The organism is Frigoribacterium sp. CG_9.8 (assembly GCF_015751965.1).
GTDB lineage: Bacteria > Actinomycetota > Actinomycetes > Actinomycetales > Microbacteriaceae > Lacisediminihabitans.
On sequence record NZ_JADOVH010000001.1, the window covers coordinates 564,247 to 998,696 of the forward strand.

A 434,450-nucleotide genomic window follows, 5' to 3' on the forward strand; every position below is an offset into this window, starting at 1 on the left:
GTGGTTGTGGCCCCGAGATCATTCACTCCGATGAAGGTCTTGAGCAGATGGATGGAGGAGATGCCGATGATCGCCATCGCGAGCTTCACCTTGAGCACATTCGCATTGACGTGCGAGAGCCACTCGGGCTGGTCGGGATGACCCTCGATCCGGATGCGGGACACGAAGGTTTCGTAGCCACCGATAATCACCATGATGAGCAGGTTCGCGATCATCACCACGTCGATCAAGCCAAGCACACCGAGCATGATCTCGGCCTCTCGGATTTCGAGTGGGTGCGCCACCACCTTCTCCCCGAGGTGATAAAGCTCCACCATGAAGACGATGACGTAGATGAGCTGGGCCACGATGAGCCCGAGATAGAGCGGGGCCTGCAGCCAGCGGCTGAAGAAGATGACATAGCCGACGCCAGTGACGCCGGCGGGCTGGGGGCGATATTGGCGGGGCTGGGTGGGCGTCGTCATGAAAACCGTTCTTCACAGAGAGAGGTCGGGCGAGGGCAGGGAGGGATGCTCAGGGAGCGGGGATCTTCGCGTCGCCCCGTGTCTTGCGCAGGCTGAGTACCGTGGCCACGGCGATCGTGAGGCCGATGAAGGTCAGCGAGAACCAGATCGGAATGTCGGGAGCCCACTTCACCGACTCTCCACCATTGATGAATGGCAGCTCGTTTACCTTGAGCGCGTGCAGCACGAGCTTCACACCGATGAAGGCGAGGATGACTGCCAAACCCTGGGCGAGATAGACGAGGCGCTCAAGCAGCCCGCCGATGAGGAAGTAGAGCTGGCGAAGTCCCATCAGCGCGAAGGCGTTGGCGGTGAACACGATGTAGGCCTCGTTTGTGAGGCCGTAAATAGCGGGAATCGAGTCGACCGCAAAAATCAAGTCGACGAATCCGATGGCCACGATCGTGAGCAGCATCGGGGTGAAGAATCGCTTGCCGTCGATCTTCACCGAGAGGCGGTCGCCATGGTAGTCGTCTGTCAGCGGCAGAATCCGGCGAGCAAATTTTACCAAGCGCCCATTGGCCGGATCGCTCTCGTGCGAGCTGAACGCCTGGCGGTAGGCCAGAACGAGCAGGAGTGCACCGAAGATATAGAAGACCCAGGAGTAGTTCTCGATCAGCGCCGCTCCCACGGCGATGAACCCGCCGCGCATGATCAGGGCGATGACAATGCCGATCATCAGCACCTTCTGCTGGTACTTCTTGGGCACCGCGAAACCAGTCATCACGAGGAGGAAGACAAAAAGATTGTCAATCGACAGTGCTTTCTCCGTGAGGTATCCGGCGAAGTATTCCCCGCCGAAACCCCAGCCGGACACGAGACCGATACCCACTCCGAAGAGCAGGGCGAGGCCGATATAGAACGCTGACCAGCGTGCGGACTCACCGATTGTCGGTTCGTGTGGTGTGCGCACGTGCGCAAAGAATTCGAACACGAAGAATGCGATCGTGATCGCGATGGTGATGATCCAAATCAGGGGTGTGATGCCCACAGGGCTCTCCTTGGTCGGTTACTGCACGGACCAAGGTCTCTTCCACCCAAAATATGGGCAAGCCGTCCGGAGCCCTGATGAGTGCTCGTAATGACGAATCGGCTTTGCGGGAATACTCCCCTTGTAAATGCGAGCCTAGCCCATGAATCACCGGAGAGTGCTCGAAGCCGGGCCCACTCGCTGTGGCGTCTAAGATTGACTCCGCGAAGGGGAGTATTCCCAGGGACTAAAGAAGCCCGGCACCGCATCCGTCAAGACGGTCGCCACTGTTGCTGGCCCGGGTGCGGCGGTGCCATATCGATCGGCACGGAAGAGACTTTCGGGCTTTTGGCAACCCTCGCCGCCCTCCTCTGAAAGGCCTCATGGACCTGCAACTCCCGCTCTGGTTCGAGATCACGAGCATCACCGTGCTGCTCCTCATCGTCACTGCCGACCTTGTGCTCGCCTATAAACGACCGCACATTCCCTCAACCCGGGAATCGAGCCTCTGGGTCGGCTTCTACGTATCACTCGCCCTCATCTTCGCCGTGGTGATGTTTTTCATCGGGGGAGGTGAGAACGCCGGACAGTTCATCGCCGGCTGGCTTACCGAGTACAGCCTGTCGATTGACAACCTCTTCGTCTTCGTGATCATCATGGCGAGGTTCTCGGTGCCGCGAAAGTACCAGCAGGAGGTTCTGATGGTCGGCATCATCATCGCGCTCGTGCTGCGTGCGATCTTTATTCTTCTCGGTGCGCAGTTGATCGAGAACTTCAGCTGGATTTTCTATATCTTCGGGGCCTTTCTCCTGTACACCGCGTTCGTGCAGGCCTTCCAGAACAGCGAGGAGCTGGATGAGAAGGAGAGCGTCATTATTCGCCTTCTGCGCAAACGCATTCGTATTTCCAACGATTTCGACGGGGCCAAGCTGCGAACGGTCATCGGTGGCAAGAAGGTCTTCACGCCAATCATCGTGGTGTTCATCGCCATCGGCACGACAGACCTGGTCTTCGCGCTTGACTCGATCCCGGCAATCTTCGGCATCACGACAAGCGCGTTTATCGTCTTCACCGCCAATGTGTTCGCCCTGATGGGTCTTCGCCAGCTGTACTTCCTGCTCGGTGACCTGATCGACAAGCTGGTCTATCTCAAGTACGGAATCGCTTTCATCCTCGCCTTTATCGGGTTCAAGCTCGTGGCACACGCACTGCACACCAACGAAGTGCGGTTCATCAACGGGGGAAGGGGAGTGGAGTGGGCGCCGGAGATCGGTACTGTCTTCTCACTCGGCGTGATCGTGGCCTCGATGGCGGTGGCGGTAATCGCAAGCCTGATCAAGATTCGTCACGATCGACGGCGAGTGTCGGTCGACTCCAACCATTAGCTGGTGGATCGTGCGTCGCCGGGGAGGCGTTCGTAATCGGTGTTAGCCTGAGCCGGTGCTATTCGGTCTGCTTCTCCTTCGCAGCCGCGACGGGTCCTAGTTTCCCAGCCTCCCTCGTCGCGGAGTCTGGTGCGGGTCCACGCGCCGCTGGCTGACCCCCCTTTGGTATCGGAGAGCTCACCACACATGATCGATGTAATTCACGCAGTACCCCGCACACTCGCCGCGAAAGTATGGGATGACCACCTGGTTGTGGCGGGGGAGGACGGCACCCCCGACCTGATCTACATCGACCTCCACCTGGTTCACGAGGTGACGAGTCCGCAAGCATTCGATGGGCTGCGTCTTGCCGGACGCCCGGTACGCCGCCTCGATCTGACCATCGCAACCGAGGACCACAACACCCCGACCGTCGACATCGATAAGCCGATTGCGGATCTCACCAGCCGCACCCAGATCCAGACCCTGCGCAACAACTGCGCGGAGTTTGGTGTGCGCCTGCACTCGCTCGGCGACATCGACCAGGGGATCGTGCACGTGGTCGGCCCGCAGCTCGGCCTCACCATGCCCGGCATCACCGTCGTCTGTGGCGACTCTCACACCTCCACCCACGGGGCATTCGGCGCAATGGCATTCGGTATCGGCACCAGTGAGGTCGAGCACGTGCTCGCTACCCAGACTCTGCCGCTCATCGCGTTCAAGACGATGGCGATCACCGTCGAGGGTTCCTTGCGACCCGGCGTGACGGCCAAGGACATCATCCTCGCCGTCATCGCCCAGATCGGCACCGGCGGCGGTCAGGGCTACGTTCTCGAGTTCCGCGGCAGCGCCATCCGCTCCCTCTCGATGGAGGGTCGGATGACGGTCTGCAACATGTCGATCGAGGCCGGCGCGCGAGCCGGGATGATCGCCCCGGACCAGGTGACCTACGACTACCTGTTCGGTCGTCCGCACGCACCAACAGGCGCGGACTGGGATGCCGCGGTTGCCTACTGGGACACCCTCGCAACCGATGCCGATGCCGTGTTCGATGCCGAAGTGTTCCTCGATGCAAATGTGCTCGAGCCCTTCGTCACCTGGGGAACCAATCCCGGCCAGGGTGTATCTCTCAGCGACAGCGTGCCCGATCCAGCCCTGATCATTGACCCGAACGAGCGTGCCTCGGCCGAGCGGGCGCTGCACTACATGGATCTCACAGCGGGCACCCCGCTCAAGGAGATTCACGTTGATGCGGTGTTCATGGGATCGTGCACTAACAGCCGAATCGAAGACCTGCGACTGTTCGCTTCGATCATCAAGGGGCAGAAGAAGGCGGATGGCGTTCGCGTCATGGTCGTGCCCGGTTCGGCCCGCGTGCGCATCGAGGCCGAAGCCGAGGGTATCGACCAGATCGTGAAAGACTTCGGCGCGGAGTGGCGGTTTGCCGGCTGCTCGATGTGCCTCGGCATGAACCCTGACCAGCTCGCACCTGGCGAACGGTGCGCATCCACCTCCAACCGCAACTTCGAGGGCCGGCAGGGTAAGGGCGGACGCACGCACCTGGTTTCGCCGCTGGTCGCAGCGGCTACGGCGATTCGAGGCACGCTTTCTTCCCCGTGGGACCTCGGTCTTCAGACGGCGGGTCTCGGTACGGACTCCAACACCGCGGGAGGGAACGCCTGATGGACAAAATCTCTGTCGTTACCGGAGTCGCGGTGCCGCTCAAACGCGCCAATGTCGACACCGACCAGATCATTCCCGCGGTCTTCCTCAAGCGGGTCACCAAAACCGGATTCGACGACGCGCTGTTTTCTGCGTGGCGTCAGGATCCCGACTTCGTGCTCAACAATCCCGCTTTCGCCGGCGGGCGAGTTCTGATCGCCGGGCCAGATTTCGGCACCGGATCCAGCCGCGAGCACGCCGTCTGGGCGCTGCGCGATTATGGCTTCCATGCGGTACTCAGCCCTCGCTTCGGTGACATCTTCCGAGGCAACTCCGGCAAGCAGGGGTTGGTCGCTGGCGAGATCAGCGAATCCGACCTCGTGGCGCTGTGGGCTGCGATTGACGCACAGCCCGGCATCGAGGCATCCGTCGACCTCGTAGCCAAGACGGTGACCATCGGCGATTTCGCTGTGCCATTCCTGATCGACGATTACACTCGGTGGCGGTTGCTTGAGGGCCTGGATGACATCGGACTGACCCTGCGAAACGAAGCACGGATCACCGCGTTCGAGGAGCATCGGGAAGCCTGGCGTCCGCGTACTATTCCAATACAACCGGTTCAACCGATTCAACCGATCATGATCAACGATGGCGCAGGTGAATAAATGAGTCGTCTGCTCACAGATGCCCAGAAGGCGGGACAGCGGGTGGGATTGAAGTCTGATGAGATCACGATCACCGGCGGCAATCCCCTGACCGGTCGCATCGCTGTGCGCGGCGCCAAGAACCTCGCCACCAAGGCAATGGTGGCCGCCCTTCTTGGTGAGACCCCGAGCATCCTGCGCGACGTTCCCGACATCAGTGATGTCGAGGTTGTGCGCGGACTCCTCGAGGTCTACGGCGTGATCGTCACCACCCCGCACCCCGGAGAACTGCATTTCGACACGTCGAACGTGGAGAAGGCGCACTTCGCCGAGATCGATGCACACGCCGGATCCTCTCGTATTCCGATTCTCTTTTGTGGACCGCTGCTTCACCGCCTCGGCGAGGCTCGGATTCCCGACCTCGGTGGCTGTCGTATTGGTGATCGCCCGATCGACTTCCATCTTGATGCTCTGCGTGCCTTCGGCGCTGTCGTCGACAAATCATTCGAGGGCATCTACATCACCGCCCCCGACGGGCTGCACGGTGCCAACATCCATTTGCCGTATCCCAGCGTCGGAGCCACCGAGCAGGTGCTGCTCACCGCTGTGCGTGCGAAGGGCACTACGGAGCTGAGAAACGCGGCGATCGAGCCCGAGATCATGGATCTCATCGCCATCCTGCAAAAAATGGGCGCGATCATCTCGGTCGAGCCGAGTCGGGTCATCCTGATCGAGGGTGTCGACCGTCTCGATGGCTACAAGCACCGCGCGCTCTTCGACCGCAACGAGGTGGCCAGCTGGGCCGCCGCGGCACTCGCCACCAAGGGTGACATCTTCGTGGAGGGCGCACGCCAGAGCGAGATGATGACGTTCCTCAATGTCTTTCGCAAGGTCGGCGGCGCCTTCGATGTAGAGGATGACGGCATTCGGTTCTACCACCCGGGAGGCGAACTGGGGCCGGTGACCATTGAGACGGATGTTCACCCCGGCTTCATGACGGATTGGCAGCAGCCCCTGATTGTGGCGCTCACGCAGGCCACCGGGGTTTCGTATGTGCACGAGACCGTATACGAAGACCGATTCGGTTTTACGTCGGCGCTCAACGAGATGGGCGCAAATATTGTCGTTCACAAGGATGGCCTTGCGGACCATCCGCGCCGCGTTGCCCGCCGGGACTTCGAGCAGGCTGCGGTCGTCACCGGCCCGACGCCACTGCACGGGGCCAATGTGCGTGTTCCCGACCTGCGTGGCGGGTTCAGTTATCTCATCGCAGCCCTGACCGCCGAGGGTGTCTCGACCGTGAGTAACGTGGGCATCATCAGCCGGGGCTACGAACACTTCATCGACAAGCTCGCGATTCTCGGGGCCGACTTCGTCTTCGAGGGCTGAACATCGACGTGTCGGCAACTCCCGCAGAGACGCGAATCAGGTCGGAAAAGATCGCCATCTTCCGGCTCTTGGCCCTCGTGCTTGTGCCACCGATGGAATTTCTCGCGCGCTTCGTGATCATCGACGGTCACAAACTACCGAAGACCGGCGCCTTCGTTCTCTCGCCTAACCACTACAGCGAGATCGATCCGGTAGTGATCGGGCGAGTCATGTACAAGCTCGGGCGAATGCCGCGGTACCTCACCAAAGCATCCCTCTTCTCAGTGCCCGTCATGGGCTGGTTTTTGCGCACGTCCGGCCAGATTCCGGTCGAGCGCACCGGGGTTGTGCGCGGGCACGATCCAATTGCCGCAGCCAATACCCTCGCGCACGCCGGGCACGCAGTGGTGATCTACCCCGAGGGTTCGCTCACGCGCGATCCCGACCTGTGGCCGATGCGCGGCAAGACGGGGGCGGTGCGCATGGCGCTGCTCGCCGATATTCCGTTGATCCCGGTCGCGCACTGGGGCACCCAGCACGTGATGTCGCGCTATGGCAGAAAGATCAGCCTGTTTCCGCGCAAAACAATCACCATAAAGATCGGTGACCCGGTCGACCTCTCCGCTTTTCGCGGCAAGGGGCTGGATCCACAGACGCTCACGGCGGCGACCACAGTGCTCATGACCGAGATCACCAAGCTGCTCGCCGACTTGCGCGGCGAGCCGATCCCCGCTGAAATCTGGGATCCGTCCAAGCACAGCCAGACCGAGATTGGCCGTTTTGAACAACCCTAATCCGATGACTCTGCCCATCCGCCTCTCGCGTCCCGGGGTGCGTCGCGTTGCGGTGCTCGGTGCCGGAAGCTGGGGTACCACCTTCGCAAAAGTGCTCGCCGACGGTGGATCCGATGTCGCACTCTGGGCGCGGCGGCCAGAGGTGGCCCGGGAAATATCCCAGTCCAAGCGCAACAGCGACTATCTGCCGGGGATCAACCTGCCGCGTAACCTCTGGGCATCCTCCTTCATCCCCGACGTCCTCGACGGTGCCGAGATCGTGTTCGTCTCCGTTCCGAGCCAGTCGCTGCGAGAGAACCTGCGAATCGTGCGCGACCTTATTCCACCCGAGTCAATCGTTGTGTCTCTGATGAAGGGGGTGGAGAAGGGCACCGGCGATCGCATGAGCGAGGTCATTCTCCAGGAGCTCGAGATCGATTCGAATCTCGTCGCCGTGACCTCTGGACCCAATCTCGCGCTCGAGATAGCCAAGGAGCAGCCGACCGCCGCCGTGGTTTCCTCTGCGTCGCTCGACACCGCGACCCTCGTGGCTGCTGCGGCGACGAACCCCTACTTTCGCTCATTCGTGAACACGGACGTCATCGGCACCGAGTTCGGCGGTGTGCTCAAGAACCTCATCGCGGTGGCCATCGGAATTGTCGACGGCGTTGGATATGGCGAGAACACGAAAGCATCCATCATCACTCGCGGCCTTGCGGAGATGACCGATTTTGCCGTTGCCTACGGCGGCCTCGCGCAGACACTCTCGGGACTCGCGGGGCTCGGCGACCTCATTGCCACCTGCGAGTCATCGCTTTCGCGCAATAACACTGCTGGGAGGCTGCTCGGACAGGGCTACAGCTTCACGGATGTGGTGAAGCAGATGAACCAGACCGCTGAAGGTCTCTCCTCTGTCGCGCCGATCCTCGCGCTCGCTGCTGCTCGCGGGGTGGATATGCCGATCGTCGCTCAAGTGGCGCAGGTGCTCGCAGGAACAATGAATCCGCGGGACATCGCCCCGCACTTGACGACCGACGAAAGTACTCCCGCGATCCTCGTCGAGTAGCACCACATCGTGCATCAGCGCCGGTGTATCAGCACCGGTAGCGAATACGAGCCAACCCGAATGCAGCCCATAACTAGCCAGTCGGCACCGGAGTCGGCGTGCTCTCTGGCACGAAGCCGGGGTCTCGACTCGTGCACGCCTTGGTCTGCGCGATCGATCCGACGGCGTTTGACAGGGCGTCCAAGATGATGGCCCCCTGACCCTGGGTGAGCTCGGTATCGACCACAACCTGTGTCGCAGGTGACCGCCCCCAGGTTGTGTAGACGTAGCGGGGTGAGCCCGAGATATCCACGACCCAGTCGATACCGTTGACGGTCGAGCAGCTCGCCGAGGGAGCTGGCTGAGCTACCCCGCAGCGCAGCAGGACCGAGGCGGGGTCGCCCCAGGCGCCGGTGGCCTGAGCATTCGTGTTACGCAGGGGCTGATCCACGACGGACTTTGGCAACCGCACGATGATCTCGGCACACTTCGGGTCCGTCGCATTCGCTGCTGGCGTGAGAGGGACGGTCGGGACGCAGGCCGTGATCAGCACGAGCAGCAGCGGGATGAACAGTCCGACCGCGAGAACCGCGCGTTTCGGCAGTTGAGAAATCACAGGCATTACATTCAGGTTACCGTTTGAAGCATGACGATCACGCCAGAACCTGTCGTTGCCGACACACTCGGGAGCATTGGAGAGTCGGCCGTGCTGGCGCGGATTTTCCCTCGGCTGCCCGCCGCGGCATCCGCCCTGCTCGGTCCGGGGGATGATTGCGCCGTCGTTGCTGCTCCGGACGGGCGATTTGTGGTGACCACCGACATGATGATCCACGGTCCGGATTTTCGCTTGGCCTGGTCGACCCCTCATGACCTCGGCTGGAAGGCTGCTGCCTCCAATCTGGCGGATGTCGCTGCTATGGGCGCCGTGCCGAGCGCGCTCGTCGTAGCAATCGCCGCCCCCGCCGACTCTCCCGTTTCGCTGCTCGAGGGCATCGCCGATGGGCTGAGGGATGCCTGCGAGACACTCGCGCCGGGATGCGGTGTCGTCGGCGGGGACCTCTCTGTCTCGGCAACCATCACCATCGCCGTCACCGCCTTCGGTGACCTCGAAGGGCGGACCCCCGTGCTGCGCTCAGGCGCATCGCCCGGCGACACAGTTGCTGTGGCCGGCCCGCTCGGCGAGGCCGCATTGGCCCTGCGACTGCTCTTCAGCAACGCAGTCGACCCCTCCGGACGACCGGATGCAGCGCTCGCCACCGCGCTGCGGTCCCGCACCGCACCGCAGCTCGCTCCGACCCCGCCGATTGCTGCCGGCCGGGTCGCCGCTCTCGCTGGAGCAACGGCGATGCTCGACCTCAGCGACGGTCTCGCGATCGATTGCGCTCGCCTTGCCCGGGCGAGCGGCGTCGGCGTCGACTTCGCCTCGGCCACACTCGGTCCGGACACCGCACTCGCACTTGCCGGTGGGGAAGACCACTCATTGCTCGCGACCTTCCCGCCGGGAGCAACGCTGCCCGCGGAGTTTCGTCGCATCGGAGTGTGCATCGAAGGCCAGGGCCTCACGGTCGATGGTTCGCCCCATGACTCCACCGGCTGGGACCCGTATCGTGACTGGGCAGGATCTGCGGGCTGAGCCGACTCCGGCGGATGATCGTGGGCTGGCCCATCCACCGCAGCCCATCCACCGCAGCCCATTCACCGCAGCCCATCCACCGCAGCTAATCGGCGAGTGAAGGTACTGCGCCAGCCCACCACAGTGTTGTATCGCCGTAGTCCTTGCGCCGAGTGCGCGTGATCCCGGGCGGCCAGTCGGGTTCGGGAGATCGGCTGCTTCGCTCGAGACAGAGCACGGCGTCCGGTGCGAGATGCGCCGCGAGCGATGCGAGATTCTCTGCGAGTTCTGTCTCGGCGAGGTCGTAAGGCGGATCCATGAAGACGAGGTCCCAGGTCTCGGGGTTGCTCGTGAGGAATGACTGCACGAGGCGTCCGCTCACTTCGATCCTCAGAGTGGAGCCCCGTGGCGCCCTGGCCAGTACGGTTGCCGCGTTCGCCCGACACACTGCGGTGCCGACGCCGCCGCGTTCGACCAGTCGCACGAGGGCGGCACCTCGGCTGGCTGCTTCGAGGCCGAGCGCTCCGGATCCGGCATAGAGATCGAGTACTCGAGCACCGTCGATCGCGTCTCGCGCTTCGAGTGCGGAGAAGATCGCCTCGCGCACGCGGTCGCTGGTGGGGCGTGTGCCATCCCCGGGAGTCTTGAGTGCAATGGATCCGGCGAATCCGGAGATTATTCGAGTCATCGAGTCCGACCTTATCGGGCTCTACAGCGTGTTCCGGGTTCTACAGCGTGTTCGCTCGTCAGGACTGCTGCCCACCCACGATTTTGCCGCCCTGCCTGGCCGACCGTTACAGTCGGGCCCCGGCGGTAGCCTGTCGAGGTGGACTCTCCGCTCGATGCCAAGCTCAGCACCGCCCTCGGTGGGCGCACTGCGGCGGCACTCGAGAAGGGTCTCGGGCTGGCAACGGTCGGCGATCTGCTCACCCACTATCCCCGGCGGTATGCCCTGCGCGGGGAACTGACCGCGCTCGCTCAGCTCTCGGTGGATGAAAACGTCACGATTGTCGCGGAGGTGCTCGTGGTGCAGGAGCGCACGATGCGAGCACGCAAGGGGTCGATCTTCGAGGTGACGATCAGCGATGGCAGCGACATCCTCTCCCTCACCTTCTTCAACCAAGCCTGGCGCAAGGCCGAGCTCAAGCCCGGAGTACGCGGTATCTTCGCCGGCAAAGTCGGCGACTATCGCGGAACGATCCAGTTGGCACACCCCGACTACGAACTTTTCGAGACGGATGACACGGGCGAAGACTCTGAGGCCGGTGCGGAGCGGGCGCGCAAGTGGGCCGAGCAGCCGGTGCCGATCTATGCGGCCACGGCAGCGGTCGCCTCCTGGCAACTCGCAAAGGCCGTCGGGGTGCTGCTCGATACGCTTCCGCTGCTGGATGACCCCGTACCGGGCGCGGTGCGCGGGGATCGCGGGCTGATGAGTTATTCGCGCGCTCTCGCGCTCATCCATCGGCCGGAGAAAGACATCGAGTGGCGGGCAGCGCAGAAGTCTCTTCGTTTCCAGGAGGCCTTCGTGCTGCAGGCGGCACTGCTCGAGCAGCGGGCACTGTTGAAACTCCAGTCATCGACCCCTCGCGTACCGAAGCCGGGTGGCCTGCTCGAGCGGTTCGATGCGCAACTCCCGTTCGTGCTCACCGGGGACCAGACAACCGTCGGTGCGGAGATTGCCGGCGACATCGCGGCATCCGCTCCCATGAATCGACTCGTGCAGGGGGAGGTCGGATCGGGCAAGACCCTTGTTGCGTTGCGGGCGATGCTCGCCGTCGCCGACACCGGCGGGCAGTCCGCGCTACTGGCACCGACAGAGGTGCTCGGGGGGCAGCACCTGCGCTCGATCGTCAAGACTCTCGGCCCAGACCTCGCGGCCGAACTGCGCCCCACCCTGATCACCGGCCAGCTGCCGGTGGCGGATCGGCGCAAAGCCACACTCGCGGCAGTGAGCGGGCAGGCGCAGATCGTGGTCGGAACGCATGCCCTGCTGAGTGAGAGTGTGGCGTTTTACGACCTCGGACTCGTGGTCGTCGACGAACAGCATCGGTTCGGCGTTGAACAGCGCGAGGCGCTGCGTCGTAAGGGCACAGTGCCGCCGCACGTTCTCGTGCTGACGGCGACGCCGATTCCGCGCACGGTGGCGATGACCGTGTTTGGAGACCTGGATGTTTCGACGATCGCCGAGTTGCCCTCCGGTCGCGTGCCGATCCAGAGTTTCGTGGTGCCTCTCGCCGACAAGCCCGGGTGGGTGAACCGGGTCTGGGAGCGTCTCGCCGAGGAGTTGGCTCAGGGGCGACAGGGATTCGTGGTGTGCCCCGCGATCGACAGCACACTCATCGAGAGTCCGCTCGTCGAGGGTGCCGTTCGCGCGCCGAAATCCGGGCCAGTTCGCACACAACGGGCTGGCGTGCCGGCCCGGGATGACCGTAATGGCCCGGATACGGAATCGGCGGCGGCAGGATCGGCGGCAGCAGGATCGGCGGCAGCGGAACTGGCCAACGTTACTGACACCCTCGCGGCCGTCCGGGCTAATCCGTTATTTGCAGGCAGACGTATCGAGCCACTGCATGGCCGTCTCGCGAGCGAGGACAAGGATGCCCTGATGCGCGCCTTTGCCGCCGGGGAGATTGATGTGCTCGTGGCGACGACGGTGATCGAGGTGGGTGTGGATGTGCCCAACGCCTCGACGATGGTGATTCTTGATGCCGATCGTTTCGGTGTCTCCCAGCTACACCAGTTGCGCGGGCGGGTGGGCCGTGGCGGAGTGCCCGGGCTCTGTCTGATGGTGACTCACGCCGAGGTGGAGACTCTTGCCCGCGAGCGGGTTGAGATCGTGGCATCCACCCTCGACGGTTTCGAACTGGCGCAGAAGGACCTCGAGCTAAGGCAGGAGGGCGATGTGCTCGGCAGCACCCAGTCGGGCGGCAGGTCATCCCTTCGACTGTTGCGTGTCGCCAAAGACGGGGTGCTCATCACCGAGGCGCGCGCAATCGCACAGGGGGTACTGGCTGATGATCCATCGCTCGGTTCGCATCCTGCACTGCGAATGGCCCTCGAGCGTCGACTCGACGAGGCGAGCCGGGACTTCCTGGCGAAGAACTGAGTGGCTGTGCCGCACGGTTGCGCGGAAGATCACAAACTTGTAACACCCGTGCCGTAGGCTCGCAGCATGAGCAGGATCGCCGTCGTTCCCGGTTCCTTCGACCCGGTGACCCTCGGTCACCTCGATGTGATTGAACGGGCAGCCAGGATCTTCGACCGGATCCACGTGCTGGTCGTTCACAACCCGACGAAGACCGCGCTGCTTCCGGTCGCGCAGCGGGTTGCCCTGATCGAGAGGGCGATTGTGGATGCCGGGTTCGAGGGCGACATCATCGTGACCTCCTGGAGTGTTGGACTGCTCGTTGACTACTGCACAGAGGTCGGGGCGAGCGTGATCGTGAAGGGTGTCCGCTCCCAACTGGATGTGGCCTACGAGACGCCGATGGCGATCGTGAACCGCAATCTGGCTGACGTCGAAACGATCTTCATGCTTCCGGATCCCGCCCACGCGCACGTCTCGAGTTCTCTGGTGCGCCAGGTCGCGGGTCTCGGCGGAGATGTCGCTCCCTACGTGCCGAAGGCGGTTGCAGACTTTCTTCAGACCGGCTGAGGCATTCGCGGTCTCACCTTCGTCGTATCCCGGCGCTCGCATTAATGCGAAGGCGACATGCGACGCAGGAGCAGAGGGGGATACCCGCCCGGGGTCTCGTGTTCTGGCTCGGCTATCTCTAAGCTCGGCTCATGTACCTTCTGATTTCCGGGCTTGGTCTCATGTTCATGATCTTCGCCCTCGTCGACATCATCCGGGCTGACCAGTCGATGATCCGGTACCTCGATAAGCCCATCTGGATCATCATCGTGATCCTGCTTCCGCTGATCGGCTCGGTGCTCTGGTTCGTCATCGGCCGGGACTCTGGGCAGACCGCCGAGCTCGGCAGTTTTGGTGACCCGCGCCGGCGGGAGGCGCCGCGCGGCAGTGCTCAGTCGCCGCACTCCCAGAGCACTACCGAGCGTGAACTTGCGGCCCTCGAGCGCGAGATCGAACACCAGAATCAGGAGGATCGCATTCGCCGTCTTGAGGCACACCTGCGCGCGCACCCCAACGACACCATTCCGAAGAAATCCGAGTCATAACTCGTGCACTCACGGGACGGCTCTTCAAAAAGGGCGATGCGGGTGCTTCGCTTGTAAACGAGACTGCGCGACGTGAAGAGCGCTGACGGCACTGCCCTGAACTGGGGCCGGATACGCCGGATGCCCAGTAACAAGACGCGCACGAAGGTGCGCACGCCGGCGAGGTCAACTTGGTCGGACCTTGTTCCCACCACTATCCCCGTCTCACTCTGCGTGAATTGAGTCTCATGGCTTCGAGCGATCGGCTGCTACTGAGCGTGGTGGCGGGTGGGCCCTGAGCGGGCTGCCGAAGAAAGAGTCGCCTACCTCATCCAGCGGGTGCTTGCAGGCGAGGCCCCGAACGACGACCTTGGCGAACGAGAGCAAGCAGTCGTGCGAGCGGACTGGGCCGAGCAGGCCGATGATCTCGTCGAGCATCTGAATCTCGAAGCTGAGTTCACCCAAGTTGGTAGGTTGTGGACCGACGCGGACGCAAACGGGCATGCTGTCTCACGCGGTGCCGACACACCCGGTGCTGTTTCACCCGGCGCTGTTTCATCCAGTGCTGCGACCTCCAGGGAGGTAGTGGCGCTATACCGAGAGGACAGTAACCATCTTGCTGACCAGCTCGAAATCCTTCGGGTTGCGCGTCATAATCGCGGCGCCAAGGGAATAGGCGTGCCCGGCGAGCATGATGTCTTTGCTGCGGGCGTGATTGGGGCGCGTCTGGCTCACGATTGTAGCCAGTGTCCCGTAGCCCACCGCCGCTTTCTCATCGAAGGGCGTCCACTCGAACAGTGACTCCAGCAGCGTCAGCCTGGCTTGCTGCGCAGTGTGCATGGACGAGCCGACCGTAAGTTGAAGACCGAACTGTAGCTCGGAGAGAGAGATCGTGCTGCAAGCGAAGATCTCATCTTCTGCCCAGACGTCCGGAAATTCTATGAGCACACTCGTGTCGAGCAGGATCACGCTTCAGCTCGATCGGCCGCTCGGTTTGCAGTTTCGGCCCAGGGATCGAGAATTGGATCGTCACTTAGTTCGCGCCCGGCGCGGAGGTCGTCTGCCCAGCCAGTGCTGTCGCCGCTCGCGAGAGGGACCAGGGCCGCCAACGCAGCGGAACCGACCCATCGGCTGCGTGTGTTGGTCTCGCGCTGGATGACAACCCCGACAGGTTTCCCATTGCTGAGAACCTCGAAACGCACCCCGCTTGCCGCCTTCGCGATGATTTCGCTCGGGCTCTGCTTCAACTCTCTGATGCCCACCGTTTGTCGCACCTGCTGCGGGTCAGGCTGTGGACTCGGCTGCGCTGTAGTCATGGAGTCAACATACCACGGGTGTAGCACGCGTACTACAGCATCTGCCCATCGATATTACTTGGCGCTAAAGCTGCAACCGCGGCACTCGTCACGCCACTTGGGCGTGGACCCCTGGTTACTTCGGCCAGTTATTGGACCCATCTTTGGGAGCCCCTGACAGGGTGTTTTTATTCACGAAGAGCAGGGCGCCACCCACTGGCAAGAACCGGAGCGCGGGTATCCAGTGGAAAATGACTAGCACCGCAAAGCTCGCGAAGAGTACAACGAAAGCGACGATTCGTACAGTTCTGTCCAGCAATGAAGTTCTGTCCATCGGTGGCCTCCTTCTCGCGGAATTCGTGAGAAAAGCCGACATCGACCCCTTTGCCCAGCGATAGAGCGGGGTCCCATTGACCGGCGGAGGTCGGGTGGACGTATTCGAAGGAGCCTAGCGGTCAGTGGCCTCCTCGGCGCCGAATCCGGTGAGGGAACGAACCTCCATCTCCGCGGCGATCGCCGGGTTTTCCAGTGTGTGGCTTGTGATCGTTCCGAGCCAGCCGAGGAGGAAGCCGAGCGGGATGGAGACGATGCCGGGGTTGCTGAGCGGGAACCAGTGAAGGTCCACACCCTGGATCATCGACGTCGGCAATCCCGACACTACCGGGGAGGAGGCAATCAGTAGGATCGCCGATCCGAGCCCGCCATACATGCTCCAGAGCGCTCCGCGCGTGGTGAATCGCTTCCAGTAGAGCGAGTAGAGAATCGTGGGCAGATTCGCTGAGGCCGCTACCGCAAAGGCGAGTGCCACGAGAAAGGCGACGTTCTGCCCCTGCACGCCGATTCCGCCGACGATCGCAAAAACGCCGATGACGACCACGGTAATACGAGCGACCCTGACTTCGGTCCCCGGCGCAGCCCTGCCCTTCTTGATCACACTGGCGTAGACATCATGGGCGAAGGATGTCGCAGCGGTGATGGTGAGACCGGCGACGACCGCGAGGATCGTCGCGAAGGCCACAGCGGAAATGAGCCCGAGGAGGATCGGCCCGCCGAGTTCGAAGGCGAGGAGCGGCGCCGCAGAATTGACACCCCCGGGGGCGGTGAGGATCCTGTCCCGACCAATGAGTGCTGCCGCTCCATATCCCAGCACGAGGGTGAAGAGGTAGAACACGCCGATCAGCCAGATCGCCCAGACCACCGAGCGGCGAGCCTCGCGGGCTGTCGGCACCGTATAGAACCGCATCAGTACATGGGGGAGCCCCGCGGTTCCGAAGACGAGTGCGAGAGCGAGGGAGATGAAGTCCAGTCTGCTGATACCGGTGAAGCCATACTGCAGCCCGGGCGTCAATATGGCCTCGCCACCTCGATCCGCGGCGGCCCCGAGGAGTGTGGAGAGGTTGAAACCGTTTATCGCCAGCACCCAGATCGTCATGATGAAGGCGCCGGCGATGAGGAGACCGGCCTTGATGATCTGCACCCAGGTGGTGCCCTTCATGCCCCCGATCAGCACGTAGATGATCATGAGTACTCCGACGACAGAAATGACAAGTGACTGGCCAACCCGGTCGTTGATGCCGAGGAGCAGGGAGACGAGACCGCCCGCTCCGGCCATCTGGGCGAGCAGGTAGAAAAAGCAGACCGCGAGAGTCGTCGTGGCCGCAGCGAGGCGCACCGGCCGCTGCTTGAGTCGGAACGACAGCACGTCGGCCATCGTGAACTTTCCGGTGTTGCGCATGAGTTCGGCCACGAAGAGCAGTGCGACGAGCCAGGCGACAAGGAACCCGATCGAATAGAGGAATCCGTCGTAACCATTGATCGCAATTGCTCCGCAGATGCCGAGGAAGGATGCCGCGGAGAGGTAGTCGCCGGCAATTGCGGTGCCGTTCTGAGGCCCGGTGAACGATCGCCCGGCTGCGTAGTAATCGGCTGCAGTTTTGTTGTTTCGACTCGCCCTGAGCACCACGATGAGCGTGACTGCCACGAAGCCGCCGAAGATGCTGATATTGAGAACGGGGTTGCCTACGGTTGTGGACTCGGCCGCGGCAAGAATCGCCAGCGTGCTCATGACTGTGCTCCGCTGCCACTGCCACTGCCACTGCCACTGCCACTGCCACTCGCCGGATCCGCATCGGTGTGGCCACCCGATGCCAGATTATGGCGAAACTCATCCGCAAGGGGATCGACCCTGCGGTTCGCGTGGGAGACGTACCAGGTGGTGATGGCGAAGGTCGTGACGAACTGTGCCAGCCCGAGGAACAAGCCGAGGTTGATGTTTCCGATTACCGGAGTCGACATGAACTCATGGGCGTAATCAGCGAGCAGCACATAGGCGAAATACCAGAGCAGGAAGGCGATTCCGAGAGGAAACACGAAGCTCCGGTGAGTGGCCCTCAGACGCTGGAACGGTTCTGACGCCTGGGCTTTTTCGAAGTTGGTCGCCGGTTCGCTGTGCGTTGTGGCTGCATTGTCGTTGGCCATGGATTCCCTTGCTTCCGTCGCGCCCGTAAACGCCCGGCACTGCGGTGTGCCGTACTTCAACCTATGGTGGCCCTCGAACGAGTGTCAAGAGCACCGCAGGCATGCGGAGCTCTCGTGGCCCCGCGGGAGTTGAGACAATGGACTGTGCCGTCTCCCCATCCATCCGCTGGTACCGCTGCCCTCGGTACCGCTGCCCGGGCCGCCGCCCACCACGGCGCTGTGGCCATCGGGTATGCCGCGATGCTGGAGCGATTCCCGCCAACCGAGGCGCTCGCGCTCGCAGCCTATGCCGAACAGCACGGCTTTTCGGGAGTGATGGCGGCCGATCGTTTTCAACCGTGGGTGCCGCACCAGGGTGAAGCGAGTTTCGTCTGGAATGTGCTCGGAGCGCTCGGGCAGACGACGAGTGGCGACCTCGGTACCGGGATGACTGTGCCAACATTCCGCTGGCATCCGGCAATGGTGGCACAGGCCAGCGCGACGCTCGCGGCGATGTATCCGGGCCGGCACTGGCTCGGGGTCGGGTCGGGCGAGGCGATCGACGAGCATGTGACCGGTGCGTATTGGCCCGAAACCGCCGAGCGGATCAACCGCATGTTCGAGGCGATCGAGATCATCAAGAAGCTGTTTACGGCGTCACTTGCCGGCCGAGACACCAAACACAACGGGGCGCATTTCACGCTGGAATCTACCCGGTTGTGGACGATGCCTGAGGTGGCGCCCGAGATCCTGGTGGCAACCTCTGGGCCGGTAACGGCCAAACGCGCTGGCCGCACCGTGGACGGAATCATCATCGATGGGGCGCCGATGGACAAGATCGCCGGCCTGTTCGCCCGCTTCGACGAGGGGGCGCGGGAATCCGGCCGGACGGGCGGCATCAAGGTATTGCGGCTTCACCTCAGTTGGGCCCCGACCGCTGAAGTTGCGATGGCAAACGCCATGACCGAATGGCCGAATGGCGGCATGCGATTCCCGCGCTCCGACATCCGCTCGCCCTTCGAATTCGAGCAACTCGCTCGGCTGGTGCGGCCAGAGGACTTCGAGGGACGGATGCTCGTATCGGAGGATCCGGACGCACATCGCGCCTTGATCCAGTCTTACCTCGATCTCGGCTTCGACCGCATCTACCTGCATAACGTCGGACGCAACCAGCGCGAATGGATCGACCTATTCGCGCGCGACGTTCTTCCGAAACTGGTGCGCTAGTGCTGAGTGTGTGGGCGATCGAGGGCATTCCTGAGATCGTGGCGGGGGATGACCTCGCGAGAATTATCGGCGATCTTGTTGGCTCACTCGAAGAGGGGGACATCCTTGCCGTCACCTCCAAGATCGTGTCGAAAGCGGAGGGCCGGTTTGTTTTGGCTGCAGATCGAGAGCAGGCCATCACCGACGAGACCGTGCGAGTGGTCGCAACGAAGGTGCATCACGGCGGAGTCACGCGCATCGTGGAGAATCACCTCGGCATAGTGGCGGCCGCAGCCGGTGTCGACGCGTCGAACACACCGGAGGGCACGGTGCTGCTGCTACCACGGGACCCGGATGCCTCGGCGCTTCGCCTGCGCACGGCCCTCGAGTACCGCTTCGGTGTGCGGCTCGGGGTGATCATCACCGACACCCTCGGCCGGGCCTGGCGGGAAGGTCAGACCGACGCGGCGATCGGGGCGAGCGGTGTGCGCGTGCTCGACGACCTGCGCGGCTCTCTCGATACGCAGGGACGCCGTCTCGATGTCACGATTCCGGCCACCGGCGATGAGATCGCCTCCGCCGCAGATCTGGTGAAGCGCAAGAGCGGCGGGCTGCCAGTGGCGGTGGTGCGGGGACTCGCGCACCTTCTCGATGAGGATGCTGAGGGCGCCCGGTCCCTGGTGCGCCCAGCCGCGAACGACATGTTCCGGCTCGGAACGGACGAAGCCTGGAACCAGGGTTTCGCAGCGGGACAGCGCGACGCACGTGAGTGATCCGTCGGGATCCGCCGACGAGCGATCCTCAACCGGCTCAGGCATCCGCACGTCCGGGCCGCGCGCCGAGGAGGTGCCACCGACAACAAACTGGGTCATTGTCGTGCCGGTGAAGGGGACGAGCCGGGCGAAGTCCCGATTCGGCCCCGGCGATAATTCCGCCCTCGCCCTTGCGATGGCAGCAGATACTGTGGCGGCGGCAATGGAGGCGCGGGGAGTGGCCAGGGTGCTCGTCGTCACGACTGCGGAAGCATCCGCCGTCTTCGTCGACCTCGGTGCTTCCGTGGTGGTGCAGGAGACCGCTGGCCTCGCTGCCGCCATCTCGCTCGGGGTGGCAACCGCCGTCGAACTGAGTGAATCGGGCGGCGGGATCGCTGTGCTCCTCGGCGATCTGCCTGCCCTCACGTCGACCGAGTTCGGTGCCGCGCTCACCGCGGCCCGGTCGCATCCGCTCGCGATGGTTGCGGATGCGTGCGGCCAGGGAACCGCGCTCATCACGGCGGTACACGGCGCGATCCACGCTCCGGCGTTCGGTGTCGGATCGAGTGACGTCCACCGGTCAGCGGGATATATTCCGCTCGACGTATCTTCCAATTCCGGGCTGCGTAATGACGTCGATTTGCCGGAAGACCTCGCCGTGCTTGCGGGTCGGCTCGGCATCCGGACCGTGCGAGCGCTCGCCAGCGGACAGCATGCACATCTCGATTAGATCCTTCTTCGTTAATCGTAATTTCATGCTGCTCTGGTGCGCGCAGCACTGTTTCTGCCACTGATCGGAATAGTCATTTTGGCTGCTGAGACTGCTGCCGTGTTTCCGCCAGACAGGCGCGTTGACGCGTCGAGTACAGCGATGTTCGGCGGGCTGGTCGGCTCGCTCCTCGGGACGAAGGTGTTGAGGCGCGTGGGAAGCGTGCCTCCAAATAACGACCCACAGCGGGGGACCGATCGGCACACCCCTTTTGGGAGGCACCGCTCAGCGACGGGCGAGCGAGAGGGCATCGGCTGCCAGGCGTGCGCTTGTCTCAAGGTCGCGCATCCAGAGCGGCGCCGCGAATGAGGTGATCCCGGCCGGGGCAAGCGCTGCCACAGCGTCGGCATCCGACTCGTCCACGAGCCAGGCGTCGAGGAGCCCGCCCGACCTGCGGCCGCCGTAGTGCAGAGCGACAGCTTCAGCCGAGGTCTGCACGCCGATCGCGCTGAGGCAGGCATCCGCCATTCCGCGCACGACGGCACCCGAGATTATCGGCGATACCCCGACGATGGGAGCGGATGCGCCGACCAGCGTCGCCCGCACGCCCGGGATTCCGAGGATCGTTCCGATCGACACGACCGGGTTCGACGGAGCGAAGAGAATCGCGTCAGCGCCACTGATCGCCTCGAGAACGCCGGGTGCAGGGCGTGCGGTGTGCACGTTCCGCTGCTCGAAACGACGCGCGGTGACCGAAGCTCGGCGCCGGGTCCACCACTCCTGGAAGTGCATCGTGCCGTCGTCGGTCACGACCTGGGTCTCTACCTCATCGTCCGTGACCGGAAGCAGAGTGACACCGAGGTTCCACCGGGCGGTAATACGGGCCGTTGCCTCGCTGAGAGCAAGGCCGGAGCGCAGAAAATGGCTGCGGGCGATATGTGTGCCCAGATCCAGATCCCCGAGGGTGAACCACGGCCACCCGACACCGTAGGCGTTGAGCTCAGCGCTGACCCGTTCGGTCTCGCCGATGCGCCCCCAGCCGCGCACCTCATCGTTTGCCCCGGCGAGTGTGTACATGATCGAGTCGAGGTCGGGTGTGATTCGCAGGCTGCTGAGCCACATGTCGTCACCCGTGTTCACCACCGCCGTAATCTCGGCGGTGGTACCCCCGTCCCCGTCGGGAAGCGTTTCGCGCAGGTGGTGACGCAGGCCGCGGAGAAATCGGGCGCCGCCGACGCCTCCAGAAAGAACGGTGATTTTCACGGTGTCCACGCTAGCTCGAGCCACGCCTCTGAGATACCTGTGTGTGGTGTCGATGCTGGCTGGGTATTCCCTAGACAAATGAACGACAGTGAGCCCCGGTCTGGGATATTGGACGAAGACTTGGCGAACAATGGGCGGGACCAGCGCGACACATGACGAGCAACGACCTGAGCAAAGACAGCACTGAGAGTGCGATGCGATTCGACGAATTCTCCCGCAACTCCGACCAGATCATCCGCAGGATCGAGACGGTGATCGATGGCAAGAGGGAGGCAGTGCAGACGGCGCTCACCGTTCTTCTCGCCGAAGGACACCTGCTCATCGAAGACGTTCCCGGGGTCGGCAAGACGATGCTCGCGAGGGCGCTGGCGAAGTCGGTGGACTGCACCGTCAATCGCATCCAGTTCACTCCGGACCTGCTCCCCTCCGACATCACCGGGGTGTCGATCTATAACCAGGTCGAGCGCGAGTTCGAATTCAAGCCGGGTCCGATCTTCGCCAACATCGTGATCGGTGATGAGATAAACCGCGCGAGCCCGAAGACCCAGAGCGCGCTGCTGGAGAGTATGGAGGAGGGCCAGGTGACGGTCGACGGATCCACAAGCATCCTCGCCTCGCCTTTCACCGTGATTGCAACGCAGAACCCGATCGAGATGGAGGGAACCTACCCACTTCCCGAGGCACAGCGCGACCGGTTCATGGCGCGTATCTCGATGGGATATCCGGATGAGGCGGCCGAGATCGCAATGCTGCGCACTCGCGAATCCGCCAGCCCCCTCACTGATCTGCAGCCGGTGGTCTCGACAGTGCAGCTGATTGCCATGATCGCCACCGTCCGCACCGTCTTCGTCTCCTCGGCAGTGGAAGAGTATGCGGTGAGTATCTCGCAGGCCACCCGGCGCGATCGCGACCTGCGACTGGGTGCGAGCCCCCGTGCCACACTGCAACTAGTGCGAGCGGCAAAAGCCCGAGCGGCCCTTGACGGGCGGGAGTTCGTGCTCCCTGACGACATCGACGCTCTCGCCGTTGCGGTGTTGGGGCATCGCGTGATCCCGACCAGTCGTGCGTCGGGCAACGGTAACCTCCTCGCCTCGAGAGCGGCCGCCGAAATCATTGCGCGCATCGTGGCGGCCACCCCGGTGCCCCTTGGTGCCGTGAACCCGGCCCGATCAGTCTGATGCGCCCGCGCGACGCCTGCCAGCCTGATGCCTGAGCGCGCGAGTACCGAACACGGGGGTGCCGAACAGAGGGGTACTGGGCGCGGAAGCGCTGGGCCGGGGAGTTCCGGAGCAGGTACAGGCCGGCGAGGCACTGGTGCGCTTCGCTCGGTGCGGTCGCCGGCTGCCATGACGGCTATGGCGCGCGCGCTCACGAAAATGGTCACCGGCTCCGCTGGTCGGGTGCCCGCTCGGCGTGCCGTGCGCCTCACCCGACGCGGCTGGGTGCTCCTCGTATCCGGAGGCCTCGCCATCCCCTCCTCCTACTGGCTGGGTCGCGGTGAACTGCTCTATCTCGGCTGCTTTCTTGTGCTGCTTCCCCTGCTGGCGCTTGCCTTCGTGCGATTTCGGCGCATACGGCTGTCGGTGCAACGCTCCTTCTCACCGGCCGTGGTGAGTGCAGGACATCCGACAGTGGCGGATATCAGGGTGAGCAATCTCTCCTCCTCCGGCACAGCGGGTGCCAATTGGCGCGACCCCTGGCCGTGGCCGCCGTACGCAACCGAGCCCGCTGCCCTGCCGGCGCTCATGCCGCGAGGACCACGCTTTGCCCGGCGTGGGTCGAGTGTGCTTTTTCGCTACGAGGTCACCCCGCCACACCGGGGAATATTTGCGATCGGGCCGATGCTCGTGGACTTTACCGACCCCTTCGGTCTCGCTGACGGAGCTCTCGTTGCCGGAACCAGCGCCACCCTCACAGTGACGCCCGCACTCGTGCCACTGGCTGACGGCGGTGTCTCGATGTCGACTGACGAGGGCCAGACGCGCGTGCTCAAGAGACGGACGCTCGGCGGCGAAGATGACCTGATGACCCGTGAATACCGCAGCGGTGACGCGCTGCGCCGAGTTCACTGGCGCGCCTCGGCGCATGCCGACAAGCTAATGGTGCGGCAGGAGGAACAGCACAGCCACGCCGAGGCGCGCATTCTGCTCGACACCAGGCTCGCCAACTACCGGGACATCACCCCTAATCTCGACGGCGAAGGACCGCAGAGTGAGGCCTTCGAATGGGCGGTGGCGTTCACTGCGTCGCTCGGGGTGCACCTTGCCCGCAGCGGATTCCTGGTGCAGGTGATCGAAACAGCTCCGGCTCAACTCGCCTCGCTTGAGCATCCGGACGAATTCCTCGAGAGCCTTGCTTCCGTGACACTGAGCGAGGCACCGCTCGAGGAGCTCTCGCTGCTTCGCGGAGTGCAACGGCCGGATCAATCGCAGGGGTTGGTCTTCGCCATCGTCTCTGACGCCGACGCGGCAACCGTTGAGCGACTCGGCGCGCAACGCCAGTCCTTTGACCTCGCCGTGGCTTTCCTGGTCGCACCACGACAGCTTTCCCTCGCGCGCGCACTCACTGATGCCGGGTGGTCGTGTGTCACCGTGCAGGTCGACGATCCGATCGATAGAGCCTGGCTCGCCCTTGGGACAGTCCAGGATGAGTCCGCGCCCGCCGGTCGGGACACTGCGGCGGAATTCGAGCCGGAGGGGCGCCGGTGAGCGGCCCTGATCTTGCGACCCGTCCTGCGCCTGCCGCTGCACGGCGACCCGCGGTGCCACCGAGCACGCGAGCCGCCCGGTCGGCCGAACTGCGCATGAGTGGCGCTCTTCTCCTCGCTCTTCTGGTGACGCTCGCGGGACTCCACGTGCTCCTCGATGGAGTGCTGTGGTGGCTCCAACTCGCCATGCTCAGCGTCGTGCTCCTCGGCACTGCGGCGAGTGTGCGGCGTTTCGTGCCGGTCACGCTCGCTGCCGCACGGGCAAGTGGCTATCGTCGGCTGCTTCCACCCCTCGCCGCGGCGGTCGTGCTTGTGCTGGTTGTCACCGTGGTTTTCGTTCCCGCCACGGCGTTTCTCGGCATCATCCCCACCGCTGATTCGTGGATGGGTTTCCAGCAGCTCGTCGAGGCCGGTAACCTCTCCATCTCCCGGCAGTCTCTCCCGGCGTCGGCAAACGTGCCCATCATGTTCCTGCTGTGCCTCGGATTCGGGGCCCTCGTCATCCTCGCCGACCTGCTGACCACCACCCTGCGAACGCCCGCGCTTGCCGGTGCACCCCTGCTCGTACTGCTGGCTGTTCCGAGTGCCGTGAGCGTCGACATCACCGATCCCATTGTTTTCGCACTTGCCGCACTCGCCTATCTGGTGTTGCTGCGATCCGGTGCCGCGCGGCGGCAGACCGGTCTCACCATTGCTCTTGCGTCGACTGTGGTTGTTGGTGCGCTCGTGGTGCCGCTGCTCCTGCCCGCAGTGGGTCCGGCGCAGATCACGAACGGCACCGGCGTCAGCTCTGGCGTGAACCCGGTTCTATCGCTAGGGCAGAATCTTCGGCAGGGTGTGGAGCGCACGGTGCTCGGCTACACGACCGCGTCGGGTACCGCGCAGTACCTGCGGCTGGTGAGTCTGGAAAACTTCAGCGGGGCGAACTGGGGCCCGAATACGTTTCGCCAGAGTTCGGCGAACACGGTGGATGCGATCGGTGCCCCGCCCGGATTGGCGCCTGACGTGGCCACCACGCAAGACCAGGTCACAGTCTCCGTCGACGATCTGACCAGCCCGTGGCTTCCGTTGCCGTACCCCACGGCAAGCGTCGGCGGACTCGATGGAGACTGGTATTGGGACTCCGACGGGCTCACGGTGAAGAGTCCCAACCGTGATGCTCGCAACGAGACCTATCGAGCGACCAGTCTTGTCATCGCTCCGACACCCGCTCAACTCGCGAGCGCTGGCACAACGGTACCGGCCGGCTTTGACCGCTTCCTGTCGCTGCCGGCGAACCTGCCGAAAATCATCTCCGACACCGCGAACCGTGTGGCGGGCGGCGCTGCGAACAATTACGAGAAAGCCCTATTGCTGCAGGGATACTTTCGCAACGGCGAATTTCAGTACTCCGAGACTGCACCAGTCGACAAAGGGTACGACGGCACGGGCATGACGGTGATTGCGTCATTCTTGAAGGCGAGGGAGGGATACTGCATCCACTTCGCCTCGGCGATGGCCGTGATGGCACGCAGCCTCGGTATCCCGTCCCGCATCGCTGTCGGTTTTCTTCCCGGCACCCAACTCCCGGAAATGCGCAACGGTCGAACGGCGTTCACCGTCACCTCACGCGACCTGCATGCCTGGCCCGAGCTCTACTTCGAGGGCATTGGCTGGACCCGGTTCGAGCCGACGGTCAGCCGTGGTGAGGTGCCCGCGTACGCGGACGTGGCATCCCCGGATGTGCCGACGCCAGTGAATACCGCCACCCCGGCGCCGGTGAACAGCGCTGGTGCCCAGCCCTCCACTTCCGCGGCGCCCCTCGCACCCGAGCCGACAAAGCAAGCGACGGCCAGCGGGGCTCGGGTCACACCGATCGACACCTGGAGCTGGCTCCTTCTTGCGCTTGGCACGGTGGCAGTTCTCCTGCTGGCACCTGCCGTGGCTCGAATGCTGCTGCGAAGACGACGGCTTATTTCACTGGCCGCGGGCAGTTCGTCGGCCCGCACGGCATGGCAGGAGGTTCTCGATACCGCCGCCGATCTCGGCATCGATATTGCCGACACTGCGACCCCCCGCGAGGTGGCTGACCTTCTTGCGCAGTCGATCGGGGCTGCCGATCGTGGCCCGCTCGATCGGGTGCGGTCCGCGGTGGAGCGCGAGAGCTATGGGCAGGATCCGGGGGCAGGCGGGGGAGTCGTGCTGACGAGCTCGCTCCCACTGGCCGTCGATGTGCGCCGCACCATCAGCGACCTGCTTGCGGCCGTCGATGGCAGAAGGCGCCTGCGCGCCATCCTGGTTCCGGCTTCTCTGTGGGCGCGGATTCGGCGCGCTGTGCGAGTTGCCGACTGAGCTTTACGCGACGCGGCTGAATCGTGAACCAGATGCAGGCCTAAATAGCGCTAGATTGTGCCTCAGCCTGTGAGAAGGTCACGATCAATGCCGATCGTGATGGTTCACGTACCAGTCCGGAAAGTAACAATGCCCGCTGATTCTTCCCCAACGTCTCCCCGAACCGACAGCGAGCATCTCGCCGTCCTCGGCTACGAAGACACGTTCAACCGCTCGATGACTCTCTGGGCCAACTTCGCCCTCGGTTTCACCTATCTCTCCCCGCTCGTCGGCGTCTATTCACTCTTCGCGTTGGCTGTTTCCACCGGGGGCCCGCCCTCGATCTTCTGGCTCCTGATCGTGGGGGGAGGGCAAATGCTCGTTGCCCTGGTTTTCGGTGAGGTCGTGTCGCAGTATCCGATCCACGGCGGAATCTACCCCTGGACCCGTCGCCTCTGGGGGCGTCGATATGCATGGATGTCGGCCTGGGTCTACATCTGGGCGATGATCGTCACGATCACGGCAGTTGCGCAATACGGAAGCGGTTTCCTCGCTAGCCTCGTCGGCTTGCCGGTTACCAAAACCGTGACGCTCGGGCTCACGGTGCTGTTCCTCGTCGTCGCGCTCGGACTCAATTTCACCGGCACCAAGACTCTTGGTCGGGTTGCCAAGATCGGCCTCGCCGCTGAGCTCATCGGCGTGATCGCGGTCGGGCTGTACCTGTTGATCTTCCAACGCCAGCAGGAATTCAGCGTGTTCTTCACGTCGATGGGCGTCGAGGGCAACGGCTCATACGGTGCTGCGTTCCTTGGGGCGGCCCTCGCCGGGCTGTTCCTGTTCTATGGCTTCGAGGCCTGTGGGGATGTCGCAGAAGAAACAGCAGACCCGGCCCGCAGCATCCCACGAGCGATGATTCTCACCATCGTGGTCGGTGGGGTGTCCTCGCTTCTCGCGTTTGGCGGTTATGTCATGGCCGCACCCAACCTGCAGGCCATCGTTGACGGAAAAGACGCCGATCCGATACCAGCGATCCTGCAAGCGTCGCTCGGGGATATTGGCGCGAAGATCTTTCTTCTTGTGGCGCTCACGGCCTTCCTGTCCTGCGTCCTGAGCCTCCAGGCAGCCGCGAGTCGGTTGCTGTTCTCCTTCGCGAGAGACGGCATGATCCCCGGCCACCGATGGCTCGCTCGGGTCTCACCACGCAGCAAGGTGCCAACCAATGCGCTGATTGTCGCCTGCAGCATCCCGGTCGTGATCTGCGTGATCATCTTTGTCGGCCCGGATGGCCTGCTCACGCAGATCACCTCGTTCGCTGTGCTCGGCATCTATGTGGCATTCCAATCCGTAGTGCTTGCGTCATTGCGGCAGCGGATCAAGGGGTGGCGACCGGCGGGACCATTCAGCCTCGGGAAGTTCGGGTTCGCAATCAATGTCGCGGCGCTTGTCTACGGGATTTTTGCGATGGTATTGATCGCGCTGCCGGGACGGTCCGGGGTATTCCTGAACGATTGGATTGTGCTCATCGGCCTCGCGATCGTCATAGGTATCGGTCTGTTGTACCTGTTCATCGCTCGTCCGGATCGCCAATCAAATGCTCCAGAGGGCGACGCAATCCGCGTCGCGGAGTTGCTGCGGTCGCACGGCAAGTAGCCGTCGAGTTGCAGCGCTCGCTCTGGGCGCTTCCGTTGTAGACCATGCTGCCGTTCGTCAGCCGTGCGGCTTAACGTTCGGCAGCATGGCTGACGAACGGCGGCATGGCTGACGAACGGCGGCAGCCACCTCGCAGCGGGCGGCCGGACAGCGCGATGTCAGGCGCGGGCAGCTGTCGCGAGCAGTTCGGCGATCGAGTCGAAGTCGCTGCGCACCAGTCCAGCGGTCACTCGCACGAAGTTTTGTCCGGCGCTCACGGTGAAGGGGGTACCAGCCGCCACCCGGATGCCTGCGGCGGCCAGCTGCACGACAGCGGCCCGTTCATCCGCCACCTCGAGCCACGTGTTGATGCCATCGGAGGGTGGCAGCGTCACCCCGTGGGAAGCAAGCGCCTCCGAGAGTCGCCTCTGCCGGGACCGATAGATGAGCCGGGCGTCATTCACCTCCGAGATCGAGGTTGAGTCGGTGAGCAGGTCATGAAGGATCGTCTGCAACATGCGCGAGGTCCAGCCAGGGCCGAGAATGCGCCGGGCCACGAGAGCTTCGATGATCTCGGTCGGGCCGCCGATGGCCGCGATGCGCAGGTCGGGACCGTGCGACTTCGAGAAGCTGCGAATATGCAGCACCTGCCGCGGCAGCCAGGTGCCGAGACTCACATCGCGGGAGACCGCGATCTCGCCGGAGTGATCGTCCTCGATCACAATGGCGTCGCTCGCGTGCCGACTGAGGCGGATGACGCGGGCAAGCTCTTCAGCGCGAGCCCTCGTCAGCGACCGGCCGGTGGGGTTGTGCGCCCGGGGCTGCAGCAGGATCGCGGAGGGCCGCAGAGTGAGCGCTTCCTGCAGAAGGTCGGGGCGCATTCCGTCTTCGTCGAGGCCGACGGGCACGCGAACGGCCCCAAAGTGCTCGAGCAGATCGAACATCGGTGGGAATCCGGGGTCTTCCACCACCACCCGGTCGCCAAACCGGATCACGGTCTCCAGGGCGCGGGACAGTCCATCCAGCGCACCGTCGACCACCGTGATCGCCTCCACCTCGTAGGGCCAGCTCGATCGCAACACCGTCTCGAGTTCCGAGATGACCGGTTGGTCCAGGTAGCTCGACGTGCCGGCACGCTCCGCTACCCGTGACAGTGCGGTGCCGAGCGCGGGCAGAAGCTGGGGGTCAGGGGTGCCGCTCGAGAGATCAAGTCGAGTCGCCTCGAGTTGCCCGGCAAGACCCTGGAAGCGTGGGGGAAGCCACTTGCGCGGGGCGGCCATCACGAAACTCCCGCTGCGTCCGCGCGAGACGATCAGCCCGACCCCGGAGAGTGCCTGCCAGGCATGGCTAACGGTGGCCGGGCTTACTCCGAGATCGATCGCGAGCTGACGCACGGTCGGAAGACGGTCGCCGGGGGCGAGGTCACCGGAGGTGATGAGGCGAGCGACAGCCGCCGCAATTCCGTGCGGCGTCGGCACGTCCACGGCACAAGCGATCTGCTTCACGCCGGACCCCCGTTGTCAATGATTGATCTTGATCTAAATCAGCCCTATGTTTACGCCAACGTCATAGACAGAAACATAAGTGAAATGTTTACGGCGCACAATAACACAACCTTGAGACACACGGCTCGGCGAAAGAGGCCCAATTGACTGTCATACGCGCAGCGATCACCCAAACCACATGGACCGGCGACAAGGAGTCGATGATCGCCAAGCACGAGCAATTCGCTCGTGATGCGGCGGCGGATGGCGCCCAGGTGATCTGCTTCCAGGAGCTCTTCTACGGGCCGTACTTCGGCATCACCGAAGACGCCAAGTACTACGCCTATGCCGAACCCGCGGACGGGCCGATCGTTATGCGTTTCGCCGCTCTTGCCAAGGAACTGAACCTCGTGATGGTGCTGCCCATCTACGAAGAAGACATGCCGGGCGTCTACTACAACACCGCTGTGGTGGTGGATGCCGATGGCACGATCCTCGGCAAGTACCGCAAGCACCACATCCCTCACCTCGATAAATTCTGGGAGAAGTTCTACTTCCGACCCGGCAATCTCGGCTACCCCGTCTTTCAGACGGCTGTCGGGCCGATCGGCGTCTACATCTGTTACGACCGCCACTTCCCGGAGGGATGGCGCGAGCTCGGCTTGAACGGCGCGCAGATCGTCTTCAACCCCAACGCAACCAAGCCGGGTCTGTCCAACCGGCTCTGGGAGATCGAGCAGCCCGCGGCTGCCGGGGCGAATGGCTACTTCGTCGCAGCTCCCAACCGGGTGGGACGCGAAGACAACGAATACGGGGATCTGGCGGTCACCTTCTATGGCAACAGTCAGTTCGTCGACCCACAGGGCAACATCATCGGCGGCTACGGCAGTGGTGAGCACGAGGAGATCGTGATCCGAGATCTCGATCTGGACATGATCCGAAAGGTGCGCGACAACTGGCAGTTCTACCGCGACCGTCGTCCGGAGTCGTACACGAGCATCCCGAAGCCGTAGGGGCGATCACGTGAAGACACTCATCACCAACGGACTCGTCGTCAATTCCACCGGCACTGCCCTCGCCGACGTGCTCATCGACGGCGAGACGATCGCGGCGGTGCTGGCACCCGGATCCCAGCTGCTCGGATTCGATGTCGCCGCCAATGTCGACGCGGTGATCGACGCACGCGGCAAGTATGTGATCCCCGGCGGCATCGATGCGCACACCCACATGGAGATGCCGTTCGGCGGCACAAGTGCGAGCGACACCTTCGAGACCGGAACACGGGCTGCGGCCTGGGGTGGCACGACATCCATCGTGGATTTCGTGGTGCAGTACGCCGGCGAGAACGTGATCGACCAGTACACCCTCTGGCAGGCCAAGGCGGCCGGGCAGTGCGCAATCGACTATGGATTCCACCAGATCCTCAGCGATGTGCAGGATTCATCGCTGGTCGCGATGGATGAACTGCTGAAGGAGGGCGTCTCGAGCTTCAAGCTCTTCATGGCCTACAAAGGTGTGTTCCTCTCCGATGACGGGCAGATCACCAAGGCCATGCAGAAGGCCGCGTCCAACGGCTCGATGATCATGATGCACGCCGAGAACGGCAGTGTCATCGACCTGCTCGTGCAGCAGGCCATCGCCGCAGGCAACACCTCGCCCTACTTCCACGGCACAACCCGGCCCTGGCAGGCCGAGGAGGAGGCAACGCACCGTGCGATCATGCTTGCCAATCTCACGGGCGCACCGCTCTACGTCGTGCATGTGAGCGCGAAACAGGCCGTTGCGCAGATTGCCACCGCCCGCGATGCCGGGCAGAACGTCTTCGGCGAGACCTGCCCGCAATACCTGTATCTCTCGCTTGAGGAGCAACTCGCCGCCTCGAGCACGGAGTGGGGAACTTTCGAGGGCGCCAAGTGGGTGTGTTCGACCCCCTTGCGATCGCGCGAGGAAGGCCACCAGCACCACATGTGGCAGAGCCTGCGCACCAACGATATTCAGATGGTGTCCACCGACCACTGCCCGTTCTGCATGAAGGGCCAGAAGGATATGGGCCTCAACGACTTCTCCAAGATTCCGAACGGTATCGGGTCGGTGGAACACCGCATGGACCTGCTCTTTCAGGGTGTAGTCGACAAACAGATCTCGCTCGAGCGCTGGGTCGAGGTGACCTCCACCACGCCAGCCCGCATGTTCGGCATGTACGGCAAGAAGGGCGTGATCCAGCCTGGGGCGGACGGAGATGTCGTGATCTACGATCCGAACGGCCACACCTCGATTGGGTTTGGCGAGGGCCGATCGCACCACATGAACATGGACTACAGCGCCTGGGAGGGCTTCGAGATCGACGGCCATGTGGATACGGTGATCTCCCGCGGCAAGGTGATCGTCGACGACGACCGGTACCTCGGCACGAAGGGCGACGGCCAGTACGTGCCGCGCGGCCTCTCCCAGTATCTGATCTGATGAGCGCACCCCATATTCAGTCGCACCACGAGAGGTAGCCGATGCAATTCGGAGCAGTTCTGCAAACCAACCCACCAGCCTCGCGCACGGTGTACCTCGCCAAGCTCGCCGAGCAGCACGGCTTCGACTACGCCTGGACCTTCGACTCACACCTGCTCTGGCAGGAGCCCTATGTGATCTACAGCCAGATCCTGAGTGAGACGAACCGAATCAAGGTCGGTCCGATGGTCACCAACCCGGCCACGCGCGACTGGACTGTCACGGCATCCATCTACGCGACGCTCAACGAGATGTACGGCAATCGCACCATCTGCGGCATCGGGCGTGGGGATTCTGCCGTTCGGGTGACGAACGGTGCTCCGACGACACTCAAGACGCTGCGCGAATCAATCCATGTGATCCGCGAGCTCGCAAACTCCCGCTCGGTGGAGTACAACGGGGCCCAGCTGCAGTTTCCGTGGAGCGTCGGCAGCGAACTCGAGGTCTGGGTTGCGGCATACGGTCCGCTCGCCCTCAAGCTCACCGGTGAGGTCGGCGATGGCTTCATCCTGCAGATGGCGGACCTGGATGTCGCGGAGTGGATGATCGCGACCGTGCGTTCCGCCGCCGAGAAAGTGGGCCGCGACCCCCTGTCGATCAAATTCTGCGTGGCCGCGCCAATGTACATCGGAGATGACTGGGAACACATGCGCAACCAGTGCCGCTGGTTTGGCGGCATGGTCGGTAACCATGTGGCCGATATCGTCGCCAAGTACGGGGCGGATAGCGCGGTTCCGAAAGCACTCACGGACTACATCGCCGGCCGCGAGGGCTACGACTACAACGATCACGGTCGCGCGGGCAACTCCCACACGGATTTTGTGCCCGACGAGATCGTCGACCGGTTCTGCCTGCTCGGCAGCGCCGAGGCGCACATCGAGAAGTTGAAGGCGCTCAAGGAGCTCGGTGTCGACCAGTTTGCCGGGTACCTGCAGCACGACAATAAAGAAGAGACCCTCCGGGTGTACGGCGAGACCGTGATCCCGACCATGCGTGACCACATCACGGCCAAAGCATGACTCGATTTCGCGGCATCCTGCTCGGCACTCTCGGTATCGTGCTGCTCGGCGTGCTGTGGGAGGGGTACAAGGCGATCGGCCCGTCGAATGGCGTGGTGCTGAACGGGCTCACCGTGCTGCCGCGGACGAACGACCTCGCCATGCCGCACCTGGCGACCATGTTCACTCGCCTGTTCGAGCCGGTCACCTCGGCCGCTGGGTCTCCCGCGCTCTGGAGCGCGGTAACACAGGCGGCCGGATTCAGCCTCAGCGTCGCCGCGGTGGGCTGGCTGATCGGCGTGGTGGTCGGGATGCTGCTCGCGGTTCTTATGCAGCGCTTCCGTACCGCCGAATCCGCACTGCTGCCCTGGGTGGTGCTGAGCCAGACCGTGCCTCTCATCGCACTCGCACCGCTCGTTGCGGGCATCGGTTCCCAGGTGCGCTTCGGAGAGGCCCGCTGGCAGGACTGGATGTCTGTGGCCCTGATCGCGTCATATCTTGCCTTTTTCCCGGTGTCGGTCGGTGCCCTTCGCGGACTGGAGTCCCCCGACCGAGAGCACGTGGAACTCATGCGCACCTATGCGGTCGGCTGGTGGAAGACACTGCTCACCCTGAGGCTGCCGGCGAGCATCCCGTATCTGCTTCCGGCCCTGCGGCTGGCCGCAGCCAACGCGGTGATCGGCACGGTGGTCGCCGAGGTGTCGATCGGGCTCCGCGGCGGTGTCGGTCGAATGATGATCGAGTACGCCTCCGCTGCCAGTGGTGATCCAGGCAAACCCTGGGCGCCGATCTTCGGTGCCGTGGTGATCGGCTTGCTCGCCGCCGCACTCGTCGCCGCCATCGGGCTGGCCTTGAGAAAGTACCGTCGGGGAGAGGTACCAGCATGAGTAACGCGGTCACCGTCAGTGCGGCATCCAAGATCTTCCCGCTCGCTCGCGGTAAACGGGTGGTCGCCCTCGAGGCGATCGACCTCACGGTGGCACCCGGGGAGTTCGTCTCCCTCATCGGTCCGAGCGGATGTGGCAAGTCGACACTGCTGCGTCTCATCGCCGATCTCGACCAGCCGACCGCCGGACGCATCGAGGTCTTCGGCAAGTCGGCGAAGCAAGCCCGTATCGACCAGGACTATGGCATCGCCTTCCAGCAGGCCGGGCTGCTGCCGTGGCGCACGGTCACGGGCAACATCGAGCTTCCGCTCGAGTTGCATGGGATTGGTAAGAGGGCCCGGCGCGCCAGGGCAGCTGAATTGCTCGCACTGGTCGGGCTCTCCGATTTCGCCGACCGTTATCCAGACCAGCTCTCCGGCGGAATGCAGCAGCGCGTTGCCATCGCTCGCTCACTTGCCGAGTCTCCGGAACTCCTCCTCATGGACGAGCCCTTCGGCGCGCTCGACGAGATGACGCGGGAACGGATGCAGAACGAGCTGGTGCGCCTCTGTGCTGAAACCGGAGCGGCGGTCGTATTCGTGACCCACTCGATTCCGGAGGCGGTGTTCCTCTCCGATCGCGTGGTGGTGATGTCCCCTCGCCCGGGACGCATCCTCGAAATCGTGCCGGTCGGGCTCGGAAGCGCGGGCAACCGTGATGACGGGCTGCGCGAGGCATCCGGATTCTTCGCGGCGGTGAAGGCAGTGCGCGAGGCGCTGCACGGTGTGCCTGCTGAGGAAGTTCGAGCCGACTCCGCCGCCGGGGTGCCAAGTGGCGCGCCTGGAGCGGAAGTGCTGTACGCCTCTGAAGCCCCCGCGCCTCGCGGGCTGGAGACACGATGAGGGCCGCGGGAGCAGGGCGGGTGCGGATGATCCTGGCCCCGGTCATCCTCGGCGTCGTCGTGCTCGTGCTGTGGCAACTCGCTGTCGTCGGCTTCGCGATCAAGCCATACGTGCTGCCGAGCCCCACAGCGATCGGTGACCAGTTCACGCGGGCGTTCGGCTCGATCTGGTCGGGAACGAGGGTCACCGGCTTCAACGCTCTCATCGGGCTGCTGCTCGGCGCCGTGTTCGGCATCCTGTTCGCCATCGTGTCTGCCCTCGTGCGGGTGTTCGACGAGGCCACGCTTCCGGTGGTCACCGCACTCGCGGTCGTGCCGATCGTGGCTCTCGCGCCGGTGCTGTACACGATGTTCGGAGCCGGGGCAGAGACCGGTCGCCAGCTGATTGCGGCCCTCGCGGTGTTCATCCCCGTCTATGTCAACACCCTGCGGGGGCTTCGCCAGGTGCGACCGGTGCATCGGGACCTGATGAGGGCGTATGCCGTGAGTTCCTGGCAGGCGACCCGCACCGTAACTCTGCCTGGCGCGCTACCGTTCCTCTTCACCGGGCTGCGGATCGCGTCATCCCTCGCGGTGATCTCTGCGCTCATCGCGGAGTATTTCGGTGGCCCGGTTGCCGGCCTCGGCAAGTCGATCACCTCCGCCGCCGCCTACAGCAACTACGCCCTCGCCTACGCCTTTGTGCTCGGCTCAATCGTGCTTGGACTCGTCTTTTACCTGCTCACCCTCGCCCTGGAGAAGATTGCGACGCGGCACTCTCCCGCCTGACGTCCGGCGGTCCCTGCGGACCGACGGCGAACCACCGCCCCATCGAACCACTGAACCACTGAGTCACATTTCATCGAGTCATATCCCATCGAGTCATATCTCATCGAGTCACATCTCACGGAGGAAACAATGAAACACAGCAGAAGAATTGTTCTCGGTATCGTCTCAATCGCTGCGGCGAGCGCGCTCGCTCTCAGCGGTTGTAGCAGCACCCCGAAGGCGGCAACCAGCGCCGGAGCCCTCACCCCGGTAACCCTGCAGTTGCAGTGGCTGGCGCAGGCGCAGTTCGCCGGCTACTACGCTGCCGTCGCCCAGGGGTACTACAAAGCCGAGGGCCTCGATGTGACGATCAAAGAGGCTGGGGCCGACACGGTGCCGATTAAGTCGGTCGCTGCTGGGGAGGCCGACTACGCGATCTCCTGGGTACCGAAGGTGCTCGGATCCATTGAGCAGGGCGTCAACGTCACCGATGTCGCGCAGATCTTCGAGCGAAGCGGCACCACGCAAATCTCATTCAAAAACAAGGGGATCGTCAAGCCTGCCGATCTCAAGGGCAAGAAGGTGGGCAGCTGGGGCTATGGCAACGAGTGGGAACTCTTTGCTGGAATGCAGGGTGCCGGAATCAACACCACCTCCGGTATCAGTCTCGTGCAGCAGGCCTTCGACATGAAGGGCTTCCTCGCCGGTGACATCGACGCTGCGCAGGCCATGACCTATAACGAGTATGCCCAGGTGCTCGAGACGGTAAATCCGGCCACCGGCACGCTCTACACGGCCGGTGACCTGAACGTGATCAACTGGAACGACGACGGAACTGCCATGCTGCAGGACGCGATCTGGGCGGATGCGGGAAAGCTCGCGAGCGACTCGGGGTACCAGTCACAGACCGTCAAGTTCATCAAGGCATCGATCAAAGGCTGGATCTACGTGCGTGATAACGCCGCGAAGTCGGCGGACATCGTGACGGCGGCGGGATCAACTCTCGGCACCAGCCACCAGCTCTGGATGACCAACGAGGTGAACAAGTTGATCTGGCCGTCGACCAGCGGTGGTATCGGAATGATCAACACCTCCACCTGGGCCAATACGGTGAAGATCGCAATGAGCACCAAAAATGACACCGGTTCCACGATCATCACCGCGACACCCCCGAAGACTGCCTACTCCAACACCTATGTGAAGAAGGCGCTTGCCGAACTCGCAACCGAGGGTGTCGACATCACCGGAAGCAGCTTCACCCCGCTTACCGTCACTCTCAAGGAGGGTGGCAAGTAGAATTTATCCACCCGGTGCGGGGGCGTTGTGCGTCCCCCGCACCACTGAGCGAAGGCATCCCATGACCACTCTCGACCCCACCATCTCTGACACAGCCGCGTTCGAGCACGCAGACGGCGCCGCCGCCTATGACCTCGACCGCTCGCATGTCTTCCACTCCTGGTCGGCACAGGGGGCGCTGAAGCCCTTTGTGATGGCCGGTGGACTCGCCTCCACCATCTGGGACTACGACGGTAAGCACTATCTCGACTTCTCGAGCCAGCTCGTCAACATGAACATCGGCCACCAGCATCCGAAAGTGATCGATGCCATCAAGGCGCAGGCCGATCGCCTCACTATGGTCGCGCCGGCGCACGCGAACCTTGCACGGGGGCAGGCCGCCAAGCGCATCGTCGCGAAGGCTGGTCGCCCGTTCAGCAAGGTCTTCTTCACCAACGGCGGTGCGGATGCCAACGAGAACGCCATGCGGATGGCGCGCTTGGTCACCGGTCGCGACAAGATCCTTTCCCAGTACCGCTCGTATCACGGCAACACCGGCGCGGCCGTTGTCGCCACCGGCGACTGGCGTCGGGTGCCCAATGAGTTCTCCCGCGGTCACGTGCACTTCTTCGGTCCGTTCCTCTATCGCTCGGAGTTCTGGGCCTCCTCGCCTGAGGAGGAGTGTACGCGTGCGCTGCACCACCTCGAGCGACTGATCATCTCGGAGGGCCAGGCCTCGATCGCGGCGATCATCCTCGAGGGTGTTCCCGGCACTGCAGGAGTGCTCGTGCCGCCGCCGGGATACCTCGCGGGCGTGCGGGACCTCGCCGACAAGTACGGCATTCTGCTCATCATGGATGAGGTCATGTCCGGCTTCGGCCGCACCGGCAAATGGTTCGCCTGGCAGGGGTTCTCGGCCGCAGAGGGCGACTGGACACCCGATCTCATCACCTTCGCCAAGGGAGTCAACTCCGGCTATGTCCCCGCCGGCGGGGTGATCATCTCGGAGTCGATCGCCAATGCTTTCGAGACGCAGGTGTTCCCCGGTGGGCTCACCTACTCCGGGCATCCGCTTGCCATGGCGTCCATCGTTGCGTCGATCGACACGATGGATGAGGAGGGCATCATCGACAATGCCCGCATGATCGGCGCCGATTACCTCGGTCCCGGACTCGTCGAACTCGCGGCGAAGCATCCGATGATCGGGGAGGTGCGCGGTCTCGGCGTGTTCTGGGCGCTCGACCTCGTCGACGACCCGGAGACGAGAGATCCGGTCTCGGGAGCGGTCGTCGCACAGGTGAAGACCGAGCTGATGGCTCGTGGATTGTTTCCGTTCTCGGCCGATAATCGCATCCATGTCGTGCCGCCGTGCGTGGTGACTCCCGACGAGGTCGCCCGTGCATTGGCGATCTATGACGAAGCGTTCACTGCGGTGGAGTCGGCCTGAGCCGGTGCCCACCGAGATCGAGTCAATACCGAGATCGAGTGAATACCGAGATGAAGTGAATAGGTGGTAGTAAGAGCCCTTTCGGATGGCTTAGTTTCTTAACTGTGACGGGTTTCTCTGCGGCGACTGACGCCGACCTCGTGATCCTTGGGGCCGGGTGCGCTGGTCTGTCCCTCGCGGCCCGACTCGCCAGGTCGAAGACCCGCCTGCGGGTGGAAATCGTGGAGCCGCGCACGCACTACCAAGACGACCGCAGCTGGTGCTTCTGGCGGCCGGAGCGCCATGATCTGGCTGACCTGGTCTCGCACAGCTGGGACAGCTGGCGCTTCTCCGACGCCAGCGGCCAGGCCTTCAGCCATCGGGTGGCCGGCCTGCGCTACCAGTACGTGCGCGGGATCGACTTCTACGAGCGAGCCCTGCAACGCATCGAGAGTGCGAGCAACATCCACACCCGGATCGGAGTGCACGCGACCGAGCTCGAGCCGCTGGGAGACGGGCCGGATGCGCTGGTTCGCGTGGAGACCGACCGCGGAAGCATCCGCACCCGGTATGTGATCGATACCCGTCCTCGACCAATGCCCGCGGTGCTCTACCAGAGCTTCAGCGGCGTGGAGATCGAGAGCGAGCATCCGCTGCCGTTCGACGCGAACGAAGTCGGCTTGATGGATTCGATGGCGACGGATGCGGGCGGCATGCACTTTCGTTACACGCTTCCGCTCAGTCGGACGCGCGCAGTCATCGAATGGACCAGGTTCAGCACCACGCCCGTTCCTGGAGCCACGCTGGCTGCCGAGCTGGATGCCGAACTCGCGATGCTCGGGCTGGCCAGTGCCCGCGTGATTCGGCGCGAGGGGGGCATCCTGCCAATGGGCATGCTTGGCGCCCTGCCAGAAGCTCCGCACGGTGTGGTGTTTGCCGGCAACTCGGGTGGTGCGCTTCGGGCGGCCTCCGGCTACGGATTTCTGCGCATCCAGAACTGGGCGCGTGCCTGCGCCGCCGCCGTTGAGCGGGGAGGGCCACCCATCGGGCACCCGGGTGAACCGTGGCTGCGCCGATCGATGGACGGTATTTTCCTGAAGGCGGTGCGGGCCGATCCTGAGCGCGTACCGGAGTATTTTCTCGCGCTTGCGCGGGGGGTGCCACCCGCTGGGCTTGTGCGCTTCCTCAGCGATTCTGCGCGCCTCACCGACTACGGTCACCTTATTGCCAGCCTGCCCAAGGTGCCATTTCTCAAGCAGTTGGTCACGAGACGGTTGACAGCGGCGCGCGACATGGTGCGCGCGTGAGCGGGGTAGTCGGCACTGGGTTTGCCCGGGTGCGGCCCTCGTTTGAGACCATTCTCTTTTCGGTGGTGGCCGTTGTTGCCGTACTTGCCATTGCCCTGCGGATACCCACTCCACCGCTGCCCGTGCAGATCGGGGTGCTCGGCGTGCTCGTTGCCACGCTCGGGTTGCCGCACGGTGCGCTCGATCCGCTCATCGCGCGACGGGCCGGCCTGTGGAAAACACCGTTCGGGCTCGCCGGTTTCAACCTGGGTTATGTCGCGATGGTCGCGCTGGTCGTCGGCGTCTGGCTGGTCGCACCGACCGCGAGCCTGATCGGCTTTTTGCTGGTGTCGGGCATTCATTTCGGCGCCGACTGGAACCTCGGACGCAGTGTGGTGGTGCGATCCTTCACCGGGGTCGGCCTGCTCACGTTGCCAGCCTTCGCTCATCACGATGAGGTCGCGGGTATTTATCGCACTCTCGCGGGCCCCGGCGGAGTGATCGTGGCCGATGTGCAGACCTGGCTTGGGCCGGTTGCGATTGCCGCGATGCTGCTCGGTGCCGCATTCGCGCTGCGTCGCCGCCCCACCGATGCGCTCGAGATTCTGCTTGCCGCAACCCTCGCAATCGTCGCACCGCCGCTGGTGTTTTTCGTGCTGTATTTCTGTGCGCTGCACAGCGCACGGCACCTGCGCCACGGTTTTGCGGAGGAGCGTGGCGGCGGCCGGACGGCGGCGCTGATATTGGTCGTCTACACCGTGGTGCCGATTGTGGCGGTCGGCGTACTCACGGCGATATTCGCGGGTGACTTTGCGCCGGGTGGCGCGCTGGCCGGTGACTGGATCATCCGCCTTGTGTTCATCGGGCTTGCCGCCCTCACCGTGCCGCACATGGTGGTGATCGCCATCGGCGAATTGCGGCAGCGGCGACAATCTCAAACCGGGCGTGCGGTCAGCGTGGAGTAACGTCTACTCCCAGCATCCCGGTGCCGCCGGACTGCCGGTGCCGCCGGACTGTGGGCCTGTGGCCACGAACTGCGCCAAACTGTCGGTATTACCGGCTGGAAGCGGCAATTCGGCACAGTTCGCGGTGCTGGCAATGGACGGAGTTGCCGTGGGGGAGGTTCGCCCAGAGCACAGAGGGCGATCGCGGCCGGGCTCGGTCTCTCGCGTAAGATTGCGAAGTGCCTCACGTGATCAAGACCCCCTACACCGTCGATGTCTACGACCTCATGCACCGCCCGGGTGAAATGCGAGAGCGGACGCTGGATATCGTCGTACCCGAGGAGTTCGGCAATGCGATGATCGCCGCGAAAGTAGGCAGTGATCTTCAGATCGGGCTGCGGATGGAGTCGCTTCACGACGGCATCCTTGTGAGTGCGGATATCGACGGAACCGCCGCGGGGGAGTGCGGCCGGTGCCTGATTGACATCGAACAGGCCATCCAGGTCGAGATTCAGGAGCTTTTCGCGTATTCTTCAGACGAAGCTTTTGAATATGAGGTTCACGAGGACACCATCGATCTCGAACCTCTAGTCAGGGATGCGGTGGTGCTGTCACTTCCGTTCCAGCCGGTCTGTCAAGAAGATTGCCTCGGCCTGTGCCCGCAGTGTGGGGTGCGGCTCCTCGACAACCCGGGCCATGAGCACGAGAACGCGATCGATCCACGGTGGGCGGCTCTCGGAAGTCTGGCCGGTTTCGACGGCAACACAGATTCCACCACCACCACGAATGTGACCGACGCTGCCAGCAGCGCGGAGTAGAGAAAAGAGAAACCCATGGCCGTACCGAAACGCAAGATGTCCCGCGCGAGCACTCGTGCGCGTCGCGCCCAGTGGAAGGCGACCCCGCCGACCCTGGTGAAGACCGTCGAGGGCGGCAAGGTCACCTACAGCCTGCCGCATCGTGCGAAGGTCGTCGAGGACTCCACCGGAGCTCCCCTCTACATGGAGTACAAAGGCCGTAAGGTCGCGGACGTATAGTCCGGCTGTCATCACCGACGATTGTCGTCACTGACGATGCTCGGGACTGAGGCGACTCGGGGTGAACTCGAGGTTTTTCTTGCGGTTGATGTGAGTGCAGAACTGCTCGAGCTGGCGTTGACCCATCGGTCCTATGCATACGAGCATGGTGGCCTCGCCCACAACGAACGTCTCGAGTTTCTCGGCGACTCGATTTTGGGCCAGGCCGTGACCGTCATGCTGTATCGCGACTTGCCAACGCTCGATGAGGGCGAGCTTGCCAAGCGACGCGCGTCTTTGGTGAGCACCGTTGCACTTGCCGAGGTGGCCCGGATGATCGGGCTCGGCCGCCACATCCGGTTGGGCCGTGGCGAAGAGCTCACCGGCGGTCGTGACAAGTCCTCCATCTTGGCCGATACCGTCGAAGCCGTCATCGGTGCGACCTACCTCGACGCCGGCGGCGAGGCGGCCACTGCGCTCGTCCTGCGGCTCATCGCGCCGCTGATGCTCGATCCCGATCGTTTCGGTGCCGCGATGGATCCCAAAACCAGCCTGCAGGAATTTGCCGCGCGGGCGGGTCGAGGCCTCCCGCACTATGCGGTAACCGACAGCGGCCCCGACCACTCCAAGCGATTCCACGCCACCGTGTCTCTCGGGGGAACGGACATCGCCGAGGGGGACGGCACGAGTAAGAAGCAGGCCGAGATGGCAGCAGCGCTTGAGGCGTGGACCATTCTGTCAACTGCCAGCCCGACCCAGCGCTGAGGGTGCCAGAACTTCCCGAGGTCGAGGTGGTGCGCGCCGGCCTCGAGCCGGCGGTCACCGCTGCGAGGATCGACGCCGTCACCGTGTTCGAAGAGCGGTCGTTGCGACGTCACGATGGTCCGAGCGAGGACTTTATCGAGCGGCTGGAGGGCCGAAGCATCCTCGCGGCGGTGCGCCGTGGCAAGTTCCTCTGGCTGCCGCTGTCTGCGTCTGTGTCGGGTGCGCCTGCGTTTCCGGTGCCTCCTGCGTTTTCCCCATCGACCGAAGCGCTCGTCGTACACCTCGGTATGAGCGGCCAGGTGCTGTTGCGCGAGTTCGGGCGGGCGGATGACGCGCTCCTGCGCATCCGGATGCACATCACGTCGCCAGCTCACGGTCCGATGCGCGTGGACTTCGTGGATCAGCGTATTTTCGGATCGATGGCGATCGACCGGATGCTTACAACCCCGGATGGCCATGCTGCCGGCTTCGGCTCCGATGCCGCGCTGATTCCGAGCCAGGTGGCGCACATCGCGCGGGATCCACTCGATCCGGCATTTAGCGATCGGCGATTCTTCGAGGCGCTGGCCAAACGTCGCACGGGGATCAAGCGCGCGCTGCTCGACCAGAACCTGATCAGCGGCATCGGTAACATCTACGCGGATGAGGCGCTCTGGGCGGCCCGCGTGCACTACAACCAGCCGACGGCAGCGCTCAGCCGGGCGCGGGCTCGCACACTTCTTGCCGAGGTGCGTCTCGTGCTCGGCAGGGCACTCGCCGAGGGCGGCACGAGCTTCGACGCGCAGTATGTCAACGTGAACGGTGCGTCCGGCTATTTCTCGCATTCGCTCAGTGCCTACGGCCGGCAGGGAAAGAGCTGTTCGCGCTGCGGTCGGCTGATCATCCGTGAGTCATTCATGAACCGTGGCTCGCACTTCTGCCCGTTCTGCCAGCGGATCCGGCTCGCCTAACCGACCACTTCGGCAATCCGCTCACCGTCGACCAGGAAAAGCGCCAGTGCATGACTCCTGCACTCTGCTGGGGCAGACTACGAGGGTCGCAAGAGCCCGCTCAGGCCGCGGGCAGCGATACCGTGAACACCGCGCCACCGCCGGGAGCATTGCCCGCCGCGATGCTGCCGCCAAGGCGTGCGACCAACCGGGCGGCAATCGACAGGCCGAGACCGGTGCCAACCGGGCGGATGTCCCGGTACCGCGCCCGCAGAGCGCCGCGATCGAAGGCCACCGCAAGGTCGCCGGGGGAGAGGCCCGGACCTCCATCCCGCACCTCGATGACCACGGCAGTGCCGAGGGTGCGAGCGGCGATGGACACCGTCGATCCGGCCGGCGTCACGCGCAAGGCATTTTCTACGAGACCGTCGATTAGCTGGCGCACACGCTGGGCGTCGCTCTCCAGGGCAAGTGCGGCGAGCCCGGCGGTGCCCGGCAGCGCGGTCACCGTCACCTCGAGGGTTGCGGCCCGGCCGCGCCATGCGTCGGCGGTTTGCTCGAGGATCAACGCCACATCCACCGGCTGGCGGATGACCGCAAAATCGTCGGCTTCGAGTCGCGCGAGTTCGAGCAGATCTGCGACGAAGCGATCCAGCCGCCCGGTCTCGGTGACAAGGGTGGCGCCGACGCGTGCAATGTCTTCCTCATGGATGAGTCCGTCGACCATCGCCTCTCCGTAGCCGCGCACGGCGGTGAGCGGTGTGCGCAACTCGTGGGAGATGGAGAGCAGAAACTCCCGCTGGCGGCCCTCGCTGGTGCTGAGAGCACGGTCGAGGGTCGCGAGTGCCTCGGCGACGGCGGCGACCTCGGTGGGCTGATGGGCCTCCATCGCCAGACCGCGTTCGCCGGCAGCCATCCGCCTGGCCGTCTCTACCGTCGCGATGAGCGGCCGGGTGAGCCAGCGCGCCAGGAGGGTGCCGGCGACGATCGCCATAACGACTCCGATCGCCAGGGCCACAAACATCCGCTGGACGGTTCCGGCTGTGGTGGTCTCGAGGTTACCGAGAGAACGAACCAGCACGATCGCGGTACCCGAATCGGTGGGGCGGCCCTCGACGACCATGGTCTTTCCGCGGCGACTCTCTGTCTGCGAGACCGGTTGTCCCGATAGCAGCGTCGACACGTCGGCGGGCGTGACGAAGGCCGCGCCCGGACCGGACACTCGTCCGTCTGCGGCAACGACTGCGACCCGTGAGTCACCGAGAGCGAGTCTCACCCGCTCCCGCAGTGACGTGAGATCGGTGGCCGCGGGCAGCTTACTCAGCAGTTGGGCCTGTGCCGCGAGCTGCGCCCGCCCCTGGCTGATCGTGGACTGCCGCACCAACTGAACGGAGACGGCACCGGTGATCAGCACCGCGAGCACAGCGACGCTCACCGTGACGAGCGTGATGCGGCCACGAAGCGATCGGAACCACGCGGTCATTCCACCACCGAGTAGCCGACTCCGCGGGAGGTGCGGATCGGACTGTCGGCTCCGAGTTTCGCGCGAAGCTGGGCCACGTGCACGTCCACCGTGCGCCCGAGCCCGTAGTCGGCCTGCCCCCAGACGCTCGACAGCAACTGCTCGCGGGTGAAGACCTGTCCCGGCGAGCTCATCAGCTTGGCGAGAAGGTCGAATTCAGTGCTGGTGAGGTCGATAGGACGACCGGATGCTTCCACCCGTCGCCGCGCGGCATCCAGCGTCACCGTGCCGGCGGCCACCGGCGCGGGGAGAGGTATTCCGGCGTGACGGCGCAGGATCGTCTTGATTCGCGCGACGAGTTCCCGTGGCGAGAACGGTTTGGTGAGGTAGTCATCGGCGCCGAGCTCGAGCCCGAGGATACGGTCGATCTCGTCGTCGCGGGCGGTGACGAAGATCACGGGCGTCCAATCATCCACAGCCCGCATCCGACGGCAGATCTCGATGCCGTCGAGGCCTGGCAGCCCCACGTCGAGCACCACAGCGACGGGATGCAGTCGACGGATGCTCGCGAGCCCAGAAAGTCCGTCCCGCTCCACATGCACGCCGAATCCCGCTTCGCTGAGGTACAGGCGCTGCAGGTCGGCGATGGCGCGCTCGTCTTCGACGATCACGATCAGACCCTTTGACTCGCCCATGCCATCATTCTGGCGGTAGAAAAGATCGACGGGCCGTGCAGCTGCAGCGGCCTTACGTTGCTCGAACATTTGCCGCCAGTGCGCGCGACATCCGGTCACAGCACGTACGACTGCTCGGCCGCTTGCCGTGTGAGCAGCTATGCCTGTGGCGCGAGCTGCTTTTTCCAGGCACCCTCGAATCCCATCGAGACGAACCCGATGGCCTCGTTCACGTCGAGCATGTGCCGATTCTCCTCGGCGTTGAAGGTAAGGATCGAAGGATGGCCCGGGGCAATGGACTGCAGATTGCGAATGTTTGCAACCTTCAGCAGCATGCCAAGCCGGCGTCCGCGGTGCTCCGTGAGCACGATCGTGTCGTTCTGGAATACCGGGCGAGCGAGTTCGGCAGGAACCCCGAGTTCGGTCATCCCGGCGAGGCGTGCGGATGGCAGGTGCTCCACTACGGAGACCAGGTATTTTTTCGGGCCAGCTTCGACACGATCCTCGTAGTCGATGAGTCGTTGGCGGGTCCAGATATCTTCGGGTTCTTTCAGGCCTGCACTCGGGGCATCCGTGCTCATGCGCGTGAATAGCAGCGCCATGTCGTCAAGCCAGCGATCGGGCGTTCGGCCGGTCCACTGGTGTACCCGGAAGTCCGCACCGGCGCGACCGGCGGATTCGTCGAAGCGATGGTCGATCATCGCTGTGGAGACGGGGAGCACGAGGCGGCTGAGGCGTTCCACCTGTTCGAGCCGGTAGCCGCGACCGAGCAAAAAGCGCACCTCGGCATTGGCTGCGGGAACCGACCCGAAACCGGTGGGAGACTCGAGCCGTTGCCCCGCGGCCGCTCGAGACGCTGCGTAGACCACGATGGCGCCGCGCCTGCGCTCGGTGGCCAGGTGCTCGAGGTGGTCAGCCAGAGCCGTGCCGATGCCGCGATTCCGGTATTGCGGATGCACCTGCACGTCAACCCATGCCATGTCATCGGCGGCCGCTGCGCGTGTTTGGAAGGTCGCCCGTGCCACGATTCGGCCGTCAACCCGGGCCGCAAACAACTGTTTTGGCTCGTACTCCTGGTCGAGCCACACCGGCAGCAATTCGGCGGGGGTCAACGAGAGTTCGTCGGTGCCGTAGCCGTCTGCCGCGACAGCGTTACGCACCTCGACGGTTTCGGTGAACGCGGTTTGGATTGCCGCGGTTTTCATGGGTTCGGTGACGCCCCGGTCATTGTCAGCGCTCGGATGATCGAGGTGCGAGGGTATTGCAACTCGCTCGAGAGTGACGTCAGTCACAGCGGTGACCTCCTGTTCCGCCGCCCGGATGTAGACAGCCGACCAGAGTACAACCGAGGCTCAGGGATGAGAGCCGATCGATACCGAAGCGTTAGGACAGCAGCCACCCGTTGTCGGCGGCGATCCGCACGGCTTCGCCACCGTTGCGCGGCCTCGTCTTGCCGATCGCCGCGGAGAGATGGTTGCGCACGATGCCCTATGTTCTAGGCACTCCGCTGCGCAACTCATGCAGAACCTGCGCCAGCATCTCAGGGCTCCCGGCTTTTCGTGGAAGGACCTCGAGTCGCCCGCAGTCCGCAGGATTCACAATCGACTCGGTAGCAGTTGCGGGTAAATTGCGTGCGAAGTCGCAACTGCTCCCGAGTCGATTCGAAATACCGGTCGGGAACCGGGGTGTGGCGCGGGAAGTCGGGCCCGCGTAGTCAGAAGCGGAGGTGCGGACTGCCCGGGATGGCCTCCCCTCTCCGGTACCGTTGAGCCAGACATTCGTGGGCCAGCAGGCGGGCGAGAAAGAGGGGCGGGCCGGTGTACCTGAAGAGCCTGACCCTGAAAGGGTTCAAGTCGTTCGCTCAAGCCACGACCTTCGCCTTCGAGCAGGGAGTTACCTGCGTCGTCGGGCCGAATGGCTCCGGTAAGTCCAATGTCGTGGATGCGCTTGCCTGGGTGATGGGCGAACAGGGAGCGAAGACCCTGCGCGGCGGCAAGATGGAAGACGTGATCTTCGCCGGAACGGCGACGAAGGGTCCGCTCGGGCGCGCCGAGGTAATCCTCACCATCGATAATTCAGATGGCGCATTGCCCATCGACTACGCCGAGGTCACCATCAGTCGCACGCTGTTCCGCAACGGGGGCTCGGAATACGCCATCAACGGTGACACCTGCCGACTCCTCGACGTGCAGGAGTTGCTGAGCGATTCTGGTCTCGGGAGGGAGATGCACGTCATCGTCGGCCAGGGCCAGCTCGATGCCGTTCTGCACGCCAGCCCGGAAGAGCGCCGGGGGTTCATCGAAGAAGCCGCGGGCATCCTCAAACATCGCCGTCGCAAAGAAAAGACGATCCGCAAGCTTGACGCGATGCAGGCCAACCTCACCCGACTGTCCGACTTGGCGGGGGAGATCCGTCGCCAGCTCAAGCCGCTTGGCCACCAGGCCGAGATTGCCAAGGAGGCCCAGTCGATCGCATCGATCGTGCGGGATGCGCGGGCTCGGCTGCTCGCCGACGAGGTGGTCACCTTGCGTACCGCCATCACGACGTCGAGTCGCAGCGAAAGCGAGCGCAAGACCCAGCGCATCGTGCTCCAGGAGCAGCTCGACCAGGCGAAGCTGCGTGAGCACCGCATCGAACAGTCGCAGGAGGGGGATGCGGTGGATGCGGCGCGCCGCACTTCCTTCGGCCTCGAGTCTGTGCAGGAGCGCCTGCGCAACCTGTATTCCCTCGCCAACCAACGTCTGCTCCTGCTCGGTCAGCAGGCCGAGGGACCGGATGCCGTGCAGGGCGTCACCCGCCAGATGGTGTCCGATGCCGAAGACGAGGTCGAGCGCATTGCCGCGACGATCGTGGATGCCGAGGCGGCCTGGCATGACGCTCAGGCGGCGACCGCGGTAGCGCGCGCCAACCTTGACGGGCTCGACGAGCAGATTGCGTACCAGTCCACCCTGGTGTCCCGCCACGACCTGGAGATCGCGGGGCTCACCGGCCTAAAAGACAGTGCCGCATCCCGGCTCGCTGCGGTGCGGGGGGAAGTGCTGCGCCAGCAGAATGCGCTGGATGCTGCACGCGAGCGTCGCGAACTCGCCCAGGTGGCGTTCGTCGAGCTCGAAGCCGAAGCGATGGTGTCGGATACCGGCGAAACGGATCTCGATGCCGCGTACGAGACGGCCCAGGCCGAGGTCGTCGATGCCGAGGCGGAAATCGATCGCCTGCGCGACGCCCTGCACGGCAACGAGCGTGAGCGGGATGCTCTCGCCGCTCGTGTCAGTGCCCTGTCATCGGCGATGGATCAGAAGGATGGCTCGAGTGCACTCGTTGCCGCGCGGCTCGATGGCATTCAGGGTCTCGTCGCCGAGCATGTGCAGGTCAGCCCCGGCTACGAAGCGGCGATTGCCGCAGCTCTCGGCTCACTCACCGACGCGGTCCTGTCCGACAGCCGTGACGCAGCGCTCGCTGCGCTCGAATACTCGGCGAACAACGATTTGGGCCGGGTGGAAGTGGTGCTCGGTGAGACGGCTGTCGACGTTCTTGCGGCGCGCCCTCTCGAAGTGTCTCTCGAAGATGCCATCGTTTCGGCGGCACACGTGGTCACCGCTCCCGGCGGGGTGCGGCTGCTGCTTTCCGGCATCCTGATCGCGGACGACCTGGTGACGGCTCGAGACGCCTGGTCACGGCTCGAGGCTCGCTCGGGCACCACCATCATCACGAAGGCGGGGGACGTGCTCTCCGAGTACGTCTTGCGCGGGGGGTCGGGTGCCAAGCGCTCGCGCCTCGAGCTGGTGGCCGATCGGGATGCTGCGAAACACCGTCTCGAGGAGGTCACCTCGCTCATCGACCGGGCGCGGTTCGCCCTCGCCGAGCAGCGCGGTCGCCTCGAGGTCGCGAAGGAGCAGTCCACCCGGGCGCTCGCAGCACTTCGCCAATTCGACTCCCAGCTCGCTTCACAGACCGAGAAGCTCAACCGCGCGCGCGTGCAGGCGGAGGCCGCTGCGGCCGAAGCCGAGCGCCTCGAACGCGGGCTCGCCCTCGCGACGGACGCCGTGACGGATGCCGCAACCGCAGCCGAACGCGCTGCCCAAGAACTCGACATCTTCGTCTCCCGCCCGCGCCCCATCCTTGATGTGGCCGCTCGTGATGGGGTTCTCGCCGACCTCGACGAGGTTCGTGAGAACGAAGTCGAGGCGAGGCTGCAGGTCGAGACCGCGCGCGAACGCGCCAGGGCCGAGCAGCTGCGCGCGGCACAGTTGAAGCGTCGGCTGGAGGCTGAGCGTGAGGCGGCTGACGAGGCGGCTAGGCGAGCGGTGATCCGGCGCCGGCAGGTGGCATCCGCTCAGACAGTGATCGACGCCCTCCCGGCCGTGCTGGATGCGGTGGACCGTTCGGTGTCCGAGGCCCGGGTGCAACTGGCCGCGCGCGAGTCCGAGCGCTCCGCCCAGAATCTGGAGTTGGCCGATTTGCGCCGCGGAGAGAACGCGCTGCGTGAGCGGCTCGCGTCGATCAGCGAAGACGTGCACGGGCTCGAGATGCTTCTCTACGAGAAGAAGTTGCACCTGTCGTCGCTGCTCGAACGGGCTGGCAAGGAACTCGGGCTCGTGGAAGACGTACTCGTGGCCGAATACGGTCCAGAGCAGCCGATACCCGACCCGGGCGACGCAGCCGGCTCCCTGCCCGAGGAGCCTGCTGACACCTTGGTCGCGGGTTCCCTTGGTGCTGGGGTCGCGCAATCGCCGGCCCGAGTGCCTCAGCCCCACCGCGCCTTTGTGCGCGCGGAGCAAGAGGTGCGCCTCGCCAAAGCCGAGCGCACGCTCGCCCAACTCGGCCGGATCAACCCGCTCGCTCTCGAGGAGTTCGCTGCGCTCGAGCAACGGCATCGGTTTCTCACCGAGCAGCTCACCGATCTCACCGCCACCCGCACCGACCTACTCACGATCATTGGTGAGATTGACGGAAAAATGGAGGACATCTTCTCGAGTGCCTTCGAAGACACCCGTGAGGCGTTCAACACGGTTTTCCCGATCCTGTTCCCCGGCGGCACGGGCAGCATCTTCCTCACCGAGCCCGACAGCATGCTGACAACGGGCATCGAAGTCACGGTGCGGCCAGCCGGCAAGAAGATCGAACGACTGTCGCTGCTGAGCGGCGGTGAGCGGTCGCTGGCTGCTGTCGCACTGCTCATCGCCATCTTCAAGGCTCGCCCGAGCCCGTTCTACATCATGGATGAGGTGGAGGCGGCACTCGATGACGCCAACCTCGGTCGCCTGCTGCAGATTTTCGAAGATCTGCGCGAGACATCGCAGCTCATCATCATCACGCACCAGAAGCGCACGATGGAGATTGCGGATGCCCTGTATGGCGTAAGCATGCGCGCTGACGGCATCAGCGCGGTCGTCGGACAGCGCGTGAGGGCGGAGACTTCCGCCTGATCGGCGAAGTTGTTGGACCGCGTCCATTAAGTGCCTAAGCTAGTGCCATGGTTGACATCATCATCGCCGGACTCGCACCGGACCTCGTGCCCTATCCTGAGGCGCTCGCTCTGCAGCGCAGCATCCATTCCGAAGTGGTGGAGGGTACCCGGGCCGACACGGTTCTGCTGCTCGAGCATCCGTCGGTCTACACCGCCGGCTCACGCACCGAGGCAAGTGAGCGACCGGATGACGGCTCGCCGGTCATCGATGTCGACCGCGGCGGCAAGCTCACCTGGCACGGCCCGGGGCAGCTGGTGGGGTACCCGATCCTGCGACTGCTCAACCCCGTCGATGTCGTGGCCTATGTGCGCCGACTCGAGGAGCTGCTCATCGACGTGATCGCTCACTTCGGGGTGACCGGGGTACGGGTGGCAGGCCGGTCAGGAGTCTGGATCGTGGATGGGGTGCGCGATGAGAAGATCGCGGCCATCGGCATCCGGGTCGCCGGTGGTGTCACGATGCACGGCTTCGCACTCAATTGCAGCAACTCCCTCGACCCCTACGAGCACATCGTGGCCTGCGGCATCCGGGATGCGGGCGTCACCACGATCAGCCGTGAAGCCGGCAGAGATGTCACCCCGGCCGACGCGGCCGCTATTGTTTCCGAGCGCTTCGACGCGTTCGTTGCCGAGCACGCTTTCGAGACTTCGGCGGTCTCAGCATGACCGCCGCACCAGACGGACGGCGGATGCTTCGCCTCGAGATCCGCAATACCGAGACGCCGATCGAGCGCAAGCCCCCGTGGATCAAGACTGTGGCACGGCAGGGACCGGAATACCTCGAACTGCAGAAACTCGTGAAGGACGAAGGTCTTCACACGGTGTGCCAGGAGGCCGGATGCCCCAACATCTACGAGTGCTGGGAAGACCGCGAGGCGACCTTCCTCATTGGCGGATCCCAGTGCACCCGCCGGTGCGACTTCTGCCAGATCGACACCGGTAAGCCGGCCGACTACGACATGGATGAGCCGCGCCGCGTTGCCGACTCGGTGCTCAGCATGCGGCTGCGGTACGCCACCGTCACCGGTGTCGCCCGCGACGACCTCCCCGACGAGGGCGCCTGGCTGCACGCCGAAACTGTGCGACGCATCCATGCGGTCAACCCCGGAACGGGCGTCGAGATCCTCGCCACCGACTTCTCGGGCAACCCCGACCTGCTCGCCGAAGTCTTCTCCTCGCGTCCGGAGGTGTTCGCCCACAACGTCGAGACGGTGCCGCGGCTGTTCAAGCGCATCCGTCCGGCCTTTCGCTACGAACGCTCGCTTGGCGTCATCACCAGCGCGCGCGAGGCAGGACTCATTACCAAGTCCAACCTGATCCTCGGTATGGGCGAGGAGCGCGTGGAGATCAGTCAAGCGCTGCAAGACCTGCACGATGCCGGAACCGACATCATCACCGTCACCCAGTACCTGCGCCCGACCGCGAGGCACCTGCCCGTGGCACGGTATTTGCCGCCGCAGGAGTTCATCGAGATCAAAGAAGAGGCTGAGGCCATCGGATTCCTCGGGGTACTCGCCGGTCCGCTGGTTCGGTCGTCCTACCGGGCCGGACGTCTGTGGGCGCAGTCGATGAAGCGCAAGGGCATCGAACTGCCAGAACAGCTCGCACACCTCGCCGACACTGATCTGGGGTTCGCGCAGGCGGTTTAGCGGGGTGACAGCCGGGCGGTGCGGGCGGGGGTCAGCCGACGACGAGGGCTTCGTCGTTGACGGTGTGCACGCGCCATCCCTCACCCAGGCGGTCGAAGGTGGCAGTCGACCCGTTTTCAATCGCGGGAAGTTTCTGTCCGGCGAGGGCACCGAGCGTGCAGCGGATGATCGTGCCGTGGCAGACGATCACCACGTTCCTGTCGCCGTAGTCGTCGGCGATGCGGTCCAGTGCGGCGATGCCACGGGCGACCACCGAGTCGAGGCTCTCGAGTCCGGGGTAGGCGTGGTCAGGCCAGTTCGCCGCGATGTCTTCGGCCGTCGCACCCTCGGCATCGCCGTAATGGCGTTCCGCGAGGAGGTCGTAGCTGGGTCCGAGTGTGATTCCGAGGCCATCGGCGATGATCTGTGCCGTCTCCCGGGCACGGCTGAGCGGCGAACTCACCACGGCATCCCAGCGCGTTCCGGTGAGCGCATCGACGGCATGTCTTGCCTGCTCCCGCCCGGTGTCATTGAGTGGAATGTCGGAGGAGCCCTGGAGCCGAAGCTGCCGGTTCCACTCGGTCTGGCCATGGCGGATGAAGGCGAAAGTCACCTCCCTAGTCTGCCGTGCTCAGCGGCGGCTGGTTCTCGCGACGACCTGCCGACACGCTCAGCTCGATCGGGGCATCCGGCGCGTCGTGGACCTCTCACGGATCAGTAGCATTGGCCTATGGCTTCTCCCTGGTCCCTGTCGGGCGCTCTCAAGGGCATGTTCGCTCGCAAGACCATCGACGATGAGACCTGGAACGACCTCGAAGATGCCCTGATTACGGCTGATTTCGGCCCCGCCCTCACCGAAGCGATTATTGACGAGCTCCGCGCAAGCGTGAAGCGTTTCAACACCACCGATCCGGTCGACCTGAAGCGGATGTTGCGCGAGACACTCGAGGAGCGGCTCTCCCGCCTCAACCCCACCCTCACGCTCAGTGCACGCCCCGCGGTGGTGCTCGTGGTCGGGGTCAACGGAGTTGGCAAGACCACCACCATCGGCAAGTTTGCAAAGTTTCTCGGCGGGTATGGCCGCAGCGTGATCGTCGGCGCGGCCGACACGTTTCGGGCGGCGGCCGTCGAACAGCTGGCCACCTGGGCGGAGCGCGGCGGTGCCGCCATCCAGCGTCCGCAGCAGCAGGGCCAGGATCCGGCATCCGTCGCCTACCAGACTGTGGAGCGCGCACAGCGCGAGGGAATCGACATCGTGCTGATTGACACCGCAGGCCGCCTCCAGACCAAGAGCGGCCTCATGGACGAGCTTGCGAAGATCCGCCGGGTGATCGAGAAGCAGACCGAGATCGCGGAGGTGCTGCTCGTGCTCGATGCGACGACCGGCCAGAATGGCCTCGCCCAGGCGGAGGCGTTCATCGAGCACGCGGGCGTCACCGGGCTTGTGCTGACCAAGCTCGATGGCTCGGCCAAGGGCGGCTTCGTGCTGTCGGTGCAGGAGAAGACGGGTATCCCGATCAAGCTCGTCGGGCAGGGTGAGGGCATCGGCGACCTCACCGGGTTCACGCCACATGTATTCGTGCAAAACCTGATCGGATCATGACCGTTTCCCCTCCCGCCCCTGCGGGTTGACGGATGCCGGGCGCGCTGCACATCGCCCGGCTCGGCTCGAAAAAACAGCTACCGGTTCATCGATCGCGGAAGTGCTCCCAGCTGGGCCGAGAGTTCCGCCGCGACCCGGGCAGTGAGCATTCCAGCCTCGCCAAATCGCCCCCCGAGTCGGGTCTTGGGCGCGCTCACGTTGATCGCGGCGATGATCGTGCCCCGAAAGTCGAAGACGGGAGCGGAGACACCCACGACGCCCTTTTCGAACTCTTCGTCGACGATCGCATAGCCGCGTCGACGAATAAGAGAAATCTCGGCCCATAGGCTATCGAAATCGGTAACGAGCGGCATCACATCCGTGCGGGCTGCGGCGCTGGCCCCCGCGGTCTGCGCCACCGAAGTGAACGGGCTCGTGACTGGTTCATCATGCCCGTGCAGCGCGTACCATCCACGCAGATCGTGCTCTGCCCAGTCGCTCACCAGCACTCGACCCGACGAGGTCTGCCATGCCGCAGTGCTCACCCCCTCCCAGCCGAGACCGCGGAAGGCCAACTCGCTCAGCTCGCTGGCCAGGGTGAGCACACTGCCGCCACGCAGCACGCAGAGGTGGGTTGTTTCATGTATTGCGGTGACGACCCGGCGCAGGAAGGGAGCGGATGCCCGCACCAGTCGTGACTCGAGCGTGCGGGCAGCGAGGGCGTAGAGCTGGTAACCCAGGCGATAGCTCTGGGTAATCGGGTCGCGCGAGACGAGGCCGGACTCGGCCAGGGTCGCGAGCGTACGGGAGACCCCGCCCTTATCGCGACCAGCGAGTTCTGCGACCCGCACGACACCGAGACCGCCCGCTGATTCTGATTCGGGTGAACCGAGAATTTCGAGCAGTTCAAGATCACGGCGGAGGCCGGAAGAGTTGCGCCGCGGGGCTACAGCCGCTGTCGCTTCGACAGAATTCATGGCATCACCGTAGTCCTGCGTTGCCATTTGCACAACTGGAGTTGTGCAAATAGAAACTCCCATCTAGTGTTCTGACAAGCCGACGCTCGATCCGAGTCGCGGCAACTCAACGAAGAGTGAGGTGGAGGCATCCGTGACCCAGTTTGACTTCGGTCGCCTGCTGCATTTCTGGGAGACCCGTGGTCCCGACATCGTCGGCCTCGTGGTCGAGCACATCTCGGTGGTGGCCGTCTCGCTGCTGATCGCGATGATCATCGGGGTCGGTGTCGGCATGCTGGTCTGGGATCGCCCGCTGCCGCGATCCACCGTGATCGCTGCCGCCGGAGTGGCACTCACCATCCCGTCCCTTGCGATGCTCGCCCTGCTCATTCCGACCTTCGGCCTCGGGTGGACTCCCACGATCATCGCCCTGGTGATGTATTCTCTGCTGCCGATCGTGCGCAACACGGTGGTCGGCCTGCGCGAGGTCGCCCCCGCCGTCATGGAGTCAGCGACGGGCATGGGAATGAACAAGTTCACTGTGCTCTTTCGGGTGCAGTTGCCGATCGCTTGGCCCATCATCCTCACCGGAGTGCGCGTGGCCGCGCAACTCACCATCGGAGTCGCAGCGATCGCGGCATATGTCGCTGGCCCGGGGCTTGGCACCTTCATCTTCCGGGGTCTCTCGTCGCTCGGCTCGGTCAACGCTCTCAACTTCGCTCTCACCGGAACTCTGGGAGTGGTACTCCTCGCGCTCATCGTCGACGCACTCTTCGTTGCCATCACCCGCTACTCCACGTCAAAGGGACTCCGTGCCTAAAACACCAGCCACCGCCATTCTGCAGATCGCCCGCAACACCAGCGGTGCCCGGATCGTGCTCGATCAGGTGACCAAGAGCTACGCCAACCAGCCGGTCGCGGCGGTGGAGAACTTCTCCATCGCGGCCGAGCCGGGCGAGCTCATCATGTTCGTCGGCCCGAGCGGCTGCGGCAAGACCACCACCATGAAGATGATCAACCGCATCATCGAGCCGACGAGCGGATCCATCTCGATCGACGGGCGCGACGTGCTCTCCCTCGATCCGCACGAGCTTCGTCGCCACATCGGTTACGTCATTCAGCAAATCGGACTCTTCCCGCACATGACCATCGCGGAGAACATCGCGGTCGTGCCGAAGCTGCTCGGCTGGACCAAGGAGAAGACGGCCGACCGGATCGACGAGCTTCTCACCACAGTCGAGCTCGATCCACGGGAATTCGCACACCGCTATCCCAAGCAACTCTCGGGTGGTCAGCAGCAGCGCGTGGGGGTGGCGCGGGCGCTCGCCGCCGACCCACCGGTGATGCTCATGGATGAGCCATTCGGCGCGACCGACCCGATCACTCGCGAGAAGCTGCAGGCCGAGTTTCTGCGGCTGCAGGAGACTCTGGGTAAGACGATCATCTTCGTCACCCATGACTTCGACGAGGCAGTGCGACTCGGCGATCGCATCGCAGTGCTGAGCGGGCGCAGCCAGATCGAGCAGTTCGACACGCCTGCCAACATCCTTGCGGCACCTGCCAACGACTATGTGGCCTCGTTCATCGGGCATGGGGCGGCGATCAAGCGGCTCACCCTCATCCCGGTGACCGAGGCGCGACTCGGCCCGGCAAGTGAATCCTCCGGCGGACCGGTCACCGTGCGGGCCACCGACAGCCTGCGCGACGCCCTCGACTCCCTCGTGCTCACCGGGCTTGGCGCCCTCACCGTTCTCGACTTCGACGGCGTTGCGATCGGCTCGATCAGCATGGAGCGGATCTCGGCTGTGCTCGGCGCGCAAGTCCCGTCGGCCCCGACCGGACTCCCGCCGGCAGCGGCAGACCGACCATGACCGCCGTCACTTCCCCGAACGCATCGACCGGGTACGCCGACGGGGTGCGCGAGCGGTTCTTCACGCCACGTCGCTTCGTCACCCCGCTGGTCGTCGTTATCGTGCTCGGAGTGCTCCTGTTCTGGCTGTCGAGCATTCAACTCGACTCCATCGAGAAGCGCACGCTCAACATCGACTACATCGTCAACCGCACACGTGAGCATCTCGGGCTCACGATCGTGGCATCCGCTCTCGTCGCCATTCTTGCCATTCCCACCGGAATCGCGCTCAGCCGCACGAAATCGCGGGTGGTGCGTGCACTCGTTCTCGGCATCGCCAACATCGGGCAGGCGACTCCGGCCATCGGAGTGATCATCCTGCTCGCCATCATCTGGCAGACCGGCTACAGCACCGCGCTCGTCGCTCTGGTGGTCTACTCATTTCTGCCCGTGCTGCGCAACACTCTCATCGGAATCCAGCAAGTGGATGAAAACGTGCGCGAATCCGCGCGCGGCATGGGGATGACGCCCAACCAGGTGCTGCGCCGTGTGGAGTTGCCACTGGCAGTACCGGTGATCCTGGCCGGGCTGCGCACCTCGCTGGTATTCTGCGTCGGCGTCGCCACAGTGGCCACCTTCATCAACGCCGGCGGTCTCGGCGACATGATCGTCAACGGACTCAAACTGCAGCGCTACCCCGTGTTGATCACCGGGGCCGTGCTGGTGGCCTGCATCGCCCTGCTCATCGACTGGGTCGCAAGCCTGGCCGAAGACCGACTGCGCCCGCGCGGTACCTGACTACACCCGACTTGTCATCCGACACAGCACCCAACACAGAAAGCACAAGGAGAAGTACATGAATAAACGCACCATCAGCCTGATTGCGGTCGCCGCCGTGGGCATCCTCGCCCTCAGCGCGTGCTCCGCAAGCACCGGGGGAGAGACGAAGACGTCCTCGTCCAAGAGCGACGAAGTCAAGGGACTCACCGGCACCATCGGGGCCAAAGACTTCTCGGAGCAGTACATCCTCGCCTACCTCACGAGCGAACTGCTCAACGCCCACGGCGCGAAGACCGAGGCCAACATCAAGGTCGTCGGCTCTGCCAACGTGCGCGCCGCGCTCGAGAGTGACAACTTCATGGGGTACTGGGAATACACGGGCACCTCGTGGATCAACTACAACAAGAACACCGCACCGGTGAAGGGTGAGGCCGCCCAGTTCGCCGCGACCAAAGCAGCGGATGCCAAGAACGGCATCGCCTGGCTAGACCCGGCTCCGCTCAACAACACCTACGCGTTCGCGATCCGTTCGGACAAGGCGAAGAAGCTTGGCATCACCTCGCTCAGTGACATTGCGAAGCTGCCCGCGAGCGAGCAGACCTTCTGCATTGAGAGCGAATTCTCAACCCGTGATGACGGCTGGCCGGGACTCAAGAAGGCCTACGGACTCACCGTGCCCGACTCGAGCGTGTCGATGCTCGACACCGGTGTCATCTATACAGCCACCCAGAAGGGCACCGACTGCAACTTCGGAGAGGTCTTCCAGACCGATGGCCGCATCAAGGCACTCGATCTCACCGTCATGAAGGACGACAAGGAGTACTTCCCCGTCTACCAGGGCGCCTTCACCGTGAAGCAGACGACGCTCGACAAGTACCCGGGCATCGCGAAGGTGATTGCGCTGATGGCAGGCAAGCTCACGACAGCCGAAATGCAGACACTCAACGCGCAGGCCGATGTCGATGGGGACGACCCGAAGACCATTGCCCAGAATTGGCTCAAGAAGCAGGGATTGATCTAAATGACCCAGGCCCTTCAAATCGGCGAGAGCTTTGTCGGCGACGGCGTCAATGCCGCTCACGTCAACACCGTTTTCGGCCACCGCGAGGGGCCAGCTGGGGTGGCGTGGGCTTCGGCCCTCGCCACCCCCAGCCAGGGGCACGTGCCCTTTGTCACCGTGCTGCGGCCATCGCTGCCGGTGAAACCACTCACCCTGTTCGTGACCAAGTCCGCCCCGGCTGGTGACGAACACGGGCTCCTTATCTGGGGTCCGGCACAGGCCGGTATCGCCGCTGGCGTCGCGGATGCTCTCGCCGACGCGGTGATCTCCCGCGAACAGGCCGACTCTCATGTGATCATCGCCGCCGTCTGGGTGAATCCGAAGGCGGATGACGCGGAGGCCGTCTTCGCCAACAACCGCCTCTCGGTTCGCACCGCACTCGAGAACGGAGCGCTCTCGCTCCCCGACACGGACGACGTGATAGCGGCCAGGAATTCCCCGGCCAACCCGTTTTTCACCCCGCAACCCCGCTCTGACTCACCGTCCCAAACCGTCGATTCCGGAAGCTCTGAATGAAGATCACGGCCATCCGCCTCACGCGAATGACCTTGCCGCTTGAACCCGCGTTCAACGCCGCCTGGGATCCGAATCCCCGGCGCCAGTTTCCTGCCACTCTCGTCACGGTGGAGACCGATGCGGGTATCGTCGGCATTGGTTCCGGCGACACGATGGACGGTTTCGAGGCCTATGAGCATTTGTTTCTCGGCACTGACCCGCTGCAGATCCTGAACCAAGTGCGGCGCATCGAGACCATCAACTTTCACGGCGGGCGGTACTGGCCCCTCGAAGTGGCACTCTGGGACATCATCGGCCAGGTTGCCGGACTGCCGGTGAGCGTGCTGTTCGGTGGCGCACGTGACCGGCTGCCGGCCTACGCATCCTGTGGCGAGCTGAAGGCGCCGGAGGCTCGTGCGCAGTCGGCTCTCGCCGCGAAGGCCAGAGGATTCCGTGCCATGAAGATTCGGATCTCCCGCGACGACGTTGCCGGCGGTATCGCTGCCGTTCGAGCGACCCGTGAGGCGGTCGGTGACGACTTCGACCTGATGGTGGACCTCAATCAGATGTGGCGGATGAGCGGCGATATCGCACCTGCTCTGCCCCTCGCCCGCGTGCAGAGGATTGCAGAAGAACTGCAGGAGCTTGCCGTTCTGTGGCTCGAGGAGCCGCTGCCGCAAGTTGATGTGGTCGGTGCGCAGAGGGTGCGCGCCCAGACCGGTATGCAGATTGCCGGCGGCGAAATGGTGCGCAGCATTGCCGAACTCGCCGCGCTGGTCGAAGCGGATGCCTACGACATCTACCAGCCGGATGTCGTACTGGCGGTTGGCATGTACCGGGCGCGACAGGTAGCCGAATCAGCGAACCTGCGCCACCGGCTCTTCACCCCGCACACCTGGACCAACGGGCTCGGACTGCTCGCCAACCTGCACGTGGCAGCCGGGGTGGATGCCGGCCCCTACCTCGAGTTTCCCTATGACCCGCCCGGGTGGACTCCCGACCGGCGCGACTTCTTCCTCGAGCCGATCGACATCGATGACACCGGATGCCTCGTGGTGCCGACGGCTCCCGGGCTCGGTGCCACAATCGACTGGGATGTTGTGAAAAGGTTCACCGTATGACCAACTGGGCGGCCCGCGCGGCCGCGCTCACACCCGAGACCCGCCTGTTCATCGACGGGCAATTTCGATCCGCCCTCGACGGCGCGACATTCGACACGATCGCCCCACGCGACGGCAGAGTGATCGCCGCCGTCAGCGCGGCCGGAGCAGCGGATGTCGACCTCGCCGTTCGGGCCGCTAATCGTGCTTTCGAATCGGGGGTCTGGTCTCGCGCCGACCGCCGCAAGCGGGCTCGCGTGCTGCTTCGGCTCAGCGAACTCATGCTCGAGGACCTCGACACACTTGCCCTTCTCGAATCCCTCGACTCCGGGCATCCGATCGGCGACGCTCGAAATGTGGATGTGCCGAACGCGGCCCGCACGATGCGGTGGTACGCCGAAGCAATCGACAAGATCTATGACGAGATCGCTCCAGCGCCGGAGAGCGCGCTTGCGCTGATCACCCGGGAGCCGCTCGGCGTGATCGGTGCGGTGGTGCCCTGGAACTATCCGCTCATCATCACCGCCTGGAAGATCGCCCCGGCACTCGCCGCGGGAAACTGCGTGGTGTTGAAGCCCGCAGAGCTCACGAGCCTCTCCGCGCTGCGTCTGGCCGAACTCGCCGCCCGTGCCGGACTTCCGGCCGGGGTGCTGAACGTCGTACCGGGACTCGGAGCGGTCGCGGGCGAAGCGCTGGGGCGGCATCCGCTTGTCGACAAGGTCACCTTCACCGGGTCGCCGGCGGTAGGCCGCCGGTTCCTCAGCTATTCGGGTGAGTCGAACGGCAAGCAGGTCGCGCTCGAACTCGGCGGCAAGTCGCCGCAGGTCGTGCTTGCGGATGTCGAGGACATCGCCGCCTGTGCCTCCGCGGTGGCCTGGGGCATCTTTTACAACGCCGGGCAGACCTGCCACGGAGGGAGCCGCCTCATCGTGGATGAGCGCGTGCACGATGATCTCGTCGCTGCGGTGATCGCGGTCGGGGAATCCCTCGTGCTCGGTGACCCGCTCGACGAATCAACGCAGATCGGCTCGATCGCCAGCGCGGTGCAGCTCCAGCGCGTGCTCGATTACACCGGCATCGCCCGTGCTGAGGGAGTCACCGTGCACGGCGGGCGCCGGGTACGCCCCGATGGACTTGCCGATGGCTTCTATGTGGAGCCGACGGTCTTCACCGGAGTGGACAATGCCGGACGCATCGGCCAGGAGGAGATCTTCGGACCGGCCCTCTCGGTGTCGAGCGTTCCTGGCGCGGCGGAAGCGGTTCGCGTCGCCAACGACAGCGCCTACGGACTTGCGGCCAGCGTCTGGACGCGGGATGTCACCACCGCACATCGGGTGGCACGCGAGCTGCGCGCCGGCACAGTGTGGATCAACACCTTTGACGTCGCCGATGTCATCACGCCGTTCGGCGGGTTCAAGAGTTCGGGCAGCGGACGCGATCGATCGCTGCACGCCTTCGACGCCTACACGGCCCTGAAAACCACCTGGATCAACCTGGGCAATTCGCCCCTGACCAACGATTGAGAATGCACGAACACATGAGCAGCACTTCACCGACACGCATCGGCTTCATCGGACTTGGCAACATGGGCTCAGGGATGACCCGCAACCTGCAGAAGGCGGGGTTCGACCTTGTCGTCAATGACATCCGCCGGGAATCCGCCGACCAACTGGTGGCAAATGGCGCAGAGTGGGCGACCACTCCGGCCGAGGTCGCTGCGGCGAGCGACGTTGTGATCACCATGCTGCCGACGCCCCGGCACGTGGAAACGGTTGTCAACGGACCCGCGGGCATCCTCGCGGGTATCGCCGACGGCGGCACGTGGGTCGACATGTCCACCTCGGTGCCGGAGGTGGCGCAGCGGGTGAGGGCCGAAAACCCGCATCGTGACCTTCACATTCTCGATGCCCCGGTTAGCGGTATGGCTGTCGGCGCTGCCTCCGGAATGCTGCAGATCTTCGTCGGAGGAGAGGAGGCGGATGTCGCGCGCCTCCGCCCGGTGTTCGAGGCGATGGGAGACCCGGAGCGCATCCTGCACGTGGGAGCGGCCGGCGCCGGCTACACCGTCAAACTCATGATCAACCAGCTCTGGTTCTCCCATCTCGTGGCGACCGCTGAGGTGCTCGCCATTGGGGTGAAGGCCGGTGTCGACCTTGCCGTTCTGCGTAATTCGCTCATCGCGAGCCCGGCGAACAGCAACTTCGTGCAAAACGATATGCTCTCGATCCTCGATCATGGTGACTACGACGAGGGCTTTGCAATCGCCCTCGCCTGCAAAGATCTCGGTCTCTCGATCGACCTCGCCCGGTCGGTCGGAGCACCCTCCGAGCTCAGCGCGCTCGTGGAACAGATCTATCGCCGTGCCCGTGCCCAGTACGGTGACCTCGCCGGGGAAATGACGCCGGTGAAGCTCTATGAAGACCTGATCGGCGTCAACCTCCGGCTCGAGAGAGTGCTTGTATGAGCGAACGTGCCTCTACGGGGTGCGCGCCACTACCGCGCACGCTCGATGACATCCAGCTCACCCTGGATCCCAAGCCCATCGCGCACTTCGGGCGCGGAACCGTTGTGCGGGTTGGGGCGATCACGGCGGCAACCGGCGCCACAACGGTGTTGGTGGTCACCGATCCGTTTCTTGCCGCCTCCCCGGTCGTCGCCCTCGTTCGTGCCTCCCTCGAGGGAGCCGGTTTAGCCGTGACCGTTTTCGGGGGAGTGACCCCGAACCCGACAACCACCTGTGTCGACGAGGGAAGCGACCTCGCCATGTCGATCGGTGCCGGTGCAATCGTCGCCGTCGGTGGCGGATCGTCGATGGATGCCGCAAAAGGCATATCTCTGGGAGCGGTGAACCCCCAGCGCGGAATCGAGCTGGACTACACGAGCACCTTCGCCCACCCTGCGCTGCCGGTCATCGCCATCCCCACGACCGCTGGCACCGGCGCAGAGGTGAATGCCTTCGGAGTGATCACCGACGTGCAGAGTCACCGCAAGTTCTACGTCGGTCACGACAGCGCACTCGCCAGGGCAGCGATCCTCGATCCGGACCTCACCGTCGGACTGCCCGCGAGTGCGACGGCCGCAACCGGAATGGATGCCCTCACGCACGCACTCGAGTCGTATCTCTCGGTGCGGGCGAATCCCTACAGTGACGGCATCGCCCTTCAGGTGATCTCGACCGTTGCCACCTTCCTGCCGCGCGCGGTGGCGGATGGTGCAGACATCGAAGCCAGGGCCGAGCTGCTGCTCGCCAGCCACATCGCCGGTGTGGGGTTCTCGCACACAGGACTCGGGCTTGTGCACGGGATCGCGCATCCGCTCGGCGGTCAGTTCAATATTCCGCACGGCCTCGCGCTGTGCATCGTGATCGAGGGGGTGTTGCGGTTCAATCTCTCGGCGCGACGGGAGCGTATCGCCCGTGTGGCTTTCGCCCTGGGTGTGGGCGACACCGCGGCATCCGTTGCCGAGAACGCTGAGGCGGCCATCACGGAGATTGCGGCGCTTGCGGCCCGGGTGGGAATGAACGGCCCACTCTCGAAATTTGGAGTCACTCTCGAGGCGTTGCCGTCACTTGCGGAGGACACTCTCGCTGACGCCGTCACCATCAATAACCCGATCAAGCCAACCGTCGATGACGTCATCGGCATTCTCACGGAGTCTCTATGACCATCACCCCAGCTATCGAAGCCGCCCTGCTCAGTCGAATCCCCACCGGTCTGTTCATCGGGGGTGAATTCCGCGCCGCGAGTGATGGCGGCACCTTCGACGTGCACGATCCGTCTACTGGAGGTGTGCTGCTGAGCATTGCGGATGCCACCCCGGCCGACGGCGCGGCGGCACTCGCTGCGGCCGATGCGGCCCAGCGGGACTGGTCACGCACCGCCCCGCGCACACGAGCCGAGATCCTGCGCACCGCCTTCGAGTTGCTCACTGCCCGGGCAGACGACTTCGCACTGCTGATGACGCTGGAGATGGGCAAGCCACTGGCCGAAGCCCGCGGTGAGGTGGCGTACGGTGCCGAGTTTCTGCGCTGGTTCTCGGAGGAGACGGCCCGCATCTCGGGGCGCTTCGCGACGGCACCGGATGGCAACAGCCGGCTGATGGTGACCCGCCGCGCGGTCGGCCCGTGCCTGTTCATCACCCCGTGGAACTTTCCGCTCGCGATGGCCACGCGCAAAATCGCTCCGGCGATCGCGGCCGGCTGCACGATGGTGCTGAAGCCCGCTGCCCTCACTCCGCTCACCGCTCTGTTCTTTGCGCAGCTTCTTCAGGAGGCCGGTCTCCCGGCCGGCGTGCTCAACCTGGTGCAGACCTCACGGGCCGGCGCGGTCACCGCCCCGCTCATCGCGGACTCCCGCCTGCGCAAGCTGTCGTTCACCGGGTCGACCGAGGTCGGACGCCGCCTGATCGCTGATGCCGCGCCGCAGGTGTTGCGCGTCTCGATGGAGCTCGGCGGCAACGCGCCGTTCCTCGTGTTCGCGGACGCCGATATCGACCGAGCCGTCGATGGGGCGATGATCGCCAAAATGCGAAACGGAGGTGAGGCCTGCACCGCGGCCAACCGGTTCCTGGTGCACGAATCCGTCGCCGCAGAGTTCACCGGCAAACTCATCGAGCGGATGCGCGCCCACACCGTCGCCCGCGGCACCGAGCCGCACTCGAAGATCGGTCCACTGGTGGATGAGGCCACCAGGCAGAAAGTGCATGAGCTCGTGACATCCGCCATCGAAGACGGCGCGACTCTCGCTCTTGGCGGATCTGCCGTCGACGGGCCGGGCTACTTCTATCTGCCCACTGTTCTCACCGATGTGCCGCCGCACGCTCGAATCCTGCATGAGGAGGTGTTCGGCCCGGTCGCACCTATTTCCACCTTTACGACCGAGGTCGAGGCCATCCGGCTCGCCAATGACACGGAGTTCGGGCTCGTGGCGTATGCCTACACGCGAGATCTCAATCGCACCCTGCGTCTGGCGGAGGAACTCGAGGTCGGCATGCTGGGCATCAACACCGGCATCGTGTCCAACCCGGCCGCGCCGTTCGGCGGTGTGAAACAGTCCGGACTCGGGCGTGAGGGGGGCTTCGAGGGTATCGACGAGTACCTGGAAACCCGATACGTGGGAATCGCGGATCCGTTCGTCGACGCCTGAGCGGTCGAATGCTGTGCCACTGTGCCGCTGTGCCACTGGTCCACTGTGCCGCTGGTCCACTGCGGTGCAGCGGTCGGGTGCTGGCATCGTCCCTGGTGATCTGAGTTGTCGGTTCACGGACCCTTCGGGTCCGGCATGTGTCGGTGACCCACCTCTGCCAGGCGGGACTTCGCGCGATCTACTTCGTCTAAGCCGTGAACCCGGCCGCGAACAACGGTCGCCACGCGCCTCATGATTGAGGCCGCAGTGCGACGCAGATGAAGCTTCCACCTGCGGGCCCTTTTGTGAGGTCGTGCGGGCCGCCTGTCGTTTAGTGATGGATCAGACAAAGCACATCCTTGTGTACTCCGACTCGCTCACGTGGGGGATTGTGCCCGGGACTCGGCGGCGACTCCATTCGACTCCCGGTGGTCAGGCGTCTTGCACAACGCGCTAAACGTCGGCGATCTGCGGATCCGCGTCACCGAAGACTGCCTCAACGGTCGTCGAACGGCGTTCGACGACCCGTACAAGCCGGGACGCAACGCGCTCGTGGGCATTAGTCAGGTCATCGAAGCGCAATCGCCCCTCGACGTCGTGATTCTCTTGCTCGGCACGAACGACTTCCAGTCAATGCATCCGCACAGTGCTTGGCATTCGGCGGCGGGTCTGGCCTCGGTAATCAACGCCGTGCGCACTGCCCCGACCGAGCCGGGGATGCCCGTACCACCGATCCTTCTAACCGCACCCCCGCAACTCGACGACCCTCGCGGCCCCATCGGCCCGAAGTTCGCCGGCGGGGATGTTGCCTCGCGCGGCCTCTCGGACGCGATACGGCAGGTTAGCGAGGACACCGGGTGTGCGTTTTTCGACGCCAACTCCGTCACCACGAGCAGCACCGTGGACGGGGTGCATCTGGATGCCGACCAGCATGAGATTCTCGGCCGCGTGCTCACCCCCGTAGTCGCGGACCTGCTGTAGCGGGTGTGAGCCTCGCCAGACAATTGCCGGTCTGTCGTGTCGTCGCGTGTGGGATTCCGTAGCCGATGGTTGAATTCCGCGAAGCGTGTATCGAAACGAAGGCAACGAGATCGTCTATTCGGGCCTTGTTTCGAAACGTCAACGTGGTCGGCTACTCAACGAGCGACCCTCTGTCAGGCGGCAAGGCAGTCGAAGGGTTCGGCGCCAGCCCATACGCAAAGCTGGTTTCGAACCCATCACTCCGCGACGTCTCAACCAGCGAGTTGCGCGACCCGCCCACCGACGAGGTGCAGTTCGTCGGCGTCCCACCGGCACCGCAACCAGCGGTCGTGGCTGGCGATGACGACAGCACCCGGGTATGTACCAAGGGCGTGCTCCAGTTCCCCGGCCAGCGCGAGGGACAAGTGGTTGGTCGGCTCGTCGAGCAGGAAGACGTGCGGAGGCTTCGCGATAATCAACGCGAGGGCCAGCCTCCGCTGTTGACCCACCGAAAGGAGTCCGACAGGACGGTCAATTTCCCACGGCGCGACCAGGCCGAGGCAAGCGAGTGGGGTTCGCGCACTACGCTCCTCACCGAGCACCTCCCGATACACCTCGCGGCCAGTCCGGCGCGGATCGGCGAATCGCACGTCCTGCTCCAACAAACCAATGCTGAGGCCACGTCGGGTGCCACGTACGCCTCCATCCAAAGCAAGCCGGCCGGACAGGGCTCCGAGCAGCGTCGACTTGCCCGAACCATTGGGACCGGTGACGAGCAGGCGCTGTCCCGCCCGTATCGCCAGCGACTCGATCGCCAAGCGGTCGCCGACCGTCACCGCACTCAGCTGGACGAGTGGCCCTGAGTCGTCCGCCGCCGAGAACCCATGCGGGATGCCGCCGAAATCGAGCGGCGCCCGTGGTTTTCGCACCTGGATTGCGTCCAACTCGTCGAACCGCCTCCGGGTGTTCTGTACCCGCCGACTCACTTGCTTGTGGATGCGGCCAGTCTTTAAGTTATAGCCCATCTTCTCGTGGTCGCTCGGCGGTTTGAAATTGGTCACCCGACGCGACGTGACCGCAACTCCGTACCTCAGATCTCTCAGCTGCTGTTGTTCGGTCTCGTATTGCTCTGCCCGGCGGTCGCGTTCCGCGGCCTTCTCAGTCAAGTACGACGAATAGACAGGGCCGGCAACGCCCGTACCCACGCCGATCCTTCGGGGCAGGGTGGTGCGGCCGGGGTCGAGGTCGACGAGGTCGGTCGCCGTGGCGTCAAGGAACGCGCGATCGTGGCTGGCGAAGATCACCGGCCCACTCCAATCGCGGAGGGTCTGCTCAAGGAACACGGCGGCCTCGTCATCGAGGTGGTTGGTCGGCTCGTCAAGCACCAACGCCTCCGGCTTCGCCAGCAGGAGGCCGGCGAGCGCTACGCGGGCACGCTCTCCTCCGGAGATCCCGTCGAGACGGCGCGACTCCTCGACGTCCGCTAGGCCGAGGCCTGCGATCACCGACGCCCGACGCGCATCGACTGACCAGACCTGGGCCGCCTCCGCGGCGGCAAGTGCGCGACTGTAATGTTCACAGGCAGTGGTGTCGTCAGACGCCGCACCATGGTTGCGGGCAAGGCTGGACGCGGCATCTGCGAGTTGCTGCTCGATGGCGCGCACGTCGGCGAGGGCATGCTCGATAAGGTCATCGACTGTGTTGGTGGGCTCGAACGGCACCTCCTGCCAGAGCAGACCGGTGCGCGCCGGGCGCTGCACGGTACCGCTGTCTGCCTCTTCGACTCCGGCGAGAAGTCGAAGCAGGGTCGACTTCCCGACGCCGTTCTCGCCGATCAAACCAATGCGTGCGCGCGGATTGACCGTGATGCTGAGGCCATCGATGATGATGCGGGTGCCGTAGGCCCTGGTCAGGTCGACAGCGCGGATATAGATCTCTGCCATGGGAATCCCTTGTCGCGGATGCGATGACCATCGGGCAAAGCCTCAGACGTGGTCCTGAAAAGGAATTAAAACTTCATAGTGAGGCCAGCTCAGCAAACGCATACCCTAAACTTCCGCTGCGATCGCAGCCAACACTATGAACCGCCCATTGACATGGGCTCCACTCCATCAGGCGTTACCTCGCCAAAGGGGATCACGTGCCGATGCCGCGCTTGCCGCATCATGACGACCCATTGCAAGATCGCCCACCTTGGTCTCCCTTGGTCCCGTTGTGTTCGCGGACCGTTTGTTCATCTGTGATCCAGTCGACTCGGGCGTACTCAACAGGGTTGGCGTCCCCGACAGTGATGCACGACTGATTTTTGACGGCGTGGACAGTGTTATCTCAGCGCACTTCGCGTCGGACCACGCGCACGGCGCCCAAGATCAGAGGCAGAAGCACCCACACCCCAATCGAGACTGTGATGCGTACCAGGTCATCGTTGGTGACGCGGCCATCGAGTAGTGGTGTCGTGGTGGTGCCGATGTCGAACCACGCGGCGATGGCGGCTCCGGTCTTGCTGGAGACGGCAATGAGGCTCCAAGCCATGGCACTCGTGGCGACGAAAATGATCGCCGCGGGGGCGTTGAGGATTAATGTGCCGAGTGCGACCCCACTGAGCACGAGTATCACGTTGACCGAAAACCAGCCTGCTGTGGCCGCCGGATCGAAAGTCCAGTCGGCGGTGACACCCCGCGCCGCGGAGACTGCCCCGGTGATGACGAAGGCAACCCCGACCAGTACGGCGCAGGTCAGCGCAGTCGCGATTACCGGGGGAAACAGTTTCGACGCGACGATGCGCACACGCCGAGGTTCGAGAGCGAATGTTGTCGAGGCGGTACCGTGGCTCCATTCGCTGGTTACCGCAAGTATTCCCATAGCCGGAAGGAGAATCGACAGAACCGCCCCGGAGATCATGATCACACCTTGCACTGTTGGCTCCATGAACCAGGCATATCCGATCATGATGCCGACTGTGAGCACGATCGTCACGTCCGTGAGTACCTGCCCGACGAGGGTGTCGAAGAACTTGCGGGTCTCGACGTTGATGAGGCGGTGGAACGGGATGGACGAGCTATCGAGCCGAATGGCCGGCGCTGAGGAGACGGTTTGGGAGATCATGCTGCGCTCCGATCGGTTGGGGTGGTGAGCTGGAAATAGAGGTGCTCGAGGTCGCGCCCGGCGGCGAGTTCGCGCGTGGAGCCGGCGGCGAGCACCCGACCGCTGCCGATCATCACGATCCGGTCGGCCACCTGCTCGACCTCGTGCAAAAGGTGTGAGCTGAGCAATACGGCGCAGCCGTCATCGGCGAGGGACCGGACGAGGGTGCGCAGCCAAGCGATGCCCTGCGGGTCGAGTCCGTTGGCTGGTTCGTCCAGGACGAGCACGCGGGGCTCGCCAAGCAGTGCCTGGGCAATGCCGAGACGCTGCCGCATACCGAGCGAGTACCCGCGCACGCGAGTCGTACTCTCTCGCCTGGTGAGTCCGACTCGGTCGAGCACCTCGTCGACATGGGGAATGGGCACCCCCATCATCCTTGCTGCCAGTCGGAGCGTTTCCCGGCCGGTCCGTCCCGGGTGAACGGCTCCCGCATCGAGCAGACTGCCGACGTGGCGACCCGGATTGTGAAGCTTGGCGTATCGGGAACCAAGGACTGTCGCGGTACCAGAGGTCGCTCGGGCGTGGCCGAGGAGAATTCGCATCGCCGTTGTTTTGCCAGCCCCGTTAGGGCCGAGGAATCCCGTGACCGAGCCCGGTGGCACCGTGAAAGTGACATCGTCTAGGGCAGTGCGGCCTCGGTAACGCTTGGTGATTCTGCTGAATTCGATCATGAAGTCAGTTCATCCCACCACCGGCCACCGCACATCGGGCAGAGGTCGAAACGTGATAGCCGTCCGGTGCGATGTTTGGGGTACATCGTCGACATCTGTCGATGCTGAAGTAGACAAAGGTTACAGAACCGAGACGCGAGAGACCCATAAGCTCGAAACATGGACCGGCCGAAGTGGATGCGCGCCACTCCGTACGTCTGCGCACTTCTAGTTACGGGATTCTTCACCACCATCCTCGTCTGGATCGCCGTGACCGAGCCCGAACGCCGATGGTGGGTGGCCGGCGATCTCGTTGTCGGCATCGGGGGACTGGTTCTCCTCCGAGTCCGACACCGCGCACCATTCGCTGTCGCGCTCATCACCGCCGCAGCGACACTCATGTCAACCACCGTCATCGGGCCAGCCTTCGTCGCCTACGTTTCTCTCACGACGCACCGCCGCTGGGGCCGCATCGTGCTGGCCGCGCTCCTGCTCTGGACCGCCACCGCTGTCTATTCCAGCGGTGATGGCATCACCCAGCAACTCATTCTCGCTGTCTCGACGACGACATTGTCGATCATCGCGCTGACCGTTGCAGGCCTCTACCTGCGGAGCCGCCGAGATCTCGAGACTGAGCGCGCAGAACGGCATGCGGAGGAACAACGCCGCCAACTCGAACAGCTGGAGCAGGCCCGGCTGAACGAACGAGCCCGCATCGCCCGCGAGATGCACGACGTGCTGGCCCATCGCATCTCGCTGCTCTCCCTGCACGCGGGAGCGCTCGCGCATCGGACCGACCTCACCGCCGAGGACGTGCGTGCGGCCGCGACGGTGATCCACGAAAGCGCGCACCAAGCCCTTACCGAGTTGCGCGCAACCCTCGGCAGCCTTCGTGACACTTCGTCGACCGCGCCACCGCAACCATCATGGACAGAACTTCCCGCGCTCCTCGACGAAGTTCGCGAGGCCGGCCAGAGCGTCGAAGTCAGCGACGAGGTGACCGGCGTTGCGCAGTTACCTGCCCAGATCGGGCGCCACGCCTACCGCATCGTACAAGAGGCCCTCACGAACGCACGCAAACATGCACCAGGGGCGCGTGTCGAGGTGCTGATGCGCGGGCGACCGGGGCGTGAACTTCACCTGCGCATCAGCAACACGCTAACCCTGGGCCGAGTCGATCCTTCGTCCGGTGGCCTCGGACTGATCGGCCTGACCGAACGAGTAAATATGGTGAGCGGTACCCTGACGAACCGTGTCGCGAATGGACGGTTCATCCTCGATGCGACACTTCCCTGGGAGATGCCCTCGTGATCCGTTTGGCGATCGTGGACGACGACGCGCTGGTGCGCACCGGGTTACGGCTCATCCTCGGTGGTGAAGCCGATATCCAGATCGTTGCCGAGGCGGCCAACGGCGTTGAGGCAGAAAAATTCGCGGATGGCGTCGACGTGATGTTGATGGACATCCGCATGCCGGTACAAGACGGTCTCGCCACGACAGAGAAGCTCATGGCGCACCCCACAGCGCCGGCCGTCATCGTCCTGACCACGTTCGAAGCGGACGACCTCGTCCTTCGCGCTCTGGGTGCCGGGGCCGCCGGTTTTCTCCTGAAAGACACGTCTCCTGCACGGCTAATCGAAGCAATCCACGCCGTCGCAGCCGGCGAACCGATGCTGTCACCGGCGATCACACGCCGGTTGATTGCCGCGGCCATCAGTCCCGCCGCGGCCACTCCGATGGACTCCGCAGCGTCAGCATCACTCGCCACGCTCACCGACCGCGAACGCGAAGTCGCTATTGAGGTCGCACGCGGACTGCCGAACGCGGAAATAGCCACCCGCCTATTCATGAGCGTCGCGACGGTGAAGGCGACGGTCACACGCATTTTTCAGAAGATCGATACCGCCAACCGCGTGCAACTGGCCATAAAAGTGCGTGACGCAGGACTGCTCTGATCCCCATCAGATTCATCCTGTGCGTGAGAGGTGGTTCCCAGTTACTCAGCGAGGGACGCAGTCCCCTGTCCCGCAACGGGCTCGGCCTACAGGCGCTGCGAGCGTGCTGTGGAGTCCGTCGCTGATGGCGCTCGAAGCTGAGATGCGAGGCTGGGTAAATGAATGCGCACAGTGGTTCAAAGTCGCAGAAACTGTGGTTCGAAGTTACCGGTGATGGTGTGCCTTTGGTACTGATGCATCCAGGGGCGCTGATTTTCGAACTTTCGGCCCCGTCGTGGAGCCGCTGATCGGGACCTATCGGCTCATCACCCCGGATCAGCGAGGCCGCGGTCGAACTCGAGACATGCCGGGCCCAATCTCGCACGAGATCATGGCCGAGGACTACATCTCCTTGCTTGATGAGCAGCTTGGTGAGCCCGTTCACTTGCTCGGCTACAGCGACGGCGCCGTTGTCGCGCTATTCGTGGCGCTGAAGCGGCCAGACCTCGTCACAGACCCCGTTGTCGTCTCCGGGGTGTATCACCGCGACGGATGGGCCCCGGGCGTTCTTGACACCGAGGTCCCGGAGTTCATGATTGATTCCTATGCAGAGGTGTCACCGGACGGGCGAGCACACTTCACCGTTGTCGCGGTAAAGCTCACTCAGATGCGTTCCACGCAACCTGCAATCACCGAGAGGGAGCTTGCGGATGTCTCGTGCCCGACCCTTGTGCTCATCGGTGACGACGACGAGGTGCTGCTCGAGCACGCTGTCTCCTTCTACCGGGCTCTACCCCAGGGCGAGCTCGCTGTCGTTCCGCACGCCTCGCATGGTGTGCTCGTTGAGAAGCCCGAACTTTGCAGCTCGATGATCACCGCGTTTCACGGCTCCGACAAGCCCGCGACATACGCGCCGATACAACGGGCAAACTGAAACGCGGACACCGGCTAGCTCGTTGACGTCCCATCGAGGGTTGGTCTGCGGGCGGGGCTGTGCGGAATGTCAGCGCCAAGCGCCGGGTCATGCTATATTTGTATAGCATCCTGAGGAGGGTCCCATGCCGCAAATCAACCTCCGCGTAGACGAGGAAACTGAGCAGCGTCTGCAGTACTTGTCTGCACGTACTGGGCGGTCGAAAACGTTCTATGCGACCGAAGCACTGACACAGTATTTGGACGAGAATGAGGACTACTTCCTGGCGAAAGATGCGCTGGAGGAATTCACTCAGTCCAACGACGATGCGATTGATCTTGCTGACGTGGTCTGGCCTGTGTGAGCTACGCGATCAGGCTCACGCCGAACGCAGCAAAACAGATCAGGAAACTTGATCCGACGGCAGCGAAGCGAATCCGTAGTTTTCTTGAACAAAAACTCGCTCAGCTAGACAATCCGCGCTTGCTCGGCAAGAAGCTTGTGAACGAGGAATTCTGGCGTTATCGTGTGGGCGACTATCGGATCCTCACAAACATTGACGATGACCAGATTCTGATTCTCATTGTTGAAGTTGCGCACCGCCGCGAGGTCTACAACACTCTCTAAATCCGGAAGCAGCACACGAGGCCGCTGGCGACGAGACACTCAGTCCAGTCTCGTTCTCAGGCCGCCGTTCCCGCTGGCGAGGATTCCGCCGGGGTCATTGCACGCAGTGTGCAAAGGGCCCGACTGACACAGGCCATCACAGCAGTAGACGCCGACGCGACGCACCCCAAGCTACAGAGCGGCGTGCTTGCGGCTCAGCTCGACGTAATGTGCCGCGTTTGCGGTGACATGCGCCACTTCGGCATCCGTTAATTCGCGACGCACCTTGGCTGGCACTCCAGCGACGAGCGACCTGGGTGGGATGGCTGTGCCCTCGAGCACGACGGCTCCCGCAGCCACGAGAGAGCCGGCACCGATCACCGCGCCGTTGAGCACCGTTGCGCTCATGCCGATCAGGCAGTCGTCCTCGATGATGCAGCCGTGCAGCACTGCGGAATGACCGACACTCACCCGCTCACCGACGATGGTCGGCATACCGTGGTCGCAGTGCACCGCGACGTTGTCTTGCAGATTGCTCCCCGCTCCGATCGAGATCGAGTCCGTGTCGGCGCGAAGCACCGCGCCGTAGAACACGCTCGAATTGGCGGCGAGGGCCACCTGTCCGATGAGCGTGGCATTCGGGGCGACCCAGGCGGCGGCGTCGATTGCGGGCGTGTGGCCATCGAATGGCAAGACCAGTGACATCCCCTCAGGCTAGCGCCGCAGCCCGGCAGAACAATAGAGTCCGGCAGGGTGTGCCGTCAGGTGAACAGCGCCTCCACCTGCTCTGCGAGAGCATCGTCGAAGTCCATCGACGCAGCATCCGTCACAGCGTCCCAGTGCTCGGTACGTCGCGGCGACACGATTGTGGCGGTGACCTGTGGATGCCGGCGCAGCCAGCCCAGCGCCAGGGCCGCGATGTCCACCTCACGTTCCCGCGCGAGTGGCAGGAGCCCGGCTACCCGGGCCAGATTCGGCAGCGTGAACGACGCGGCGTACATCGCGGGGGCGAGTGCGAGCCGGCTGCCGGGCGCAGGATCGGGCAGCTCTTCGGGATCGTCAGTGAGATACCGCGCGGAGAGGATGCCCCCGGCCAGCGCCGAGTGCGCCACGAACCCGACACCCTCCTCGACGAGCAGCGGCAGCAGGTCTCGCTCCACCGAGCGGGCGACGAGGCTCAGCTCGGACTGCACCCAGCCCGGTCGGGGGAGCCCTGCGCGGTCGGCAGCGAGCAGCCACGCTTCGACCTCGCGAACCGAGCCGGTCGAGCATCCCCAGGCCCGGATCTGTTCGGTATCGATGGCGGCAGCGAACGCGGTGATCGTCTCCTCGAGCGGTGTGCGCTCGTCGAATCCGTGGGCGAGGTACAGGTCGAGCGAGCCGAGGCGTGACCGGCTGAGGGCGAGCTGCCGTTCGATGTGATCGGCGGCGAGCGAGATGGTCTCCTGGCCACGCTCCACCACATTGCCGACCTTCGTCGAGACGAGCACATCGGATCGTTCGCGCTCTTCCCGCCAGCGCCCGATCACTCGTTCGCTTTCGCCGCCCGCGAATGAATTGGCGGTATCGAGCACCCGGATGCCGACCTCGTGGGCCTCATCGAGTCGCTCGAGTGCCTCATCCGTCTTCATCCCGAGCCCAATGCGCGAGGGCGCCGAACCGATTCCGCCGATGGCCGCACCGCCGAAGAAGAACTCGCTGACCTCGATGCCGGTCGAGCCGAGCGGAACCGAGCGAAGTGCGGAGACAGGCATCCCTGCAGCCTAGATGGCGGACATGGCGAGTCGGCGCCTCCTCAGCGCAGCTCGGGTAACAGCGCCGCCACCTCCTCGAGCACGGACTCGTCGCCGGCATAGATGCCGCCCTCCCGTGGCCAGTGGGCGATGACATCCGTGAATCCGAGAGCTGCCGCTCGCGCAACAACGTCTTCGAAGGCGCCGACGCTGGAAAGCGAGTACAAGCCACCCGAGTCGATGGACAAATAGCGATCGATGGATGCCGCTTCCCGTCCCGCGCGCTCGGCCGCGTCATCCAGCCGCCCGGCGAGTGCGGCGACCGACTGCCACCACTGATCCCCGGCGAGTCCGTCTCCTCCCGTGCTCACCCAGCCCTGGCCGAATCGTGCTGCCAGATCGAGCCCCTTCGGGCCGTTCGCCGCGACCACGAATGGCATTCGCGGCAGTTGTGCCGGCATCCCGACCATGCGCGCCTCGTGGGCCGTGAACCATTCGCCGGAATGCGAGATCGGGCCGTCATGCTCGAATCGCAATAGCCCATCGAGCTGCTCAACAAACTCGGTGAACCGGGCATGCCGCTCGCGGGCAGTGAGCTCGGGTTGGCCGAGCACAGACGCGTCAAAGCCGGTGCCGCCCGACCCGACCCCCAGAATGAAACGACCACCGGCGATGTCATCGAGAGTCGCGACATCCTTTGCGAAGGTCACCGGATGCCGAAAGTTCGGCGACGACACGAAGGTGCCGAGACGGATGCGCGAGGTCACGGTCGCCGCGGCGGTCAGGGTGGGGATGGTGGCGCCCCATGGCTCATCGGCGAGGGTGCGCCAGGAGAGGTGGTCGTAGGTCCAGGCGTGGTCGAAGCCAAGCTCCTCCGCCCTGGCCCAGGTTCGACGTGCCGTTGCCCAGGGCTGCTGGGGCAGGATCGTGATTCCAAAGCGCATGTGCGCCAGCATAGGTCGGGCCTGTGACCGGGTTAAACTGATCGCACAATGGCCACATTCTCGAATCTCACTGACCGCCTCGCGGACACCTTCAAAAACCTGCGCGGCAAGGGCAAGCTCAGTGCAGCGGATGTCGACGGCACCGTTCGCGAGATCCGTCGTGCCCTGCTTGACGCCGACGTCGCGCTCGAGGTCGTCAAAGACTTCACCAGCCGCGTTCGCGATCGCGCCCTCGGTGATGAGGTCTCGAAGGCACTCAACCCCGCCCAGCAGGTGGTGCAGATCGTCAACGACGAGCTCGTGACTATCCTCGGCGGCGAGGCACGCCGCATCCAGTTCGCCAAGACGGCACCGACCGTGATCATGCTCGCCGGCCTGCAGGGTGCGGGCAAGACGACGCTCGCCGGCAAACTCGCCAAGTGGCTCGCGGGCCAGAACCACACCCCGTTGCTCGTTGCGGCTGACCTTCAGCGACCGAACGCGGTCACCCAGCTGAAGGTTGTCGCCGAGCAGGCCGGCGTTGTGGTCTACGCGCCGGAACCCGGCAATGTGGGAGCCGAGGATGCTACGCCGAAGTCGTTCTTCTCCGGCGCCGCGAACCCGGTGAAGGTCGCAAAAGACGGCGTGAAGTTCGCCAGGGACAAACAATATGACGTCGTCATCGTCGACACAGCTGGTCGCCTCGGCGTCGACGCGGACCTCATGAAGCAGGCCTCTGATATCCGCCGGGCGATCGATCCCGACGAGGTCTTCTTCGTGATCGACGCGATGATCGGACAGGATGCCGTCGCCACCGCGAAGGCCTTCCAGGAGGGGGTCGACTTCACGGCCGTCGTGCTCACCAAACTGGATGGCGACGCGCGCGGCGGGGCCGCGCTCTCTGTGGCATCCGTCACCGGGCGCCCGATCATCTTCGCCTCGACCGGCGAGTCGCTCGACGACTTCGAGCCCTTCTATCCCGACCGCATGGCCAGCCGGATTCTTGATCTCGGAGACATCCTCACCCTGATCGAGACGGCGCAGAAGACCTTCGACGAGGAGGAGTCGCGCAAGGTCGCCGAGAAGTTCATGACCGACAGCTTCACGCTGGAGGACTTCCTCAGCCAGATGCAGCAGCTCAAGAACATGGGCTCGATCAAGAACATGCTCGGCATGCTTCCCGGCGCGAAGGGCATGCGCCAGCAGCTCGACAACTTCGACGAGTCGGAGATCACGCGCACGGAGGCGATCATCCAGTCGATGACGATCGGCGAACGCCGCCAGCCCAAGGTGCTCAATGGATCGCGTCGCGTGCGCATTGCCCGCGGATCCGGAACGACCGTCACCGAGGTCAACGCCCTCGTCAACCGGTTCGAACAGGCCGCCAAGATGATGAAGACCGTTGCCAAGGGCGGAATGCCGCAGGTTCCCGGCATGGGACCGATTCCCGGAGCCAAATTCGGTGGGCCGAAGAAGCTGCAGGCGAAGAAGGGATCGAAGTCGGGAAACCCGGCCAAGCGGGCCGCGGAGAACGCGGCTCTCGCGTCGGGTGCCAAGCCATCCACGGGGGCTACCGGATCAGGGTTCGGACTCGGCGGAAGTGCCGGCAAGCCTGGCCCATCCGAGGAGGAGCTTGCGAGTCTTCAGAAAATGCTCGGCCGCGGCTGACCGAGTGCGGCTGACCGAGTGCGGCTGACCGCGTGCGGCTGACCGCGTGCGGCTGGCCGACTGATGGCTGGCCGACGAACGGCGGAGGAATCCCCACACCGGGCCAGTACGGTCTTCCGGGGTCGGCGTGCCAGCCCGGAAAGACCGGATACGCCCGGAAAGGCGTGCACAACGGAAAGTGCCTGACAACGCCATCACAGGCACAACCGGCACACTCGGCAGCCGAGGAGACCCCCTCACATCGACATAGGCTTGGCCAATGACTGACGACATGATCCGTTCTGTCCGACTCGGTGTGCAGATCGCGCCACAGCACGCACCGTACGAAAAGATTCGGGATACGGCAGCCGAGTTGGAGGCACTCGGCGCTGACATCCTCTTCAACTGGGATCATTTTTATCCGCTTTCCGGCGAACCGGATGGCCTGCATTTCGAGTCGTGGACCATGCTCGCCGCGCTTGCCGAACAGACCTCTCGTGTGGAGCTCGGTGCGCTGGTCAACTGCAACAGCTACCGCAATGCGAACCTGCAGGCCGACATGGCCCGCACCATCGATCACATCAGCGCACACGGCACCGGGACCGGTCGTTTTATCTTTGGAACCGGTTCCGGATGGTTCGAGCGCGACTACGACGAGTACGGGTATGAATTCGGCACGATCGGACAGCGCCTGGATACCCTCGCTACCAACCTCCCGATTATTCAGGAGCGCTGGGGCGTACTCAATCCACCGCCCACCCGTCACATACCGGTGCTCATCGGCGGTGGTGGGGAAAAGAAAACGCTCCGAATCGTGGCCGAACATGCGGATATCTGGCACTCGTTTAGCGACCCTGAGACGCTGCAGCGCAAGCTCGGAATCCTCGCCGAACACGGGGAGGCGGTCGGCCGTGATGTCTCCCAAATCGAGATCTCGACCGAACTGCGCGGGCGCACGCCCCACGAGGCTGACGAACTTCACGCCCTCGGTACGACTCTGTTCACGCTCGGCCTCAGCGGCCCGCACTACGACCTCGCCCCAGTGCACGACTGGCTGGCCTGGCGCGACTCGAAGAACGCTTGACGTCGACGTCGCTCTAGCAGGGCTCTGGCAGGCGTGTGGCAGAGGTGCAGCAGGCGTGTCGCAGGGGTGCGGCATACCATAGGCTGAGCCAATGACCCTCCTCACCGCTGTGGAGTCAGCTGCCGCAGTGCGCGCCGGCACGATCACCGCCGTCGATGCAACCCGTGCTGCGCTCGCCCGAATCGAGGGCGGATCCCGCCTCGGCGCATTTCAGCTGGTTCGCGCAGAGAAGGCACTCGCCGAGGCGGCGGAAGTCGATGCCCGTGCCGACCGTTCGACGCTTCTGCTCGCGGGCGTTCCGATCGCCATCAAGGACAACATCCCGGTGGCGGGCGAGCCGATGCGTGACGGATCGGCAGCAACCAGTTCCGCCCCACAGGGCGCGGACCATGAGATTGTCTTGCGCCTGCGGGCGGCCGGCGCGATCGTCGTCGGCATCACCCGGGTGCCGGAACTCTGCGTGTTCGGCACCACGGATTCCGTTTATGGCACCACGCGGAACCCCTGGAACGAGGCGCGCACCCCCGGCGGCTCGTCCGGTGGTTCTGCTGCCGCCGTTGCCTCCGGTCAGGTGCCCGTCGCCCACGGCAACGACGGGATGGGGTCGGTACGTATTCCCGCCGCTAATTGCGGCCTGTTCGGAATCAAGCCGGGGAGCGGACTCGTGCCGCAGGACATCGGCGTCGATGCCTGGCTCGGTATGAGCGAGAACGGACCGCTTGCGACGACGGTTGCGGATGCCGCCCTGCTGCTCTCAGTGATGGCGGGACGCCCGGAGCTGGCCACTCCTGCCGAGCCGTCCCAGCCGCTGCGCATCGCAATCGCGGCGGGGGAGCCCTCCCCGCTCGTGTCCCTCGACGCCGAGTGGCGGCGCGGACTCACGGAGACGGCTGACGCACTCCGGGCCGCAGGACACAACGTCAGCGAGGTGACCTTTCCCTACGATCCCAACCCGGCCCCGTTGCTTGCCCGCTGGTTCGCGGGCACGGCGACCGATGCCGAGACGCTTGACACCGCGACGCTGGAGCGGCGAGTGCGGGTGCACGCGCGGCTTGGACGGCTCGCCCGCCGGGCGGGGCTGGTGACGGATGCCCCGGTCGATCGGCTCCGCGCCCGGGTGCATGCCTTCTTCGCCGACTACGACCTGCTGCTCACGCCCACCCTCGCGCAGCCGGGTCCGCTGGCTGAGAACTGGCACGAACGCGGCTGGTGGGCAAATATCGTGTCGAACATCCGCTACGCACCCTATCCGTCGACCTGGAATCTGCTCGGCTGGCCGGCAGCGAGCATCCCGGCCGGGTGGCATGCGACGGCGCAGGTGCCTCTTGCGGTGCAGATCGTCGCGGAGCCGCGGCCCGACGGCGCCGGCGAAGCGCTCATCTTGTCTCTCGCTACCCATCTCGAGCGGCTGCGCCCGTGGCCACGGGTGGCCCCCGGATTCGCTGATTAGCGAGGCCGGACCGCCATCCCTCGGCCCACCGTGCGCGGATCGCGGGCAGGGCATGGTCCGCGGTCTCGGAGCGCCGCCCGCTATGGATAGCCTGAGCATATGACGCGAACCCCCATTGTCGGAGAGCAGTCGCGGGGTGCTGACCCGGTTGTGCCGCGACTCAGTACGTCGGTGCTGATAGCGATTGTCGTCACCTTGCTTGCCTGGTCGAGCGCGTTCATCGTGATTCGTGGAGTCGCGCCACACTTTGCCGGGGGTTCCCTCGCGCTTGCCCGCTTGCTTGTGGGCACGGTCGTACTGTCGCTGCTTCTGATCGGGCGTCGCTGGGTACGCCCGACTGGGCGGGAGTGGCTGCTGATCGTGGTGTTCGGGCTCTCCTGGTTCGCCGCGTACAACGTGGGTCTTAACATCGCCGAGCAGTCTCTGGACGCGGGAACGACGGCGATGATTGTGGGAATCGGACCAGTGCTCATCGCCCTGGGAGCCGGCGTATTTCTCGGTGATGGAATCCCCAGATGGCTGGCCATTGGGGCAAGCGTCGCCTTCCTCGGCGTGGTGCTGATCGGCATTTCGAGCGGTATTACCCGAATCGGCGATGGCGCAGGTGTCACCTGGGCGATCATCGCCGCGATCACCTATGCGATCGGGGTGATCGCCCAAAAGCCGGTCTTGCGCAGATTGCCGAACCGCCAGGTCACCTTTCTGGGCTGTGCGGTCGGAGCTATCGCCTGCCTGCCATTCGCGGGCACTCTCATCCACGATCTCGCACAGGCGCCCGTGGCCAGCATCCTCGGGGCTGTCTACCTCGGTGTCGTGCCGACGGCAATCGCCTTCAGCACCTGGGCATTCGCCCTCTCGCGGATGTCTGCAGGTCCCCTTGCAGTGACGACCTACATCGTGCCGACGCTTGTCGTTATCGAGGCATACCTCTTCTTCCGGGAGGTGCCGGCCCCCGTCGCGGTGGTCGGCGGAGTCGTCTGCCTCGTGGGCGTCGCACTGTCGCGCAAGCGCTCCCAGGCACGCCGCACAGCGGTTGGTTCCTCAAACCCAAGAAACCTGCAAGAATGATTAGTCGAGACTCATGCTGTTCGACCCTCTATTCCAACGGCATCGTCTCCCATTAGAGCTTTTCTGCCGAGTGTGCACCCCACGCTCACGGCAAGCAGTTCGACCTCAAAAATCATCTCTGGAGAATTGTGGCTGTAAAAATCCGTTTGAAGCGCATGGGCAAGATCCGCGCTCCTTACTACCGAATCGTTGTCGCCGACTCACACACCAAGCGTGATGGTCGTGTCATCGAAGAGATCGGCAAGTATCATCCCACCGAGGAGCCCTCGTTCATCGAGGTCGACTCGGCCCGCGCGCAGTACTGGCTCGGAGTCGGTGCGCAGCCGACCGAGCAGGTCGCCGCCATCCTCAAGCTCACCGGTGACTGGGGGATCTTCAAGGGTGACAAAAACGCGGTCAGCACCGTGAAGACCAAGGAATCCAAGGTCGATTTCGTGGCCGACGAGAAGAAGAAGCCGGTACTCAAGCCGAAGGCCGTCGCGCCCGCACCCAAGGTCGAAGCAGCTGTGGTCGAGGCACCGGCCGAAGCATCCGCCGACGCAGTCGTTGACGCACCTGTTGACGCAGCCGCAGCCGATGTGGCAACCGAGGCTGACGCCGAGGCCGCCACCGCCGACAAGGCCTAGTCAATGCTCGCAGCCGCCCTCGAACATCTCGTCAAGGGGATCGTCGATCACCCCGACGAGGTTCAGGTCGTCGTCAAGAACTCACCGCGCGGCGAAGTCCTCGAGGTGCGAGTGCACCCCGAGGATCTCGGCCGGGTTATCGGTCGCGCTGGTCGCACCGCGAAGGCGCTTCGCACCCTCGTTTCGGCCATCGCCGATGGTCGTAAGGTGCGCGTCGACGTGGTGGACACCGATTTCTAATAACCCGGAACCCAGCGCACAGCCCGCACCGGCCCCATCCGGGTCCGACCAGTTGCGGGTTGGTCGACTCACCAAGGCTCACGGCCTCAAGGGAGCGATCAAGGTCGAGCTCTACACGGATGCCCCGGAACGTCGTTTCGTTCCGGGCGCCGTGTTCACACTGCAGGTGCCGACCTCGTCACCCTGGCACGGGAAGACCCTCGAGCTCGTTGAGCTCCGGTGGTACAACCTCCAGCCGGTCGCATTTTTTGCTGGCGTCGCGGATCGGTCTGCTGCGGAGGGCCTGATCAAGGCGATCCTCTGGGTCGATCACGATCTCGCTGCCGCTTCGGACGAGGAAGATGCCTGGTACGACCACCAACTGGTCGGCCTCAAGGTCGTGCGTGACGGCATCCGCATCGGCGTAGTTAGCCAAGTGGATCACCTGCCGGCCCAGGATCTTATTCATGTGAAGACGGACGCTGGCGAAGTGCTTGTGCCGTTCGTGAAGGCCATCGTGCCGACCGTCGACATCCAATCGGGCACGCTGACGGTCACGCCGCCAGCTGGGCTGTTCGAAGAGCTGCCTGAAGATGACGACGAAGAGACGGCGCCGAACGCGGCGTCCCCCGGCGTTGACCCCATAGTAAAGGCTGACGTTGAGCCCGGCGTCGAGATCGGTACTGAGACCACCGTCGAGCCCGGCGCGAAGTCGATCGACTGAGGAGCTCAGCGATGCGCATCGACATCGTCACGATCTTCCCGGAGTTCTTCTCCGTGCTCGACGTCTCCCTGCTCGGCAGGGCGCGCCAGACCGGGCTGATCGAGCTCGGCGTCCACGATCTGCGGGACTTCACTTCTGACCGGCACCGTACCGTTGACGACACTCCCTACGGTGGCGGTGCCGGAATGGTGATGAAGCCGGAGCCCTGGGGTGAGGCGCTCGACGGCATCCTCGACCTCAGCGGGACACTGGGAGCGGATGCCCCGGTCGTGATTTTCCCCTCACCCGCCGGGGAACTCTTCACCCAGAAGCTCGCACAGGAGTTGGCTGCCGAGCCCCAACTGGTCTTCGGCTGTGGACGATACGAGGGCATCGACCAGCGGGTCGTCGACTACGCCTCGACTCGCGCCCGGGTGCGTCTCGTGAGTCTCGGCGACTATGTGCTCAATGGTGGGGAGGTCGCAACCATGGCCATGATCGAAGCGATCGGGCGGCTCATCCCAGGTGTCGTCGGCAATCCGCAAAGTCTCGTCGAGGAGTCGCACTCCGACGGCCTGCTCGAATACCCCAGTTACACGAAGCCGGGTGAGTGGCGCGGGTTCGAAGTGCCTCCCGTGCTGTTGAGTGGCAATCACGCGGCGATCGCGAAATGGCGACACGACCAGCAGCTCGAGCGCACCAGGGCCGTGCGGCCCGACCTGCTGCCGCCGGATCTAGCAGTGGCCGAGGATGCGGCTCCGCGCGCGTGACTGACGGGCCTGTGACCGACGGGCCTGTGACTGACGAGCCTGTGAGCGAAGGCCTCGAAGTCATCGCATGGCCGGTCCGCACCGAGCGCCTCGAGATCCGCCCGGCGACAGCGGCAGACGGTCCGGCAACCTGGCACTATCGCCGACAAGAGTCCGTCGCCCTCTGGATCACCAGTGCTCAACCCGACTGCGAGCAGTATCTCGCCGACTTTACCGAGCCCGCGCGACTGGCTGCGACGCTGGTGATCGAGTGCGACGGACGCGTGATCGGCGATCTGATGCTGGCCATCGAGGATGCCTGGGCCCAGGCTGAAGTGAGGGATCGGGCGCGTGCGGTGCAGGCCGAGCTCGGCTGGAGTCTCGATCCGGTGCAGACCGGCAAGGGATACGCCACCGAGGCAGTCGCTGAGTTGATCCGGATCTGCTTCGAAGAACTCCACCTGCGCCGGGTGACTGCCCAGTGCTTCGCCGACAACGAGTCCTCCTGGCGCCTGATGGAGCGCGTGGGCATGCGTCGCGAGTCCCACGACGTGCGCGGGTCGCTGCACCGTTCCGGCGAATGGCTCGACGGGTTCACGTACGCCCTACTCGCCGACGAGTGGCGCAGCGCACGGCTGGGCACACCGTAGCGCGGTCGCCCGCCGCATCGCTCAGGGGCGCAGAGTGCACGATTCGTGTCGGCGCGCCCCAGAGCGGCGTGACGCGGTAGCGAATCTCTGCGGCGGTCAGCGGGCGGTCAACACCACCGGCCCGGCATCCGTGATCGCGATCGTATGCTCGCTGTGGGCGGCCCGTGAGCCGTCGAGGCTGCGCAGGGTCCAGCCATCTGGATCGGTGAAGATGCGGTCCGTGCCCTCCATGAGCCATGGCTCGATCGCGAAGACCAGTCCGGCGCGCAGTGGCAGACCCCGGCCCGGGCGACCATCGTTCGGGATGTGCGGGTCCCCGTGCATCGTGCGCCCGACGCCGTGCCCGCCGAAGTCCACATTGACCGAGTAGCCCGCCGCGCGGCTCAGGTCTCCAATTGCGGCCGAGATATCGCCGATGCGTGCCCCGACCTGTGCGGCCGCGATTCCCGCCGCAAGGGCGCGTTCCGTCGTGTCGATGAGAGCGACATCCGCCGGTCTCGGGGTGCCGACGATCACGGTAACGGCAGAATCGGCGACCCAGCCATCGACGGACACCGCGAAATCGAGGCTGAGCACGTCGCCGTCCATCAGCGCGTAGTCGTAGGGGAGGCCGTGCAGCGCAGCATCGTTCACCGACGTGCAGAGAGACTTGCCGAAGGGCATCGCTCCGAACGACGGGTGGTAGTCCACGTAACAGCTGGTGGCGCCAGCACTGCGGATGAGCTGCGCGGCGAGCGCGTCGAGCGCAAGCAGGTTGACGCCCACCTTCGAGGCAGCAACCAGCTGCGTGAGGGTCGCAGCAACAAACCGGCCTGCGGCGCGCATCTCGTCGATCTCTGCGGGCGTCTTGAGTTCGATCATCCGATTCTCCCCTGCTCTTATCCGGCGATGACCGGGCTTTCTCTGGCGACGATACGGCCACGGCCTGGCGACGGCCCGGGGACGGCCCAGCGACAATTGGGCTGCAACCGGGCTGCGACGTCGCGCGGGCGATCGGTCTTCGCACTCGAGCGTAAGCTTCTGCCCATGTGGTATCGCCGGGTTTTATTCAACACCCAGTTCGCCGCCACCATCGTTTTGCCGGTATGGCTGCTGTTCGGACGGGTCTTCTTCGGAGTAATCCTCGGCTGGCATTACGCGATCGGTCTCTTCCTCGCTCCGCTGCTCTTCATCTTCCTCGCTGTCGTGACGACCCTCACGCGGGCCCGCTCGAGCATCCGCCGGGATAGGGCCGTCTCGAGGGCGGATGCCGCGCTCCTGACTGCCTGGTACCTCTCGGTGCTGTGCTACGGCTTCTTCGTCGTGGACTCCGTCTACAGCACGGATCCAGGCACATCGATCGCTACGCGCGCATTCGGGCAGGGGTTTCGGGATGCCTCATTCACCATCGCGGACATCGCGGGCGGAGTCGTCATCATCATCGCGTTCGCCACGATCTGGGTGGTGCTGATCGAGTATCTTCTCGAGACGCGCCAGCAGGCGGTTTTCCGACTCACAGGATTGGACTACGAGGAGTTGCGTCGCGGTCCTGCAGTAGGCGGTCCAGAAGCACAAGGTCGTGACGCAAGTGGCGGGCCCGCAGTCCGGCCGGGTGGCTTAGTTCCGGGCGATGTGGAATAGTAGTGACTTGTGCCTAACGCACGACTCTGCCACAGGGGAGTCGGTATCGATCTGGGCACCACTTCCTTCTGATTTATTACCCTAATTCGCGGTCGACCTGTGGCGGTTGCAGAGAGCGAACCACAATGCATATCCTCGACGCCGTAGACGCGGCATCCCTCCGATCGGACATTCCGGACTTTCGCGCTGGCGACAACGTGAAGGTTCACGTGAACATCGTGGAAGGTACCCGATCTCGTATCCAGGTCTTCCAGGGTGTCGTAATCGGCCGCTCCGGCGAAGGTGTGCGCGAGACGTTCTGTGTTCGCAAGGTCAGCTTTCAGGTGGGTGTCGAGCGCACCTTCCCGGTTCATTCTCCGGTGATCGACCATATCGAGGTCGTCACCCGCGGTGACGTGCGCCGCGCCAAGCTGTACTACCTGCGCAACCTCCGTGGCAAGAAAGCGAAGATCAAAGAGAAGCGCGACGCCCACTAGGGACGCCGCTCCGACGAAGTTTTTCCCCGAGCTCCCCACCACCTAAAATGATGGGGAGCTCAGGGGTTTAATGACAGACATCGGTCCAGCCACATCCACCGAGGATGCGGCCGAGAATCGGCACAGCAGATCGCGCGGAGTGAAACTCTTCCTCCGGGACATCGTGCTGATCGTTGTCGCAGCCGTCATCATCTCGGTGGGCATCAAGGCGTTCCTGATCCGATCGTTCTATATTCCCTCCGGCTCGATGGAGAACACTCTCCAGATCGATGACCGCATCATCGTGAACGAACTGGTGCCGCGGATGTTTCCGGTGCAGCACGGCGACGTAGTGGTCTTCACGGATCCGGGCGGGTGGCTGCCTCCGCAGACCACGGTGCAGCGGAACGGCTTCGTCGCAGGGGTGGACTGGGTGCTCTCCGTGGTGGGATTGAGCGCGCCAGACAGCAACGACCACCTCGTAAAGCGCGTAATCGGGCTACCGGGTGACACAGTCACCTGCTGCAACGCTTTTGGGCAGATGACCGTGAACGGCATCCCCCTTGTCGAGACCTACCTCAAGCTCCCAAACGGTGTGACGAAGGTCGCCGCGAAGGACTTCTCGGTCACTGTGCCGAAAAACTCGCTCTGGGTAATGGGCGACAACCGCTACAACTCGGAGGATTCCCGCGCGCACGCCGCGACTCCGAGCAAGGGTTTCGTGCCGATGGATCAAGTGGTCGGCCGTGCCTTCCTGATCAGCTGGCCCACGAGCCACTGGACCTGGCTCGACGACTATCCGGATGTCTTCGGAGGCGTCACCGCGGCAAACCCTGGCACCGTCAAGTAAGTGGGTGTCGCAGCCCCCACCCTCCAATACGAAGCGCAGCTTCATGAGGCGGGTGCACGATTTGTGATCGGGTGCGATGAGGTTGGTCGTGGTGCCATTGCCGGCCCGGTGGCCGTGGGACTCTGCGTTGTGGATGTCACGGTCGGCTCGATGCCGGTTGGCCTGCGGGACTCCAAGCTGCTGAGCGAGAAACGCCGCGAGCAGCTCGCGCCGCTCGCGGCATCCTGGGCACTGTTCAGTTCGGTGGGACTCGCCACGGCCGGCGAGGTCGATGAGTTCGGCATCATCGTGGCACTCGGACTCGCGGGGAGGCGGGCACTCGTTTCGCTTCACGAGGCGGGAGCGTTGATTCGCGAATCGGTGATCCTGCTCGACGGGAGTCACGACTGGCTCACCCCCGCACTGCAGAGTCCGTTGCGGTTGACGACCCGCGTGAAGGCAGACCGGGACTGTGCCTCCGTGGCGGCGGCATCCGTCGTCGCGAAAGTTCACCGGGACCGGCTCATGATCGACGCCAATTCAAAGAGCCCCGGCTACGGCTGGGCGTCGAATAAGGGGTACGGCAGCGCCGGCCATTTTGCAGCGATCGCTGAGTTAGGAGCCACCGATTTCCACCGTCGCACTTGGCTTCATGCGGGCGAATCCGCCCTGCATGACTGAACTAGAATTGCGTCAGCATGGACGACGATGAGTTCGAAGATTATGACCGTGAGGTCGAGCTGGCGCTATACCGCGAGTACCGGGATGTCGTGTCCCAGTTTCGCTACGTCGTCGAGACCGAGCGTCGCTTCTACCTCGCCAACGAGGTCGAACTCGTGCGGCAGGACACGGAACACGATTTCTACTTCGAGCTCACCATGAACGACGTCTGGGTCTGGGATGTCTACCGCTCGGACCGTTTCGTGAAATCCGTGCGCGTGCTCACGTTCAAGGACGTGAATGTGGAGGAGCTCTCGGCAAAGGAGCTCGAGCTGCCCAAGGAACTCGCCCTCGACGAGTAGCGCCCCTTCGCGCGCGTTCCATCGCTGGTGAAGTAGCCGCCACGGGCGCGGATCGCGACCCGGTGCCCGCTTAGGCTTAATGCATGACTGACGAGAACCTCTGGCTCGAAGACATCCACGGGGAGGCGCCCCTCGCATGGGCCGCGGCGCAGTCGGCGGCAACCCTGGATCGATTTGCCTCTTCCGATTTTGATCAGCGTGCACGCCAACTGCTCGAGGTATTCGACTCTGAGGATCGCATCCCGGTCGTCAAACGCCGCGGCGCGCACTACTACAACTTCTGGCGCGACCGCGAGCATCCACGTGGCCTGTGGCGGCGTACCACCCTTGACAGCTACCGCTCGGCGGATACCGACTGGGAGCTGCTTCTCGATGTCGACGAGCTCGGCCACGACGAGGGCACGCAATGGGTGTTTTCCGGAGCATCACTGCTTCCCCACGACTACACCCGGGCTCTCGTGGCACTTTCCCCGGATGGCGGGGATGCCGTGACGGTGCGTGAATTTGATCTGCCGAGCCGCACCTTTCTGGCCGACGGTTTCATCGTGCCCACCGCAAAGAGCGACTACTCCTGGATCGACCGCGACACCATCTATCTCGGCACCGACTTCGGGCCCGGCAGCATGACCGCGTCGAGCTACCCGCGCACCGTTCGTCGTCTGCGCCGCGGCCAGCCCCTCTCCGAGGCTTCGCTGGTGCATGAGGTCTCGGCGAGCGACCTCAGCGTCTCGGGCATCCACCACCACACTGTCGGATTCGAGCGCGATCTCATCGTGGAACACCTCGATTTCTATCGCAGCCGCACCTTCCTCATCGTTGACGGGCAGCCCGTGCAGCTGCAGGTTCCGGATGACGCGGACATCTCTGTGCGTCAGGAATGGCTGCTCGTGCATCCGCGATCCGACTGGGCAGTCGGCGGAGTGGTGTACCCCACCGGAGCCCTGCTCGCGATCAGCCTCGATGCTTTTCTTGGCGGCGAGCGCGGGTTCCACGAGCTGTTCCGGCCCGATGCGCACACTGCGCTTGAGGACTGGAATTTCACTGCTACCCGCCTGATTCTCACGCTGCTGGTCGATGTGGCATCCACTCTGGTCGTGCTCGATCCCGCCACGGGATGGACGCGGTCTGCGCTCACCGGGGTGCCGGAACTGAGCACGGTGCAGGTGATCGATACCGATCCGGATTTATCCGATGAGTTCTGGCTGCATTCGACCGGATTCACGACGCCGTCGACGGTGCTGCGTGGCGTTCTCGGCGCAGTCGACCCGGAGGTGATCCGGCGCTCCCCGGCGTTCTTTGACGCTTCCCGGTTCGATGTGCAGCAGCACTGGGCCATTTCGAATGACGGAACTCGCGTGCCGTATTTCAAGGTCGCGGCACGCGGGCTGATGCTCGACGGCTCGCACCCGACCCTGCTGTCGGGTTACGGAGGCTTCCAGGTATCCCGGCTGCCCGAATACAGCGGCATTGTCGGCCGGGCGTGGCTCGAGCGTGGCGGGGTTTTCGTGCTCGCGAACATCCGCGGCGGGGGCGAATTCGGCCCCGGCTGGCACACTGCAGCGCTCAAACGGAATCGACCCCGCGCCTACGAGGACTTCGCTGCGATCGCCCGTGATCTCGTGACGCGCGGTGTCACGAGCCCAGCACGGCTCGGGTGCGAGGGCCGAAGCAACGGCGGGTTGCTCGTTGGCAACATGCTGACACGCTATCCCGAGCTGTTCGGCGCTGTCGTCTGCGGTGTGCCGCTGCTCGATATGAAGCGATACACGCACCTCTCTGCCGGTGCCTCCTGGATCGCCGAGTACGGGGACCCGGATGTCGCGGAGGAGTGGGAGTACATTCGCACTTTTTCGCCGTACCAGCTGGTACGCGAAGAGGGGGCCTACCCTCCGGTGCTGTTATACGCCGCGACGAGCGATGATCGGGTGGGGCCGGTGCAGGCGCGCAAGATGGCGGCGCGGATGCAGGCGATGGGTATCGATGACGTGCTGTACTACGAGAACTCGGACGGCGGCCACGGCGGTGCGGTCGATAATTCGCACACGGCACGCCTCCAGGCGCTTGTCTACGAATTCCTCTGGCGGAACCTGGCAGCTCACGTCGAATAGGTGCCGCTGGTGTTGCCTGTTGGTCGAGTGTCGCCTGCCGCACGAGTGGGGCGATCGTGCGCTCGCATTGAGACCCGCCTCCTCCTGCACATCCCGCTTCGAATGGTGCTGATCCACAAATAGTCTCCCGGCAACTCGCGTCCTATCCCGCCCGCGGCATCCTCGACTCAGGAGGTAGCCATGGCTGCGAAAGATGTGTTGGGCCGACGAGGAGAAGACCTCGCCGCTGCCTTTCTTACCGGAGCTGGCTACCTGGTGGTCGATCGCAACTGGCGCTGCAGCCAGGGTGAGATCGATATTGTCGCAGTGGATGGGGTCGAGACGGTTTTCGTCGAGGTCAAAACCCGGTCGAGCGTGGCGTTCGGGCATCCGTTCGACGCGATCACGGCACAGAAACTGGCCCGACTCAGACGACTGGCCGCCGCATGGTGCGCCGCGAACCCCGGCGATCACCGCCGCATCCGCGTCGATGCAATTTCTGTTATCGCCCCCGGGGATGGCCCACCGCAGATCGATCATCTGGCACGGGTGTTTTGATGGCGATCGCACACACCAGAGCCGTTGCGCTGTTCGGGCTCACCGGCACACTGGTCGATGTCGAAGCCGACATCTCGAGCAACCTGCCTTCCTTTGTTCTGATCGGGTTGCCGGATGCTGCCCTTAACGAGGCTCGGGATCGCGTGCGTGCCGCTGCGACAAACTCCGGATGTCCGTTGCCGAACCGTAAGCTCACCGTCAACCTTTCCCCGGCCGCGCTGCCCAAACACGGGTCTGGATTCGACCTTGCTATCGCGATGGCGGTGCTCGCGGCGGCAGGCGTCATCTCCCTCGACTCGGTGGCCGGGGTTGTGCACCTCGGCGAGCTGGGCCTTGACGGACGGCTGCGACCGATCGCTGGCATCCTCCCTGCTGTGCTCGCCGCCTCGCGGGCGGGTGCCTCAACCGTGATGGTTCCCTTCGGTAACGCGGGGGAGGCGGGGCTCGTGCCGGGAATCCGGGTCGTGCCGGTGAGTTCGTTGCGGGATGCTGCGATCTGGCACGGCGGCGAACTTGAGCCGATCGTGGTTGACGCGATCGAGTCGGCTCGCGTTGACGAGCCAGCGGACGACGTTCTCGATCTCTCCGACATCGTGGGCAATGAGGATGCCATCGAGGCGCTCACTGTCGCCGCGGCGGGTGGACACCACCTCTTTTTACTCGGACCTCCCGGCGCAGGCAAGACGATGCTTGCCGCGCGGCTCCCGGGACTGCTACCCGATCTCGGAGCCGAAGATGCGCTGGAGGTGAGCTCGATCCGTTCACTGGCTGGTCTGCCTGTCGGGGCGAGTCTCGCGGTGCGTCCGCCCCTCGAGTCACCCCATCACACCGCGACAGCGGCGTCCCTCGTCGGTGGTGGCAGTGGCGTGATTCGCCCCGGCGCGGTGGCCCGCGCATCCCACGGGGTCCTGTTCCTCGATGAAGCTCCAGAATTCAAACCGGCCGCCCTCGACGCTTTGCGCCAGCCGCTCGAGGCCGGGGTGGTCAGTATTCATCGGGCTAATGCCGTGGCACACTTCCCCGCGCACTTTCAGCTTGTCATGGCTGCCAATCCCTGCCCCTGCGGGCAGTATGGCGCCACAGACTCGGACTGCGTGTGTACGCCCCATGTGCGCCGGAGGTATCTTGCGCGATTATCGGGACCGCTGATGGACCGCATCGATATTCAACTGAGGGTCAACCGGGTGACGGCGGTGCGTCTCAGACTCGGTGACGAAAGCCCATCCATCACCTCAGTGGCAGCCCGCCAGCGAGTGACGGATGCCCGCGCGGCCGCCGCTGTACGCCTCGAACACACGCCGTGGCGCCTCAACTCGCAGGTGCCGGGACCGTGGCTGCGCAGCAGGGAGCGCCGACTCAGCCCGGCGACGACGACCTCGATCGATCGTGCTCTCGAACGGGGCGGTCTTACGATGCGCGGCTATGACAGGGTGCTGCGCCTCGGGTGGTCGATCGCTGACCTGGCAGGAGCGGTGATCCCCACGCCCGACCACATCGGGCGTGCGCTTTACCTGCGCAGAGCCCTCTGATCCTCACGCAAGATAAAGGAACCATCATGAGCATGTTCGGATTGGACAGCACGGAAATCACCGGGCTGATCAAAGACCTTGCGCCCGGCCCTGACCCTGACCCCGGAAGCGTAGCGGAGCTGTTCGCGCGGGCCAGTTGGACCGGCATCGCCGAACCGGGCGACCGTGCGGCAGGTGAACTCGTCGCGAGTCTCGGGCCGGACGGTGCACTGACCGCACTGGTCGAGGCTTGGCCGGTCGCGCGAATCATGGATGCCGCATCCGTCGCCGGATCGGACCTCACCGCAGCAGACCTCGCCTCCGCCCTCGCCCGGTGGGCCCCGCGGCTCAAGTCGGGTGTCGCTCTCGTCGCACTGCGGCAGGCAGTGCGCTTCCGTGTTCGCCTCCTCGTGCCTGGCGATCCGGCGTGGCCCATCGGCGTCGATGACCTCGGGCCCCACGCCCCGATCGCGCTCTGGCTGCGCGGAAACAAGGCGGCACTCGCTGCCGCACGGTATTCAATCGCTCTCGTCGGGGCCCGAGCCGCGACCGGCTACGGAGAGCACGTGACGATGGAGGCATCCGCGGGGCTGGTCGATCGTGGGTTCGCGATCATCTCGGGTGCCGCCTACGGGATTGACGGGATGGCTCACCGCGCAGCTCTAGCGAGCTCCGGACAGACGGTGGCAATCCTTGCCGGCGGGGTCGATCGGTTCTATCCGAGCGGCCATGATGCGTTGCTAGCGCGCATCGTTGAATCCGGCGCTGTGGTCTCTGAGCTTCCCTGCGGCTCCCCACCGACTAAATGGCGCTTCCTTCAACGCAACAGGCTTATCGCCGCGGCAAGTCAAGCCACCATCGTGCTCGAAGCAGGATGGCGTTCTGGCTCACTGAACACGGCCGGTCACGCGGCATCGCTGGGCAGGCCGATTGGGGCGATGCCTGGACCGGTTACCTCGGCGGCATCCGCGGGCTGCCACCGCCTCATCCGGGAGTTCGCGGCCACCCTGGTGACCACAGCGTCTGAGATGGCCGAACTCGTGCTTGGTACTGACATGCAGGAAGGCGAAGCACAGGGAAGTGAAGAGCAGGGAGGTGAAGCGCAGCAAAGTGAAGTGCGCACCAGTTCCGATGCGCCAGGGGGCCAGTCGCACCCGACTTCTGCGCGGGTGCGCCTCACGGACGCTCTCAGCCTGAGAGCCCCACGCACAGTCGATGATCTGGCGGCGCGATCGGGGATGTCGATTGCGGACGTGCAGGCGGAGCTCGGCGCCCTCGAGATCGATGGCGGTGCAATGGAGCGGGAGCGCGGGTGGGTATCTCGCCGATCATAGCGATCTTCCCACTCCTGCGTCGATCGAGGCCGCCGCTCTAGGCTGGAGCTGTGACCCAGTTTGGACAGTACCCGGCGCCGACTCACGTGATCGCCCACCTCAGCGATACCCACTTCCTCGGTGCCGACGAGCACGCCACTGGGCGTGAAGACGAGTGTTCCGACGGAGCATTGCTCTACGGCGTGATCGACACCCATCGCAACCTCCGTCGTGCGCTGCAGCAACTGGAGCGTTCCGGCGCGAACCCGGCAGCTCTTGTGTTCACGGGTGATCTCACCGACCTCGGCGAGCAGGATGCCTATGTCAGCCTGCGGCAGATTGTCGAACCGGTCGCCGCCCGCATGGGATCTGCGGTGATCTGGGTGATGGGCAACCACGATGAGCGACAGCGGTTCGCGATCGATCTCTACGACGATGACCCTGCGACCGGACTTGCGATGCGCCCGCAGGACCGCGTGCACGATATCGACGGGCTCCGCATCATCGCTCTCGACAGCACCGTGCCTGGCTATCATCACGGGGATATCACCCCGCAGCAGCTCGAGTGGCTTGGCCGGCAACTCGCTACCCCGGCTCGACACGGCACCCTGCTCGCCCTGCACCATCCGCCCATCCCGACCGCGATAGACCTGATGGCGTTGCTCGAGCTGCGCGGCCAGTCGCAGTTAGCGGAGGTGATTCGGGGTACGGATGTGCGCGGCATCCTCGCCGGCCACCTGCACTACGCCACGCACAGTACTTTTGCGGGCATCCCCGTGTCCGTCGCGGCCGCCACCTGTTACACGATGGATCTCAGCGCACCTCTGCACTCGCTGTCGGGCGTTGATGGCGGGCAGTCGTTCGATCTGGTACACATCTACGACGACCAGGTGGTGCACTCGGTAATCCCGATCGGGGATCACGCGGCGGTGAGCGGCTTCAGCGCGGGTTTCGTGCAGAGAATGGCCGCGCTCAGCCCCGAGGATCGGCTCGACATCTTCTCGAACAAAACCTCGACGGTGACGGTCGCGGATGTTGAGGCCGGGCGAGCCTGAAAGTCGTGGGCCGACGCCGGATTCACACCCGCGAGCGAGGCATCCAGCCATTGACGTCGTCGTGCGGCACCATGGAATCGTGCACTGGGAACATGTGGTCGACGACTTCGCGGTCTATCTCTCCGCCGAACGCGGCTTCAGCGCTCACACCGTGCGTTCTTACCGCTCAGATCTCGCTCAGCTGAGCTCCTTCGCACACTCACGGGGGATCGACGAGGCCGAGAACATCTCCCTCGAGCTGCTGCGTGATTGGCTCTGGCAGGCTTCTCAAGCCGGGCTGGCCCGATCCACTCTCGCGCGCCGATCCGCTGCCGTGCGCAGCCTCACGTCGTGGCTTGCGAAGACGGACCGCGTGCACCAAGATGCAGCATCCCGGCTGAAGTCGCCGCGCGTCGACCACCATCTTCCGCGCGTGCTCACCAGGCCTCAGATAACTACGCTGATCGAAGGTCTTGTCGCGCGCGCGCACGCGGATGCCCCAGAGGCCGTGCGCGACCTCGCCGTGATCGAGCTCCTCTACGCGTCAGCGCTGCGGGTGAGCGAGGCAACCGGGCTCGACGTCGCCAGCGTCGACCTGGAACGCCTCACGGTGAGAGTCACGGGTAAGGGCTCCAAAGAGCGCGTCGTCCCGTTCGGAGTTCCCGCCAAGCGGGCGATCGAGCGCTACCTCACTGTCGCGCGCCCGATCCTGCTCGAGCGCCACCTCACCGTCGCGCGCCCGCTTCTGCTCGCAGACCCACTTCTCCGCGCAGACCCGCTTCTCCGCGCCGACCGACCAGATGCCCTGTTCCTCTCAGGCCGCGGCGCACGGCTCGGTACTCGGGCGGTCTACACCCTCGTCTCGACCCTGCTCGCCACCGTCCCCGGTAGCGGACCCTCCGGACCCCATGCCCTTCGCCACACCGCCGCGACACATCTGCTCGACGGTGGTGCAGATCTTCGCGCGGTGCAGGAACTGCTCGGCCACGCCAGCCTCGGCACGACTCAGATCTACACGCACGTGTCGGCGGAGAGACTCAAGGAGAGCTACCGCACCGCGCATCCGCGAGCCTGACAAAAGCACCAATCAGCTATCCACTACCCCGATGAAGAACCCGCCGATCTCATCGAATTCCTGCCGGGCGAGTCCCGCTGCTGGCTCGGGTAGATCCCAGATGTTGTGATCCGAACAGCTGAGAAAGGTGAACTCTGGCCACCATTTCTTCGGCCGCGCCGATTCGGTGTGGCCGCAGATGTCACAGGTTAACTGCACCCAGACCGGTCGCCCTCCCGAGCGATTCGCGCGGGACTGCGCGAGCCAGGCCGGAGGATCTTGTGCGAGTGCCGCGATGTCTTCCTCCGAGATCCAGCCCGGGATGCCATGTCGCTGGGCCATCTCGAGTGGGATGTCGAGGCGCTGGGCGGCATCGCGTCGGCTGATCATTGTTCCAACGATAGTCACCGCGAGGGTGCGTTACGGAGGCAGAGGCAAGCGCTGCGGTCGTTTCGGTAACAGGACCGACCACGGGATTCCCCCGAGGTAGTTGAGCGGGGACACGTACTGCCCGTAGAGACGAACACCGAAATGCACGCAGGCCGCGGTGCAATGGCCGGGGATCAGATGACCGACGGTGTCACCCCGCCGCACAGTGGTTCCAACCAACAGGACTGACTCGACCGGCTCATAGCTCGAGACCAACCCATCCGCATGCCGGATCGACAGCACCGGCCGGTCGACCACGATGCCAGCGAAATAGACGATTCCATCCGCGGGGGCGGTGACAGGAATTCCTTCGCTCGCGGAGATATCGATTCCCCGGTGTCCAGCGGCGTACGCGGTGGCCGGCGCGATGAACCCTCTAACGATCGGATGGGGGACTGGCACTGGCCAGTCCCAGCTGGCGGTTGCCCTCGCCGCGGCTTGCGCGCTCGCCGGCACCATCGATGGAACGAGGGAGACGGATGCCGACAGCAGCGCACACAGGATCACCAGGCGACTAAGCCGGGTCGGCCGGGCGGCCGCGAACGAGGACAACATCTGCTCAGCCTCCCGTAGCGGCGCACGGGTGAGCCGCGGCATCCGCGATTCGGGGAAGTTAATTGCGATCGGGCTGGCAGGGGAGGAGAGGAGCGGCTCAGGAGCGCCCGGTGTTACACTTCTCGAAGCACCCCGCCTCGGTGGGGTGACTACGCGTGCTCACTGCATCTTCTGATGCGGCACTCCTCCACCAGTCTCCACCCGTTTCACCGGGTCGGGCGGATGCGTGTCGGGCACCAGGATTGGCCGCCGTCCGGCGTTCATAAGAAACTGAAATAGCGTCATGACGTGCTCGAAAGAGATGCTCTCGGAAGAGGCTGCTCGACAGAGACGCGGCGCAGATAAGGAGACGGCTCATGGCCGTTGTAACCATCCGCCAGCTGCTTGACAGCGGCGTGCACTTCGGACACCAGACTCGCCGCTGGAACCCGAAGATGAAGCGCTTCATCCTGACCGAGCGTTCGGGTAGCCACATCATCGACCTGCAGCAGTCGCTGCAGTACATCGACAAGACCTATGACTACGTCAAGGAGACCGTCGCCCACGGTGGCACCATCCTCTTCGTTGGTACGAAAAAGCAGGCCCAGGGTTCGATCCAGGAGCAGGCGCAGCGCGTCGGCCAGCCCTTCGTCAACCAGCGGTGGCTCGGTGGCCTCCTCACCAACTTCCAGACGGTTTCCAAGCGTCTGGCCCGCATGAAGGAACTCGAAGAGATCGACTTCGACGACACCACGCGCGGGTACACCAAGAAAGAGCTGCTCATCCAGCGTCGCGAGCTTGTCAAGCTGCAGCGCTCGCTCGGTGGTATCCGCAACCTCACCAAGACTCCGTCCGCGATCTGGATCGTCGACACCAAGAAGGAGCACCTCGCGATCGATGAGGCGCACAAGCTCGGCATCCCGGTCATCGCGATCCTCGACACCAACTGCGACCCCGACGAGGTGCAGTACCCGATCCCCGGTAACGATGACGCGATCCGTTCTGTCGGACTGTTGACCCGCATCATTGCGGATGCCGCAGCCGAGGGCCTCATCCAGCGTCACCAGAAGGCTGAAGAGGGCACGGGCAACGTCTCCGCCGTCGAACCACTCGCCGAGTGGGAAGCCGAGCTCCTCGGAGCGTCGCAAGCCCCGTCCACCGAGGCCGAAAAGATTGAAACCGTCGATGGTCTCGTCAGCTCCACCGAGTCGAACAGCGCGGCCGTAGCCGAGGTCATCGCCGCCGAGGTGCCGGTCGAAGAAAATAATGCGGATGCTGCCGTTGCCGAGCACGAGGCTGCTGCGGATGCGAGCATTGCGCCAGCGCATCATGTCGAGTCGGATGCTGTTGCCGAGGCGAAGATCGAGGCCGAAGCGACTGACGCGGAAAAGGCGCACCCCGCCGACAAAGCGAAGCCAGCCGCATCGAAGCCCGCTGCAGCAAAGCCTGCTGCCGCAAAGAAGTAAGGGAAGCCAACATGGCAGATTTCAGCCTAGAAGACCTGAAGACCCTGCGCGAGCGCCTCGGCACCGGCATGGTCGAAACCAAGAACGCCCTAGTTGAGGCGGGCGGTGACCTCGATAAGGCCACCGAGCTGCTGCGACTGAAAGGTGCGAAGGGCAACGCCAAGCGCGCTGACCGCTCCACCAGCGAGGGTCTCGTCGCAGCGAAGGAGAACGGCTCGACCACGACTCTCATCGAGCTGTCCTGTGAGACGGACTTCGTCGCCAAGGGTGCGAAGTTCGTGTCTCTTGGCGAGACCGTGCTTGACGCGATCGTCGCTGCCGGAGCATCCACGCCCGAAGAGGGCCTTGAGGCCCCGCTTGGCTCGGCAACGGTCGCCGACCTGATCAGTAACGAAGCGGCAGTCCTCGGCGAGAAGATCGTTCTGCGCCGTGTTGCCGTCATCTCGGGCGAAAAGTTCGCCGTGTATCTTCACAAGACCAACAAGGACCTGCCACCGCAGGTCGGCGTAGTTGTCGGATACTCGGGTGACGACGCAGAGACCGCGCGCAGCATCGCGCAGCACATCTCGTTTGCTGACCCGCTGTACTTGAGCCGCGACGAGGTGCCGGTCGATCAGGTCGAATCCGAGCGTCGGATCGTCGAGGAGATCAGTCGTGGCGAGGGTAAGCCCGAGGCAGCCCTTCCGAAGATCATCGAGGGTCGCGTCAACGGCTTCTTCAAGCAGGTTGTGCTCCCCGAGCAGGACTATGCGCGCGATAACAAGCAGTCCGTCGCCACAGTGCTGAAGGATGCGGGCCTCACCGTGAATGGGTTTGCTCGATTCAAGGTCGGCGCCTAGCCCCCAGGGTACATATCGTCACTTAGCGTCACAGCACGCGACACCACCCGTCGCTCGAAGAAGCCCGGACCGCACCACGCGATCCGGGCTTCTTCGCGTATTGGAGCCTGTGCTGCCGCTATACCTCGGTTGATTCGCCGCAGCCGGGTGCAATCCACAATCGACTCGGTAGACGTTGGGACTTTGCCGGTCTTGAGGTCGCAACGTCTACCAAGTCGATTTCCCACGACCCCACACCGCCACCGTGGGCTCGCGGGCTCCGCAATGGCGCACAGCCGAGCATCCGGAATGGCGCGCAGCCGAGCATCCGGTAGCCTTAACCGGGCCACGAGTGAAGGAGCAAACATGACGGACGCGCGCAAGAGACGGGTTCTGCTAAAACTCTCCGGTGAGTCCTTCGGCGGCGGCTCGCTCGGCGTCAATCCCGACGTGGTGAGCTCACTTGCGAAGGAGATCGCGGCAGCGGCGACGGATGTCGAAGTCGCCATCGTCGTCGGTGGAGGCAACTTCTTCCGTGGCGCCGAACTCAGCCAGCGTGGTATGGATCGCGGCCGGGCGGATTACATGGGCATGCTCGGCACCGTCATGAACGCCCTTGCGCTGCAGGACTTCCTTGAGCAGGCTGGCGCGGCCACCCGCGTGCAATCCGCCATCTCGATGACGCAGGTCGCCGAGCCATACATTCCGCGGCGCGCGGAGCGTCACCTCGAGAAGGGCCGCATCGTTATCTTCGGCGCCGGAGCCGGGCTACCCTACTTCTCCACCGATACCGTCGCAGCTCAGCGCGCCCTCGAAATCAGCGCGGATGTCGTGCTGCTGGCCAAGAACGGCGTGGACGGCGTGTATGACTCTGACCCCCGCACCAACAGCGGCGCAAAGAAGCTGCAGCATGTCACCTACCAGGAGGCTCTCGTGAAGGGCCTCAAGGTCGTGGACTCGACGGCATTCAGCCTGTGCATGGACAACAGAATGCCAATGGTCGTGTTCGGCATGGAACCGCACGGCAATGTGACGGCGGCCATCCGCGGCGACCGTCTCGGCACGCTCGTATCCAACTAGCTGGTCTTCGAACAAGCCGCGCCCAACTAAACTCGATTCAGTCCCATCCCCCTCGAAGGAGGCCTTTCGTGATTTCCGATGTCCTGGCAGAAGCTAAAGACAAGATGCACAAGTCCGTCGAAGCTGCGAAAGACGATTTCAGCAACGTGCGCACCGGCCGCGCCAACCCGGCGCTGTTCCAGAAGATCCTCGTGGACTACTACGGCACGCCGACGCCGCTCGGCCAACTCGCAGGCATGAACAACCCAGAGGCACGAACCCTGATGATCACGCCCTACGACAAGGGGTCGCTCAAAGACATCGAACGGGCGATTGCTACTGCGCCGAACCTCGGGGCCAACGTCGGAAACGACGGCACGGTCATCCGCGCCACCCTGCCCGAGCTCACCGAAGAGCGTCGCCGCGAATTTGTGAAGATCGTGCGCGCCAAAGGGGAGGACTCCAAGGTGTCGATCCGCAATATTCGTCGCAAGGCGAAGGATGATCTCGACGCCCTGAAGACCGAGGTCGGAGACGACGAGGTAGCCCGCGGTGAGAAAGAACTCGAACTGGTGACGAAGGCGCACATCGACGCGATCGAGGATGCCCTGAAGAAGAAGGAAGCCGAGCTCCTCGAGGTTTAGATGACTGAGCCAGCGGAGAAAGCTCCGGCCAAGAAGAGCCGCAGCCGAGCCAAGCGTGAAGAGCTCGAAGCGCGGGCGCATCTACTCGAAGAGGAGTTCAGGGCGCAGATCGCAGCGACCCGTGCCCAGATCGACGCCACCAATGTGAAGATCGAGGCGCGCACCGGTCGCAATCTCCCGCTCGCGATTCTCATCGGCATCGGGCTCGGAGTCCTGCTCATCGGCAGCCTGATCTTCGTCAAATCACTGTTCATGATTTTCACCGGTGCACTCATCGGGTTTACGACATTCGAACTCGCGAGCGCTTTGCGCTTCGCCGGTCGCGATGTGCCGCGCTGGCCGAGTGTCGTCGCGGGGCTCGCGATGATCCCCGCCGCCTTCTATCTCGGCGGCGAGGGCCGGTGGCTCGTCGTGCTCGGCGCGATACTCTTCGTGGCCGTCTGGAGGCTTGCTCAAAGCTTGGGAAAGAATCACCAGGCCAACGCCCAGGACCTGTGGAAGGATGTCGCGGCCGGCACCTTCGTTCAGGTCTACGTGCCGTTTCTCGCAAGCTTCGCCGTGCTCCTTGCTGCCGAGGACGGAGGGGAGTGGTGGGCTCTCGGCTTCCTGCTCATCGTTATCTCTGTGGATATCGGTGCCTACGCTTCGGGGCTGTCCTTCGGCAAACACCCGATGGCGCCGCGAATCAGTCCCAAGAAAACCTGGGAGGGTTTTGCTGGCTCTGTGCTCGCCGCGCTCATTGCGGGAGTGCTCGTCTCGCTCTTCATGCTGAACGAGCCCTGGTGGTTCGGGCTCATCTTCGGCGCGGTCATGGTGTTCACCGGCACGATCGGCGACCTCACCGAGTCGCTCATCAAGCGCGATCTTGGAATCAAGGACATCAGCACCTGGTTGCCGGGACACGGGGGGTTCCTCGACCGCCTCGACTCGATTCTGCCGAGCTCGGCGGCGGCCTATGTGCTATTCGTCATCTTCAGCTGATCACGTCGGACTGACCGGTAGGGCACAATGGTGGCGTGAGTACAACCTTTCCCCGCATCCGCAAGTCCCGTCGCGGCTATAGCGTTGACCAGGTCGAGGACTTCCTTGAGGAGGCGCGTCGTGCCTACTCCGCCGAGCCAAACGAACCAGCGGTGGTCAATGCCACCAACATCCGTCAGATGGCTTTCTCGCTGCAGAAGGGCGGCTATTCGCCCTCGCACGTGGATGCCGCGCTTGAGCGCCTTGAGGATGCCTTTGCCAGCCGCGAGCGAGAGCGTGCGATTGCCGAGCGCGGGGACGAAGCCTGGTACACCGAGGCGCGCAGCATCGCCCGTGAGATCCTTGACCGGCTTGCCCGACCCGCAGCCCACCGTTTCGATCGGGTCGGCCTGCTGAGCAAGGGCTATCACCGTGTGGATGTGGATGCTTTCGCGTCGCGCCTGACGAATTACTTCCAGGATGGTCGACCGATGAGCATCGATGAGGTGCGCACAGTGTCCTTCCGCCCGCAGAAGGGGGGATACCGCGAGGCCCAGGTCGACCTGGTTCTTGACTCCGTGATCACCGTGATGCTGGCGGTTCGCTGAGGCAGGAATGGGCTTTTTGTCGATCCGTGGGCTACAGTTGGGCACCTATGGGTAGGCGATCGAAGCATCTTTCTCCCCGGGCCGCGTCACGCGGGGTCGGGGTGGCTGCTCAGGGACACCGGATTCGCACCGGGCGTCTGCTTCCGATCTTCTCCTTCCTGGCCGCATCCGGCCTCATTCTGGCGCTGACGATCGCACCCGACCAGGCACAAAATTCATTTGCCCTCACCCAGGTTGCACAGCACGATCTGCAAAAGCTGGAAATAGCGGATGTGACGGCCGCAGTAGTCACCCGGGACAGCTACCAAGTCACGAAGAAAAAAGTCCAACCGGTCATTGCGGTCGGTGCTGGTGCTCCGGCGGTCGGAATACCCGATCCGGGATCCGCACAGGCCATCGGCCACGATATGGTTCTCGCCCGCGGCTGGGGAGAAGACCAGTTTGCCTGCCTTGTCGCTCTGTTCAATCGTGAATCAGGCTGGAACGTCTACGCTGCTAATCCCAGCGGTGCCTACGGTATCCCGCAGGCGCTTCCGGGGTCGAAGATGGCCACAGCGGGTGCTGACTGGGCCACTAACCCGGCAACCCAGATCTCCTGGGGGCTCGGGTACATTGAAGCGCGCTACGGCACCCCGTGCGGCGCATGGGGACACAGCCAGTCTGCAGGCTGGTACTAAGAAGCCAGAGCGGGTCGCGGTGCGATTGCATCCGTCGACACTCATTTAGGGTGGGAGCATGCCCCGTTCCAACCGCCGCCGTGGATCGCGTTCCGCAGACGGTGCGAACGAGGGCTACGACGTCACCCGCGCTCTGTTTGGCAGTCGCCTCAGCGTGTCCCGACGTGACGGACAGTGGAACGTGCAATCGGTCTCGGCCGCATCGGCGAGCAAGACCTATATCTGTCCGGGTTGCAGCCTCGAGATTGCACCGGGGACGTCACATCTTGTTGCGTGGCGGGCGGATGGGCTGATGGGCGAGGCGGAAGATCTCGCGGCCCGTCGGCACTGGCATCCACACTGCTGGAAGATCACATGACGGGCCTCCTGATCCGCGGTGCAGTTGAACTGCCCGCCCGACGCGAAGACATAGAGCTGCACACCCGGGACGGACTGACTCTGGTGGGCGAGCTGTCAGTTCCGCTCGACCGGGATCCGGTGGCGACAATCGTCACGCTTCATCCGCTGCCGACAGCCGGCGGCTTCATGGACTCGCACATTATTCGCAAGATGGCTGGGCGGTTACCAGCCCTCGCCGATCTCGCAGTGTTGCGCTTCAACTTCCGCGGCGTGTCTTCGCCGCGGGGTACCTCCGGTGGTTCGTTTGGTGGCGGAGTCGACGAACGGCATGATCTCGCGGCGGCGATGGAGCTGGTACAGGCGCGCGGTCTGCCGCATCCGTGGCTACTCGGTTGGTCCTTCGGCACCGAGGTCGTGCTCACGTATGGACTGGAGCACCGGATAGACGGGGCGATCCTCCTCTCGCCGCCTCTGCATCGCGCGACGGATGACGAGATCGCCGCGTGGGCGGGCAGCGGTAGGCGCCTGGTCGCGATCATTCCCGAGTTGGACGACTATCTGCGCCCCGCAGAAGCACGTGAGCGATTTGCCCTCGTGCCCGAGATCGACCTGGTTGCCGTCGAGGGTGGTAAACACCTCTGGGTGGGGGAGTCCCAGACGCGTCGGGTGCTCACTGAAGTGGTGCAGCGGCTCAACCCGACAGCGATCCCTCTGCCCGAGATCTGGCCGCCCACCCCGCCACGCTGACGCGGATCAGAGTTCGTTCTGCCGCGGGACAACCACCTGGTCGATGATGAGCAACACTGAGGCCGCGACCGGAATGGCGATGAGCGCTCCGAGGATACCGAGCAGCGCCCCGCCAGCAAGCGCGGCGATGACGACGATGGCCCCCGGTACCTTCACCGCGCGGGTCATCACGCGTGGGTTGATCACGTATGCCTCGATCTGCATGTAGATCACGTAGTAGATCCCAACCCAAAGCGCGGGGCCGGGGCCGGCAAGTAGCAGTGTGCTCAGGGTGATCAGCACACTGCCCGACAGCGTGCCAACGAGCGGCACGAGAGCGAACAGGAAGGCGATGAAGGCAAACAGAGCCGGGTATTTTGCACCGAACAGCTGACCGATCGACAGGAAGATGAAGCTCGCGACACCGTTTGCAAGGGCGATGGTTCCCTGGCCGATTACGTAACGCCCGACCGAGGCAGTGATCTGTTCGGCGATATCGGAGAAGCTCGCCCGCTTTGAGGCCGGGACGAGACGGTACAGCCCCCGCTTCATGCTCGAGAGCGACGCGACGAAGTACAGGGTGAGGATCAGAATAATCACAAACCCCGTCACACCGCTTGCGATGCCGACGCCGACCGACAGGAGGCCGCCGCCGATGGTGGAGACGTTATTACGCAACCAGCTCTCGGACTGGGTTATCAGGTCGTTCAGGTTGATCCAGACCGGCAGGTTCTTCTGGGTGTCTTTGATCCAGTTTGCCTGCGAGACCGTTGCAATGAAGTCGGGGAGGCTGGCGATGAGATTATTCACCTGGTCGACGATGACCGGTACGACGGCGAAGATCAGTCCGACGAAGACGCCGAGGACGCCGATGAGCACGGCGAGAATCGCCAGCGGCCGGGGAAACCGGTGTCGCTCGAGCCACGAGACAGCCGGATCGATCCCGAGGGCGAGGAACAAGGCCGCCCCGATGTAGGTCAGAATCGTCGACAGGGACGCCACTGCACTGCCGATGCCGACCGCGACCAGCACCCCGAGGCCACCCAGCAGCCCCAGTCGAAAGGCGTTCTGGATCTTCACTGCTGTTCCATCCTCACGGCAACTCCCGTAGCACTCGGAGGTTACTGATCGGTGGCAACCTTCTCTGCCTGAGACAGTACCGTCCGGAGACTCTCGAAGTAACCAGCCACGGCCTCGCGCTCGATCCGAATCTGGGAGAGTCGCTCTTCGGCATCCGCGACGAGGTCTGCGCTGCGCTTCTCGGCATCCTTCTGCATTGCCCTGGCGCGAGCCTCGGCATTGGAGAGGATCTCCGCAGCTTCGGTGCCAGACCGGTCCCGAAGCTCCCGGGCATCCGCTTTCGAGTCCACGTCGATCGCGTCGGCTTCGACCCGCTTCTCAGCGGTGATGCGAACCGCCTCCGCAAGCTGGGCCTGAGCCTCCTCGAGATACTTCTGGGTCTGGGCGACGGCCTCCTGATGCTTGGTCAGGAACTCCTTCTCCGCTTCGTCCCGACGTGCTGTCAACTCGACGTCCAGATCGGTGCGTGCCTGCTCCGAGTCGAGGGTGAGGCGGGTGCGTGCCTCGGCGGTGTCATGGGTGAGCGACGCACGAGTCTGCTCAACTTCGCGCGTGATGTCTGCGCGCAACTGCTCCACTTCGCGAGAAATGTTGGTGCGCTGTTCCTCGACGTCGTGCTCGAGTATCGATCGAGCTCCGGTGAGTTCGACGTTGAGCTGTGAGCGCGCTTCGGTCGTCTCCTGCAACAGTTCAGCACGAGCGCGGGTCGATTCGAGGGCCAGCGTTGCCGTGGCAGCCTTCGCCTCCTGAGTGATGGTCGCGGCTGCGGCTGCGCGATCCTGCTGCACTGTGGCGAGGGATGCGGTGGTCTCCTGCTGTAGTGCGGCGCGCGCGGCGGCGGTTTCCTGCTCGAGTGTCTCGCGGGTCGTGGCGGTATCGAGGGCGAGGGCATTGCGGGCTGCAGTGGTCTCCTGCTCGAGAGCGGCACGGGCGGCTTCGGTCTCTTCCTCTAGCGCGACCCGGCTCACCTCGGTTTCCTGCTCGAGAGCTGTGCGGGCAGCGGCAGTTTCCTGCTCGAGCGCGATGCGGGTGGCTGTGGTCTGCTGCTCGAGTGATGCACGGGTCTCGGCGGTGCGGCGCGCGAGGGCGTTGTGAGCATCCGCCGTCTCACTCTCGAGAACATTGAGCTTTTCGGCGCTGTCGAGTTCGAACGCGGTGCGCGCCTCGTCGATCTCACGTGCGAGTTCCGCGCGCTGCGCCTCTGCAGAGAGCGCGAGCTCGCTGCGGACGGCATCGGTGTCTCGTTCCAGATCGGTGCGCTGCTGCTCCGTGTCGCGAGCCAGGTCCCCCCACTGCTTCTCGGCTTCACTGCTGAACTCGGTTCGACCGAGCTCGGTCTCCCTGGCAAGTGCCGCGGCGGCATCCCGCGCCTCACTCATTTCACGGTTGGCAACCGCCTTCAGCTCGGCGGCCTCACGCTCTGCTTCAGAGCGCACCGCAGCAGATTCACGCTTCGCGGTCGTGCGGGCTTCCGCAGCCTCCGTCGCGACGGCACCGCGGATTGCAGCGGCGTCGCGAAGGGCGTCCTGCGACATTGTTTCGGCCGCTGAGCGCGTGCGTTCGAGGAGTTCGGCTGCTTCGGAATTGGCCGAGTCGAGGATGCGGCCAACCGTAGCGTGCGCGTCGGCAACGCTCTTCTCAGCGCTTTCCATCGCGTCGGCGCGGAGCCGTGTCACCTCAGCCTGAACACCGCTGCGCAGTTTCTCGGCATCGATATCTGCCTGGCTGATGAGTCTCGTCGACTGCTCTTCGGCGACGCGGAGGGTATTTTCGAGCTTGGTCCCGAGACCGCTGTAGGTCGGGCTTCCGGCTTCTTCGATCTCCGCCTGGAGGTCATCGACCGTTGCGTGGAGGCGCTTGAGTTCCTTTGAGGCCTCTGCCTTGTCGCTGTTGGCTTTGATCAGTTCGCGTCGCAGGTCCTGGATCGCACTGTCCACCTCGTCGCGGTTGTAGCCCCGCATCGCCGTGGTGAAAGTCTCGTCATCGGTGGCCACGCTGTCTCCTCGGGAGTGATTTTGGCCCATGCGCGCAGGAAGGCGCCGGCAGGAACCATCTGAGTTTACCCTGAGAGCCACGCGGCACGCCGGTCCGATTCAGCTGCTGGAACGCCATGTTCACCGGCTATCGGCGGTGACAGTGAGGCAGCTCTCAGCGTCCTTAGGCTACTGTTGAGCGTCTTTGCCTGTTGCCATCGGGACTTTCTATTCGGTCCCCGGGCCTCCTGGCGTCACCCGATGTCGCCCTCCGCCGCTCCTGCGCTGGAGGCGGCTGAGTTACGGGAGTGATGTCGCGGGAGATGCCGACCGCCGGTCGCCCACGGCAACACGAGAGGAGTAACCAACGTGCGTTTCATCGCTGCGATCATCAGTTTTGTGATCGCTTTCGGGCTCATCGCCTACGGTATCGCCCAACGCACTGTGCTCGCCGAAGCCGACAGCATCACCGCCTCGGAGACCTTCACGACCACCGCACCGGTCACCATCATCAACTCCTCGACGCTCAAAGCCCTCCCCGGTCGCCAGGAGATCCAGATCGGTGGGGCGAAAAAGATTTTTGCGGCCTATGGCCGCACCGAAGACGTGCTGGCGTGGGTGGGCGACGCACAGTACAACCGCGTGGGTTTTGATCGCGAGAAGTCGACACTCACCTCGCGCCTCATCGCAGGAGTGGCCTCTTCCGTACCCACTCCTCAGGGTTCCGATCTGTGGCTCGACGAGTACAGCACGACCAACTCCCTCAATTTCACGGTCAATGTCCCCGACGGAATCTCGGTGATCATCGTGTCTGACGGCACCAGCGCCGCCCCGAGCAACCTGTCGATCCGCTGGCCGCTCGACAATCGCACGCCCTGGTCGGGTCCTCTCGTTGTTGGCGGCATCGTGCTTCTCATCATCGGGCTCGCCCTGTATTTGTGGGGTCTTGCTCACCTACGCAGGTCGCGCGGACCGCGCCGGAAGACGCCGAAGATGCCGAAGGTGCCACGCCAGCGCAGCTACCGACCGCGCAAGCCGAAGGCTCTCGCACCGAGCGGTAGCCGTCGGTCGAATCGGCGTCGCATGGTGGCGATCATGCCGGTTCTGCTTATTGGCGGTCTCACACTGAGCGGATGTTCACCCTCGTCCTGGCCCGACTTTGGGTCAGGGGCGGCCTCCGCGACTCCAACACCATCGGCCACGGCCCCGATAGTCAATGACACCCCTCCCGCGGTCACCAGTCCTCAACTGCGGGTGATTCTCTCGCGAATCTCAGCGGTCGCGGAGAAGGCGGATGCGGATATGGATCTCGAGTTGGCGAAGACTCGCTTCGACGGGCCTGCGCTCGACCTCCGTGCGGCGAACTATGCCATTCGTAAAGTGGATGGCACCCAGGCCGCGCTCGCGGCCATCCCGGCCGGCAACGCGACCGTGATCCTTCCGCAGCAGCAGAAGGCCGATCAATGGCCGCGCGTCGTCTTTGTCGTGGTGCAGAACCCCACCGACAAGAAGATTCCTCCGGTGGGACTGATGCTCGAGCAGAAGACGCCCCGCTCCGATTACAAGGTGCAGTACGCGACGGCCCTCGAAGCGGGAGTGGTCTTGCCCAAGCTGGCAGCCAAGGAGGTCGGCGCACCCCGTCTCGACCCCGAGAGCAAGCTGCTCGAACTCAAACCGTCCGCGGTCGCTCTCGCCTACGGAGATATTCTGGAGAAGGGGCCAACGAGCGCGTCGTCGAAGTATTTCGACACCGCCGATGACAAGCTCATTGGCCTGATCGGTGTCGAGTACCGCAAGTCGTTGCAGGCGGCCCTCCCGGCAAACGCAAAGATGGAATTCGCTAACTCGGTTGGTCCGTTCGACAGCATCGCAATCGGCAGCAACGACTCCGGTGCCATCGTTGCGGTCTATCTCAATGAAACCGTGACGGTAACCCCCGTCGAAGCCGGCGCTGCAGTGAATCCCGAGGGCCAGGTGAAGTCGCTCTCCGGCGTCACCGGGTCCACCAAAGGCACGGTTGCAATCTACGGCGACCAGTTGCTGTTCTACGTACCGAGCACGACGAGCAATCAGAAGATAATGCTGCTCGGGTTCGCGACCGGTCTCATCTCAGCTAAGGAGCTTCCGTGACCTCGATTCCCCCCGCCAGCCGCGCCAACCTGCGCGGTGCTGTCGATCTGTCTTCGCTGCTGCGTCCGGCAACCGGGGCGCCTGCGCCCGCACCTGGCCCCGCTGAATCGGTGCCATCACTGGTGGTCGAATCGTCTGACGCATCCTTCACCGCGATCCTCGATCTCTCGCAGACGGTGCCGGTGGTTGTGGAACTCTACGTCGGTGAGCCCTCGGCCACGCTCATCCACGCGGTCACTGCGTACCGCGGGCGTCTTGTCCTCGTAACAGTGGATGCGTCAGCGAACCCCCAGCTCACCCAGGCGTTTCATGCGGCCGCGGCTCCCACCGTCGCCGCAGTGATTGGTGGACGCCCAATCGCGCTGTATGAGGGCGAGCTGCCAGAAGCGGATGTGACGCAGGTGCTCGACCAGCTGCTCACCCTCGCTGCCCAGCAGAATGTCACCGGCACGGTGGAGCCGTCGCAGCCCGGAGCCGAGCCTGCTGAACCGGCCGAAATACCACTTCCCCCGCACCACCAGGAGGCGTACGACGCGATTGCCGCCGGCGACTTGGAGACCGCAATCCGCGAATACACCACCGCGATCGCGCAAGATCCTCGCGACCAGCTCGCCGTGGCAGGCCTCGCCCAGGTCTCACTGCTCGCTCGCCTCGGCACAGCAACAGCCGCCGAGATCCGGGATGCTGGCGCCGCCACTCCCACCGACATTGACGCGCAGTTGGCTGTAGCCGACCTCGACGTCTCCGGCGGTCACCTTGACGACGCGTTCGACCGCCTCCTGACACTGTTCCCCACCCTCGACCAGGCGGGCAAAGATCGGGTTCGCACCCGCCTGCTCGACTTCTTCGAGATCGCGGGGGTCGATGATCCGCGGGTCGTCGCAGCGCGCCGCCGACTCACCGGGCTGCTCTACTAGCTTCGCCCCGCCAAGCCGCCTCGAGTGTCAACTTCGCATGGGCTCAACGCCCTGGAGGATGTGAAGTTGACCCTTTGCGACAGCTGCACCCGCAGCCGCAGCCGCGAGCACCAGGGTGGGCTCAGCGCCGCAGCTTGAGCCAGAGGCCGGCGAGCGGAGGCAGGGTGACTTCGGCGGAGGCCGGGCGGCCAGCCCACGGCGTGTCGGTGGCTTCGACCGCGCCGAAGTTGCCGATTCCCGAGCCGCCATACTCCGAGGCATCCGTGTTCAGGATCTCATCCCAGGTGCCCGCGAAGGGAAGGCCGACCCGGTATGGTCCCACTGGATTGCCGCCGAAGTTCATCAACACAGCGATCGGGTTGCCGTGATTGTCCCAGCGCAGGAACGACACGGCGTTGTGCTCGGCATCGCCGGCATCGATCCACTCGAATCCGCCCGGATCGTTGTCGCGCGACCACAGTGACGGCTGCTCTCGATAGACCCGATTCAGCTGGCTGACGAGGGTGAGGAGCCCCCGGTGGATCGGCTGGTCGAGAATCCACCAGTCGAGCCCGCGCTCTTCGCTCCACTCCGACGGTTGCCCGAACTCGGACCCCATGAAGAGCAACTGTTTACCCGGATGCGACCACATGAACGCGAGATACGCCCGCAGATTGGCGAGCTTCTGCCACTGGTCGCCCGGCATCTTGTGCAGCAGTGACCCCTTGCCGTGAACGACCTCATCGTGACTGATCGGCAGAAGAAAGCTCTCGGTGAAGGCGTAGACCATGCTGAAGGTGATCTCGTTGTGATGGTACGAGCGGTACAGGGGATTCTCTTCCATGTACGAGAGGCTGTCGTGCATCCAGCCCATGTTCCACTTCAGGCCGAAGCCGAGGCCGGAACCGCCCGTCGGCTTGGTTACTCCCGGCCATGCGGTCGACTCCTCGGCGATAATCACGATGCCTGGATTGCGCTTGTACGCGGTGGCGTTCACCTCCTGCAGGAAGCTGATGGCCTCAAGGTTCTCCCGCCCGCCGTTGACGTTCGGCAGCCAGTCATCGGCTTCCCTCGAGTAGTCCAGGTAGAGCATCGAGGCGACGGCGTCGACCCGGAGGCCGTCGATGTGGAAGTCCTCGAGCCAGTAGCTCGCATTAGCGACGAGAAAATTGCGCACCTGCGAGTCGCCGAAGTTGAACACCAGGGTTCCCCAGTCGCGCTGCTCACCGCGCCTGGGGTCGGAGTGCTCGTAGAGCGGCTGCCCGTCAAAGTTTGCCAGCGCCCACTCGTCTTTTGGAAAGTGCGCCGGAACCCAGTCCATGATCACGCCGATATCGGCCTGGTGCAGTCGGTCGATGAGGTAGCGAAGGTCATCCGGATGCCCGTAGCGGCTGGTTGGCGCGTAGTAGCCGGTCACCTGGTAGCCCCACGACCCGCCGAACGGATGCTCCGCGAGCGGCATGAACTCCACGTGAGTGAATGCGGTTTCCTGCAGGTAGGCGATCAGCTCATCCGCCAGCGAGCGGTAGTCAAGTCCCGGACGCCACGAACCGACATGCATCTCATACACACTCATCGGGGAATTGTGCGGATCCCGCTCAGCTCGGCGACTCATCCAGTCTGAGTCCCCCCACTCATACCGGGTCTGGCCAACCACCGAGGCGGTCGCCGGAGGTATCTCTGTGTAGCGAGCCATCGGGTCGGCGCGCTGCACCCAGCGCCCGTCGGCGGTGAGCAGCTCGAATTTGTAGGAGCTGCCCGGGGTGAGGCCGGGCACGAAAAGCTCCCAGACTCCGTTGTCGTCGAGTCGGCGCATGGCGTGCCCGAGGCCGTACCATCCGTTGAAGTCTCCGAGCACCCGCGCAGCTTTCGCGTGCGGAGCCCAGACGGAGAAACTCGTTCCGACCACGTCCTCGTGCGGTCGGAAGTGCGCCCCGAACACCTGCCAGAGCTGTTCGTGCCGGCCCTGACCCCAGAGATACAAGTCGACATCTCCCACCGAGGAGACGAACCGGTACGGATCATCCGCCACCCAGTCCGGTCCGTTCGAGTAGGTCGTTTCGATCCGGTAGGCCTGACCAGCCCCGGCGATGAATCCCTGCCAGAGGCCATCAGCCAGGTGGATGAGGGGAGCGCGGCCGCCATCGGCGCGAATCACCGTCACCGAATCGGCGAGGGTACGGATGACCCGGATGACAAATCCATCCTGCAGGGGATGCTGCCCAAGAGTCTGGTGCGGCTGGGGGTGGCGACCCTCCACGAGAGCCGCGATGTGATCGGGGTGCAGAGACGGGAGCGCAGGGACCGTGCTCGAGGGCTTCTTGGCGGCTGGCTTCTTGGCGGCTGGCTTCTCGTCGGCTGGCTTTCCGCCTGTTGACTTGCCCGCGCCCGGTACGTTCGCCATTTATTTGCCTCTCGGGGATTCGACACGCAGGATGTGCACGGGCTCGACGAAGGCGTCGAGTCGCACGAAGTTCCTCTGGCCCCAGATGAATTTCTGCTTCGTGATCAGGTCGGTCACCTCGAACGGCTCGTCAGCGTCAACTCCGAACCGGGTGGGGTCGAGAAAGACCGTTGACTCGCGGGCGGAGTACGGATCGAGGTTTGCCACGACGATGATCGCGTCACCACGCCCGGAGCGGGTGAATGAGCCGTCGAGGTACTTGCTGTAGACGAGTGTCGACTCGTCATCACTCCAGTGGATGTCGAGATTGCGCAGCTGGCGCAGGGCCGGATGTTCCGCCCGGATCTTATTCAGCAGGGTGATGTACGGCGCAAGCGAACGCCCGGCTGCCTCGGCCGCGCCGAAATCCCGGGCCTTGTACTGGTATTTCTCGTTATCGATGTTTTCTTCAGAACCGGCGCGTGCAACATTCTCATACAGCTCATAACCGGCGTAGACGCCCCAGTTCGGTGAGGCGGTGGCCGCGAGCGCCGCGCGGATCTTGTAGGCCGGCGGCCCTCCGAACTGCAGGAACTCGGTGAGGATATCCGGGGTATTGACGAAGAGATTCGGGCGGAAATAGGCCGAGTGTTCGTGGGAGATCTCGGTGAAGAACTCTTCGAGTTCGGTCTTGGTGTTGCGCCAGGTGAAGTAGCTGTAGGACTGCTGGAATCCGGACTGTCCGAGGGCGTACATCATCGCTGGCCGGGTGAATGCCTCGGCGAGAAAGACCACGTCGGGAGTTTCTGAGCCCACCTGGTGCAGCATCCACTCCCAGAACTGCAGGGGTTTTGTATGCGGGTTGTCGACCCGGAAGATGGTCACCCCGAGCCCGATCCAGTAGCGGATGATGCGCAGCACCTCGGTGCGGATTCCGATGGGATCGTTGTCGAAGTTGATCGGGTAGATGTCCTGGTACTTCTTCGGGGGATTCTCCGCGAAGGCGATCGACCCATCGGGAAGGGTGGTGAACCACTCCGGATGTTCGGTGACCCACGGATGGTCGGGCGAACACTGCAGCGCGAGATCGAGGGCCACCTCGAGGCCGTTCTTCTTCGCTGTATCGACGAAGGCCTCAAAATCCTCGACGGTGCCGAGATCGGGATGGATGGCGTCATGTCCGCCGTCCTTCGACCCGATAGCCCAAGGGGAACCCGGGTCGTTCGGCCCCGGATTGAGGGTGTTGTTCGGGCCCTTGCGAAAGCTCACACCGATCGGGTGGATCGGCGGAAGGTAGATCACATCGAAGCCCATGCCGGCGACGTTGGGGAGGCGACGGGCGGCGGTGCGGAATGTGCCGCTTTTCCAGCTGCCGTCGGAAGCCTGCTTTGCTCCTTCTGATCGCGGGAAGAACTCGTACCAGCTGCCCGAGCCAGCTCTGGTGCGCTCGACGCGAACCTCGAGTGGGAGGCTCAGGGTGGTGAGACTCGCGAGCGGGGTCTTCTCGATCTCCGCGGTCACCCGAGGGTCGAGCGCCGCGTCGAACCGAGCTCCGGGTGCGAGGCTTTTGGTGCCCATGAGCTTCGCAGCATCCGTCAGAATCTTGTTTGTCGGGGCGCTTTTCACCGCACGGGCAAGAAGGTCCATGCCCATCAACAGCATGAGTTTCACGTCGATCCCGGCCGCAATCTTGATCTCGGCGTTGTGCAGCCACGTGGCCCAGTCATCCCTCCACGCCTGCACGCTGTAGACCCAGGTGCCCTGCAGGTCGAGTAAGACCTCGACTTCCCATCGATCGAGCCCGAGCCCGACCTCGCGCATCCGATACTTCGACTGCACGCCGTGCGGAGTGGACAGCAGCAGATCGACCCCGAGGATGTCGTGCCCCTCGGCGAATACAGTCGCCTGGAATGGCACCACCTCGCCCGCGAAGGCTTTGGCCGGCCAATTGTTGTCGGGCTGCTGGGGGGCGAGGGCGCGAATCGGGATGCGGCCCATTTTGGGTTCGTAGACATTCGTCACCCCTCGACCGTAGCGGCTCAGCCCAGTAATCTCTTCCTAATTTCTCCCCGAGACTGCTGGCCTGAACCCGCGGTACGCGTCGAACCGCTGCGGCCATGGATTCGAACGCCCAGTTTCTGCACCTAGGGTATTACGGTGAAGGCCATCCGTCGTTTTACCGTCCGTACCGTGCTCCCCGATGTGCTTGCACCGTTGGAGCAGCTCGCCACCAATCTGCGCTGGTCCTGGCACCTTCCGACCCGACGCCTGTTCGAAGACCTTTCTCCGCAGCTGTGGGAGTCGAGCAAACACGATCCGATCGGCTTGCTCGGTGAGATCGAGCCGGCTCGCCTGCACGAGCTCGCTGCCGACCAGGACTTCGTCGCGCGCGTCGCGGAGCTGGGGCGCGACCTGCACACCTACTTGACCGAGCCGCGCTGGTACCAGCAGACGGTGACCGAGGCTGCACCGAGTGCGATCGGCTACTTCTCGCCAGAGTTCGGCATCGCTGCGGCACTGCCGCAGTATTCTGGCGGTCTCGGTATTCTCGCCGGCGATCACCTCAAGAGCGCTTCCGACCTCGGCGTGCCGATCATCGGTGTCGGGCTCTTTTACCGTTCTGGCTACTTCGCCCAATCCATCTCACCGGACGGTTGGCAGCAGGAGTCCTATCCCGTGCTCGATCCGGATGGGCTCCCGCTGTCGGTGCTGCGTCATCCGGATGGCTCGGCGGCCCAGGTCGCCCTCGCACTCCCCGGCGACCGAGCGCTCTACGCGCGCATCTGGCAGGTCGCGGTCGGACGCATCCGCCTGTTGCTGCTCGACACCGACATCCCGGAGAACGAGGATGCCCTGCGCTCGGTGACCGATCGCCTCTATGGCGGCGGCGGAGAGCATCGCCTGCTGCAGGAGCTCCTGCTCGGTATCGGTGGTGTGCGGGCGATCAAGCTGCTCACCGAGCTGACGGATGCGGATGCGCCCGAGCTGTATCACACCAATGAGGGCCACGCTGGATTCCTGGGGCTCGAGCGCATCAGCGATCTGATCGGCGACGGGCTGTCCTTCGATGAGGCGCTGCAGGTGGTTCGCGCTGGCACCGTGTTCACGACGCACACGCCGGTTCCGGCTGGCATCGATCGCTTCGACTCCTCGCTTGTGCGGCAGTACTTCTCCACCGACCTGCTTCCCGGGGTTTCAGTCGACGACGTGCTGCAACTCGGCGCCGAGAACTTCGAGGGCGGAACGGACGACACCTTCAACATGGCCGTGATGGGCCTTCGTCTCGGACAGCGCGCCAACGGCGTGTCCCAGTTGCACGGCGAGGTGAGTCGCGGCATGTTCGGTGCGCTCTGGCCCGGATTCGATGCCGATGATGTGCCGATCACGTCGGTGACGAATGGCGTACACGCCCCAACCTGGACCGACCCCGCACTCGTGGCGCTGGCCCGCGACCGCCTCGGCACCTCAGACACGACGACCGCCGACTGGGCATCCGAAGCGGTCAGCGACGCCGACCTGTGGTCTGTACGCAACAGCATGCGGCAGCAGCTCGTGACAGATGCCCGCGCGCGCGTCTCGGCGGCCTGGGGGGAACAGAATCCCGGCATCCGCGACCCGGCCTGGTTCTCCCAGCTGCTCGATCCGAACGTGCTCACGATCGGGTTCGCCCGCCGCGTGCCCACCTACAAGCGCCTCACGCTGATGCTGCACGACCCCGAGCGCCTCCGCTCGCTCCTGCTCTCTCCTGAACACCCGGTGCAGATAGTGATCGCCGGCAAGTCACATCCCGCCGATGACGAGGGCAAGCGCCTCATCCAGAAGCTGGTGGAATTCTCGCAGGAGCCGGAGATCCGCAAGCGAATGGTCTTTCTGCCCAACTACGACATCGCCATGGCCCAACTGCTGTACCCGGGAACGGATGTCTGGCTGAACAACCCCCTTCGTCCACTCGAGGCCTGCGGCACCTCCGGCATGAAGGCGGCGCTGAACGGCTCGCTCAACCTCTCCATTCTGGATGGATGGTGGGCCGAGTTCTATGACGAGGAAAACGGTTGGGCCATCCCAAGTGCCGACTCCGCCGGGGACTCCGCCGAGCGCGACAAGCTCGAGGCGAACTCCATGTACGACCTCATCGAGCACCAGATCGCCCCGCGGTTTTACGATCGGGGCGACGACGGGGTGCCGACGCGCTGGGTGGAGTCCATCCGCCACACCCTGTCGACGCTCTCGTTTGAGCTCTCCGCCGACCGCATGGTGCGCGAGTACGTGCAGCGGCTGTACGTGCCATCCGCTGCCGCCCACCGCACCATCTCGGCCGAGCGGTTCGCGCCTGCGCGCGCCCTGGCCGCGTGGAAGTCGCGGGTGACCGCGGCCTGGCCACAGGTGTCGGTCACGCACGTCGAGTCCGGGGGAGTGGATGCCGTTCCGCAGGTCGGCGACGAACTGCACGTGCGGGCTCACGTCAACCTCGCCGGGCTGACCCCAGCGGATGTCTCGGTGGAGGTCGTCTACGGCCGCGCGCGCGAAAACGATCGGCTGGAGAACCCGCACAGCGTGGAACTCGTTCCCTCACCGAGCGTCGGCGACCACTTGGCCCAGTTCGCCGGCACCGTGACGCTGTCACGTGCGGGCAGTTTCGGATACAACGTGCGGGTTGTGCCGCGACATCCGCTGTTGGCAAGCTCGGCGGAACTGGGGCTGATCGCGGTCGCCTCGTAGCTTTCAGTGCGCCGTGGCCACGCACTCAGTTTCGTGCGATCGATGCCACCACAGCCGTGGTCGCCCGAATCAGGTCGTGCGGGGCGAGTTCGAGGTCGAACCCGCGACGCCCCCCGGAGACGAACACCGTGTCGAATAACTCTGCGGTCTCGTCGAGCACGGTGCGCAGCAGGGTCTTCTGACCGATCGGACTGATGCCGCCGACCAGGTATCCCGTGCGCCTCTCTGCCATGGCTGGGTCAGCCAGTACTGCTTTTTTTGCGCCGAGCACGCTGGCAAAGGTCTTGAGATCGAGCATGCCCGATACCGGGACTATGGCGACGGCGAGAGTGCCATCGACATCCGCCACAAGCGTCTTGAACACCCGTGCTGGCTCGAGGCCGAGCACGGTCGCTGCCTCCAAACCAAAGCTCGTGTTCGCCGTGTCATGCGCGTAGCCATGTTCGATAAAGGCAATGCCCAGAGCTGCGAGGGCGACAGTGGCGGGGGTGGCGGTCACGATGAGTGTGCGAGAAACAACTGCATCGAGGCTGGCGCGAGAATCTGCTGCGAACCGGGCGCGTGCATCTCGACGGTGGCAGTGTCGTGAGCGCCGTGGGCGGCAGTGTCGTCAGCGCTGTTCCAGAGCAGTTCGTAGGATGTCACTCCGTCGTGATGCGGAAGGATCACGGTCTCGGGCGCTTCCAGTCCGTGCACGATGAGCAGGATGCGATTGAACTCCTCGAACTCGGGCGTGGATGCCGCGAGGTACTGGAGCGTGCGCTCTTTCGGTGAGTCCCAATCCTCGATCGACATCGAGAGGCCCTCTTTGTTGAACCAGTCCATCTGGGTTGCCGACGGCACAGTCTCGCCGAAGATTCCAAAGCGGCTCGGGCGCAGTGCCGGGTTTTCCCGCCGCAGTCTCAGCAGCTTCTGTGAGACCAGCAGCAGCTCGTCCTGCCAATCTTCACGCTCCCACGGTAGCCATGTCAGCTCACTGTCATGACAATAGGCGTTGTTGTTCCCTCGCTGGCTGCGACCGAATTCGTCGCCGGCTGTGATCATCGGTAAGCCAGCAGAGAGCAGCAGGGTGCCGAGCAGGTTGCGGATGGCTTTCTCGCGCGCGGAGAGAATTATCGGGTCGTGGGTCGGACCTTCCACCCCATAGTTGAACGAGTGGTTGCTGTCGGTACCGTCACGGTTGTTTTCGCCGTTTCCGAGATTGTGCTTGTGGTTGTAGGCAGTGAGATCTGCGAGGGTGAAGCCGTCGTGCGCCGTGACGAAGTTCACAGAGGCGAGCGGCCCGCGCTCCTGAGAAAAGACGCCCCTAGAGCCGGAGAGCTTCGAAGCGAACGGACCGATGCCGATCGGTGCTACCCCGTTCGCGCGAGCCGCAGCAATATCAGTGAGCCAGAAATCGCGGGTGCGGTCACGATAGTCGTCGTTCCACTCCGACCACGGCTCAGGAAAGTTGCCGACCTGCCAGCCGCCCATCCCCACGTCCCAGGGTTCGGCGATCATCTTCACGCCCTGCAGCTGAGGATCGGAAACGATCGCCTCGATCAGCGGATGATGCGGGTCGAAATCACCCCGTTCGTCACGCCCGAGAGTCGCAGCGAGATCGAACCGAAAACCATCGATCTGCACCTCGTTTGCCCAGTACCGCAAAGAATCGAGCACGAGCTGCTGCGCGGCCGGCAGTGCGAAGTTCACGGTGTTGCCGCATCCGGTCACATCGATGTAGCTGCCCGCGGAATCCTGCCGATAATACGACGCGTTGTCGAGACCGCGCAGGGAGGTAGTCACACCGGTCGCACCCTCTTCGGCGGTGTGGTTATAGACCACGTCGAGAACGACCTCGAGCCCAGCCTCGTGGAGCAGCTTGACCATGCCCTTGAATTCCCGCAGCACAGCGCCGGTGCCACCAAACTGGGCGTCCCGGCTGGCGTACGCAGCGTGAGGGGTGAAGAAATTTAGAGTGTTGTAGCCCCAGTAATTGCTGAGGCCCTGGGTGATGAGACGCTGTTCGCTCACGAACTGATGCACGGGCAACAGTTGGATCGTCGTGACACCGAGATCCTTGAGGTAATTGATCGCCGAGTCGTGGGCGAGTCCGGCATAGGTGCCGCGGAGCTCCTCCGGCACGGCCGGGTTCAGCTTCGAAATACCCCGAGCATGGGCCTCGTAGAGCACGGTATGGTCGAGCGGCACGGCGGGTTTAGTGGCTCCGGCCCAGTCGAACTCGTCATCTTGCACATAACTTCGCCACTCACCCGACGCCGTGCGGGCCAGCCCACGGGCATAGGGATCGATCAGGTGAATACCGGAATCAAACCGATGGGTCGCACCGCTGGGTCCGCTCGCGCGCAGTGAATACCGGGTGCCAGCCACCAGGCCTGGCGAGATGCCCGACCAGACGCCGTCAGCATCCTTCTGTAACTGGATGCTTTCGGCGACCCAGGTCGGATCTTTGCTTCCGAAGATGCAGAGCTCGATAGCGGTGGCACTTGCCGACCAGACCCGCAGCGCGCCGCCGGTGGGCGTCGCCCGCACGCCGAGGTGGCGAAGCGGATTTGGCCGACTCTGCGCATCACCGGTCGGCGAAACCGCGGTGCTCAGCAGATCGGCGGTCGGATCGGTCACAGGCATGCGTTCTAGAGTAGAGGCCCGGATGCCGCGCAACCTGCGGCGTCAACCCAGCTGGAGTCAACGCCATCGGGGGTCAACGAAACTGGGGGTGTCGCCCGTGTCCGTGTATCTCGACCATGCCGCCACCACCCCCATGCTGCCGGCGGCGATCGCGGCCTACACGACGGCCCTCTCACTCGTCGGCAATCCGTCATCCATTCACTCCCAGGGCCAAAACGCCAAGCGGATGCTGGAGGAGGCGCGCGAGCGTGTCGCCGAGTCGCTGGGGTGCGATCCGATCGAGATCGTCTTCACGTCCGGCGGAACCGAGGCGGTGAATCTGGCGGTGAAAGGGCTGTACTGGGCGCGAAACGCGGGCGGCACTCACCCGCGGATCCTCGTGCCTCGCGGCGAACACCATGCAACGATCGACACAGTCGAATGGCTCGAACGCCACGCTGGCGCTGTGATCGAGTGGGTGCCGATCGACGAACTCGGCCGGGTGAGATTGAATGCGCTCGCTCGTTTGCTCGAGGAACACGACGACGTCGCCCTCGTGACACTGCTGTGGGCCAATAACGAGGTCGGTACGGTGCAGCCGGTCGCCGAGGTGGCTGCACTTGCGGCCCGCCACGGGGTTCCGGTGCACTCCGACGCGATCTCGGCGTATCGTCACGTGTCAATCGACTTTGCTGCCACCAACCTCGCGGCGCTCTCCGTTTCGGCGCACAAGATCGGCGGACCACAGGGCATAGGCGCCCTCGTTCTCAACCGGTCGGCCGTGGTCGTGCCTCTGATCCACGGCGGGGGCCAGCAGCGTGATGTGCGATCAGGCACCCAGGATGTACCCGCCGCGATCTCCTTCGGTGTCGCGGCGCAGCATCCGGTGTCGTCGTTCGCGCCTCTCCGCGACCGCCTGATCGCCGGCGTACGCACAGCCGTGCCGTCGGCGGTTCTGCGTGGTGACCCCGATTCTGTCGCACGGCTGGACAACAATGTGCATTTCACTTTTCCCGGCTGCGAGGGAGACTCGCTGCTGTTCCTCCTTGACAGCGCCGGCGTCTCGGTGAGTACCGGCTCGGCCTGCCGGGCCGGAATTCCGGAGGCATCCCACGTGCTGCTCGGCATGGGACTCAGCGAAGTGGATGCCCGCGGCGCCCTGCGGGTCACCGTTGGACACTCCACCACGGACGCCGACATCGACACGTTCCTCGAGGCGCTGCCGCAGGCTGTCGCCCGAGCGAGTCGGGCAGGTCTGAGCGACCGGGACGTCACGCTGCGACCAGTCGGCGTTGGTGTGTCCGGTATTGATGCGTAAGCGCGCTCGTTCGGCGATTGCTGGCGCATCCCTCGTGCTGTTGCTCGCCGTGGCCGGATGTTCCTCCTCCGACGTGCCAAAGCCGATGCCGACGCCGACGCAGAGCGTACCGGCGGATCCAGCGCTCACCTCGGTGTTTCCCGATGACTTCACCGGTGCTGTCGCCAAGACCGAGACCGTGCGGCTCGCAGACGCGATTGTGTCTCTGCTCCCGGCGTCGATCGTTGTGAACGTCGCCAATACCGAACAGCTGGTGCCAGCGACGGCCTCTTCCCGGTCCTATTACGGGGTATTGCGGATCATTTCGCTCGACCCCACCAACGATCCGGTCGCCATTTCGAAGGCGATGGTGCAGAAAATCGAAGCCTCGGGGTGGACCCAGCGTGAGTCCTCCGATGACGCAACCGGCGTGCACCTGGTCACGCTCCTGAGCAACAGCAAGCCCAATATCTCCTGGCTCCTGCAGCTGAGCGGGGACCCGAGGGTCGCCGGGCAGTCAGTGATCCAGCTACAGCTCGTCAGCCCGGACCTGCCAAGCTAGTCGCTGCTCCGATCCTGCCCGGTTGGTCGCGGCTCCGTTCTGTGGAGTGGCTCCGCACCCCGCACCTACACTGGAGGCCATGAAGATTTTGGCGGCGATGAGTGGAGGGGTCGACTCCGCTGTCGCCGCAGCGCGCGCGGTCGAAGCCGGTCACGAGGTCGTTGGCGTGCATCTTGCGCTCAGCCGGATGCCCGGAACCCTCCGCACCGGAGCTCGCGGATGCTGCACCATCGAAGATTCGATGGACGCGCAGCGAGCAGCCAACATCATCGGAATTCCCTACTACGTGTGGGACTTTTCCGAGCGATTTAAACTCGATGTGGTCGACGACTTCATCGCCGAGTATTCCGCGGGTCGCACCCCGAACCCATGCATGCGCTGCAACGAGCGCATCAAATTTGCGGCGCTGCTCGAGAAGGCGCTCGACCTCGGGTTCGACGCCGTGGCCACCGGTCATTACGCCAGTATCCGCACCGACGACGATGGCAACCGCGAACTTCACCGGGCTGCGGACTGGGCCAAAGACCAGTCCTATGTGCTTGGGGTGCTAACGGCGGAACAGCTCGCGCACAGCATGTTCCCGCTCGGGGCGACGCCGAGCAAGGCGGAAGTTCGTGCGGAGGCTGCCGAGCGCGGATTCAGCGTGGCGACGAAGCCGGACAGCCACGACATCTGCTTCATCCCGGACGGCGACACCCGCGGCTGGCTCGCCGATCGAGTTGGTGCAGAAGCTGGGGTCATCCTCGAGCGCGATGGATCCGTGGTTGGAAGCCACGACGGAGCCGCAGCGTTCACCGTCGGCCAGCGCAAAGGTCTGCATCTTGGCGTGCCATCACCGGATGGCCGTCCCCGCTTCGTCCTTGAGGTTCGTCCGTCGAGCAACACTGTCGTTGTCGGTCCGAAAGAGGCGCTGGATCTTGCCGTGGTCGCCGGATCCAAGTACAGTTGGGCCGGCCGCGCGCCCGCAGACCCCCACACTGAGTTCGCCTGCCACGTGCAGATCCGTGCCCATGCCGACCCGGTCCCTGCGGTTGCGGTGCTTCGGGATGGTGAGCTCGTCATCCGCCCGGACATGCCGCTCAACGGCGTCGCGCCCGGCCAGACCGCAGTGCTGTATCTCGGCACCCGGGTGCTCGGGCAATGCACGATTGACCGCACCGTCTCCGCAGTTGCCCTGCCAGTGAGCTGAGCCACTCCGGGTGCGGTCGCTCAGCCGTCGAACCTAAGCTGGAGGGGTGACCAACCCCGATCTCACCAGCGCGCAGAACCTGACTCTTGAGCAGGCCGGCGAGGAGGCCGGCCAGCTCACGACACGCGTGCTCGAACTGCGCGATGCCTACTACGCGCGCGACGAAGTGCTCGTAGCCGACGAGGAATACGACCGGATGCTGCACCGGCTCGAGGAGCTGGAGCGACTGTTCCCGGAGTTGCAGAGCCAGGATTCGCCGACCCAGATGGTGGGTGGCCGTGCCGAGACGACACTCTTCGCCCCGGTGCGCCACGCTGAGCGGATGCTGAGCCTCGACAACGTCTTCTCACTCGAGGAATTCGCCGAATGGGCGGTGAAAGTCGAACGCAACGCTGGCCGCCACATCGACTACCTGTGCGAGCTCAAAATCGATGGACTGGCGATCAACCTGCGCTATGAGAACGGCCTGCTCACCTCTGCTGCAACCCGGGGCGACGGGGTGGTCGGCGAAGACGTCACGGAAAACATCGCGTTTGTGAAGGTGATTCCGACAAAGCTGGCAGGCTCGGGGCATCCGCAGATTGTCGAGGTGCGCGGTGAGGTCTTCTTCGAGTCCGCGATTTTCGCGCAGCTCAACGCCGACCAGGTGGCCGCGGGGGAGCGGGTGTTCGCAAACGCTCGCAATGCAGCATCCGGCAGCCTGCGCCAGGTGGCAGAGAAAAAGTCCGCTGTGCAGCTGGCGCGGATGCACAAACGGCTCGGTCGGCTGAACATGCTGGTGCACGGCATCGGTGCGTGGGCGCAGCCTCGCATGGGAAATGAAGCGCCCGTAAGCTCCCAGTCGGCAACCTACGGGCTTCTGAAGCAGTGGGGACTGCCGACCAGCACCCACTACCGCGTCGTTGAGACCGCAGCGGAAGCGGCTGATTTCATCGCGTACTACGGCGCGCATCGCGGCAGTGTCGAACATGAGATCGATGGCATCGTGATCAAGGTCGACGAGCTCGAGCTTCATGACGAACTGGGAGCAACGAGTCGTGCTCCCCGGTGGGCGATCGCGTACAAGTACCCGCCAGAGCAGGTCAATACGACGCTGCTGGACATCGTAGTGAGTGTCGGCCGCACCGGCCGGGTCACCCCGTTTGCGGTGATGGAACCGGTGCGGGTCGCCGGGTCGGTAGTGCGCCAGGCAACTCTGCATAACCAGGATGTCGTCAAGGCTAAGGGCGTGCTGATCGGCGACACCGTGGTGCTGCGCAAGGCCGGCGATGTTATTCCGGAGGTGCTCGGTCCGGTCGTGGAAATGCGTGACGGCACCGAGCGTGAATTCGTGATGCCCTCGATTTGCCCCGAGTGCGGCACTCTGCTCGCGCCGGCGAAAGAGGGCGATGTGGATCTGCGTTGCCCGAATGCTCGCAGCTGTCCCGCCCAGGTACGCGGCCGGGTCGAGCATGTGGGCAGTCGCGGTGCGTTGGATATCGAGGGGCTCGGCGAGGTGGGGGCATCCGCACTCACCCAGCCCGATGTACCGCTGCACCCGCCCCTGGTGACCGAGGCTGGGCTCTTCTCCTTGACGCTGCGTGACATCTTCCCGATCACCGTGCGGGTGAGGGACTACGAGACCGGGCTGATCAAGCTGAATCCGGATGGATCCGAGCGCACCGAAACGCCCTACCGCAAGAAGCGCAAAAAAGTGGGAAAGGGTGCTGATCCGGCTTTCGATGCAAACGCGTCCGAGTTCGCGGGTGATGACGCATCGGTGCCGTCCTCTGCGGCGACCAAGCTGCTGTCCGAACTCGAACTGGCGAAGACCAAAGACCTGTGGCGCATCCTGGTGGCGCTGAGCATCCGGCACGTGGGGCCGGTCGCTGCCCGTGCAGTCGCCGCCTACTTCGGTTCGGTCGGGGCGGTCAGGGCCGCGACTCGCGAGGAGCTGGCGGCCGTGGATGGCGTCGGCATAATCATTGCCGATTCCCTGATCGACTGGTTTGCTGTCGATTGGCACGTCGAGATCATCGATCGGTGGGCGGATGCCGGGATGCAGCTGAGCATTCCCGGTCACGCGGGTCCCGGCGCGGCCGTCGCTGCAGGAGGGCCGCTGTCCGGTGTGACCGTCGTCGCGACCGGGAGCCTCGAGGGGTTCACGCGGGAGGGCGCACTTGAAGCGATCATCGCGGCAGGGGGCAGGGCGGCATCGACCGTGTCGAAGAAGACCGACTTTGTTGCAGCCGGACCGGGTGCCGGTTCGAAACTGACCAAAGCGGAGGAATTAGGCCTGCGTATCATCGACGCGGCGCAGTTTGCCGTGCTACTCAAATTCGGCCCCGAGGCACTCAGCGATCCCGTTACGGGCTAGTGTCGCGCGTAAACATCGCGTGACGATCCGCTCGTCTTCGTTGCACACCCCTGCCAAAGGGGTTTTCGGCCGTACTATTCAAGGGACATCGACTTTCCCTTCGCTCTTGGTTTTTTCATCTAATTCCAAATCTAACGATTGGATCCATTCACCGTGTTGTTCGATGTCGCTGCAGTCTCCTCCTCCGGCGTGTTCGGTGGGGTCGCCGCGGCCTTTGGCATTCACGAAATCAGCAACCAGATCGCCGCGATGGTCGTGGGAATAGTCCCTGTGACACGTGGTGAATCTGTTGTCGGCGGGCTGTCCTCTCCGTACGGTTCGGGCGCGGGTATCCTCGCGTACGGCGGCCCACAGCCCTCAGATGTAGCTTTGGCGTCGATTTACTCCGCGCCCTCGGATCCGGCGCTTCTGTTCCGGCTCAGCGGCAGTAAGACCCTTGATCGCCTCACCGTGCTGTCTGTTTCCGAGGTGGCAGCATTCGTCGCAGGCAACCCTGCAGCCGTGAGTCGACTGCTGGTGAGCCCGCCCCGAGCAAGCTCCGTCGCAGCCTGGTGGGCAGCCATTCCGAGCTCCGCGCAGAAGAAACTTGCCACGGCTGCGCCCGTGGTGGTCGGCAACCTCGACGGCGTACCGGTCGCTGTGCGAGACCGAGCAAATCGACTCACCCTCACCCAGGCCGTGACACAGCTTCAGGCGTCCATTGACTCAGGTGCCGGTCGAGCGAAGCTAATCGAGAAGCGCCACCACCTCAACATCCTCACGCAGGTCGCAAAGACCCTCAAACACTCCTCAGGGGAGCCGGATCGGCAGTTGCTCACGCTTGATCCCTCCGGGGAGGTGCGGGCAGCGATCGTAGTCGGCAATCTTGCCACCGCCGACTATGTGAGCTATCTGGTGCCTGGGATGTTCTTCACCGTGCAGGGCCAGATGTACGACTGGACCGTCATCGCGCAGGACCTGCAGGTGCAACATTCCGAGTGGCTCGCGACCTTGGCCGGTACGGACTCTACGCTCGCGGGCAAAACTGCCGCAACGGTTGCCTGGATCGGCTATCAGACCCCCGGTGCGCTCGATATCGCATCGCTCGATCGCGCGGAAAGTGGGGCAAACCTCCTCGGGCATGCCATCCAGGGCATCCGTGCCACCCGGGCAGAATCTCCACCCTTCGTCAGCCTGATAACGCATTCCTACGGCTCTACCGCCGCCATGATGGAACTCGCCAACGGCGGCATGACAGTGGATGCCCTTGCCATCGTCGGTTCCCCGGGGTCTGCAGTGCAGTCGGCCTCTGACCTCGCAGTGAAAGATGGAAACGTCTTCGTCGGTGAAGCGGCCTGGGACCCGGTCGTGAACACTGCCTTCTATGGCAGTGACCCCGGCGTGAGCGCGTTTGGTGCTCACCGGATGGATGTCGCTGCCGCGACCGACCCGATAACCCGCCAGTCGCTGGCCGCAGCTGTTGGCCACCTCGGATACTTTGACATTGGCACGACTGCGATGCGTAACTTCGCGCTGATCGGCCTCAATCAGAGTGCCCTCGTCTCCTCGCGATGACTTTGCGCTGACTTCGCGCTGACCTCGCGCTGACCTCGCGACGGGTCGAATAGACTCGATTGTCCCCCCAAGCGATCCAACGCACGGAGTTCCATGTCTGAAAATCCTGGCGACCCTGACGGCCGCATCACCACCGACCAGGTCGCGCATCTCGCGTACCTCGCGCGTATTGCGCTCACCCCGGACGAGATCGAGAAGCTCACCGGTGAACTCGGTGTGATCATCGACTCGATCGCCAAGGTCTCCCAGGTTGCGACGGCGGATGTTCCGGCCACGAGTCATCCGATCCCGCTGACCAACGTGTTCCGACCTGACGTGATCGGCGCGACTCTCTCGCAGGAGCAGGCTCTGAGCGGTGCTCCCGAACACGACGGAAGCCGGTTCAAGGTCTCCGCGATCCTGGGGGAGGAGCAGTAATGGCTCACACAAACGCCGCTGGCGGCGATGGCACCGCCGACCTCACCCGGCTGAGCGCGGCATCCCTCAGCGAACTGCTCATCAGCCGCGAAGTCTCGAGCGTCGAAGTCACCAGGGCCCATTTGGACCGTATCGCGGCGGTTGATGGCGATGTGCATGCCTTCCTCCATGTCTCGAAGGACGCGCTCGACACCGCAGAGGGCGTGGATGTGCTCCGCCGCATTGGCAACCAGCTGCCACCGCTCGCCGGAGTCCCGATCGCCATCAAGGACGTGCTGTGCACGCTGGATATGCCGTCCACAGCGGGCAGCAAGATCCTCGAGGGCTGGATTCCCCCGTACGATGCAACCGTGGTTCGCAAGCTCCGTGAGGCCTTCCTCGTGCCGCTCGGCAAGACCAACATGGACGAATTCGCCATGGGATCCTCCACCGAGCACTCGGCCTACGGTGTCACCCATAACCCGTGGGATCTCGACCGCATCCCCGGAGGGTCTGGCGGAGGAAGCGCCGCGGCAGTAGCCGCATTCGAAGCACCACTCGCGCTCGGCTCAGACACCGGCGGCTCGATTCGGCAGCCGGCCGCTGTCACCGGATCCGTCGGGGTCAAGCCCACCTATGGCGGTGTCAGTCGGTATGGCGCGATCGCGCTCGCCAGCTCGCTCGATCAGGTGGGGCCCGTTGCCCGCACGGTTCTCGATGCCGCCATGTTGCACGACGTGATCGGTGGTCACGATCCACGAGATTCCACTTCCCTTCGAGACGAATGGCCCAGTTTTACCGCCGCTGCGAGGGCCGGACAGCTCAAGCGCAACCTCAACGGGGTGAAGATCGGGGTCGTGAAAGAGCTCGACGCTCCTGGCTTCCAGGCCGGGGTCAGCCAGCGATTCCACGAGACTCTCGATCTGCTCGCCTCCAACGGAGCAGAGATTGTCGAAGTCAGCGCACCGAACTTCGAATACGCGGTTGCCGCCTACTACCTAATCCTTCCGGCTGAGGCATCCAGCAACCTCGCAAAGTTCGATTCTGTGCGATTCGGGCTCCGCGTGAACCCTGTGGGGGGAGGGACGGTCGAGGATGTCATGGCCGCCACCCGCGAGGCCGGATTCGGTCCGGAGGTCAAGCGCCGCGTCATCCTCGGAACCTATGCCCTGAGCGCCGGCTACTACGACGCGTACTACGGCAGTGCACAAAAGGTGCGCACGCTCATCCAGCGCGACTTCGCCGCAGCATTTGAGAAGGCGGACATCCTGATCAGCTCCGCGGCGCCCACGACGGCGTTCCGAATCGGTGAGAAGATCAACGATCCGCTCGCCATGTACCTGAACGACGTGACGACGATTCCGGCGAACCTCGCGGGGATTCCAGGCATGGGACTTCCGATGGGGCTCGCCCCGGAGGATGGACTGCCGACCGGACTGCAGCTCATGGCACCGGCGCGAGCGGATGCCCGGCTCTACGAAAACGGGGCGGCGATCGAGGCACTGCTCGAGGACAGCTGGGGGCACACCCTGATCAGCCAGGCCCCGGAGCTCGCAACGCGCTGACAGCTCGGTTCGGTCGATCCCCGCTTGGCGAAGTACGGAGCCTCACGAGGTGATCTCCAGCAGCCCGGTCGCGGAACGCAACCATATTCATCCGGTTGCCACATCGGATGCTGCAGAACCGTTTCGTCCCGTTGCGCGACAGGTCGACGAGAAGTCCGCTGCAGTCGTCCGCCTCGCAGAGCCTCAGCCGGTGGGTCTCGCCAGAGCGGATCACGTCCACCAGCGCCAGCGCGACTTCCACCTCGATCCGCTGGGCGAGCGGTGCGTCCGGCTCGGTCGCATGAAGATGCCAGGGCAATCCATCGTGGCGAGCGAGGTGCGGGAGTGCGCGCGACTCGAGCAACATGCCATTGATCGCCTCGACAGCGTCATCAATCCCCAGCCTCCAGAGGCTCTGGATGGCGGCGCGCGTCTGCCGCACCTCATCGAGCTCCGTGGCGTTGTTATCGATGCGTCCCGAGTAGGACCAGCCGATGAGAAACGCACCGAGTTGCTCGACTGTAGCGATCTCGTCTAGGCCGCTGCGGGATGCTGCGGGGGAGCTGTTTACGAGCGAAACCGCAAACCCGAGAGTGTCCTGTGTGTCAGGGGCTAAACGCAATTTGACTCCTTATCTGGCACCACAATATCGTGAGCACATGACACGGAAAAGCGGGGTGATCACCCCGAAATCGTCCACCTCGCTCGGCCTCCTTTTCGCGCTCATCGCCGCCGCGACTTTCGGCATGTCCGGTGCGTTTATCAAGCCGATACTCGAGGCGGGCTGGAGCCCCGCGGCCGCGGTAACGGTGCGCGCACTCATCGGCGGCATCGTGCTCGCTCCGGTGGCTGCTGTTGCACTCCAGGGGCGATGGTCCGCGCTCTGGCGAGCTCGCTGGCGCGTGCTCACGATGGGATTCGTCGGCGTCGCCGCAACCCAGTTGGTCTATTTCGCCGCCATCGAGCGCCTTTCGGTGAGCACCGCGATCCTGCTGGAATACATGGCACCACTGCTACTCGTTGGATTCGTCTGGGCGACCAGTCGCCGGATCCCGAAGGCGGTCGTGCTGGTTGGCTCGGTTGTTGCGGTTGCCGGTCTCGTGCTCGTGGTGTCCCCGGGAGCAACGGGAAGCTTTGACCTGCTCGGCCTGGGTTTCGCCGGGCTCGGAACCATCGGGTGCGCCATTTACTACGTCGTCGCCGCGCGCCCCAGTGATGGCCTGCCGCCCGTCGCGCTCGCGGCATCCGGGCTCCTGATCGGTGGAGTCATGCTCGGACTCGTTGGCCTGATCGGGCTGGTGCCGTTTTCCGCCACCTTCGGCGAGGTGCGCATGCTTGGCACCTCGGTCGAATGGTGGGTGCCGCTTCTCGTTGTCGGGGTGTTTGCCACAGCGATCGCTTACGCGGCGAGCATCACCGCGAGCGAGATGCTGGGCTCGAGGCTCGCCTCTTTCGCCGGGTTGCTCGAGGTCATTGCCGCGGCCCTCTACGCCTGGCTGCTGCTGGGGGAGAGGCTCTCGATTGCGCAGCTAATAGGCGGCGCGCTGATCCTGATCGGGATCGGATTTGTGCGGTCAGAGAAGACCTCGGCATCGGTCGAGCCCGGATCTTCCGTCGAGTCCGGCCCGACTTTCGAATCGGATGTTTTCGTCGAATCGGACATATTCCTGGAAGCGGATGTCTTCTTCGAACCGGAGCCGCCCGCGACGGGGTCAGTGGAACTTGCTCCGAGGGAGGCCTCGCCCATATTCCCGACCGGGCCCTCTCTCTCGACCGGGCCGCTGGAACTGCCCCGGTAGAATTGAGGCATGGCGTATTCAGCGGAACTCATGGACTACGACGAAGCTCTCGAACTATTCGAGCCGGTCCTCGGCTTCGAGGTGCACATCGAGTTGAACACGAAGACCAAGATGTTCAGCGATGCGCCGAACTTCTTCGGCGGGGAGCCGAACACGAATGTGACTCCGGTCGACCTGGGTCTTCCCGGCAGCCTCCCGGTCGTGAACGAGCAGGCCATCAAGTATTCGATCTCGCTCGGTCTCGCTCTCGGGTGCAGCATCCGCCCGTCCAGCCGCTTTGCGCGCAAGAACTACTTTTATCCGGACCTCGCCAAGAACTACCAGATCAGCCAGTTCGACGAGCCGATCGCGTTTGATGGAACTGTCGAGGTCGAACTCGAGAATGGCCGCGTCTTCCAGATTCCGATCGAGCGAGCGCATATGGAAGAGGATGCCGGCAAGCTCACCCACATCGGCGGCGCAACCGGTCGCATTCAAGGAGCGGAATATTCGCTTGTCGACTACAACCGTGCCGGTGTGCCCCTCGTCGAGATCGTCACGAACATCATCTACGGTGCCGAGAAGGATGCCCCGGAGCTCGCAAAAGCGTATGTCTCGACCATTCGCGACATCGTGCGCTCCCTCGGAATCAGTGACGCAAAAATGGAGCGCGGCAACCTGCGTTGCGATGCCAACATCTCGTTGAGCCCGCGCGGGTCTGGCACGCTCGGAACACGCACCGAGACCAAGAATGTCAACTCGCTGCGGAGCGTCGAGCGCGCCATCCGCTATGAGATCCAACGCCAGGCGGCAATTCTTGCCGGTGGCGGCACGATCACGCAGGAAACCCGTCACTGGCACGAGGACACCGGTGTGACCTCCGCCGGCCGCCCGAAGAGCGATGCGGACGACTACCGCTACTTTCCCGAGCCGGACCTTCTGCCGGTCGAGCCGTCCCTCGAACTGATCGAAGAGCTTCGGGCTGCGCTTCCGGAAGCGCCAGCCGTGCGGCGGCGGCGACTCAAGGACGCATGGGGCTTCACCGACCTAGAGTTTCAGGATGTCGCAAACTCCGGACTCCTGGTTGAGATCGAGGAGACCACGGCCGCCGGTGCATCCGCGGCCCAGGCCCGCAAGTGGTGGACCGGGGAGATCGCACGACTGGCCAATGTGGCCGACGTTGATGCATCATCCCTCGTCTCTCCGCTGCAGGTCAGCGAGCTGATTGCCCTGATCGAGAACGGCGAGCTCACGGACCGTCTGGCCCGCCAGGTACTCGAGGGAGTGATCGCCGGTGAGGGCTCGCCCGCGGCGGTCGTCGAGTCCCGTGGCCTGAAGGTGGTGTCGGATGACGGCCCGCTCATCGCCGCGATCGACGAGGCTCTCGCGGCCCAGCCCGATGTGCTCGAGAAGATCCGCGATGGCAAGGTGCAGGCCGCTGGCGCAGTCATCGGTGCGGTCATGAAAGCGATGAAGGGCACTGCGGATGCCGCGCGCGTTCGTGAGCTGGTGCTGGAGCGGGCGCAGGGTTAGCGCTACCTCAAACGGCCCATGCCGTAATCGGTGGAGCTGTCACCCTTCACCCGCGAAATTCAGTGGCGGGGCACTGACACCGCGTGAGTGTGCGGCGGCAGATCGCTGAAGGCCACGTTTTGGGCGACATCGAAGGTGACGGTGTCATCCGCGAAGGTCAGCGTGGCGGTTCGGGAGTACGGGGTTGTTACGGAGTGCGCCCGCACGGCCAGGGTGTCGGGGGAGACCCAGGCGCCGCTCGCCCAGATCCGTGAATCCGCAGACGCAACCCAGTCGCCGTAGCCAAACTGGATCACAGTGACCGTACCGTTTTCGTCAACGGTGAGCTGCCCCGGTTGCACCGTCACTGCTGTGACGTCCGGATGCTCGAAGGCGAAGCGGATGCCACCCACCCGGTCTGCCGTAGCGGTGGTGGCTTCCCCGGCAACGGGTGGCAGGGTGAGTGCCGCGAGCGAAGCGGTTAACGGGCTCTCGGAGGCAAGCAGCGGCGAGTCGCCGAATGCTGGGAGGAGGTGCTCCCACACCAGATCGAGTGCGGCTTGCGAAACCGGGAGAGCCGACGTGAGCACGACAACAGCATCCTGTTTCGGCAGCACGATACAGAATTGGCCGAACGCACCGTCGAGGCGGTATCCCGCGGGACCGTTACGCCAGAACTGGTAGCCGTAGCCCTGCCGACCATCGAGGTCGTGATCGGTATCGGAGGTGGCCACCTGCAGCGAGGTGGCCTCGTCGATCCACTCCGCCGGTACAAGTTGACTTCCACGCCAGCGCCCCCGCTTCAGCAGGAGCTGTCCGAAAATCGCCAGTTGTTCGGTGGTGATGCTCAGTCCCCAGCCCCCGGCATCGATCCCGTGGGGGGAACGCTCCCAGGTGGCATCCGTGATTCCGAGCGGTTCGAAGATGCGCGGGGTCAGGTAGTCGAGTAGCCGCTGCCCTGTGGCACACTGCACAATGGCCGACAGAAGATGCGTCGCGCCACTGTTGTATACGTAATGGGTACCGGGCACAAACTCGAGGGGCTGAGCCAGAATGGTGTGAGCCCAGTTGTCACCGTGAGAGTCATCGGTGAGTGAGACGGTGTCTGCCGCATGTCCGGTAGTCATCGTGAGCAGATGGCGCACCGTCAGGGCCGACAGGTGGTCATCGACCTCCACCGGCAGGTCATGCGGAAGCAGATCGACCACCCGGTCATCGAGCGTGATGAGGCCCTCGCTGATGGCGAGCCCGACAGCGACGGAGGTGAAGCTCTTGCTCACCGAAAACATCATGTGCGGGTGCATGGCAGCGTAGGGACTCCACCAGCCCTCGGCAACGACCGTGCCGTGCCGCAGCACCATCACACTGTGCAGGCTGTCCAGGCTGGCATCGGCTGCCTGGATGAAGTCGAGAATTGCGGACGAGGCGATACCTTCAGCCTCTGGCGTGCTGCGGGGAAGCATCATTTCCCTATTCTGCTGCCGCAACTGCCGTATTTCGGTTATCCCGTCGGCGAGGCTGCAGGCCTCAGTCGGATTCTGCGGGAATTGCTGGCCCCGCCGTCATCCATTTCTACCTGTCCGCTGCGCGACTTAACGAAGTCGGTGAAGGTCTTGTAGCCCAAGGCTGACTCGCTGAACGCCGGGTCCATGCGCCGCATCTGTTTCTTGACCTCCGAGCTCGGCATCCACTCACTGTCGCTCTTCGCAACACCCAGTTGGAGCGCTCGCATCATCAGATTCGTCGCCGCGCGGGGAGAGAGCTTGATCGGCTCGTCGTCTTCGACCACCGGGGTCTTGGACTTTTTCACAGTAGCTTGCTTGCGCGTGGCCGTGGGGGGAGGATCGGATGCCGCAACGGCTGGTTCCACCGGTCCCTCGATCGTGGCCGCGTCGTCATCGCCGGGGTTGAGGCCCGGTAGGTCGTCGTAATCCTGAAATTCATCGCACGCGGCGACGAGGGATCGACTGGTGGCACCGGCCACCCCGATACCCACGACGTACCGCCCGAGGCGCTTACACCTCTGGGCGAGTGCGATGTAGTCGGAATCGCCAGCAACGATGACAACGTGAGTGAGATCGTCCAGGCGAAACAGATCTTCGACCACATCGACGGCGAGCCGGATATCGGCGCCGTTTTTCATCGCCTGCGTGGTGGGAAAGAGCTGGGTGAGGTCGACCGCGCGATCGATGAGCTGCTTCTGGTAGCTCGCGTTCGCTTTGGCCGACCAGTCTGCGTAAGCGCGGCTGATAACGATGGGTCCGAATGAGGATGCATAGTCGAGCACCGCACCGAAGTCGACGGTTGCCACCCGCAGCCGCGTGCCGATAACTCCCGGGGTTCCGTCGGCTCCGGCCGTATCGGGCCCGAAGTTACGGGCGCCATCGGTGCTGAACCTGCGCACGCCATGAAGCTGGTTATACCTCGACACCACGATGTTATCGAAGTCGATGTAGACGGCTATGCGGGTGTCGATGGGTTCAGGCATTCGGCGCCTCTCGGTTCGGTGGGCACCAGTCTCGTAGCCCACATGCTATGCGCGGATCCGCTCGGGGGCCACACCGCGCGCGCATTTCCTGCTGATCCGCATCAGTACCGGGGATGCTTTCGTGGAATCATCGAGACACCGACCAGCGGATGTCGACCTTGTGCGGCGCCACCAGCAGACCAATGCCCGCACGACAGCTCAGAGAAACATCCGTCATCACCAGGAAAGAGGCACCGAATGTCTGGACGCAGCGCAACCGCCAGCACTGAACTTCTCGCCACGGCCACCCTCGAACACGCCTGGAGGATCGCCACAATGCACACTCCGGTGGGCCTCTACCCGAAGGCCGGACTGCTACCAGCAGTAGTGGAGGTGCGTGACCAGACCGGCGACTGGGACAGCGCTGGTCAGACTCGCCAGCTGATGCTCTCGGATGGCGGAAGCGTGATCGAACGCACGACCAACGTGGATCGACTCGAGTTCTTCGCCTACAACCTCACCGACTTCCAGAGAATATTCGGCGTGATGGTGCAGAGCGCCCGCGCGGAATGGACCTTCTCGAAAGCACCGAACGGCACCCTCATCCGCTGGCGATATACCTTTTATTCCACGCCGGGCTATGGGCTGCCGCTCGCGGCGATCATCAAGTTTCTTTGGGCTCCGTACATGGATCGTGTTCTCCCGGGCATCGTCACCGAGATCGAGCGCTCGCGCTGAAACCGGCATCGGCGGTCATGGCCGCGCATTCCGGAGGCTAGCCTGACCGGGTGAGAGTCCATCCGCTCGACCGCGAGATCCTGAGCTTGGCGCTACCGACGCTCGCGGCCCTCGTCGCGGAGCCGCTGTTCCTGCTTGTCGATACGGCGATGGTCGGGCATCTTGGCAGCGTGCCGCTTGCCGGGCTCGGCATTGCGAGCGTCGTGCTGCAGACCGCGGTCGGCCTGCTCATCTTCCTGGCCTACGCGACCACCCCAGCCGTTGCACGCTTACTCGGAAGCGGAGACCGGCGCGCCGCTGTGCGAGCGGGAGTGGATGGCGCGTGGCTCGCGCTCGCGGTAGGGTCAGCACTTCTCGTAGTGGGGGTGGTCTTCGCGCCCGCTGCCGTCGCGGCCTTCGGTGTCGCCCCGGATGTGTCGGCAGCCGCAGTGCGGTACCTGTCGATCTCCGCGTGGGGACTCCCCGCGATGCTCTTCGTGCTCGCCGCGACCGGACTGCTTCGCGGCCTGCAGGACACCCACACACCGCTGGTGATCGTGACCGTGGGATTTACTGCAAACGCCATTTTCAACGCGGTATTTATCTTTGGTTTCGGATGGGGGATATCCGGGTCGGCAGTGGGCACGGTCATCGCCCAGTGGGGGATGGCGGTGCTCTTTGCCGTGCGGGTGCGGAGGGATGCCCGCGCGGCCGGTGCGCGGCTACGACCCGGATTCGCGGGTGTGACCCTCGCTGCGGCATCCGGTGGCTGGCTGCTGCTGCGCACCGCATCTCTCCGATCGGCGATGCTCGCCACAGTATTCGCCGCGAGTCAGCTTGGAGTCACCGGGCTCGCCGCTCTCCAGGTGGCGCTCGTCGTGTTTTCGCTGCTCGCCTTCGTGCTCGATTCGCTCGCGATCGCGGGGCAGGTGATGATCGGGCACAGTCTCGGAGCATCGCAGCCCGACCGCGTGAGACTCGTGATGGGCCGCCTGGTGCGCTGTGGTGTGCTCGCTGGGCTGCTCATCGGTGTGCTCATCGCCGTTGTTTCTCCGCTACTCGGGCGGGTCTTCACGGGCGACGAGGCGGTGCTTCGCTCGCTGCTGCCCGTGCTGCTCGTGATGGCGGTGGGCGTGCCACTTGCGGGATTTGTTTTTGTGCTCGACGGGGTGCTGATCGGGGCCGGTGACGGGCGGTATCTCGCGCTCAGCGGCATCCTCACTCTTGCGGCGTATCTGCCTCTGCTCTGGTGGTCCGTGCTGATGGATGGAGTGCTGGCGCTGTGGATCACCTTTGCGCTGGGCTACATCGGGCTCAGGGCGCTTGCGCTCGGCATTCGAGTGCGCGGCCGTCGGTGGCTCGGAGTGCCCGGGAAGGGTATTCGCTAGAGCATCGAGCCGAGGTCTGCGCCGATGGAGGGGTAGGTCGCGGTCATCGATTTCAGCTGCCGGGAGGTTAGGCCGAGCTTGATGGCGAGGCCGAAGATGTTGATCAGTTCGGCGTAGCCGGGTCCGAGCAGATGCGCGCCGAGGATCCGATCGCTGGCTCGGTCGATGATGATCTTTGCGCTGGCGGTCGTTTCGCCCACGCGGTAGTTGGAATACCAGCCGCTGGTGTCGGTGAGGCGCACGTCAATGTCGAGTCCGCTGTCGCGGGCCTCGCTTTCGAGGATGCCGACCCGGTTGAGCTCTGGGATTGTGAAAACGGTGGTGGGCACGGCCGTGTAGTCGGGGGTTGTGCTGGTACCGACGGGCGTGGTGGACGCAGCAAGCATGTTGGAAGCTGCAACCTTGCCCTCGAAAACTGCGACGGGCGTCAGGGGCCTGCCGGGGGTGTCTGCGGAGTCGCCTGCCGCATAAACGGCAGGATTTGTGGTGCTTTGCAATTGCTCGGTGACGGTGACACCTCGCGGACCAGCGGCGATATGTGCGGCGTCGAGGTGCAGCCCATCCAGTTTGGCGATACGGCCGGCACCGTGCACCACCAGATCCGCGCCGATGGTCGAAGTCTTCCCACCCTGATCTACGGTCACGTCCAGTCCTGTGGCGGTGCGGGTCACGCCCACCACCGAAGTGCCGAGTTGCACTCGGATTCCGGTTTGCTCGGTCCGAGTCACGAGTGACGCAACCAGGTCGGGGTCAAACTCGCGCAGCGGCCGGTCGCCGTGGTCGATGATCACACAGTCCACTCCGGCGCGCGCCGCGATGTGCGCGAATTCGAAGGAGATGAACCCGCCACCGACGAACACGATCCGGTGCGGTAGCGCGTCGAGGTCGAGGAAGTCGGTGCTGTCGATCAGGTACTCATGGCCCGGGAAACTCAGCGGGCGAGGACTCGCACCCGTAGCGATCAGAAAACGCTTCGCACGGTGCTCTGTCCCGTCGATTTCGAGTTGGTTCGGTCCGGTAAACCGGGCGCTGCCGTGGAAGGTTGTCACCCCGTTGCCGATGAGTTCGTCCTCCATCCCCTGTGGCACAGCATCCGTGAAGCCTCGCTTGTGGCGCATCAACGCCGACCAATCAATCGAAAGTCCGTTCTCGGTGATGCCCTTACCTCGCATCAAGTGAGCGGCGTCGATTACTTCCGCGCCGCGGCGGAGAATCTTTTTCGGATCACATCCGCGCAGTGCGCAGGTGCCCCCGTAGGGAAGTGCGTCGACGATACCTACTCGCCACCCCTTGGATGCACATTTATTCGCGGCCGTTGTGCCGGCCATTCCGGCACCGATGACAAAAAGGTCGAATTCCCCATTCATACGCCAAGCTCCCGCCCAGATTGCAGACGGATCAGGTCGGGGCGAACCTGGGTGATGGTGCCCGGCTGCTCCGCGGTGATGGTCTGAGCGGTGATGGACTGAGCGGTGGTGGACTGAGCGGTGATGGACTGAGCGGTGATGGACTGAGCGGTGATGGACTGAGCGGTGATGGTTCGGTTAGGGCATTTATCGAGGTACTGCAACATGATCTGCATAGCCCTCACGATAAACCGTGATCGGACGTTCGCGGTCGAGTGGGCGCTGGTGTCGGCACTGGACAGCAGCAGCATCATCATCATCCGCGTCGTCGTCGTGATGACACCTTTTGCCGCGGGAAGCCGGGAAGGATCGGCGGCGCGTAGCGTTGGTTCCATTATGAAAGCAATCGTCTATAGCGAAACTGGCTCCCCATCTGTGCTGCGCCTCGTCGATCGGAGCGTGCCTGAACCCCAAGCTGGAGAGGTGCGAATACGAGTTGTCGTTTCCGGCGTCAATCCCACCGACTGGAAATCGCGCCGTGGATCGAAGCCGGGTGAGTCGCTGGACTTCGAGGCGGTCGTACCCAACCAGGACGGTGCCGGTGTCATTGACGCGATTGGCGCGGGCGTGCACCGATTTGTGGTGGGGGACCGGGTCTGGACGGCGATTGCCGCCTTCGACAGTGCAAGCGGCGGCACCGCGCAGGAGTTTGCCGTGCTGCCAGAGGATCGCGTCTACCTGCTTCCGGATGCCGCCAGTTTCGACCTCGGCGCCACGCTCGGGGTGCCGGCGATGACTGCGCACCGCGCGCTCACCGTGGCCGAGGACGGCCCGTCTCGGCTTACTCCCGGTGCGCTCGCCGGAAAGTTCGTGCTGGTGGCAGGGGGTGCCGGTGCTGTCGGCCACGCCGCCATCCAACTCGCCCGCTGGGCCGGAGCAACCGTGGTCACGACCATCAGCTCTCCGGCGAAAGCGGCACTCGCCAGCGCTGCCGGAGCTCATCATGTCGTGAATTATCGTGACTCGGATGCTGCCGCTGAGATCCGCGCCATCGCACCGGACGGTGTCGACCTGATCGTGGAGGTCGCCCCCGATAAGAACGCCGAGCTCGACGGCAAAGTGATCCGCAATCGCGGTTCGATCGCCGTCTACGCGACCACCGGCGATCCGCTGGTGCTCGACATCCGCACGCTGATGACGCTCAACGTGCGTTACCAGTTCCAGTTGCTGTATACGCAGGGGCAGGATGTGCGGGATTCTGCGGCCGAAGACATCATCGCCGCGATCGCCGACAATGCACTACCTGTTGGTGCCGACGCCGGGCTTCCACTCCACCGGTATTCGCTGGCAGAAACCGCACAAGCGCACGCTGCGGTTGAAGGCGACATCGTTGGCAAAGTGCTCATCGATGTCGGGCCGTCGGACAATTACTGACGCAGCTACCGGCGCACATACCGGCGCACACACCGGCGCAGGAGGACCGACCCCCACACCGAGGGCCAAAATACGCTATTTCTGGGCATACGCGAGGCACTCGCGCTGTTGCCTTCTACGGACATGAAATGAACTACAGGAAGAAGCACGCTATGACTGAAGTACCCACCATCACCCTCAATAACGGGGTCGTCATTCCTCAGCTCGGATTCGGTACCTACCAGATCACCCCGCAGGATGCGAAGCAGGCGACTCTCGAGGCGCTCGAGGTCGGCTATCGCCACATCGACACTGCCGAGATGTACCGCAATGAAAAAGAGGTCGGTGACGCGGTCGCGGCATCGGGAATCGATCGCTCCGAAATCTTTGTCACCAGCAAGCTCAACAATGGATTCCACGAACGGGACGCCGCGCTCCGGGCGTTCGATGCAACACTCGACGCTCTTGGCTCCGACTACATCGACATGTTCCTCATCCATTGGCCGCTTCCCACCATCGGTGATTTCGTGGAGACCTGGAAGGCCATGCAGGAGATCTCCGAATCCGGACGGGTGAAAGCAATCGGTATCTCCAACTTCCAGGTGGCTCACCTGCAGCGGTTGTTCGATGAGACGAGCATCGTGCCAGCAGTGAACCAGATCGAAGTGCACCCGTATCTCGCCCAGGACGCCCTGCGTACCTTCGGCACCGACCATGGGATAGCGACCGAGGCATGGTCACCGATCGCCCAGGGCAAGGTGCTCGACGACGCGGTGATCGTCGCGATCGCTGAGAAGGTAGGCAAGACCCCGGCCCAAGTGACGCTGCGCTGGCACATCCAGCGCGGAGACATCATCTTTCCCAAGTCGGTCACCCGCTCGAGGGTCGAAGAGAACTTTGCGATCTTTGACTTCGAGCTGTCGGATGACGACATCCGGGCGATCACGCAGCTGGATCGACACGAGCGCACCGGACCAGATCCCGACGTATTCGACTACGTGCCCGCCAACTGACAGTGCTCACCAACGCTCTGGTTCTTGCGGGCGGCGGCATCGCGGGAATCGCGTGGGAGGTCGGCGTGCTCCGGGCGATCGCTGCGCGATCATCAGCGGACGACTGACGCGTGCCTGGCCGCCTTGGGAAGCAACCCCCTGGATCCGGACACGGCGGTCATCTCGGCGCGTGCAGGCTATGAGCAGGGCAGACGGATTGCTTCCGACATCGCGGCTTTCGTAGGGCAGTAGCGGCCAGGCGCGGGAAGTCCTTATTTCGCCTCACGCGGAAAAGCTGGAGATCCCGAGCACGGCAGGGGAAACTAGTCAGACACCGTGAGAAAAGGAAATGACCGTGGGATTCCTGGACCGACTGCTGGGCCGCGAAGAAGAGCCGAGAGTGCGCAGAGCCGCCCCGGCCGCAGAGCGCAGTGAAGACGAGATCGCTGTCGAACGCTACGAGTACCTGCTGCGTACGGCACCGCCCGAGACCATCGAGAAGGTGCACACCGAGGCCTTCTCGAAGCTCACACCCGAGCAGCGCGACATCCTGTTCGACAAGCTGACCGAGAATACCACCAGCACCGAGAGACCAGCGGATGCCGAGCCGGCAACGCTGGCAAAGGCGGCAACGCGCGCGGAACTTCAGCAGCCGGGCACCCTCACCCGCACGCTGGGTGGTTCAGCCCTCGGTGGTTCAGCCCTCGGTGGTGCCGGCGGCCCCTCCCTCGGCGGCATGTTCGCGAGTTCACTTCTCGGAAGCGTCGCTGGCTTCGTGATCGGATCCGCTCTGGTCAGCGCCTTCATGCCAATGGACTTCGGTAACGACGGTTCAAGTGCGGACGCGAGTGGAGCGGACGCCGGCGCCACGGATGCCAGCGGGGCCGATGGAGGGGGTTACGACGGCGGCGGCTTCGCTGGCGGGGACTTTGGCGGCGGGGATTTCGGCGGGTTCTAAGTTTCCTGAATCCGGATCAGTTGACAGCGGTAATGAAGCCGTTTTTCAGCATGAATTCGTAGGCGACATCGGCGGGCTCTTCGCCGCCGTCGTCCACCCGCAGATTGAGCTGGCGCAGGGTGGTGTCGGTGATCTTGGGAGAAATCTTGTCGAAGATATCCGTCAGCCCCGGATATTCTGCGAGCACCTGTGAGTTGATTACCGGCGCAACGTTGTAGGCGGGGAAAAACCCCCTGTCATCCTCGAGCACGGTCAGACCAAGCTTGTCGATTCTGCCGTCAGTCGTGTAGACCTCGCCAAAGTTGCAAGCGCTCCCGCGGTCGGTCGCGGTGTAGACAGCTCCCGTATCAAAGAGCTTTACTGCCGAGGCTGGCACACTGCTGTCGTCGCCGCGCGTCATGCCGTAGGCCTTGAGCATGGGGGTGAGACCGTCGCCGCGGGAGTTGAATTCCGGCTCGACGCAGAAGGTGCGCTCTGCGACCGGCAGCGTTGAGATTTGCGACAACTTTGTGATCCCAAGCTTCTTGCCCTCTTCTGAGCGGATTGCAAGCGCATAGGTGTTGTTCAGTGGGGCGGGCTCGAGCCAGCTCAGGCCGTTCGCAGTGTCCGCTTTCTTCACCGCTGAGTACTGTTCCTGCTTATCCGGGATCCCCTTCGTGTTGCCAAGATAGGTAAGCCACGCGGTGCCCGTGTACTCCCACACCATGTCGGCATCGCCGGAAGTCATGAGCTTGCGAGCGGGAACGCTGCCCGGAACGTTGGTGAGGTCCGTCACCTCGAACCCAGCGGCCGTGGCGGCGATTACGGCGATTTTACCGAGAATGAGTTGCTCGGTGAAGTTCTTCGACGTGATGGTGAGCGAGGCACCCTGTGGAAGATCTAGCGGGGTGATCGAGCCGGGGGATACTTTCGGAACATAGGCCGTTGCCGCCTGCAACCCGCAGCCGGTGAGCGCGAGCATGCTTCCGGCGATCACTGCGACGGTGCGGATGAGGCGGTCCGGGGTCGCGTGCTTAATCGGCGGGTTTTTCATCACAGTCCTTTCGGGCGGGCGACCTGTTCGACAATACGTCCAAGCCAGTCGATAGCGAGCGCGAGCAGCGCGATGAGGAGCGCTCCGGAAACGAGCACGCTGGTGAGGTAGAGGTTGACGCCGGTGACGATGAGAATGCCGAGCCCGCCGCCGTTTACGAACGCCGCGAGGGCTGCGGTGCCAACGAGCAGCACGAGCGCTGTTCGGATGCCCGCGAGCATTACCGGCACCGCAAGCGGCAGTTCGATGCGAAAGAGCACTGCGGCTGCACTCATCCCCATGCCCCGGCCGGCCTCGACCAGTTGCTCATCGACCCCGCGCACCCCGATCATCGTGTTGCGCAAAACCGGAAGGGCCGCATACAGAACCAGGGCGAGGATCGACGCCCAGTAGCCCGAGGTGACCAGAATCGCCAGAAGGACGACCAGGCCGATCGCGGGGGCGGCCTGTCCGATGTTCGCGATCGCGAGGATAGGAGCTGCGAGGCGACGCAGTCGGCGTCGGGTGAGGAGTACGCCGAGAGGGATCGCGATAACCAGCACGATGAGGGCTGCCACGAAGGTCAGGGAGAGGTGCTGGAGCGTTGCGGCCCACAGTGCGTCTGGCGCGAGGGTCGTACGTTCGGTGGGGGTGAGCGGTGCAAGCGACAGCCAGAGGATAAATCCGGCGAGTACAGCAAGGATGGCGAGCGGCTGCACGACGAGACCGCGCCACGACGAGTGTGCGCTGTCGAGCACTCGCCGGTCACTGATTCCGGATTCTGCGGGATCCGCTATCACGGCTGTCATACGGCGCTCGACTCGGTGAGATCAGACTCCGCAATGATGGAAACTTCACCGGAATTTGTGCCGGTCGGGGTGTCTGCGGACGCGGCGGCAGACGCGCGCGCTGAAGTGATGGCCTCCATCACCGTCTCAACGTCGATGACACCGAGGAAACGGTCGCGTTTGCCGGTGACAAGGGCGGCCCCGGCACTCGACACGAGCATGGTGTCGAGCGCGTCATTGAGTGTTGCACGGTGACCGACCACCGGCAGGTGGGCTTCACGGACAGCGGTGATTTTCTCGAGCCGGGTGAGCTGCCGACGCGTCAGCCACTGGATGGGACGCTCCCGCTCATCGACGACAACCACATGGTTGTGCTTCGCGGCAACTGCACGGGCGAGCACTTCGGACGCGACTTCTCCCGGGCGGGCGGTCACGGCATCCGCCAGCTCCACTTCGCCAACGCGGCGTAGCGTGAGCTGCTTGAGCCCAGCACCGGACCCGATGAAGTTTTCGACGAACTCGTTGGCCGGCTCGGCGAGAATCCGTTCCGGGGTGTCGTACTGCACGATGTGGGCGCCGTCACTGAACACGACGATCCAGTCGCCGAGTTTCACGGCCTCGTCGAAGTCGTGGGTGACAATCACGATGGTTTTTTGCAGCTCCTCCTGGATCCGGAGCAGTTCGTCCTGCAGTCGCTGTCGGGTGATCGGATCGACCGCGCCGAATGGTTCGTCCATCAGGAGCACCGGGGGATCTGCGGCGAGTGCCCGTGCGACTCCCACGCGTTGCTGCTGGCCTCCGGAGAGTTCCTTGGGATACCGGTCACGATAATCTGCCGGATCGAGGGAGACCAGCTCGAGGAGCTCGTCGACCCGGTCGGCGATTCGCTTCTTGTCCCAGCCGAGCATCTTCGGCACGATCGAAATGTTCGCCGCCACGGTGAGGTGGGGAAACAGCCCGCCGGCCTGGATCACATAGCCGATGCGTCGGCGCAGTTCATCGCCGTCGATATCGGTCACGTCTTCGTCGCCGAGAACTATTCGGCCCTCGGTCGGCTCGATCAGCCGGTTGATCATCTTGAGTGTCGTGGTCTTGCCGCACCCGGAGGGGCCGACGAGCATGACGATCTTGCCGGCCGGAATCTCGAGGGTGATGCCATCGACGGCCGGTGATTTTTGACCGGGATAGCGCTTGGTGACGCCCTCGATCAGGATTGATTTACCGCTGATGTTCGGGGCGTCAGATGTGGTGGTTTCAGACACGGATACCTCTTGATGTAGTGAGTCGGCCGAGGCCGATGAGGACGAGATCGAGAATGAGGGCGAGGATGACCACGCCGATCAGGCCGGTGAGGACCGACTCGAGCGAATTGGCGCCTCCAAGCCGAGAGAGACCGGAGAAGATTAATCCGCCGAGTCCCGGTCCGAGCACGTAGGCCGCGACGGCAGCGATCCCCATCACCATCTGTCCAGAGACACGGATGCCGCCGAGGATTACCGGCCATGCGAGAGGAAGCTCCACCTGCAGGAGCGTGCGTAGGCGACTCATTCCGATGCCGCGGGCCGATTCGACGATGCCCGGGTCGACGCCGGTGAGCCCGACGACGGTGTTGCGCAAGATCGGGAGGATCGCGAAGAATGTGACGACCGCGACTGCTGGCGGGACTCCGAATCCGAGCGGGGTTATCGCAAGCCCGACCAGCGCGAACGCCGGGATTGTGAGTCCGATTGTCGTGATTGTGTTGGCCGCCGAGCTGGCCGAGCGGCTGCGGTAGACCAGCGCTCCGATGCCAACGGCAAGAAGTGTTGCAAGCGCAAGGCATTGAACGACCAGGCTCGCATGCTGCCACGACGAGAAGACGATCTGGTCAAAATGACTCTGCACAAAATCCCACATGGATAGACCCTCCTCACGCTTTTCCCACGAAAAACACCCCCACAACTAGGGGTGCACGTTATCCAACTCTAATCAGCGATCGAGGAATATCAAGTTTGACATTCGGTGCCAAATGAGTGGTGGCATCCCGGAATCAGCGCCATCGTCAGGCACTTTGCGCCGTGCTCCGCGGGGTGCAACAGCAATCTGCACCCCCGGAAAGAGAGTCAGTGGTCGGCTGCCTCGAGACCGGGTAGAAGAGTCAGGGTAACGGGCTCAGCCCGCGAGAGACAGTGAGGGATCGCCAGCCTGGATGCGCCGCAGTCGCTCCTTGGCTGTGCGCTCTACGAGCACTGGCACGTAGTCGCGGATAGGGTTTCCGTCGAGTTGGCTGTGGGTCGCTGCGACCGCCTGCTCGACCTGCGCACGTTCGAGTTCGGGAAAGCGTTCACACAAGCGGTCGATGACCTTGGCGATGCCCTGGTCCTCTTGCAGCTGATCCATGCGCCGAGTCTGCGGCCTCGGGAGCCGGTAGTCAATCCGAAATGATCAGTTGTACGCCATTCGGAGTTTTCATTGGCTTTGCCCAACCGCCACCGTGTACCAGGTGCGGTCGCCGGTCAGACAAAGTCGTAGAGACCCTCGACGGCCCGATCAAGTGTGGCGAAGCTGCCGATCCGGCAGCCCGTGTCGTCGCTCAGAGCATAGCCAACCGGGGTGCGCGTGACAGTACCGGCAAGTTCCTCAGTGACCTGGTGCCGAATGATCCAGCGACACAGCCCACTGGCATCAACGAGAAACCACTCGGCATGACTTGCCGTCGCAGTACTCATCGGATCGATTCGCGATGCAGCGACCGGGTGCGGATGCTGCTGCCGGTGCCGGCAAGGATGTGCGTGAGCGTCGTGCGCGCGCTGGTTGGAAGCGTGATCACCTCGAGCGGCTCCTGAGTGCCGGCGAGAACGAGTTCGACGGGCAGGCCGCAGTCGAAGATCTGCAGTCCGGCGATGGCCCTGATCCGGACGAGAGCTGTTTCGGTCTCGCGCCGGTGGGGCAGAAAGACGACAGGCGCGTCCGCCGCTTCGGCCTGTACCCAGTGCAGGTAGCGGTCCATGGACATGCGGCCGTCCGTCGGCAGCGCGCTGCCGAGTAGCACCCGATTACCCGGCACGCGGATCGGTCGTGCGGTGCGCCGCAGCCAGTCGAAGCGGTGCGAGGTCACCGGGATGCTCTGATCGCTCAGCAGCGAGGTGCGCACGGTGCCGAACTCGAAGGCGGTGGAGATCTCGAGACGGTCCCGGGCGGCGAGCGCGAGCATCCGCTCCCGGGCCAGGATTCCCAGGGCGCCGAGCGCGACAGACTCGCGCTGGTGCGGACATGCATAGCTGGTGCGTCCGACCAGTGCATCCACGAGAGCCATGGCCCCCGATCCGTCATCGATAAGGGTGAGCGATCGCGGTGGGAGAACAGCGGAAGCGAGACGGAACTGGCCGGAAAAAGCATCGCCGACGGCCCAGTTGCGGTGGCAGCGGAGCAGCCGCCACGGAATGCCAAAAAAGGCACGCATTCTGCGAAGCGTGCGCCGCGGGAGAGCAGTTCTGCGGTGGTGGTGGACATATGTGTACTGGTGACGCGCAGGGCAACGACAATTTTGTGCGGCTGAGCATCGGCCCACTCCGCAGCGGCAATCAACTGCAGCGGGGATTCGACCCAGGCGATGGCGGGGGTGTGCCCGCGATCAGCCGATTGCATTTTCGGCGTTCGTGATGTGTTCAGACTGTTTCATGAGCGTGCGAGCGATCATTGCCCTAGCTTTGCCGCCGCACGTGGCGAAGAAGTTAACGGTGAACGACGATCAGCTAAAGCTCGGTCACGCGTGAAGGGTGCTGCTGCGTGATGGGTGCTGATGCGTGGCTGGTTGCCAGAGCGCAGCTCCGCCCGCAGCGGGTTGCGACCAGGCCACAGGATGCTCGCCCGCAGTCGTTCCACGTTCTCTAATACCCGTCCTTCGATACACGTGCGGGCCGAGCGTAGGCTTGACGACCGTTCCCTATTCGCCCCTCGGAAGCTCGTGATGACAGAAACCTCCAGCCCACGCACCAATCTCAAAGTCATTGCCCTCGCGCTGGCTGGCGCAGTGGGAGGCTTCCTCTTCGGCTTCGATTCCTCCGTGGTCAACGGTGCGGTCGATGCGGTGCAGAAGAAGTTCTCGCTCACTGCCTCCTTGACCGGTCTTGCGGTGGCCAGTGCACTGATCGGGTGCGCGGTAGGCGCCTACCTTGCCGGCCGCCTTGCCGACCGGTACGGGCGAATCCCGGCGATGATCGTTGCGGCGATTCTTTTCTTTGTCAGCGCGATCGGATGCGGCCTGTCGATCGGCGTCTGGGATCTGGTGATCTGGCGTCTCGTCGGCGGTCTCGGTATCGGTGTTGCCTCGGTGATCGCGCCGGCCTACATCGCAGAAATCTCGCCGCGACAGTTGCGAGGACGACTCGGCTCGCTGCAGCAGCTCGCCATCACCATCGGAATTTTCGCAGCGCTGCTCTCCGACACGCTGTTCGCCAATGCAGCGGGGGCGGCGGACGCGAAGTTCTGGTTCGGTCTGGAGGCATGGCGCTGGATGTTTCTCGCCGGCATCGTTCCGGCTGTCGTCTACGGCGTGATCGCCTTCTTCCTGCCGGAGTCTCCCCGCTACCTTGTGCTCAAGAAGCGCGACGACGACGTGCGCGCCGTCTTCGCCCGGATCTGGCCCAACGATGACGTGGAGCGGGCCATCCGCGACATGCGGGAGGCGATCACGACCGATGAAGAGGGATCGAAGAAGGGCGCGCTGCGGGGCAATCGCCTGGGGCTCAAACCGATTGTCTGGATCGGCATCATCCTGTCGGTATTCCAGCAGTTCGTCGGGATCAACGTGATCTTCTACTATTCGACGACGCTGTGGAAGTCTGTCGGATTCCAGGAGCGGGATTCGCTCACAATCTCGGTGATCACCGCGGTGACGAACATCGCTGTGACCTTCGTGGCGATTGCTCTCGTCGATCGGATCGGACGTCGGCCCATTCTGCTCTTCGGATCGGCCGGCATGACGTTGTCGCTCGCCATGATGGCTGTTGCGTTCAGCCAGGCAAATGTGGTCAACGGTGCACCAGCCCTTCCGGGGGCGTGGGGTCCGATCGCGCTTATCGCCGCCAACGTGTTCGTGGTCAGCTTCGGTGCCTCCTGGGGGCCGGTGGTGTGGGTGCTGCTCGGCGAGATCTTCCCGACCCGCATTCGGGCTCGTGCTCTCGGTGTTGCCGCGGCTGCGCAGTGGATCGCCAACTTCCTCGTGACCGTGTCGTTCCCACCGCTCGCCCAGGTCTCACTTGTGCTCACCTACGGGCTGTATGCAGCGTTCGCACTGCTGTCGTTCCTGTTCGTCTCCAGATTCATCCCCGAGACCAACGGAATGTCCCTTGAGCAGGCGAACACGCTGTTCCCGCAGAAAGGCAGCGCAAAGGCTGTTAGTCGTGAAAGGTGAGTGCGGTGAGGTTTTCCGACATTGTCCAGAGCCGCGCCGCATCCGCTCCTGACAGCGCTCGTCTCGGTATGGCGGCGAGCCTTGGGGCACCGGTGAGTTCGGCGAAGCCACTCGGCCCGTAGTACGACCCGCCCGCGGCATCGATGCTCGTCGCGGCATAGAGTGCGGGCAGGATTCCCTGGGGCGCGTGCTGCCAGAGCCACGGGATGCCCGCGGTCAGTTTCAGATAGCGGGCTACCGCCCCGCCACTTCCACCACCGGATTGCGGACCCGTCAGCTGCAGGTTGGTGAGCGTCGATCCGGGATGGGCGGCCATGCTGCGGATGCCCCACCCGGCTGCGTCGCTGCGCCGCTGGAGCTCACGAGCGAACACGAGCATCGACAGCTTTGATAGTCCGTAGGAGCGGTGTGGGCTGTAACGCAGTTCGGACTGCAGATCAGTCCAGTCGAAACGACCGGCGCGAGCAAGGATACTGCTGAGAGATACGACACGAGGAGCCTTGGCAACACGCAACCGGTCAAGCAGGTGCGCAGCCAGCGCGAAGTGCCCGAGGTAGTTACTGCCGAACTGCAGTTCAAAGCCGTCTTCGGTCGTTCCTCGCTTCGGCGGCATCATCACTCCGGCGTTGTTGATCAACAGGTCGAGTGGGCGGCCCTCCGCGGTGAACATGGCCGCAAAAGTCGCAATGTTCGCCAGCGAGGAGAGATCGAGGGGAAGCATCCGCAGTCGCGCGGTCGGGATATCCGAACGGATGCGGGCGATGGCCTCCTCGCCCCTGGTCCAGTTGCGAACGGCGAGTATCACTTCTGCCCCGGCGGCGGCGAGTCGCGCGGTGAGCGCAAAACCGAGACCGCTATTCGCGCCGGTGACGATCGCGAGCTGTCCGGAGAGGTCGGGCACGGTGATATCGGGCGCAGTTCCAGTCATGATCGAAGGCTACGCCCGACCTGATTCGGCCTCGGACCAGCCAGTTGGCAATTTAATCCGACCTCCGCACGTTATCCTTATCACGGTTTCAGACGTGGAACCGCTCGATGTCCCTCCAGGCAGTTACCCGCTTCAATCGCGCTTCAGCCGCGAGCGAGATGCCCCCTGCGATACAGAATCAACGATTGAAGGCATGAGCACATGATTTTCCAAGTCGGAGAGACCGTCGTCTATCCCCATCACGGCGCTGCAACGATCACCGCGGTGAAGACCCGCACGATCAAGGGTGAGCCGAAGGAGTACATCACCCTCAACGTGCACGCGACCGACCTGACGATCGAATTGCCGATCGAGAACGTCGAGCTCATTGGGGTTCGCGATGTGATTGACAGTGCCGGAGTTGAGGCAGTCTTCGATGTGCTGCGCAGCGACATGGTCGAGGAGCCGGGTAACTGGTCTCGTCGATTCAAGGCGAATACCGAGAAGATGGGCAGCGGAAGTGTTTATCGCGTCAGCGAGGTCGTGCGCGATCTCTGGCGCCGCGACCAGGATCACGGTGTCTCAGCCGGCGAGAAGCGGATGCTGCTCAAGGCCCGACAGATTCTGATCTCCGAGCTCGCGCTCGCGCAAAAGTCCACGGACGAAGAGGCCTCCGCGGTTCTCGACGAGGTGCTGGCGACAGTTTCGGCCTAACCATTCCTCGGCGCAGTCATCTGGTCCTGATAAGGGCCATCGGGGCTGGCCGAGAATCGAGACCACGCCGAAGCCGGAAATATGACCGTGAACTTTTGGGTCTCATGTTGAGTGGTTCGAGGCTGGCGGAAACCGTCGATAAATCACAGGCGGCCGTTTCGCAACACCTCGCGAAGCTCCGCCTCGCCCGCATCGTGACCACTCGCCGCGAAGGCACCCGGGTGTTCTATCGCCTGGCGAACGAACATTCTCAGCAGCTGTTCTCGGAAGCCATTTTTCAGGCCAAGCACGCTGTCGTCGCCACCCCGGCCCACCACCGCCAGCCCGGCAAGACTGTCGTCACTGAGCCGGGGGGTGCGGCTCATGCTTGAGGTGCTGCGCAACTCGGCGTATCGGAAACTGTTCAGCGCACAGGTCGTCGCCCTGGTCGGAACGGGCTTGCTCACTGTCGCGTTGGGGTTGCTGGCTTTTGACCTGGCCGGCGGTGACGCGGGCATCGTGTTGGGCATCGCGTTGACGATCAAGATGCTCGCATACGTTGGGGTTGCTCCAGTGATGTCGGCTCTCACCAGCCATGTTCCTCGCAAAGTTCTGCTGGTGTCGGCGGATGTTCTCCGCGCTGGTGTGGCGGTCTCGCTGCCGTTCGTCACTGAGGCGTGGCAAATCTACCTGCTCATTTTCGTATTGCAGGCCGCGTCCGCGACTTTCACCCCCGCGTTCCAGGCGCTGATCCCGGAGGTTCTGCCCGAGGAGAGCCAATACACGCGGGCGCTGTCACTGTCTCGGCTCGCGTACGACCTGGAGTCGTTGCTGAGCCCGATTCTCGCCGCGGCGCTGCTGACCGTCATTAGCTATCACTCACTATTCGTGGGAACTGTCTTTGGATTCCTGGGGTCGGCGGCGCTGGTCTTGTCCACAAGCCTGCCGGCAATGCGCGCCACCGCCGTCACGTCCTTCCTTGACCGCCTCACCCGCGGTGTGCGGGTGTTCTGGCGGACCCCGCCGCTGCGTTCGCTGCTCGCAATGAACATGGTCGTTGCCGCGTCGACCGCTATGGTCATCGTGAACACCGTCGTCCTGGTTCAGAGCACGTTCGGGCGCACCCAGATGGACTTTGCCATCGCGCTGGCCAGTTACGGGTTCGGCTCAATGCTCGTTGCCCTGGTCTTGCCGCGGGTATTGGACCGGTATTCCGATCGACGCGTGATGTTGCTAGGGTGCGGCATCCTGCCCGTCGGGCTCGTTGCTGTCGCGCTGCTAGTTCTCATTCGGGATTCCCCGCTGGCCTGGCCGGGCATGCTGATCAACTGGGTCGTGCTCGGAGCTGCGACCGCGCTGGTCCTCACGCCGTCAGCACGGCTTCTGCGACGACACTCCGACGACACGAACCGGCCCGCGGTCTTCGCGGCCCAATTTTCCCTCTCCCATGCCTGCTTCATCGTTACCTATCCGCTCGCGGGCATCCTCGGAGCGACTCTGGGGCTCGCCCCTACGGCCTTCGTCCTGGCGGCAATTGCTGTCGCTGCTGGCATCATCGCGACACGCTCATGGAAGGCAGAAGATTCGCCTGTCACCCCACGACCCCTCGACTGGCCGCCGTCGTCGTCGCGCTGATACGTCTGCAGAGTGCCAGCCTTATTCGGATAAAAATACCGCGAGTCGTTTGGTCATCGGTGTTTGCTTGGAAAACCTTATTCGCTCAAGATTCGTTGAAAGAGCAAGTGGTCCTGCCAAGTACCGGCGATCTTGAGGTATTTTTTTGCGATTCCGATGGGTTCGAATCCCGCTTTGCGCAGCACTTTTTGGGAGCCGAGGTTATGCAGCAGTGTGCCGGCCTGGAGGCGGTGGAGGCCGAGATCCCTGATGGAGTAGCTGATGATATTTTCCAAGGCTGCGGAGGCGAGGCCTTGTCCGACGTGTTCTTTGTCGACCCAGTACCCGACGTTGGCACTTTGGAATGGCCCGCGAACGATTCCGGTGAGATTGATTCGACCGATGATCGTTTCGCTCTTGACGATGACGAATGGAATACCGGATCCTGCTTTCAGCTGTTCAATCTGGTCCGTGAGGATCCCGGACTGTTCGGCTGAAGTGAAGAAGGACTCCAAACGGGCGGGATCCCAAGGCGCTAGATGCTCGCGGTTTCGTAGATAGGCAGCGAGAACCACAGCAACGTCTCGCTCAGTGAGCAATCGAAGAGTTGCACGGTCTGAAATCTCAACGGAGTAGGACATCAATCGAGGCTAACCGCCACCGCGTCTCTATGTCCTCGGTGCTGCGGGAGCTCCCGTGCGCGTCACTTTTGGTACTCCTTGGATCGTCTGAAACTGATCGTGTGGTCGTCGAGATGCTCCCACTTAACGGGCAACAGAGCGTGTTCAGTAATCGCCTAATCAGTGTCCCATGCAGGATCCCATGTCGAACTGTTGTGGGCAAGATCGGCTATCGGGTTGAGTGGACCGAAATCTGTAGCTTTGGCTGTCCCGTTGCACGGTTTCTTGGTCCGGCAACTGGCGCCGGCGAGTGTGTGCTTCAGCGGTGGACTGCATCCCTGCCCGGTGCGCTTCCATCAGGTGACGTTGCTGGGTTGTCGACAGTTTTGGTTGATTGCCGCGGAGGTGGCCTTTCGCTTTGGCCGCTTGCATTCCCTCTCGCGTTCTCGCGCGGATGAGTGAGAACCAGCGAACCTTCTATGAGCGTATTGACCAGGTTGTTCTGCTCACCGTCACCGAATTAGCGGACTTTCTCGAACAGGTGATGTCTACCGCGCGCTAACCAGCAGTTCGATGAAGTTTGGCTTTAGGGGGTTCCTGACCCACTAAGCGCGGTCACGGTCTGCTTGGCCTCGGCCGCAGTGCTGAACGCAAGTGTGAGCGGGCTGCTGGTGATCTGAGCGTTGACGAGGGGTGCTGACAGTACCCGTCCGTCGAGCAGAATCGCCAGGTTCTTGTTCATGGCGGTTCCGGATGCTGTGCTGAGCCTGCTCGTATCGGCCGCGTTGAACTCAAGAACTATGGAGTGTGTCGATCCCTGATCAGCGGAGAGTGTGACGGAGGTAGGCGTGATTGTTCCCAGGGACTTTCCCAATTCATACTTGGTGGTCCCCGCCGTGTTGCACGCGCTGGCCGGACCATCTGACTTCAGGGTCGGTGCAGTGCAGGTTCCGCCCACCATGGAACCGACGACACGGAGCTGCAGCGGGTTTCCCGCCACACTCTTGTCGCCATCAGCCGAACCGCTGCATCCGGCGAGAAGCACAGCGACGGTGGCCAAGGCGGCGGAGTGGACGTAAAACCGAGAATTCATCTCTTCACCCTAGCGACCGGCAAGACGTTGGGAAAGGGCGAATTCCCTCTGTGAGCTAGCGATAGTGCAACCATCGCTGCCACCGCGGACATGGCGCGAGGGCCGCCTCAAATGATCCCCACTGGCCTGTCTGTGACAGCCTGAAGTAGCCCCGCGATGACGGTTACATTTGGCCCGACCTGCGACTTGCCGGGGCGGTTGTGACGGTTTGATTTGGCCCCACCTGATGGTGGTCTCGTCTGGATGTTTCGACGGCGCGAGGCCCGGGACCGAGCCACGAACTTGCCCTCAGTAGGCGTAGCGAAATCGTCCCAATCGCGGGCTTCGATGCCGTCGAGCTTGTCGAGTCAGACCATGCAGTGGCCACCTGCCAATTTCCCAGCAGCCTGCTGAGAAAGTGGCTTCTTGGTAGTCCAGGCACCCGCGAACTTGCGCGTGTCCTGAAGGTTGCCGATGGGAACCTAGTCGTGGGCGGGAATTGGATTCTCAGATCCCATACGCCCGTGCAGGCGGAGTCCCGGCGTCCGGTCAGGACCTGAGCAACGTCACGTCAAGCGCGGGCGTAGCGCGACACGAGTTGGCGCAGGGTAGCTTCGATGCCGGCGGCGTTCTTCCGAGGAACTCCGAGCAATTCGAAGACCCTGCCCTGCACGGCTGGGACAGTGCTGTAGTCGAACGTCTCAGTGACGCGCGTGGACGTGGGCGTGAGTGGCGTGAGTTCCCAGCGCCACCGGTGGCCCGCTGGGTGACGCCATTCCAGAAGCCGACCTTCTTCGATGCGCGTGACCGTGCTGGTAAAGCGATAGGGGATGCCGAACTGCTTCATCGCCACCAAGAATTGTGCGCCCTGGCTGAGCCGCTGCGGCCCCGACACCGTGTCGCGCACGGTGCCTGAGCCGTCCAGCTCACCGTGACGGTGCGGATCAGCCACCAACGCGAAAACATCATCGGCCAAAGCCGGCACCTCGACAGTGCGCGCGACTCGGCGCGGTCCTTGCTCAACCTGTTCAACCGCCATGCCACTTAGCCTAGGCCGCGGCTGCGTTGGACCGCGCTGCGGCTATGACCTCTCGGAATCATCCCTCCGAGGGCGCTTCAGCCGGCGGAGCATCCCTCAGGTCTGGGTTCATACCCATAAGCCACGCCCTGGCAACGTCAGTCGAATGAACTGAATAGCTACCGCCACCGAGCGAAACCTACCAGCCCATCGTGCCTGGTTCGCCCTTGAACGGGCCGACCACCCGCGAGGTGATCCAGCCGCCGTAAAAGTCGCCGGCCTGGGAAATGACGGTCTCCCCGGCGACTTCGCAGGACTCCATCGTGGATGGGTAGACGGCCACCCGGTCGGCCAAAAGTTCGTATCCCGGGGTCGGGTTGGGGTAGTACCAACCCGCGGATTCTGCTCGCGCTGAGCCAGCGCGCAGGGTGACATACTTCGCCGCGCCCTTGAACTCGCAGAAGCTCGCGCCAGGGGCCCTCTCAAGAACACCATCGGCAAACGCTGATCGAGGCAGGTAATAGACCGGAGGGTGACTGGTCTCCAGCACCCTCACGGCATCGGTCGTGTCGACGATGGTTTCCCCGCCGAACCGGATGCGGATGCGCTCGGTTGTCGCTTCGACCCGGGGCGGTCGTGGGTAATCCCACACCGATTCCTGTCCAGGGCCGGGGGTGACGGGGGTGACATCATTACGCATAGGGATAGCTTGCTCCCGTTAGCTTGGAAGAACCTCGGCTACTGTCCCCGGCCAGCGGCTACGAACGATTCACACACCGAGCTGACCTCTCGACGAACACCCGCATCCAGAACCAAGGCAAACATGACATCTCTCTCCGGCCGTCCGTGGCGCAACTCCTACGCACCCCGAGTGCCGCGCGACATCGCCCCGCCCACCGACACGCTAACCCAGATGCTGTCCCGCTCGGTGCGAAAATATCGTCGACAGATCGCGCTGCAGTTTTTCGGTGCGACCACCACGTATGGCGAGCTCGGAGATCAGGTGTCCCGTGTTGCGAACGCTCTCCACGCCCGTGGAGTGGAGCGGGGTGACCGTGTTGCGCTCGTTCTGCCGAACTGTCCGCAACATGTGGTCGCGTTTTACGCGGTACTCCGACTCGGTGCGATTGTGGTCGAGCACAATCCGCTCTACACCGAACGCGAGCTGCGTCATCAGTTCGAGGACCATGGTGCCAAAGTGGCGATCGCCTGGGACAAAACGGTGCCGACACTCCTGAACATGCCGGGCGATCTGGCACTCACGACTGTGGTGTCGGTCGATCTGACGCGGGCGATGCCGTTGCGCACGCGCCTCGCCTTGCGCATCCCACTTTCGAGAGCCCGGGCCGCCCGGGCTGCCCTGACCTCGGGGCGACGCACGCGTGGGTCGATCGAGTGGCACATTCTGGAGTCGTCCCGTCCATTGCCCCGGCGATTCGCCGGTCCCAGGCTGGAAGACACTGCAGTGCTGCAGTACACCAGCGGCACGACCGGCAGCCCGAAGGGCGCCATCCTCTCGCACCGCAACCTGCGGGCGAATGCGATGCAGGGCGAGGCTTGGATCCCCGGGCTGCGCGCCGGCCGGGAGGTTGTCTACGGGGTTCTTCCCCTGTTCCACGCATACGGATTGACGCTCTGCCTCAGCTTCGCCCTGAGTATCGGGGCACGCCTGGTGTTGTTTCCCAAATTCGATGAAACCCTCGTGCTGGACACGTTCCGCAAAACTCCCGCTACCTTCCTGCCCGCAGTTCCCCCGATCTACGAACGCCTCGTTGCCGCGGCCGCGGTGCGTGGGGTGAAACTGCGGGGTATCCGTTTTGCGATCTCCGGTGCGATGAACCTGCCGACTCGCATCGTGGAGCTGTGGGAGCAGGCCACGGGCGGGCTCCTCGTCGAGGGCTACGGCATGACCGAGTCATCCCCGATCGTTATCGGCAATCCGATGGGGCCCTCGCGCCGGCCAGGAACCGTTGGTGTGCCATTTCCGAGCACCGAGATCCGGGTGGTTGACCCGGATAACCCGTCGCTCGATCGAGGGGTTGACGAGGAGGGTGAACTTCTCGTGCGCGGACCGCAGGTCTTCAGCGGGTACTGGAACCGCCCGACCGAGACTGCTGAAACACTGCTGGCCGGGGGATGGCTGCGCACCGGCGACATCGTCACGGTTTCGGCTGATGGATTCGTCACAGTGGTCGACCGCATCAAGGAACTCATCATCACCGGTGGATTCAATGTGGCCCCGACTGAGGTGGAGGAGGCGCTGGTCTCCCACCCGGATATCTCCGACGCCGCTGTCGTCGGCATCCTCACGGAGCATGGGGGAGAGGATGTCGTTGCCGCAGTTGTACTGCGACCGGGAGCGGTACTCGACGTGCCCGCGATTCGTGAACATCTCAAGGCGAGAATGGCGGCCTACAAAGTGCCGCGACGTTTCGAGGTCGTCGACGAGTTGCCGCGAAACATCATGGGCAAGGTGTTGAGGCGAGTGGTGCGTGAGCGGATGACGACCCACTGACCCGGCAGGGCCCCCGCATGGTGTCCGGCCTATGACAGCGCTGTGGGTGGGAATCCCGGTGGATAGGTCAGTTTTTTTACTATGCTTCTTTTGACTCATTCAAGAAAACATGGGATGCTTAGGGGGTGCTTTCGACCCTGGACCTCCAAGAACTGCTTCGGGGGGCTAGTCTGCGCGTGACGCGCCCGCGCATGGCCGTTGTCAGCGCAGTGCTTGCTAATCCGCACGCGGACACCGAATCGATAATCGCGGCTGCGCGCGCTGAGCTGCCCGAGCTGTCTCACCAGGCCGTATACGACTCCCTCCGCACTCTGACCGCCGCCGGTCTGCTCCGCTGCTTCCAGCCAGCCGGATCGCTCGCGCGCTACGAATTTCACGTTGAAAACAACCATCACCATGTCGTGTGCCGCCTTTGCGGTTTTATTGCCGATGTCGACTGTGCTGTCGGCAAGGCGTCCTGTCTGACCCCGTCGAGCGATCACGGTTTCGTGATCGAAACGGCGGATGTCATTTACTGGGGTCTCTGCCCCAGTTGCTCGAGCTAGCACAGCTCCTGGTCACACCGATCAGCAACCTTGGAGGGAATTCCATGTCTGAAAACCACGGGATCGTCACTACTGACGGCGATACGACCCAGCCAATTGAAGATTCCTGCCCCGTTCCCCACGGGCAGGCCTCGCCGCGTCAGACCCGAGGCCCAGCAAACACCGGATGGTGGCCGGACCGTCTCAACCTCAAGGTGCTCGCGAAAAACCCGGTCGTGGCCAATCCGTTCGGTGCGGACTTCGACTACGCCGAAGCGTTCGAGTCCCTTGATCTTCCTGCGGTGAAGGCGGATATCGCCACACTGCTCAAAACATCTCAAGACTGGTGGCCAGCCGACTTCGGCAATTACGGGCCGTTCATCATCCGGATGGCCTGGCATGCTGCGGGCACCTATCGCACCTACGACGGTCGCGGTGGCGCCGGTACCGGCCAGCAGCGCTTTGCGCCGTTGAACAGCTGGCCTGACAACACGAACCTCGACAAGGCACGCCGCCTGCTGTGGCCGGTCAAGCAGAAGTACGGCCGCAACCTTTCCTGGGGTGACCTGATTGTTCTCACCGGCAACGTTGCCCTCGAAACAATGGGCCTGCCCACCGCCGGCTTTGGTGGCGGCCGTCTCGACGCTTGGGAACCGGATGACGATGTGTTCTGGGGGCCGGAAACCACCTGGCTCGGCAATGAGCGTTACCACGGGGACCGCGAGCTGGAGCAGCCCCTGGCTGCCGTGCAAATGGGTCTCATCTATGTGAACCCGGAGGGCCCGGACGGTAACCCCGACCCGCTCGCTTCGGCTCGCGACATCCGCGAGACCTTCAAGCGCATGGCGATGAACGATGAAGAGACAGTGGCATTGATCGCCGGAGGCCACACGTTCGGCAAAACCCACGGTGCCGCCCCCGAAAGCCACCTCGGCGCAAGCCCGGAGGATTCAGACCTTGCAGAGCAGGGTTTGGGGTGGGCGAATGGTTTCGGCACAGGCAAGGGCGACGACACGATCACCTCTGGCCTCGAAGTGACGTGGACGTATAACCCGACCCGTTGGGACAACGAATACTTCCAGATTCTGTTCGATTACGAGTGGGAGCTGATGAAATCACCCGGCGGGGCACACCAGTGGCGGCCAAAAGACGGTGCAGGTGCCGACACAGTGCCGTTGGCCCACGACGCCTCGAAGCGGCGTGAGCCGCGGATGCTCACCACCGACATTGCGCTGCGCGTCGACCCAAGCTACGAGGCGATCTCGCGCCACTTCAGGGATGACCAGGATGCATTCGCAGATGCGTTCGCCCGAGCCTGGTTCAAGCTGACTCACCGCGACATGGGCCCGAAAACGCGTTACCTCGGACCCGAAGTGCCGGACGGGTCACTGATCTGGCAGGACCCGCTGCCCGAGGCGGTCGGCGAGCCCATCGGTGCCGAAGCGATCGCGGTGCTCACGGAGCACATCCTCGCCTCGGATCTGACCGTCTCACAGTTGGTGTCGACCGCATGGGCGTCTGCGTCAACCTTCCGTGGCAGCGACAAGCGCGGTGGAGCGAACGGAGCCCGCATCCGTTTCGAGCCGCAGCGCAGCTGGGAAGTCAACAATCCCGCCCAACTGGCGACAGTGTTGGACGGACTCGAACGCATTCGCGCCACCTATAACGCCTCAGCTCTCACTCCGGTTTCTCTCGCTGACCTCATCGTGCTTGCGGGTTCAGTGGCCGTTGAGAAGGCAGCGAAGCATGCCGGAGTTGCGATCGTGGTGCCGTTCACGCCCGGTCGAGTGGATGCTCGTGAGGAGGACTCCGACGCCGATTCCTTCGAATGGCTCGAACCGGCGGCGGACGGATTCCGCAACTACTATGGACCGCTCGCATCGTTCCCGGCCGAGCACCACCTCATTGACAAGGCGAACCTCCTCACCCTGAGCGCGCCTGAAATGACGGTGCTCGTCGGTGGTCTTCGTGCGCTCGATACCAACTATGACGGCGCGCAGTATGGCGTGTTCACCGAGCATCCTGGCGTGCTGAGTAACGACTTCTTCGTGAAGTTGCTCGATATCGGCACGCGCTGGGCGGCACTCGATCCCGGCAAGCATGCCTTCCAGGGCAGCGACTACTCCACGGGTTTGCCGACCATCACGGGTACTCGCGTCGACCTGCTCTTCGGTTCGAACTCCGAACTGCGGGCCATCGCCGAGGTGTATGCAAGCGATGACGCAAAGACGAAGTTCGTGACGGATTTCGTTGTCGCGTGGGTCAAGGTCATGGAGCTCGACCGCTTCGACCTGAAGCAGACACAGACGGTCTGATCTCCGCAGAATTCCCGTCTCAACGCAGAAGCCGGACCACAGACATGTGGTCCGGCTTGTGTTGTTGTCGCTCCGACGATACGCCTTCGCCGCACGAATGATGTGCCGCTGCAAGTGGAGCCAGCTCGACACTGTACTGTGAGGATCAAACAACTGGGGGGATGCGCCTATCGGGGCGCCTTGTCTGGTTCGATTTCCTGAATCCTCCACCATCGTGACTCACGCATCCGCTGATGGATAACCGCCAAGCCCGCTGGTGACAAGGGCTACTGAAGTCGGCGCTTAGAGTCGATCGGCACGGGTGCGGGCAGGATTCGTTGTGCCTCGGCTGGCGAGGTACCAGAGGCGGTAGCGGCCAACCGGCGCAGCGCGGTGTCTGACTCTGAACCGACGCGCGCGTGCAGGATGACGAGGTAGCTGCTGTCGGAGCTGCCGCCGAAGTCACCGGTGGAGTTGATGGCCAGGCGCTCGGTCTCAAGTTCGAGGGTGCCGACCAGTGGATGAGTCAACCGGGTGATCGTGTCGGTATCAGCTACGAGCTCCGGCGCTCCCCAGAGCGCACGGAACTCACCGCTTCGCACCGAGAGTTCCCCGACGAGCTGAGCCAGGGCGGAGTCATCGATGTCGGGGCCGATGAGCGTGCGCAACCGGGCAACGGAGGCTACGAGCATCCGGTCCCAGCGGCTGTAGAGATCGCGGGAGGCCGGGTCGAGGAACATGGCGCGCACGAGGTTGGTGCCGGTCGTAAACCGGGGAGAGAGCGCGAGGGCGAGAGGGTTGGCCGAGAGCACATCGGTGAGCCGTCCTTCGATCCACGCGACCTGGTTCGGCCAGGTCGAAATGAGATCGGCAAGACCCCCGGGTACATCAGCCGGGCCAGCAAGGCTGCGAGAGTGATGCTGTTGGAGCGGCACGTCACGAGCGAGATCGCGCAGGCTGGCGGCGGCACTGTCATCGAGTTTGAGTGCACGCGTGAGGGCGTCAAGAACCTCCTCGGTCGGATTCTGTTCGACTCCCTGTTCGAGACGAAGATAATCCTCTGGCGAAAGCCCAGACAGTAACGCCGCCTCCTCACGGCGCAGGCCCTGGATGCGTCGTTGACCGGTCGCCGGCAGCCCCGCGTCTTCGGGGGTGAGGTGTTCGCGTCGGGCACGCAGAAATTCGCCGAACTGGTTGCCTGGTTGCATGTGACCACCCTACGCAGAACCGCAGAACCGCAGAACCGCAGAACCGCAGAACCGCGAACAAGCATCGCCGTTGGCTGAGCGGACTCGAATGGTGCGACAGAGGGTGCCGAGATCGCCCACGGGACATCGTAGGGTCGAGGGGTGACACAAAAAACTGCACCATCCGCCCTGCTCGCGGCTTTCGTCGATATCGTGTGTGTCACGGCCTTTGTGCTGATCGGGCGGGCAAGCCACAGTAAGGGCCCGCTCGGCACGTTGGTGACTCTCTGGCCATTCCTCGCGGCCCTCGCCATCGGTTGGATCGGGGCCCGGGGGTGGCGCTCGCCGTTCACGTTGCGGTGGACAGGGCTCACGATCTGGGCTGCAACCGTGATCGTGGGGCTGCTGCTGCGTGTGGTCACTGGCCAGGGTGTGCAGGTCGGATTCGTGATCGTTACGGCCGTGGTGCTCGCAATCTTTCTCCTCGGCTGGCGCGCAATCGCACAGTTCGTGCTTCGCCGGCGAACCCACCGCGCCTGACAGGTGCGGCGACGCTGAAGACGGCGTATTCTCAAGGCACACAGGGTGCCATCCGGGCACCCGATCCGAGGGAGCTCACCATGGCCGACAAGTCACCGAAAAAGTCAACCTCGAAGACGGCGGCGTCGAAGTCTCTCAAAGAGAAGCGCGCTGACAAGAAGACCAAGGCAGCGAGCAAGCCCAACGGCTGAGCTCGGCCGGACGCTCGGGATGTCGCTCTATCATGAGCGGGTCCCGGGCCTTTGCCGTGTGCGCGGTATCGTCAGCGCGGGTGCCGGGGACCAAACGAGTGCTGTCAGACCGTCTTCATGATGTCGGCGGTGAAGTTTTGCAGGCGGGTGAGCAGTCCTTCAGCGCGCTGAACCACGACCTTCGCCGGATCCGGTTGCATGGGCGAAGCGGGCGGCATTATGCGGATGATGAGAGAACAGGCCAGATCGGCGCAGATGTAGGTGCCCACGGTATTGCCGTCACGACCGGACTGCCCGGCGCGCGCCGCGGAGAACAGCGCAACCTGGTCGGAGGGCTGAGGGGTGCGGCACAGGGAGCACATGGCCGAGATTCCAGGTCGCATGCTCGTACCGGCGGCTCGAAGAACGATGCCGACCGGCCGGTTCTCCACCCAGTGCACGAGATAGCCGCGCAGGGGGGCACCGTGGTCGCGCCACCCGAGGTATTCCCGGTCCGCCCACAGCACTTCATGCAGGCCGGGGAGGGGCATCCGCTCGATCTCGCCCTTGGAGGCGTTGACGATGCTGCGTCGGATATCGACTTCGTTGAGCGCTTTCATGGCCTTCTCTTAGCTCACTCGTGATAGCCGGACTTCGCCATCGCGATTATCGCAACGAGGAAACCGACGCCGCCCAGCACAGTGATCACAGCGAGAATCGCATAGAGGATCGTGGTCGTCTGGGTCATGGTGCCTCCTTGGTCGGGCGCGGCGCAAGTGCACTTATCCCACCGTATCGTCTGTTCGTGACGGCGATGAACGCCCTGAGTTGCAACACGCACCCGCCGCACCCGACGCACCCGCCGCACAACCGATAAACCCGCCGCACACGCAGTTGACGCGTCCCGAATGCAGTTGACTGGCGGGGTGACCTCCGAATTGATAGCCCGTCTGCGCCTCGATCTCCTCTCCGCCCGGTTCAGTGTCGACACCCTTATCGGGTTGTGGGGGGATCAGGCGGATGCCGCACTCCACCGTGGCCAGCGGGTGCCGGTATCCCGCGCCCTCGACGGACCGGCCGGAATGACGCGCGCGGGTGTGCTTGCCCGCGTCTTCGTGCTGGGGTTCCCCGTGTCAGCAGCTCAGGTCGCGGGCGCGCTGCCAACGCTCGGCATCGATGGTGCGGTTGAACTCGGGCTCGTCTCGCGTGACGCAACCGGCGCAAACTCTGGTGACTCCGGCAGCTCCGACGAACGTGTCCCGACCGACCTCCGAGCCACGCTCGACCTGCGCCCCTACAACTTTGTCGACGCGTATGGCGTGGGAAGCTGGTGGATCGTGAGTGACCTCGGCGAGCTCACCATCGGCGGTGCGCTTCGGGAGGACCATGTGCTCGGTGTCGGCGGAGCATCCTTGACGCTCAGCGGCCTCATGGTCGGCTCGCCGGTAGACGCGGCCCTCGACATCGGCACTGGCTGCGGTATCCAGGCGATGCACGCCGCCCGCCATGCCAGGCGGGTGGTCGCCACCGACATCTCTGCCCGCGCCCTCGAGATCGCGGCCCTCAATGCGGAGCTGAACGACATCCACAACATCGAGTTCCGGCTCGGCAGCCTGTTCGAGCCGGTATCCGGGGAACGCTTCGACCAGATCATCTCCAACCCGCCATTCGTGATCACACCGCGGACTGCTGACGTTCCCTCCTACGAGTATCGCGACGGCGGCATGGTGGGCGACGCGCTTGTTGCATCGGTGATCGACGGCGTGGCTGCGCATCTCCAAGACGGAGGGATCGCCCAGTTGCTCGGCAATTGGGAGTACGGTACTGCTGGACCAGCCGGCACTGCCGGTGCAGCCAGCACTGATGGTCTCCAGCGGGTCAGTGGATGGGTTGCCTCCACCGGCCTTGACGCCTGGGTGGTCGAGCGGGAGATGCAGGATGTCGCGCTCTACTCCGAGACGTGGATCCGCGATGGCGGCATCCGTCCCGGCCCTGATTTCGACCGGCTGTACAACGCCTGGCTCGATGACTTCGAGCGTCGCGGAGTAACGGCCGTGGGATTCGGCTACCTCACACTGCGCCAGACGCAGACGCAGACGCAGACGCAGACGCAGACGCAGATGCAGATGCAGACGCAGACGCAGATCCCGACGGCACCGGGATCGCGGGTGTTGCGTCGGATGGAGCGCCTCGATGGTGCGCTCGGAGGCAGCCTTGGAGTGCATATCGCTGAAACTCTCGCAGCGTGGGATTGGCAGTCTGCCCGCACCGATGAGGAGCTCGGTCTTGAACGGCTCGAGCTGGCTACGGATATCACGGAGGAGCGTCACTACTGGCCGGGTGCCGCTGACCCGACGGTCATGACCCTGCATCAGGGCGGCGGCTTCGGGCGCTCAGTGCCTCTCGACACCGGACTCGCGGCTCTGGTCGGCGCGTGCGATGGGGAACTCAGCGTGCGAGCGATCGTTGCCGCTATCGCGCAGCTACTCGAGGTGGATGCGGCTGCGCTGTCTGCAGACCTGTTACCGAGCATCCGCGAACTTGTGACAACGGGGTTCCTGCGCCCGCCTGCACGATCCTGAACCAGAGTGGGGGTGACACGACGGGCCTGTCGCGACGGGCCCGTAGACTGGGAAGACCGCTGTTGATCCACCAGGAGGACCCACCGTGAAAATCATCGCTTTCGTCATCACGCTCGGCCTCTTCGTGTTCGGCATAATCCTGATGGGCTACGCCTTCGAGCCCAATATGCCCCACGGAATCCTCTTCTTCAGTGGAATCGCGGTAATCACGATCTCGCTCACTATCCCGTTCCACGTGCTCAAGCGCATCGAGGGGTAAGACGGCGAAGGAAGCGGAGTCGGCCAGTTCGATGTCCAGCGACTACGGCATTGGTGCGCAGGTGTTCGTTGCTGCTGATGGCACGGGTGATCCCACACCGTGGCCAGCAGAACCGAGTGGTGTGATCGTTCGTGCCGGTGGGTCTGCACTCGCGGGTGTCTGGGGTCGCGGTGGCGGCGGACGGATGTGGTGGGTCGAGTTCGACGAGCCGCAATTCAACTCCACTGGTGACGGCCCGTTCCTCTCAGCACAGGTGCATGAGAGGTTTCTTGAGCTCGCGCCACCGCTGAGCGACACAGAATGAGCTTCGGCGAGTACGGCGAAGACCCCTTGGCAGGTGACTGGCGTGGAGTAAAACGCAAGGCTATCCGGGAGGTTGCTGCCGAGCGGGATCTCGTGATCGAGTGGGCGGAGACCGGGTTCTGCGGTGCCGTGTTGCGCGTCGAAAACAAGCTGGTTCACCTCGAGGACTATCGCGGAGGAGTCCGACTCTTCCCCCTGGGAGGTGGGTTTCTGCTTGAGGGCGAACCGGTCATGCTTACCGCACCGGTTGCCGCGGCTAAGAGCACCGCACGCACGGCATCCGGCTCCCTCGCTGTAGCCGACCAACGTGCGCGAGTGGCGCTACCCAGTCGTATTTTCGTGGAGGGGCGGCACGACGCAGAACTGGTGGAGAAGGTCTGGGGTGCCGACTTGCGGATCGAGGGCGTGGTCGTGGAATACCTCGAGGGCATCGACGACCTCGACGCTATCGTGCGGGAGTTTGCGCCGGGTCCCGGGCGCCGCATCGGGGTGCTCGTCGATCACCTCGTCGACCGTTCCAAGGAGAGCCGAATCGCGGATGCCGTGGCGCGCGGTCCCTTTGGTGCCCACGTGCTCGTGGTGGGGCATCCGTTCGTCGATATCTGGCAGGCGGTAAAGCCGGCTCGTCTCGGTCTGAACGCGTGGCCGGATATTCCCCGCTCGATCGAGTGGAAAAAGGGAATTTGCGAATCGTTGGGCTGGCCGCATGAGGATCAGGCGGATATCGCTGCGGCGTGGCAGCGCATCCTTGGCCGGGTGCGTACCTACGCGGATCTGGAGCCGGTGGTGCTCGGCCGCGTGGAACAGCTGATCGACTTCGTTACCGGCTGAGTTGACTGGCCGACTGAGTTGACTGGCCGTTTGGGCCCGGTAGCCCACTGGTCGACAGCACGGCAGACTAGGGCTGTGCACTCACCTGACATGAGCTTCGATGCTCTCACCCCCACCGACGTCCCACGGCTGGTTGAGTTGAATGATGCCGCCTCGCCGGCGGTGCCGATCACCTCCGAAACGGAGATGGCGGCACTGCTGGACATTGCCGGATTCACCCTCGCGGCGAGGGACGGTGGCGCGCTGATCGGGTTCGTGATCGGAATGCGCGCTGGCTCGAGTTACGCCAGCGAGAATTACCGCTTTTTCGACGCGCGCAGCTTCGATTTCCTCTATGTCGACCGCATTGTGATCGATGATTCGCAGCGCGGGACCGGCATCGGGCGGGCCCTCTATGGTGAGGTCTTCGAGCTTGCGCGGAGTGAGTCGCTGCGCGAGGTGACCTGCGAGGTCAACCTAGATCCGCCTAATCCGGAATCCCTCGCATTCCATGCGCGGCTGGGTTTCGACCGAATCGGCGAGCAGGCCACGAAGGGCGGTTCGGTGACTGTCGCCCTGCTCGCGGCTGTCGTCTAAGCCGCAAGCAGGGTGCGAGCCGCACCAATGGTCGGTGCCGCGCCGGTGGTACTAATCACACCACCAAGTGACTCAGAGTCCGGTCGTTGCGTCGTGATTCTGCGGTGTGAGATTCTCCGCGCCAATCATCCAGGAGAACTTTTCGAGAGTCTCGATGACCTTGTGCAGGATGTCCGCAGTGGTCGGGTCTTCATCGTCGACTTCGTCATGCACCCGGCGGCAGGTAGCGGCAGCGGCGTCGAGGCGTGCGGTGATGAGAGTGACGACCTCCGTCGTGCCGACTTGGTCTGCTGAGAATCGCGGCAGGGTGGTCGTGGCGCTCACGGTCTCGGAGCGACCGTCTGGCAGGGTGTGAAGTGCGCGCATCCGCTCGGCTATTTCGTCAGACAATTCGCGAGCGGAATCGACCATCTCGTCAAGGATCAGGTGGGTATCGCGAAAGTTGGTGCCGACGACGTTCCAATGAGCCTGCTTGCCCTGGAGATGGAGCTCGATGAGGTCAACGAGCACAGCCTGCAGATTGTCGGAGAGTTGCTTAGTTGCTTTCATGCTGTCGACGCTACACGCGGTGCCCGTGGGTTCGCCGTAGTCGTCAAGCGCACCATCCGCGGATCTTCGCTACGCCCCTGTAGTTCGCAATACCCGCTGTTGATCGCAATACGCTGGGGGGATGCATCCGCCAGTCCAGTTTTCTCCCGCGTGAGCACCGGCTCTGTGCGTAAGCCCCGACTCTCGCGCGACGTGCTGGTGCTCGGTGTGATCGCCTTTTTCGTGATGGTCGGTTTCGGCGTTGTCGTGCCGGTGCTGCCGGTCTACGTTCGTAGCTTCGGTGTGGGAAATGCGCAGGTCGGGGCGGTGGTCTCCGCGTTCGCGCTGATGCGCTTCGTCTCGAGTCCTTTTTGCGGGCGGCTGATCGACTGGGCAGGTGAGCGCGCCATCCTCTCAATCGGAATCGGCATCGTCGCACTGTCCAGCGGGCTGGTCGGCATCGTGCAGAACTATCCGCAACTGTTGATCCTGCGGGGCATTGGCGGTGTCGGCTCGGCGATGTTCACGGTGTCGGCGATGACGCTGCTGATCGGGTCGACCTCCACCGCGATGCGTGCCAGATCCATCGGCTTCTACCAGGGCGGATTTCTCATCGGAGGGATGACGGGCCCCGCTCTTGGAGGACTTCTTGCGACCATTTCGCTGACCGCGCCATTCTTCTTCTATGCGGGAACCCTCGCTGTCGCTGGCGTCATCGGTATTGTTCTGCTCCGGCCTCGCACGGTCGCTGTGGCGAGTGATACGGGAGGTATTGCGGTGATCATCCCGTTCCGCGAGGTTCTGAGGAATCGCGGATTCCGTGCCGCCTGTCTGGCTAACTTCGCCCAGGGCTGGACCTCGTTCGGCGTGCGTAATTCGCTGGTTCCCGTGCTGATCGTCGAGGTGTTGCGCGGGCCGAGCGCCTGGACCGGCATCGCATTCGCCTTCTCTGCGGTCGCCCAGACCATCGCGTTGGCCCCGGCAGCGCGATTCATCGACACCGTCGGACGCAAGCCCGCCATCGTCGGCGCATTCGCGGTCGCGGGCGTGACTATCGCCGTCGTTCCGTTCGTGACCAGCTTCTTGGCGCTTACCGCGCTGCTCTGCCTCTACGGGGTGGCGGCGGCGTTCATGGGAACGGCACCGGCTGCAGCGGTCGGGGATGTTGTCGGCGCGCAGGGTGGGCGACCGGTAGCGCTGTTCTCGATGTTTTCGGACTTCGGCGCAATCATCGGCCCTCTCGTCGCTGGCTTCCTCGCCGACACGGTGTCCTATCCGGTGGCCTTCGCCGTTGGCGCGGTCTTCTTCCTCGGGGCATCCGCCTATGCGCTGCGGATGCCCGGGCGATCGCGCGAACCGGTTGCGACCTGAGTTACCGCGAATTGGCTTCGCGCGGCGTTTGCGTCGTGGTTTCGCGCGGCGCTTTCAGCGAATACTGTCGTGTCGCGCGACGCGTCACGACAGCGGCAGACTTGAGTCATGGAATACACCCAACTCGGACACAGCGGACTCGAGATCTCGGCGGTAACCCTTGGCTGCATGAGCTACGGCGAGCCCGGCCTCGGTAACCACGCGTGGAGTTTGCCGGAGGAGCAGAGTCGTCCGTTCATCCGTCGCGCTCTCGAGCTCGGGATCACCACATTCGACACGGCCAATGTCTACTCGAACGGTTCGAGCGAGGAGATCGTGGGGCGTGCGCTGAACGACTACGCGACCCGCGAAGAGGTCGTGATTGCCACCAAGGTGCACGGCACGATGCGACCGGGGCCGAACGGCGGCGGGCTGTCCCGCGGTCACATCATGGAGCAGATCGACGCCAGTCTCCGGCGTCTCGGCACGGACTATGTCGACCTGTACCAGATTCACCGCTGGGATCCGCGGGTGCCAATCGAGGAGACGATGGAGGCACTGCACGACGTCGTCAAGTCCGGAAAGGCGCGCTATCTCGGGGCATCCTCGATGTTCGCCTGGCAGTTTTCGCAGGCGCAGCACTCGGCGGACCTGAACGGCTGGACCCGGTTCGTGTCAATGCAGGACCACTACAACCTCATCAATCGGGAAGAGGAACGAGAGATGCATCCGTTCTGTCTCGATCAGGGCGTCGGAGTGCTTCCCTGGAGCCCGCTCGCGCGCGGCAAACTGACCCGGGACTGGGATGCCGCGTCGTCGCGATCGGCCACCGATGAGTTCGGCAAGACCCTCTATGTGCAGTCCGAGCAGTCGGATCGTCGGGTTGCGGATGCTGTCGCATCAGTCGCAGAGGCCCGCGGAATACCGCGAGCGCAGGTCGCCCTTGCGTGGGTGGCCCAGCAGCCGGCGGTGAGTTCTCCCATCGTCGGGGCGACGAAACTCATCCACCTGGATGATGCGGTGGCTGCGGTCGAACTCGATCTCTCTGCTGCCGAGCTTGCCTTGCTCACCGAGCATTACATCCCGCACGCAATCGCGGGTTTCTAGGCCCACGGCAACCCTTCAGCGCCCGTCGCGTCCGGTGAGGGCGAGCAGTCGCAGTTGCAGGGACGCATCTTCGGGCAGGGGAATCGGTGCTGCGAACAAGCCGCTTGCCGAGAGGGTGTCGCGCTGGGGTTCGAAGACCGTCCACACACCAGCGACGAGGCCGTCATCGAGAGTCTCATCGGCACGCACCGCGCGTGCCAGATCCCAGGAGTGGATGGCGACGTCACTCACCTGCTCGCGCAGGTAGTCGCGCACCGAAACCGTGTCGTATGACAGGCTGACCTGCGCATCGGGCGACGCGGCATCCCACGCCGAGGTCGCGGCGAGAGAGTACAGCCGCCACTCCGCACGAAGATCGTCACCGAGCGGCTGGAGCCGCCGTCGCGCGTCGGCGACGGAACTCCCGGCCAGCAGGTGCGGTACCCACTGCTGCTCCTCCACGACATGGCTCACAAGCTCGCGCACGTTCCATTCGGTGTCGGGAGTGGGAGCATCCCAGTTCGTCACCAGTCCGAGCCGCACTGCAAATTCGCGATGGGCCTGCTTCTGCAGGGCGAGCCAGTGAAATGTCGGGGTTGTCGGTTCGCTCGTATCCATGACTACCTCAACGCGAAACTACCCGATGCATTCCCGCCCCGGGGTGCGGTCGTAGGCTGAAAGTCAGGAAGGGACTATCCGATGAGCCGCGAATCAGAACACGCCCCGGTCGATCGATCCCGAACGGTGACCTGGGAAAATCCGCTGGTCGGGGCCGCGCTCGCCAAGACGATGTCCGGGCTCGAGTACATGCAGGGGCTTCTCGACGGAAGCATCCCGGCGCCTCCGATCGTCAATCTCATGAATATGAGGCCGGTCGCGGTCGAGGTGGGCAAGGTCACGTTCACCTGCGATCCGAACGAATCGCACTACAACCCCATCGGCTCGGTTCACGGTGGACTGGTCTGCACTCTGCTTGACTCGGTGCTTGGCTGCGCAGTGCACACGACGCTGCCGAAGGGGCAGGGGTACACCTCGCTCGAGATCAAGATCAGCTACCTGCGACCGGTGATGGCGGATACCGGCCAGCTCACCGCAGTCGGGATCGCCACCAAGCCGGGATCCCGGGCCGCCTTCGCCGATGGCACGGTGCATGACTCAAACGGCAAACTCATCGCAACGGCGAGCAGTACTCTGTTGATTTTCCCGGTCTGACGCTGCCCGACAGCCCCGCGCATTCAGAGTTTGTTTCTACACTGGAGACGTGAGCGACACGCACGGGCATAGCCATTCGCACGGACTGGATCCCCTGACCGGCCGGACCAATCGCGCGCGCCTGCTCATCACCATCGGGATCGTCTCCGTCGTATTCGTGGTGGAGGTGATCGGTGCCATTTTCTCGGGATCACTCGCGCTGCTCGCCGACGCCGGTCACATGCTCTCCGACCTCACGGGGCTCCTGGTCGCGCTGGTCGCCCTCACGGTGGCGGCGCGGCCGGCAACGGATGCTCGAACCTTCGGTCACCGTCGGGCCGAGGTCTTCGGAGCTCTCGCCAATGGGCTCATCCTGCTCGTGGTGGTTGGTTTCATCATGGTGGAGGCGGTCACGCGGTTGTTCGAGCCGGTGGTTGCGACAGTGCAGGCACCTCTGATGCTGCTTGTGGCGATCCTCGGGGCGCTTGCAAATACTGCGGGGTTGCTCGTTTTGCGCGGAGGGGCGAAGGACTCGATCAATATGCGCGGCGCGTATCTCGAGGTGCTCGGAGATCTCGTTGGATCAGTGGCCGTGATTGTGGCGGCCGTGGTCATCCTGCTCACCGGCTTCGAGCGGGCCGATGCGATCGCCTCACTGGCGATCGCGGCGCTTATCGTGCCGCGAGCCCTCGGTCTGTTGCGAGATGTGCTGCGGGTACTCAGCCAGGGCACGCCGCGAGGAACAGATGTCGCATTGATTCGCGAACACGTGCTGTCGAAGCCGGGGGTGGTCTCGGTTCATGACGTTCATGTCTGGTCGATCACGCCCGGTGCCAACGTATTTTCGGCGCATGTCGTGGTGGATCAGGCGGTCTTCAGCGAGAACCGCACAGACCAGCTTCTCGACGGGCTCAGCGAATGTCTCGCCGAGCACTTCGACGTGGCGCACTCCACTTTTCAGCTCGAACTCGAAGAGCATGCGGACCACGAGGTCGAGCAGCACCGCTAGCCGTGCGCCCGGGGCAGTTGCCCTACAGACGGGCCCCGCGACGCGGGGACCCGTCTTCACGAGCCAGTCCGCCGCGAACCAGCGCGCGGCGGACTACAGGTCTATGCCGCCTGGAGTATGAACTGCAACTCGAAGTTGATCGTGACATCGTCGCCGAGAGTGAATCCGCCGGCCTCGAGGGCGGCGTTCCAGCTCACACCGAAGTCGTGGCGGTTGATTTTGGTTGACGCGCTGAAGCCCGCCTTCGACTGCCCGTAGCCATCAACGACAATCCCACCGAACTCACCGGTGAGAGTGACGGATTTGGTCACACCGCGCAGGCTCAGCTCCCCGACAACGGTGATGTCATCGCTGTCGCGGTTCACGCTCGTCGAGACGAAGGTGATGGTCGGAAACTCGTCGGCCTTGAAGAAGTCGTTGGTGCGCAGGTGGTTGTCGCGGTCCTTCTGGTTCGTGTTGACCGAGGCGACCTCAATACTTGCCTCGACGGTCGATTTTGTCGGGTCTTCGGCGGTAACAATGGTGGCGGTGAATCGCTCGAACGAGCCACGTACCTTGCTGATCGCGAGGTGCTTCACCGAGAAGGTGACCTCGGAGTGAGTGGGGTCAAGCTTCCAGGTGCCAGCGACGTAGGTGGGATGGGTGTCAGTAATGGATGTCATAACTCTATGCAAGCGCATAGACCTGGCGGCTATTCCCAGTTTTGGTTACCGGTCGGAAAACTTTTTTGACCTGTTTTTTGACCAGCGGAGCAACCGCAGCACGCGGGACGGCCAGCCCCAGACGCCGGCGCCGAGGCTCTCGTGGAGATGTTTTTATACGCATGCCACCGCGTGAATCTGGAATACGGGACGGAAGTTGTGCCATCCATATTCGGCCAGTTCCGCCGTGTGCGGCTGCACAGTCGGCCCCTCCTTCACAGGGGACGTGGAGCTTGGTGTCTAAGGCTGGTGAGCGGTTTCGACACCGAGAGCCCCTCTGACCGTGCAACTATCTGTCTGTCATGGAGCAAGTCGAGAGCCCGCTTCCCACCCGTATCGGGAAGCCACCCATGTCGGAGAGGGCCCCCTGTGCGGGACGCAGCCGATGTGGGCAGACAGCCGCCGAGCGTCGCTTATGCGTCGCCGCCCGCCTCAGCGTTTTCACCCTAGCGAACGCGCTGACGTGGATAACCGGAGATCCTCATTTGTTAGAAAAGTACCGTGGTAATCCCGCGCGCGCCCGAAACACTGCGTTCAAGCCCGTGCCAGCTGTGCACAGCCCCGAACTGCCAGCCCTCAACGGTCGGTCTGTGCGAAACCTGCGCCAGGTGCGCACTGTAAAGGTGGTTCGCCGTGGCGTCGCCGCGGTGGCGGCATCCTTTGTGGCGGTCGTCGCGCTCGGCGTCGGAGCGCCGGCCTTCGCGGCGGCAATAGCGACGCCTCCGGTGCGAATACTCGCGCTGCAGAGCCTCACTGTGAGCGCAGTGCCTCCTGTCGCAGCCGTGGTGCGGGATACCTACGGTGTGACTGTGCCACCTTCGCTGCAGTGGCCGGTGGATCCATCGAGCCCCATTGTCGATGGCTTTGGCCCGCGAGTCTCGCCGTGCGCCACCTGTTCGTCGCTGCACGAAGGGGTGGACTACGACGCGGGCAACGGAACACCTGTGCGCGCTATTGCGGCGGGAATTGTTGTGGAGACCAATAACCCCGGGTCATCTGCCCTCGGCATCCACGTAACCATCCAACATGTAATCGACGGCCAGACTGTGACCAGCGTCTATGCGCACATGCAGGTGGGATCGATGCCGCTGAGCGTCGGTGATACCACCTTCGCAGGAGAGCGCATCGGTCGTGTCGGCAGTACCGGTGCGAGTACCGGAGCCCATCTGCACTTTGAGATTCGACCCGGCGGCACCACTCCGGTCGACCCGGTGGCCTGGATGCGCGCGCGGCTCGGCTAACGGTGCCGCGAGCAACCGGGCGACTGACCTGGCCAGGCCGAACCACGTGGCGCGTTCACCGTCATTCCCAGACAGGTTAGATAGCGTGTAGGAGTGTCTAGCCTCACCGCCCCGTTTCGATCCCGACTCCTTTCGGCTTTCACCGGCAATTCGAGCGGCCGCCCAGACTGGGTCAGCCAGATCGAAGAAGGTGAGAACGCGGGATTTTTCGGCGTTGGATCTGCCGCCTGGGCCGTCCACGGGGGCATGCCAACGCTCGTCGCAGGCATCCGTGCCTTGCTTATGCAGACACTTCACCCCGGCGCAATGGCTGGGGTGCATGACTGGTCGAGGTACAAGGAAGATCCGCTCGGACGCCTGTCCGGAACTATTCAGTGGCTCATCAGCGTCACCTTCTCCGACACCACCATGGCCGTACGCGAGTCGAGCCGAGTCGGCCGCTTTCACGACCGGGTCGTCGGAACCTATCTCGATGCCCAGGGAGTAGAGCGGCCCTACGCTGCGGGAGATCCGGAACTGCTGTCGTGGGTGCATGTCGTGTTCACTGACGCGTTTCTGGGAAGTCACCTCGTCTGGGGTGCACCGATTCCGGGCGGTCCGGACCAGTATGTGCGCGAATGGACCAAGGCAGGCGAACTCGTCGGGGTCGCCGATCCTCCAGCCTCGCAAGCCGAACTGCGTTCCCAACTGGATGCATTTCGCACTGCAGGCATCCTCAAAAGCGACGAACGGGTGGCCGAGGCAGTTCGCTTCATCCGCAAGCCGGGTCTGCCCCAGGGCATGTTGCCCGCCTACAACATTCTCTTTGCAGGAGCCGTCGCATCCATCCCGGTCGAATACCGGCGGATGCTTGGCCTGCGCCGCGCGTGGTGGCCGGCGATCACGGTCACGCGTCTGATCCTCGTGCTCGTCGGTGCACTGCTCGGACGAAGTTCCACAAGCGAAGATGCCGCGCGCTCGCGACTGCGTCGTCTCGGTCTGCTCTAACCCGTGGCGCTAACTCGCACCGCTGACTCGAGACGCTGACTCGAGACGCTGACTCGTGGCGCTCGTTCATTCGCGCTGCGGGGGTCGGCTCGGTGCAGTTCCAACGGCCCGCTGTCGTCTGCCGAGGGTAGATTCAACCCACAGGAGGCGCAACCGAGTGAGCAAGCAGGACGGCACGGACCGCCAGGTCAGCGCGACCTCTGTGGACAGCAGCACTGCCACGATCCTGCACGTCGATCTGGATGCATTCTTCGCGTCGGTTGAACTTCTCGATCGACCCGAACTCACCCACCTTCCAGTGGTCGTCGCAGGCAAGTCAATGCGTTCGGTCGTGACAGCGGCAAACTATCCGGCACGCAAGTACGGGGTGCGTTCGGCTATCCCGCTATCACAGGCGCTTCGACTCTGCCCCAGAGCCATCGTGCTCGAGCCGCATTTTGACAAATACCGGCACTATTCGACACTCGTCATGGAGATCTTCGATGGCGTCACCCCCGTCGTCGAGCGGCTCGGCATCGACGAGGCATTTCTTGACGTGTCAGGAGCGGGACTCATCGGAAACCCGGCGGAGGTCGCGGCTGTGATTCGGCGGCGAGTGCAGGAACAGACCCGGCTCACCTGCTCCGTGGGGGCGGCATCTACGAAATTCGTGGCGAAGCTCGCGTCCGGGCGCGCCAAGCCCGACGGAGTGCTCGTCGTACCCGCCGACCAGACACTCGCTTTCCTCCATCCGCTGCCCGTCGGTGCGCTCTGGGGTGTCGGTGCGGTTACCGAGGAGGCACTTACGCGGCGCGGACTTCGCACGATCGGCGACATCGCCAGGTCTCCGCTTTCGGCCATTCAACGCGCGGTGGGCGATGCCTCCGGGCTCATGCTGCACGACCTCGCCAACGGTCGCGATCCCCGGTCGGTGACCACGACATCCGTGGAGAAGAGCGTGGGGCACGAAGTGACTTTCGAGGTGGATACCGTGGATGCGGATGTCCTTCGGCGGGAGCTGCTTCGTCAGGCCAACGCGGTCGCAGTGCGGATGCGCTCCGCCGGCTCGGTCGGACGCACCGTAGTGCTCAAGCTGCGTTACGACGACTTCACCACGATCACGCGCTCACGCACTCTCGCCGAGTCGACGGATGTCGGGCGCCGCATCTATGAGGAAGTGCGGTCAATCTACGAGGCTCTCGGGCGTCACAATCCGGTGCGACTTATTGGCGTGCGGATGGAGCACCTGAGCCAGGGTGGTGACCAGCAGCTCGGTCTCTGGGATGAAGACGACAACTGGCGCGAGGCCGAAGACACGATCGACGCGGTGACTGCACGTTTCGGTCGCGGCATGTTGCGGCCCGCGTCGCTTCTCAAGGCCCAAGCCCCGCACGGTGATGCGCAAAATGCGCACCGGATCGACTATGAGCCCCCGCGCTGAACGGAGGTGGTCGGCTCGGCATCCGGCACCGAAACTGTCTCACCGGCACCGGCACCGGCACCGGCACCGGTCGGGAATATTGACCTGATCGGGAATATCGCCCTGATCGGGAATATCAGGGATTTCTATACGTTCGTATAGATATCGCGCGGGAGAATCCCCGGCGATATGGGAAGGATCATCATGAGCGCAGCATCAGCAGTACCAGCACAGACTTCTGGACTCCACCACGTCACCGCCATCGGTGGCGCTCCGCAGCACAATGTCGACTTCTACATCCGGGGCCTCGGTCTGCGGCTGGTGAAGAAGACGGTGAATTTTGATGACCCGGGTACCTATCACCTCTACTACGGCGACGAGGCTGGTGCACCCGGTTCGCTGATGACCTTCTTCCCGTGGACCGGCATCCGCTCGGGTCGCGTCGGTGCTGGGCAGTCGACGACCACTGCGTTCTCCGTTCCGGCCGGCAGCCTCGGCTGGTGGAGCGACCACTTCGCAGACCTCGGCACGGCGTCGGTGATCACGACGCGCTCGTCGGATGAGGAGCGGCTTTCCCTGCGTGATCCCGACGGGCTCCAGCTCGACCTTGTTGCGTCATCTACCCAGGATCCCCGCGATCCATGGGATTCAGCGTTCGTTCCTGCCCAGTATGCGGTGCGCGGCCAGCACTCGTCCGTACTCACCGTGAGGGAGCCGGAAGGAACCGTTCGCCTGCTCACCGAGGATCTCGGGATGCACGTGGTTTCCGAGATCGGTAATCGTATCCGTGTCGCCGCCGGGGACGGTCGCCCCGGAAACATCGTCGATATCATCGCCGACCCGACCGGCGCAGATGGCCTCACTGCCGGCGGAACCGTACATCACATCGCCTTTCGGGTACCGGACGGCGAGACGCAGCGACTGTGGCGCGAGCAGCTTGTCGACCGCGGCTACGACGTGACAGCCGTGCTCGACCGGCAGTACTTCACCTCGATTTACTTTCGCGAGCCGGGAGGTGTGCTCTTCGAGATCGCGACCGACACCCCCGGATTCGAAATCGACGAGCCGCTGCTCGAACTCGGTCGTAGCCTGAAGCTCCCGCCGTGGCTCGAGCCGTCGCGCGAGCAGATTGAGCACGCTGTGGCGCCGCTCGCGTTGCCCGAGGAAAACAATCGGGAGGCTCCGGATGTCTCGAGCTCCGAGTCGAGCTCCGAGTCTGGCTCCGGGACTGTGGATGCTGCGCACCCGGTCGCCCCTCCTGCGGGCGTAACTCCACCCGATGCGCACTGATACCGAGCTCGCCGCCTGGCCGCACCTCTATCGGCCGGGCACCGGGCCGGTGCTGCTCATGCTGCATGGAACCGGAGGCTCGGAGATCGACATGCTCGGTCTCAGCGATGAGATCGATCCGGCTGCCGCCGTCATCGCCCCGCGCGGGCAGGTGTTGGAGGGCGGGGCACTGCGCTGGTTCCGTCGCCTGTCTGAGGGAGTCTTCGACGTCGATGACGTGGTCTTCCGTGCGGGCAGTCTCGCCGAGTTCGTCGGCTGGGCTGCCTCTGCCTACGATCTGAGTGCTCGCAAGATTGTGGCTGCCGGTTTCTCGAACGGGGCGAACATTGCCCTGGCGACGGGCATCCTCTCCCCGGGGTTGTTCGACACGACGATCGCGTTTTCCGGAATGTATCCGTTCGGCGCGCGAGCGATGTCGACGCATCCGGCCGGTGCACCAGTGGGGACGGCTTCGACTGGCTTGGATGTTTCGCAGGATGTGGCCGGTTCGCAGGATGTGGCCGTTTCGACCGAACTGGCAGCGCAGCGATTCGTTCTGCTGAACGGTGACTCAGACCCGATGGCTCCAGTCGTAAGCGTCGACCGGCTTGTGGCTGAGCTCACTCGCACCGGAGCGGATGTTGCCCGCCACACCCGCACCGGAGGCCACGGCATCACGTCAGACGATCTGCGAATCGCGCGGGCTGCGTACCGCGCTGCGGCAGCTCGAGGCGGTGGCAGCTAACCGCCGACGACGGGAAGGCGAATATCCGCCGGGGGTGACCCGACAACTGCGCCGAACGTTTGTCCCACGATCGTCATTTCTGGCATAGCTGGCAGCCCTGTCGCGGGTACGCCTGCGGAATGTCACGAATCGCGCTGTTAGGCCGGAAATATCGACTATGTCACCGTCTACGAACGCCGCCAGGAATGTTGCCGGAACCCGACCTGGTGAGAGTCAGGCGATCTGATGCACCTGCGGCTGACATGCCTAAACCTTAATTCACCGGGGGCCCGCCCGAGCATCGCACCCAGCCGTTCGAACGGTGATAGCAGGCGGTGATCGAGTGCAGCCGCTCGGCCTGGGCTGTGGAGTACTGGGGCAACGAGGTCGTTATTCAGCGAGCGAATATCGTCGGGGTGGGTGACCAGCCCGGAGAGACGATTGCGAATTGCCATCCGCCCGCCCCTCCCGCGCTTCGTACGGTGAGGATCACGCCTCCGGCGGGAATGGTCACTGGGAGTTTGAGGGTGGCTCCGCAGGCGATATCTGCGGATGCGAGCGTGCCGCCCGGTGAACGATCGTTCCCAGACTGACCAAGGCCGCTGACGGTAAGCCGCATCACCTCGACGCCCGTGCAGACCGCCAACACGTCGTGCGACCCGGCGGTCACACTCGCCAGAGTGACCGAAGCGTTTCTGCTCTCGGCAATGAAGTCACCGCTCGCACCTCCCTGCCCCTGGGGATCGCTGAGCAAACCGCCCATGCGGTCGTGCCAGGCGCTATTGGGCGGCAGGGGGTCTGACGGTGTGCAGCCGACCATGAGCGCAGCACTCGCACCCAGAACAAGCCAGGTGAGCATCATCCGCTGATTGGGCATTCCCACATGGTGCCAGTTGCGTGGCCCTCATGCCAGAGCATCTGCGGAACGTCGCTCGACTCTGGTCACCTGTACCGGTCCCAAAACAGAGAGAACCTCGTCGGAGAAATAGACCGACCGGGATTAATTCGTCACTAAAGCGAGTTCCAGTCGGCCCCTGTGGCGGATTCAGGCAACTGTCACCTTCCGTTTAGGATCAGGCAACCTCGGCGGATCACGCTTGTCTACATGATTGCTCTTCGACTATCGATCGCTTCCGTCGATTCGCCTCTGTGGGTGAACGTCGTGAGAAACAGGTTCGACCGGTGCACGAACGTGCGATTCTCCGACATCGAGTCGATAGTGCTAATTCCGCTCGTCGGGGCGGTGCTCCTCACAGACACCGGCGGTGCATTGACGGTGCACGCGGTGGCTCCCGATGAAAGCACCCTTGTCTTCATCCGGGAGGCCATCACCAACGAGGTCACCGCTGCCGTGCCCGAGACAGCGAGCGGCCATCGCCTTCAACTCGAGTGGGACTACCCAGAACACATTCCTCTGCCGTTTCGCTAGCGCGCGAGGATCGCCGCCGAGCGCGCTCCGAGCAGGATCTCCGCCGAGGATGCTGCGACCGTGTTCGTCGTGGCAAGCAACACGGAACCGCCGTAGGGCAGTGCCACCGGGAAGTCGGCGAAGTTGACGACGATGCTGGTGCCCCGACCATCCGCCCCACTGCGATGCAGGGCAAACCACTGCGCCTCATCGTCGAACTCGGTCGTCAGCCGCGACATTCGTGGGTCGGTGAGATCGGGGCGGCCACGGCGCAGAGCCGCAAGCGAGCGGTAGAGCTGCAGCAGGCGGGCGTGGTCGCCCTCTGCAGGCTCATCCCAGTCGAGCTTGGATCGCGTGAAGGTCTCCGGGTCCTGCGGGTCGGGCACGATGGCCGGATCCCAGCCCACCTTCGCGAACTCTGCGATGCGTCCCACGGCTGTGGCGATGCCGAGCTCGGGTTCCGGATGAGCGGTGAAGAACTGCCACGGGGTGGAAGCGCCCCACTCCTCACCCATGAACAGCATCGGAGTGAACGGACCGGCGAGCGTGAGCACCGCTGCGATCGCCAGTTGGTCCGCATCGAGCTGGGCCGAGAGCCGGTCACCCACAGCACGGTTGCCGATCTGGTCGTGATTCTGGTTGGCGACCACGAGCCGCCACGACGGCATGTGTTCGATATCGATCGGATGCCCGTGGTCACGTTCGCGAAACGATGAGTAGGTGCCGTCGTGGAAGAAGCCGTGTGTCATCACTCGGGCGAGGGCATCCAACCGGGCGAAATCGGCGTAGTAGCCGGTCGTCTCGCCGGTGAGAGCGACGTGAACGGCATGGTGGAAGTCATCGCTCCACTGCGCCTGCAGGCCGTACCCACCGCTGCCACCCTCGCGGGGGGTGATCAGTTTCGGGTCGTTGAGATCGGATTCAGCGATGAGGCTGAGCGGCCGGCCGAGGAACGCGGAGAGGGCATCCGTTTGCTCGGAGAGCTCCTGGAGGAGGTGTTTCGGCGACTCGTCGACAAGGGCGTGAACCGCATCGAGGCGAAGGCCATCAACATGAAAGTCACGAAACCAGCCCAGTGCATTTTCGATGATGTACGCCCGAACCGCCGGCTCATCCAGATTGATCGAATCACCCCACGTGTTCGACGAACCGGAACGAAGGTACGGACCGAACCGCGGCAGGTAGTTGCCGCTCGGTCCAAGGTGGTTGTAGACGACGTCCTGGATCACGCCGAGACCGCGCGCATGTGCGGCATCCACGAACCGTTCGTATGCCGCCGGGCCTCCGTAGGTCTCGTCGACGGTATACCAGAGCACTCCGTCGTAGCCCCAGTTGTGAGCGCCGTTGAATCCGTTGACCGGCAGTAGCTCAACGAAGGCCACCCCGATGGAGACGAGGTGGTCGAGCTTGGTGATTGCCGAATCGAGGGTGCCCTCGGGGGTGAAGGTGCCGAGGTGCAGCTCGTAGATCACACCACCGGCCAGTTGGCGACCCGTCCACCCGCTGTCGGTCCATTCGAAGTCGCTGCTGAAGATGCGGGAGAGCCCATGGACCGACTCGGGTTGGCGACGGCTGCGCGGATCCGGCAGCGGTGTCGGATCGGTGTCGATGAGGTAGCCGTAATCAGTACCCGACAGCCCCTCGGGCGCCGTCCACCAGCCACCCGCGATCGCCGTCATCTCGTGGCGCTCGCCGTCGAGTAGCAGTGTGAGAGTGGAAGCCGTGGGTGCCCAAATATCAAAGGTCATCACTTCAGCGGTCGTCACTTCAGCGGTCATTGTGGGCCTCATCACTCGGCACCAGCAATGCCACCGGATACCGCGCAAGCAGTTCGGACAGTAGCAGTGTGTTGCTATCAAAGATGCGACCGGTGAAGACGTCGGTGACGCGCCGCCCGGGGACGATCAGCGAGGTGTCACCCCACCCGCCGTTGCGCGCGAGTCCGATCGGAAGGCGGGTTGCGACGGTCAGCGCGCCGCCGCGGTCAAAAGCGATGACATGTGTGGCGGCGGATCCATAGGCCGCGATCGCGGCATATCGGGTGAAGAGTCCTGGATGGTCACGACGCAAGCGCAATGAGCGGGCGGTCACGAGCAGCTTTACGGCACCCGAGTCGTCGATCGGTGGCTGCGCTCCGGCGTCGATAGCGGCGAGGTAGAGCTGCCGTGCGTCGAAGTCGACTGGGCGACGGTTATCGGGGTCGACGAGGGAGGTCTCCCACAGCTCGCTGCCCTGATAGACATCCGGAACGCCGGGGGCAGTGAGCTGGATCACCTTGGCCGACAGCGAATTCGACCAGCCCGGCTGTCGCACGGTGTCGAGCAGGTGCTCGAGGATGCCGGCGACGTGCTCATCGTCGAAGGCGGAGTCGATGAGCGCGTGCATGCGCGTTTCGAATTGATCGCTCGGGGCCGTCCAGGCGGTGGAGTTGCCTGCCTCGCGGGCCGCCTTCTCGGCATAGGCGTGCAACCGCTCTCGGCTGGCCGGCCAGGCTCCGATGATCGCCTCCCAGAGCAGCGATTCGAGCGGACCGTCCCCGAGTGGCGCCGCCTCGTGCAGCTGGTGGAGAGCAGCTGACCACTCTTCGGGGATTTCGGCGAGCACGCTGATGCGTGCCCGCACGTCCTCCCCGCGCTTGGTGTCATGGGTGGAGAGCGTGGTGAGGGAAGAAGGAAAGCTCGCCTGTCTCAGTTGCTGGCGGCGGTGGAATTCGTCGATTCCGATCGAGAACTCGGACGGATCTGCACCCACCTCGGTGAGCGATCCCAGTCGCGTGTAGCGATAAAAAGCGGTGTCTTCCACCCCTTTGGCCATCACCATTCCCGACGTCTGCTGGAAGCGGATGGCGGCCGGATGACTCGGATCACTGAGCGTCGGAAGCAGGGCGTCGATGCGCGCAGAGACATCCGGGCGGTGCTCCTTGGCCGACTTCACGGCCTCGTGCAGGTGCTCGATGCCGAGCGGAAGGTAGGAGCGGTAAACCGGGAAGCATGCGAGCAACTCGGCAATGGCATCCGCTGTGCTGTCGCCGGGCTGCGGCAGAGACGCTCCGAGATCACGCTCGATGCGCAGCACCTCCGAGCGCAGGATGCCGTCGGCGACCGCTCGCTTCGTGCTGTGGATGAGGTGGGTCCAGGAAACCGCTTCGGTTGAGTCCCGCAGGGCGGAGTCGAGGGTGTCGAGCGCCGTTTGCCCGGCCGGATCCACGAGCACCCGGTCGACATCCGCGAGAGCGTCGTAGCCGGTCGTTCCCGACGCGGCCCAGGCGGTGGGCAGTTGTTCGTCTGACTCGAGGATCTTCTCCACGAGCACGTAGGCACCCTTGGTGGCTGCCGCGAGCGCATCGAGGTACCGGGCAGGGTCGGCGAGGCCGTCGGGATGATCCACCCGCAGGCCGTCGGCCAGGCCATCGGTGATCCAGCGGATGATCTCCGCGTGCGACTCCTCGAACACCCACGGTGTCTCGACACGAATGCCGGCGAGGCTGTTCACGGCGAAGAATCTGCGGTAGTTGAGCTCGGTGTCGGCCCGGCGCCAGTTGATCAACTCGTAGTTCTGGCGGGAGTGGACCTCTTCCGGCGAGGCTCCGTCGTCGGCGGTGCCGGGAGCCAGCGGGAAGCGGTTGTCGAAGTACGCTAATTCGCCGTCGATGATTTCGAACACCGGATCCGGCTCGTCGCCGAGCACGGGGATGCGCACCTTCCCGCGGCCGAATGCCCAGTCCACATCGAAGGCTTCCGCGTAGCGCGAGTCACGCCCGTGGGTTAGCAGATCCCACCACCAGAGGTTCTGCTTCGGTGTCGCAACTCCCATGTGATTGGGAACGATGTCGATGAGCACCCCGAGACCGAGCGCGCGGGCGGCCGCGGATGCGGCATCCAGTCCTTCTCGACCGCCGCGAGCCGGATCGATGCGCGAATGATCGACGACGTCGTACCCGTGGTCAGAGCCCCGCTCCGCCGTGAGGATGGGGGAGAGGTAGAGCCAGTCCACGCCAAGAGCGTGCACATAACCGGCGATGTTTGCTGCGGCGTGCAGATCGAAGGACTCGCGGATCTGCAGCCGATAGGTGGAGACCGGCACGCGCATCAGTGCGTCTCCGGGATCCGCAGCGCCGCGGTCTGAGATCCGGCTTGCGCGGTCTGAGTGCCGGCCTGTGCGCTCAGCGAGGCCGCAACAGAGTGGTCGATCTCCACCTCGGGTGCGAGCCAGGCCCGCAGCACGACGAGGGATTTCGCCACGACCGGCAGCACATCCGTTGCCTTGCGCGGCTCGGTGTCGGCCAGCTCGCCGGAGGTATCGATCACGATCTCCCACGATCCGGAGAACTCTTCGGAGGGCAGCGTGAAGTCGATCGACTCGTCACCCGCGTTGAAGAAAATGGCGAAGTTGAGGTCGGTGATGCGCTGGCCGCGCAGGTCGCGCCCCCGGATGCCGTTGCCATTGAGGAACACCCCGATGGCGCGCCCGAACCCGGAGTCCCAGTTCTCGGGTTCCATTTCCTCGCCGCCGGGGGTGAGCCAGACGATGTCAGCGAGCGGTTCGCCCGCGCCGCGCCGCACCGGCCGGCCGTCGAAGAACCTCCTTCGGCGAAACGTGGGGTGGTCCTTGCGGAGCCGCGTCACTGCCGCAACGAACTCGGTGAGCGGAGTATCCGCCGCATCCCAGTGCACCCAGGAGATTTCGGAATCCTGGGCGTAGCTGTTGTTATTGCCCCGCTGCGTGCGGCCGAGTTCGTCTCCGTGCAGGATCATCGGCACACCCTGCGACAGCAGCAGCGTTGCCAAAAAGTTTCGCTGCTGTCGGGCGCGCAGGCCGAGTACCGCCGGGTCATCCGTCGCACCCTCCACACCGGAGTTCCAGGAGCGATTCTCCGACTCTCCGTCGTTATTGTCTTCACCGTTGGCGTCGTTGTGCTTCTCGTTGTACGAGACGAGGTCGGCAAGAGTAAACCCATCGTGCGCCGTCACGAAGTTGATGGATGCCACTGGCCGACGACCATCACCCTCGTAGAGGTCCGACGAGCCGGTGAGACGCGACGCAAATTCGCCGAGGGTCGAGGGCTCACCGCGCCAGAAGTCGCGCATGGTGTCGCGATACTTGCCGTTCCACTCCGTCCACTGGGGAGGGAAGTTGCCCACCTGGTAGCCGCCGGGACCGACATCCCAGGGCTCAGCGATGAGCTTGACCTGGGAGACGATCGGATCCTGTTGCACGAGCTCGAAGAAAGTGGAGAGTTTGTCGACGTCGTAGAACTCACGGGCAAGCGTGGAGGCGAGGTCGAAGCGGAATCCGTCAACATGCATCTCGATCACCCAGTAGCGCAGGCTGTCCATGATGAGCTGCAGGGAGTGCGGATGCCGCACGTTGAACGAATTACCGGTGCCGGTGTAATCCATGTAGAACCGTTCGTCGCCTTCGACCAGGCGGTAATAGGCGTGGTTGTCGATCCCTTTGAACGAGATAGTGGGGCCGAGGTGGTTGCCCTCGGCGGTGTGGTTGTAGACCACGTCGAGCACGACCTCGATGCCGGCGTCGTGCATTGATCGCACCATGCCCTTGAACTCCTGCACCTGCTGGCCGCGATCTCCCACCGAGGAATAGCTGTTCTGCGGAGCGAAGAAGCTGATGGTGTTGTAGCCCCAATAGTTGCGCAGGCCCTTCTCGAGCAGCGTTGAATCTTGCACGAACTGGTGCACCGGCATGAGTTCGAGGGTGGTGATGCCAAGCTTTTGCAGGTGCTCGATGACGGCGGGATGCGCGAGCCCGGAGTAGGTGCCGCGCTGCTCTTCAGGAATGTCAGGGTGCAGTGCGGTGAGTCCCTTGACGTGGGCCTCGTAGATCACCGTGTCGTTGTAGGGGACTCGCGGATGGCGGTCACCGGCCCAGTCAAAGAAGGGGTTGATGACGATGCCCATCATCGTGTGGCTGGCCGAGTCCTCGTCGTTGCGAGACAGCGGATCGCCGAAGTTGTAGGCGAAGAGCGACGGGTCCCAGTCGAAGTCGCCGCAGGTGGCCTTGGCATAGGGGTCGAGGAGCAGCTTGTTGGGATTGCAGCGGGTGCCCGATTTCGGGTCGTAGTCGCCGTAGACGCGATAGCCGTATCGCTGGCCCGGCTGCACCTGCGGGAGATAGCAATGCCAGACGTAGGCATCGATCTCAAACAGTTCGACGCGGGTCTCGACGCCGTCGTCGTCGAACAGACAGAGCTCGATCCTGTTGGCGACCTCGCTGAACAGTGCGAAATTGGTGCCGCTGCCGTCGAAGGTTGCGCCGAGGGGGTAGGCGGTTCCGGGCCAGGTTTCCATGCGGTTTTCTCAATTCGTTCAGCTGGTTCAGCGGCTGGTTTCACCGTATCCTGCGGGTGCAGCGAAGGACGAACCGGTGGCGCCGTGGCGAATGGCACAAAAGGTGCCCCGACCGCCGTACTCGACCGCCTCACCCCATCGTGTTTCCCGAGTGATCCCGGCAGTTAGGGGTAGATTCAGGATGCAGTATGACCAGCCCATGGAAGTCCGAACCCGTGCCTAACGCACCAGCGCTGCTCGCACTCATCCGTCTTGCGCGCAGGCCCGTGGTGCTCATCGACGGTGGCTCCGGTTCGGGCAAGACCACCCTCGCTGCGGCCCTCGCTCCTGCTCTCGCGGCCCAGCTCGTGCGGCTCGAAGACTTTTACCCGGGCTGGGATGGGCTGGAATCCGCTAGCGCGGCCGTAGCTCACGACGTACTCAGGCCGAAGAATCCGGGCTGGCAGCGCTGGGACTGGATGACCGAGAGCGCTGCGGAATGGCATCCGCTCGACCCGGCACTGCCGCTGGTGATTGAGGGCTGTGGATGCCTCAGCCGCGCCAATCGCGCACTGGCAACCTGTGCACTCTGGGTCGAGCTCGACGCTCCCACTCGCAAGCGGCGTGCCATTGCACGGGACGGTGACACCTATGCACCGCACTGGGACCGGTGGGCCGCACAGGAACTCAGTTTCGGGCTTCGCGAGCAACCCCGGCTATTGGCGGATGTCATTCTCGACGACGATGACGTTTCGCGACTGGTCGACGGGCTAGCGTGGTGACTATGTCAGCACCATTCATCTCCGTGTCCGAGCTCGCAGCCCTGCTGGATTCTGCGAATTCTGCAGATCCCGTAGCGTCGATGGCTCCAGTCGTGCTCGACGCAAGCTGCGTGCTGCACCCCGCGAAGTTCGACGGTGACTACCGCCGCGATTCGGGCCGAGGGCTGTGGCTCGAGGCTCACATTCCAACATCGCAGCATGTTGACATACCGAGCCAGTTCTCCGACACCTCTGCCACCCTGCACTACACCCACCCCACTGCCCAGGCCATCGCAGACGAGCTCGCCCGTATCGGCGCAGGCAAGACGGATGCCGTGGTGATCTACGACACGACCGGCGGGCTTTTCGCGGCCAGGCTCTGGTATCTGCTGCGCTGGATCGGCGTCGATGTGCGGGTGCTCGATGGCGGACTGGCGGCCTGGAGCGCGGCAGGCCAGCCGACGGTGTCCGGCGAGAATCCAGTACCGATCTCCTCCGCCCCCTGGACTGTGTCGACATCCCTCGATGCCTGGATCACCAAGGACGAACTGGTCGACCGCTCCGAATCGGATGCCCGTCCACTGGTCTGTGGACTGCCCGCGGGCAGCTTTGCCGGTTCCGACCCCTCCCGCTATGCCCGGCGTGGCCGTATCCCCGGCAGCGTCAACGTGTCATCCCGCGACCTGTTCGACGCCGATGGCACCGTGAAAAACGACGGGGCATTGCGCGAGGCCTATGCTGCGGAGGGCGTCACCGGCGCCGAGGAAGTGCTGTTGTACTGCGGCGGAGGCATCTCGGCATCCGCCAGTGCGCTCACGCTTGTCGAGCTCGGCATCACTGCCGTGCGAATCTATGACGGCTCACTCGAAGAGTGGTCCGCAGACGAAACACTGCCGCTCGCACTCGGCTGATCCGTTCGAGCGCGGGAATCATGACCGGGAGACGTCTGGCTGACCGCCCGTTCAGGGAGCTGACTGGCTCGGCACCGATTGCGCCGCCACCGATTGCGCCGGTGCCGACTGCGATAGTGCCGATTGCACCAGTGCCGACTGCGATAGTGCCGATTGCGATAGTGCCGACTGCGATAGTGCTGATTGTGCCAGAGCCGCCTCGAGCAGTTCGAGGTCGATCTTGGCGTGTTCGCGACCGATTGCGCTCGCCTCTAGTGCGTTGCCGCAACTGATTGCCTGCACGAGATTGATGTGATCCACGAGCGCGCGGGCCTCCATCGTTCGCATTCCTTCCGGTGAGCCCCACAGGTGTGCTGGAGCGGCAATGCTGATTCGTGACTCGAGTTCGATGATCACCTCGCGCAGTGTCGCGCTGCCTGCGGCATCGATGATGGCGAGGTGGAGTAGCTCGTCGGCCTTTTGTGAGGGGAGGCCGGAAGCCGCATGCCGGAATTTCTCTAGGCGGTCATGCATCACCTCGACATCCCCATCGCTGCGGTTTTCTGCTGCGGCACCGGAGATCACCCCGTAGAGCCGGCTGAGTGCTTCACTCGTATCGCGAATTGAGTCCCAGCGTGCTGAGAGGGTGCGATGCACTGACGCGCTCGATGATGTAGGCCATTGTTCGCGTACGAATGATCCGCCCTCACGTCCGCGCTGCGTCTCGAGAAGTCCCCGCTCGACGAGACGGGAAAGCGCGGCCCGCACGGTCATCCGCCCCACACCCAGGGATTCAGCAAGGGCACGCTCCGATGGCAGTCGTGCCCCGGGCAGGTATTCTCCGATGGCGATTGCCGTGATCAGCCGGTCAGTGATCTCGTCGACACGTGAGGACGTCGCGATCGGTCGCCTGAGTGCACCCGCCCGATCGTCTCTCACATTCCCACCGTATCGCTGATGGACGCGACTGTCTGCGGTCTGCACCCGCGGCGTGTGCGAATTTGCCTGTGCAGGAGGGCAGGCAGCGCACCCAAATAAGCCGCCAGTGTTACGGCCGTGTAAATTGTCGGCCATTGGTCTTCTCACGAGACCATTAGGCATGCACACTAAACAACAGCAATTCGATAGTTAGTGATTTCAAGGAGTTTTCTGGATGTCGACAGTGTCCCCAATGCTCATTCCGTTCCGTGAGTGGCAGACCTGGGTTCGGGTGACGACTCCTGACGTGCCGCTTGTCGGGGCGATTCCGCTCGTAGTCCTGCACGGGGGGCCCGGGATGGCCCACAACTATGTGCGCAATCTCGAATCGCTTGCCGACGAGACCGGGCGCACGGTCATCCACTACGACCAACTGGGCTGCGGCAACAGCACGCATCTGCCCGACGCACCTCGGGAGTTTTGGACCCCACAACTCTTCGTCGATGAATTCGAAAACCTTGTGCGCCACCTCGGCCTCGAAAAAGTGCATGTCCTCGGCCAGTCCTGGGGCGGCATGCTCGGGGCAGAGATCGGGGTGCGGCAGGTTCCCCAGGTGCAGAGCCTCGCGATCTGTAATTCACCCGCGTCGATGCAGCTCTGGGTTGAGGGCGCCGCCGAGCTGCGGGCACTGCTTCCGCAGGAGATCCAGGATGCGCTCGACCGTCATGAGGCGGATGACACGGTAACCGATCCGGAATACCTGCATGCCACAGAGGTGTTTTATTCGCGGCATGTCTGCCGCCTGGATCCGACGCCCCAGGATCTCGTCGACAGCGAAGCTCAAATGCAGGCGGATCCCACGGTTTATCACACGATGAACGGCCCGAACGAGTTTCACGTGATCGGCACGTTGCGTGAGTGGAGCGTGATCGATCGCCTGCCAGACGTGACGGTACCGACTCTCGTGGTGGCCGGCGAATTCGATGAAGCGACACCCGCCACCTGGCAGCCATTCCTCGACCTGATCCCCGGATCCGTCGGCCATGTCTTTGCCGGGGCAAGCCACTGCACTCACGTCGAACAACCGGTGGAGTTCAGAGCGGTCATCGCTCGTTTTCTCGCGCAGCACGACCAGCAGCAGCACGACCAGTAGCAGCACCACAGCAGCAGTTCCCTCTCCCACCCGTATCAGAAAGAGACTTACCCATGTCGATCCACAGCGATTCCTCGGGCACCACCGAGCTCAGCTCGCAACAGAAGCTCGAGTCCTATGGCTACAAGCAGGAGCTGAAGCGGTCTGTCTCTACGACAGACCTACTCATTTACGGTCTGATCTTCATGGTGCCGATCGCGCCCTGGGCTATCTTCGGCACGGTTTATAACGCCTCAGCCGGTATGGTCCCACTCGTGTACATCATCGGTCTGGTGGCCATGATCTTCACCGCACTCGCCTATGCACAGATGGCCAAGTCCATCCCGTTGGCCGGATCGGTTTTCTCCTACGTTGGACGGGGGATCAACCCGACCTTCGGCTTCTTTGCGGGCTGGGCTATTCTGCTCGACTACCTGCTTGTTCCGACCCTGCTCTACGTCTTCGCGGCAGAGTCGATGATCGGTATCTTCCCCGGTTCAGCACGCTGGATCTGGGCGCTCATCTTCGTAGCGATCAACACCATCGTGAACCTTCTCGGCATCACATCGCTGAAGCTGCTCAACCGCATCTTCCTGGCCATCGAGGTCGTATTCGTGGTCATCTTCGTGATCATCGCGGTTATCGCTCTCAATAACGGCACCATCCCCGGCGCCGAATTCACCACCGCATCGGTCTGGGATTCGGGCAAGGTCACCGGTCCGCTGATCGCCTCCGCACTGTCGATCGCAGTGCTGAGCTTTCTCGGATTCGACGGCATCTCCACCCTTGCCGAGGAATCCACCGGTGGCCGCAACTCCGCGGGTAAGGCCATGATCATCGCCCTGTTCATCGTCGCGTTCTTCTTCGTGCTCCAGACCTGGTTGGCTAGCGCCCTCGCGGGCGGCCGTGCCTCGTTCTCTGATAGTGAGGCCGGTAACGCCTTCTTCACCCTTGTGCAAGCGGCCTCCAACAGCGGATGGGCTACGGCGTTCTTAGTCGTGAATGTGCTTGCCATCGGCATTGCGAACGCAATGGCCGCGCAGGCCGCGACCTCACGCCTGCTGTTCTCGATGAGCCGGGATCGTCAGCTGCCGAAGTTTCTCAGCACGATCAACAGTCGCCAGGTTCCGCAGGCGGCGATTCTCACCGTCTCAGGGCTTTCTGCCATCCTCGTGCTGTTCTTTGTCGGGCAGATCAATCTCATCGCATCGCTTGTCAATTTCGGTGCGCTGTTCGGATTCATGCTCCTACACGTATCGGTGATCGTGCACTACATCGGGCGCAAGAAATCGAAGAACTACCTGCTGCACCTCGTCGTGCCGGTCGTGGGCTTTCTCATCATCGGCTACGTGCTGTTGAACGCGGATGCTGCGGCCAAGATCGGCGGCCTCGTCTGGCTCGTCATCGGCCTGGGTGTGTACCTCTACTACCGCTGGTCGGGACGCAAGACTCCCACCCTCGGGGAGGAGACCGCGGATGTCGTGCCGGCCACCGGAGAGCGCGGCGGGCTGTAGGCCATGGAACACTTTCTCGATAAGAGCCACGGCCAGCCCGGCTTCTCGGCGTCCACTCCACCTGCCCTGCGTATTGCACCGGGCACCGGTGAGCGGATTGGCTTCGAGACGAGTGACGCCGTCTATGCCCAGCTCCACGAGCACCACGACATGTCACGACTCACGGCGCAGATCAATCCGGTGACGGGGCCGGTCTGGGTCGAGGGGGCACTGCCCGGCGACGCGCTCAAGGTCACCATCCACGAGATCCGGCTGAAGGACTACGGATGGTCGGTGAGTATCCCGGGATCAGGCGCGCTTCAGCACGTGATGGGGGCGGAGATGTTCACCCGCCAGATACCGATCGATGCCGACGGTGTGCACGTGACCGATCGGCATGTATTCGCTCCACTTCCCATGATCGGGTGCATCGGCACGGCGCCCGCCGAGGGCTCGAACTCCACACTCTTGCCCTCCTATCCACAGGGCGGCAACATGGATGTCACGGAGGTGCGCCCCGGTTCGATCGTCTATCTGCCGGTGATGACCGAGGGCGCACTGCTGTCGATTGGTGACATCCACGCCATCATGGCCGAGGGCGAGTCATCGTTCGTCGCGATCGAGGCAGAGGGTATCGCGGTCGTCAGTATCGAACTCGTGCCGGGCATGACCCTGCGCGCCCCCCGCATCGAAACCGCAGACGAGTGGATCTTCGTCGGCCTGGGGGAGCCGGTGCAGGAAAGCATCCGTCGTGGCTATGAAGACCTCTTCGGCTTTCTGGTCGACGATCTGCTCTGGGACCGAGGCGATGCCTATGCCGTGCTGAGCGCGGTGGGCCATTCACGGCTCGGCGGCCCCACCGGTGCGGTGGCACCAGACCCACTCCATCCATTCACCGCCGTCGGGGCGGTGACGCTGCACCGACTCCCGAAGAGTGTGCTCTAAGCCTCAGCCCCACCCGAGGTCGTGCAGTTCGTCGTCGTCGATGCCAAAGTAGTGCGCGATCTCGTGCACGAGAGTAACGTGGATCTGATCCTTCAGGTCCTCGAGGTCTTTCGCGATGGAGAGCAGCGGTTCCCGGTAGAGGATGATGCGGTCCGGTAATTCCCCGAACCCGTAGTTGTCGCGGCGGGTGAGGTCGACGCCGTCGTAGAGACCGAGGAGGTCGAGCGATCCGTCTTCTGGACGATCCTCGGTCACGAATACTACGTTCTCGAGCCCGTCGACCATCTCATCGGGCAGCAGGTCGAGTTCGGCGACCACCAGCTTCTCGAACTCCTCCGAGTTGAGTGTCTGCATCAGCGATCCAAGCATTCGACGAGCGAACCCTGCACAAAGCCGAGCCAGTCGTACAGATCGCGCACGACAGCATCCCCTGATTCCACATCGTCGTCGGTCTCGATACCGAGTCTGGCCGCGATTGTCAGCCGGATGTCCGTGAGCGACCGCACCCAGGCCTGGGCTGCCTGCGCATCCACCTTCACCACCGTGGCTGATGTCACTCCGATGGCAGGCGCCAGATCTGCCACGATCCGGCGGGCGTTGGCGCTCTTGCGCACGGCGAGGTCGTCCGCGGTGAACCGGCGGAATTCTGCGGATGCCTCGGCGTCATCCGGGTAGGCGTCAGGAAGCAAGCGCAGCAGCGCGGGATCGCTGTCATACGAGGACCGGTTCTCGAGCAGGTCGGAAAGCTGGGAGGCGAGCAGCGACAGTGTTCCGGCCTCATCCGCACTGAATACTGCGACGAACTGGTGACGAGAGCGGCGGAAGGCTTTCATGTCGTGGCCCTCACGCGTGTGCCTGTTCCCGGGGCCGTCACGCGTCTGCCTTGGCGAGGGTGGCCCACAGCCCGAAGTCGTGCATAGCCTCCACGTGCCGCTCCATCTCCTCGCGGCCGCCGATGGCAACGACCGCGCGTCCGTCGTGGTGCACCTGCAGCATTCTCACGTCTGCTTCAGCCCGAGAGAACCCGAAGTAGCTGCGGAACACCCACGACACGTAGTTCATGAGGTTGACCGGATCGTTCCACACGATGGTGACCCAGGGCGAGTCGAGCATGGTCGACTCGACCAACTCGGTCTGCTCGAGAACATCGCTCATAGATCAACCCTCACACATGCAGAATGGCCTCGCGTAAACACGAGGCCATTCTGTGCTGCACGCCCTGCAACTCCCTGGGTGACCGACGGGGCTCGAACCCGCGACATCCGGCTCCACAAGCCAGCGCTCTACCAACTGAGCTACGACCACCATGCGTGCCGCCCACGATGATTCGCGACCGACACAACCCGTAAAGCATATTACAACCCGGGAAGTTTTATCGCAGCAGGGCCGGGTCGCCGCGAGCGTGGCCCGCGCTCACCCCCGGGTGTCACCTTCGCAGGTTCTTCGTTCCGTTGACCCTGCGAAGTTGACACTTCGGACCGGTCATTCGGGTTCAGCGAAGGGCTAGGAGAGGTGCGGCAGAAACTTCTCGACGACGGATCCGGAGATCGCTTGTAGGTCGTCGGTGGTGGGGCCGGGTTCGCCGACAAACACGGCCTTGCGGTAGTAATCGAGCTCGCGGATCGACTCGAGAATGTCGGCGAGTGCCCGATGCCCGCCATTCTTAGCCGGAGCATTGAAGTACACGCGGGGGAACCAGCGTCGGGAGAGTTCCTTGATCGACGAGACATCGACATTGCGGTAGTGCAAATGATTCTCTACGCGCGGCATGTATTTGGCCAGGAAGGTGCGATCGGTGCCGATGGTGTTACCGGCGAGTGGGGCGTGCTGCTCGGCAGGGATGAATTTGAGGATGTACTCGATCACCGCGAATTCGGCGTCGGCCAGGCTCACGCCATTGGGGATGGCGTCGATAAGCCCAGACTTAGTGTGCATGTCGCGCACGAACTCACCCATGTTGTCCCATGCGGCCTGATCGGGTTTGATCACGATCTCGAAGCCGGGGTCGATCAGGTTGAGGTCGAAGTCGGTGACGACGACGGCGACTTCGACAAGCTCGTCGATGCTCACGTCGAGGCCGGTCATTTCGCAGTCGATCCAGACGAGGCGGTCGGTGTTTGCTGACATCCGTGAATTCTACCGTTGGGCACTGATACCGGCGGCTCGGGGCCGCACCGGGAGCCGTGGGCTATCAGGCGAGTTCGCCAACGCCGATTGACTGGGCCTCCTCGAGCAGTGACTCCGGCCCATTGTTCACGCGGCCCATTGTTCACGCGGCCAAGAGCGCGAACCCCTGAGTCCACGATGATCGCGGCGATGAGCACGCATCCTCCGGCGACGTAGTACGGCATCGAGAGGGTGCGCCAGAAGACGAGAGCCCGCGCCGCGCCGCGCCGCATCCGCAGCTCCTGATCCGCTCTCGACTGCGCAACCTCAACCCCGCCCGGCCATTCGCGCAACCGTAGGCTGAGGACTGTGACTCCCACCCTCGCGATCCTGCTTCTCGTCAACGCCGCATTCGCCGTTGTTGTCTGGCCAACTTTTTATCGTCGGGTCGCTCGCGATGCCCGGGCGCGGGATGCCGCAGGCAAGGCGACGCGGTTTCTTAGCGTCCATCGGGTGATTGTGGGCATCGCGTACCTCATCGCGGCGGCCTCCACTGGTGCGGCGATTGTCTCGTTCTACTGAGTTGTCACCCGGCCGTGATACTAATTGAGCATGACTGACGCGCAACCGACCCTTTCTCACGGCGACGAATACATCGTCATCTACCGGGGCGGTCCCAATGACGGGCAGATGGATACCCGAATTTCCACGGATGGCAATTTCGATACCGAGATCACGGTGCTTACCGCGATAGGCGGCAAAGAAACTCTCACCGATTACAACCTCGTCGACTTCATCGAGGTGGGTGGCAAGTATCACGCGAACTACGCCTACGACGCGAAGGACAGCGAACCCTTCGACGACCCGGAAGATCGCGGCGACCGGCAGTAGCGCAACGCGCAGTCGCCGATCCATGCAGGTTCTGTACTTTTCCTCGTCATTTTGCGACCCGTGTATCCAGACCCGCATGGTGCTGGACCAGGCATCGAAGCTTCTCCCCGCGCTGAAAATAGCGGAGCTGGACGTCGCGGCTTACGCGGACGAGGCTGAGCGGGCTGGCATCCGCTCGACCCCGACTGTGATTGTGCTCGATGCGGAGGGCACAGAGGTGTTTCGCGCCGAGGGAGCCCCGAGCCTCGATCAGGTGCTGGTGGCCTTGGCTAAAACGGTCTAGGTATTCACTTGGTTCGGCACGGGAATGGCTCCACGGAGCACGCCGATCACCTCGGAAAGAAACTGGGTCACCACCGCACGATCTGACTCACTGAGTTCTGCGGTGAGTTGTGCCACCCCCGAGAACATCGGGGCGAGCGTTGCGAAAGCCGCCTGGACCGACGCCGGTGTCGGCACAACGACGACCTTGCGGCGATCGTGGGCATGTGGTTCTCGATGAACGTGGCCAACCGCGGTGAGTCGGTCGACCATCACGGTGGCCGCCGCGGTCGAGATACCGAGGTGGCGGGCGAGGTCGGTGGGGGTGAGCGGTTCATTCGTCATGAGGTGCTCCATCGCCAAAAGGTCGGTGTCGTTGACCGAGAGTGACTTTCCGACGTGCTTCTGAAACTTGGCCGACAGCGATGCGATCTCACGAAGCTGCTCGGCGATGTAGCCGGAGGAGGCTGACCCGGCGCCGCTAGCGCCAGCTGTGGCGGAGGCCAGAACTCCCGGCGTGCTGGACTTGCGCGATTCATCCATAACCGACATGCTAGACGATGTTGTAGCTAAAGAAACTAGTTACCAAACAACTTGGAGGAATTGTGACGGCGATCTGGCGTTTCATCAGCGGCCGACGGACGGCCTGGATCGTGCTGGTCGGAACGATTGTGGCGGTCGGGTTGCTCTTCTCCCTCCTGCCGAAAAATGCCGGTGAAGAATTCCCGAGCACCGGGCTCCCCACGTCCAGCCAAGCAGCGCAGGTGGACGCTGCGCTCGCGAAGTTTCCTTCCGCCGAGCAGACGGCGGCGATCCTGGTCTGGAGCCGTGGCGATTCCCCGCTCACCGCTGCCGATCGCACCGCCATCACCGACCGCACCACGGCCCTCGGCGAGTTGTCGACCGCGCCACGCGCGACCACCCCACAGTTCAGTAAGGATGGCACGGCTGCCATTTCGGTCGTGCCGCTCAGCACGAAGTCCGTGGATACGGATGTCTCCGGCACCGCTCAGTCGCTGCGCACTGCCGCGGCGGCGAACCTGCCAACCGGACTCGACAGTTATCTCACCGGCGGCGTCGGATTCCAGGCTGACATCACCAACGCGTTCGCCGGCGCCGATTTCAAGCTGCTCCTGGTCACGGTGCTCGTGGTTGCCGTTCTGCTGATCGTCACCTATCGCAGCCCCGTGTTGTGGATCGTGCCGCTGGCGGTCGTTGGTGCTGCTGATGGTCTCGCCGGTGCCGTGGTCTCTGCCCTCGCCAAGCCGTTTGGAATCGCTCTGGATGCTTCGGTCAGTGGCATCCTCTCGGTGCTGGTCTTCGGGGCCGGCACGAACTATGCCCTGCTGCTCGTCGCGCGGTACCGTGAGGAGCTTCTGAAGATCGAGGACCGATCACTTGCGATGCTCACCGCTGTGAAGAGTGCAGGTCCGGCGATTGCGGCAAGTGGTGGCACGGTCGCACTCAGCCTCATCACCCTGCTCTTCGCGGAGTTGGCTGGAAACCGTGCACTCGGATTCGCCTGCGCGATCGGTGTGGTCGTGGCCATCCTCTTCGCGCTTGTCGTGTTGCCTGCATCGCTCGTGGTGTGTGGACGAGGACTCTTCTGGCCCTTCGTGCCACGGGTGCGTGACACATCCGCTGTAACGAAGGCTGGTTTTTGGACCCGACTAGGGCGCGGGGTCGCACGCCGTCCCGTCGTCATCACCGCAGTCTCCGTTGCCGTCATCGGGGTATTGAGCCTTGGGCTGTCCGGCTTCTCGGTCGGGCTGTCGCAGACCGAGCAACTGCTCGGTAATCCCGAGTCCGTTGTGGCCCAGAAGATTGTCGATAAGTCCTTCTCTGCCGGGCTCACCAGCCAGACGACCGTGCTCACTCCGGATGATGTTGCGGCCGACGCCACGACAATCGCCAAAAATACCCGTGGGGTCGACTCCGTTACCGCGGGAGAGAGCGCCAACGGACTCACCCAACTCACCGTCTCGCTCACCAGCGCCCCGGGCAGCGATGCGGCATTTGGGACGATCAGTCAGTTGCGTGCCGCCTACGCCGATGAATCGGGAGCCGTTGGCTCGACCATTGTCGGAGGCCGGGATGCCACGGCGCTCGACAACCTCACGACGTCACAGCGAGATCAAGATCTGATCATCCCGATCATCCTCGCGATCGTGTTTGTGATCCTCGCCATCTTGCTTCGCTCGCTAATCGCGCCAGTGCTGCTGATTGCGAGTGTGCTTGCCACCTTCTTTGCGAGCCTTGGTGCTGCGAATTTGCTATTCACGCAGGTTCTCGGTTTTCCCGCCTTCAACACCAACGTCATCCTGTTCGCGTTCCTTTTCCTGGTGGCACTCGGTGTGGATTACAACATCTTTCTCACCACCCGGGCACGTGAGGAACGCGTGCTGCACGGCACCTCGGAAGGGATGATCCGCGCGCTGTCATCGACGGGGGCGGTGATCACCAGCGCTGGCATCCTGCTCGCGGCAGTGTTTGCGGTGCTCGGAGTGCTTCCCGTGGTTGCCCTTACCCAGATCGGCGTAATCGTCTGTATCGGAGTGCTCTTTGACACGCTGGTGGTGCGTACCGTTCTCGTGCCCGCGATGGTGTTCATCACGAAGGACTTCTTCTGGTGGCCCTCGCACCGCCGGGTGCACACGCACGCGGCGCCGCGGGAACCTGCGACCCCGGCAGATGCTCCCGTGGCGATCGGGCAACCCTGACCGAACCGATCATCCTTGCGCCAGCGGTGTGTCTCGGCCAGCTTGGAATTCGCCTGTGTCCCTAGCGCTATCTGTGCAGCTGGTGCAGACTCAGCATCATGAAGGCTGCAGTGCTGCGGACACTGCCTCAGACCCGTCGGGCAAGGGTCAGGCGAGAACTGGTGCGCGGTGCTGCAGCAGCGGGGCGGATCCCGACTGCGTAGTAATCTGGGGATCGTCCTCCCCCCGTAGCTCAGCGGAAGAGCGTGTGGTTTCTACCCACTTGGTCGGGGGTTCGAATCCCTCCGGGGGGACCCCGCATCGGCCCGAACCTGCTCAGCCCTCAGCAGTCATCCGCTTAGCGCTTACCCGCCCGCCGCGGCTAGGCCTTTGTGGCGCCAGTCTCGGCGGGGGATGGTGCAGCAGCCACGCTGTCATCAGCCGCGCTGTCGGGCGACAAGGCCTCGGCAGCCGGGGGAGCGATCAGGCGGTCCACCGTGAGACCTGACGCTGCACTCACGGCTGCGGTGGACTCCACCGGCGGAGCCAGCATCGGAGCGGGGGACGGCGGGCGGGTGAATGGGACAGTTGCGACAGTGGCGGGCGCTCCTGTGTTGACTCGCCCTGTGCCGACTGGCTCTGTGCCGACTGGCTCTGTGCCGACTTCCTGAGTTCCGGTTACTTGCTGAGCGGCCCATTTTTGCTGCTGGTGTACAAGTTCCTGTTCATTGTCTGAGGTGTCAAAGGCCCAGGAGTCAACGTCGTTCTTGAACAACTTCTTGGCGCGGCTCGGGCGCGCCTGCCACTCGATCAGCCGATCTCGAAAGACGAGAAGGGACTGCTCGGCCTGGAAGCTGAAGGAGATGGCGTTGCGCTTCATCCCTGCGAGCTCATGGCGCGACCAATCAGCCGCGAGCGCTGCTCCCGCAATCGGTAGTAGGCGTAGCCGGATCTCGGCATCGCCAATCAGATGATCGATGTGCTGCTGTTCCGGCGGCGACAGTGTGTTCCACACAGCCGCCTTGCGGGCGGCGCTGATGAGTGCTGTCACGGCGGATGCCCGCACCTGCCGCTCGCTCAGTTCGACCACCTTGCGTGCTGAAGCACGCCCGATTAGGGCCGCGATGATGCCCGCGACGATGATTGCGACGAACGGGACGATCGCCGTCGTGACGATGCGCCCACCGCTGTCAGAGTTGAGCCAGTCGAGGAAATCGGTCCACCATTGCATGCCTCGAACTTTAACCCGACCGCAGGCGACATTCGCCAACTCGCTGTGGCGAGTCCGCAACTGGTGCCTGGCGACAATTTGGGCCAACTCGCGGCAATGTTCAACCGGCTGGCCGGGCGTGCGCACGACGACCGTGCGGAACACCCGCCGCGGGCACCCCGGTCAGAAGCCGAAACAGTCCACTGCGTCATCCATCCTCCAGAATTCGCCCACCTCGACGAATCGACGCTGGCGGGCGATGAATCGCTTGGCGCGGAATCGAACTCCGGCGTGCACCGCAAACCGTTCGATATAGCCGAGAACTTCTCCGCACGGCCGGGTCACCCTCCACAACTCGTTGTGCAATTGCACGAGATTCAGTCCGGGGCGGATGATGGCCTGCGTGCCAGGGGAGCCGGTGCCGACGGAGCCTGTGCCGACGGTGCCTGTGCCGATGAAAGCGAGAGTAGTCATGCGTGATCCTTGAATCAGCCGGCCCGGTTGTCTTTGGAGGAGTTGTTTAACTGTTTCAACGCTAGGTCGGGCCACCGACATCCGCTCGATTATCTGTCGCTTGTACCGTGCACCGCGAAAGGTTCGATTGCTGCAATTTCATCGGCGGTGAGCGGCTCACTGTCGAGGGCGGCAATGTTATTTTCCAGCTGCACGACACTCGATGCCCCAATAAGTGCAGAGGTGACCTGCGGATGACGCAGTACCCAGGTCAGCGCGAGCTGCGCCAGAGACTGGTTGCGACCTTGCGCGATCTCATTGAGGGCGTTGGCACGCGTGAGGTAGACCTCGCTGATGTTGTCCGAGTTGATCCAGCGGCCCTCGGCCGCCCGGGAATCCACCGGTATCCCCGTGAGGTAACGGTCGGTGAGCATGCCCTGCGCGAGTGGAGAGAAGACGATGCTTCCCACGCCTAATTCATCCAGGACCGGCAGAAGACCCTCGGTCTCGATATGGCGATCAAACATGTTGAAACGCGGCTGGTGGATCAGCAGAGGGATCTTGTGCTCGGCGAGAGCGTGGTGGGCGGCGATGGTCTGCTCGGTGTTGTAGTTCGAAATGCCGGCGTAGAGCGCACGACCCGAGGTGACGGCGGTTGCAAGTGCGCCCATCGTTTCCTCGATCGGAGTCTCCGGGTCGGGACGGTGGGAGTAAAAAATATCCACGTAATCCAGACCCATCCGGCTCAGGCTCGCGTCGAGCGATGACAGCAGATATTTGCGCGATCCCCATTCACCGTAGGGGCCGTCCCACATGTCGTAGCCGGCTTTGGTGGAGACGATGAGCTCGTCACGGTGCGGGCGGAAATCATCTGCGAAGATGCGGCCGAAGTTTGTTTCGGCGCTCCCCGCCGGAGGACCGTAGTTGTTTGCGAGGTCGAAATGGGTGACGCCGAGGTCGAAGGCGCGGCGCAGGATTGCTCGCTGCGTGTCGATCGGGCGATCGAACCCGAAGTTGTTCCACAGCCCGAGGGAGATGGCGGGGAGCTTGAGCCCGCTGCGACCGACGCGATGGTAATCGACGGAACGGTAGCGATCTGCATTGGCGACATAGGTCATCTGGCAAGCCTAGAGGCGGCTGTGAGTAGGGAATTGCACTGGGCGGCAGCGCGTTGCAATGAAAGGCGATGACGCGCCATCCCCCAAGTGGAAAGTAGGCTTCTCGCATGCAAACATTCGTTCTCGCCGGTGGCTGTTTCTGGTGTCTCGACGCGGTGTACCGCACCCTCAGCGGTGTGAGTGATGTCGTCTCGGGTTACACCGGCGGAGCGACAAAGAACCCGGACTACGACTCGGTATGCAGCGGCATGACCGGCCATGCCGAGGCTGTTGAGGTCACCTTCGACCCCGAAATCATTCCTGCCGATGTGATCCTCGATGTCTTCTTCTCCCTGCACGACCCGCGCCAGCTCAACCGGCAAGGCAACGATGTCGGCACCCAGTACCGCTCCGAGATGTTTTACACGGATGACGCGCAAAAAGCTCAGTTCGAGACCGCTCGCGAGCGGGCATTCGAATACTGGGATGGGGGACTCGTTACCCAGATCTCGCAACTCGGCATCTGGTACGAAGCCGAGGGATATCACCAAGACTTCTTCGCGAAGAATCCGAGCCAGGGTTACTGCATGGCAGTGGCGCTGCCCAAGGTGAACAAGATCCGAAAGTCCTTCGCGGAATACGTTCTCGCGACCTGAGCGCCAGCCGGAACCGGCTCGTTCTAGCGCCGTCTCACGCTGCTCGCGCCGTTTTAAGCTGCTCGCGCCGTTTCACAATGCTTATGGCCGGGGACTGCACTGGCCCACGCCCTCCTGAGCCGGAACTCTGCTAACTCAGGATGGCGCGGAGGGCTTCGAGTTGCTCGATACGCCCTGATCGGGACGGCGCGAGCGGTTTCACCGAGATGGTGGTGACTCCGGAGGCGAGCAGTGCACCCACGCGCTGGCGCACTTCACTCTCGGTGCCGATGAGCGCTGTGCCATGAACGAGTTGCTCCGGCAGGGCTGCAGCGGCTTCGCTCTTGCGTCCCGTGAGGTAGAGCTCCTGCACGGCTGCTGCCTCATCGGCAAAGCCGTAGCCAGCAGCAAGATCGTTGTAGAAATTCGCACCGGGGGCACCCATGCCGCCGACGTAGAGGGCGACGTTGCGCCGGTATGCCTCCAGAGCGTGGTCCGCATGATCCCCGAGGTAGAACGGCACCTGCGCGATCACGTCGAGTTTCCCGAGATCGGGGGAGCGCCGAGACCTGCCGAGCGCAAGGGACGTGCCCCACGCGGCATCCGCTTTCTCCGGCAGATAGAACAGTGGAAGCCACCCGTTCGCAATCTCGGAGGCCTGTGCAACCGCCTTCGATGTGAGCGCGGCGATCGATATGGGGATCGCGTCGCGCACCGGCTGATTGATGATTTTGAGGGGCTTGCCGAGACCGCGGCCCTGATCCGCTGGCAGCGGGATCGTGTAGTGCGAGCCGTGGAAGTCCAGGCGCTCGCGTCGCCAGATTGCCCGGCAAATCTCCACATTCTCTCGAATGCGGCCGAGCGGCGCGCTGAATGGCACGCCGTGGAATCCTTCGATCACCTGCGCTCCGGATGACCCGATCCCGAGCTCGAATCGGCCACGGGATACTGAGTCCAGCCCCGCAGCCGTCATCGCGAGCAGCGCGGGGGTCCGGGAAAAGATCGGGAGGATGCCGGAGGCGAGGGTCATGGTCTTCGTGATGGCGGCGAGGTACCCGAGCTGGCTCACCGCATCAAAGGAGTAGGCCTCCGCCACGGTGACCAGATCCACGCCTACCCGCTCGAATTCGGTGATCTCGGATGCATTCGTGGCGAAGTCGTCGACGTAGTCGAAAACCACTCCGAGTCGGGTGGCAGAGGGCACCAGTTTTCTCCCCAGATTCATCATTTTGACGGCGCATCGTGGTGACGTTCACCGCGCACACACCTAGGCTATTACTGCCTTCATGGTTCGGTGAGTACGAAAAAAAAAGGAGCTCAATGATGAGCAACACAAGTCAATCAGCGTCCGATATCCACGTTTTGACAGGCAACCGCTGGGTGGCAATGGGCCCGGCTGGCGCGCTGGGGTCCGTGCACAGCGTGCAGGGCGGTTTCACTTTCAAATTGATGACTGACGAAGGCTTCCGGGGCATCTATCCCACGCTGGACGTCGCCAAGAGTGCGCTGCATGCGAGCCTGCTGCCGGGCTCGGAGTGGCCGGAGTTTCGCGAGCACTGACTCTTCGACTTTCCGGGGGCTGTCGCTTGGCGTGTCGCGCCAGCGTGGATTACTGTCGACTATCGAACAAAGTTTCGAATGTCGGAGGTAGAGAACATGACGCTCGTTGGCGCGACGGTGACCGTATGGACCGGTGCCGAGGGAATTCCCGAACATTTCGTCTGGGCGGGTTGCCGCTATACCGTGACTGACACCCCGACACCTCTTGATGTCGACTACGCAGCAATCACCCATCCGGGCGCGATGCCGCTCGGTTGGCGTTTCCAGGGAACCTCGGATATTGGTGATTCGCGCATGTTCGATGTGCTCTATGACGCGCCGCGGGGCGAGTGGCAACTCCTCCACACCTACCTCTGAGGCTCTGTTCTCCCCGCATCAGCGGTCAGCGAAACGGGTGAGACAACCCCGATCACTCGAGCGTTGTTTCCTTGACCGCGGTCTGAGCTTGGTTAGTTCTTTACAACTAGCTCGGCGCGAACAACTTCATTTCGAATTATTCTTTCGAGGTCGGCAGGCTCAGGGTTGTATCCGCTCGTCCGCCGAATCTCTTTTCTCACCGCTTCGAGGACCGGTGGGGTGACGAGTACTTCCGCAAGAGATGCCGCCGAAGTTGCCGCCTTCCTCCTCCACAGATCATCGATCAGACCGCGCTTCAGGGCAGCGCGGTGAAGGTAAAAGAGCCCTTCGATTTTGTGTGCGATCGGCTCTTCCCCGAGTAGGTCAACCTCGAGCGCGAGGTGGGTCGCTACTTGCTGACCGGTCTTGGCATACACATGGTAGGCCTGCCAGACCTGACCGTTGGTGAGCATGATCCACTCGAGCCCCTCTTTGACCGCATAGGTCTCGACTTGGCGCAGGTGCCGTACGTTCAGCTTCTGAGCCGCGCGCTTCACCTCGATGAATGCAACAAGTTGTTTTTCTATCCGCACCCCGTAGTCAGCAAATTCTCCACGAACAGCAAATTCTGTGGTCAAGTCGTCGAATTTGTCGTAGCCGAGCCCCTCGCAAAGAAAATCAGTGACGATGAGCCTGGTGTCGCCCTCATTTGCGTCTCTTGCAACGATGTCTTGCAAAGGCCGAGTAAAACGGCGGATTGAGGCACGAATGGAGTCTCGTGCGTCTTGTTCCCATTTGGGGAAGGGCGACTTCTTGACTGGCTCGGTGTCGGTCACTGGGTTCCTCCCACGGCGATCGCTTAATCACGGTATTTGGTGATCTTATCTCTGGTTGGAGAATCATCAACTCACGAGGGAATAAGCGCCCTTCGCGAGTATGAGGCGCAGCATGTGCACGGCAGGTCCTCCACATCTCGGAATGACGGTCGATTATCCCCGGTTCTTGCCGGTCCCGGTCATCGATCCACGAGGTGAGAACACACTTGCCGCATGACCGACACCATTACGCTCACCGGCTTCGTAGCCACCGTCCCGAATCACCTCGTTACCGGCGAGGGGCTTCCCATCACCAGCTTTCGGCTGGCCTCAACTCAGCGGCGTTTCGACCGCTCCCGCAACCAGTGGGTCGACAACGGAACCAACTGGTACACCGTCACCACCTTTCGCCAACTTGCCCTGAATACGACCTGCTCGATCAAGAAGGGCGAGCGGGTGCTTGTCACCGGCCGCCTGCGCATCCGCGATTGGGCTGCTGGCGACAAGGTCGGTACATCCATCGAGATCGATGCGGATTCGATCGGCCACGACCTCACCTGGGGTACAACGTCATTTACCCGCAGCATGTCGACCGCGGCAATCGATACGGCGACGCGGGTGGAGACGGATGCTGTTGTCCCCGATCCATCTGATGCGAACCAGAGGAGCGATGCGGTGAGTGCGTCATCCATCGACAACGGCTGGCCGACCGCAACGCCCGGGTTGCCGGAAAAAGCGGATTCCGATCTTGACGGCGATCTCGTCGGTGCGGCTGTGCAGGGCGAAGAGGCGCCGTTTTAGATCTGCTCAGTCAACATCGAGCGGCACCACGGTCGCGAGCACTTGATCGCGGGTGACCTGTGTTCCCACAGTCACCTGCAACTCCACCCGCCCCGCAGTCGTTGCTCGAAGTAGGTGTTCCATTTTCATGGCTTCCACCACGATGATGGCCGCACCCTCGTCGACTTCGTCGCCATCCTGCACATGGATTGCGACGACCGCGCCGGGCATCGGGGAGCGCAGTTCGGGCATCGACACGCTGTTCGCCAGCAGACGTGGAGCTTTGGTACTAGTACGGATGGCCCAGGAAAGCCCATCTTCGACCAGGTGCAGGATGTCGTTCGAGAGGCACCAGTGCGATTGCACCGATCGGTTGCTGATCGTTGTTCGGGCGACAGAGCCGCCCCCTGTCTCAGCGTGCTCGACAGTAGCGTTGAGAGTGCTCCGTCCGGCCACGCTGACCGTCGCCCGTTGGGGTGTTCCCCACACCGCCACAGGTACCTCAGAATCCGTACCATCCACCATCAGACGGAACATGCTCGGAGCGGGGGCTCCGATCCTCCATCCGTTATGGGTCTGCCAGGGTTTCTCCGCGTCACTGTTCCAGTTCGCGGAGAACAGGATGAGGGCGGCGCGGGCAAACAACTCGTCGTCCGGTGTGGCGAACGCGAGGGTGTCGAGCCGGCGCGCGATGAGTTCGGTGTCGAGTCGACCTGCTGCGACATCCGCATCCGCGAGAAGGAGCCCGAGGAATTCGACGTTCGTTGTGATGCCGACAACTCTTGTCTGCCTGAGCGCACCTCGAAGGCGAGCAAGGGAGCCGGCGCGGTCGGGTGCCCAGGCGATCACCTTCGCGAGCATCGGGTCGTAATCCGCCGAGACCTCAAGGCCCCGGGTCAGAGAGCTGTCTACGCGAATGCCCTCACCCTGTGCCTCATGCAGGCCGAGCACTCGGCCGCCGGTGGGTAGGAAACCGCATCGCGGATCCTCGGCATAGATCCGTGCTTCGATCGCGTGCCCGGTGAGACGCACCTCTGCCTGACCGAAGTCGAGCGCTTCGCCAGCAGCAATGCGCAGCTGCCACTCCACGAGGTCGATACCAGTGACGAGTTCCGTCACGGGGTGCTCCACCTGCAACCGGGTGTTCATCTCCATGAAGAAGAACTCGTCGGGCGCATCGGCGGAGACGATGAATTCCACGGTGCCTGCGCCGCGATAGCCCACGCTGCGGGCCGTCTCGCAGGCGGCTTCGCCAATGCGCGCACGGGTAGCCGCGTCCAGCAGAGGAGAGGGAGCCTCCTCGATCACCTTCTGGTGGCGTCGCTGCAGTGAGCATTCGCGCTCGCCGAGGTGCACAGTGGTGCCAAAGTTATCGGCCAGCACCTGCACCTCGATATGTCGGGGACGTGCGATGAATCGTTCGATGAAGATCGTGTCGTCGCCGAACGAGGAGAGGGCTTCCCGACGCGCCGACACGATGGCCTCATCGAGTTGCTCCCCGGTCTCGACGAGGTGCATGCCTTTGCCGCCGCCGCCGGCAGACGGCTTCACCAGAAGGGGAAACCCGAGTGCGAGGGCCGCGGCGGCAAGTTCGGAGTCGCTGAGACTCGGATCTGCCACGCCGGGAACCACGGGAACCCCCCGATTGCTCACCTGCCGCTTCGCACGAATCTTGTCACCCATCACCGCGAGGGCCTCAATACCCGGGCCGATGAAGACGAGGTCGGCCGTTGCGCAGGCACGCGCAAACTCCGCGTTCTCGGCGAGGAATCCATAGCCGGGGTGCACGGCACCGGCACCCGTGTCGAGCGCGGCCTGGATGATGCGCGCGATGTTCAGGTAGCTGTCGGCAGCACTGGCGATGCCGATCCGCACCGCAACATCCGCGAGCGACACGTGCCGGGCACCGGCATCCGCATCGCTGTAAACGGCAACCGAGCGGATGCCGAGGGAGCGAAGGGTGCGGATGATTCGGCACGCGATTTCGCCGCGATTGGCAACGAGTACGGTGTCAAACTGCACGGTGTCGAACTGCACGGTGTCGGACGTTTTGGGAGAACGGGGGACGAAAGTCATCGCGGTCACATCCGAAAGACGCCGTAGGAGACGTCCTCGAGGGGGGCGTGAGAACACACGTCGAGGGCGAGCCCGACCACCGTTCGGGTATCGGCCGGATCAATGATGCCGTCGTCCCAGAGGCGCGCGGTGGAATAGTAGGGGTTCCCCTGGCGCTCATACTGCTCGGTGATCGGGGAGCGGAAAGCGGCGTCCTCCTCTTCAGTCCAGATGTTGCCGGCAGACTCTACCTGCTCGCGGCGAATGGTGGCAAGCACGGATGCCGCTTGCGGTCCACCCATGACGGAGATACGGCTTGCCGGCCACATCCAGAGGAAGCGGGGCGAGTAGGCGCGACCGGCCATGGAGTAGTTTCCTGCGCCGAAGGAGCCGCCGACCACCACGGTGAGCTTTGGCACGCGCGCGCACGCGACTGCGGTCACCATCTTGGCCCCGTGCTTGGCTATGCCGCCCGCTTCGTACTCGCGCCCGACCATGAAGCCGGTGATATTTTGCAGGAACAGCAGGGGGATCTTGCGCTGATCGCACAACTCAATGAAGTGCGCGCCCTTTTGGGCAGACTCGCTGAACAGCACACCGTTGTTGGCGATGATTCCCACCGGATGCCCGTGGATGCGGGCGAATCCGGTCACTAGCGTCTCACCGTAATTCTTCTTGAACTCGTGGAAATCGCTGTCATCGATGATCCTGGCGATGATCTCCCGCGCGTCGTACGGGATCTGCAGCTCCGTTGGCACGACCCCATAGAGCTCGAGCGGGTCGATTCGGGGTGGCAGCACAGGGTGTAACTCATACGGGCGGGATTCAGCGAGCGGAAGCATCCCGATGATGTCCCGCACGATCTCGAGGGCGTGTTGGTCGTTATCGGCGAGGTGGTCGACCACTCCGGAAAGGCGGGCGTGGGTGTCGCCACCGCCGAGATCCTCTGCAGTGACGACCTCTCCGGTTGCGGCTTTCACCAGCGGCGGGCCGCCGAGGAAGATCGTGCCCTGGTTTCTCACGATCACGGTCTCGTCGCTCATCGCGGGCACATAGGCACCGCCGGCAGTGCTTGATCCGAGCACGGCCGCGATCTGGGGGATGCCCCGGGATGACATCCGAGCCTGGTTGTAGAAGATACGGCCGAAGTCCTCACGGTCGGGGAAGACCTCGTCCTGATGAGGGAGAAAAGCACCGCCGGAGTCGACGAGGTAGATGCAGGGGAGCAGGTTCTCCGCGGCGATCTCCTGCGCCCGGAGGTGCTTCTTCACGGTGAGCGGATAGTAGGTCCCACCCTTCACTGTGGCGTCGTTGCAGACGATCATGCAGTGTCGACCTCGCACCAGGCCAATGCCGGCGATCACCCCCGCTGCCGGAGCATCGTTGTCGTACATACCCCACGCCGCAAGGGGAGCGACCTCGAGGAATGGACTTCCCGGGTCAAGAAGACAGTCGATGCGATCCCGGGGGAGCAGCTTGCCCCGGGCGGTGTGCCGGTCGCGTGACCGCTCCGGTCCGCCACGAGATATCTCGGCCAGCCGCTCACGCAACTCGATGACCAGCGCGCGTTGTGCCGCCTCGTTCGCCTGAAACTCGGCGCTCGCGGGGCGGGCTGTGCTTGGCAGAGTCGGCATCGACCAATCCATTTCAGTGAGCGATCGCTAATTGAAATAGGTTAGCGGCCACTAACTGAAAAGTCGAGGACGGCGCGGTCACATGAATTAGAATTCACCCGGGCATTCGCCCTGTAGGCGAGCCACTGGAGGTCGATCGGATGCCAGCCACTCGCCGTTTCACGGTCAGTGCAGGCTTTCTTGCACTCGGAGTTGTGCTCGTGGGCTGCACGTCACCATCACCGACACCAACATCTTCGACATCTGCTGGTCCCCGTTCGACGGCGACGGCGACCCCGGTCCCGGTAGCGGGTTTTCTTCCCGGCGGCACTGCCCAGGCCAACAAGCCGTGGTTCGACGCGGTGAACACAAAGCTCTTCGCGGCCGGCGCATCAGCCAATGGCCGCGCGATCATCGACTCGCTCGTCACCGCCGGTTTCGATAAAGCAGCGATGCAGGTAACCCCGGATAAGACCTCTATCAAGGGCGAAGTGGACTCGATCCTGTTCTCGGTGAAGATCGGTGACTCGTGCCTGCTCGGGCAACACGGCGGAGGCGGCTACAGCAGCGCGGTCGAAGCGGCGCTGAAGAGTGGACTCTGCCTGATTGGGAAGACCCGCTCGATCGACTGGTAGCGGTTGTGCAGACAGTGGTTACGCAGTCAGTGGTTACGCAGACAGTGGTGGCCCAGAGCGGAGATTCTCGCGACACGCCGAGTCACCGCGTGCCGATCCCGGCGTGTCCTCAGAGACGCCGCCCCGACCAGCGCGTCACCGGGCGAAGCTGGCTCCGGCACACCAGCCTAAACTTGTCCCATGGCCGAATTTATATACTCGATGGTCCGCGCCCGCAAAGCGGTCGGCGACAAGCTCATCCTCGACGACGTCACGATGTCGTTCTTTCCCGGTGCCAAGATCGGCGTCGTTGGGCCGAACGGCGCGGGTAAGTCGACGATCCTCAAGATCATGGCTGGCCTCGACACGCCGAGCAACGGTGAAGCGCGCCTGAGTCCCGGTTACACCGTCGGCATCCTGATGCAGGAGCCAGAGCTTGACGAGACGAAGACCGTGCTCGAGAACGTGCAGGAGGGGGTCGGCCCGATCAAGGCCAAGGTCGATCGGTTCAACGAGGTCTCCGCCGCGATGGCGGACCCCGATGCCGACTTCGATTCGCTGCTTGCCGAGATGGGCACACTGCAGGAGGCGATCGACGCCGCCGATGCATGGGACCTCGATTCCCAGCTCGAACAGGCGATGGATGCCCTGCGCACGCCGCCCGGGGATGCCTCGGTCGCGAACCTCTCCGGTGGAGAGAAGCGCCGCGTTGCGCTCACCAAGCTGCTGCTGCAGAAGCCGGATCTGCTGCTTCTCGACGAACCAACCAACCACCTCGACGCCGAGAGTGTGCTCTGGCTCGAACAGCATCTTGCCCAGTACCACGGCGCCGTGCTCGCCGTCACTCATGACCGGTACTTTCTCGACCATGTGGCCGAATGGATCGCCGAGGTCGACCGTGGGCACCTCTACCCCTATGAGGGCAACTACTCGACTTACCTCGAGAAGAAGGGTGCGCGCCTCGAAGTTCAGGGCAAAAAGGACGCGAAACTTGCCAAGCGATTGACGTCTGAACTCGAGTGGGTGCGGTCAAATGCGAAGGGTCGTCAGGTCAAGTCGAAGGCGCGTCTTGCCCGCTACGAGGAAATGGCAACGGAGGCCGAGAAGACCAGGAAGCTCGATTTCGAGGAGCTGGTCATCCCGATCGGTCCGCGTCTCGGCGCCCAGGTGATCGATGCCAAGAAGCTCGAAAAGGGCTTCGACGGACGCATGCTTATCAACGGCCTGAGTTTCACTCTTCCGCGCAACGGTATCGTCGGTGTGATCGGGCCGAACGGAGTCGGAAAGACCACTCTGTTCAAGACCATTACCGGCCTCGAACCGCTCGATGGTGGTGACCTGAGGATCGGCGAGACCGTCGACATCTCCTACGTCGACCAGGACCGCGGTGGCATCGACCCGACGAAGACTCTGTGGGAGGTCGTGTCCGATGGGCAGGACTACATCCAGGTCGGCAAGACCGAGATCCCGTCCCGCGGCTATGTGTCGCAGTTCGGGTTCAAGGGACCCGACCAGCAAAAGAAGGCTGGCGTACTCTCCGGTGGTGAGCGCAACCGGCTCAACCTCGCTCTCACTCTCAAGCAGGGCGGCAATCTGCTCCTGCTCGACGAACCGACCAATGACCTGGACGTCGAAACGCTGGGCAGCCTCGAAAACGCGCTGCTCGAGTTTCCCGGGTGTGCGGTGGTCATCACTCACGATCGGTGGTTCCTCGACCGCATCGCCACGCACATCCTTGCCTATGAAGGCACCGAAGCGAACCCCGGTAACTGGCACTGGTTTGAGGGCAATTTCGAGTCGTACGAGGAAAACAAGATCCAACGCCTCGGACCGGATGCCGCCAAACCGCACCGCTCGGCGTACCGCAAGCTCACCCGGGACTGACGCCCGTGGCACGGCTGCACATTCCGACGGTGCTGCGCTGGGGTGATCTTGACGCCTACGGGCACGTGAACAACGTCGAAATTCTGCGCCTGCTCGAAGAAGCGCGGGTGAAGGCGCTGTGGGTTCCCGACGACGAATCGGAGCGCCCAGACAGCCCGCCGAGCGCGGTGCTGGATGCCCGGCTCGGGTCACCGACTCTGAGCATCATTGCGCGCACCGAGATCGAGTACCTCGCGACGATCGAATACCGCCGCAGCCCACTCGACATCCAACTGTGGATCGGCCGACTCGGTGGTGCCGACATCGATGTGTGCTTCGAGATCTGGTCGCCAGTCGGTGTGGAGCCGGCGGAGTTGTACTCCCGTGCGACCACCAGGGTCGTGCTCTGTGACTCACAGACCATGAGCCCGCGGCGACTGAGCCCCACGGAACGCACGGCGTGGAAGTCGTTGGTCGAAGCGCCGCTACTGTTCACGCGCCGGTGAGGTTTTTTCGAGAGTGTGGCCGACTGGGGCTTTCACCGAAGCATCCGTTCCAGACCCCGCAGTACGCTCGCTGAACGGGAAAGGGCCTACCCGCCGATCCCGACTCCGATTAGACCGTTACAACAGCGTCCCCGGATACCTTGACCTTGATCGGAGTCAGGCCCGTTACGGCTGGCCCGTTGATCACAGCCCCGGTCTCCGCGTTAAACCTGGATCCGTGGCAGGGGCAGGCGTATTGCTTTCCCGCAGCGCCCACGGCACACCCCTGGTGCGGGCACACCGCATTGAAGCAAACGACGTTGCCCGCGGTGGGTTGGGCAAGAACCACCGGGACATCCCCGATTTTGGATACCTTGGAGCCTCCCACGGGAATGTCGGACAGCTTGATGACCTCGGTTCCGGTCGCAGCGGTGGGCGCGCTCGGTGCCGAACCCGACCCGTCTCCCGATCCCCCCGTTGCGGGCGAGCTGCATGCGGCAAGTGCGAGTACTCCCGCCCCGGCGATAGTGGCGCTCCCGGCGCTGATGAGAGCGCGGCGGGTGAGGGGCGTTGGTACGGTCATGGATGATTCCTTCGCAGGTTGGCAGTGACGATCCAAATCCTGACACCCTTACCCTCGCGCCCGGCACCGATTCGGGCCAAACCGACTGGGAATGAACCGTGAGGGCTCGGTGTGCGGTGTCGCTCACGATGTGGAACCACGATGGATCGAATGCGTGAGCTCGGAGGCATCCGTAACACCCGCCGCATGCATCGCCATCGATTGCTTCCTAGAATTGACAGGCGGGTAATGAGCCCGCGACGAGGGCAGGAGCGGATGATCGATCCGGACACACTCACCACAACTGTTCGTACTCTGCTCGCGCGCACCATCGACCGGCTCGAAACGATGGACGCCCCGGACGAAGCAATCGCGACCCTCCGGCCGGCCCGTCGCGTCGGTTTCATTCCACGTCCCGCAGCCCTTGATCCTGTCGGGCGGGCGTGGCGGCTCGGGGTGTTGCTTCTCGATCGGGACAGTCGGCTGTTCGCCATCGGGGGTATCACCCGAGCCATCGAGCTGACCCACGAGACCGTGTATATGAACGCGGAGGCGCTCTATCGCCGGTCGCTGCGGGTTGCCGCCACACGCGGTGGTTTCGCGCTCGGCGACGCGGTGAATTTCGATGTCATTCAGATTGCCCTGGATGTCAGCAGTCTGTCTTCAGGGTCCGGACCGCTGTCGCTGAGTGGTGGCACAGTGATGGTGCGCTGGGCCGCCGGGGTGGGAGATCAGGGCCTTGCAAACCTCGAGACGTACTTCAAGGAACGCATGGATATTCTCGCCGGTGATTAATCGCGGCGTGGCACCCGCACCATTCCCTCCTGGGCAACGCTGGCGAGCAACACGCCCTCACGGCTGAAGATGCGCCCGTGGGATAGTCCACGACCGCCGGTGGCATTGGGTGATTCCTGTACATAGAGCATCCACTCGTCAACCCGGCCGAAGCGGTGAAACCACATGGCGTGGTCGAGGCTCGCGGCCTTGAGTCCCGGCGTTGACCAAGCCACCCCGTGGCGGCGGAAAATCGGCTCCAGAATCGAGTAATCACTCGCGTAGGCAAGCGCGGCGCGGTGCAGGTTGGGGTCATCCGGTAGTCGGCCGGTGGCGGTAAACCACACGGCCTGGTGGGCGACATGAGGTCCATCGACGGCGAGGAATACGGGGGAGGGCACATGCCGCATGTCGAACGGACGACCCATCGCCCACTGCTTCGCGATTGGATGTTCGATACCGGCGAGCACCTCGGCAGCGGTGGGCAGATCCTCCGGCTGCGGCAGGTCCGTGGGCATTTCGACCTGGTGCTCGAGGCCGTCATCAAAATCCTGGAATGACGCGATCATCGACAGGATCGGGAGACCGGACTGGTAGGCCTGCGTGCGCCGGGTGGAGAACGAGCGGCCGTCGTGGATGCGATCAACCGAGAAGGTGATGGGCAATTCGATGTTGCCCGGGCGCAGGAAATAGCCGTGCAACGAGTGAATGATGCGTTCCTCGGGGAGAGTGCGCTGCGCAGCGACAACTGATTGGGCGAGCACCTGCCCGCCGAACACCCGTCCGAGGGCTGACCATTGGCTCTGGCCGAGGAATACGTCTTCGCTGGTGCGGGCATGAGTATCGGTGAGGTCGAGCACCGAGAGGAGGTCGATCAATGGGTCAGTCATGGTCTTCTCCCGTGCTCCGGTGATCACGCGGCAACGAGAACCCTGACGCTCCTATAGTTTAGAGAGCAGATGAGCCAGACATTTTCCCTTGTTGACTCCCTCTCCCTTGGCGACCTGCAGGTATTCCTCAGTCGCGCCCAGCGCGTAGAGGACGGTTCCGTGCGCCTGATTGCCGGTTCGGGGGTGCTCGCGGTCTACGTCGCCGTGCTGGTGCCGGCGGGGCTGCTCGACCAGAGCCCGACAGTGCTGGGGTTGCGTACTTTCGCGCTGGCAGCAGCGGATGTCACGGTGCCGGACTCCTTCGACGCCGTTGTGCCGGTGCGCTCCCTACTCGAACGCCTCAACCGGCTGCAGAGCGGGATCATCGACCCCACCGCAGCGGTCACCGTGAGCTTGCCGATGCAGGTCAACACGGTCACCTGGGCCGCGATCTCGCCACCGCGGGGCGGATGGAAAGCGCTCGAGTCGGTGGAGGCATCCGTGCTCGAAGCGGTCGCAAGATCGGGCATCGATGAGGTTGCCGCCGCGGTACCGACCGGCATCGGAGAGCAGCTCGTGCACCGAGTGCGCTCCGAGGTATGGGGCCAGCCAATCACCGGGTTCGAATATGTGCCAGCCGGGGCGGCCTTCGCCGGACTGTCACTGGGGTTTCTCGGTGGCGAAGAACCCATCCGCATCTACGAGACCGGACCATGGACTCGCCTTACCTCGCCGCGCGGGCACATTCTGGTGAAGCGTCGAGCCTGGAGCCTGCAGCGCTGATCGATCACTCGTGCCTGCTCAACCTGGTTGAGGCGGAACAGGCTGTCGAGGCGGAACAGGCTGTAGAGGCGGAACAGACACCCCGTCGGCAGGTGGTTTCAGGCGCGAAGGCCCGCCCATGCCATCGCTTCGAGAATCTGGCCGGTGCCCGCGGAATGACCGCTGTGGGGTGTCGAGTTGATGAGCCCGAAGGCCGCGTGCGCCTTCACTCGCAGCGCCGCGGCTGAGGTCTCGGGATTCAGACGCGCAAGTACGCCGACCCACAGCTCGACGTAGTTGCGCTGCAGCGCGCGCACCTGGCGTTGTTCGGGATCGGCGAGGCTTTCGAGGTCGCGATCCTGCACGCGAATGACGTTGGCATTTGCCATCGCGAAGGCCACGTGGAAGGTTACGAGGGCGCGCAGGGAGACCGCGGCATCCGTTTCTTCATCAATTACGGTCGAGCCGCCGTCGAAGAGGCCCTGGCTCACATCGGTGAGCAGCGCGGCGAGCACGGACTGCTTGCCAGGGAAATGCCGGTAGACGGCCGGGCCGCTTACTCCGGCGGCGGATCCGAGATCCTCCATTGACACCCGGTCGAAGCCGCGCTCGGCGAACAGTCGGGCGGCTGCAGCGAGAAGAGCGCGGCGGCGGTCTGCCTTGGCTCGCGCCCGCGGGGTTTCCGGAATGTCGGTTGCCACAGCCATCCGCACCCTTTCGGTCATTGGATTCACACCCTACTGTAGACAATCCAGTTAATCATCACTAACCTAATTGAGTTAGCAGCGCCTCACCCAGCGACAAAATTAGACCAAGCACCTGAACCCTATTACCGATCCGCATCACTGAACTGTCAACGGAGACACCATGAACTTTGACCTCACCGATGACCAGCAGCGAGTGAGCGATCTCGTGCGCGAGTTCGCCGACCGGGTGGTGGCGCCAGTGGCGGCGAAGCACGACGCCGAGCACAGCTTCCCCTATGAGGTCGTGTCCCAGATGGCCGACCTCGGCCTTTTCGGCCTGCCGTTTCCCACCGAACTCGGCGGACAGGGTAAGGACTACTTCACGCTCTGCCTCGCCGTCGAACAGCTCGGCCGGGTCGACCAGAGCGTCGGCGTCACACTCGAGGCGGGAGTCGGACTCGGCGCCATGCCGGTCTTCCGCCGGGGTACCGATGCACAGCGGGAGGAGTGGATGCCCCAGCTCGCGAGCGGGCGGGCACTCGCCGGATTCGGACTCACCGAGGCCGATGCCGGGTCGGATGCCGCCGGTACCAAGACCACCGCAGAGCTCATCGACGGCGAATGGGTGATCAACGGCACCAAGCAGTTCATCACCAACTCCGGCACTGACATCACGCGGCTCGTGACGATCACGGCCGTCACCGGGGAGTCCACCCGCGCAGACGGCTCGATCAAGAAGGAGCTCTCCGCGATCCTCGTACCGACACCGATTGCTGGTTTCACCGTCGAGCCGAGCTACGACAAAGTGGGATGGCACGCGAGTGACACGCATCCGCTCACCCTTCGGGATGTGCGGGTTCCCGAAGCCAATCTGCTCGGCGAGCGTGGCCGCGGCTTTGCCAACTTCGTGCAAACCCTCGACGAGGGACGCATCGCCGTCGCAGCCCTCGCCACCGGCGCCGCCCAGGGTTGCCTTGACGAGTCTGTACGGTACGCCAAATCGCGCAACGTGTTCGGGCGCAGCATCGGGTCAAACCAATTCATCTCTTTCAAGATCGCGCGGATGCAGGCCCGGGTGCACACCGCCCGCCTCGCCTACTACGACGCCGCACGCCGCATGCACGCCGGGGTACCGTTCAAGGCGCAGGCCTCGATTGCGAAGATGGTGGCGGGGGAGGCCGCGATGGACAACGCCAGGGACGCCACCCAGATTTTCGGTGGATATGGCTTCCTCAACGAGAATCCGGTCGCAAGGCAGTACCGTGACTCGAAGATCCTCGAAATCGGCGAAGGGACCACCGAAGTGCAACTCATGGTGATCGCGCGAGACCTCGGATTCGCGTAACCGATGGACGAGCCGCATCGGGATATCCTGCAACGCGGGCTCTGGTTTGAGGAGTTCGAGGTGGGTGCGCGCTATCTGCATCGGCCGGGCCGCACCGTGACCGAAGCCGATAACGTGCTTTTCACGACTCTCACGATGAACACCCAGGCCCTGCATCTCGATGCCGCGTTCGCCGCAACGCAACCCTTCGGCCAGCGCCTCATCAACTCCATGTTCACACTGTCGACGCTGGTGGGGAGCTCTGTGGCGCAACTTACTCAGGGCACTCTGGTCGCAAATCTCGGCTTCGGTGAGGTGACCTTCCCCGCGCCGCTCTTTGTCGGCGACACTCTGTATTCCTCTACGGTCGTCGAGGAGAAGAGACTGTCGAAGTCGCGCCCGGGCCAGGGCCTCGTGGTGTTGCGTCATGTTGGGCGCAACCAGGATGATTCGATCGTGGCGAGCGCCGTGCGCACAACATTGGTCTGGTGCGAGAAGATCGAGGAATGACATTTGACCTCGGCCCGGCCCTGCTGTTCTGCCCGGCGGACCGCCCTGACCGATACGCGAAAGCCGCAGAACGGGCGGATGCGGTGATTCTCGACCTCGAGGACGCCGTTGCGCCGGAAGACAAGGCCGCGGCGCGCGAGGCGCTGGTCGCCCACCGCCTGGATCCGGCATCCACCATCGTGAGAGTGAACGCGGTGGACTCCGGCCACCTTGCCGCGGATCTTGCGGCTGTCGCGCGCACCGAGTATCGACTTCTCATGCTCGCCAAGAGCGAATCTGCCGAGCAGGTCGCGTTGCTGGCGGGGTTCGAGGTGATTGCACTGTGCGAGACAGCGGTCGGCATCGTGAATGTTGCATCGATCGCGGCCGCTGCCGGGGTGGTTGCGGTGATGTGGGGTGGAGAAGACCTGATTGCATCCCTGGGAGGCACGTCAAGCCGCCACGACGACGGTCGCTATCGGGCAGTCGCGTCGCACGCCCGTTCGAGCATGCTTCTCGCCGCAGGTGCCGCGGGCCGGGCGGCAATCGACTCGGTTTATGTCGATATTCCCGATCTCTCGGGGCTTGCACTCGAGGTGCTGGATGCCCGGGGCAGCGGATTCACGGCGACGGCGTGTATCCACCCGAGCCAGGTCGACGTGATCCGGGATGCCTACCGCCCGACGCCAGAGGAGGTCTCCCTCGCGACGGCCATGCTCGACGCCGCGGAGGGGGAACGCGGAGTGTTCCGCTTCGACGGGAAAATGGTGGATGAGCCGGTGCTTCGGCATGCCCGAGCAACGCTCATCCGGGCTGGGCTCGCTGTTCGAACACCGCTGGTCGAGTAGCGCCCCCGGGGCGTGTGTCGAGACTGTCGCGTGTCAAGACCCCGAGCTACTCGCCGAAGGTGTTGACCATCGCGTGCGCGGCGCGGTCGAGGTAGTCCCAGAGTGTTGCGTCGTCAAGCGGGGAAAGGTGGAGGGTGTCCACGGCAGCGCGCATGTGGCGCAGCCAGCGGTCGCGGGCATCCGGATTCACTCGGAACGGTATGTGGCGAGCGCGAAGCCGAGGATGGCCGCGCACTTCGGAGTAGGTGCCTGGCCCACCCCAGTACTGCTCGAGAAACCCAGTGAGACGCTGTATCGCCCCCTCGAGATCGGGCTGCTCCGGATACATCGGCATCAACACTTCGTCGGTACGAATTCCGTCGTAGAACGCGCGAACCAGTTGTTCGAAGGTGGCATGACCACCGATTTTTTCGTAGAAGCTGCCGATTACAGCCTCGCTCGAGCGCAGTTCAATGGGATTGACCTGGCCGGCCGGGTCGTCTGTTGTCATGGGTGTGGCTTCCCCGTTTGTTTGAGCCCAACGCCGTTCGGTCCGGCGGTCGATGCCACCGGGTCCGGTGCCGTGCGCGGGCCAGCGGTCTCCCCGCCCCCCTTGTAGGCGACGACAACGCTATTGAGGGAGGGCAGTCGGATACCCGTGCTGTCGATATCGACCTTGATCCGAGCTCGCAGTTCGCGCGCCACGTCGTACTGCGCGCCCGGCCGGGTCTTCATTACCAGACGGATCACGATGGCTTCCGCCGAGAGGGATTCGATTCCCCAGATCTCCGGGTGCTCGAGGATGCGGCCCCGCCACTCGGGATCAGCTGCCATCTCGGTGGCGCTGTTGAGCATGACCTCCCGCATGGCCGTTACATCGGTGTCGTAAGGTACAGGGAGGTCGATGATCACGCGCGACCAGCCCTGCGACATGTTGCCGACCCGGATAATCTCGCCGTTGCGAACGAACCAGACTGTGCCGCTCACGTCGCGGATCTGGGTGATGCGGATACCGACAGTCTCGACGACGCCGGTCGCTGGACCAAGGTCCACGATATCGCCGACGCCCAGTTGGTCCTCGGCCACCATGAACAGGCCGTTCAGCACGTCTTTCACGATGTTCTGCGCGCCGAAGCCGAGCCCGGCGCCGAGTGCTGCTGTGATGAGCGCGAACGAGCCGAGAATCGTCGAGTCGATCCTCGTGATGACCAAGAGCCCGGCCACTATGACGAGCACGACCGCCACGATGTTGTTGAGAACGCTGCCAAGGGTGCGGGTGCGCTGCACGACGCGCACGGCGCTCAGCGGCGAGATGATCAGCGCCTGCGTATCCTCGACGTTCTGGCGCTTCTTCACACCGCTGACGATGCGCTTCACCACACGGTCGATCGCGAATCGCAGCACGATCCGCGCCACGACGGCGACCACAATGATGAGGATCACCTGCACGAATGTGATCTTGTAGACGTCTTGAACGATCGCCCAGAAGGCATCCCATCCATTGATCGTTACCGCAGTCATCATGGTCCCCAAGTTTACCGGAGGCGGTCGTGCGGCCCCTATCCCGGGCGATCGCGGTCATTCCGGGCCGGCATGCCGACCCGGAGTGACCGAACTCGCCCGTTTTGCGTCAGGATGGCGCCGACGGAGGGCTGTTGCTGGGTCAGGCATCCCGCCGCTTGAGCAAGAGGCTGGCGATGATGCCGAAGAACAGCACCCAAGCAATCATCACGAGGAGGCCCTGCGCGGGATCGACCACGACCACGTCGGGGATGTTCGGCGCGGGGGTGGCCACGTAGCCATACATCCGCGTCCCCGCGCTGCTCGGGAGAAATTCGAGAACATTCTGAGCCCAGGATGCCCGGGTGACCGCGGCAAAGATCTGCACGACGATCGGGGCGACGATGATCAGTCCGAGTGCAGCCGAGATGCCGCCGGCACTGTTGCGAACTATCGTGCCGAGAAATAGCGCGATTAGTCCCGCCAGCGTCAGAAAGACAGCACCACCAGTGAGCGCGCTCCATGCTCTTCCGTCGGCCAGATCGATATTCAGGCCCCTGCTGTTGAGGATTAGCTGTGCGAGAAATGCCGCGGTGATGATGCTGGCGAGAGAGACCGCAAAAGTCACGACGCCAAACACCATGGCTTTGGAAAAGAGCGCGGAAAGTCGCTTCGGAACCGCGGTGAGCGTGGAGCGGATCATCCCAGTGCCGTATTCGCCCGTGATCACCAAGGCCCCGAGAACAGAGACGACCAACTGGCTGAAGGCGATGGCGATGGTGGCTGACTGCACCCAGTAGCCCTGGTCGAGCAGCGCTGTCGCGTCTGGCCGTTGCTGGAACGAGATGGCCAACAGCACTCCAAGGCCAATATTCAGGGTCGACATGATGACGTAGCACCACACCGTCGAGCGCAGCGAGGTGAGCTTGATCCACTCGGAGACCAGCAGGCCTCGAAAGCTGAGTCCCGAGCCATGCGCCGTGTATCTGGTCGTCGTGGTTGTCGTTGTCATCGTGCTACCTCTCCCGCGTGATATTCGACTTCGTCTTTTGTGAGGGCGAGGTAGGCGTCTTCGAGCGAACCGGACTGCGGTGAGAGCTCATGCAGAACAACACAGTTGCTCGCTGCGAGCTCTCCGATCATCGCCGCGGAGAGGCCGGTCACCTGTAGGAGGTGCGGTTCGCGATGCGCGATGGTGATGTCGGGCGCCGCGAGCAACGCACCGAAACGCTCGGCATCCGGAGTGCGCACCAGCACCGCGGTGCCGGTCGCGAGCGCCAGGATCTCGTTCACCGGAGCATCCGCGATGATGCGACCTCGCCCGAGCACGATGATGTGGTCTGCGGTCTGCGCCATCTCGCTCATCAGGTGCGACGAGAGAAATACGGTTCTGCCCTCGGAGGCGAGGAATCGAGCGAGGTTGCGCACCCAGATCACCCCTTCGGGGTCGAGGCCGTTCACCGGTTCATCGAGGATGAGTGTGGCCGGGTCACCGAGCAGAGCGGCAGCGATCCCGAGCCGCTGTCCCATTCCCAGTGAGAAGCCGCCCACGCGTTTGCGGGCGACCGATTCCAGTCCGGCGAGCGCAATCACCTCGTCGACGCGTGCGCGTCCGATGCTGTGTGTGGCAGCGAGGGCACGGAGATGATTGATCGCCGAGCGTCCGGTGTGCACCGCCTTAGCGTCGAGCAACACACCCACCTCGCGAAGCGGCGCCTTCAGGTCGGCATACCGCCTGCCATTGATCGTGATGGTGCCGCCTGACGGCCGGTCGAGTCCGACAGCGAGCCTCATGGTGGTGGATTTACCCGCGCCATTCGGCCCAAGAAATCCGGTGACCTGCCCCGGCTTCACCGAGAAGGTCACGTTGTCGACGGCGGTCTTCGAGCCATATCGTTTGGTCAGGCCGGTCGCTTCAATCACGAAATCATCCTCATGATTCGAGCCTAGTGACGGCGTCCCCCGACGAATCATCCGCCCGGGGGATATTGCTCACCGATCACAACACGGGCGGGTTCGGACATTCCGGGCCGGCGTGCCGACCCGGAATGTCCGTATTCGCCCGTAGTTCGCCCCTAGTTCGCGCGTAGAACCCGCGGCAGCACCACCGCCGGCCCAGTGCGCGGGCTACACGTCCTTGGACTGCACGGCCAGTGCGCGCTCGACTCCCGCGAGATTCTCGGTGACCAGCCGCCGCAGCGCCGGGATCGCCGGGTTGGCCGCGAGCCAGGCCTTCGTCGCATCCACCAGCACTACGGATGCCAGCGGCGCAGGGTACAGACCGACGATCATGTATTCCGCGATTGCATAGGACCGATTCGACCAGATGTCGTTGAGCGCAGCGAAATACGGCTCGACGAGCGGTTCGAGAACCGAGGGGTCGTTGACGTGCTGGAACCCGACGGTGACGTTGCGCACGATTGAGTTCGGCAGGGTATTGCTGCCGACGAGTGAGTCGAACGCGGCACGCTTGCCCTCCACCGTCGGGATCGTGGCGGATACCCGAGCCGCGGCCTGCTGACCGTTTGACGTGTTGTCGGCCGCGAGAGCCGCGTCGATCTCCGTCTGACCGGCGGCGCTGATAAGAACGAGACCGGCGAGGATCTCCCATCCGAGATCCGTGTCGATCTCCAGCCCTTGAAGCGGGGCCGAACCGTCGCGGAGCCCATTGAGAGTCGCCGCGTGCTCGGGGGTCGACGCATAGGCTGCGAAAAACTTCACGAACTGGAACTGGGCATCGGTACCGGCGGCGGCCTCCGTCGCCAGTGTCCACAGGGTGTCACCGACGCGGGTCAGCGTCTCGGTGCGGCGCGCCGGAGCCACGTACTGCTTGGTGACGAGGCCCAGCTGGCCGAGTGTGGTGCGGATGGTGGTTGACTCGCTCTCGCTCGCGATGTTGGCGAGGGCGAGGCGCACATAGTCACCCGCGGAGCTTTCGCCGTCGCGAGTGGCGTCCCACGCCGCTCCCCAGACGATCGCGCGTGCGAGCGGATTCTCGATCTGCGCGAGGTGATCGATCGCGACGGCGAGCGAGTCGGCATCGAGGCGGATCTTCGCGTAGGCGAGGTCGTCGTCGTTGAGTAACACCAGCGCCGGCTTCGTCGTGCCGACGAGTTCCGGCACCTCTGTGCGCACGCCGTCCACGTCGAGTTCCACCCGGTGCGTGCGCACGAGCGACCCGTCGAAGAGATCGTAGTAGCCGACGGCCAGACGGTGCGGGCGGATGGTCGGGTAATCGGCCACGGCCGACTGCACGATGGCGAACGAGGTGATGACGCCCGTCGCATCCGTCACGATCTCGGGTGTCAGCGTGTTGACACCAGCGGTCTCGAGCCAGAGCGCGGACCAGCCGCTGAGGTCACGGCCGCTGGTGATCTCGAGCTCGGCGAGCAAGTCACTCAGCTCCGTGTTGCCGTACTCATGCTTGGCGAAGTAGGCGGCGACCCCGGCGAAGAAGGCATCGATGCCAACCCAGGCCACGAGCTGCTTGAGTACCGATCCGCCCTTGGCGTAGGTGATGCCATCGAAGTTCACCTTGACGGCCTCGAGGTCCTCGATGGTCGCGACCACGGGATGCGTCGATGGCAGTTGGTCCTGGCGGTAGGCCCAGCTCTTCTCCATGGCTTGGAACGTGGTCCAGGCTTCGGTCCACTCGGTGGCCTCGGCCGTCGCGATGGTGGAGGCCCACTCTGCGAAGGATTCGTTAAGCCAGAGGTCATTCCACCACTTCATGGTGACGAGGTCGCCGAACCACATGTGCGCGAGTTCGTGCAGGATCGTGACGACCCGGCGCTCCTTGATCGCGTCGGTTACCTTCGAGCGGAACACATAGCTCTCGGTGAACGTGACCGCACCCGCGTTCTCCATCGCTCCGGCGTTGAACTCGGGCACGAACAGCTGGTCGTACTTCGCGAACGGGTAGGGGTATTGGAATTTCTCTTCGTAATACGCGAATCCCTGGCGGGTCTTTTTGAAGATGTAGTCCGCGTCGAGGTACTGGCTGAGCGACTTGCGAGAGAACAGACCGAGTGGGATGACGCGGCCGTCGCTGCTGGTCAGCTCAGATCGCACTACCTCATACGGGCCAGCGACGAGCGCCGTGACATAGGAAGAGAGGATCGGGGTGGTCTCGAACGCCCATGTGGCGGAATCCCCGCTGACGGCGGGCTCTGGCGTGGGTGAGTTGCTCACCATCTGCCACGCCGCAGGAGCCGTCACCGTAAAGCCGAAGGTGGCCTTGAGATCGGGCTGCTCGAACACCGCGAAGACGCGGCGGGAGTCCGGAACCTCGAACTGGGTGTAGAGGTAGACCTCATTGTCGACCGGGTCGACGAACCGGTGCAGGCCTTCGCCGGTATTGGTGTATTCGGCGTCGGCGACGACGGTGAGCTCATTGTGCGCAGCAAGATTTTGCAGTTGGATGCGGATGCCGTCGCTGACGGCCGCCGCGTCCAATTCGACACCGTTGAGGGTGACGGAGTGCACCGTGCGGGTGATTGCATCGATGAACGTTGATGATTCCACCGTCGCATCAAACTTGACGACGGTAGTGCTGCGAAAGGTCTCCGGCCCGGTCGTGAGGTCGAGTGTAACGTCATAGTGATCGACCGAGACGAGCGACTTACGCTCCTGGGCTTCGACGCGGGTAAGGTTCTCTCCAGGCAATTGCGGCTCCTTCGCTCAATGGATCATGTCCAAGAACGGAGTCTAGTTGCGGTCGTCAGGGCGCCGGCTGGAGTTCCCTGGCTGTCTGGTCGGCAGTGCGATCGCTGTTGATGCCGAAGTCTGCGATGGCTTGGGCAAGTAACTCGCGCAGGCGGTCATCCGGATCCTGTATGCAGGCATCCGCAATTCCCACTACCGCCGTGCGGATGATCGCGTCGCTCATCAGGGGTATCGACCGGGGGTTCAGCACGCCAGCCGCCGCGAGGAACTCGGCGGCCCAGACACCCGCTCCGGGGGTGTCATCGAGGGCGCGGCGGATCATCGATCGGCTGGTGCTCGATTCACTCTCGCCGAATCCGGCCAGGATGTCATCGCAGCGCAGCAATCCCGCTGCGAGGGCGCGCTGGCGGCCCTCGCTCGCGACCGGCAGCGCAGCGCTCGCAGCGCGCGCAGCAACACGGATGCCCGTGATCGTGCCTTCGCCGGTGAGGCCGATCACCGCGGGGATGAGGATGACCAGCCGGCCGCGCGCTGCGTCCGACGTGCAGTCGTTGATCATTCTGGCGAGAGAGCCGAGCGCCGGATCGGTGCAGGAGGGGCGATCGCTCCAGGGCTCGCCAGCAAGGTAAGAGGCGTATTCCATGAAGCAGGCACCTCGACGGGCGGTGCGGTGTTTGCCTCGGGACAGGACCGGAAGCAGTGCAGGTGTTGTTCGCATGAGGGCCTTCCACGACGCTCGAAATATTCTCTTCTGAGTGTGCGCCTCGATCGAGCGCGAATCCAGACCCAGTTCGCGTTTTCAGGGGACTCGGATATCTTTCGAAGCATGACTGTTTCCCCCACGCCCCCGACCGCCGTCGACTTCTGGTTTGACCCATCGTGCCCGTGGGCCTGGATGACCAGCCGCTGGCTCGACGAGGTCGTCACCCTGCGCAACCTCGATGTGAGCTGGCACGTGATGAGCCTTGCCGTACTCAACGAAAACGCAACCGATCTGCCCGAACGGTTCACTGAGTTCCTGCCCCGGGCACTGCGCTACACACGCCTGGTCGCGGCGGTCACCGAACTGCACGGCCAGTCTGCAGTGAAGCCCCTGTACGACGCGCTCGGTGCGCGCATCCATCCCGGCGACCGCACCGACACCGACGCGATCATCGCCGAGTCGCTTGCCGAGACCGGACTGCCCGCCTCGCTCGCCCAGTTCGCCGACTCCGAGCAATACGATCCGCAGATGCGGGCATCCCACTCGGATGGAATAGAGCGGGTGGGACAGGATGTCGGTACCCCCGTTATCGCGGTTGGTGGCTACGCCTTCTTCGGCCCGGTGATCGCGCCAGCGCCGAGGGGCGAACAGGCAGCCACGCTGTGGGATGGCGTGGTCGCGTTAGCCAGCTACGACGGGTTCTTCGAGATCAAGCGGTCCCGCACTCGGGGTCCGATCTTCGACTGAACACACGGATCGCTAGTGTTGCTCCATGTCCAGCACCGTTTTCGAACGATCGATACCTGACGCGCGCATCATCACCGAATCGCTTGCGGATGCTCGGCTCGCGCCGTTCTGGCTTGATGATCTCGGCGCGCGTGCGGTCTACCCTCGACATTCTGGCACCGTGCGCTACGACCTTGCGGTAGTCGGTGCTGGCTACACCGGACTGTGGACCGCGCTGCAGGCGGTCGAGCGAGATCCGAGCGCGCGGGTGATCGTGCTCGAGGCGAAGACGATCGGCTGGGCGGCATCCGGACGCAACGGTGGGTTCTGTGAGGCGTCGCTCACCCATGGCGAGGCCAATGGGCTCGCCCGTTTTCCCCGCGAGCTCGAACAGCTCGACCGGCTCGGCACGGAGAACCTCGACGAGATCGCCGCGACCGTGGCGCGTCTAGGACTCGACTGTGACTTCGAACGCACCGGGTCGCTGGCAGTCGCGACCGAGCCATATCAAGTAGCGGAGCTCGCCGCAGCGCACGACGGCGATGGCGAGCTGTACTACGACGCCGAGGGCATCCGCTCCCTGGTCAATTCGCCGACCTACCAGGGCGGGTTGTGGAGCACGCGCGCGACCGCCCTTGTGCATCCCGGGAAACTGGCCGCGGAGCTCGCCAGGGCGTGCGTAGAGGCTGGAGTCGACATCCGCGAGAACTCACCGGTGCGAGGCATTGACAGTGAGCTGCCAACCGGTGTTGTGACCCTCACCACCGATGGTGGTTTCGTGAACGCTGAGCGGATCGCGCTCGCCACCAACGCCTTCCCGTCCCTGCTCAAGAGGTATCGCCTGCACACCGTGCCGGTATACGACTACGTGCTCATGACCGAACCGCTCACGGATGCGCAGCTCGACTCCATCGGCTGGCAGGGGCGACAGGGAATTGCCGACCTGGCCAACCAGTTTCACTACTACCGGTTGAGCGCCGACAACCGCATTCTGTGGGGAGGCTACGACGCGGTCTACCACTTCGGCGGACGCATCCGCCCCTCCTACGATGACCGGCCGCAGTCATTCCAGAGGCTTGCGAGCCACTTCTTTACGACTTTCCCCCAGCTCGAAGGCGTGAAGTTCAGCCATCGCTGGGGTGGCGTCATCGATACCAGCACGCGGTTTTGTGCCTTCTTCGGACTCGCTCGCCGCGGTCGGGTTGCCTATGCCGCCGGTTTCACCGGACTGGGCGTCGGCGCGAGCCGGTTCGCCGCGAACGTGATGCTCGACCGCCTATCCGGCGAATCGACTGAACGAACCGAACTCGAAATGGTGCGCTCGATACCCCTCCCATTTCCCCCGGAGCCAGTGGCCTTCGCCGGTGTGCAGGCCACGAAGTGGGCACTGGACCGGGCCGACCACAATGGCGGGCGTCGCAACCTGCTTCTGAAGACACTGGATGCCGTTGGGCTCGGGTTCGACTCGTAAGTCATCGACTCCTAAAGTGTCGACCGCGGAGGTCTGGCCCGCGGAGGTCTGGACCGCGGAGGTCTGGCCCGCGGATGTCTCGACTGTCGGCTGCTCGCAGTAGCGTGTTGCCATGAACGAACAGGATCTCTTTCTCATGTCTGATGCGGCTCTGCGGGAGGTGATCGACATGATCGATTCCGACCAGTTGGCTCTCGCCGTTCCGGCGGACTGGTCGCGCAAGCCCGACGCCACTCTTCGCGACATCCTCGCCCATCATGCCTTCGACGAGGCCTGGGTCCCGGACGTACTCGCCGGCCACACGGCGTCGGAGGTCGGTACCGGGCATGACGGCGACCTGCTCGGCGATGACCCGATCGGTAATTACGGGGATATCAATGACGCGGCGACCGAGGCCGTCACTGACAACATCGACCTGTCCCGCATCGTTCACCTGAGCTACGGTGACTATTCAGTCGGTAACTACCTGATTCATGCCAGCACGTACCGTGCATTTCAGGCCTGGTCGATCGCGAAGTTCATCGGTCTCGACTACTCGCTACCCGATCCGCTCGTCGATGGACTGTGGGAGATCGTGGGGCCGCAGGTCGATGACTTCCGGGCGATGGGGGTCTTTCCGCCCCAGGTCACTGTGCGGGAGGATGCCGATGCGCAGATCCGCCTTCTTGCTCGGGTCGGGTACTGGGTTCCGTGACCTCACCGCACTTCGCTCGGCTCCCGATCACCTAAATTGGGAGGCATGCGCATCCACATCGCCACGGACCACGCCGGGCTCGAATTCAGCGACGATCTCCAGCACCATCTGCGGCAGGCTGGTCACGAAGTAGTGAATCACGGTCCGAAGATTTACGACGCGGTGGACGACTACCCGAGTTTTTGCATCAGCGCGGCTCACGGCACCGTTGTCGACCAGGACGCGGGCATAGAGGCCCTCGGAATCGTCTTCGGCGGCTCCGGAAACGGCGAGCAGATCGCGGCGAACAAGGTGGTCGGTGTCCGGGCCGCTCTGGTCTGGAATGTATCGACCGCTCTGCTCGCTCGCCAGCACAACGATGCAAACGTGATTGCGATCGGCGCACGGCAGCACAGCGTCGAGGAGGCAAAACTCTTTATCGATACGTTCATCGGGGAGCCGTTTTCGGGTGAGGAACGCCACGCTCGTCGCATCGCGCAACTCGCGGAGTACGAGGCCACCGGCGTGATCACTGGCCAGAAGGTGAACTGACCGTGCCAGAAGGCCATTCCGTCCACCGCATCGCTCGCCAATTCGCCCGACATTTTGTGGGGAAAGAGGCCGCAGTGTCATCCCCCCAGGGTCGCTTCGCCGACGGAGCCGTCCTGCTCGACGGACACACGATGATTGCCGCGCGCGCCGTTGGCAAGCAGATGTTCCTCGAGTTCGACAACCACCTGACGCTTCGGATCCACCTCGGGCTTTACGGAGCGTGGGATTTTGCGGGTGACTTCACCGCGGATGCCACCGTCGCAGCCGCTGACGGGCGAATGGGGCAGACCAATCAGCGCGGCACGCTCCTTGATTTAGATGCTGACGGCTCTCGGCCGAGTATCGGCGCCCCGCGGCGACGGCGGCTGCGTATGTCGGAACAGGATGTGCTCAGCGATGAGCCGACCGTCTTCCCGCACGAGCCGGTCGGGGCTGTTCGCGTTCGTCTGCTCACCCGAGACACCGTCGCCGACCTGCGCGGCCCGACTGCGTGCGAGGTGCAGACGCCTGAACAGGTGGATGTTTCGCTCGCCAAGCTCGGTCCCGATCCGCTCGTCGACGACCAAGCCGTCAGCGAAGAGCGTTTTGTCAGCGTCATCCGTAAGAAGCCGACCCCCATCGCCCTGCTGCTCATGGACCAGAAGGTTGTCAGCGGCATCGGCAATGTCTATCGAGCCGAACTGCTGTTTCGAGCCAGACTCAACCCGCACACCCCTGGCAAGCTCGTGCCGGAGGAGACAGTGCGCGCCCTCTGGCAGGACTGGTGTTACCTGCTTCCGATCGGCGTGAAGACCGGCCAAATGCTGACACGAGACGGGCTCACCCCTGCCGGCAAGCGCAAGGCACTGACGCGTCGGATCGACCGGCACTGGGTCTACCACCGCGAGGGATTGCCCTGTCGGCTCTGCGGCGCGAACATAGTGCTGGAGGAGCTCGGAGGCCGGAAGTTGTATTGGTGCCCGAACGACCAGGCCTGACTAAGAGACACCGCTCGCTGAGCCGTTCGCCCGCCCCGCCTGAAGCACAATAGACGAATGCGTTACACGCCTCACTATCTTCTTAATGATCCGGACGAAGTCAAGCGGCTGATCCGCGAAAATCCGTGGGCGACGATCGTCTCCTCTACCTCGAACGGAATCGTCGCCTCGCACTACCCCGAGCTGCTCCCCGAGGAGGAGAACTTCGACATACTCGGCCACCTCGTCGATCACTTCGAACAGCGAATGCCGCAGCCGATGTCGCTGCAGATCGACGAGTCCGCTGCCCGTCACATCGCCACCGGCACAGTCGGCCTCCGGCTTCGGGTCAGCCGATTCGACGTTCGGCTCAAGCTGAGCCAGAACCGGGATCCCGCGGTCGTCGAGCGAATTGTCGGACATCTCGAGGCTGATGGCCCCTACTCCAGCGCGCCTCTCGCCGCGGAGATGCGACGTGCGCATGCGGTTGCGCCGTGACCGGGTTGGTGTTGCGCAACGGTCGTATCGACGGGGGAGACCCGGTCGATCTCCTCATCGATGATGGCGTTGTCGTGCAGATTGGCATCGGGCTCACGTGCGATCGGTCGATCGATCTCGAGGGCCGTCATGTCGTGCCCGGGCTCTGGGACGACCATGTGCATCTCAGCCAGCACGCTCTCGCGCAGCATCGAGTGGATGTCTCGGCGGCCGGTTCCGCCTCCGAAGCCGCAGCGATCATGGCAGCAGCGGCAATGGTGCGGCCACCCGAGCCGGGGCTGCCGCTGGTGGGTGTGGGTTTCCGTGACGGTCTGTGGCCCGATTCCCCGACCGCGACTGTGCTCAATGCAGTGACCGGCGTCTTGCCGACCGTGCTGATCAGTGCTGATCTGCACTGCTGCTGGCTCAACACTGCGGCGCTCGACCGATTCGGTGTCGGTGCGCATCCGACCGGGATCTTGCGGGAGGACGATGCCTTTCGCATCACAGAATCTCTGCGCGACGTGCCGGAGAGCGTTCTCGACGGCTGGGTTGCTGACGCTGCCAGAACCGCCGCATCCCGCGGAGTGGTCGGGGTCGTGGACTTCGAGATGGCCGACAACCTCGCGGTCTGGTCACGGCGCATTGCGGCCGGATCGAACTCTCTGCGGATTGCGGCGGGGATCTACACCGAACACGTCGACGCCGCGATTGCGGCCGGACATCGCACCGGGCAAATCATCCCAGGAACTCAGGGCCTGCTCGCGGTCGGTCCATTCAAAATTCTCATCGATGGATCGCTCAACACCCGCACTGCCTTCTGTGTTGACGAATATCCCGGACTCGAAGGGCAGCACCACTCCCACGGCATGCTCACCGTGTCACCGGATGCGCTCGTGCCGGTGCTGCGGCGAGTGTCGGACGCGGGTCTGCTGCCTGCCGTTCACGCTATCGGCGACGACGCCAACCGGATAGCCCTCGATGCTTTTGAGACGGTCGGATGTCGCGGACGTATCGAGCACGCGCAGTTGCTGCGCGACGCGGATCTTCCCAGGTTCGCCGCACTCGGGGTTGTGGCGAGTGTGCAGCCGGAGCAGGCGATGGATGATCGCGATGTCGCCGACCGCTACTGGGCGGGTCGTACCTCCCGCGCTTTTGCGCTGCGGAGCCTGCTCGACGCCGGCGCGACCGTCGTACTCGGGTCGGATGCCCCGGTCGCACCACCCGACCCGTGGATCACGATCGCGGCGGCTGTTGTACGCACGCGAGACGGCCTCGAGGCGTGGCATCCGGAGCAGTCGATCACCGCAGTGGAAGCGATCGCGGCATCCGCTCACGGACGGTACCGGGTGGCTGCCGGCGATTTTGCAGATTTGTGTGTCGTTGAGAGGGATCCACTGACAGCTACTGGCAGTGAATTGCGGGCGATGCCGGTGGCTGCGACCCTCATCGCCGGCCGGTTCACCCACAACTCACTGACCGCATAGCCGGGGGGATTACTCCCGTTTCGAGAGGTGCTCGTGCACCCCGAGCAACGCCCCGTTGATCAAGGCGAGCACGATGGTCTCGCTTTCGCGGCTGCTCTCTGCGACCCCCGCCACCTCGGACTCCGTGTCGACATCGTGGCTAAACACGGCGATGGCACCGAAAAGCTGCACCCGGCGATTGGATGATCTGCATGCCCGCACCTGGAACCCCTCGGTCTCCCATTCCGCCCAGAGCGTCTCGTACGCCGCCCGGGACTCGAGCCGGTGATCGACGTTGTGGAAGAGGAACGTTGCCTCCGGGGCGAAGCCGGCAAAGTAGGCATCGCGGCGGTGATGTCCGAAGCTGTCGATGATGCGGTCCGCTGCGGCGAGGACCTCTGCCTCGGAAGGCAGACCGTCAGCGGTCACGATGCGGTCCCGGCTCGTCGGGCGGCGAGGCGGGCGGCGGATGAGCTGTGGTCGGTCTCGATCGGCTGTGCGTCGCCCGACCGGCTCGGGACACCTCGCGGGCCTTCGATACCGAAAACGTAGCGTGGCTCGGGGAATAGCCAGAGCGCTCCGAGGTACAGCACCGCGCCGGCCAGCACAGCCACGCCAAGGCTCAGGTCGATGCCGCCGCCAGCATTGATGAACGGACCGATGATGATCGGCGGGTAGTTGGCGAAGAGCAGACCGAGGGCTGCAGCCCCGATCCAGGCGACCATCCCGCGCCAGTTGATGCCGTTGCTGAACCAGTAGGTGCCGCCGACCTCGCCGCGGTTGAATACCTGGAGGTCGCGTGGACGGAAACTGCCGCGACGAACGATGTATCCGATCGCCATGATGACCATCCACGGCGTCGTGGTCACGATGATTGCGCCGACGAAGGCGTTGACAGCGCCGAGGAGGTCGAAGAAGATCCGCCCGGTGAGGATGAACAGGAACGCCACCACCCCGATGCCGATGGTGGCCTGTACGCGGCTGAACCGGGGGAATACCGATGAGAAATCGAGGCCGGTCCCGTACAGCGAAGTGGTGCCGGTTGACAGGCCGCCGATGAAGGCGACGACCATGAGCAGCACCGCGTACCAGATTGGGGAGGCCTGGATCAACGCCACGACATAGTCGCTTTTTCCGGCGACGATCGTTGCGGTTGCAACTCCGAACAGGAACGGGATCAGCGTGAGCAGTTGCCCGAACAGTGTCGCTGCGAGCAGCTTGCGCGGCGGCGTATTGCGGGGAATATACCTGGCCCAGTCTCCGAGGAACGCTCCGAACGAAATGGGATTGGATGCCACGATGAGGGCGGCGGCCACAAAGGTCGCCCAGAAGCCTCCGAGGGCGAAGCCCTTGGGTCCGGGGTCGTAGGAGCTGTCGAACGTGCCGCTGAAGGCAACAATTGCGAGCAGGATGAGGATCGTATTGGCGACTACGGCGGTCTTGTTCACCAGCAGCATGAACTGGAAGCCGAAGACGACCACGACGATCACGATCACGCCGATGACCCCGTAGACGAGCGTGCGCAGGCCGAGAGAGTCGGGGATACCGCCGAGTCGGGTCAGCGCACCGACGAGCGCGTCACCGCTCACCCAGACCGAGATGGAATAGAACGCGACCGCAGTGAGCAGAGAGAGGAAGGATCCGACGATCCGTCCGCGCACGCCGAAGAAAGCGGCGGATGAGACGGCGTTGTTGGTGCCGGTCTTCGGGCCAAACAGTCCCATCGGCATCAGGAAGACCGTGCCGACGACCACCCCGGTGATAGTGGCGAGTACTGCCTGCCAAAAGGAGAGGCCGAGCACGATCGGGAAGGTGCCGAGAAGCACGGTCGCGAATGTGTTTGCGCCGCCGAACTGGATCCGCAGCAGGTCAAGCCAGTTTGAGGTGCGGTCGGCGTCTGGAATCGTGTCGACCCCGTGCACTTCAACCTCGGTGATCTTGGGACGGGCGTTCAGGACTGCGGCGACAGGGTCGGGGCGAACGTCATTGGGTGTGCTCATGTGAGTGCTTTCGAGGAGACTAATGGCCAAGTGGGGCTCTGAGGATTGGCCTGACACTAGCGCGCTGTTGCCGTATGTGCAATAGTTTTTGTTTATGAAGATAACCAAAGTGGTTGATCTCTCGCTTGTAGTCAATGCAGCGACCCAGGTGTATCCGGGTGATCCGGTGCCGAAATTCGCACAGCATGCCACGATCGAGCGTGACGGATTCAACCTCCTCAGCGTCTCGATGGGGTCCCAGACCGGCACACACGTCGACGCACCGTTCCACTTCGACGCCGCCACCCCCCGGATCGACGAACTGCCCCTCGATCGGTTCATCGGCACCGGTGTGGTCGTGGACGCCCGGGCGGCGGGCGCTCGCGGCCGCATCACCTGGGACTACTTCGCAGGGTGCGAAGACCAACTGGTCGATGGGGTGATCGTTCTGCTGCACACCGGGTGGAGCGCTCGGTACGGTACCGCCGAGTACTTCGAGAATCCCTTCCTCGACGCGGACGCCTGCGCCCGACTCATCGAACTCGGCATACGCACCTTTGGTATCGACGCGATCAACATCGACGAGACCCCGGATGCCGACCATCCGGGAGAGGGATTTCCCGTGCACCATCTCATTGCCGATGTGGCCGGAGTGATCAGCGAAAACCTGACGAACCTCGCGTCGATCGATTTTGAGGAGCCGCTCATCTCACTTCTGCCGATTGCCTTCGAGGCGGCAGACGGTGCCCCGGTGCGCGCGGTCGCCCTGAATATCGCCCGCTGACGTATCCGCTTCGAAACTCCCCGATGAAACATCCATCAGAAAGCTCATCATGACAACATCCCCCATCGGACCATCAGATGCGAGCATCTCGCCGCGCTACGCCGGTATCGCCACCTTCGCTCGGCTTCCTCGGATCGAAGACGTACCCCGGGCCGATATTGCGGTTGTCGGGGTGCCGTTCGACAGCGGCGTGAGCTATCGGCCGGGCGCTCGCTTCGGCCCGGCACACGTGCGCGAGGCGTCGCGTCTGCTGCGACCCTATAACCCGGTGCAGGATGTCGAGCCGTTCTCGACGCAGCAGGTCGTCGACGCGGGAGACATTGCCGCAAACCCGTTCAATATCGACGAGGCCATCGCCCAGATCGAGGAGGCGGCAACGAGACTGGGTGCTGACGGCACGCGGTTGCTCACCATCGGCGGCGACCACACCATCGCACTGCCGCTGTTGCGGGCGGTCACCAAGCGCACTGGCCCGGTCGCGGTGCTGCACTTCGATGCACACCTCGATACCTGGGACACCTACTTCGGCGCTCCCGTGACGCACGGGACCCCCTTTCGCCGGGCATCCGAAGAGGGTTTGATCGATCTCGAGGCGAGCCTGCACATCGGTATCCGTGGCCCGCTGTACAGCCGGCAGGATCTGAAGGACGATGCTCGCCTCGGCTTCGCGGTCATCGCCGCCCACGAGTTCGAGACCGATGGGCTGGCGCGGGTAATCGAACGGATGCTGGTGCGGCTCGGCGACCGCCCGGTCTATATCTCGGTCGACATCGATGTGCTCGACCCGTCGCACGCCCCCGGCACGGGCACCCCCGAGGCGGGTGGGTTGACCAGCCGTGAGCTCCTCGCGATCATCCGCGCGCTGAGCCACTTGACCATCGTTGGCGCCGACGTGGTGGAGGTCGCACCGGCCTACGATCATGCACAGCTCACCGCCGTCGCCGCCTCACACGTCGCGTATGAGATCCTGTCAGCAATGACCCCCCGCTGATTACGACCGGAGAACTGCACATGCGACCAGTCCACCCGACGCCGTCAGGATCCCCGCTCGCGATCGGCGCCAAGCTGCGGGCCACGAGACTGGCGCAGTCCCTCACCATGGCGGATGTCGCCGCGGCAAGTGGGCTGAGCACCGGATTCATCAGCCGGGTGGAGCGGGACGAGACCTCGCCGAGCGTGTCGACGCTCGTCACGCTGTGCCAGGTGCTCTCGTTGAATCTCGGATCGCTGTTTGAACCTCCCGAGAACGAGGTCGTCGCTCTGGTTGATGCACCGCTCATCAATATGGGTGGTGTCAAAGCGGTGGAGCACCTGCTCACACCGCGGAGCGAGGCGCGGGTGCAACTGCTGCGATCTGTGCTTGAACCGGGGGCTTCCGGCGGTCAGGAGCTCTACACGATCAATTGCGACGTTGAGGTGCTTCATGTGCTGCGTGGCAGCCTGAGGGTTCGGCTTGTCAGTGGTGCGATAGACCTTGCGGAGGGTGACACGATGACTCTCGCAGGGCGCGAGCCGCACTCTTGGGATAACGAATCAGACGGGGTGACGGAGCTCATCTGGACGATCGTTCCGGCGGCCTGGAGCGGTTCGTCCTAGCGCGATCAGATGGCGTGCGTCACCGACCCGGGGAGAGTCACCCACCCCCGCATCGGTCAAGCAGCTGAATGACGCGCTGTTTAGCTCGCCTCGACCAGGCTCGACTCCTCGACCCCGGGCGTCGCCATCTGGATCTCGGGGCGCTGCTCTTCGGTGTGGTTGGTCCAGCTGAGGCCGTTCCACCAGCGCAGCTGGGCGAGGGCGAGCGGGTCGCGGTACCAGCCGGCGGGCGCGGATGATCTGTTCTTTGAGGGCATCGGGGAGCTCCTGTGGGAAATTGCCCTACCGCGGAGGGCTGTTCGGGTGCGGTGGATTAAACACAGACCTCCTTAAGGGGGACAGAATAGGCCCCTTTTTGGGGGTGTGGGAAATCCTCGCTCCATGGCCTGTCCATGTGGTCAGCCGAACTTTTCGAAGCGGACATCACATCGATGCACCTGCACGGAGGCAAGATCGACTACCTCGATCTCACTCGCGCCCGACTGGCAGATGTGGACCTGAGATCTTCGACTCTCTCCACCGTGAACTGATTCGGCAGTCCGGGCATGATTCGCCCGTTCAGACCGCGACGAGCGCACGAAAGGGCCCCTGCGGCAGTTCGACCCGCAGGTCGTCGTTCGCGCGCACGATCCCGCCCGTGAGTACGATGCCCATGATGCCGGCTCGTGATTCACGCGTCCCCGATCCGTTCACGCCGAACACCGCCTTCATCAGTCCGGGTGCCAGGCCATTGATCTGGCTGCACGGGCTGCGCTTACCGGTGATCTCGATACTCGCCTCGGCTCCCAGATGCAGGATGCTGCCACTCGGCAGCGACATCAGGTCAAGTCCGCGCGTTGTCACGTTCTCGCCCAGCTCGCCGGGTTCGATCGACCACCGGGCTCGCACGAGGTCGGCATACAGCTCCACGCCGATGAGGTGAACCTGGCAGAGATTGGGCCGCCCGGGATCCTTCTTCACGAGGTACCGGTGCTGCGTCGTCGCACCGCAGTGTGCGTCGCCTTCAATGCCCAGCCCAGCGAGCAGGATGATCTGCTCCACCACGGGTTTGCTGAACTGATGGCTGTCATCTCGGCCGACCGAGACCACGGTTGCATTGGTCATGACGGCATTCTCGCAAACGGCAGCGGTCTTATCCTCGCAAGCGCCACGGGGCTTTGATCGCCGGTCCCAAAAAATACTCGGAAGTCCTAGTAGAAATACTCGGAAGTCCTAGTAAATTGGGATGAATGTACGGAGTAACCGAAGACCAGGCGGCGATTGTGCAGATGGTGCGCCAATTCGCCGCGGAATCGCTCGCGCCACACGCTGCCGAGTGGGATGAGACGCACTATTTTCCGGTCGAGGTGTTGCGTCAGGCCGGCGAGCTCGGCATGGGGGGCATCTACTCGCGTGAGCAATTCGGCGGATCGGGCCTCAGCCGCGCCGATTCGGTGCTCATCTTTGAAGAGCTGGCAAAGGGCGACACGACGATCGCGGCCTATATCTCGATCCACAACATGGTCACCTGGATGATCGACAGCTTCGGCACGGACGAGCAGTGCGAAAAGTGGATTCCGCAGCTCGCCACGATGGAAGCGCTCGGAAGCTACTGCCTTACCGAACCCGGAGCGGGATCAGATGCCGCCGCTCTCACCACCCGGGCGGTGCGCGACGGCGACGACTACCTGATCGACGGCGTGAAACAGTTCATTTCCGGAGCGGGATCCTCGGCGCTCTACATCGTGATGGCGCGCACGGCCGACACTGGCAGCCACGGGATCAGCGCCATCGTCGTGCCTGACGGCACCCCGGGGTTGAGTTTCGGACCGCTCGAGAAGAAGATGGGGTGGCATGCGCAACCGACCCGCCAAGTCTTCTTCGATGGGGTGCGTGTGCCCGTCGACAACCGTCTCGGCAAGGAGGGTGACGGGTTCACAATCGCGATGAGCGGACTGAACGGTGGCCGAATCAACATGGGTGCCTGCTCCCTCGGCGGGGGGCAGGCGGCGCTGGATATGTCGGTCAAATACCTCAAAAGTCGCACCGCATTCGGTGGACCCCTGATCAATCAGCAGGCACTGCTGTTTCAACTCGCGGATATGGACACGGAACTCGAGACGGCCCGCACCCTCCTGGCGCGAGCAGCGGATGCGCTCGACCGCGGCGATGCCGATCTGGTGCGCCTCTGTGCGATGGCGAAGCGGGTCGCCACCGACGCGGGCTTCAACGTCGCCAACTCGGCCATCCAGTTGCATGGCGGTTACGGCTATCTGGCGGAGTACGGCCTGGAACGCATCGTGCGCGACCTGCGAGTGCACCAGATCCTCGAGGGGACCAACGAGATCATGCGTCTCATCATCGGCCGAAGCCTGGCGGACGCCTGATGGCCGCAATGGATGACGTTACCCACCCCGTCGTGAACTCGGGCGAGGTGCTGGTGGACCGCCGGGGCCAACTCGGCCACATCGTGCTCAACCGGCCGAAGGCGATCAATGCCCTCACCCACGCGATGGTGCGCACCATCGCGGCAACTCTCGACGAGTGGGAGAAGGACGACTCGGTAGCGACGGTTCTCATCACGGGCGCCGGGGAACGCGGGCTGTGCGCCGGCGGGGACATAGTGGCGATTTACACGGATGCGAAAGCCGGTGGTGACAACTCCGCTGGGTTCTGGGCAGATGAGTACGCGCTGAACGCGCACATCGCCCGATATTCCAAGCCCTACGTCGCCTTCATGGATGGCGTCGTGCTCGGCGGTGGAGTCGGAATCTCTGCACACGGGTCGGTGCGCATCGTCACCGAGCGCACCAGGGTCGGCATGCCGGAGACCGGCATCGGATTCGTCCCGGATGTCGGGGGCACCTTTCTGCTGTCGCGCGCGCCCGGTGAACTCGGCACACACCTCGCACTCACCGCTGGCGCGGTGACCGGGTCCGACGCGATCGCCATCGGGCTTGCCGACCATTTCGTGCCGAGCGATGCTCTCGCGTCCCTCGCAGTCGCGCTGGAAACCCAGCCCGCTGCGGATGCGGTCGCCGCCTTCGCGTCGGCTCCGCCCGCATCCGCTCTGCTCGATCAGCGGCACTGGATCGATGCCTGTTATGCCCCAGCTGACGCAAGCCAGATCGTGGCCCGGCTTGCGGCCTGTCCGGACGAGGCCGCCAGAGACGCCGCAGCCACCATCCTCACCAAGTCACCGACGGCGGTCAGCGTCACTCTCGAGTCGCTGCGCCGTGCGCGGGTGTTGGCAAGCCTCGAAGAGGTGCTCGACCAGGAGTACCGAGTCTCTCTGCATCTGGTCGCGGGAACTGAGCTCGTGGAGGGCGTGCGCGCCCAGGTGATCGACAAAGACCGCACTCCGCACTGGATGCCAGCAACCCTCGGTGAAGTGACCGGGCCCGACATCGAGGCGTACTTCGAGGGCCTCGGACCGCGTGAACTCGGCCTGTCACCGACGACGGGTGCCACAGACAGGAGAACGTCATGACCAGAATCGCTTTTCTCGGACTCGGCAACATGGGTGGACCGATGGCTGCGAATCTCGTGACGGGCGGCCACTCGGTGGTGGGCTTCGACCCGGTGTCCGCAGCCCTCGAGCATGCGCGGGCAGCTGGCGTGACCGTCGTGTCGGATGCGAATGCAGCGGTGCACGATGCCGACATCGTCATCACGATGTTCCCGAGTGGAAAACACGTGATCGACGCGTACGCCGGTGGGCTCCTCGCCGCGGCAGCTCCCGGCACCCTCTTCATCGACTCGTCCACAATCGATGTCGAGGATGCCCGCACCGCGCATGCGCTCGCCGTGGCAGCAGGGCACCACAGCATGGATGCCCCGGTCTCGGGTGGAGTCGGAGGGGCAACCGCCGGCACGCTCACTTTCATGGTGGGTGCCGACGAGGAAGATTTCGTCGCGGCCGGGCCGATTCTCTCCGTGATGGGCGGCCGGATCGTGCACTGCGGTGACTCGGGAGCCGGTCAGGCCGCGAAGATCTGCAACAACCTGATTCTCGGCATCTCGATGATTGCCGTGAGCGAGGCATTCGTACTCGGCGAGAAGCTCGGCCTCTCGAACCAGGCGCTCTTCGATGTCGCATCAACGGCATCCGGCCAATGCTGGGCACTCACCACAAATTGTCCGGTGCCGGGCCCGGTGCCGGCCAGCCCGGCCAATCGCGACTATCAGCCTGGCTTTGCGGGTGCCCTGATGGCAAAAGACCTGGGGCTTGCGCTCGGTGCGCTGGAGTCGACCGGCACTGCCGCCGAGCTCGGGCCGCTCGCGGCATCCATCTATCGGCGATTCGCGGATGAGGGCGGGGCCGGCCTCGACTTCTCCGCCATCATTAACACCATCCGTGACAATTCGAAGGGCACAGCAGCATGACCGACTACGAGAACATCCTGCTTGAACGCCGCGGACGCGTCGGACTCATCACGCTCAACCGGCCTGCGGCCCTCAATGCGCTGAATCTCGCCCTGATGAATGATGTGGTGGCGGCCGCGACCGAGCTCGATGCCGATCCCGGAATCGGCGCCATCGTGCTCACCGGGTCGCCGCGTGCCTTCGCGGCCGGGGCGGATATCAAGGAGATGTCGACTCCGAGCTACATGGATGTATACCTCGCCGACTGGTTTTCCGGCTGGGACCGTCTCGCCGCGGTGCGCACTCCGCTCATCGCCGCAGTTTCCGGCTATGCACTCGGTGGCGGGTGTGAACTCGCCATGATGTGTGACTTCATCATCGCCTCCGACACCGCCAAGTTCGGGCAGCCGGAGATCACGCTCGGGGTGATTCCGGGCATCGGCGGCTCTCAGCGGCTGACTCGGGCTGTCGGCAAGGCCAAGGCGATGGAACTGATCCTCACCGGGCGCATGATGGATGCAATCGAAGCCGAACGAGCCGGGCTTGTGGCACGGATAGTGCCAGCCGACGGACTGCTTGACGATGCGCTCAGCACCGCAACGACGATCGCCGCGATGTCCCTCCCCATCGCGATGCTTGCCAAAGAGGTGGTGAACGCGGCCTTTGAGACCACACTGGATGCGGGAATGCGTTTCGAACGTCGTGTCTTCCACTCCGTTTTCGCTACCGACGATCAGAAGGAGGGGATGTGCGCCTTCATCGAGAAGCGCTCCCCGACTTTCACGAACCGCTAACGCTCTCACCGCTGACGACAAGAAGGAACCGACGCATGACCAACACCAGTATTCTCGACGGCGCCATCGATACCTTCGCAACGACGCAGGGGCCTGACCAGCCGATGTGGATCGCCGGGGAGAAGGTGGAGTCGTCGACGGGGGAGTGGCGCGATGTCTCAAATCCGGCGCACCGCGGAAGAGTCATCTGCCGGGTTCCGGCGGCGGGGGTCGAGGATGTTGACCGTGCAGTCGCGGCAGCCCGTGCGGCATTCCCGGCCTGGCGTGCCCGCCACTTCACCGAGCGAGCTCGTGCACTCGCGCTTATCGCCGACGAGATCGAGGCGCGGGCGGAGGACTTTGCCCGGCTCACGGCACTGGACACGGGAAATGCGGTCCGCACCCAGGCGCGACCCGAAGTGACAACTCTCGTCGCACTGTTTCGTTACTTTTCGGGCATCGCAGGTGAAGTGAAGGGCACAACACTTCCGGCCGGCGACAACCAGTTGCAATACACCCGCCTCGAACCGCTCGGCGTCGTCGCGTGTATCCTGCCCTGGAACTCGCCGCTGATGATCGCGGGGTTCAAGGTGCCGGCGGCGCTCGCCGCGGGCAACACGGTGATCCTCAAGGCTGCGGATGACGCCCCACTGACAATCCTGCTGCTCGCGGAGGTCTGCAACCGCCATCTGCCCGCTGGCGTCGTCAACGCCCTGACGGGGCGCGGCAGCCTCATCGGTTCGGCTCTGACGACGCATCCCGGAGTCGACAAGGTCTCCTTCACCGGCTCCACCGAGGTCGGTCGCGGTGTCGGCCGCGATGCCAGTGAACGCCTCGCCCATGTGTCGCTCGAGTTGGGGGGCAAGAACCCCTCGATCGTGTTCCCCGACGCCGCCGGGTCTGCCGAAGATACCGACGAACTCATCAATGGACTCCTTCTCGCCTCACGCTTCACCCGCCAGGGGCAGAGCTGCACGGCCGGATCCCGCCTCTTCCTGCACGAGGACATCTACGACGAGGTTCTGGATCGTCTGGTCGGACGGCTCGGCGCGCTCACGGTGGGGGACCCTCTCGACGAGGCATCCGATATGGGCGCGATCATCAACGGCAAGCAGCACGCATCGATCGATGACTACCTCGCTGACGGTCGCTCGAACACCGCGATGACCGTAGCGCTCGGTGGCTCCGCGCCAACGGAGGGTGCGCTCACCGAGGGTTTCTACCACCTGCCCACGGTGTTTGCCGGTGCCCGTAACGACTTTCGCCTTGCCCAGGAGGAGATCTTCGGGCCCGTTCTCGTTGCAATCCCGTGGCGCGAGGTCGATGACGTGGTCGCGATGGCGAACGACTCGAGTTACGGGCTCGCGGCTTTCCTCTGGGGGCGCAACCTCGATACGGTGCTCACCACCGCTCATCGCATAGATGCGGGCTGGGTGCAGGTGAACCAGGGCGGTGGACAGGTGGTCGGACAGTCCTACGGCGGCTACAAGCAGAGCGGGATCGGGCGTGAAGTCTCGCTCGAAGGCATGCTCGCCGGATTCACCCAGACCAAGCAGATCAACGTGCGGCTCAAGGGATGAGCACCTCCCTGCCGCTCGACGGCATCACAGTGCTCGACCTCACCCGCGCACTGGCGGGCCCGTATGCGACCGCACTGCTGTCGGATATGGGAGCAACAATCACTAAGGTCGAGAGCATAAAGGGCGGGGATTCCACGCGTGGTTGGCCCCCATTCGAAAACGAGCACAGCCTCTACTTCGACTCGGTAAACCGCGGCAAATCCTCTGTCGCTCTCGACTTTTACACCCCGGAGGGGAAAGCGCTCCTTCGTCGGATGGCACTCGCTTCCGACGTGGTCATCGAGAACTTTCGTCCCGGTGTGATGGCCGAGATGGGGTTGGATGCCGCGGGCCTCCGTGCCGAGAAACCCGAGCTGATCATCGCCTCGGTCAGCGGCTTCGGCAGCACCGGTCCGCTCAGCCAGACGGCAGGCCTCGACCAGGTGGCGCAGGCGATGTCGGGTCTCATGTCGGTGACCGGCAAGAATGCCAGCGAGCTCTACCGGGTGGGCATCCCGATCATCGACATCTACGCCGGTGTCTTCACGGCCTTCGGAATTGTCGCAGCGCTCGTCGGTCGGCAACGCACCGGCAGCGGCCTCGAGGTGTCGACATCCCTCCTCGAGGCGGCGATCGCGATCTCCGCCTTCCAGGGCCAGCGCTATCTCAGCACCGGAGTCGTGCCCGAACCGCAGGGCAACAATCACCCCGTGCTTGCTCCCTATGGCATGTTCGCGACGGCAGACATTCCGATCATCATCGCCGTCGGCAGTGACAAGCAGTGGCGCGACCTGTGCGCGCTGGTCGGTGACCCGCAACTCGCCTCTGAGGCGCCCTACGCCACGGGATCGCTGCGACTTACCAACCGCGATGCGCTCACCGCCAGGCTCGAGCGCGCCCTCGCCGGGCGCCCAGGGCTCGAGTGGGTCGAGGCGCTCCGCAACGCGCGCATCCCCACCGGCCCGATCTACAACTACCGGCAGGTCTTCGAAGACCCGCAGGTGCAGCACCTCGACATGGTGCAGCATCTCACTCGGGCTGACGGCACGGACCTCCCGCTGCTGCGCGGGCCGATCTCGATTGACGGCACGGCTTTGCGCATCCGTAAGGCCCCGCCAGCGCTCGGGGAAGACACCGTGGCGGTGCTTGCAGCGCTGGGCCTGACCGACGACCAGGTAGCGGGACTCCTCGCGGCCGGTATCGTCAAGACAGCCTCCTGACATGCACAAAATTACCCAGGAACTCCCGGAGGAATCCTGACATGCCCGGACTGACAATCGAGCGGCGCGGGGCCGTCGCCATTTTGGTGATCGAGAACGGGGGCAGGCGCAACTGCCTCACGGCCGAGATGTGGCAGCAGCTCGGGCCGATCCTCGACTCCCTCGAAGCGGACGAGACGGTCATGGTGCTGGTCGTGACTGGAGCAGGAGATGATTTCTCGGCTGGCGCGGATATTCGTGACCTCGACCGGATTCTGAACGCGCCAACCGGAGCGGAGGGTGGCTGGATCACCGCAGCGGAGAATGCGCTCGCTTGTTTCAGCAAACCCACGATTGCGGCGATCGACGGCTATTGCGTCGGCGGAGGCTGGGAACTTGCGGGGGCCTGTGACATCCGAATCGCCGCGTCTCGTGCCGTATTCGGAGTGACGCCGAGCCGGATCGGCATCGTCTATCCGCTTTCCGGCATCACCAGGCTTGTAGCGATCGCAGGACCAGCAGTGGCCAAGCTCCTTTTATTCAGCGGTGACCTGGTGAGCGCGTCCGAAGCCCAGGGGTTCGGGATGGTGTCGTCAGTGGTCGAGGCGGATGCCGTTTTGCCGGAGGCGCTTGCCCTCGCGGTTCACCTCGCGAGCCGATCGCAGCTGTCGATTCGCGCCATGAAGGAAATCGTGGATGCCATCGTGAGCGGTGATGATGCCGAGGCGATCGCCGCACGGTGGCAGACAGAGGTGGCTGTGAGCGATGAGCCGGCAATCGGGGCTGCCGCTTTCGTTGACAAGAAGCGGCCGGAGTTCACCTGGAGAGTTCCCTTCCCTCGCGACTGAATCGTGCTCGACGCGGTGTGTTGAATCGAGAGTGGACTGTGACCGTGCCATACGGGATGCCACCTCTCATTTCGGCAAACTGTCAGTCCTGGGGAATAGCTTTGGGGTTAGCTTCGCCGTAGCTGTGCCACTAATCACGTCTCTAAGAAAAAGGTTATCGACTGTGCCTCGCAACATCGTCAAGTGGCTTCCGGCCATCATCGTCCCTGCGATTGTGGTTGCGGGGGTCGTCGTGCTCCCGCTGCAGGCGGGAGCGGCTGCTCCACTACCGGAACGCTCGGCGAAGCAGATCGTCCTGATGGTGGCGAATAGCGCTGGCACCGACTTCTCCGGCACCGTGCAGTCGGACTCGGACCTGGGATTGCCAGCGTTGAGTCTGAGCACCGGGATGTCGCAGTCGATGATCGATTCGATGTCGGCATCTGTGCCGAAGGGTATGGAGGACTTCGTGCCGAAGGGGGCCTCGAGCAGTGCCCTGACCAGTGCGCTCGGCCTGCTCAGCGGATCGCACACCGCGCGGGTGTTTGTCGACAGCTCTAAAACACCCGGCGATGCGCAGAAGGTGCGCATCCAGATCGAAGACAAGCTCGCCGAGCGCAACGTGGTGAGCGACGGAACGGATGCCTGGTCCTACGACTCGCAGACCAACACCGCCACCCACGTGGCGATTCCCAGCGATGCGTTACCGGCCATGTCGAAGAAGCTCGCCGGTCTCGACGCGGCACTCGGAGTGAACCTCTCCGACCCGTCCGAGCTGGCGAAGGAGGTGCTCGATCGCGCCGGGCGCACCACCACGGTCAGTGTCGGTGCAGACAGCACGGTCGCTGGGCGCAGCGCGTACGAGCTAATACTTACTCCGAAGTCGACAACGACTCTCGTGACGTCCGTGTCGATCAAGGTCGACTCGGAAACCGGGCTCCCGCTGCGGGTCACCGTGTTGGCGTCAGGCCAGAAGAATCCCGCCATCCAGGTCGGCTTCAGCGCGGTGGATTTCGCCACCCCTGATGCCGGTCTGTTCCGTTTCACCCCGCCGGTCGGCGCAACGGTCGTCGAGCAAAAGCTGCCGCAGGATTCGGCTTCCGGCTCGAATACGACCCTCAGCTCCCTGAGCGCGAGCATCCCGACCATCACCGGAACGGGCTGGGATTCGATAGCCGAAATCGCCTCGATATCCGTGCCGAAGGAACTCGCTGACAATGCTCTGGTCGCCCAGATCGCCACGAAGGTTGACGGCGGTCGCGCACTGTCGACATCGCTCGTGAATGTTTTCCTCGCAACCGATGGCCGTGTCTTCATCGGATCGGTGCCGCTGGCACAGCTCCAAACCGCCGCAAAGTGACGAATGACGCTTCCGGTCTCGCGATCGAGAGCGACGCGCTAACCAAGCAGTTCGGGCGGCAGACCGCCGTCAACGCCATCGATCTTGCTGTGCCGCAGGGGTCTGTCTTTGGATTCCTCGGCCCCAATGGATCGGGCAAGACCACGAGCATTCGCATGCTTCTCGGTCTGGTGCAGCCCACCAGCGGAACTGTGCGCGTGCTCGGTGAGCGGATGCCCGACCGCCTTCACACGGTACTGCCGCGTGTCGGCGCGCTGGTCGAGGGGCCAGCCTTTTACCCCTACCTGTCCGGAGTGGACAATCTGCGGCGTTACGACTCCGCCGACCGCTTTGCCTCGTCCCGCAGCCGTGCCGCGCGCATCGACTCCGCGCTCGAACGGGTGGGGTTGAGCAATGCCGCTCATAAACGCGTGCACGCGTACTCGCTCGGCATGAAGCAGCGCCTTGGCCTGGCGAACGCGCTCTTGCGTCCGCGGGAGCTCCTGGTGCTCGATGAGCCGACCAACGGGCTCGATCCGCAGGGAACCCGTGAAGTGCGCAATCTGGTTGGCGGGCTTGCTGCGGAGGGCATCACGGTGTTCGTGTCGAGCCATCTCCTCAGCGAGGTGGCCCAGATGTGCACTCACGCGGCCGTCATGAGCGCTGGCAACATTGTCGCGCAGGGCACTCTGGCGGAGCTTCGCGGCGTCGATACCGATCGCGTGCGGGTGTTGACGGAAGATGTCGAGGTTGCTGTCCAGACCCTGGCACGACTTGGACTCTCGCCGCAGAAATCTGACGCCGGGCCAACGGCAGCGTGGGTCACGGCCGCGGTACTCGACAAGACGGTGGCACCGGAGGCTCTGTCCGGTGCGCTCATGGAAGCCGGAGTGCGGATCCGTGCGTTCTCGGTGGATGAACCCAGCCTCGAAGAACGCTTCGTCGCCCTGACGGGAGAGGGTTTCGATGTCGTCCAGTAGTGAGATGACGAATGCCCGGCCCGTGCCGGATCGTCGCAGCGTGGGCTGGGACCTTCTGGGGTCCGAGCTGTCTGTGCTGTTTCGGCGTCGGCGCACCTGGGCGATGCTTGGGGCCGTAGCGCTGATCCCGATCCTGCTCGCGATCGCAGTTCGGCTGTCGACCACCACCCTCGCTGCGGGGGAGGGCCCCCCGTTTCTTTCCCGGGTGACTCAGAACGGGCTGTTCGTCGGATTCACCAGCATGGTGGTGGCGATACCGCTGTTTCTCCCGCTCACGATCGGAGTCGTTGCCGGAGACACCATCGCGGGCGAAGCGGGGCAGGGAACGCTGCGCTACCTGCTTGTTGCGCCCGCCGGTCGCGTGCGACTGCTTCTGGTGAAGTACGCCGGTGTTGCCGCGTTTTGCTTCGCTGCCACAATTATCCTCACCATCGCCGGGCTCCTCATCGGCGCTGTGCTATTTCCAATTGGTCCGGTGACGCTGCTGTCGGGCGATGTGATCAGCATTCCGGATGCGCTCCTGCGCTCGCTGTTGGTCGCGGCCTACGTCTCGCTGTCGCTGCTGGGGCTCGCGGCAATCGGGCTGTTCATTTCGACGCTCACCGATGTGCCTGTCGGAGCGATGGCGGCAACCGTCGTGGTGTCCGTGACCGCCCAGATTCTCGACATCCTTCCGCAGCTCGCGTGGCTGCATCCCTGGTTGTTCTCTCACTACTGGCTCGGGTTCGCGGATCTGCTGCGGCAGCCGCTCGACTGGACAGCCTTCGGCACGAATGCCGTCGTTCAGCTCTGCTACATCCTGATCTTTGGCGCGCTCGCGTACAGCCGGTTCGCGACCAAGAACATCCAGTCCTGAAAATGCCGGCGTCTGCCACATGATCACCACCTCATGACGAGGCTCGGCCTCCGCGGTGTCTCCGGTCTCTCCGGGGCACTGCTTGTGGCACAGGCCGTCGTGATCGCTGTCATCGTCGCTGGGTCGCGGACGCAGGTGCTCCTGCCTGTTTCCCTTCACTCGAATGGCGATGTCGGCATGACTCTGCTCGGGCGACTCGACCTTGGTGTGGCGGTCATCGTGCTGTGCGCTTTCGTGGGGCTGGCGCGGCTGGTAGTGATAGTGCCGCCTCTCTTTTCTCACTACTCTTCCGGCGCGCAGGGCAACCGGCACACGGCACGTTGGATCGAGTTCGCCTTCAGCTCATCGATCGTCATCTTTCTCATCGCGCGGTTGAACGGTGTCAGCGATATTGGAACGCTCGTGCTCAGTTATGCGATCACCAGCGGGATGACTCTTTTCACGGTGCTCCAGGAGCGTTCTCCCCGAGGAAAAGGAGAGCGGATGCTGCCGCTCTGGTTTGGTGCGGCGATTGGCATCGTGCCCTGGGGGGTAATCGCGTTCCACCAGGTAGCCGCGCTGCTGTCGAGTAATCCGCCATCGGTGCTGCTGCGTGTCATTACCCTGACGACGCTCGCGTTCTCCTTCGCCTTCTTCCTGAGCCACTGGCGGGAGCAACGTCAGGCCAGCACTGCACAGGACAGCACTGCACAGACCAGCACTGCACAGACCGGGCCGGGCGGAGAACGGAGTCACATAGTGCTGAGCCTGGCGAGCACATCCGTGTTCGCGTGGCTCGTGGTGATCGGCGTTATCGGAGTAGGGAATATCACGTTCTGAGTACCGCGCGTCACGCACCCAGAGCGGCGCCGGCAGCGGCACCTGACTATCCCTCGATACCCCTCTGGGGGGTGCGAGACTTTATAGTGAACTCGTGATCAGCGTGACGGACATGCCCGGATTCGCCGCCATCCGACGCCGTTTTCTTGGCTGGGGACGGCGGATTCGGCAGGCGGCGAAGACCGAAGTGTACGCATTCTGGCGACGTCGCGCGGTGCGTCCCACCGTGGTTATGTACGAGTCCTTCGCCGGTAACGGTGTGCTGTGTAATCCAGAGGCGATCTTCAGGGCGCTGCTCGCTGATCCCGAGTTTGCCGGATTCACCCATGTCTGGGTGCTGGCGAGCGCACGCGAGAATCCCACCGTCGTGCGCGAATTCGCACGATCGCGGTCGGTGCGGTTCGTGCGGCCCGCATCCTTCGCCTACTTTCGCGCGCTTGCAACATCGGGCTTTCTGGTGAACAACGGCACATTTCCGACCGAGTTCGGCAAAAGAGCTGCGCAGGTGTACCTGAATACCTGGCACGGCACCCCACTCAAGCGGATGGGCTTCGACATCGGTGATCCGGCCACCCGGGTGGCCAACGTGATCCGCAACCTGCTCTCCGCCGACTTCCTGCTCTCCGCAAGCCCATTCATGACCGAGCATCTCTACGAGAAGGCTCACCGGATGGGTCAGATCTATCGCGGGAAGATCATCGAGGAGGGCTATCCGCGTATCGATCGTCAATTTATGGATGCATCACGCGTCGCTGCGGTCCGCGCCCGAATCGAAGCGGGCGGGGTGGCTCTCGATGGACGCAAGATCATTCTTTATGCGCCCACCTGGAAGGGGACCTCGTTCTTAAACCCGGGGGACGACATCAGCGCCCTGGTGTCCAGGGTCGAGCAGCTCGAATCCCTGATCGATACGAGTAAGTATGTGGTGCTCCTGAAGACGCACCAGGTGGTGCACCGCTTCGCCTCACGCATATCGGGACTTCGTGGGCGCTTGATCGCCGACGAGATTCCTTCCAACCTGATCCTCGGCGTCACCGATGTGCTGATCACCGACTATTCGAGCATTTTCTTCGACTTCCTTGCCACCGATCGTCCGATCTTCTTTCTCACCCCGGACCTTGCGGACTACAGCGGATACCGTGGCCTGTACATCGAGCCGAATGACTGGCCGGGGCCCGTTGTCGATACTGTCGGCGCGCTCGCGGAGGCGGTGAATGATTTCGACCGGTTCGGTGTCGACAGCCGGGTGGCCGCGAAATACCGGGCGATGCAGTCCCGGTTCGTTGCGCGGGAAGACGGCAATGCCACGCGGAGAATCGTGGATATCGTGTTTCGGGCACGACCGGACGGGTATGCCATCGCGCCTGCGCTGGACGACGGGCGCACGACCATCCTCATCGCTGCTGGCAGCATGAGGCCCGGAGAAACCACCTCGGCACTCGTGGCCCTTCTCGACGCGATCGACCACACCCGATTCGACGTGTCGGTGATTTTTCCCTCGACGCGCACCCGACCGGTGCTCGACCAGCAACAACTGCTGAACCCGCAGGTGCGCCAGTTTGCCCGCGTCGGTGGCATGAATGGCTCCAAATTCAGCCTGGCCCGATTGCGTTCGACCCGATCCGCTTGGATCGGTTCGGCGTCCGGTTCGGCGTCTCTCTCGGCTCGCAATTCGGCGCTCTGGCGGGACGAGTGGGATCGGTGTTTCGGCTCCGCCGTATTTGACTTTGCACTGGATTTTGGGGGTATGAGCGCGTTCTGGGAGAACCTGATACTGCAGTCGCCCGGATCAGAACGCTCGATCTGGCTGCGCGACACTCAGGTGACGGCGCAGGCGACCACGCAGTCGGCGCCGGTCGCCGGACAGTCCCCGCGGGCGGACAAGCTCGCGAAGATAGTTGCCCGCTACCACGGCTATGATCACCTGGTCTCAGCCTCAGCCTCAGTGTCAGCTTCAGCCTCAGTGTCAGCTTCAGCCTCAGCCTCGCCGACTCTAGATTTGAACACTTCGACCTCACTGGCGGCTGAGGCGGCACCGCAGAAGTTTGCGGTGGCGGAATCGCTTATCGGGGGCCGGAGTATTTTGGCGCGCGCCGCGCTGCCGCTCGAACTCGGTGATGCCGACTTCGCGGTCCCCGATTGGCTGACTCCGGGCGGTAGCGCGGAGGAGACCAGGATTTTCGCGTCCTTCGGCAGGCTGTCGGTCGAGAATGATCCATCCCGACTGATTCGCGCGTTCGCCCTGGTGTGCGCTGCCGAGCCCGGTACGCGACTGATGATGATTGGGCACGGCCCACTTGCCACCTCGCTTGCGGCACAGACCGTTGCCCTCGGTCTCGTCGACGCCGTCTGGCTTGCGGGCTATCAGGCCAACCCGTTCGCACTGATGCTGCGATCAGACTGCTGTGTCTTCGTCGGCCTTGGCGCGCGCGATTCCAGAGCGCTGTTGGAGGCCCGCGTGATGGGACTGCCCAGCGTCATCGTTGGTGATGAAGGTCGAGCGACGGAGCACCTACACGCAGTGATCGAGGTGGCGGCGGATGACCGGACCATCGCCGACGGCATGCTCGAATTTCTTGAAGGCCCACCGGCGGTGTCATCGCTCGATTGGGCAGCGCATGACGACGCGGCGATCACCACGTTTTACCGAGCGATCGGCGCGCTCAGGGGCGAGTAAGTTGCAGCACGATGTTGGAGTGCCCGGGGTACTCGGCGACCACCACGAATCCCTTGGATGCCAACATCGATCGGTTGTAGGTGTCTGCGACTGTGCCAGGCCAGCGCAACTCGACCAACCAGACCGATTTGATCGAGCCGAGTCTCGAGGCGACCGCGGACGGGGGATACACCGAGTCGTGCCAGTTGGCGGTGTCGTACCACGGTGTTTTGAGCGCGATGTCAGTCAGCCCATCGAAGGATGCCGGGTAGGTTCGCATCGCCAGTCGGGGTGCGCGGGATGGCCGGGTTCCCTCATCGAAGAGGATGCCCTGCCCGGGTTGCGAGTGGGCGCCGATCGTGTCGGCGACCTGTGCCCAGTCGCTCTCGTTCTTGGCGAACGGTGTGCGCTGACTGAAATAACTGGTTGACGAGGCGGCGACCACGGCCACCAGCATCGCGATGGCCACAATGCGGGGGCGAATCCGTGCTAGTAGCCATCCGATCAGAAGCGCAGCGGCTGGCACAGCAAATGACAGATAGCGCGAGGAATAGACCGCGTGCACCGAATTGACGGCGAGCAGTATTGCTGGGGGGCCGAGGAGCCAGGTGGCGGCAAACGGCACCAATCCTGGGGTGCGGATATCGCCGTTATCCGCCGAAATGAGCCCGGTGGTCACGCGACGTGCCCGATACCACGCGATCGCCCAGACCGCGATTGCGGTGATGATGAGCGCCCAGGCGATCAGAGCAAGCAGATCGTTTCCGAACCACTGGGTCACGACGAGGGTTCGGATGTTGGTCGCATCGCGGTTTGCGAGGAACGCGATCTGACCGCTCTCGCTGATCCCGAACCCGATGACCGGACCGGCGAGGACCACACCAGCGAGTGTCGCCTTCATCCAGGATCGCCGCGCGGCACGACGCCGATCGCGCAGAACCACTACAGCATGTGGCACGACGATCAGGAGGCTGAAAAGGAAGAGATATCCGCAGGCGGCGAGACCGATCGCGTACAGCACCCACAGGCGCCTCTTCGGCCGGTCGAGGCCGACAATATGAACGAGCAGGATCGTCAGCCAGACAACACCGGCTGCACTCATCGCGTAGCCGCGGGCCTCCTCGCCCATAAAAGTCATGCGAGGCAGGACTACGGCGACAATTCCGGCGAGAATGCCGACCCGAATACCCGCGAGACACGTGCCGAGCAGAACAATCCCCGCCACCGCTATGCCAATGGCGATCGCGCTCGGAAACCGCACAGAAAACGGGGATGCACCGAAGATCTCTACCCAGAAGTGCAGGAACAGGTAGTAGGTGCCGTGTACGGCATCCACGTTGGCGAGCATTCGAAGGAGCGAGGGGAGGGAGCGTTGTGCGGACAACACGCTGGCCGCCTCATCTCCCCACAGCGACGGAATCCAGGACCCGGCAGCAGAGACCGCGGTGGCGAGCACCCCGAGCAGCAGTGCCCAGCGGGCCACAACGGTCGGCCGCCAGGGCGCGGACCGCGAGATGACCGCCGAGTTGCGACCGTGGAGCTCAGTACCGAGCGGCACGCGGGTATCTCCGTTTCGTCGTGGGTTTCGTCGTGGGTTTCGTTGTGGGTTGTGTTGTGGCGGCATTTTGCTCAAGGCAAAAGCGCCTCAAGGATACTCTTCGGAATCTGGAGGGTGCCTGCGTCAGATCGTCAAGAGGTTTCTTTTAGCCCAATGAATTATTATTGGCTCGCCTGCCGTGCGGCTGGTTCGAGTGAGGAAGCGCAATGAAACGAATATTCCGTCGGGTGCGGAAGCTGCTCAGGCAGGTGGCCAGGGCGGGCCGTGCCGAGCTTCGAGCGTTCGCACAACGGGGCCGTGTGCGCCGCGGTGTGGTGCTCTACGAGTCCTTCGCGGGCAACGGAGTGCTGTGCAACCCCGAGGCGATTTTTCGCGAAGTGCTCCGCTCACCAGACCTTGCCGAGATTCGCCACATCTGGGTACTCAACACTCTTCACGAGCATCCAGAGATCCAGGCGGAGTTCGCGACCGACCGTCGCGTTGGTTTTGTGCAGCGTCATTCGCTCGCTTATTTTCGCGCTCTTGCCACGAGCCATTATTTGATCAACAACGCCACGTTTCCTGCCCAATTCAGCAAACGGTCCGGGCAGGTTTACCTGAATACCTGGCACGGCACCCCTCTGAAACGCATGGGTTACGACATGCCAAACGGTGCCATGGACTCGGCGAACACCCTGCGCAACTTCACCGCCGCAGACTTTCTCCTCTCCCAGAACTCCTTCATGACCACGCAGATGTACGAGACGGCCTACAAATTGCGCGGCGCTTTTCGTGGGCTGGTTATCGAAGAGGGGTATCCCCGGGTCGACCGGCAGTTTCTCAGCCCGGCCGAATCGGCAGAGGTTCGATCACGACTGATGGGTGACGGCATTGATGTGGGGGATCGCTCGGTGATCCTGTTCGCCCCGACCTGGAAGGGCACGAGTTTCAGTTCCCCGGCCGACGATGCCAGTGAGCTCTTCGGGCTGGTGCAAGAGATTCAGGAGCAGGTGGGGCCGCAATTTTTGGTGCTGCTCAAGACCCACCAGGTCGTTCACCGATTCGCAGCGGACCGACCCGAGTTTCGCAAGATCCTCGTTTCGAACGACCTGCCAACCAACCTGATGCTCGGAATCACTGACGTGCTGGTCACCGATTACTCGTCAATATTCTTCGACTTTTTACCCCTCAACCGTGCACTCATCTTCTTCACGCCCGACGATCTGGACTATTCCGCGTCCCGCGGCCTCTACTTCCCGCTCGAAGACCTTCCCGGGCCGGTGGCGCGCACGGTCTCCGAGCTGGGGGATGCCATCCGCTCGCTCACATCGGCGGAGGGTGGATCGAGATTCAGCGTGCGTGCCGCCGATTGGCGGGACCGCTTTGCGCCAGCCGACGACGGTGGAGCCGCCCGTCGCGTCGTTGACGTTGTATTTCGAGGGCTCATCGATGGTGCTCGAACACAGTCCATCGCAGAGGACCCCCGCACGTCGATTCTGCTCAGCCTCGGGGGGATGCGTTCTAACGGCATTACCAACTCGGCACTGAATCTGCTTGGCGCGATCGACCACACCGCCTACGACGTTTCCGTGGCGTTCAACCGTCCCCGTAGCGCCCAGCAACGCTCGAACCAGCAGCGGATCCCGCCCGAGGTGCGACAGTTCCACCGGGTCGGTGGCATGAATGGCAGCAAGTTCACGCATGTCTTCCGTCGATTGCAAGAGCGCCATCCCGCGCTTCGAAGGCGGCCGCAGACTGCGACTGAGCAACGGATGTGGCGCGCAGAGTGGGCGCGATGCTTCGGCGATGCCCGGTTTGTTTCGGTCGTCGACTTCAGCGGGTACACCGCCTTTTGGGCCTCTCTTCTCTTCCACTCTCCGGACTCTTTTCGTTCGATCTGGCTGCATAACGACCTCTCTCGTGAGACGAGTCGGTTTGTCGGGAGTAGGCGAGCGATGAAGCGCTCGCTTCCGGCGGTATTCAGCCTGTATCAGGACTTCGATTCGCTCGTGTCGGTGTCGGAGAGCCTCAACCGGATCAACTGCGCCGCTCTCGGGCCTCGCTACGGATTGCCCGAAAAATCATTCGTCTTCGCCCGCAACCTCGTGGACGAAACACATGTTCGCGAGGGCCTGCGCGAATCACTGGGGTCGATCGAAGAGTTCGGTGCGAACGGGGCAGGCCCGGGTGACGGTGGCCCCGATGACGGTGGCCTGGATGACGGTGGCCCCGATGAGGCAGGTCCAGACGGAGCTGACACGGTTGTAGACGACACGGTTGTAGACGACACGGTTGTAGACGACGCGAGTTGGATCGCCTCGATGCAGCGCGATGATGAGACGGTGTGGTTCGCCACCGTCGGCAGGTTCTCGCCGGAAAAGAACCAGGCACGACTCATCCGCTCATTCGCTGCGGTGTATCGAGAAAATCCGCGGGTGCGACTGGTCATCGTCGGCCACGGACCGTTGCGAAGCGAACTGCAGCAGCTCATTGACGGCAGCGGACTATCGAACGTCGCCTTCGTTGTCGGGCCATTTCCCAATCCCTTCCCTGTGCTCGCGGCCGCAGACTGTTTCGTGCTGTCCAGTAACTACGAGGGGCAACCGATGGTTCTCATGGAAGCGGCGCTGGCAGGGCTTCCGATCGTGACGGTGGAATTCGATTCGGCGCTCGATGCTCTGCCCGATTCCGGGATCCGAATCGTTCCGCAGACTGACGATGGGCTGGCGGACGGTATGCGCGAATTCCTGCGCGGCGAAGTGCCTGCGGCCTTTCTCGATGGGGTTTCCTATAACCGGGATGCGCTGGCCGAGTTCTATCAAGTGGCGAGCCCGCACGAGACGGTAGGTCGAATCGCGCAGTAGCGTCATCACCGTGCCGTTTCGGTGCCTTCACCGGCCCGGTAACGTGACCGCTCGCGACCGCGGGGCCGGAACGGATCGCGGGGCGCACCAAATGGCTCATCCATCGAATCGAACGTGTCATCGAGGCGGTGGAGCTCATCCATTACCCGAGGCTAATTGCGCGAGTTCTCTTCTACTTCGCGGACGCGCCGGGGTTTGGCTAGTCGCGATGGGACTTGCGCGGAGGGCGATCGGCACGGATCTCGATCAGCTTGCCGCTGATGCGCGTGCCCTTCAGCCTGTCGAGCACGTCACCGGGCAGGTTCGCCGGCAGGTCGACGAGCGAGAAATCGGGCAGGATCTTGATGTGCCCGAAGTCTTCACGACTCAGGCCCCCCTCGTTGGCGATGGCCCCGACGATCTGGCGCGGCTCCACTTTGTGTCGCTTTCCGACCTCGATGCGATAGGTGGACATTGGTCCGGCATTGGGACGACCGCGCCGTTGGGTGCGATCGGCCCGTTCCGGTCGGTCGGTGCGCCCGGGGCGGTCACCCCAGTCGGGACGTTCGGCCCGCTCGACCCTTTCGGGACGCTCGGCCCGCTGTGTGCGCTCGGGGGAGAGCAAAAGCGGGGTCTCACCCTGAGCCACGACCGCGAGGGCGGCGGCGACATCCACTTCGGGCACATCGTGGTGCGCCATGTAGTGGGTGATGATGTCTCGGAAGCCCGCGATCCGATCGCCCTGGCCGAGTGCCTCGGTGATGGCATCGTCAAAGCGTGTCAGCCTGGTGACGTTGACGTCTTCCACACTCGGCAGCTGCATCTGGGTCAGCGGCTGGCGCGTCGCGCGCTCGATTGCGTCGAGGAGCCGACGCTCCCGCGGGGTGACGAAGCTGATGGCGGCGCCGCTGCGTCCGGCGCGTCCGGTGCGTCCGATGCGGTGCACGTACGACTCGGTGTCGATGGGGATGTCGAAGTTGATCACGTGGCTGATGCGCTCCACGTCGAGGCCGCGGGCCGCGACATCCGTGGCCACCAGGATGTCGAGCTTGCCCGACTTCAGCTGGTTGACGGTGCGCTCGCGCTGGGCTTGGGCCACGTCACCGCTGATTGCTGCGGCCGAATATCCGCGGGCCCGCAGCTTCTCGGCGAGCGTCTCGGTTTCGTTCTTGGTGCGGACGAACACGATCATCCCCTCGAAATTCTCGACCTCGAGAATGCGGGTGAGCGCGTCGACTTTTTGCGGATACGACACCATCAGGTAGCGCTGCGTCGTGTTGGCAGAAGTCGTGGTCTTGTTCTCGACCGTGATCTCTTGCGGGTCATGCAGATACTTCTTCGAGATGCGGCGGATCTGCGGGGGCATCGTGGCGGAGAACAGTGCCACCTGCTTGTCGTCGGGAGTGTCGGCGAGGATCGTCTCGACATCCTCGGCAAAGCCCATCTTGAGCATCTCATCGGCCTCGTCGAGCACCAGATACTTCAGTTCGGACAGGTCGAGGGTGCCCTTGGCGAGGTGATCCATGATGCGACCGGGAGTGCCGACGACGATGTGCACACCACGCCGGAGCGCAGAGAGCTGTACGCCGTAGGCCTGGCCGCCGTAGACCGGCAGCACGTGCACGCCGCGCATGCCGGAGGCGTACTGCTCGAAGGCCTCGCACACCTGAAGGGCGAGCTCGCGGGTGGGGGCGAGCACGAGGGCCTGCGGGTTCTTCTGGGCCAGATCCAGGCGGGAGAGGATCGGCAGCGCGAACGCAGCGGTCTTACCCGTTCCCGTCTGAGCGAGCCCAACGACATCCCGACCGGCAAGGAGGGGAGGGATGGTCGCGGCCTGGATGGCCGATGGGGTCTCGTACCCGACATCCTTGAGCGCCTTGAGTACGGCGTCGGTGAGTCCAAGTTGGGCGAAGGTGAGCGTGGCGGGGGCAGTGTCCGCCTCGCTGGGCAGAGTGGTGTCAGCAGACGTCATGCTCTAACGGTAGCGCCTTGACATCAGCGGATCCCGCGAGGTGTTGCCCGCGGATGCTGCGTGCGGTGCGTCTTCCTCGAATCGTCGGAACCTCAGGTGGTGCGGGCAACCCTGCGCTGCACAATGAACCGTGCGCAGAGGGCGAAGGCGAGCGGGCCCACCGTGACAGACCAGAGCACCGAGCCGATGACATCCGTCGGGTAGTGCACGCCATCGACAATCAGTGCCAACCCGACAACAATGGCCACGATTGTTCCGGCAACCAGGGTGAGTGCACGTGCAACGCCCGGCCGGGCGAGCAGCACAAACGCCACCACGACAGCGACAGTGAACACCATGTGCCCGCTGGGGAAGGATGTGTCGACCGGCTGGCGGGCGAAGGGATGCGTCAGCGTGGTCACATCCGGTCGCGCCCGGTGGATGAGAAACTTCATGCCAGCGCTCGGGAGCCAGGTGACGGCGACGACCAAGGCAAACGTGATTGCGACGCGGAATCGGCGTGTGGCGGCGAGGATGATGGCCGCTATTACCGCCGTGATGACCACCGCAGGAACGGGACTCAGCACCGAGTAGATACCGCTGGCAAGGCTGCCGAGCACGCCGGTATGCAGCTCGTTCAGCCCGCTCGAGAGGCTCCGGTCGAAGTCGGAGAGCAGGCCCAACTTGGTGACGCCAAAACCGAGCGCTGCGACCGCAACCACTCCGAGGACGGCGATGACTGCGAGAGTCAGGATGCGTCGGTGAGAAATTGCCGGGGTCTCGTGGGCAGAGGCTCGAGCTTGGTGCCTCGGTGGGTTAGTCACTCGTAGAGTCTCTCACTCGACACATCACTTTTCCGCAAGGCCAATTCGAGGCATCAGCCAGTCGAGTCCGCGCGCGAGCCCCTCGGATCCGGTCGTCCAGTCGTGGCTGCTTGCCTGCACTGAGAGGGTCTGGATCTTCATTCCCGCCTCCCGTGCGGCGGCCGCGATCTGCGTGGCCGCGGGGCCGTAGCGGTGGTCGCTCGCTCCGACCCCAATAAATCCGGAGGTATCGGAATAGGGGGCCATGCGCTGCATGATCGCGATCGGCTGAGCATCGTCGAACGCTGTCGCGTTGCCGTCGAACGCGCGGTTGATGGTCTCGTCCACCGAGTGAAGGCGCGGTCCCAGTTGGCCGGAGATGTCGATGAACGATCGGAACAGGGTCGGATAGCTGGCTGCCAACTGAATCGAGCAGGTGCCACCCTGGGAAAACCCGCCCACTACCCACGCCTGACTTGCGGACTGCACCGGAAGGTGGGAGCGGATCCACGCGGGCACATCTGCTGTGAGGTACGTGTCGCTCCTGCCGAACCGCCCATCGAGACACATCGGATTCTTTGTCGAGAAGCCGAGTTGATCGGGGATCACCACGATCGGCGCAAGGCCATGATTGTGCGCCGCCAGGTTATCGAGGGTCTCAATGATTCGACCGGCCTGAACGACATTTGAGGGAGCGGCTCCGGCTCCCTGCCCGGACATCAGGATGACGACAGGAAGCGCCGGGCCACCCGGCACCAGTGCGGCGGGGGGCAGGTAGACGATCGCCGGTCGAACGGAGAAACCCGATATCGTTCCGGGGATTTCAATCGATCCGAAGCGCCCGCGAACCGGCATGCCCACCGGGGGCTGCCAGGATTCGTAGAGTGCCGGATCCCACGAGACCGGTGTCTTGGCCGGCTGAATGCCCTGCAGTGAGAGGGCCTGCACCTGGGACATGCCGAGCAGCTCCCGAACGGTGTTGAACACACCGGCATCGCGGTTGATCGCGAGGCCTGCGGTCAGGATGAATACGGCGGCGGCGATAACCGCGAGCACCCGACGTCCCCAACCCCCACGAATGAGTGCCACGGCCACGAACCCGAGGCCGGTACTTGCCCCGATGACCCACAGTCGATCGACCACTGACGGTGTGACATCCGCGGCATTCTCGACGCTGCCAAGCCACCACGAAAGCAGCGCGCCGATGATGACCCCGCTGAGCCCGCCGATCGCAAACCCGCGCCGCCAGATCGCAGCGCGCAATGCGGGCCAGAGCACCGCAGTCAGCAGGCCGAAAGCAAGAAGGTAGGCGGGCACCAGCGTCCACACGGACACCAGGGAGAGATCCATCGCCATCACCAATCCGCGTCCAACGCAACCCGCCCAGATTAGCCGCTGAAATCGAGCGTTCCTGGCGGGCTCGCCGGTCTCGGTTCGAGGGGCAAGCGACCCGCGATCCTGCGACTGGATGAGTCGACTGCGCCTAGGCTTATCCGGTCGCCCGACCACGGCGTACCCCCACCGGCTAAGAACAATCAGTGTCGACAGCTCAACCGAAGCGCTTCACCTATGCCGAGAAAATAGAGGCATCAGTGTCGCACCACACCGCGCCGGGCAGTGCGTCCGGTCGCTTCTCGGCCATTCCTTCGGCCATTCCTTCGGTAATTTACGGGGCTGTGGACGCAATCGGCGGGGTGAACCGGTGAGCGCGGCATCCGGCTCAGCATCCGGCTCAGCGGCAGTCGACGCCGAGCGAGGTGGCGCCCAGGGCTCAGTCAACGTCGGCGTACTCATGGTCGCCCTGCTCGCTGCCTGTGTCGCTTTCCAGCTGAACGCAAGCATGTTGAGCCCGGCACTTGTCACGATCCAGAACCAGCTCAACACCAGCGCCGCCGCTGTCGCTCAGACCCAGACCGTCTTCTTCACTGCTGCCGGTGTGTTTTCCCTTTTTCTGCCCCGACTCGGCGACATCATCGGACGAAAGCGCGTTCTCGGCGGGATGCTCATGCTGATGACAATCGGGTGCATCGTCTCCGCCCTCGCGACCACCATCGACATCCTGCTGGTCGGTCGAATAATCCAGGGTGTCTCCGGGCCGGTGGTTCCACTCTGCCTGATCATGTTGCGCGCCGAGGTGCGCGAACCGGGGCGCTACGGAACGCTCATGGGGGTACTCACCGCCTTCAACGGCGGCGTTGCCGGCGTCGATGCCCTCGCCGGTGGCTACCTGGCTCAGAACTTCGGCTTCTCCTCGGTCTTCTGGGCGATGGCCATCGTCGCGGCCGCAGCATCGGCGTGCGTCATCTTCCTCGCGCCGGAGTCACGCGCGCTGAAGAAGGAACGGATGGACTGGATCGGCGTTATTCCGCTCGTTATCTCGGTGGGCGCTCTGCTGGTCGCGCTCAACGAGGCCGGCAAGCTGGCCACAGCGAACTGGATACTCGTCGGGGGACTAATGGTGCTGGCGATCATCGCTTTCGCCGTGTTCTGGCGCATCGAGAACCGGGTCGCACAGCCACTGGTCGCAACAGAACTGCTTCGCCAACGGTCGACCTGGGCGCTTCTGCTCACCACCCTACTCACGATCACGGGCGTGTTCGCGATCATGAACGGCATCATTCCGGCACTGGCCCAGGCGCCCGGACTTGGGTACCGGATGGGCGCAGAGCAGTCGGCTCTCTGGACGCTCACCCCCTATGCCCTCGCCGGACTGGTGATGGGTCCGATCGCCGGCCGCGTCGCCGCCAGTTTCGGCTACCGGAGGGTGCTGCGCGTCGGTATCGTCGGATCGATCGTGGTCGTGCTCGCGATGATGTTCGTCGTGGGGAGCGACTCTCGACTGCTTTTGCTGCTCGTCTCCGTGCTGCTCGGATTCAGCTACGCCGGCATCAGTAACATCATGTTGAACGGGCTCGGAATCGTGCTCTCCCCAAAAGAAAATCCGGGCTTTCTCCCGGGCCTCAACGCTGGCGCTTTCAATATCGGTGCCGGTCTGAGCTTCGCCGTGATCTACGCCGTGCAGGGGGCGTTCATGAGCTCGGGTGCAAACGCAGGCGCTGGCTTCGATGCCGCGCTTGTGGCCGGGGTAATCATCCTCGTTTTTGCGTTTTTGTCATCGCTGTTGATTCCGCGGCCGCTCGACGCCGAGGTGTCGCGCCAGGCGTGATCCCGCTGAATATTCGAGCAAATCGTCTACCTGCTCTTCATCAAACGACTCGATGGCCTGCTTACGGCTGCGGAGCGAACACGTCGCAACGACGGAATGCTGGCCGGGGAATCCCCATGCCAGCATTTCGTCCGAGGCGAGACCGCTCGTCACACCGAATCTGAGAACTCGACCTCTGGCGCCTTCTTCCGGAAGCCCTTCGTCACGAAGAGGAGATAGACGAATCCGGCACCAAGCCAGACCAGCCCGATGGTGAACGCACTCGCGGTGAGACTGGTCCAGATCCAGATAGTCAGCAGGAAACCCACCCCGGGAAGCACGCCGTAGACCACCACATCCCGGCCACTTCGACGCTTCTCATCCCAGAGATAGCGCTTGATGACCGACAGGTTGACCACCGAGAATGCGGCAAGAGCGCCAAAGCTCACCACGGAGAACAGCAGGTCGACATTGGCATTCACGCCGATAACCGAGATCACCGAGATCACCAGAATTGAGATCACCGGCGTCTTGAATCGAGCCGAGAGCGTGCCGAAGATGCGCCGGGGCAAAATGCCGTCTCGCCCCATGCTGTAGAGGATCCGCGAGACGGACGCCTGGGAGGCGATTGCCGATCCAGTCGCACCGGCGACATAGGCCGCAATGAAGAAGATGTTGAGGAAATCACCGCCAGCCTTGGCCATGACCTCACTCGCGGCGGATACCGGGTCCTTGAATGCCGTACCGGGAAACACGAGTTGGCTGATGAAGGCAAGCACCAAAAACAGCAGGCCGGCCCCGACCGTTGCGATGATAATCGCCCGGGGGATGTCTCGCTTCGGGTTCTTGGCCTCTTCGGCCAGGGTGGAAATGGCATCGAATCCGAGAAAGGAGAGGCAGAGCACCGCGGCGCCGGTCATCAGCGCGGGGAATGTGACATTTTCGCCTCCGTCGCCGACGAACGGTGCGGCCAGGTCGACGCTGCGGCTGCCGGTGGAGATGAAGGCAATAGCGATCGCCACGAACACGGCGATGAAGATGAATTGAATCAGCACGATGATGTTGCTCGCTCGTGCCACCGAAGCGATGCCGACGATGTTCAGCACCGTCACCAGCAGAATGCAGGCCACCACGAAGACCCAGGCGGGCACGCCAGGGAACAGGATGTTCAGGTAGATCCCGATGACGAGATAGTTCACCAGGGGCAACAGAACGTAGTCGAGCAGGAGAGCCCACCCGGCGAGGAACCCAATGCTCGGGCCGAAGCTCTTGCTCGCGTACGCGTAGGCGGAACCGGCAACGGGATACACCTTCACCATCGCGGCATAGGAGAGGGCAGTGAAGATCATCGCGGCGAGGGTGACGATGTAGGCCAGCGATGTTCGGCCACCCGTATTGGCCGAAACCAGGCCGTAGGTGGTGAAAACGGTCAGTGGGACCATGTACACGAGCCCGAAAAAGACGAGGGACGGAAGCCCGAGCACCCGTCGGAGGGTGGTTCCCTGCGCGCTGTGAACATGGTCACTCGAGCGCGCAGGCGGCACATTGGCGGTTCCGGATAACGGACTGGACATCATTGTCTCCTTGCTGGGTAGGGGTATCTAGGACAGGCAAAAGTCAGGGTGTTGCGAACGTCTCGCGGCCGGCCAGCCAGGTGCGTACCACCGCGATTTCGGTGAGCGCTCCAGCGGATGCCACCGCTCGCGGGTCTCGATCGAGAAACGCGAGATCGGCACTGTGCCCCACACGCAGAGTTCCCCAGGGCCGTTCGGTGAGGTCGGCAAATGCCTGGGCAGAGACGCCGGCGGTGTAGGCCGAGAGCGCCTGGGTCAGGGTGAGTTTCTCCGTGGGGGTCCATCCGCCAACCGGAAGATCCTCGATGGTCTGGCGCGTCGTCGCAACGCGGATGCCCTCAAAGGGTCGCGGCGAAGAACACGGCCAGTCCGAGCCGAACGACAGCGTCGCTCCGGTGTTGCGGAGGCTAGCGAGCGGGTACTGGCGGGCTGAGCGCTCATCGCCAAGCCGGGGGACCGTCAATACCGTCATCAGGTCGTCGAGTTGGGCCCAGAGCGGTTGCGCGTTGACAATGACTCCGAGCTCGGCAAACCGAGGGATGTCTACCGGGTCAACGAGTTGCACATGAGTGAGCACCGGTCTGCGGTCTCGCTCGCCATTGCGTGCTCGTGCGTTCTCGATCGCGTTGAGTGCCGATCTCACGGCTGCGTCTCCGATCGTGTGGATGTGCACCTGAAAGCCGGCGGCATCCACCGCCTGCACCGCGGCGGAGAGCGCAGCGGGCTGCCAGACCGCCATCCCGTGATGGAGAGGATCGCTGTGGTACGGCTCGAGCAGGTCCGCTGTGGCATTTTCGACCACGCCGTCAGCGAAGAACTTGATGGTGTCTGCGGTGAGCAGCGGATGTTTCAGCCGTGCGATGCGCTCGCGTGCGGCGAGCAGCTCGGGGAGTTGCTCTGGCCAGCGCAACGGGTCCGCCCGAAGCGCCAGGTTGCAGCGGGTTGAGAGCAGACCCTGCGCCGCCGCAGTGACGTAGACATCGATGTCATCCGGTTCGACCCAGGCATCCTGAATCCAGGTGAACCCGAGACTGGCGTAGTACGAGGTCGCACGATGCAACGCGGCAACGCGGGCATCGAGCGGAAGTTGCGGCACTACCGCGGCAATGAGATCGACGGCTCCCCACTCCCGCATGGTGCCGAGAGGCTCACCGTCCGCACGGCGCGGAATCTCACCAAGGTCGGGTTCGGGAGATGACGCGGTGACGCCGGCGAGCTCCATTGCACGTGAATTGCACCAGACGGTGTGGTAATCCCACGACCGCAGCATTACCGGACGATCGGCGACAGCCTCGTCGAGCCACCGGGCATCGAAAAGGCCGTCGGGGGCGAGGCTGCTGTCGTACGAGGCCCCGATGATCCATTCGGCGTTGGGATGTTCCGCGGCCCAGCGCCGCACTTCGGCCACAATTTCGGCGACGGTGGTGCAGGGCCGAACCTGTGGCCCGTCCGATTCCAACGCACCAAATAGCGGATGCGCGTGGCCCTCGCCGAAGGCGGGCATCAGAAAACCGCCGGCGAGATCGACGACCTCGGGGCTGGCGGTGGTCGCCCATTCGAGAGCCTCGTGATCGAAGGCTGTGATGACCCCGCCAACAATCGCGACTGCGCTGTGGTCACTGGCCCCGTCGATACCACTCCAGATGGTTCCCCCTCGGATGAGTATCGGGTGGAGGGGTGAAGAATCGTGCACGTCGTTGTGTCCTTAAATTTCTTAAAGCTTTGCGGGTGCCCAGAGCCTAATGGGTCCAGCGAGGATTATTTGCGCAACACGACCACCGGGTCGTGTCCTCGTTTTCGGTAATTTTTACTCACAGTCCGGCAGGTCGGCGCTCGCTGAAATTCATCCGTTCTGCTCGCAGTCATTACGGATGAGCGGGTGCGACCGAGCGGGTGCGACCGAGCGGGTGCGACCTCGACGTGGAGGGGATGACGGGAATCGAACCCGCGCCATCAGTTTGGAAAACCTGGGTGTGAACGTCCTGACTGAGCCGCTTAAATCCGAAGTAGCACGGGGAAGTCCCTATCCGCCGGAGGATCCGGGAATGTTGGGGCCAAGTGTGAGGCCAAGCCGGTTCGCGGTGGTGCTCGTCGATTGTCCTTGGCCGAGTGTGGTCGATGAGGTTTCCACTCATTGCCGGGACGACAGCGACAGAGTTCAAAAGCGGGATAAAAGCACCTACTATCGCGATTATGCCTAGAACCCGAGAGGCGACTCCGAACCCATTTCTCGCCGCGGGAGGCTGGACTGAAGCTGCGGCTGGACTCGGTGATTGCTGTGTACCAGTCATGAGTCAAAATTTCGCAGGTAGTTCGGTTTCACACGTGCCCCAGTTCGCGGGCCTGCATTCACAGGAGTGATCGGTCAACAGCTTGACGCCATGGAACCGGGGGTGTCTGGCTCGGTGGACACATCCTCGGTGGACACGTCCTCGGTCGGCTGGAAGGGTGGGCGGACTACTCTCGACCGTCTTGGTGCTTGTATCGCTTCGCCATAAAAAGCGTCCTATAAATTTTCTTCTGCACTGTTCTCTCGGTGCCGTCTAAATGGGCTGGGAATGTCGGTGGTGTGGTGTGAAATGCAGTTATGGAAACCACCGCGACGACCGCCTCCGGGCTCGATCGCGCTTCGGGTTCATTGGTGTCCTCAGCGTCAGTGGTGTCCTCGGCGTCAGTGGTGTCCCCAGCATCAGCGGTGCTCACAGCGTCAGTGGTGTTCACAGCTTCTTTAGCGGCCAGCTTTCTCGAGACCATGGGCGAGTTGATCGACGATGTGGTCGAGGCCGATCGGGTGATCGCGCGGGCCGCAGCCAAGCGGGCCGCACTCATCGACCAGGCGCGCAGTTGGAGTGAAGCCACCGCCTCCCTGATGCCGATCGATGCCTCCCAGGTTCGCCGCTGGAGTTGCGCCCGTGTTGCCCGGCGTTCGCTGGTGAGCGAACTCGCCGCTGCCCTGCGGCTGCCGGAGCGCAGCACTGAGAATCTCATTGAAGAGAGTCGGTCTCTGCTGCGGGAGCTGCCCGCGACCATGACGGCCCTCACCGAGGGACAGATCAGTTATCGACACGCGCAGGTGATGATCGACCACGCCAACTCCCTACCCGCTGAGGCCCGTCGGGCCTTCGAGGAGTCCGCGCTCCCGTTTGCTATGAAGCTCACCGTGAGCCGGTTCGAACACCGGGCTCGCATTCTACGGGAGCGGGTGCATCCGGAGTCCATCGAAGTGCGGCACGGCAGTTCCCGGGACAAGCGTGAGCTGACGTTGGATCCCGCCCGGGATGGCATGGCCTGGCTCACGGCCTACCTTCCCGCGGTCAGCGCCCACGCGATCCTCACCCGCATGAGCGATATCGCGGCCGACCTTCAAAGCCCCGACGATCCGCGCACCCTCACCCAGTTGCGGGCCGATGTCTTCTGCGACCTGCTGATCGACGGCCAAACCGATACTGCGCCCGATGCCGCGCCGGATGCTAACTCCGGTACAGCGCCGGATGCCGCGCATCCGCCTCTGCGGCGTCTCGGGCGGGGCATCCGTGCTCGTGTGCTGATCACCGTGCCGGTGCTCACCCTCCTTGGTCGCGGCACGGAGCCGGCGGTGCTTGAGGGCTACGGTCCGATCGATCTCGATAGCGCCCGGGATCTTGCCGCCGATGCACCCGGTTTCGTGAGAATTCTCACCCACCCGGAGACCGGCGCGGTGCTCTCTCTCGGGCGTGATCGCTAAACGATCCCACCGGACCTGCGGGCATGGCTCCGAATGCGGGATGAAACCTGCCGGGCGCGGATGTGGTGCCCCGGCGCGGCGCTGCGATCTGGACCACACGAAGGACTGGCAGTATCACGGACTGTCAGACCACGACAATCTCGCCCACCTCTGCCCGAAACATCACGACCAAAAACACCACACCCGGTGGAAAGTCGAACATCTCGGTGACGGCGACCTCAGCTGGACCTCCCCCACCGGACACCGGTACCTCACCGAACCAGCAATCCGCTTGGATGCGGCCCTCTGATTCAATCGTGCGGTTCGAGCTACCCCGCAGTGTGAGCTACCCCGCAGTGTGAGATGCCCCGCAGGTCGACTTCTGGCGTGGAGACTTCTGGCGTGGAGGGGATGACGGGAATCGAACCCGCGCCATCAGTTTGGAAAACTGAGGCTCTACCATTGAGCTACATCCCCATTTGGCTGCCGGCGAAAGCCGATTGCGCGGTTTCCACCTTATGGCATGAGCGCGTGAGCAAGAACCAGCGCGCAGGATCGGTGCGATAGGCTTGCCGAGGCCTATTTTCGGGCGCCCAGAGGCGTTCCGTCGCCGGGTCGCCGGGTCCGTCGGGCCCATCGGGATGTAGCTCAGCTTGGTAGAGTGCTCGGTTTGGGGCCGAGATGTCGCAGGTTCGACTCCTGTCATCCCGACAGAAGATGCACAATCCACACATGGCACGCCCTAGAGAGCAAGCAGGAGAATCACGTGAAGACTACGGTCGAGAAGCTGAGCCCGACACGAGTGAAACTGAGCATCTCAGTCACTCCTGACGAGCTGAAGCCCAGCATTGATCACGCGTACAACCACATTGCCCAGTCGGTTAATATCCCGGGCTTCCGTAAGGGCAAGGTTCCGCCGCCCATCATCGACCAGCGTGTCGGCCGCGGTGAGGTACTCAACCACGCCGTGAGCGACGGCCTCGACAAGTTTTACCGCCAAGCGATCGAGGAGCAGAAGATCCGTCCGCTCGGTCGTCCCGAAGCCGATGTCACCGGCTTGCCGAGCACGAAAGACTTCTCCGGCGACCTTGAGATGACCGTCGAGGTTGATGTGCGCCCGGAGTTCACCGTTCCTAACCTCGACGGAATCACCCTCACCGTCGAGGCGATCGAGGTGACGGATGACGAGGTCGAGACCGAGCTGCAGAACCTGCTCTCGCGTTTCGGCACCCTCATCACCGTCGACCGCCCCGCGACCACCGGCGACTTCGCCCAGATCGACCTGGTCGCCACCATCGGCGGCAATGAGGTCGACACCGCCAATGCGATCTCCTACGAGGTCGGCTCCGGCGACTTGATCGACGGCATCGATGAGGCCCTCGACGGACTCAGCGCCGGCGAGACCACCGTCTTCGAGTCCAAGCTGCTTGGCGGCGACAACGAGGGCGAGTCCGCAGAGATCACGGTCAAGCTCCTCGCAGTGAAGGAGCGCGAACTTCCCGCTGCCGACGACGACTTCGCCCAGATCGCCAGCCAGTTCGACACCATCGGTGAGCTCACCGATGACATCAAGGCTCAGGTCAGCCGTTCGAAGGTCTTCGGCCAAGGCACCCAGGCGCGCGACCAGGTCGTCGACAAGTTGCTGGAAAGCGTCGAGATCCCCGTCCCCCCGCAGCTCGTGCTCGATGAGGTGCACCGTCACCTTGAGAACGAAAATCGTCTCGAGGACGACGAGCACCGCGCCGAGGTCACCTCCTCGAGCGAGAAGACCTTCCGCAGCCAGATCCTGCTTGACACGATCGCCGAGGCGGAAGAGGTGAAGGTGAGCCAGGACGAGCTGACCCAGTACCTCATCCAGGGTGCCGCGCAATACAACATGGAGCCGGGCGAGTTCATCAAGGTGCTCGACTCCAACGGCCAGATCCCCGGGATGATCGGTGAGGTAGCCCGCGGCAAGGCGTTGGCTATCGTGCTGGCAAAGGTCAAGGTTGTCGACTCCAATGGAGACGTCGTCGACATGAGCGAATTCACTGCCCCGGTCACCGGGTCCTCCGACGGCGAAGAGTTCGTCGAGGCGAGCGCCGGAACCGACGATCACGAGGGTCATGATCACCAAGGTCACGACCACGAGGGTCACGACCACAAGTAGCCCCGAACGGCGCTAACCATGCACCGCGCGGATCTTTCCATCTACTGCAGGCGTTCGACGGCGAGCTCATCGCCGTCGAACCGGAGATAACACAATGCTCGATCTCGGACTGCTGTTCGACGTGGATGGTCCTCTGGCCAGCCCGGTGAGCCGCAGCATCCGCATCCCGAGCATCCTTGACGATCTTGTTGCGCTCACTGCCGCTGGCGTTCCGATCGCCTTCATTACCGGTCGCTCGGACTCCTTCATCCGTGACCAAGTGATCGCGCCACTGCTCGATGTCGGGCTCGGAGCCGCCCTCACCACCCCCGGAGCGCGAATGTTCGGCGTGTTCGAAAAGGGCGGTTCCTGGGCACCCATCACGAGCAACGGAATGGGCGAAGTCACCGTCGATCACAGTGTCGCGCTGCCGACACCGATCGTTGATGCGGTTCGCTCGCTTGTGGACGACGGATTCTCCGACACAATGTTCTTCGACGAGACCAAGCGGGCGATGATCTCGGTGGAGCAAAACATTGATGTCTCGACCGACACCTACCAGCACGCCCAGGCATGGTTCAATGATGCGAGCTTCGCGCTCCTGGCGGCGGCGGGCCTTGGGGTGATGCTCGGTTCTCGATCGGCGCCGGATTCGTCGGGTGCGGTGCCGTTCCGGCTCGATCCCACGATCATCTCGACCGATATCGAATCGGTTCTGCTCGACAAAGACCGCGGTGCCGCACGCGCCCTCGAATATTTTGCCAGCCTCGGGTCGCTTCCCACGCTGTGGCGGTCGATCGGTGATTCCCGTAGCGACTACCTCATGGCCGATCACCTCTACGGGGCGGGCTATGACGTGGCGCACGTCGATGTGCGCCCGGCTGACGGCATCCTCGAGCGTCCATACCGCGTGATCGTCGAGGGCGATGCGATTCATGATGAGGCGGGTGCAGCATTCCTCGGGTATTGGGTGCAGAGGCTCGCCGAGAGCTCCGACCGGGGCGAGCGCATCGATGTCGTGGCGCTGTAGCGCGACCGCTCACTGAGTCGTTTCTCGCCTCGCGCTCTGCCCACGGCGAACACGGCGGTTTCGATCCTGCGCCTCCGATAGATTCGACATCAGCGACAAACTGAAATGGAGCGCAACAATGGCCCAACCGGCATTGGTCTCGAGTATCTTCGACCAACTCCTCAAGGACCGCATCATCTGGCTTGGCTCAGAGGTGCGTGACGATAACGCCAACGAGATCTGTGCAAAGATCCTCCTGCTGGCAGCAGAAGATCCCAAGCGTGACATCTTTCTGTACATCAACTCTCCCGGTGGATCCATCACTGCGGGCATGGCGATCTACGACACGATGAAGTTCGTTCCGAACGACATCGTGACCGTCGGCATCGGCATGGCGGCATCGATGGGACAGTTCCTGCTCTCCTCTGGCACCAAGGGCAAGCGGTACATCACCCCGAACGCGCGAGTGCTGTTGCACCAGCCGTCTGGTGGTTTTGGCGGAACCTCCGCGGATATCCAGACGCAGGCCAACCTCATCCTGGATATGAAGAAGCGGATGGCCGAGCTCACCGCCGAGCAGACCGGTAAGACCGCCGAGCAAGTGATCATCGACGGCGACCGGGACAACTGGTTCACCGCACAGCAGGCGCTCGAGTACGGCTTCGTCGACCACCTGCGCGAGTTCGCCTCCGAGGTCGTTGGCGGCGGCGGCACCGACGAGTCAGTAACCGAGAAGTAGAGACAGGCAGAGACAAATGGAATTCACCAACAACATGCCGAGCGGGCTCGCCGGCCCGATGGCCGAGGCCCGCTACATCCTGCCAACCTTCGAGGAGCGCACGGCCTACGGCTACAAGCGCCAGGACCCATACGCGAAGCTCTTCGAGGACCGCATCATCTTCCTCGGCGTGCAGATCGATGACGCGTCGGCGGATGACGTGATGGCTCAGCTTCTCGTGCTCGAGAGCCAGGACCCCGACCGCGATATCGTGATGTACATCAACTCACCGGGTGGTTCCTTCACCGCGATGACGGCGATTTACGACACGATGCAGTACGTGCGTCCGCAGATCCAGACCGTCGTGCTCGGCCAGGCCGCATCCGCTGCCGCGGTCATCCTTGCGGCCGGTACGCCGGGCAAGCGTCTCGCGCTGCCGAACGCGCGGATCCTGATCCACCAGCCATCCACCGGAGATTCCGGCCGCGGGCAGGCTTCGGACATCGAGATCCAGGCACGTGAGATCCTGCGCATGCGGGGCTGGCTGGAGGAGACGCTGTCGCGCCACTCGAACCGCACGATGGAGCAGGTCAACAAGGACATCGACCGCGACAACATCCTGAGCGGTGAGGAAGCGCTGGCGTACGGCCTCGTCGACCAGGTGCTTACCTCTCGCAAGAACATCCCGGCGATCACGAAATAGAACTACCCCTTTCGCCACAGGAAAAGCCCGGAGAAATCCGGGCTTTTCCTGTTTTCGGCTTACGCGCTCGGCTTTTTTCTGCGGCCAGCGATCACAAGAGTGAGGGCCAGCGCAGCGGCGACCGCGAGGATTGCTCCGCCGATCCATAAGACTGTGCCCAGTGTGCCGGTGTCGACCGTTTGCACGCCGGTGGTGCCTGAATCTGGTGCGGGTGTGGTGTTGACCGAGGCGGTGCCGTTGCAATCCGGAACTGTCGAGCTGCCGGCTGAGGGGCTGAAGTCGGTCGGCGGTTGCCAGCTGAAGCCGAAGCTGTCGGACACCGTGTGGCCGTCTGTCGAAACAGCCTGCCAGGTCATGGTGTAGGCGCCGGCTGCTCCCAGAACGGCGGGGGTCGACATGACCGTATTCTCGACCGCAACGCACCCGTCACCGTAGTATTTACCGGCACTGTCGGTCACCTGCAGGGCAAAGCCTGCACCCTTTCCGTCGATATTCAGCAGGATGCCGTTGGTGGTGATCGTGAAGTCTTTGGGCAGGGCGGTGAGGGCTTCGCCAGCTTTCGGAGTGGATGCCACCAGATAGTCGTGCGCCTGTGCCGGAGCGGCCGATCCGACGACAGGCACGGCCGATCCCAGAGCGGCCGCAAGGGCGACGAGTACTACCAGGGGGAGCCGGGCGCGACGCATCATCAGTTAGACCGCCACACTTCGCCGACGCGTGACGACGGAGAGCCCGACGCCCACTGCCCCCACCACGAGCCCGATGATGCCGAGCACCCGGGCAAGCGTGTTGCCGGTGCACTTGACGACCGAGCTGTCGCTGTAGGTCTGCAGCGCGTTGAGAACGATCTTCCCGATGTCGGGCACCGGGCCAATGGAGAGCGTGAACTGACGGATCTCGTTGGCCCGTATCTCCGACGCCGGTTGAGCGGTCCAAATAACCCTGGTTATCGCCTCCGTGATCTGGGTTTTGTCGACCTCGGCGCTCGCTGCGTGCGGCAACGCCAATGCCAGTGCTGGTGCGGCCCCGAGTGCAATCGAGCCAGTGATCAAAGTTCGTACGTTCATGTCATTCCTTGCGTGACTGATGCCCGCAGCTGTCATCGTGCGCGTGCGCACAATTCGCCTGCATAGAATTCTCCCTCGCAGGGTTCGGGCGGGCATCGAAAATGGTGGTCGGTCAGGCTGTGCCTTCCGCGGATTTATCGGGCGATCGCACACCGCGGAGGGCCGCGCAGTCGATGGATTGAGAAGATGAGAGCGCAAGCAGTGGCCACTTCGGCGCGGTGATCTTGGCCTGATCCCACCACGATCGGTGTTTCGACGGGATGCACCGTGTCGAGGATGCGAGAGATATAGAGGTGGCTGAGGCGCACAAGCGCCCACAGGGTGCGCTCCCCGAAGCTCAGGGCCGCGATGGTGACGATCGCTCCCGAGGCGTGGCCAGTCCACATCCACAGCTCGGCATTCACATTCATGACGGGGAATGCGGATGATGCAGTGCCGAGTTGCAGCACCATCGTGTCACCGTGGTGGATTCCGGCTCCCGTCGGCACGGTAGTGCTGGGTGGGGCATCCGCCAGCAGCCTGAACAGGCCGTGGAAGAGCAGTTGGCTCAGGGCGACAGCGACCGAGAGGCGAGCGAGCGAAAGCGTCTTGCCAGCCAGAAATACGCACGCGACGCCGGAGAATGCGAGGCAGAGCGCGAGGCCTGCCGTGGCTGGCAACGCTCCCCCGGCAAGGGCATGCGAGCACGCAGCGACGAAGAGCGACACGATCGCGGCGATCCACCCACGGGCGAATCGCGCCCATCTCGTGGCCATTCCAGCTCCCGGTCCGTGCGTCATGACTGTACGAAACCAAGTCTAGATCCGTCGCAAATCAGCGAAGGTCACGGCGGCTCGCCGGGCCGAACCACGTCATGGTACGAACAGTGTCGTCTACTCGCGTTAGGCTCAGTATCTGACCCGAGGTCGTGTCAGACAACCCGCTGATTGCAGGGCTGCGGTTCCCACACAGCGGGAACAGCACGGGCCCAAACCAGGAGGAGGCCGAGCATGGCACGTATAGGTGAGAGCGCCGATCTGCTCAAGTGTTCCTTTTGTGGCAAAAGCCAGAAGCAAGTGCAGCAGCTGATTGCTGGCCCTGGCGTCTACATCTGCGACGAGTGTGTCGAGCTGTGTAACGAGATCATCGAGGAGCGACTGGCCGAGGCCGGCGAGGAATCCTCCAGCGAGTTCGAGCTTCCTAAGCCCCGCGAGATCTTTGACTTCCTCGAGGAATACGTGATCGGGCAGGAGGCGGCGAAGAAGGCCCTCTCGGTCGCGGTCTACAACCACTACAAGCGCATCCGCGCTCGCAACACCATCACTTCGGCGGATGCCCTGATCGATGACGTGGAGATCGCAAAGTCCAACATTCTGCTGATTGGTCCCACCGGGTGTGGCAAGACCTACCTCGCCCAAACCCTCGCCAAACGCCTCAACGTGCCCTTTGCTGTGGCGGATGCCACGGCCCTGACCGAGGCAGGCTACGTCGGCGAAGACGTAGAGAACATCCTCCTCAAACTGATTCAGGCCGCTGACTACGACGTCAAGCGCGCCGAGACCGGCATCATCTACATCGACGAGATCGACAAGATCGCCCGCAAGGCCGAGAATCCGTCCATCACTCGGGATGTCTCGGGCGAGGGCGTGCAGCAGGCACTCTTGAAAATTCTCGAGGGCACAATTGCTTCGGTTCCGCCGCAGGGTGGTCGCAAGCATCCGCATCAGGAGTTCATCCAGGTCGACACCACCAACGTGCTCTTCATTGTTGCGGGCGCCTTCGCTGGTCTCGAGGAGATCATCTCTCAGCGCGCAGGCAAGAAGGGCATCGGTTTCGGCGCTCCGCTGCACAGCAAGGGCGATGACGTCAACCTGTTCGGCGAGGTGCTGCCGGAAGACCTGCACAAGTTCGGGCTCATCCCCGAGTTCATCGGTCGCCTCCCGGTCGTTGCGACGGTCACGCCACTCGATCAGGTGGCACTGATGCAGATTCTCACGAAGCCGAAGAACGCCCTCGTGCGCCAGTATCAGCGCATGTTCGACCTCGACGGTGTGGTCCTCGACTTCGAGCAGGACGCTCTCGAGGCCATCGCCGACCTCGCCGTGCTGCGCCAGACCGGTGCACGCGGCCTCCGGTCGATTATGGAAGAGGTGCTTGGGCCGATCATGTTCGACGTTCCGTCGAACGACGCGATTGCCCGGGTAATCGTTACCAAGGCCGCCGTGCTCGAAAACGCCCTTCCGACGATCGTCAACCACAAAGCAGCGCGCCAGGAGAAGTCGGCCTGATCCGCGGATGCGGGCGACGATCCGGGCGAGTTCGGACACTCCGGGCTGGCACGCTGGCCCAGATCGTCCGAAACCGCCCGGGTTAGAGCGGCGGATGTGCGGATCGACCAGGGCCACGCATACGCGATTGGCCCGGGACGCGCGGGTGCCCACGCCCCTAGGCTGAGGGAACTTTCCCCGTGCCGCGTGGGACTTCACCGAGAAAGCACCGATATCCCATAGTCCAGCCGATCATCGCGGGAATCGTCGCCGCCATCACCGGGTTCTCGAGCTCATTTGCGATCGTGCTCGCGGGTCTCGCAGCGGTCGGAGCGACAAACTCGCAAGCGGCGTCCGGATTATTGGTGATCTGCGTTGTTCAGGGGATGCTGTCCATAATCTTGAGCGCCATTTATCGGGTTCCGGTGAAGTTCGCCTGGAGCACCCCGGGGGCGGCACTTCTCGTCGCGACATCGGGGGTGACCGGGCGGTTCGCGGAGGCGGTCGCGGCATTCATCGTCGCCGCGGCACTCATTGTGCTCGTCGGGCTCTGGCCGGCGCTCGAGCGTCTGATCACTCGCATTCCGCGACCGATTTCGAGTGCAATGCTTGCCGGCATCCTGCTTCCGCTGTGTCTCGCGCCCGTGAAGGCGGCGGTCGCCATCCCGTTGCTGGCGATCCCGGTGATCCTGGTCTGGCTCGTGCTCTATCGGCTTGCACCGCGCTGGGCTGTGCCCGCCGCCATCGTGCTTACCGGAGTGCTGCTTGCCACCACTGCCGGCTCCGGATGGCTCACCGGTGCACACCTCGCACCGCAGGTCGTATTCGTGGCACCGGTCTTCGATTTCCGCGTGGTCGTGAGCCTCGCGATTCCTCTGTTCATCGTCACGATGGCCGGGCAGAACATCCCGGGTGCCGCCATTCTTAACAACTTCGGATACCAGGCGCCCGTGCGTTCGGCGCTCGTGTCATCGGGCATACTCTCCGGTGTCGGTGCCATGTTCGGCGGCATCACCGTCAACTTCGCAGCGCTCACCCAAGCGCTGACGGCTGGGCCCGAGGCATCCCCCGACCGCTCCCGACGGTGGATCGCCCCGGTTTCAGCGGGGGGAACCTACATCGCACTCGGGCTCCTTGCCGGAGTCGCGACGGCGTTCGTCGCGGCCTCACCGCCTCTTCTCATCGAGGCGGTGGCGGGGCTCGCATTGCTCAGCGCCCTGATCGGAGCCGTGGTCGCAGCGGTAGAGGATGCCTCACAGCGGCTTGCCGCAGTGCTCACCTTTCTCGTGACGGCATCCGGAATCGTCGTCGGGGGAGTTGGCTCCGCCTTCTGGGGATTGCTGGTCGGGGCCCTCGTCATGCTCTGGCTCGGCTGGCGTCGCCGCGCAGCCTGAGCCCGGACGGCTGCTACCGACCGGACCCAGGCGCGGGCAACCTCAGGCGCCGAGCAAACCCCGGCGCTTCAGCAGCGGCTCGATCACGGCATCCCGGCCGCGGAAGTCACGGTAGGCCTCGAGCGGATCCTTCGATCCGCCCACGCCCAGTAGCCGGGCCCGAAAGTGGTCGCCATTGGCCCGCGTAAGTCCGCCGTTCTCGGTGAACCAGTCGACGGTGTCGGCATCCAGCACCTCGCTCCAGATGTAGGAGTAGTAGCCCGCGTCGTAGCCGCCGGAGAAGGTGTGCGCAAAGTAGGCGCTCGAATACCGGGTCGGCGCCGCCGGATTGTCCAGACCGACGGCGGCGAGTGCTTCGGCCTCGAACTTGGCAACATCGTGCACAATGTCGTCGGCCGAAAGCCGGTGCCAGGCCTGGTCGAGCATCGCCGCAGCAAGATACTCGCTGGTCTTGAAGCCCTCATTGAAGGCGGATGACGCCTGGATCTTCTCCACGAACGCCGCAGGCATCGGCTCGCCGGTCTGGTAGTGCACGGCGTAATTTGCGAGGATCTCTGGCCAGAGCATCCACATTTCGTTCACTTGGCTCGGAAACTCGACGAAGTCCCGAAAAACGTTCGTTCCGGCGAACTTGGGGTAGGTGACGCGGGCGAACAGTCCGTGCAGCGCATGCCCGAACTCGTGGAAGAAGGTGTTCACCTCGTCGTAGGTGAGCAGAGTCGGCTCACCGGCGGCGGGCTTGGGCACATTCAGGTTGTTCACGACGGTCACGGAATGATCCAGAAGCGAGTTCTGCGAGATGAGGGGGTTCATCCACGCTCCGCCGCGCTTGGAGTCTCGCGTATAGAGGTCGAGAACGTACAGTCCCACCGGCGAGCCATCATCGTTGCGCACCTCGAAGACGCGGGCATCCGGATGGTACGCCGTGAGGTCAGTCCGCTCGGTGAAGGTGACCCCGTAGACCTGGTTCGCGGCGAAGAACACGCCGTCCTGCAGTACTCGCTCCGCCTCGAAGTACGGACGCATCTGCGCCGTATCGACGTCGTACTTCGCGATGCGCACCTTTTCGGTGTAAAAGGCCCAGTCGGCCGCGGTGATTGCCGCGCCATCCGCGACCTGAAGTTGCAGGTCGGCTTGCTCACTGCGCGCGTTGCGGGCCGCAACCGGAGCGAGTCGACCGAGCATCGCCGCCACCGCTTCGGGGGTCTTTGCCGTCTCGTCGGCGGTCACATAGGCGGCATGGTTGTCGAAGCCGAGCAGGCGCGCTCGCTGCGCCCTCAGGTGCGTGATCTCCAGCACCAGTTCACGATTGTCGTTCGCCCCGCCACGACTGCCGCGCGCTCGCGAGGCATCCATGATTCGGGCGCGCACGGTGGGATCGGTGAGGGCGTCCAGATACGGATGACCGGTCGGCAGCACCAGGGTCACGAGGTACTTGCCCTCGAGACCGCGTTCCTTTGCCGCTTCCGCAGCCGCGGAAATCTCGCCGGCTTCGAGTCCGGAGAGTTCGGCGACATCGTCGATCACGACCGCGAGCTCATTGGTGTCGGTAAGGAGATTCTTCTCGAACCGTGTGGTGAGGGTGGAAAGTTTCTGGTTGAACTCCCGCAGTTTCGCTTTCTGCCCCTCATCGAGCCCGGCACCGGCAAGGGTGAACTCCGCGTAGTACCGCTCAACCAGGTAGCGAGACTCTGCATCGATGTTGAGCTCGAGGTCGTTGAGCTGGTCGTGAATGGTTCTGATGCGCGAATAGAGCTGGGCATCGAGCTTGATCGCGTCGGAGTGAGCGGCAAGCAGGGGAGCGATCTCCTCCTCGAGGGCATTGGTGAAGTCGGTGCTGTCAGCCGAGCTTTTGTTGTAGAACACCGTTGCGACGCGGTCGAGGGTCTGTCCGGAGATCTCGAGGGGGATCATTGTGTTCGCGAAAGTGGGTGCGTCGCCGTTTTGGGTGATGCTCGCGATCTCGGCAAGCTGTTCCGCAAAACCGCGGTCAAATGCCGGGCGGTAGTGGTCATCCATGATGTCTGCGAAGGGCGGCAGACCGTAAGCAAGAGTGCTGGGCGCGAAGAAGGGATTCTCAATTGGCATCTCACCAGACTACGGCCAGCATCGGCGCTCCGGCCTCGAACGCCGTAGCCGAAGGTGCGTCGACAGTGCCGCCCTGGTCGACAGTGCCGCCCTAGTCGACGGGGGTGTCGTTCCCCGGCGCCACAATGAACGCCTCGCCACCGGAATAGCGGATGACCGTGCCGTCGTCGAGTTCCACGACCGGGTTACCCTCGAGCCAGGTGAGCGTCCACCGCAGCAGGCTCGTATCGATCCCCTCGAGCTCGGCTTCGACTGACTTCACGGCGTCGATGACAAGTTGTGGCAGGCGCGCGGGTGCCTCGGCGCCCACAGCCCAGCGTGTGCCCATTTGCATGATTAGTTCTCTTCTGGTGTCGGGGCGAGCACAACATTGCTCACTGTGATCTCGGCAGCCTCCACGAAATCGAGGCTGGCAATGCGACCGACATCGCGCAGCTCGTCACTGGCGAGCCGCAGCAGAGCCGGCCCGCTGATGGTTGCGGATGTGACATCCGCCTTCTGCGACGCCTTCGCGTCCGTCTTCGCACGGCGGATGCCGATGAGCGCCTCCCCGACTAGGGCAAGGAGACCAGTGGGCAGGGCGTCGGTCGGCGCGGTCGGCCACTGCGTGACGTGCACTGAACCGTCGTGGGTCCACGACCATACCTCCTCGGTCGCGAACGGGATGAACGGCGCGAACAGGCGCAGCATCACCTCCAGTGCTGTGCGCAGTGCCGTGACCGCGGAGGCTTGGCTCTGCGGTGAGTCGGTGGAGTAGACCCGTTCCTTCACCAGTTCGAGGTAGTCGTCGCAGAAGGTCCAGAAGAACTTCTCGGTGACCTCGAGGGCCTTGGCGTGTTCGAAGGAATCGAAGGCTGCGGTGGCGGTGGCCACTACCGTCGAGAGTTCGGCGAGCATGTCGATGTCGAGCGCTTTGGTGACGGAGTCTGCGAATTCTTCTGTGGGCAGGGGAAAGCCGTAGACGAACTTGGCGGCATTCAGCACCTTGATCGCGAGGCGTCGCCCGATCTTGATCTGCTTCGGATTCTGCGGGTCGAAAGCCGCGTCGGTGCCCAGCCGGCTCGAGGCCGCCCAGTAGCGCACCGCATCCGATCCGTGCTCGTCCAGCATTGCCGCGGGGGTGACCACGTTGCCCTTGGACTTCGACATCTTCTTGCGGTCAGGGTCCACGATGAAGCCAGAGATTCCGGCGTTCTTCCACGGCACGGTGTGATTCTCGAGCTCGGCACGCAGCATCGTGGAGAACAGCCAGGTGCGGATGATGTCCTGCCCCTGGCTGCGCAGCGAGTAGGGGAACACGAGGTTGAAGAGCTCCGGATCCCGCTCCCAGCCGCCCGCGATCTGCGGGGTGAGCGAGGAGGTGGCCCACGTGTCCATGATGTCGACTTCGCCGATGAAACCGCCGGGCACACCCCGCTGGCTCTCGTCGAATCCGGGCGCGGGAGCGGATGCCGGGTCCACCGGAAGCGCGTCTTCGCCTGGCACGATCACGGTGCCCTTCTCGCCATCGGCGTCCAGCGCATACCAGACCGGGATCGGCACGCCGAAGAACCGCTGGCGGGAGATGAGCCAGTCGCCGGTGAGGCCGTTGACCCAGTTGTCGTAGCGCACGCGCATGAAGTCGGGGGCGAAGTTGACCTCGCGTCCGCGCTCGAGCAGGGTGTCGCGCAGCGTCTCGTCCCTCGCTCCGTTGCGGATGTACCACTGCCGGGTCGACACGATCTCGAGCGGCTTGTCGCCCTTTTCGAAGAACTTGACCGCGTGCATCATCGGCTTCGGTTCGCCGATCATCTCTCCGCTGGCCTTCAGCAGCTCCACGGTCTTCGCCTTGGCGCTGAAGACCGTCTTGCCCGCGAGCTCGGCGTAGGCCGCGAGCGCAGCCTCACCGGTGATCGCCTGGGGCGCATCCGTCACGATGCGTCCGTCGCGGCCGATGATCGTGCGATTCGGAAGGTCGAGCTCACGCCACCAGACCACGTCGGTCACGTCGCCGAACGTACAGACCATCGCGATGCCGGATCCCTTGTCTTTCTGAGCGAGGTGATGCGCGCGCACCGGTACCTCGACACCGAACAGGGGAGTTGTCACAGTGCTGCCGAACAGGTGTTGGTACCGCTCGTCATCCGGATGGGCGACGAGCGCCACGCAGGCCGCGAGCAGTTCCGGGCGGGTGGTTTCGATGAATACGTCGGCGCTGGGGTTTTCCGCGGTCGGCGCGGCATGGAACGCGAGGCGGTGATACGCCGCTGGCTGTTCCTTGTCTTCGAGCTCGGCCTGGGCCACGGCGGTGCGGAACGTGACGTCCCACAGGGTCGGGGCATCCGCCTGATACGCCTCACCGCGAGCAAGATTGCGCAGAAATGCGCGTTGGGCAGCAGTCTGGGCGTCGTCGCCGATGGTGCGGTAGCTCTGCGTCCAGTCGACGCTGAGGCCCAGCTTGCGCCAGACATCTTCGAACTGCTTCTCGTCTTCGACGGTGAGCCGCTCGCACAATTCGATGAAGTTGCGCCGAGAGACTGGGAGCTGGTCTGCGGCTTTTGATGACGCGTTGTCTCCTCCCTCTAGCGGCGGGGTGAAGCCGGGATCGTAAGGCAGCGTCGGGTCGCAGCGCACCCCGTAATAGTTCTGCACGCGCCGCTCGGTGGGCAGGCCATTATCGTCCCAGCCCATCGGGTAGAAAATATCTTTGCCCCGCATGCGCTGGTAACGCGCGATGAGGTCCATGTGGGTGTAGCTGAAGACGTGCCCGATATGCAGGCTTCCGGATGCCGTTGGCGGCGGAGTATCGATGGAGAAGACGTTGTCTTTGGTCGCGTTCGCCCGATTGAACCGATGTGTGCCGGCGGTCTCCCAGGCTGCATCCCACTTTGCTTCGAGCCCTTCGAGGGCGGGCTTTTCGGGAATCTCGCTGCGCGGCATGTCGGACGCCATGGCGTTCTCCGGTTCTATATTGGCGGCACCGAGTCGATGAAGAGGTGCCTGAATGTGAAGGTGGCCTAATTCTACCGGAGAGGGGTGGGCGTGGCCGCGGCAACGAATCAGACCACCAGCCGGCTCGGCAGCAACTCCGTGAGGGCGAGACTCCTACTCGGCATCGGTCGAAGAATTTGCCAGCCGTAGTTGTGCACGAGCATGTGAGGGAACGGGCACAGCAGGATCCCGTCCGGCTGGGCGGCGGCGTCCGCGCCCACCGGCAGCCCAGCTGCCACGAAACGCTCTCCCGCCTCGCGGGGACAGCAGTTTGTGACGGGCGAGCGGCGGCATCCGCGCGCGCCTCCTCCACTCCGCCGAAACTGCGCTTCGCTTCAGTTCTCCAGCACGAGCGCGAGGCTCGTTCCGGGGCATTCCAGCACCAACTCGCCCCCTGGTAGCGGTGAGTGAGGGGCTTCGCTGTTCGTCGAGGCGCTCCAGCTGTGCAGCTGTTCGCTCAGACCGGCGATCCGCAGGATCGACCCCGGCGCGCGGTGCGGGTCGCTTGAGGCGACCACCCGTCCGGTTGCGTTGACGACCGTTGCCGCGCATCCGATGCCGTACAGGTGCGGCAGCAGCAGCGACTCGATGTTCTTGACGTAGCTGTCCACACCCACCATGCCGATCAGCGCGGCCGAGGAGTAGACCGGCATCGTCACAGTGAGGGTGTAATCGTCTGTGCAGAGGTAGTCGACGTATGGTCCGGTGATGTGCGGGGAGCCAGTGCGCTCGGGAACGCGCCACCACTCGAGGTTCGTGTAGTCGCGGAACTGGTCGGACGTCGGGTCGGTGACGGTCGCGAGACGCCGGGTGGGTGCCGTGGCGCCGGGTTCGAGCCTGAGGGTGTTCTGTTCTCCCAACCACCAGGCCAGGTGCCAGTACGAGTCTGGCAGATAGCCGGGGGTCGCCACGAAACCTGCCCCGATGATGGCGGTCGGCCGCTCGGAGAGGGCGGGCAGTACGAGCGACTCGACCAGCGCATCGAGCGTGATGCGGGTCGGTGGGTGTGCCTCAACCGCCACGAGGAGCTCATCACGCCAGGCGGAGACTCGACCGAGGATCGCGGTGAACACCTCGGAGACGGCCGTGATGCAGGCGGCGGCGGGGGCATCCCGTGCGAGACGCGTGAGTTCAGTCATGGGAAGCTACCGGCCTCTTTCCAACTCGCACTTCGCTTCGATCAGCCAGTCGACCGTCGCGGTGATGTGCTCTGTAGTCAATCGTCGTGCGGCCTCGCCGTCGACATTCCCGATGGCCTGCACGATCTGCAGGTGGGCACTCCTGCTCGCCGAGCGGCAGGCATCATCCTGCGTGCTCAGCCACAGGATCGGCCCGATCTCAGCCTGAAACCGCATCTCTTCGCGAACCAAGCGCGCGGAGAGGCTGAGCGCGGCCAATTCCAGATGGAAGTTCATCTCACTGCGCCGCGTCGAACCCTCCTCGGTAAAGTCAGTGATGCCCACGATGCGCCGCAGGTTCTCCACGTCGTCGATGGACGCATGCTCGGCAGCCTGCTCGGCGGCACCCGCACCGATCACGCTGTAGTACGCACCGATGTCGCGCAGATCGACACTGGATGTCTCGAGGATGCGCGCATCCGCGAGTGGTGCCCTGCCCGCCTGATGTCCGATGACGAAGCTGCCGCCGCCCCTGCCCCGCACGGTTTTGATCAGACCCTTGTCACGCAGGGATTCGAGAGCTTCACGGGCAGTCACGGTGGCGACGCCGAGACTCTGCGCGAGGTCGGCCTCGCGCGGAAGACGCTCGCCGTGCGCGAGAACGCCGAGCACGATGGCATCGGTCAGCCTCTTCTCGACCAGTCCGGCACGGCCGGAACCCCCGAGGGGGGCGAAGACGGCACCTCTCGTGAGGGCCGACGGGCGAATCAACCGTGGCATTGCACCTACCGCTCTCGCGAAGACTTGTTATCCGACTGTAATAGCGGCAAGGATAGCGGCAGTTTGCCTAAGACGTCTGTTTCCATATGATTTAGCTAGCGATCGATCAGAGGAGACCCTTCGTGCAGCAAGAACCGATCGCGGTGCCCGCAATCCGGCTCACCGGTCTGACCAAATCCTTCGGTTCGGTCAACGCCGTCGACGGTGTGGATCTCGATATTGCCGAGGGGGAGTTCTTCTCCATGCTCGGTCCATCCGGCTCGGGCAAGACCACGGTGCTGCGGCTCATTGCCGGGTTCGAGCAGCCCACTGCCGGCACCGTGCAGCTTCGAGGTCGCGATGTCACGGGCACTGCGCCATTCGATCGCGACGTCAATACCGTCTTTCAGGACTACGCCCTGTTTCCCCACATGACCGTGCTCGAGAACGTGGCCTACGGCTTACGCGTGCGTGGGGTCAAGAAAGCCGAGCGCATCGCACGCGCCCAGGAGTCGCTGGATGCTGTGCGCCTGTCGAGCTACGGAGCCCGCAAACCCAGCGAGCTTTCCGGCGGTCAACGCCAGCGGGTCGCGCTGGCCAGGGCGACCGTCGTCAAACCGAAGGTGCTTCTGCTTGACGAGCCGCTCGGGGCGCTTGACCTGAAACTGCGCGAGCAGATGCAGGTGGAGCTGAAGGAGCTGCAGCGCTCGCTCGGCATCACCTTCATCTTCGTCACCCACGACCAGGAGGAAGCGCTCACGCTGAGTGACCGAATCGCCGTGTTCAACAACGGCAAGGTCGTGCAGCTCGGCACGCCGACCGAAATCTACGAACGGCCGACGACATCCTTTGTCGCATCATTCGTCGGAACCTCCAACATCTTCGACGAGACCCTGTCGAAGAGCCTGCTCGGACGCGGCGGCACCAACTCGGTGCGACCGGAACGGATCGCGCTTCGTGGGACTCCCACCGCCGCAACGAGTTCGGCACCGGGAACGATCGCCGAACTGATTTACGTCGGAACGAGCACCCGCATCGTCGTCGACCTCGATGCCGGAAAAAGAATCATCGTGCTGGAGCAGAACTCCGCGAGCGATGACGCCACAGCACCGAGTGATCGCAGGGGCGAACGGGTGCACGCGGAATGGGCGAGCGCCGCCATCACCCCCCTTGATCTGCCGTAACACCCACCGCACACCAAACGATCGGAGACAGACGTTATGAAACCCCACATGGCACACCGGCGATCGGGGGTTACGGTCGCTCTCACGATTGCGGCCGTCGCCGCCCTCGCCCTCACCGCCTGCGGCACGACAGCGGGCACCACCTCCTCGAGCGACCTCAAGCAGGCGACGAAGCTCGGTGCCAGCGAGAAGACCGTGTCGATTCTGGCCTGGCCCGGCTATGTCGAAGACGGCAGCAACGACCCGGCGGTCAACTGGGTCAAGTCCTTCGAGGATCAGACCGGATGCGCGGTCTCGAGCAAGGTCTACGGCACCTCTGACGAGGCCTTCAGCCTCATGAAGAGTGGCAACTACGACGTAGTGGCGGCCTCCGGTGACCTGACCCTGCGCCTGATCGCCTCCCGTCAGGTCGCGCCGGTCAATACCGACCTGATCCCGAGCTACAAGGACATCTACAGCTTCCTGAAGCTCAAGGCCTGGAACAGCGTCGATGGCCAGTCGTACGGAATCCCGCACGGCTACGGCGCAAATCTGCTCGCATACAACACGAAGACCTTCCCCACAGCCCCCACCTCGTGGGATGTCGTCTTCGACAAGTCCTCGCCGTACAAGGGCAAGGTCACGGCCTACGATTCGCCCATCTACATTGCGGATGCCGCCATGTACCTGATGACGCACGACAAGGCCCTCGGCATCAAGAACCCGTATTCGCTCGATGCCAAGCAGCTCGCGGCATCCGTCTCCCTGCTCAGGGAGCAGCGCGCGAACGTCGGCGAGTACTGGTCGGACTACCTCAAGTCGACCCAGTCCTTCGAGACGGGCGACTCGGTCGTCGGCACCACCTGGCAGGTCATCAAGAACTCGATGGCGGCAGACACCGCCGTGGATGTCATGGTGCCGAGCGAAGGGGTGACCGGATGGTCGGACACCTGGATGGTCGGGGCGAAGGCGAAGAGCCCGAACTGTGCCTACAAGTGGCTCGACTACATCGCCAGCCCGAAGGTCAACGCGCAGGCTACGGAATACTTCGGTGAAGCGCCGTCGAGCTCCCAGGCGTGTGACTTCACCGCGGACAAGAACACCTGCGCGACCTACCACGCCGGTGACGAGGACTATGCGTCGAAGATCTGGTATTGGACCACGCCGATCGCGAAGTGTCTCGACGGTCGCACCGACGTCACATGCACGGACTACTCGCAGTGGACCACCGCCTGGCAGGAAATCAAGGGCTAACAGTCCCGCGGGTCGGCCGCCGGCAGGTGCGGCGGCCGACCTTCCACTAGCTACGAATCGTCTGGAGAGACATGACCACGCAGAGCGAAACTCGAGTGCGGGATGGCGCGGGTCACCGGGCCTCGGTCTTTCTGTATTCCCACGTTCGGGTGCGTCTTGCGTTGCTGATCTCCGCGCCGTTGTTCTGGCTCGGCCTGGTCTATATCGCCGCCCTGGTCGCTCTTCTCGTCACAGCGTTCTGGACGGTCGACAGCTTCACCGGTGAGGTACGCACGGACTGGACCTTCGACAACATCATCACCGTACTCACCGGATCGCTCTACCAGTCCGTCACGCTGCGCACGCTGGGCATGGCGGTGCTGGTCACCATCGCGGACATCGTCATCGCGCTGCCCATCGCCTTCTTCATGGCGAAGGTGGCGTCGGCCAAGTGGCAACGCATCCTCGTGATCGCGATCCTCATGCCCCTCTGGGCAAGCTACCTGGTCAAGGCATATGCCTGGCGGTCCGTGTTGTCGAACGACGGCATCTTCCAGTGGATCGTGCAGCCTTTCGGCGGCACGACTCCCGGCTACGGCATCCCCGGGGCGGTCATCACCCTCGCCTACCTCTGGCTGCCCTACGTGATCCTGCCGATCTATGCGGGGCTCGAGAGGGTTCCCGATTCGTTGCTCGAGGCATCCAGCGATCTTGGTGCCGGTACCTGGCGAACGCTCCGCTCGATCGTGCTGCCGCTTCTCTGGCCGGCCATCGTCGCCGGATCGATCTTCAGCTTCTCGCTGACCCTCGGCGACTACATCACCATCAACATCGTGGGCGGAGCGAACCAGATGCTCGGCAACCTCGTCTACACCAACGTCGGCGCGGCCAACAACCTCCCGCTCGCCTCGGCGATTGCGCTCATCCCCATCGCGATCATCTTCGTCTACCTCGCCGCGGTGCGTCGCACCGGAGCCCTGAACAGCCTGTGAGGGGTGCGCCATGAGAGTGAGCAGGACCAGCCGCACCGTGCTCGGCACGATCACCGGGATCATCCTCGCCACGATCTATCTGCCGCTGATCGTGGTGCTGATCAACTCGTTCAGCACGAGCAAGAGTCTCACCTGGCCACCGCCCGGCTTCACCTTCGCCTGGTGGGGCAAGGCGTTCCAGAGCGCGGGTGCGCTCGGCGCGATCCTCACCAGCGTGCAGGTGGCCGTTGTCGCCACGATCGTCTCGCTCGTGCTCGGCACCCTCATCTCGCTGGCACTTCAGCGCTACACGTTCTTCGGCAGGGATACCGTGAGCCTGCTGGTCATCCTGCCGATAGCCCTACCGGGCATCATCACGGGCATCGCGCTCAACAACGCCTTCCGCACCATCCTGGGCATTCAGCTCTCGATCCTCACCGTAATCATCGCCCATGTCACCTTCTGCATCGTCACGGTCTTCAACAACGTGATCGCGCGCCTTCGGAGGATGGGCACGAGTCTCGAGGAGGCATCGGCAGACCTCGGTGGCGGACTCTGGACCACCTTCCGGCTGGTCACCTTTCCGCAGCTGCGATCGGCTCTGCTCGCCGGTGGACTGCTCGCCTTCGCGCTGAGCTTCGATGAGATCATCGTGACGACCTTCACCGCTGGCACGGGAGTCACGACCCTGCCGATCTGGATTCTCAACAACCTGTTCCGCCCGAACCAAGCGCCGATCGTGAACGTCATCGCCGTAGTACTCGTGCTGGTCTCGATCATCCCCATCTACGTCGCCCAGCGCATCGCCGGGTCGGACGTTGTGCAGAAGTAATTCTGCGTGCATCGACCACACATCCGAGCGTGCATGTCACCCCTGCCGAGCCACGCGCACTTCCCGCGGCCGCAGCGCGCCCGCAACTTCCGCTACCTCGCCGTAGTCGCCGCTGACCAGGTCGCCCGCGACAGACGGCGGTTGTTCGAGGGTGCCAGCAGAGAAGTTGCCCACGACGACTAGCTGTACTGCCTAGGCGGGTTAGTTAACCGGCTGATGGGTGGGTGGCCTCCGATTGCGGTGTGGGGCCTGTGGTGATTGTGTTCGTGGAGCCATGCTGGAAGTGCGTTGCGGCGTGCTGATTCGCTGTTGTATTGCCGTTTGAAGGCCCAGCCTTCGCCGAGGGTGCGGTGGAAGCGTTCGATCTTCCCGTTGGTCTGCGGCCGGTAGGGGCGGGTTCTCTTCGCCCGGATGTTCAGCTCGGCGCAGGCGTCCCGCCAGGCGTGGGACTTTCAGGCGGAGCCGTTGTCGGAGAGCACCCGTTCGATAGTGATGCCGCGCGCGGCGAACCAGGACACCGCCCGGAGCAGCACCCCGATCGCGGTGGATCTCGGCATAGGCGACGCAGGAGTGGTCGTCGATGACGGTGTGCACGAATGCTTTCCCGATCAGCGGTTTCCGGTGTTTACTCCGAGGCACTCCCGGAGTCGCCGCTCGGTTCCGGTTGCCCTGCTGCCGGCCGACGAAACGGTGTCCGCCGCCGTCGGGTATGTTGCCGAACTTCGTCACATCGACATGGATCATCGCACCGGGTTTGTCGTGCTCGTAACGCCGGGAGACCTCGCCGGTGCGTTTGTCAACATGGTGGAGACGGTTCAGCCGCAGCCGTACCAAGACCGCGTGGACGGTCGAGGCCGGCATGTCGAGCTTCCAGCCGATGCCGACCGGTCCCAGGCGCTGTTTCCAGCGCAGATGCCCGATCCTGCGCACCAGCTCCGGCGCGGTCCGGTTCGGACTGCGATGCGGGCGCGAGGACCGGTCCTCCATCCCCACCGCGCCCATCGCCGCATAACGGTCGGCCCACCGCTTCGCGGTCGGCCACGACACGTTGAACTGGTGGGCGGCATCGGCGACCGCCCATCCATCGTCAATGATCAAACGCGCGATCCGAAGACGGTGACGTGGAGTCAAAGCAGCATTAGCGTCGGACATGAGGGTCTCCTGGTCGAAGCGGTTGTCTAAGCAACTTCCACCTTCAACCGGAGGCCCTCACCCCGTCAGCAACGACTACAGCGAGTCGTCACATCGATTCAACCAACGTCCCTGGGCAGTACAGCTAGCGTCTCGCCACCGAGCGAACGCGTGAAGGCGTAGAGGGTCGGATGCTCCGGCTCGAGCATTACAAAGTCGCCGAGCGACACGACCGATGATCCGTGCCGCAGGACGATGAGTCGGCGGTAGAACTCGAAGATCGAGCGGGAGCCCGAGGCCCGATCCGTCGCGACGTTGATGGCGGCGTGGTTCGGCGTGATGGCGAGCCAGGGTGTTCCGGTCGTGAAGCCGGCCCCGGGGGTCGCATCCCACGGCACCGGCGTGCGCGCGTTGTCGCGGCTGCGGAATGCGAGGGACTCCAATAGTGTAGCGGGGGATGCTCCGGCCGCGACCTCCTCGTCGAAGTAGTTCAGCGACTCGATGTCCCGGTACTGCTCAATAGTCGTGAAGCCGGCATCCGTCATGCCGATCTCGTCGCCCTGGTAGATGTGGGGCGTGCCGCGGTGCAGGTGCAGGATCGCGGCGAGCAGCGTCGCGGACTCGTACCGGAACTGCCTGTCGTCACCGAAACGGGAGACCGAACGCGGCTGGTCGTGGTTGCTGAAGTAGAGGCTGTTCCAGCCGGCCGCGGCAAGCCCGGTTTGCCAGCGACCGAGCGAACGCTTGAGGTCCGCGAGCTGGAGCGGCCCGTTGTCGAACTTGGTGCGCGGGCCGTGGTCGAGGCCGACATGCTCGAACTGGAATATCATGTCGAGCTCGAGCCGGTCGGAGCTCGTGAACCGGATGGCGTCATCCACCGTGGCTCCGGGTGTCTCACCCACCGTGATGAGGTCTGCTTCCCGCCCGGCGAAGACCTCGCGGTTCATCTCCTGCAGGTAGTCGTGCAGATGGTCTCCCATCACGAAGCTGGGGCTGTCGCCGACGAGGTCGGACTGCACCTTCGCGATGAGGTTGATCACGTCCATGCGGAAGCCATCGACGCCGCGGTCGAGCCACCAGTTCGTCATCGACTACACAGCGGCTCGCACCTCCGGGTTCTCCCAGTTGAGATCGGGCTGCTTCACCGCGAAGAGATGCAGGTAGTACTGTCCGGTTGCCGCGTCGAGTTGCCAGGCCGGCCCGCCGAACAGGCTGCGCCAGAGATTGGGCTCGCGACCATCCACGCCGTCCCGCCAGACATACCAGTCGCGCTTCGGGCTCGCGAGTGAGCTGCGCGATTCAGAGAACCAGGCATGCTCATCGCTCGTGTGATTCACGACGAGGTCCATCACGATCTTGATGCCGCGGGCGTGCGCCTCGGCGAGCAGCTGGTCGAACTCCTCGAGCGATCCGAGGAGTGGGTCGATGTCCTGGTGGTCGCTTAGTCATAGCCGTTGTCGGCCTGCGGTGAGCGACAGATGGGGGAGAGCCACACGACATCCACCGCGAGCTCGTGCAGGTAGTCCAGCTTGCCGCGGATGCCACCGAGGTCGCCGATGCCGTCACCGGTGGAGTCGGCGAAGCTGCGCGGGTAGATCTGGTACACGACGGCGGAGGTCCACCAGGCGGGAGTTTCGATACTCATCCGATGAAGTCTTTCACGGCAGCCGCGGCGTCGCCGCGATCAGCCCCTTCGTGTAGTCGTGCTGCGGCGCTCCGAAGACTGCTCCCGTCGGGCCCGATTCGACCACACGGCCGTCGCGCATCACGAGCACATCGTCGCTCATGTGGCGCACGACACCGAGGTCGTGGGAGATGAACAGATAGCTGAGTCCGAGGGAGCGCTGCAGGTCGTCGAGGAGGTCGAGCACCTGCGCTTGCACGGAGACATCGAGGCTCGACACCGGTTCGTCGCAGACCAAAATGTCGGGGCGCGGCGCGATGGCACGCGCGATCGCGACACGCTGCTGCTGGCCGCCGGAGAGATACCGCGGGCGGCGAGCAGCCAGCTCGGGGGTGAGGCCGACCGATTCCAGGAGCGCCGGCACTGCGGCCGAGCCGCCGAGGGCATCCGCAAGAATCCGCCGGACGCTCCAGCGCGGATCGAAGGAACTGAGGGCATCCTGGTAGATCGCCCCGATGCGCGGGCGGCGTGCTCGTCGGGCGGACTCTGGCACGCCGGTCCACGGCTCGCCGAGGAGGGTCACGTCTCCCGAATCCGGTCGCTCGAGAGCAAGCACGAGCCGGGCGAGTGTGGTCTTGCCCGAGCCGGATTCGCCCACGATTCCGAGGGTGCGACCGCGGTGCAGGGAGAAGCTCACGTCGTCGACGGCCAGGAGGGAGCCGTATCGCTTGCAGAGTCCATCGGCGGAGAGCACCTCGTACTGATCGAACGAAGCGGGATCGAACGAAGCGGGCTCAGTCGAAGCGGGCTCGACCGAATGGGGCTTCATCACAACGGACTCGACGGGCACCGCCGCCGCTGGGCGATTCGTCAGCCGCTCAAAGCGAGCTCGTCCGATCGGCACTGCCGCAATCAGGCTGGCGGTGTACGGATGCTGCGGATCCGTCAGCACCTCCTCGGTAGGGCCGCTCTCCACCACGCGACCCCCGCTCATCACGAGCAGGTGCGAAGCCAGCCGGCTGACCACCGCCAGATCGTGGCTGATCAGCAGGATCGCTGCGCCCTCAGCCCTCAGCCGTTCGAGCAGATCCAGGATGCCGGCCTGCACCGTCGTGTCGAGGGCGGTGGTCGGCTCGTCGGCGATCAGCAACCGGGGCTGCATCGCGATTGCCGATGCGATGACAGCACGTTGACGAAGCCCGCCGGAGAGTTCATCCGGGCGCTGGGATGCCCGCAGTGCGGGGTTCGGGACTCCCACCTGAGTGAGCAGCTCGAGCACGCGCGCCTGTCTCTCTGCGGCGGTGAGCGAGCCGTGCAGTCGAAGCGGGTCGGCGATCTCCCGTGCGACCGGCCGCAGCGGATCGAGGGCGACGAGGGCCCCCTGGGAGATGAAGCCGATGTCGCGGCCGCGCAGGCGTTGCAGCTGGCGCGGGGAGGCATCCGCGATGTTGATGGTGTCGAATCGCAGTTGAGAGGCTGTAACGGTGCCGCCGGTGAGACCGAGCAACGCACGTGCGGTGACACTCTTGCCCGACCCGGATTCCCCGACGATCGCGACGCACTGCCCAGGCTCGATATCGAACGAGACGTCGGAGACGACGGGTGCCGCGCCGAAGTCGACGGCGAGGTCACGCACGCTCACGAGGGCAGTCACGAGTCGCGATTCCGTTCCTGCAGTCCCCGTCCAACCAGTGTGGATGCCACCGCGCTGATCATGATGAACAGGCCGGGGAAGAAAGTCATCCACCAGAAGGAGGCGAGATAGGTGCGCCCGGCCGAGAGCATCGCGCCCCACTCGGCGGCGGGCGGTACCGCTCCCAACCCGAGGTAACTGAGGGAGGAGGCCCAGACGATCGACTGGCCGATGCCGAGGGTCACCAGCACGAAGAGCGACCCGGCCACGTTCGGCAGCAGATGTCGCCAGAGGCGAAACCACCAGCCCCGCCCGAGCACTGCTGCCGCCTCGAGATACGGCGCACGCCGCACCACGAGAACCCGGCTGCGGATGATGCGGGCATATCCGGGAGCGGTAGCGAGCCCGACGGCGATAGTCGACGTGATGACCCCTGGCCCGTAGACGACGATGAACAGCAGCGCGAGAAGCAGCCCGGGGAAGGCGAACAGCACCTCGAGAAACCGAGTCGTGCCGAAGTCGAGCCAGCGCGGCCCGAGTCCGGCGAGCAGGCCGAAGACCAGCGCGAGACCGATGCCGATCGCAGTGGCGGAGACGCCGATGAGCAGGGATGCTCCGGTGCCGTGGATGACGCGGGTGTAGATGTCGCGGCCGGATTCATCGGTACCGAATAAGTGGTCAAACGACGGTGCACGAAAACTCTGGGTGGGGTTGATGGCCAGCGGATCGGCGGGTGCGAGCAGCCCTGGAGCGAGGGCCGCAATCAGCAGAAAAATAAGTGCCGTAACTCCGATCCAGGCCAGCAGGCGCTTCATGAAGCACGCAGCCGGGGGTCCACGAGACGATCGGCGAGATCAGTCAGGGTGGTGACAAGCATGTAGCCGAGTGCAACAACGAGCACGACGCCAAGCACGAGCGGAACATCCCGCTGCTGCACGGCGGTCAGCAGGCTGCGGCCGAGGCCCGGCCGGGCGAAAATCGTCTCGACCACGACGGCCCCACTGATGAGCGAGCCGAAAGCCCAGCCGGCCAGTCCGATGGCGGGAATCGCCGCATGGCGCAGAGCATGACGCCAGAACACACCGCCGGATCCTTCACCCCTGGTCCGGGCGGCGAGCACGAAGGGTGATGCTATCGCGTCGAGGATCGATTCGCGCATCACCTGCGCGAGGAATCCGGAGAGTGGGAGCGCGAGAGTGAGTATCGGGAGCACGAGTCCGATCGGGCCTGGCACGCTCACCGGAGGGAGCCAGCCCAGGGTCGTGGAGAACAGCAGGATGAGGCTGATCGCCAGCCAGAAGTGCGGCACAGCCGCCGCGATAACTTCGAGTAGCCAGCTGACTCCGGATGCTACTCGCCCGCCCTGCGCGCTCCAGGCCGCCAGCGCGAGCGCGATCGCCGCCGCGACGATCAACGACACCACCGCAAGTAGGAGAGTGCCGCCGAGATTCTCGCCGACGACGGCAAGCACGGGCTGTTTGAGCGCGTAGGAGGTGCCGAGATCGCCGCGCAGCATCCGCCCCAGATAGTGCAGATATTGCACGAACAGCGGCTGGTCGAGACCGTAGTCGGCACGTGCTTGGGCAAGGGCCGCCGCGCTTGCCTGAGAACCGGGGCCACCCAGGATCGCCTCGGCGGGATCCCCGGGAATGAGTCTGATCGCGAAGAAGGTGACCGTCGCTACCGCCCAGAGCACGAAGGCCACACCCCCGAGACGAAGCAGCGCCCAGGGTGCCCAGCTACGCCGTACCGGGTGTCGCACTCTGCCGGATGGGGGTGCCGCGCTTACCGGGAGAGCCACGAGTCGTACATCGTGGGGGTCGACACCGTCGGCATCGCCCGCAGGCCCTTCACGACGGAGCGGTGAAGGTAGTGGTTCTGCTGGTCGTAGAGCGGCAGAATGTAGAAGCCTTCCAGCACGATCTTCTGGGCCTTCTTGTAGAGGGACAAACGCTCCGCAGCATCCGACAAGGTTGCGGCTTTCTCAAGAAGTGCGTCGAGTGCCGGATCCTTCACCTGGGAATGGTTAGCGAAGTAACCGCTCGGCGCGGGCTTCGTGCCGGCGGAGTCGAACAGGGTGCGCAGCACGTCTGGCCCGACCTTCGTGTACGGAGCGCTTACCAGGTTGTACAGGTTCTTGCCGAGGGCGCCGTACCAGCTCGACAGGTCGAGTGGCTTGAGGTCGACCTTGAAACCGGCCTGCTTCGAGGTGGCCTGCAACTGCTCGAACAGCGACTGCTCGGCCGGGATCGACTGGTTGGTGCTCACCGGGAAGGAGAGCTCGAGCACGGCGCCGTTCTTGGTGCGGTATCCATCGGCATTCTTCGTCGACCAGCCCGCCTCATCGAGAAGCTTCGCTGCGGCCTTCTGGTCGTAGGTGAACAGTGAGGGTTCGGAGATTCCCGACTTCTCCACGCTCGACAGTGCCGAGTAGGAGCGCTTCGCAGTACCGAAGAACAGGGTGGTGACTGCGTCGTTCACGTTCGCCGAGCGGATGAACGCCTCGCGCACCCGCACATCGTCGAAGGGTGCGATACTCGAGTTCAATTCGATGCGATTGGATGCCCCGGGCCGCGGTGCGTCGAGAGTGACGAGATCCGCGCTTCCCTTCGCCGCGACGAGCGTGTCGGGCTGCACGTTATCGATGACATCGACAGTGCCGGCCTGCAGCGCCGCGTACCGCGAGGCGGAGTCGGGCAGGAAGCGCCAGTCGATCGCCTTCAGGTAGGCGGGCCCCGAGTGGGTGGCATCCGCCGGGGGAGAGCTGTAGCTGTCATTACGCACCAGACTCACTGACTGCTGGCGCGTCCACTTGGTCACGATGAATGGTCCGGTGCCCACTGGTGACTCACAATTCACGGCTTGGCTGCGCTTCAGTGCGGTGGCGGATTCGATCGCGAGCCAGGGCTGGGAGAGCGAGTCGAGCAGAGCACTGTCTGGTGTCGAGAGGGTAAAGCGCGCGACATCCGCTGACGGCGCGGTCACCCCGGTGACCTTCTGCAGGGCGAGATAGCCGGTCGAGGATGTGGTGGCCGGATCCTGCACGTGCGCAACATTCGCCGCGATCGTCTCGGGGGTGAGGGCTGTGCCGTCGGTGAACTTCACATCCTTCTTGAGTGTGAAGTCCCAACTCAGGCCGTCGGGCGCCTCAGACCACTTAGTCGCGAGCCAGGGGATGATTTCGCCTGCAGTGTTTTTGGAGACGAGGGATTCGAGGTACTGGCTAGCGATCAGCGCCTGCGGGTAATTACCTCCGACGTGCGGATCGAGACAGGTGGGCTCGGCATCGCCGGTGGCGTAGACGAGGGTGCCGCCCGACACCGGTTTCGTGCCCGTCGGCGCGGTCGCGGCGGTGCATCCGGCGGCCACCAGTGCGACTGCAAGAATGGAAACGACGGGGGAAACAACACGTTTCACGACGGAGGACTCCTTCGGTTCTATTATTGGGCTCAGTACAATATTACGACGGTTCGGAGGAACAGCTCGTGCCAGCATCGCAGAACGCTGTCGGCCGGCCGCGCAGATCATCTCGCGCTGTCATTGAAGATGCGGCGGCGGAGCTGTTTCTTGAAAACACCTACGCGCTCACCACGATCGAGCAGATCACTCAGCGCGCCGGTGTGAGCCGCAACACATTCTTCAACTACTTCACCGCCAAGAGCGACGTTCTGTGGGTGGAGTTGGATGCTGCGATCGACCGGCTCGCTGTCGAGCTTCGGGCGATCCCGAACGGTCGGTCGGCGCTCGCCGAGATGCGCGCTGCGACCTTGCGAGTCGTGTCGCAGATCGGGGTGGATCGGGTACCGCTTGCGCTTACCCAGGTCGACGTGATGGGAACAGCGGAGGAGACGCGAGTTTCCGGTCTTGCGCGGCTCGCCCGCCGTTCAGACCTGATCGCGGACTTCCTCGCACGGCAGCTGTCGCGACGGTGTGACGATCTGCTCGTGCTCAGTGCGGCGAACGCGCTTTCCGGCGCTATTTCGGTGGCTTGGACGGTCTGGGCACTGGATGGCATCGGGCGCCGGCCGCTCGCGGAGTACATGTCCGAAGCCTTCGACGTCGTCTCGACCGGCCTATCGTCCGCGCTGGGTGCGGCGGCGGAGAGTCTCGCGCCGTTGCCGGAGTAGCGAGTTGCCGGAGTAGCGCGGCCAGCGGGGGTGCTTCGCGAGACTGCCGGGAACAATCCCAGCTCATCACGGTTGTCGGCCCGCAGCGTCGGATATCATTATGCCTAGCGACACCGATCCGGCCATCACCGGGGAGTCTTCGGAAGAGCGGCATCCGACCACGGTCGGCTGCCGGGTAGAACCGAACGGGGCTGGCCCGTCAACGCCAACGAATAAGCGGTCGCCCTGTACCGGGCGGCAAGCGGGGTGGTACCGCGCGATCCGTTTTTTGAAGATCGCGTCCTCGTCCAGTTGAACCTGCGACCTGGAGAGACATGACCTACCCCCTGACTGATGGCCAAAGTGCTGAAGACACTGCCCTCACCGCATCGCCGGATTTCCCGGCGATCGAAACCGGCATCCTCGCCTTCTGGAAACGGGATGACACCTTCCAGGCCTCGATCGACCAGCGCGAAGGCTGCCAGGAATGGGTCTTCTACGACGGCCCTCCCTTCGCCAACGGGCTTCCGCACTACGGCCATCTGCTCACGGGGTATGCCAAGGACCTCTTCCCGCGCTACCAGACCATGCGCGGCAGGCTCGTGCATCGTCGATTCGGCTGGGACACCCATGGGCTTCCGGCCGAACTCGAGGCGATGCGCCAGCTCGGTATCACCGAGAAGCGTCAGATCGAAGAGATGGGGATCGCCACCTTCAACGAGAAGGCGCGCGAATCGGTGCTCGAATACACCCGCGAGTGGGAGGACTATGTCACCCGCCAGGCCCGCTGGGTCGACTTCGAGAACGACTATAAAACGCTCGACATCACCTTCATGGAGTCGGTGATCTGGGCTTTCAAGCAGTTGTACGACAAGGGACTGGCCTACGAGGGCTTCCGCGTGCTGCCCTATTGCTGGCATGACGAGACACCGCTCTCCAATCATGAGCTTCGCATGGATGACGACGTCTACCGCATGCGGCAGGACCAGTCCGTGACCGTCACCTTCCCACTCGACGGACCCAAGGCGGAAGCCCTGGGACTGACCGGCGTCAAGGCGCTGGCCTGGACGACGACACCGTGGACACTACCGACCAACCTCGCGCTGGCCGTCGGCCCCGCCATCCGCTATGCCGTTGTTGCAAGCGGTCCGCTCGGGGCATCCGATGGCTCGGCCGAGGGGGTGGCCGAGTTTCTGCTCGCGGCCGATACGGTCGCCGCCTACGCAAAAGACCTGGGCTATTTATCGGCCGATGCCGCCGTCGAAGCAATCAGTCGCACGATGCTCGGCGCAGAACTCGGCGGGGTCACCTACGACCGCATCTGGGACTACTACGCGGATGTCGAGGCCTGGGGTACCGGCAACGCCTGGCAGATTCTCGTTGCCGAGTATGTCGCCACCGGCGAGGGTACCGGAATCGTGCACCAGGCGCCCGCCTACGGTGAAGACGACCAGATCACCTGTGCCGCCGCCGACATACCGGTCATCATCTCCGTCGATGACGGGGGCAAGTTCCTGGCTCAGATCGCGGATGTCGCGGGGCTTCAGGTCTTCGACGCCAACAAGACGCTCGTGCAAATGCTGCGCGCTGAAGGCCGCTTGCTGCGGGTGGCGAGCTACGAACACAGCTATCCGCACTGCTGGCGCTGCAAGAATCCGCTCATCTACAAGGCGGTGTCGAGCTGGTTCGTGAGCGTGACAAAGTTTCGTGACCGTATGGTCGAGCTCAACGATCAGATCAACTGGGTACCCGACAACGTGAAAGACGGCCAGTTCGGCAAGTGGCTCTCAAACGCCCGGGACTGGTCGATCTCGCGCAACCGCTATTGGGGCTCGCCGATCCCGATCTGGAAGAGCGACGACCCGGAGTATCCGCGTGTCGACGTCTATGGATCGCTCGACGAGCTGGAGGCCGACTTCGGCGTGCGTCCGACGGACCTGCACCGCCCGTTCATCGACGACCTCACCAGGCCGAACCCCGACGACCCCACCGGTCGCTCGACGATGCGGCGCATTGACGACGTGCTCGACGTCTGGTTCGATTCCGGATCGATGCCGTTCGCGCAGGTTCACTATCCCTTTGAAAATGGCGAGTTCTTCGAGCAGCACAATCCGGCGGACTTCATCGTCGAATACATCGGCCAGACCCGCGGCTGGTTCTACATGCTGCACGTGCTGTCGACGGCGCTGTTCGACCGTCCGGCGTTCCGCAACGTGATCAGTCACGGCATCGTGCTGGGCAGCGACGGCCAGAAGATGTCGAAATCGCTGCGCAACTATCCGGATGTCTCCGAAGTCTTCGATCGGGATGGCGCGGATGCGATGCGCTGGTACCTGATGTCGTCCTCGGTCATCCGGGGTGGCAACCTCGTGGTCACGGAGGAGGGGATCCGTGAGGGAGTGCGCCAGCTCATGCTGCCGCTCTGGAACAGCTATTACTTCTTCACGCTGTATGCGAATGCCGCCGGGCCCGAGAACAACAAGGGGTACACCGCTACCCTGCGCACTGACTCGACCGACGTTCTCGACCGTTACCTGCTCGCCAAGACCCGCGAGGTGATCGGCGAGGTCACCCTGCACTTCGACAATCTGGACAGCCCACTTGCGGCGAATGCCCTGCGCGATTTCGGGGATGTACTCACCAATTGGTACGTGCGTCGCAGCCGTGGGCGTTTCTGGAGCGGTGACAGTGCCGACGCCTTCGACACCCTGTATACGGTGCTCGAAACGCTCACCAGACTCGCGGCACCGCTGTTGCCACTCGTCTCCGAAAAGGTCTGGAGGGGACTCACCGGCGGCCGCAGCGTGCACCTCACCGACTGGCCGGATCCTGCATCATTCCCCCAGGACACCGCGCTGGTCGCCGCGATGGATCGAGTTCGCGAGATCGCATCGTGTGGGCTCGGGCTTCGAAAAGCCACCGGGCTTCGGGTGCGACTTCCCCTCGCGGAGCTCACCGTGGTCGCCGAGAACTCGGACGAACTTCGTGCGTTCTTCGACATCCTGCGCGACGAACTCAACGTGAAGGCCGTGGCGGTGCGCGAACTCGGGGATAAAAGCCTCATTGAATTCGGCATCCAACGCAAGCTCACGGTCAACTCCCGCGCGGCCGGACCCCGCATCGGCAAGCAGGTGCAGCAGGTGATCCAGGCGGCCAAGGCCGGCGACTGGCAGGTGAGCGGCGAGAACGTGATCGTTGGCGGTATCGAACTGCTTCCCACCGAGTTCGAGCTGCAGCCGCAGGCCGCGGATGACGCGCAGGCGATCACCTTCCTGCCCGGCGGCGGTTTCGTACTGCTCGACACGGTGACCACCTGGGAGCTCGAGGCCGAGGGTCTTGCGAGGGACCTCATCCGCGCCGTGCAGGACACTCGAAAAGCTGCCGGCTTCCAGGTGAGCGACCGCATCGATCTCACGCTTTACTTCGAGTCGTCATCGGAGAAAGCTGGTGTCGAGCCCTTCGAAGACACCATCGCCGAAGAGACTCTCGCGCTGGAAATCACCGCGGTCGAGACCGGCGGCGCTGTGGAGGCGTACGCAGCGCTCCACGGGCGTGCCGGTGCATTCCGCTCCCTGATCACAGCCGGACAGTATGCAAATAGCGGCGACGTGCTCGTCGAAGTAACCATCCATGGAGCAGCAATCAATGTCTAATACCCCCACACCCGACAGCAACGACCGGGACCGCAATGAGCCTCTCACCGATGATCCGGAGCTCGGCGATGATGCACTCTTCCAGAAGGATGCCGACCGCGTCTACCGGGAGCTGCTCGCGCGCATCGGCGAGGGGCATCCACAACCGCGTCTGTCCGCAACCCGGCGGGTCGTCGAGCTTCTCGGCGATCCGCAGCGCTCGTACCCGATCATCCATGTGACCGGCACCAACGGCAAGACCTCCACGAGCCGCATCACCGAGAGCATCCTGCGCGCGTACGGCCTGCGTACCGGATTGTTCACCAGCCCGCATCTGGTGCGGGTCAACGAGCGGATCCTCATCGACGGAGAGCCGATCAGCAATGAGGCCTTCGTCGCGAACTATCGCGATATCAAGCCGTACCTCGACATGGTCGATGCCGAACTCCGCGCCGCTGGTGACGCTCCGCTGGCCTTCTTCGAGGCTTTCACCGCTCTCGCCTACGCGTGCTTTGCTGACGCCCCGGTGGATGTTGCAGTGATCGAGGTCGGACTCGGCGGCGAGTGGGACGCCACCAATGTGGGTGACGGCCAGGTTGCCGTGTTCACGCCGATCTCGCTCGACCACACCGCGCGCCTCGGTAACACCGTCGCGCTCATCGCCGCCACCAAGGCCGGCATCATCAAGCCCGCTGCCGCGGTCGTGACCGCCAGCCAGCCGCTGACCTCCCTCGCGGAACTCGAGCGAGCGAGCGAGCTGATGGAGGCGAGCCTTGCCGTGCAGGGCGCAGCCTTCGAGCTGCTCTCGAACACCGTTGCTGTTGGCGGCCAAGTGCTCTCCGTGCGCGGACTCGCCGGCACCTACACCGACCTCTTTCTTCCCCTTTTCGGAGACCATCAGGCGCAGAATGCGGCCGTGGCGATCGCTGCCGTCGAGTCGTTCCTCGGTGGAGGGGAGCAGATGCTGGTGGGCGACGTGCTCTCCGAGGGCATCGCAACGGCGACCTCTCCCGGACGCCTTCAGGTCATCGGCATTGAGCCGACCGTGATCATCGATGCCGCGCATAATCCCGATGGAGCCCAGTCGCTCGCGGCTGCACTCGGGAGTTATTTCACCTTCGACGAGGTCGCTGTAGTTCTCGGAGTGCTCGACGACAAGGATGCCCGCGGTATTGTGGCAGCCCTCGCCCCGGTCACCGAGGTCATGCTTGTCACCGCCTCGAGTTCCGAGCGGGCCGTTGCCGTGGATGACCTCGCCGAGCTCGTGCGCGAAGTGGCTCCCACAATCTCGGTCGATGAATACGACACGCCAAGCGAAGCGATCGCTGCCGCCCGCGCCTGGGCGCAGAAGGCACCCCGTCGTGGCGTCGTCATCACCGGGTCGATCACACTCATCGGCGACGCTCTCGTAATCGCGGCGGCGGAAGGGTGGAAACGATGACCGGGTCGGATGCGGCGCAAAACCCCCACATGCGCGTGCGGCGCGTGCGCTCCGCCAGCGAATCACTGCTCTCGATCGCCCTGCTGCTTGAGACCGTGCTGGTCTTTTTCGTCGTGATGGTGGCATTCGGCCTCCGGGTGCTTCCGATCCCGGTGGTTTTCGGTGGGGGAGCGGCGCTTGCCGTGCTCCTGATCCTCGCCGGTCGACTCGCCGGCAGGCCGGTGGGGGTCTGGATCGGCTGGGTGCTTCAGGTCGCGCTCATTGCCCTCGGCATCCTGCTGCCCCTGATGTACTTCATCGGGGCGATCTTCGCTGCGATCTGGATCTACTGCTTCGTCACCGGCCTCCGCCTCGATCGTCGCAAGGCCGCATACCTGCTCGATAATCCCCCGTCACCCAACAATTAGGATCCCCAATGAGCACCGAAGAAACTCTCGTTCTCGTCAAGCCGGATGGCGTATCCCGCAACCTCACCGGCGAGATCCTGTGCAGAATCGAAGCGAAGGGCTATCAGCTCGTCGACGTGAAGCTCGTGCAGGCCAGCCGCGAACTGTTAGCCCAGCACTATGAGGAGCATCTCGGAAAGCCGTTCTATGAGCCGCTCGTCGAGTTCATGGAGAGTGGCCCGATCGTCGCTTTCCGGATCGCGGGAGAGCGAGTCATCGAGGGCTTCCGGTCGCTAGCCGGCACGACAGACCCCACCACGGCCGCTCCAGGTACCATCCGCGGTGACCTCGGGCGGGACTGGGGGCTTCGCGTGCAGCAAAATGTCGTGCATGGCTCAGACTCGCCCGAATCCGCCGCGCGCGAACTCGCTCTCTGGTTCGACTGACTGACCCGCCTCGGCCCCAGCTGAGGTGTCAATTTCGCATGCGTCCGGGCATCCGGAGCCTGCGAAGTTGACCCCTGACGGGGCTTGGGGATGGGGCTTGGGGACGGGGCTCGGCGAATGCGGGAGTGACCCGTTTCGTCAGTTGCTGGGCGACGGTGACGGAGTGGCGGTGCCTGCCGCGGTGCTGACGAACTGCAGGAAGTCGCCAGAGCCATCCCACCGCTTGCCGTTGACAATCACAGTCGGGGTCGAGAATCCACCCGCGGCAGCGTTGACCAGTGCGGTGTTCGCGGTGGTCACCTGAGTTGCGGTGCCGATCCAGTCTGTGAACTGCTCGGTGTTGATGCAGTTGGTGACCGCAGAATCGGTGACGCCGGCGTTGGTGACGAGCGCTTTGATCTGCGTATCGGTGAGCCCCGAAGTTCCTTCGGTGGGCTGCTTGTCGTAGAACTCTTTCTGAGTGTCAAGAAACTTCGCCGGTTGGTAATTGGCAACACAGGCAGCCGCGTTTGCCGCACGGGTGGCATATCGGCTCGTGCCGTAGTTGCGGTCGAGAATCGAGATGGGGTGCACCTCAAGAGTCGCCGATCCGCTTGCGACCAGCTGCTGGATCTGGCTTGCGTAGGTCGCCTCGAAGGTCTTGCAGGCGGGGCATGCCCAGTCCACGTAAGTGACGATGTGCACAAGCCCATCTGAGGTGTTGGTCTGTGTCGCCTTCGGCTTTCCGTCTGCTGCAGCCGCCGCAGTAGTCGTCGCGGTGGCCACCCCGCCCTGCCCGGTGAAGAGGATGCCACTACTCGCCATATTCCTCGGGCCGGGGGCACCCGGCGTTGCGGGCTGCACCACGATCGCCACCACTACTGCGATGACTGCCAGGATGGCGATGCCGATCCCGCCCTGGAGAAATATTTTGTTGCGGCGCTGGCGTTTTTTCTCGGCCTCACGTTCGAGGCGAGCCGTCTCGCGGGCGGCCTCCCGCCGATCCTTCTTGCCTTGAGAGGAGGGCGAGGTACCGGATGCAGCCATGTTTTGCTAACCAACATTCTGTGAGATGGATGAACTGTGAGATGGATGAACTGGGCGATGGAGGGAAATCTCAGCAGCCAGACCGTGGTGAGGCCGGGGTGCAGTGCGCGTGGAGTGGGGTGTTCCCGGAAGAAAACATCACAGGCGGTGGATCACGTCGAGCTGCACTTGTGCGATCGCCGCGACGATGACGTAACTCACGAGAGTGATCAGCGGAACGTAGCCATATGCCGTGTTCGCCACGGAACGAAGGCGCGCAGAAACAGGGATATGTCCGCTCTTCAGGTTGTAGAGGGTGATCAGCCAGAACGAGGGGATCACCACCGACCAGGTTGCCATGCACCACGGGCAGAGCGTACCAAGACCGAAGATGCTCTCGGTGATGAGAAAGATTACGAAGGCGAGGGCGAGGGTGATGCCTACATTGATGGCGATCCAGAACCAGCGGGCAAAGCTCACCCCGCTGATGATGAGCACCGCGATCATGAAGAGTGCTGACCATCCGCCGATCCCAAGAACCGGGTTGGGAAAGCCAAAGAGCGAGCCCTGCCACGAGGCGAGATTTTTACTGCACTGCACAAGAACACTGACATTGCAGGATGGCGCGACGTCGGGCTCTGTGAACGTGCCGACCTTATCGACGGTGAGGCGGAAAGCCGAGAAGAACCCGGCGACTGACGCCACCGCGAGAAAAATTCCGAGCTCGAGCGGCCGCCCATCGCGTCGCAGCCGGGTCACGGTCAACGCGAGCACGAGCACCATGAGCACGAGTTGCACCACGAGCGCCACGGTGATGGCGAGCTGGGCGACAACAGCGAGGTAGGCAGCCCAGAGCTGGAAAACCACAGCCACCGCAGAGATTGTTGCGAGCGCGCGCCACCAAGCGGGGGAGATCAGGGCACCGGCGAGTTGGGCGGCTCCCACCGTGAGCACGAGAACGAACAGCGCCATCGAGAAAGCCGATGACGGATAGCCGAGCTCATTGTCGGCCCCGACCAACTTAGGGATACCGTTGGCGGCCTTGAGGCCGGCGAAAGCAATGGCCGTGCTGGCGAAGGACACGACCACGCCGACTGCACCAACGATGGTGAGGGCGAAAATGCCACCCCGGGAGCGGGCTTCCGATGAGCTCATGGACACCTTGAGGATTATTGCATGAGCCAAATGTGGCGGAACTGGCAAGGCATGCGATAATTTGGGGGTGTCATGCGAGCCGCGCTCGATATGATGCCAGAGAATGCTTACCGGGCACTGTGCGACGCAACCTGAGGGTTACCGAATACAACACCGGGCCGCGCTGAATAGGCTTCGATCCGCCAAGGGTTGATCCCCATCGACGGCGCGTCGGATAGCGAGTTCCGAACAGAACTACCAAGACAAGCGAACGAGACCAAAACTAGCCCCAGCGTGTCACAGCGACCGGGGGCCGGTGGCCGGTATCAGAGCGAAGAATTAGCGGCAGATCGACCGAGGCCACAACCGCCGGAGTTGAAAACCGCGACGAGAGAGTACCCGACGGGTCGCGCGGCTTCCCGTTCCGGGCTAGGAGTGCGCCAGCAATGGTGGAGACAACTGCACACAACAACGACGATTCGGCCCACAATGAACCGAAAAAGCGCTCGCGCCTCTTCGGCTCTCGTCGGGCCTCCAAGTCCACGGCGGCACCGGAGTCGGTAGCCGCCGAGGTCGCGGTCACGCCGGATCAGCCGACGACAGAGCAGCGGGAGGCAGTGCTGCCACTGCCAGCACAGCCAGATACCGGACAGCCAGAAACTGCACAGGAGAAGACTGTGCAGGAGAAGACTTCGCAGCCGAAGACGGCCAAAGCGAAGGCACCCCGGCCGACTGAGGATTCCGCTGCGAAGAACACCGCCAACGGCACCGCTGACGATGCCGCCGAGACCGCCACAGCGACTGCCGCCGAGACTGTCACCGAACCGACGGCGAAGCGAACACCGGTCCGCCGCACGACTGCAAAGTCCAGCACCGCAAAGTCTGGCGCATCCAACTTTGACGAAGCGCTCTCCGACGGCGAAAAGTCTGGGCCGGAGTCCTCGACGCAGGCATCGACGCAGGAACCAATGAAGGCACCGATGCAGGCAGCGGTCGTCCTGCCCAGCACATCGCTGCTGTTCCAGGCGCCAGATCTTCCCGTGATCGCGCCACGATCGGCACCCGATGACGATTACGACGATGAGCCGAGGAATAACCGGGCTCCGCGAAACTCCCGCAAATCTCGCAACGATCGCAGCAATGACCGCGAAAACGATCGCGCTAACGATCGCAATGATGATCGCAACAACGATCGCGCTAACGGTCGCAATGATGGTCGCAACAACGATCGCGCTAACGATCGCAATGACGATCGCAACGATTACCGCGCTGACGACCGAAACACGGATCGCGACAGGGGAGATGACGACGGCGAGCAGACGTCGGTTCGCCGCCGGTCACGGCGTCGCGCCGGTGATGAAGACCGCGACTCGGGCGGTGGAAATTCTGGCAAGTCCAACCCGTCCAATACGGTCGTCAAGGTGCGTGCCCCCCGCGCGGTTCCCGAACTCAGTAATGAGCCGACGAAGGTGCGTGGCTCGACTCGCCTCGAGGCGAAGAAACAGCGTCGCCGCGACGGCCGCGATGCCGGCCGCCGCCGGCCGGTAATCACGGAAGCCGAATTTCTGGCCCGCCGCGAAAGTGTCGATCGCAAGATGGTCGTGCGCTCGAAGTTCGACCGCATCCAGATCGGGGTGCTCGAAGACGGAGTGCTCGTCGAGCACTACGTCGCCAAGGCTGCGGATGCCAGTCTGATCGGCAACGTCTACCTCGGTCGTGTTCAGAACGTGCTCCCGAGCATGGAGGCCGCCTTCGTCGACATCGGGCGCGGTCGTAACGCTGTGCTCTACTCGGGCGAAGTGGATTGGGAGGCCGCCGCCGAGAACTCCGCCGACGGCAAGAGCCAGGCCCGCCGCATCGAGCTCGCCCTGAAGCCGGGTGACAAGGTTCTCGTTCAGGTGACCAAGGATCCGGTCGGTCACAAGGGCGCGCGTCTCACCAGCCAAGTCAGTCTTCCCGGCCGCTACCTCGTATACGTGCCGAACGGATCGATGAACGGGATCAGCCGCAAGCTGCCTGATACTGAGCGTGCGCGGCTGAAGAAGATCCTCAATGAGGTACTGCCCGAGAACGTCGGCGTGATCGTCCGCACGGCTGCAGAGGGCGCGACTGACGAACAGCTCACCCTCGATGTCAACCGCCTCACCGCGCAGTGGGCCACGATCAGCGCGACCCTCGAGAACGTGCAGGCTCCCGCACTGCTCCACAGTGAACCCGACCTGCTGGTGAAGATCGTGCGTGATGTCTTCAACGAAGACTTCCACGAGCTCGTAATCGATGGTGAGGATGCCAAAGCTACGATCACGACGTACCTCTCCCAGGTGGCCCCCGATCTCGTCAGCCGCTTGCAGAGCTACACCGGAACTGTCGACTCGTTTGACGAATACCGCATTACGGAGCAGATCGAGAAAGCGCTGGATCGCAAGGTCTGGCTACCCTCCGGTGGTTCGCTCGTCATCGACCGCACTGAGGCCATGACCGTCGTCGACGTCAACACCGGCAAGTTTGTCGGCTCCGGCGGTAACCTCGAAGAGACGGTCACAAAGAACAACCTCGAGTCGGCAGAAGAGATCGTGCGCCAGTTACGTCTGCGCGATATCGGCGGAATCATCGTCGTCGACTTTATCGATATGGTGCTCGAGTCGAATCGTGATCTCGTGCTGCGCCGCCTGGTTGAATGCCTGAGCCGTGATCGCACCAAGCACCAGGTCGCCGAGGTGACCTCACTCGGCCTGGTGCAGATGACCCGAAAGAAGCTCGGCCTCGGGCTCATCGAGTCGTTCAGCGAACCCTGCGAGTTCTGCGCGGGCCGCGGCATCGTCATCCACCACGACCCCGTCACCCGTCATCGCCAGTCGGTGCAGCCGGAGACCCCGCGTCGTGGACGTGGAAAAGGTGGCAATGGAAGCGGCAACGGCGGCAGTGATTCCGGGCGCGGCAACGGTGCGTCGAGCAACGGTGCGTCGTCCGGGCAGAGGCCGAATGGGGGAACGCACGCGATCACCGATGACGTGAAGAATGCCCTCGCCCAAATTGCAGCATCGACGATCACGCACGCGCCAGTCGAGGAACCTGCCGCTGCTGAGGGTTTGAACGCTCCGACGGAACAGGCGGTAGCGGCTCCGGTCGCTGCCAACAGTGCTGCGAAGGTCGCGTCTGACTCGCCAGAGGTGGAGGCCGTGACTATTGCAGCGGCCGAAGCCGCTATCGAGATCCTCGATATCCCGGTGAAGTCGAACTCGCGCGGACCGCGACGGATCTCCACCCACGATGCCGAGCTGATTCTTGACTCCGTGCTTGATGCGCTTCCGGAGCCGAAGCAACCGGGGCAGGGACGCTCGCGCGTCTCGCGGCGCGCGTCGAGCGCCGGCACCGTGCGAACCTCCGATTCGACCGAGGGTCTGCACGCCGAGTAATCAGAAGTTGCTCGCGAGTCGGCCCCGTGACGTGGTCGTAGCAACGTAGGATCCCGCAGGTGGGCATCCGGGTAGCAGAGCGCGAACGCCGCGCCATCCGAATGCCCACCATCGTGGGCCTGTCCGTTGGGCTGGTCGGAATCGTCGGGGTCTTCCTGGTGCGTGCGCTGACCCCGGCGCTTGGGCCGTGGTCGCTGCCCAACCGCGTGCAGGACCTCCTCACGCTGTCGATCAGCGTAATTATTGAGTCGCTGCCGTTTGTGGTCCTCGGAATCCTGTTGTCGATCCTTGTGCAGGTCTGGGTTCCCGACCGCTGGATCATGCGGATTTTGCCACGCAACGCTTTTCTCCGGCGCGTCACCATCTCGTTTCTGGGCGTATTCCTTCCGGTCTGCGAATGCGGCAATGTGCCGCTCGCGCGCGGACTGATGGTCAAGGGATTCACTGTCTCTGAGTCAATGACTTTTTTGCTTGCCGCGCCGATTATCAACCCGATCACCATCCTCACGACCGGCCAGGCTTTTGGCTTCGACAGCTGGGTGTTCGCGGCACGTCTGGTGGGCGGCTTCGTCATCGCGAATCTGATCGGCTGGCTCTACGCCAAGCATCCCGACCAGGACAGCCTGCTCACCGACCGCTTTGCCGCGGAATGCCGCCTGCCCGACCCGCACGAACACGATCAGACTCGGTGGCAGAAGAGTGTGGAGCTTTTCACGCGTGAGAGCGCCGTGATCATGCCTGCCCTGTTCATCGGCTCGCTTATTGCCGGACTCGTACAGGTCGCCGTGCCGCGCTCGGTGCTGCTGAGCCTGGGGAGCAATCCGCTCTGGTCGATTCTTGCGATGATGGCGCTCGCGTTCGTGATTTCAGTCTGCTCGAACGTTGACTCGTTCTTCATCCTCCCGTTCGCCAGTACCTTTATGCCCGGCTCGATTGCAGTGTTCCTTCTCTTCGGCCCGATCATCGACATCAAGATGCTCACCCTCATGCGCACCACTTTCCGCGCCAAAGTGCTGGTGCAACTCACTGTGATCGTCGGATTGCTCAGTGCTCTGATCGGATTGGTCGTGAATTATCTTGCCTAGGTTCACTCGCTGGCAGGGCATCGCGCTGTGCGTTGCAGCCCTCGTGTCGACGGTCTGGCTGGCGGTGACCAACCAGCTCATTCTGTACATTCATCCGCGATACATCGTGTTCACAGTAATCATGGCGGCACTGGGGCTCGTGCTGGTCGTGGCGAGTTTTCGGCAGGCGGCAGCGCACACGAACGAGCCTGCGAACGAGCACGAACGCGAACGCGAACACGAGCACGAACTCGAGCACGAGCAGCCGAGCTCCGGTCGCCTTCGCCGGGGGATCACGGTCATCGGCTCGATGCTGACCCTGGTGATGGCCGTTGCTCTCGTCGTCGTACCCCCCACGACACTCACCACCGCCACGGCTGAGCAGCGGGTGATAAATAGTACGCAGGTCGGCCCGGGCACGAGAACCGTGGACTCTGCGGCATCCGCTCCTGCGGGGGCCTACGCGCGCTTCACCGTGCTCGATTGGTCGTCACTGCTGCGTCAGACCACCGACGTTGGCTTCTATCGCGAGAAGGAAGCCAATGTCGTGGGATTCATTACCAGGGATAAGGATGATCCGAAGAACGTCTTTTATGTGTCCCGGTTCGTGATCACCTGCTGCGCCGTCGATGCGCAGCCGGTGGGCGTGCCGGTGTACCTCCCCAACTGGCAGGACCGCTTTGCAGCCGACCAGTGGGTGAAGGTGAGTGGGTCGTTCGAGACCAATCCCAGTACACAGAGCCAGCAGTCAATCGCCCTGGTTCCCACATCGACGACGAAAGTAGACCAGCCAAGTGAGCCGTATCTCTACTGACGACGCAGATGGTGCTGGCGAGCCGGCAAAGCGGTTTCGCCGCGCTCTTACCTTTACCGTGGTCGCACTCGTGGTCCTCGTCGCCGGCTTTGCGGGGCTCAACTTTTTGCAGGGGCCAAAGCTGTCAAGTGGCACCGTCGATGCGGATCGAGTGGTCGCTCGAGCCGGACAGCAACTGCGGCTATTCGCCAACCAGAGCATCCTCAGCGTGTCGAAGAAGAACGTGTCGGTAAGCCCAGCTGTGCCATTCACCGTGAGCACTACCGGCGCAATCATTGCCGTGCAGTTCACGGACCGTCTGCGCTACGGCACCACATATTCGGTGCGGGTATCAGATGTTGCCAATGCGTTCCAGCCCCGGGTATCGACCTTCGATTATTCGTTCACTACGGCTGCCGCACAGATTTACTACCTGGATCGGGCCGACCCGGCAGTCGGTGCGGGCCAGCTCGACTCGATAGTGCGTACGGGGCTTCGCGGCAGTGAGCGCACCATCATCTATTCGGCCCCCCGCATTCAGCAATTCGTCGTCTTCGCCCAGGCGCTCGCCGTCACTACGCTTGCAGACGACGGCACGAGTTCGCTCTCAATAGTGGGGCTGTCGAGCAAGTTGGTCGAGAAAATTCAGTTGCCGGGGCCAGGCACTATCGACGAGCTGCGGGGTGAATCGGATACCGGATTGCTCGGTTTCGTCTTCACGAGTGCGGGCGCCGCAGTCTCGCGAGAGTTCACCACTGTGCTGATGCGGGTTGACCTGACCGGGGTACACACGGTGATACCGGTGCCTGACCTCGCCGGCAAACCACTCGGCGTGCTGAGCTGGGGGTTTCTGGGTGGAAGCACGAACATCGTCGCACAGGGCCAGGACCAGACAGTGTTTCTCATTGATGCCGCAAAGTCTGGTCCACCAGTGCCTCTCGGTCAGTACACGGGCCTGGGGCGCAGCGCGCCCGATGGGAAGCAGATCGTCGTGAGCGACGCCTTCGGTAAAATCGCCTACTCCCTCGCCGATGGTACCCAGACCCGTCTCCCGTCGCTGCCTATTGCCGGAGCATCCACTTACGGCGGTGATGTCGTGCTGCTTGATCGGGGTACAGCCCGAGTGCAGCAGGTGGCCGTGTTCGATTCGGCAAAGGGCGGCAAGTTTCAGAGCTATCTCGTTTACGAAAGCGGTACGACCTCCCGGGTGCTTTACCAGACACCGGATGACGCGGGCAGCATCGAGAATTTCAGTATTTCTCCGAACGGCCAGTTCGCTGCGGTGAATGTCATCCCCGACTATGCGAACAGCGTTTCTGACGGCTACGCGGTCAATGCTCAATCCACCTCTATCAGCACCGTCGTCATCGATATCGCCAGTGGTGCGGTCGTCCGAAGCGTGGAGGGTTTCAACGAGAGCTGGTAACGCGTCGAGGTCATGCTTCGCAGATTCTGGTCGTGGGGGGGGGGGGGGGATGCGCGGGCTCGCGGAGTTCTGATGTGGTTACAGCTGGCGGCGTTCCCGCTGGGAGACCCGCAAGCCGCTGTGGCGTAATCGTTCGACGAGTTGCCGGATGCTCACCGGTTCGGCTCCCGCAGCCACCAGTTCGTCGTACCTGTCTTGCGGCACATCGTAGTGATCGAGGTCGAAACTCCGCAGGGGGATGCCCATTCGGCTGGTGAAGTCGTGCAACTCGGCAAGGGAGCTGTCACTCACCAGATGAGACCAGAGCATCTCGTGGGCTGGCCACCTCGGCTGATCAATCAGGATGGCCATCGACCGAGTCTAAACGGGAAGGTTTCGAAGAGCACTTCGCTGACCCACCGGATCTCCACCACTGAGGGAGAGCAGTTCTTTCGGGCTCTCGAGTAACTGGCGGCTCGGGGCGGTGGACAGTTTTTGAGCGTCGCGCCACTCGTGATCCTCATGTGTTTCCTGGTTCGGATGTGGCTCGAACGGCATCCGTTCGAGCACGACGGCGTCGGCAACGTCGACACGGTGTGAACACGCCGCTCAGCGTTTGACCGGAGCGGCGATCATCCACTATTGTTGAACTCCGGTGTGTGCTGGGCTATGCCCGCAATCGAATGCACACCAAGACTTCTGCCGAAATCATCGGTATCAGTTCACAGAGTTAGGGTTCCCAAGTGGTTTACGCAGTTGTGCGCGCCGGTGGTCGGCAGGAAAAGATTGAGGTCGGAACCATTGTGGTTCTCGACCGTATCAAGGCCGACAAAGACGGCAACGTCGAGCTCGTACCTGTGTTGCTGGTCGACGGCGACACCATCACGCATGACGCTGAGGCCCTTGCGAAGGTGAAGGTGACTGCAGAGGTCGTCGGCGACCTCCGAGGCCCTAAAATCGTCATTCAGAAGTTCAAGAATAAGACCGGGTACAAGAAGCGCCAGGGCCACCGCCAGGAGCTCACCCGCATCAAGATCACCAGCATTCAGTAACACCGAAGACGTCGAGGAACCAGTCATGGCACACAAAAAGGGCGCAAGCTCCACCCGCAACGGTCGCGATTCCAACGCACAGCGCCTCGGCGTCAAGCGCTTCGGCGGCCAAGTCGTCAGCGCTGGCGAGATCATCGTGCGCCAGCGCGGCACTCACTTCCACCCCGGCGTCAATGTCGGACGTGGCGGCGACGACACTCTGTTTGCGCTCGCCGCTGGCGCGGTCGAATTCGGCGCCAAGGGTGGCCGCAAGGTCATCAACATCGTGGTGGCCGCGTAGGCACCTAGGTCTCGATGCGGTCGCTATGCGACCTTCTCGGCCGCCGATCTCATGGAGATCGACAAATTCACTGGGTTCGGGCGGGCTTCGGCTCGCTCTTCCCAGTTAACCGCTCACTCAGCACACGAAAGGATGCGTTGTGGCAACCTTCGTTGACCAGGTGACACTTCATCTCAGCGCCGGCGACGGCGGTGACGGTTGCGTTTCGGTGAAGCGCGAGAAGTTCAAACCCCTCGCCGGTCCCGATGGCGGCAATGGGGGCGACGGTGGAGACATCGTGCTGGTGAGCGAGATGGGCGTGACAACCCTCCTCGGCTTCCATCGTGCTCCCCATCGCAAGTCCGACAAGGGCGGCCAGGGCATGGGTGACAATCGCAGCGGATCCGACGGCACGGAGATCGAACTTGCCGTTCCACTTGGCACCGTTGTGAAGGATGTCGAGGGCAACGAACTCATCGACTTCACCGAGCCGGGCATGCGCTACATCGTCGCTCCCGGTGGGCAGGGTGGACTCGGCAATGCCGCCCTCGCGTCCACCAAGAGGAAGGCGCCAGGGTTTGCACTTCTCGGCATCCCCGGGTGGGAAGGCGATGTCTTCCTCGAGCTGAAGGTGGTGGCGGATGTCGCACTGGTCGGCTATCCCTCGGCTGGTAAGTCGAGCCTTGTCGCCGCCATCTCTGCCGCGAAACCGAAGATTGCGGATTACCCGTTCACCACGCTGCATCCGAATCTCGGGGTCGTAGAGTCCGGCGAGTCGCGGTACACCGTTGCCGATGTGCCCGGTCTGATCGAGGGCGCAAGTGAGGGCAAGGGGCTCGGCCTCGAATTCCTGCGTCACGTCGAGCGCTGCTCCGCACTGCTGCACGTTCTTGATTGCGCCACTCTCGAGCCTGGCCGTGATCCGATCAGTGACCTCGATGTCATCCTCGGTGAACTCGCCGCATATCCGGTACCTGAGGGGCAGCTTCCCCTGCTCGACCGGCCCCAACTCATCGCCCTCAACAAGGTCGACGTGCCGGAAGGGCGTGAACTAGCCGATCTGGTGCGCCCCGACCTTGAAGCGCGCGGATACCGCGTCTTCGATATTTCTGCGGTCAGCCGGGAAGGACTGCGCGAGCTGTCCTTCGCCCTCGGCGAGCTGGTGGATTCTGAACGTGCCAACAAAGCTGCTTTACCGGTGAAGCAGCGGATCGTGCTGCGCCCCCGTGCCACCGGTGATGCTGGCTTCACGGTCAAGGTCGAGGGCGGGTCGGGTGGCAACATTTACCGCGTTGTCGGGGGCAAGCCCGAACGCTGGGTCGCCCAAACTGACTTCAACAACGAGGAAGCGGTCGGCTTCCTCGCCGATCGCCTCGCCAAGTCCGGTGTGGAGAACGAGCTATTCAAGGTCGGTGCCATTGCTGGCTCGACCGTGATTATCGGCCCGGTCACCTTCGACTGGGAGCCGACCCTCACCTCCACAGCGGAGCTGCTGACGGCACCGCGCGGCACCGATCCACGGCTGGTGCAGAACGATCGTCCGACGTCGAAGACCCGGCGCCAGGAATACCTCGATCGAATGGATGGCAAGGCCGAAGCTCGTGCCGAGCTCATCCGTGAGCGGGAAGCCGGAATGTGGAACGACGACGAGGGCTTCGCCATCACAGAGAAAAACGGTGCTGCTCCCGAATCAGCCACAAGTCAGACTGCCGAGTCTGCCGAGAGTACCGAGTCTGGCGGGTCTGAGTCGGAGGATTCGCGAGCGGATGGCTAGCCCCGTTCTCTCGCGGGCCGGCATCCCCACGGCGCGGCGCATCGTCGTCAAGGTGGGATCCTCGTCGATTAGCGGGCCGAATACAGATCAGATTGCCCCGCTCGTCGACGCGCTTGCAGCGGCCCACGCGCGGGGTACCGAGGTGATCCTCGTCTCGTCCGGAGCGATCGCCACAGGAATGCCCTTTCTGAAGCTCGATTCACGTCCTACCGATCTCGCCACACAGCAGGCCGCCGCCGCAGTCGGTCAAAACGTGCTCATCTATCGCTACCAGGAGAGCCTTGACCGCTTTCGAATCGTTGCGGCACAAGTGCTGCTTACGGCCGGGGACCTCGAAAATCCGACTCATCGTGGCAATGCGCAACGGGCGATGGACCGGCTCCTCGACCTGCGCATCCTGCCCATTGTCAATGAGAACGACACGGTTGCAACCCATGAGATCCGGTTCGGTGATAACGACCGGCTGGCCGCACTGGTGAGCCAGTTGGTGCGGGCGGACCTGCTCGTGTTGCTGTCCGACATCGATTCGCTGTACGACATTCCCCCCGAGAAACCCGGAGCGCATCGTATCTCGGAGGTCCCGTTCGACGACGATCTCGCTCGAGTGGAATTCGGGGATATCGGGAGAGCCGGGGTGGGCACCGGGGGAGCGGGAACGAAGGTGGCCGCCGCGAAATTGGCTGCGACATCCGGCACCCCGGTTCTTCTCGCTGCGACTCGGCAGGTCGCCGCCGCGCTCGACGGTGCCGAGATCGGCACCTGGTTCGCGGCCGCGCCAGCGTGAGCTGGCATCACACCGCAGAGTCAGCGCAACTACACTGGCGTCATGCCTGAGATCGTCGTGACGGTGCGCTCCTTTGACGAAAAACTGGATGCCGCCCGCGCTGCATCCCTCGTACTCGCCACAGCAAATGCTGCGCTCAAGAATCGTGCCCTCGCCTCGATCGCTGTTGCGATGGTTGAGCATGCGGATCGGATCATCCTGGCCAACGATCTCGACCTGGCCAACGGGCGCGACAATGACCTGAGTGTCGGGGTGCTCGATCGGTTGCGTCTCGATGCGACTCGGCTGGCTGGGCTGGCAGATGCGGTGCGGCTCGTGGCAACGCTGGTTGATCCAGTCGGCGAAAACGTGCGAGGGCGGACACTGGACAATGGCCTGAGGCTGAGCGAGGTGCGGGTGCCATTCGGTGTCGTCGGCGTCATCTACGAGGCCCGACCCAATGTCACGGTCGATATCGCCAGCCTCGCGCTCAAGAGCGGTAACGCGGTGGTGCTGCGCGGGGGGAGTGCTGCGGAAAACACCAATCGTGAACTGGTGGCGATCATCCAGGATTCGCTTCGCGGCGTCGGACTGCCCGCAGATGCTGTACAGACGATCGACGAGTTCGGTCGCGACGGCGCACGGCAGCTGATGCGGGCGCGTGGACAGGTGGATGTGCTCATTCCGCGCGGGAGCGCCGCCCTCATCAACACTGTCGTGGCCGAGTCGAAGGTTCCGGTGATCGAGACCGGCGCGGGTGTCGTTCACGTCTTCCTCGACGAGTCGGCCGATGAAGCCTGGGCGATCGACATCGTGCATAATTCCAAGGTGCAGCGGCCCAGCGTCTGCAATGCCCTCGAGACCTTGCTCGTGCATGAGGGGGCGGCGATGCGGCTGCTGCCTCCCGTGCTTGGCGCGCTGCGGGCATCCGGGGTCACCATCCATGGCGACGAGGGCACTCGCGCGATATTCGCGGATGCTGTCGCGGCCACCGATGAGGACTGGGCCACCGAATACATGTCGCTTGACATCGCGGTGCGGGTTGTCGGCTCACTCGACGAGGCGATGGAGCACATCCGTCGCTACTCGACCCACCACACCGAGTCGATCGTGACTAACGATCTCGGCAACGCCGAACGCTTTCTGGCCGAGGTGGACTCGGCCGTGGTGATGGTGAACACCTCGACCCGGTTCACTGACGGCGGGGAATTCGGCTTCGGAGCCGAAGTGGGCATCTCCACGCAAAAGCTCCACGCGCGCGGTCCGATGGGGTTGAGCGAACTTACGAGCACCAAATGGATTGTGCGTGGCACGGGCCAGGTCAGGGAATAGGCATCTGAAGGCCGGTAGGCTTGAAACATTGAATTAAAGCGTGAGGGATGGGTGGATGTCGGTGTTAAGCACGATTGTTCTGGCGGCAGAAGAGGCGAAGATCGCGCTGATCTTCCCGATTTGGATATTCCCCCTCATCGCGATTGTCGTCTTCGTCGGTCTTGGGCTGGTCGTGTGGAGTTTCCGCGACGTTGCCAACCGTCACAGCCAAAAGACCGGTGGCTCGGCGGCGAGCGGACACACGGCCAATCACTAGCGCGCACGACGTGATGGTGAAAAGCGCGGCGAAGCGTCCGAAAATCGGTGTGATGGGTGGCACCTTCGACCCCATCCACCATGGACATCTGGTCGCGGCGAGCGAGGTTGCGCAATCTTTCGGTCTGGATGAGGTGGTGTTCGTTCCCACCGGAACTCCATATCAGAAGCCGGGAGCCACCTCAAGCGAGCACCGTTATTTGATGACGGTTATTGCTACTGCGGCTAACCCAAACTTTACGGTGAGTCGGGTTGATATCGACCGCGAGGGGCCCACCTACACGATTGACACGCTCCGCGATCTGCACGCTGAGCGGCCCGACGCGGAGCTTTACTTTATCTCCGGTGCGGACGCGATCACCCAGATTCTCGACTGGAAAGATGTGGCCGAACTCTGGTCGCTCGCGCATTTCGTTGCTGTGACTCGACCGGGTCACTCGCTGACTATTTCCGGTTTACCTGAGTCGGAAGTAAGCTTGCTCGAAGTGCCCGCGCTTGCGATATCATCCACTGATTGCCGCAGCCGGGTCAGCCGGGGATACCCGGTGTGGTATTTGGTGCCCGACGGTGTTGTTCAATACATCTCCAAACACCACCTGTATCGGAGTCTGACATGACAGCTTGGCATGACCAGCCGCCCGCGAGTAGGCGGCAAGTTCGGCAAACCGAACGCGACGGCAGCGTCGACTCGCAGTCGACCGCCGAGCAGGATGCGGCTGACGACGCCGCTTTCGCGGGGGTCGCCCACCAGGGCTGGGAAGCGGAAGCCCGACGAGCGACCGCACCGCAAGGCCCACCGCAGGGTGCAGCTGATCCCCTGCCGACGCGTGGGCGTCGCGCACAGCACCCGGCGACCAACGAACAAGCCGGTCCGGTGCTGGCTAACAATCCGGTGCTGGCTAACAATCCGGTGCTAGCTAACAATCCGGTGCACGCACCCCGCCCCTTCATCGCACCGACCCTCGCTGCGCCAGTTCCGGTAGATCACCAGCCGGCCCGCCGCGCTCGCGACTCCGGTGCATCCGATTCACGGCGAGCCGCAGTCCGTCCCGTCGGCCCGCCGCTTGGTGCGATAGCTCCGGAGGCCGCCGCCGCTCCTGAGATCGCCGCCGCTCCGGAGGCCGTCGCTGCTCCCGAGCCGGTCCTCACCCGACGCCAGATGCGCGAGCGGGGTATCGGTGGTTTTGTGACGACACCGAGCGAGACTGACGACGCCGAAAGAACTGACGACGCCGAAAGAGCTGCCGCCACCGGTGCTACCGGCACGGACACGGACACGCCAGCTGGAGTTGCACCTGTTGTCGCAGAAGAGGCCGTGGCAGCCGAAGTGCCTCTCGCCGAAGTTCCTACCAAGCGACAGTGGTTCCGTGACCGTGCCCGCCGTGCCACAGTGGATCAAGAGCGCGAACGCGAAGAAACGCATCGCGCGGGTGAAACTGTGGCGGCGCAGCATGCCGACGCGTCGACTGTGAACTCGGTGACCGAACCGCCAGTGCTTGTCGAACCGCCAGTGCTTGTCGAACCGCCAGTGCTTGTCGAACCGCCAGTGCTTGTCGAACCGCCAGTGCTTGTCGAACCGCCAGTGCGTCCGCCCTTCCCCGGCGCGACTCTTGCAGGCATTACCACCGCGGACATCACCCTCGCCGAGCTTGTTGAGCCCGCGCGGGATGTGGCAATCACATCCGCTCCGGTGCACTTCGTCAGCACACCCGTCTTCACTATCGATCCGGAGATCGACCAAGCGACCGCGCAGGCAGAAGTCGTGGTTGCGGAGCTCGAGCCGCACGGAGAGCAGGGGCCAGCCTTCGAGGATCTGCTGTTTCCGAGTGGTCAGTCAGTGGAGACCACCGTGGAGCCGACTCACGAGGATGCGGCGGCCGTTACGTTCGACGCGTCTATCACTGGGCACGATTCTCCCGCCACGACTGTTGCTGAGACCATCGCTTCGACCCTAGCCGTGCCCGCAGGATCCGTCGCCCCGATGGATGCCACATACGTGCCGCCGGTGGGCCACTGGTCAACCCAGGCGTCGATCGATGACGGTGAGCAGCTGCAAGAGAGTACTTTTGCCCGCGACATCGGGGCGACTAGCGGTGCTCTCACGACGAGCGCTCTCGTATTGCCGTCTATGCCGACCGGCGAGAACATTATGGGCCCGCTCAGCGGTACTGGGGAGATCCTCATCACCGGGTCGATTAGCCTTCCACGCAGCATGGGATCGACCGGCATTTATCCGGCTCGCTACGACCACTCGGACGTCGATTTGCTTCTCGAAGCTGACGACCGCGAAGACTCGTCCGATCCCGAATCGGCACCGGTCCGCGCGATCCGCGCGGTCAGCACCAGTACTTCCTCTGGCGATGTGATCATGTCGATGAAGCCGCAAAAAACCAGTCGATTGCCGCTCATTCTCATCGTCTCCGCCGCGGTCATGGCCGTCGGTGTCGTCGTGCTGCTCGTCGCTGGGATGATCTTCAAGATCTTCTAAACCTGTGACCATATTATTTTCTCTTCCACCCCAAAGGACCCTGTGACTGCGACCGACCATGCCCGCGAACTCCTCCAAATCGCGGCAGCCGCCGCAGACTCGAAACAGGCCGAAGACCTGGTTGCACTCGATGTGTCGGGTCCGCTGCCTCTCACCGATATCTTCCTTCTCGCCACCGGACGCAACGAACGCAACGTCATCGCGATTGCGAGCGAGATCGAAGACCTGCTGATCGAGCATGGCTCAAAGCCGCTTCGCCGCGAGGGACGCGCCGAGGGTCGATGGATTCTTCTCGACTTTGGTGATCTCGTTGTGCACGTCTTCCACGAGGAAGACCGGATGTATTACTCGCTCGAGCGCCTGTGGAAGGACTGCCCGGTGATCCCGATCAATCTTCCGGTGCGCGAGCCTGCCGAATAGCCGAGCCGCTCAAGTCGGATGACGGCTCTCGAGCTGCCGTCCTGGCGTGCAATTGACGGCGAGGGGAAACGGGTACTCGAGCTCATCGATGCCTGGTCCGGGTCATCCGCCCTCGCCTCGATTGTCGCCGTCTGTGGGGGATCGGTGCCGACCGGTTCAGCGGCACACCGATTATTGTGGCTGGATGGGTTTGCCGCGGCGCAGTGGGATTTTCGGCGGGGCCGGGAGCGCGATTCAATCGGTGACTCGGCGCTGACAGCGCTTCAGATCGACACTGTTCACGGTCAGTCTCCCGCTCTCGGTCTTGCCGCACGGGAGGTACCTTCGAGGCGCCGGTACGACACGGTGATCATGACCGGCGGGATGGTGCGCGCCGGCATCGTGAAGCCCCGGTTTGTAGCGAAACTGCTCGAGTCCGGGCTCGAGTGTGATCACATCCTGTTCCTCGGGGGTTTCCGGCTGTTTTCGCCACAGGAACGAGTGCTCGCGCAGGCTCTCGGCGTAGCCGCCACCGACGAATTTGGCGGGATGCTCGCCGGGCTCGAGCAGGCTTTCGCGCCGCTCGACGAGCCGGAGATCGTCAGTGGTGGGGGTGCAACGCCACACTCATCGTGGCGTCACCTCACCTGGCACCGACAGGGACTGCCACGACTGAGTGTGCTGGCGGCACCCTCGTCCGATCCGGATAACCGACGCGCGAACTCGGCTGACACCTATCGATTCTGGGCCGGTGAGCGTCGCAGGCCAGCGGAACGTTCGGTGCTCCAGGTGACATCGCCGATCTATGTGCCATACCAGTCGGCCGCTGCGGTAGGGATCCTCGGTCTCGACTACGGGCTTGCTGTTGAGACCGTTGGGACAAGCCTCGCCGCGACCGATCTGGGTGCTCACACCCAGCCTTTCCAAGCGGAACATCACCTGCAGGAGTTGCGAGCGGCCATTGGCGCCATGCTCGCGCTGCGCTGCCGCCTTGGGGGATAACGCGGATCTCGGGGCGGCCGGTGGTGAGGCGCTCCGTGCTCGACTGCAGTCTGACCACGGAGCGCGCCGATGTGTAGTAATCTTGCGGAGTTGCCATCTTGTCAGTTCAAGATAGTCAGCATGGGTCCATGGCGCAGCCCGGTAGCGCACCTGCATGGCATGCAGGGGGTCAGGGGTTCGAATCCCCTTGGATCCACAGAAGTCCGTGACACGGACACAAGAAAAGCCCTGAACCCCTGGTTCGGGGCTTTTCTCGTTGCCACCGCTCGAGAGTCTGGCACGGCACTTCGCTGCCGTTCGTCAGCCGTGCACCGGACTGTAGGGCCGCACGGCCAACTTTCGGGCGCTTGGTTCTGAAATCGAGATCGCCGCCGGTGAGGGACAGGACCTTTGACCCACTCACCGCAGCCGATCGCCCCGAAGCTGGAACCCCAGGAAGGGAATATGACTATGAACGACAGCAGCTTGATGCCGGTTCCGATCGGCAGTATCGTCGTCGGCCACGATGGATCACGCGATTCCACCCATGCCCTCGAGGTTGCCTTCGTCTTTGCGAACAAGCTCGGTGTTGACATCGTGGTGGCGCGTTCGTGGAGCATTGACACGGCTCCTCACGGCGCCCTCTACAGCCAGGGCTACGTCTCGTCATTCGAGGAGGTAAACGAGAAAGTCCGAGCTTTACTGGCTGCGGAGACTGCGGTCATCGCGTCCCAAAACCCAACGGTCACGCTTCATCTGCGCGCCGCGCTGGCTCACCCGGCGCAACTGCTCACTGAGCTTTCGGCATCTGCAGTAATGCTGGTGGTCGGACCGCGTGGGCTCGGGGGGTTTGCCGGGCTACTTATTGGATCGGTCAGCAGCCAGTGCGTTCAACTCGCTACCTGTCCGGTGCTTGTCGTACCAACGCGCTGAGCCGATCCGGTGCACGAAACACCGTGCTGAGCGGAGTACCGTCAACACCGTGACTTCAAACTCCGACCTGCTCATCCTCGCGATGGATCATCGCGCTTCCCTCCTGCGGGATCTTTACGGCATCGACGGTGCTCCGACCAGTGCACAGACTGCTCGCATCTGCGCCCATAAGGCACTTATCTTCGATGGGCTGCTGCGGGCAATTGACGATGGAGTGGATGCCTCCCGAGTCGGTGTGCTCGTTGACGAGCGCTACGGGGCCGCGGTTGCGGTGCGGGCAAAGGATGCTCGAATTGATCTCTCCATGCCGATCGAACGCAGCGGAGAGCCGCTCTTCCTGCTCGAATATGGCACTTTTGGGGACGATGACTGGGTGCAACACGTGCAGCAGTACTCCCCGAACCGGGTGAAGGTGCTGGTGCGCGATAACCCCCAGGGGTCGTTCAACCGCACACTTCAGTTCGATCGGCTGATCGCCGTGTCGAATGCTCTTCATGCGTCGGGCCGCACATTCATGATCGAGCTGATGGTCCCTGCCACGTTAGGGCAGCTCCAATCAGTGGGATCGGATGCGCTGCGCTACGACGCCGAACTGAGGCCCGGGCTCACGGTACAGGTTATCGAGCAGATGCAGGACGAGGGGATCGAGCCCGACATCTGGAACTTCGAGGGGCTGGACAGTGCTGCGGATGCCCGCGCTGCCGTGGCATCCGCACAACGCGGCGGTCGGTCGGCGGTCAACTGCATCGTGCTTGGTCGAGCCGCTTCCCGTGAACGGGTAGACCACTGGCTGGCGGTGGCCGCTGCAGTGGATGGCTTCCGCGGCTTTGTGATCGGTCGCAGTGTCTGGGAGAAGCCGCTGGCTGACCATCTGGCTGGCACGGCATCCGAAGCGCAGCTGGTGCAACAGGTAGCGGATGCGTTCACTCACTTCGCCACAGTGTGGGGGGACTGACCCCGCACGCAACGCCACCCCTCACTTCTGGTTGGTGAACCCCTCCGTGCAGGTGCTCTGGTCCGCCCGTTGGCCGGTAATCGTTGAGGGGAGGGCGATTGAGCTTGGGGTTGGCGTCGTGGCCGGTGCTGCGGTGGCAGATCCGGAAGGGGCCGGTGCCGGTGTCGCCGTCACCACGGCATTTGGATCGGCCACGGCGGCGCGACCGAGCTTGCCGGTGAGCGAGATCGGCTGGTCGGACTTGAGTGCCGCGGCGAGGGCCGCCGCGGGAGCCACGAGCGGGATGACCCGGTTGGGATCCTCAGGGTCGGCACCGGTCGGATACTGCAGGAACACGATCTTGCTCAGGTCGAGGCCCTTGAGGGCGAGGGCGATCGAGACCAGCGTGGTCGGGTTGGTGAGCGTGTCCGACAGCCGCACATTGGCGAGTGTGGAGTTCGCGAGTTTGTAGAGCGTCAGCGGGTTACTGAGGACACCGCCGCTGACGATCTTGCGGGTGAGGGCCGAGAGGAAAACCTGCTGGTTGCTGATACGTCCGAGGTCGCTGCCGTCGCCGACGCCGTGTCGGCTGCGCAGGAACGAGAGAGCCGTGTCCCCCACGAGGGTCTGCTGTCCCGCTGCGAGGTCGAGCTGGGGTTCGGTGTAGGGGTCTTTAATCGGGGTGGCAAGGCACACAGTCACACCACCGACAGCATTAGACATGCCGGTGACGCCGTTGAAGGAGATGACGCCCGCGTAGGGGATGGTCAGACCGGTCATTTTCTCCACGGTCTGCACCGTGCAGGACAGGCCGCGCGAGAGAGTGGTGTTGAACATCGCGTTCGAGATGCCCTTGCCGCAGAGCGGGATTGACACGAGGTCGCGCGGAAAGCTCACCACGGTGGCACTGGAGTGGTCGGCCGAAATGTGCAGCAGCATCGTCACGTCATTATTTCCAGCACCGGAACTCCCGGCGAGCTCGGCTGCACTCTGGAACCCGGCTTGGCCGGTGCGAGTGTCCGAGCCGGCAATAAGCAGGTTGACCTCGCCCTCGATCGGCCCGATCGGGGGCGCCGCGATTGCAGCCCCGCCCGCGTGAGAGAGGTGGATACCCGGCCCGGCGCTAGCCAGAGTGCCGTAGACGGCGAACGCGCCAACGGTGGTGCTCGAGACCACGAGCACAGCAATTGTTCCGGCGAGCACCTTGGCAAGTGAGCCGATCAGATGCGCGCGATCTGCCCTCGCATGACGCACCGGGGGGTGGACGCCGGATTCCCGTGAACTCGGAGTGGCGCTTCGACGACCCATGACATCCTCTCGAATGCCGCGGATGCCACATCGGAAGTACCCTAACCCACTCGACCTCAACATATTCTGCGCTGAGCTGCCCTGTCGAATTTGCGGGGTATCATCTGCCCATGCTTCAACATGTAAAGGTCGCGATCATCGGAGCGGGGTTTGCCGGTCTGGGGATGGCGATTCAGCTCACCCGGCATGGCGTCGACGACTTTCTCATCATCGAGCGCGGAGCCGAGGTCGGGGGCACCTGGCGTGACAATACCTATCCGGGAGCAGCGTGTGATATTCGCAGCGACCTGTATTCGTTTTCTTTCGCGCCCCGGGCCGACTGGAAGTTTCGGTACGGTCGCCAGCCGGAGATCCTCGACTACCTCCGCTCGACCGCCGACCAGTTCGGCATTCGGTCGCGGATTCAGTTCCACACCGAACTGCTGGAGGCGGCCTGGGATGACGCGGCGTCTCTGTGGCGGCTGAACACGAGCACCGGGGAGTTCACCGCCTCGGTACTCGTTTCAGGCGCCGGTCCATTGATCGACCCGGTCTGGCCGCGCATCCCCGGCCTGGAGCACTTCGCTGGCGAGCGGTTCCATTCCTCTCGGTGGCGACATGACATCGATCTCGCAGGCCTGAGGGTCGCGGTGATCGGCACCGGGGCATCCGCGATCCAGTTCGTGCCTGAACTGCAGAAGCAGGTGGGGGAGCTCACGGTGTTCCAACGCACCCCCACCTGGATCGTTCCGAGGGGGGATGCGCCGACCACCGAACGCCGAGTTAGGCTATTCCGGCGATTCCCGGTGCTCCAACGCGCCTCCCGTGCCTGGGTTTTCCGTTCGGCAGAAGCGCGGTTCGCAGGCTTTCGCACTCCGTCAATCGGTTCGCTCATGCAGCGATTCGCCCTGCGCTATCTGCGCAGCCAGGTAGCTGATCCTGTTCTGCGGGCGAAGCTCACTCCTCGATACCGGATCGGGTGCAAGCGCATCCTCGTCTCGAGCAACTTTTACCGGGCAATGACCCGATCCAATGTCGAACTCGTCACCGACCCGATCGACTCTGTCGAGGGGCGTTTTGTGCTCACAGCCGACGGCACTCGGCGTGAGTTCGATGTGCTCATCGGAGGCACCGGGTTCAACGCGACCGAACCGGCGGTCGCCCGACTGGTGCGCGGTGTCGGCGGAACGACGCTTGCCGAGGCCTGGTCTGGCCACATGGAAGCACTTCACGGCACGACGGTGGCTGGTTTTCCCAACCTGTTCCTGCTCGTCGGACCGAACTCGGCCCTCGGTCACAACAGCATCGTCTACATCATCGAAGCGCAGATCGGCTATGTGCTGAAGGCGCTGGAGGCGATGCGGGCGAGCGGGGCGGCATCCGTTGTGCCAACGGCGGAGTCCCAGAAGCGTTACAACCGGAAGGTGCAGGCCGACCTCGAAAACTCGGTTTGGGTCAGCGGCGGATGCTCGAGCTACTACCTCGACGCCAGTGGCCGGAACACCACCCTCTGGCCGCACCGGGCCGCGCAGTTCCGAAGGTCGGTGCGTCGCTTCGACAGCTCCGAGTATCACCTGGAACAGGCGCGACTGCCCACCGCAGGCTGAGTGGCGTGCGGCTGTGCGGCGTGCTGCTGTGCGGGATGCGGGATGCGGCGTGCGGCGAGGATCCTGACGCTGGTGTCTGCATGCCGTGCTCGAAGTAGGGGCATGATGGTGCGGTGAGCGAAACCGTAAACCCGATCGACGGCACGCGGATCAGGTTCGACGTGCGCGGCGAGGGTCCACCGATCCTTCTGGTGCACGGATCGGCACTGTCGCGGTCGATCTGGCGCGGATTCGGTTATGTCGCTGCACTGCAGGATCGCTATCGGGTGATTGCGATCGACCTGCGCGGGCACGGTCGAAGTGGCAAGCCGCACGAGACCGAGGCGTACCGGATGCCGCTGGTTCTCGCCGATCTGCTCGCGGTGCTCGACGCAGTAGACGCACCGGCGGCGCATCTCTTCGGCTACTCCTTTGGAGCTCGCGCCGGATTCTCACTCGCCGACAGCCATCCGGAGCGGATGCTCTCGCTCATCTCCGCCGGGGGCACCTATCGAGCGCCGGGCGGCAGCGTCTCCGAGCTCTTCTTCCCCGGCTACGACGCCGTACTCGGTGCGAGTGGCATGGCCGGCTTTCTCGACGGCTGGGCGGCGCACGCTGGCGCTCCGATCGATCCGCAGACCTCCGCGGCCTTTCTCGCCAACGATTCCCTCGCGTTGCGTGCGTATTTTCGCCAGGTCGAGCGTGAGCCGGGAATAGCGGATGCTCGACTCGCACAACTGACCACACCGACTCTGCTTCTGGCCGGCACTCGCGATCACGGGCGCTTCGGCGACTCTGAGTTCGCGGCAACCCTGATGCCGAACGCCAGCTTCCATGCGCTGCAGGGGAGGGCGCACGGCAACACTCTGAGGCCTGCAGCCGAAGTGCTCGCCGCGGTGACCCCGTTCCTGGAGTCGATCGACGGCTGACGGCCAACGCCTGCACCGCCCACGCCTGCATCGCCCACCCCCGTCAGGGTGTCACCTTCGCAGGGGAAACGTCGACCGCAAGATGCGTTGTCGACACCTGAGGTGGGATTGAAGGAGATTCAGTGCGGCCTCATCCTCCGCGAACACGCAGCCCGCCGCGCGGAGTTCGGTGGCGACCTCAGTGAATGACATTGCCGCCCGACGACGGCTTAGTCCTCTGCAGCGACACGCACCAGCATCTTGCCGGTGTTCTCTCCGCGCATGAGCCCGAGCCAGGCATCGAAAGTATTCTCGACGCCATCGATCACCGTCTCGTCGAACACGAATTCGCCCGAAGCGACCAGCGGGGAAATCTCGCGGAAAAACTCGGGGGCGTGCTGCTGGTAGCTCGGGATCGTGAAGCCCTTCAGTGTTACGCCTTTGGAGATCAGCATGGCGAGATTTCGTGGACCGGGTTCGGCGTGTTCGGCGTTATAGCCGCTGATGGCTCCGCAGATCGCCGCACGACCGCCGTTATTGAAGGCGAAGATGGCGGCCTCGAGATGATCGCCGCCCACATTGTCGAAGTACACGTCGATGCCGTCGGGGGCCGCCTCACGCAGCATCCGCGAGACCGAGCCGTTCTTGTAATTGAAAGCGGCATCGAAGCCATAGCGACTGGTGAGCAGTGCGACCTTCTCGTCGGTGCCTGCGCTGCCGATTACCCGGGATGCACCGCGAAGCCGCGCAAGTTGGCCCACCGCGGAGCCGACAGCCCCGGCTGCCCCCGAGACGAAGACCGTGTCGCCCGCTTTCATCTCGGCGATCAGGAGAAGTCCAACCCAAGCGGTCAATCCGGTGAGGCCGAGAGCACTCAGATAGACGGATGACGCCACGCTGGGCACTTCCTCGCGTGCGGTGAAACGGCTCGCATCACCCTGGGCGACATCCCGCCAGCCCTGGAAGTGTTGCACCAGCTGACCGACGGCGAGTTCGGGGGAGCGGGACTCGATCACCCGACCGACCGCATCCGCATCCATGACCTGGTCGAGCTGGAATGGGGGCACATAGGACTTCACGTCATTCATGCGACCGCGCATGTAGGGGTCGACCGAGATGAACTCGTTGCGTACCCGCACCTCGTTCTCGGCAAGAGGGGGGAGTTCCACGGTGACGAATTTCACATCTTCGGATGTGGGTGTGCCGGTTGGTCGCTGTGCAAGATGCCACTGGTGGCTGGACACGTGGGGGGTCATGGGGGTCTCCGTCAACAGCCGGGGATTGTCGCCGGCTCATTCAGCGTACCCAACAGGGCTAGGGTGGGCATACCGAACAGTCGGTTTGCCCCGTGGTCGGCACAGTCCCTCTCACGTTAGGACCCTGGTGAATCGCTTCGAAGGCCGCACTGCCCTCATCACCGGAGCGAGCCGCGGCATCGGGCTTGCCATCGCCAGGAGGCTCGTCGACGAGGGTGCTCGCGTGCTCATTACCGCGCGTCGCGAGGATGCCCTGCGCGAGGCCGCAGTGCACCTCGGGGCATCCGCTCTCTGGGTCGCGGGCAAGGCCGACGACCCGGAGCATCGCGCACGGGTATTCGAGGTCATTGAGCGCGAATTCGGAGGCCTCGACCACTTCGTCAGTAACGCCGGAGTGAATCCGAGCTTCGGGCCGACCCTCGAGACAGAACACTCGGCGATGAGCAAGATCCTCGAGATCAATGTGATGGCCGCCCTCGACTGGTCACGGGATGCCGTGGCCGCCGGCATCGGCGCCCGCAATGGCTCCATCGTGAACATCGCGTCGATCGCAGGTATCTCGGCGGCTCCGGGCATCGGGTTTTACGGAGTTTCCAAGGCTGCTCTCATCTCGCTTACGACCCAGCTCGCGTTTGAGCTCGCGCCCGGGATCAGGGTCAATGCGGTCGCTCCCGCCGTGATCAAGACAAAGTTTGCCGAGGCCCTCTACGACGGACGCGAGGCGGAGGTTGCGGCGATCTACCCGCTCGCCAGGCTCGGTGTGCCCGAGGACGTGTCGGGCGTCGTGGCATTTCTCCTGTCTGCGGACGCCGCCTGGATCACCGGCCAGACCATCGTCATCGACGGCGGCGGATCTATCCGTCCGGTGACCTGATGGCGTCGAATGCGAGCGTCGCGGATGCGGTGCGTACCGCTGCCGTCGACCTATTCGCCAAGCACGGCTTTGCCCACACCTCCGTGCAGCAGATTGTGGATGCGGCCGGAGTCACCAAAGGAGCGATGTATCACTATTTCCGCTCCAAGGACGACCTGCTTGTCGGCATCTACGAGCACCTGCTGACGCTGCAGGGCGAGCACCTCGCTGCGATTGTTGGGACGGAGGACACCACGGCACAGAAGCTGCGGGCGGCCTGCATCGATGTGATCGAGACCTCGATCGAGTTTCTCGACGAGGGCACGGTGTTTTTCCATTCCGCCCACATGCTGCCGACTGTCAAGCAACTCGATGTGACGCGGCGTCGCCGTATCTACAACGACCAGTTCGCGGCGCTGGTTGAGGCGGGCCAGCACGAGGGCATCTATCGCACCGACATCCCGCGCGCGGTGCTCGTGGCCAATTTCTTCAGCGACCTGCACTACCTGCCGCAGTGGTATTCCGCGGATGGCCCGGAAGACGGCGCTCTCATCGCAGCCCAGCTCACCGACCTGTTCCTTGCCGGAATCTCAGCGATTCCCCCATCGGCCCCGCACGTGTCAACACCCTGACTAAGGAGATACCATGGCCCGCCTCACCAGTCGCTTGTTCAACACAGTTGCGATCATCACCGGCGGTGCTCGCGGCATGGGAGCCTCGCACGCCCGCGCTTTCGTGCGGGAGGGTGCCAGGGTGGTGATCGCCGATGTGCTGGATGACGAGGGTCGTGCCCTCGCTGCAGAGCTTGGCGATGCCGTGCGCTATGAGCACCTCGACGTGACCTCGGAAAGCGAGTGGGAGGCTGTTGTCGCGGCCACTGTCGCCGCTTTCGGCACTGTGGACGTGCTCGTGAACAACGCCGGAATCGGAAACATGGCTGCCATTGACAAGTACACACTCGAGATGTGGAATGCCGTGCTCGCGGTGAACCTCACGGGAACCTTCCTCGGGGTCAAAGCCGTCGTTCCGGTGATGAAGGCGGCAAGGCACGGATCGATCATCAACATCTCGTCCGTCGAGGGCCTGCGCGGCAGCGCGGGGTTGCACGGCTACGTCGCCTCCAAGTTCGCGGTGCGCGGACTCACCAAATCAGTCGCGGTGGAGCTCGGGCGCCATAACGTGCGGGTCAACTCTGTGCATCCGGGGTTCATCGTGACCTCGATGACCGAGCAGCTCGACTTCGCCAACCAGCAGGTGCCGCTGGGGCGACCGGCGCAACCGGAGGAGGTCTCGTCGCTGGTCGTCTTCCTTGCCAGCGAGGAGTCGGCCTATTCGACCGGTGCCGAGTTCGTGGTCGACGGTGGAATGACCTCGGCGATTCCGCACTCCTGACGCGTCAGACCGCGACGGTGACCGGTCGCGGATCGAGGTGGATACCCGCAATCATGCAGCGCACCGATCCGCCGGCAAGCTCGATGGTGGGGATGTCGAGCGGCAGTAGCGTGCACGACCGCTGGATGATCGCGAGCTGGTGTGGTCGCAGGGTATCGGCTGCTCGGCGCGACAGTGCGAGAACACGGCCACTCGGCGCGTGCAGCTCGATCGCGTTGCCGGCGAAGTCGCAGACCTGCTCGAAATCGAGGTCGATGACAACACGTCCGTGGGCGGTCAGTCGATCCACGACCTCGGCACGACGCGCCGGAGACTGGATGAGGTCAAGACCCACCAGCGCGAAGTCCGTGGCGATCCCCATCATTACGTTCGTGTGATAAACCGGCACACCCGACGGATCGACCGCATCGAAGACCATCGGTTCATAGCCGAAGTTCGTGCAGAACCGCTCGAGTGCGATTGGGTCGGCCCGGTGGGAGCGGGCGACGTATGCGACCCGCGACCCGTGGTCGAGCACGATCGCGCCGGTGCCCTCGAGAAATACATCGTCGAGTTCGAGGCCGGAATAATCGATCACATCCTGCACCCGGTACTCATTTTTCAGCATGTCGATCACATCCGACCGCCGCTCGCCGCGCCGGTTCGCCGCGTACATCGGATAGATCGCGACATGGCCGCCCGGATGGGTGGACATCCAGTTGTTGGGGAAGACACTGTCGGGCCGATCCGGGCTCTCGTCGTCGAAAAGATGTACTCGGATGCCGGCGGCTGCAAGTGCCGAAGCTGCCCGTGTCACCTCGTCGTAGGCTGCGGTCGCGAGGGCGGCCATCAGCCGGGAGGACTGTGTCGCGGATCCCGCGATCTGGAACACGTTATCGTCCGCCGTGAGCGGGTTGGGCCGGAAGTGGTGCGGGCGCACGAGTACGACCGCCGACGGCGCTTGCACAGACACGGGTCTCAGCTGCCGACGGGGGAGAGTGCGCCGATCATGCCGAAGAGGTCCTTCGGGTTCTCCGGGGCCGCCACGAGGTCGATTTCCTCGAAGAACTCGGTGCGGGCGACGGAGTCGCGCAGGTACCGTAGGGCGGAAAAGTCTTCGATCGCGAAACCGACCGAATCGAACAGGGTGATCTGATCGCGAGAGGTGCGGCCGGGCTCAGTTCCGACGATGACCTTCCAGAGTTCGGTCACCGGGAAGTCGGGTGCCATCTGCTGGATCTCACCCTCGACGCGGGTCTGCGGCGGGTACTCGACGAAGACCGACGCCCGCTCGAGGATCGCGGCCTCGAGCTCGGTCTTGCCCGGGCAGTCGCCACCGATGGCGTTGATGTGCACACCGGGTACGACGAGGTCGCAGATCAGCACGGTTGCAAGGGCCTTGTCTGCGGTGCAGGTGGTGATGATGTCGGCGCCGGCCACCGCATCCGCTGCGCTCGTGGCTATGGTGATCTCGAATCCGAGCGGTGCGAGGTTGCGCCGGAACTTCTCCATGGCCTCCGGGTCGGTGTCCCAGACGCGCAGGCGGTGGATGCCGAGGGCAGTCCGGAATCCGAGGGCCTGGAATTCGGCCTGGCTACCGGCACCGATCATCGCCATAGTCGTGGAATCCGGTCGGGCCAGCTCTGCGGCCACCATCGCCGAGGTGGCGGCGGTGCGCAGAGCCGTGAGCAGGGTCATCTCGGCGAGCAGTGTTGGGTAGCCGTTGTGCACGTCGGCAAGAACGCCGAAGGCGGTCACAGTCTGGAACCCGCGTGCCGGGTTGGACGGGTGACCGTTGACGTATTTAAAGGCGTAGGTCTCATGGTCGCTGGTGGGCATCAGCTCGATGACGCCGAGCGGTGTGTGGTTCGCAACCCGCGCGGTCTTGTCGAAGCTCTCCCAGCGACGAAAGTCATCACGCAGGTAGCCGATCATGCCGCCGATGATGGTCTCGGGCCCCGTCGTCGTCGCCCAGCGCACCATGTTGCGAACATCCACAAAACGCGTCATGGGCGTCTCCACTTCGTTAGAAGACCAGCCTATGTCTCGGTGATATGCACAAAGAATGAGCAGAGAGTAGATATTGTGCCTATTGATAACGCAGTCTGCTACCACTAGTAGTACATTATGTTCATGCTCGCACTGGATGACCTCGACCGCAGCCTGCTCTCCGCCCTTCGTGAAGATGGCCGGGCATCCGTCGCATTCCTTGCGCGCACGCTGGGCGTGGCCCGGGCAACGATCAGCAGCCGACTCGAGCGGCTCGTGTCATCCGGCACCGTCGTTGGCTTCACCGTGCGGGTGCGGGACGAACTCGACCCGCTCACCATCCACGCAATCACCTCCATCGAAGTCGAGGGGCGCACCACCAATCATGTGATCCAGCAGTTGCGCGGAATGCCCGAGATCAGCGCTCTGCACACCACGAACGGTGGGTGGGACCTCGTGGCCGAGCTGCGCACCGAGACCCTCTCCGACTTCGACCGAACGCTGGGGCAAATCCGTGCCATCGAGGGTGTGGTGAACAGCGAGACGAGCCTGCTGTTGAGTTCGGTGCTGCGGTAACTGCAAGACGCTCTAGCGCCGACGCAGTTCGGCCTTGCCGAGGGACGACAGGTGCACTTCGTCCGGTCCGTCGGCGAGTCTCAGCGCGCGAGCTCCGGCGAACATCTCGGCGATCGGATCGTCAGCGGTGAGTCCACCGCCCCCGTGCAGTTGGATCGCACGGTCGAGGATGTGCTGCACCGCCCGCGGCACGGCGATCTTGATCGCCTGGATCTCGGTCATCGCGCCGGCATTGCCCACTGTGTCCATCAGCCAGGCGGTCTTCAGCACCAGCAGCCGCAGCGATTCGATGGAGATACGACTCTCGGCCAGCCATTCGCGCACCACACCCTGGTCGGCAAGCGGCCGCCCGAAGGCGACCCGGCTCTTCGCACGCTCGCGCATGAGATCCATAGTGTGCTCGGCCATGCCGAGCAGCCTCATGCAGTGATGGATGCGCCCGGGGCCGAGCCGCGCCTGCGCGATTTTGAATCCGTCGCCCTCTCCCGCAATGAGGTTGGTCGAGGGCACCCGGACTCCGTCGAAGAGCACCTCGGCGTGGCCACCGTGATCGCGGTCGTCGTAACCGAACACCGTGAGCGACCGAACGATCGTCACCCCCGGTGTGTCGCGGGGTACCAGGATCATGCTCTGTTGGCGATGCCGCGCGGCATTCGAGTCCGCCGTTGCCGTACGACCCATCACGATGAAGATCTCGGCCTCGGGATTCATCGCTCCGGTTGACCACCACTTGCGGCCGTCGATCAGATAGTCGTCACCGTCGCGGCGGATGCTGGTGGCGATGTTCGTGGCATCGGAGGAGGCGACGTCCGGTTCGGTCATACAGAAGGAGGATCGGATGCGGCCCTCGAGCAGCGGCGCCAGCCAGCGCTCCTTCTGGGCGGCCGTGCCGAACTCGGCGAGCACCTCCATGTTGCCGGTGTCGGGAGCGGCGCAATTCAGCGCGATCGGGGCAAGCTTCGGGCTGCGCCCGGTGAGTTCGGCGACCGCCGCATACTGCAGGTTGGTGAGGCCTTCGGCGGGAAGGAACAGGTTCCACAAGCCGCGCGCCTGAGCTTCGGCCTGCAACTCGCGAACGATCGGACGAAGGTTCCAGTCATCCGGAGTCTTCGCCATTTGGGTCTCGAGCACGGCCTCGGCGGGGTAGACGCACTCGGTGAGGAAGGCGTTCATGCGGGCCACGAGGTCGATGGTGGTGGCATCCGGAGCGAAATCCATCAGGGTGTCCTTTCGGTGAGTGAGCGAAGCCCCGCCCGTGCCAGGGGCGTGACGAGCCCGCCGATCGTGTCGAATCCGGGGCCAACGGTCTCGCCGGCCTGGAAGCGCAGGTGGATTCCCTCGAGGATGATCGCGAGCTTGTAGGCGGCGAACGCCAGGTACCAGGACAGCTCGGGTATCGCGGTGCCGCGGGCGGCGGCGTAGGCGTCGAGCAACTCCGCGAAGCTCGGATAGCCGGCCCCCGGGTCGACAGCGCTCGCGGCGACGGCAGCCGCCTGTTCACTGATGCTGCGGATGTCCCAGTACAGGCCGAGCAGGCCGAGATCGGTGAACGAGTCACCGATTGTCGCCATCTCCCAGTCGAGAATCGCGGCGATGCGCGGTCGGCCATCGGCGTCCACTTTTACGATGGCATTGTCGAGTCGGAAGTCTCCGTGCACGAGAGACGAGCTCACCGTGATCGGCACGTTGTCGCGCAGGGCAGCCTGAAGTGCATCGAGCTCTGGAAGCTCGCGGCTGCGGGATGCGTCGTATTGCGCACCCCATCGGCGCACCTGCCGCTCGAGGTATCCGGCCGCACGACCGAAATCCTCCAGCCCGACGGATGCCGGATCGATGGTGTGCAACTCGGCCAGGGTCGTGACGAGGTCGAGGCTCAACGTTCGCAGCTGCGCGGGGCTGAAGGGGGAGTTCGCTGCGGGAGAGGAGAGCACCTGTCCGTCGACGAGCCCCATGAGGTAGAACGGGGTACCGACGCCGGCGCTGCCATCGGTGTCATCCCGATACAGCACGGCCTCTGGCACCGGTACCGTGCCGCCACCGAGTGCCGAGATCACCCGAAACTCCCGTGCCATATCGTGCGCGCTCGCCAACACGTGCCCGAGTGGCGGCCGACGAAGCACCAGTGGGGTCGGCCCGCCGAGCAGACGGTAGGTGAGGTTGCTCCGGCCGCCGGTAATCAGCGTCGCCTCGAGTCCTGACTCGCTGACGAGCTGCGGATGCTCCACCCGCAGCCAGGCCTCGAGCGCTGACGTGGCCAATCCGCGCGGTTCGCGGCTCACAGCACAACCCTCAGCATGCCGACACCACCAGTTGGGCCTCGATGGCGTCGCGCACGGCCAACGGAATAGGCACGGGCCGCTGAGTAGCGGAGTCCACGAAGACATGCACGAACTGCCCGGTTGCCACGAGGGATCCGGTGCTCTCGGCGTACAGACCGAGCTCCCAGGTGACGCTGGTCGTTCCGATCCGTCCCGCGCGAAGGCCGACCAGAAGCGACTCCGGGAATGACACCGAGGCGAGATAGGTGCACGAGGACGAGACCACTACCGCCATCGCGGCATCCGCAGTGCTGCGGAGCCCGGCGGTCTCGATCAGCCAACTCGTGATGGTGGTGTCCATCGCCGCATAGTGAGTGGTGTTGTTGAGGTGGCCGTAGACGTCGTTATCGTTCCATCGCGTGTCGAAGACGCGACTGAAGCGATAGCCGTCGGGCACCATCATCGGGCGGCCGTCATCAGGCGCTCATCATCAGGCGCTCAGGAACAGTGCCGCGAGCAGGGCGATATAGACCAGTACGAAGATTGTGGGCGTCACGAACCTTGGCACGGCGACCCAGCGTCGAGAGCCGATGATGCGAGTCGACAGGGCCGACGGTGCGACGATCGCACTGAGGTCGTCGATCACCCCAAGGGCCTCGCCTGCTGCGGAGAGCTGAACGAGCGCGCCGAGAATACCGGAGGCGAGCAGGATGCCGGCGGCGGCGAGGCGCACGCTGGCTGGCGCGGTCGTGAGTCCAGCGCCAAGCAGGCCAATCGTCACGATCAGCAGAAAGATCGGCGCAACCTGCGAGGCGATGAGGTGAAGGCGCGATGTGATCCACAGGTCGATGAGGGATTTCTCGGTCAGTGAATGTTCTTCGGTCATGAAGTTTCCTTTGCGGTATCAGCAGTCGTATTTGGGGCAATCGGAGTGGTGCCAGCGAACAGCACGATCAGGTCCGCGATGAGAGCGGGCTTCGATTCGCCGTCGATCTCTACTGTTATTTTCACACCCACCCGCACGCCGAGGTTGACCACCTCGGCGCTCGTGACCGATGCGGATGCCCGCACCCGGGATCCGCTGCGCACCGGCTGCAGGAAACGCACACGATCGAGCCCGTAGTTGATGGCCATCTGCACATTGTGCACGTCGAGCAGCTGTGCGGTCAGTGGGGCGAGCAGCGACAGGGTGAGGTATCCGTGGGCGATGGTGCCGCCGAATGGACCGGTGGCTGCGCGCGCGGGATCGACATGGATCCACTGCTCGTCACCCGTGGCACGCGCAAAGCTGTCGATGCGGTTCTGGTCGATCTCGAGCCACTCGGTGATGCCGAGATCCGTGCCAACGGCACCAAGAAGCGCGGCCGGATTCGCGAAAGTCGTCACGGTCTCAGGCCTTCGGCCCACCGGAGACGTACACGACCTGCCCGGAGACGAATCCGGCCTCTGACGAGCAGAAGAAGGATGCCATCGCGGCGACATCCTCCGGCTGGCCGACCCGGCGCACCGGGATTTCCTTCGCGGCACCCTCGAGGAAGGTTTCGAAGGTGATACCCATTCGGGTGGCGGTTGCGCGCAGCATGTCGCTGTCGATGAAGCCGGGGGCGATCGCATTGGCGGTCACTCCAAATGGTCCGAGCTCGATTGCGAGCGTCTTCGTGAGGCCCTGCAATCCGGCCTTCGCGGCGGAATAGTTGGCCTGTCCACGGTTGCCGAGGGCTGAGGTGCTCGACAGGTTGACCACGCGGCCCCACTTCGCCTCGACCTGGTGCTTTTGCACCTCGCGGCTCATCAGGAACGCTCCACGAAGGTGCACACCCATTACGGCATCCCAGTCGTCGTCGGTCATTTTGAAGAGCAGGTTGTCGCGCAGGATGCCGGCGTTGTTCACGAGGATGGTGGGAGCGCCGAGTTCGGCTGCGGTGCGAGCAACGGCACTCGCGACGGCGATGGCATCTGCGTCATCCGCTCCGATGCCGATGGCGCGCCCGCCGGATGCCACAATCTCGTCGACGGTGCTCGTGGTGTCTTCCTCGCGGAGGTCGACCACCGCCACGGCGTAGCCGTCCGAGGCGAGGCGCTTCGAAATGGCGGCCCCGATTCCGCGGGCACCTCCCGTGACGATGGCGGTGCGTTGCTCGGTCATCCGTTCTCCTTCTTCTCGGCTGCGGGGCCGGCGGTTTCTGGGCCGGTGGTTTCTGATTCGGTGGTGTCTGGATTGGCGGTTTCTGGCCCAAACACAATCAACTGGCGCAGTTCGCGGCCCTCAGCGAGAGCATCCATCGCCTCATTCAACTGCTCGAGGCGGATGTGGCGCGAGATGAGTTTCTCTACCGGCAACCGTCCCTCACGCCACAGCTCGGCAAACAGGGGGATATCGCGGGATGGCAGCGCGGAGCCGAGGTAGCTGCCGATGATGGTTCGTGCCTCGGCGGTGAGCAGGAGCGGGGAGATCGTTGCGCGGGCGTCTGGTGCGGGAAGGCCGACGGTTACCGTTCGACCGCCGAGCGCGGTTGCCGCCAGTGCGGTCTCGAATGCGCGGGCATTGCCAGCGGCCTCGATCACCACGGGCGCCCGAACTCCCGCGTCGAGCAACTGCTGGGGTGTGTAGGTCTCGGTCACGCCGAGGTCGCGAGCCGTCGCGAGCTTCTGCTCGACGCCATCGACGCCGATCACGTGATTGCCAAGTGAGAGTGCAACGAGTACTGCAGCCATGCCGACCCCGCCGAGTCCAACCACCATCACCGTCTCACCGGGTGCGGGCTTCGCGGAGTTGAGTACGGCACCGCCGCCGGTGAGCACAGCGCAGCCGAGCAGTGCGGCGACTTCTGCCGGGATATCCCGGTCGACGCGCACCACCGAGGCGCGGTTGACGACCGCGTGGGTTGCAAAGGCGGAGACTCCCAGATGGTGGGAGACCGGCTGCCCATCCCGGTGCAGTCGGATGCCGCCACCGAGGAGGGTGCCAGCCGTGTTGGCCGCGCTCCCGACCTCGCAGGGCAGGCGACCGCCGGTGGCGCATCCCGCGCACGCGCCGCAGCGGGGAAGGAAGGTCATGACCACCCGGTCACCGACTGCCAGGCCACCGACGGCCAGCCCACCGACGGCCAGATCGCCGGTGCCTTCTCCGAGCATCTCGACTATGCCGGCGGCTTCGTGGCCGAGAAGCAGTGGAGTGGGACGTACCCGATTGCCATCGACGACGGAGAGGTCGGAGTGGCAGACGCCGGCCACCTCGATGCGCACGAGGATTTCACCCGCACCCGGAGTATCCAGTTGAAGTCGGCAGACGGACAGGGGAGCGGATGCCGCGAATGGCGGCTCCGCCCCGCTCTGCTCGAGTACAGCGCCGACGATCTCCATTGATGCCTTCTCCAGTACCGACCCCGATCGAAAAACCGACCGGGCGGTATGGAGTCTACTCGCTCGTCGAGCAGCGCCAGCATGGTTCGATCAGGCGGCGATTGTCTCCCGTTCTTCGACCGTGTCCACGAGGTAGTGGGTGTAAGCCGGGATGGTGAGGAAGGTCGGGAACTCGTCCTGCAGCGTCACGAGGCGCACGATCGCTGCGGCATCATCGAAACGATCTTCCGTTGACCGGTCGCTGCCCTCGATCTCCTTCTGCAGCATCCCCTCGACGAGGTCGCGTGTCACCAGATCGCCCTGTCCGGTGACGACGCACTGGGCGATCCACTGCCAGAGTTGCGATCGGGAGATCTCGGCGGTCGCGGCATCCTCCATGAGGTTGTCGATCGCCGCGGCACCGACCCCGCGGAGCCAACTCTCGATGTAGCGCAGGGCAACGGAGACGTTGCGGCGCACACCCTCGGTGGTCACCGTCTGGTCGAAGGAACGCACGTCGAGCAGATCGGCTGCAGAGACATCCACCTCCGGACGCTGACGATCCACTTGGTTGGGCCGGTCACCGAGCACCGCGTCGAACTCCTCGCGCGCGGTGGCAACCAGGTCTGGATGCGCCACCCAGGTGCCGTCGAAGCCATCGGTGGCCTCCCGGCGTTTGTCGTCGTGCACCCTGGAGATCGCCTGCGCGGTGATTTCCGGGTCGCGACGGTTAGGAATGAAGGCACTCATGCCTCCGATGGCATGCGCTCCCCGACGATGGCAAGTGGCCACGAGCAGCTCGGTGTAGTTGCGCATCATCGGTGATGTCATCGTGATGCGATCCCGGTCGGGAAGCACGAACTGGCGACCGCGGCCACGGAAGTTCTTGATCAGGCTGAAGATGTAGTCCCAGCGACCGGCATTGAGTCCGGCGCAGTGATCCTTGAGCTCGTACAGAATCTCCTCCATCTCGAACGCGGCCGTGATCGTCTCGATGAGCACTGTCGCGCGGATGACTCCGTGCTCGAGTCCGAGCGCGTTCTCCGAAAACGTGAAGATGTCATCCCAGAGCCGGGCCTCGCGGTGATTCTCGATCTTTGGCAGGTAGAAGTAGGGACCGCGGCCGTCGGCAATGAGTGCCTGGGCATTATGGAACAGGTACAGTCCGAAGTCCACCAGCGATGCGGATGCCGCCTTGCTGTGGTCCGCCCGGTCGGTGTACCTCAGGTGCTTCTCTACAAGGTGCCAGCCGCGCGGCCGCATCACGATCGTGGGAGTGCCCTGACCCTCTGAAAACGGACCGACGGAGTACTCCTTGCCGGCCTCGCTCGTGAAGTCGACCTGATGCCGGATGGCGTCATACAGCGACAGTTGGCCACCGATGATGTTCGACCAGGTCGGGCTGGTGGCGTCCTCGAGGTCGGCCAACCAGACCTTCGCCCCCGAGTTGAGTGCGTTGACTGTCATCTTGCGGTCGGTCGGTCCGGTGATCTCCACCCGACGGTCTTCGAGCCCGGGGCCGGCACCGGCCACGCGCCATCCGGAGTCCGCCCGGATCGCGGCAGTCTCGGAGAGGAAGCCGAGGTTGCGGCCATTCTCGATATTCTTGCGCTGCACCATCCGCTCGGTGAGTCGCTCCTGGCGTCGGCCTGTGAACTGGTCATGCAGGCGCGTGAGGAAGGTGAGGGCCTCCGGACTCAGGATTGTCTCGAAGCCCTGTTCCGGACCGCCGAGGACGGTCATGCGATTGTTGTTGGTCATGGGATTCGCCTTTCCGGGCGGTTCGGTCGGTTTAGTGGAACTGTTCGGACTCGGTTGAGCCGACGAGCGCAAGCGTCGCGCTCTCGGGGTTGAGCACTGTGGAGATCTTGTCGAAATAGCCGGTGCCGACCTCGCGCTGGTGCTTCGTGGCTGTGTAGCCGTCGGCCTCGGAGGCGAACTCGGCCTCCTGGAGGTCGACGTAGGCGCTCATGTGCCGCTTGCTGTAGCCGCGGGCGAGCGTGTACATCGAGTGGTTGAGGGCGTGGAATCCGGCGAGTGTGATGAACTGGAATGCGTATCCCATGGCGGCGAGCTCGCGCTGGAAAGTCGCGATCTGGGCGTCATCGAGGTGACTCTTCCAGTTGAACGACGGAGAGCAGTTGTAGGCCAGCTTCTTGCCGGGGAACTCCCGATGAATGCTCTCGGCGAAGGTGCGGGCCAATTCGAGGTCCGGTTCCGACGATTCGACCCAGAGCAGGTCGGCGTAGGGAGCGTAGGCGTGGCCGCGGGAGAGCACGGTTTCGATGCCGGGGCGCGTGCCGTAAAAGCCCTCTGCGGTGCGTGAGCCGTCGAGGAACGGGCGATCGCGCTCATCCACGTCACTCGTGACGAGGTTGGCGGCGAGGGAGTCGGTGCGGGCGATCACGATCGTCGGCACGCCGGCGACATCGGCAGCGAGGCGAGCCGCATTGAGCGTGCGGATGTGCTGCCCCGTGGGGATCAGCACCTTGCCTCCCATGTGTCCACATTTCTTCTCGCTGGCGAGCTGGTCCTCCCAGTGCACCCCCGCGGCTCCCGCAGCGATCATCGAGGTCATCAGCTCGTATGAATTGAGCGGTCCGCCGAAGCCCGCTTCGGCATCCGCAACGATCGGCGCGAGCCAATCGGTCGTGCGCGTGCCTTCGGAGGTTTCGATCTGGTCTGCCCGGAGCAGTGCGTTATTGATGCGACGCACGACGGACGGCACAGAGTTGGCCGGGTAGAGGCTCTGATCGGGATAGGTCTGTCCCGAGAGGTTGGCGTCTGCGGCGACCTGCCAGCCGCTGAGGTAGATCGCCTTGAGCCCCGCGCGCACCTGCTGCACAGCCTGGTTGCCGGTGAGGGCGCCGAGCGCTGGCACCCACTCTTCGGTCTGGAGCAGGTTCCACAGTCGCTGCGAGCCGCGTTTTGCGAGGGTGTGCTCCTCTTGCACGCTGCCGCGCAGTGCAATCACGTCTTCCGCCGTGTAGTCGCGCTCGACGCCGTTCCAGCGTGCGTCGGTCTTCCACTGTGTTGCCAGCTCTGCTGCGGTCTGGTTTTGGTCACCCGGTCGTGTGGTCATCGGAATCTCCCTGATTCGTTGCGTATTTCCAACGATGCGGCCATTCAGGTGCGGGGATGCCGGTATTGAGTGCAGAAATATTCCAGTTCTTCTATTTACCGCAAGAAGGTTCCATGTCATGCTTGATTCATGGAACTGCGGCCTCCCGACTCGCTCGGGGATCAGAACACGTTCGACTCCTTGACGATCGGCCGTCGCATCCGGCAGCTGCGAACCGCGAGGCGGATGACTCTTGACGACGTGGGAATCGCGATCGGGCGCGCGGCATCCCAGGTTTCGGTGGTGGAGAACGGCAAGCGCGAACTCAAGCTCGGGGAGCTCCAGCGGTTCGCTCGCGCGCTCGACGTGTCGGTCGATCAACTTCTGAGTCCCGAACCGCCGACCGGCCGGGCTGCACTCGAAATCGCGCTCGAGCGCACCCAGAGAGCACCCCTGTATGCCTCGCTCGGCCTGCCGCAGCTCGCCGTGCGCAAATCGCTGAGTGATGGGGCCATCGAAGCAATTCTCGGCCTCTACCGTGAACTCGAGCGGGTACACAGCGAGCGCGCGGCAACCCCGGAAGAGGCACGGCGCGCCAATACTGAGCTGCGCAAGTCGATGCGCCGCAGGAATAACTATTTTGCCGAGCTGGAGGATGTGGCGCGCGGACTTCTCGCGGCAGTCGGGCATACCGGCGGTCCGCTGTCACAGCGTGTGGCCTCCGATCTGGGAACCCACCTGGGCTTCGCGCTGCACTACGTGCCAGATCTGCCAGGCTCGACCCGCTCGGTTACCGACCTCAATAACGGGCGAATTTACGTGCCTGTCGGCGCGAGCGCGGACTCCGATCCGCGATCGGTGGTACTCCAGGCGCTCGCGAGCCACGTGCTGCGGCATGAGGAACCCACCAACTATGCCGACTTTCTCGACCAGCGCGTGCAGACCAACTACCTTGCGGCGGCGCTCCTCATCCCCGAGCAAAGCGCCGTCGAATTTCTCACCCGCGCGAAAGCGGCTCGTGAGCTGTCGGTCGAAGACCTGCGTGATGCCTTCGGCGTGAGCTACGAGACCGCTGCCCACCGATTCACCAATCTCTCGACCCAGCACCTCGGTATTCCGGTGCATTTTCTCAAAGTGCACGAGAGCGGCACGATCTCCAAGGCCTACGAGAACGACAGCGTCACGCTGCCGACGGATGCCCTCGGCGCGGTCGAAGGCCAGGTCGTCTGCCGCTTCTGGAGCGCCCGGCGCGTGTTCGATGTTGCCGACCGCTTCAGCCCGTACCACCAGTACACCGACAAGCCTGCCGGCACCTACTGGTGCACGTCACGCATCCAATCCTCGCCCCGTGGACAGTTCTCGGTGAGCGTCGGAACACAGTTCGCCCAGGCGAAATTCTTCCGGGGTCGGGATACCGAGAATCGTTTCAGCTCGACCTGCCCGGATCCGTCTTGCTGTCGGACGCCCCCGAGCTCACTCGCGGCAAAGTGGGATAAACACTCGTGGCCGAGCGCCCGACTCAACTCGTCACTGCACGCGGCAATGCCGACCGGGGCTTTCCCCGGGGTCGACAGCACCGAGGTCTTCGAGTTTTTGGAGCGGCACGCGCCGACGGCTGGCTGATCCGCTCGCTTTCCGGGCAGCGCTGTCGTGACGGGCGCTGACGTGATGAGCGCCGACGTGCTGAGCGCTGACCGCTACCAGGCTGCGGGTGCGTAATCCTTGAGGAAAACGCCGGAGAGGTCTTCACCGGCCTCACCGCGCACGATCGGATCGTAGACCCGGGCCGCGCCATCCACGAGGTCGAGTGGCGCGTGGAAGCCCTCCTCGGCGAGCCGGATCTTGGTGAAGTGCGGCCGTTCGTCGGTGATCCAGCCGGTGTCGATGCTGGTCATGAGAATGCCATCGGTCTCGAGCATCTCCTTCGCGCTCGTGCGCGTGAGCATGTTGAGCGATGCCTTCGCCATGTTGGTGTGCGGATGACCCGGGCCCTTGTACCCCCGCCCGAACTGACCCTCCATAGCGGAGACGTTGACGATATAGGTGCGGCGGGCACCGGATGCCGCCAACGCGGGGCGAAGACGCGACACGAGCAGAAAAGGTGCCGTCACGTTAGCGAGTTGCACTTCGAGCATCTCGAGGGGGTCGACCTCGTGCACGAACTGGGTCCAGCTGTTCTGGTCGTGCTCGTCGGGCACCAGCCCACCCGCATCGATCGCCGTCCCGGAGGCGAGGCGGGCGAGGGATGAGGACCCGGCAGCCAGAGCGAGCTCGGTGAGCTCTGCCGCACTGAGCCCCCCGGCAATAGCGAGGATCGGATGTGCTCCAACCGAGGCAGCCAGCGCTTGCGGGTGGGCATCGTTGGTGTGTCCGAAGGTCAGCAGCTCCGGCAGCGGGCCATCCGGCAATGGTGTGCTCTCGGCATCCGCAAGCGGGGCGTAGGAGCCGGGGGAGCGGCGCACCGTCTGCGCGGCGTTGTTGATGAGGATGTCGAGTGGCCCGGCCTGGATCATCGCCTCGGTGAGTCCGATCACCTGAGCCGGGTCGCGCAGGTCGATCCCGACCACTCGCAGGCGATGCAACCACTCGCTCGCATCCGGAAGAGAGGCGAATCGGCGCACGGCATCGCGGGGGAATCGTGTGGTGATAGTCGTGTGTGCGCCATCCCGCAGCAGTCGCAGGGCGATATACATGCCGATCTTCGCCCGCCCACCGGTGAGCAGCGCCGTTTTGCCGGTGAGATCGGTGCGAGCGTCACGCTTGGCGTGATTGAGAGCGGCACAGTCGGGGCAGAGTTGGTGATAAAAAGCATCGACCTGCGTGTAGTGCTGTTTGCAGATGTAACACGGGCGTGACCTCTGCAGAGTTCCAGCGCTGGGTGCACCCACCGTGATGGAGAGGGGGATACCGCGGGTCTCGTCATCGATCCGGTCGGAGGCACCCGTGGCCGTGTTTGCCACCACGACGCGGTCGGCATCGGCGATCATGGCGCGCTTCTCGAGTCGTCGGTTGCGCTTGACCGACTTGAACATGCGGGCCGTGGCCTGGCGCACCTTGATGAAGTCGGGGTGCTCTTCCTCGATGGTGTCCATCGCGGCGAGCACGCGCAGGGTCACCTGAAGCTCGGTCGGGTCGATGACGACGCGGGTTTCGCGACTGCTGACGGAAGGCACACCAGATTATAAGCGACCACTGTTTTTCTGGGTATTCCGTTGCGCAAACCGGGGTGCGGGCGCATTGTGCGTTGACTCACTCGTGCACCGACCAACCGAGGGTGTCCGGTGCGTCGCCAACCGGGGCGGAACGCGGCGGCACGGAGGTCGAAAGGATGTGGCACGGTTGTCCTATGCCCAAGAAGATTCTGCTCGATTGTGACCCGGGTCTCGATGACGCTCTCGCACTGCTGCTCGCGCAAGGTGATTCGAACATCGAGTTGGTCGGCGTCACAACGGTCGGCGGAAATGTGGGGCTGGCACGAACGACCAGGAACGCCCTCGCCCTGCGCGAATACCTGCATTTCGAGAACGTGCCGGTGGCAGCGGGGGCGGGACAGCCGTTGCTCGGCGAGAGGCGCGACGCGTCCCACGTGCACGGCGAGTCGGGGCTCGGCTCTACCGTGTTGCCCGAGCCGGTGCTGGCCGTGGATGATCGGCACGCGGTCGACTTCCTCATCGAGACCCTGCGAGCGGCTCCCGGCGCCATCCACCTGGTTGCGACCGGACCGCTCACCAACATCGCCCTCGCGCTGCAGAAGGAGCCGGCGATCGCTCGCTGGGTCGCCTCCTTCACCATCATGGGCGGATCCTTCACCCGCGGCAACGCGACCCCAGCGGCGGAGTTCAACATCTACGCCGATCCGGAAGCCGCCAGGGTGGTGTTCGACGCTGACTGGCAGGTGGTGATGATCGGTCTCGACCTCACCCTGCAGGCCCTCGCCACTGGCGCGGTGGTGGAACGCCTCGGCCGACTGGGGGCGCTCGCGCATGAGTTCATCTTGCCGCTTGCCACCTTTTGGGCGCGAGCGAATCAGTCCGGTGCCAGCACCAGCGAGTGGGATGGCCAGGCCGTGCACGACGTGTGCGCTGTCGCCCACGTGGTGCGACCGGACCTCTTCTCGTCGCGGCCGGCCCGGGTGCAGGTGGAGACGACCGGAGAATTCACCCGTGGAATGACGGTGGTCGATTTCGATTCGGCATCGCCGAATGCCATCGTGCCGGTGATGCTGGATGTCGCGGGCTTCTGGGCTTACGTCGAGCACATTTATTCGATTGTCGCCGGGCAGCATGCCTGATCTGCTCCTCGACCGGCTCGCCCCGATCCGAGCGGCCGATTCCTACGATCCGGATGCCGTCTATCAGCAGTTCGTCGAATGGACCGTCGCCCGAGGCCTGACCCTGTATCCGGCCCAGGATGAAGCTCTCATCGAGATCGTCTCCGGTGCCAATCTCATCCTCAGCACCCCGACCGGAACCGGCAAGTCTCTCGTGGCGATCGCCGCGCATTTCACCGCGCTCGCTCAGGGCCAGCGCACCTTCTACACCGCTCCGATCAAGGCTCTGGTCTCGGAGAAATTCTTCGCCCTCGTCGAGATCTTCGGGGCCGAGAACGTGGGAATGGTCACCGGGGATTCGAGCGTCAACGCCGAGGCTCCGATCATCTGCTGCACCGCAGAGATCCTTGCGAATCTCGCACTGCGTCACGGAACGGATGCCCCGGTCGATCAAGTGGTGATGGACGAGTTCCACTTCTACTCAGACCCCGAGCGCGGCTGGGCCTGGCAGGTGCCGCTGCTCACTCTGCCGGGGGTGCAGTTCATTCTGATGTCGGCGACACTCGGGGATGTCGACTGGCTCGCGGCCGACCTGTCCAAGCGCAACAGTCGCGAGACAGCAGTAGTCACCGGAGTCGATCGCCCGGTACCGCTGCACTACTTCTACGCCACGACCCCGGTACACGAGACCGTGGAGGATTTGCTCGCTACCGGCCAGGCGCCGGTGTACATCGTGCACTTCTCACAGCTCGCTGCCCTCGAGCGCGCGCAAGCTCTCACGAGTGTGAAGATCGCCTCCCGCGAGCAACGGGATGAGATTGCGGATGCCATCGGCGAGTTTCGGTTCACGACCAACTTCGGGCGCACCCTCAGCCGACTCATCCGCTCTGGGATTGGCGTGCATCATGCCGGGATGCTGCCGAAATACCGTCGACTCGTGGAGCAGTTGGCTCAGCAGGGCCTGCTCAAGGTCATTTGCGGCACAGACACCCTCGGCGTGGGAATCAACGTGCCGATCCGCACCGTTTTGCTCACGGCACTCACCAAGTTCGACGGCACGAAAATGCGTCAGCTCAGCGCACGGGAGTTTCACCAAATCTCCGGTCGCGCCGGTCGCGCCGGCTTCGACACCGCCGGTACCGTGATCGTGCAGGCACCCGATCATGAGACCGAGAACGCGCGACTGCTGGCGAGGGCCGGTGACGATCCGAAGAAGATCAAGAAGATCGTGCGCAAGCGGGCTCCGGATGGATTCGTCTCCTGGGGGGAGCCGAGCTTCGCCCGACTCGTCGCCGCCCAGCCGGAGACCCTCGTTTCGAGCATGCAGGTGAGTCATTCGATGGTGCTCAATGTGATCGGCCGCGGTGGCGAACCGTTCGACGAGTTGCGTGCGCTGATCGAAAACAACCATGAACCGCGGCCGCGCCAGCGCGAACTCGCCCGCCAGGCGCTCGCGATCTACCGCACGCTGCGCACCGCGGAGATCGTGCAGCAGTCCGCAACAGGAACGATCAGCCTCACTGTTGACCTGCAGCAGAACTTCGCGCTCAACCAGCCGCTCTCGCCGTTCGCTCTCGCGGTGTTCGATCTGCTGCAGCCGGCCGAGGTTTCACCCCCGGGCGCCCCGCCGGTCGAGCGGTCGCCCACCTATGCCCTCGACCTCATTTCGGTGCTCGAGGCCACCCTCGACGATCCGCGCCCGATCCTCTCCGCCCAGCAGTTCATGGCGCGCGGCGAGGCGGTCGCGGCGATGAAGAGTGAGGGCATCGAATACGACCAGCGCATGGAACTTCTCGAACAGGTCACCTGGCCGAAGCCGCTCGAGGAGCTGCTGGATGCCGCCTTCCAGACCTACCGCGCCTCCCAGCCCTGGGTGGGCGATTTCGAACTCAGCCCCAAGTCCGTCGTGCGTGACCTCTATGAACGCGCGATGACCTTCAACGACTACATCGGTTTCTATAAGCTCAACCGCTCCGAGGGACTCGTGCTGCGCTACCTCTCCGACGCGTACAAGGCGGCGCGCCAGACCATCCCCGACGAGGCCAAGACCGAAGAGTTGCTCGACCTGATCGAATGGCTCGGCGAGCTCGTGCGTCAAGTCGACTCGAGCCTCCTCGACGAATGGGAACAGCTCATCAATCCGGCCTCATCGCCGGATGGGGTAGCGGGCGTTGCATCCGCCCCGGTACTGCCGCCGAAGCCGAAGGGCGTGACTACGAACATCCGCGCATTCCGCATTCTGGTGCGCAACGAGTTGTTCCGACGCGTGCAGCTCGCCGCTCTCGAGGACTACGAGCAGCTCGGCGAGCTGGATGCGGCCGCCGGCTTCGATGCCGACGCGTGGGGGGTGGCGATGGATGCCTATTTCGACGCTCACAACGACCTCGGTACCGGTGGGGATGCTCGCAGCTCGGCCATGCTCATGGTGGATGAGGGGTCCACATCCTGGACTGTTCGGCAGATCTTCGATGACCCGGCGGGCGACCATGACTGGGGCATCTCGGCCACTATCGACCTCGCCGAGTCAAACGCCGAGGGGGTGGCTGTGCTGCGGGTGACTGCGGTCGGCATGCTGTAGCCGTTCTGCCCCGGGTCATCCACCTCCCGTTTTTCTTACCACCTCGGTGTGTCGACAGCGAGGTGGTCGCACAAGTGGGTGGTGGATGGCTGGGATGTCTGGGACGCCGAGGTGTCCGGCCACCCGGCCCGATTCGGATGGTTATGGTCGACGACCATGACATTCTTCAGCGCGCGTGTCCAACCGGACTGGCAGGGATCCTTCAACCTCGCGGATGTCGGCGGACTCCCTTTTCGGGAGGGGGGATTCACCCGGCCGGGGCGGGTATTCCGCTCGGGCAGGCCGGATTACGTCACCCCCACCGGGTGGCGAGCGGCCCGCGCAGCGGGTGTAACGACCGTGATCGACCTGCGGAATGTGGGGGATGCTGAGCACACGAGCTTGGACACGAACACCGCCGCGAACACCGCCGCGAACACCGCCGCGAACACCGCCGCGAACACCGCCGCGAACACCGCCGCGAACACCGCCGCGAACACCGCCGCAAACACCGCCACGAACACCGCCGCGAACACCGCCGCGAACACCGCTACGAACACCGCCGCGCGGAACACGAGCATCGAGACCGACGCGGATACGCTGGCCGGCATCCGCTTCATCGCTTGTCCCACGGAGGATCCTGATGACCCCCAGTTCATCGAAATCTGCGGCCCGTGGCTGGATCATCCGCTCTCCTATCCCGACAATATCCGTCTGTATCCCGACAAATTCGTCTCGGTGTTTCGCGAGATTGCCGGGGCGGAGGCAGCGGTGCTCGTGCACTGTGCAGCCGGTAGGGATCGCACGGGAATGGTCATCGCGATGCTCCTGCACCTTGCCGGTGTGACACCGGAGGCGGTTGCAGATGACTATGCGGCAGCCATGATCCGCTTCAACGCGGGATTGGGTGTCGTGCCGGGGCTCACTGGGGAGACGCCCCATTCGGCCGAGGTCATGGAGGAGCGCATCGCGAGTCGTCGACCCGCGATGCTCGATTGGCTCGCCTCGCTCGACGTTGGGGCCTACCTGCGCGATGCCGGACTCAGCGAGTCCGAGGTGGATTCCGTGAAAAACCGACTGCGCTAGTGCGGCGTGTCGTTGATTCGTTTACATTCGACCGCAACTGACGCTGCTTGGTAGCCAACACAGTCACGAGCCAACACAGTCACGAGCCAACACAGTCACGAGCCAACACAGTCGCGAGTAGATCACCGTTTTGCCGATGGTATTTCCTGATCAGATCGTCACTCTGCTGGTTCATACCTGACCCGCGTAGGGTCTGCAGTGTGACCAACCATGACCAGTCGGGTGGAGCGGATGCGTAATGGGCTGCCGGTGATATCGATACGGGATGCCGCAGCCGCCGTCGCAGACCGGTTCTACCTGATGCGTGAGCTGGTGCGGCACATGGTCGGGCGCACCCCCAGCGCGCAGTACGACCGCGGTGCGTGCGCTCCCGTGCTGCTGCTTCCCGGCGTGTTTGAGACCTGGCAGTTCTTGCGGCCGGTGGCGGATCGGCTCAACGCGCTCGGGCATCCGATCCATACCCTGCCCGAGCTCGGGAACAACCGGCTCACCATTGTGGCCTCCGCTGAGCTCGCCCAGCGCTACCTCGACCAGCGGCAGCTCACCGGGGTGGCCATCGTCGCCCACAGCAAGGGCGGACTGATTGCGAAGCACATGATGGTGACGGATGACAGTGCGGGACGCATCGACAGGCTCGTAGCGATCAACTCGCCGTTCGGGGGTTCCTCCCTCGCCAACTGGACCGCGGTACGCCCCCTGCGCGCACTCTCACCGCGAAATGCCACCGTGATCACGCTCGCCGCGAACAGGGCTGCGAACGCGCGCATCACCTCCATTTACAGTCGGCTCGACCCCCTGATCCCCGGTGGCAGCAAACTCGAGGGGGCGACGAACATCCGCTTGTCAATGGTCGGCCACTTTCGTCCCCTCGCATCGCCTGCACTGTTTGCAGCGATGGAGGGGGCGATAGCGTCGCGCAGGTAGAAGAATGACGGCAATGGAGAAGCGCCAGAAACTCGTACTTGGCATCGCAGTGCTTGCCTCCTTCGTCGCCTTCCTCGACGGCTCGGTGATCACCGTTGCGCTTCCGGCCATCACTAGAGACCTCGGCGGTGGGATCAGTGCGCAGCAGTGGGTGGTGGATGCCTACCTCATCACCCTTGGATCCCTGATCCTGGTTGCCGGGTCGCTCTCGGATGTTTACGGGCGGATTGTGATCCTGCGCTCCGGACTCATCGGCTTTGGTGCCGCCTCGCTGCTCTGCGCACTCGCCCCGACCGCCGAAGTCCTGATCGTCGCGCGCGGAGTGCAGGGCATCGCCGGCGCACTGCTTGTGCCGAGCTCACTCGCGATCATCCTGTCTCACTTCCGCGGGGCTGCCCAGGCAAAGGCCATCGGCCAGTGGACCGGTTTCACCAGCGCAGCGTTCATCCTCGGCCCACTACTCGGGGGACTCTTCGTTGATCTGGCGAGCTGGCGACTGATCTTTGCGATCAATGTGCTGCCGATCGCAGTCACCCTGTACCTCCTCGCCGTACTGAAACAGAAGGACGAGCGTCAGACCGGGGTGGCCATCGACTATCCCGGCGCCGTACTCGGCGTGCTCGGACTCGGGCTACCGGTCTTCGCACTGATTGAGCAGGGCAATTACGGCTGGGGAAGCCCGGTAATTTATCTCACAATGGCGTTCGGAGTCGTCGCGTTCATCGCCTTCCTCTGGCGGGAGAAAGTGGCGAAGCAACCGATGATGCCGCTTCGGCTCTTCACTGCGCGCAACTTTGCCTGGGGAAACCTCACCACGACCTTCGTCTACGCGGCAATCACGCTCGGGGGCTTTCTGCTTGTGGTGTTCCTGCAGCAGGTGGCCGGGTATCCGGCGACGCTCGCGGGACTCGCCACACTGCCGGTGACGATCATCAGCATCCTGTTCTCCGGCCGCATCGGTGCTCTAGCCGGCGACTACGGCCCGCGGTTGTTCATGACGGTCGGCCCGCTCATTGCCGCAATCGGCTTCTTCCTCTTTGGATTCGCTGGCGCCCATCCCGACTACTGGACCCAGATCCTGCCCGGGGTCTTGCTGTTCGGCATCGGCATGACACTCACCGTCGCTCCGCTCACCAGTGCGATCCTGGGGGCGATCGACCAGCGGCAGGCCGGCATCGGATCTGCAATCAACAATGCTGTCTCCCGGGTCGCCAGCCTGATCGCGATCGCCTTCGTTGGGCTGATCGTCGGGCCGGAACTCGGCGTCGCGGGATTCGAGCGCGGGGTGTTCGTCACGGCCGCTTTGTTGGTTCTCGGCGCGGTGACCTCGTGGATCGGCATCCGCAATTCTGTGCCGAAGGCGCGAAAAGTTGGCACGGAAGCCGTTCCCGACTGACCGACTCGCTCGTGTGTACGCGGCGATCCTCGTCAAGGGTCACCTTCGCAGGTTCCCGAGCGCGGGAAAGATGCGAAGTTGACCCCCGGCCGCGATGAGGATGCGAAGTTGACCCCGAGCAGGCGCGGGGAGTCAGGCCAGCAGCCGAGATCCGCTAAATGACAGCAGGATGACATTCACAAGCGCCGCCGCGATGATGAGCTGGAACAGCAGCCGAGTTGGCGGTCGACGCAGTACACCGGCGATGGCAATCGCGAGCAGCGCCGTGAGAACCAGCCCGATGCACTGTAGCGCGGTCGGGTCGCCCCCCGGTCCGAAGAACGCCACAATGGCTCCGGCGGCGAGCGAGGCCCAGATCACGACTCCGGATGCTGCGCGCCCGAGACGATGGGGAAGCCCCGATATCCCGGTGCGGGCATCGTCGTCGAAGTCGGGTAACACGTTGGCGAAATGCGCTGCGACCCCGAGCAGCGCGCCGAGTGCGAGCGCCCAGGCTGCTGCCGCGGCGGGTGCGGGCCGGGCGAGGGTGGCGATCAGTGGCAACAGACCGAAGCTCGCGATATAGGGAAGCACCGAGAGTGGGGTGTTCTTCAGCCCGAGGTTGTAGGTCCAGGCTGAGACGATGAAGAGGGTGTGGGCGAGGGTTGCGCGCCAGCCGAGCGGGAGGGTGAGGAGGATCGCCCCGGTTGCCGTGGCAAACGATGCTCCGCGCACCGTGTTGACGTCCACAAGGCCGGTGGCGACCGGCTTGTCGGTGCGTCCGACTGCGCGATCCCGTTCGGCATCGATCCAGTCGTTCGACAGACCGACCGAGAGCTGTCCGAGCAGAAATGCGACGCCGAGGATGCCGACATGAAGCGGATCGAGCCCCGCCGCGATTCCCAGCATAACCGACACTGCACTGACCGCAAGGCTCGGCCCCGGGTGGCTCGAGAGGGCGAGCGCGGCGACGGTTCGGGGCATCCGTTTATGCTACGGGCGCGCCGGGGTACCGCTCGCACTATCGTGGGGATCATGCCCGAGCTGCGCAGCACTGACACGGTCACCGGACTCCTCGCCGAGATCGCCGATGTGGGTCGGGACCGCCAGCGTGGAGGGTATTCCCGCCCGGTATTCTCCACGGCGGAGCGCGATCTCACCGGCTGGTTCATCGCGCATGCACAACGGCGCGGGCTCGATGTGCACACCGATCTCAACGGCGTCATCTGGGCGTCCAGTGGCGATCTGTCCTCGGGGGAGTCTGTCGTCACCGGCAGCCATCTCGACTCGGTTCCCGGCGGTGGCGCCTTCGATGGTCCCCTCGGCATCTGCTCGGCACTCGTCGCGTTCGACCGGCTGCAGCAGCGAGGTTTCACGCCGCTACGACCATTGTCGATCGCGGTCTTCCCCGAGGAGGAAGGCTCCCGATTCGGCGTGGCATGCCTCGGATCGCGCCTGCTCACCGGTGCAATCGACCCCGATCGAGCGCGCTCCCTCCGAGATGCGGATGGCAACACTCTCGCGGAAGTCGCTGCGGCGAGTGGGCTCGATCCTCGATTTCTTGGACAGGATGACGGCACCCTCGCGGCGGTGGGAACCTTCCTCGAACTGCACGTCGAGCAGGGCCGTGGGCTCGTCGATCTCTCCAAGCCGGTGGGGATCGCCCGGTCGATCCTCGGTCACGGTCGGTGGCGAATCACCGTTGAAGGCCAGGGAAACCACGCGGGAAGCACATTGATGGCCGATCGCCGCGATCCGATGGTCACTGCGGCGCGGGTCGTGGTGGCAGTTCGCGAGGCAGCTCTCGCCCACCCCGACTCGCGCGCAACGGTCGGCCGTCTGACCCCGGTGCCGGGAGGCACCAACGTGATCGCGTCGAGCGTCACCCTGTGGCTGGATGTGCGGCATCCGCGACACGAGATCGTCGCGACGGTGGTGCAGGCCATCACGACCGAAGCCGGGCGGTTGGCAGCAGAAGAGGGCTGTAGGGTGACGGTCGCAGAGGAGTCCCTGAGCGGCACAGTTCAATTCCCGACCGGCCTGCGTGACATGCTTTCGCACACCCTGCCGGGGTCTCCACTGCTCGATTCCGGGGCGGGACATGACGCCGGCGTGCTGGCCGCACGGGTCGAGTCGGCCATGCTCTTCGTGCGCAACCCGACCGGCGTCTCACACTCACCGGAGGAACAGGTGGAAGCGGATGACGCGGAAGCCGGGGCAATCGCCCTCGCCGATGCTCTGCAGGCGCTACTCACCCGGGACTGATCTACGGTACGAGCAGCAGTTTGCCAATGTGCTCTGACGATTCCATCCGGTGGTGTGCCAGTGCGGCGTCCGCGAGGGCAAAGCGACTGTCGATCACGGGATGCACCTGTCCGCTCAGCACGAGCGGCCACACATTTTTTCGCACGCTCGCGACGATCTCGTCCTTCTCCGCGGCGGTTCGCGCACGCAGAGTCGACCCGTGGATCGACAGCCACCGGCGCATCACCAGCGCGAAATCGAGTGTGCCAGTCTCCCCGCTGAGGTTGCCAACGTTGACCAGCCGCCCGTGTGGTGCGAGTGAGCGCAGGTTGCGGTCTAGGTAGGCGCCGCCGATCGAATCGAGGATCACGTCGACTCCCCTGCCCTCGGTGGCGGTTATCAGTTCGTGTGCAAAATCCGACTGGCGGTAGTCGATCAGGATCTCCGCGCCGAGTCGTTCACATGCGGCGAGCTTGGCGGAAGATCCCGCGGTGACCGCGACGAGAGAGCCGAACGCGCGGGCCAGCTGGATGGCGATCGTGCCGATTCCGCTCGAACCGCCATGCACGAGCAGAGTCTCGCCAGAGCGGAGGCCCGCGGTGAGAAAGACGTTCGACCAGACAGTGGCGATGGCCTCGGGCAAGCCAGCGGCATCCACCAGATCGAGGGAATCCGGCACGGGCAGAAGCTGTCCGGCAGCCGCGACGGCGAGGGATGCGTAACCCCCACCGGGCAGCAGTGCGCACACGCGGTCGCCTACAGCCCAGTCGTTCACCCCGGTGCCAAGCGAGCGGATGATGCCCGACACCTCCATGCCCGGCAGGGGGGAAGCACCCGGCGGCGGCGGGTAATGGCCCTCGCGCTGGCTCACATCGGCGCGGTTGACCCCTGCCGCTGCGACGTCGATCAGCACCTCTCCGTGGCCGGGGGATACATCGGGAAGGCGGGTGTAGACCAGAGCGTCCACACCCCCGGGGCTGGGGACAGTGATGGCGTGCATCCCTGAACGCTACGCCCAGTGCGAGCAACTAGGTTAGAGATCATGCCTCTTGCACCGGATGCCGCCGCCCTTGCCGAGCTGCTCCCGGGCACCTGGCGTGTGGGTGCCACCAACTTTCCCCTCTGGCTCAGCGGTGATCGCCACCGCCCGCGGTTCAACTACGAGCTAAAGACCGCTGACCCGCTGGTGCTGCACGACACGGTCACCTACACAACCGCGCAGGGGGTGGAAAAAATTGTTCCCGGTGTTGATCGACTGCGCACGGATCGGCCGCGCAGGAACCAACGTAAAGGCGACCAGCACGGTGTTGACCAGAACGGTGTTGACCAGAACGGTGTTGACCAGAACGGTGGCAACATCTTCGTCTGGCGTGGTACCGGTCTCTTGCGCTTCGTCACCAGTCGCTGGGCTGTCGTCGGCGCAACGGAAGATTCGAACGTAATGGTGATCCGTTTCGTGAAGTCGAAGCTGACTCCGGCGGGGGTCGACGTGGTCCTGCGGGAGGGCACCGATTCGCACGCCTTCCGCACTCAGGTGACCGGGCTTTCCAGCACCCTCGGCCTCACCCACGGTGAGCTGGCGAGTCTCACCTGGCTGGAGTTCACCGACTGACCTGGCTGACCTGGCTGACCTGGCTGACCAAGCTGCACCGGTTGGTTCGTCAGGCCCGGCTGTAGCCCAGTGCGTGAAGCACGGCCCGCGGGCGTTCGACCGCCCCAAAATGACCGCAGTCCGGGATGACTATGCGGATGCTCGACGGCAGTAGCCGCCCGAGATGGTCGAGATCCTCCCTGGTCACAAAAACATCGCGGTCGCCTTTGGTCGCCCGCACCGGACATTCGATCCGCGCCCACTGCCTATCCGCGTCATAGCCTTTGGTCACGCGCGTCGCTGTTGCAAAGGATCGTGGACGTATCTCATCGGCGAGGGCACGGCCCTGGGATCGCGGTATCGCCAGCCAGTGTCGGAACAGCGGGAAGGTCACCGGGCGCATCAGTCCGATAGCTCTGATGCCGCGCGCAAGTGCCGGCCCGAGGGGGCCGAGCGCGGCGAGCAGTTGCATCACCCGCCAGAGCATTGTGAATCCTGGTAGCTCATGAAAGCGACGTACCGGATGCTCGACGCTGTGGATGACCGAGAAAGTCGTGCCCGACACCATCCCGACCGACAGCACGGCCTGGGGCCAGATCGAGGCCATGTGCAGGGCGATGAACCCGCCGAGGGAGTGGCCGACGAGATCCCACTCGGTGTACCCGAGCTCTTCAGCCATGTCTTTCACCAATGAGCAGATCGCGAACACCGGGTCGGCGACCGTGCCAGCCGCCAGTGTCGCCTCGCCCCAGCCCGGTAGATCGAAGACAACGATGTCACCGAGATCGATGCCGTCTGCTGCCGCAGCCTGCAGCAGGGGAGTCCAGGTGGTCCACGATCCGGCCGCCCCGTGCAGAAACAGGGTCGCTCGCGTTGACGTGCGACGTGCGGGATGTCGCGCCACGCAGGTGCCAAGTGGGCTCGAGACCGTTGTGGTGATGAGACCGAGTGCCCTGGCATCCTGCAGCAGTTCAAACGGCGCGTATTCTTCGAGCATTACGGTGCTCACGCGGCATCCTCCCCGATGATGACCTCGCGCACCCGGCGCAAGTCTTCGAGCAGTGAGCCGACCAGTATCCAGTTGTCGGGATCGGGAGGGGCGATCGTCAACGGAGCCGTGAGCGCGGGTAGCTCTGCCGTGATCGGTGCGGGTTCGACGGTCGGTGCGTCGTAGGCCAGCAGGCGCAGGTCGTGGGCTGCCCGGTCGAGTTCACCCGCGATCGAAGCGACAAATGAATCGTCGACGAGGCGAGGGTCGTAGTTGTCATGCAGTGCGCGTGCCATGCCGGTGACTCGGGTCACGAGACTGCCGAGCGTTTCCAGCAGATCACGATCGTGCTCGAGCCGTTCGCGGTAGCGTCTTCGTCGTGGATTGAGCATGAGGGATTCATCTGCACGCACCAGCGCATCGGTTGCGGAGTGGCTTCGCCCCGGCAGCTCGCGTGCGGCCGCGAGCATCGCGTGCAGTTGCGCCCCAGTCTGCGGCGTGCGCAGCGCCGATGCGAAGGATGACAGAGTGTCAGCAACCTTGTCTGCGAGGCGCACAACGGAATCGTGAGCAGGCGTGAGCAGCACCGGTGGCACGATGACGGCGTTGACAGCCAACCCGACGCTTGCGCCGATCACCGTCTCGATCACCCGATCGATCGCGTACCCGGGAGTGTTCGCGCCGATCGCGATCACAAGCATCGCGCTGATCGGAATCTGATTGGCTGAGCCAGGCGAGAGGCGCAGCGCCCAGGCGACCAGGAGGGAGACGACGATGATGCCGAGCACGATCCAGCTCGAGTTGCCGAACAGGATGCCGGCGGCATAGGCCATGACGACCCCGAAAATAACCCCGACGCTGCGTTCGATTCCCTTGGCGAGAGACTGGTTCACACTCGGCTGAACCACGAGAAGGGCGGCGATTGCAGCGAAGATCGGCAACGGCTGACCGAGCGTTACGACACAGAGAAGCCAGGCGATGATGGCAGCGACGGAGGTTTTGAGCACTTGGAGCAGTGGGCTGCGAGAGGAGGCGCGCAGCGAGGCCATCAGTCGCATTTCACAACAATATCGGGAGGTGGTTGATCGCCAGCGCGATCATCAGCACAGGGATGAGAAATGCGGCATCCTGATACCTCTGCTCTGTCACGACCACAGGAGATCCCATGCCCGATACCAGCGCAGTTCGCACCGTCGACATCCCCGGTCTCGCCGGTGCAAGTGTCGGACTCAGCGGTGAATTTGTCGTTCCCGAGGGAGAGGGTCCATGGCCGGGGGTAGTGCTCGTCCACGAAGCCTTCGGCATCAATGATGTGATGCGCCGGCAGGCTGAGCGTTTTGCCCGGGCCGGCTACCTTGCCCTGATGCCCGACCTGTTCACCGAGGGTGGGGCCCGCAAGTGCCTCAACCAGACGTTCCGCGAGATCAGCTCAGGCACCGGGCGTTCATTCGCCGACATCGAGTCAGCGAGGCAATTGCTCATCGCTCGGGACGACTGCACGGGTGCGGTGGGCATCATCGGTTTCTGCATGGGTGGCGGATTCGCGCTGGCCGCAGCGAGCCGTGGCTTTGCTGCCGCTTCTGTCAACTACGGCCGGCTGCCGAAGCTGCTCGATGAGTCGCTCGTGGGTGCCTGCCCGATCGTGGGCAGCTATGGCGGCACTGACGGTTCTCTCAAGGGTGCTGCGCGCATGCTCGAGGCGTCCCTGACCCGGCTGGGAATCGAGCATGATGTGAAGGAGTACCCCGGTGCCGGTCATTCATTTCTGAATGATGCCGAAAGCGGACCCCCGGCGATCCGCTTCCTGTTCAAACGATTCCTCGGTGCCGGCCCGAACCCCGAGGCTGCGGCCGACGCCTGGTCACGGATCGACACCTTCTTTGCCACGCACCTCACTGTCAAGAACTAGGGCGTTTTCCCGGCAACAGCCGCGGCAATCGCATCTGCGGCCCTCACCAGGGCGAGATGTGACAGTGCCTGCGGAACATTGCCGGCTTGGCGCGACCCGGCCACATCGTATTCCTCGCTGAGCAACCCGAGGTCGTTGCAGAAGCTCACCAGTCGATCCATGAGGGTGCGCGCGTCGGCGATCCGGCCGCTCCGCGCGTACTGCTCGACCAACCAGAAGGAACAGGCGAGGAACGGATGCTCGCCCGCGGGCAGCCCGTCCACTCCCGACTCCGTGCGGTACCGCATGAGAAGGCCGTCATGCAGCAACTCCTCCTCGATGGCGGCAACAGTCCCGAGCATCCGCGGATCATCGGCGGAGATGTAGCCGATCTGAGAGAGCAGGAGCAGCGAGGCATCCACCCCGGTGCTGCCGTAGTACTGGGTGTAAGTGTTGCGGGAGCGGTCGAAGCCGCGTGATTCGATCTCGGCGCGCACCTCCTCGCGAAGATGGATCCAGCGCTGAACCGGGCCATCCAGACCGAACTCGGTCACGGCTCGCACGGCACAGTCGAATGCCGCCCAGATCATGGCCCGGGATGAGACGAAGTGACGCTGCGAACCGCGGATCTCCCAGATACCGTTGTCGGGACGACGCCAGTTGTCCTCCACATAGGTCATGAGCGCACGCTGCAACGGCCACGAGAATTCATCCTCCACCACGCCGAGTTCCCGCGCCGATTTCAGGGCGATCATGACCTCGCCGAATACGTCGCCCTGATACTGCCGCCAGGCGCCATTTCCGGCCCGCACGGGGGAGGCTCCCTGATAGCCGGGAAGGGTGTCGACCTCCCGCTCGGTCAGGCGGCGTTCCCCGGACAGCCCGTACATGATCTGCACGTCACTGGGATCACCGGCCACCGCACGCAGCAGCCAACCACGCCAGGAACTCGCCTCGTCGCGGAATCCGTGTTCGAGCAGCACGTCGAGTGTCAGAGACGCATCACGCAGCCACACGTAGCGGTAGTCCCAGTTGCGGCTGCCGCCGAACGACTCCGGAAGACTCGTCGTTGCCGCCGCGACAATGCCGCCGGTGTCCTCGTGGGTCAATGCCCGCAGCACCAGTAGCGAGCGGTGCACCTCGTCGTGATAGACCGGTGAGGCGATGCAGTGGGATGCCCAGTCCTGCCACCAGCGCAGTGTCTCGTCAAGGCTGTCGCCCACCACGATGCGGGCGGGAGGTGGCCGGTGTGAGGGGTACCAGGTCATCGAGGCATCCACCGTCTCCCCGGCGGCAACGGTGAATTCGGCAACGTGAGTGTGGTCGGATGCTCGCAACTCCAGCCCGCGGATGATCACCGCATCGGGGCCGGCGACAGCAACGAGCCCGTGACCGTATTCGTCCGGGGACTGGCGCACCCAGGGCAGTGCCTGTGCATAGTTGAACCGGATCCGCAGGTCCATCATCATGACCACGCTGCCCCGGATACCGGTGATCCGGCGAATCAGGTCCGCGCGCCGATCGCCGTGGGGCATGAAGTCGGTGACCTCCACCTCACCCTCAGCGGTCACCCATCGCGTGACGAGCACGAAGCTGTCCTGAACGTAATGTCGGGATGTCGACAGCACTTCGCCCGCAGGTGCCAACAGCCACCGTCCGTGGTCCTGTGTACCGAGCAGAGCGCCGAAGGTGGAGGGGGAGTCGAACCGGGGAAAGCAGAGCCAGTCGATGCTGCCGTCCCGCCCGACCAGAGCAGCGGTGTGGCAATCGCCGATCAGGGCGTAGTCCTCGATGAGCTGAGCCATCTCTTCAGTGTGGCAGAGGTAGCCTGTGCTGATGGTTGACCGAATCGGCACTCTTGTCATCCTCGGAGCGGGTGGGGACCTCGCCAAGAGGTTGCTGTTGCCCGGCCTCGGCCAGTTGCTCAGAAGCTCCCGGGGCTACGACCTGCGATTGATCGGAGTGGGATTCGATGCGATGACGGATGCCGAGTGGCGCGACCGTGTCGTCGAATCCTTTGCCGCCGGTGAAGTCGTCAGCAGCCGGTCGACCGCTGTGGCGACGACTTCGGTCTACCTCCAGGCCGACGTCACGGACCCGGCCGATCTCACCCGCATCCTTGCTGCAACCACCGGCACACCGGCGCTGTACTTCGCTCTCCCGCCGCAGGTGACTATTGCCTCGATCGCAGCACTCGAGAAGGTCGGCCTCCCGGCGGGCGCCGTACTCGGCTTGGAGAAGCCGTTCGGTACCGACCTCCGCAGTGCCAGGGCGCTCAACCGGCAACTGGCACGGCTGCTGCCGGAAAAGCACATCCACCGGGTCGACCACTTTCTCGGAAAGTCGACGGTGCTCAACCTGCTCGGTCTCCGTTTCGCCAACCGCATCTTCGAGCAGGTCTGGAGCGCAGAGCACATCGAACGCGTCGACATCGTCTTCGACGAAACCCTGGGTCTGGAGGCACGGGCGGGCTATTACGACACGGCCGGTGCTCTCGTTGACATGATTCAAAGCCATCTGCTTCTCGTGATGGCGCTCGCCGCCATGGAGCCACCGTCGAGTCTCGATGAGGACGACCTGCGCGGATCGATGGCCCAGGTACTGCGCGCCACTCACGCCTGGAAAAGCGACCCGGTTGCCGCCGGCCGCCGTGCCCGCTACACGGCTGGCACGATCGATGGCCGAAAACTGCCGGCCTACGTGAACGAGGCCGGAGTGCATCAGGAGCTCGACACCGAGACGCTTGCGGAAGTGACCGTCGGGATCGAGAACTGGCGCTGGGCGGGTGTTCCATTCCGACTTAGATCGGGAAAAGCCATCGCTGAGAGGCGCCAGCAGATCATCGTCACCTTCAAGGATGTGCCGCACCGGCCCTACGGCTTCACCGGTAACCCGGGGCCCGCGCGGCTCACCATCTCTTTGACCCCGGACAGCATCGGACTCGACCTCAATATCAACGGCGAGGGGGATCCATTCACCCTCGACCGCGTCACGCTCGGCACCGAGTTCGCCGCTGGAGAACTCGGACCCTACGGCGAAGTGCTGCACGGGATCCTGAGCGACGATGCGACGCTGTCGGTGCGGGCAGATGCGGTGGAAGAATGTTGGCGCATCGTGGCGCCGATTCTGTCAACCTGGCGAGCGGGCACGGTGCCGATCGACAGCTATCGCGCGGGGTCCGCTGGGCCGACCGCCTGGCGCTAGCTCTCGGTTCGTGCTTCCGGTGCCGGACACCGGCCGCGCGGGACCCCTACAGAAGCCCCGAGTCGGCCAGTCGCTCGGCGAGGCCCGCGCCATCTGGAGCGTAAACCCACGGAACCGAACTGCTCGACTGGGCATCCGACTTGCTTCGGCCACCGGCAAGAACCGCCTCGCTGTTCGAGAGTTGGCGGATCGCCACCCCTTCGACGTTCTGGGGGTGTGCCTCGGTGAACTGGCCGTAAATTTCTTCGTCGTGCTGTCCGTCATCCCCGATCAGCAACCAGCGCATGCCGGGAAACTCGCGCGCAAGACGGGTGAGCGTGTCGACCTTATGGTTGCGGCCGCTACGGAACCAGCGGTCGTGAGTCGGCCCCCAATCGGTGAGGAGAAGCGGACCAGTGGGGTAGAGGTTGCGCGACAGGAAGCGGGTGAGGGTCGGCGCCACATTCCACGCGCCGGTCGAGAGATAGAACACCGGGGCACCCGTGTGCGACCGTGTCAGTCGCTCGTACAGCACCGCCATGCCCGGAACCGGTCGTCGCGCGTGCTCATCGAGCACAAAAGTGTTCCAGGCGGCGAGGAATGGGCGAGGGAGGGCTGTGACCATCACCGTGTCATCCACATCCGAGATGATGCCGACGGTCACTGTCGGATCCACGATAAAGACCCGAGCCTCCACCGTCTCCGTCTCATCGGTGCGCAGGGTGATGGTGTGCCAACCCGGTTCGAGGTCGACTTCCAGCACCGTGTCGACGACCCCACCGCGGTCGGCGACGACCCGCTGCTCGACCTCCCCGATCCCGATCGTGACCGTCGTGTCATGCACAGGCACGCTGGTGAAGCTCCGCCATCCGCGGATTTTCTTATAGCGCGGATCATTTCCCTCGGTCGGCCTGGTGAGCAGCACACGGCACAGCACCCTCACCCATCCCGGTGCTCCGTAGCCGGCGTAGGGCACAATGGTGGGGATCTGCCCGCGTCGGCGTGCAAATCGCTCCCGCAGGTCGTGTATCGCGTCTTCGGCACGCGCCGCCAGATGGAGAATCGGCTCTGCTCCGGTCGCGGTCGCTGACGCCTTCGGGGTTCGTGCCATTGCCCAAGTCTTTCACGACTGCGGGTCGCCCGTGCCTTTCTCGGACCATCGGGGAGTGCATGCGTTTGCATTCGTATCTGTGAAATTCCACAGATCCTGAATTAATCGCAAGAAATACGTGCCCCCGGCTCGGGGGCGCGTTAGTATACGTTTTGACCTAAATTGGAGTTGCATTGACGAACCACACCCAAACAGAAACTGCACCGGACGGTGCTGCGTTGTTGCGCAACGAACCAGTGCAGGCACGCAGCACGGCTCGGCTCGCAAGCCTTCTCGATGCCGCCGCAGCAATCATCGATGAGATCGGGTACGAGCGACTGACCACTGCCATGGTGGCCGAACGAGCCGGAGCGTCGATCGGCACCGTGTACCGCTACTTCCCCGATCGAATCGTCGTTCTGCAGAGCCTGAGTGCTCGCTCGCTCGGCATCTTCGTCGACGCCACCCGCGAGACCGTTCTCGATCCCGCCCACACGACCTGGTGGGATGCCACCAGCGCCTGCATCGTCGGCATGACCACCGCATTCCGGTCCTTCCCCGGCTTTCGATCGCTTCGCCTCGGTGACGTGCTCGACGTGCGCCCGTCCCTGTCTGCCCAGTCGGGAAGTGCCGTTGTTGCCGCCGCGGGTGCTGCAGCCATGGCTGAGCGATTCGGTCTTCCACTCGACGAACTTGCCCACCACCTCGAGGTCGTCATCGTAATAACCGACTCGCTGCTCTCGCGCGCATTCACCTACAACGCGGATGGAGACTCGAAGCTCATCGACGAGGCAATGACCATCTCGAAGCACTATCTGACGGGTTTCTACGGAGATCCACGCCAGGCCTGAGCTGCGTGCGCCTGAGGCTGCGGGGACGGTGTCCCGCAGGTTTCGCGGCGGTTCTGAAGATGTATGCCCTCGCGGTCAGCTTTTCACAAGATTTGACAGCCCAGAATAGTGCTTGCAAATAATTGTGTTTAGCTAGGTGAGTCCGGCAAGTGTCGATTCGTGATGACCACGAGGAATGAGCCGCCCCCATGATCGAATTCTGCAGCGTCACAAAACAATTCCCCGGAGGCACACTCGTCGTCGAGGACTTCAGCCTGGTGATCCCGTCGCGCAAGACGACGGTGCTGGTCGGATCATCCGGTTCGGGCAAGACCACCCTGCTTCGCATGATCAATCGCATGGTCGATCCGACCTCCGGCAGGATCGAGATCGACGGTGAAGACACCGCGCTCCTCGAGCCGGTCGCGCTGCGCCGCCGTATCGGCTACGTGATGCAGAATTCCGGGCTGCTGCCCCACCTCACGGTGATCAACAATGTCGCCACCGTTCCGGTGCTCAATCGGGTGCCCAAGAAGCAGGCGAGGCAGGATGCCCTCCTCCTGCTGGATACGGTCGGTCTCGACCGATCACTGGCCGATCGCTACCCGAGCCAGCTGTCTGGTGGCCAACAGCAGCGCGTCGGCGTCGCTCGCGGTCTCGCCGCAGACCCGAACATCCTGCTGATGGACGAACCGTTCGGCGCAGTCGACCCGATCGTGCGCGCGGAGCTGCAGACCGAGCTCCTGCGCCTGCAGACTGAACTCGACAAGACCGTGGTTTTCGTGACCCATGACATCGACGAAGCCTTTCTGCTCGGCGACCAGGTGGTCATCCTCGAAAAGGGCGGCCGTATTGCGCAGGTCGGCTCGCCCACCGAGATCCTCTCGGCGCCAGCCACCGATTTCGTCGCCACTTTCATCGGTGCCGACAGGGGTAAGCGCGAGCTGAGCATCCGGAGCTCGCCGAGTGGCGACATCCTGGTGGATGCTGACGGTCGAGCTGCCGGGGTTCTGATCGACAGCGCTGGCGGGCCGGCGCTGTGAACTGGCTGGTCAATAACGGTGACCTGATCGGCCAGCTTGTTGTCGCCCATCTGCTTATCGCGATTCCTCCGATCATTCTGAGTCTCGTGATCTCAGTGCCGATCGGCTGGCTGGCAAATCGCTACGCCTGGAGCAGGGGAACGCTGCTCACCGGCTTCGGGTTGCTCTATGCCATCCCGTCGCTTCCGCTGTTCATCATCCTCCCGCTGATCATTGGCACCGGGTTACGAGACTCCATCAATCTGGTGGTTGCGCTCACGCTCTACGGGCTCGCCCTCATGGTGCGCACCACCGCCGATGGTCTCGCTTCGGTCGACCCCGATGTTCGCCAGTCCGCCAGCGGGGTCGGATTCTCGGGGCGGTCCCAGTTCTTTCGGGTGGAATTACCGCTGGCTGGCCCGGTGCTGCTCGCGGGGATTCGGGTCGTCGCCGTGAGCACCATCAGCTTGACGACCGTGGGGGCCGTGATCGGGATCAGCAGTCTCGGATCCCTCTTTACCGATGGTTTCCAGCGTGGTATCGGCGCCGAGATCCTCACCGGGATCGTGCTCACGATCATCCTCGCGCTCGGTGTCGACGGACTGCTCGTGCTGCTCGGGCGGATCCTGATGCCGTGGGTCGCCGTCAACTCCGGCCGGGTGAGCCGTCGCGAGCGCCGCCGGGCGCGACTGGCTGTGGTCGCATGAATCTCTTTGTGGAGGGCATCCTCTGGGCGTTGGATCCGTCCCATTACGGGGGGCGCAACGGCATCGAAACCCGAGTGGAGCAGCATCTGCTGATCAGCCTGGGTGTGCTCGCCGTCGCATCGCTCATCGCGATCCCCCTTGGCTACGCCATCGGCCATACCGGTCGGGGGCGATCGCTCGCGATTGGGGTGTCGGGCGCCATCCGTGCCCTGCCGACCCTCGGGCTGCTGATCATCATTGCCCTGATCGTGAATGTCGGTTTGCTCGCCCCGTTCATTGCCCTCGTGGTGTTGGCGATTCCCTCAGTACTCGCCGGAGCGTATGCGGGCTTCGAAGCAGTAGATCGGCGCGCAATCGACGCCGCCCGTGCCGTCGGGATGACCGAGTTACAGATTGTCGGTCGGGTGGAGGCGCCCCTCGGTCTTCCTCTGCTGATCGGGGGGCTGCGCACCGCATCCCTCCAGGTCATCGCAACAGCGGTGCTCGCAGACTACGTGGGTGGTGGAGGACTGGGGCACTTCATCTTCCTCGGGCTCAAGACCAACGACTACCCGCAGATGCTGGCTGGATCGATCATCGTGATCGTGCTCGCCATCGCCTCCGAAGCGGTTTTCAGCATCGTCCAGCGCCTCGTCGTCCCCGCGGGAGTTTCTGCCGGACGACCTCAAGATGTCCGTGTGCGATCGACTCGATCTCGCACGGCCCCGGGTTAATCCCCCTCACATTAAGGAAGCAATCACATGTTCACAGCAAGAAAAGGCCGGCTCGTCGCACTCGGCGCGGTCGTGGTTGGGGCAGCAATCGCCCTCTCAGGGTGTGCGTCGAGTAACCCCATTTCCGGAGGCTCGAGCACGGAAGCGAAGACCACCCTCGTGGTCGGATCGCAGGACTATTACTCCAACGAGATCGTCGCCGAAATCTATGCGCAGGCTCTCGAAAACGGTGGATTCACCGTCGATCGTCAGTTCAAGATCGGTCAGCGCGAGGTGTACCTCCCGGAGCTCAAATCGGGCAAGATCGATGTCTTCCCCGAGTACATCGGAAGCCTCGACCAGGCGCTCAACAAGCAAGCGGCCGGTGGCTCGGCAGATGCCGTGGCGAAGGACCTCGCTTCAGTGCTGCCGACCGGCCTTCGCGTGCTCGACAAAGCGGAGGCAGCCGACCAGAACTCGTGGACCGTCACCGCGGCGTTCGCCGCGAAATACAAGCTCACCGACATCGCCTCGCTGAAGAACGTCACCGAGCCGATCCTCGTCGGGGGCAACTCCGAGCTGGCAACCCGTCCGTATGGTCCGGATGTACTGAAGGCCAAGTACGGCATCACCACCGCTGGTCTTACCGCGATCGAAGATGGTGGCGGTCCACTCACCGTGAAGGCTCTGCTCGACAACAAGATCCAGCTCGCCAACATCTACACCGCAAGCCCACTGATCAAGACCGACAACCTGGTCGTGCTCAAGGATCCCGACAACCTGTTCTTCCCGGACAATGTTGCGCCGATCGTCACAAAAAAGGTCACGACGAAGGCGGCCGACATCCTGAACGCGGTGAGTGCCAAGTTGTCACGGTCCGATCTCGTGAGCCTCAACTCCGAAAGCGTGACCGATCAGAAGGCAGCGCCGGCAATCGCCAAGGCGTGGCTCACCAAGAACGGCCTGCTCAAATAGCGTCGTTGTAGCGATCAGGCGAAGTGCCCGGGCTAATGCCCGGGCACTTCGCCTGTGTGGTGTTGCTCCCGACGCATATGGCGGGCTTCAGCGCGGGTGATCGCTTTCTTCGCCAGCACCACGATGACGAAGAATGCGCCGATTATCCCGGCGAAGAGATAGCCAGCGGAATGCAGCTGATTCGACAGCTGGCGATATGAATCGGCGGCGAACCAGCCCACCGAGACGTAGGCCGTGGCCCAGAGTACGCAGGCTGGAACGGTCCACGCCAGGAACTTGCGGTACCGCATGGAACTCATGCCGACGGTGAGCGGGGTGAGCGCGTGCAGTACCGGCAGGAATCGTGAGACGAATACGGCGATTCCCCCGCGCCGGTCGAGGTACGTCTTCGCACGCACCCAATTGTGTTCGCCGAGGCGCTGCCCGAGTCTCGACGCCTGAATTCGTGGGCCGAAGAAGCGACCGAGTGCAAAACCGATGCTTTCCCCGGTGAGGGACCCGACGATCACCGATATCAGCAGCGCCAGGTACTGCGCCCCATCAGCGATTCCTGTCGCCGACACGAGCACGATCGTGTCACCGGGTACGATCAGCCCGACGAGGATCGAGGTCTCCAGTAGCATCCCGACGCCGGCGATTATTGTGCGCAGCACGGGGTCCACAGAGCGGACGGTATCGAGGATCCAGCCGAGGATGTCGTTCACGCGGGAGAGCTTAGCCAGCCAACATCCGATTTTCCCGGGCTGGCCGTGGGCCCCGCGGAGAGCGGGGTCGCGGCGGTTCGGAAAGGCGGTCTGGTCAGGTCAGGTCTTATCAGGGCAGCGGCTGCCGCAGCCGATCGAGACGGAGGCGCCAGGCTGACAGTCGGCCGGGTAATTCCGCCGGCGCCGGTCCATCGATCCACCCAGTGACTATCCGGATGCCGTGGAGTGCACTGATCGCCCAGATCTCGCAGCCGTCAAGCTCGGCTGGCACGATCGATTCGGAGTGGGTCTGCACTCCACGTGCCGCCGCAAGGGCAAACACCGAACGCGCTGTGACGCTATCCACCCGGTCGAGCTCGGGGGAGGGTGCGCAGAGCACGTCTCCCCGCCACCAGAACAGTGAGCTGTATGCACCTTCGACCACGAATCCCTCCGGGGAGAGGATCACCGCTTCACCGGCACCATTCGCCTGTGCATCGGTGCGGATGCGCAGCAGAGCAGCCATGTCGGGTCCCTTGGTGCGCGGGGTGGTCCGCGGGTCCGGACCGTGGTGGCTCGCGAGTGTCACGGATCGGGTCAGCTCGGGTGCGCTGCGCAAGCGGAATACCGGAAGTACAGCATCGGTCTGCCGCTGGAGCTCGACCCGCGGAAACCAATCCCCGGTGCGGGGAATCGCCGCGATCGATGCATGCCAGAACCGGTCGAGGTCGTCGATGAGTCCGTTTGCGGCGAGGAAAAAACGCTGCCGATGCAGCTCGATGGCAAGCACCGATCCCTCGGTGACCAGCCAGGAATCTGCCGCGATGATCGTCGAGTCGATCAGGCCACCCTCGTCATGGTGGTGCAGCCCGCTCGTGTGCCAACGGTAGACGGTCGACTCACTCATAGGATTAGGGTATGCGTCACCGGGTCCACGAATCACCACTGCCAGGTTGGATTGATCCGGCCAGTCTGGCTGCAGCGCTCCGTGGAGATCATTCCGTTGCCGTCTGGCTTGACTCCGGGATACATGCCACATCCGGCATGAGTTACCTCGGATTCGGCACCAGATCGCTCACGGCTTCGGTGGCGCTCCGCACGATCACCGTTGACGGTGACACGCACTCGGGTGACCTCCTCGACTTCCTGCGTGGGGAGCTCCGTGCACCGGAGCCGTCCACCTCGACGGGCTTCCGACTCGGATGGGTGGGCTGGTTGGGTTATGAATTACGCGCGCAAACTATGGGTGCGCCATCCGCCTACCGCTCACGATATGCGGATGCCTCGCTTCTCTTCGTGGATCTCGCAATCGCCTTCGATCATTCTTCGGGCTCTGTCACGGTGCTCGGGCTGGAACCCCCGGCAGTCGACACGCTGCATGCGATGGTGCTCGGGCTGCTGCCCGCTCTCTCCGCCGCTCTCAGCACCGCTGTCAGCGCCGCCTCGCCCCCCACACCGCCAGCGTGCGTTGATGTGGCGTGGGCAGACAGCGATGATCACTACTCCCGCATGATCATGGCCTGCCAAGCCGCCATCGAAGCGGGCGATGCCTACCAGCTCTGTCTCACGACCGAGGCGCGTGTGCTGTCCACCCCCGATCCGTTTGAGACATATCTGGCGCTGAGAGAAGCGAATCCGAGTCATCATGGCGCGTATTTTCGTGCGGGGGATGTCTCGCTCCTGAGCTCGTCGCCCGAGCTCTTTCTCTCGGTTGCACCCGACGGCACCATCGAGTCGCACCCGATCAAGGGCACACGTCGCCGCGGTGAGACCAGGGAGATCGACGAGGCGCTCGCGGCGGAGTTGCTCGCCAGCGATAAGGAACGCGCCGAAAATCTGATGATCGTTGACCTGATGCGCAACGACATCGCCCGGGTGAGTGAGATCGGTTCGGTGAGCGTTCCCCGGTTGCTCGTGGTGGAGACGTACGCCCATGTTCATCAGCTGGTCAGCACTGTGCGAGGTCAGCTCGCCGCGGGGCTGACTGCTATTGACGCGGTCACTGCCTGTTTCCCCGCGGGATCCATGACCGGCGCACCGAAGCTCAGCGCGGTCACGATCCTTGATTCGCTTGAAGGCCGCGCCCGCGGCGTCTACGCCGGCGCGTTCGGCTACTTCGGGCTCGACGGCCGGGTCGAGCTGTCGATGGTGATCCGAAGCATCCTGCTCGATTCCGACGGCGCGACCGTGGGGTGTGGCGGTGGAATCACCGCGCTGTCCGTGCCCCAGGAGGAAGTAGCCGAGGTGAAGCTCAAGGCCGCCGTGCTGCTCGCGGTGTTGGGCGCTGCACCTCCCGCATAACTCCCGCACGTTCCAGAAGAGGCGTGCCACCGCCCATGGTTGGGTTCGATACCCTTGAACACTGGCCGCGGCGTCAGCTGGCCGTCCCCAACGTTTTCAATGAATTGAGATTTTCGTGGCACAAGACCGTACGCCAGAAGACCGCACTGCCGAAGCCCGCACTGCCGAAGCCCGCACTGACGCAGGCCAAACCGGTGGACAAGGCCCGCGCTACGATCCCGCGGCGCTCCAGGCGAAATGGTTGCCGCGGTGGGACGAGCTGAAGTCCTTCCGCACCGATGATCCCGATGACAAGCGTCCTCGCAAGTACATCCTCGACATGTTCTCCTACCCGTCCGGCGATCTGCACATGGGGCATGCCGAGGCGTTCGCCCTCGCGGATGTGCTCGCGCGCTACTGGCGCCAGCAGGGCTTCAACGTGTTGCATCCGATTGGCTGGGACTCCTTCGGACTCCCCGCGGAAAATGCCGCAATCAAGCGCGGTGTCGACCCTCGCGAGTGGACCTACGCCAATATCGCACAGCAGTCCGAATCGATGAAGCAGTACGCAACCTCGGTGGACTGGGATCGGGAGATCGCCACGAGCGACCCCGAATACTACAAGTGGAACCAGTGGCTGTTCCTCAAGATGTACGAGAAGGGCCTCGCCTATCGCAAGGACTCCTGGGTCAACTGGGACCCGGTCGACCAGACCGTTCTCGCCAACGAGCAAGTGCTGCCCGACGGAACCTCCGACCGTTCCGGGGCCGTCGTTGTAAAGAAGAAGCTCACCCAGTGGTACTTCAAGATCACCGACTATGCCGACCGTCTTCTCGACGACCTCAACCAGCTGGAGGGATCGTGGCCGCCCAAGGTGCTCGCGATGCAACGCAACTGGATCGGTCGATCGAAGGGGGCGGATGTCGACTTCGTGATCGAAGGGCATGAGGCGACGATCAGTGTCTTCACCACCCGCCCCGACACCCTGTACGGCGTCACTTTCATGGTTGTCGCACCGGATTCCGACCTTGCTGCCGAGCTTGTCGCGGGCTCGACGGATGCCGTACGAGCGAGCTTTGTTGACTATCTCGTGCAGGTGCAGAAGACCACCGAGATCGAGCGCCAGGACGCGAGCCGCGAGAAGACCGGCGTCTTCCTCGACCGGTTCGCCGTGAATCCGATCAATGGCGAGCGCATCCCGATCTGGGCTGCGGATTACGTACTCGCCGACTACGGTCACGGTGCCGTCATGGCTGTTCCCGCCCACGACCAGCGCGACCTTGACTTCGCCCGCAAATTTGACCTGCCGGTGCGCGTGGTGGTCGACACCAACCAGCCGGTGACCGGCGCCATCCCGGTGCTGCCGATCAATCCGGAGACCGGCGAAGCAGAGCTGCCCGACGATCTTCCGCCGCTCGATCCAGCCCACACCGGCATCCCTCTCACCGGCGACGGTCGCATGATCAACTCCGGTTCCCTCAACGGGCTGAGCAAGTCCAATGCCATCAAGCGCATCACCGAGCAGCTGGATGCCGCTGGCAATGGCCGTGCGTCGAAAAACTATCGACTGCGCGACTGGCTCATCTCGCGCCAGCGGTTCTGGGGTACCCCGATCCCGATCTTCCACGCCGAGAACGGCGAACTCATCCCGGTGCCGGAGGGGCAATTGCCGGTGCGTCTTCCGTCGACGGAGGGCCTCGACCTGCAGCCCAAGGGTGTCTCGCCGCTCGGCGCCGCGCATGACTGGGTCAACGTCACACTGCCCGACGGACGTGCCGTGCGTCGAGATCCCGACACGATGGACACGTTTGTCGACAGCTCGTGGTATTTCCTGCGTTTCCTCAGCCCCGGGGATGCCGATCGTGCTTTCGATCCACAGGAGGCTGACAAGTGGGCGCCGGTCGACCAGTACATCGGCGGCGTTGAGCATGCCATCCTGCATCTGCTGTACGCGCGGTTTATTACCAAGGTGCTCTTCGATCTCGGCTATGTGAGCTTTACTGAGCCATTCAGCGCCCTGCTCAACCAGGGCATGGTGCTCTCCGGCGGGTCAAAGATGTCGAAGAGCCGTGGAGGGGTAAACCTCGGTGACGAGATCGCGACCCACGGTGTCGATGCGATCCGGCTGACCATGGTGTTCGCCGGACCTCCGGAAGACGACATCAACTGGGAGGATGTCTCGCCAGCCGGCTCGGCAAAGTTTCTCGCCCGGGCCTGGCGTCTCGCGCAGGATGTCACCAGTGCACCCGAGGTTCAGTGGCGTACCGGCGATGCGGCTCTGCGTCGCGTCACCCACCACTTTCTCGCCGAGGCTCCCGGTCTCATCGAGTCCTTCAAGTTCAACGTGGTGGTTGCGCGCCTCATGGAGTTGGTCAATGCCACTCGCAAGGTCATCGACAGCGGAGCGGGAGGAGCGGATGGCGCGGTGCGTGAAGCCGCCGAGACCGTAGCCCTCGGGCTCTCACTCTTCGCTCCGTACACCGCGGAGGAAATGTGGGAGCAGCTCGGTTATCCGCCTCCCGTTGCGATGTTCGGCTGGCGCAAGGCAGACACGACACTGCTCGTGGAAACGATCGTCACCGCGGTCTTCCAGGTCGACGGCAAGGTGCGTGACAAGGCCGAGGTGAACCCCAAGATCGACTCGGCCGAGCTCGAGAAGATGGCTCTAGCCTCTGCCGGAGTCGTGCGGGCACTTGGTGACCGTACCGTCGTCACAGTGATCGTCCGGGCTCCGCGCATCGTGAATATCGCCACAAAGCCGTAACCCACACAGCCGTAACCCACAAAGCCGTACCCCACAAACCCGTACCCACAGGTCCAGTCCTCCACCGAGCCGCACACGGTCGGATTTTCCCTGGTCGGGCTTTTTGCGACGTGGGCGGCGGCGGATTCTCCCTAGCCTTCTGGCATGGAACCGCCTGCCGCACTCATCGCCCGCCGATCGGTCCGCGCGAGGGTGGGAGTGGGTGCGGCCGTCGTCCTTGTGCTGCTCGGTCTTGGCATCGCGGTGCTGGTGAGTGCGTTCGGGTCGCACGGGTCATCCCAGTCGGTGACGCCACCGGCCCTGGCGGCGACGCCGGGCGCGAGTGGGGCCGGGCGCTCCGGGACTGGCGCGGCGACCATCTACATCCATATTCTCGGCGCAGTTGCGAAGCCGGGTCTCTACCTCCTTCGTGATGGGGATCGCGCGTTGGATGCGGCGGCTGCCGCGGGCGGATTCAACGCGGCTGCCGACCAGTCGGGTCTCAACCTCGCCCGACTCCTCGTAGACGGAGAGCAGATTTACGTGCCGACTATCGGCGGGACCCCCGCGGTGACTCCGGGAGTAAGCGCCGTGGGTGGCAAGGTCAACATCAATACTGCGGATCAAACAGCGCTCGAGACCCTTCCTCGAGTGGGGCCGGCCATGGCGAAGCGCATCATCGACTGGCGCACTACCAACGGAAGATTCACTGCGCTGGAAGATCTGATGAGCGTCACGGGTGTGGGGGAGAAGACCTTTGACTCGCTCAAGGATCTCGTGACGCTGTGATGCGCTTCGATGCGCTGTGATGCTGTGATGCTGTGACTGTGGACCTGCGGCTCGCGCTGCCGGCAGTGATCGCGTGGGTGTGCGTCGGACTGTTGATCGGGGCGCCCCTCCTGCTCCCCGGTACGGCGATCGCGCTGTGGGTGGCGACGATAGTCATCCTGCTGGTGACGCTGCTGGTGACGCTGATGGTGGGCGGGCGTGGGCGTGGGCGTGGGCGTGGGCGTGGGCTTGCGCGCGGACGCGGGCGCCTGCAGCCACTGCTCGGCGGTGCTGTGGTCGCACTCGCCGCCACGGCCCTGCTCGTCAGCGTCGCCGCCATCCGTGCTCCTGACCGTCAGCCTGAAGTGCTGGTCAATGCCGCGCAGGCTGGTCGCTTTGTCACCGTGACCGCCACGGTCACCCAGACGGTGCAGGCAACCCAGACCGCTGCGGATGCCCAGACAGTGCAGGCAACCCAGACAGTGCAGGCAACCCAGACAGCGCCGGACACCCAGGGTGACAGCGCCAGCCAGGTGATGTTCTCGGCGACGCTTGCCCGGGTGACCCTTGGCACACGCACCCTGACGGTCAACACGCCTGTCATGGTGTTCGCAGAGCGGCCCGCCGCGACGATTGGTGTTGGTGCGACCGTCACGCTGGCCGGCACTCTGTCGGCGACGGATCCGGCAGACGAGGTCGCATTCCGGCTGTTTGCCGATCGCAAGGTGCGCGTCGAGTCGACAGCGCCCTGGTATCTCGAGTGGGCAAACGGCCTACGGGCTCGATTTCGGGATGCCGCGGGTACTCTGCCCGGTGATGGCGGCGACCTGCTTCCCGGCCTCGCCATCGGTGACACCAGCGCGGTCGGAACGCCGCTCGACACCGCCATGAAGGCGACGTCGCTGAGTCACCTCACCGCGGTGTCCGGGGCGAACTGTGCCGTCGTCATCGCGCTGGTCATGCTCGGAGGGGTGGCGGTCGGCCTCCCGCGTGCATCACGGGTGACCCTATCGGTCGTGATCCTCGTGGGGTTTGTCGTTCTGGTCACTCCCGAGCCGAGTGTGTTGCGGGCCGCGGTGATGGCCGCACTGGTGCTCGCGGCGCTCGCCAGGGGGCGACCGGTGCGCGGCATCCCGATCCTTGCGCTGGCGAGCCTGATCCTGCTTGCCATCGATCCGTGGCTTTCCCGTAGCTACGGCTTTATCCTCTCTGTGCTCGCCACCGGCGGCCTGCTGATGCTCTCCGTGCCACTCACCCGACTGCTGTCCCGCTGGATGCCGATCTGGCTGGCCGCAGTGCTCTCCATCCCCATGGCCGCTCAATTGGCATGCCAGCCGGTGCTCATCCTGCTCAATCCGAGTATCCCCACCTATGGTGTCGTGGCAAATGTGCTCGCCGAGCCAGCGGCTCCGGTCGCAACCGTCCTCGGGCTCATCGCCTGTGTGCTGCTGCCGATTGTTCCTGTGGTCGGGCAGGCCGTCGCGGCACTGGCCTGGCTGCCTGCGGCGTGGATTGCCGCCGTCGCCACCTTCTTCGCCGGGCTCCCTGGCGGTGCACTTCCCTGGCCGCAGGGGGCCGTCGGTGTGATCTCGGTTGCCGTCATCACCGGGTTGCTTCTCACGGTTCTGCTCGCACAGCGGGGGCGTCGCTTTCGCAGGGTCGCCTCGGTTGCCCTCGCGCTCGTTCTGGTGGCGGCGGGAGGCATTACGGTCGGCGATTCCGCGAGGCAACTCCTGTCGCGACCGAGAGACTGGCAGATCGCGGCCTGCGATGTCGGGCAGGGGGATGCGGTGCTGGTGCGCAGTCTCGGGCAGATCGCACTCATCGATACCGGCCGTGATCCGAAGCTCCTGCGTCGCTGCCTCGACCAACTCGGCATCGACCGCATCGACCTCCTCGTACTCACCCATTGGGATATCGACCATGTCGGTGGCACGCCGGCGGTCTTCGGGCGAGTCACAGCGGCGATGATCGGACCGGCCGATGGCTCGAGGGCATCCGGGATCGCCGGGCAACTTGCCCGTGGTGGGGCGGTCGTCAGCCAGGTCAGTCAGGGCCTCATGGGCGGGCTTGGCGAACTTGGCTGGGAGGTACTGTGGCCGCGGGCACGGCTCGGGTCGGTGGAGCCTGGCAACGATGCCAGCGTCACGGTGCGGTTCACCGGGCTCGGCGCGTGCGCAACAGGCTGCCTGTCGGCGCTCTTTCTCGGTGACCTGGGCAACCGACCACAGGCGCTCATGATGGCGGCTAATCGCATTGGTCCGGTGGATGTCGTCAAAGTTGCGCATCACGGTTCCGCCGATCAGAACCCACGCCTCTACGCGGCGGTGCGCGCGAGCGTCGGAGTGATCGGAGTGGGTCTCGACAACAGCTATGGGCACCCCACCAAAAAGCTCCTCGGTGTACTTGCTGACAACGGAACCACACCAACCCGCACCGATCTCGAAGGGCTGACTCTGCTGTCGCCGAGGCCCGGCGGCGGTGTGCGGGTCTGGACGGAGCATCCGCTGCCGGAGGGGAAGGCGCTGTCGCGCTAGCGGTCGGCCTGTCAGTGCTGGCGCAATAAACTGGGCGGCACCCGCACATTCGCGCCCGTTCGGGGCAGCGTTGGGTAGCGCAGTGGCACGCGGGCGGTGTCAGACACAGCAGCGGGAGGTGGAGATATGGTAGGCAAGGCAGTAGCAGGCAAGTCGGTAGCAGACAACGCAGCAGCAGGCAACGCAGCACCGAAATCCGCTGCCAAGACGGCGAAAGTCATCGTATCGATCCCGCAACTTGGCTGGGACCGCATCCGTCCGGCGCAGGTGGTGCTCGTCTCCGGCACCGAGGATTTTCTTGCCGAGCGCGCAATTCGCATGCTGCGCGAGATTCTGCGGGCGGAAGATCCCAGCCTCGAGATCAGTGATCTGGGGGCGGATGACTACGGCCCGGGCGAGCTGATCACTCTGGCCAGCCCCTCGCTGTTCGGCGAGCCGCGCCTGATCCGGGTGAGCGGTGTCGAGAAGTGCACGGATGCCTTCATCGCCGAGACGCTCCAGTATCTGGAATCACCGGCCGATGACACCTATGTTGTGCTGCGGCACGGCGGCGGGGTGCGCGGCAAGAAGTTGCTCGACGCAATTCGCGGGGGACTCGGCAATGGCATCGAGATTGTCTGCACCGAGCTGAAGAAGGACTCGGAGAAGCTCGACTTCGCAGCGGCGGAGTTTGCGGCCGAGAATCGCCGGATCACCAGCGGTGCCCTCGGCGCTCTCACCAGCGCTTTCTCCGATGATCTCGCCGAACTCGCCGCCGCATGCCAGCAGCTCATGGCTGACGCCAGCGCGGAGATCACCGAGGTCACGGTCGAGAAGTACTATTCGGGCCGGGTCGAGACCAACGCGTTCCGGGTTGCGGATGTCGCAATCGCGGGTCGCCGCGGGGATGCCCTCATCCTGCTGCGCCATGCGCTGGCCTCCGGAGCAGACCCGGTGCCGATCGTCGCTGCTTTTGCAAGCAAGCTCCGCACTATGGCGAAGATCTCCGGTGCGCGCGGCGGGTCCGGTCAGCTCGCCCAGCAATTCGGGCTTGCGCCCTGGCAGGTGGACCGGGCACGGCGTGACCTGCAGGGCTGGGACGATCGCGGCCTCGGCCGGTGCATCGAACTCCTCGCCCAAACGGATGCCGCGATTAAGGGTGCCGGTCGTGATCCGGTGTTCGTGCTCGAGCGCCTGGTCGGTGTGATCAGCACCCGCGGCACGACCTGATCGACACCACAGCCGAAGCCCGTCAGACGCAGAAAGCCCGTCAGACGCAGAAAGCCCGTCACCGCAACGGGTGACGGGCTTCTCGTGCACTGAATGGCTAGAGTGCTGCGACCTGTGGCTAGAGTGCTGCGACCTGCTTGGCGATGGCCGACTTGCGATTCGCGGCCTGGTTCTTGTGAATGACACCCTTGCTTGCGGCCTTGTCAAGCTTCTTCGACGCAAGCGCGAGGGCGGTAGCGGCCTTGGCAGCGTCACCGGCAACAATGGCCTCGCGGGCGGAACGCACTGCGGTCTTCACTTCGCTCTTCACGGCCTTGTTACGGTCCTGGGACTTCTTGTTGGTGCCGATGCGCTTGATCTGCGACTTGATGTTTGCCAATGTCTAACTTTCTCTGTGAATCGAATGGTTGAGGGCAGCCGCGAACCGGCTCCAGTGCTGAGGGATCCGGGCTGCGATTCGCGAAACCATTCGGATACCAAATGTTCCACGCAAGCCAACCGCTTACGATACCAGTGCGTCAGCGATCCGGCAATGTGGCGCGGGACCGTGTTGGGTGCTGTCCGTCGAGAATCCCGAGCAACAGGCGTGCCGTGTCGAGCGGCCGACGGAACCGGGCGGCAAGCCGCACCCCGCTCTGGCGCACGAGTCGATGATCGGCGGCGGCGGTCAGGAAGGCACGCTCCTGCATCCAGAACTGGTCGAACTGTCCATTGAGTAACCAGATCGGCACCTGCAGTCGGTGCAGCGCGGCCGCCGTATCGAGGGCGTCGAGTTGGCGGAGGGTGTCTGCGAAATGCTCGGAGGGCGCCACACCGCCAGAGGACTCGGCCCGCGCAAAAGTAGATGAGGCGGCACTGCTCATAGCGGCACCGCTGTCGGGCAGCATGTGATGGGTGCTGACGGATGCGATTCGGTAACTGTCGAGAATCCAGCTCAGCGCCTGCGTGCCACAGCCGATCGCCACGACACCTCCTACGGTGTCGATGAGCGAGCCACACTCCACTGCGAGGTGACCACCGAGACCCCGCCCGATGATGAACACGGGTGCCGGCCCGAGCGACCGCACGGCAACAGCCACGGTCACCAGCGACTCGCCAATGGAAAACGGTTCGTCGATGCGCGCTCCGTGGCCGGGCAGTTCCACCGCGACGACTGTGTGCCCGTGAGCGGTGAGGGCGTCGGCAACGGTCATCCACTCGGTGCATGAGCCGCGAAGTCCGTGAACGAGCACGACTGGGGTGGGCATGGCCCGATGGTAATCGTTCTGGATGTGGTTATAGCCTGTCGGTATGCCGTCTCTCTCCCCTCACATCGCATCGGTCCCGCCGTCCGGAATCCGGCGTATTTTTGAGATCGCCCTCGAGCTCGACGACGTGATCTCTCTCGCGGTGGGGGAGCCGGACCGCGCGGTGGCGCCGCATATCCTCGCGGCGGGCGCGCAAGCCTGGCGCAATGATTTTACGAATTACTCGGCCAATGGCGGCATCCCAGCGTTGCGGGCCGCAATCGTGCAGAAACTTGCCCGTGAGAACAACATCCACGTGGATGTCGAGCGGGTCTGGGTGACTCTCGGAGCCACCCAGGGCCTCTTTCAGGCGATGCGCCTGCTGCTCTCCACTGGCGACGAAGTACTCGTGCCCGATCCCGGTTACACCACCTTCACTATGAATGCCCGCTTGCTCGAGGCGGTTCCGGTGCCATATTCGTTGAAGATAGAGCACGGCTTCGCTCCCGACCTCGACGAACTCGAGCGACTGGTCACGGACCGCACGCGCGTGATCATCATCAATTCGCCATCGAATCCGCTCGGGGTCGTCTTCCCTGAACAGCAGTTACGCGCAATTCTCGACTTTGCCCGACTCCATGACCTGTGGGTGCTCAGTGACGAGGTCTACGAGTACTTCACCTACGGTGCCCCGCATGTGAGCATCGCAAGTCTTGACTCCGACGATCGTGTGTTCAGTGTCTTCTCCCTCTCCAAGACCTACGCGATGACCGGTGCACGCATCGGCTACCTGGTGACCCCACCGGGGCTTGCCGCGATCATGCGGTCGGTGCAGGAAGCCTCGATCAGCTGCGTTGGAATGCCGGACCAGTATGCCGCGGTCGCCGCTATCACCGGTGACCACCAGCATGTGGCGGATTCGCGCGAGCACTACCGTGACAACCTGGAGGCGGCGTGCGCACTTCTCGATGAGCGGGGTATCCGCTACCAGCGTCCGGGTGGTGCTTTTTATCTGTGGGTGGATGTCTCGCACGTCAGCAACGGCGATGTGGCCGTCTGGGCCGAACACTTCCTGTTGCGCGACCGGGTGGCGGTGGCTCCAGGCAGCGCGTTCGGGCGATCGGGCGAGGGCTGGATCCGGGTGTGTCTTGCTGCCGAGCAGACCATACTGCTCGAGGGTCTTGGGCGGTTGCCTTCACCGTAGCAACAGGCACACCGAGGGGGGGCACGCCCCGACCGCCCCACGCATCCTGTCCGGCGTGCACCATGGCAGAATTAGGGCGACCCCGCGGCATCGATACGAAGGATTTGCGTGAGCCCCAGAGCACTGAAGGCCCTCGAGCCGGCGTCGACCGACCCCGCCTTCATTCGCAACTTCTGCATCATCGCCCACATCGACCACGGCAAATCAACACTGGCCGACCGGATGCTGCAGATCACCGGTGTCGTCAGCGACCGCGATATGCGGGCACAGTACCTCGATCGCATGGACATCGAGCGCGAGCGTGGCATCACCATCAAGAGCCAGGCCGTGCGGATGCCCTGGGAGCTCGATGGACAGACTTACGCTCTGAACATGATCGATACCCCCGGTCACGTGGACTTCACCTATGAGGTCTCCCGCTCGCTCGCCGCGTGCGAGGGCGCGATCCTGCTGGTGGATGCCGCGCAGGGCATCGAAGCTCAGACACTTGCGAACCTGTACCTCGCTCTCGACAACGACCTGACAATCATCCCGGTGCTCAACAAGATCGACCTGCCTGCGGCAGATCCAGAGAAGTACATCAAGGAGATCGTCGGGCTGCTCGGCTGCACCCAGGAAGACATCCTGCTTGTCTCCGGCAAGACCGGTGTCGGCGTGTCGGAGTTGCTCGACCGGGCGACCCGCCTCATCCCTCCGCCGATCGGCGACCCGGCGGCTCCGGCGCGCGCGATGATCTTCGACTCGGTGTACGACTCGTATCGCGGTGTCATCACCTACGTGCGCATGATCGATGGGGCACTGAAGCCCCGCGAGAAGATCATGATGATGAGCACCAAGAGTGCGCACGAGGTGCTCGAGATCGGTGTGAGCGCGCCCGAACCGACTCTCACCAAGGGTCTGGGTGTCGGCGAGGTCGGCTACCTCATCACCGGCGTCAAAGACGTGCGTCTGAGCAAGGTGGGCGATACCGTCACGAGCTTCACCAAACCAGCGACCGTCGCGCTCAAGGGCTACTCCGAGCCGATGCCGATGGTGTTCTCCGGCGTCTACCCGATCGATGGTTCCGACTATCCGGCGCTGCGGGAGGCCCTCGACAAGCTCAAGCTCTCGGATGCCGCTCTGGTCTACGAACCGGAGACCTCCGTCGCACTCGGGTTCGGCTTCCGCTGCGGATTCCTCGGACTCCTGCACCTCGAGATCGTGACCGAACGTCTGGAGCGGGAGTTCGGGCTCGACCTCATCGCCACGGCACCAAGCGTGATCTACCAGGTGACGACGGACGATAAGAAGACCGTTACCGTGACCAATCCGAGTGAGTTTCCCGGCGGCAAGATCGCCTCGGTGAGCGAACCGGTGGTGAAAGCATCGATTCTCACCCCGAAGGATTTCGTTGGCACCGTCATGGAGCTCTGCCAGGGCCGTCGCGGCACGATGCAGGGCATGGAGTATGTCGGCGAAGACCGGGTCGAGTTGCACTACACGATGCCGCTCGGCGAGATCGTGTTCGACTTCTTCGATCAGCTGAAGAGCCGCACAGCCGGCTACGCGAGCCTCGACTATGAACCGACCGGCGACCAGGATGCGGATCTGGTCAAGGTCGATATCCTGCTTCAGGGCGAGGCAGTGGATGCGTTCAGCGCCATCGTGCACCGCGATAAGGCGTATGCCTATGGCGTGCTGATGACCGAGCGGCTCAAGAAGCTCATCCCGCGACAGCAATTCGAGGTGCCGATCCAGGCTGCAATCGGCGCACGGATCATCGCCCGCGAGTCCATCAGCGCGATGCGCAAAGACGTGCTCGCCAAATGTTACGGCGGTGATATCACCCGCAAGCGCAAGCTCCTCGAGAAGCAGAAAGAGGGCAAGAAGCGAATGAAGATGGTGGGGCGTGTTGAGGTTCCCCAGGAGGCATTCATCGCCGCGCTCAGCGGCGACACGGAGACCAAAGACAAAAAATAGCCCGCGCGCCCCAACCGGTGTGTGAGTCAGTACAACGTTCGTGGGCGAATGATCGCTGGCGCAGTACGCTGCGAACATGAGCAATTACCGTCCGCCTGTCTCGGATCTTGCCTTCGTCCTCGAACACGTCGTCGGGTATCCGCAGGTTGCGGCGCTTCCCGGCTATGAGCACGCCGATCTCGACACTGTCGTCGATCTTCTCGAGGAATGCGGCGACTTCATGGTGAAGGTCGTGGCTCCGACCAATCAGGCCGGGGATGTCGAGGGCGCCACGCGCGACGCCGACGGCACCGTTCGCACACCGGAGGCCTTCACGTCTGCCTACCGTCAGTACGTCGATGCGGGTTGGGGCTCAGTGCCGTTCCCGGAGGAGTTCGACGGCGGTGGCTTTCCGTGGTCGGTTGGACTCGCCATCCAGGAAATGCTCGGATCAGCCAACATGGCCTTTGCGCTCTGCCCGCTGCTCACCCAGGGGGCAATCGATGCACTGCTGCACTACGGCGACGATGCTCAAAAGGCCACTTACCTGCCGAAGATGATCAGTGGCGAATGGACCGGCACGATGAATCTCACCGAGCCACAGGCGGGTTCGGATGTCGGAGGGTTGACCACCCGCGCCACGCTGAACGGTGACGGCAGTTATGCGATCACGGGGCAGAAGATCTACATCACTTACGGTGAGCACGATCTCTCAGAGCAGATCGTGCACCTCGTACTCGCCCGCACTCCGGGAGCGCCGGCCGGCACCCGTGGTATCTCGTGCTTCATCGTGCCCAAGTTCCATGTGCACGATGATGGCTCGCTCGGTGAGCACAATGGTGTCTCCTGTCTGTCGATCGAGCACAAGCTCGGCATTCACGGTGCACCGACCTGCGTGCTCTCCTACGAGAACGCGACGGGCTACCTCATCGGCGAGGAGAACCTCGGCATGCGCATCATGTTCGTCATGATGAACAGCGCACGCCTCTCGGTCGGCACGCAGGGCCTGTCGATCGGGGAGCGGGCGTACCAGGGTGCGCTGTCTTATGCCCAGGTACGCACTCAGGGCAGGGCGATTGGCGCAACCGTCGATTCACCCATCATCGACTTTCCCGACGTGCGCCGAATGCTGATGACGCAGAAGGCGTACCTCTCGGCTCTGCGTCGACTCGTTCTCTTCAACGCGGTGCAGATCGACCTCAGTACGCACAGTACGGATGAAGCGGCACGGGTACGGGCATCCGAAATCGTCGGAATCCTGACCCCGATCAGCAAATCCTTCGGTACTGACCTCGGGGTGGAGCTCACCTCCCTCGCCCTGCAGGTCTACGGCGGGATGGGCTACATCGAGGAGACTGGCGCGGCGCAGCACTTCCGTGACGTGCGAATCACGCCGATCTACGAGGGAACCAACGGTATCCAGGCCGCTGACCTCGTCGGACGCAAACTCGCCGTTCGCGACGGGGCATCCTTTTTCGAGTTCATCGCGACCATGCGCGAGATCGACGCGGAGCTGGCGATTGCGGGAGATGCCTTTGCTACCATCCGCGTGCAGTTGCGCACGCAGCTCGACTGTCTCGAAGCAGCGACCGGATGGATGCTGCGCACCGGCCAGTCCGACCCGAACGCCGTGCTCGCCGGCTCGTCTCCGTACCTGCGTATGTGGGGCCTCTGCGTGGCCGGCTGGCTCATGGCGCGTTCGGCCCTCGCGGGCGAGGCTACCGGGGACGTCGACCTTGCAGAAACCCAACTGGTGCTTGCACGGTTCTACGCTGAGCAATTGCTTCCGCAGGCAGCCGGACTGTTCGGCGCAGCCACCGGGGGCGCACGCGACCTGTTCGCCCTTGATGCCGACCAGCTCGCCGGGCACGCGCGGAGCCGCGCGCTCAGCTAGCCTGCGGCAGCGCCGAGCGGGCCGGTCGACCCTCCCGTCCAGACCGGAAGCATGGGTCTAGCGCCGGTAGAATTCACCCATGCCTGCGACTTCCGTTCAACCATGCTCGAACGTCGGTCATCGGTAGATGCCTGCGCCTCTGCCACTGTGGGAGCAGCCCGTCACCTATGCAACGGTGGGGGCTACCCAATCTGCCGACCTGCTGGCCAAATCCCCGGTCGGGTATCGCCCGTTTCGTCAGCGGTCCCGCATTGGGCACGGCGATGCCCGGTGGGACTACGCCTGGAATGAAGTGATGTCCTGGGGCATCCAGCGCAACAGCGGATTCCGGATTGAGGTCGCGGATGTGCCGGCTGCGGTCAGCGATCAAACCTACGTACCCGTCGCCTTCGACGCGGCTGGTGCGCCGGTCGTCTCTGCCGAAGCTGCCGATGAGATCGTCTTCTCTCCCACCGGTGCGCCGTTCATCGTTCCAGGGGATTCGGTCAAGCTCGACATCCCATTCGGCCCATTCCACGTGACCGCCCCGGCTCGCGTCGTCTATGTGGTGAACGAGGTGAACCGTAAGGGTTTCGCTTACGGAACCCTGCCGGGACATCCCGAGAGCGGTGAAGAGTCCTTCATCGTCGAGCACACCCCGGATGGCTCGGTCTGGCTGGAAATCAGTGCATTCAGCCGCCCCGCTAACGGTTTCTGGTGGCTGGTCTACCCCGTTCTGCGACTCTCGCAGACCTACTACACGCGGCGGTATTTCGACTCACTCTCCGGCGGGCTCCCACCGAGGCCCGGGAACTGATGCCTGGCGCACTTCCCATCGCGGATGCTGCTCCCTCCGACGGCGCGCTGCCGTCCTCCGTCGTAGTCGGCGCGGCCGAACGCGACTTCGGTGTCTACGTTCATGTGCCGTTCTGCCGGGTGCGCTGCGGATATTGCGATTTCAACACCTACACCGCCGAGGAGTTGCGCGGGGCTAAGCGCTCGGACTATGCCAGCCAGGCCATTGCCGAGATCGACCTTGCACGGGACGTCCTGCGTCGTGCCGAACTACCGCACCGACCCGCGTCCACTTTGTTCTTCGGTGGTGGCACGCCCACGATGCTGCCCGCAACCGATCTCACCGCAATGCTCGCGGCCGTCGCAGACACGTGGGGGCTCGCGCAGGATGCCGAGATCACGACGGAGGCAAACCCCGATTCGGTGGATGCCGTCTACCTGCGCGTTCTCGCCGATGCCGGATTCACGCGGGTGTCGTTCGGCATGCAGTCGGCGGTGCCACATGTGCTGGCGACGCTCGAACGTACTCACGATCCCGAGCGGGTACCGCTCGTCGTGCAGTGGGCGCGTGAGGCCGGCCTCGAGGTGAGCCTGGATCTCATCTACGGCACACCAGGAGAATCGCTCGACGATTGGCGGACGTCCCTCGAACACGCCATCGCGCAGCATCCGGACCATCTTTCGGCCTATTCGCTCATTGTGGAGGATGGCACAAAGCTCGCCCGGCAAATCCGGCGCGGCGAAGTGGCCCGGCCCGACGAAGACCTGCAGGCCGATATGTACGAACTGGCGGATGAGGTGCTTGAGGCTGCCGGCTATGGCTGGTACGAGGTGAGTAACTGGTCGCGGGAGTCATCCGCTGATGTCGTTGAGCATCGCTCGCGGCACAATCTCGCCTATTGGCAGGGCCAGGACTGGTGGGGGATTGGTCCGGGGGCGCACAGTCACGTCGGTGGGGTGCGCTGGTGGAATGTGAAGCATCCCGCCGCCTATGCCGACCGGATCGGCGCCGGCCGGTCTCCCGGAGCTGGCCGGGAGACCCTCGACGACGAGACCAGGCGGGTAGAGAGCGTGCTGCTCGGCACCCGCATCCGGGATGGGCTGGTGATCGCGCAGCTGCCCTCCAGCGCGCGCACCGCCATCGCCGGTCTCATCGGTGACGGGCTCGTAGATGGGGCGTCCGCTGTTCGCGGCACGCTCGTGCTCACCCTGCGCGGGCGGCTTCTTGCCGATGCCGTCGTGCGCCGCCTGCTCCCCTAGGTTCGTTCACTGCCCAGGGCGACAGGGAGACAGGGCGGCAGGGCGGCAGGGCCGCGTTCTAGTCGGAGACGAACTTGATCGCGACCGGGTAGGTGTACAGGTTTCCGCGGTTGGCGGCGACCGTCGCAATGATGCTGAACACGATGTTGAGCAACCCAGCCGCGAAAACGATCACGCCGCCGATGAAAATTCCGAGGGTCGCGAAGCCGATCAGGTAGCCGAGCAGCACGGTGAGCTGGAAGTTGAGGGCGGTGCGGGTGTGCTCGCGGATGAATGGACCGCGGTCCCGGAGCACGAAGTAGCCGACCAGTGCTGGCAGGAAGAAGAAGAAGATCCCGCCGAGGTGAATGAGCGTCGCCCAGAGTTTTTCATCGCCTGGGCTGAGCGGCTGGGACTGCTGATACGGGTTCGGAGGAATCGCTGACATGCCGATAGTCAAGCAGAAAGATCGGCCGGGCGCGCGGTCTGGCGGGTGAGAGCGCGCGGTCTGGCGGGTGAGAGCGCGCGGTCTGGCTGGTGAGGGCGCGCGGCCGCCGTCGGGCATCCACTGCCCCGGTTGGACTCGCTCACGGTACGATTGGCAGTCGAGACCTGTGAGTGCCAAGCCTGTGCACGAACAGTTCGCACGAACAGTTCGCACGTCCCGCTCGCACGAATCATGCGGTGCGATGTGACGTCGACACGATGACGGAGAGTGGGGTGATGAGCATGGTTTCGGAACGGGGCCTCGACGTGCTTCGCGTCATCGTGCAGGATTATGTTGCCTCGCGGGAGCCGGTGGGCTCGAAGTCCATCGTCGACCGATACTCCTTTGGCGTCTCGGCTGCGACCATCCGTAATGACATGGCGCTGCTCGAAGAGGAAGAACTGATCGCGGCGCCGCACACCTCATCCGGACGTATCCCGACCGACAAGGGGTATCGAGTGTTCGTCAACCAACTCGCCGACCTCCGACCGCTCAGTGCCGCGCAGCGCGCCGCGATCGAGACCTTCCTCGGGTCATCCGCCGACCTCGATCAGGTGCTCGGCCGCACGGTCCGGCTGCTTTCGCAGCTCACGCACCAGGTGGCGCTCGTTCAGTATCCCTCGCTGTCGCGTTCACGGATCCAGCATGTCGAACTCGTGCGCGTTGCCTCGTCGCGGGTGATGACCGTGCTGATCACCGATACCGGCCGGGTCGAACAGCGATTGCTCGATGTCTCGGACGAGGTGGATGAGGGCTTCCTTGCACAACTCGGATCACGGATCAATGCAACCCTCGGGGGGCTTGGGCTCGCCGAGGCAGCAGAGAAGCTGACCCTGTTTCCCGAGCAATTCGCGGCCTCTGAGACTGCGGCCGTCGGTCGCATCGTCTCCGCGCTGATCGAGCAGGTGCTGGCCAATCGGCAGGACAGGCTGGTTATGGCTGGAACGGCGAACCTGGTGCGCACGGAGGAAGACTTCAGCGGCAGCATCTACCCTGTTCTCGAGGCGATCGAGGAGCAGGTCACACTGCTGCGGCTGTTCGCCGAGATGGAGCCAGACCAGAACGGCTTCTCGGTTTCGATCGGGAAAGAGAATGCCTCATTCGGCCTGGGGGAGACCTCGGTGCTCACCACGGGCTACTCGATCTCCGGTGGAGAGGTGTCACGTCTCGGCGTGATCGGCCCCACTCGCATGGACTATTCGAACAATATCGCGGCCGTGAGAGCTGTCGCCCGCTACCTGTCCCGCCTCCTCGGCGAGGACTGAAGACCAAAGGGAATTCGATTGGCTGACCACTACGAAGTACTCGGTGTCGATCGCAGTGCGACGACCGATGAGATCAAGAAGGCGTACCGTCGCCTCGCTCGGGAGCTGCATCCCGACGTTAACCCGGGGGCGGATGCCTCGGAGCAGTTCAAACTCGTGACGCACGCCTACGACGTGCTCTCCGATTCGCAGCAACGACAGCAGTACGACCTGGGGCCGCAGACCGGCTTCGGTGGGCAGGGCGGGCAGGGCTTCGGAGGTTTCGGTGACATCTTCGAGTCGTTCTTCGGGGGAGGGCAGACCCGCGGCCCACGCTCGCGCCGCGAACGCGGGCAGGACGCGCTCGTGCGCGTGGAGGTGGAGCTCGGCGAGGTCGTCTTCGGCACGACGCGTGACATTGAGGTCGACACGGCCGTGCTCTGCGAAACCTGCAACGGATCCTGCTGCGCGCCGGGAACCACGCCGGTCACCTGCGATATCTGCCATGGAAGCGGCCAAATCCAGCGCACCGTGCGCAGCCTCCTTGGCAATGTCATGACATCGAGCGCCTGCGGCACCTGCCGTGGCTATGGCACCGTGATTCCGAACCCCTGTCCCACCTGCCAGGGTCAGGGTCGCGTGCGCGCGCGCCGCAACATCCCGGTCGATATTCCCGCCGGGGTCGACACTGGGCTTCGCCTGCAGATGCCGAACCAGGGCGAGGTCGGTCCGGCCGGCGGAACGGCAGGCGATCTCTACCTCGAGATCAAGGTGCGTCACCACGATGTGTTCAGCCGCAACGGAGATGACATCCTCGCCACGCTGGAGGTACAGATGACGGATGCCATCCTCGGCTCTACCACCACGCTGAAGACCCTCGACGGTGACGTCTCGGTCGAGATCAGGCCTGGCACGCAGAGTGCCGAGGTGATCACGATCAAGGACCGTGGGGTCACCCACCTTCGTGGCAGCGGTCGTGGCGACCTCAAGATCGGAGTTCAGGTGGCGACACCGATGAAGCTCAGCCATAAGGAGCAGGACCTGATCAAGCAGTTCGCGAGTACCCGCAAGACCACGGCACCGACGCTGACGCAGTTCCAGCAGGGCCTATTCCAGAAGCTGCGCGACCGGTTCCTCAACATCTGATCGCATGGCCCACTTCTACCTGAGTGAAGAGCTGGTCTCGGCCACCGTCGGCGAGCGGGTGACCGTCGGGGGCGCGGAAGCACGGCACGCCGTCACGGTCAGCCGCATCGCCAGCGGTGAATCGATTTCGATCGGTAATGGTGCCGGTTTGATCATCTCTGGCACCGTGGTCTCGGCCGAGCACACCGAGTTCGTGGTGGAGGTCGAGACTCTCATCGAAATCCCCGCGCCCTCTCCGGCGATCTGGTTGGTGCAGGCACTCGCCAAGGGCGATCGCGACGAGCAGGCGGTGCAGCAGGCGACGGAGCTCGGTGTCGACGGGGTGATCCCCTGGTCGGCGCAGCGCTCAATCGTGAAGTGGGAGGGCGCGAAGGTGCGTAAGGGCCACGATCGCTGGAGCGCCATCGTGCGTGAGGCGAGTAAACAGTCGGTGCGGTCATGGGTTCCCGAGGTCGGTGATCTCGCATCCCTCTCGGTGCTCGTCGCACTCGCTTCGGTGACTCGGATGTTGCTGCTCGAGCCGACAGCGGAGCTCGCCATGAGCGCGCTCGAGCCTGACGAGCGAGACGTAGTGATCGTGGTGGGACCGGAAGGCGGCATCTCACCGTCGGAGCTCAGCCGGCTTGAAGCCGCGGGAGCAACACCGGTGCGACTCGGGGAAACGATTCTGCGCACGTCGACAGCCGGCCCCGCGGCCGTAGCGGTGCTGAACGCGAGGCTTGGCCGCTGGTAGCGAACTTCCACCATCTGGTCGGTAGCGTCGCTTAGCCTTGACCCATGTCGACACCAGCCGAGAAATCACTGTTCACGCGCATTGTTGCGCGCGAGATCCCGGCAGACATTGTCTTCGAGAATGACCGGATCATTGCGTTCCGCGACATCGCTCCGAAGGCTCCGGTGCACCTTCTCGTGGTGCCGAAGACGCAGGATTTCACCAATGTGACGGAGCTGGCCCTTGGCGACCCCGCACTGCTTGCCGAGGTCGTCGCGGTGGTGCAACATCTTGCCGACGAACACTGTGGCGGGCAATACCGTCTCATCTTCAACACCGGACCCCAGGCCGGACAGACCGTTTTCCATGTGCACGCCCACCTGCTTGGTGGGACTCTTACCGAAGGAAACCTTGGCCAGTAGCGATTTCACCACCCCCTCTTCCGAGGAACGATCCACGCAGCATGTCGTCATCCGTGTCGACGGGGTAGCGATGGTGCGCCTGCTCGGCCCGCAGGATCGCCTGTTGAAGACGATCGAGAGGCAGTATCCGCAGGTCTCCGTTCTGGTGCGGGGAAATGAAATCACCCTGGACGGGGATGCTCGCCAGCTGTCGGCCGCCGCGCGGCTCGTGGAGGAGTTGGTCTTGATGGTGCGTAGCGATAGTGAACTCGGCGAGAACGTGCTCGACGAACGACGAGTCACCGAGTCGGCTCGGATTCTCGCGACCGATCTGCGGGTGAGCCCGGCCGAGCTGCTGAGCCAGGCCATCCTCACCAGCCGGGGAAAGAGCATCCGCCCGAAGACCCTCGGCCAGAAAGAGTACGTCGACGCCATCGATGAAAACACCATCGTCTTTGGGATCGGACCGGCCGGCACCGGCAAGACCTATCTCGCGATGGCGAAGGCAGTGCAGTCGCTGCAGCGCAAAGAGGTAGAGCGAATCATCCTCACGCGGCCTGCCGTCGAAGCCGGTGAACGCCTCGGCTATTTGCCGGGCACCCTCACCGACAAGATCGATCCGTACCTTCGCCCGCTCTACGACGCGCTGAACGAGATGATGGATCCGGAGGTCGTGCCCAAGCTGCTTGCCGCCGGCACTATCGAAGTCGCCCCCCTCGCGTACATGCGCGGCCGCACGCTGAATAACGCGTTCATCGTTCTCGACGAGGCACAAAACACCACGCCGGGGCAGATGAAGATGTTTCTCACCAGGCTCGGGCACGGCTCGAAAATGGTGGTAACCGGCGACATCACTCAGGTGGACCTGCCGGCCGGAGCAAGTGGACTCCAGTTCGTGACTCGGGTGCTCGATGAGATCGACGAGATCCATTTCGCCCGTTTGACGAGCGAGGATGTGGTGCGCCACAACCTTGTGGGCCGCATCGTCGATGCCTACACCCAGTACGATGCAGAGCGGCAGGCAGAGCGCTTTGACCGGGAAAAGTAGGGTCGTCCGTGAGTATTGAGATCAACAACGAGTCCGTCGTCCCGGTCGACGAGGTCGCGCTGCAGCAGCTCTCCAGTTATGCGCTCGCCCACCTGCACGTGCACCCGGATGCCGAACTCGCGATCGTTCTCGTGGACGAGGGGGCGATGGAACAGCTTCACCTCCAGTGGATGGATGAACCCGGCCCCACCGATGTGCTCAGTTTCCCGATGGACGAGCTGCGCCCGGGCACCGAAGAGTCGATGACGCCGGCCGGCCTCCTCGGTGACATCGTGCTTTGCCCCCAGGTTGCGATTTCGCAAGCGGAGACGGCCGGGCACAGCCCGTTGGATGAGATGCTCATGCTCACCACCCACGGCATCCTCCACCTCCTCGGTTTCGACCACGCCGAACCCGACGAGGAGAAGGAGATGTTCGGTATTCAGCGCGAAATCCTGGCCGGGTTCGATCTCGCCGAACGACGATCCAAATAGTCTCGCCATGATTGTGCTCTTCGTCTCGGTGGCCGTGCTGCTGGTGGTTTTCGGCGGCCTGCTCGCCGCGGCCGATGCCGCCCTGAGCGTGCTGTCACGCGCTGATTTACTCGAGATCGCGTCTACCTCGCGTGCCCGCAACTCGCTGACCGCGATCGCGGCCGATGTCGGGGCACACGTCAACGCCGTGAACTTTTCGCGTGTGGTCGCCGAGACGACGGCTGCGGTACTCGTCACCCTCACATTCGCCTATGCGTTTGCGGACTGGTGGTGGGCGCTGCTCGCATCCGCTTTCATCATGACGGTGGCATCCTTCGTCCTGGTCGGATCCAGCCCGCGCAGTTTTGGGAGGGTGCACGCCCGCGCTGTGGCGCGCGCCACCGCCTGGGCCGTACACGCTATCCGCCTCTTCCTCGGCCCGGTGGCCGCTGCCCTCGTCGCCATCGGAAACCGGGTGACGCCCGGCCGCACCGCAACATTCTCGTCGGAGGAGCAGTTGCTGAGCATGGTGGATGAGGCCACCGAACTCGAGGTGCTCGAGGAAGACGATCGCGAGCTCATCCATTCCATCTTCGAATTCAGCGACACGGTCGTGCGCGAGGTGATGATCCCGCGAACCGACATGGTGACCATCGACAGCGACGAGTCGATCGGCGCGGCGATGGGGCTGTTCCTCAGCCGTGGCGTCTCCCGCGTGCCGGTGATCGGCATCGACGTCGACGAAGTGATCGGGGTGCTCTACCTGCGGGATGTCGCACGACTCAGCTACGAGCGCCCCACAGGCCTCGACACGGTCACCCTTGAATCGCTGGTGCGCCCGGCCCAGTTCATCCCCGAGTCCAAAAAAGCCGATGACACTCTCCGTCAGATGCAGCTCGAGTCCAACCATCTCGCCATGGTCGTGGATGAATACGGCGGCATTGCGGGGCTCGTGACCCTCGAGGATCTGATCGAAGAGCTCGTGGGGGACATCTCGGACGAATACGACCACGAAGTCACCGAGATCGAGCACCTCGGTGACGGTCACTACCGGGTGAGCGCACGCCTGCCGGTAGACGAACTCGGCGAGCTATTCGAGATCGACCTCGATGACGACGATGTCGATTCGGTCGGCGGTCTGATGACCAAGGCACTCGGTCGTCTGCCCCTGCCCGGCTCGGTCGCGACCATCTCCGGGCTCATCCTTACCGCTGAGCGCACGGAGGGTCGGCGCAAACGCCTGAGTACAGTGCTCGTGGAGCGGCACCAGGCCCTCAGCGATGCCCTCGCTGCGTTCACCCCACGGGGCAAGGATCACAGGTCGACCCCCAATCCACTCCCACAGGATCTTCCCCTCAAGAAAATGGTGACTGAGCGTGACGCTGAGCAACGACAACCCTGAAGAGTTCCGGGCCGGTTTCGTGTCCTTCGTCGGGCGCCCCAACGTGGGAAAGTCCACTCTCACAAACGCCCTGGTCGGTGAGAAAGTGGCGATCACCTCATCAAAGCCGCAGACCACGCGGCGCGCCATCCGCGGCATAGCCCACTATGCAAACGGCCAGCTGATTCTGGTCGACACTCCGGGAATGCACCGTCCGCGCACCCTGCTCGGAGAGCGACTGAACAGCATCGTGCAGACGACGCTTGGGGATGTGGATGTCGTGGCTTTCTGCATGCCAGCGGATGAGAAGATCGGTCCGGGGGACCGCTACATCAACGAACAACTCGACTCATACCCGCGGGCGAAAAAGGTGGCGATCGTCACCAAGATCGACGCGACCTCGCGCCCACAGGTTGCGGCTCAACTGCTCGCGGTATCGGAGCTGCGCGAGTGGGAGGCGATCATCCCGGTGTCGGCGGCCAACCGTATTCAGCTCGACACCCTCGCAGCCGAATTGATCAAACTTCTGCCCGTCTCCGCAGCACTGTACCCCGCCGATGCGGTGACCGAGGAGGGGCTCGAAGCGCGCATCAGCGAGCTCGTGCGTGAAGCGGTGCTCGAGGGTGTTGAGGATGAACTCCCGCACTCGATTGCTGTGACGATCGACGACATCATCGAGCGGGACGACAAGGATTTGGTGGAGATCTACGCCAACCTGTTCGTCGAGCGCGATAGCCAGAAAGGCATCATCATCGGTCACCAGGGATCGAGACTCGCGGATGTCGGCGCGCGGGCCAGAGCCCAGATCGAGCCGCTCGTCGGCAAGCAGGTATTCCTGTCCATTCGCGTGAAGGTGGCCAAGGACTGGCAGCGCGACCCGAAGCAGCTCGGGCGGCTCGGCTTCTAGCCCCGTGAGTACATCCAGCGGATAGTCGTCTGCGCGAACCGTTACGTGGGCCATATCGGCCGGCCGTCACAGCCACCGGCCAGCTAATCGCGGCGATTGCCTGAGGGCTCTCACAGGCAGAGGATTTGTGCTGTCCGTTGGTCAGATCCCGTGCTCATAATAGGGCTGCGCAACTAATGCGTGGATGTATGAGGGGAACCCATGTCTTACCTACCGCTCGGCCTTCGGCTCCAATCGGGTGCTTTTCCTGTGGTCATCTACGGACTGGCCATCATCGCTCTCGTTGTGCTCGGCGCGCGTCGACCGCTGCGTCGGTCGCTGCCAGTGCAGTTGGTCGGCGCACTGGTGGGGGCCGGAGTCGGGCTCGTGCTTGCCTGGCTGGTGAGTGATGTGTGGAACAGCTTCGGAGTCTCTCTCACTCTTGTCACTCGGCTATGGTTCGCCGTCGGAGTCAGCGGAATCGGCTTCGCAGTCGCCAGCATCCGCCGCGGCCGCATCTGGCGAATCGTGCTGGCCAGCGTTTCGGTCTTCCTGTTCGCCTTGACCGGGGCCGTTGGAGTGAACATTGACGTCGCAGAATTCCCCACACTCGGCTCAGCGCTCGGGGTGAACGCAATCAGAAAGCTCTCTCTCCCCGTCGTCTCTCCGACGGCACCCACAACGACGACCGCGAGCACTGGTCTGCAAACGCTCGCGCTGAGTTGGCACGCCCCGGCAGACCTGCCGAAAACGGGAACGATCGGTTCAGTGATAATTCCCGCGGCGGTGTCACACTTCTCCGCTCGTTCCGCCCTGGTCTACCTCCCCCCGGCCGCGTTAGTGGCGAACGCGCCTCGACTTCCGGTGCTCGAAATGCTGTCCGGCCAGCCGGGATCACCAGCGAACCTCATCACCTCCGGTGCGCTCGGGACGATCCTCGACCAGTTCGCCGCGGCACACGCCGGCCTTGCGCCGATCGTCGTGATCCCCGACCAACTCGGCGCCTCACAGCTCAACCCGATGTGTGTTGATTCTTCCCTCGGCAACTCAGCCACCTACCTCACTGTGGATGTTCCGAACTGGATCAATCACAACCTGCATGTGCTGCCCGGCCGCACAAACTGGGCCATCGGTGGGTTCTCCCAGGGGGGAACCTGCGCCATCCAGCTCGGGGCCAAGTTCCACGGGCTGTATGGGAGCATCCTGGACATCTCCGGGCAGCTCGTGCCGGTGGGCGCCACACTCTCTGCCACGATCGCGAAAGGTTTCGGTGGATCGACAGCGGCATATGCTGCTGCGGCGCCGGTGGCACTCCTTGCGGCCGGAACCCCGTACACAGACACTCTTGGGATGTTCTACGTCGGTCAAAATGATGCGCGGTACGGCGTGCGAGCGGTCACAGTCTCCAACGCGGCCCGGGCCGCGGGGATGACTGTGCACTACGAGGTGTCCCCGGGAACTGCCCATGACTGGCACACAGTGCAGTTTGCGCTTCGGCAGGGAATTCCCATTCTTGCCTCGCGCTGGGGGCTCTGATGGGCCGCTGGATCAGAGAGCGGCGGGTAAGTCTGTCACTCGCCGGTCTCATGCTGGTGCTGGCTTTCGTCACCGGATCGCTGCTTGACGGGCCACGACCGCGGTTGAGAACCACAGTCGCTGTCGGCCTTGACACCTTTCTCGAGACACACAATCTGTTCTCCCCGATTACCTCGGTGCTCTTCGCGTCGGGGCTGTTCGAACTGCTCCTCGCAGTGGCAGCACTCGTCATCCTCGTCGGTGCCGCCGAACGGCTGATGGGCTGGTGGCGCACCCTTCTTTCCTTCGTGGTTACCGCCTATCTCGGCGCGGGAATCGGGATGCTCCTGCAAGCCGCCGGGTTGCTCGCTCGCGAGGTCTGGGCAGTGCGGATCGAAGAGTTGACCGTGCTCGACCCCTTCACCGCGATCTCGGGCACACTGCTCACCGCAAGCGCATTCGCCGGCCCGCTGTGGCGTCGGCGGGTGCGCATTCTGGGGTTCGGCACTCTGACGATCGTGTTCCTGTATTCCGGGCAGCCCTCCGACCTCTTCCGCATCATCGCGGCGGTGGCCGGACTCCTGCTGGGGATGCTGTTGGCGCGCACTCGCCCGACCGCCCGGTGGGCACGAAGTTCGCACCACGAGGCTCGCAGTCTCACCGCTGTGCTGCTGATGATCACCGCGGTCGGGCCGTTTGTCAGCATCTTCACGCCTGCACGATATGGCCCGCTGCATCCACTCGGCATGTTATTTCGCAACCAACTGCCCCGTATGCAGACAGTGGTGCACCACTGCCTCGGACATCTGTCATCACCGGATTGCCGCCTCCAGATCGATCTTGCGAGCATCAATGGACCCGGCACCGCACTGCTCGCACCCCTGCCACTCGTCGTGCTGATCGTCGCTGCGCTCGGGATGCTGCGTGGCCGGCGAAGCGCCGCACTCGTCGCAATTGCGGTGAATGTGTTTCTCGCCATGATCGCGGCCTTCTACTATGGGTTCCTGCCGGCGCTCGGCAGCGACGCGGTGATCTCTGACTATGCGATCGGCGTCGAGCCCGTGGTTCGGCTCGCCATCTCTGTGTTCGTGCCGCTTGCCGTCGCATCCCTCATTGCGGCCAATCTCCGCCACTTCACTGTGCGCGTGCCGTCGAGCGCGGTGATCCGGTTCCTGGTGACCGTACTCGGCACCTTCATCGCGCTCTGTGCGCTCTACCTCGGCGCGGGCTGGCTCGATCGGCGGCAATTCCGTCCCGAGCCCACCATGCTGCAGCTGCTTCTCGATCTACCGGACCGGTTCGTTCCGGTGGGCTTTCTGCGGTTGGAAACCGTGTCGTTCATCCCGGTGGCCCCATTCACCAACATTCTCTACCAGGGCATCGGCCCGGTCTTTTGGCTCGTGCTCATCTTCGCCACGCGCCCACTGTTCTTCTCGGACCGCACCCGCTATCAATTCGCGGAGCGTGATCGCGCACGAGTACTTCTGCTCGAGGGAGGCGGCTCGATCGGACATATGGCGCTCTGGGAAGGCAACGACTATTGGTTTGCCGCTGATGAGCGGGCGGCCGTGGCCTATCGGGTCGTCTCCGGAGTGGCGATCACCACCGGTGGCCCGCTTGGTCGTCCCGAGTTTGCTGTCGCGGCGGTGCGCCAATTCGCGGTCTTCTGCGATGACAACGGGTGGACCCCGGTGTTCTACAGCGTGGATAACGAGTTCCTCCCGGAGTTTCAATCGATGGGCTGGTCGACGATGGTCGTCGCGGAAGAAACCATCGTCTACCCGGCTACCTTTTCCACTCAGGGTAAGAGCTGGCAAGACGTTCGATCCTCGGTCAATCGGGCCGAACGGGTGGGGGTCCGTGCGGTCTGGACCACATGGGCGCAGCTCTCACTCGCCCACAGCGCGCAGATCGAAGCCATCTCCGAATCCTGGGTCGCCGACAAGAAGCTGCCAGAACTCGGATTCACGCTCGGGGGACTGGACGAACTGCGCGATCCAGATGTCGCGCTGCTGCTCGCCGTCGGGGAAGATGACGTGGTCGAAGCCGTGACGAGCTGGATGCCGACCTATCGGGATGGAGAAGTAATCGGCTGGACTCTCGATTTCATGCGTCGGCGTGCCGGCAGCATGAACGGAGTGATGGAGTTTCTCATTGCATCCGCTGCCCTGCTCATGCAGCAGCGTGGCATCGCGTTCATGAGTCTCTCCGCCGCACCGCTGGCCCGTCGTGAAGCCGAATCGGAGGGCTCGGCCGGTACGGATCGCCTGCTGTCCTTCCTTGCCCGCAGTCTTGAGCCGGTCTATGGCTTTCAGTCGCTGTTCACGTTCAAACAGAAGTTCAAGCCGCAGCTGAAGCCGATGCTCATGGCGTACCCCGATCCGCTCGCCCTGCCGGCGATCGGCGCAGCGCTCGGCCGGGCGTATCTACCCTCTCTGAGCGTTCCGCAGACCGTGCGATTCCTGCGCGGTCGTGGATGATGCGGTCGAGCATATCTGCCTGCCGGAGCCAGCGGTGCTATCCTCAAGGCGTGTTGTTCGGTGTGCTTCTTCTTAGCTGCCGCGACGAGTCCTCACCCAGGCCTGGCTCGTCGCGGAGACTGGTGCTGTAACAGCGCCGCTGGCTGACCATCTCAGACCAAGCGAAAGAGCGAGACGATGAAGAACACCCAATCGGCTTCTGCAATGCCGATCCACAAGTACCGCCCGTACCACGAGACCGTCACTGTCGATCTGCCCGACCGCACCTGGCCGTCCAAGCGGATCACCGTCGCCCCGCGCTGGTGCGCGGTCGACCTGCGCGATGGCAACCAGGCCCTCATTGATCCGATGAGCCCCGAACGCAAGCGCATCATGTTCGATCTGCTGGTGCGCATGGGATACAAAGAGATCGAGGTCGGGTTTCCATCGGCGTCCCAGACGGACTTCGACTTCGTGCGCAGCCTCATCGATGGTGACCTCATTCCCGAGGACGTCACCATTCAGGTGCTCACCCAGGCGCGCGAGGCCCTGATCACCCGCACGTACGAATCGCTCATCGGGGCCAAGCGAGCCATCGTGCACCTCTATAACTCCACGAGTGTGCTGCAGCGGGACGTGGTGTTCCGCACCGATAAGCAGGGAATTATCGATATCGCGCTCGACGGTGCCCGGCTGTGCAAGGCCGCCGAATCGATTACCGTGGGCACCGAGATCTACTACGAGTATTCACCGGAGAGCTACACCGGCACCGAACTCGAGTTCGCGCTCGAGGTCTGCAACAGGGTGATCGCGATCTTCGAACCAACGCCGGAGCGCAAGGTCATCATCAACCTGCCTGCGACGGTCGAAATGGCGACTCCCAACGTATACGCGGACTCGATCGAATGGATGTCGCGGCGCCTCGACCAGCGCGAAAACATCATCCTCTCGCTGCATCCGCACAACGACCGCGGTACCGCGGTCGCCGCTGCCGAGCTCGGGTATCTTGCGGGCGCCGATCGCATCGAGGGCTGCCTGTTCGGCAACGGTGAGCGCACCGGCAATGTGGACATTGTGGCTCTCGGCATCAACCTGTTTACGCAGGGGATCGATCCGCAGATCGATTTCAGCGACCTCGATGAGGTGAAGCGCACCGTGGAGTATGTGAACCAGCTGCCCGTGCCAGAACGTCACCCGTGGGCCGGTGATCTGGTCTACACCGCCTTCAGCGGCTCCCACCAGGATGCCATCAAGAAAGGTTTCGAGGCCATGGCCGCGGATGCCGAGCACAGGGGTGTCACCGTCGATGACCTCGTCTGGGCAGTGCCGTATCTTCCGATCGATCCCAAGGACCTCGGGCGAAGCTACGAGGCAGTGATCCGGGTCAACTCGCAGTCCGGCAAGGGCGGCGTCGCCTACCTGCTGAAGAATGACCATGCATTGGACCTGCCACGGAAGCTGCAGATCGAGTTCTCCGGCGTGGTGCAGGCGAAGACGGAGGCCGAAGGCGGCGAGGTCACCAGTGCAGAGATCTGGGAGATCTTCCAGGACGAATACCTGCCAGCGTCGTCGGTGGAAGACAAGTGGGGGCAGTTCGAACTCGCCTCAACCCGCACCCAGAGTGACATGTCCGGAACGGTTGCGCTGCACACGGAACTCCGGGTCGGCGAGCAGCTCGTGTCAACCGACACGACCGGAAACGGTCCGATTGCGGCCTTCCTCAACGTGCTCACCGAGCAGGGCGTCGAAGTCAAGCTCTACGACTACGTCGAGCATGCGCTCAGCGGTGGTGGTGATGCCCTTGCCGCGGCGTACGTCGAGCTCAATGTCAATGGTGTGCGCCTGTGGGGTGTCGGAATCGACGCGGATATCTCCACGGCATCCCTCAAAGCGGTCGTCTCGGCGGTCAACCGGGCAGTTCGTCAGGAGTTGGGGGACCGCGAGTTCGCATCGGTGTAGCGCTGCCAGCCTGCTCGCTGTGGTCTGCTAGTGCCGCTCGCGGGGCGAATCCGGGCTAGTTCGGTCTGTCTGGGCTGGCGTGCCGGCCCGGATGTGCCGCATCGGCCCGTACATGACTAGCGCGTAACGCCCCACCGCAGCGGCTGGCGGCCCACCGCCCGGTCATCGCTAGTGTGGAGGTATGACGCAGCCGGAGCACCCGACCTCTGCCGTGTACTCCAGCCTGAACCCCACTCCGCTCGCCACCCGCATCGTCGATCACGGTGCGATCGCTCGCAATATCGGGCGCATTCGGGAGATCACGGCAACGCCGATCCTCGCGGTCGTGAAGGCGGATGGCTTCGGCCACGGCATCATCGAGGTCGCGACCACTGCGCTGAGGTCTGGAGCGGCGTGGCTCGGCATCGCAACGGTGGACGAAGCCCTCGCCCTGAGATCTGCCGGCATCGACGCGCCGGTGCTCTGCTGGCTGGCCGATCCGTGGTGTGATCTGCGCGCAGCCATCGCTCAAGACGTGACTATCTCCTGCGCCAATGTCGAGACTCTTGAGGCCGTCGCTGTCCTTGGCTGCACCGCAGAAGTGCACCTCGAGCTCGACACGGGGATGTCGCGGGGCGGCGCTGGTGAGGAAAACTGGAATTCCCTCTTCACCGCCGCGGTCGCGTCTTCGTCGGTGCGCGTCACCGGCCTCTGGTCGCACCTCGCCCTCGCTACGCATGCCGAGCCGGAGGCCACGACGGCGCAGGTGCAGTCGTTCGAGCGGGGTGTCGCACGAGCGCGGGCTCTCGGCCTCGCGCCAGGTGTGCTGCACCTTGCCAATTCAGCGGGGGCACTCGAGCATCCCGACACCTGGTTCGACCTCGTGCGTTGCGGGGCGGCGCTCTATGGAATCGAGACTGTTGTCGGCCGCGGTCACGACCTCGAACCGGCGATGCGGGTGGTGTCGAGAGTCACCCAGCGGAAGCGGATCAGCGCGGGCACCGGGGTCAGCTACAACCATGACTGGGTGGCGTCGGCGGATACGACGCTCGTGCTCGTGCCGGTGGGCTATGGCGACGGTATTCCGCGCGATCTGTCGCACGGTGGCGAGGTCGTGATTGATGGGGTGCGGCATCCGGTGGTCGGTGCAATCTCGATGGACCAGTTGATCGTGGATGTTGGCGACGCCGTTGTGACCCTCGGTGACGAGGTCGTGCTGCTCGGGTCGCCGGCCGCTGGTGAACCGGACCCTCAAGAATGGGGCGCGGTAACCGGTACGATCGCCCACGAGATACTCACCGGCCTCGGGGGCCGCATGGCCAGGCGCCACACCAACCAGACCCAGGGGACCATTCCATGAAGCGCATCGGCATAATCTTCGGCGGGGCCAACAACGAGCACGAGGTGTCGTGCAACTCGGCGCGGAGCGTGGCATCCCATCTCGATCTGCTGCGTTTCGAGCCGGTGCTCATCGGCATCGACCGTCGCGGCGGCTGGCACCGGGTCGACTCAGTCGATGCCCTCGCCGACGTTACCGAGGGAAGTCGGTTTCCCGACCTCGACGGCATCGACGTCGCCTTCCCCGCGCTGCACGGTAGGTTCGGTGAGGATGGCACGGTGCAGGGTCTCCTTGAGCTTGCCCGCCTCCCGTATGTTGGCTGCGGAGTACTCTCCAGCGCCCTAGCCATGGACAAACTTCTCACGCAGCGCCTGCTCGAGTTGGTTGGCATCCCGACCATCCCGACATCTGCGGTGATTGCAGCGACGGTCGGGGACGCGGTCATGCTCGCCGATGCTCTGGGGTATCCGATCTTCGTGAAACCGAATCGCTCGGGGTCAAGCGTCGGGGCGAGCCGGGTGGAGTCCGCCGAGGCAGTCGCCGATGCCATAGCGCTGGCACTCCAGCACGATTCGACGGCGCTCCTCCAGGAAACGATCGTCGGCGACGAGGTGGCTATCGGCGTGCTCCAGCACCTCGATGGCAGCCTCGCCGTTGGGGCACCCCTGCGGATTGTCACCGGTGATACCGCGATTTTTTTTGACTACACCGCCAAATACACGGCCGAGGGAGGGGCGACGCTGGAGGTGCCAGCCCAGATTCCGGATGCTGCGCAAGCGCGCCTTGTCGAGCTCGCAACACTGGCCTTTCGCACCCTGGGCTGCGAGGGTCTCGCCCGCGTGGACTTCTTCCTTGGTGCCGACGGCACCATCACCCTCAACGAGGTGAACACCCTGCCGGGCCTCACTGCACTCAGCCAGTATCCGCGCATGTGGCAGGCGGTCGGTGTCTCGTACACCGAACTGCTGAGCCGCCTCATTGACCGTGCAGTGATCGCCTTCAGCGGCGAACGGAGCGTCGTCGCCATCGCGGCATCCGCTCCAGGCGTCTCTGCTCGGGAAGGCTCCATCTAAAGAGAACTGCGAGCACGCGCACCCCGAAGGTGACTCCGACGCACACCACCGCGGCGATAAACACCGGAACGCCGAACATGACGAGGGCCACCAAGGTTCCGGCGCCGGCGACGGCGGCGATCGCGTAGAGCGATCCGACATGCATGAGGGCGATCGGCAGATTGAGCAGCAGATCACGCAGGATCGAGCCTCCGACTGCCGCGAGCACCCCGACGAAGATCGAGGGAATTGCTGGAAGCCCAAGTGCGAGCGACTTGCTGGTGCCAATGGCGCAAAACAGGCCGATGGTGAGCGCATCGAGGGCGGTGATCACCCTCCCAAGACGTTGGAAGAGTCGCTCGAGCAGCATGCCGAGCAGGGCCGCGCCAACGGCAACCAACAGAAACCAGTTGGATCGCAGCGTCACGGGCACCTGATTGAGCAGCACATCGCGGAAGAGCCCGCCGCCGGTGCCGGCCGCAACACCGATGAGTGCAACACCGAGCAGGTCGAGCCGACGGTCGCGAAACTGTGCGGCAAACATGGCGCCCTGCACGCCACCGACCGCGATCGCAAGAAGGTCCGCCCAGAGCGGGATGATGAGGGGGCTGGCGATCACAGTCATTCGTACCACGGCACGGCACAGCGCATCCTGTGGTCGTGACGACGATAATTATCAGATGCCCCTGTACCGTGACGAAGCCGTCGTGCTGCGCACCCACAAGCTGGGTGAGGCCGACCGTATCGTCACCATGCTCACGCGCCAGCACGGCAAGGTACGCGCCGTGGCCAAGGGCGTGAGGCGCACGGCGTCCAAGTTCGGGGCACGGCTCGAACCCTTCATGGTCGCCGATGTGCAGCTCTATGAGGGTCGCAGTCTCGACATCATCACCCAGGCCGAATCGGTGGGATCCTATGGCGCCGACATCACCGCCGATTACGGCAGTTACACGGCCGCGAGTGCAATGGTGGAGACGGCCGACAAGCTCACCGAGGGTGAGCCGAGTCTTCAGCAATACCTGTTGCTCGTCGGCGCACTGCGGTCCCTGGCCCGGCGCGAGCACGGGGCGAGCCTCACTCTCGATTCCTATCTGCTGCGTGCCCTGTCGATCGCCGGCTGGTCACCGAGTTTCGACGACTGCTCGGTCACCGGGGCACCGGGCCCACATTCCGCATTCGTTGTGCAGTTGGGTGGCGTCGTGGCGGATGCCGTCGCCCCGCCCGGTGCTCCCCGTCTCGACGCGCAGACCATCCTGCTTCTCTCCTCGCTGCTCACGGGTGAGTGGGAGATAGCCGATGATGCGGATGACCGCACTCGCGCGCAGGCGAGCGGTGTGATCGCCGCCTACACCCAGTTCCACCTCGACCGCGGGTTGCGTTCGCTCGAGCACGTCGACCGGATGCGCTCGTGACGGTTCGTAAGACCCACCGCGACGCCGTCGACTTCGCGGCAGTCGACTGGACCGGCCTTTACCCGCCGAAGCTGCCGAAAAACGCGGTGCCCGAGCACGTCGCCATCGTCATGGACGGCAACGGACGCTGGGCCAATGGCAAAGGTCTCACCCGGGTCGAAGGCCACAAGGCGGGGGAGGCGTCGCTCCTCGATGTCGTGGCCGGCGCCATCCAGATCGGGGTGAAGCACCTCAGTGTCTACGCCTTCTCCACCGAGAACTGGAAGCGCTCGCCCGACGAAGTGCGATTTCTCATGGGCTTCAATCGAGATGTGCTGCACCGTCGGCGCGATCAGCTGAACGACTGGGGCGTGCGGGTGCGCTGGGCGGGGCGGAGGCCCAGGTTGTGGGCGTCCGTCATCGATGAGTTGCTCTTCGCCGAGCAGCTGACGGCCGGTAACTCCGTGCTCACCCTCACGATGTGTGTCAACTACGGCGGGCGCACCGAGATTGCGGATGCTGTGCGTGCGATCGCCGAGGAAGTGGCGAGTGGTCGTCTGAAGCCTTCCGGCATCACCGAGAAGACCATCCAGAAGCGGCTCTACACCCCAGACCTTCCGGATGTCGACCTGTTTGTGCGCAGTTCCGGCGAGCAGCGCACGAGCAATTTCATGCTCTGGCAGAGTGCCTACGCCGAGATGGTGTTTCTCGACACGCTCTGGCCGGATTTCACCCGGGAGCATCTGTGGGAGGCGATCGCGCTCTATGCGCACCGCACCCGTCGCTTCGGTGGCGCGATCGATGCGCCCTCTGTGTAGAGAAGAGCTCTGTGTAGTGAAACCCTCGGAGTAGCCAAGAGCTCGGTGTAGTGAGGCCCTCGGTGTAGCCATTTTTTATTGAATTGCGGCAGAAATCACTGTTCAATGAGTGGGCCGGCGAGCCAGGCGTCGACCTCGCGCTGGCTCCGCAGCCGCACAACCTGCAGGTGCGGATGATCTCGTGCGGTGATCGGCACCGTGCGCCGATAGGTGCGCTGGTGCTTGAGAGCCCAGCGTATGATTCCCTCGCTATTCGTTATGGCATGCCACATGCCCGGCTCCGTGTTGCCGTTCCGTAGCTCGACCCGCGTGCGGCTGCGGATGATCGTGCGGCGCAATACGCGGGAGAGGGCGACAGGGGAGGGCAGGTCGAGCCAGACCAGGGTGTCCGCGCGGGCAGACAGCAGCGGCCGGGCATCCCGATACTGCCACTCGGTGATCCAGGCAGGCGCCTGCGTGAGGAGGTCCACATCGGCGAGAAATTGCGGCCGGGGCATCCAACCGGCGCCGTGAAACAGACCGTCGATTTCTGTATAAGGCAGGTCACGAGCATCCGCGATTCGGCGGGCGAGAGTCGATTTGCCGACCCCGCTCACGCCAGCAACCACCACTCGTGCGGGGGTGCGGAGGGGGTCGCGCCAGGAGAGCATCCGTCAAGTCTGCGCTGCAACCAACCCGAGCGCTGCCACACTTCGAAAATGCAGACTCGCGGATGCCTCCTCCCAGAGCGGGCGTGAACGGTCATTCCGGGTCGGCGCGCCAGCCCGGAATGACCGCATACGCCCGCATTCGCCCGAATGTGGCGGTGCGCGCTAGCAGCGGGCATCGGAGGGGATGAGCCGATATTCTGGGCTCATGAACAACACCGACTCGACCCCCATCCGCACCGGCATCGTCGGCTACGGGCTGTCTGGCCGGGTCTTCCACGCCCCGTTCATCGCAGCGAATCCCCGCTTCTCGCTCGAGGTCGTTGCCACGAGTCATGCCGGACGGCAGTCGGTGGCGCGATCGCAGCATCCGTCAATCGAAACGGTCAACACCCCCGGCGAGCTCATCGAGCGCGGGTTGGATCTCGTGGTGCTCGCCTCTCCCGCTCACGTGCATCTCGAGCAGGGTCTCGCGGCGCTTGCTGCCGGATCCGCTGTCGTGATCGACAAACCGTTCGCCGCGTCCGTGTCGGAGGCCGAGCAGCTCATCGCCGCAGCGGAGTCCGCTGCTCAGCCGCTGATGGTGTTTCAGAACCGTCGTTGGGACGGCGACTTTCTCACCGTGCAGAAGCTCCTGGCCGAAGGTTCTCTTGGAAGGGTTCACCGTTTCGAATCGACATTCGAGCGATGGTCTCCCGAGCTCCACGACCGGTGGCAGGACACCACCACAATCGCACAGGGCGCAGGCATCACCTTCGACCTCGGCAGCCACCTCATCGACCAGGCGTTGCAGCTGTTTGGACCGGCCACGATCGCGGATGCCGAACTCTCGATCCTGAGAAAAGGCGGCGTCAGCGACGACGAGGCCTTCATCTCGCTACTGCACGCCTCGGGGGTGCGGTCGCATCTCACCATGAGCCGCTTCGCCGGGCAGACCGGGCCGCGGTTCAGGGTGCTCGGTGATCGATCCGCCTTCACCATCTATGGTCTGGATAACCAGGAGCCCGCGCTGAACGCGGGCAGCTCCCCAGTCGAAGCGGGATTCGGCGTCGAGTCGCAAGAAAACTGGGGCACCATCGGAATTGCCGGCTCGATGGAGATGCCGTTCACGAAGATTCCGACAGAGCGCGGCACCTACGCAGCGTTCTACCGCGGGGCAGCCGCCGCGATCCGGGATGGCGCATTACCTCCGGTCAACCCGCGAGATGCGCTCGAGACAGTGCGCATCATCGAGCAGGTGCACGCGAGCAGCAGCATCGGCTAAACGGTCACCAGCCCCCAGTCGTCGCCGTGCAGCCCGTGCAGTACGCGGCTGGTCGCGGCAAGGCTCGGTACCCGGCGTGCACCATCGTTGGCAATCAGGTGGATGCTGCGCTCACTGGCCGGCGAGTGGCGACGGATCACCACGCCCGGTGGTACCGCCGCGGCCACCAGGGCGAGTCTCGGCAGCATCGCCACACCGAGGCCGCTTGCGACCATGTTGATCACGGCGCTGGCGTTGTCCGTCTCGAAGGCGATCGCAGGGGCGAAACCGGCCAGCTCGCAGACGGCGAGGAGATGGCCGCGACAGCGGGGGCATCCGGCGATCCATCGTTCGTCCGAGAGTCCGGTGAGGTCAACGACGGGGTGATCTGCCAGGGGATGGCCCGCCGCGAGCACCACGACGGTGTCTTCGGTGAAGAGTGTCTCCGATCCGAGGCCGCTGGCACTGTCGACGTGCGGGTCGGAACGGTCTCCCGGGTAGCTGAACGTGATCGCCAAATCGATACTGCCCTCGCGCAGCATTGCCACGGCCTCCGGGGGCTGTGCCTCCACATAGTTGACTCGCACGCCGGGATGCTCGCTGGCCATCGTCGCGAGCAGGCGCGGCACGATCGTGGAGGAGGCGGTGGGAAACGCTGCCATCCGCACGGTTCCTGTGCGCAGCCCGGCGAGATCGGCGAGGTCACCGGATGCCGCCTCGAGGGCCGAGGTGATCGTCAGTGCGTGACGCGCAAGTACCATGCCCGCTTCGGTGAGGCGAACTGAACGGCCCACCCGGGTTACCAGTGGCACGTTGAGTCGCGCTTCGGCGCGCTGCACATGCTGGCTCACCGCGGGCTGGCTGTAGCCAAGAAGGCGAGCAGCACCGGTGATAGTGCCGGTGTCAGCGATGGCACGCACGATCCGAATCGTCTGCAGATCGAGTGGGGGATCGAAAGTAGACGTCATCACACCATGTTATGGGTTCCATCGAAAGTATGCTCTTGTCGCATGAATAGCTCGGCGTCATGCTGTACTGATGACGACTACTGTTTCGGCGACCCGCTCTGCTCTTTCCCCTGCTCTCCAGCGGGCTCGGGCGAGTTTTCAGCCATCCAGTGGGTTCCTCGCCTGTGCGTCGATCGGTATCCCCACCCGAGAGACGGTCGCTGCACAGAAGGCAGATCTCGACCTGTGGGGGAGCGCCACACGTGACCCCATGGACTACGACGCCATCGTCGAGCGCACACGTCAGTTCTATGCCAAGTTGGTCTCAGTTAGCCCGCACCGCGTTGCGACCGGTTCGCAGACCTCAGTGATCACCAGCCTGGTCGCAGCCGGGGTACCCGACGGGGCTGAGGTGCTGAGTGTGGATGGGGATTTCTCCTCCATCGTCTTTCCCTTCATGCAGCTGCCGGGCATCCGCTTACGCACCGTCGCTTTGGCCGACCTCGCATCGGCAATCTCCGCTGACACGTGGCTCGTAGTGTTCTCCCACATCCAGTCGTCCACCGGAGTTGTGGCAGATGTGTCTTCCATCGTCGCCGCGGCGAAGGCCCACGACGCGTACACCCTGTGCGACACCACGCAGTCTGCGGGGGTTCATCCTGTGGATGCCTCACTCTTCGATGCCACGGTGTGCCACACGTACAAGTGGCTGTGTGCTCCCCGTGGGGTCGCATTCCTCACGCTGAGCGAGCGTTTCCAGGCCAAGCTGCGGCCACTGCACGCGGGGTGGTACGCGGGAGATAAGGTCTGGCAGTCCTGCTACGGACCGAACATGGCGCTCGCGACTGACGCCCGAGCATTCGACGTCTCGCCGGCGTGGCCGGCCTGGGTTGGTGCGGAACCGGCCATCCGCATGTTCTCCGAACTCGACATCGCAGAGGTCTGGGCCTACGCCAGCGGTCTCGGCGACCAGCTGTGTGACGGGCTCGGCATCCCACAGCAGCATCAGGCGATTGTGACCTGGGCGGATCCGGATTCGACCGACCTGCTCCGGCTCGTCGCGGCCGGCATCAAGGCATCGGGCCGGGCCGGTCGTCTTCGTGCCGCGTTCCATCTCTGGAATGACGAAGCGGATGTCGCAGCCGTGATTGCCGCACTGCGCCCCTGACGTCGTGCTGATCTAGAGCGCCGGGATTGCACTGTCACAACGCGCCAAAGCCGCGCAATCAACTCGATTTCGGTTGCGTCAGCTTCTGGCGCCACGCCGAGAAGCTTTTGACCGAACCGGCATGAGGCTCGGCCAGCCATGGCCACGGATGCATTTGCGCGGCGGTTGTGGCGTACTTCGCAAAGCTCGGCACCGGAGCCCAGGTGATCGCGGCGTCGAGACCCGGGGTGATCTTCCGGGGGTCTCCGAGATGCACGATCACTTCGCGCCGCTCGGCTAGGTCTTGGAGCGTCTCCACGAAGAACACCAGTCTTTTGCTCGAGAGCTTGAGCTTCTGCAGCGCAGGTTCATCGAAGACGAAGATGACCGGGAGCTGCGGATGAGCCACGAGCGCCGGATCATCATCGCCGAGGGATTCGACTGTGAGCACCACTGAGCGGGGTGTGGATCGATCAACCACCGTGGCCGGACCTCGCGTTCTCGCCAGATCGTCATCCCGCATGAGCCGTGGATCAGGTTCGGCAACCGGACGCGGATCGCTATCCTCGGGAAAATTTTGGATCGGGCATTTGCAATTCAGCGGGCATGCCATACACAGTTTGGGTGCTCGTTTCTCCACCTGCCACCGCGCAAAACCATAGGGTTTGCCGGAACCTGCGCCGACGGTCCACTGCCACCCGAGAAGGTTGGCAGCGCGCGAGCCGTCGAGCAGGTGCTGATGGAAATACTCCTGTCCGGCGACCCATCCTGCTCCGGATCGCACGGTGTACTGCGAGGCGAGCCACATGCGAGTCTGATTCACCAGCCAACCGTCCGTTTCCAAAGACGAGATTGCCCAGTTCACACAGGCCATCTCGCGCGGCCACGCCTCCGGCGTGAAATCTCCGGACCATGGCACCTCGAACCGCAGATTGTCGTGTAGGGACATTCCCACCCGTGCATATAAATGCCGGCTGTACTCCTGCCACAGCAATTCGTCACGAAATTTTGAGACATCCGCCGACGGACCGACCGCTGCCTTCCAGACCTCCCGCAGTGGAAGCAACCCGTGTCGGATGTAAGGCGATAGCCGGGAAGCCCCGCGAGCAGATTGCGGAAGCACCTGATTGCGCTTCGCCGCGTACCCGGTCACATCGAACGCGTTGAGTGCAGCATTCGCCGCCATTTGCCCACCGCGGATATCCGGACTCGCGCTGATCCGATCGCTCACGAGATGCGACAGGTGACGTTCGACAACGGCTTCGGGAGCAACGCCGTCCAGAGAGATGATCATGCGCCGACTCTAAGCCGGGCACATGGAGGAAAACCCTGTGTTTCGCGCACGCGTGGACCGCACTGGTGCCCCGACCGGGTGTGTTCGGTGGCGAGGTGCTCAACGGGTTGACCTATTGAGGGAGTCGCGTAGTCTTCCCCCAGCCTGTGTGCCTATTGTGTATTTACATAGGAAGGTTGTCATGTTCGGTCGTGCCGTTGGGTTGCTTGTGGCTGCAGTTGTTACGGGGGGCGCCACCCTCCTCTGGGTCGCCGTCAGCATCGATATGCCCAGGGCCAGAGGCGCGCTGAGCGAGGGGAAGCTCGGCCAGGGCGAATTTCTCTACTCATCTGATGTGCCCGCTCCCCACGTAATCCTGGCGGCAATCGCCCTGGCAGTGTTCTTCGCTGCGGGTCTCAACCTGCTGGAGTGGCGCGTGACCAACATGTTACGTCGGTCGTCAAACGGCGCACGCACTTCGCTCGCTCCCAAGCTGATAATGGCGGCAACGCGCGGCGTCTTTGCTGGCCCCGTGTCGTTCACTGTTCTGATCCCCGCGTATAACGAGGAGGCGTCGCTATCGGCCACCCTCACCTCGCTCCTGTCTCAGTCACACCGACCGGAGCGGGTAATCGTAATTGCTGACAATTGCACCGACGGCACTGCGGCCATCGCCCGCGGCTTCGGCCTCGAGGTCTACGAGACGCGGGGTAATACGCAGAAGAAGGCGGGAGCTCTGAATCAGGTGCTGTCGACTCTGCTTCCCAGTCAAGGCGACAACGACATCATCATGGTGCTCGACGCCGACACGATACTCGGGTCAGGCTTTCTTGAGAGCGGGGCCGCGCGCTTCGAAGCCGACCGGGCACTGATGGCGATCGGGGGGTTGTTCCACGGTAAACCCGGCGCTGGACTGCTCGGTCAGATGCAGCGCAACGAATACACCCGCTACTCTTCACAGGTGAACCGCCGCCGCGGCAAAGTCTTCGTGCTCACCGGGACAGCATCGATGTTCCGATCCAGAGCGCTGCGCGAAGTAGCGCGCAATCGCAGCACCGTCATCCCTGGTACGCGGGAAGACGTCTATGACACTCACGCTTTGACCGAAGACAATGAACTCACTCTTGCGCTGAAAACGCTCGGCGCGGTCATCACCTCCCCGGCTTCGTGCACCGTTGTCACCGAGGTGATGCCCAGTCTGCGCTCCCTGTGGGTGCAGCGCCTGCGCTGGCAGCGGGGGGCCCTCGAAAACATCGGTGCTTATGGTATTCGGCGGCCGACTTTGCGGTATTGGGCCCAGCAGCTCGGGATCGGCTACAGCGTCATCGCCCTGACGTCGTTTCTTTCCCTCATCGTGATCACCCTGCTTTCCGTGGACCTATGGATCTGGTTTCCGTTTTGGCTTGGACTCGGCACTGCGTTCACGATAGAACGAGTGGTGTCGGCATGGAACGGTGGTTGGCCCGCACGACTGCTGGCCGTGACCGTGGTGCCGGAGTTGGTTTTCGACATGTTCCTGAATCTCGTCTATCTCAAGGGGATTTTCGACATCACCCGCGGCCGCCAGGGCGCTTGGGGCCCCGGTGTCGACGCCAATCCTGTCGTCGTCGGCGGCGAGCAATCCGACCAGACTCAGCTGTCGGGTGCAAGCTGATGGGGTTGCCAGCGGGGATCCTGTTTCCCGAGTCGATATTGCAGTCCCCATTGATCACAGTGCTCGCTGCCTTTGTAGCGGTGAACACCGTCATCTACGCGACACTCGCGATCGCGAAACTCTTCCCGATCGTGCGCTGGGGTGACTTTTTTCCCGGCCGCCGGCGCCGCTCCGAGACCCGCAGTATCTTCCCAGAGTCGAAGCAACTGGACGGTGGCCGAGAGCCGAAAGGAGCTCATGTGGGTGCCGTCAGCGACCGTCTTGCTGGCGCCGCGCGACAGGCACGGGTACGCCGATCCAAGCGCGGCGCAGCACCGCCGAACCCCCACGGTATCCGCGGAATCTAACTCGCCGGCCAGCGGTGCGCGCGGCCACCCACTGTGAACGCCGGCAACGACAGCGGCCGTCACCCGAGAGCGTGCGGCTCAGTGGGGAGCGGAAGGAGCAAGGAAATCCCCGAAGGGCACGACTGGCTCCGGATCGGCAGAAGGCGCAGAGAACAGGTGGCCTTGCCCGAAGCGGCACCCCATTTCGAGCAAAAGCTCTAATTGTGCCGGTGTTTCTATGCCCTCTGCGACAACCTGCAGCTTTAACAAGTCGGCCATCTGGATGATGCCTTCCACGATCGCTCGATCGCGCGCGGAGAATTCGATATCGCGCACGAAGGTGCTGTCAATCTTCACCAGATCGACATCAAAGGTCCGCAGGTGGGAGATCGACGAGTAGCCTGTGCCGAAATCATCGATAGCGAGGCGCACACCGAGGTCTCGCAGCTCATTAAATGTCCTGGCGGCAGAGTCTGCCGCTTCGATCATCGCACTCTCAGTGAGCTCCAACCAGAGTCGGTCCGGGGACAGGCCGGAACCACTGAGCGCTCGCGTGACCACCGTGAAAAAGTCGTCTCGCACGAACTGCAGTCCAGACACGTTAACGCTGACAGCTATCCCGCTGTCCAACGCGGTGGTGGCTCGGCACGCCTGGTCGAGTACCGCGCGCCCGATTTGTTTTATCAAGCCCACCTCTTCGGCAATCGCGATGAAGTCACCCGGCAACACCAGCCCGTGCTCGGGCCGGCGCCACCGAGCGAGAGCTTCGGTAGCCACGACCTTTCGTTTGCGCAGATCCACTACGGGTTGGTACCAGGTCTCGATCTGACCCCGGTCGACTGCACTGCGCAGGGCGATCTCGGTATCCAGTTTTCGGGCGTGTCGGTCGCGCAGATCGTCATCGAAAACTTCGTAACGAGCTCGACCGCGGTCCTTCGCCAGGTACATCGCCTGGTCTGCGTCGCGCAATATGGTTTCGGGTTCGTCGTTGCCGATGCTGAAGGCGATCCCGATGCTGGCGTCGACGAATGCAACGTACTCATTGATCCGGATTGGTAGGGCGATCGACTTCTGGAGGGCATCCGCGAGTCGGGTGATGTCCCCACTGTTCGCGATATCGGGGCAGATGACAACGAATTCGTCTCCACCGATACGAGCCACCGTGTCTGACGTCCGAACCCCGTTGCGGAGCCTCGTCGCGACTTCGGTGAGGACTGCGTCGCCGGAGTGGTGCCCGACGCTGTCATTGACTACCTTGAACCGATCCAGATCGATGAAGAGCACTCCAACTCCCCGACGGTTACGCGTCGCTTGGAGGAGCGCCTGCGCCAGTCTGTCCATCAACAGCAGCCGGTTGGGCAGGTTCGTAAGCGGATCGTGAAAGGCGAGATGCTCAACCCGGGCCTCGGCCAGCCGCCGTTCCGTGACCTCCTCCAGCTGGTAGAGCAGAGCTCCCACATGCGTGCCCTCTTTGATTTCGGCAATGCTCACCGTCACCCAGATCTCTTCGGAATCACTGCGGCGCACCTGTCGATCCGCATGAAGTGGGGAGCGTTCGTGTGGCCTTGTTGGCGCGTTATCCGCGCCGGCGGGCTGGAGCGGCATGAAAACCGACTCGATCGACTCGTCCAACACCCCGGTCGACCGGCCGGTCAGATTCAACAGTCGCTGGTTGGCTTCGAGCACCAATCCGTCGAGCGACACTATGGCTGTGCCGAAAGGGGACCAGACAAAGGCCGCCTCAAACCGTGCCTGGGCGGCCGTCGCTGATGCTTCCGCGTCACGAAGTGCGGTGATATCCGTGACGCTCGCCACATGTCCGATCACGGCGCCTTCCTCCTTGATAGGCGTGGTGGCGACCTGTGCCCAGTGGATCTGCCCGTCTGGTGTGCGAAAACGCAGCGTACCTGCGTAAGCGGTGCCGCCGGCGACGATTTTTCCCCACCTGGCGCTCACCCGGCCCACATCGTCGGGGTGCAGCGCCGACATCCACCCGTCGTTCACGGACTCCTCCAGAGTCAGTCCGCTCACGCTGAGCCACTGGTCATTGGCAGTGAGCAGCCCTCCCGCACTATCCAGCTCCAGGATTCCCACCGGCGCAAGCCGCACGATCGCCTGGAGTGCGTCGGCCGACCCTGCCAGTTCCCGGGTTCGAACCGCGACCGTGGCCTCGAGCGCGCAGTTTGTCTCCGCCAGGCTGTTCAGCGCACCATCCCTCCGCCGGTCAAGTTCACGAAGCCTCCGGGCAGCTATCCAGGTGACGGTGCAGCCGAGGATAGTCGTGCCCCACACGAGCAGCGCAATGGCGAAAGCAGTGTCGAATCGATCCATACGCAGTGCCAACAGACTGAGCCAGCCGAGGGCGAACGGAACGACAATGAAGAACGGTATCGCCGGGCGGAGCAGTCTCCCTCCGCTGCCGGTATCCCGCGACAATACGACCAAACCGGTGCAGGGATACTGCAGCAGTGTCGCCCCGGACAGCACGCCGATTGCGACGGCCGTGAGCAGGGACATGCTGGTGTACCCGCCGACCGCGGACAGCGATGACGCCTCATAGGCGTAGCCGATAATCGCGATTTGACTGATGCAGAGGGTGACGACGGCGAGGGCGAGTGTCAGTGTGCTTCGGGCAAGATTACGGAGCAGCACTGAGCCGCCCAGCAGACAGAGGCAGAAGGCAGTCGATGGTGCCATGCGCGCACCACTTGCACTCAGCATGATCCCCGGCAGTACGGTGTCCATGCCAAGCGACCGATTCAGAATATTCTCGGCAAGCGATAGGCCGCCGATGATCAGTACGAGCGCACCCAGCACTGTTGTTAGACGCCGACGGTGGAATGCGACCAGTGCAATCGAGAGAAGCACTATGGCCAGCGCCGTCGTCGGTTTCATCGCCACAAGCCTGGAGGTCAGCACTGTGCTTGCGGTGTACCACCCGAACAGAATCGCAAGTGCGGAGGCGCCGACCATGGCAGCCGCAACGCGCCCGACTAGCTGCATCCTGTTTCTCCATATCCAACGGGGGCGAAGGTGCCAGCCAACGCTCTAAGAATACGAGAAGGCTTTGCGTGGGGGCCACAGTACGAACCAAGATCGGCAGCACCGTCACAGGCCAGTGCCCGCTCGAGCCACCTATCGCGCGCGGGTAGCCGCGGTGCCTCGCCGGCGAATGTCGGGCTGATTGCGCTTCGATCGCCGGGCGGATGCTGGCGAGTGCGTTGCACTCAGATTGCGCTTTGCGAACGGCGGTGATTCCATAAGATTGTGAGTTCTTTAGACAAGGGCGGGCAAAAGGACGCCGTGGCCGCCGGCGATACCACGCAGGATTCTGGATTCTTCGGACAGCCTCGACCGCTTGCAACGCTTTTTGGAGTGGAGACCTGGGAGCGATTCTCGTTCTACGGGATGCAGGGCATCCTGCTCATCTACCTGTACTACTCGGCGGCCCGCGGGGGCCTCGGCCTCGACCAGACCACCGCGGCCGCAATCGTCGGTGCGTACGGTGGTGGCGTCTACCTTGCGACAGTGCTCGGCGCATGGGTCGCCGATCGCATGTTGAGCAGCGAACGAACGCTCTTCATCAGCGCCGTTGTGGTGATGTGTGGCCACATCGCGCTTGCCCTGATCCCCGGATTTGCCGGTGTCGGCTTCGGTCTCGTGCTCATAGCGCTCGGCAGCGGTGGGCTGAAGGCGACGGCAACATCCATCGTCGGAACGCTCTATTCGCCCGACGACACCCGGCGCGATGCCGGATTCTCGCTGTACTACCTCGGCGTCAACCTCGGTGCCTTTTTCGGTCCGTTGCTCACGGGGCTGCTGCAGTCGACTGTCGGATTCCATATCGGATTCGGCCTCGCGGCAGTGGGTATGGCCGCCGGGCTTGTGCAGTATTCGTTCGGACGCACGCGGCTTCCGGATGCTGCGCGGCAACTGCCGAACCCATTGCCCAGGCAGCGCTATCCGCTCGTCATCGCGGTGGCAGTCGCCGGGATTGCGGCCATCGCTATCCTGGTGCTCAGCGGCCTGATCAACGCGGGAAACCTCGCTGTTATCGTGATCGTGATCACGGCGCTGGCCGCGATCGCCTATTTCATCGTGATTCTCTCGAGTGCGGCGATCACCGCCGACGAGCGAAGTCGGGTTTATGCCTTCATCCCGCTGTTCCTCGCGAGCGCGGCCTTCTGGTCGATCTACCAGCAGCAGTTCACCGTGCTCACGATTTACAGCGACCAGCGTCTCAACCGTCAGATCTTCGGCTGGGAATTTCCCGTCTCATGGGTACAGTCGATCAACCCGATCTTCATCATCATCCTCTCCGGGGTGTTCGCCGTGCTCTGGACGAAGCTCGGGCGGCGACAGCCATCCACTCCGGTCAAATTCGGCCTTGGCACACTCGGTGTCGGTGTCGGATTCCTGCTGTTCCTGCCGTTCCTCGGAACCGGTCGAAATGGAACCCCGGTGCTCGCCCTCGTGCTCATCCTGTTCGTCTTCACCATCGCTGAATTGCTGCTGTCACCCATCGGGCTCTCGGTGTCGACCAAACTTGCGCCGGAGAGGTTTAGAACGCAGATGGTTGCCCTGTTCTTTTTGTCGGTGGCGATTGGATCGGCAGCCTCCGGCCAGCTCGCCGCACTGTACGACCCGACGAACGAGGGTCCGTACTTCGGGATTCTGGGTGCCATCGCCATCGCGATTGGTGTTGTGCTTATCCTCATCAGCCGCCCGGTACTGAAACTGATGCGCGGTGTCAGCTAGGCGCTGTGTCAGCTAGGCGCTGTGTGAGCTAGGCGCTGTCGGTCAGCGGGTTGGGTGTGTTAGAACGGTGGTGGGTCGGCTTCTCGGCTGTAGCCGGTGGGGCTTGTCCATACTGCGCGCTCGGCGCCGGGTGGTTTTTCTACCCGCCATTTGGTTTGGTGTTTCATCGTGTGGTGTGTGCGACATCGGTGGCTGAGATTGTCTGCGGTGGTTGTTCCGCCGTCGGCCCAGGCGCGGGTGTGGTCGAGATCGCAGTGGGCTGCGCGTCGTCCGCAGCCGGGGAAGTCGCAAGTGACGTGCAGGATGGCGAGCCATCGTTTCAGTGCGGTGGGAACCCGGTACTGTCGTGGGTCGATCCCAACGATCGTGCCGGAGACCGGATCGGTGAGCAGCCGGGTGATCGAGGGCACTGTTGCGCACAGCCTGCGGGCGGTGTTGATATCGATCGGGCCGATACCTTCGAGTAGAGCTGGCTCATCAAAGTGGCCGAGCAGGCTCAGCACGGGGATGGTCAGCGCGACCGTGACCCCGACTGCCGGCCGCGTGCCTGCGCCGCTTGTGCATGCGCTGCTTGTGCCTGTGCTGCTTGTGCCGGTGAGCAGGTCGCTGAGCACGTCGGCGCGCAGTTGGGCCATTGTGCGTTGTTCGTCGGATTCGGTGAATAGCCCGAATGCGAGGCCATCGAGGGCGGCGCCGACCAGTGCTAGTTTCTCGGCAGACAGGTGTGCGTGCAGTCGGCCCATTCCGTCTCGGTCCACTTCGGTCCACACCCCACGGTGTGCGTTGGCCGCGTCATGGCGTTCGGTGAGAGTCTGCGCGTGCAGTTTCTCGCGCACGGCGCGAGCTGTGGTCCGGAATCTGGCCGGAGCAAGAGTGATGGCACCCATGATCCTGGTCTGAAACTCGGCCCATAAATCTGCCGGTAATTCGCTGACTATGGATGCCGCTTCCCGGGCGTTCTGGGTTGAGATATCTCCCTCGGCAAACCATGCCCACAACAGCGGGAGGCGTTCCCGGAGGGTTCGCGCGACAAAGCCATGGTTGCGAACGGTGGATTCTGCGAGGCTGAGGCGCACCGCAAGGTCAGCCGCGGCGGCGCGCTCGGCGAATTCGACGGCATCCCCGCGGAGCATGACCGCATCGATGAACACCTCGGGATGTTCGGCGGCTTCCCGCAGGGTGGCATCGATCGCACGGAACACTTCGGCTGATGCCCGCCACTGGGTGTGCTGCGCGAACTCGGCTTCGGCCATGCCGAACTCGACGCGAGTGTCAGCGTTGGCCATGTCCAGTGGGAGGTGGTGCATGAACACACTCAATCAGAGGCCACTGACATTGCAGCCGATAAGGGAAGTGCCGGTCAGGACTGGTATTTATCCACAGGCAGGCTCGCGCAAATGGGCCCTGTGGAGGAGAAGAGGCGAGGCTGATGAAGCCGTCGGGGGGCTATTCTTCACTGAGAAAGCATCCGTCGCCTCTGCGCTGTGTTGGTTGGTGGTGGAGAGCACGCCGACCATTGCGGCGCGAGTTTCAGTCGAGCACGAAGTTCGCGAGGGGGCCGGCATTTTCTTGGCGGCAATCGCGCAAGACGATACACAGGCATTTTTTGAGGCGCACCGGCTCGAGTACATCGCGAATATCCGGCAACCTCTCGAGGATCTTCTAGGCGAGGTGCAGGATCTCTGCGGTTCGGGTCGAGTGATGCGACCCAATCGGGATGTTCGCTTCAGTCACGACAAGTCGCCTGATAAGACATCGGCGGCTATGTCGGCGGGTTAACTTGGCGGGGTGTACCTGAGCGTCAGCGCTACCGGGTTGGAAGTCGGTGGAGGTCTCAGGCGGGCCGGTTTGTGATGGCGGGACCATCATTGACAACGGCACCACGTGGTTTCGACCGGGATCACCCCGCAATCGAACTCCTGCGGCTCAAGCATTACTCTGTCGCCTCTGCGCTGTGCGGCGGTGAAGCAGCTCCCTCTCGGGGCAACACCGGAACTAATCCGGGAAACCTGGAGAGCAGTAGAACCGCTCATTGCGTGGTGCTCACAAAACGTCGGAGCAGCGGATCCGGGAACCTAACCGGTCAGCACCTTGGACGGGTCTGCTGCGATGCCAAGCTCACGTGCGGCCAGCGAGATCTGCTGCGCCAGCGAGACATCGCGGTCGCTGATGTCGTTGATCTCGTGCGTGAACAGGCACACCAGCACACCGGGGTAGCGCAGATCAACATCCGGATGATGATTCGCCGCATCGGCGAGCCGCCCGATCACGTCGACCAGCTGGATGCCCGTGGCGAATGAGCCGGTGGCAAAGTACGTCTTCGCGCCGTCGGGGAATAGCTTCCAATCGTCGACACCATCTGATTCGTGAAACTGCTGGGGTGAGATGCGCTCGGGCATGTGTGCCTCTAATCGTGGGGGTGTTTCAACTCTGCTCTGTGGTGCCGCGCGAAGTCAACCGGTTGAAATAGAAGTCCCTGCCTGCAACCGGTCATGGCCTGAATGTTTCACCCCGCTTCGGAAACTGCGACCTGCCTCACAGCGCCCCACCTCACAGCGAGACACCGCACACCAGCGCTGCGTTAGCGAACGGCGTCGCCTCACCCGTGCGGATGAAGAGCTTCGCCGAGGCGGACAGATCCTTCAGCTGCTCGTGGGAGATGTACTCGATTCCATCGAAACGGGCAGCCAGCCAGACCCCGGGGGGCGCGGTTCTCGCTTCCTCCGCCGCGATACACCCCTCGAAGATCATCTCGTCGAGCAGCGCATCGAGCACCTGTTCGAAGCGGGGAATGCCGTGCACCAGCGCCAGATCGATCACGGTGACGTCGCGGGGCAGCGGCATTCCACAGTCAGCAAGGATCACGATATCCGTATGTCCGAGCCGGGCAAGTGCGCCCGACAGCTCAGCATTCAGGATGCCCCGCCGCTTCATGCACACACCGTGGTGTTCACCGTCGGAAGCTCGTCGGTCAGCGTCGGGTACGAGACTTGCGTTCCATGGCTGCGCACCGCGAATGCTCCCACCCGCACGGCAAACTGCACAGCCTGCAGCAGCACGACCCCGGTAGCAAGCTGCGCACTCAGCGCGCCGACAAAGGCATCGCCGGCCCCCGAGCTGTCCACGGCGATGACGCTGGGGGCGTCCACGATGTTGAAGCCGTCCCGGTCGGCGCAGATGGCTCCTTTGGCACCGCGGGTCAGAACGACGGACGCGATGCCACACTCGCGTAGCGCGGTGACAAGCTCGGCGTCCTCGGTCGGGGTGCGGCGTTGCGGATCCATCTGCGCGAGCACGAGAGCGGCCTCGTGCTCGTTCACGACCAGAGGATCCGCGCGGCGGATCACCGCGACATCCAGTGTGATTACGGGGGCGAGGTTCAGCACAATACGCCCCGTGGCCATCCGGATCGCAGCCGTGATACCCGCGGGCGGAATCTCACCCTGAAGGACCACCACGGCGGCGGCTGCGATGTCGGTCGCGCTCGTCTCCACGGCTTCGGCTCCCACCAGGGCGTTAGCGCCGGGAATCACGACGATCGTGTTCTCCCCGTCATCAGCTACCGTGACGATGGCGAGCCCGGTGGGGTCGTCGACCGTGTGCACGCCCGACAGGTCAACGCCCGAGCCGATCAGGATGGCCTTGGCGACCTCCGCCTGTGAATCCCTTCCCGTGGCCCCGATCAGGTGCACCTTCGCACCGAGTTGGGCCGCAGCGACGGCCTGGTTTGCTCCCTTGCCGCCGGGCAGAAACTCCGTCGACGATCCGATGAGAGTCTCGCCCGGCTTCGGGTGCCGTTCGGTGCGGATCAGCTGGTCGACGTTGATTGATCCCACGACGACCACCGATCCGCACCCGCCGGTTCTGGCCGGTGAGGTGAGCGCAGTTCCGGCGATGAAGCTCACTTGGCGAAGTCACCGACATTCGACTTGGTGACGGCGACGACCTCGACCGGCACGGTCTTCTCGATCGTCTTGCCCTTGATCGCCTTCACGGCGAGTTCGACTGCGAGCTTGCCGAGTTTGGCTGGCTGCTGCGCGATGGTGGCGACGAGCGTGCCAGCCTTGATGGCAGCGAGACCGTCGGTGGTTCCGTCGAATCCGACCACGGATACCGAGGTGCCAGCCTTGCCGCCAAGGGCCTGGATGGCGCCGAGAGCCATTTCGTCATTCTCGGCAAAGAGCCCGGTCACGCCCGGGTTCGCCTGCAGCAGGTTGGTCGTCACGTCGAGTGCGGCTGCGCGGTCGAAGTTCGCTGTCTGCTTGGCGACAACGGTGATGCCGGGGAACGCCTTGATGCCCTCTTCGAAGCCGGTACCGCGGTCGCGGCTTGCCGAGGTCCCGGAGACGCCCTGCAGGTGGATGACGCTCCCCTTACCGCCCATGGCTTTGGCGAGTTCACTTGCAGCCTGTCGACCGCCGGCAACATTGTCGCTGGCGACGAGGGAGGCGAGAGTGGCCCCGTTGACCGTGCGGTCGACACCGATGACCGGGATACCCGCTTTGATCAGGGCGTTGACTGCCGAGGCGGCAGCATCCGAGTCCACCGGGTTGACGATGACGGCCTTGGTGTTGCCGGAGGCAGCGGTTGCAAGCTGGTTGGCCTGCGTTGCCGAGTCGTTCTGTGCGTCGACGATGTTGAGCTGCACCTTGGCATCTTTGGCCGCGGCAATGGCGCCATCGCGCAGTTCGACGAAGAACGGGTTGTTCAAAGTGGAGAGGGCGAGCACGATCTTGTCACCGGAGGCCTCTGCGCCCCCGCCTCGACCGCAGGCGGTGGTACCGACCAGAATCATTGCGACGGTCGCGGTCAGCGCTGCGACTTTCAAAAATGAGGACGACTTCATTGTGTTTCCTTTGGGTTGGGTGGAGCAGGGATTGAACGGAAAGAAAAGACCGGGACAGAAGGTGGAGCCGCTCAGGTGCTGCGGGTTTTTCGGCGTAGTACATCGACTCCGACGGCGAGGGCGATCACGACGCCGATCACGACCTGCTGCCAGAACGAGGTCACGTTGAGCAGGTTGAGGCCGTTGCGGATGACGACGAGCACGAGCGCACCGATGAGCGTGCCGGAGATTTTGCCGAGGCCGCCCGCGAGAGACGCGCCGCCGATCACAACCGCGGCAATCGCGTCGAGTTCATAGCCGGATGCCGCCTGTGGCTGAGCGGAGTCGAGGCGGCCGGCCAACAGCAGTCCGGCGAGCGCAGCGAAGAGTCCGGCGAGGGCGAAGACGGTGACCCGAATCCGTTTGACCGGCAGACCAGACAGCCGCGCGGCCTCGGAGTTGCCGCCCACGGCGTACATCGAGCGGCCGATCACCGTGCGGTTGAGCAGAAATGAGGCCGCAAGGGCCGCGAGCACGAGGATCACGATGGGCATGGGCACAACACCCAGGTCGCCTCCGAGAAAGCTGACCTCCGCGGAGGTCTTGATCGGGCGCCCATCGGAGATCACAAGGGTCAGGCCCCTGGCGACACTGAGCATGGCAAGGGTGGCGATGAAGGAGGGAAGCTTGCCATAGGCGGTGGCCAGTCCGTTGATGGCGCCGGCCAGCAGCCCGACCACCAGGCCGCCGACGAGGGCAAGCCCGCCCGGGATCCCTGCGGTGGCAAAGAGCCAACCGGATGACATCGCCGACAGAGCCGCGACGGCACCCACCGAGAGGTCGATACCGCCAGCAACGATGACGAAGGTCATCCCGAATGCCAGAACAGCGACAGTCGAGACCTGGATGCCGATGTTGAGCAGGTTTTGTTCGGTGAGGAAGTCGGGGGTCGCGATGAACAGGGCGAGGCAGAGAACGACGAGACCCACGAGGGCACCGTTGTTGGCAAGGAATTTTTTATAGTCGAAGCCGCGACGCTTCGCCTGCAGTGGGGTGGTTGACATGGTGTGCTTCCCTAATTCCGTTCGTTCGTGTCGTCGACATCGCTGGCGGCGAGCGTCATGACTGCGTCCTGGGTGGCATCGGCCGAGCTGAGCTCACCGGCGAGCCGGCCATCGCGCATCACCAGGATGCGGTCACTCATGCCGAGGATTTCGGGTAGCTCGCTTGACACCATGACGATTGCGCCCCCGGCCGCCGTTACCGCGTTCATCAGCTCGTAGATCTCGACCTTCGCCCCCACATCGACTCCGCGGGTTGGCTCGTCGAGCAGTACCACAGTGGAGGCCGCGATGATCCAGCGGCCGAAGACCGCCTTCTGCTGGTTGCCTCCGGAGAGAGCCCCGATCGGCTGGTCGATGGAGTGCATGCGTATCCGCAGCTTCTTCGCCATTTCCGCGGCCCGGCTGCGCTGGCCGGCGAAGTCCACCAGCCCGAACCTGGCTGTAGAGGCGAGCGTGGCGTAGCCGAGATTATCGTTGACGGATGCGTCGAGCACCAGTCCGAGTTCCTTGCGGTCCTCAGGCACATGCCCGATACCTGCGGCGATCGCCGCCGCGATGTCACCGCCGCGCAGCGCCCGTCCGCGAACCTCAACGGAGCCTGAGGAATAGTGGTCTACGCCGGCGATGGCCCTGATCAGTTCCGTGCGGCCGGCTCCGACCAGTCCGGCGATGCCGAGCACCTCGCCAGCCATGACCGTGAAGGTGATGTCGCTGAACTTTCCGTGCGAGCTCAGGCTCTCCACCCGGAGGACCTCGGTGGCCGGGCCCACTTCGCCGGTGATCCGCGGAAACTTGTCTGCGATGCTTCGGCCGACCATGAGGGTGACAAGTTCGTCTTCCGGGGTCGACGCGGGCACCTCGGCGATGAATTCCCCGTCGCGGAGCACGGTCACGGTGTCCCCGATCTCGGCGATTTCATCCAGGTGATGACTGATGAACAGCATTCCGACCCCGCTGCGGCGCAAGTCAGCCATCACGGTGAAGAGTTTTTCGGTCTCGTGCACGGTCAGTGCGGCTGTCGGCTCGTCAAGGATGAGGATGCGGGCGTTGATGCTCAGCGCTTTGGCGATCTCGATCAGTTGCTGCTGAGCGATTCCGAGCTCGCCGACCAGGGTGTCGACGTCGATCTCGAGATCGATCAGCGCAAGGGCGGCACGCGCCCGCTCGCGCAGGGCTCGTCGGTCGACCAGACCGTATTTGGTTGGCAGCCGCCCTAGCATCACATTTTCGGCGATGCTCATCGTCGGCACGAGGTTGAGTTCCTGGTGAATGGTGGCGATGCCGTGCTCTTCTGCTGCTCTCGTTGTGGACAGGATGACCGTCTTGCCGTCGATGACGATGTGGCCGGAGTCTGGCTGATAGACCCCCGCCATCATCTTGATCAGGGTGGACTTGCCTGCACCGTTCTCACCGAGGAGCACCTGCACCTGGCCGGCGTAGACGCTGACGGTGACGTCGTTGATGACCGTTACGGGCCCGAAGGTTTTGCCCACATTCTGGAGGGTGATCAGCGGCTGTTCACTCATGTCGGTTTTCCCCTGCACTCTGGATAGCCGCACTCTGGATAGCTGCACTCTGGATAGCTGCACTCTGGATAGCCGGAGCAGACGCCTCAGCCGCAGCCGCCGGTGCGATGCAGGACGACGAGGAGTCCCGGATGATGAGCTCGCTCGGCAGCACCACTGACTCCGGGCTGTCGCCAGCGATGACCCGCAGCAGCAGTTCGACGGCGATCCGTCCCATGTCTTCGACACTGTGCGAGATGACGCTGAGGGCGGGGTTGAGCAGGGCGAACCACTCGATATCGTCGAAGGCGATCATCGCGATGTCCGTGCCGATGCGCAGTGAACGCTTGTGCAGGATCGCAATCGCCCCAACAGCCATCAGGCTATCCGCCGCCAGCAGCGCGGTGGGTGGATCGGTCAATTCGAGCAGTGCGTGTACCCCGGCCGAGCCGCTGGCGGACTGGAAGTCGCCGAGATAGACCAGCTCGGGATCCTGACTGAGACCGGTGTCGGCGATGGCGCTGGTGAAAGCGGCGAAACGGTCTCGGCCGGTCGAGGTCGTCTGCGGACCGGAGATGTATCCGATCCGGGTGTGTCCGAGGGTTGCCAGGTGCTTGACGGCCTGACGGATGCCGGCTTCGCTGTCGGTGGTCACGCTCGGAACGTCGATGCTGCTGATGGTGCGGTCGACGAAGACCGTGGGGATGCCGCGCTCGATGAGGGACCGGATGTTGCCGCTCCCGTCGCCGAGTGGTGCCGCGATGATGCCGTCCACGCGTCGGGAGATGAGAGTGTCGAGATAGCGGTCCTGCTGCTCCTTGCGTTCGTTGGCGTTGCCAAGCAAAGTGACGTAGCCCTCAACAAGCGCAGCCTGTTCGACAGTGTGGGCGAGGTCGGCGAAGAACGGGTTGCGCACATCGGGTACCAGCAGGCCGATGGAGTCGGTTCTGGTATTGCGAAGGGCTTGCGCCTGAGCGTTGGGATGGTAGTCAAGCTCGGAGGCAGCTGCAGCCACCCGAGCCCGTGCCGCGGGTGATGTCGCCGGATGCCCGGACATGACACGGGACGCGGTCGCCGGCGAGACACCAGCGAGTGCGGCTACATCCCTGATCGTGATATCCACCACCACACACCCCGTTGTGATCATGGAATGGTTTCCATGGAATCGATCCCATACTAGTTCGCACGCCAATTTAATGTCAACAAGTGCTGCCGATGCCTTGCCTACAGGCGATGCGTGTGCTGCGAATTGCTCGAGAAACGACCGAACCACTTCGTCCCCGCTGTTAGAGTCTAAAAGACCCTTACTAGCGGAATTGCGAAGTGACTATGAATGACAGCACGCCCTCACCGGACGCAGCTCTCGTCTCGCTTGCGGTCTCCACCGTGGTCTTTGCGCTGAGAGCCGACAGCGAGGGCGAATCGGCGTCCCTTCGACTCCCTCTGGTGCGCCGCATCCGAGAGCCGTTTAACGGGCGATGGGCGTTGCCCGGCGGGCCAATCGATCCGACCGAGGGCATCGAGCGCGCCGCTGGGCGCCACCTGTTCGACACGACAGCGCTCAGTCCCACCTACCTTGAACAGCTCTATGCCTTCGGTGGGATCGACCGATCGCCGAGCGACCGCGTGGTCTCGATCGTCTACTGGGCGCTGGTGCGTTCGGAGGAGGCAGAGCTCGCGGCTGTGGGGGAGAACGTGCGCTGGTTCGCCGCCGATGACCTGCCGCCGCTCGCGTTCGACCACAATGCGATCGTCGAGTACGCCCTCTGGCGGCTGCGCACCAAGGTCGAATACAGCAGGATCGCCCACGCCTTCCTCGGGGAGATCTTCACCCTCACCGAACTGCGGCATGTGCATGAAGCCGTGCTGCGTCGAGCCCTCGACCCAGCGAATTTTCGCCGCCAGATGGAGTCGTCGCCCGCGGTCATCGCCACCGGTGAACACCTCTCCGGTGGGCGTCACCGACCACCGCGGCTCTATCGCTACAACGGCTCGGTCGAACTCACCGACCGCGGGCCGCTTTCCCCCTAGCCATGCATCAGTACCAACCCATGCATCAGTACCAACCAGTCAGCATCAACCACTCGCACACCAGTTCTCAGTTACGCACCAGTTCCCAGCTACGCACCAGGGAGTCACCATGGCATCTGTCAACACCACCATCCAGCTCATTCGCACCGGAGCAGTCGAGGGTGCGGTCTGCAGCCCTGACCTCGCCAAGGGCCCGTGGGTGTTCGACCAGCAGCCCGCGGCAAGCTACGGCCCCGGGTCATCGATGGGTGATGTCATCCCGGTCGGGAGCCCCCGACAGGGCCAGCTGCCCGAGGAATATCGCATCGCGTCCAACCAGCAGCTCGCCGACCGCATACTCGCTGCGAAGCACACCCTCGGCGACCGCGTTGTCGTGCTCGCACACTTTTACCAGCGGGATGAGGTGGTGCAGTTCGCCGACTTCATTGGCGACTCCTTTCAGCTCGCGAACGCCGCGCGCTCCACTCCGGCGGCCGAGGCGATCGTCTTTTGCGGGGTGCACTTCATGGCTGAGACCGCCGATATTCTCGCCGGACCTCGGCAGTCGGTGATCCTGCCGAACCTCGCCGCCGGTTGCTCGATGGCCGACATGGCTGACATCGACTCGGTCGAGGAGTGCTGGGAGCAGCTCACCGAGCTCTACGGTACGCAACCGGATGCCCATGGCTGTGTTCCGGTTATCCCGGTCACCTACATGAACTCCTCCGCCGCGCTCAAAGGTTTCTGCGGAGACCACGGCGGCATCGTCTGCACCTCCTCGAACGCCGCGACCGTGCTCGAGTGGGCGTTCGAGCGTGGCCAGCGGGTGCTGTTCTTCCCCGACCAGCACCTCGGGCGCAACACTGCGAAGGCGATGGGTGTTCCGCTCGAACGCATGCCGATGTGGAATCCGCGTAAGCCGCTCGGCGGCAATAGCGACGCCGCGCTGGCGGATGCCCGCGTCATCCTCTGGCACGGCTTCTGCTCGGTGCACAAGCGTTTCACCGTCGGGCAGATCGACTCTGCGCGCGCCGAGTTTCCCGGGGTGAGTGTGCTCGTGCACCCCGAGTGCCCGATGGAGGTCGTGGATGCCGCGGACGCCGCCGGCTCCACCGACTTCATCGGCAAGGCCATCGCTGCGGCGACCGAGCCGACCAGCTTCGCCATCGGCACCGAGATCAATATGGTCAATCGGCTGGCGGCGCAGTATCCGCAGCACACGATCTTCAGCCTCGACCCGGTCGTGTGCCCGTGTTCGACGATGTATCGCATCCACCCCGGCTACCTCGCCTGGGTGCTCGAGGCACTGGTGCGCGGAGAGGTGCTCAATCAGATCACGGTGCCAGAGCTGGTGGCCACCCCCGCCCGCATTGCCCTCGAGCGGATGCTTGCAGCCCAGCCCGGTGCGCCGGTCGCCCCCACAGAAGTGATTGGAGATTGACCATGACCGCTGAAGACCAGACAACCGGCGTCATCATCGTCGGCACGGGTATCGCCGGGCTCGTGGCCGCGCTGCGCGCAGCGCGCACTCGCTCGGTGATCCTTGTCACCAAGGCGGAACTCGGAGAAAGCAACACCCGCTACGCGCAGGGTGGTATTGCCGCGGTGATGTTTGCCGATGACAGCGTGGAATCACACATTGATGACACCCTGGTCGCCGGGGCAGGCCTGAACCTGCGGGACGCAGTCGAAATTCTCTGCGCCGAGGGGCCGGAGCGTATTCGGGATCTGCTCGCACTCGGTGTCGAGTTCGATCGTGAGAACGGAGTGCTTGCACGCGGTCACGAGGCAGCCCATTCCCGTGCGCGCATCCTGCACGCGGGTGGTGATGCGACCGGCGCCAAAATCGAGAGTGCTCTGGTTCGGGCCGTTCGGGCCTCGACCGTGCAGATTCTGGAATACACCTTCGTGCGCGACCTACTCGTTGTTGACGGGCACGTGCGCGGGGTCGAGACCGTCGATGCCGTGGGAAACATACGGCGGCTGAGAGCGGATGCCGTGATCCTGGCGAGCGGTGGCGCCGGCCAGCTCTACTCCCACACCACGAATCCCGCGGTTGCCACTGGAGATGGCGCGGCAGCGGCCTTTCGGGCTGGTGCGCGTCTTGCCGATCTCGAGTTCTACCAATTCCATCCGACTTCCCTGGCGGTGCCCGGCAACTTCCTAGTGTCCGAAGCGGTACGGGGTGAGGGCGCGGTGCTGCTGGATGCGACCGGCCGGCGATTCATGGCGGACTGGCATCCGGATGCCGAGCTCGCGCCCCGGGACGTCGTGGCCAGGAGCATCGCCCGCCAGATGGCTGCCCAGGACGGTGCGCCTGTGTTGCTTGATGCCACTGGCCTCGGTGCTGCCTTTCTCGCCGAGCGTTTCCCCGGTATCGAGCGAGTCTGTCTCGCGCACGGGTTCGACTGGTCACGGGAGCCGATCCCGGTCACTCCGGCTGCCCACTACTGGATGGGCGGCATCGAGACCGACCTGTGGGGGCGAAGCTCCCTTCCCGGGCTCTACGCGGTGGGGGAGGTCGCCAGCACAGGGGTGCACGGGGCCAACCGGCTCGCCTCCAATTCGCTTCTGGAGTCTCTTGTCTTCGCCTGGCGCTCAGTTGAAGCGCTCGGCCAGCCGTGGCCGGCCGAGATAGCTCTGCCAGACGCTGTCCGATCGCAGAAAGTCGAACCTGCTGGCGAGCTATTTGCGCGAGCGGACCTGCAGTCGCTGCTGTGGAACGATGCCGGATTGTTCCGCTCTGCGACGGGGTTGGAGTCGGCCCGTGCTCGCCTTGCGGGCTGGCGTGCACCATCCGGAATCTCCTTCGCCGCCCTCGAGGACCGCAACCTGCTCGAGCTCGCAACCCTGCTGGTGGATGCGGCACTTGCCCGCCGGGAGTCGCGGGGTGCCCAGTATCGCGATGATTATCCGGAGACGGATCCGCATTTTGCCCGGCACTCCACCGTTCAGGTCACAGGACGGCAGTTTTCAACACAGCAGGCCGCAGAACAGCTGCTCAACCCCGAACTCGCGAAGGACACCAGCGATGCTCTCCTATAACCAGATCGAACCGGTCGTGCGGATGGCGCTCGCCGAAGACGCTCCGTGGGGCGACGTCACCTGTGAGTCGCTCATCCCGGTGGATGCTGCTGCGACGGCTCGCCTCGTCGCACGCGAATCGGGCGTGTTCAGCGGGGGAGCGGTCTTCTCCGCAGCCATGACACTGACCGATGCGCGCATCCGGGTGAGCGGTCTTATCGGGGACGGTTCCTTCTTCGAGGCTGGCGCGGTGCTTGCCGAGGTGACCGGCCCCGCCGGGGGTGTGCTGCAGGCCGAACGGGTAGGTCTCAACTTCGTGCAGCGGATGAGCGGCATCGCCACGCTCACGGCCAGGTACGTTGCCGAGACGGTCGGCACCGCCGCGCGCATTGTCGACACCCGCAAAACCACGCCTGGGCTGCGTGCCTTTGAACGCCACGCGGTGCGCTGTGGCGGAGGATCCAACCACAGGTTCTCGCTGTCCGACGCTGTGATGGCGAAGGACAACCACCTCGCGGTGCTCACCGCTGGCGGGCGGGATCTGACCGAAGCCCTGCGGGAGGTGCGCACCAGACTGGGGCACACTGTCCATCTCGAGGTGGAGGTCGATCGCCTCGACCAGATCGAGGCGGTGCTCGCCGCCGGCGTCGACACGATCATGCTCGACAATTTCAGCATCGAGCAGCTCGTCGATGGGGTCGCCCTAATCGCCGGGCGGGCTCTCATCGAGGCGAGCGGTTCGGTGAACCTCGATACCGTCGCGGCGATCGCCCGCACCGGTGTCGACATCATCTCGGTCGGGGCACTCACACACAGCGTGCGCTCCCTCGATCTCGGGCTCGATGTGGGGCTCTATATGGCGCACGAGCTGGCACACGAAGTCGAGCTGGGCAGTGGAGTCCACCGGCCGTGATCTACCTCGATTCCGCCGCGACGACGGCGGTTCGTCGCGAGGTACTCGAGGCGATGTGGCCTCATCTCACCGCGGAGTTCGGCAACCCCTCGAGCCACAACGAGCTCGGGGCATCCGCCGCCGATGCGCTTGCGGATGCCCGTGCCCGGGTCGCCGTGATTTTCGGGTGTCGGTCCTCAGAGGTTGTGTTCACCTCGGGGGGCACGGAGGGGGCAAATCTCGCGGTATCGGGAATCGCGCTCGCCCGTCCCCGCGGTCGCCACATCGTCACGTCCGCCATCGAGCATCCGGCCGTGCTCGAGAGCTGTGACTATCTCGAGCGGTTCCACGGATTCGAGATCACCCGCCTTGGGGTGGATCGCGATGGGCTGGTCGGCCTCGACGATCTCGCCGCTGCGCTGCGACCGGACAGCACGCTCGTCAGCGTCATGTATGCCAATAACGAGATCGGCACCGTGCAGCCCATCGCGGCGATCGCGCGGGCCGCCCGCGCGGTCGGTGCGGCGATGCACACCGATGCGGTGCAGGCTCCCGGATCGCTGCGCCTCAACGTGCGCGAGCTCGGAGTGGATGCCCTCAGCGTCTCCGGTCATAAGTTCGGCGCGCCAAAGGGAGTGGGGGCGATGTTCCTCGCCTCCGGCACTCCGATCGAACCCCTCATCCATGGCGGCGGGCAGGAGCGGGGTCGGCGGTCGGGCACCGAGAATGTGGCCGGGGCATTCGGTCTCGCGGTTGCTCTCGAGCTGGCGGACCAGTCGCGCGCCGCGAACGCTGCGCGTCTCTCCGAGGCCCGCGATGTCTTTATCCGCGACATCCTTGCGAGTGTTCCAAGTGCGCGGCTCACTGGCTCGACGCTCAGCCGACTCCCCGGCAGTGCCTCCTTCATCTTTGCCGGAACCAGTGGGGAGTCGATCGTTCTCGAGCTCGAGCGGCGAGGTATCGTCTGCTCGAGCGGGTCCGCGTGTGCGGCTGGGAGCGACGAACCCTCCGGGGTGCTTCTCGCGCTGGGAATCACGGCGGAGCTCGCTCAGACCGCTGTTCGATTCAGTTTCGGCGAGGGAATCGGTGCCGCGGAATTGGCCGTTGTCACAGGGGAGCTACAGAGCGCGGTGGCCACGATCGGCAGTAGCCGCACAAACTAGGATTGGGGCTTGCCCTGCGACCGCGCACCCAGCGCGGCTGACAATTGGAGTTCTTTGTGGCCAACGCCTCCCCGCTCGATCCCGTCATCAATCTCGCTAAGCGTCGAGGATTCGTCTTCCAGTCGGGAGAGATTTATGGGGGTTCACGCTCCGCCTGGGACTATGGGCCACTCGGTACCGCGCTCAAAGAAAACATCAAGCGCCAGTGGTGGCAGTTCATGGTGCAGGGCCGTGACGATGTTGTGGGGCTGGACTCTGCGGTCATCCTTCCCCGGCGCGTCTGGGAGGTGTCCGGCCACGTGGATGTGTTCAGTGATCCGCTGGTGGAGTCGCTGCACACCCACAAGCGCTACCGGGCCGACCATCTGCTCGAGGCTTACGAGGAGAAGCACGGGCATCCGCCGGTCAATGGCCTTGCCGACATCAAAGACCCCGATACCGGGCAGGCAGGTTCGTGGACCGAGCCGCAGAACTTCTCCGGCCTGCTCAAGACCTTCCTCGGGCCGGTCGATAACGAAGAGGGGATGCATTACCTCCGCCCCGAGACCGCCCAGGGAATCTTCACCAATTTTGCCAACGTGCTCGCGACCTCGCGCCTGAAACCCCCATTCGGTATCGCCCAGGTCGGCAAGAGCTTTCGCAACGAGATCACCCCCGGAAACTTCATCTTCCGCACCCGTGAGTTCGAGCAAATGGAGATGGAATTCTTCGTGGAGCCGGGCACGGACGACGAATGGTTCGACTACTGGATAGATGCCTGCGAGGCATGGTTCGCCGATCTCGGTATCACCCCGGGCAACATCCGCCGCTTTGAGCATCCACAAGAGAAGCTGTCGCATTACTCGAAGCGCACCGTTGACCTCGAGTACCGGTTCCGTTTTGCGGGCAGCGAGTGGGGCGAACTCATGGGTGTCGCCAATCGCACCGATTTCGACTTGAAAACCCATTCCGAGGGCTCGGGAGTCGACCTCTCGTACTTCGATCAGGGCAAGAACGAGCGCTGGATTCCCTTCGTAATCGAGCCAGCCTTCGGCCTCACCCGGGCGCTGATGGCGTTTCTCGCCGACGCGTACCACGAGGACGAGGCCCCGAATACGAAGGGCGGAGTGGACAAACGCACCGTGTTACGTCTCGACCGCCGCCTGTCGCCGGTCAAGGTCGCAGTGCTTCCCCTGTCGCGCAATGAACAGTTGTCGCCGGTTGCCCGCTCTCTTGCGGCGGACCTGCGCAAGTTTTGGAACATCGAATTCGACGACGCGGGTGCCATCGGTCGCCGCTACCGCCGCCAGGATGAGATCGGCACGCCGTTCTGTGTCACCATCGACTTCGAGACCCTGGAGGACAACGCGGTAACGGTGCGCGAGCGCGATTCGATGGCGCAGGAGCGCGTTTCCCTTGATCGTGTCGTTGGCTATCTTGCCGAACAGCTCGTAGGGGCGTAGATACCGCCGTCAGTGGCGCGTCGGATCCCCGGCGTGTCTGATCCGAAAGACGGCTCTGTCTGCCAATAGGTTCTGTATTGGCCAGTTGTCGGACGTCGGGGGACGTCCACGCCTGCTTGCATCGCCAGCATTGGCGTTGGGCCCCGGGCGCACGTGAAGGCCGATGTTGCCCAGGCAGTGGCCTACGGCATCCAGGGTGTTCTATTGCTCCGACTTTCGTCGGCGACTGGACGGCCGCCGCATGCGAGGGCGACCACTGCGCGGTGCCTGATAAGCGTGCGGCGGAGGTGGTCACGTCGTATTCACCATTGCCTGAGAGAATCGAATAATGACCGCGACAGCCGCACCCCACAAGGGCCTGCAGATCGGACCGCTGAAACTTGCGGTGCCGGTCGTGCTTGCTCCGATGGCTGGCATCACCAACACCGCCTTTCGTCGACTGTGTCGTGAATTCGGCGCCGGTCTTTACGTCTCCGAGATGATCACCAGCCGTGCCCTGGTCGAACGCACCGAGGGATCGATGCGGCTCATCAAGCACCACGAGTCGGAGACTCCGCGAAGCATCCAGCTCTATGGTGTCGACCCGAAAACGGTGTCGGAAGCGGTGACCATGCTCGTTGCCGAAGACCACGCCGACCATATCGACCTGAATTTCGGATGCCCGGTGCCCAAGGTCACCCGCAAGGGCGGGGGAGCCGCGCTCCCGTGGAAGCTCGACCTCTTCAGGGACATCGTCGAGGGCGCGGTGAAGGCTGCAGGGGCGTTGCCCCTCACCATTAAGATGCGCAAGGGCATCGACTCCGCCCATCTCACCTATCTCGAGGCTGCCCGCATAGCGGAGGGGGCCGGAGTGGCGAGTATCGCCCTTCACGCGCGCACCGCTTCCGAGTTCTACAGCGGTCACGCCGACTGGTCGGCGATCGCGAAGCTCAAGGAGACGATCGGCGGTGTGCCGATTCTCGGTAACGGTGACATCTGGTCGGGGGCTGACGCGATCCGCATGGTCGCGGAGACCGGATGCGACGGGGTCGTCGTGGGCCGCGGTTGCCTCGGGCGGCCGTGGCTGTTCGGTGAACTCGCCTCGGCGTTCGCCGGGGAGCCGCAGATCCCCCAGCCTCCACTCGGAACCGTCGCCGAGACGCTTCGCCGTCACACCGAACTTCTCGTGGACTTCTTCGACGGAGACGAGGATCACGCCTGCCGCGACATCCGCAAGCACATCGGCTGGTACTTCAAGGGTTACCCGGTGGGCGGCGACATCCGCTCTTCCCTCGCAACCGTGGAGAGCCTGCAGCAGATGGACGACTTGCTCGGTCGTCTCGACTGGGCACTGCCGTACCCCGGCGCGGATGCTGAGGGCCCACGCGGTCGCGCCGGTACCCCGAAGCGCACTTCGCTGCCCACCGGCTGGCTCGACAGTCGCGAGCTTGCGGACACCCAGCGCGCCGAGGTCGCCGAGGCAGAGATGCACAACAGCGGTGGCTGAAATCTACTCGGAACACGACACCGCACGGTGGTATCCCGAGCGGCACTCGAGCCGTCGAAGCGATTTCGCCCGCGACCGTGCCCGCCTTCTGCATTCGAGCGCGCTTCGCAGACTCGCGGCGAAGACCCAGGTATTGAGCCCGGCGGCCGGACTCGACTTCGCCCGAAACCGACTCACTCACTCGCTCGAGGTCGCCCAGGTCGGCCGCGAACTCGCGACGAGCCTCGGACTGGACCCGGATGTGGTGGACACCGCCTGCCTCGCCCACGATCTCGGGCATCCGCCCTTCGGTCACAATGGTGAGCGCGCCCTCAACGCCTGGGCTGCGGACATCGGCGGGTTCGAAGGCAACGCCCAGACCCTTCGCCTGCTTACCCGCATCGAACCGAAGGTCTTTGGCGCGGACGGCCGCTCCTACGGTCTGAACCTCACCCGCGCGAGTCTCGACGCGAGCTGCAAGTATCCCTGGCCCGAGAGCTCCTCGGTGGGGGACCCAAGCGGGCGTGCCAAGTTCGGGTTCTACGCCGACGACGTCGAGGCATTCCACTGGCTTCGGGATGGCGCCCCTGATCGTCGCTTGTGTATCGAGGCGCAGGTGATGGACCTCTCCGACGACATCGCCTACTCGGTGCACGACTTCGAGGATGCCGTGGTCAGTGGCTACATCGACGTCAGGGCCCTCGGTGCGAGGGTCAACCACGACGCGCTCGTCGATTCGATGTTCGCCTGGATCGGTGGCGAACTCGACCACGCCGAGCTCATCGCCGCCTTCGACCGTCTCGATTCCCTCGACATCTGGATCGATCAGTGGGATGGCAGTCGGATGGCCCAGGGTCGTCTCAAAAATCTCACCAGCCAGTTGATCGGTCGGTTTGCCGCCGCCGCGGTGCAAGCTACGCGCATCCAAGACGGCGGCAGCCTGATCCGATTCGGTGCAGAGATCATCGTGCCGCGGGAAATCCGGGCGGAGATTGCCGTGCTCAAGGGAATCGTCGCTGCCTACGTCATGTCGAAGAACACCCGCCAGCCCGTCTATATCCAGCAGCGCGAGGTTCTCACCCAACTCGCCACAACACTGCTGGCCAAGGGCGAGGTGTCCCTCGATCCGGGATTCGCTGCCGACTGGCGAGCAGCGACGACGGATGCCGGACGCAAACGCGCCGTCGTCGACCAGGTGGCCTCGCTCACCGACCAGTCTGCGATGGCGTGGCACCTGCGCATCGTCGGGTAGTCATCCGGCATAAGTAGACTCGTCAGGTGCCCGGCCTCATTCGACGAAACGATATCGATGAGGTGCGTTCGCGCATCAATATCGCCGACATCGTTGGTGACTACGTGACCCTCAAGGGTGCGGGCGTTGGTTCGCTCAAGGGCCTGTGCCCCTTTCACGACGAGCGCAGCCCGAGCTTTCACGTGCGGCCCCAGGTCGGCCGATACCACTGCTTCGGCTGCGGTGAAGATGGAGATGTCTTCAGCTTCCTGCAGAAGATGGATCACATGAGTTTCACCGAGGCGGTGGAGCGGATGGCGGCCCGCGTCGGCTACGAACTCCACTACGAAGACGGTGGCCAGGCCAACAGCGACCACGGCAACCGGGCCCGCATTCTCGCTGCCAACCAGGCGGCTGCCGAGTACTTCGTCTCTCAGCTCACCACCCCCGATGCCGAACCGGCGCGGGCGTTTCTCGGTCAGCGCGGCTTCGACCCGTCTGCTGCACAGCGCTTCGGCGTCGGGTTCGCGCCGAAGACCGGGCTGACGAAACACCTCAAGGCGCTGGGCTACAGCGAAGTAGAGCTCGTGGCGTCCGGTCTCGTCGGCGAGGGCGACCGCGGCACCTACGACCGGTTCCGCGGGCGGCTGGTCTGGCCGATCCGCGATGTCACCGGGCAGACACTCGGCTTCGGTGCCCGCAAGCTGTTGGATGACGACCAGGGTCCCAAATACCTCAACACTCCCGAGACGGCCGTGTATCACAAGTCCCAGGTGCTCTACGGACTCGATCTTGCCAAGCGGGACATTTCGCGCGGCAGGCAGGTCGTCGTCGTCGAGGGCTACACCGACGTGATGGCGTGTCACCTCGCCGGCGTCACCACTGCAGTTGCCACCTGCGGCACCTCCTTCGGCGTCGACCACATCAAGGTTGTGCGCCGTGTGCTCGGCGACGTGGAGAACTCCGACACGAGAGGCACCGGCGAGGTGGTCTTCACCTTCGATCCGGATGAGGCGGGCCAGAAAGCGGCGAGCCGCGCCTTCACCGAGGAGCAGCGCTTCGCCGCACAGACTTTCGTTGCCGTCGCCCCCGACGGCCTCGATCCATGTGACCTGCGACTCGAGCAGGGCGATGATGCCGTTCGACGCCTCATCCAATCTAAGAAACCGATGTTCGAGTTCATGATCCGCCGCGTGCTTACCGGGCACAATCTCGACACCGTCGAGGGCCGGGTAGCTGCGCTGCGGGCATCCGCACCGGTCGTCGCCGGCATCCGCGACCAGGCACTCAATGTGGGCTATGTTCGCAATCTGGCAGGCTGGCTCGGCATCGACCCTGACGAAGTCGGTCGTGCGGTCAGCGCCGCCCGGGCCCGCACCCCCGAGATACCGAGCCAGATCGCCACCCTCGGTGATGTGGAGAGATCGACTCCCGCTGTTGAGCTCGGTCCCTCTCTCGTTCACCTGCCGACTGATCCGTCGACCCGACTGGAGCGGGACGCACTCATGGCAATGCTGCAGCAGCCGACACTCATCGGCCGCGGGCTGGTGGAGCGCGCAAGCCAAGTCGATTTTGCGAATCCCTCCCTCTCGGTGGTACGCGACGGCGTGATGGCGAGCATGGACGATTTCGACTCCGCCGGGTGGCTCGCCCGCGTAATCGATGAAGTGCCGGCCCCATTCGCGATGCTGGTGAAGGAGCTCGGGCTCGCCCCACTGCCAGAGCGCGAGAACCGCGAGCTCAGCCTCTACTGCCAGGCGGTGACGACCGATCTGATCGCCCGCGACCTACTGCGGCGCAAGGCCGAGCTTCTCGGTCAGTCCCAGCGCACGGATGCCGTGGCCGAGCCGGAAAAATATCGTGCGCTACAGGTCGAGCTGGTGCGTATCGAAGCCGAGCGGCGCGCCCTTCGCAGCGATTAGTGCAGCGACTTACGTGTCACCTATGCCGCGTGAATACGGCGTAAATATTTTGACCGATCGGGGACAGTCCGTTGCCTAGGTGTTCTTCCCATTGACGTTGTGTACGCGGTCGATGGGTGATTTGCCGCCGATGCCGGTATGGGGTCTGTGGTGATTGTAGCTATGCACCCACGCGTCGTAGGTCGCAGCTCGGGCGGCGTCGGAGCTGTAGTGGT

The 434,450-nt window shown here is 63.8% G+C and carries 406 protein-coding genes, 5 tRNA genes and 5 pseudogenes (1 of these 416 running past the window's edge); 266 read left to right on the forward strand and 150 right to left on the reverse strand.

What is annotated here, in order from left to right:
- Together IWX88_RS02845 and IWX88_RS02850 are read right to left on the reverse strand one after the other, a co-directional pair.
- Positions 1–464, reverse strand: partial view of a TIGR00645 family protein gene (locus IWX88_RS02845; protein ID WP_196826941.1) — the 5' portion only. It extends 262 nt beyond the left edge of the window; the window shows 464 of its 726 coding nt (coding positions 1–464); it begins with the start codon at positions 462–464; its stop codon lies beyond the left edge, outside the window.
- A gap of 49 nt (positions 465–513) precedes the next feature.
- Positions 514–1,494, reverse strand: coding sequence for a TerC family protein (locus tag IWX88_RS02850; protein WP_196826943.1), 981 nt, complete (start codon positions 1,492–1,494; stop codon positions 514–516).
- A gap of 362 nt (positions 1,495–1,856) precedes the next feature.
- On the opposite strand from IWX88_RS02850, the gene IWX88_RS02855 reads away from it, so the two are divergent.
- From IWX88_RS02855 to IWX88_RS02880, 6 genes are all read left to right on the forward strand, one after another.
- Entirely contained in the window at positions 1,857–2,858 is a 1,002-nt protein-coding gene (locus IWX88_RS02855; protein ID WP_196826945.1) for a TerC family protein, read from the forward strand.
- A gap of 186 nt (positions 2,859–3,044) precedes the next feature.
- The gene (gene leuC / locus IWX88_RS02860; RefSeq protein ID WP_196826947.1) at positions 3,045–4,520 is read left to right on the forward strand and encodes a 3-isopropylmalate dehydratase large subunit; all 1,476 of its coding nucleotides are present in this window, start codon (positions 3,045–3,047) and stop codon (positions 4,518–4,520) included.
- Entirely contained in the window at positions 4,520–5,164 is a 645-nt protein-coding gene (gene leuD / locus IWX88_RS02865; protein ID WP_196826949.1) for a 3-isopropylmalate dehydratase small subunit, read from the forward strand. Before leuC ends, leuD begins: the two co-directional genes overlap by 1 nt.
- Positions 5,165–6,532, forward strand: a complete 1,368-nt coding sequence (gene murA / locus IWX88_RS02870; protein ID WP_196826951.1) for a UDP-N-acetylglucosamine 1-carboxyvinyltransferase — start codon at positions 5,165–5,167, stop codon at positions 6,530–6,532.
- 8 nt (positions 6,533–6,540) lie between these two features.
- A complete protein-coding gene (locus IWX88_RS02875; RefSeq protein ID WP_370568142.1) occupies positions 6,541–7,305 on the forward strand; it encodes a lysophospholipid acyltransferase family protein in 765 nt (254 codons plus the stop codon).
- 4 nt (positions 7,306–7,309) lie between these two features.
- Positions 7,310–8,350, forward strand: a complete 1,041-nt coding sequence (locus tag IWX88_RS02880; RefSeq protein WP_196826953.1) for an NAD(P)H-dependent glycerol-3-phosphate dehydrogenase — start codon at positions 7,310–7,312, stop codon at positions 8,348–8,350.
- 73 nt (positions 8,351–8,423) lie between these two features.
- On the opposite strand, the gene IWX88_RS02885 is transcribed toward IWX88_RS02880, so the two are convergent.
- A complete protein-coding gene (locus IWX88_RS02885; protein WP_196826956.1) occupies positions 8,424–8,951 on the reverse strand; it encodes a DUF3515 family protein in 528 nt (175 codons plus the stop codon).
- Between the two features lie 24 nt (positions 8,952–8,975).
- Here IWX88_RS02885 and thiL point away from each other — a divergent pair, with 24 nt between their 5' ends.
- Positions 8,976–9,962: a thiamine-phosphate kinase gene (gene thiL, locus IWX88_RS02890; RefSeq protein WP_196826958.1), complete on the forward strand. Its 987-nt coding sequence runs from the start codon at positions 8,976–8,978 to the stop codon at positions 9,960–9,962.
- A gap of 85 nt (positions 9,963–10,047) precedes the next feature.
- Here the strand turns inward: thiL and IWX88_RS02895 are convergent, their stop codons facing one another.
- Positions 10,048–10,629 carry an RsmD family RNA methyltransferase gene (locus IWX88_RS02895; RefSeq protein ID WP_196826960.1) on the reverse strand — a complete coding sequence of 194 codons (582 nt, stop codon included), beginning with the start codon at positions 10,627–10,629 and terminating at the stop codon, positions 10,048–10,050.
- Positions 10,630–10,767: 138 nt separating this feature from the next.
- On the opposite strand from IWX88_RS02895, the gene IWX88_RS02900 reads away from it, so the two are divergent.
- The 3 genes from IWX88_RS02900 (at position 10,768) to IWX88_RS02910 (ending at position 14,120) form a co-directional block, all read left to right on the forward strand.
- Positions 10,768–13,047, forward strand: a complete 2,280-nt coding sequence (locus IWX88_RS02900) for an ATP-dependent DNA helicase RecG (protein WP_196826962.1) — start codon at positions 10,768–10,770, stop codon at positions 13,045–13,047.
- A gap of 66 nt (positions 13,048–13,113) precedes the next feature.
- Positions 13,114–13,596 carry a pantetheine-phosphate adenylyltransferase gene (gene coaD / locus IWX88_RS02905; RefSeq protein ID WP_196826964.1) on the forward strand — a complete coding sequence of 161 codons (483 nt, stop codon included), beginning with the start codon at positions 13,114–13,116 and terminating at the stop codon, positions 13,594–13,596.
- A 131-nt stretch (positions 13,597–13,727) separates the two neighbouring features.
- On the forward strand, positions 13,728–14,120 hold the full coding sequence (locus IWX88_RS02910) for a PLDc N-terminal domain-containing protein (RefSeq protein WP_231368740.1): 393 nt from the start codon (positions 13,728–13,730) through the stop codon (positions 14,118–14,120).
- Between the two features lie 225 nt (positions 14,121–14,345).
- On the opposite strand, the gene IWX88_RS02915 is transcribed toward IWX88_RS02910, so the two are convergent.
- From IWX88_RS02915 to IWX88_RS02925, 3 genes are all read right to left on the reverse strand, one after another.
- Positions 14,346–14,564 (reverse strand): hypothetical protein, encoded by a 219-nt coding sequence (locus tag IWX88_RS02915; protein ID WP_196826966.1) that lies wholly within the window; start codon positions 14,562–14,564, stop codon positions 14,346–14,348.
- 126 nt (positions 14,565–14,690) lie between these two features.
- Positions 14,691–15,068, reverse strand: coding sequence for a PIN domain-containing protein (locus IWX88_RS02920; RefSeq protein WP_196826968.1), 378 nt, complete (start codon positions 15,066–15,068; stop codon positions 14,691–14,693).
- Positions 15,065–15,415, reverse strand: coding sequence for a type II toxin-antitoxin system Phd/YefM family antitoxin (locus IWX88_RS02925; protein WP_196826970.1), 351 nt, complete (start codon positions 15,413–15,415; stop codon positions 15,065–15,067). The genes IWX88_RS02920 and IWX88_RS02925 overlap by 4 nt, the downstream gene beginning before the upstream one ends.
- 230 nt (positions 15,416–15,645) lie before the next feature.
- Here IWX88_RS02925 and IWX88_RS02930 point away from each other — a divergent pair, with 230 nt between their 5' ends.
- Positions 15,646–15,792: a hypothetical protein gene (locus tag IWX88_RS02930; RefSeq protein ID WP_196826972.1), complete on the forward strand. Its 147-nt coding sequence runs from the start codon at positions 15,646–15,648 to the stop codon at positions 15,790–15,792.
- Positions 15,793–15,842: 50 nt separating this feature from the next.
- Here IWX88_RS02930 and IWX88_RS02935 read toward each other — a convergent pair whose 3' ends face one another.
- Positions 15,843–17,459: a cation acetate symporter gene (locus tag IWX88_RS02935; protein ID WP_196826974.1), complete on the reverse strand. Its 1,617-nt coding sequence runs from the start codon at positions 17,457–17,459 to the stop codon at positions 15,843–15,845.
- A complete protein-coding gene (locus IWX88_RS02940; RefSeq protein WP_196826976.1) occupies positions 17,456–17,872 on the reverse strand; it encodes a DUF485 domain-containing protein in 417 nt (138 codons plus the stop codon). The genes IWX88_RS02935 and IWX88_RS02940 overlap by 4 nt, the downstream gene beginning before the upstream one ends.
- A 240-nt stretch (positions 17,873–18,112) precedes the next feature.
- Here IWX88_RS02940 and IWX88_RS02945 point away from each other — a divergent pair, with 240 nt between their 5' ends.
- The 3 genes from IWX88_RS02945 to cofC are packed head-to-tail and all read left to right on the forward strand — an operon-like array spanning position 18,113 to position 20,539.
- The gene (locus IWX88_RS02945) at positions 18,113–19,078 is read left to right on the forward strand and encodes a TIGR03557 family F420-dependent LLM class oxidoreductase (protein ID WP_196827831.1); all 966 of its coding nucleotides are present in this window, start codon (positions 18,113–18,115) and stop codon (positions 19,076–19,078) included.
- Positions 19,030–19,830 (forward strand): coenzyme F420-0:L-glutamate ligase, encoded by an 801-nt coding sequence (locus IWX88_RS02950; protein WP_196826978.1) that lies wholly within the window; start codon positions 19,030–19,032, stop codon positions 19,828–19,830. Before IWX88_RS02945 ends, IWX88_RS02950 begins: the two co-directional genes overlap by 49 nt.
- Entirely contained in the window at positions 19,823–20,539 is a 717-nt protein-coding gene (gene cofC, locus IWX88_RS02955; RefSeq protein ID WP_196826981.1) for a 2-phospho-L-lactate guanylyltransferase, read from the forward strand. Before IWX88_RS02950 ends, cofC begins: the two co-directional genes overlap by 8 nt.
- A 264-nt stretch (positions 20,540–20,803) precedes the next feature.
- Here cofC and cofD read toward each other — a convergent pair whose 3' ends face one another.
- Positions 20,804–21,781 (reverse strand): 2-phospho-L-lactate transferase, encoded by a 978-nt coding sequence (cofD, locus tag IWX88_RS02960; protein ID WP_196826983.1) that lies wholly within the window; start codon positions 21,779–21,781, stop codon positions 20,804–20,806.
- A gap of 152 nt (positions 21,782–21,933) precedes the next feature.
- Here cofD and IWX88_RS02965 point away from each other — a divergent pair, with 152 nt between their 5' ends.
- The 4 genes from IWX88_RS02965 (at position 21,934) to IWX88_RS02980 (ending at position 28,448) form a co-directional block, all read left to right on the forward strand.
- Positions 21,934–22,959, forward strand: coding sequence for an AAA family ATPase (locus IWX88_RS02965; protein ID WP_370568143.1), 1,026 nt, complete (start codon positions 21,934–21,936; stop codon positions 22,957–22,959).
- A gap of 177 nt (positions 22,960–23,136) precedes the next feature.
- Entirely contained in the window at positions 23,137–24,489 is a 1,353-nt protein-coding gene (locus IWX88_RS02970; protein ID WP_196826986.1) for a DUF58 domain-containing protein, read from the forward strand.
- A complete protein-coding gene (locus IWX88_RS02975; protein WP_196826988.1) occupies positions 24,486–26,819 on the forward strand; it encodes a DUF3488 and transglutaminase-like domain-containing protein in 2,334 nt (777 codons plus the stop codon). The genes IWX88_RS02970 and IWX88_RS02975 overlap by 4 nt, the downstream gene beginning before the upstream one ends.
- A gap of 129 nt (positions 26,820–26,948) precedes the next feature.
- Positions 26,949–28,448 carry an APC family permease gene (locus IWX88_RS02980; protein ID WP_196826990.1) on the forward strand — a complete coding sequence of 500 codons (1,500 nt, stop codon included), beginning with the start codon at positions 26,949–26,951 and terminating at the stop codon, positions 28,446–28,448.
- 158 nt (positions 28,449–28,606) lie between these two features.
- Here IWX88_RS02980 and IWX88_RS02985 read toward each other — a convergent pair whose 3' ends face one another.
- Positions 28,607–29,932 carry an aminotransferase class I/II-fold pyridoxal phosphate-dependent enzyme gene (locus IWX88_RS02985; protein WP_196826992.1) on the reverse strand — a complete coding sequence of 442 codons (1,326 nt, stop codon included), beginning with the start codon at positions 29,930–29,932 and terminating at the stop codon, positions 28,607–28,609.
- A gap of 143 nt (positions 29,933–30,075) precedes the next feature.
- On the opposite strand from IWX88_RS02985, the gene IWX88_RS02990 reads away from it, so the two are divergent.
- The 14 genes from IWX88_RS02990 (at position 30,076) to mutM (ending at position 43,587) form a co-directional block, all read left to right on the forward strand.
- Positions 30,076–30,924: a nitrilase-related carbon-nitrogen hydrolase gene (locus IWX88_RS02990; protein WP_196826994.1), complete on the forward strand. Its 849-nt coding sequence runs from the start codon at positions 30,076–30,078 to the stop codon at positions 30,922–30,924.
- A 10-nt stretch (positions 30,925–30,934) separates the two neighbouring features.
- On the forward strand, positions 30,935–32,374 hold the full coding sequence (gene hydA / locus IWX88_RS02995) for a dihydropyrimidinase (protein WP_196826996.1): 1,440 nt from the start codon (positions 30,935–30,937) through the stop codon (positions 32,372–32,374).
- 41 nt (positions 32,375–32,415) lie between these two features.
- Positions 32,416–33,432, forward strand: a complete 1,017-nt coding sequence (locus tag IWX88_RS03000; protein WP_196826998.1) for a TIGR03842 family LLM class F420-dependent oxidoreductase — start codon at positions 32,416–32,418, stop codon at positions 33,430–33,432.
- Positions 33,429–34,298, forward strand: coding sequence for an ABC transporter permease (locus tag IWX88_RS03005; RefSeq protein ID WP_196827001.1), 870 nt, complete (start codon positions 33,429–33,431; stop codon positions 34,296–34,298). The genes IWX88_RS03000 and IWX88_RS03005 overlap by 4 nt, the downstream gene beginning before the upstream one ends.
- Positions 34,295–35,179 (forward strand): ABC transporter ATP-binding protein, encoded by an 885-nt coding sequence (locus IWX88_RS03010; protein WP_196827003.1) that lies wholly within the window; start codon positions 34,295–34,297, stop codon positions 35,177–35,179. The genes IWX88_RS03005 and IWX88_RS03010 overlap by 4 nt, the downstream gene beginning before the upstream one ends.
- Positions 35,176–35,946 carry an ABC transporter permease gene (locus IWX88_RS03015; protein WP_196827005.1) on the forward strand — a complete coding sequence of 257 codons (771 nt, stop codon included), beginning with the start codon at positions 35,176–35,178 and terminating at the stop codon, positions 35,944–35,946. Before IWX88_RS03010 ends, IWX88_RS03015 begins: the two co-directional genes overlap by 4 nt.
- Positions 35,947–36,075: 129 nt before the next feature.
- Positions 36,076–37,221 carry an ABC transporter substrate-binding protein gene (locus tag IWX88_RS03020; protein WP_196827007.1) on the forward strand — a complete coding sequence of 382 codons (1,146 nt, stop codon included), beginning with the start codon at positions 36,076–36,078 and terminating at the stop codon, positions 37,219–37,221.
- A gap of 61 nt (positions 37,222–37,282) precedes the next feature.
- Positions 37,283–38,647 carry an aspartate aminotransferase family protein gene (locus IWX88_RS03025; RefSeq protein ID WP_196827009.1) on the forward strand — a complete coding sequence of 455 codons (1,365 nt, stop codon included), beginning with the start codon at positions 37,283–37,285 and terminating at the stop codon, positions 38,645–38,647.
- 104 nt (positions 38,648–38,751) lie between these two features.
- A complete protein-coding gene (locus tag IWX88_RS03030; RefSeq protein WP_196827011.1) occupies positions 38,752–39,933 on the forward strand; it encodes a lycopene cyclase family protein in 1,182 nt (393 codons plus the stop codon).
- Positions 39,930–40,877 carry a Brp/Blh family beta-carotene 15,15'-dioxygenase gene (locus tag IWX88_RS03035; protein ID WP_196827013.1) on the forward strand — a complete coding sequence of 316 codons (948 nt, stop codon included), beginning with the start codon at positions 39,930–39,932 and terminating at the stop codon, positions 40,875–40,877. The genes IWX88_RS03030 and IWX88_RS03035 overlap by 4 nt, the downstream gene beginning before the upstream one ends.
- 218 nt (positions 40,878–41,095) lie before the next feature.
- Positions 41,096–41,674, forward strand: coding sequence for a DUF177 domain-containing protein (locus IWX88_RS03040; protein ID WP_370568144.1), 579 nt, complete (start codon positions 41,096–41,098; stop codon positions 41,672–41,674).
- Between the two features lie 15 nt (positions 41,675–41,689).
- The gene (rpmF, locus tag IWX88_RS03045) at positions 41,690–41,893 is read left to right on the forward strand and encodes a 50S ribosomal protein L32 (protein WP_185201195.1); all 204 of its coding nucleotides are present in this window, start codon (positions 41,690–41,692) and stop codon (positions 41,891–41,893) included.
- A gap of 36 nt (positions 41,894–41,929) precedes the next feature.
- Positions 41,930–42,637 carry a ribonuclease III gene (rnc, locus tag IWX88_RS03050; protein WP_196827015.1) on the forward strand — a complete coding sequence of 236 codons (708 nt, stop codon included), beginning with the start codon at positions 41,930–41,932 and terminating at the stop codon, positions 42,635–42,637.
- Between the two features lie 2 nt (positions 42,638–42,639).
- A complete protein-coding gene (gene mutM / locus IWX88_RS03055; protein WP_196827837.1) occupies positions 42,640–43,587 on the forward strand; it encodes a bifunctional DNA-formamidopyrimidine glycosylase/DNA-(apurinic or apyrimidinic site) lyase in 948 nt (315 codons plus the stop codon).
- 100 nt (positions 43,588–43,687) lie between these two features.
- Here mutM and IWX88_RS03060 read toward each other — a convergent pair whose 3' ends face one another.
- From IWX88_RS03060 to IWX88_RS13755, 4 genes and pseudogenes are all read right to left on the reverse strand, one after another.
- Complete coding sequence (locus tag IWX88_RS03060; protein WP_196827018.1) at positions 43,688–45,049, reverse strand: HAMP domain-containing sensor histidine kinase; 1,362 nt, start codon at positions 45,047–45,049, stop codon at positions 43,688–43,690.
- Positions 45,046–45,723, reverse strand: a complete 678-nt coding sequence (locus IWX88_RS03065) for a response regulator (protein WP_196827020.1) — start codon at positions 45,721–45,723, stop codon at positions 45,046–45,048. Before IWX88_RS03065 ends, IWX88_RS03060 begins: the two co-directional genes overlap by 4 nt.
- Before the next feature lie 137 nt (positions 45,724–45,860).
- Positions 45,861–46,994 carry a GNAT family N-acetyltransferase gene (locus tag IWX88_RS03070; RefSeq protein ID WP_196827022.1) on the reverse strand — a complete coding sequence of 378 codons (1,134 nt, stop codon included), beginning with the start codon at positions 46,992–46,994 and terminating at the stop codon, positions 45,861–45,863.
- A gap of 91 nt (positions 46,995–47,085) precedes the next feature.
- A pseudogene (locus IWX88_RS13755) lies at positions 47,086–47,190 on the reverse strand (DNA-binding response regulator); the annotation flags it as partial.
- Positions 47,191–47,519: 329 nt separating this feature from the next.
- Here IWX88_RS13755 and smc point away from each other — a divergent pair.
- Genes smc through lipA form a run of 3 tightly spaced genes read left to right on the forward strand, consistent with a single transcriptional unit; the run spans position 47,520 to position 52,818 of the window.
- Positions 47,520–51,128 (forward strand): chromosome segregation protein SMC, encoded by a 3,609-nt coding sequence (gene smc / locus IWX88_RS03075; RefSeq protein ID WP_196827024.1) that lies wholly within the window; start codon positions 47,520–47,522, stop codon positions 51,126–51,128.
- A 47-nt stretch (positions 51,129–51,175) separates the two neighbouring features.
- A complete protein-coding gene (gene lipB / locus IWX88_RS03080) occupies positions 51,176–51,835 on the forward strand; it encodes a lipoyl(octanoyl) transferase LipB (protein WP_196827026.1) in 660 nt (219 codons plus the stop codon).
- Positions 51,832–52,818, forward strand: coding sequence for a lipoyl synthase (gene lipA, locus IWX88_RS03085; protein WP_196827028.1), 987 nt, complete (start codon positions 51,832–51,834; stop codon positions 52,816–52,818). The genes lipB and lipA overlap by 4 nt, the downstream gene beginning before the upstream one ends.
- 31 nt (positions 52,819–52,849) lie before the next feature.
- Here the strand turns inward: lipA and IWX88_RS03090 are convergent, their stop codons facing one another.
- Positions 52,850–53,410 (reverse strand): histidine phosphatase family protein, encoded by a 561-nt coding sequence (locus IWX88_RS03090; RefSeq protein WP_196827030.1) that lies wholly within the window; start codon positions 53,408–53,410, stop codon positions 52,850–52,852.
- A gap of 117 nt (positions 53,411–53,527) precedes the next feature.
- Between IWX88_RS03090 and ftsY the strand changes: the two genes are divergently transcribed.
- Complete coding sequence (gene ftsY, locus IWX88_RS03095) at positions 53,528–54,400, forward strand: signal recognition particle-docking protein FtsY (RefSeq protein ID WP_196827032.1); 873 nt, start codon at positions 53,528–53,530, stop codon at positions 54,398–54,400.
- A 77-nt stretch (positions 54,401–54,477) separates the two neighbouring features.
- On the opposite strand, the gene IWX88_RS03100 is transcribed toward ftsY, so the two are convergent.
- A complete protein-coding gene (locus tag IWX88_RS03100; RefSeq protein WP_231368742.1) occupies positions 54,478–55,383 on the reverse strand; it encodes an IclR family transcriptional regulator in 906 nt (301 codons plus the stop codon).
- Between the two features lie 106 nt (positions 55,384–55,489).
- On the opposite strand from IWX88_RS03100, the gene IWX88_RS03105 reads away from it, so the two are divergent.
- The 11 genes from IWX88_RS03105 (at position 55,490) to IWX88_RS03155 (ending at position 66,723) form a co-directional block, all read left to right on the forward strand.
- Positions 55,490–56,155, forward strand: coding sequence for an ABC transporter permease (locus IWX88_RS03105; protein WP_196827034.1), 666 nt, complete (start codon positions 55,490–55,492; stop codon positions 56,153–56,155).
- A complete protein-coding gene (locus tag IWX88_RS03110; RefSeq protein ID WP_370568145.1) occupies positions 56,148–57,206 on the forward strand; it encodes an ABC transporter ATP-binding protein in 1,059 nt (352 codons plus the stop codon). The genes IWX88_RS03105 and IWX88_RS03110 overlap by 8 nt, the downstream gene beginning before the upstream one ends.
- The gene (locus IWX88_RS03115; RefSeq protein ID WP_196827036.1) at positions 57,203–57,982 is read left to right on the forward strand and encodes an ABC transporter permease; all 780 of its coding nucleotides are present in this window, start codon (positions 57,203–57,205) and stop codon (positions 57,980–57,982) included. Before IWX88_RS03110 ends, IWX88_RS03115 begins: the two co-directional genes overlap by 4 nt.
- Before the next feature lie 58 nt (positions 57,983–58,040).
- Positions 58,041–58,985, forward strand: coding sequence for a glycine betaine ABC transporter substrate-binding protein (locus IWX88_RS03120; RefSeq protein ID WP_196827039.1), 945 nt, complete (start codon positions 58,041–58,043; stop codon positions 58,983–58,985).
- Complete coding sequence (fae, locus tag IWX88_RS03125; RefSeq protein ID WP_196827042.1) at positions 58,986–59,540, forward strand: formaldehyde-activating enzyme; 555 nt, start codon at positions 58,986–58,988, stop codon at positions 59,538–59,540. It begins immediately after the preceding gene.
- On the forward strand, positions 59,537–60,640 hold the full coding sequence (locus IWX88_RS03130; RefSeq protein ID WP_196827044.1) for a mandelate racemase/muconate lactonizing enzyme family protein: 1,104 nt from the start codon (positions 59,537–59,539) through the stop codon (positions 60,638–60,640). The genes fae and IWX88_RS03130 overlap by 4 nt, the downstream gene beginning before the upstream one ends.
- Positions 60,637–62,142, forward strand: coding sequence for an aldehyde dehydrogenase (locus IWX88_RS03135; protein ID WP_196827047.1), 1,506 nt, complete (start codon positions 60,637–60,639; stop codon positions 62,140–62,142). Before IWX88_RS03130 ends, IWX88_RS03135 begins: the two co-directional genes overlap by 4 nt.
- Before the next feature lie 14 nt (positions 62,143–62,156).
- The gene (locus tag IWX88_RS03140) at positions 62,157–63,083 is read left to right on the forward strand and encodes an NAD(P)-dependent oxidoreductase (RefSeq protein ID WP_231368743.1); all 927 of its coding nucleotides are present in this window, start codon (positions 62,157–62,159) and stop codon (positions 63,081–63,083) included.
- Positions 63,080–64,282: an iron-containing alcohol dehydrogenase gene (locus IWX88_RS03145; protein ID WP_196827051.1), complete on the forward strand. Its 1,203-nt coding sequence runs from the start codon at positions 63,080–63,082 to the stop codon at positions 64,280–64,282. The genes IWX88_RS03140 and IWX88_RS03145 overlap by 4 nt, the downstream gene beginning before the upstream one ends.
- Complete coding sequence (locus IWX88_RS03150) at positions 64,279–65,763, forward strand: NAD-dependent succinate-semialdehyde dehydrogenase (RefSeq protein ID WP_196827055.1); 1,485 nt, start codon at positions 64,279–64,281, stop codon at positions 65,761–65,763. The genes IWX88_RS03145 and IWX88_RS03150 overlap by 4 nt, the downstream gene beginning before the upstream one ends.
- 420 nt (positions 65,764–66,183) lie before the next feature.
- Complete coding sequence (locus tag IWX88_RS03155) at positions 66,184–66,723, forward strand: SGNH/GDSL hydrolase family protein (RefSeq protein ID WP_196827057.1); 540 nt, start codon at positions 66,184–66,186, stop codon at positions 66,721–66,723.
- Between the two features lie 251 nt (positions 66,724–66,974).
- Here IWX88_RS03155 and IWX88_RS03160 read toward each other — a convergent pair whose 3' ends face one another.
- The 3 genes from IWX88_RS03160 to IWX88_RS03170 form a co-directional block, all read right to left on the reverse strand.
- Positions 66,975–68,645: an ABC-F family ATP-binding cassette domain-containing protein gene (locus tag IWX88_RS03160; protein WP_196827063.1), complete on the reverse strand. Its 1,671-nt coding sequence runs from the start codon at positions 68,643–68,645 to the stop codon at positions 66,975–66,977.
- Between the two features lie 385 nt (positions 68,646–69,030).
- The gene (locus tag IWX88_RS03165) at positions 69,031–69,807 is read right to left on the reverse strand and encodes a hypothetical protein (RefSeq protein WP_196827066.1); all 777 of its coding nucleotides are present in this window, start codon (positions 69,805–69,807) and stop codon (positions 69,031–69,033) included.
- On the reverse strand, positions 69,804–70,517 hold the full coding sequence (locus IWX88_RS03170; protein WP_196827069.1) for an ABC transporter ATP-binding protein: 714 nt from the start codon (positions 70,515–70,517) through the stop codon (positions 69,804–69,806). The genes IWX88_RS03165 and IWX88_RS03170 overlap by 4 nt, the downstream gene beginning before the upstream one ends.
- A gap of 159 nt (positions 70,518–70,676) precedes the next feature.
- Here IWX88_RS03170 and IWX88_RS03175 point away from each other — a divergent pair, with 159 nt between their 5' ends.
- The 5 genes from IWX88_RS03175 (at position 70,677) to IWX88_RS03195 (ending at position 73,970) form a co-directional block, all read left to right on the forward strand.
- The gene (locus tag IWX88_RS03175; RefSeq protein WP_196827071.1) at positions 70,677–71,807 is read left to right on the forward strand and encodes a sensor histidine kinase; all 1,131 of its coding nucleotides are present in this window, start codon (positions 70,677–70,679) and stop codon (positions 71,805–71,807) included.
- Positions 71,804–72,451, forward strand: a complete 648-nt coding sequence (locus tag IWX88_RS03180; RefSeq protein WP_196827073.1) for a response regulator transcription factor — start codon at positions 71,804–71,806, stop codon at positions 72,449–72,451. Before IWX88_RS03175 ends, IWX88_RS03180 begins: the two co-directional genes overlap by 4 nt.
- A gap of 274 nt (positions 72,452–72,725) precedes the next feature.
- Positions 72,726–73,364, forward strand: a complete 639-nt coding sequence (locus IWX88_RS03185; RefSeq protein WP_196827077.1) for an alpha/beta fold hydrolase — start codon at positions 72,726–72,728, stop codon at positions 73,362–73,364.
- Between the two features lie 124 nt (positions 73,365–73,488).
- Positions 73,489–73,707: a TraY domain-containing protein gene (locus IWX88_RS03190; RefSeq protein WP_196827079.1), complete on the forward strand. Its 219-nt coding sequence runs from the start codon at positions 73,489–73,491 to the stop codon at positions 73,705–73,707.
- Complete coding sequence (locus IWX88_RS03195) at positions 73,704–73,970, forward strand: type II toxin-antitoxin system RelE/ParE family toxin (protein ID WP_196827081.1); 267 nt, start codon at positions 73,704–73,706, stop codon at positions 73,968–73,970. The genes IWX88_RS03190 and IWX88_RS03195 overlap by 4 nt, the downstream gene beginning before the upstream one ends.
- Positions 73,971–74,141: 171 nt before the next feature.
- Here IWX88_RS03195 and IWX88_RS03200 read toward each other — a convergent pair whose 3' ends face one another.
- From IWX88_RS03200 to IWX88_RS03210, 3 genes are read right to left on the reverse strand one after another with little or no spacing between them, the layout of a single operon-like run.
- Entirely contained in the window at positions 74,142–74,654 is a 513-nt protein-coding gene (locus tag IWX88_RS03200) for a gamma carbonic anhydrase family protein (RefSeq protein WP_196827083.1), read from the reverse strand.
- Between the two features lie 56 nt (positions 74,655–74,710).
- Positions 74,711–75,703 carry an aldo/keto reductase gene (locus IWX88_RS03205; RefSeq protein WP_196827085.1) on the reverse strand — a complete coding sequence of 331 codons (993 nt, stop codon included), beginning with the start codon at positions 75,701–75,703 and terminating at the stop codon, positions 74,711–74,713.
- A 41-nt stretch (positions 75,704–75,744) separates the two neighbouring features.
- Positions 75,745–76,626: an LLM class flavin-dependent oxidoreductase gene (locus IWX88_RS03210; protein WP_196827087.1), complete on the reverse strand. Its 882-nt coding sequence runs from the start codon at positions 76,624–76,626 to the stop codon at positions 75,745–75,747.
- A gap of 48 nt (positions 76,627–76,674) precedes the next feature.
- Here IWX88_RS03210 and ffh point away from each other — a divergent pair, with 48 nt between their 5' ends.
- From ffh to IWX88_RS03255, 9 genes are all read left to right on the forward strand, one after another.
- Positions 76,675–78,273 carry a signal recognition particle protein gene (ffh, locus tag IWX88_RS03215; protein ID WP_196827089.1) on the forward strand — a complete coding sequence of 533 codons (1,599 nt, stop codon included), beginning with the start codon at positions 76,675–76,677 and terminating at the stop codon, positions 78,271–78,273.
- A 259-nt stretch (positions 78,274–78,532) separates the two neighbouring features.
- On the forward strand, positions 78,533–79,336 hold the full coding sequence (locus IWX88_RS03220; protein WP_196827092.1) for an LLM class F420-dependent oxidoreductase: 804 nt from the start codon (positions 78,533–78,535) through the stop codon (positions 79,334–79,336).
- 91 nt (positions 79,337–79,427) lie between these two features.
- Entirely contained in the window at positions 79,428–80,786 is a 1,359-nt protein-coding gene (locus tag IWX88_RS03225; RefSeq protein ID WP_196827094.1) for an amidase, read from the forward strand.
- A gap of 99 nt (positions 80,787–80,885) precedes the next feature.
- Positions 80,886–81,854, forward strand: coding sequence for a DMT family transporter (locus tag IWX88_RS03230; RefSeq protein WP_196827096.1), 969 nt, complete (start codon positions 80,886–80,888; stop codon positions 81,852–81,854).
- A 128-nt stretch (positions 81,855–81,982) separates the two neighbouring features.
- Positions 81,983–82,480: a 30S ribosomal protein S16 gene (gene rpsP, locus IWX88_RS03235; RefSeq protein WP_196827099.1), complete on the forward strand. Its 498-nt coding sequence runs from the start codon at positions 81,983–81,985 to the stop codon at positions 82,478–82,480.
- A gap of 3 nt (positions 82,481–82,483) precedes the next feature.
- The gene (locus tag IWX88_RS03240; RefSeq protein ID WP_196827101.1) at positions 82,484–82,720 is read left to right on the forward strand and encodes an RNA-binding protein; all 237 of its coding nucleotides are present in this window, start codon (positions 82,484–82,486) and stop codon (positions 82,718–82,720) included.
- Positions 82,677–83,423, forward strand: a complete 747-nt coding sequence (gene rimM, locus IWX88_RS03245; RefSeq protein WP_196827103.1) for a ribosome maturation factor RimM — start codon at positions 82,677–82,679, stop codon at positions 83,421–83,423. Before IWX88_RS03240 ends, rimM begins: the two co-directional genes overlap by 44 nt.
- An 11-nt stretch (positions 83,424–83,434) precedes the next feature.
- Positions 83,435–84,172: a tRNA (guanosine(37)-N1)-methyltransferase TrmD gene (trmD, locus tag IWX88_RS03250; RefSeq protein WP_196827105.1), complete on the forward strand. Its 738-nt coding sequence runs from the start codon at positions 83,435–83,437 to the stop codon at positions 84,170–84,172.
- Positions 84,173–84,198: 26 nt separating this feature from the next.
- A complete protein-coding gene (locus IWX88_RS03255; RefSeq protein WP_370568146.1) occupies positions 84,199–84,801 on the forward strand; it encodes a GNAT family N-acetyltransferase in 603 nt (200 codons plus the stop codon).
- A gap of 96 nt (positions 84,802–84,897) precedes the next feature.
- On the opposite strand, the gene map is transcribed toward IWX88_RS03255, so the two are convergent.
- The gene (map, locus tag IWX88_RS03260) at positions 84,898–85,662 is read right to left on the reverse strand and encodes a type I methionyl aminopeptidase (protein WP_196827109.1); all 765 of its coding nucleotides are present in this window, start codon (positions 85,660–85,662) and stop codon (positions 84,898–84,900) included.
- A 165-nt stretch (positions 85,663–85,827) separates the two neighbouring features.
- Here map and IWX88_RS03265 point away from each other — a divergent pair, with 165 nt between their 5' ends.
- The 11 genes from IWX88_RS03265 (at position 85,828) to IWX88_RS03315 (ending at position 96,302) form a co-directional block, all read left to right on the forward strand.
- Entirely contained in the window at positions 85,828–86,421 is a 594-nt protein-coding gene (locus tag IWX88_RS03265; RefSeq protein ID WP_196827111.1) for a hypothetical protein, read from the forward strand.
- Positions 86,422–86,546: 125 nt separating this feature from the next.
- A complete protein-coding gene (rplS, locus tag IWX88_RS03270; RefSeq protein ID WP_147783871.1) occupies positions 86,547–86,897 on the forward strand; it encodes a 50S ribosomal protein L19 in 351 nt (116 codons plus the stop codon).
- 70 nt (positions 86,898–86,967) lie between these two features.
- The gene (lepB, locus tag IWX88_RS03275; protein WP_196827113.1) at positions 86,968–87,726 is read left to right on the forward strand and encodes a signal peptidase I; all 759 of its coding nucleotides are present in this window, start codon (positions 86,968–86,970) and stop codon (positions 87,724–87,726) included.
- Positions 87,727–88,386: a ribonuclease HII gene (locus IWX88_RS03280; protein ID WP_196827115.1), complete on the forward strand. Its 660-nt coding sequence runs from the start codon at positions 87,727–87,729 to the stop codon at positions 88,384–88,386. It abuts the gene before it with no gap.
- Between the two features lie 17 nt (positions 88,387–88,403).
- Positions 88,404–88,727 (forward strand): DUF2469 family protein, encoded by a 324-nt coding sequence (locus tag IWX88_RS03285; protein WP_196827117.1) that lies wholly within the window; start codon positions 88,404–88,406, stop codon positions 88,725–88,727.
- 83 nt (positions 88,728–88,810) lie between these two features.
- Positions 88,811–90,835, forward strand: a complete 2,025-nt coding sequence (locus tag IWX88_RS03290) for a prolyl oligopeptidase family protein (protein WP_196827119.1) — start codon at positions 88,811–88,813, stop codon at positions 90,833–90,835.
- Between the two features lie 180 nt (positions 90,836–91,015).
- Positions 91,016–91,372, forward strand: coding sequence for a YraN family protein (locus tag IWX88_RS03295; RefSeq protein WP_196827121.1), 357 nt, complete (start codon positions 91,016–91,018; stop codon positions 91,370–91,372).
- A complete protein-coding gene (locus IWX88_RS03300; RefSeq protein ID WP_196827124.1) occupies positions 91,372–92,901 on the forward strand; it encodes a YifB family Mg chelatase-like AAA ATPase in 1,530 nt (509 codons plus the stop codon). Before IWX88_RS03295 ends, IWX88_RS03300 begins: the two co-directional genes overlap by 1 nt.
- A gap of 26 nt (positions 92,902–92,927) precedes the next feature.
- Positions 92,928–94,214 (forward strand): DNA-processing protein DprA, encoded by a 1,287-nt coding sequence (dprA, locus tag IWX88_RS03305; RefSeq protein ID WP_196827126.1) that lies wholly within the window; start codon positions 92,928–92,930, stop codon positions 94,212–94,214.
- A 50-nt stretch (positions 94,215–94,264) separates the two neighbouring features.
- Positions 94,265–95,248, forward strand: a complete 984-nt coding sequence (locus tag IWX88_RS03310; protein WP_196827128.1) for a metallophosphoesterase — start codon at positions 94,265–94,267, stop codon at positions 95,246–95,248.
- A gap of 79 nt (positions 95,249–95,327) precedes the next feature.
- Entirely contained in the window at positions 95,328–96,302 is a 975-nt protein-coding gene (locus IWX88_RS03315; protein WP_370568147.1) for a tyrosine recombinase XerC, read from the forward strand.
- A gap of 12 nt (positions 96,303–96,314) precedes the next feature.
- Here IWX88_RS03315 and IWX88_RS03320 read toward each other — a convergent pair whose 3' ends face one another.
- Positions 96,315–96,671, reverse strand: a complete 357-nt coding sequence (locus IWX88_RS03320; RefSeq protein ID WP_196827132.1) for a hypothetical protein — start codon at positions 96,669–96,671, stop codon at positions 96,315–96,317.
- Between the two features lie 30 nt (positions 96,672–96,701).
- Complete coding sequence (locus IWX88_RS03325; RefSeq protein ID WP_196827134.1) at positions 96,702–97,265, reverse strand: M23 family metallopeptidase; 564 nt, start codon at positions 97,263–97,265, stop codon at positions 96,702–96,704.
- Positions 97,266–97,621: 356 nt separating this feature from the next.
- Here IWX88_RS03325 and rpsB point away from each other — a divergent pair, with 356 nt between their 5' ends.
- The 9 genes from rpsB to IWX88_RS03370 all read left to right on the forward strand — a co-directional run bounded on the left by rpsB (position 97,622) and on the right by IWX88_RS03370 (position 104,562).
- Positions 97,622–98,710, forward strand: coding sequence for a 30S ribosomal protein S2 (rpsB, locus tag IWX88_RS03330; protein ID WP_196827136.1), 1,089 nt, complete (start codon positions 97,622–97,624; stop codon positions 98,708–98,710).
- 11 nt (positions 98,711–98,721) lie between these two features.
- Positions 98,722–99,549 carry a translation elongation factor Ts gene (gene tsf, locus IWX88_RS03335; protein WP_196827138.1) on the forward strand — a complete coding sequence of 276 codons (828 nt, stop codon included), beginning with the start codon at positions 98,722–98,724 and terminating at the stop codon, positions 99,547–99,549.
- Positions 99,550–99,894: 345 nt separating this feature from the next.
- Positions 99,895–100,608 (forward strand): UMP kinase, encoded by a 714-nt coding sequence (pyrH, locus tag IWX88_RS03340; protein WP_196827140.1) that lies wholly within the window; start codon positions 99,895–99,897, stop codon positions 100,606–100,608.
- A gap of 68 nt (positions 100,609–100,676) precedes the next feature.
- A complete protein-coding gene (frr, locus tag IWX88_RS03345) occupies positions 100,677–101,231 on the forward strand; it encodes a ribosome recycling factor (RefSeq protein WP_196827142.1) in 555 nt (184 codons plus the stop codon).
- The gene (locus IWX88_RS03350) at positions 101,232–102,212 is read left to right on the forward strand and encodes a phosphatidate cytidylyltransferase (protein ID WP_196827144.1); all 981 of its coding nucleotides are present in this window, start codon (positions 101,232–101,234) and stop codon (positions 102,210–102,212) included.
- Between the two features lie 35 nt (positions 102,213–102,247).
- On the forward strand, positions 102,248–102,799 hold the full coding sequence (locus IWX88_RS03355) for a DivIVA domain-containing protein (protein ID WP_196827146.1): 552 nt from the start codon (positions 102,248–102,250) through the stop codon (positions 102,797–102,799).
- 47 nt (positions 102,800–102,846) lie between these two features.
- Positions 102,847–103,476, forward strand: a complete 630-nt coding sequence (locus IWX88_RS13760) for a transglycosylase SLT domain-containing protein (protein WP_231368745.1) — start codon at positions 102,847–102,849, stop codon at positions 103,474–103,476.
- Between the two features lie 58 nt (positions 103,477–103,534).
- Positions 103,535–103,834, forward strand: coding sequence for a hypothetical protein (locus IWX88_RS03365; RefSeq protein ID WP_196827148.1), 300 nt, complete (start codon positions 103,535–103,537; stop codon positions 103,832–103,834).
- A complete protein-coding gene (locus IWX88_RS03370) occupies positions 103,831–104,562 on the forward strand; it encodes an alpha/beta hydrolase (protein ID WP_196827149.1) in 732 nt (243 codons plus the stop codon). The genes IWX88_RS03365 and IWX88_RS03370 overlap by 4 nt, the downstream gene beginning before the upstream one ends.
- 6 nt (positions 104,563–104,568) lie before the next feature.
- On the opposite strand, the gene IWX88_RS03375 is transcribed toward IWX88_RS03370, so the two are convergent.
- Positions 104,569–105,621: an AI-2E family transporter gene (locus tag IWX88_RS03375; RefSeq protein WP_196827151.1), complete on the reverse strand. Its 1,053-nt coding sequence runs from the start codon at positions 105,619–105,621 to the stop codon at positions 104,569–104,571.
- Between the two features lie 41 nt (positions 105,622–105,662).
- On the reverse strand, positions 105,663–107,615 hold the full coding sequence (locus IWX88_RS03380; RefSeq protein WP_196827153.1) for a DivIVA domain-containing protein: 1,953 nt from the start codon (positions 107,613–107,615) through the stop codon (positions 105,663–105,665).
- A 348-nt stretch (positions 107,616–107,963) separates the two neighbouring features.
- Between IWX88_RS03380 and IWX88_RS03385 the strand changes: the two genes are divergently transcribed.
- A complete protein-coding gene (locus IWX88_RS03385) occupies positions 107,964–109,724 on the forward strand; it encodes a hypothetical protein (protein WP_196827155.1) in 1,761 nt (586 codons plus the stop codon).
- Complete coding sequence (locus tag IWX88_RS03390) at positions 109,721–110,641, forward strand: tetratricopeptide repeat protein (RefSeq protein ID WP_196827157.1); 921 nt, start codon at positions 109,721–109,723, stop codon at positions 110,639–110,641. The genes IWX88_RS03385 and IWX88_RS03390 overlap by 4 nt, the downstream gene beginning before the upstream one ends.
- Before the next feature lie 121 nt (positions 110,642–110,762).
- Here IWX88_RS03390 and glgB read toward each other — a convergent pair whose 3' ends face one another.
- Positions 110,763–113,024, reverse strand: a complete 2,262-nt coding sequence (gene glgB / locus IWX88_RS03395) for a 1,4-alpha-glucan branching protein GlgB (RefSeq protein WP_196827159.1) — start codon at positions 113,022–113,024, stop codon at positions 110,763–110,765.
- Positions 113,025–115,001: an alpha-1,4-glucan--maltose-1-phosphate maltosyltransferase gene (locus IWX88_RS03400; RefSeq protein ID WP_196827843.1), complete on the reverse strand. Its 1,977-nt coding sequence runs from the start codon at positions 114,999–115,001 to the stop codon at positions 113,025–113,027.
- A gap of 159 nt (positions 115,002–115,160) precedes the next feature.
- On the opposite strand from IWX88_RS03400, the gene glgP reads away from it, so the two are divergent.
- Entirely contained in the window at positions 115,161–117,722 is a 2,562-nt protein-coding gene (gene glgP / locus IWX88_RS03405; protein ID WP_196827161.1) for an alpha-glucan family phosphorylase, read from the forward strand.
- A 25-nt stretch (positions 117,723–117,747) separates the two neighbouring features.
- Here glgP and ybaK read toward each other — a convergent pair whose 3' ends face one another.
- Both ybaK and glgX (IWX88_RS03415) read right to left on the reverse strand, forming a co-directional pair.
- Positions 117,748–118,224: a Cys-tRNA(Pro) deacylase gene (gene ybaK, locus IWX88_RS03410; RefSeq protein WP_196827845.1), complete on the reverse strand. Its 477-nt coding sequence runs from the start codon at positions 118,222–118,224 to the stop codon at positions 117,748–117,750.
- Positions 118,218–120,350 (reverse strand): glycogen debranching protein GlgX, encoded by a 2,133-nt coding sequence (glgX, locus tag IWX88_RS03415; protein WP_196827163.1) that lies wholly within the window; start codon positions 120,348–120,350, stop codon positions 118,218–118,220. Before glgX (IWX88_RS03415) ends, ybaK begins: the two co-directional genes overlap by 7 nt.
- Positions 120,351–120,447: 97 nt before the next feature.
- Between glgX (IWX88_RS03415) and IWX88_RS03420 the strand changes: the two genes are divergently transcribed.
- The 7 genes from IWX88_RS03420 (at position 120,448) to gatA (ending at position 129,248) form a co-directional block, all read left to right on the forward strand.
- Positions 120,448–121,647, forward strand: coding sequence for a cysteine desulfurase family protein (locus IWX88_RS03420; protein WP_196827165.1), 1,200 nt, complete (start codon positions 120,448–120,450; stop codon positions 121,645–121,647).
- Entirely contained in the window at positions 121,637–122,188 is a 552-nt protein-coding gene (locus tag IWX88_RS03425; RefSeq protein WP_231368747.1) for a hypothetical protein, read from the forward strand. Before IWX88_RS03420 ends, IWX88_RS03425 begins: the two co-directional genes overlap by 11 nt.
- Before the next feature lie 79 nt (positions 122,189–122,267).
- Entirely contained in the window at positions 122,268–123,377 is a 1,110-nt protein-coding gene (mnmA, locus tag IWX88_RS03430; protein WP_196827169.1) for a tRNA 2-thiouridine(34) synthase MnmA, read from the forward strand.
- Positions 123,378–123,423: 46 nt separating this feature from the next.
- The gene (gene ligA / locus IWX88_RS03435; RefSeq protein WP_196827171.1) at positions 123,424–125,733 is read left to right on the forward strand and encodes an NAD-dependent DNA ligase LigA; all 2,310 of its coding nucleotides are present in this window, start codon (positions 123,424–123,426) and stop codon (positions 125,731–125,733) included.
- Between the two features lie 138 nt (positions 125,734–125,871).
- Positions 125,872–127,287 carry an alpha/beta hydrolase gene (locus IWX88_RS03440; protein WP_196827173.1) on the forward strand — a complete coding sequence of 472 codons (1,416 nt, stop codon included), beginning with the start codon at positions 125,872–125,874 and terminating at the stop codon, positions 127,285–127,287.
- Positions 127,288–127,380: 93 nt separating this feature from the next.
- The gene (gene gatC / locus IWX88_RS03445) at positions 127,381–127,704 is read left to right on the forward strand and encodes an Asp-tRNA(Asn)/Glu-tRNA(Gln) amidotransferase subunit GatC (protein ID WP_196827175.1); all 324 of its coding nucleotides are present in this window, start codon (positions 127,381–127,383) and stop codon (positions 127,702–127,704) included.
- A complete protein-coding gene (gene gatA, locus IWX88_RS03450; protein ID WP_196827177.1) occupies positions 127,704–129,248 on the forward strand; it encodes an Asp-tRNA(Asn)/Glu-tRNA(Gln) amidotransferase subunit GatA in 1,545 nt (514 codons plus the stop codon). Before gatC ends, gatA begins: the two co-directional genes overlap by 1 nt.
- Here gatA and IWX88_RS03455 read toward each other — a convergent pair.
- Complete coding sequence (locus IWX88_RS03455) at positions 129,217–129,849, reverse strand: CGNR zinc finger domain-containing protein (RefSeq protein WP_196827179.1); 633 nt, start codon at positions 129,847–129,849, stop codon at positions 129,217–129,219. The genes gatA and IWX88_RS03455 overlap by 32 nt on opposite strands.
- A 37-nt stretch (positions 129,850–129,886) precedes the next feature.
- On the opposite strand from IWX88_RS03455, the gene IWX88_RS03460 reads away from it, so the two are divergent.
- Together IWX88_RS03460 and gatB are read left to right on the forward strand one after the other, a co-directional pair.
- The gene (locus IWX88_RS03460) at positions 129,887–131,026 is read left to right on the forward strand and encodes a DMT family transporter (RefSeq protein WP_196827181.1); all 1,140 of its coding nucleotides are present in this window, start codon (positions 129,887–129,889) and stop codon (positions 131,024–131,026) included.
- Between the two features lie 9 nt (positions 131,027–131,035).
- Positions 131,036–132,538, forward strand: a complete 1,503-nt coding sequence (gene gatB / locus IWX88_RS03465) for an Asp-tRNA(Asn)/Glu-tRNA(Gln) amidotransferase subunit GatB (RefSeq protein ID WP_196827183.1) — start codon at positions 131,036–131,038, stop codon at positions 132,536–132,538.
- A 59-nt stretch (positions 132,539–132,597) separates the two neighbouring features.
- Here gatB and IWX88_RS03470 read toward each other — a convergent pair whose 3' ends face one another.
- Together IWX88_RS03470 and IWX88_RS03475 are read right to left on the reverse strand one after the other, a co-directional pair.
- Positions 132,598–133,983, reverse strand: a complete 1,386-nt coding sequence (locus IWX88_RS03470; protein WP_196827185.1) for a serine hydrolase — start codon at positions 133,981–133,983, stop codon at positions 132,598–132,600.
- A gap of 35 nt (positions 133,984–134,018) precedes the next feature.
- On the reverse strand, positions 134,019–135,005 hold the full coding sequence (locus IWX88_RS03475; protein ID WP_196827187.1) for an NYN domain-containing protein: 987 nt from the start codon (positions 135,003–135,005) through the stop codon (positions 134,019–134,021).
- Between the two features lie 237 nt (positions 135,006–135,242).
- Between IWX88_RS03475 and IWX88_RS03480 the strand changes: the two genes are divergently transcribed.
- Both IWX88_RS03480 and IWX88_RS03485 read left to right on the forward strand, forming a co-directional pair.
- On the forward strand, positions 135,243–135,722 hold the full coding sequence (locus IWX88_RS03480) for an SRPBCC family protein (protein WP_196827189.1): 480 nt from the start codon (positions 135,243–135,245) through the stop codon (positions 135,720–135,722).
- A 50-nt stretch (positions 135,723–135,772) separates the two neighbouring features.
- Complete coding sequence (locus IWX88_RS03485; RefSeq protein ID WP_370568148.1) at positions 135,773–137,089, forward strand: MATE family efflux transporter; 1,317 nt, start codon at positions 135,773–135,775, stop codon at positions 137,087–137,089.
- On the opposite strand, the gene IWX88_RS03490 is transcribed toward IWX88_RS03485, so the two are convergent.
- Positions 137,086–138,456, reverse strand: coding sequence for an NAD(P)/FAD-dependent oxidoreductase (locus IWX88_RS03490; RefSeq protein ID WP_196827191.1), 1,371 nt, complete (start codon positions 138,454–138,456; stop codon positions 137,086–137,088). The two genes, IWX88_RS03485 and IWX88_RS03490, sit on opposite strands and share 4 nt — an antisense overlap.
- The gene (locus IWX88_RS03495; protein ID WP_196827193.1) at positions 138,453–138,830 is read right to left on the reverse strand and encodes a hypothetical protein; all 378 of its coding nucleotides are present in this window, start codon (positions 138,828–138,830) and stop codon (positions 138,453–138,455) included. The genes IWX88_RS03490 and IWX88_RS03495 overlap by 4 nt, the downstream gene beginning before the upstream one ends.
- Before the next feature lies 1 nt (position 138,831).
- Between IWX88_RS03495 and IWX88_RS03500 the strand changes: the two genes are divergently transcribed.
- From IWX88_RS03500 to IWX88_RS03510, 3 genes are all read left to right on the forward strand, one after another.
- Positions 138,832–139,869: an NADPH:quinone reductase gene (locus IWX88_RS03500; RefSeq protein WP_196827195.1), complete on the forward strand. Its 1,038-nt coding sequence runs from the start codon at positions 138,832–138,834 to the stop codon at positions 139,867–139,869.
- A gap of 152 nt (positions 139,870–140,021) precedes the next feature.
- Entirely contained in the window at positions 140,022–140,861 is an 840-nt protein-coding gene (locus tag IWX88_RS03505; RefSeq protein ID WP_196827197.1) for an aldo/keto reductase, read from the forward strand.
- Positions 140,862–141,189: 328 nt separating this feature from the next.
- On the forward strand, positions 141,190–141,798 hold the full coding sequence (locus tag IWX88_RS03510; protein WP_231368748.1) for a hypothetical protein: 609 nt from the start codon (positions 141,190–141,192) through the stop codon (positions 141,796–141,798).
- Positions 141,799–141,814: 16 nt separating this feature from the next.
- Here the strand turns inward: IWX88_RS03510 and IWX88_RS03515 are convergent, their stop codons facing one another.
- The 7 genes from IWX88_RS03515 to IWX88_RS03545 all read right to left on the reverse strand — a co-directional run bounded on the left by IWX88_RS03515 (position 141,815) and on the right by IWX88_RS03545 (position 147,040).
- Positions 141,815–142,759 carry a glycine betaine ABC transporter substrate-binding protein gene (locus IWX88_RS03515; protein WP_370568176.1) on the reverse strand — a complete coding sequence of 315 codons (945 nt, stop codon included), beginning with the start codon at positions 142,757–142,759 and terminating at the stop codon, positions 141,815–141,817.
- A 71-nt stretch (positions 142,760–142,830) separates the two neighbouring features.
- Positions 142,831–143,619: an ABC transporter permease gene (locus IWX88_RS03520; protein WP_196827203.1), complete on the reverse strand. Its 789-nt coding sequence runs from the start codon at positions 143,617–143,619 to the stop codon at positions 142,831–142,833.
- Complete coding sequence (locus IWX88_RS03525; protein WP_196827205.1) at positions 143,616–144,860, reverse strand: ABC transporter ATP-binding protein; 1,245 nt, start codon at positions 144,858–144,860, stop codon at positions 143,616–143,618. Before IWX88_RS03525 ends, IWX88_RS03520 begins: the two co-directional genes overlap by 4 nt.
- Positions 144,853–145,494 (reverse strand): ABC transporter permease, encoded by a 642-nt coding sequence (locus tag IWX88_RS03530; RefSeq protein ID WP_196827207.1) that lies wholly within the window; start codon positions 145,492–145,494, stop codon positions 144,853–144,855. The genes IWX88_RS03525 and IWX88_RS03530 overlap by 8 nt, the downstream gene beginning before the upstream one ends.
- A 255-nt stretch (positions 145,495–145,749) precedes the next feature.
- On the reverse strand, positions 145,750–145,977 hold the full coding sequence (locus IWX88_RS03535) for a three-helix bundle dimerization domain-containing protein (protein ID WP_196827209.1): 228 nt from the start codon (positions 145,975–145,977) through the stop codon (positions 145,750–145,752).
- 116 nt (positions 145,978–146,093) lie between these two features.
- On the reverse strand, positions 146,094–146,306 hold the full coding sequence (locus IWX88_RS03540) for a hypothetical protein (protein WP_196827211.1): 213 nt from the start codon (positions 146,304–146,306) through the stop codon (positions 146,094–146,096).
- Complete coding sequence (locus IWX88_RS03545; protein ID WP_196827213.1) at positions 146,303–147,040, reverse strand: hypothetical protein; 738 nt, start codon at positions 147,038–147,040, stop codon at positions 146,303–146,305. Before IWX88_RS03545 ends, IWX88_RS03540 begins: the two co-directional genes overlap by 4 nt.
- 507 nt (positions 147,041–147,547) lie before the next feature.
- Between IWX88_RS03545 and IWX88_RS03550 the strand changes: the two genes are divergently transcribed.
- Positions 147,548–148,993, forward strand: coding sequence for a sugar porter family MFS transporter (locus IWX88_RS03550; protein WP_196827215.1), 1,446 nt, complete (start codon positions 147,548–147,550; stop codon positions 148,991–148,993).
- On the opposite strand, the gene IWX88_RS03555 is transcribed toward IWX88_RS03550, so the two are convergent.
- A complete protein-coding gene (locus tag IWX88_RS03555; RefSeq protein WP_196827217.1) occupies positions 148,977–149,921 on the reverse strand; it encodes an SDR family oxidoreductase in 945 nt (314 codons plus the stop codon). The genes IWX88_RS03550 and IWX88_RS03555 overlap by 17 nt on opposite strands.
- 201 nt (positions 149,922–150,122) lie before the next feature.
- On the opposite strand from IWX88_RS03555, the gene IWX88_RS03560 reads away from it, so the two are divergent.
- The 3 genes and pseudogenes from IWX88_RS03560 to IWX88_RS03570 all read left to right on the forward strand — a co-directional run bounded on the left by IWX88_RS03560 (position 150,123) and on the right by IWX88_RS03570 (position 152,228).
- Positions 150,123–150,614, forward strand: coding sequence for a CarD family transcriptional regulator (locus IWX88_RS03560; RefSeq protein WP_196827219.1), 492 nt, complete (start codon positions 150,123–150,125; stop codon positions 150,612–150,614).
- A 107-nt stretch (positions 150,615–150,721) separates the two neighbouring features.
- Positions 150,722–150,985: pseudogene (locus IWX88_RS03565) on the forward strand (ArsR/SmtB family transcription factor); the annotation flags it as partial.
- A complete protein-coding gene (locus tag IWX88_RS03570; protein WP_196827223.1) occupies positions 150,978–152,228 on the forward strand; it encodes an MFS transporter in 1,251 nt (416 codons plus the stop codon). The pseudogene IWX88_RS03565 and the gene IWX88_RS03570, both read left to right, overlap by 8 nt.
- A gap of 77 nt (positions 152,229–152,305) precedes the next feature.
- Here IWX88_RS03570 and IWX88_RS03575 read toward each other — a convergent pair whose 3' ends face one another.
- From IWX88_RS03575 to IWX88_RS03590, 4 genes are all read right to left on the reverse strand, one after another.
- Entirely contained in the window at positions 152,306–152,848 is a 543-nt protein-coding gene (locus IWX88_RS03575) for a GNAT family N-acetyltransferase (protein ID WP_196827225.1), read from the reverse strand.
- Positions 152,849–153,413: 565 nt separating this feature from the next.
- Complete coding sequence (locus tag IWX88_RS03580) at positions 153,414–153,920, reverse strand: hypothetical protein (protein ID WP_196827227.1); 507 nt, start codon at positions 153,918–153,920, stop codon at positions 153,414–153,416.
- A gap of 550 nt (positions 153,921–154,470) precedes the next feature.
- Positions 154,471–154,938, reverse strand: coding sequence for an SRPBCC family protein (locus tag IWX88_RS03585; protein ID WP_196827229.1), 468 nt, complete (start codon positions 154,936–154,938; stop codon positions 154,471–154,473).
- Positions 154,939–155,116: 178 nt separating this feature from the next.
- Positions 155,117–155,617: a DUF427 domain-containing protein gene (locus tag IWX88_RS03590; protein WP_196827231.1), complete on the reverse strand. Its 501-nt coding sequence runs from the start codon at positions 155,615–155,617 to the stop codon at positions 155,117–155,119.
- Between the two features lie 123 nt (positions 155,618–155,740).
- Between IWX88_RS03590 and IWX88_RS03595 the strand changes: the two genes are divergently transcribed.
- The 3 genes from IWX88_RS03595 (at position 155,741) to katG (ending at position 160,271) form a co-directional block, all read left to right on the forward strand.
- Positions 155,741–157,432 (forward strand): long-chain-fatty-acid--CoA ligase, encoded by a 1,692-nt coding sequence (locus tag IWX88_RS03595; RefSeq protein WP_196827233.1) that lies wholly within the window; start codon positions 155,741–155,743, stop codon positions 157,430–157,432.
- A gap of 176 nt (positions 157,433–157,608) precedes the next feature.
- Positions 157,609–157,977 (forward strand): Fur family transcriptional regulator, encoded by a 369-nt coding sequence (locus tag IWX88_RS03600; protein ID WP_370568151.1) that lies wholly within the window; start codon positions 157,609–157,611, stop codon positions 157,975–157,977.
- Positions 157,978–158,021: 44 nt separating this feature from the next.
- On the forward strand, positions 158,022–160,271 hold the full coding sequence (gene katG / locus IWX88_RS03605) for a catalase/peroxidase HPI (protein WP_196827237.1): 2,250 nt from the start codon (positions 158,022–158,024) through the stop codon (positions 160,269–160,271).
- A 266-nt stretch (positions 160,272–160,537) separates the two neighbouring features.
- Here katG and IWX88_RS03610 read toward each other — a convergent pair whose 3' ends face one another.
- Positions 160,538–161,458 (reverse strand): helix-turn-helix transcriptional regulator, encoded by a 921-nt coding sequence (locus tag IWX88_RS03610; protein WP_196827239.1) that lies wholly within the window; start codon positions 161,456–161,458, stop codon positions 160,538–160,540.
- Positions 161,459–161,599: 141 nt separating this feature from the next.
- Between IWX88_RS03610 and IWX88_RS03615 the strand changes: the two genes are divergently transcribed.
- Positions 161,600–161,977, forward strand: coding sequence for a DUF3054 domain-containing protein (locus IWX88_RS03615; protein WP_196827241.1), 378 nt, complete (start codon positions 161,600–161,602; stop codon positions 161,975–161,977).
- Between the two features lie 295 nt (positions 161,978–162,272).
- On the opposite strand, the gene IWX88_RS03620 is transcribed toward IWX88_RS03615, so the two are convergent.
- On the reverse strand, positions 162,273–162,767 hold the full coding sequence (locus tag IWX88_RS03620) for an FBP domain-containing protein (RefSeq protein WP_196827243.1): 495 nt from the start codon (positions 162,765–162,767) through the stop codon (positions 162,273–162,275).
- A 288-nt stretch (positions 162,768–163,055) separates the two neighbouring features.
- Between IWX88_RS03620 and IWX88_RS03625 the strand changes: the two genes are divergently transcribed.
- From IWX88_RS03625 to IWX88_RS03645, 5 genes are all read left to right on the forward strand, one after another.
- Positions 163,056–164,729, forward strand: a complete 1,674-nt coding sequence (locus tag IWX88_RS03625) for a methyltransferase (RefSeq protein WP_196827245.1) — start codon at positions 163,056–163,058, stop codon at positions 164,727–164,729.
- Positions 164,730–164,814: 85 nt separating this feature from the next.
- Entirely contained in the window at positions 164,815–164,988 is a 174-nt protein-coding gene (locus IWX88_RS03630) for a hypothetical protein (protein ID WP_196827247.1), read from the forward strand.
- 31 nt (positions 164,989–165,019) lie between these two features.
- Complete coding sequence (locus IWX88_RS03635) at positions 165,020–165,292, forward strand: hypothetical protein (RefSeq protein WP_196827249.1); 273 nt, start codon at positions 165,020–165,022, stop codon at positions 165,290–165,292.
- Positions 165,289–166,122 (forward strand): DUF3097 domain-containing protein, encoded by an 834-nt coding sequence (locus tag IWX88_RS03640; RefSeq protein WP_196827251.1) that lies wholly within the window; start codon positions 165,289–165,291, stop codon positions 166,120–166,122. Before IWX88_RS03635 ends, IWX88_RS03640 begins: the two co-directional genes overlap by 4 nt.
- A 75-nt stretch (positions 166,123–166,197) precedes the next feature.
- A complete protein-coding gene (locus IWX88_RS03645) occupies positions 166,198–166,698 on the forward strand; it encodes a GNAT family N-acetyltransferase (protein ID WP_196827253.1) in 501 nt (166 codons plus the stop codon).
- A 72-nt stretch (positions 166,699–166,770) separates the two neighbouring features.
- On the opposite strand, the gene IWX88_RS03650 is transcribed toward IWX88_RS03645, so the two are convergent.
- On the reverse strand, positions 166,771–167,247 hold the full coding sequence (locus IWX88_RS03650; protein ID WP_196827255.1) for a Dps family protein: 477 nt from the start codon (positions 167,245–167,247) through the stop codon (positions 166,771–166,773).
- 150 nt (positions 167,248–167,397) lie between these two features.
- Here IWX88_RS03650 and IWX88_RS03655 point away from each other — a divergent pair, with 150 nt between their 5' ends.
- Together IWX88_RS03655 and IWX88_RS03660 are read left to right on the forward strand one after the other, a co-directional pair.
- Positions 167,398–168,597 (forward strand): MFS transporter, encoded by a 1,200-nt coding sequence (locus IWX88_RS03655; RefSeq protein ID WP_370568153.1) that lies wholly within the window; start codon positions 167,398–167,400, stop codon positions 168,595–168,597.
- A 108-nt stretch (positions 168,598–168,705) separates the two neighbouring features.
- Positions 168,706–169,683, forward strand: coding sequence for an aldo/keto reductase (locus tag IWX88_RS03660; protein WP_196827260.1), 978 nt, complete (start codon positions 168,706–168,708; stop codon positions 169,681–169,683).
- 15 nt (positions 169,684–169,698) lie between these two features.
- On the opposite strand, the gene IWX88_RS03665 is transcribed toward IWX88_RS03660, so the two are convergent.
- The gene (locus tag IWX88_RS03665) at positions 169,699–170,280 is read right to left on the reverse strand and encodes a TIGR03086 family metal-binding protein (protein WP_196827262.1); all 582 of its coding nucleotides are present in this window, start codon (positions 170,278–170,280) and stop codon (positions 169,699–169,701) included.
- A gap of 81 nt (positions 170,281–170,361) precedes the next feature.
- Between IWX88_RS03665 and IWX88_RS03670 the strand changes: the two genes are divergently transcribed.
- Together IWX88_RS03670 and IWX88_RS03675 are read left to right on the forward strand one after the other, a co-directional pair.
- Positions 170,362–170,874, forward strand: coding sequence for a PaaI family thioesterase (locus IWX88_RS03670; RefSeq protein WP_196827264.1), 513 nt, complete (start codon positions 170,362–170,364; stop codon positions 170,872–170,874).
- A gap of 49 nt (positions 170,875–170,923) precedes the next feature.
- Positions 170,924–171,862 (forward strand): cation diffusion facilitator family transporter, encoded by a 939-nt coding sequence (locus IWX88_RS03675; RefSeq protein ID WP_196827266.1) that lies wholly within the window; start codon positions 170,924–170,926, stop codon positions 171,860–171,862.
- A 101-nt stretch (positions 171,863–171,963) separates the two neighbouring features.
- Here the strand turns inward: IWX88_RS03675 and IWX88_RS03680 are convergent, their stop codons facing one another.
- The gene (locus IWX88_RS03680; RefSeq protein ID WP_196827268.1) at positions 171,964–172,524 is read right to left on the reverse strand and encodes a YceI family protein; all 561 of its coding nucleotides are present in this window, start codon (positions 172,522–172,524) and stop codon (positions 171,964–171,966) included.
- Positions 172,525–173,171: 647 nt separating this feature from the next.
- On the opposite strand from IWX88_RS03680, the gene IWX88_RS03685 reads away from it, so the two are divergent.
- The 5 genes from IWX88_RS03685 to IWX88_RS03705 all read left to right on the forward strand — a co-directional run bounded on the left by IWX88_RS03685 (position 173,172) and on the right by IWX88_RS03705 (position 178,204).
- On the forward strand, positions 173,172–173,804 hold the full coding sequence (locus IWX88_RS03685; RefSeq protein ID WP_196827270.1) for a M23 family metallopeptidase: 633 nt from the start codon (positions 173,172–173,174) through the stop codon (positions 173,802–173,804).
- Positions 173,805–173,897: 93 nt separating this feature from the next.
- Positions 173,898–174,791, forward strand: a complete 894-nt coding sequence (locus IWX88_RS03690; RefSeq protein ID WP_196827272.1) for an oxygenase MpaB family protein — start codon at positions 173,898–173,900, stop codon at positions 174,789–174,791.
- Between the two features lie 157 nt (positions 174,792–174,948).
- Complete coding sequence (gene dinB / locus IWX88_RS03695; protein ID WP_196827274.1) at positions 174,949–176,211, forward strand: DNA polymerase IV; 1,263 nt, start codon at positions 174,949–174,951, stop codon at positions 176,209–176,211.
- A 183-nt stretch (positions 176,212–176,394) separates the two neighbouring features.
- Positions 176,395–177,480, forward strand: coding sequence for a ring-cleaving dioxygenase (locus IWX88_RS03700; protein WP_196827276.1), 1,086 nt, complete (start codon positions 176,395–176,397; stop codon positions 177,478–177,480).
- Entirely contained in the window at positions 177,470–178,204 is a 735-nt protein-coding gene (locus IWX88_RS03705; RefSeq protein WP_196827278.1) for an alpha/beta hydrolase, read from the forward strand. The genes IWX88_RS03700 and IWX88_RS03705 overlap by 11 nt, the downstream gene beginning before the upstream one ends.
- Before the next feature lie 373 nt (positions 178,205–178,577).
- Here IWX88_RS03705 and IWX88_RS03710 read toward each other — a convergent pair whose 3' ends face one another.
- Entirely contained in the window at positions 178,578–179,060 is a 483-nt protein-coding gene (locus IWX88_RS03710; RefSeq protein WP_196827280.1) for a hypothetical protein, read from the reverse strand.
- 228 nt (positions 179,061–179,288) lie between these two features.
- Between IWX88_RS03710 and IWX88_RS03715 the strand changes: the two genes are divergently transcribed.
- Positions 179,289–179,612: a hypothetical protein gene (locus tag IWX88_RS03715; RefSeq protein WP_196827282.1), complete on the forward strand. Its 324-nt coding sequence runs from the start codon at positions 179,289–179,291 to the stop codon at positions 179,610–179,612.
- Here the strand turns inward: IWX88_RS03715 and treZ are convergent.
- From treZ to glgX (IWX88_RS03730), 3 genes are read right to left on the reverse strand one after another with little or no spacing between them, the layout of a single operon-like run.
- The gene (gene treZ / locus IWX88_RS03720; protein ID WP_370568154.1) at positions 179,609–181,369 is read right to left on the reverse strand and encodes a malto-oligosyltrehalose trehalohydrolase; all 1,761 of its coding nucleotides are present in this window, start codon (positions 181,367–181,369) and stop codon (positions 179,609–179,611) included. The genes IWX88_RS03715 and treZ overlap by 4 nt on opposite strands.
- Positions 181,359–183,680: a malto-oligosyltrehalose synthase gene (treY, locus tag IWX88_RS03725; RefSeq protein WP_196827284.1), complete on the reverse strand. Its 2,322-nt coding sequence runs from the start codon at positions 183,678–183,680 to the stop codon at positions 181,359–181,361. Before treY ends, treZ begins: the two co-directional genes overlap by 11 nt.
- A complete protein-coding gene (gene glgX / locus IWX88_RS03730; protein ID WP_196827286.1) occupies positions 183,680–185,899 on the reverse strand; it encodes a glycogen debranching protein GlgX in 2,220 nt (739 codons plus the stop codon). Before glgX (IWX88_RS03730) ends, treY begins: the two co-directional genes overlap by 1 nt.
- A 188-nt stretch (positions 185,900–186,087) precedes the next feature.
- Between glgX (IWX88_RS03730) and IWX88_RS03735 the strand changes: the two genes are divergently transcribed.
- Both IWX88_RS03735 and IWX88_RS03740 read left to right on the forward strand, forming a co-directional pair.
- Positions 186,088–186,660 carry an ATP-binding protein gene (locus tag IWX88_RS03735; protein WP_196827288.1) on the forward strand — a complete coding sequence of 191 codons (573 nt, stop codon included), beginning with the start codon at positions 186,088–186,090 and terminating at the stop codon, positions 186,658–186,660.
- Positions 186,661–186,662: 2 nt separating this feature from the next.
- Complete coding sequence (locus tag IWX88_RS03740) at positions 186,663–187,550, forward strand: sulfurtransferase (RefSeq protein ID WP_196827290.1); 888 nt, start codon at positions 186,663–186,665, stop codon at positions 187,548–187,550.
- Between the two features lie 51 nt (positions 187,551–187,601).
- Here the strand turns inward: IWX88_RS03740 and IWX88_RS03745 are convergent, their stop codons facing one another.
- On the reverse strand, positions 187,602–188,468 hold the full coding sequence (locus tag IWX88_RS03745) for a FadR/GntR family transcriptional regulator (protein ID WP_370568155.1): 867 nt from the start codon (positions 188,466–188,468) through the stop codon (positions 187,602–187,604).
- Positions 188,469–188,682: 214 nt separating this feature from the next.
- On the opposite strand from IWX88_RS03745, the gene IWX88_RS03750 reads away from it, so the two are divergent.
- From IWX88_RS03750 to IWX88_RS03760, 3 genes are read left to right on the forward strand one after another with little or no spacing between them, the layout of a single operon-like run.
- Positions 188,683–189,600, forward strand: coding sequence for a proline iminopeptidase-family hydrolase (locus IWX88_RS03750; protein ID WP_196827294.1), 918 nt, complete (start codon positions 188,683–188,685; stop codon positions 189,598–189,600).
- 53 nt (positions 189,601–189,653) lie between these two features.
- A complete protein-coding gene (locus IWX88_RS03755; protein WP_196827296.1) occupies positions 189,654–191,093 on the forward strand; it encodes an APC family permease in 1,440 nt (479 codons plus the stop codon).
- A 3-nt stretch (positions 191,094–191,096) separates the two neighbouring features.
- The gene (locus IWX88_RS03760; protein ID WP_196827298.1) at positions 191,097–192,017 is read left to right on the forward strand and encodes an acetamidase/formamidase family protein; all 921 of its coding nucleotides are present in this window, start codon (positions 191,097–191,099) and stop codon (positions 192,015–192,017) included.
- 3 nt (positions 192,018–192,020) lie between these two features.
- Here the strand turns inward: IWX88_RS03760 and IWX88_RS03765 are convergent, their stop codons facing one another.
- The 5 genes from IWX88_RS03765 to orn form a co-directional block, all read right to left on the reverse strand.
- Positions 192,021–192,371 (reverse strand): metallopeptidase family protein, encoded by a 351-nt coding sequence (locus tag IWX88_RS03765; protein WP_196827300.1) that lies wholly within the window; start codon positions 192,369–192,371, stop codon positions 192,021–192,023.
- Positions 192,371–192,850: a DUF2017 domain-containing protein gene (locus IWX88_RS03770; protein ID WP_196827302.1), complete on the reverse strand. Its 480-nt coding sequence runs from the start codon at positions 192,848–192,850 to the stop codon at positions 192,371–192,373. The genes IWX88_RS03765 and IWX88_RS03770 overlap by 1 nt, the downstream gene beginning before the upstream one ends.
- A 37-nt stretch (positions 192,851–192,887) precedes the next feature.
- Positions 192,888–193,130 carry an ATP-dependent Clp protease adapter ClpS gene (gene clpS, locus IWX88_RS03775; RefSeq protein ID WP_370568177.1) on the reverse strand — a complete coding sequence of 81 codons (243 nt, stop codon included), beginning with the start codon at positions 193,128–193,130 and terminating at the stop codon, positions 192,888–192,890.
- A 119-nt stretch (positions 193,131–193,249) separates the two neighbouring features.
- A tRNA-His gene (locus IWX88_RS03780) sits at positions 193,250–193,322 on the reverse strand.
- A 198-nt stretch (positions 193,323–193,520) separates the two neighbouring features.
- Positions 193,521–194,144, reverse strand: a complete 624-nt coding sequence (orn, locus tag IWX88_RS03785; protein WP_196827306.1) for an oligoribonuclease — start codon at positions 194,142–194,144, stop codon at positions 193,521–193,523.
- A 348-nt stretch (positions 194,145–194,492) separates the two neighbouring features.
- On the opposite strand from orn, the gene IWX88_RS03790 reads away from it, so the two are divergent.
- The 3 genes from IWX88_RS03790 to IWX88_RS03800 are packed head-to-tail and all read left to right on the forward strand — an operon-like array spanning position 194,493 to position 195,297.
- Complete coding sequence (locus tag IWX88_RS03790) at positions 194,493–194,705, forward strand: SCO4848 family membrane protein (protein ID WP_196827308.1); 213 nt, start codon at positions 194,493–194,495, stop codon at positions 194,703–194,705.
- A gap of 30 nt (positions 194,706–194,735) precedes the next feature.
- The gene (locus IWX88_RS03795; protein ID WP_196827310.1) at positions 194,736–195,014 is read left to right on the forward strand and encodes an oligoribonuclease; all 279 of its coding nucleotides are present in this window, start codon (positions 194,736–194,738) and stop codon (positions 195,012–195,014) included.
- A gap of 22 nt (positions 195,015–195,036) precedes the next feature.
- Complete coding sequence (locus IWX88_RS03800; RefSeq protein WP_196827312.1) at positions 195,037–195,297, forward strand: co-chaperone YbbN; 261 nt, start codon at positions 195,037–195,039, stop codon at positions 195,295–195,297.
- On the opposite strand, the gene IWX88_RS03805 is transcribed toward IWX88_RS03800, so the two are convergent.
- Positions 195,294–195,818, reverse strand: a complete 525-nt coding sequence (locus IWX88_RS03805) for a MarR family winged helix-turn-helix transcriptional regulator (RefSeq protein ID WP_196827314.1) — start codon at positions 195,816–195,818, stop codon at positions 195,294–195,296. The two genes, IWX88_RS03800 and IWX88_RS03805, sit on opposite strands and share 4 nt — an antisense overlap.
- Before the next feature lie 62 nt (positions 195,819–195,880).
- Between IWX88_RS03805 and IWX88_RS03810 the strand changes: the two genes are divergently transcribed.
- Positions 195,881–197,995 carry an MMPL family transporter gene (locus tag IWX88_RS03810; RefSeq protein WP_196827316.1) on the forward strand — a complete coding sequence of 705 codons (2,115 nt, stop codon included), beginning with the start codon at positions 195,881–195,883 and terminating at the stop codon, positions 197,993–197,995.
- Between the two features lie 221 nt (positions 197,996–198,216).
- Positions 198,217–198,288, forward strand: a tRNA-Arg gene (locus IWX88_RS03815).
- 68 nt (positions 198,289–198,356) lie between these two features.
- Here the strand turns inward: IWX88_RS03815 and IWX88_RS03820 are convergent.
- The 3 genes from IWX88_RS03820 to IWX88_RS03830 form a co-directional block, all read right to left on the reverse strand.
- The gene (locus tag IWX88_RS03820) at positions 198,357–199,205 is read right to left on the reverse strand and encodes a hypothetical protein (protein ID WP_196827318.1); all 849 of its coding nucleotides are present in this window, start codon (positions 199,203–199,205) and stop codon (positions 198,357–198,359) included.
- 162 nt (positions 199,206–199,367) lie between these two features.
- Positions 199,368–199,658, reverse strand: coding sequence for a hypothetical protein (locus IWX88_RS03825; RefSeq protein ID WP_231368751.1), 291 nt, complete (start codon positions 199,656–199,658; stop codon positions 199,368–199,370).
- Positions 199,659–199,747: 89 nt separating this feature from the next.
- The gene (locus IWX88_RS03830) at positions 199,748–200,755 is read right to left on the reverse strand and encodes an aldo/keto reductase (protein WP_196827320.1); all 1,008 of its coding nucleotides are present in this window, start codon (positions 200,753–200,755) and stop codon (positions 199,748–199,750) included.
- 107 nt (positions 200,756–200,862) lie between these two features.
- On the opposite strand from IWX88_RS03830, the gene msrA reads away from it, so the two are divergent.
- The gene (msrA, locus tag IWX88_RS03835; protein WP_196827322.1) at positions 200,863–201,390 is read left to right on the forward strand and encodes a peptide-methionine (S)-S-oxide reductase MsrA; all 528 of its coding nucleotides are present in this window, start codon (positions 200,863–200,865) and stop codon (positions 201,388–201,390) included.
- Positions 201,391–201,520: 130 nt separating this feature from the next.
- Here the strand turns inward: msrA and IWX88_RS03840 are convergent, their stop codons facing one another.
- Positions 201,521–202,573, reverse strand: coding sequence for an LLM class F420-dependent oxidoreductase (locus IWX88_RS03840; protein ID WP_370568156.1), 1,053 nt, complete (start codon positions 202,571–202,573; stop codon positions 201,521–201,523).
- Between the two features lie 116 nt (positions 202,574–202,689).
- Between IWX88_RS03840 and IWX88_RS03845 the strand changes: the two genes are divergently transcribed.
- Positions 202,690–202,929, forward strand: coding sequence for a methyltransferase (locus IWX88_RS03845; protein WP_231368752.1), 240 nt, complete (start codon positions 202,690–202,692; stop codon positions 202,927–202,929).
- A gap of 96 nt (positions 202,930–203,025) precedes the next feature.
- Positions 203,026–203,286 (forward strand): hypothetical protein, encoded by a 261-nt coding sequence (locus IWX88_RS03850; protein WP_196827324.1) that lies wholly within the window; start codon positions 203,026–203,028, stop codon positions 203,284–203,286.
- A 92-nt stretch (positions 203,287–203,378) separates the two neighbouring features.
- On the opposite strand, the gene IWX88_RS03855 is transcribed toward IWX88_RS03850, so the two are convergent.
- Complete coding sequence (locus tag IWX88_RS03855) at positions 203,379–204,101, reverse strand: type I restriction enzyme HsdR N-terminal domain-containing protein (RefSeq protein WP_196827326.1); 723 nt, start codon at positions 204,099–204,101, stop codon at positions 203,379–203,381.
- Positions 204,102–204,314: 213 nt separating this feature from the next.
- On the opposite strand from IWX88_RS03855, the gene IWX88_RS03860 reads away from it, so the two are divergent.
- Entirely contained in the window at positions 204,315–204,881 is a 567-nt protein-coding gene (locus tag IWX88_RS03860) for a single-stranded DNA-binding protein (RefSeq protein WP_196827328.1), read from the forward strand.
- A gap of 6 nt (positions 204,882–204,887) precedes the next feature.
- Here IWX88_RS03860 and IWX88_RS03865 read toward each other — a convergent pair whose 3' ends face one another.
- Positions 204,888–206,936 carry a biotin carboxylase N-terminal domain-containing protein gene (locus IWX88_RS03865; RefSeq protein ID WP_196827330.1) on the reverse strand — a complete coding sequence of 683 codons (2,049 nt, stop codon included), beginning with the start codon at positions 206,934–206,936 and terminating at the stop codon, positions 204,888–204,890.
- Between the two features lie 5 nt (positions 206,937–206,941).
- Positions 206,942–208,549 carry a carboxyl transferase domain-containing protein gene (locus IWX88_RS03870; RefSeq protein WP_196827332.1) on the reverse strand — a complete coding sequence of 536 codons (1,608 nt, stop codon included), beginning with the start codon at positions 208,547–208,549 and terminating at the stop codon, positions 206,942–206,944.
- 140 nt (positions 208,550–208,689) lie between these two features.
- Here IWX88_RS03870 and IWX88_RS03875 point away from each other — a divergent pair, with 140 nt between their 5' ends.
- From IWX88_RS03875 to IWX88_RS03885, 3 genes are all read left to right on the forward strand, one after another.
- The gene (locus IWX88_RS03875; protein ID WP_196827334.1) at positions 208,690–209,163 is read left to right on the forward strand and encodes a hypothetical protein; all 474 of its coding nucleotides are present in this window, start codon (positions 208,690–208,692) and stop codon (positions 209,161–209,163) included.
- A gap of 180 nt (positions 209,164–209,343) precedes the next feature.
- A complete protein-coding gene (gene ettA / locus IWX88_RS03880; RefSeq protein ID WP_196827336.1) occupies positions 209,344–211,026 on the forward strand; it encodes an energy-dependent translational throttle protein EttA in 1,683 nt (560 codons plus the stop codon).
- 5 nt (positions 211,027–211,031) lie between these two features.
- Positions 211,032–211,511 (forward strand): thioesterase family protein, encoded by a 480-nt coding sequence (locus IWX88_RS03885; protein WP_196827338.1) that lies wholly within the window; start codon positions 211,032–211,034, stop codon positions 211,509–211,511.
- Positions 211,512–211,620: 109 nt separating this feature from the next.
- Here the strand turns inward: IWX88_RS03885 and IWX88_RS03890 are convergent, their stop codons facing one another.
- Entirely contained in the window at positions 211,621–212,073 is a 453-nt protein-coding gene (locus tag IWX88_RS03890) for a ubiquinol-cytochrome c reductase iron-sulfur subunit (RefSeq protein ID WP_196827340.1), read from the reverse strand.
- A gap of 228 nt (positions 212,074–212,301) precedes the next feature.
- Between IWX88_RS03890 and IWX88_RS03895 the strand changes: the two genes are divergently transcribed.
- A complete protein-coding gene (locus IWX88_RS03895; protein WP_196827342.1) occupies positions 212,302–212,847 on the forward strand; it encodes a hypothetical protein in 546 nt (181 codons plus the stop codon).
- Here IWX88_RS03895 and IWX88_RS03900 read toward each other — a convergent pair.
- Complete coding sequence (locus IWX88_RS03900; RefSeq protein WP_196827344.1) at positions 212,844–213,716, reverse strand: acyl-CoA thioesterase II; 873 nt, start codon at positions 213,714–213,716, stop codon at positions 212,844–212,846. The two genes, IWX88_RS03895 and IWX88_RS03900, sit on opposite strands and share 4 nt — an antisense overlap.
- A 69-nt stretch (positions 213,717–213,785) precedes the next feature.
- On the opposite strand from IWX88_RS03900, the gene IWX88_RS03905 reads away from it, so the two are divergent.
- Positions 213,786–214,478, forward strand: a complete 693-nt coding sequence (locus IWX88_RS03905; protein ID WP_196827346.1) for a hypothetical protein — start codon at positions 213,786–213,788, stop codon at positions 214,476–214,478.
- 98 nt (positions 214,479–214,576) lie between these two features.
- Here IWX88_RS03905 and IWX88_RS03910 read toward each other — a convergent pair whose 3' ends face one another.
- A complete protein-coding gene (locus IWX88_RS03910) occupies positions 214,577–215,164 on the reverse strand; it encodes a TetR/AcrR family transcriptional regulator (protein WP_231368753.1) in 588 nt (195 codons plus the stop codon).
- A gap of 160 nt (positions 215,165–215,324) precedes the next feature.
- Between IWX88_RS03910 and IWX88_RS03915 the strand changes: the two genes are divergently transcribed.
- Genes IWX88_RS03915 through IWX88_RS03925 form a run of 3 tightly spaced genes read left to right on the forward strand, consistent with a single transcriptional unit; the run spans position 215,325 to position 217,804 of the window.
- Positions 215,325–216,488, forward strand: coding sequence for an acyl-CoA dehydrogenase family protein (locus IWX88_RS03915; RefSeq protein ID WP_196827350.1), 1,164 nt, complete (start codon positions 215,325–215,327; stop codon positions 216,486–216,488).
- Positions 216,489–216,491: 3 nt separating this feature from the next.
- On the forward strand, positions 216,492–216,977 hold the full coding sequence (locus IWX88_RS03920) for a MaoC family dehydratase (RefSeq protein ID WP_196827352.1): 486 nt from the start codon (positions 216,492–216,494) through the stop codon (positions 216,975–216,977).
- Positions 216,974–217,804 carry a CoA ester lyase gene (locus tag IWX88_RS03925; protein WP_196827354.1) on the forward strand — a complete coding sequence of 277 codons (831 nt, stop codon included), beginning with the start codon at positions 216,974–216,976 and terminating at the stop codon, positions 217,802–217,804. The genes IWX88_RS03920 and IWX88_RS03925 overlap by 4 nt, the downstream gene beginning before the upstream one ends.
- Positions 217,805–217,850: 46 nt before the next feature.
- On the opposite strand, the gene IWX88_RS03930 is transcribed toward IWX88_RS03925, so the two are convergent.
- From IWX88_RS03930 to IWX88_RS03955, 6 genes are all read right to left on the reverse strand, one after another.
- A complete protein-coding gene (locus IWX88_RS03930) occupies positions 217,851–218,294 on the reverse strand; it encodes a globin (protein WP_196827356.1) in 444 nt (147 codons plus the stop codon).
- Positions 218,291–219,307: a mechanosensitive ion channel family protein gene (locus IWX88_RS03935; protein WP_231368754.1), complete on the reverse strand. Its 1,017-nt coding sequence runs from the start codon at positions 219,305–219,307 to the stop codon at positions 218,291–218,293. The genes IWX88_RS03930 and IWX88_RS03935 overlap by 4 nt, the downstream gene beginning before the upstream one ends.
- Positions 219,308–219,446: 139 nt before the next feature.
- Positions 219,447–220,295, reverse strand: a complete 849-nt coding sequence (locus IWX88_RS03940) for an ABC transporter permease (protein WP_196827358.1) — start codon at positions 220,293–220,295, stop codon at positions 219,447–219,449.
- Complete coding sequence (locus tag IWX88_RS03945; protein WP_196827361.1) at positions 220,292–221,206, reverse strand: ATP-binding cassette domain-containing protein; 915 nt, start codon at positions 221,204–221,206, stop codon at positions 220,292–220,294. The genes IWX88_RS03940 and IWX88_RS03945 overlap by 4 nt, the downstream gene beginning before the upstream one ends.
- A gap of 204 nt (positions 221,207–221,410) precedes the next feature.
- Entirely contained in the window at positions 221,411–223,948 is a 2,538-nt protein-coding gene (gene pepN / locus IWX88_RS03950) for an aminopeptidase N (RefSeq protein WP_196827363.1), read from the reverse strand.
- Between the two features lie 55 nt (positions 223,949–224,003).
- A complete protein-coding gene (locus tag IWX88_RS03955; protein WP_196827365.1) occupies positions 224,004–224,591 on the reverse strand; it encodes a hypothetical protein in 588 nt (195 codons plus the stop codon).
- Between the two features lie 183 nt (positions 224,592–224,774).
- Here IWX88_RS03955 and IWX88_RS03960 point away from each other — a divergent pair, with 183 nt between their 5' ends.
- The 7 genes from IWX88_RS03960 to IWX88_RS03990 all read left to right on the forward strand — a co-directional run bounded on the left by IWX88_RS03960 (position 224,775) and on the right by IWX88_RS03990 (position 230,993).
- Positions 224,775–225,398, forward strand: a complete 624-nt coding sequence (locus IWX88_RS03960; protein ID WP_196827367.1) for a DsbA family protein — start codon at positions 224,775–224,777, stop codon at positions 225,396–225,398.
- 25 nt (positions 225,399–225,423) lie between these two features.
- Positions 225,424–226,848 (forward strand): FAD-binding oxidoreductase, encoded by a 1,425-nt coding sequence (locus IWX88_RS03965; RefSeq protein WP_196827369.1) that lies wholly within the window; start codon positions 225,424–225,426, stop codon positions 226,846–226,848.
- 112 nt (positions 226,849–226,960) lie between these two features.
- Positions 226,961–227,542 carry a hypothetical protein gene (locus tag IWX88_RS03970; RefSeq protein ID WP_196827371.1) on the forward strand — a complete coding sequence of 194 codons (582 nt, stop codon included), beginning with the start codon at positions 226,961–226,963 and terminating at the stop codon, positions 227,540–227,542.
- Between the two features lie 45 nt (positions 227,543–227,587).
- Positions 227,588–228,073 (forward strand): ribose-5-phosphate isomerase, encoded by a 486-nt coding sequence (locus tag IWX88_RS03975; RefSeq protein WP_196827373.1) that lies wholly within the window; start codon positions 227,588–227,590, stop codon positions 228,071–228,073.
- A gap of 2 nt (positions 228,074–228,075) precedes the next feature.
- The gene (locus IWX88_RS03980) at positions 228,076–229,050 is read left to right on the forward strand and encodes a DNA-formamidopyrimidine glycosylase family protein (protein WP_196827375.1); all 975 of its coding nucleotides are present in this window, start codon (positions 228,076–228,078) and stop codon (positions 229,048–229,050) included.
- 57 nt (positions 229,051–229,107) lie between these two features.
- Positions 229,108–229,527, forward strand: coding sequence for an FMN-binding negative transcriptional regulator (locus IWX88_RS03985; RefSeq protein WP_196827377.1), 420 nt, complete (start codon positions 229,108–229,110; stop codon positions 229,525–229,527).
- Positions 229,524–230,993, forward strand: coding sequence for an amidohydrolase (locus IWX88_RS03990; RefSeq protein ID WP_196827379.1), 1,470 nt, complete (start codon positions 229,524–229,526; stop codon positions 230,991–230,993). The genes IWX88_RS03985 and IWX88_RS03990 overlap by 4 nt, the downstream gene beginning before the upstream one ends.
- Before the next feature lie 9 nt (positions 230,994–231,002).
- On the opposite strand, the gene IWX88_RS03995 is transcribed toward IWX88_RS03990, so the two are convergent.
- Together IWX88_RS03995 and IWX88_RS04000 are read right to left on the reverse strand one after the other, a co-directional pair.
- Positions 231,003–231,401, reverse strand: coding sequence for a nuclear transport factor 2 family protein (locus IWX88_RS03995; protein ID WP_370568157.1), 399 nt, complete (start codon positions 231,399–231,401; stop codon positions 231,003–231,005).
- The gene (locus IWX88_RS04000; protein ID WP_196827381.1) at positions 231,398–232,972 is read right to left on the reverse strand and encodes a cytosine permease; all 1,575 of its coding nucleotides are present in this window, start codon (positions 232,970–232,972) and stop codon (positions 231,398–231,400) included. The genes IWX88_RS03995 and IWX88_RS04000 overlap by 4 nt, the downstream gene beginning before the upstream one ends.
- A 94-nt stretch (positions 232,973–233,066) precedes the next feature.
- Between IWX88_RS04000 and IWX88_RS04005 the strand changes: the two genes are divergently transcribed.
- Genes IWX88_RS04005 through IWX88_RS04015 form a run of 3 tightly spaced genes read left to right on the forward strand, consistent with a single transcriptional unit; the run spans position 233,067 to position 235,331 of the window.
- Complete coding sequence (locus IWX88_RS04005) at positions 233,067–233,735, forward strand: cyclase family protein (RefSeq protein WP_196827384.1); 669 nt, start codon at positions 233,067–233,069, stop codon at positions 233,733–233,735.
- A gap of 49 nt (positions 233,736–233,784) precedes the next feature.
- Positions 233,785–234,726, forward strand: a complete 942-nt coding sequence (speB, locus tag IWX88_RS04010; protein ID WP_196827386.1) for an agmatinase — start codon at positions 233,785–233,787, stop codon at positions 234,724–234,726.
- 20 nt (positions 234,727–234,746) lie between these two features.
- A complete protein-coding gene (locus IWX88_RS04015; RefSeq protein WP_196827388.1) occupies positions 234,747–235,331 on the forward strand; it encodes a helix-turn-helix domain-containing protein in 585 nt (194 codons plus the stop codon).
- Positions 235,332–235,411: 80 nt separating this feature from the next.
- Here the strand turns inward: IWX88_RS04015 and IWX88_RS04020 are convergent, their stop codons facing one another.
- The gene (locus IWX88_RS04020) at positions 235,412–235,588 is read right to left on the reverse strand and encodes a DUF2510 domain-containing protein (protein WP_196827390.1); all 177 of its coding nucleotides are present in this window, start codon (positions 235,586–235,588) and stop codon (positions 235,412–235,414) included.
- A gap of 135 nt (positions 235,589–235,723) precedes the next feature.
- On the opposite strand from IWX88_RS04020, the gene IWX88_RS04025 reads away from it, so the two are divergent.
- Positions 235,724–235,861, forward strand: a complete 138-nt coding sequence (locus IWX88_RS04025) for a hypothetical protein (protein ID WP_196827392.1) — start codon at positions 235,724–235,726, stop codon at positions 235,859–235,861.
- A gap of 28 nt (positions 235,862–235,889) precedes the next feature.
- On the opposite strand, the gene IWX88_RS04030 is transcribed toward IWX88_RS04025, so the two are convergent.
- Positions 235,890–236,435, reverse strand: a complete 546-nt coding sequence (locus IWX88_RS04030; RefSeq protein WP_196827394.1) for an MOSC domain-containing protein — start codon at positions 236,433–236,435, stop codon at positions 235,890–235,892.
- A gap of 125 nt (positions 236,436–236,560) precedes the next feature.
- On the opposite strand from IWX88_RS04030, the gene IWX88_RS04035 reads away from it, so the two are divergent.
- The 12 genes from IWX88_RS04035 (at position 236,561) to IWX88_RS04090 (ending at position 250,704) form a co-directional block, all read left to right on the forward strand.
- Positions 236,561–237,697 (forward strand): acyl-CoA dehydrogenase family protein, encoded by a 1,137-nt coding sequence (locus tag IWX88_RS04035; RefSeq protein ID WP_196827396.1) that lies wholly within the window; start codon positions 236,561–236,563, stop codon positions 237,695–237,697.
- Between the two features lie 8 nt (positions 237,698–237,705).
- Positions 237,706–238,800, forward strand: a complete 1,095-nt coding sequence (locus IWX88_RS04040; protein ID WP_196827398.1) for an enoyl-CoA hydratase/isomerase family protein — start codon at positions 237,706–237,708, stop codon at positions 238,798–238,800.
- Positions 238,797–239,696, forward strand: a complete 900-nt coding sequence (gene mmsB, locus IWX88_RS04045; RefSeq protein ID WP_196827400.1) for a 3-hydroxyisobutyrate dehydrogenase — start codon at positions 238,797–238,799, stop codon at positions 239,694–239,696. The genes IWX88_RS04040 and mmsB overlap by 4 nt, the downstream gene beginning before the upstream one ends.
- A complete protein-coding gene (locus tag IWX88_RS04050; RefSeq protein ID WP_196827402.1) occupies positions 239,693–240,469 on the forward strand; it encodes an enoyl-CoA hydratase in 777 nt (258 codons plus the stop codon). Before mmsB ends, IWX88_RS04050 begins: the two co-directional genes overlap by 4 nt.
- Before the next feature lie 35 nt (positions 240,470–240,504).
- Entirely contained in the window at positions 240,505–242,028 is a 1,524-nt protein-coding gene (locus IWX88_RS04055) for an aldehyde dehydrogenase family protein (RefSeq protein ID WP_196827404.1), read from the forward strand.
- The gene (locus IWX88_RS04060) at positions 242,025–243,227 is read left to right on the forward strand and encodes a CaiB/BaiF CoA-transferase family protein (protein WP_196827406.1); all 1,203 of its coding nucleotides are present in this window, start codon (positions 242,025–242,027) and stop codon (positions 243,225–243,227) included. Before IWX88_RS04055 ends, IWX88_RS04060 begins: the two co-directional genes overlap by 4 nt.
- A 41-nt stretch (positions 243,228–243,268) precedes the next feature.
- Positions 243,269–244,054, forward strand: coding sequence for an enoyl-CoA hydratase/isomerase family protein (locus tag IWX88_RS04065; protein WP_196827408.1), 786 nt, complete (start codon positions 243,269–243,271; stop codon positions 244,052–244,054).
- Positions 244,055–244,217: 163 nt separating this feature from the next.
- Positions 244,218–245,393: a DUF2092 domain-containing protein gene (locus IWX88_RS04070; RefSeq protein ID WP_196827411.1), complete on the forward strand. Its 1,176-nt coding sequence runs from the start codon at positions 244,218–244,220 to the stop codon at positions 245,391–245,393.
- Entirely contained in the window at positions 245,390–246,352 is a 963-nt protein-coding gene (locus tag IWX88_RS04075) for an ATP-binding cassette domain-containing protein (protein ID WP_196827413.1), read from the forward strand. The genes IWX88_RS04070 and IWX88_RS04075 overlap by 4 nt, the downstream gene beginning before the upstream one ends.
- 4 nt (positions 246,353–246,356) lie before the next feature.
- Positions 246,357–247,208: an ABC transporter permease gene (locus IWX88_RS04080; RefSeq protein WP_231368755.1), complete on the forward strand. Its 852-nt coding sequence runs from the start codon at positions 246,357–246,359 to the stop codon at positions 247,206–247,208.
- A gap of 33 nt (positions 247,209–247,241) precedes the next feature.
- Positions 247,242–248,027, forward strand: coding sequence for a heliorhodopsin HeR (gene heR / locus IWX88_RS04085; protein ID WP_196827417.1), 786 nt, complete (start codon positions 247,242–247,244; stop codon positions 248,025–248,027).
- A gap of 94 nt (positions 248,028–248,121) precedes the next feature.
- On the forward strand, positions 248,122–250,704 hold the full coding sequence (locus IWX88_RS04090; RefSeq protein WP_196827419.1) for a CDP-glycerol glycerophosphotransferase family protein: 2,583 nt from the start codon (positions 248,122–248,124) through the stop codon (positions 250,702–250,704).
- Here the strand turns inward: IWX88_RS04090 and IWX88_RS04095 are convergent.
- Positions 250,691–252,241, reverse strand: a complete 1,551-nt coding sequence (locus tag IWX88_RS04095) for a glycosyltransferase family 39 protein (RefSeq protein WP_196827421.1) — start codon at positions 252,239–252,241, stop codon at positions 250,691–250,693. The genes IWX88_RS04090 and IWX88_RS04095 overlap by 14 nt on opposite strands.
- A 206-nt stretch (positions 252,242–252,447) precedes the next feature.
- On the opposite strand from IWX88_RS04095, the gene IWX88_RS04100 reads away from it, so the two are divergent.
- Positions 252,448–255,084, forward strand: coding sequence for a CDP-glycerol glycerophosphotransferase family protein (locus IWX88_RS04100; protein WP_196827423.1), 2,637 nt, complete (start codon positions 252,448–252,450; stop codon positions 255,082–255,084).
- Between the two features lie 5 nt (positions 255,085–255,089).
- Here the strand turns inward: IWX88_RS04100 and IWX88_RS04105 are convergent, their stop codons facing one another.
- From IWX88_RS04105 to IWX88_RS04120, 4 genes are all read right to left on the reverse strand, one after another.
- Positions 255,090–255,227, reverse strand: a complete 138-nt coding sequence (locus IWX88_RS04105; RefSeq protein ID WP_196827426.1) for a hypothetical protein — start codon at positions 255,225–255,227, stop codon at positions 255,090–255,092.
- Positions 255,228–255,283: 56 nt separating this feature from the next.
- The gene (locus tag IWX88_RS04110) at positions 255,284–257,035 is read right to left on the reverse strand and encodes a DEAD/DEAH box helicase (protein ID WP_196827428.1); all 1,752 of its coding nucleotides are present in this window, start codon (positions 257,033–257,035) and stop codon (positions 255,284–255,286) included.
- Positions 257,036–257,127: 92 nt separating this feature from the next.
- Positions 257,128–257,838, reverse strand: a complete 711-nt coding sequence (locus tag IWX88_RS04115) for a phosphatase PAP2 family protein (protein WP_196827430.1) — start codon at positions 257,836–257,838, stop codon at positions 257,128–257,130.
- A 24-nt stretch (positions 257,839–257,862) separates the two neighbouring features.
- Positions 257,863–259,167: an esterase family protein gene (locus IWX88_RS04120; protein WP_196827432.1), complete on the reverse strand. Its 1,305-nt coding sequence runs from the start codon at positions 259,165–259,167 to the stop codon at positions 257,863–257,865.
- A gap of 352 nt (positions 259,168–259,519) precedes the next feature.
- Between IWX88_RS04120 and IWX88_RS04125 the strand changes: the two genes are divergently transcribed.
- A complete protein-coding gene (locus IWX88_RS04125) occupies positions 259,520–260,983 on the forward strand; it encodes an MFS transporter (protein ID WP_370568158.1) in 1,464 nt (487 codons plus the stop codon).
- A 149-nt stretch (positions 260,984–261,132) separates the two neighbouring features.
- Here IWX88_RS04125 and IWX88_RS04130 read toward each other — a convergent pair whose 3' ends face one another.
- Together IWX88_RS04130 and IWX88_RS04135 are read right to left on the reverse strand one after the other, a co-directional pair.
- Entirely contained in the window at positions 261,133–262,536 is a 1,404-nt protein-coding gene (locus IWX88_RS04130; RefSeq protein WP_196827434.1) for an APC family permease, read from the reverse strand.
- Between the two features lie 43 nt (positions 262,537–262,579).
- A complete protein-coding gene (locus tag IWX88_RS04135) occupies positions 262,580–264,229 on the reverse strand; it encodes an amidohydrolase (RefSeq protein WP_370568159.1) in 1,650 nt (549 codons plus the stop codon).
- 894 nt (positions 264,230–265,123) lie between these two features.
- Here IWX88_RS04135 and IWX88_RS04140 point away from each other — a divergent pair.
- Entirely contained in the window at positions 265,124–266,260 is a 1,137-nt protein-coding gene (locus IWX88_RS04140) for a DUF222 domain-containing protein (protein ID WP_196827436.1), read from the forward strand.
- Between the two features lie 40 nt (positions 266,261–266,300).
- On the forward strand, positions 266,301–266,549 hold the full coding sequence (locus IWX88_RS04145; protein ID WP_196827438.1) for a hypothetical protein: 249 nt from the start codon (positions 266,301–266,303) through the stop codon (positions 266,547–266,549).
- Positions 266,550–266,642: 93 nt separating this feature from the next.
- Here IWX88_RS04145 and IWX88_RS04150 read toward each other — a convergent pair.
- Positions 266,643–266,716: transfer RNA gene (locus tag IWX88_RS04150), tRNA-Gly, on the reverse strand.
- Between the two features lie 160 nt (positions 266,717–266,876).
- Here IWX88_RS04150 and IWX88_RS04155 point away from each other — a divergent pair.
- The 5 genes from IWX88_RS04155 (at position 266,877) to IWX88_RS04175 (ending at position 270,797) form a co-directional block, all read left to right on the forward strand.
- Positions 266,877–266,950 (forward strand) — tRNA-Pro (locus tag IWX88_RS04155).
- Positions 266,951–267,005: 55 nt separating this feature from the next.
- Complete coding sequence (gene tig / locus IWX88_RS04160) at positions 267,006–268,388, forward strand: trigger factor (protein ID WP_196827440.1); 1,383 nt, start codon at positions 267,006–267,008, stop codon at positions 268,386–268,388.
- 94 nt (positions 268,389–268,482) lie between these two features.
- Positions 268,483–269,397, forward strand: coding sequence for a hypothetical protein (locus tag IWX88_RS04165; RefSeq protein ID WP_196827442.1), 915 nt, complete (start codon positions 268,483–268,485; stop codon positions 269,395–269,397).
- A 118-nt stretch (positions 269,398–269,515) separates the two neighbouring features.
- Positions 269,516–270,115 carry an ATP-dependent Clp protease proteolytic subunit gene (locus tag IWX88_RS04170; protein ID WP_196827444.1) on the forward strand — a complete coding sequence of 200 codons (600 nt, stop codon included), beginning with the start codon at positions 269,516–269,518 and terminating at the stop codon, positions 270,113–270,115.
- A 16-nt stretch (positions 270,116–270,131) separates the two neighbouring features.
- Complete coding sequence (locus tag IWX88_RS04175) at positions 270,132–270,797, forward strand: ATP-dependent Clp protease proteolytic subunit (protein ID WP_305038626.1); 666 nt, start codon at positions 270,132–270,134, stop codon at positions 270,795–270,797.
- 59 nt (positions 270,798–270,856) lie between these two features.
- On the opposite strand, the gene IWX88_RS04180 is transcribed toward IWX88_RS04175, so the two are convergent.
- From IWX88_RS04180 to IWX88_RS04190, 3 genes are all read right to left on the reverse strand, one after another.
- Positions 270,857–271,486, reverse strand: a complete 630-nt coding sequence (locus tag IWX88_RS04180) for a copper resistance CopC family protein (RefSeq protein ID WP_196827446.1) — start codon at positions 271,484–271,486, stop codon at positions 270,857–270,859.
- A gap of 3 nt (positions 271,487–271,489) precedes the next feature.
- The gene (locus tag IWX88_RS04185; RefSeq protein WP_196827448.1) at positions 271,490–271,864 is read right to left on the reverse strand and encodes a DUF1775 domain-containing protein; all 375 of its coding nucleotides are present in this window, start codon (positions 271,862–271,864) and stop codon (positions 271,490–271,492) included.
- A gap of 134 nt (positions 271,865–271,998) precedes the next feature.
- Positions 271,999–272,619: a hypothetical protein gene (locus IWX88_RS04190; protein WP_196827450.1), complete on the reverse strand. Its 621-nt coding sequence runs from the start codon at positions 272,617–272,619 to the stop codon at positions 271,999–272,001.
- Positions 272,620–272,853: 234 nt separating this feature from the next.
- Between IWX88_RS04190 and clpX the strand changes: the two genes are divergently transcribed.
- Both clpX and IWX88_RS04200 read left to right on the forward strand, forming a co-directional pair.
- On the forward strand, positions 272,854–274,131 hold the full coding sequence (gene clpX / locus IWX88_RS04195) for an ATP-dependent Clp protease ATP-binding subunit ClpX (RefSeq protein ID WP_196827452.1): 1,278 nt from the start codon (positions 272,854–272,856) through the stop codon (positions 274,129–274,131).
- 179 nt (positions 274,132–274,310) lie between these two features.
- Complete coding sequence (locus IWX88_RS04200) at positions 274,311–275,504, forward strand: benzoate/H(+) symporter BenE family transporter (protein ID WP_370568160.1); 1,194 nt, start codon at positions 274,311–274,313, stop codon at positions 275,502–275,504.
- Positions 275,505–275,546: 42 nt separating this feature from the next.
- Here IWX88_RS04200 and IWX88_RS04205 read toward each other — a convergent pair whose 3' ends face one another.
- The 6 genes from IWX88_RS04205 to IWX88_RS04230 form a co-directional block, all read right to left on the reverse strand.
- Positions 275,547–277,592, reverse strand: coding sequence for a M3 family metallopeptidase (locus tag IWX88_RS04205; RefSeq protein WP_196827454.1), 2,046 nt, complete (start codon positions 277,590–277,592; stop codon positions 275,547–275,549).
- Positions 277,593–277,683: 91 nt separating this feature from the next.
- Positions 277,684–277,920: a hypothetical protein gene (locus IWX88_RS04210; protein ID WP_231368756.1), complete on the reverse strand. Its 237-nt coding sequence runs from the start codon at positions 277,918–277,920 to the stop codon at positions 277,684–277,686.
- 8 nt (positions 277,921–277,928) lie between these two features.
- Positions 277,929–280,523, reverse strand: a complete 2,595-nt coding sequence (gene valS, locus IWX88_RS04215) for a valine--tRNA ligase (protein WP_196827458.1) — start codon at positions 280,521–280,523, stop codon at positions 277,929–277,931.
- 107 nt (positions 280,524–280,630) lie between these two features.
- Positions 280,631–280,801, reverse strand: a complete 171-nt coding sequence (locus IWX88_RS04220) for a hypothetical protein (RefSeq protein ID WP_196827460.1) — start codon at positions 280,799–280,801, stop codon at positions 280,631–280,633.
- A 96-nt stretch (positions 280,802–280,897) separates the two neighbouring features.
- Positions 280,898–281,701 carry a cache domain-containing protein gene (locus IWX88_RS04225; RefSeq protein WP_196827462.1) on the reverse strand — a complete coding sequence of 268 codons (804 nt, stop codon included), beginning with the start codon at positions 281,699–281,701 and terminating at the stop codon, positions 280,898–280,900.
- A 6-nt stretch (positions 281,702–281,707) separates the two neighbouring features.
- Positions 281,708–282,460, reverse strand: coding sequence for a FadR/GntR family transcriptional regulator (locus IWX88_RS04230; RefSeq protein WP_196827464.1), 753 nt, complete (start codon positions 282,458–282,460; stop codon positions 281,708–281,710).
- A 122-nt stretch (positions 282,461–282,582) separates the two neighbouring features.
- On the opposite strand from IWX88_RS04230, the gene IWX88_RS04235 reads away from it, so the two are divergent.
- The 5 genes from IWX88_RS04235 to IWX88_RS04255 all read left to right on the forward strand — a co-directional run bounded on the left by IWX88_RS04235 (position 282,583) and on the right by IWX88_RS04255 (position 286,821).
- Entirely contained in the window at positions 282,583–283,623 is a 1,041-nt protein-coding gene (locus IWX88_RS04235) for an ABC transporter ATP-binding protein (protein ID WP_370568161.1), read from the forward strand.
- Positions 283,624–283,671: 48 nt separating this feature from the next.
- On the forward strand, positions 283,672–284,856 hold the full coding sequence (locus IWX88_RS04240) for an ABC transporter substrate-binding protein (RefSeq protein WP_196827466.1): 1,185 nt from the start codon (positions 283,672–283,674) through the stop codon (positions 284,854–284,856).
- A gap of 71 nt (positions 284,857–284,927) precedes the next feature.
- On the forward strand, positions 284,928–285,827 hold the full coding sequence (locus tag IWX88_RS04245; protein WP_196827468.1) for an ABC transporter permease: 900 nt from the start codon (positions 284,928–284,930) through the stop codon (positions 285,825–285,827).
- A 10-nt stretch (positions 285,828–285,837) separates the two neighbouring features.
- On the forward strand, positions 285,838–286,638 hold the full coding sequence (locus tag IWX88_RS04250) for an ABC transporter permease (RefSeq protein ID WP_196827470.1): 801 nt from the start codon (positions 285,838–285,840) through the stop codon (positions 286,636–286,638).
- A 33-nt stretch (positions 286,639–286,671) separates the two neighbouring features.
- A complete protein-coding gene (locus tag IWX88_RS04255; RefSeq protein ID WP_196827472.1) occupies positions 286,672–286,821 on the forward strand; it encodes a hypothetical protein in 150 nt (49 codons plus the stop codon).
- Here the strand turns inward: IWX88_RS04255 and IWX88_RS04260 are convergent.
- From IWX88_RS04260 to IWX88_RS04285, 6 genes and pseudogenes are all read right to left on the reverse strand, one after another.
- Positions 286,818–287,790: pseudogene (locus IWX88_RS04260) on the reverse strand (IS481 family transposase). The gene IWX88_RS04255 and the pseudogene IWX88_RS04260 overlap by 4 nt on opposite strands.
- Positions 287,791–287,906: 116 nt before the next feature.
- A pseudogene (locus IWX88_RS04265) lies at positions 287,907–289,414 on the reverse strand (alpha-glucosidase); the annotation flags it as partial.
- Positions 289,415–289,427: 13 nt separating this feature from the next.
- Positions 289,428–291,047 carry an ABC transporter ATP-binding protein gene (locus tag IWX88_RS04270; protein WP_196827474.1) on the reverse strand — a complete coding sequence of 540 codons (1,620 nt, stop codon included), beginning with the start codon at positions 291,045–291,047 and terminating at the stop codon, positions 289,428–289,430.
- A complete protein-coding gene (locus IWX88_RS04275; RefSeq protein WP_196827476.1) occupies positions 291,044–291,841 on the reverse strand; it encodes an ABC transporter permease in 798 nt (265 codons plus the stop codon). The genes IWX88_RS04270 and IWX88_RS04275 overlap by 4 nt, the downstream gene beginning before the upstream one ends.
- Positions 291,838–292,788 carry an ABC transporter permease gene (locus IWX88_RS04280; protein ID WP_196827872.1) on the reverse strand — a complete coding sequence of 317 codons (951 nt, stop codon included), beginning with the start codon at positions 292,786–292,788 and terminating at the stop codon, positions 291,838–291,840. The genes IWX88_RS04275 and IWX88_RS04280 overlap by 4 nt, the downstream gene beginning before the upstream one ends.
- 23 nt (positions 292,789–292,811) lie before the next feature.
- On the reverse strand, positions 292,812–294,521 hold the full coding sequence (locus tag IWX88_RS04285; protein ID WP_196827478.1) for an ABC transporter substrate-binding protein: 1,710 nt from the start codon (positions 294,519–294,521) through the stop codon (positions 292,812–292,814).
- On the opposite strand from IWX88_RS04285, the gene IWX88_RS04290 reads away from it, so the two are divergent.
- From IWX88_RS04290 to ndk, 5 genes are all read left to right on the forward strand, one after another.
- Positions 294,512–295,153, forward strand: a complete 642-nt coding sequence (locus tag IWX88_RS04290; RefSeq protein WP_196827480.1) for a TetR/AcrR family transcriptional regulator — start codon at positions 294,512–294,514, stop codon at positions 295,151–295,153. The genes IWX88_RS04285 and IWX88_RS04290 overlap by 10 nt on opposite strands.
- Positions 295,154–295,467: 314 nt before the next feature.
- Entirely contained in the window at positions 295,468–298,785 is a 3,318-nt protein-coding gene (gene ileS, locus IWX88_RS04295) for an isoleucine--tRNA ligase (RefSeq protein ID WP_196827482.1), read from the forward strand.
- Positions 298,778–300,205 (forward strand): folylpolyglutamate synthase/dihydrofolate synthase family protein, encoded by a 1,428-nt coding sequence (locus tag IWX88_RS04300; RefSeq protein ID WP_196827484.1) that lies wholly within the window; start codon positions 298,778–298,780, stop codon positions 300,203–300,205. Before ileS ends, IWX88_RS04300 begins: the two co-directional genes overlap by 8 nt.
- Complete coding sequence (locus tag IWX88_RS04305; protein ID WP_196827486.1) at positions 300,202–300,612, forward strand: DUF4233 domain-containing protein; 411 nt, start codon at positions 300,202–300,204, stop codon at positions 300,610–300,612. Before IWX88_RS04300 ends, IWX88_RS04305 begins: the two co-directional genes overlap by 4 nt.
- An 8-nt stretch (positions 300,613–300,620) precedes the next feature.
- Positions 300,621–301,037, forward strand: a complete 417-nt coding sequence (ndk, locus tag IWX88_RS04310; RefSeq protein WP_196827488.1) for a nucleoside-diphosphate kinase — start codon at positions 300,621–300,623, stop codon at positions 301,035–301,037.
- Positions 301,038–301,175: 138 nt separating this feature from the next.
- Here ndk and IWX88_RS04315 read toward each other — a convergent pair whose 3' ends face one another.
- Complete coding sequence (locus tag IWX88_RS04315) at positions 301,176–302,063, reverse strand: thioredoxin domain-containing protein (RefSeq protein ID WP_196827491.1); 888 nt, start codon at positions 302,061–302,063, stop codon at positions 301,176–301,178.
- Between the two features lie 138 nt (positions 302,064–302,201).
- Positions 302,202–303,197, reverse strand: coding sequence for a vitamin K epoxide reductase family protein (locus tag IWX88_RS13770; RefSeq protein ID WP_231368758.1), 996 nt, complete (start codon positions 303,195–303,197; stop codon positions 302,202–302,204).
- A gap of 425 nt (positions 303,198–303,622) precedes the next feature.
- On the opposite strand from IWX88_RS13770, the gene IWX88_RS04325 reads away from it, so the two are divergent.
- From IWX88_RS04325 to IWX88_RS04340, 4 genes are all read left to right on the forward strand, one after another.
- Entirely contained in the window at positions 303,623–306,592 is a 2,970-nt protein-coding gene (locus IWX88_RS04325) for a ribonuclease E/G (protein WP_196827493.1), read from the forward strand.
- A 65-nt stretch (positions 306,593–306,657) separates the two neighbouring features.
- A complete protein-coding gene (locus IWX88_RS04330) occupies positions 306,658–307,677 on the forward strand; it encodes a permease (RefSeq protein ID WP_370568178.1) in 1,020 nt (339 codons plus the stop codon).
- Complete coding sequence (locus IWX88_RS04335; RefSeq protein ID WP_231368759.1) at positions 307,670–308,470, forward strand: TIGR03943 family protein; 801 nt, start codon at positions 307,670–307,672, stop codon at positions 308,468–308,470. The genes IWX88_RS04330 and IWX88_RS04335 overlap by 8 nt, the downstream gene beginning before the upstream one ends.
- Positions 308,451–309,875 carry an Ig-like domain-containing protein gene (locus IWX88_RS04340; RefSeq protein WP_196827495.1) on the forward strand — a complete coding sequence of 475 codons (1,425 nt, stop codon included), beginning with the start codon at positions 308,451–308,453 and terminating at the stop codon, positions 309,873–309,875. The genes IWX88_RS04335 and IWX88_RS04340 overlap by 20 nt, the downstream gene beginning before the upstream one ends.
- A gap of 78 nt (positions 309,876–309,953) precedes the next feature.
- Here IWX88_RS04340 and IWX88_RS04345 read toward each other — a convergent pair whose 3' ends face one another.
- Positions 309,954–310,226 (reverse strand): DUF4031 domain-containing protein, encoded by a 273-nt coding sequence (locus IWX88_RS04345; RefSeq protein ID WP_196827497.1) that lies wholly within the window; start codon positions 310,224–310,226, stop codon positions 309,954–309,956.
- Between the two features lie 371 nt (positions 310,227–310,597).
- On the opposite strand from IWX88_RS04345, the gene rplU reads away from it, so the two are divergent.
- The 13 genes from rplU to IWX88_RS04410 all read left to right on the forward strand — a co-directional run bounded on the left by rplU (position 310,598) and on the right by IWX88_RS04410 (position 321,045).
- Positions 310,598–310,906, forward strand: a complete 309-nt coding sequence (gene rplU / locus IWX88_RS04350) for a 50S ribosomal protein L21 (RefSeq protein WP_196827499.1) — start codon at positions 310,598–310,600, stop codon at positions 310,904–310,906.
- 25 nt (positions 310,907–310,931) lie between these two features.
- Positions 310,932–311,186, forward strand: a complete 255-nt coding sequence (gene rpmA / locus IWX88_RS04355) for a 50S ribosomal protein L27 (protein WP_196827501.1) — start codon at positions 310,932–310,934, stop codon at positions 311,184–311,186.
- Between the two features lie 139 nt (positions 311,187–311,325).
- On the forward strand, positions 311,326–312,939 hold the full coding sequence (obgE, locus tag IWX88_RS04360; RefSeq protein WP_196827504.1) for a GTPase ObgE: 1,614 nt from the start codon (positions 311,326–311,328) through the stop codon (positions 312,937–312,939).
- The gene (gene proB / locus IWX88_RS04365) at positions 312,932–313,723 is read left to right on the forward strand and encodes a glutamate 5-kinase (protein ID WP_196827506.1); all 792 of its coding nucleotides are present in this window, start codon (positions 312,932–312,934) and stop codon (positions 313,721–313,723) included. Before obgE ends, proB begins: the two co-directional genes overlap by 8 nt.
- Positions 313,724–313,765: 42 nt before the next feature.
- The gene (locus IWX88_RS04370; protein ID WP_196827508.1) at positions 313,766–315,034 is read left to right on the forward strand and encodes a glutamate-5-semialdehyde dehydrogenase; all 1,269 of its coding nucleotides are present in this window, start codon (positions 313,766–313,768) and stop codon (positions 315,032–315,034) included.
- 55 nt (positions 315,035–315,089) lie between these two features.
- Positions 315,090–315,290: a hypothetical protein gene (locus IWX88_RS04375; protein ID WP_196827510.1), complete on the forward strand. Its 201-nt coding sequence runs from the start codon at positions 315,090–315,092 to the stop codon at positions 315,288–315,290.
- Positions 315,291–315,303: 13 nt separating this feature from the next.
- Positions 315,304–315,906, forward strand: a complete 603-nt coding sequence (nadD, locus tag IWX88_RS04380; protein ID WP_196827880.1) for a nicotinate-nucleotide adenylyltransferase — start codon at positions 315,304–315,306, stop codon at positions 315,904–315,906.
- A complete protein-coding gene (locus tag IWX88_RS04385) occupies positions 315,903–317,777 on the forward strand; it encodes a hypothetical protein (protein WP_196827512.1) in 1,875 nt (624 codons plus the stop codon). Before nadD ends, IWX88_RS04385 begins: the two co-directional genes overlap by 4 nt.
- A 42-nt stretch (positions 317,778–317,819) precedes the next feature.
- The gene (gene rsfS, locus IWX88_RS04390; RefSeq protein WP_196827514.1) at positions 317,820–318,197 is read left to right on the forward strand and encodes a ribosome silencing factor; all 378 of its coding nucleotides are present in this window, start codon (positions 317,820–317,822) and stop codon (positions 318,195–318,197) included.
- A gap of 18 nt (positions 318,198–318,215) precedes the next feature.
- Positions 318,216–319,178, forward strand: a complete 963-nt coding sequence (locus IWX88_RS04395; protein WP_196827516.1) for a hypothetical protein — start codon at positions 318,216–318,218, stop codon at positions 319,176–319,178.
- A 122-nt stretch (positions 319,179–319,300) separates the two neighbouring features.
- A tRNA-Ala gene (locus IWX88_RS04400) sits at positions 319,301–319,374 on the forward strand.
- Between the two features lie 254 nt (positions 319,375–319,628).
- Positions 319,629–320,090 (forward strand): universal stress protein, encoded by a 462-nt coding sequence (locus IWX88_RS04405; protein WP_231368760.1) that lies wholly within the window; start codon positions 319,629–319,631, stop codon positions 320,088–320,090.
- A 49-nt stretch (positions 320,091–320,139) separates the two neighbouring features.
- Complete coding sequence (locus IWX88_RS04410; protein WP_196827518.1) at positions 320,140–321,045, forward strand: 2-deoxy-5-keto-D-gluconate 6-phosphate aldolase domain-containing protein; 906 nt, start codon at positions 320,140–320,142, stop codon at positions 321,043–321,045.
- 21 nt (positions 321,046–321,066) lie between these two features.
- Here IWX88_RS04410 and IWX88_RS04415 read toward each other — a convergent pair whose 3' ends face one another.
- Positions 321,067–322,332 carry an LCP family protein gene (locus tag IWX88_RS04415; RefSeq protein ID WP_196827520.1) on the reverse strand — a complete coding sequence of 422 codons (1,266 nt, stop codon included), beginning with the start codon at positions 322,330–322,332 and terminating at the stop codon, positions 321,067–321,069.
- Positions 322,333–322,442: 110 nt separating this feature from the next.
- Here IWX88_RS04415 and IWX88_RS04420 point away from each other — a divergent pair, with 110 nt between their 5' ends.
- On the forward strand, positions 322,443–323,918 hold the full coding sequence (locus tag IWX88_RS04420; RefSeq protein WP_196827522.1) for an NAD(P)/FAD-dependent oxidoreductase: 1,476 nt from the start codon (positions 322,443–322,445) through the stop codon (positions 323,916–323,918).
- Between the two features lie 113 nt (positions 323,919–324,031).
- Positions 324,032–324,826: an alpha/beta fold hydrolase gene (locus IWX88_RS04425; protein WP_196827524.1), complete on the forward strand. Its 795-nt coding sequence runs from the start codon at positions 324,032–324,034 to the stop codon at positions 324,824–324,826.
- 209 nt (positions 324,827–325,035) lie between these two features.
- Here the strand turns inward: IWX88_RS04425 and IWX88_RS04430 are convergent, their stop codons facing one another.
- Positions 325,036–326,061 carry an NADP-dependent oxidoreductase gene (locus tag IWX88_RS04430; RefSeq protein WP_196827526.1) on the reverse strand — a complete coding sequence of 342 codons (1,026 nt, stop codon included), beginning with the start codon at positions 326,059–326,061 and terminating at the stop codon, positions 325,036–325,038.
- Positions 326,062–326,188: 127 nt separating this feature from the next.
- On the opposite strand from IWX88_RS04430, the gene IWX88_RS04435 reads away from it, so the two are divergent.
- The 3 genes from IWX88_RS04435 to IWX88_RS04445 are packed head-to-tail and all read left to right on the forward strand — an operon-like array spanning position 326,189 to position 328,306.
- Positions 326,189–326,935, forward strand: coding sequence for an SDR family oxidoreductase (locus tag IWX88_RS04435; protein WP_370568162.1), 747 nt, complete (start codon positions 326,189–326,191; stop codon positions 326,933–326,935).
- Positions 326,935–327,546, forward strand: coding sequence for a TetR/AcrR family transcriptional regulator (locus IWX88_RS04440; protein ID WP_196827530.1), 612 nt, complete (start codon positions 326,935–326,937; stop codon positions 327,544–327,546). Before IWX88_RS04435 ends, IWX88_RS04440 begins: the two co-directional genes overlap by 1 nt.
- A gap of 13 nt (positions 327,547–327,559) precedes the next feature.
- Positions 327,560–328,306: a glucose 1-dehydrogenase gene (locus IWX88_RS04445; RefSeq protein ID WP_196827532.1), complete on the forward strand. Its 747-nt coding sequence runs from the start codon at positions 327,560–327,562 to the stop codon at positions 328,304–328,306.
- A gap of 4 nt (positions 328,307–328,310) precedes the next feature.
- Here IWX88_RS04445 and ctlX read toward each other — a convergent pair whose 3' ends face one another.
- Together ctlX and IWX88_RS04455 are read right to left on the reverse strand one after the other, a co-directional pair.
- Positions 328,311–329,258 (reverse strand): citrulline utilization hydrolase CtlX, encoded by a 948-nt coding sequence (gene ctlX / locus IWX88_RS04450; RefSeq protein WP_196827534.1) that lies wholly within the window; start codon positions 329,256–329,258, stop codon positions 328,311–328,313.
- Positions 329,259–329,263: 5 nt separating this feature from the next.
- Positions 329,264–330,295 carry an ornithine cyclodeaminase gene (locus IWX88_RS04455; RefSeq protein ID WP_196827536.1) on the reverse strand — a complete coding sequence of 344 codons (1,032 nt, stop codon included), beginning with the start codon at positions 330,293–330,295 and terminating at the stop codon, positions 329,264–329,266.
- Between the two features lie 123 nt (positions 330,296–330,418).
- Between IWX88_RS04455 and IWX88_RS04460 the strand changes: the two genes are divergently transcribed.
- Positions 330,419–330,850, forward strand: coding sequence for an Lrp/AsnC family transcriptional regulator (locus IWX88_RS04460; RefSeq protein WP_196827538.1), 432 nt, complete (start codon positions 330,419–330,421; stop codon positions 330,848–330,850).
- Positions 330,851–330,862: 12 nt separating this feature from the next.
- Here the strand turns inward: IWX88_RS04460 and IWX88_RS04465 are convergent, their stop codons facing one another.
- The 9 genes from IWX88_RS04465 to aceA all read right to left on the reverse strand — a co-directional run bounded on the left by IWX88_RS04465 (position 330,863) and on the right by aceA (position 339,532).
- Complete coding sequence (locus IWX88_RS04465; protein ID WP_196827540.1) at positions 330,863–332,068, reverse strand: acyl-CoA dehydrogenase family protein; 1,206 nt, start codon at positions 332,066–332,068, stop codon at positions 330,863–330,865.
- Positions 332,068–333,129: a phosphotransferase family protein gene (locus tag IWX88_RS04470; RefSeq protein WP_370568163.1), complete on the reverse strand. Its 1,062-nt coding sequence runs from the start codon at positions 333,127–333,129 to the stop codon at positions 332,068–332,070. The genes IWX88_RS04465 and IWX88_RS04470 overlap by 1 nt, the downstream gene beginning before the upstream one ends.
- Positions 333,130–333,139: 10 nt before the next feature.
- Positions 333,140–333,571, reverse strand: a complete 432-nt coding sequence (locus tag IWX88_RS04475; RefSeq protein ID WP_231368761.1) for a thioesterase family protein — start codon at positions 333,569–333,571, stop codon at positions 333,140–333,142.
- Positions 333,572–333,598: 27 nt separating this feature from the next.
- Positions 333,599–333,994, reverse strand: coding sequence for a hypothetical protein (locus IWX88_RS04480; protein ID WP_196827544.1), 396 nt, complete (start codon positions 333,992–333,994; stop codon positions 333,599–333,601).
- Positions 333,991–334,494: a MaoC family dehydratase gene (locus IWX88_RS04485; protein ID WP_370568164.1), complete on the reverse strand. Its 504-nt coding sequence runs from the start codon at positions 334,492–334,494 to the stop codon at positions 333,991–333,993. Before IWX88_RS04485 ends, IWX88_RS04480 begins: the two co-directional genes overlap by 4 nt.
- 4 nt (positions 334,495–334,498) lie before the next feature.
- On the reverse strand, positions 334,499–335,254 hold the full coding sequence (locus tag IWX88_RS04490; protein ID WP_196827549.1) for an SDR family oxidoreductase: 756 nt from the start codon (positions 335,252–335,254) through the stop codon (positions 334,499–334,501).
- Positions 335,251–336,471, reverse strand: coding sequence for a zinc-binding dehydrogenase (locus IWX88_RS04495; RefSeq protein WP_196827551.1), 1,221 nt, complete (start codon positions 336,469–336,471; stop codon positions 335,251–335,253). The genes IWX88_RS04490 and IWX88_RS04495 overlap by 4 nt, the downstream gene beginning before the upstream one ends.
- 90 nt (positions 336,472–336,561) lie before the next feature.
- Positions 336,562–338,211, reverse strand: coding sequence for a malate synthase A (gene aceB / locus IWX88_RS04500; RefSeq protein WP_196827553.1), 1,650 nt, complete (start codon positions 338,209–338,211; stop codon positions 336,562–336,564).
- A gap of 31 nt (positions 338,212–338,242) precedes the next feature.
- Positions 338,243–339,532 (reverse strand): isocitrate lyase, encoded by a 1,290-nt coding sequence (gene aceA / locus IWX88_RS04505; RefSeq protein ID WP_196827555.1) that lies wholly within the window; start codon positions 339,530–339,532, stop codon positions 338,243–338,245.
- Between the two features lie 129 nt (positions 339,533–339,661).
- Here aceA and IWX88_RS04510 point away from each other — a divergent pair, with 129 nt between their 5' ends.
- On the forward strand, positions 339,662–341,134 hold the full coding sequence (locus IWX88_RS04510) for an XRE family transcriptional regulator (RefSeq protein WP_196827557.1): 1,473 nt from the start codon (positions 339,662–339,664) through the stop codon (positions 341,132–341,134).
- A 74-nt stretch (positions 341,135–341,208) separates the two neighbouring features.
- On the opposite strand, the gene IWX88_RS04515 is transcribed toward IWX88_RS04510, so the two are convergent.
- Positions 341,209–342,684 carry an SDR family NAD(P)-dependent oxidoreductase gene (locus tag IWX88_RS04515; protein ID WP_370568165.1) on the reverse strand — a complete coding sequence of 492 codons (1,476 nt, stop codon included), beginning with the start codon at positions 342,682–342,684 and terminating at the stop codon, positions 341,209–341,211.
- A 173-nt stretch (positions 342,685–342,857) separates the two neighbouring features.
- Between IWX88_RS04515 and IWX88_RS04520 the strand changes: the two genes are divergently transcribed.
- The 5 genes from IWX88_RS04520 to IWX88_RS04540 all read left to right on the forward strand — a co-directional run bounded on the left by IWX88_RS04520 (position 342,858) and on the right by IWX88_RS04540 (position 349,744).
- On the forward strand, positions 342,858–343,802 hold the full coding sequence (locus tag IWX88_RS04520) for a nucleoside hydrolase (protein ID WP_196827559.1): 945 nt from the start codon (positions 342,858–342,860) through the stop codon (positions 343,800–343,802).
- The gene (locus IWX88_RS04525) at positions 343,795–346,359 is read left to right on the forward strand and encodes an RNA helicase (protein ID WP_196827561.1); all 2,565 of its coding nucleotides are present in this window, start codon (positions 343,795–343,797) and stop codon (positions 346,357–346,359) included. The genes IWX88_RS04520 and IWX88_RS04525 overlap by 8 nt, the downstream gene beginning before the upstream one ends.
- Before the next feature lie 48 nt (positions 346,360–346,407).
- The gene (locus IWX88_RS04530) at positions 346,408–347,424 is read left to right on the forward strand and encodes a tyrosine-protein phosphatase (RefSeq protein ID WP_196827563.1); all 1,017 of its coding nucleotides are present in this window, start codon (positions 346,408–346,410) and stop codon (positions 347,422–347,424) included.
- A 210-nt stretch (positions 347,425–347,634) separates the two neighbouring features.
- Positions 347,635–348,348, forward strand: coding sequence for a triacylglycerol lipase (locus IWX88_RS04535; RefSeq protein ID WP_196827565.1), 714 nt, complete (start codon positions 347,635–347,637; stop codon positions 348,346–348,348).
- A gap of 13 nt (positions 348,349–348,361) precedes the next feature.
- Positions 348,362–349,744, forward strand: a complete 1,383-nt coding sequence (locus tag IWX88_RS04540) for an MFS transporter (RefSeq protein WP_196827567.1) — start codon at positions 348,362–348,364, stop codon at positions 349,742–349,744.
- A 132-nt stretch (positions 349,745–349,876) separates the two neighbouring features.
- Here the strand turns inward: IWX88_RS04540 and IWX88_RS04545 are convergent, their stop codons facing one another.
- Positions 349,877–350,707: a UbiA family prenyltransferase gene (locus IWX88_RS04545; RefSeq protein ID WP_196827569.1), complete on the reverse strand. Its 831-nt coding sequence runs from the start codon at positions 350,705–350,707 to the stop codon at positions 349,877–349,879.
- Between the two features lie 51 nt (positions 350,708–350,758).
- Here IWX88_RS04545 and IWX88_RS04550 point away from each other — a divergent pair, with 51 nt between their 5' ends.
- A complete protein-coding gene (locus tag IWX88_RS04550) occupies positions 350,759–351,988 on the forward strand; it encodes an allantoate amidohydrolase (protein ID WP_196827571.1) in 1,230 nt (409 codons plus the stop codon).
- 1 nt (position 351,989) lies between these two features.
- Here IWX88_RS04550 and IWX88_RS04555 read toward each other — a convergent pair whose 3' ends face one another.
- On the reverse strand, positions 351,990–352,967 hold the full coding sequence (locus tag IWX88_RS04555; protein WP_196827573.1) for an NAD(P)H-quinone oxidoreductase: 978 nt from the start codon (positions 352,965–352,967) through the stop codon (positions 351,990–351,992).
- Positions 352,968–353,009: 42 nt separating this feature from the next.
- Between IWX88_RS04555 and IWX88_RS04560 the strand changes: the two genes are divergently transcribed.
- The gene (locus tag IWX88_RS04560; RefSeq protein ID WP_196827575.1) at positions 353,010–353,579 is read left to right on the forward strand and encodes a hypothetical protein; all 570 of its coding nucleotides are present in this window, start codon (positions 353,010–353,012) and stop codon (positions 353,577–353,579) included.
- Positions 353,580–353,628: 49 nt separating this feature from the next.
- Here the strand turns inward: IWX88_RS04560 and IWX88_RS04565 are convergent, their stop codons facing one another.
- Complete coding sequence (locus IWX88_RS04565) at positions 353,629–354,567, reverse strand: alpha/beta fold hydrolase (RefSeq protein WP_370568166.1); 939 nt, start codon at positions 354,565–354,567, stop codon at positions 353,629–353,631.
- Entirely contained in the window at positions 354,564–355,595 is a 1,032-nt protein-coding gene (locus IWX88_RS04570; protein WP_370568167.1) for an aromatic acid exporter family protein, read from the reverse strand. The genes IWX88_RS04565 and IWX88_RS04570 overlap by 4 nt, the downstream gene beginning before the upstream one ends.
- Before the next feature lie 116 nt (positions 355,596–355,711).
- On the opposite strand from IWX88_RS04570, the gene IWX88_RS04575 reads away from it, so the two are divergent.
- The gene (locus IWX88_RS04575) at positions 355,712–356,455 is read left to right on the forward strand and encodes a dienelactone hydrolase family protein (RefSeq protein WP_196827579.1); all 744 of its coding nucleotides are present in this window, start codon (positions 355,712–355,714) and stop codon (positions 356,453–356,455) included.
- Here the strand turns inward: IWX88_RS04575 and IWX88_RS04580 are convergent.
- Positions 356,452–358,239: a glycoside hydrolase family 15 protein gene (locus tag IWX88_RS04580; protein WP_196827581.1), complete on the reverse strand. Its 1,788-nt coding sequence runs from the start codon at positions 358,237–358,239 to the stop codon at positions 356,452–356,454. The two genes, IWX88_RS04575 and IWX88_RS04580, sit on opposite strands and share 4 nt — an antisense overlap.
- Before the next feature lie 31 nt (positions 358,240–358,270).
- Between IWX88_RS04580 and IWX88_RS04585 the strand changes: the two genes are divergently transcribed.
- Positions 358,271–359,638 (forward strand): glucose-6-phosphate dehydrogenase, encoded by a 1,368-nt coding sequence (locus tag IWX88_RS04585; RefSeq protein WP_196827583.1) that lies wholly within the window; start codon positions 358,271–358,273, stop codon positions 359,636–359,638.
- A gap of 46 nt (positions 359,639–359,684) precedes the next feature.
- On the opposite strand, the gene IWX88_RS04590 is transcribed toward IWX88_RS04585, so the two are convergent.
- Complete coding sequence (locus tag IWX88_RS04590; RefSeq protein ID WP_196827585.1) at positions 359,685–360,728, reverse strand: App1 family protein; 1,044 nt, start codon at positions 360,726–360,728, stop codon at positions 359,685–359,687.
- A 173-nt stretch (positions 360,729–360,901) separates the two neighbouring features.
- On the opposite strand from IWX88_RS04590, the gene IWX88_RS04595 reads away from it, so the two are divergent.
- The 5 genes from IWX88_RS04595 to IWX88_RS04615 all read left to right on the forward strand — a co-directional run bounded on the left by IWX88_RS04595 (position 360,902) and on the right by IWX88_RS04615 (position 364,933).
- Positions 360,902–361,558, forward strand: coding sequence for a TetR/AcrR family transcriptional regulator (locus tag IWX88_RS04595; protein ID WP_196827587.1), 657 nt, complete (start codon positions 360,902–360,904; stop codon positions 361,556–361,558).
- 188 nt (positions 361,559–361,746) lie between these two features.
- Entirely contained in the window at positions 361,747–362,580 is an 834-nt protein-coding gene (locus IWX88_RS04600; RefSeq protein ID WP_196827589.1) for an ABC transporter ATP-binding protein, read from the forward strand.
- The gene (locus IWX88_RS04605) at positions 362,577–363,266 is read left to right on the forward strand and encodes an ABC transporter permease (protein WP_196827591.1); all 690 of its coding nucleotides are present in this window, start codon (positions 362,577–362,579) and stop codon (positions 363,264–363,266) included. The genes IWX88_RS04600 and IWX88_RS04605 overlap by 4 nt, the downstream gene beginning before the upstream one ends.
- Positions 363,263–363,979: an ABC transporter permease gene (locus tag IWX88_RS04610; protein WP_196827593.1), complete on the forward strand. Its 717-nt coding sequence runs from the start codon at positions 363,263–363,265 to the stop codon at positions 363,977–363,979. Before IWX88_RS04605 ends, IWX88_RS04610 begins: the two co-directional genes overlap by 4 nt.
- Before the next feature lie 27 nt (positions 363,980–364,006).
- A complete protein-coding gene (locus IWX88_RS04615) occupies positions 364,007–364,933 on the forward strand; it encodes an ABC transporter substrate-binding protein (RefSeq protein WP_196827595.1) in 927 nt (308 codons plus the stop codon).
- Positions 364,934–364,965: 32 nt separating this feature from the next.
- Here the strand turns inward: IWX88_RS04615 and IWX88_RS04620 are convergent, their stop codons facing one another.
- Both IWX88_RS04620 and IWX88_RS04625 read right to left on the reverse strand, forming a co-directional pair.
- The gene (locus IWX88_RS04620) at positions 364,966–365,637 is read right to left on the reverse strand and encodes a DedA family protein (protein ID WP_196827597.1); all 672 of its coding nucleotides are present in this window, start codon (positions 365,635–365,637) and stop codon (positions 364,966–364,968) included.
- 109 nt (positions 365,638–365,746) lie between these two features.
- Positions 365,747–366,523: an aminotransferase class IV gene (locus IWX88_RS04625; RefSeq protein WP_196827599.1), complete on the reverse strand. Its 777-nt coding sequence runs from the start codon at positions 366,521–366,523 to the stop codon at positions 365,747–365,749.
- Positions 366,524–366,534: 11 nt separating this feature from the next.
- Here IWX88_RS04625 and IWX88_RS04630 point away from each other — a divergent pair, with 11 nt between their 5' ends.
- From IWX88_RS04630 to holA, 5 genes are all read left to right on the forward strand, one after another.
- Positions 366,535–367,917 (forward strand): anthranilate synthase component I family protein, encoded by a 1,383-nt coding sequence (locus tag IWX88_RS04630; protein WP_196827601.1) that lies wholly within the window; start codon positions 366,535–366,537, stop codon positions 367,915–367,917.
- Between the two features lie 115 nt (positions 367,918–368,032).
- The gene (leuS, locus tag IWX88_RS04635) at positions 368,033–370,660 is read left to right on the forward strand and encodes a leucine--tRNA ligase (protein ID WP_196827603.1); all 2,628 of its coding nucleotides are present in this window, start codon (positions 368,033–368,035) and stop codon (positions 370,658–370,660) included.
- A gap of 144 nt (positions 370,661–370,804) precedes the next feature.
- Positions 370,805–371,428 (forward strand): helix-hairpin-helix domain-containing protein, encoded by a 624-nt coding sequence (locus IWX88_RS04640; protein WP_196827605.1) that lies wholly within the window; start codon positions 370,805–370,807, stop codon positions 371,426–371,428.
- A 32-nt stretch (positions 371,429–371,460) separates the two neighbouring features.
- Positions 371,461–373,944 carry a ComEC/Rec2 family competence protein gene (locus IWX88_RS04645; RefSeq protein WP_196827607.1) on the forward strand — a complete coding sequence of 828 codons (2,484 nt, stop codon included), beginning with the start codon at positions 371,461–371,463 and terminating at the stop codon, positions 373,942–373,944.
- 126 nt (positions 373,945–374,070) lie between these two features.
- Complete coding sequence (gene holA, locus IWX88_RS04650; RefSeq protein WP_231368762.1) at positions 374,071–375,153, forward strand: DNA polymerase III subunit delta; 1,083 nt, start codon at positions 374,071–374,073, stop codon at positions 375,151–375,153.
- Positions 375,154–375,271: 118 nt separating this feature from the next.
- Here the strand turns inward: holA and rpsT are convergent, their stop codons facing one another.
- Complete coding sequence (rpsT, locus tag IWX88_RS04655; protein ID WP_196827609.1) at positions 375,272–375,532, reverse strand: 30S ribosomal protein S20; 261 nt, start codon at positions 375,530–375,532, stop codon at positions 375,272–375,274.
- 139 nt (positions 375,533–375,671) lie between these two features.
- A complete protein-coding gene (locus IWX88_RS04660) occupies positions 375,672–376,400 on the reverse strand; it encodes an alpha/beta fold hydrolase (RefSeq protein ID WP_196827611.1) in 729 nt (242 codons plus the stop codon).
- Between the two features lie 43 nt (positions 376,401–376,443).
- On the opposite strand from IWX88_RS04660, the gene IWX88_RS04665 reads away from it, so the two are divergent.
- The 5 genes from IWX88_RS04665 (at position 376,444) to hemW (ending at position 383,449) form a co-directional block, all read left to right on the forward strand.
- Positions 376,444–377,583, forward strand: coding sequence for a pyridoxal phosphate-dependent aminotransferase (locus tag IWX88_RS04665; RefSeq protein WP_196827613.1), 1,140 nt, complete (start codon positions 376,444–376,446; stop codon positions 377,581–377,583).
- A 108-nt stretch (positions 377,584–377,691) separates the two neighbouring features.
- On the forward strand, positions 377,692–379,542 hold the full coding sequence (gene lepA, locus IWX88_RS04670) for a translation elongation factor 4 (protein WP_196827615.1): 1,851 nt from the start codon (positions 377,692–377,694) through the stop codon (positions 379,540–379,542).
- Between the two features lie 76 nt (positions 379,543–379,618).
- Positions 379,619–381,415 (forward strand): acyl-CoA dehydrogenase, encoded by a 1,797-nt coding sequence (locus IWX88_RS04675; protein WP_196827617.1) that lies wholly within the window; start codon positions 379,619–379,621, stop codon positions 381,413–381,415.
- A gap of 127 nt (positions 381,416–381,542) precedes the next feature.
- Positions 381,543–382,211, forward strand: coding sequence for a DUF1990 family protein (locus tag IWX88_RS04680; RefSeq protein ID WP_196827619.1), 669 nt, complete (start codon positions 381,543–381,545; stop codon positions 382,209–382,211).
- Entirely contained in the window at positions 382,211–383,449 is a 1,239-nt protein-coding gene (hemW, locus tag IWX88_RS04685) for a radical SAM family heme chaperone HemW (RefSeq protein ID WP_196827621.1), read from the forward strand. The genes IWX88_RS04680 and hemW overlap by 1 nt, the downstream gene beginning before the upstream one ends.
- Before the next feature lie 58 nt (positions 383,450–383,507).
- Here the strand turns inward: hemW and IWX88_RS04690 are convergent, their stop codons facing one another.
- A complete protein-coding gene (locus IWX88_RS04690; protein WP_196827623.1) occupies positions 383,508–383,876 on the reverse strand; it encodes a DUF4870 domain-containing protein in 369 nt (122 codons plus the stop codon).
- Positions 383,877–384,157: 281 nt separating this feature from the next.
- Between IWX88_RS04690 and hrcA the strand changes: the two genes are divergently transcribed.
- From hrcA to IWX88_RS04755, 13 genes are all read left to right on the forward strand, one after another.
- Positions 384,158–385,180 (forward strand): heat-inducible transcriptional repressor HrcA, encoded by a 1,023-nt coding sequence (gene hrcA, locus IWX88_RS04695; RefSeq protein ID WP_196827625.1) that lies wholly within the window; start codon positions 384,158–384,160, stop codon positions 385,178–385,180.
- Between the two features lie 18 nt (positions 385,181–385,198).
- The gene (dnaJ, locus tag IWX88_RS04700) at positions 385,199–386,305 is read left to right on the forward strand and encodes a molecular chaperone DnaJ (protein WP_196827627.1); all 1,107 of its coding nucleotides are present in this window, start codon (positions 385,199–385,201) and stop codon (positions 386,303–386,305) included.
- A 4-nt stretch (positions 386,306–386,309) separates the two neighbouring features.
- Positions 386,310–387,038, forward strand: a complete 729-nt coding sequence (locus IWX88_RS04705; protein ID WP_196827629.1) for a 16S rRNA (uracil(1498)-N(3))-methyltransferase — start codon at positions 386,310–386,312, stop codon at positions 387,036–387,038.
- Between the two features lie 44 nt (positions 387,039–387,082).
- A complete protein-coding gene (locus IWX88_RS04710) occupies positions 387,083–387,439 on the forward strand; it encodes a histidine triad nucleotide-binding protein (protein ID WP_196827631.1) in 357 nt (118 codons plus the stop codon).
- Between the two features lie 70 nt (positions 387,440–387,509).
- Positions 387,510–388,466, forward strand: a complete 957-nt coding sequence (locus IWX88_RS04715) for a PhoH family protein (RefSeq protein ID WP_231368898.1) — start codon at positions 387,510–387,512, stop codon at positions 388,464–388,466.
- Between the two features lie 8 nt (positions 388,467–388,474).
- Positions 388,475–388,939 (forward strand): rRNA maturation RNase YbeY, encoded by a 465-nt coding sequence (ybeY, locus tag IWX88_RS04720; protein ID WP_196827636.1) that lies wholly within the window; start codon positions 388,475–388,477, stop codon positions 388,937–388,939.
- A 7-nt stretch (positions 388,940–388,946) separates the two neighbouring features.
- Positions 388,947–390,320, forward strand: a complete 1,374-nt coding sequence (locus tag IWX88_RS04725; RefSeq protein WP_196827638.1) for a hemolysin family protein — start codon at positions 388,947–388,949, stop codon at positions 390,318–390,320.
- A complete protein-coding gene (era, locus tag IWX88_RS04730; RefSeq protein ID WP_370568168.1) occupies positions 390,295–391,206 on the forward strand; it encodes a GTPase Era in 912 nt (303 codons plus the stop codon). Before IWX88_RS04725 ends, era begins: the two co-directional genes overlap by 26 nt.
- Before the next feature lie 201 nt (positions 391,207–391,407).
- On the forward strand, positions 391,408–392,721 hold the full coding sequence (locus IWX88_RS04735; RefSeq protein WP_196827640.1) for an esterase family protein: 1,314 nt from the start codon (positions 391,408–391,410) through the stop codon (positions 392,719–392,721).
- Positions 392,721–395,180 (forward strand): bifunctional lysylphosphatidylglycerol flippase/synthetase MprF, encoded by a 2,460-nt coding sequence (locus IWX88_RS04740; RefSeq protein ID WP_196827643.1) that lies wholly within the window; start codon positions 392,721–392,723, stop codon positions 395,178–395,180. Before IWX88_RS04735 ends, IWX88_RS04740 begins: the two co-directional genes overlap by 1 nt.
- Before the next feature lie 177 nt (positions 395,181–395,357).
- Positions 395,358–397,118, forward strand: a complete 1,761-nt coding sequence (leuA, locus tag IWX88_RS04745) for a 2-isopropylmalate synthase (RefSeq protein WP_196827645.1) — start codon at positions 395,358–395,360, stop codon at positions 397,116–397,118.
- A 181-nt stretch (positions 397,119–397,299) separates the two neighbouring features.
- Complete coding sequence (gene alr / locus IWX88_RS04750; protein ID WP_196827648.1) at positions 397,300–398,457, forward strand: alanine racemase; 1,158 nt, start codon at positions 397,300–397,302, stop codon at positions 398,455–398,457.
- Positions 398,454–399,509 carry a D-alanine--D-alanine ligase family protein gene (locus IWX88_RS04755; protein WP_196827651.1) on the forward strand — a complete coding sequence of 352 codons (1,056 nt, stop codon included), beginning with the start codon at positions 398,454–398,456 and terminating at the stop codon, positions 399,507–399,509. The genes alr and IWX88_RS04755 overlap by 4 nt, the downstream gene beginning before the upstream one ends.
- On the opposite strand, the gene IWX88_RS04760 is transcribed toward IWX88_RS04755, so the two are convergent.
- Entirely contained in the window at positions 399,436–400,113 is a 678-nt protein-coding gene (locus IWX88_RS04760) for a trimeric intracellular cation channel family protein (protein WP_196827653.1), read from the reverse strand. The two genes, IWX88_RS04755 and IWX88_RS04760, sit on opposite strands and share 74 nt — an antisense overlap.
- A gap of 55 nt (positions 400,114–400,168) precedes the next feature.
- Here IWX88_RS04760 and recO point away from each other — a divergent pair, with 55 nt between their 5' ends.
- The gene (gene recO / locus IWX88_RS04765) at positions 400,169–400,900 is read left to right on the forward strand and encodes a DNA repair protein RecO (protein WP_196827656.1); all 732 of its coding nucleotides are present in this window, start codon (positions 400,169–400,171) and stop codon (positions 400,898–400,900) included.
- Entirely contained in the window at positions 400,897–401,697 is an 801-nt protein-coding gene (locus IWX88_RS04770) for an isoprenyl transferase (protein WP_196827658.1), read from the forward strand. Before recO ends, IWX88_RS04770 begins: the two co-directional genes overlap by 4 nt.
- A gap of 95 nt (positions 401,698–401,792) precedes the next feature.
- Here the strand turns inward: IWX88_RS04770 and IWX88_RS04775 are convergent, their stop codons facing one another.
- Positions 401,793–402,347, reverse strand: coding sequence for an AAA family ATPase (locus tag IWX88_RS04775; RefSeq protein ID WP_196827660.1), 555 nt, complete (start codon positions 402,345–402,347; stop codon positions 401,793–401,795).
- 205 nt (positions 402,348–402,552) lie between these two features.
- Here IWX88_RS04775 and IWX88_RS04780 point away from each other — a divergent pair, with 205 nt between their 5' ends.
- A complete protein-coding gene (locus IWX88_RS04780; RefSeq protein WP_196827663.1) occupies positions 402,553–403,608 on the forward strand; it encodes a Gfo/Idh/MocA family oxidoreductase in 1,056 nt (351 codons plus the stop codon).
- On the opposite strand, the gene IWX88_RS04785 is transcribed toward IWX88_RS04780, so the two are convergent.
- The gene (locus tag IWX88_RS04785) at positions 403,605–404,555 is read right to left on the reverse strand and encodes a LysR family transcriptional regulator (RefSeq protein WP_196827665.1); all 951 of its coding nucleotides are present in this window, start codon (positions 404,553–404,555) and stop codon (positions 403,605–403,607) included. The genes IWX88_RS04780 and IWX88_RS04785 overlap by 4 nt on opposite strands.
- Before the next feature lie 70 nt (positions 404,556–404,625).
- Between IWX88_RS04785 and IWX88_RS04790 the strand changes: the two genes are divergently transcribed.
- A complete protein-coding gene (locus tag IWX88_RS04790; RefSeq protein WP_196827667.1) occupies positions 404,626–405,702 on the forward strand; it encodes an aminotransferase class V-fold PLP-dependent enzyme in 1,077 nt (358 codons plus the stop codon).
- A 58-nt stretch (positions 405,703–405,760) separates the two neighbouring features.
- On the opposite strand, the gene IWX88_RS04795 is transcribed toward IWX88_RS04790, so the two are convergent.
- A complete protein-coding gene (locus tag IWX88_RS04795; protein ID WP_196827669.1) occupies positions 405,761–406,975 on the reverse strand; it encodes an FAD-binding domain-containing protein in 1,215 nt (404 codons plus the stop codon).
- Between the two features lie 181 nt (positions 406,976–407,156).
- Here IWX88_RS04795 and IWX88_RS04800 point away from each other — a divergent pair, with 181 nt between their 5' ends.
- Together IWX88_RS04800 and IWX88_RS04805 are read left to right on the forward strand one after the other, a co-directional pair.
- Positions 407,157–408,608, forward strand: coding sequence for a glycosyltransferase (locus tag IWX88_RS04800; RefSeq protein WP_196827671.1), 1,452 nt, complete (start codon positions 407,157–407,159; stop codon positions 408,606–408,608).
- Entirely contained in the window at positions 408,608–408,955 is a 348-nt protein-coding gene (locus tag IWX88_RS04805) for a hypothetical protein (protein ID WP_196827673.1), read from the forward strand. The genes IWX88_RS04800 and IWX88_RS04805 overlap by 1 nt, the downstream gene beginning before the upstream one ends.
- A gap of 78 nt (positions 408,956–409,033) precedes the next feature.
- Here IWX88_RS04805 and IWX88_RS04810 read toward each other — a convergent pair whose 3' ends face one another.
- Positions 409,034–411,937 carry a bifunctional diguanylate cyclase/phosphodiesterase gene (locus tag IWX88_RS04810; RefSeq protein WP_196827675.1) on the reverse strand — a complete coding sequence of 968 codons (2,904 nt, stop codon included), beginning with the start codon at positions 411,935–411,937 and terminating at the stop codon, positions 409,034–409,036.
- Between the two features lie 264 nt (positions 411,938–412,201).
- Here IWX88_RS04810 and IWX88_RS04815 point away from each other — a divergent pair, with 264 nt between their 5' ends.
- Entirely contained in the window at positions 412,202–413,692 is a 1,491-nt protein-coding gene (locus IWX88_RS04815) for a peptide MFS transporter (protein ID WP_370568169.1), read from the forward strand.
- A 59-nt stretch (positions 413,693–413,751) separates the two neighbouring features.
- Here the strand turns inward: IWX88_RS04815 and IWX88_RS04820 are convergent, their stop codons facing one another.
- Positions 413,752–414,999 carry an HNH endonuclease signature motif containing protein gene (locus IWX88_RS04820; protein WP_196827678.1) on the reverse strand — a complete coding sequence of 416 codons (1,248 nt, stop codon included), beginning with the start codon at positions 414,997–414,999 and terminating at the stop codon, positions 413,752–413,754.
- Between IWX88_RS04820 and IWX88_RS04825 the strand changes: the two genes are divergently transcribed.
- Both IWX88_RS04825 and IWX88_RS14170 read left to right on the forward strand, forming a co-directional pair.
- Entirely contained in the window at positions 414,998–415,471 is a 474-nt protein-coding gene (locus IWX88_RS04825; RefSeq protein ID WP_196827680.1) for a DUF2461 family protein, read from the forward strand. The genes IWX88_RS04820 and IWX88_RS04825 overlap by 2 nt on opposite strands.
- Positions 415,472–415,545: 74 nt before the next feature.
- Positions 415,546–415,632 (forward strand): annotated as a pseudogene (locus IWX88_RS14170) (DUF2461 family protein); the annotation flags it as partial.
- 135 nt (positions 415,633–415,767) lie between these two features.
- Here the strand turns inward: IWX88_RS14170 and IWX88_RS04835 are convergent.
- The 7 genes from IWX88_RS04835 to IWX88_RS04865 all read right to left on the reverse strand — a co-directional run bounded on the left by IWX88_RS04835 (position 415,768) and on the right by IWX88_RS04865 (position 422,233).
- Positions 415,768–416,091: a 4a-hydroxytetrahydrobiopterin dehydratase gene (locus IWX88_RS04835; RefSeq protein ID WP_196827682.1), complete on the reverse strand. Its 324-nt coding sequence runs from the start codon at positions 416,089–416,091 to the stop codon at positions 415,768–415,770.
- Between the two features lie 151 nt (positions 416,092–416,242).
- Positions 416,243–416,626 carry a D-ribose pyranase gene (gene rbsD / locus IWX88_RS04840; protein ID WP_196827684.1) on the reverse strand — a complete coding sequence of 128 codons (384 nt, stop codon included), beginning with the start codon at positions 416,624–416,626 and terminating at the stop codon, positions 416,243–416,245.
- Entirely contained in the window at positions 416,623–417,597 is a 975-nt protein-coding gene (locus IWX88_RS04845; protein WP_370568170.1) for a ribokinase, read from the reverse strand. The genes rbsD and IWX88_RS04845 overlap by 4 nt, the downstream gene beginning before the upstream one ends.
- On the reverse strand, positions 417,594–418,538 hold the full coding sequence (locus IWX88_RS04850; RefSeq protein WP_196827686.1) for a substrate-binding domain-containing protein: 945 nt from the start codon (positions 418,536–418,538) through the stop codon (positions 417,594–417,596). The genes IWX88_RS04845 and IWX88_RS04850 overlap by 4 nt, the downstream gene beginning before the upstream one ends.
- 71 nt (positions 418,539–418,609) lie before the next feature.
- Positions 418,610–419,581 (reverse strand): ABC transporter permease, encoded by a 972-nt coding sequence (locus IWX88_RS04855; protein ID WP_196827688.1) that lies wholly within the window; start codon positions 419,579–419,581, stop codon positions 418,610–418,612.
- A gap of 11 nt (positions 419,582–419,592) precedes the next feature.
- Complete coding sequence (locus IWX88_RS04860; RefSeq protein WP_196827690.1) at positions 419,593–421,107, reverse strand: sugar ABC transporter ATP-binding protein; 1,515 nt, start codon at positions 421,105–421,107, stop codon at positions 419,593–419,595.
- The gene (locus tag IWX88_RS04865; RefSeq protein ID WP_231368763.1) at positions 421,100–422,233 is read right to left on the reverse strand and encodes a LacI family DNA-binding transcriptional regulator; all 1,134 of its coding nucleotides are present in this window, start codon (positions 422,231–422,233) and stop codon (positions 421,100–421,102) included. The genes IWX88_RS04860 and IWX88_RS04865 overlap by 8 nt, the downstream gene beginning before the upstream one ends.
- A 182-nt stretch (positions 422,234–422,415) precedes the next feature.
- On the opposite strand from IWX88_RS04865, the gene IWX88_RS04870 reads away from it, so the two are divergent.
- The 9 genes from IWX88_RS04870 (at position 422,416) to dnaG (ending at position 434,235) form a co-directional block, all read left to right on the forward strand.
- Entirely contained in the window at positions 422,416–423,117 is a 702-nt protein-coding gene (locus IWX88_RS04870; protein ID WP_196827692.1) for an NUDIX domain-containing protein, read from the forward strand.
- Positions 423,118–423,226: 109 nt separating this feature from the next.
- The gene (nadA, locus tag IWX88_RS04875; RefSeq protein ID WP_196827694.1) at positions 423,227–424,537 is read left to right on the forward strand and encodes a quinolinate synthase NadA; all 1,311 of its coding nucleotides are present in this window, start codon (positions 423,227–423,229) and stop codon (positions 424,535–424,537) included.
- Between the two features lie 2 nt (positions 424,538–424,539).
- The gene (gene nadB / locus IWX88_RS04880) at positions 424,540–426,141 is read left to right on the forward strand and encodes an L-aspartate oxidase (protein WP_196827696.1); all 1,602 of its coding nucleotides are present in this window, start codon (positions 424,540–424,542) and stop codon (positions 426,139–426,141) included.
- Entirely contained in the window at positions 426,128–427,033 is a 906-nt protein-coding gene (gene nadC / locus IWX88_RS04885; protein ID WP_196827698.1) for a carboxylating nicotinate-nucleotide diphosphorylase, read from the forward strand. The genes nadB and nadC overlap by 14 nt, the downstream gene beginning before the upstream one ends.
- Positions 427,030–428,175 carry a cysteine desulfurase family protein gene (locus IWX88_RS04890; RefSeq protein ID WP_196827700.1) on the forward strand — a complete coding sequence of 382 codons (1,146 nt, stop codon included), beginning with the start codon at positions 427,030–427,032 and terminating at the stop codon, positions 428,173–428,175. Before nadC ends, IWX88_RS04890 begins: the two co-directional genes overlap by 4 nt.
- Positions 428,176–428,231: 56 nt before the next feature.
- On the forward strand, positions 428,232–429,617 hold the full coding sequence (locus IWX88_RS04895; RefSeq protein WP_196827702.1) for a glycine--tRNA ligase: 1,386 nt from the start codon (positions 428,232–428,234) through the stop codon (positions 429,615–429,617).
- Between the two features lie 328 nt (positions 429,618–429,945).
- Entirely contained in the window at positions 429,946–431,103 is a 1,158-nt protein-coding gene (dusB, locus tag IWX88_RS04900; RefSeq protein ID WP_231368765.1) for a tRNA dihydrouridine synthase DusB, read from the forward strand.
- Positions 431,096–432,334, forward strand: a complete 1,239-nt coding sequence (locus IWX88_RS04905) for a deoxyguanosinetriphosphate triphosphohydrolase (protein ID WP_370568171.1) — start codon at positions 431,096–431,098, stop codon at positions 432,332–432,334. Before dusB ends, IWX88_RS04905 begins: the two co-directional genes overlap by 8 nt.
- Before the next feature lie 26 nt (positions 432,335–432,360).
- The gene (gene dnaG / locus IWX88_RS04910) at positions 432,361–434,235 is read left to right on the forward strand and encodes a DNA primase (protein ID WP_196827706.1); all 1,875 of its coding nucleotides are present in this window, start codon (positions 432,361–432,363) and stop codon (positions 434,233–434,235) included.
- Positions 434,236–434,310: 75 nt separating this feature from the next.
- On the opposite strand, the gene IWX88_RS04915 is transcribed toward dnaG, so the two are convergent.
- Positions 434,311–434,450 (reverse strand): integrase core domain-containing protein (locus IWX88_RS04915; protein WP_196827708.1); only part of this gene is annotated, 140 nt, incomplete at its 5' end.

Coding starts and splice junctions, on each gene's coding strand:
- IWX88_RS02855 (WP_196826945.1), top strand. CDS start 1,857: ATGGACCTGCAACTCCCGCTCTGGTTCGAGATCACGAGCATCACCGTG.
- leuC (WP_196826947.1), top strand. CDS start 3,045: ATGATCGATGTAATTCACGCAGTACCCCGCACACTCGCCGCGAAAGTA.
- leuD (WP_196826949.1), top strand. CDS start 4,520: ATGGACAAAATCTCTGTCGTTACCGGAGTCGCGGTGCCGCTCAAACGC.
- murA (WP_196826951.1), top strand. CDS start 5,165: ATGAGTCGTCTGCTCACAGATGCCCAGAAGGCGGGACAGCGGGTGGGA.
- IWX88_RS02880 (WP_196826953.1), top strand. CDS start 7,310: ATGACTCTGCCCATCCGCCTCTCGCGTCCCGGGGTGCGTCGCGTTGCG.
- IWX88_RS02885 (WP_196826956.1), bottom strand. CDS start 8,951: ATGCCTGTGATTTCTCAACTGCCGAAACGCGCGGTTCTCGCGGTCGGA.
- thiL (WP_196826958.1), top strand. CDS start 8,976: ATGACGATCACGCCAGAACCTGTCGTTGCCGACACACTCGGGAGCATT.
- IWX88_RS02895 (WP_196826960.1), bottom strand. CDS start 10,629: ATGACTCGAATAATCTCCGGATTCGCCGGATCCATTGCACTCAAGACT.
- coaD (WP_196826964.1), top strand. CDS start 13,114: ATGAGCAGGATCGCCGTCGTTCCCGGTTCCTTCGACCCGGTGACCCTC.
- IWX88_RS02910 (WP_231368740.1), top strand. CDS start 13,728: ATGTACCTTCTGATTTCCGGGCTTGGTCTCATGTTCATGATCTTCGCC.
- IWX88_RS02925 (WP_196826970.1), bottom strand. CDS start 15,415: ATGACTACAGCGCAGCCGAGTCCACAGCCTGACCCGCAGCAGGTGCGA.
- IWX88_RS02930 (WP_196826972.1), top strand. CDS start 15,646: ATGACTAGCACCGCAAAGCTCGCGAAGAGTACAACGAAAGCGACGATT.
- IWX88_RS02935 (WP_196826974.1), bottom strand. CDS start 17,459: ATGAGCACGCTGGCGATTCTTGCCGCGGCCGAGTCCACAACCGTAGGC.
- IWX88_RS02940 (WP_196826976.1), bottom strand. CDS start 17,872: ATGGCCAACGACAATGCAGCCACAACGCACAGCGAACCGGCGACCAAC.
- IWX88_RS02945 (WP_196827831.1), top strand. CDS start 18,113: ATGCTGGAGCGATTCCCGCCAACCGAGGCGCTCGCGCTCGCAGCCTAT.
- IWX88_RS02950 (WP_196826978.1), top strand. CDS start 19,030: ATGGATCGACCTATTCGCGCGCGACGTTCTTCCGAAACTGGTGCGCTA.
- IWX88_RS02965 (WP_370568143.1), top strand. CDS start 21,934: ATGACGAGCAACGACCTGAGCAAAGACAGCACTGAGAGTGCGATGCGA.
- IWX88_RS02970 (WP_196826986.1), top strand. CDS start 23,137: ATGGCGCGCGCGCTCACGAAAATGGTCACCGGCTCCGCTGGTCGGGTG.
- IWX88_RS02980 (WP_196826990.1), top strand. CDS start 26,949: ATGCCCGCTGATTCTTCCCCAACGTCTCCCCGAACCGACAGCGAGCAT.
- IWX88_RS03000 (WP_196826998.1), top strand. CDS start 32,416: ATGCAATTCGGAGCAGTTCTGCAAACCAACCCACCAGCCTCGCGCACG.
- IWX88_RS03005 (WP_196827001.1), top strand. CDS start 33,429: ATGACTCGATTTCGCGGCATCCTGCTCGGCACTCTCGGTATCGTGCTG.
- IWX88_RS03010 (WP_196827003.1), top strand. CDS start 34,295: ATGAGTAACGCGGTCACCGTCAGTGCGGCATCCAAGATCTTCCCGCTC.
- IWX88_RS03015 (WP_196827005.1), top strand. CDS start 35,176: ATGAGGGCCGCGGGAGCAGGGCGGGTGCGGATGATCCTGGCCCCGGTC.
- IWX88_RS03020 (WP_196827007.1), top strand. CDS start 36,076: ATGAAACACAGCAGAAGAATTGTTCTCGGTATCGTCTCAATCGCTGCG.
- IWX88_RS03025 (WP_196827009.1), top strand. CDS start 37,283: ATGACCACTCTCGACCCCACCATCTCTGACACAGCCGCGTTCGAGCAC.
- rpmF (WP_185201195.1), top strand. CDS start 41,690: ATGGCCGTACCGAAACGCAAGATGTCCCGCGCGAGCACTCGTGCGCGT.
- rnc (WP_196827015.1), top strand. CDS start 41,930: ATGCTCGGGACTGAGGCGACTCGGGGTGAACTCGAGGTTTTTCTTGCG.
- IWX88_RS03060 (WP_196827018.1), bottom strand. CDS start 45,049: ATGACCGCGTGGTTCCGATCGCTTCGTGGCCGCATCACGCTCGTCACG.
- IWX88_RS03065 (WP_196827020.1), bottom strand. CDS start 45,723: ATGGGCGAGTCAAAGGGTCTGATCGTGATCGTCGAAGACGAGCGCGCC.
- lipB (WP_196827026.1), top strand. CDS start 51,176: ATGGTTGACATCATCATCGCCGGACTCGCACCGGACCTCGTGCCCTAT.
- lipA (WP_196827028.1), top strand. CDS start 51,832: ATGACCGCCGCACCAGACGGACGGCGGATGCTTCGCCTCGAGATCCGC.
- ftsY (WP_196827032.1), top strand. CDS start 53,528: ATGGCTTCTCCCTGGTCCCTGTCGGGCGCTCTCAAGGGCATGTTCGCT.
- IWX88_RS03100 (WP_231368742.1), bottom strand. CDS start 55,383: ATGGCAACGCAGGACTACGGTGATGCCATGAATTCTGTCGAAGCGACA.
- IWX88_RS03115 (WP_196827036.1), top strand. CDS start 57,203: ATGACCGCCGTCACTTCCCCGAACGCATCGACCGGGTACGCCGACGGG.
- IWX88_RS03120 (WP_196827039.1), top strand. CDS start 58,041: ATGAATAAACGCACCATCAGCCTGATTGCGGTCGCCGCCGTGGGCATC.
- fae (WP_196827042.1), top strand. CDS start 58,986: ATGACCCAGGCCCTTCAAATCGGCGAGAGCTTTGTCGGCGACGGCGTC.
- IWX88_RS03130 (WP_196827044.1), top strand. CDS start 59,537: ATGAAGATCACGGCCATCCGCCTCACGCGAATGACCTTGCCGCTTGAA.
- IWX88_RS03135 (WP_196827047.1), top strand. CDS start 60,637: ATGACCAACTGGGCGGCCCGCGCGGCCGCGCTCACACCCGAGACCCGC.
- IWX88_RS03140 (WP_231368743.1), top strand. CDS start 62,157: ATGAGCAGCACTTCACCGACACGCATCGGCTTCATCGGACTTGGCAAC.
- IWX88_RS03145 (WP_196827051.1), top strand. CDS start 63,080: ATGAGCGAACGTGCCTCTACGGGGTGCGCGCCACTACCGCGCACGCTC.
- IWX88_RS03150 (WP_196827055.1), top strand. CDS start 64,279: ATGACCATCACCCCAGCTATCGAAGCCGCCCTGCTCAGTCGAATCCCC.
- IWX88_RS03160 (WP_196827063.1), bottom strand. CDS start 68,645: ATGGCAGAGATCTATATCCGCGCTGTCGACCTGACCAGGGCCTACGGC.
- IWX88_RS03165 (WP_196827066.1), bottom strand. CDS start 69,807: ATGATCTCCCAAACCGTCTCCTCAGCGCCGGCCATTCGGCTCGATAGC.
- IWX88_RS03170 (WP_196827069.1), bottom strand. CDS start 70,517: ATGATCGAATTCAGCAGAATCACCAAGCGTTACCGAGGCCGCACTGCC.
- IWX88_RS03175 (WP_196827071.1), top strand. CDS start 70,677: ATGGACCGGCCGAAGTGGATGCGCGCCACTCCGTACGTCTGCGCACTT.
- IWX88_RS03190 (WP_196827079.1), top strand. CDS start 73,489: ATGCCGCAAATCAACCTCCGCGTAGACGAGGAAACTGAGCAGCGTCTG.
- IWX88_RS03200 (WP_196827083.1), bottom strand. CDS start 74,654: ATGTCACTGGTCTTGCCATTCGATGGCCACACGCCCGCAATCGACGCC.
- IWX88_RS03205 (WP_196827085.1), bottom strand. CDS start 75,703: ATGCCTGTCTCCGCACTTCGCTCGGTTCCGCTCGGCTCGACCGGCATC.
- IWX88_RS03210 (WP_196827087.1), bottom strand. CDS start 76,626: ATGCGCTTTGGAATCACGATCCTGCCCCAGCAGCCCTGGGCAACGGCA.
- ffh (WP_196827089.1), top strand. CDS start 76,675: ATGGCCACATTCTCGAATCTCACTGACCGCCTCGCGGACACCTTCAAA.
- IWX88_RS03220 (WP_196827092.1), top strand. CDS start 78,533: ATGACTGACGACATGATCCGTTCTGTCCGACTCGGTGTGCAGATCGCG.
- IWX88_RS03225 (WP_196827094.1), top strand. CDS start 79,428: ATGACCCTCCTCACCGCTGTGGAGTCAGCTGCCGCAGTGCGCGCCGGC.
- IWX88_RS03230 (WP_196827096.1), top strand. CDS start 80,886: ATGACGCGAACCCCCATTGTCGGAGAGCAGTCGCGGGGTGCTGACCCG.
- IWX88_RS03240 (WP_196827101.1), top strand. CDS start 82,484: ATGCTCGCAGCCGCCCTCGAACATCTCGTCAAGGGGATCGTCGATCAC.
- rimM (WP_196827103.1), top strand. CDS start 82,677: ATGGTCGTAAGGTGCGCGTCGACGTGGTGGACACCGATTTCTAATAAC.
- trmD (WP_196827105.1), top strand. CDS start 83,435: ATGCGCATCGACATCGTCACGATCTTCCCGGAGTTCTTCTCCGTGCTC.
- map (WP_196827109.1), bottom strand. CDS start 85,662: ATGATCGAACTCAAGACGCCCGCAGAGATCGACGAGATGCGCGCCGCA.
- IWX88_RS03265 (WP_196827111.1), top strand. CDS start 85,828: ATGTGGTATCGCCGGGTTTTATTCAACACCCAGTTCGCCGCCACCATC.
- rplS (WP_147783871.1), top strand. CDS start 86,547: ATGCATATCCTCGACGCCGTAGACGCGGCATCCCTCCGATCGGACATT.
- lepB (WP_196827113.1), top strand. CDS start 86,968: ATGACAGACATCGGTCCAGCCACATCCACCGAGGATGCGGCCGAGAAT.
- IWX88_RS03285 (WP_196827117.1), top strand. CDS start 88,404: ATGGACGACGATGAGTTCGAAGATTATGACCGTGAGGTCGAGCTGGCG.
- IWX88_RS03290 (WP_196827119.1), top strand. CDS start 88,811: ATGACTGACGAGAACCTCTGGCTCGAAGACATCCACGGGGAGGCGCCC.
- IWX88_RS03295 (WP_196827121.1), top strand. CDS start 91,016: ATGGCTGCGAAAGATGTGTTGGGCCGACGAGGAGAAGACCTCGCCGCT.
- IWX88_RS03300 (WP_196827124.1), top strand. CDS start 91,372: ATGGCGATCGCACACACCAGAGCCGTTGCGCTGTTCGGGCTCACCGGC.
- dprA (WP_196827126.1), top strand. CDS start 92,928: ATGAGCATGTTCGGATTGGACAGCACGGAAATCACCGGGCTGATCAAA.
- IWX88_RS03320 (WP_196827132.1), bottom strand. CDS start 96,671: ATGATCAGCCGACGCGATGCCGCCCAGCGCCTCGACATCCCACTCGAG.
- IWX88_RS03325 (WP_196827134.1), bottom strand. CDS start 97,265: ATGTTGTCCTCGTTCGCGGCCGCCCGGCCGACCCGGCTTAGTCGCCTG.
- rpsB (WP_196827136.1), top strand. CDS start 97,622: ATGGCCGTTGTAACCATCCGCCAGCTGCTTGACAGCGGCGTGCACTTC.
- tsf (WP_196827138.1), top strand. CDS start 98,722: ATGGCAGATTTCAGCCTAGAAGACCTGAAGACCCTGCGCGAGCGCCTC.
- pyrH (WP_196827140.1), top strand. CDS start 99,895: ATGACGGACGCGCGCAAGAGACGGGTTCTGCTAAAACTCTCCGGTGAG.
- IWX88_RS03350 (WP_196827144.1), top strand. CDS start 101,232: ATGACTGAGCCAGCGGAGAAAGCTCCGGCCAAGAAGAGCCGCAGCCGA.
- IWX88_RS13760 (WP_231368745.1), top strand. CDS start 102,847: ATGGGTAGGCGATCGAAGCATCTTTCTCCCCGGGCCGCGTCACGCGGG.
- IWX88_RS03365 (WP_196827148.1), top strand. CDS start 103,535: ATGCCCCGTTCCAACCGCCGCCGTGGATCGCGTTCCGCAGACGGTGCG.
- IWX88_RS03370 (WP_196827149.1), top strand. CDS start 103,831: ATGACGGGCCTCCTGATCCGCGGTGCAGTTGAACTGCCCGCCCGACGC.
- glgB (WP_196827159.1), bottom strand. CDS start 113,024: ATGGCGAACGTACCGGGCGCGGGCAAGTCAACAGGCGGAAAGCCAGCC.
- IWX88_RS03400 (WP_196827843.1), bottom strand. CDS start 115,001: ATGGGCCGCATCCCGATTCGCGCCCTCGCCCCCCAGCAGCCCGACAAC.
- glgX (WP_196827163.1), bottom strand. CDS start 120,350: ATGCCTGTGACCGATCCGACCGCCGATCTGCTGAGCACCGCGGTTTCG.
- mnmA (WP_196827169.1), top strand. CDS start 122,268: ATGAAGATTTTGGCGGCGATGAGTGGAGGGGTCGACTCCGCTGTCGCC.
- gatC (WP_196827175.1), top strand. CDS start 127,381: ATGTCTGAAAATCCTGGCGACCCTGACGGCCGCATCACCACCGACCAG.
- gatA (WP_196827177.1), top strand. CDS start 127,704: ATGGCTCACACAAACGCCGCTGGCGGCGATGGCACCGCCGACCTCACC.
- IWX88_RS03460 (WP_196827181.1), top strand. CDS start 129,887: ATGACACGGAAAAGCGGGGTGATCACCCCGAAATCGTCCACCTCGCTC.
- gatB (WP_196827183.1), top strand. CDS start 131,036: ATGGCGTATTCAGCGGAACTCATGGACTACGACGAAGCTCTCGAACTA.
- IWX88_RS03470 (WP_196827185.1), bottom strand. CDS start 133,983: ATGATGCTTCCCCGCAGCACGCCAGAGGCTGAAGGTATCGCCTCGTCC.
- IWX88_RS03475 (WP_196827187.1), bottom strand. CDS start 135,005: ATGCCTGAACCCATCGACACCCGCATAGCCGTCTACATCGACTTCGAT.
- IWX88_RS03480 (WP_196827189.1), top strand. CDS start 135,243: ATGTCTGGACGCAGCGCAACCGCCAGCACTGAACTTCTCGCCACGGCC.
- IWX88_RS03490 (WP_196827191.1), bottom strand. CDS start 138,456: ATGAATGGGGAATTCGACCTTTTTGTCATCGGTGCCGGAATGGCCGGC.
- IWX88_RS03495 (WP_196827193.1), bottom strand. CDS start 138,830: ATGGAACCAACGCTACGCGCCGCCGATCCTTCCCGGCTTCCCGCGGCA.
- IWX88_RS03500 (WP_196827195.1), top strand. CDS start 138,832: ATGAAAGCAATCGTCTATAGCGAAACTGGCTCCCCATCTGTGCTGCGC.
- IWX88_RS03505 (WP_196827197.1), top strand. CDS start 140,022: ATGACTGAAGTACCCACCATCACCCTCAATAACGGGGTCGTCATTCCT.
- IWX88_RS03510 (WP_231368748.1), top strand. CDS start 141,190: ATGACCGTGGGATTCCTGGACCGACTGCTGGGCCGCGAAGAAGAGCCG.
- IWX88_RS03515 (WP_370568176.1), bottom strand. CDS start 142,759: ATGCTCGCGCTCACCGGCTGCGGGTTGCAGGCGGCAACGGCCTATGTT.
- IWX88_RS03520 (WP_196827203.1), bottom strand. CDS start 143,619: ATGACAGCCGTGATAGCGGATCCCGCAGAATCCGGAATCAGTGACCGG.
- IWX88_RS03530 (WP_196827207.1), bottom strand. CDS start 145,494: ATGTGGGATTTTGTGCAGAGTCATTTTGACCAGATCGTCTTCTCGTCG.
- IWX88_RS03535 (WP_196827209.1), bottom strand. CDS start 145,977: ATGGATCAGCTGCAAGAGGACCAGGGCATCGCCAAGGTCATCGACCGC.
- IWX88_RS03540 (WP_196827211.1), bottom strand. CDS start 146,306: ATGAGTACTGCGACGGCAAGTCATGCCGAGTGGTTTCTCGTTGATGCC.
- IWX88_RS03545 (WP_196827213.1), bottom strand. CDS start 147,040: ATGCGTGCCTTTTTTGGCATTCCGTGGCGGCTGCTCCGCTGCCACCGC.
- IWX88_RS03550 (WP_196827215.1), top strand. CDS start 147,548: ATGACAGAAACCTCCAGCCCACGCACCAATCTCAAAGTCATTGCCCTC.
- IWX88_RS03555 (WP_196827217.1), bottom strand. CDS start 149,921: ATGACTGGAACTGCGCCCGATATCACCGTGCCCGACCTCTCCGGACAG.
- IWX88_RS03560 (WP_196827219.1), top strand. CDS start 150,123: ATGATTTTCCAAGTCGGAGAGACCGTCGTCTATCCCCATCACGGCGCT.
- IWX88_RS03570 (WP_196827223.1), top strand. CDS start 150,978: ATGCTTGAGGTGCTGCGCAACTCGGCGTATCGGAAACTGTTCAGCGCA.
- IWX88_RS03575 (WP_196827225.1), bottom strand. CDS start 152,848: ATGTCCTACTCCGTTGAGATTTCAGACCGTGCAACTCTTCGATTGCTC.
- IWX88_RS03580 (WP_196827227.1), bottom strand. CDS start 153,920: ATGAATTCTCGGTTTTACGTCCACTCCGCCGCCTTGGCCACCGTCGCT.
- IWX88_RS03585 (WP_196827229.1), bottom strand. CDS start 154,938: ATGGCGGTTGAACAGGTTGAGCAAGGACCGCGCCGAGTCGCGCGCACT.
- IWX88_RS03590 (WP_196827231.1), bottom strand. CDS start 155,617: ATGCGTAATGATGTCACCCCCGTCACCCCCGGCCCTGGACAGGAATCG.
- IWX88_RS03595 (WP_196827233.1), top strand. CDS start 155,741: ATGACATCTCTCTCCGGCCGTCCGTGGCGCAACTCCTACGCACCCCGA.
- katG (WP_196827237.1), top strand. CDS start 158,022: ATGTCTGAAAACCACGGGATCGTCACTACTGACGGCGATACGACCCAG.
- IWX88_RS03610 (WP_196827239.1), bottom strand. CDS start 161,458: ATGCAACCAGGCAACCAGTTCGGCGAATTTCTGCGTGCCCGACGCGAA.
- IWX88_RS03620 (WP_196827243.1), bottom strand. CDS start 162,767: ATGAAAGCGCTCAACGAAGTCGATATCCGACGCAGCATCGTCAACGCC.
- IWX88_RS03625 (WP_196827245.1), top strand. CDS start 163,056: ATGCAGTTGACTGGCGGGGTGACCTCCGAATTGATAGCCCGTCTGCGC.
- IWX88_RS03635 (WP_196827249.1), top strand. CDS start 165,020: ATGTCCAGCGACTACGGCATTGGTGCGCAGGTGTTCGTTGCTGCTGAT.
- IWX88_RS03640 (WP_196827251.1), top strand. CDS start 165,289: ATGAGCTTCGGCGAGTACGGCGAAGACCCCTTGGCAGGTGACTGGCGT.
- IWX88_RS03650 (WP_196827255.1), bottom strand. CDS start 167,247: ATGAAAGCAACTAAGCAACTCTCCGACAATCTGCAGGCTGTGCTCGTT.
- IWX88_RS03660 (WP_196827260.1), top strand. CDS start 168,706: ATGGAATACACCCAACTCGGACACAGCGGACTCGAGATCTCGGCGGTA.
- IWX88_RS03665 (WP_196827262.1), bottom strand. CDS start 170,280: ATGGATACGAGCGAACCGACAACCCCGACATTTCACTGGCTCGCCCTG.
- IWX88_RS03670 (WP_196827264.1), top strand. CDS start 170,362: ATGAGCCGCGAATCAGAACACGCCCCGGTCGATCGATCCCGAACGGTG.
- IWX88_RS03680 (WP_196827268.1), bottom strand. CDS start 172,524: ATGACATCCATTACTGACACCCATCCCACCTACGTCGCTGGCACCTGG.
- IWX88_RS03700 (WP_196827276.1), top strand. CDS start 176,395: ATGAGCGCAGCATCAGCAGTACCAGCACAGACTTCTGGACTCCACCAC.
- IWX88_RS03705 (WP_196827278.1), top strand. CDS start 177,470: ATGCGCACTGATACCGAGCTCGCCGCCTGGCCGCACCTCTATCGGCCG.
- IWX88_RS03710 (WP_196827280.1), bottom strand. CDS start 179,060: ATGCCCAATCAGCGGATGATGCTCACCTGGCTTGTTCTGGGTGCGAGT.
- IWX88_RS03715 (WP_196827282.1), top strand. CDS start 179,289: ATGATTGCTCTTCGACTATCGATCGCTTCCGTCGATTCGCCTCTGTGG.
- treZ (WP_370568154.1), bottom strand. CDS start 181,369: ATGACCGCTGAAGTGACGACCGCTGAAGTGATGACCTTTGATATTTGG.
- treY (WP_196827284.1), bottom strand. CDS start 183,680: ATGCGCGTGCCGGTCTCCACCTATCGGCTGCAGATCCGCGAGTCCTTC.
- glgX (WP_196827286.1), bottom strand. CDS start 185,899: ATGGAAACCTGGCCCGGAACCGCCTACCCCCTCGGCGCAACCTTCGAC.
- IWX88_RS03735 (WP_196827288.1), top strand. CDS start 186,088: ATGACCAGCCCATGGAAGTCCGAACCCGTGCCTAACGCACCAGCGCTG.
- IWX88_RS03740 (WP_196827290.1), top strand. CDS start 186,663: ATGTCAGCACCATTCATCTCCGTGTCCGAGCTCGCAGCCCTGCTGGAT.
- IWX88_RS03750 (WP_196827294.1), top strand. CDS start 188,683: ATGTCGACAGTGTCCCCAATGCTCATTCCGTTCCGTGAGTGGCAGACC.
- IWX88_RS03755 (WP_196827296.1), top strand. CDS start 189,654: ATGTCGATCCACAGCGATTCCTCGGGCACCACCGAGCTCAGCTCGCAA.
- IWX88_RS03760 (WP_196827298.1), top strand. CDS start 191,097: ATGGAACACTTTCTCGATAAGAGCCACGGCCAGCCCGGCTTCTCGGCG.
- IWX88_RS03765 (WP_196827300.1), bottom strand. CDS start 192,371: ATGCAGACACTCAACTCGGAGGAGTTCGAGAAGCTGGTGGTCGCCGAA.
- IWX88_RS03770 (WP_196827302.1), bottom strand. CDS start 192,850: ATGAAAGCCTTCCGCCGCTCTCGTCACCAGTTCGTCGCAGTATTCAGT.
- clpS (WP_370568177.1), bottom strand. CDS start 193,130: ATGCTCGACTCGCCCTGGGTCACCATCGTGTGGAACGATCCGGTCAAC.
- orn (WP_196827306.1), bottom strand. CDS start 194,144: ATGTCAGCAAACACCGACCGCCTCGTCTGGATCGACTGCGAAATGACC.
- IWX88_RS03795 (WP_196827310.1), top strand. CDS start 194,736: ATGACTGACGCGCAACCGACCCTTTCTCACGGCGACGAATACATCGTC.
- IWX88_RS03800 (WP_196827312.1), top strand. CDS start 195,037: ATGCAGGTTCTGTACTTTTCCTCGTCATTTTGCGACCCGTGTATCCAG.
- IWX88_RS03805 (WP_196827314.1), bottom strand. CDS start 195,818: ATGGATGAATCGCGCAAGTCCAGCACGCCGGGAGTTCTGGCCTCCGCC.
- IWX88_RS03820 (WP_196827318.1), bottom strand. CDS start 199,205: ATGCAATGGTGGACCGATTTCCTCGACTGGCTCAACTCTGACAGCGGT.
- IWX88_RS03825 (WP_231368751.1), bottom strand. CDS start 199,658: ATGACTACTCTCGCTTTCATCGGCACAGGCACCGTCGGCACAGGCTCC.
- IWX88_RS03830 (WP_196827320.1), bottom strand. CDS start 200,755: ATGACCTATGTCGCCAATGCAGATCGCTACCGTTCCGTCGATTACCAT.
- msrA (WP_196827322.1), top strand. CDS start 200,863: ATGCAAACATTCGTTCTCGCCGGTGGCTGTTTCTGGTGTCTCGACGCG.
- IWX88_RS03845 (WP_231368752.1), top strand. CDS start 202,690: ATGATGAGCAACACAAGTCAATCAGCGTCCGATATCCACGTTTTGACA.
- IWX88_RS03850 (WP_196827324.1), top strand. CDS start 203,026: ATGACGCTCGTTGGCGCGACGGTGACCGTATGGACCGGTGCCGAGGGA.
- IWX88_RS03860 (WP_196827328.1), top strand. CDS start 204,315: ATGACCGACACCATTACGCTCACCGGCTTCGTAGCCACCGTCCCGAAT.
- IWX88_RS03865 (WP_196827330.1), bottom strand. CDS start 206,936: ATGACTTTCGTCCCCCGTTCTCCCAAAACGTCCGACACCGTGCAGTTC.
- IWX88_RS03870 (WP_196827332.1), bottom strand. CDS start 208,549: ATGCCGACTCTGCCAAGCACAGCCCGCCCCGCGAGCGCCGAGTTTCAG.
- IWX88_RS03875 (WP_196827334.1), top strand. CDS start 208,690: ATGCCAGCCACTCGCCGTTTCACGGTCAGTGCAGGCTTTCTTGCACTC.
- ettA (WP_196827336.1), top strand. CDS start 209,344: ATGGCCGAATTTATATACTCGATGGTCCGCGCCCGCAAAGCGGTCGGC.
- IWX88_RS03890 (WP_196827340.1), bottom strand. CDS start 212,073: ATGACCGTACCAACGCCCCTCACCCGCCGCGCTCTCATCAGCGCCGGG.
- IWX88_RS03895 (WP_196827342.1), top strand. CDS start 212,302: ATGAGCCCGCGACGAGGGCAGGAGCGGATGATCGATCCGGACACACTC.
- IWX88_RS03900 (WP_196827344.1), bottom strand. CDS start 213,716: ATGACTGACCCATTGATCGACCTCCTCTCGGTGCTCGACCTCACCGAT.
- IWX88_RS03905 (WP_196827346.1), top strand. CDS start 213,786: ATGAGCCAGACATTTTCCCTTGTTGACTCCCTCTCCCTTGGCGACCTG.
- IWX88_RS03910 (WP_231368753.1), bottom strand. CDS start 215,164: ATGGCTGTGGCAACCGACATTCCGGAAACCCCGCGGGCGCGAGCCAAG.
- IWX88_RS03915 (WP_196827350.1), top strand. CDS start 215,325: ATGAACTTTGACCTCACCGATGACCAGCAGCGAGTGAGCGATCTCGTG.
- IWX88_RS03920 (WP_196827352.1), top strand. CDS start 216,492: ATGGACGAGCCGCATCGGGATATCCTGCAACGCGGGCTCTGGTTTGAG.
- IWX88_RS03925 (WP_196827354.1), top strand. CDS start 216,974: ATGACATTTGACCTCGGCCCGGCCCTGCTGTTCTGCCCGGCGGACCGC.
- IWX88_RS03930 (WP_196827356.1), bottom strand. CDS start 218,294: ATGACAACAGACGACCCGGCCGGCCAGGTCAATCCCATTGAACTGCGC.
- IWX88_RS03935 (WP_231368754.1), bottom strand. CDS start 219,307: ATGATGACTGCGGTAACGATCAATGGATGGGATGCCTTCTGGGCGATC.
- IWX88_RS03940 (WP_196827358.1), bottom strand. CDS start 220,295: ATGACAACGACAACCACGACGACCAGATACACGGCGCATGGCTCGGGA.
- IWX88_RS03955 (WP_196827365.1), bottom strand. CDS start 224,591: ATGGAATACGCCTCTTACCTTGCTGGCGAGCCCTGGAGCGATCGCCCC.
- IWX88_RS03960 (WP_196827367.1), top strand. CDS start 224,775: ATGACTGTTTCCCCCACGCCCCCGACCGCCGTCGACTTCTGGTTTGAC.
- IWX88_RS03965 (WP_196827369.1), top strand. CDS start 225,424: ATGTCCAGCACCGTTTTCGAACGATCGATACCTGACGCGCGCATCATC.
- IWX88_RS03970 (WP_196827371.1), top strand. CDS start 226,961: ATGAACGAACAGGATCTCTTTCTCATGTCTGATGCGGCTCTGCGGGAG.
- IWX88_RS03975 (WP_196827373.1), top strand. CDS start 227,588: ATGCGCATCCACATCGCCACGGACCACGCCGGGCTCGAATTCAGCGAC.
- IWX88_RS03985 (WP_196827377.1), top strand. CDS start 229,108: ATGCGTTACACGCCTCACTATCTTCTTAATGATCCGGACGAAGTCAAG.
- IWX88_RS04000 (WP_196827381.1), bottom strand. CDS start 232,972: ATGAGCACACCCAATGACGTTCGCCCCGACCCTGTCGCCGCAGTCCTG.
- IWX88_RS04005 (WP_196827384.1), top strand. CDS start 233,067: ATGAAGATAACCAAAGTGGTTGATCTCTCGCTTGTAGTCAATGCAGCG.
- speB (WP_196827386.1), top strand. CDS start 233,785: ATGACAACATCCCCCATCGGACCATCAGATGCGAGCATCTCGCCGCGC.
- IWX88_RS04015 (WP_196827388.1), top strand. CDS start 234,747: ATGCGACCAGTCCACCCGACGCCGTCAGGATCCCCGCTCGCGATCGGC.
- IWX88_RS04020 (WP_196827390.1), bottom strand. CDS start 235,588: ATGCCCTCAAAGAACAGATCATCCGCGCCCGCCGGCTGGTACCGCGAC.
- IWX88_RS04025 (WP_196827392.1), top strand. CDS start 235,724: ATGTGGTCAGCCGAACTTTTCGAAGCGGACATCACATCGATGCACCTG.
- IWX88_RS04030 (WP_196827394.1), bottom strand. CDS start 236,435: ATGACCAATGCAACCGTGGTCTCGGTCGGCCGAGATGACAGCCATCAG.
- IWX88_RS04035 (WP_196827396.1), top strand. CDS start 236,561: ATGTACGGAGTAACCGAAGACCAGGCGGCGATTGTGCAGATGGTGCGC.
- IWX88_RS04040 (WP_196827398.1), top strand. CDS start 237,706: ATGGATGACGTTACCCACCCCGTCGTGAACTCGGGCGAGGTGCTGGTG.
- mmsB (WP_196827400.1), top strand. CDS start 238,797: ATGACCAGAATCGCTTTTCTCGGACTCGGCAACATGGGTGGACCGATG.
- IWX88_RS04050 (WP_196827402.1), top strand. CDS start 239,693: ATGACCGACTACGAGAACATCCTGCTTGAACGCCGCGGACGCGTCGGA.
- IWX88_RS04055 (WP_196827404.1), top strand. CDS start 240,505: ATGACCAACACCAGTATTCTCGACGGCGCCATCGATACCTTCGCAACG.
- IWX88_RS04060 (WP_196827406.1), top strand. CDS start 242,025: ATGAGCACCTCCCTGCCGCTCGACGGCATCACAGTGCTCGACCTCACC.
- IWX88_RS04065 (WP_196827408.1), top strand. CDS start 243,269: ATGCCCGGACTGACAATCGAGCGGCGCGGGGCCGTCGCCATTTTGGTG.
- IWX88_RS04080 (WP_231368755.1), top strand. CDS start 246,357: ATGACGAATGCCCGGCCCGTGCCGGATCGTCGCAGCGTGGGCTGGGAC.
- heR (WP_196827417.1), top strand. CDS start 247,242: ATGACGAGGCTCGGCCTCCGCGGTGTCTCCGGTCTCTCCGGGGCACTG.
- IWX88_RS04100 (WP_196827423.1), top strand. CDS start 252,448: ATGAAACGAATATTCCGTCGGGTGCGGAAGCTGCTCAGGCAGGTGGCC.
- IWX88_RS04105 (WP_196827426.1), bottom strand. CDS start 255,227: ATGGATGAGCTCCACCGCCTCGATGACACGTTCGATTCGATGGATGAG.
- IWX88_RS04110 (WP_196827428.1), bottom strand. CDS start 257,035: ATGACGTCTGCTGACACCACTCTGCCCAGCGAGGCGGACACTGCCCCC.
- IWX88_RS04120 (WP_196827432.1), bottom strand. CDS start 259,167: ATGGATCTCTCCCTGGTGTCCGTGTGGACGCTGGTGCCCGCCTACCTT.
- IWX88_RS04130 (WP_196827434.1), bottom strand. CDS start 262,536: ATGTCCAGTCCGTTATCCGGAACCGCCAATGTGCCGCCTGCGCGCTCG.
- IWX88_RS04140 (WP_196827436.1), top strand. CDS start 265,124: ATGGAAACCACCGCGACGACCGCCTCCGGGCTCGATCGCGCTTCGGGT.
- IWX88_RS04145 (WP_196827438.1), top strand. CDS start 266,301: ATGAAACCTGCCGGGCGCGGATGTGGTGCCCCGGCGCGGCGCTGCGAT.
- IWX88_RS04165 (WP_196827442.1), top strand. CDS start 268,483: ATGCTCGATCTCGGACTGCTGTTCGACGTGGATGGTCCTCTGGCCAGC.
- IWX88_RS04170 (WP_196827444.1), top strand. CDS start 269,516: ATGGCCCAACCGGCATTGGTCTCGAGTATCTTCGACCAACTCCTCAAG.
- IWX88_RS04175 (WP_305038626.1), top strand. CDS start 270,132: ATGGAATTCACCAACAACATGCCGAGCGGGCTCGCCGGCCCGATGGCC.
- IWX88_RS04180 (WP_196827446.1), bottom strand. CDS start 271,486: ATGATGCGTCGCGCCCGGCTCCCCCTGGTAGTACTCGTCGCCCTTGCG.
- IWX88_RS04185 (WP_196827448.1), bottom strand. CDS start 271,864: ATGAACGTACGAACTTTGATCACTGGCTCGATTGCACTCGGGGCCGCA.
- IWX88_RS04190 (WP_196827450.1), bottom strand. CDS start 272,619: ATGGCCACGAGATGGGCGCGATTCGCCCGTGGGTGGATCGCCGCGATC.
- clpX (WP_196827452.1), top strand. CDS start 272,854: ATGGCACGTATAGGTGAGAGCGCCGATCTGCTCAAGTGTTCCTTTTGT.
- IWX88_RS04205 (WP_196827454.1), bottom strand. CDS start 277,592: ATGCCAATTGAGAATCCCTTCTTCGCGCCCAGCACTCTTGCTTACGGT.
- IWX88_RS04210 (WP_231368756.1), bottom strand. CDS start 277,920: ATGGGCACACGCTGGGCTGTGGGCGCCGAGGCACCCGCGCGCCTGCCA.
- valS (WP_196827458.1), bottom strand. CDS start 280,523: ATGGCGTCCGACATGCCGCGCAGCGAGATTCCCGAAAAGCCCGCCCTC.
- IWX88_RS04225 (WP_196827462.1), bottom strand. CDS start 281,701: ATGACTGAACTCACGCGTCTCGCACGGGATGCCCCCGCCGCCGCCTGC.
- IWX88_RS04230 (WP_196827464.1), bottom strand. CDS start 282,460: ATGCCACGGTTGATTCGCCCGTCGGCCCTCACGAGAGGTGCCGTCTTC.
- IWX88_RS04240 (WP_196827466.1), top strand. CDS start 283,672: ATGGCACACCGGCGATCGGGGGTTACGGTCGCTCTCACGATTGCGGCC.
- IWX88_RS04245 (WP_196827468.1), top strand. CDS start 284,928: ATGACCACGCAGAGCGAAACTCGAGTGCGGGATGGCGCGGGTCACCGG.
- IWX88_RS04250 (WP_196827470.1), top strand. CDS start 285,838: ATGAGAGTGAGCAGGACCAGCCGCACCGTGCTCGGCACGATCACCGGG.
- IWX88_RS04255 (WP_196827472.1), top strand. CDS start 286,672: ATGTCACCCCTGCCGAGCCACGCGCACTTCCCGCGGCCGCAGCGCGCC.
- IWX88_RS04275 (WP_196827476.1), bottom strand. CDS start 291,841: ATGAAGCGCCTGCTGGCCTGGATCGGAGTTACGGCACTTATTTTTCTG.
- IWX88_RS04285 (WP_196827478.1), bottom strand. CDS start 294,521: ATGCTGGCACGAGCTGTTCCTCCGAACCGTCGTAATATTGTACTGAGC.
- ileS (WP_196827482.1), top strand. CDS start 295,468: ATGACCTACCCCCTGACTGATGGCCAAAGTGCTGAAGACACTGCCCTC.
- IWX88_RS04300 (WP_196827484.1), top strand. CDS start 298,778: ATGTCTAATACCCCCACACCCGACAGCAACGACCGGGACCGCAATGAG.
- IWX88_RS04305 (WP_196827486.1), top strand. CDS start 300,202: ATGACCGGGTCGGATGCGGCGCAAAACCCCCACATGCGCGTGCGGCGC.
- ndk (WP_196827488.1), top strand. CDS start 300,621: ATGAGCACCGAAGAAACTCTCGTTCTCGTCAAGCCGGATGGCGTATCC.
- IWX88_RS04315 (WP_196827491.1), bottom strand. CDS start 302,063: ATGGCTGCATCCGGTACCTCGCCCTCCTCTCAAGGCAAGAAGGATCGG.
- IWX88_RS13770 (WP_231368758.1), bottom strand. CDS start 303,197: ATGAGCTCATCGGAAGCCCGCTCCCGGGGTGGCATTTTCGCCCTCACC.
- IWX88_RS04325 (WP_196827493.1), top strand. CDS start 303,623: ATGGTGGAGACAACTGCACACAACAACGACGATTCGGCCCACAATGAA.
- IWX88_RS04345 (WP_196827497.1), bottom strand. CDS start 310,226: ATGGCCATCCTGATTGATCAGCCGAGGTGGCCAGCCCACGAGATGCTC.
- rpmA (WP_196827501.1), top strand. CDS start 310,932: ATGGCACACAAAAAGGGCGCAAGCTCCACCCGCAACGGTCGCGATTCC.
- proB (WP_196827506.1), top strand. CDS start 312,932: ATGGCTAGCCCCGTTCTCTCGCGGGCCGGCATCCCCACGGCGCGGCGC.
- IWX88_RS04370 (WP_196827508.1), top strand. CDS start 313,766: ATGCCTGAGATCGTCGTGACGGTGCGCTCCTTTGACGAAAAACTGGAT.
- IWX88_RS04375 (WP_196827510.1), top strand. CDS start 315,090: ATGTCGGTGTTAAGCACGATTGTTCTGGCGGCAGAAGAGGCGAAGATC.
- nadD (WP_196827880.1), top strand. CDS start 315,304: ATGGTGAAAAGCGCGGCGAAGCGTCCGAAAATCGGTGTGATGGGTGGC.
- IWX88_RS04385 (WP_196827512.1), top strand. CDS start 315,903: ATGACAGCTTGGCATGACCAGCCGCCCGCGAGTAGGCGGCAAGTTCGG.
- IWX88_RS04395 (WP_196827516.1), top strand. CDS start 318,216: ATGACGGCTCTCGAGCTGCCGTCCTGGCGTGCAATTGACGGCGAGGGG.
- IWX88_RS04405 (WP_231368760.1), top strand. CDS start 319,629: ATGAACGACAGCAGCTTGATGCCGGTTCCGATCGGCAGTATCGTCGTC.
- IWX88_RS04415 (WP_196827520.1), bottom strand. CDS start 322,332: ATGGGTCGTCGAAGCGCCACTCCGAGTTCACGGGAATCCGGCGTCCAC.
- IWX88_RS04420 (WP_196827522.1), top strand. CDS start 322,443: ATGCTTCAACATGTAAAGGTCGCGATCATCGGAGCGGGGTTTGCCGGT.
- IWX88_RS04430 (WP_196827526.1), bottom strand. CDS start 326,061: ATGACCCCCCACGTGTCCAGCCACCAGTGGCATCTTGCACAGCGACCA.
- IWX88_RS04440 (WP_196827530.1), top strand. CDS start 326,935: ATGGCGTCGAATGCGAGCGTCGCGGATGCGGTGCGTACCGCTGCCGTC.
- IWX88_RS04445 (WP_196827532.1), top strand. CDS start 327,560: ATGGCCCGCCTCACCAGTCGCTTGTTCAACACAGTTGCGATCATCACC.
- IWX88_RS04455 (WP_196827536.1), bottom strand. CDS start 330,295: ATGACGCGTTTTGTGGATGTTCGCAACATGGTGCGCTGGGCGACGACG.
- IWX88_RS04460 (WP_196827538.1), top strand. CDS start 330,419: ATGCTCGCACTGGATGACCTCGACCGCAGCCTGCTCTCCGCCCTTCGT.
- IWX88_RS04465 (WP_196827540.1), bottom strand. CDS start 332,068: ATGGATTTCGCTCCGGATGCCACCACCATCGACCTCGTGGCCCGCATG.
- IWX88_RS04475 (WP_231368761.1), bottom strand. CDS start 333,571: ATGATGGTGCCCGACGGCTATCGCTTCAGTCGCGTCTTCGACACGCGA.
- IWX88_RS04480 (WP_196827544.1), bottom strand. CDS start 333,994: ATGACCGAAGAACATTCACTGACCGAGAAATCCCTCATCGACCTGTGG.
- IWX88_RS04490 (WP_196827549.1), bottom strand. CDS start 335,254: ATGACCGAGCAACGCACCGCCATCGTCACGGGAGGTGCCCGCGGAATC.
- IWX88_RS04495 (WP_196827551.1), bottom strand. CDS start 336,471: ATGGAGATCGTCGGCGCTGTACTCGAGCAGAGCGGGGCGGAGCCGCCA.
- aceB (WP_196827553.1), bottom strand. CDS start 338,211: ATGACCAACAACAATCGCATGACCGTCCTCGGCGGTCCGGAACAGGGC.
- aceA (WP_196827555.1), bottom strand. CDS start 339,532: ATGACCACACGACCGGGTGACCAAAACCAGACCGCAGCAGAGCTGGCA.
- IWX88_RS04510 (WP_196827557.1), top strand. CDS start 339,662: ATGGAACTGCGGCCTCCCGACTCGCTCGGGGATCAGAACACGTTCGAC.
- IWX88_RS04520 (WP_196827559.1), top strand. CDS start 342,858: ATGCCCAAGAAGATTCTGCTCGATTGTGACCCGGGTCTCGATGACGCT.
- IWX88_RS04525 (WP_196827561.1), top strand. CDS start 343,795: ATGCCTGATCTGCTCCTCGACCGGCTCGCCCCGATCCGAGCGGCCGAT.
- IWX88_RS04535 (WP_196827565.1), top strand. CDS start 347,635: ATGACCAGTCGGGTGGAGCGGATGCGTAATGGGCTGCCGGTGATATCG.
- IWX88_RS04540 (WP_196827567.1), top strand. CDS start 348,362: ATGGAGAAGCGCCAGAAACTCGTACTTGGCATCGCAGTGCTTGCCTCC.
- IWX88_RS04545 (WP_196827569.1), bottom strand. CDS start 350,707: ATGCCCCGAACCGTCGCCGCGCTCGCCCTCTCGAGCCACCCGGGGCCG.
- IWX88_RS04550 (WP_196827571.1), top strand. CDS start 350,759: ATGCCCGAGCTGCGCAGCACTGACACGGTCACCGGACTCCTCGCCGAG.
- IWX88_RS04555 (WP_196827573.1), bottom strand. CDS start 352,967: ATGCACGCCATCACTGTCCCCAGCCCCGGGGGTGTGGACGCTCTGGTC.
- IWX88_RS04560 (WP_196827575.1), top strand. CDS start 353,010: ATGCCTCTTGCACCGGATGCCGCCGCCCTTGCCGAGCTGCTCCCGGGC.
- IWX88_RS04570 (WP_370568167.1), bottom strand. CDS start 355,595: ATGGCCTCGCTGCGCGCCTCCTCTCGCAGCCCACTGCTCCAAGTGCTC.
- IWX88_RS04575 (WP_196827579.1), top strand. CDS start 355,712: ATGCCCGATACCAGCGCAGTTCGCACCGTCGACATCCCCGGTCTCGCC.
- IWX88_RS04580 (WP_196827581.1), bottom strand. CDS start 358,239: ATGGCTCAGCTCATCGAGGACTACGCCCTGATCGGCGATTGCCACACC.
- IWX88_RS04585 (WP_196827583.1), top strand. CDS start 358,271: ATGGTTGACCGAATCGGCACTCTTGTCATCCTCGGAGCGGGTGGGGAC.
- IWX88_RS04590 (WP_196827585.1), bottom strand. CDS start 360,728: ATGGCACGAACCCCGAAGGCGTCAGCGACCGCGACCGGAGCAGAGCCG.
- IWX88_RS04600 (WP_196827589.1), top strand. CDS start 361,747: ATGATCGAATTCTGCAGCGTCACAAAACAATTCCCCGGAGGCACACTC.
- IWX88_RS04610 (WP_196827593.1), top strand. CDS start 363,263: ATGAATCTCTTTGTGGAGGGCATCCTCTGGGCGTTGGATCCGTCCCAT.
- IWX88_RS04615 (WP_196827595.1), top strand. CDS start 364,007: ATGTTCACAGCAAGAAAAGGCCGGCTCGTCGCACTCGGCGCGGTCGTG.
- IWX88_RS04625 (WP_196827599.1), bottom strand. CDS start 366,523: ATGAGTGAGTCGACCGTCTACCGTTGGCACACGAGCGGGCTGCACCAC.
- IWX88_RS04630 (WP_196827601.1), top strand. CDS start 366,535: ATGCGTCACCGGGTCCACGAATCACCACTGCCAGGTTGGATTGATCCG.
- IWX88_RS04640 (WP_196827605.1), top strand. CDS start 370,805: ATGGAACCGCCTGCCGCACTCATCGCCCGCCGATCGGTCCGCGCGAGG.
- holA (WP_231368762.1), top strand. CDS start 374,071: ATGGTAGGCAAGGCAGTAGCAGGCAAGTCGGTAGCAGACAACGCAGCA.
- IWX88_RS04660 (WP_196827611.1), bottom strand. CDS start 376,400: ATGCCCACCCCAGTCGTGCTCGTTCACGGACTTCGCGGCTCATGCACC.
- IWX88_RS04665 (WP_196827613.1), top strand. CDS start 376,444: ATGCCGTCTCTCTCCCCTCACATCGCATCGGTCCCGCCGTCCGGAATC.
- IWX88_RS04675 (WP_196827617.1), top strand. CDS start 379,619: ATGAGCAATTACCGTCCGCCTGTCTCGGATCTTGCCTTCGTCCTCGAA.
- IWX88_RS04680 (WP_196827619.1), top strand. CDS start 381,543: ATGCCTGCGCCTCTGCCACTGTGGGAGCAGCCCGTCACCTATGCAACG.
- hemW (WP_196827621.1), top strand. CDS start 382,211: ATGCCTGGCGCACTTCCCATCGCGGATGCTGCTCCCTCCGACGGCGCG.
- IWX88_RS04690 (WP_196827623.1), bottom strand. CDS start 383,876: ATGTCAGCGATTCCTCCGAACCCGTATCAGCAGTCCCAGCCGCTCAGC.
- hrcA (WP_196827625.1), top strand. CDS start 384,158: ATGGTTTCGGAACGGGGCCTCGACGTGCTTCGCGTCATCGTGCAGGAT.
- IWX88_RS04705 (WP_196827629.1), top strand. CDS start 386,310: ATGGCCCACTTCTACCTGAGTGAAGAGCTGGTCTCGGCCACCGTCGGC.
- IWX88_RS04710 (WP_196827631.1), top strand. CDS start 387,083: ATGTCGACACCAGCCGAGAAATCACTGTTCACGCGCATTGTTGCGCGC.
- IWX88_RS04715 (WP_231368898.1), top strand. CDS start 387,510: ATGGTGCGCCTGCTCGGCCCGCAGGATCGCCTGTTGAAGACGATCGAG.
- IWX88_RS04725 (WP_196827638.1), top strand. CDS start 388,947: ATGATTGTGCTCTTCGTCTCGGTGGCCGTGCTGCTGGTGGTTTTCGGC.
- IWX88_RS04735 (WP_196827640.1), top strand. CDS start 391,408: ATGTCTTACCTACCGCTCGGCCTTCGGCTCCAATCGGGTGCTTTTCCT.
- IWX88_RS04740 (WP_196827643.1), top strand. CDS start 392,721: ATGGGCCGCTGGATCAGAGAGCGGCGGGTAAGTCTGTCACTCGCCGGT.
- leuA (WP_196827645.1), top strand. CDS start 395,358: ATGAAGAACACCCAATCGGCTTCTGCAATGCCGATCCACAAGTACCGC.
- alr (WP_196827648.1), top strand. CDS start 397,300: ATGACGCAGCCGGAGCACCCGACCTCTGCCGTGTACTCCAGCCTGAAC.
- IWX88_RS04755 (WP_196827651.1), top strand. CDS start 398,454: ATGAAGCGCATCGGCATAATCTTCGGCGGGGCCAACAACGAGCACGAG.
- IWX88_RS04760 (WP_196827653.1), bottom strand. CDS start 400,113: ATGACTGTGATCGCCAGCCCCCTCATCATCCCGCTCTGGGCGGACCTT.
- recO (WP_196827656.1), top strand. CDS start 400,169: ATGCCCCTGTACCGTGACGAAGCCGTCGTGCTGCGCACCCACAAGCTG.
- IWX88_RS04775 (WP_196827660.1), bottom strand. CDS start 402,347: ATGCTCTCCTGGCGCGACCCCCTCCGCACCCCCGCACGAGTGGTGGTT.
- IWX88_RS04780 (WP_196827663.1), top strand. CDS start 402,553: ATGAACAACACCGACTCGACCCCCATCCGCACCGGCATCGTCGGCTAC.
- IWX88_RS04785 (WP_196827665.1), bottom strand. CDS start 404,555: ATGACGTCTACTTTCGATCCCCCACTCGATCTGCAGACGATTCGGATC.
- IWX88_RS04790 (WP_196827667.1), top strand. CDS start 404,626: ATGACGACTACTGTTTCGGCGACCCGCTCTGCTCTTTCCCCTGCTCTC.
- IWX88_RS04795 (WP_196827669.1), bottom strand. CDS start 406,975: ATGATCATCTCTCTGGACGGCGTTGCTCCCGAAGCCGTTGTCGAACGT.
- IWX88_RS04800 (WP_196827671.1), top strand. CDS start 407,157: ATGTTCGGTCGTGCCGTTGGGTTGCTTGTGGCTGCAGTTGTTACGGGG.
- IWX88_RS04805 (WP_196827673.1), top strand. CDS start 408,608: ATGGGGTTGCCAGCGGGGATCCTGTTTCCCGAGTCGATATTGCAGTCC.
- IWX88_RS04810 (WP_196827675.1), bottom strand. CDS start 411,937: ATGCAGCTAGTCGGGCGCGTTGCGGCTGCCATGGTCGGCGCCTCCGCA.
- IWX88_RS04825 (WP_196827680.1), top strand. CDS start 414,998: ATGAACACACTCAATCAGAGGCCACTGACATTGCAGCCGATAAGGGAA.
- IWX88_RS04820 (WP_196827678.1), bottom strand. CDS start 414,999: ATGCACCACCTCCCACTGGACATGGCCAACGCTGACACTCGCGTCGAG.
- IWX88_RS04835 (WP_196827682.1), bottom strand. CDS start 416,091: ATGCCCGAGCGCATCTCACCCCAGCAGTTTCACGAATCAGATGGTGTC.
- rbsD (WP_196827684.1), bottom strand. CDS start 416,626: ATGAAGCGGCGGGGCATCCTGAATGCTGAGCTGTCGGGCGCACTTGCC.
- IWX88_RS04850 (WP_196827686.1), bottom strand. CDS start 418,538: ATGAAGTCGTCCTCATTTTTGAAAGTCGCAGCGCTGACCGCGACCGTC.
- IWX88_RS04855 (WP_196827688.1), bottom strand. CDS start 419,581: ATGTCAACCACCCCACTGCAGGCGAAGCGTCGCGGCTTCGACTATAAA.
- IWX88_RS04860 (WP_196827690.1), bottom strand. CDS start 421,107: ATGAGTGAACAGCCGCTGATCACCCTCCAGAATGTGGGCAAAACCTTC.
- IWX88_RS04865 (WP_231368763.1), bottom strand. CDS start 422,233: ATGATCACAACGGGGTGTGTGGTGGTGGATATCACGATCAGGGATGTA.
- IWX88_RS04870 (WP_196827692.1), top strand. CDS start 422,416: ATGAATGACAGCACGCCCTCACCGGACGCAGCTCTCGTCTCGCTTGCG.
- nadA (WP_196827694.1), top strand. CDS start 423,227: ATGGCATCTGTCAACACCACCATCCAGCTCATTCGCACCGGAGCAGTC.
- nadB (WP_196827696.1), top strand. CDS start 424,540: ATGACCGCTGAAGACCAGACAACCGGCGTCATCATCGTCGGCACGGGT.
- nadC (WP_196827698.1), top strand. CDS start 426,128: ATGCTCTCCTATAACCAGATCGAACCGGTCGTGCGGATGGCGCTCGCC.
- dusB (WP_231368765.1), top strand. CDS start 429,946: ATGACCGCGACAGCCGCACCCCACAAGGGCCTGCAGATCGGACCGCTG.